Here is a 439,077-nt window from a genome sequence, read left to right on the forward strand (position 1 = left end):
TTGGTGCCCGCGCCATTATGGAATGCTTTGAATCACAAGGGGTGCCGGTGGAAAACCTGCTGGCGCTGGGCGGCATCGCTCGCAAATCCCCGACCATCATGCAAGTGTGCACCGATGTGATGAATCGGCCGTTGCAAGTGGTGGCGTCCGATCAGTGCTGCGCACTGGGAGCGGCTATTTTTGGCGCCGTGGCCGCTGGGGTACACCCCGACATTCCGACTGCTCAGCGCCACATGGCCAGCCAAATCGAGCGTACCTTGACGCCCGATCCCACACGCGTGGCCCGTTATCAGGCGCTGTATGAACGTTATCAACAGTCGTGTCGTCTCGCCGAGCCTGCGTATGCTACGCAGCGTAAAGCGACAAACTGATCACCGGTTATTTTCCGTTTTTGAAGCTACGTGCAAGCAGGAGTTATCATGCGGAATTTACAACAGCGAGAAGTCTGGTTTGTCATTGGCAGCCAACATCTCTACGGTCCGGAAACCTTACGTCAGGTAAAATAGAATGCTGAAAAAGTGGTACAAGGGCTGAATCAGGATGCCGGACTGCCGGTAAAACTGGTGCTCAAACCGGTTGCCAAATCGCCGGACGAAATTCTGGCGCTGTGTCGCGACGCCAACTATCAAGATAACTGTATCGGTTTGCTGGTGTGGCTGCACACTTTCTCTCCGGCTAAAATGTGGATTGCCGGGCTGAGCGTACTCACCAAACCACTGATGCAGTTCCACACCCAGTTCAATGCAGAAATCCCGTGGGACACCATGGACATGGATTTCATGAATTTGAACCAGACAGCGCACGGTGGACGTGAGTTCGGGTTTATTAGCGCGCGTATGCGCCAATCGCATCAGGTCGCCGTCGGACACTGGAAGGATAAAAGCGCCCACCAACGTATTGCCAAATGGATGCGCGTCGTCGTCGCCATCGCAGAAAGCAAACAACTAAAAGTAGCGCGTTTTGGCGATAACATGCGGGAAGTGGCGGTAACCGAAGGGGATAAGGTAGGGGCACAGATCCAGTTCGGTTATTCCGTCAGCGCCTGGGGATTGGGCGATCTTGCCAGTGAAGAGGATGCGATCAGCAAAGGGGATATCGATGCACTGATCGATGAGTATGAGGCGAGCTACCAGTTAACCGACGCAGTCAAACTCCACGGCCCTAACCGTCAGAATCTGCTGGACGCCGCGCAAATTGAACTGGGACTCACCCGTTTTCTGGAAAAAGGCGGTTATCGCGCCTTCACTACCGATTTTGAAAATCTTTACGGGCTTAAGCAATTGCCCGGTCTGTCCGTGCAGCGCCTGATGCAAAAAGGCTACGGCTTTGGCGGCGAAGGCGATTGGAAAACCGCGGCGCTGTTGCGCATCATGAAGGTAATGGCAGAAGGCTTGCCGGGCGGCACCTCTTTTATGGAAGATTACACCTACCATTTCGTCCCCGGTAACAATCTGGTGGTAGGTTCCCATATGCTGGAAGTGTGCCCAAGCATCGCCAAAGAGGCTAAACCGATACTGGATGCGCAGCACCTGGGCATCGGTGGCAAAGCAGATCCTGCGCGGCTTATCTTCTCCACTCTGGCCGGCCCGGAGCTCAATGCCAGCGTCATCGACATGGGCGATCGTTTCCGCATGTTGGTCAACGTGGTGGATACCATTGAGCAACCACACCCCTTGCCCAAACTGCCGGTTGCCCGGGCTATCTGGCAGGCGCAACCGTCGCTGGAAGAGGCTGCCGAAGCCTGGATTCTGGCGGGCGGCGCGCACCATACGGTATTCAGTCAGGCGTTAAACCTGGATTACCTGCGCCTCTATGCAGAAATGAATCACATCGAACTGCTGGTGATTGATAACGAAACCCGTATTCCGGCATTCAAAGACGCTCTGCGCTGGAATGATATGTACTACAAACTCACTTCACGCTAAGCCATAGCAAGGAACCCGATTGCCAAGATCGGGTTCCATCTCTCATTCATAATTCCTATTGCGCTAGACACCTGTTTTCTCTGGCATATACTGAAATGCCCTACCCACATAATTATTAAACAAAAATCATGACCACTGCTGAATACTTACTCAAGTTTCGCAAAGTGAACACTCTCGACAGCCTGGAAAAACTCTACGACCATTTAAATTATTCGCTGACGGATAATAAGGAGATTATCAATATGTCGCGCGCTGCCGACCACCGCCGTGCCGAGTTGTCTACGGGGGGAAAATTGTACGACCTCGGTTGCATTCCCAAATCCGTCTGGCGTTTCGTGCTTTAACCCCTGACAACGGGTCGTTTTCTATACGGCCTGTTGGTTCTTGCCTTGCGTTCCTTGCCCCAAAGGCTTTCACTGTAACGGTTTGCCCTGCCAACTGCGGGGTAAATATCCGCTTTTGGTGAATATCCCTATTTTGGGTGTGTTGTCGAAAGCCTTACAATGCCGGATAATAGTCCGGTTTTGTTTTATAGGCATGGTAATGACCGACTATCTACTTCTTTTCGTCAGCACGCTGCTGGTGAACAATTTTGTTCTGGTGAAATTTCTCGGGCTTTGCCCCTTTATGGGCGTGTCCAAGAAATTGGAAACCGCCATTGGCATGGGGTTGGCAACAACCTTCGTCATGACGCTCGGCTCGATGTTTTCCTGGTTAGTCAACGAGTATGTGCTACTGCCGTTGGGCATCGTCTACCTGCGTACCATGGCCTTTATTTTGATTTTGGCGGTCGTGGTGCAGTTCACCGAAATGGCCGTGCGCAAAACCAGCCCGGAACTCTATCGCCTGCTAGGAATTTTCCTGCCGCTGATCACCACCAACTGCGCCGTGCTGGGCGTTGCGTTGCTCAACGTCAACCTGTCACACAACTTTCTGCAATCAACGGTTTATGGCTTCAGCGCCGCTGCTGGTTTCTCACTGGTTATGGTGTTGTTCGCCTCCATTCGTGAACGCATTGCCGTGTCGGATGTACCCGCGCCGTTCAAGGGTTCATCGATTGCATTGGTAACCGCTGGGTTGATGTCGCTCGCGTTTATGGGCTTTACCGGGTTGGTGAAATTCTAATGAATGCCATTTGGATTGCGATTGCAGCGGTGAGTGTGCTCGCACTGGTTTCCGGTTTGATTCTTGGTTTTGCCTCGCGCCGTTTTCACGTTGATGCTGACCCCATCGTCGAACAAGTCGAAGCGATGCTGCCGCAAAGCCAATGTGGCCAATGCGGCTATCCGGGCTGCCGCCCTTATGCTGAAGCCGTAGCGTTGCACGGTGAGCACATCAACAGATGCGGCCCCGGCGGCGAAGCAATGATGCTGAAGCTGGCCGAGAAACTCAATGTTGACCCGCAGCCGCTCGATGGTGACACTGCGGATCTGCAACCAGCACTTAAAGTGGCCTGGATAGACGAAAGCAACTGTATCGGCTGCACCAAATGTATTCAGGCCTGCCCGGTTGATGCCATCATTGGCACTACCCGCGCCGTGCACACCGTGGTAAGCGATCTCTGTACCGGTTGTGACCTGTGTGTCGCCCCTTGCCCTACAGATTGCATCGAACTGCGCCCGGTAGCCACCACGACGTCCAACTGGAAATGGGATCTCGAGACCATTCCGGTTCGCCTTATCCAAGTAGAACATCATGCTTAAGCTGTTAAATCTGTTTCGTAAAGAGAGAATTTGGGATTTCGACGGTGGCATTCATCCACCGGAGATGAAAACCCAATCCAGCCGCGTGCCGATGCGTCACATCCCGCTGCCGGAACAGTTTATTATTCCGCTGAAACAGCACCTCGGGCCGGAAGGCGAACTTTGCGTGAACGTTGGCGATCGGGTACTGCGCGGTCAACCCCTGACGCGCGGCACAGGACGTATGCTGCCGGTACACGCCCCTACCTCCGGCACGGTCAACGCTATCCGTCCACACATGACGGCACACCCTTCAGCCTTGCCCGAGTTAAGCATCATAATTATTCCTGACGGGGAAGATCGCTGGTGCGATCGCCAGTGCTTACCTGATTATCAGCAGCATTCAATAGACACCCTGCTCGCGCATTTACATCAGGCTGGTATTGCTGGTTTGGGCGGCGCTGGCTTCCCAACCTCGGCCAAACTCAAAGGTGGACTGCGCGGTATCGCAACGTTGATCATCAATGCCGCCGAATGTGAACCTTACATCACCGCCGACGATCGGTTAATGCAAGAGTATGCCCGTGAAATTGTGCAAGGGATTGAGATCCTGATACATTTGCTTTCACCCGAACGTACCTTGATTGGCATTGAAGACAACAAACCAGAAGCTATTCAGGCGCTGCGCCACGCACTGGCCGATCGCGCAGACATTCGGTTGCGGGTCATTCCCACCAAATACCCCTCCGGCGGTGCCAAGCAGCTCACCAAGATGTTGACTGGCAAAGAAGTGCCTTTTGGCAAACACTCCGCCTCCATCGGCGTATTGATGCAAAACGTCGGTACCGCGTATGCCATTAAACGCGCTGTGATCGACGGCGAAGCCTTGACGGAGCGGGTGGTTACCCTTACCGGGGAAGCGCTGCGCCAACCGGGCAATGTCTGGGCTCGCCTCGGCACGCCAGTGCGCCACTTGCTTAAACAGGCAGCGTTTCATTCCGAAAATAAAACCCCGATGGTGATCATGGGTGGACCGCTGATGGGCTTCACCCTGCCTGCGCTTGACGTTCCTATTGTCAAAATCAGCAACTGTATTCTTGCGCCGTCAGTGAACGAAATGCAGGCTCCAGAGCAAGAGCAATCCTGCATTCGGTGCAGTAAGTGCTCCGACGCCTGCCCGGCAGGACTGTTGCCACAGCAGCTTTACTGGTTCAGCCGCGGGCAGGAGCATGAAAAGGCGCGCGCGCACCATTTGTTTGACTGTATTGAATGCGGTGCCTGTGCCTATGTCTGCCCAAGCAATATTCCGTTGGTGCAATACTACCGTCAGGAAAAGGCTGAAATCCGCGCTATCGATCTTGAGGCATCGCGGGCGCAGCAGGCGAAAGCGCGTTTTGATGCGAAACAGTTGCGTCTAGAGCGAGAAAAAGCGGCGCGTGAACGGCGTCATCAGCAAGCGGCTGCCACCGTGTCTACGGCGGATAAACAGGCCGTTCAGGCTGCGCTGGAGCGCGTGCGTAGCAAAAATGCGCTTGCTAAACCGCTTGCTGCCATTGCGATAAATCCTGACCAAACGCCGGATAACAGCGCGGTCATCGCTGCGCGCGAAGCGCGAAAAGCTCAGGCGCGCGAGAAGCAACGGATGCAGGCCGATACAGAACAAGCCCAACCGGTTTCCACTGTGCCAGAGGATCCAAGACAGGCTGCGGTGGCTGCGGCTATTGCTCGGGTTAAAGCTAAAAAGGCAGCGCAGCAAGCGCCGGAGGCTATCCCCCCTACGGTTGTCACCACGCCGGTCCTCGCAGCGGAACCAGCTCCCGATCTCAGCGACCCACGCAAAGCCGCCGTTGCTGCTGCCATTACCCGCGTTAAAGCACGTAAAGCCGAACAGGCGTTAATCCACACTCACGAGGAATAGATGGCTTTCAAGATCGCAAGTTCGCCTTTTACCCATAACCATCAGCGCACACAGCGCATCATGCTGTGGGTAATACTCGCCTGTGTGCCCGGTATCGTTACCCAGACCCTGTTTTTTGGCGTCGGCACCTTGATACAAATCGCCCTCGCCTCGGCCACAGCGCTTACGGCGGAAGCGGTGACATTGTCACTGAGGAAATTTGCAGTACGCACCACGCTGGCGGATCAATCAGCGATGTTAACCTCCATTCTGCTCGGTGTCAGCTTGCCCCCATTAGCACCCTGGTGGATGGTGGTGCTTGCCACATTTTTCGCTATTGTGATTGCCAAACAACTGTATGGCGGATTAGGAAACAACCCGTTTAATCCGGCTATGGTCGGCTACGTAGTGCTGTTAATCTCCTTCCCGGTCCAGATGACCAGTTGGCTACCGCCCAGCGCGCTACAGGTGGCACCGGTCACCTTCGTTGATGCACTGCATGTGATTTTTACCGGACAAACCGATGCGGGTTTACACATTCAGGGACTAATGCAGAACATTGATGGCATTACCCAGGCCACGCCGTTAGATGGCTTCAAAACCGGTCTGCGTGCCGGGGAAACACCGGCACAAGTATTACAACACCCAATCTTTGCGGAGAGTCTGGCGGGCGTGGGCTGGCAATGGGTCAATCTGGCGTACCTTGCCGGTGGCATTCTTTTATTATTGACACGCTCCATTCGCTGGCATATTCCCGTCAGCATGCTGCTCTCTTTGCTGCTGTGCGCCGCGCTCGGCTGGGTATTGATGCCGGAAAAAGCCGCACCTCCACTGCTGCATCTGTTCTCTGGTGCAACCATGCTCGGTGCTTTTTTCATCGCCACCGATCCCGTGACGGCTTCCACCACCAATAAAGGGCGCTTGTTGTTTGGCGCGCTGATTGGGCTGCTGGTGTGGTTGATCCGCACCTACGGTGGATACCCGGATGGCATCGCGTTTGCGGTATTACTGGCGAATATTACCGTTCCGCTCATCGATTACTTTACCCAACCACGCGCCTACGGCAATCGTCGATAAGGAAATAGCATGATCAGTACGATGCGACGTCACGCGACCACGCTGGCACTGTTTGCCGCCTTGACCACCGGCTTGACAGCGGTGGTCAATACCCTGACTAAACCTACTATTGCCCATCAAGCGCAGTTGCAACAAAAAGCGTTGCTGGATCAGGTGATTCCGCCGGATATTTACGACAACAATATTCTGCAAGAATGTTACCTTGTCACCGATGAGGCGCTGGGCACGACATCCGCGCGACATTTCTACCTTGCACGCAGAGGTGATACCCCGGTGGCGGCAGCCATTGAATCGAGCGCACCAGACGGTTATTCCGGTGCCATTCATCTGCTGATAGGAGCGGATTTCCATGGTAAGGTACTCGGGGTTCGGGTGACTGAGCACCATGAAACGCCAGGACTGGGCGACAAAATTGATCTGCGGGTATCTGACTGGATAACCCGCTTTACCGGACGTACCGTGCAAAGTGCCGACGATCGCCAGTGGGCCGTCAAAAAGGATGGCGGCGAATACGATCAGTTCACCGGTGCCACCATCACGCCCCGTGCCGTGGTAAACGCCAGCAAACGGACTGCGCTTTTTATGCAGACCCTCCCGGCGCGCCTGACGACATTGCAGAATTGTGGAGCAGAGTAACATGAGAGAAGTGAAACACCTTCTGGCCCAGGGGCTTTGGAAAAACAACTCAGCGCTGGTGCAACTTTTAGGCATGTGCCCACTGCTGGCCGTCACCTCAACCGCCACCACCGCCTTGGGCTTAGGGTTAGCCACCACGTTGGTACTGACCTGCACCAATGCAGCGATTTCCGCCATGCGCCGGTGGGTCCCGTCTGAAATCCGCATTCCTATTTATGTGATTATTATCGCAGCCGTGGTCAGCTCGGTGGAAATGCTGATTAACGCCTATGCCTACGGCTTATACCAATCGCTGGGCATATTTATTCCACTGATCGTCACTAACTGTTTGGTGATCGGACGAGCGGAAGCCTATGCCGCGCAAAACCCCGTCGCCCTTTCGGCACTGGATGGTTTCGCCATGGGCATGGGAGCGACCTGTACCATGTTCGTGTTGGGTTCCCTGCGTGAATTACTGGGTAATGGCACGCTGTTTGACGGTGCAGACTTGTTGCTCGGCAATTGGGCCAAAGCGCTGCACATCGAAGTGATCCACGTTGATACCCCGTTCTTGCTGGCGATGCTCCCGCCAGGTGCGTTTATCGTTTTGGCGCTGTTGCTTGCCGCCAAATACCTGATTGACGAAAAAATGAAACGCCGCCGCGCAGTCAGCGAAGCAAAACAGAACGTTACAGCAGTTGACACGTTGACCGGAACGGCACCATAAGCACAAGGATAAAACGATGAACAAGGAAAAACGCGGCGAAATCTTGCGTCGTCTGCGCGATGCGAATCCACATCCGACCACAGAGTTACACTTTGATACACCGTTCGAGCTGTTGATAGCCGTACTGCTTTCAGCACAGGCCACAGATGTCAGCGTGAATAAAGCCACGGCAAAACTCTATCCTGTCGCCAACACGCCAGAAGCCTTGTTGGCACTTGGGGTTGACGGTATAAAAGCTTATATCCGCACCATTGGCCTGTTTAACAGCAAGGCTGAAAATATCATCAAGACCTGCCGTATTCTGTTAGACAAGCATCAGGGTCAAGTGCCGGAAAATCGCGAAGCGCTGGAAGCACTGCCCGGTGTCGGTCGTAAAACCGCCAACGTGGTGTTAAACACCGCCTTTGGTTGGCCCACCATCGCCGTTGACACGCATATTTTCCGCGTGTGCAACCGTACCGGATTCGCGCCGGGAAAAAACGTGGATGCAGTAGAAGAAAAGCTATTGAAGGTAGTGCCAGCAGAATTCAAAATCGACTGCCACCACTGGCTGATTCTGCACGGACGTTACACCTGCATCGCCCGTAAACCGCGCTGCGGTTCCTGCCTGATTGAAGATTTGTGCGAGTTCGGTGACAAGGTATACGCCTGAGGATACTCAGCGCATTCAGCAACGTCTTGCCAAGATCCATTCTGATATCGCGTCCAGGGCACCGGGCGCGTAAGCAGACTGTCCTGCGGCTAAAAATCCCCACTGCGTCCAGCGCGGCCATTTGTCGTTCAGTTGATAATTAAACCATTTGGCGCGCAGTAACCCGTGGGTGGCATCTTTGACTTCGCGTAAACAGCGTGAAGTTGCCACCGGCAGTGACCCTGTACATAAATTTGTGTAATTGCCTGATTTTGATATGTTCAATCCAACATCAAAAACAGGTTAATTTATGGACGAAAAACAGTTGCAGGCTCTGGCTAACGAACTGGCCAAAAATCTCAAAACCCCTGACGCTCTCAGACAATTCGATCGCCTGCTGAAGAAAATCGGCGTTGAGGCTGCTCTCAACGCCGAAATGTCCCACCATCTGGGCTACGATAAAAATCAGTCCAAACCGGGGGCCAACTCCCGCAACGGCTATTCCACAAACACCGTGACCACCGGCGATGGCCCTCTGGCACTAGGTACTCCGCGCGATCGTGATGGCTCCTTCGAACCACAACTGGTGAAGAAAAACCAGACCCGGATCACCGGGATGGATAACCAAATCCTGTCCCTGTACGCCAGAGGGATGACCACCCGCGAGATAGCGTCTGCGTTCAACGAGCTGTATGACGCGGATGTCTCACCGGCGCTGGTCTCCAAGGTCACCGACGCCGTGATGGAACAGGTTACTGAATGGCAAAATCGTCCACTGGATGCAGTCTATCACATTGTTTACCTTGACTGTATCATCCTGAAGGTCCGGCAGGACAGTCGCGTCATCAATAAATCCGTGTTCCTGGCACTGGGTATCAACATCGAGGGCCAGAAAGAACTGCTGGGTATGTGGCTGGCCGAAAACGAGGGCGCGAAGTTCTGGCTCAATGTGCTGACAGAACTAAAAAACCGCGGCCTGAACGATATCCTCATCGCCTGTGTCGACGGTCTGAAAGGCTTCCCGGACGCCATCAACGCGGTGTATCCGGAAGCCCGCATCCAGCTGTGCATCGTGCACATGGTACGCAACAGCCTGAGGTTCGTCTCTTGGAAGGACTACAAAGCCGTCACACGCGACCTGAAAGCCATCTATCAGGCCGCTACGGAAGAAGCAGGCCAGCAGGCGCTGGAAGCATTCGCCAGCGCATGGGACAGCCGCTATCCACAGACAAGCCGGAGCTGGCAGACGAACTGGAGCAATCTGGCAACGTTCTTCGCTTACCCGGCAGATATCCGCAAAGTCATCGACACAACCAACGCCATCGAGTCGCTGTGTAGTGGTCAACTAATATTGGCCACCGCATTAGACTGTATGTAGAACAGTCGCTCAGATTCGTTTGGAGTTAAGCCGCCGTTATACCAGTGAGGCCGGATAGCGCTGTAATACCCCGTGATGTAGCGGATAATCGCGTCCTGGGCTTCGCTGAAGCTGTTGTAACCCTTTGTCGGCACCCATTCTGTCTTCAGGCTGCGGAAGAACCGCTCCATTGGCGCATTATCCCAGCAGTTACCCCGCCGACTCATACTCTGCTTTATCCGGCAGCGCCACAGGGCTTGCCGGTATTGACGGCTGGTATAGTGGCTGCCCTGGTCGCTGTGGAACATGACTCCTGTTGGTTGTCCCCGGAGTTCCCAGGCCATCTGCAACGCTTTAACTGTCAGCGCCGAGTCCGGCGACGTCGACATGGCCCAGCCCACCGGTTTGCGGGCGAACAGGTCTAGCACCACCGCAAGGTAAGCCCAGCATTTGCCCGTCCAGATGTAGGTCACATCGCCGCACCAGACCTGATCCGGCGCGGTAACCGCGAACTGGCGGTTGAGATAGTTCGGTATTTCAACGTGTTCATTGCCGCCGCGTTTGTATTTGTGAGCCGGTCGCTGGCAGCTGGCGATACCCAGCTCCTTCATCAGCTTGCCAGCCAGCGCCCCATTTTGACACCAGAGCTGCCGGTGACGATGGTCGCGATACTTCGAGCGCCGGCAGAGCCGCCGCTGGCGTTCCAGGCTTCCATGACGCGACTACACTTAACCACGCGCTCACCGTCGGGTTCATTAGCGGAAGCCTGCCAGTGCCTGTAGCTGCTGCGATGTACCTCAAAAGTTTGGCACAACGCCGTGACCGGGTATCGCGCCCTCAGCCTGTCGACTACCGTGAACCGTTGAGTGAGTCCGACATTAAGAGCGCCGTAGCCTTTTTTAGGATTTCGTTCTCCATTTCAAGGCATTGGACTTTTTTCTTCATCTCACGCAGCTCGAGCTGTTCAGGGGTAAGAGGAAGTCCCGTTGGCGTTTTTCCCTGTCGTTCAAGGCGAAGCTTATTGACCCAGCGACTAATGGCAGAATGGCTGACATTAACCGCCTCTGCGGCCTTAACGTATGTGTAGCCGTGGTCGACAACCAGCTTTGCGGCTTCGAGCTTAAATTCCGCCGTAAAATGTTTACCCATGAGGTCACCTGTCGTGTTGATGAGGTGAGCATATCACCTCCGATCAGGTGGCCAGTATCAGTGTGCCACTACAATTATCGAGTTCGGTGACCGCCTGGACGGTCACTACTGAGAAAGGCATTTACACAGAATCATTTACAGGGTCAATTCTGGCCGTGCACGTAACGCATGCAGTGCGGCAACCGCTTCATCCGCACGATCGCGTAGGGTTTGTGCCAACCAATCACCGGTGCTGGCCGCTACGCCGGGCTTATCCCAGGAAAATACGCCAATCCCCTGGGCAACAAGTGCATTTACTAGCGGAAGGTAGCCGCCGTCAGACCAGCGGTCCTGGGCACCGTCGCCGTCCACTAGCAACACCACGGGCGGGTTGTGCTTGTTATCAGGCAGCAACAGCGTGCCTTCAAGACGGGCATCGCCCAGCGAAAACGATAAAGTCTGCTGGGCACGTTCAGGGAGTTCAAAAGCATAGAGACCATGCAGCACGATGCCTGATATCACTATTAGCGCACAGGCCACTACTGATAGCACAAGCTTGATCATGCCATGCACCTCTTTGATGAATAATCGACGCTATTTCACTGGCAGCGTTATATCCTTAAACATAGCTTCAATTTCCTCATTTGATCGCAAAGCAATGGCAGAATCCACCACATCACGCGTGAGGTGCGGCGCAAAGCGCTGAATAAAATCATACATGTAGTTTCGCAGGAAGGTACTGCGCCGGAACCCGATCTTGGTGGTGCTGTAGCTAAAAATGCTGTTCGCGTTAATGGTCACCAGATCCGTCTCCGTGCGCGGATCGACGGCCATGTTGGCGATAACACCCACACCCAACCCCAGACGCACGTATGTTTTGATCACATCAGCATCCGTGGCAGTGAACACAATGCGCGGCGTCAACCCTGCACGGTTAAATGCGGTATCCAGCTCCGAACGGCCTGTAAAACCGAAAGTGTAGGTAACAATCGGATACGCTGCCAGCTCTTCAATGGTGATATTTTTCTTCGTTGCCAGCGGATGGTCGGGTTTCACCACCACCGCGCGATTCCAGTGGTAACACGGCAGCATGATCAAATCGTCATACAGATGCAGCGCCTCAGTGGCGATGGCAAAATCTGCCGTCCCTTTCGCAACCGCTTCGGCTATCTGCGTTGGCGATCCCTGATGCATGTGCAGTGAAACGCGAGGATAACGTTCAATAAAACCTTTGATGACATCCGGCAGCGCATAGCGCGCCTGCGTATGCGTGGTGGCCACATAGAGCGAACCTTTATCAGGATAGGTGTGTTCTCCTGCTACGGCCTTGATAGCATCTACCTTGGAGAGCACTTCCCGGGCAATACGCACCACTTCCTGACCTGCGGGCGTTACCTGAGTCAGGTGTTTACCGCTACGCGCAAAAATTTGAATTCCCAGCTCATCTTCCAGCATTCTCACCTGTTTACTGATCCCCGGCTGCGAGGTGTACAGACCTTCAGCCGTTGAGGAAACATTCAGGTTATGATTAACAACTTCAACGATATAACGAAGCTGTTGCAATTTCATATGTCATCCCATGTTATTGAGCATGTGCATCAGGCACGAATAAATGATCTACCGTTGCTTTACTTTTTCATGACGCTGCAACATTTGCAATGCAATGAAAAGCAGGCGGTTATTTCATCATATTAAGGTCATTTAATCATAAAAAAATATTTTTATATAACTATTATCTTTGCATTGATAAAAATTGTGCCCTCAACGTGAGCTGAGTGAGGGCGCTCATTCTAGCGCACGGCGGCGCGATCGTCTCACCTAGATCGCTATCTTCCTACCCAGATCAAAAAAGCCAGCCCAAAAGGCTGGCTTTTATTCACCTGGCAGCGAATTATTTTTTCTCAGAGGTCCACTTACCGTCTACATAGAATGCAGACCACACTGTCGCCTTACCGTTTTTCTCCGAAGCAACGTATTGCTGCTTGGTTTTACGACTAAAGCGTACCACCGCTTTGTTGCCTTCGGTATCTTCCACCGGCGCATCAGCCAGATAGCGCAGTTTTTCCGGCAGGCGATCGCGGAATCGCACCAACTCTTCCACTAACGGCGCACGGGTTTCACGCGATTTAGGGAAGGTATTAGCAGCCAGGAATACTCCTGCCGCACCGTCACGCAGCACGAAATAGGCATCGGATTTTTCGCACGGCAGTTCAGGTAAGGGAACCGGATCTTCCTTCGGCGGTGCAACTTCACCATTGCGCAAAATCTTGCGGGTATTGGTACAGGTTTCGTTAGTACAGGCCATGTACTTGCCAAAACGCCCCATTTTCAGGTGCATATCTGAACCACATTTGTCGCACTCCACTACCGGACCGTCGTACCCCTTGATACGAAACTCACCGTTTTCGATCTCATAGCCGTCACATGCCGGGTTATTACCGCACACGTGCAGCTTGCGCTGGTTATCGATCAGGTAGCTGTCCATCGCCGTACCGCACTTGCCGCAACGACGGCGAGCACGCAGCGCATTGGTTTCAGCCTCATCCCCTTCCAGCACGTTTAACACTTCGGCTTCAGGGATCAGGTTAATGGTGGTCTTGCAGCGCTCTTTTGGCGTCAATGCATAGCCGGAACAGCCGAGGAACACGCCGGTGCTGGCGGTACGGATCCCCATCTTGCGTCCACAGGTAGGGCAATCGATGGTGGTCAGCACCATGGCATTGGGGCGCATTCCTCCCGCTTCCGGATCCATTTCCGCTTTTTCCAACTGCTGGCTGAATTCGGCAAAAAACTCATCCAGCACCCCTTTCCACTCCGCCTGATTGTTGGCGACCTGATCGAGACTACTTTCCATGCGCGCAGTAAAATCGTAGTTCATCAATTCGCGGAAGTTTTCTTCCAGACGATCAGTGACAATTTCACCCATTTTTTCCGCGTAGAAACGGCGATTTTCCACCCGCACATAGCCACGATCCTGAATGGTTGAAATGATAGAGGCGTAAGTGGATGGACGACCAATACCGCGTTTTTCCAACTCTTTTACCAGCGAGGCATCGCTGTAGCGGGCAGGTGGTTTGGTAAAATGCTGGCTCGGCAGCAGTTTATCCAGGGACATCACTTCCCCTACCTCAACGGTCGGCAGCGTACGATCTTCATCACCTTTACGCAGCGCCGGCATTACTTTGGTCCAGCCATCAAAACGCAGGGTGCTTCCTTTGGCGCGTAATTGATAGCCTTCCGCGTTCACCAACAGTGTTGTAGAGTCATATTTGGCCGGTGTCATTTGGCAGGCCACGAATTGACGCCAGATCAACTGGTAGAGTTTCTGCGCATCAGCTTCCATATCCTTCAACGCATCCGCCAGAACGGCAACATCTGAGGGACGAATCGCTTCATGCGCTTCCTGAGAATTTTCTTTACTGCTGTAGAGATTCGCGCTCTCCGGCAGGTAAGCGTTACCAAAGCTGGACGCAATATAATCGCGCGCCATGGTCAGCGCATCCTGACTCAGGTTGGTGGAATCAGTACGCATGTATGTGATGTAGCCCGCTTCGTACATGCGCTGCGCCATCATCATGGTTTTTTTAACGCCAAACCCCAAGCGGGTACTTGCCGCCTGTTGCAGCGTGGAGGTGATGAAAGGAGCCCCCGGTTTGCTGCTGGTGGGCTTGTTCTCGCGCTCCGCGACCACATAACGAGCGGTCTCCAGCACGCTGACCGCCGCCGCTGTTTGCGCTTTATTAACCGGCTTGAACGGCTTGCCATCAAAGTGCGTCACCTGCATTTGCAATGCGGCACTCGATGACAACAAATCCGCATGCAGTTCCCAGTATTCTTCCGGGATAAAGGCCTTGATTTCTCGTTCGCGCTCTACCACCAGACGTACCGCAACGGACTGCACGCGACCAGCAGAAAGCCCACGGGCGATTTTTTTCCACAACAGCGGAGAAACCATGTAGCCCACGACACGGTCCATAAAACGCCGCGCTTGCTGCGCATTGACCCTGTCGATATTTAATTTATCTGGTTTTTCAAACGCCTGAGTGATTGCGTTCTTAGTGATTTCGTTAAATACCACGCGGCTGAAACGGCCTTCATCGCCCCCAATTATTTCCCGCAGGTGCCAAGCAATGGCCTCCCCTTCGCGGTCAAGGTCGGTTGCGAGATAGACGTGGTCGGCATTGGCCGCCAGCGTTTTCAGTTCAGAGACCACTTTCTCTTTGCCGGGCAGTATTTCGTAATCGGCCTGCCAGCCGTGGTACGGATCGACCCCCATACGATTGACCAGCGCGGTACGCTCATCTTTTTTGCCGGCTTTTTTCGCTTTGCCAGGCTCAGCGCTCTTCTTCGCCGCTGCAGAACCGCTGGTCGGCAAATCACGCACATGACCGACGCTCGATTTCACCACGTAGTCATTGCCCAGATATTTGTTGATTGTTTTGGCTTTGGCCGGGGACTCAACTATGACGAGAGCTTTACCCATATGTATTGTTACCTACCGAATGCTTCATAATAACGTGTTGTTGAGGGCGTCTGGTCCTTTTTTCAAGGGGCATATACGTCATTTATTCTCTACCGCTACGCCTGTTCGCGTACTTCCAGCTTCACTACGTGGAGATTCAAGAGTACGTAACGATCAATAAACCATTCCATAACCACATGACCATCCAAGTTTTTTTGCTGTAATGACGGTTAACTGCCCGCGGTGCCGCTTATGCTGCTGCAACACCGTAAAGAATTTTTTCCGCTTAACGATACAAAATCCCACACTCTACCTGATAAATGCCGCCACGCAACCTAATTAGCATGGAAACGCGGTTTTCGCCAACCTCTACAGCTCATCGTTATCGGCTGACAGCGGCGTAGTCTTCAGAAAAATTACGTCGTCTTATCAACCTGTTTTCAAAGGTTCATTAAAAAAAGCGCAAAAAAGCACAAGCGGATGCCGTTGGGGTGGCGTTAGAATAGTGCTATGAGTTTCAGCAGGAGTAACACTATGTCAGACAACTGTAGTGGCACACTGATACTGGCCACCTGAGCGGAGGTGATATGCTCACCTCATCAACACGACAGGTGACCTCATGGGTAAACATTTTACGGCGGAATTTAAGCTCGAAGCCGCAAAGCTGGTTGTCGACCACGGCTACACATACGTTAAGGCCGCAGAGGCGGTTAATGTCAGCCATTCTGCCATTAGTCGCTGGGTCAATAAGCTTCGCCTTGAACGACAGGGAAAAACGCCAACGGGACTTCCTCTTACCCCTGAACAGCTCGAGCTGCGTGAGATGAAGAAAAAAGTCCAATGCCTTGAAATGGAGAACGAAATCCTAAAAAAGGCTACGGCGCTCTTAATGTCGGACTCACTCAACGGTTCACGGTAGTCGACAGGCTGAGGGCGCGATACCCGGTCACGGCGTTGTGCCAAACTTTTGAGGTACATCGCAGCAGCTACAGGCACTGGCAGGCTTCCGCTAATGAACCCGACGGTGAGCGCGTGGTTAAGTGTAGCCGCGTCATGGAAGCCTGGAACGCCAGCGGCGGCTCTGCCGGCGCTCGAAGTATCGCGACCATCGTCACCGGCAGCTCCGGTGTCAAAATGGGGCGCTGGCTGGCTGGCAAGCTGATGAAGGAGCTGGGTATCGCCAGCTGCCAGCGACCGGCTCACAAATACAAACGCGGCGGCAATGAACACGTTGAAATACCGAACTATCTCAACCGCCAGTTCGCGGTTACCGCGCCGGATCAGGTCTGGTGCGGCGATGTGACCTACATCTGGACGGGCAAATGCTGGGCTTACCTTGCGGTGGTGCTAGATCTGTTCGCCCGCAAACCGGTGGGCTGGGCCATGTCGACGTCGCCGGACTCGGCGCTGACAGTTAAAGCGTTGCAGATGGCCTGGGAACTCCGGGGACAACCAACAGGAGTCATGTTCCACAGCGACCAGGGCAGCCACTATACCAGCCGTCAATACCGGCAAGCCCTGTGGCGCTGCCGGATAAAGCAGAGTATGAGTCGGCGGGGTAACTGCTGGGATAATGCGCCAATGGAGCGGTTCTTCCGCAGCCTGAAGACAGAATGGGTGCCGACAAAGGGTTACAACAGCTTCAGCGAAGCCCAGGACGCGATTATCCGCTACATCACGGGGTATTACAGCGCTATCCGGCCTCACTGGTATAACGGCGGCTTAACTCCAAACGAATCTGAGCGACTGTTCTACATACAGTCTAATGCGGTGGCCAATATTAGTTGACCACTACAAACGTGACTATGACCGCAGAGAACAACGCCACAGAAAGAACCCCGATCGACCGCCAGACGCTCTTGGAACAGGCTAACCGCCTGATTCAGAACCACGATGACGATCTTCACGGCATGATCGCCACCGACGTTGATCAGAAGAACGGCGTGCTGGTATTTAAAGGGGATTATTTCCTGGATGACAACGGCCTGCCGAAATTAAAAACCACAGAGGTATTTAACATGTTCAAGCACTTGGCGCATGAATTGTCAGAGAAATATCAACTGATCGACTAAGCGGGATGACCCTGTACGCACCGCGCACAGGGTTAAACGTATCAAACGAACGGATGGCTGCCTCGCTGCCACCAACGCAGCAGCAGACGCTCAGCGGAGTCACCCGCGTTCCCCATGATTTTATCCAGCAGGCGCTTGCGACGCGTATAGCGCACACTCAACACCTCATGCGTGGTTATTTCCTGAATCAGTAGATCGTCGCTGGTGCCTATTGCATCGACCAGCCCTAACGTTTGCGCCTGCGTGCCAAACCAATGTTCGCCCGTAGCGGTTTTATCGATATCCAGCGTGGGTCGCATCTCTTTGACAAACTGCTTAAACAGACCGTGAGTCACGTTCAGTTCTTCACGGAATTTTTCACGTCCCTGCTCCGTATTCTCACCAAACAGCGTCAGGGTGCGCTTATATTCACCGGCAGTATGCAATTCCACATCGATATCATTGTTTTTCAGCAACCGATTGAAGTTGGGGATCTGGGCCACTACCCCAATAGAGCCGATGATGGCAAACGGAGCCGCGACAATACGATCGGCCACACACGTCATCATATATCCACCGCTGGCAGCGACCTTGTCCACCGCAACGGTCAAGCGAATGCCGCCATCGCGCAGTCGCTGTAACTGAGAAGCAGCCAACCCATAACCGTGCACCACGCCGCCGGGGCTTTCCAGACGTAACAGCACTTCATCCTGCGGCGTAGCCACCGCCAGCACCGCCGAGACCTCTTCACGCAGCGCAGAGACTTCACCTGCGTCCATGCTGCCGTTAAAATCCAATACGTAAAGACGTGGTTTCACCACTTTCTCATCGCCGCGTTTGGCACGCAGTTTCTCTTCTTTAGCGGCAGCTTTGTCCTCTTTTTTCTTCCGCTTCGCGACCAGTTTGCGTTCCGCATCACTCATGCAGGTGTCACGCATTTCATTTTGCATTTCGCGATACTGTTCACCCAGGTTCATCACCTGCAACTCCCCTTTGCGCGGGCGTTTTCGCTGCGTGACACCAAAGGTCAACACGACCAGTGCGCCAATGGCCAGCACTATCGTGACTACTTTTGCCAGAAATAAGCCGTACTGAGAAAGCAATTCCACAAATACCGTCCCTCGTTTACTGAGTCATATCATGACGCCGCCGATGTTTACCTGCGCAGTTGCCTGCGACACACCACACCATCATACCGCTCGTCTTACGCCACTCCACGGTTTTCATCAAACCGACGCGAGAGCAAAAAGACAGCCTAACGTATGGCGTGAAATATGGCGATGTTATTCATGGGTTTTTTACACCTGTTGCTGTTTTTTACCGCAGTGGCCTAAGAATGTGCCCGACGCGCATTGAATTCACCGACACATTGAGGCATAACTGCCGTTACGTTTTATGGTTTGCGGCGTATAGAGGAAAGTACTGTGCATTATCAACCTATGAATGACCTTCTTAAACACCGCTTAATTCTGGTCACCGGTGCGGGCGATGGTATTGGGCGCGAAGCCGCGCTCACTTACGCGCGCTACGGTGCCCGGTTGATCCTGCTGGGTCGCACCGAGCATAAATTACAGGATGTGCAAGCAGAAATCCTGCGTGAAACCGGGACATCATCGCTGGTTGTGCCCTGCGATTTATTAACAATCACCGCCCAGACGTGCGCTGCGCTGGCGGCTGACCTGGAAAAACAGATACCACACCTTGACGGCGTACTGCATAACGCGGGGTTGCTCGGTGATATCATACCGATTGCCGAACAGGATCCGGCGACCTGGCATCAAGTCATGCAAGTTAACGTGAATGCCACCTTTATGCTGACGCAGGCGCTGTTACCCCTGTTGCTAAAAGCCACCAGCCCCTCTCTGGTGTTCACCAGTTCCAGCGTGGGTCGCGTGGGCCGCGCGGAATGGGGAGCCTATGCGGTTTCCAAATTCGCCACAGAAGGGCTTATGCAGGTCTTGGCCGACGAGTATCGTAACCAGCATTTGCGCGTTAACTGTATCAATCCAGGAGGGACGCGCACTTCAATGCGTGCCAGCGCGTTCCCGGATGAAGATCCCCTACGCCTCAAAACCCCGGCTGATATTATGCCGCTCTACCTTTATTTGATGGGGGATGACAGCAAACGCAAAACCGGCATGAGTTTTGACGCACAGCCGGGAAGAAAACCCGGCCCAGCGGTATAAGGGAGCCCTGACAATGGATAACGATCGCCACAAGCAGCGCCAGCAAAAACTGAAACAACGGGTTGACGAACGCATTGCCGCGGCCAACGAGGTGCGTGGCATCCTGATGGTTTTCACCGGCAACGGCAAGGGTAAAACCACGGCGGCGTTTGGCACCTCAACACGCGCGGTGGGACACGGCCTGCACGTTGGCGTAATTCAATTTATCAAAGGTGAATGGCCCAACGGCGAGCGCAACCGACCCTGTACATGATTCTGTGTAAATGCCTTTCTCAGTAGTGACCGTCCAGGCGGTCACCGAACGCGATAATAAAACGGCTCATTGCCATACGCCAGTCCCGCAGTGGCATCGTCCATTTCTGTTAGGCCGACTGGATTGCCAGCCACACCACCTTTTTCACTGCGTCGTCAGTCGGGAACACCTTGCGTTTTTTAATCGCATGCCGGATCACACTGTTCAGCGACTCGATGGCGTTGGTTGTGTCGATGACTTTGCGGATATCTGCCGGGTAAGCGAAGAACGTTGCCAGATTGCTCCAGTTCGTCTGCCAGCTCCGGCTTATCTGTGGATAGCGGCTGTCCCATGCGCTGGCGAATGCTTCCAGCACCTGCTGGCCTGCTTTTTCCGTAGCGGCCTGATAGATGGCTTTCAGGTCGCGTGTGACGGCTTTGTAGTCCTTCCAAGAGACGAACCTCAGGCTGTTGCGTACCATGTGCACGATGCACTGCTGGATGCGGGCTTCCGGATACACCGCGTTGATGGCGTCCGGGAAGCCTTTCAGACCGTCGACACAGGCGATGAGGATATCGTTCAGGCCGCGGTTTTTTAGTTCTGTCAGCACATTGAGCCAGAACTTCGCGCCCTCGTTTTCGGCCAGCCACATACCCAGCAGTTCTTTCTGGCCCTCGATGTTGATACCCAGTGCCAGGAACACGGATTTATTGATGACGCGACTGTCCTGCCGGACCTTCAGGATGATACAGTCAAGGTAAAAAATGGGATAGACTGCATCCAGTGGACGATTTTGCCATTCAGTAACCTGTTCCATCACGGCGTCGGTGACCTTCGAGACCAGCGCCGGTGAGACATCCGTGTCATACAGCTCGTTGAACCCAGACGCTATCTCGCGGGTGGTCATCCCTCTGGCGTACAGGGACAGGATTTGGTTATCCATCCCGGTGATCCGGGTCTGGTTTTTCTTCACCAGTTGTGGTTCGAAGGAGCCATCACGATCGCGCGGAGTACCTAGTGCCAGAGGGCCATCGCCGGTGGTCACGGTGTTTGTGGAATAGCCGTTGCGGGAGTTGGCCCCCGGTTTGGGCTGATTTTTATCGTAGCCCAGAGGTGGGACATTTCGGCGTTGAGAGCAGCCTCAACGCTGATTTTCTTCAGCAGGCGATCGAATTGGCTGAGATCGTCAGGGGTTTTGAGATTTTTGGCCAGTTCGTTAGCCAGAGCCTGCAACTGTTTTTCGTCCATAAATTAACCTGTTTTTGATGTTGAATTGAACATATCAAAATCAGGCAATTACACAAATTTATGTACAGGGTCCGTTTAACACGCTCATCAGCGTTTTAAGCATCAGATACTGCGTCACGCTGTCAATGCCGCGGCGAACAGCTTTCATGCCAGAGGACTCCGCGCGAAACAACCGCTGGATTTTCTCTACTAATACCGGCACCTCAATCAGCATGAAAATAACAGTCAGAAACACCACCAGTGCCGATGAAAAAAACTGGATACGTGGCTGAGCATGCGGGTGATCAGCCCAAGAAATTGCTCAGGATCAATCAGCGACATCGCCGCTTCCGGCGATAGCGTTAGCCCCAATTTCTGCAACGGTGCAATACCGACGGTAAGCTGACGCGTCAGCAGACTGCGCATTTGCAAGCTCATTTGATTTTACTCAAGCAATGCCGCCACAATTCTGAGCAGGACGTAAACCAGCAGCATCAACAATACACCGCCCAGCAACACCACAATCAGAGAGCTCGGTAAGCGAGTACGGCACAATAGCGCCACTACCGGCTCAAGCACGATAGCCAAAAACAGGGAGAGCAGGATGATGGAGAGGATGGATGCCGCCAGATGGATTCCCATCATGACGATAGCTAATGCGGCTAACAGCAACATGCGGTTCAGCAACATATCATCGGAAAATACAGGTGTTTTCATGGTGGCCTGCTTAGGGTTAACACGACGTTTAAATCCTGCCGCACGCGATAAAATCTATTTTTGCAAATGTGCGTCGGATAGTCTGTTCTACAACAGAAAATATAGCGGCTTTTCGCCGCAACGTCGTTTTTACCGCTATTTACCCCAGTGCTTTCTGAGGTAATCCACCGCCGGTACGGTTTGAGGTTGATGAATAAATCCCTCACGAAAGAGCACGCTACCTTTCACTTCCGGCAGCGCTTCATTGAGCGCCAACTGTCGCCGCAGTTCAGGCACGCCACCATCCCTCGCCCAATCAGGCTCCTTTTGTGAAGGTACACCGACTTTATACAGTGCTATACCAATGTAGAGGCGCGTTTTTGTTGGCCTTACCACATCTGCCCACCATTTTACCAGTGTGTCATAACGGACGATTTCTCGTGAAAAAGGCCAGTAGATTTGCGGGATGATATAGTCAATCAAGCCACGTTCTACCCACAACCGAGTGTCTGCATAAGAGATGTCATAGGCCGCACCACCGCGCGTATCCGAACCACGAGCGTCATTCTCCGCATTGCGCCACACGCCAGCTGGACTGACGCCAAACTCAACCTGCGGTTTGACCGCTTTGATTGCCATCGATACTTGCTCAATCAATAGCAACGTATTATTGCGCCGCCAGTCCCCTTTGACGACAAACCCCTGTCCATACTGCCTATAGGTAGCATCGTCTTGCAAACGGGACGCGGGGGTTTCGTAGTAGAAGTAATCGTCAAAATGGATACCATCCACGGCGTAGTTGTTAATCAGTTCCACCACCACATTGGTGATCCACTGACGCACCTCTGGGATACCGGGATCCAACACAAACCGATCGCTCGCCGTACGTATCCATTCTGGGTGTAACGCATAGACGCTAGAGGGCGACGCACTAAGAGTGCGGCGCAGCGCGTCCACGGTTTTCGGCTGGGCATTGCTGGTCACACGGTAGGGATTGAGCCAAGCGTGAATGCGTAATCCACGCTTATGCCCTTCAGACAACATGAAGGCCAAAGGATCGTACCCGGGATCTTTGCCCACCACACCGGTTAATACATCAGACCACGGCAGTAATGCCGAGCGGTATAGCGCTGTGCCGTCCGGCTTTACCTGAAAAAAGACCGTGTTAACACCCAGGCTAACCAGATTGTCCAGCTTGTCGATCAGCGCCTGTTTTTGTAACGCAATGCGGCGCTCATCTGACGGCTCATCACTTAACGCAGGTGTAGGCCAGTCAAGGCCAGAAAGCGTGGTTAGCCAAACACCTTTGACGTTCTCCGGCATAGCCGGAGAAACGTGGACGGGAGCCTCAACCACAGCGGGAGGGATGATTTTACCCTTACTACTGCACCCCAGCACTCCACACACCAAACACAGCAGAAAAAAGCAACGTCGATAATTCAGCATGTTTGAGCAATTCCTTGGCAGTAGAAAGGGTAGTCACGGGTTCAGGTTCGGTATTTTTCCACCAGCGCTTTGGCAATCGCCTCCGTTTGTGCATCGGCATTACCTTCAATATCAGATGGGCGGAAGTGCATTTGAAACGCGCTAATGGTCAAACGTGTTTCTTTATCCAACTCACCGTTTTGCGGAATTTTATCATAACCATATTGATGTAATGCTTTCTGAAGCGTCAACACATCCGTCGGCGCTCTCGGCTGCCGCCCGGCTAGATACTTGTGCACCGTTGCATCATCAGGCCAAGCACCGACGCCCATCTCTGCAAACCGTTTCCAAGGGAACAGTTTTCCAGGGTCCTGTTTGCGCAGCGGTGCAATATCGCTGTGCGCCAGAACATTATCCGGCGTGATGTTGTTACGCTTGATAATGTCTTTGGTCAGCGCAGCAAGCGCGGTAATTTGCGTTTCATTGTAAGGATACCAGGTACGAACGCCAAGCATGTTATCGGTAAAGCCGAGGTTAACAATCTCAATGCCCACCGAAGAGTCATTGATATTTACCCGGCCATTCCAATTACTGACACCCGTATGCCAGGCTCTCATATCTTCTGGCACCAGTTGCATCACTACGGGTTTTTTATCCCGCAGCGGTGGATTTTTCGCAACCAGATAATGCGCGCTGACTTGTCCCTGGGTTAACACCTCTAGCGAACGCGCATCATTCAGCGCGGTGTAATGTAGAATCAGAAATCGGACACGCTCATTCTGGCCTTTAGCCGGATGAATGGTATCCACGATGTAATCGCCGCGATCGACTAACGTTGAGCGCGGCGTAGAACATCCGGCCACAATCAATGCCAGTAACCCCACGGTGAGCAATTTCAGCCCATGTGGACGAGTGGTTGACGAAACAGAATTGAATATCATAGAAAAATTCACCTCCTTGGCGATCATTAACAGCAACAAACATTACGATAAGCAAGTAAACAGGCACTTTATTCTAATAATGGTTACGCGGTTGCTATTAAACCATCGCTAAACCGTTGCGATATTTAATCGTTTTATAGCATTTCCAAGGATTAATTACCTTTTTTAACCTCCAATAAGTGACATTGTCACCTTAGAAGCTAACCCTATTGCACTAAACGTTTCTGTAAAACAGGCAAAAAAAACGGGAGCCACCTGGCTCCCGTTTTTCATTCGATGCTAGGCGCTACAGTGCACTCTGTCGCGTTTCCTGCCCCAGCAGCATAATCGCAAAGACAGCAAGCACTATTGCCAGACTAAACAAGGCAAAAATACCACTGATGGGCACGGCGCTTGCGACTAGAGCGCCAACCAATAGCGGGCCAAAAATCCCACCGATACGCCCCACTGCCGCTGCCATTCCTGCTCCGGTAGCACGAATCGATGTCGCGTATTGTTCTGGCGTATAGGCATAGAGCGCCCCCCAGGCCCCGAGGTTGAAAAACGACAGCAGCGAGCCGGAGAGCAGCAGTTGTGGGGCACTGGTCGCAATGCCGAAAAAATAGGCGCTGATCAGCGTTCCCAGCAAATAGACCATCAGTACTACCTTTCTCCCTGCACGTTCAATCAACCAGGCAACGGTAAAATAGCCGGGTAACTGTGCCAGCGTCATCACCAGCACATAACCGAAACTTTTCACCATATCAAACCCTTTGAGCATCATCACGCTCGGCAACCACAGGAACATGCCGTAATAGGAAAACACCACGCAAAACCAGACAATCCACAGCATCACGCTGGCACGCCGTTGCTCCGGTGCCCAGAGTGCAGCAATCTTATGGCGAAAAGCACTTTTTTTCTCTTTCTGGCTCAGTTGCAGATAGTGCGGCGAATCCGGCAAACGAAAACGCAGGTATAGCGCGTAGAAAGCAGACAATGCACACAGGATCATCGCACCGCGCCAGCCGACACCCGGCAAGGGGATAAGGAAGTAGGCGATTAACGCGGCCAGCAGCCAGCCGACAGCCCAAAAGCTTTCGAGTAGCACCACGACGCGTCCTCGCTCTTCCGGGGGCACACTTTCACTGACTAGCGTAGATGCCACCGGCAGTTCGCCGCCTAATCCCATGCCGATAAAGAAGCGCAACACCATTAGGCTGCCAAATCCCCAGGCAAAGGCGCTTAACCCGCTGGCGATGCTGAACATCAACAACGTGATCATAAAGGCAGATTTGCGCCCTTTACGATCGGCATAAAGTCCGAAAACAAACGCGCCAACCGCCATACCAATGGAATTGACACTGCCTATCAACCCTAACTGCGCGGCGGAGAGCCCCCACTCCAGTTTCAGCGCCGCCAGAACAAAAGATAATAGCCCGACATCCATGGCATCAAACAGCCAGCCGGTGCCACAAATGAGCAATAACTTATTACTGGATAACGCACCCTGTCTTACCTGAGATAAAATAATGATATTGTTATGTCATCGTCAATCACGGTTTGTTTAGCATACTAAACACACATGACGCTGTCATGTGGCTTTTTTACTCAGACAGCACAATTTCACCTTAAGGCGGAGTGATACCATGACCGAAAAGGCGATATCGAACACCACGCCTCCCCACTATTCTACGACTGACCAGCGTTTTCACAACGTGCGGCCCAGCGTATACCTGCACATGGGCTGGCGTGAACGGCTTTCGGTACTCCGGCGCCTGTTGTTTACTGCACGATCCCGTATGCCGGAACAGCGGTTGCCAGAAGTTACGCCAAATTGGCGGGAGTTTCTCAAACCTGATAATAAAACTCGCATCATCTGGTTTGGTCACTCCAGTCTGTTACTGAACATGGATGGCGTTACCGTACTGATCGACCCGGTTTTTTCTGCATCCGCAGCCCCCTTTCCTTTTCGCATCAAACGCTTTCAACCACCGGTGGTCCCGATGGAAGCGTTGCCCGCTATCGATGTGATCGTGCTTTCACACAACCATTACGATCATCTGGACCGCGTAACCATCGATTTTTTCCGCGATAAGAAAACCCATTTTGTTACTCCGCTTAGCATGGGAAAGACCCTGCAAAAATGGGGGATTGGCGCAGAGCGCATTACCGAACGGGATTGGTATGAGGAATGCGCGTGGAAGACTCTGAGATTAACTGCGACGCCAGCGCGTCATGCCTCCGGGCGCACCCCCTTCGATCATAACCGCACGCTCTGGTGCTCCTGGGTGCTACAAAGCCCGCATGAAACGCTGTATTACAGCGGAGACTCCGCCTACGATGACCACTTCACGGCCATCAAAGAACGCTTTGGACCTATCGATCTTGCGTTTGTCGAGAATGGTCAATACAACTGGCGCTGGCCAGATTCTCACATGACACCGAAACAAACCCTGCAAGCGGTACTCGATCTGGCACCGCGCACCTTTGTTCCTATTCACTGGGGCATGTTTACGCTGTCACTGCACCACTGGACAGAACCCGTACAGCGCAGCTGCGCGTTGGCCGCTCAGAAAGGCGTTCAGATGCTTTGCTCACGTCTGGGTGAATTGGTGGACAGTCATTCATTATCCACCCCACCGTTATGGTGGATGCCCTTTGTGCCCGAAAAGACGTCAGTTTCCTTCCCCCCGCATCACAAGGCGCGGCATACTTGGAAAACGACAGCCCATAGAAAAAAACTGCCCATACGCGACGCTAAACCCAAGAAACGGCGTTGATAGGTCAAATATTTAGTGGTTTTGTCGTTTCTTTATCCGTTTGACATTGCCATTTCCGGTTTAAAGTACATTTTATAGTAAACTGATTTGATTTCAGATTTTAACCTTCCATTTAATAAGGTCTCTTTCTTGGCAAAATCATTACTACGCAGCGGAAGTTTGGCCGATTTTTTTGCGCTGGGCGAAAATGGGCAACCGGTGTATGCATCGGCTCTTCAGTTGCGAGAAACTCTGCGTTTACGGCGACAACAAACTGTTGCAAACCTGCCTGACTACCGTTGCAGCATTAAGTGAACGTGCGTTGGCATCAGACAGTGCGGCGCAGCAACGATTTGGTGCCCTGCTCGCCAAGGCGTTCCAATTCCCCGCCGCAAATTACGTTTATCTGGTCGGTGGCAGCCCCGTCATCACCTTTTGGGGGTTTATTAATCTTGACCAAAAACCTCGAACTGACGCCTTAGAATGCCTGCGCGAAGCCTTACCGGTCATCACGGCAGAACCGCTGGTCGATCCGATTGCACCGCCCATTCCACAACCCAACGCTGCCGCCGTCTATGCATAAACGGCGTCGTTACCGGTTGAGCCAGAAAACGAGCCCGAAGAAGCACCCAAGGTGGCGATTCCGGCCATGCCACCGACGGCATCAAGGAAATCCGCATTGCGTCGCTGGTGGTGGGTTGCACCGGGAGTGGCACTCGCGGGTGCGCTGGTGTGGCAATTCCGCGCTGGCGTGCCTGGTAAACCGATAACCTCAGAACCGGTGGTTGCGCATACACCGGAAAAACGTGTGCTGCCTGCACTGAATGCGTCACTGAAAAAAGCCGGGATCGCCACGCCGGACAGCCTGATGGACAAGCTGTTTGGTAACGCGGGCAGTATGGATGGTCAATCAACCCTGCGTCAGCAGTCCACCTTGCAAATCCTGATGCCGATTGGGCGTGCGATCTTCGAAGCCTATGAAGGATTCGATCCGCTCGACATGAGTGCCGAACTGGAAGCCAGCTTTGGTGAGCTACTGCCACAGCGTCCGACCGGCAAGGTGCTGGACTATTTAAACGGCGAAATCCAGCGTGAACAACCGGCGGATGCTGCCGCGTTCGATATTCTACACACGCCGCTTATCGTTCGGCTGAGCAAGTTGCACGGCGAGTTCTTATCCAACCGCATCAGTATCACGCAAAATTTACGTTCACTGTGCGAGGTGGTGGCACTCTATGATTGCGATGTATTGCTGCTTACCGGCCGTCCGTCGCGTTTCCCCGGCATACAGGCTCTGTTCCATTACCTTCAGCCGTTGCCCATCAGCCGTATTGTGTCACTGGATGGCTACCACACCAGCGATTGGTATCCGTTCAATAAATTCGGCCGTATCGAGAACCCGAAATCCACCGCGGCAGTCGGCGCCATGCTGTGCCTGTTGGCTCTGGACCTGCGCCTGCCGGGCTTTTATTTCAAAGCCGGGGATTTTGAACCCTACTCCACTATCCGCTATTTAGGCATGATCGATGCCAACCAACAGTTAACGCAGGATAACCTTTATTACAGCGATATAGATCTAGATGCCGCCGATTTTGAATTGGATAAACGCGGCTACTTCTCGGTGCGCGGCGGTATTGGGCTAGGTTTCCGTCAGTTGGATAACGAGCGCTGGCCCGCTACGCCGCTTTACACGCTGACCATTATCGATCAACCACTGGCCCGCAAGCTTGCGGGTGACAGCGTATTGCATCTGCGTTTGGCGGTCGCGCGCGAGGCGGGGCAACCTACGCCAGAACGTTTCGAAATCGCCGACGCCACGCTACAAGATGGCAGCAAGGTTCCACTTCACTATCTGCGGCTGCGGCTTAACACGCTGGCTGACAGCGATTCCGTCGCAACACACTACTGGATCGACAGCGGGAGCGTATTCAGCAAATGAGAGCACTGACGCCAAAACAACTTTCGCCCCGGTTAACCACGCAGTTGACTGCCGCATCAGAAGGTATCGAGCAGGCCATTGAGTGGGTAGAGACCAACCGTCCCCGCTCACCGCGTTTGGAGATGGAAGCCGATACGCTAACCATCAAACTACGCCGTCATAGTAACAAGGCACAACGGCTGGCAGACAGCGCCGGAAAAGAGATGGCCATCGGGCTGTTCGGTCAGGCACAGGAAGGCAAAACCTACCTGATTTCCGCATTAGCCGCAGGCGAAAATGGTCGATTGGAGAGCGATCTCGGCGGCCATACCCTGGACTATCAGGCGCATATTAATCCTGAAAACCAACTCGCCGGACTGATAACCCGCTTTACCCGCCAGCCAGGCGTAAAAAACGCTACCTATCCGGTTCAATTGCTGTTGTTAAGCGAAGCGGACATCGTCAATATTCTGGCACAAGCGTATTTGTCCACGACCGTTGCACCTCCGTCTCCCCGTAGTTTGGCCGAAGATGAACAGCAACTCGTCGAGCAGATGGCGCTGCTGGCGATGCATCGTCAGCCCGAGACAATCCCGGGATTCAGCAGTGATGAAGTCATTGCCCTGTGGGACAGCCTGGCGCGTCACGATGACAAACGGCAAAAATGGCTTGAGACCCACTTCTGGCCATATCGTTATACACATCTTTTGGCCATTTTTTGAACAGGATGCTCAGAACCCCGTGAATTAAGGCATTCAAGCCATCCCATTGGCTTTTTGAGGTTCAAAATGCCACTCTGAGATAAACCCGTAACTCATTGATTAAACAGTGCGTTAGAACGATGTGTATAACGATATGACTTCTGGCCCGCCGCTATCGCCCTTACCCCGGCGTTAACTATTGACGATCGGGCGCGGTTATTCTCAGTGTTGTGGCAAGGCAAAGAAAAGTACACGGCGACCTATCGCCAGTTTGCGCATACGCTACAGCGCCTGAATTACAGCTATAAAGTGCTGGCACCGCTCAGCGTACTGGTCGATGACGTCTTGCTGCCTACCGATGGCATCATGAACTTGTCAAGCGTCGCCTACCTCAATACCTCGTCCGATCCCAGCGTGCATGTGCGCCCAATCATCAATAATCGGGCCAGTAAACCGGTTGAGCTTTCTCTGGCGGAGCTGGCTTTCCTCGCCGTTGAACTGGTGGTGACACTACAGTCACCGACGCGTGAGCCGCTGTTTGAGCAAGTCGACCTGCTTGATATTCCAGGCTTCAATTCGCTCAGCAACGTACACGTCGCTTCCAGTAGCGATCGCGAGCACGGCGCAGTGCAACGTTATCCGGTGCTGATAAAAAACCTGCTGCAAGCCAAGACCAGCTATTTACTGGAACGGTACACCGAGCAGCACGCCATCAATCTGTTGATGATCTGCACGGCGGTAGATCGGCGCGCTGATGTCAAAGCAGTCGGTAAAGCGCTCGACTACTGGGTGAAACAGACGCAGGGGGAAACCGCGCAGCAGCGTAGTCAGCATAAACCCGGCTTGATTTGTGCGGTAACAAAATTCGATCAGCGTGTCATACACAACACCCATTACGATGAAGGCGTTCAACGTTACGTGGGTAATCCGGCAGAATCCTGGGGAACCATGCTGGCAACGGACGAACGCGGTGTAAAACGCATGGCGAACTGGCTGAATACCGAAGTCAAACGGGAAAACAAGCTTGCGCGACTGTCAGAACAATTGCATGACATGCAAAATGAACTGTTCGAACACATCCTCGGCGGCTGGTATCAGTCTGACAGTGAAATTTCGGCGATGAGAAAGCAGAAAGTGGCCGAATCCGTGTTGAAATCACTCCAGACGCGACCGGGCGTACACGGCGAATTGCTGGAGCGCATGTTGCCGACGCGGGATGAGTTACGCCGTCTTTACCAACAGCAGCGTCAATCCGGCGTTAGCCATGTAACTCATCCGGCCCTGGATAACATTAGTGCCATGACCAACGCCGATCCTTTCGGCATCGGTATGGATATCGATTTATTCAGCGACACACCGCTGGATGTGACACAGACTGACGAGTCCCAAGCCCCGAGCGATGTGGATACCAATGCGACCTTTGACAGTCAGGTCTTGCGCTTTTGGATAAACCATATGCGCAACCTGCCAGACAACGGACCGCTGGTTGAATTGCTCGGGTTGAGTAAACCGACGCTGGAAATGCTGATGGAAGAAGTCATCACCGCCGGCCTGCGTCAAGGCATCAATCAGGCGCTACACGCGACGCTGAACCAGGACGATCACCCCAGCGCCTACACGGACAATGAGATCGACAGTCAGGTTTCTCGCGCCCTGACGGTACTCGGCGATTATATCGCCTGGTTAAGCTTCCAGAACATGCCCGAGGAACAGCGCCCGGAAAGCCGCATCAACCGTGGACGAAAAATCTTCGCCAAGCCGGAAAAACAGGCTGTCAGTTGGGGTAGCGCCAAGCGATTGACCAAGTTATCGCTCACGCCGACCAACAATACGGCATTTTACGTGTATGACTGGCTGGTTGGGCTCAATACCCTGATTCTGCAAAATGCCGGGCATTCAGCCGGTGGCGAACTGGATGCTGAACAGCGCAAACAGTTGGGTGCCATTTTGCAAATTTTCAAGCCCACCCCCTCTGGCGCAAAATAAGTGCCCCGCCCCTGCTGAATGCAGGGGCAAAACTTCCACATCAGGCCGTTCACCGGTAGCTTTCAGTATGGATCGCGTTCATCTCCAGTGTGGCGAGTAATGATGAGTACAGGGTATCAATGATGTAATCGCGCAATCGTGCCAGACTGACATCGTAATCAGACACGCAGCACAGGGCGTAGTACAAATCGTTTTCATCTGCCATCGCTGCGACATAGCGCTCAACGGTGCGCTTGATATCTGATAACGTCATTTCGAGAGCCGACGTTGATGCCTGCGTGGTTTTTGCTTGCTCCAGAAGTAGCGTACAGGCTTCTTTCATCATCAGACTTCTTGGCGATTGCGTCGACAACACCTCACAACGCCCGAATTTGTTGACATGGCATTTTAAGATGCTGCCTAGGGTCACCTCGTTATACACAAGTCCGCAACGCCTTATATGCCAAGGGTTAGCGGGCTGAAATAGGCAGCCGGTGGGGTTGTAAATGAAGTGAAACCGACGTGTACTATCGCCATTTACGGCGCTGAAAAATGACACGGGATTCAGATGGCTGGGCACACCAAGAACTGGAAGGGGTAAATCTTGGTGACACGAGGCTCAATAAGCGTGCCAAAGGGCTTTTGATACGGCTGGCTGAGAATCCGCAAGCCAGCATTCCGCATGCGTGCCTCGGATGGTCTGAGACGCTGGGTGCTTACCGCTTCATGGAGAACCAAGCATTCGAATGGCGAGACATTCTGCAACCTCACTGGCAGCGTACGCAGGAAAGGATCCGAGAACACGAGGTTGTGCTGTGTATCCAAGACACTGATCTTGACCCACCATCTCCGGACAGCTTTTGTATCTTAAGTTAACGATGCCCGCTGGCGCCGATATTCTCTTGGGGAGTTGTATCCCAGCGCACTGTGCGGATGGTTTTCATTGTAATGATTGAACGCCGCTGCAAGATTCTTCAGCGCTGTTCGCACATCGGGTTTTGGCATGAAGGCGATGTAATCTTCCTTCATCGTCTTCACGAACCGTTCTGCCATGCCGTTACTCTGTGGACGGCTCACTGCTGTTGTGCAGGGCTCCAGATTCCGTTCTCTGGCGAACTTCCGCGTTTCATGCGCTGTGTACGCTGAACCATTATCCGTCAGCCATTGCACTGGTTTATCCGGCAGCGCGCTACCGAAGCGTTTTTCCACCGACCTCAGCATCACATCCTGCACGGTTGAACTGTCATAACCCCTGGTGCTCGCTGCCCAGTCTATGGCCTCCCGGTCGCAGCAGTCCAGTGCGAACGTCACCCGCAGCTTCTCGCCGTTGTCACAACCGAACTCGAAGCCATTTGAGCACCAGCGCATATCGCTCTCTGCTACCGCGATTTTGCCTTTATGCTCCCGCTTCGGACGTTCAGTTTTATCATGCAACAACAGCAGGTTATGCTCGCTCATTATCCTGTAAAGCCGTTTGGCGTTCACCGGTGGAAGTCCCTCTGCACGACGTTGCTTACCCAGGATACCCCACACTCAGCGGTAACCGTAACTGGGCATGTCGCTGATGATACGGAGGATGTCCGATAATATCTCAGCATCAGCTTCGTCATTACGCCGGTTGCTGCGCCTGTCCAGCCAGTCGGCAGAACGGTTAACCCGCAGTGAAAGCTGCGCACGCGACACGCTCATGGCGCGGCTGACCAGAGCTATTCCCCGTCCTTTGGCAACAAGGGCGCGTGCGCTATCCATTTTCGCGACTGGCGGTACTCCACTGCTTCTTTGAGGATCTCAACTTCCATCGTCTTCTTACCCAGAAGGCGCTGTAGCTCCCGGACCTGCTTGAGGGCAGTCGCCAGCGCCGAAGCTGGAACCACTTCTTCTCCGGCCGCAACGGCGGTGAGGCTTCCTTCCTGGTATTGCTTCTTCCACTTAAACAAAAGGCTGGGCTGGATGCCATGCAGGCGGGCTACATGGGAGACGTTCATCCCCGGCTCCATTGTCTGCTGAATGATGGCGATTTTCTCTTGCGGAGTTTTACGCTTACGGACTTCTTGCCCTAACAGGATCCCGGTCATTTCAAAATTAGCATGATTGTTAGACATATATCTAAGCCTATCTCTTATCTGGAGATACAGCTACCGTCTGGTGTTACAGGGGGCTACATCATGTGTATCCAAGACACTACCGAGCTTGACTTCAACGGGCAGCAAATCCAAGGCTTGGGTCCCTTGAACTACGAAGCCAGGCGTGGTCTGTACCTGCATCCGACCTACGCGGTCAGTCCGGATCGCGTGGGGTTGGGCGTACTGGATGCGTGGATGTGGGCAAGAGAGCCGAAGGATGCAGACGGAAAACGCGATGGGCTCAAGGAGAGTACGCGCTGGCTCGAGGGATACGAGCGAGTTGCTGAACTCGCCTCGGAGTTGCCAAACACACGTCTGGTGTACTTAGCCGATCGCGAAGCGGATATCAAGGCGTTGATGCAGCTCGCTGATGACCTTGGCACTCCGGCTGACTGGTTGATCCGCTCGACTCATAATAGCAGTCTGGACTGTAATGAGAAGCTTTGGCAGAAGGTTGGAAAGACCGTGCCGGTGGGAGAAATCCAATTCGTTATGGCGGCTCGCGCGGGGCAGAAGGCGCGTACGGTGAAACAGGCGCTGCGCGTGAAGCGAGTGTCGCTGCGTTGCGGGTTGGCAGTGACTTGTGTGATAGCCAAGGAAATTGAGCCGCCAGCAGGCGTGAAGCCGGTCGAGTGGCGGTTGCTGAGCAATCGCGTACCTGAAGGACGAGAAGATATCGTGGAGCTGATCGACTGGTATCGGGCTAGATGGGAAATCGAGATGTTCTTCAATGTGCTGAAGAACGGCTGCTGTGTCGAAGCGTTACAGTTATCGACCGTGGATCGCATTGAGCGGGCATTGGCGCTGTTCATGATCGTGGCATGGCGCATCGCCTATTTAATGCGTATGGGACGAACCTGTCCAGAGCTGGACGCAATGTTGTTCTTTGATTCCGACGAGACTCATGGCGCTTACCTACTGATGAACAAGCGTATGCCCAAGGGCCGCCCTAAGCTAAACGAAGTATTGCGCTTAGTTGCGCAACTCGGAGGCATTCTTGCTCGAAAAGGCGACGGTGAACCAGGCGCAAAAACTATCAGGAAAGTCTTGCAGAAAGTCATGACGGCCGCCGAAACGCTACGCGCGCTCAGGCACGAACAGAGATGTGTATAACGAGGTGGCCTAGGGTTACTACGCGATCGCCACGTGCCAGCGCCGCTATCGCATGGTGTACCTGCTCTTTATATTCAGGATCGCAGGCGATCAAATAGAGACAATTGGCGTCGGTGATATCTTCAACGGGGCGCCCCTTGACCGACATACTTTGCGGATCAAAGCATGCCATGCCCAAAGCCTGTGACGATGAAGTAGGCGGATCAATGCCCAGCAGCACGGTAGCGCCGCGGCCTCTGTCATTCGTTGCACCGTTCCCGTCCATAAAAGTATTAAAATAGCGTTGGTCAGAACCGTAAACAGCCAGTTTTTCCTTCGTTAACGCGACAAAGGCATCAAGACTGTCGCGATGTGAAAGACAGCGTTGAGTTCCATCAGGCCCGTATTCGACATCGATCACCCGCCAGTTGATGTCCTGATACCCATTGCCTTGCAACTGCACATGAATAAAGGACTTCATCAGCAACCCACCTGCGCCAAGTGAAATCAGCGTCAGCGGTTGATCCCGGTTGGGCATCGTCTGCCGGATATGATTAATCAGCGTATTGATATAACTCACCCGACTGCGTAGCGAGGAAACATCATCATGCTCACACCAGAAGAACCGATCCTGAAAACGATAAACCAAGTGTCCATGCGGCCTGAGGTGGGTTTGATTCATCACTGAGGCGGGCGTCAAGGCAGCGTGCTGCCGATCGCGGGGATAAAGGGGTAACAGAGCGATAGATTCGGAAGTCACTGCTGGCAACATGGCAATATTCCTTTAAATTCAGATAATTATACGATAACAGTCACTGGGTTAGCCCCACCTCGTTATACACAAGTCCGCAACGCCTTATATGCCAAGGGTTAGCGGGCTGAAATAGGCAGCCAGTGGGGTTGTAAATGAAGTGAAACCGACGTGTACTATCGCCATTTACGGCGCTGAAAAATGACACGGGATTCAGATGGCTGGGCACACCAAGAACTGGAAGGGGTAAATCTTGGTGACACGAGGCTCAATAAGCGTGCCAAAGGGCTTTTGATACGGCTGGCTGAGAATCCGCAAGCCAGCATTCCGCATGCGTGCCTCGGATGGTCTGAGACGCTGGGTGCTTACCGCTTCATGGAGAACCAAGCATTCGAATGGCGAGACATTCTGCAACCTCACTGGCAGCGTACGCAGGAAAGGATCCGAGAACACGAGGTTGTGCTGTGTATCCAAGACACTACCGAGCTTGACTTCAACGGGCAGCAAATCCAAGGCTTGGGTCCCTTGAACTACGAAGCCAGGCGTGGTCTGTATCTGCATCCGACCTACGCGGTCAGTCCGGATCGCGTGGGGTTGGGCGTACTGGATGCGTGGATGTGGGCAAGAGAGCCGAAGGATGCAGACGGAAAACGCGATGGGATCAAGGAGAGTACGCGCTGGCTCGAGGGATACGAGCGAGTTGCTGAACTCGCCTCGGAGTTGCCAAACACACGTCTGGTGTACTTAGCCGATCGCGAAGCGGATATCAAGGCGTTGATGCAGCTCGCTGATGACCTTGGCACTCCGGCTGACTGGTTGATCCGCTCGACTCATAATCGCAGTCTGGACTGTAATGAGAAGCTTTGGCAGAAGGTTGGAAAGACCGTGCCGGTGGGAGAAATCCAATTCGTTATGGCGGCTCGCGCGGGGCAGAAGGCGCGTACGGTGAAACAGGCGCTGCGCGTGAAGCGAGTGTCGCTGCGTTGCGGGTTGGCAGTGACTTGTGTGATAGCCAAGGAAATTGAGCCGCCAGCAGGCGTGAAGCCGGTCGAGTGGCGGTTGCTGAGCAATCGCGTACCTGAAGGACGAGAAGATATCGTGGAGCTGATCGACTGGTATCGGGCTAGATGGGAAATCGAGATGTTCTTCAATGTGCTGAAGAACGGCTGCTGTGTCGAAGCGTTACAGTTATCGACCGTGGATCGCATTGAGCGGGCATTGGCGCTGTTCATGATCGTGGCATGGCGCATCGCCTATTTAATGCGTATGGGACGAACCTGTCCAGAGCTAGACGCAATGTTGTTCTTTGATTCCGACGAGACTCATGGCGCTTACCTACTGATGAACAAGCGTATGCCCAAGGGCCGCCCTAAGCTAAACGAAGTATTGCGCTTAGTTGCGCAACTCGGAGGCTTTCTTGCTCGAAAAGGCGACGGTGAACCAGGCGCAAAAACTATCTGGAAAGGCTTGCAGAAAGTCATGACGGCCGCCGAAACGCTACGCGCGCTCAGGCACGAACAGAGATGTGTATAACGAGGTGGGTTAGCCCGTGTTGTAAAATCCGATATCCCACCGCATCAGACGGTGGGAATCTGAGTCGTCATCAAGAAAAACACTCAGGCAAAGAAGCCACTCAACAACCCTACGCCAAGCAGCGCAGAGCCCGCGCCAATAACGCGCGGCCACCACACGCTGCGTTTCGCCGCCAGCATGGCGTAGCCCAACGCCAGCCCTCCGATGTGCAGCAGCGCAGTCGCGACCACCATCCCTGACAAGGCGGCGAATGAGTGAGACAACTCTGCGCCATGCGCCAGCCCATGAAACAGGGCAAAAGCGCCAACCAGCACAGCGCCGGTGGCGGCTGACAGTTTCAGTTGCATGGCCACCATCAGCCCCAGAACCAGCAGCGAGGCGGCAACAATATGTTCGGTCGCCGGCACAACCAGCCCCGCCATCCCAATCAGTGCGCCCACCAGCAACAGACTGGCAAAGGAGATCGGTGCCAGCCACCATTTTTGGGTATTCATGGCGCTCCACACACCGACCAGCGTCATGGCAAACAAATGATCGAGGCCGGTAAGCGGGTGGATAACCCCCTGCACAAAGCCAGTCACATGGTGGGCGCCATCATCCGCCCCGATATGGGCAAAGGCAGCAACGGGCAAGGCAAATAAAGCAGCAGTAAACGGTAATGACTCCAATTAGTAGAACATGTGTTTTTCGATGAAGGCTCCGTGTAGTGGCACACTGATACTGGCCACCTGATCGGAGGTGATATGCTCACCTCATCAACACGACAGGTGACCTCATGGGTAAACATTTTACGGCGGAATTTAAGCTCGAAGCCGCAAAGCTGGTTGTCGACCACGGCTACACATACGTTAAGGCCGCAGAGGCGGTTAATGTCAGCCATTAGTCGCTGGGTCAATAAGCTTCGCCTTGAACGACAGGGAAAAACGCCAACGGGACTTCCTCTTACCCCTGAACAGCTCGAGCTGCGTGAGATGAAGAAAAAAGTCCAATGCCTTGAAATGGAGAACGAAATCCTAAAAAAGGCTACGGCGCTCTTAATGTCGGACTCACTCAACGGTTCACGGTAGTCGACAGGCTGAGGGCGCGATACCCGGTCACGGCGTTGTGCCAAACTTTTGAGGTACATCGCAGCAGCTACAGGCACTGGCAGGCTTCCGCTAATGAACCCGACGGTGAGCGCGTGGTTAAGTGTAGTCGCGTCATGGAAGCCTGGAACGCCAGCGGCGGCTCTGCCGGCGCTCGAAGTATCGCGACCATCGTCACCGGCAGCTCTGGTGTCAAAATGGGGCGCTGGCTGGCAAGCTGATGAAGGAGCTGGGTATCGCCAGCTGCCAGCGACCGGCTCACAAATACAAACGCGGCGGCAATGAACACGTTGAAATACCGAACTATCTCAACCGCCAGTTCGCGGTTACCGCGCCGGATCAGGTCTGGTGCGGCGATGTGACCTACATCTGGACGGGCAAATGCTGGGCTTACCTTGCGGTGGTGCTAGACCTGTTCGCCCGCAAACCGGTGGGCTGGGCCATGTCGACGTCGCCGGACTCGGCGCTGACAGTTAAAGCGTTGCAGATGGCCTGGGAACTCCGGGGACAACCAACAGGAGTCATGTTCCACAGCGACCAGGGCAGCCACTATACCAGCCGTCAATACCGGCAAGCCCTGTGGCGCTGCCGGATAAAGCAGAGTATGAGTCGGCGGGGTAACTGCTGGGATAATGCGCCAATGGAGCGGTTCTTCCGCAGCCTGAAGACAGAATGGGTGCCGACAAAGGGTTACAACAGCTTCAGCGAAGCCCAGGACGCGATTATCCGCTACATCACGGGGTATTACAGCGCTATCCGGCCTCACTGGTATAACGGCGGCTTAACTCCAAACGAATCTGAGCGACTGTTCTACATACAGTCTAATGCGGTGGCCAATATTAGTTGACCACTACACACCGCCATGCCGTATCCCGGCGTAATGATGACCGAAGTGGAGTTTTTCAGCAGTTCCGCGACGTCTTCCGCCGACGCTTCACGGTATTCACCCACTTCTTCGCTGGCGCCGGTAGAAGAACCATCGGTACCAAATCCGCCGGCAATGACGCTGAAGAATGAACGGTTCATCGCCTTACACATGATGTAAGAGAGAATCGCACTCGAAGAACCGACCAGCGCACCGGTAACGATCAGCAGGTCGTTGCTGAGCATAAAGCCCGCCGCCGCCGCCGCCCAACCGGAATAGGAGTTCAGCATCGACACCACCACAGGCATGTCAGCACCACCGATGGATGCCACCAGATGCCAACCGAACACCAGTGCAATGGCGGTCATGAACAGCAGTGCAATGCTCTGTCCTGCCACGCTACCGGTATTCACAAACCACAACAGCAGCAGGAACGACACGACCAGCGCGGCCAGGTTCATTTTATGGCGATGCGGCAGGATGAAATAATGCCGCGCAGTTTACCGAAGGCCATCACGGAACCGGTAAAGGTTACCGCACCGATAAAGATGCCGAGGAACACTTCTGTCAGATGGATATTAACCATCACCGGATCGGTGATTTCACCGTGATCCAGGAAGCTGTTAAACCCAACCAATACAGCAGCCAGACCAACGAAGCTATGCAGAATGGCGACCAACTCCGGCATTTCAGTCATTTCGACTTTACGCGCCAGGTAGATACCGACAGCACCACCGATCGCCATCGAGGCAATAATCCAGCCAACGTTTCCGGCATTCGGCCCGAGAATGGTGGCAATCAGCGCAATCGCCATCCCGGTAACGCCAAAGATATTCCCCTGACGTGATGTTTCATGTTTTGACAACCCTGCCAGACTGAAAATAAACAAAATAGCGGCAACAATGTATGAAGCTGTAACCAATCCTCCAGACATGTGTTACCCCTTAGTTTTTACGGAACATTTTCAGCATGCGCTGGGTGACGGTGAAACCACCGAATATATTGATGCTGGCGATCAGTACGGCAATGAAGGAGAAGAACGACACCCATCCACCATGACCGATCTGCAACAGCGCCCCCACCACAATAATGCCCGAAATCGCATTGGTAACGGACATCAGCGGCGTATGCAACGCATGACTGACGTTCCACACCACGTAGTAGCCCACCACACACGACAACGCAAACACGGTGAAATGCGATAAAAACTCTTTCGGAGCAACGTTGGCCAGCCAGCCGAACAACAAAATAGCCAGGGCCATAAACGCGTATTTTTTCCACGGTGAAGCCGGTGTCGCTTCTACTTTTGGCGCAGCAGCGGCCGCCTTGGCCTGTTGCGGTTGAGCAGAAACCTGAATCGGCGGTGCCGGCCAAGTGACATCCCCTTCTTTCACCACGGTAACGCCACGGATCACCACGTCATCGAAATCAACGGTGATGGTGCCGTCTTTCTCTTTGCACAACAGCTTCAACAAGTTAACCAGGTTAGTGGCATACAGCTGTGAAGATTGTGTCGGTAAACGGCTCGGTAAATCAGTGTAGATGTCGACGTCTTTTGCCTGCGCGGCGAACAGTTCCATTTCCGCTTTGATAAAGGCTTCGGACATCACTTTGGCATAGCCGTCACCGCTGCCCGCTTCTTCTTCAAAATCAAGCTCAAGGAATTCGGCGCCCATACTCTGCACCTGTTCCTTAACCTCCGGGCGGGTGTCGAACGCACGCACAATCGCTCCCAGACTGCCTGCTGCACCGACAGCGGCCAGTCCGGCAACGCCCGCACCGATCACCATCACTTTGGCTGGCGGTACTTTACCGGCAGCGGTAATCTGACCGGTGAAGAAGCGGCCAAACTCATGGGCGGCTTCCACAATGGCGCGGTAACCGGCAATATTGGCCATGGAGCTCAAGGCATCCAATGATTGCGCACGAGAAATACGCGGCACAGAATCCATTGCCATCACGGTAATCTGACGCTCTGCCAGTTTTCCAGCAATGCCGGATTCTGAGCGGGCCAAATAAAGCTCACCAGCGTGCTGCCTGCACGCAACAACGCCGTTTCATCCTCCAACGGCGCGTTAACTTTGAAAATGATATCGGATTGCCAGACATCCGCCGGTTCCGCAATCGCTGCGCCCGCAGCGGCATAAGCGGCATCGTCGAAACTGGCCAATTTGCCCGCGTCACGTTCTACTGAGACCTCGAAGCCGAGTTCCAGCAACTGTTCCACCGTTTTCGGCGTTGCTGCGACACGCGCTTCATTGGCCAACCGTTCTTTTGGTATACCAATACGCATACTGATTCCCTATCGCTTATTTATACGAAGTTTTTATTGTCACCCCACCTGATAACTCGATTGCCCGGCAATGCTTGCGCAACGTTCTGTTATCAACAATCACAAGGCAATGACATATAACCTACTGAAAATGAGATCGATGATCCATATATAAAATCACTTTCCTGCAAATGCTTAGCAAACTTCGGCGAATGGCTCGAATTCAGGAGAAAAGCCGCCGCTATCTACCTAGTTTTTATCATTATCTTCCAAAACGTATTTAGCGGTAATTCACAAAACTCGCTTGTTACAAGGTTGTTATTACTTCACTTATCGCACGCAAATTATCATTAATGGGTATTATTCCCTTTTTTGTGCCGCGAATGCTTCACCCCCTGACGATACGCCGCCGCCAGACAAAATGCTGAGGCGAACGCGCTGATTACGTGCCATAATCGGCACCACGTTGTGTCATCAGGTGATGACGTTTTTTGTCGCAACCTTCCATGCGTCAGGCGAAAGGATTTTTTATGAAGCTGAAGACCCGCGTTATCGCGTCTACCCTCCTCTCTCTCGCGGTTTTTTCTGCCCACGCGGCACAGGAATTGACACCCGAGCAGGCTGCTGCGGTAAAACCGTTCGATCGAATTTCTTTTAGTGGCCGTTTTGACGCCATTTTTGACGCGGTGGCTGAAGCGTCAAAACGTGCCGACAAAGCCGGAGCTGATGCGTTTTACATTCAGGCGATCAACGAACAAAACCGAGGCAACAGTCAGACGGTTTATGTCGACCTGTACCATAAAGAGGCACCGAAAGTGGATGCTACTCCGGTACAGCGCACCTTTGATGGCATTCGCGAACTGCCGCAATATGATGCTTACCATCTGGAGCCGTTTGATACCGTATCGGTCAGCGGGTATTTCTCTACCCAGCCTGACATCAATGCTGCCATCGCCAAAGCCGCTAAAGAAAAGAATGCCGCCTCCTTCTTTATCGTGCGCCAGGTCGATATCAACAGCACTGGCACTAACCAGAAAATCACCGCTTATGTCTATAAAGCCGATGCGCCGAAACGTGTGGTGCAGAGCACTGATGTGATCCCCGCTGACTCTGACGCGGGCCGCGCAGCCCTAGCCGCAGGTGGTGAAGCGGCGGCTAAAGTGGAAATCCCCGGCGTTGCCATGTCTGGCAGACCGAGCCGTAACGTGGGTAATTTCTACGAAACGCAGACATCTAAAGGCGGACGCTATACGGTGAATTTGGCCGATGGCAAAAGTATTCAGGAATTAAACAAGGCCACCGCAGCACAGATGACCCCCTTCGACTCCATCACCTTCCGTGGCAACTTCAACGGAACGACAGATGTGTCAGAAGCGGTGGCAAAACGTGCCGCCGACAAGGGTGCCAAGTACTACCACATTACCAAGCAGTGGTTTAACAAAGGCAGCAATATGACCATCAGCGCGGATCTGTATAAATAACCGCGTGTTGTAATTTTTTACTGAAGTGCAGATTCCCATCCAAAAAGTCACTTTACCCCTCGTCATCCCGGACGAAAGTCGGGGAGCTCTGTGAGAATAAATGCGTTTCTTCTGCACGAAATTCCCGCTTTCGCGGGAATGACTATGGTAGGCGAGAATCGGCTTTTAGAGCGGATAATTAAACGCGAATAATCAGTTGTTGGTATCCAGTTCCGGGAACTGTTTGACCAGATCATCAATCGCTTTAATTTGCCGCAAGAAGGGTTCCAGCTTATTCAGCGGCAATGCAGACGGACCGTCGCATTTCGCGTTGGCCGGATCCGGATGTGCTTCAATAAACAACCCTGACAAACCAACCGCCATGCCTGCTCGTGCCAGCTCAGTGACCTGACCACGACGACCACCGGAGGCCGCACCGAAAGGATCGCGACATTGCAATGCGTGAGTCACGTCAAAAATCACCGGGCAGCCGCCAGACACCTGCTTCATGACGTTGAAACCCAACATATCCACAACCAGGTTGTCATAACCAAAGTTGCTGCCACGATCGCACAAAATTACCTGCTCGTTGCCACCTTCCTTGAACTTGTCAATGATATTGCCGATTTGTCCTGGGCTGATAAACTGCGGTTTTTTCACGTTGATCACCGCGCCGGTTTTCGCCATAGCCTCAACCAGATCGGTTTGACGCGCCAAAAACGCCGGTAGCTGGATCACATCCACCACATCGGCGACGGTCTGCGCCTGCTGTGCTTCGTGCACATCCGTTATAACCTTCACACCGAAGGTCTGTTTCAGTTCCTGGAAGATCTTCATGCCCTCTTCCAGACCCGGCCCACGATAAGAGTGAATGGAGGAGCGGTTAGCCTTGTCGAAGGAGGCCTTGAACACGTAGGGAATGCCCAGTTTTTGCGTTACGGTGACGTAATGTTCACAAATACGCATGGCGAGATCGCGCGATTCAAGCACATTCATGCCGCCAAACAGGACAAAAGGCGCGTCGTTGGCAACAGGAATATCACCAACCTTGACCACTTTGTTCTTCATGCTGTTACCTTATCGCAGTGATTAACATTAAAAAAATGCGTTAGTGCAATACAATATGTTTTTGCTCTATCGAGTGAATTTGCACTTTGATCATTTCACTGACCGGATCTTCAGGGCACTGTTCCACGAAGTAGATTAAATCAGACACCGCGATATGGTCGCAGTCCAATTGTGCATAGATCAAGCCGCGATCGCGAATTTCATAAGGGTCTTCCGGATCGAATTGCAGCACGGCTTCACTGGCCCGCAACGCAAGTTCCATCTGCTTCTCTTCCATCAGCGCCACTTTTAACGTATCAAGCAATTTGCGTACAATCAGCACGTTTTCCGCTTCGTCCAGATCTTCATTCATCAGTTGCGTAGACGGGCCAATGTTACCTTTAAGCCACACATCCAGCACATGTTCGCTCAGAGTATCGCCATTGAGCGGATTGATGAGCCACATCTCGTTATCCATCCAGTCCGCGCGCAGGATCAACTGTGTCGGGAAAATCACCGGCATCATGGGGAGATCCAAGGCGTGAGCGATATGCAAGAACACAATTCCCAGCGATACTGGCATTCCCTGGCGGGATTCCAGCACCTTATCTAGCCACAGCGCATCGGATAAACGGTAAACACCACTGGCACCGCCAAATCCCCATGTGTGGTAAAAAAGCATCAACAACATATCCAGTTGTTGATCCTGATCCAGATCGCGGGGAATGGCTTTACGCGCTTCATAAACCAACTGTTGCAGTTTCTTGCGTACATTCAGGGCGGAGAAGTCACTTCGCACTCTCTGTGAAACTAAAATAACCCCTTCACTTAACGGCGACTGATTGAATTCAAAATCCGCAATAGAACTCATAGTTATTCCATCAGAAATGCGAGTTTAGTGATTGCTGCCAGTGCAATCAGAAAGAAAAACACCAAGGCAAGGATAAACGCTACCCAACGCAGACTCAGGCTGCGTTGGCGTCGACCCAGCACGATGTGTCCCAGTAAAATGTAAATGATAACGCCAAACAGCTTCGCCGTCAGCCAGCTTTCTGGCACAGAGAAAGGATAAAAGCGATTGATAACGATCAGTGCAATACCGCTCGCTAACAGTAGCGTATCGTTAATGTGCGGCACTACCCTGACCCAGCGCTGTTGCAACGCGGGAGAGTGGCGGCACAGCCAATAAAAACGTGTCACAAACAGGCCAATCGTTACAACAGCAGTAAGCACGTGCACCGTGAGAACAACGGCGTGGTACGACATCAGGCATCTCCCTCTGCCGCCGGCCACTGCCCCAGCGTCACCCGCTCGTTACCACCATAATCGCGGCAGGTGGCAACCTGCTCAAAACCGCGCTGTTGCAGCAACTGCCGCACTGGTTCACCTTGCTGCCAACCGTGCTCTAACAGTAACCAGCCCGCATTTTTCAAATGTTGCGGAGCCTGTTGGATAATCCAGCTCAAATCCGCCAGTCCGCCTTCGGCGGCCACCAGTGCACTGAGCGGTTCAAAGCGCACATCCCCTTCACGCAGGTGGATATCTTCGGCATCGATATAAGGCGGGTTGCTGACAATCACGGAAAAACGCATGGGCGCGACCGGTTCAAACCAATTACCATGCAGAAATTGCACATTGGACAATTGCAATGTCGCCGCATTGCGTTGTGCCAATGTCACCGCGTCCGGCTGAACGTCAACCCCGGTCACGGTGCAATCCGGGCGTTCGCTCGCCAAAGCCAGCGCGATCGCTCCGGTTCCGGTGCCCAAATCAAGCACCGTCGGAGCACTGAACTGCGCCATGCACTGCAACGCTTGTTCCACCAGACACTCAGTGTCTGGACGTGGAATCAGCGTTGCCGGGGAGACAGCCAGTGGCAGAGACCAAAATTCACGTGCGCCCGTCAAATAAGCCACTGGCTCACCGTTGATGCGACGGGCCAGCAGCGCCGACAGGCGCTGAAGCTGCGCGTCATCAAGCAAGGTTTCGCCAAACGCCAGCAAAAACGTGCGCCCTTTGCCCGTAACGTGTTCCAGCAGAATTTCTGCGTCACGCTTCGGGCTTTCACTGTGGGTCAGCTGCTGTAGCGCCGTTGCCACCCAGGTGCGGTAATCCATTATTCCTGCTCAGACAGCGCAGCCAACTGATCGGCCTGATACTCTTGCACCACGGGTTGGATCAGCATATCCATCTTGCCTTCCATCGCTTCATCCAGTCGGTAAAGCGTCAGGTTAATGCGGTGATCGGTCACGCGCCCCTGCGGGAAGTTATACGTGCGGATACGATCGGAACGGTCGCCGCTGCCCAACAGGTTACGACGCGTCGATGCTTCTTCCTGCTGACGTTTTTGCACTTCTGCTGCGCGTATATGCGCAACCAGCACCGACATGGCCTTCGCCTTGTTTTTGTGTTGGGAACGCTCATCCTGACATTCGACAACAATTCCGGTCGGTAAGTGGGTGATACGAATGGCTGAGTCAGTGGTGTTAACGTGCTGACCACCGGCACCGGAAGAACGGAAGGTATCAATACGCAAATCCGCCGGATTAATATCGGGGGTTTCCGCTTCGGGCACCTCGGGCATTACCGCGACCGTACAGGCTGAGGTGTGAATACGCCCCTGCGATTCTGTGGCAGGCACGCGCTGCACGCGGTGGCCGCCCGACTCAAATTTCAACTGTCCATAAACACCATCGCCACTCACTTTGGCGATCACCTCTTTATAGCCACCATGCTCACCGTCGCTGGCACTCATGATTTCCACTCGCCAGCGGCGCGATTCAGCATAACGGCTGTACATGCGAAACAGATCGCCCGCAAACAGTGCGGCCTCATCACCGCCGGTGCCTGCACGCACTTCAAGGAAGCAACCGCGCTCATCGTCCGGATCTTTCGGCAATAACAGCACCTGAAGCTGCTGTTCCAGCGCCTCGCCGTCAATCTTCAGTTGTTTTAATTCTTCTTGCGCCATATCGCGCATTTCCGCATCGTCCAGCATCAATTCTGCGGTTTCACTGTCTTCTTGCACCTGCTGCCAGCGTTGAAAACAGCGCGTGATGTCCGCCAACTGGGCATATTCGCGAGATAACGCGCGAAAGCGCTCCATATCGGAGATAACGCTCGGCTCACCCAGCAAGGCTTGTACTTCCTCGTGACGTTCTTGTAACGCTTCCAGTTTGGCAACAATAGAAGGCTTCATGCGTGCGGTTAATTCCTGTCAACTAAGAATGGAGGGCGGCTAGTCCAGCCCGAGGCTATCGCGTAAAAAGTGTAATCGGTTCAGATCGCCATCGCGGGCAGCCTGCTGCAACGCGGCGGTAGGCGCATGAATGAGGCGGTTAGTGAGACGCGAGGTTAATGCGTCCAGCACCGCTTCGACGTCGTTGCCTTGCTGAATAGCTGCAAGCGCTTTCGCCGTCATTTCCGCACGAATCGCATCTGCCTGTGAACGGTATTCTCGAATGGTTTCCACCGCAGATTGCGCACGCAACCAGGCCATAAAATCGGCAGATTCTTGCTGCACGATGGATTCAGCCTGCACCGCTGCGGCCTGACGTTGCGCCATGTTGTGCTGAATGATGGCATGCAAATCGTCCACGCTATACAGATAAACGTTGGGTAACTTACCCACTTCCGGCTCGATATCGCGCGGGACGGCGATATCCACCATCAGCATTGGCTGGTTACGTCGCGCTTTCAGCGTCCTTTCCATCATGCCTTTTCCAATAATCGGCAGCGTACTCGCGGTGGAGCTGATGACGATATCGGCCTGCGCCAGATAGTCGTTCAGTTCGCCCAGCGTGATCACTTCAGCGCCCACTTCAGCGGCAAGGACTTGCGCGCGTTCGCGGGTGCGGTTGGCAATCACCATGCTCTTCACCTGATGTTCGCGTAAATGGCGCGCCACCAGTTCAATAGTTTCTCCCGCACCAACCAGCAGCACGGTAACACCCACCAGTGACTCAAAAATCTGCCGCGCCAACGCACAGGCAGCAAACGCCACCGACACCGCACTGGCGCCGATATCCGTCTCCGTGCGCACCCGTTTTGCCACCGAGAACGAACGCAGGAACAAACGTTCCAGCTCGCTGGAGAGAGAGTGACCGCGTTGGGATTCGGCAAAGGCTTTTTTAACCTGCCCAAGAATTTGCGGCTCGCCCAGCACCAACGAATCCAATCCGCTGGCAACACGCATCAGGTGGTTAACCGCCGCATTATCCTGATGCCAGTAGAGGCTGTTTTTCAGTTCATCAGGGTTCAGATGGTGGAACTGGCACAGCCAGTCAACCAACTGTTCGCGCTGGTTCTCCCGCTCATCGACACTGAGATACAGCTCAGTACGATTGCAGGTAGACAGCACAACCCCACCCTGCACCAACGGCTGCGCAAGCAGGCTGTGCAAAGCATCACCCAGCGCATCAGGGGAAAACGCGATACGTTCCCTGAGTGATACTGGAGCGGTTTTGTGGTTGATGCCAAGCGCAAGCAGGGTCATTGGGTCATTCTTGAATAAATGCCGTCAAGAGTAATGCCGACATTAGTATGGTCTTCGAGTAGGGGCATTCTACTTGATGCTGCGCAGCATGAAAAGCGACGCGGCGCGAAGTACCTCTATTGGCGTAGTTGATATTGCGTGCCGCATGACCCTGTACATAAATTTGTGTAATTGCCTGATTTTGATATGTTCAATCCAACATCAAAAACAGGTTAATTTATGGACGAAAAACAGTTGCAGGCTCTGGCTAACGAACTGGCCAAAAATCTCAAAACCCCTGACGCTCTCAGCCAATTCGATCGCCTGCTGAAGAAAATCAGCGTTGAGGCTGCTCTCAACGCCGAAATGTCCCACCATCTGGGCTACGATAAAAATCAGCCCAAACCCACCTCGTTATACACAAGTCCGCAACGCCTTATATGCCAAGGGTTAGCGGGCTGAAATAGGCAGCCGGTGGGGTTGTAAATGAAGTGAAACCGACGTGTACTATCGCCATTTACGGCGCTGAAAAATGACACGGGATTCAGATGGCTGGGCACACCAAGAACTGGAAGGGGTAAATCTTGGTAACACGAGGCTCAATAAGCGTGCCAAAGGGCTTTTGATACGGCTGGCTGAGAATCCGCAAGCCAGCATTCCGCATGCGTGCCTCGGATGGTCTGAGACGCTGGGTGCTTACCGCTTCATGGAGAACCAAGCATTCGAATGGCGAGACATTCTGCAACCTCACTGGCAGCGTACGCAGGAAAGGATCCGAGAACACGAGGTTGTGCTGTGTATCCAAGACACTACCGAGCTTGACTTCAACGGGCAGCAAATCCAAGGCTTGGGTCCCTTGAACTACGAAGCCAGGCGTGGTCTGTATCTGCATCCGACCTACGCGGTCAGTCCGGATCGCGTGGGGTTGGGCGTACTGGATGCGTGGATGTGGGCAAGAGAGCCGAAGGATGCAGACGGAAAACGCGATGGGCTCAAGGAGAGTACGCGCTGGCTCGAGGGATACGAGCGAGTTGCTGAACTCGCCTCGGAGTTGCCAAACACACGTCTGGTGTACTTAGCCGATCGCGAAGCGGATATCAAGGCGTTGATGCAGCTCGCTGATGACCTTGGCACTCCGGCTGACTGGTTGATCCGCTCGACTCATAATCGCAGTCTGGACTGTAATGAGAAGCTTTGGCAGAAGGTTGGAAAGACCGTGCCGGTGGGAGAAATCCAATTCGTTATGGCGGCTCGCGCGGGGCAGAAGGCGCGTACGGTGAAACAGGCGCTGCGCGTGAAGCGAGTGTCGCTGCGTTGCGGGTTGGCAGTGACTTGTGTGATAGCCAAGGAAATTGAGCCGCCAGCAGGCGTGAAGCCGGTCGAGTGGCGGTTGCTGAGCAATCGCGTACCTGAAGGACGAGAAGATATCGTGGAGCTGATCGACTGGTATCGGGCTAGATGGGAAATCGAGATGTTCTTCAATGTGCTGAAGAACGGCTGCTGTGTCGAAGCGTTACAGTTATCGACCGTGGATCGCATTGAGCGGGCATTGGCGCTGTTCATGATCGTGGCATGGCGCATCGCCTATTTAATGCGTATGGGACGAACCTGTCCAGAGCTAGACGCAATGTTGTTCTTTGATTCCGACGAGACTCATGGCGCTTACCTACTGATGAACAAGCGTATGCCCAAGGGCCGCCCTAAGCTAAACGAAGTATTGCGCTTAGTTGCGCAACTCGGAGGCTTTCTTGCTCGAAAAGGCGACGGTGAACCAGGCGCAAAAACTATCTGGAAAGGCTTGCAGAAAGTCATGACGGCCGCCGAAACGCTACGCGCGCTCAGGCACGAACAGAGATGTGTATAACGAGGTGGCCCAAACCGGGGGCCAACTCCCGCAACGGCTATTCCACAAACACCGTGACCACCGGCGATGGCCCTCTGGAACTACGTACTCCGCGCGATCGTTATGGCTCCTTCGAACCACAACAGGTGAAGAAAAACCAGACCCGGATCACCGGGATGGATAACCAAATCCTGTCCCTGTACGCCAGAGGGATAACCACCCGCGAGATAGCGTCTGCGTTCAACGAGCTGTATGACGCGGATGTCTCACCGGCGCTGGTCTCGAAGGTCACCGACGCCGTGATGGAACAGGTTACTGAATGGCAAAATCGTCCACTGGATGCAGTCTATCCCATTGTTTACCTTGACTGTATCATCCTGAAGGTCCGGCAGGACAGTCGCGTCATCAATAAATCCGTGTTCCTGGTACTGGGTATCAACATCGAGGGCCAGAAAGAACTGCTGGGTATGTGGCTGGCCGAAAACGAGGGCGCGAAGTTCTGGCTCAATGTGCTGACAGAACTAAAAAACCGCGGCCTGAACGATATCCTCATCGCCTGTGTCGACGGTCTGAAAGGCTTCCCGGACGCCATCAACGCGGTGTCTCCGGAAGCCCGCATCCAGCTGTGCATCGTGCACATGGTACGCAACAGCCTGAGGTTCGTCTCTTGGAAGGACTACAAAGCCGTCACACGCGACCTGAAAGCCATCTATCAGGCCGCTACGGAAGAAGCAGGCCAGCAGGGGCTGGAAGCATTCGCCAGCGCATGGGACAGCCGCTATCCACAGATAAGCCGGAGCTGGCAGACGAACTGGAGCAATCTGGCAACGTTCTTCGCTTACCCGGCAGATATCCGCAAAGTCATCGACACAACCAACGCCATCGAGTCGCTGAACAGTGTGATCAGGCATGCGATTAAAAAACGCAAGGTGTTCCCGACTGACGACGCAGTGAAAAAGGTGGTGTGGCTGGCAATCCAGTCGGCCTCACAGAAATGGACGATGCCACTGCGGGACTGGCGTATGGCAATGAGCCGTTTTATTATCGAGTTCGGTGACCGCCTGGACGGTCACTACTGAGAAAGGCATTTACACAGAATCATGTACAGGGTCTTATTTTAACCGCAGTTTCATCAATGCGTTGGTTGTTAGTCGCATTTTTTTCATCTACATCTTTTCAGGGAAATAGTGTTCTCGTAATCTGTGTTTATTATTCTGATGAAAGGACGTAAACATGGAACTCACCACCCGTACTATTCCTGAACATAAACACATTGCTTTAGTGGCGCACGACCACTGTAAGCAAGCTCTGCTGGATTGGGTGAGTACTCACAAGAACACGCTGTCTGAACACCACCTTTACGCGACAGGCACCACGGGGAACCTGATCCAACGCACCACTGCGCTTCCAGTGAAGAGCATGCTGAGCGGCCCGATGGGGGGAGACCAGCAAGTCGGAGCCTTGATTTCGGAAGGAAAAATCGATCTGATGATCTTCTTTTGGGACCCACTAAATGCGGTTCCGCACGATCCTGACGTCAAGGCTCTGCTTCGCTTGGCTACCGTCTGGAATATTCCGGTCGCAACCAACCGTTCCACCGCTGACTTTTTGGTTAACTCAGCCCTTTTTAAACAGCCCGTTGAGATCGCCATTCCTGACTACCAACGCTATCTGAATGAGCGTCTGAAGTAACGCGGCGCATCAGCACTACCCGGTTGCTGGCAGCGCTGTTATTAAGGTTTCCTCTGAAGCGACACACCGATACGCTGTAATTGTTCAACAAAGACAGACTGTGCGTCACGATCGTAGAGCAACCAGACCCGGTGTTTCGCACGGGTTAGCGCCACATAAAGTAAACGACGTTCTTCCGCATCAGCAAAAGGTTCCGGCTGGGGTAACAAAACCTGCTCCAGCAAACTTTCACGCGGCAAGGCGGGGAAACCTTCTTTGCCATCGTTCAATCCCAAAATCACCACATAGTCAGCCTGTTGCCCCTTGCTGGCATGGATTGTCATAAACTCAATAATCAGGTTTGGCCATCTCACACCTGCTTTATCCAGCATGGCTGGCCGCAAATGGTGATAACGCGCCAACACAAGAATACGCTCATCAGGCGTGACGTAACTGCTGAGCTTATCGAACAACGCTTCCAACTGTGTTTCAGGCAACAGCATGACCGCTTTTTTATCGCCAGCGCGCAAGCTGTTAAGAGGCTTCTTTAACTGATGCGGATTCTGCTGCACAAAGGTATTGGCAATCTCGCCAATACGATCGTTAAAGCGATAGGTCGTATCCAGCGTACAGCGCTCTCCGCGCCCAAAGTGATGCTCAAATGCCGTGGTCAGCGTCAGTTCAGCGCCACTGAAACGGTAAATAGCCTGCCAGTCATCACCGACAGCAAAAAGGCGGGTACGCAGATTTTGCCTGCGCAGCGCGGCCAACAATTGCGCACGCTGGGGAGAAATATCCTGAAATTCATCGACCAGAATATGCTTCCAAGGGCTGATAAAGCGCCCCTTATTCAGCAAATTTACCGCCTGATGGATCAGGCCAGAGAAGTCCACCGCGCCTTCTTCTTTCAGTGCTGCTTTCCATGCCTTAAGCAAAGGGGCCATCAAGCGTAAACCACGTTGCAATCGCGGGCGCTGCTCATCATCCGCCAGCGCCAGCATGTCATTTTGGCTCCCGCCCTGCATACGCATTAGCCCGAGCCAGCGATCCAAACGACCACTCAGCCGCGCTGCCAGACGCGCATCCAGCCAGAACTCGCCGTCAGGCACATCCCACGCCATTTCCTCGCTCAGCCACTCCCGCCATCCTTTGGCTTGCGCTTTCTTCTCAGCGCACTGCTGCTGCCAGGTTTTAATCAGCAGTTCATGTCGTAGCGCGCCATTGCTTTCCAATCGGCTGATAACCGGCGCTTTGCGCGTAGCATGCTGAATAATATGCAGTGCCAGCGCATGGAATGTTTTGGCCTGTACAGCGTCCGTGTGTAAGCACGCCTGTATACGTTCATTCATCTCCTGCGCGGCTTTGCGGCCAAAGGCAAGTAACAAGATTTGTTCCGGCATCGCTTCGTTTCGGTGCAGCAACCAGGCGGCGCGCGCCACTAATACGGACGTTTTTCCACTGCCCGCCCCCGCCAGCACTAATACGGAATCTTCACCATTGATGACGGCGCGACACTGCGAAACATTAAGCGGAGTAGTTTCAACGCCGTCAAAAAACGCCTGCTCTGAGGAGAGCGTTTTCTCCATCCAAGTTTGGTTACAGACGGTTCTGCACGACTCCCCCTCCGCGAGCCACTGCTGAGAAAGGGTGTAGCTGTCACAACAATTCACAAACCCCGCCAGCCTTGCGACAGGCAACGGCAAGGAAGCGAGCGTTGCACGAATGTCTGCCTGTAACTCAGTCAACGCCTGACGTGAAACCCACCCATGATGGTTCGCCATTTGCTCAATATCGGTGACCTGGCGCTGTAACGCGTCGGCACACACCGCGCTCATGTCGTCACTCCACTGACGCCACATTTTCATCAGATAGCGGTAGAACTGCTGGGTTTCCTGCCATTCGGTGCCATGCAGCCGCACCACCTGGTTTTCTGGTAGCACAAACTCCAGTTCCCCCCATACCAGCCCACGCTTGCATTGAATATCCAGCAACTGGTTGAAGGGAATGACATATTCGTGTTTCTCACCGCTCACCTGAACGCCCGCATTGAGCAGCTTCACCCGATTGTAGGGGTGTTGCGCCAGATCTTTGCCTAAAGAGGTTGCTTTCAGTTCCATTTTCGTTACGCCATGAAAAAAAAGGCTTTTCGGTAGTTTACCTGCGACACAGACCCCTTCTCCAGTGTTAAAACACGTTAGGATATCCCCGCGCTTGATGTAATATTCTTTCTGATGACATCATACGCGATGTGTGCCGAAGCAATGCCATGAGATGTCTGTATTTTGTAATGATAGATGCCCTATTTACGAGACCTTCGCTACGCCTGACATCATGGAGCAACAATGCGAGCCGTATTGAACATTCTTAATTTTGTGCTGGGTGGATTTTTCACTACGCTGGCATGGTTTATTGCAACGCTAATCAGCATTGTTCTGATTTTCACATTGCTACTGACCCGATCATGCTGGGAAATCACCAAGCTATCGCTATTCCCTTACGGCAATGAGGCCGTTCACATCGATGAAGTAGAGCCTGAGCGTAAAAATGCCGTATTGAGCGCGGGCGGGACAGTCCTTAATGTCTTTTGGTTTATTCTTTTCGGATGGTGGCTGTGTATATCGCACATTGCCAGCGCCATTGCGCAATGCCTAACGATTATCGGTATTCCTGTCGGGATCGCCAACTTCAAACTGGCAGTCATCGCGCTGTTGCCTGTAGGTCGTCGCGTGGTGTCCATTGAAGAGGCACAGGCGATACGTGAAAGAAACGCGCGCCGTCGCTATCGCTAACCGTTGGTAAGGAACAGACGTTGTTGACATTCATCTCAGGATTCCGTCGTTACCTATACAATAGCGGTTGGTTGTACAACGCGCGTATTTTTATTGCCTTAGCAGGCCAGCAAGGGGCAACAGGCTGACTATGTGGTGATTGTGGGATTTGCCGCGTTGCTGCCCTGGTGGATGGGCCAACCTACGACTACCATTCCGTTAACGCTCGGGGTAGTGGCCGCGGCGCTGACCGATCTCGACGATCGGCTAACCGGCAGATTACGCAATTTGTTTATTACGCTACTTTGTTTCTTTATCGCGTCTGTCTCCATAGAACTGCTTTTTCCTTACCCGTGGTTATTCGGCATCGGTCTGGCCTAATGAGATGGTCACCCCCACCCTGTGAGCGGTACGCTGACAAGGTGTTTCTTTATGGAGAAGGCCATCATGCAAAACGTCACGCTTATTGGTATTGTAGTGGTCAACTAATATTGGCCACCGCATTAGACTGTATGTAGAACAGTCGCTCAGATTCGTTTGGAGTTAAGCCGCCGTTATACCAGTGAGGCCGGATAGCGCTGTAATACCCCGTGATGTAGCGGATAATCGCGTCCTGGGCTTCGCTGAAGCTGTTGTAACCCTTTGTCGGCACCCATTCTGTCTTCAGGCTGCGGAAGAACCGCTCCATTGGCGCATTATCCCAGCAGTTACCCCGCCGACTCATACTCTGCTTTATCCGGCAGCGCCACAGGGCTTGCCGGTATTGACGGCTGGTATAGTGGCTGCCCTGGTCGCTGTGGAACATGACTCCTGTTGGTTGTCCCCGGAGTTCCCAGGCCATCTGCAACGCTTTAACTGTCAGCGCCGAGTCCGGCGACGTCGACATGGCCCAGCCCACCGGTTTGCGGGCGAACAGATCTAGCACCACCGCAAGATAAGCCCAGCATTTGCCCGTCCAGATGTAGGTCACATCGCCGCACCAGACCTGATCCGGCGCGGTAACCGCGAACTGGCGGTTGAGATAGTTCGGTATTTCAACGTGTTCATTGCCGCCGCGTTTGTATTTGTGAGCCGGTCGCTGGCAGCTGGCGATACCCAGCTCCTTCATCAGCTTGCCAGCCAGCCAGCGCCCCATTTTGACACCGGAGCTGCCGGTGACGATGGTCGCGATACTTCGAGCGCCGGCAGAGCCGCCGCTGGCGTTCCAGGCTTCCATGACGCGGCTACACTTAACCACGCGCTCACCGTCGGGTTCATTAGCGGAAGCCTGCCAGTGCCTGTAGCTGCTGCGATGTACCTCAAAAGTTTGGCACAACGCCGTGACCGGGTATCGCGCCCTCAGCCTGTCGACTACCGTGAACCGTTGAGTGAGTCCGACATTAAGAGCGCCGTAGCCTTTTTTAGGATTTCGTTCTCCATTTCAAGGCATTGGACTTTTTTCTTCATCTCACGCAGCTCGAGCTGTTCAGGGGTAAGAGGAAGTCCCGTTGGCGTTTTTCCCTGTCGTTCAAGGCGAAGCTTATTGACCCAGCGACTAATGGCAGAATGGCTGACATTAACCGCCTCTGCGGCCTTAACGTATGTGTAGCCGTGGTCGACAACCAGCTTTGCGGCTTCGAGCTTAAATTCCGCCGTAAAATGTTTACCCATGAGGTCACCTGTCGTGTTGATGAGGTGAGCATATCACCTCCGCTCAGGTGGCCAGTATCAGTGTGCCACTACATAAGGAATACGCTCGATGATTCGTTTCGCTTTATGTGCCTTAACCATACGCTGTTGAGCTATATTTCTACACTCGGTGCCCACCGAGAAAAGCTGGTGCTGCCGCAGACGCTACAACTGCAGGATGACGCTATTTGCTATATTGATGCAGCACTGCACCATCCTGACATTGATGTGCAAACACAGCGAGAGGGGTTGTTGGCACGTCAACAGCAGGTACAGCAACTTGCCCCTGATCCAGACAGCAAGGAGAAACTGGTCTTGCAGCAAATTGGTCTAATCATCGATGTATTGCCAGAACTGACCCAGTTCAAGGGAACCATGCGTTAAAAGAAGCTATCCGGTGATAGTACACACGGTCAAAATAGTGCAGAGAACACGCGAAGGATAAAAACATATAGCGCGGCATCATTGCATTTGAAGTGTATTAGCTCAGACCTGATCTGACAGTTACCGGTTATTTATACAGGTGTCTGTCAGATTAAATCTGGTTCAGATTTTTTTCTGCCCAGACTCGTTTACCATCAAGTAACGTGGCCATTGGCGTACGCCCGCAGCACATTTTACCCTGATGAGTTCGCTCATTATTGTAATGCCACAACCAGTTGTCCAGATCCTTTTGTAGACTTTCTAGGTCCTCGTATAACGTCTTACGGAACGCAACCTGATAAAAATCCTGCAAAATAGTTTTATGGAAGCGCTCGCAGATACCGTTTGTCTGCGGAGACATCGCTTTCGTTTTCGTATGGTCTATATCGTTGATAGCCAAGTACAGCTGATAGTCATGTTGTTCCACTTTACCGCAGTACTCCGTCCCCCTGTCCGTCAGTATTCTTAGCATTGGCAGCCCCTGAGCTTCGTAGAACGGCAGCACGCGATCATTGAGCAGGTCGGCGGCAGAGATCGGTGCTTTACTCGTGTAAAGCTTGCAGTGCGCCACTTTCGAGTACGTATCCACGAACGTCTGCTGGTAGATACGGCCAACACCTTTCAGATTACCCACGTAGAAGGTGTCCTGCGACCCCAGATAACCCGGGTGAGCAGTCTCTATTTCACCACAGGCTTCGTCGTCGTGCGCCTTCTTCTCCAGTGCAGCGATTTGAGCATCAGTAAGTACGATGCCTTCTCTGGCAACTTTTTCCTCAAGTGCCTTCAGGCGCTTACGAAAGTTTTCCAGATCGTGTCGTTGCCAGATGGAGCGCACACCGCTGCCAGAAATGAAGACGCCTTTTTTACGCAGCTCATTACTGGTCCGGTGCTGGCCATGAGCCGGGAACTCAATGGCGTAATCAACAACCGCACGTTCAGTGGCTTCATCAGCACGGTTTTTCAGGTTGGGAACCCGGCGGTTTTGGTTAACCAGAGCGTCAATGCCGCCTTCTGCCGCCAGTTCCTGATAGCGATAAAACGTGTCGCGTGACACCCCCATGATTTTACAGGCTTTTGATACGTTACCGAGTTCTTCGGCGAGATTGAGCAGGCCGGCTTTGTGTTTGATGATGGGATTGTTAGTATGAAGCATGAGAGTTACCTCGTGTTTTGTATAAGGATTCGACACCCATATCAAAACCGGTAACTCTCAACCTTTCAAGGTCCAGTGTCAGAGCAAGTCGCGACTAATACATTTGAAGATACCGCGCAAGTTGACGTCTCAGGTTTTAGGCAACGGCGCTGAATGGTGTTTATACCATTCAATCAGCTCGTTTCTTACCCCTTTTGGCAAAGCGGCCTGATGCGTTCTGCAAATCGCGCCCGCCAACGCCAGTAAAATATTCACACTGGCATGTTTACTGACTGCTTTTAACCTCAAGTAGCTCTCCTTTGCACCGTGTTGTTGCAGCTCGTCAGCATTTCTGATTCCCGCCTTCCATAACATTCGCTCAAGATCGTGATTCAGATTGGGCAAATCCTTTAACCGTGTGCAGTGCTCACGCTCTGATTTATCCTGTTCTGCGCCCTCAAGCGACATTTTGGCCAATTGCAGCAGCTGAGTCGGTTCCTCCCATAAGACTTCCCCCACCAGATAGTAACTCAACGGAACGGGCATGCCCCGTTTGGTATAAACCAGGTGCGGCATATTCAGTGCAAGGAAATGAGGCTCACAGCGCTTGTTCGCACGTAAATAAAGCTCTCCGTTGGAGATAAGGCCGAAGATCGTTTTATTTGCCGCGATGCTATAACCGCCAAATTGAGAACGGGTGGTAATTTCTCCCAATGAGGAGAAAGAAATTTTTGATTGCAAAATCCTTTTTTTGCATAACTGATTCATACAACACCCTTTAGTATTGAAAATCAATCCTCTGTCTGTATATGTGTTCTTAACGTGTTAAAGTAATTAATCACAAGGTTGGTAAGGCTTCAAACACAAAATGTGATCTCCGCCCACTGCCATGCCAATTGTGCGAAGCGCTTCCCAAAAAAGCAGGTTGATTTTCATCCATAGCCGATATACTGTATATATATGGGTCTTCTCTTGTTGTGGTGGCTGAAGGCATGATAATGGTGCATTTAATCGCCAGAGGTCACCACCATGGACGAAAAGTCTCTCTACGCTCATATTCTCAACCTGTCCGTTCCGTGGCAGGCAAGGTCCCTTTCTCTCGATGAAAATGCCGGTTCTGTTACTGTCACTGTTGGAATCGCTGAAAACACCCGGTTAGCCTGTCCGACCTGCGGTAAATCCTGTTCTGTTCACGATCACCGTCATCGTAAATGGCGGCACCTCGATACCTGCCAGTTCACCACGCTGGTTGAAGCAGAGGTTCCCCGCATTATGTGTCCGGAGCATGGCTGCCAAACGTTGCCTGTTCCGTGGGCAGGGCCTGGCAGCCGGTATACGCTGCTGTTCGAATCGTTCGTGCTCTCATGGCTGAAAATCAGCACCGTTGATGCTGTCAGGAAACAACTTAAGCTCAGCTGGAATGCGGTTGACGGCATTATGATCCTGGCCGTTAAGCGAGGTCTTGCCCGGATAAAAAAGCCATTATCCTCCCGTCATATGAATGTGGATGAGGTCGCCTTTAAAAAAGGGCATCGTTACATAACGGTGATCTCCGATCGCGATGGACGGGCGCTGGCCTTAACGGATGATCGCGGCACAGAGAGTCTCGCCGGCTATCTTCGCACGCTCACTGACGGGCAGTTGCTGGCTATCAAAACGCTCTCAATGGACATGAATGCAGGATATATAAGAGCAGCACGTATCCACTTACCCAGTGCGGTTGAGAAAATCGCCTTCGACCGCTTCCATGTAGCAAAGCAACTGGGCGAAGTGGTGGATAAAACCCGCCAGAATGAACATCCGCACCTTCCTGTTGAAAGCCGACGTCAGGCAAAGGGGACCCGCTTCCTGTGGCAGTACAGCGATAAGTGGATGACCGAATCCAGGCAGGAAAAGCTGATATGGCTGCGTGCACAGATGAAGCTGACGAGCCAGTGCTGGGCGCTGAAAGAGCTGGCAAAGGATATCTGGAACAGGCCATGGAGCGAGGAAAGACGGAATGACAGGCAGAGATGGCTGGCGCTGGCGGCCAACAGTGACGTTCCCATGATGAAAAACGCGGCGAAAACGATAGGAAAAAGGCTGTAAGGGATCCTGAATGCCATGCGACACAGAGTCTCAAACGGAAATACGGAGGCTCTGAACAGCAAGATCAGGCTGCTGAGGATAAAAGCCAGGGGATACCGAAACCGGGAGCGCTTTAAGCTGGGAGTGATGTTCCACTACAGGAAGCTGGATATGGCGTTCTGAGCCTTCCCACCATGATCGGGGAAGACCCATACACATACAGTAACACTAAGGATGAAACCCATCATGTGTGCGCACTCTATTCGTTCAGAACTTCATCAGGACCCTGTACATAAATTTGTGTAATTGCCTGATTTTGATATGTTCAATCCAACATCAAAAACAGGTTAATTTATGGACGAAAAACAGTTGCAGGCTCTGGTTAACGAACTGGCCAAAAATCTCAAAACCCCTGACGATCTCAGCCAATTCGATCGCCTGCTGAAGAAAATCAGCGTTGAGGCTGCTCTCAACGCCGAAATGTCCCACCATCTGGGCTACGATAAAAATCAGCCCAAACCGGGGGCCAACTCCCGCAACGGCTATTCCACAAACACCGTGACCACCGGCGATGGCCCTCTGGAACTACGTACTCCGCGCGATAGTGATGGCTCCTTCGAACCACAACTGGTGAAGAAAAACCAGACCCGGATCACCGGGATGGATAACCAAATCCTGTCCCTGTACGCCAGAGGGATGACCACCCGCGAGATAGCGTCTGCGTTCAACGAGCTGTATGACGCGGATGTCTCACCGGCGCTGGTCTCCAAGGTCACCGACGCCGTGATGGAACAGGTTACTGAATGGCAAAATCGTCCACTGGATGCAGTCTATCCCATTGTTTACCTTGACTGTATCATCCTGAAGGTCCGGCAGGACAGTCGCGTCATCAATAAATCCGTGTTCCTGGCACTGGGTATCAACATCGAGGGCCAGAAAGAACTGCTGGGTATGTGGCTGGCCGAAAACGAGGGCGCGAAGTTCTGGCTCAATGTGCTGACAGAACTAAAAAACCGCGGCCTGAACGATATCCTCATCGCCTGTGTCGACGGTCTGAAAGGCTTCCCGGACGCCATCAACGCGGTGTATCCGGAAGCCCGCATCCAGCTGTGCATCGTGCACATGGTACGCAACAGCCTGAGGTTCGTCCCTTGGAAGGACTACAAAGCCGTCACACGCGACCTGAAAGCCATCTATCAGGCCGCTACGGAAGAAGCAGGCCAGCAGGCGCTGGAAGCATTCGCTAGCGCATGGGACAGCCGCTATCCACAGATAAGCCGGAGCTGGCAGACGAACTGGAGCAATCTGGCAACGTTCTTCGCTTACCCGGCAGATATCCGCAAAGTCATCGACACAACCAACGCCATCGAGTCGCTGAACAGTGTGATCCGGCATGCGATTAAAAAACGCAAGGTGTTCCCGACTGACGACGCAGTGAAAAAGGTGGTGTGGCTGGCAATCCCGTCGGCCTCACAGAAATGGACGATGCCACTACGGGACTGGCGTATGGCAATGAGCCGTTTTATTATCGAGTTCGGTGACCGCCTGGACGGTCACTACTGAGAAAGGCATTTACACAGAATCATGTACAGGGTCGTCATCAGCCAGCCTCACTGCACAGCGCCCCGATGCCACGGCACACTGTTGCAGGATATGGCAGCGGTATCATCAGCGAAATCGACTACAGTGTTGAGCACCCAATGACAACGCTTCTGTTACTTCCCCTTTTGCAACAATTAGCCGCGCAATCACGCTGGCTACTGTGGCTGGCCCCACAACAAAAAATTAGCCGCCACTGGTTACAGCAATCGGGTTTACCGTTGGATAAAGTTATTCAACCTTATCACCTCAACCCCAATGAAACCGTGGATGCCATGGAAAAAGCTCTGTTAACGGGAAATTACAGCGTTGTCTTATGCTGGCTTGAGCACCATTTGACAGAAGAAGAAAGTATGCGTTTGAGGCAAGCTGCCCAAAAAGGAAACGCCTACGGGTTTATCATGAGACCACAGTGTATAAACGGAGAAGAGGATGGACTATTTTCTCGCCTAAAAATTCATTCAACGCTGTACCATTAAGTAAATTAAGAGTTTTCTCATCTGCGTGTCGCCATCCTGATTTGTTTGACGCTAAAACCACGGATAAGCAGGTGTGATGCGCGTCGACCATTACGGATAAACGTTGCGATTCGCCAAAATAAACTATTATTTGTTAGGAAGTATGTACGAAACGCTGTTTTTTCTACAAGGCAGCTCATATCGTACTTGTAACTTTCGTATCACGTTGTAGACTTTAACGCGCTGGAGTTGCTCTTTGCTAATGCCAGTTGGCTGGCAGTAAGTTATAAATTAAGAGCAGTGGCTTCAGTCAAGGATTTAACCAAAGGCCTATTGGCATTAATGCTGATTACCGGTTTGGATGATAATGAGGCGTAAAATGAAAAAAACAGCAATTGCAGTGGCACTGGCTGGCTTTGCTACAGTAGCACAAGCAGCCCCCAAAGAAGAAACCTGGTACGTTGGCGGTAAACTGGGTGTTTCCCAGTTCAATGACACCGGTTTCTACGGTAATGGTTTCGAGGGTATTAACAATAACCCAATCAAGAGCAAACTGGGCGCAGGCGCATTCGTCGGCTATCAGGCAAACCAATATCTGGGCTTTGAATTAGGTTATGACTGGCTGGGCCGTTTGAAATATTCAGGTTCTCAGAACAGTGCAACTGACAGTGCCGCTTTCAAAGCTCAGGGCGTTCAGTTGGCCGCGAAATTAAGCTACCCGGTAATGCAAGATCTGGACGTATACACTCGTCTGGGCGGCATGGTATGGCGTGTTGACGCTAACGGCAAAAATGGCACTACTCAGCAGTTGAGCGACAGCGACACTGGTGTATCTCCACTGGCTGCTGTTGGTATCGAATACGCTTTCGATCGTGACTGGGCTGCACGTGTTGACTACCAGTGGACCAACAACATTGGCGATGCTGGCACCGTTGGCGCACGTCCGGATAACCTGCTGATGAGCGTTGGCGTTTCCTACCGTTTCGGTCAGGGTGATGCTCCGGCACCGGTTGTTGCAGCACCAGCACCAGCACCAGTTGTAGAAACCAAGCGTTTCACACTGCGTTCTGACGTTCTGTTCAACTTCGCTAAGGACACACTGAAACCAGAAGGTCGTCAGTCTCTGGACCAACTGTACAGCCAACTGAACAATCTGGATCCTAAAGACGGCTCTCTTGTTGTTCTGGGCTTCACTGACCGCATCGGTTCTGTAGAAGCTAACCAAGCGCTGTCTGAACGTCGTGCTCAGAACGTCGTGTCTTACCTGGTATCGAAGGGTATCCCGGCTAACAAGATCTCTGCGCGTGGCATGGGTAAATCCAACCCGGTTACCGGTTCTACCTGCGATAACACGAAACCGCGTGCAGCGTTGATCGACTGCCTGGCACCGGATCGTCGCGTTGAGATCGAAGTTAAAGGCATCAAAGACGTCGTTTCTCAGCCTCAGGCTTAAGTTATTCGTTTCTGAATAACCTTATACTGATAAAAAACCTCGCGATTGCGAGGTTTTTTTTTACTTCCTTTTTTTGAAGAATTCTTTTTCGATCAGCTGTTTTTTATGTTGCCATCGTCTTGAGACAAGATCGCTTTCAGATCCTGTTTTAGCAATGACATTTGAGTCGCATAACGCTCTTTTGACTCAGCATCTTCAATCAATTGCACTACGGTTTCAGACAGCGTCGCATTACGACGGGTTGCCAATGCCGCCAACCGTTGCCAAACCAGATATTCAAGATCGATAGATTTTTTGCGGGTGAGCTGGCTTTCGGCATTGAAATGGCGCTTGCGGCGTGCACGTATCGTTTGCTTGAGACGATTTTCCAATGCAGGGTTCATGCACTGTTTAATCCAGGCAAGCACTAGCACCGGTTGGTTCGCCATTTTTAGCAACGCGTCTACCGCATCATCAACCGCACTTTGCTCAATGAAGCGCGTGATGGCTTCACCTTCCCGGTGTTTTTTCACCAGGTATTTCCATTTCCAACCGCACTCAAGATTCTCTAACTTTTGATATTTCATGATAAATTCTTCAGTGATCGTGTAACGCTTACCTTAGCATAACAGTTTTTAGTCAACTTTCCTCTCAGGGCTCGCGTTTTTGCCATGAACGTCAAGAGATGGCGTCATCACACATCAATTATCTATTTCCATAACGTTCCAACACTTCGTCTGTGCAGCAGGTATTATTCTTGTATAATCACGCTCTTCACTCAGACAACTACCTTTGATACTTTGACCAATAACCAACTTGCATGGCAGCATCTGCTGCCCGACCATACGCCTTACCAGTCTCTGTTCGATCGGGCAGACAAGCTTGAATCGCTGGATTTTGCTGCACTTCAGCCCCGGCTGGCGGATAGCCTGAAGGTATTTTGCCATCCGCGCTCACCGTCACCCTATATGTTGGTGAAGGCAGAAGAGACCCATGATTACCTCGCACTTATTACAGGGGAGGTAAGGCATCGGTGCCCACCGATCTCAGCCCCTCACGGTAGCTGTTATCGTATTGAGCACGATCGGGTTGAGATTCAACCGGCTCAACAACTTGACGATAATTTCTCGGCCCAGCAGGTATGCGAATTCCAGGCATGGATCGAAGCAGAACAGTTATTCGGCTGTGTCCGTTATTTTCAGGAACGCATTAGCCTGCAACCCGGCTTATTACACCGTATCAATGGCGGCACGTTGATCCTGACCGCACGAACCTTGTTAGCACAGCCATTGCTGTGGTTACGCCTGAAACAAATTATCGCAGAAGGCCAATACCATTGGCTTTCACCTGATGAAAGGCGTCCTTTACCTCTCGCCATTCCGCCGATGCCCATGAACATTCGGCTGATCGTGGTCGGCGATCGCGAAAGCCTTGGCGATCTACACGATATTGAACCCGACCTGCGTGACCTAGCCGTTTACGGTGAATTTGAATCCGAATTGCCGCTGATTGACGAAGATGATATGTCGCGCTGGTGTGCATACATTAATGCATTATGCACCTCCAATCATCTCCCCTTGCTCGCGGCAGATGCCTGGCCTTCATTGCTGCAATTAGCTGTACGTTACAGTGGCGATCAGGGCAGCCTGCCGCTTTGTCCTCAATGGCTTACGCATCAGCTCAAGCACATTGCCATTTACGCTCAGGATGCGCATATCACCGCTCAAACCATCACTGAAGCGATCGCAGCCCAACGCTGGCGAGAAGGCTATCTGGCAGAGCGTATGCATGACGAAATTGAGCTAGGGCAGATAGTGATAGAAACCGAGGGCGAAGTCGTTGGTCAAATTAACGGACTCTCGGTACTCGAATATCCCGGTCATCCGGTGGCATTTGGTGAGCCCACTCGCATTAGCTGTGTGGTTCACCCTGGCGATGGCGAATTTACCGATGTCGATCGCAAAGCAGAATTGGCAGGTAATTTACACGCCAAAGGCATGATGATCATGCAGGCATTTCTAATTTCCGAACTGGAGTTGGAACAACAGTTGCCTTTCTCTGCATCGCTGGTGTTTGAGCAGTCCTACAGTGAAGTTGATGGTGACAGTGCGTCGCTGGCAGAACTGTGCGCATTAATCAGTGCGTTGTCGCTACAACCGATTAATCAGCAACTCGCGATCACCGGGTCGGTCGATCAGTTTGGCCGCGTGCAACCCATTGGCGGTGTCAATGAGAAGATTGAAGGCTTCTTTGAAATTTGTCAGCGACGAGAACTCACTGGCAATCAGGGTGTCATCATTCCAGCGGCCAATCTTCGTCACCTGAGTCTAAATGCTGATGTGGTTGAGGCCGTTCGAGCTGGGCAATTCCATATCATTCCAGTGGAAACGGTGCCGGAAGCCATCACGTTATTAACCAATATGCTCTATAACGATGAACAACAGCCGAATCTGTTGGGCTTGATCAAAGAGTGTATTGCGCAATTCTCACCGCCTAAGCGACGCCGCTTCCCGTGGTTTTTTCGGTGAGAAACTGGTTTAACCAGATGTTTCTGGGTTGCTCAGCTTACAGGTGTAAGCTAACCTGTGTGCTTGACTAGAATAAGGCTTACTGAGAATATGGTAGATAAACGCGAATCTTATACGAAAGAAGACCTTCTTGCCTCTAGCCGCGGTGAACTGCTCGGCCCTCAAGGCCCACAGTTGCCTGCCCCGAACATGTTGATGATGGACCGTGTCGTCAAAATGACGGAAGACGGCGGTAATCATGGCAAAGGCTACGTCGAAGCCGAATTGGATATTACTCCTGACCTGTGGTTCTTTGGTTGCCACTTTATCGGCGATCCGGTAATGCCTGGCTGCCTGGGATTGGATGCCATGTGGCAGTTGGTCGGGTTCTATCTGGGCTGGCTGGGCGGTGAAGGTAAAGGTCGTGCGCTGGGTGTAGGTGAAGTGAAATTCACCGGTCAGGTATTGCCAACGGCTAAAAAAGTCACCTACCGTATTCACTTCAAGCGCGTTATCAATCGCCGTTTGGTGATGGGAATTGCCGATGGTGAAGTGTTGGTTGATGGCAAGCAGATCTATACCGCTGACGAATTAAAAGTGGGCCTGTTCAAAGATACCACCTCGTTCTAATCGACCCTGTACATAAATTTGTGTAATTGCCTGATTTTGATATGTTCAATCCAACATCAAAAACAGGTTAATTTATGCACGAAAAACAGTTGCAGGCTCTGGCTAACGAACTGGCCAAAAATCTCAAAACCCCTGACGATCTCAGCCAATTCGATCGCCTGCGGCTTTGTTGAATAATAGTGAGTCATGCTGTTTTGCCAAGCCACTTTTGGTAGAAAATGCTTGTCCCCCTCAGGTGTACAGTTTTCTCATGAAGCCTAACTGCATGATTTTGCGTTGCGAGGATCCGTCGTTTCACTGGGCTGCCAGCATAAAATCTATTTATTCAACAAAGCCTCGCCTGCTGAAGAAAATCGGCGTTGAGGCTGCTCTCAACGCCGAAATATCCCACCATCTGGGCTACGATAAAAATCAGTCCAAACCGGGGACCAACTCCCGCAACGGCTATTCCACAAACACCGTGACCACCGGCGATGGCCCTCTGGCACTACGTACTCCGCGCGATCGTGATGGCTCCTTCGAACCACAACTGGTGAAGAAAAACCAGACCCGGATCACCGGGATGGATAACCAAATCCTGTCCCTGTACACCAGAGGGATGACCACCCGCGAGATAGCGTCTGGGTTCAACGAGCTGTATGACGCGGATGTCTCACCGGCGCTGGTCTCGAAGGTCACCGACGCCGTGATGGAACAGGTTACTGAATGGCAAAATCGTCCACTGGATGCAGTCTATCACATTGTTTACCTTGACTGTATCATCGTGAAGGTCCGGCAGGACAGTCGCGTCATCAATAAATCCGTGTTCCTGGCACTGGGTATCAACATCGAGGGCCAGAAAGAACTGCTGGGTATGTGGCTGGCCGAAAACGAGGGCGCGAAGTTCTGGCTCAATGTGCTGACAGAACTAAAAAACCGCGGCCTGAACGATATCCTCATCGCCTGTGTCGACGGTCTGAAAGGCTTCCCGGACGCCATCAACGCGGTGTATCCGGAAGCCCGCATCCAGCTGTGCATCGTGCACATGGTACGCAACAGCCTGAGGTTCGTCCCTTGGAAGGACTACAAAGCCGTCACACGCGACCTGAAAGCCATCTATCAGGCCGCTACCGGAAGAAGCAGGCCAGCAGGCGCTGGAAGCATTCGCCAGCGCATGGGACAGCCGCTATCCACAGATAAGCCGGAGCTGGCAGACGAACTGGAGCAATCTGGCAACGTTCTTCGCTTACCCGGCAGATATCCGCAAAGTCATCGACACAACCAACGCCATCGAGTCGCTGAACAGTGTGATCAGGCATGCGATTAAAAAACGCAAGGTGTTCCCGACTGACGACGCAGTGAAAAAGGTGGTGTGGCTGGCAATCCAGTCGGCCTCACAGAAATGGACGATGCCACTGCGGGACTGGCGTATGGCAATGAGCCGTTTTATTATCGAGTTCGGTGACCGCCTGGACGGTCACTACTGAGAAAGGCATTTACACAGAATCATGTACAGGGTAGCCAGCAGCGATTTGATAAAGCTGGTCAGTTCTGCATCTTTGCTGTTGGCAAAGAAGTATTCTTGGAATTTAGGACCAGAAATAGCACCTTTAACCAGATCCTGACCTTTCAGGATGTAGATCAGATCATTATAGGTAACTTCTTTCACTGCGTCCAGGATCTTCTTGTTACGTTGTTGAGGAACAACGCGGTCGCTCGGGTAGCCACGGCCACCTTCTTCTTTGAACAGGTTTTCCAGGTTCAGCTCAGCGCCCCAGCCGAAGCCTTTGGCATACGGCAGAGAAACGGCGTTACCGTTGTTGATCTGGGAGAACAGGTACGCATCGGACGGGTCAACAACCAGACCACAGATCACGCCCGGGAAAGAGTTACAGGCCAGCATCGCGCCCTGACCATTACCACAACCGGTTACCACGAAATCAGCAGCACCAGAGTTCAGCAGGATAGCTGCCAGAATACCGTTCTGGATATAGGTCAGTTGTGCAGCGTCATCAACGGCGTACTGACCGTAGTTGTATACGGTGTGACCTTGCGGTGCAACGGCTTTAGTCAGCGCTTCGGCAATGATAGCGTTCTTGGCAGCCTGGCTGTTCTCGTTAATCAATGCAATTTTCATGTTCGTTCCTTTATTGTGACGGATAACTGAAAATAATAAAACACTATTTCATTTCTATGGGTGCAGTATACCTTGTCAAAAATAAAGCGCAAATCATCCCAGCGCAGAATTGCCTTTGCAGTGGTAAAACCGGGCCTGTGCCACATTTTCATTGTTATACATTACCTGACAAACAACGGGCGTAAGAGGCTCTACTATGCAGAGATGGGGCTTCCCCGATCATGGTGGGAAGGCTCAGAACGCCATATCCAGCTTCCCGTACTGGAACATCACTCCCAGCTTAAAGCGCTCCCGGTTTCGGTATCCCCTGGCTTTTATCCTCAGCAGCCTGATCTTGCTGTTCAGTGCCTCCGCATTTCCGTTTGAGACTCTGTGTCGCATGGCATTCAGGATCCCGTACAGCCTTTTTCCTATCGTTTTCGCCGCGTTTTTCATCATGGAAACGTCACTGTTGGCCGCCAGCGCCAGCCATCTCTGCCTGTCATTCCGTCTTTCCTCGCTCCATGGCCTGTTCCAGATATCCTTTGCCAGCTCTTTCAGCGCCCAGCACTGGCTCGTCAGCTTCATCTGTGCACGCAGCCATATCAGCTTTTCCTGCCTGGATTCGGTCTCCACTTATCGCTGTACTGCCACAGGAAGCGGGTCCCCTTTGCCTGACGCCGGCTTTCAACAGGAAAGTGTGGATGTTCATTCTGGCGAGTTTTATCCACCACTTCGCCCTGTTGCTTTGCTACATGGAAGCGGTCGAAGGCGATTTTCTCAACCGCACTGGGTAAGTGGTGTAGTGGCACACTGATACTGGCCACCTGAGCGGAGGTGATATGCTCACCTCATCAACACGACAGGTGACCTCATGGGTAAACATTTTACGGCGGAATTTAAGCTCGAAGCCGCAAAGCTGGTTGTCGACCACGGCTACACATACGTTAAGGCCGCAGAGGCGGTTAATGTCAGCCATTCTGCCATTAGTCGCTGGGTCAATAAGCTTCGCCTTGAACGACAGGGAAAAACGCCAACGGGACTTCCTCTTACCCCTGAACAGCTCGAGCTGCGTGAGATGAAGAAAAAAGTCCAATGCCTTGAAATGGAGAACGAAATCCTAAAAAAGGCTACGGCGCTCTTAATGTCGGACTCACTCAACGGTTCACGGTAGTCGACAGGCTGAGGGCGCGATACCCGGTCACGGCGTTGTGCCAAACTTTTGAGGTACATCGCAGCAGCTACAGGCACTGGCAGGCTTCCGCTAATGAACCCGACGGTGAGCGCGTGGTTAAGTGTAGCCGCGTCATGGAAGCCTGGAACGCCAGCGGCGGCTCTGCCGGCGCTCGAAGTATCGCGACCATCGTCACCGGCAGCTCCGGTGTCAAAATGGGGCGCTGGCTGGCTGGCAAGCTGATGAAGGAGCTGGGTATCGCCAGCTGCCAGCGACCGGCTCACAAATACAAACGCGGCGGCAATGAACACGTTGAAATACCGAACTATCTCAACCGCCAGTTCGCGGTTACCGCGCCGGATCAGGTCTGGTGCGGCGATGTGACCTACATCTGGACGGGCAAATGCTGGGCTTACCTTGCGGTGGTGCTAGACCTGTTCGCCCGCAAACCGGTGGGCTGGGCCATGTCGACGTCGCCGGACTCGGCGCTGACAGTTAAAGCGTTGCAGATGGCCTGGGAACTCCGGGGACAACCAACAGGAGTCATGTTCCACAGCGACCAGGGCAGCCACTATACCAGCCGTCAATACCGGCAAGCCCTGTGGCGCTGCCGGATAAAGCAGAGTATGAGTCGGCGGGGTAACTGCTGGGATAATGCGCCAATGGAGCGGTTCTTCCGCAGCCTGAAGACAGAATGGGTGCCGACAAAGGGTTACAACAGCTTCAGCGAAGCCCAGGACGCGATTATCCGCTACATCACGGGGTATTACAGCGCTATCCGGCCTCACTGGTATAACGGCGGCTTAACTCCAAACGAATCTGAGCGACTGTTCTACATACAGTCTAATGCGGTGGCCAATATTAGTTGACCACTACATTTTACGCGCCAGTCGTTTAATGCGGGTACGGAGCGTCAGGTTATTGCGCTCTATGCGTTGCGTGAAGATCTTGCCAGTCAGATGTTTCTGCTTCGGAACCTCTCTTGCATAGCTGCCCCAGTTGTCACTGGTAATCATGCCGATGTTGAACGGTGTCAACAGAGCCAGCAATTCACGGCAGGTCTCATCGGTTCGGGGGCCAAAAGTGTAGGCCAGAACACCGCCCGTTTTGGTATTGTAAGCGTACCAGAGCCAGTACTGTAGCGCCTGACTGCCAACGAAGCTCCATTGCTCATCAAGTTCACAGATAAGGGCGACGTCGGCGTGAGCAACGGGAGAAAACGTTATCCTGCGGGGCGAGAGCTTTTTAAAGCCCGGATGACCGTATTGATGCCGATTTTCAACGTTCTGGCGGTATCGCGAACACCGGCACCGTTGAAGGCCATATCAACGATCTGCTCTTTGACTCCCGGCTTTCGCGCTTCATAGCGGTAGGTAAGCTGGAATACACGGCGACAGCACTGACACCGGAAGCGTTCGCGCTTAGTTGGACTAAGGCCATGTCGATAAACTTTATCTGAATGGCAGCGAGGGCAATGAACAAAAACAGTAACCACGTGGAAACCTCAAATAACGGCAGAATATCACAAAAGCCAACTATTTGAAGGCATTACCGGTTAAAGCGGTTATAAACGGTTTTCCATGGGCCGTATCGCTCAGGTAAATCACGCCATGGGGCACCAGAGCACAGCCCCCAGAACATGCCATTGATAATCATGCGATGCTCAGCCCATGGGCGTCCGGCCTGTGGTGTTGCTGGTTCAGCAGGGAGTAAGGGCTGGATGATAGCCCATGCTTCATCGGGAAGGTCGTAGCGAGCCATAGTTCAAAATGATCTAGAAACAAACAGTTAGTATAACTCATGGGATTAAGGGACACAGCCTAAATTCTTGTGTTTTATTTAACTCTTCTCTCAATGATTCTATTAGAATTGAAGTGTCAAATGATGTCATATCGTCCCCTATCTCGGTTTTTAAAAACTGAGTTGTTGTCAATTGAGTGGCTTTGTTACTATTAGGCCCCCACACTATATTATTCTCAAAAACAGAATTAAACATACGATTATTATAAATGCAGAATTGCCGCTTGTTCAGCGCACTAGCAAGGTGAACAACAGCAGTATCTACTGTAATAACAATATCTGCATACTGAACAAGAGCAAATGAGCGCTCTGCATCCTCGAAAGGATTAATATCAACACGCTTCATCAAACGATTATTTATTTTGTTACCCAAATTAAAAACAATAGTTCTATATCCTACCAATGTGTTTAGGTAAGTTAGTATTATATTAATCTGATTAGTAGATAAACTACGATTTTTTTGGGATGCAAATGGATTGAATATAATTATTTTTTCGTTTTTCAGCTTGATTTGCTGAGAGAAAATATATGCATCATAAACACAATTTTCATTGAATGTGAGGTAAGGTTGGCACTTACTATCAATAGAAAAAAGTTTAATGATGCTTATCATTCTTGTGGTAATGTGCTCAGACTTGTGCGTGATAATATTTGTGTCAAAAATCGTATTTTGAGGTTGATTAAAACTGATTGCGTGTTTTGCTTTTATATATGATAGCGTTTTAAGTCTGTAATAAGAAAATGTATCGAAATCAGAAAGATCAATAACAAGATCAATATTAAGATCTAATAACTTTCTGATTTTATTAAAATCATTTTTTTGATATATAAAAAAACCATCAGTTTTGATCATATCTATGAATAAGAATGATATATTGGGAGGTATTATCACATAAACCTTAAAGTTATTATCTCTAAGTACTTTAATTATACCTGATGTTACAATAGCATCCCCGATGGCCTGAGAGTGCATAAATATACATATGTTTCTGTAATTATCTTTAATAAACGTGCTTTTTTTTCGATAGGATAGCTTAAGGAAAAAAATTTTTAGTTTTTTCTTTAATTCTTTTGTTTTAATGTTTCTTTGCCTGTTTAATTTCCTTAATTCCAAATAAAAATTCATTTTTCAAATATTTCCCCAATGAAACTGAACATTATCAGGTTTATGTCCTGTTTCTCTTTGAAAGGCATTGTTGAATAGAAGTATTGTATACTACAAAATACCGAAAAATCAACTGATGCATTACCAAAATTCATACCTTTTACATCGCGAATATTTTACAAGCATCCAGAATTACAAGCGTTTTCTGCTAAATAACTGTTCCGAATAGTAGATCACCTGAAGGGAACTCAGTCCGAGTTGAGCGATCTGATCAATCGATAAAGATCTCAAATCATCAACCGGACTGAGCGATGTCGAGCATAGCACCGATACCCCGTAACGAACGACGCCTGATGAAGAAAACTCTCCATAAAACGCGTGACAAGAATCACGCCCGCAGGCTGACCGCCATCCTGATGTTGCACCGGGGCGAGCGCGTGAGCGATGTCGCCAGAATGCTTTGCTGCGCCCGTTCGTCAATCGGCAGATGGATTAACTGGCTCACCCTGTACGGCATTGAAGGCCTCAAATCTCTGCGGCCCGGTCGTGGCCGTCGCTGGCCGTTTGAACAGATCTGCGCACTGTTAATCCAGCTCGTAAAGCGTTCCCCTCATGATTTTGGCTATCAGCGTTCGCGCTGGAGCACGGAACTGCTAGCGATAAAAATCAATGAGATAACCGGTTGCCAGTTGCATGCTTCCACGGTGCGCCGTTGGCGGCCTTCTGCCGGTCTGGTGTGGAGACGCGCAGCTCCTACGCTGCGTATCCGCGACCCGCATAAGGAAGAAAAAATGGAGGCCATCGCGATGGCGCTGGAACAATGCAGCGCGGAACATCCCGTCTTTTACGAAGACGAAGTGGATATTCATCTGAATCTCAAAATTGGCGCGGACTGGCAGGTTCGCGGGAAGCAGAAACGCATCGTGACGCCGGGCCAGAACGAGAAATATTATCTGGCGGATGCTTACACAGCGGGACGGGAAAAGTCAGCTATGTTGGAGGAAACAGTAAAAGTTCGTGTTTTTTATCAGCATGTTAGAGCATCTGAGAGCAACGTACAGACGGGCAAAAACGCTCACGCTGATAGTTGATAACTACATTATTCACAAAAGCCGGGAGACGCAGCGCTGGCTGGAAGAAAACCCGAAATTCAGGGTTATTTATCAGCCGGTGTACTCACCATGGGTAAATCATGTAGAGTGGTTATGGCCATATCGTTATACACATCTTTTGGCCATTTTTTGAACAGGATGCTCAGAACCCCGTGAATTAAGGAATTCAAGCCATCCCATTGGCTTTTTGAGGTTCAAAATGCCACTCTGAGATAAACCCGTAACTCATTGATTAAACAGTGCGTTAGAAAGATGTGTATAACGATATGGGTTATGGCAGGCGTTGCATGAAACCATTACCCGCAATCATCAATGCTGTTCAATGTGGCAGTTACTGAACAAGGTTCGCCGCTTAATGGAAACCGTCAGCCCGTTTCCCAGTGGAAAACATGGACAGGCAAAAGTGTAGCGGTATTAGGAACAGCTATTTAGAACGGGTACTGTGTCTGGCGCTGATTGGCTTTTCGCTGTACCACACACCGCGCGCAGGTGCCTGTTACGGCTACGAGCAGGCTTGTCGCTGGTATGATTCTGCCCGCAGTCAATTCAGCCAGTTGCTCCGCTAGTGCTTTTCCTTACCACCTTGGACGCTATGCGATTTGAGTAAAAGATACGCCGGATTGGTATAACGGAAGCCATAAGGAGCTGTTATCCTAGCGCCCGTTTTCATTTTTAGGGAGGAGACAGTATGTATGTTGCGCTATTGGCAAATATTATCGTTTTTTTGGCGTTGATCGCCCTGCTCGCTTATGCCAACCGTAACCCGACGTGGAGTCTGGCGAAAAAGGTTCTGCTCGGTCTGGTTATCGGCGTGCTGTTCGGCTTCGCGCTGCACCTGGTGTATGGCGGCAACAATCCGATCATCAAGGCTTCCGTTGCCTGGTTTAACATCGTGGGTAACGGTTACGTTCAACTGTTACAAATGATAGTTATGCCACTGGTTTTCGTTTCAATTCTGAATTCGGTTGCCAAGCTGCACAATGCATCATCATTAGGAAAAATCAGCGTACTGACTCTGGGTACCCTGTTGTTAACCACCCTGATCGCAGCGCTGATCGGCGTGCTGGTTACACTGCTGTTTGGCCTGAGCGCTTCAGGGCTGGTGCAAGGTGCACAGGAAACCGCGCGTCTCAGCGCGATCGAGAGTAATTACGCGGGCAAAGTCTCCGATCTCAATGTGCCGCAACTGATTCTGTCTTTTATCCCGAAAAACCCGTTCGCAGAGCTTACTGGCGCCAACCCCACGTCAATTATCAGTACGGTGATTTTCGCCGCTCTGCTCGGTATTGCGGCGCTGCAACTGCATCGCGATGATGCGGCCAAGGGTGAACGCGTCTTGGCGGCGATCGATACGCTGCAATCCTGGGTGATGAAGTTGGTTCGTCTGGTGATGAAACTGACGCCCTACGGTGTGTTGGCGCTGATGACCAAAATGGTCGCAACGTCAAATTTGCAGAATATCATCAAGCTGGGTAGCTTTGTCGTCGCCTCTTATCTTGGCCTTGGCATCATGTTTGTGGTTCATGGGATGCTGTTAGCCTCAACCGGCATCAACCCACTGCGATTCTTTCGCAAAATTGCCCCGGTGCTGAGCTTTGCATTTACCAGTCGTTCGAGCGCAGCCACCATTCCACTCAGCATAGAGGCTCAAACACGCAGCATCGGCGTACCAGAATCAATCGCCAGCTTTGCAGCGTCCTTTGGTACCACCATTGGACAAAATGGCTGTGCCGGGCTCTATCCTGCCATGCTCGCTGTGATGGTTGCCCCCACCGTCGGTATCAACCCACTGGACCCGGTGTGGATTGCCACGCTGGTAGGCATCGTGACCATCAGCTCTGCCGGCGTCGCGGGCGTAGGCGGCGGTGCCACCTTCGCAGCATTGATCGTTCTACCCGCCATGGGATTGCCGGTAACGCTGGTGGCGCTGCTGATCTCCATCGAGCCATTGATTGATATGGGGCGCACTGCGCTCAATGTGAGCGGTTCAATGACTGCGGGTACGGTGACCAGCCAGTTACTGAGACAAACCGACAAGTCGCGTTTTGCGGCCGACAATGAGTCCGTGTTAAACGCGTCCCACACTTGATACCCAGGTAAACGCATGGCGTCATAAAAAAACCGGCAGGTCTACCCTGCCGGTTCGACGTTGCTGACAGACTGTCCTACGCCTACCGTCATTCCCGCACAGGCGGGAACCTCATGCCGAAGAAACGCGCTTATTCTCACAGAGGTCCCCGGCTTTCGCCGAGGATGACGAGGATAGCGTAACTTGTCCAACACTATTACCGTTGTGGATTGGTGTCATAGGCCTCGCAGCTTTGGAAGCCCTTGTTCAACACTTGCCCACGGTCGTTGAAACTTACAAAATAGTTCTGCGCCGTGCCATCACGGTTTTTCAACAAGTAGTTAAAGCCATATCGTTATACACATCTTTTGGCCATTTTTTGAACAGGATGCTCAGAACCCCGTGAATTAAGGCATTCAAGCCATCCCATTGGCTTTTTGAGGTTCAAAATGCCACTCTGAGATAAACCCGTAACTCATTGATTAAACAGTGCGTTAGAAAGATGTGTATAACGATATGAGTTAAAGCAGGTGCCTCGAGCGTTTTTCAACCGTACTTCTGACGCAGGCGAGCCAGCAATTTGCAGCACTTGCTGTTTGGTCTGTCCGGTCTTCACCTCTTTAACCACCGACTCGGTAAAACTACTTTCTGCACGATTATAGGCTGAACACCCAGAGAGAAGGAGAGCCCCCGCAGCACCAAGACATATCAGTAGTCGATTATTTTTCATGTTATTACCTCATTCATTAATGGGTCACTGACAAGGCTAGATGGCTCGCGGCAATTTTTCAAATCGGCATTCGTTCACATTTTATTGCCTCGCTGCGCCAATAAAAGTAAATATACGCGCGCACTGCTTGTCCTTTTTCTTCACGACGATTAGCTTTACACTCTACCCATCAAGCTAATTATTTCGCAGTATCAACAGGTTCAGGAAGGGGGCCATCATGTCATTGCAGCAAGAGATCATCCAGGCACTGGGTGTTAAGCCTACTGTCGATCCCGATGCCGAGATTCGCATCAGCGTTGATTTTTTAAAGAATTATCTTAAGGCCAGTCCCTTCATCCGTTCGTTAGTACTGGGGATCAGCGGCGGGCAAGATTCTACACTGACCGGCAAACTGTGCCAGACTGCCATCAATGAGCTGCGTAGCGAAACTGGCGATACGCGTTATCAGTTTATCGCTGTACGCTTGCCGTATGGCATTCAGGCGGATGAGGCCGATTGCCAGGATGCCATCGCCTTCATCCAACCGGACAACGTGTTAACAGTAAATATCAAGCCCGCCGTCGAAGCGAGTGAAGCCACCCTGGCGGCCATCGGCGTAACGCTGTCCGATTTTGTCAAAGGCAACGAAAAGGCACGTGAGCGCATGAAGGCGCAATACAGCATTGCGAGCATGAACGCGGGTCTGGTGGTCGGCACCGACCACGCCGCAGAAGCTGTCACGGGTTTCTTTACCAAATACGGTGACGGTGGCACGGATATCAATCCTATTTTTCGTTTAAATAAACGGCAAGGGAAAGCGCTGTTGCAGGTACTCGGCTGTCCGCAGCACCTGTACACCAAAGCCCCTACGGCCGATCTGGAAGAGAACCGCCCTTCGTTACCTGATGAAACCGCCCTTGGCGTCACCTATAACGAAATCGATGACTATCTGGAAGGAAAAGCGCTCGACACCGACCGCGCCGCCATTATCGAAAACTGGTATAAAAAGACCGAACACAAACGCCGTCCTCCGGTTACTGTATTTGACGATTTCTGGCACTGATAGGCAGGTAGCGGAGTTAAAATACATAAAAACTATTAATATCAATACATTGACTGACTTTATCGCTCAAAAAATAGGCGACAAAAGACGACAAAGCACGACAATACACGACATTTTATCAATACGTTACCGTCCATTTCGACCTGCTAACTACGCCAGAATCGCCCAGATTTGACAGACTTGAGGGAGGGGGATTTCGATGGCATACCGTAACCTGAGCAAGGTATACTGCGCCAATGACAACATCCTCACTCTCCCAACATGACTCCCTGTTCAAGAAGTTCCTCGCCGATATCGCGGTAGCCCGAGACTTTCTGGAAATCCATCTGCCGCAGCACCTCCGGGAACTCTGCGATTTAAGCACCCTTGCGATGGAGTCAGGTTGCTTTAGGCTTTGTTGAATAATAGGTAATCATGCTGTTTTTCTATGCCAGTTTTGGTAGAAAATGCTTGTCATCTTAGGTGTGCAGTTTTCTCATGAGGCTTAACTGCATGATTTTACGTTGCTGGAAACAATCGTTTTACTGGGCTGGTAGCATAAAATCTGTTTATTCAACAAAGCCTTTATTCAACAAAGCCCCTGCCGACCCCCTTCCTTGACGTGACAAATCACATTCACACCGCATTTTTACGCCATAACACGGCACAGGTCCCCCCGCTGCCTGAGCGCATTGTTGTAGGCGGACCCGTTGGTGATTTTAAACTTTTGCTTTGCCATCGGGACCTGATGTTGAAACGAATGTAGTGATCAGAGCCGCCAGTCACCTAAAAGTTCGATTTATTCAACAAAGCCAATTTTTTATTCACTTCTTTCTTACCGTCCCGCAAAATCCACATCCACGAATTTCGAGACCGTTAATCCGTTCAGCGAATCTTTCAGTATCACCTCAAGACTTCCTTTATACGGCGCCTCCAGGGTTATCTCTGTCACAAACGGGGTAAATACCGTGTTATTTCTTACCACAACGGCTTCATTAAAATAATTTAGCGTGTGGGCAATCCGGTGGCTTCGGGACTGATAGTCACCTCTGGCTTAATGACCGCGGCGTACCTGTGGGTGTTTTGTGGCAAACTTTGTGGCTTATATTCCATATGGATTGTACCATCACTGACCGTCTCGGTCTCTACGGTCAGTGATTCCAGCGGCGTATAGCTGTGTAACACGGTAAAACTTTGCATCGTTCCGCTTAAAGTATCAGTCAGCGTAATCACCGACCTCTCATCATCTCGCTCCGAATAATTCGTGGTCATGTCAATCACACCGCTGCTTTGTGTCAGACGTGAGGCTTTTAAGGTGGTAAATCTCTCCGGCTTGTCTGCCGTGACCTGTAATGCAGCTGACAGCTCCGCATTCAGTATTGCAAACGGGATGCGGTAATTGTGATTCACCGCCGCCCGGAAGCTGAAAACCGGCGACACAATGCGCGGGGTCGTCGGGTAACCAACCATGTGTGTGTTCTCGCGCGTCGGCCATGCGGGAACCTTATAGCCCCCAATCAACAGGTATACCTGCTTATCTTCAGGGGCGGGGGGTGTGGTCAGTGCAATTTCCACCGGATTGTACTGGCCCTTCTGGTTGGCTATTGCTATCGGATCGCCATAAGCATCAAAGCCCAGCAGTTTATTCTTGCGCATATTCACGTCCGGCAGCGCCTCAACGCTGGTTTCCGGGACGGTCAGGAATTTCTTCAGGTTAATGGCCTCCCCGCCGGCGATCGACGGCATGATGTTGCTGAAATAAAATTCCTGCACACCACTCGTGTTATAAACTGCCATCGCATAGGGACCTTCTGTGAGAAAGTCGGTCACCACGCCGTTGTACACCGGATAACCGGCGTTGTTTATCACCAGAGGTTGCGCCACCTGCACCATTACTCCGGATTCGTTCGCATAATAAACCGGGACCTGATTGAGGGGCTGGGTCGGGTCGGTACTAGGCTGTGTCCCTTAATCCCATGAGTTATACTAACTGTTTGTTTCTACATCATTTTTAACTATGGCTCGCTACGACCTTCCCGATGAAGCATGGACTATCATCCAGCCCTTACTCCCTGCTGAACCAGCAACACCACAGGTCGGACGCCCATGGGCTGAGCATCGCATGATTATCAATGGCATGTTCTGGAGGCTGTGCTCTGGTGCCCCATGGCGTGATTTACCTGAGCGATACGGCCCATGGAAAACCGTTTATAACCGCTTTAACCGATGGTCAAAATCGGGAGTCATTAACATTATTTTCAATAAGTTACTTTCATCACTTGATGCCCATGGCCTCGTGGACTGGTCAGCGACTGCGCTGGATGGTAGCAATATCAGGGCGCTGAAATGTGCTGCCGGTGCTCAAAAAAACATCCCGATATCACCGGAGATAATGGGCTGGGTCGCTCTCGAGGTGGTTTTGGCACCAAAATCCATATGGCTACAGACGGAAGTGGTCTTCCGTTAAACATCGTGTTGAGCCCCGGTCAGGCTCATGAAAGTCAGTTTGCACTACGTCTTTTGGACGGTATTGGTGTTCAACGCCAGAACGGCAGTATGAAACGCCGTGGTCATGCGGTACTCGCTGACAAGGCGTACTCCGGGCATGTATTACGTAACGAGCTGAAAAACAGAGGTATAAAAACTGTCATCCCCCGAAAATCCACTGAAAAAATGGCGGTGGATGGTCGTTCAAAGCTCGATCGTGACGCCTACCGCAATCGGAACGTTGTTGAGCGGTGCTTTGGCCGTCTGAAAGAATACCGTCGCATTGCGACACGTTACGACAAAACGGCGAGGAATTATCTGGCAATGTTGAAACTGGGCTGCATCCGCCTGTTTTACCAGAGGTTATGTAATTAAGGGACACAGCCTAGGACGACCGATGTAAATTTTCCCGTTCGGGATGGGTTTAAAACTGCGCGGCATGACGAACAGCGAAGACGGTATGCGGACCGCGACGTTAGCATTAATATCTGACATGGGCTCTCCGGGCGTGAGTAGTCTGCGTATTCGCAGTTGACTAATAAACAACCTAGGTCGATATTTAACCGCCCAATGCCGGACTAATATCGAGGTGCATAATGAGCAAGAAACCGGGTGAGAACACGGGTAAAGACGGCGGCATCTATCAAGAGGTTGGCCCTCGCGGCGGCAAGAAAGATAACTTTGCCACTGTTAAAGACAACGAGAAATTGCCACCGACCACAAAGCCCGGTAACGAATGGGTTTTAGATAAGCGTACGCCTAACAGCAAGAAGTAATGCTCAAGCCGGGTCACTCCGGCTTTTTGATATGGCGCTCACAGAACTCAACGAGGCGGCTTATCAGGTAGCAATAGGTTTCGTTGGCTTTACCCGGCTCAACCTCAACGCCGACGCGAGAACAGATATCAAAGGCCATATGTGCGCATTCGTGCGCCAGCGTTGACAATTTCCCATTGAATACGCCGATAATGTGCAACATTCCGTTAGTACTGGTCATAGTATGAGATAGACCATTGCTGTTATTGTCATGCTGCTCTACGCCAAGTTTTCGGTGAATGTCTTGCCATGATTCAAAGTCAAGGCAGAAGACGACTATGCCGCTGTCGAATAGCGGAACATTCATTTTCGGTAGTCTGCCGATGTTGAGTTTTTTCATGCTATCCTGACTAAAACTAAGGAGGTTGGGATGAAGTACGTTATTGCTGCGCTGCCAATGTTGCTGGTCGGATGCGCGAAAGTTAGTGATTATCTGTATTAGCTCAGACCGGTTGTGAACAGCGTTATTCCAAGCTTAGCGACATGGCAACCTGTCTCGATATCAGCATTAAAAATGATTCTCGTATGTCCTCTGAACCGACGCCAAAAATGTACGTTCTGGCTGCCAAGTTCTTAGGTCAGAAAGTAGATATCGGAAAGATTAGCTGTATTAATGCGTATTCGCATGCGATCGATCATCGATTCGCATCTAAGGTCGATCACGTTTTCGCATCGTAATCGATCACCCGGGAACCTAACTTTTTTATCGTTTTAGCGTGTTTCTTCTGCGCTTTCCACTGCCAGGCTATTTTTCCTTAATGATTCTCCCTGAAGCTCCACTCTGTGAGAGTTGTGGATCAGCCGATCCAGGAAGGCATCTGCCGCCGTCGGGTTTTCCATCACTCCGTACCATTGCTCCACCGGCAACTGGCTGATAAGGATCGTGCTGGTTTGCCCATATCGCTCTTCCGTTATTTCCAGCAAGTCATTGCATTGCCGCGTTGTGATAACTTCAAGACCAAGGTCGTCCAAGATAAGAAACTCTATTTTTTGAAGCTGTTTCAGTTGCTTAAGCCAGCTGCCGTCCAGTCGGCCCTGCTCAAGCTGATCCAGCAGCCGACCCATGCGCCAGTATTGAACGCTTCTCTTTTGCCGGCACGCCTGCTCGCCCAGGGCATAACCTACCCAGCTTTTTCCGCTGCCAGTTGGCCCTGTTATCAGGATATTCTTGCTGTGGGTGATGTAATGCCCGTTCAGAAGCTCGCGCATCTGTTCGGCCTTTAACCCTCGGGAGACCGGATAGTACATACCCTCAGGGGTTGCACCGTGGCGCAACCGTGCCTGCTTTCTCAACCGCCCAACACGGCTGTTTTCACGATTCAGTAGCTCTTCTTCGACAAGTAACCCCAGGCGTTCTGCGAACCCCAGCTCATTGTATGTACCAGGTGCCTCACGCTGGCGTATCATGCCATCGGCCATTGCCGACAGCTTCAGCGTTCTAAGTTTGGTTAGCAGGTCATCAGTCATAACGACTCCCTTTTTCAGTGGTAATATTTTGGACCACGCAGATTCTCGTGCTCCAGTGGAAGCTGTAACTCTCTATTTCCTTTAACTGTTTCTCCGATGCCCTCCCTGTTGTGACGCAGCTGATTCTCGATAAAACGCCTTTCCGGATGGTTCAGCCCGCAGGCCTTGTCACAGGCTTTTTCCAGCCGTTCGGCACCGTATTTTTTCTGGAGCGACAGTAGGCCGAGAACAGCCCGATAAGCCTGCTCAGGATGATTCTTCGCGTTTAGCATCGCTTCCACCACCTGCCGGGTCGCCTTGCCGGTTCTCGCGGCATTATCCAGCAGCTTTTCAGGTGTCCAGCTGCTGTGCCCGCGGTGATTGACCGGCATGTGTGCCGGATTCGTGCTGTGGCTGTACTGCCGATCGCTGCGAGGGTGCTGAGCCACGCAGCGGCCCTTATGCCAGACCTGGACCAACGTCTGACCCGCTTTTACCGACAGCCTTTCACCAACCAGCTCATGGGGAACGGAGTACCAGTGGCGGTCGTATTCGACGTGATAGTCAGGAGCGACCTTCACCGCACGGTATTCGGTGTATTCATAGGGCATGGCTGGCAACGGCTGCAGGCACGGCGCATCGAGCAGCGCAAAGCGCTGCGCTCGGCTCTGGCCCCCATAACCTTTCATTGGCCGGTTATTCAGCTCGGTCATCAGCTCACTGAGCCTGACGTTGAGCGCATGCATCGTATGGAAGGTTTCATTGCGTATTCGCGCCAGGAGCCACCTTTCGACCAGCAGGACGCCGTTTTCCACTTTGGCCTTGTCTTTCGGTTTGTAGGGTCTGGCTGGCATCACTACCGTGCTGTAATGCGAGGCCAAAGACTGATAGCTGTCGTTGATGACCGGCTCGTAGCGATCTGCTTTGCTCACCGCGCTACGCAGATTATCGGGTACCAGCAGGGCTGGAACGCCGCCGAGGAAGGTCAGGCAGTGGCTGTTAGCATTCAGCCAGCTCATCATGTCCTGACCGGGGCAGGCTTCTGCATAGGTATAATTTGACGCTCCCATGACAGCGACGAAGATGGCGACCCGGCGCACATTTCCCGTATCGGGGTCGGATACCGGCACCGTGGGCCCGCAGAAGTCGATGAACAGCTTCTCACCGGCACGGTGGGTCTGGCGCATCGAGCGTTTCTGGCATTTCTTCCATTGGCGATAACAACGGCAGAACTGAGAGTAGCCCAGCGCCATTTCTCCGGTTTCGGTGCTGTATTCTATCCACAACAGCTGCCTGGTAACCCCTGGCCGTCTTAGCTCGGTATCGATATACAGCCAGTCTGGCGCGATAAGCTCCGAGGTGCGCATTCTGCGGGTGGGGAACAGCATCTTTTCCAGTTTTTCTGGCAAGAGCGCATCAGGCAATGGCCACGACAGCGATGCGGCGGTAAAACGGGAGAGCACCTCATAAACTGTGGAAGGGCTGACCCTAAGAGCAGCGGCGATGGTGCGATTAGACTGGTTGCACTCAAATTTGAGTTTGAAGATCTGAAGACAAGTCTCCATGGGACTCCTGCTTTTTCTCTTTCTGGCCATCGTTATCTCCATTTCAGTAGAAACTGCGAACGGAGAGGAGGTTAGAAGAGTTAAGTCCCGGAGTGATCGATACGACGCGAATCAGTGATCGACCTTAGATGCGAAATCGTGATCGATTGTCATGCGAATCACTGATCGATCACGATGCGAATATGCAGTATTAATCGCGACTTGATCTGACACTGGACCTTGAAAGGTTGAGAGTTACCGGTTTTGATATGGGTGTCGAATCCTTATACAAAACACGAGGTAACTCTCATGCTTCATACTAACAATCCCATCATCAAACACAAAGCCGGCCTGCTCAATCTCGCCGAAGAACTCGGTAACGTATCAAAAGCCTGTAAAATCATGGGTGTGTCACGCGACACGTTTTATCGCTATCAGGAACTGGCGGCAGAAGGCGGCATTGACGCTCTGGTTAACCAAAACCGCCGGGTTCCCAACCTGAAAAACCGTGCTGATGAAGCCACTGAACGTGCGGTTGTTGATTACGCCATTGAGTTCCCGGCTCATGGCCAGCACCGGACCAGTAATGAGCTGCGTAAAAAAGGCGTCTTCATTTCTGGCAGCGGTGTGCGCTCCATCTGGCAACGACACGATCTGGAAAACTTTCGTAAGCGCCTGAAGGCACTTGAGGAAAAAGTTGCCAGAGAAGGCATTGTACTTACTGATGCTCAAATCGCTGCACTTGTAGTGGTCAACTAATATTGGCCACCGCATTAGACTGTATGTAGAACAGTCGCTCAGATTCGTTTGGAGTTAAGCCCATATCGTTATACACATCTTTCTAACGCACTGTTTAATCAATGAGTTACGGGTTTATCTCAGAGTGGCATTTTGAACCTCAAAAAGCCAATGGGATGGCTTGAATGCCTTAATTCACGGGGTTCTGAGCATCCTGTTCAAAAAATGGCCAAAAGATGTGTATAACGATATGAGTTAAGCCGCCGTTATACCAGTGAGGCCGGATAGCGCTGTAATACCCCGTGATGTAGCGGATAATCGCGTCCTGGGCTTCGCTGAAGCTGTTGTAACCCTTTGTCGGCACCCATTCTGTCTTCAGGCTGCGGAAGAACCGCTCCATTGGCGCATTATCCCAGCAGTTACCCCGCCGACTCATACTCTGCTTTATCCGGCAGCGCCACAGGGCTTGCCGGTATTGACGGCTGGTATAGTGGCTGCCCTGGTCGCTGTGGAACATGACTCCTGTTGGTTGTCCCCGGAGTTCCCAGGCCATCTGCAACGCTTTAACTGTCAGCGCCGAGTCCGGCGACGTCGACATGGCCCAGCCCACCGGTTTGCGGGCGAACAGATCTAGCACCACCGCAAGGTAAGCCCAGCATTTGCCCGTCCAGATGTAGGTCACATCGCCGCACCAGACCTGATCCGGCGCGGTAACCGCGAACTGGCGGTTGAGATAGTTCGGTATTTCAACGTGTTCATTGCCGCCGCGTTTGTATTTGTGAGCCGGTCGCTGGCAGCTGGCGATACCCAGCTCCTTCATCAGCTTGCCAGCCAGCCAGCGCCCCATTTTGACACCGGAGCTGCCGGTGACGATGGTCGCGATACTTCGAGCGCCGGCAGAGCCGCCGCTGGCGTTCCAGGCTTCCATGACGCGGCTACACTTAACCACGCGCTCACCGTCGGGTTCATTAGCGGAAGCCTGCCAGTGCCTGTAGCTGCTGCGATGTACCTCAAAAGTTTGGCACAACGCCGTGACCGGGTATCGCGCCCTCAGCCTGTCGACTACCGTGAACCGTTGAGTGAGTCCGACATTAAGAGCGCCGTAGCCTTTTTTAGGATTTCGTTCTCCATTTCAAGGCATTGGACTTTTTTCTTCATCTCACGCAGCTCGAGCTGTTCAGGGGTAAGAGGAAGTCCCGTTGGCGTTTTTCCCTGTCGTTCAAGGCGAAGCTTATTGACCCAGCGACTAATGGCAGAATGGCTGACATTAACCGCCTCTGCGGCCTTAACGTATGTGTAGCCGTGGTCGACAACCAGCTTTGCGGCTTCGAGCTTAAATTCCGCCGTAAAATGTTTACCCATGAGGTCACCTGTCGTGTTGATGAGGTGAGCATATCACCTCCGATCAGGTGGCCAGTATCAGTGTGCCACTACATACACACCTATGCAGGACAAGACACTAAGCACAGTGACCCAACTTGTTCCAATAACACATATGCCATAACACCACCAACATAAAACTTACTAAACATTTGTTAAACAATCGGTAGTTTTACATATCGCTTAAAACGATGGCGTGATAAAAGTTAGATTCTGACACTTAAAAAAATAGTAGCCTATTTTTCATCAGAATGCCTCCGGGAAACCTAGGCCTTCAGGCCGGGGAGCAGTCAAATACCCTCGATTTAAATGTCACGGAAAGAGATTATATCATGAGTGCTAATTTTTACAGTGATACTAAAAAAAACAGATACATAAAGGATTATTTAGATCAAAAAATCGCAAAATATGGAACCATCAAATACGTTTATGCAATAATGAACAAAGCAAAAAACAATAACATTTCATTAATCAGCAACTTACCTGAAAAACTTATTGTCAGTTATCTCAATAAAAACACGCAAAACATTGATCCAATCATTATCAACGCACTAAATCGTATAACATCATTTTCATGGGATGAAAACATAAAAATAAATTCACAGTGGACTATTAAAAGTGTCTTTGATCCGATTAAACCTTATAACATAGTCAGTGGCTATGCTTTTGTACTTCATGATCATAAAAATAATCTTGTTGTGTTATCACTGCACATAGATAAATGTTTAATGGAAAACACAGGGATAATAATTAAAGAAAATCAATGCGAACTTCAATCGTTATTGATTAACACCCATGATATGTTGCTCAAAGCATATTGTGACAAAGACACAAATAACATTAAACCGCTTTCTATACGAGAATCTGAAATACTTTACTTATGCACTCGAGGGAAAAGCTACCCTGAAATATCTCACCACCTCCATATATCGGTCAGTACAGTTAAATATCACATAGGGAACGTGGTAAAAAAAATGGGCGTCAAGAACGTAAAACAGGCTATTAGTTTATCTTCTGAGCTTAATTTAGTGTATTTACCTCCGAAACATAATTTCGATTGATTGTGCATTACATGCCCCTCACAAGTACATATAAACACATAACCAACTAACATAATGAATGTATAGCTGCCATTAGATTGTCATTTCAATAAAATTTTAATATTATCCATTTTACACATTAACTTTATTTAAAAGAATTGACCTGTATGACATGTAGACATGCAAAGAAAAGCGACTTGGACAGGGTTTGTGACCTGCTAGCTACAGAATTCTCAACAGAACCTGTACACCAAATTATCTTTCCCGATACAGAAAGTCGTATTGAAAGGTTACATGAGTTTTTTCGTATTTACGTTGATCTTGCTTTCGATTATGGAGGTACGCTTCTTACAGAAAATGATACAGGTGCTCTGCTTTATTTCCGGCCCGACGCGATGGAAATGACCAGTCAGAAACACAGGGCAATCGATACACAATTGCGGGTTGCATGTGGCAACCGCTATGAAATGGCGATGAAACTGATAGACGGACTCGACTACTACCATCCCAAAAGCCTACCTCACTATTATATTTCTCTTCTTGCGGTAAAACGCTCGCAGCGAGGAGGTCATGAAGTGAGTCAGTTATTCACTACAATGAATGCGATACTGGACAAAAACAACACACCTTGCTATGCAGAATGTACGAGATTTAGCACGAGAACGTTAATCAGACGTTGGGGTTATATTGATAATGGCTCTCCTTTACACATTGAAGGCTTTCCTGCTCTCTACCCTATCTGGCGTAATCCCAACATCCATTAAGATGCTACGGCACCGCTTTCCGGTGCATTGTTTTCTCAATTTTTGCCTTTGTGCGGTAATACTGTCATTTATCCGCAAACTGTAGTGGCACACTGATACTGGCCACCTGATCGGAGGTGATATGCTCACCTCATCAACACGACAGGTGACCTCATGGGTAAACATTTTACGGCGGAATTTAAGCTCGAAGCCGCAAAGCTGGTTGTCGACCACGGCTACACATACGTTAAGGCCGCAGAGGCGGTTAATGTCAGCCATTCTGCCATTAGTCGCTGGGTCAATAAGCTTCGCCTTGAACGACAGGGAAAAACGCCAACGGGACTTCCTCTTACCCCTGAACAGCTCGAGCTGCGTGAGATGAAGAAAAAAGTCCAATGCCTTGAAATGGAGAACGAAATCCTAAAAAAGGCTACGGCGCTCTTAATGTCGGACTCACTCAACGGTTCACGGTAGTCGACAGGCTGAGGGCGCGATACCCGGTCACGGCGTTGTGCCAAACTTTTGAGGTACATCGCAGCAGCTACAGGCACTGGCAGGCTTCCGCTAATGAACCCGACGGTGAGCGCGTGGTTAAGTGTAGCCGCGTCATGGAAGCCTGGAACGCCAGCGGCGGCTCTGCCGGCGCTCGAAGTATCGCGACCATCGTCACCGGCAGCTCCGGTGTCAAAATGGGGCGCTGGCTGGCTGGCAAGCTGATGAAGGAGCTGGGTATCGCCAGCTGCCAGCGACCGGCTCACAAATACAAACGCGGCGGCAATGAACACGTTGAAATACCGAACTATCTCAACCGCCAGTTCGCGGTTACCGCGCCGGATCAGGTCTGGTGCGGCGATGTGACCTACATCTGGACGGGCAAATGCTGGGCTTACCTTGCGGTGGTGCTAGACCGGTTCGCCCGCAAACCGGTGGGCTGGGCCATGTCGACGTCGCCGGACTCGGCGCTGACAGTTAAAGCGTTGCAGATGGCCTGGGAACTCTGGGGACAACCAACAGGAGTCATGTTCCACAGCGACCAGGGCAGCCACTATACCAGCCGTCAATACCGGCAAGCCCTGTGGCGCTGCCGGATAAAGCAGAGTATGAGTCGGCGGGGTAACTGCTGGGATAATGCGCCAATGGAGCGGTTCTTCCGCAGCCTGAAGACAGAATGGGTGCCGACAAAGGGTTACAACAGCTTCAGCGAAGCCCAGGACGCGATTATCCGCTACATCACGGGGTATTACAGCGCTATCCGGCCTCACTGGTATAACGGCGGCTTAACTCCAAACGAATCTGAGCGACTGTTCTACATACAGTCTAATGCGGTGGCCAATATTAGTTGACCACTACAGAATGTCTCGCCATTCGAATGCTTGGTTCTCCATGAAGCGGTAAGCACCCAGCGTCTCAGACCATCCGAGGCACGCATGCGGAATGCTGGCTTGCGGATTCTCAGCCAGCCGTATCAAAAGCCCTTTGGCACGCTTATTGAGCCTCGTGTCACCAAGATTTCCCCCTTCCAGTTCTTGGTGTGCCCAGCCATCTGAATCCCGTGTCATTTTTCAGCGCCGTAAATGGCGATAGTACACGTCGGTTTCACTTCATTTACAACCCCACCGGCTGCCTATTTCAGCCCGCTAACCCTTGGCATATAAGGCGTTGCGGACTTGTGTATAACGAGGTGTGCTCACCCGGGTTATCTGGGGTCGCAGGACACCTTCTACGTGGGTAATCTGAAAGGTGTTGGCCGTATCTACCAGCAGACGTTCGTGGATACGTACTCGAAAGTGGCGCACTGCAAGCTTTACACGAGTAAAGCACCGATCTCTGCCGCCGACCTGCTCAATGATCGCGTGCTGCCGTTCTACGAAGCTCAGGGGCTGCCAATGCTAAGAATACTGACGGACAGGGGGACGGAGTACTGCGGTAAAGTGGAACAACATGACTATCAGCTGTACTTGGCTATCAACGATATAGACCATACGAAAACGAAAGCGATGTCTCCGCAGACAAACGGTATCTGCGAGCGCTTCCATAAAACTATTTTGCAGGATTTTTATCAGGTTGCGTTCCGTAAGACGTTATACGAGGACCTAGAAAGTCTACAAAAGGATCTGGACAACTGGTTGTGGCATTACAATAATGAGCGAACTCATCAGGGTAAAATGTGCTGCGGGCGTACGCCAATGGCCACGTTACTTGATGGTAAACGAGTCTGGGCAGAAAAAAATCTGAACCAGATTTAATCTGACAGACACCTGTATAAATAACCGGTAACTGTCAGATCAGGTCTGAGCTAATACATCTGATGGGACCGTTGGCCGGTGTCGGCGACCCGATTTTCTGGGGAACCGCCCGTCCGGTGTTTGCCGCGCTGGGTGCGGGTATCGCCATGAGTGGCAGCCTGCTCGGCCCGATCTTGTTCTTCGTGCTGTTTAACCTGGTACGTCTGTTGGTGCGCTATTACGGCGTGGCTTACGGTTACCGTAAAGGCATTGATATCGTCAGTGATATGGGCGGCGGCTTCCTGCAAAAGATGACCGAGGGGGCATCTATTCTCGGCCTGTTTGTCATGGGGGCGTTAGTTAACAAGTGGACCCATGTAAATATCCCCATGGTGGTTTCGCGCGTCACTAATCAGAACGGTGAGACCACGGTCACCACGGTGCAATCGATCCTGGATCAATTGATGCCTGGTTTGGTGCCTCTGCTGCTGACATTCGGCTGTATGTGGTTGTTACGGCGCAAAGTGAATGCACTGTGGTTGATTATCGGCTTCTTTGCTATTGGTATCTTTGGCTACTGGATTGGGCTGCTGGGCGTTTAACACCGACAGCACTCAGCAACGGCGATGGGCGGTGCGTGCGCCGCTCATCGTCAGTGAGCCTGTGATAAACTACCGGACGCGCCGTGACTCACGCCGCGTCCTTTATTTTTCGCCCTATAACGCGTTTAGCTCAACCCAAAGACTCAGGAGCATACTGGCTTTGTTGAATAAATAGAAAATTTGGGTAATCATCGGATCAGATCACCATAGTTGTTTCAACATCAGGTCTCCATGGCAAAACAAAATTTTAAAATCACTAACTGTCCCTCCTATAACAAGGCCCTCAAGCAGCGCGGTTCTCTAACCGTATGGCTAGATGAATCAGCCATTGCTGCATGGACGGAAAAAACGACTACTGAACGGCGTGGACGACCGCTCCACTACTCAGATATGGCCATCACCACAGTCCTGATGATAAAACGCGTGTTTGGCCTAATGAGATGGTCACCCCCACCCTGTGAGCGGTACGCTGACAGGGTGTTTCTTTATGGAGAAGGCCATCATGCAAAACGTCACGCTTATTGGTATCGATCTCGGCAAACATTCTTTTCACATTCATTGTCAGGATAAATCAGGCAAGGCATTACTGCGGAAAAAGTTTACCCGCACCAAACTCATCGAGTTTTTGGCTACGTGTACACCTACTACCGTTGTAATGGAAGCCTGCGCCGGTGCCCATTTTATGGCTCGTCGGATCAGTGAGCTGGGGCATGAAGTAAAGTTGATCTCTCCGCAGTTTGTCCGCCCTTTTGTCAAGAGCAACAAGAACGATTTCGTTGATGCCGAAGCAATATGCGAAGCCGGATCACGCCCTTCCATGCGGTTTGTGCAGCCAAGAACTGAGGCTCAGCAGGCTATGCGAGCCTTGCATCGCGTCAGGGAGTCGTTGGTCAGAGACAACGTTAAAACGACTAACCAAATGCATGCTTTTTTACTGGAGTGATCTTGACCCACCATCTCCGGACCGCTTTTGTCTCTTAAGTTAACGATGCCCGCTGGCGCCGATATTCTCTTGGGGAGTTGTATCCCAGCGCACTGTGCGGATGGTTTTCATTGTAATGATTGAACGCCGCTGCAAGGTTCTTCAGCGCTGTTCGCACATCGGGTTTTGGCATGAAGGCGATGTAATCTTCCTTCATCGTCTTCACGAACCGTTCTGCCATGCCGTTACTCTGTGGACGGCTCACTGCTGTTGTGCAGGGCTCCAGATTCAGTTCTCTGGCGAACTTCCGCGTTTCATGCGCTGTGTACGCTGAACCATTATCCGTCAGCCATTGCACTGGTTTATCCGGCAGCGCGCTACCGAAGCGTTTTTCCACCGACCTCAGCATCACATGCTGCACGGTTGAACTGTCATAACCCCTGGTGCTCGCTGCCCAGTCTATGACCTCCCGGTCGCAGCAGTCCAGTGCGAACGTCACCCGCAGCTTCTCGCCGTTGTCACAACCGAACTCGAAGCCATCTGAGCACCAGCGCATATCGCTCTCTGCTACCGCGATTTTGCCTTTATGCTCCCGCTTCGGACGTTCAGTTTTATCATGCAACAACAGCAGGTTATGCTCGCTCATTATCCTGTAAAGCCGTTTGGCGTTCACCGGTGGAAGTCCCTCTGCACGACGTTGCTTACCCAGGATACTCCACACTCGGCGGTAACCGTAACTGGGCATGTCGCTGATGATACGGAGGATGTCCGATAATATCTCAGCATCAGCTTCGTCATTACGCCGGTTGCTGCGCCTGTCCAGCCAGTCGGCAGAACGGTTAACCCGCAGTGACAGCTGCGCACGCGACACGCTCATGGCGCGGCTGACCAGAGCTATTCCCCGTCCTTTGGCAACAAGGGCGCGTGCGCTATCCATTTTCGCGACTGGCGGTACTCCACTGCTTCTTTGAGGATCTCAACTTCCATCGTCTTCTTACCCAGAAGGCGCTGTAGCTCCCGGACCTGCTTGAGGGCAGTCGCCAGCGCCGAAGCTGGAACCACTTCTTCTCCGGCCGCAACGGCGGTGAGGCTTCCTTCCTGGTATTGCTTCTTCCACTTAAACAAAAGGCTGGGCTGGATGCCATGCAGGCGGGCTACATGGGAGACGTTCATCCCCGGCTCCATTGTCTGCTGAATGATGGCGATTTTCTCTTGCGGAGTTTTACGCTTACGGACTTCTTGCCCTAACAGGATCCCGGTCATTTCAAAATTAGCATGATTGTTAGACATATATCTAAGCCTATCTCTTATCTGGAGATACAGCTACTGTCTGGTGTTACAGGGGGCTACATTAGATTGAAAATCAACAAAATAAATAAATCACTTTTTGATATATCCAGTTCATTACGTAAGTTCCCACACGATAAATGGTTATATTTAACCCTGTTAACACTGTTATTATTTTGTGAATACGGCACCGTATATGATAACGAAAACAATTATCAATTATATTTAAAGCAATAATAAAAAAATCCCTGCTTTTTATCGGTTGTTTCACGCATAAATATTATGGTAAGGTTGCGCCGTCATTTGGGGAGTAGCCAATTTCTGAATATCAGTTTCAGAAATGCCCGTATCAACATACTCGTTTTATACCGAAAGATTGCTAGTATCTCCGTCATGCAGAAGCGGATATACGGCATCAGGTATAGTAAAAACGTGGTGCGGGCGGCAGTGATGCAGGCGAGACCATAGACACATGTCCCCTATTTAGGTTGGGAAGGCGACATGTGAATATGGAGAACCGCCCAGCCGAGGCTATTGCTATGAATCTTTCTGCTACGCTTATTCTTGCTTTTGGCATGTCCATGGATGCCTTTGCGGCTTCCATCGGTAAAGGTGCCGTCCTGCATAAACCACGCTTTCGCGACGCGATTCGCACTGGATTAATCTTTGGGCTGGTCGAAGCCATTACCCCCCTTATCGGTTGGGCGCTGGGTTTCTTCGCCAGCCAATACATCATTGAGTGGGATCATTGGGTGGCTTTCACGCTGCTGGTCATCCTGGGTGGGCGCATGATTATGCAAGGCATAAGCAGCGCGCATAACGAGGACGATGAACCAGTACGCCGCCACACGCTGTTTGCCCTGGTTTGTACCGCCATCGCCACCAGTCTCGATGCAATGGCCATCGGTGTAGGTCTGGTCTTCTTGCAAGTCAATATCTTCCATACCGCGATGGTTATCGGTTGCGCCACCATGATTATGGTGACATTGGGTATGATGATTGGCCGCTACATCGGTCCATTGATGGGGAAAAAAGCTGAAATCTTTGGCGGTGTGGTGTTGATTGGTATTGGCAACAATATTCTCTACGAACACCTGTTCAGCGTTGCCTGATCAGCACACGTTAATAAAAAGGGAGCCTGCGCTCCCTTTTTTAATGCTACTCAACATCTCTCTGATGAAAGCGGATAATGAAATCCGTCTCACATGCAAAGCGCTCGGTATCCAACAGTTGCTGTTTAACCGCTTGCGACGCGCGCCAGGCAAAGGGCGTCATTTGCAACAATGCCGCTGCCTCATCACCGCCTAAGGACATTTCATACGCTAGCGTGTGCTCTGCTTGCAGCGTAAAACCCGGCAGCACTTCTGCTTTTATCGGGTGCAGCATGACAGCATCATAGACTTGGGCCTTAAGCTGATACAAATGACGCGGACCGGGAGAAACGGTGATCACCCACCCTTGCGGTTTTACAGTTCTCGCCAACTCTTCCCCATCACAGGGCGCATAAATTTTCAGTATTCCATCCAGCGTCGCATCCACGAACGGTAAACGTCGGCTTGAGGCAACACAAAATTCAACCGCCGTATAGCGTTTTGCGGCCCGTTGAATAGCGGCCTTAGATATATCCAGGCCGAAAATCTGAACTGCCGGTAATGCCTCCGCCAATGCCCCGGTGTAATACCCTTCACCACAGCCAATATCCAGCAGTGACTGCGCCTGCGGTGCAAGCACGCGATGTATATGTTGCAGTAGTGCAGCCTGTAACGGCTGATAATGACCTGCATCCAGAAAAAGGCGACGGGCACGCATCATCTCTGCGTTGTCACCGGGCATTTTGGAGCGCTTAAATTGTACCGGTAGAAGATTGACGTAGCCTTCTCTGGCGCGATCGAAATGATGCGTGCCGCATGACCATTGGCGATCGTTAGCCTGTAACGGCTGATGACAGAGCGGGCATTGATAAAACATGGACATATTTTCCTACAGAGCGATAAAAACACGTGCGGATAGGCGGCAATGAGAAAGGCAGACAAATCTATGGTCACCCCCATTTTTGCAACACTGATTTTTGACTAATGGTGGGCTTGCTTCAATCTATCCGGCGTCTCTGTGGGCGAGATGCCCGCGCCTCGATGAGTTCCGCGCCTGGTGAACCTGAAAAGGCCCTCGGCTTCAGTGAGCCATTTTTGTCGTCAGGTTTTTCAGCAGGTCGATATGCCGTTCATGTCATCAATAATCAGTCTTCGCAAAACCAGATAGGTAACTGCTGTTTAATTACTTAATAATCAGTCTGTTGATTTAGTTCTACATAACATCAGGCCTGATATTCATTGTGATTAGTTGTGATTGACCAGGCTATTCGCGCCAGTTTGTTTGCCAGAGCACAGGCGACAATATTTGAATGTTTGTTATCGAGTTGCCCCCGAACCCATTCAGCAAGCCTGCCCTGCTGATATTCAAGTCGCATCATGAACGAGCGGGCACATTGAACCAGAAGTTTGCGTAAATTTTTATCACCTCGTTTGCTTATCCCCAGCAGAGTCGGTTTGCCTCCTGTGCTGTATTGTCGCGGTACAAGCCCTGTGGAAGCCGCAAAATCCCTGCTACATGAAAATTGTTTTCCATCGCCGAACTGTGATGAAAGTAAGCTGGCAGTAATCGGACCGACGCCTGGAATTGTCATAATTCGCTGTGCAGTATCATCAGCTTTGATTGACTGATTTAATTCTGATTCCAGCGCTGTTATTTGCTCGACAAGGGAAAGTGTAGTGGTCAACTAATATTGGCCACCGCATTAGACTGTATGTAGAACAGTCGCTCAGATTCGTTTGGAGTTAAGCCGCCGTTATACCAGTGAGGCCGGATAGCGCTGTAATACCCCGTGATGTAGCGGATAATCGCGTCCTGGGCTTCGCTGAAGCTGTTGTAACCCTTTGTCGGCACCCATTCTGTCTTCAGGCTGCGGAAGAACCGCTCCATTGGCGCATTATCCCAGCAGTTACCCCGCCGACTCATACTCTGCTTTATCCGGCAGCGCCACAGGGCTTGCCGGTATTGACGGCTGGTATAGTGGCTGCCCTGGTCGCTGTGGAACATGACTCCTGTTGGTTGTCCCCGGAGTTCCCAGGCCATCTGCAACGCTTTAACTGTCAGCGCCGAGTCCGGCGACGTCGACATGGCCCAGCCCACCGGTTTGCGGGCGAACAGGTCTAGCACCACCGCAAGGTAAGCCCAGCATTTGCCCGTCCAGATGTAGGTCACATCGCCGCACCAGACCTGATCCGGCGCGGTAACCGCGAACTGGCGGTTGAGATAGTTCGGTATTTCAACGTGTTCATTGCCGCCGCGTTTGTATTTGTGAGCCGGTCGCTGGCAGCTGGCGATACCCAGCTCCTTCATCAGCTTGCCAGCCAGCCAGCGCCCCATTTTGACACCAGAGCTGCCGGTGACGATGGTCGCGATACTTCGAGCGCCGGCAGAGCCGCCGCTGGCGTTCCAGGCTTCCATGACGCGACTACACTTAACCACGCGCTCACCGTCGGGTTCATTAGCGGAAGCCTGCCAGTGCCTGTAGCTGCTGCGATGTACCTCAAAAGTTTGGCACAACGCCGTGACCGGGTATCGCGCCCTCAGCCTGTCGACTACCGTGAACCGTTGAGTGAGTCCGACATTAAGAGCGCCGTAGCCTTTTTTAGGATTTCGTTCTCCATTTCAAGGCATTGGACTTTTTTCTTCATCTCACGCAGCTCGAGCTGTTCAGGGGTAAGAGGAAGTCCCGTTGGCGTTTTTCCCTGTCGTTCAAGGCGAAGCTTATTGACCCAGCGACTAATGGCAGAATGGCTGACATTAACCGCCTCTGCGGCCTTAACGTATGTGTAGCCGTGGTCGACAACCAGCTTTGCGGCTTCGAGCTTAAATTCCGCCGTAAAATGTTTACCCATGAGGTCACCTGTCGTGTTGATGAGGTGAGCATATCACCTCCGATCAGGTGGCCAGTATCAGTGTGCCACTACAGTCATCTAAGTCTGCGTGACTACGATGCTCAGGTGGGTGAAGCCATGGCGATGGTCAAAGTGCTTAACCGGATCACGCTATTAGGAATGCCGAACAGTATTCGCATCACGTAACAATCGACCTGGGGCACAGTCGTTACAAGTTCTGATTTATTCAACAAAGCCGGTAATGACTCCAATTAGTAGAACATGTGTTTTTCGATGAAGGCTCCGATGACTTTTTCGTGGAGCGCGAGAAGCAAATCGTTTTACGCGCCAGTCGTTTAATGCGGGTACGGAGCGTCAGGTTATTGCGCTCTATGCGTTGCGTGAAGATCTTGCCAGTCAGATCTTTCTGCTTCGGAACCTCTCTTGCATAGCTGCCCCAGTTGTCACTGGTAATCATGCCGATGTTGAACGGTGTCAACAGAGCCAGCAATTCACGGCAGGTCTCATCGGTTCGGGGGCCAAAAGTGTAGACCAGAACACCGCCCGTTTTGGTATTGTAAGCGTACCAGAGCCAGTGCTGTAGCGCCTTACTGCCAACGAAGCTCCATTGCTCATCAAGTTCACAGATAAGGGCGACGTCGGCGTGAGCAACGGGAGAAGACGTTATCCTGCGAGGCGAGAGCTTTTTAAAGCCCGGATGACCGTATTGATGCCGATTTTCAACGTTCTGGCGGTATCGCGAACACCGGCACCGTTGAAGGCCATATCAACGATCTGCTCTTTGACTCCCGGCTTTCGCGCTTCATAGCGGTAGGTAAGCTGGAATACACGGCGACAGCACTGACACCGGAAGCGTTCGCGCTTAGTTGGACTAAGGCCATGTCGATAAACTTTATCTGAATGGCAGCGAGGGCAATGAACAAAAACAGTAACCACGTGGAAACCTCAAATAGCGGCAGAATATCACAAAAGCCAACTATTTGAAGGCATTACCCTTATTATTATGCTACCGGGAGGAAAATGCATCCTATGACACAGGTTACTCCCGCCAGGATTCATTAATACCCTTGAACCATTACGCCAACTAATAACGCCAGTACTACCAAGAGAATGATGCTGGCCATCTTCCAGCGCCTTTCTGATTTTGCTCCCATTGCGAATACCCTCCCAACATCGCATACTTCCATTGCACACTTTTTGGTATATCGGCCGATCAACAATTTTTTTTATACATGTTGTGCCGCCAGAGAGCATTTAGCGTCCAACGAAAAAACACCATAAACACAGCAGCAACAGTTAGACGTCATTCGTTACGTTAAGTAAGATTTGTTAACCAGAATCACGATTTTACAACAAGGCAACATTCAAGATATGCAAGGATCGCTTAAAAGCACACGGCAGTGGATAAACACAGGGTATCAGCGTCGCAGTTATCGCAAGAGACGCTTGACTTAAATGCGATTGAGAATTATTTTTATCTAATAATTAACCATCGCGACTTGTAAGGATATGTCTATGCGTTTCTTTCAGGCCTTCACCCCTTCTCGAATTGTAAATCTTACCCTGCCTCTGGCGCTCTTCGCCGCATTCACTCTCGCTTCACCAGCGAATGCCAAAGACAAACTCAAGGTGGTAACCACCTTTACCATTATTCAGGATATCGCGCAGAACATCGCGGGAGAGGCGGCTATCGTTGAGTCGATCACCAAGCCAGGTGCAGAGATCCATGACTACCAACCCACACCGCGGGATATCGTTAAGGCGCAATCCGCTGATCTTATCTTGTGGAACGGTTTGAATCTGGAGCGCTGGTTTAGTCGCTTCTTTGAAAATATTAAAGATGTCCCGGCGGTTACGGTGACAGAAGGGATAACACCACTGCCGATCCGTGAAGGGGCCTATAACGGCAACCCGAACCCACATGCCTGGATGTCCCCCAGCAACGCATTAATTTATGTCGAGAACATTCGTAAGGGGCTGGTGCAATACGATCCTGATAACGCGGAGATCTATAACCGTAATGCTAAAGCCTATGCAGAAAAAATCACCGCACTGGATGCCCCCCTGCGTGAACGTTTGGCACGGATTCCAGAAGCGCAGCGTTGGCTCGTCACCAGCGAAGGGGCCTTTAGTTACCTCACCACCGATTATCAATTCAACGAAGTTTATCTGTGGCCTATCAATGCTGATGAGCAGGGTTCTCCCCAGCAGGTACGTCTCGTGATCGATACCGTGCGTGAAAAACACATCCCGGTGGTGTTTAGTGAAAGCACTATTTCTGATAAACCGGCTAAGCAGGTCAGTAAAGAAACCGGCGCGAAATATGGCGGCGTGTTGTATGTTGACTCATTGTCTAATGAAAAGGGTCCGGTTCCCACCTACCTGGATCTGCTGCAAACCACGGTGAACACCATCGCCGAAGGATTCAATCAATGAGTCGTATACCAGAATTAGCCCTCACCGTCGACGATGTTTCTGTGACGTACAGCAATGGCCACCAGGCGATTCGAAACGCGTCATTTTCACTGGGCGGCGGCACGATCTGCGCTCTGGTCGGGGTCAACGGCAGCGGTAAATCCACCCTATTCAAAAGCATCATGGGGCTGGTGAACCCCTCTTCGGGCCAGGTCCGTCTTAACGGTGAAGCTATCAGTGAGGCGTTGAAAAAAAATCTCATCGCCTATGTGCCGCAAACGGAAGAGGTTGACTGGAATTTTCCCGTACTGGTTTCCGACGTGGTGATGATGGGGCGCTACGGCAAAATGAACTTTTTGCGCATCCCGCGCCAGCAAGATCGTGACGTGATAAACGATGCCATGGCTCGTGTCGGCATGAGTGCGCTGAGTCAACGCCAAATCGGTGAACTCTCCGGCGGTCAAAAAAAGCGGGTTTTCCTGGCGCGGGCGCTGGCGCAACAAGGGTGTGTGCTCCTGTTGGATGAACCCTTTACCGGCGTTGATGTAAAAACCGAAAACGCCATTATCGATCTGCTGCGCACCTTGCGCGATGAGGGGCATTTGATTTTGGTAGCAACCCACAACCTCGGCAGCGTACCTGAATTTTGCGACAGTGTGATTCTGGTCAACCGCACCGTGCTGGCAGCCGGCCCTACTGCGACCACCTTCACTCAGAGTAATCTGGAGAAAACCTTTGGCGGTGTACTGCGTCATATTAATCTCGGTGGCGAGCACCTGCATGATGACGACGATGCCCGAACCGTCACCGTATTGACCGATGACGAACGCCCTGCCGTCTTCTATGGTTCACCCCCCAGCGACACACCGGCATTCCGCTCCCGGCCAGAGGATAACTAACGTAGATGTTTGAACTTTTGTTGCAACCGTTCCATTACAACTACATGGTGAAGGCGATTTGGGTGAGTGCCATCGTAGGCGGTGTCTGTGCCTTTCTTTCCGCTTACCTGATGCTCAAAGGCTGGTCACTGATGGGCGATGCCCTCTCCCACTCAGTGGTGCCCGGCGTCGCGGGAGCCTACGCACTGGGGTTGCCCTATGCGGCAGGCGCTTTTTTTACCGGAATGCTGGCCGCCTTGGCAATGACGCTCATCCGTCACATTACACGTTTGCGTGAAGATGCCATTATTGGTTTTATCTTTTCCACTTTTTTTGCCGCCGGGCTGCTCATCATCTCCCTTAACCCCACCTCGGTTAATGTACAGTCGATTATTTTTGGCAATATCCTCGGCATTGCCGATGAGGACGTGCTTCAGGTCGAAATTATCATCGGCATCACTTTCATCATCATGTGCGTGCTGTGGAAAGATCTGTTGGCGGTGTTTTTTGATGAGAACCACGCCCGTTCCATCGGTTTATCGCCATTGAAACTCAAAATCCTGTTTTTTACCCTGCTCAGCGCCTGCACTGTCGCCGCGCTGCAAACCGTAGGCGCCATTTTGGTGATTGCTATGGTGATCACGCCAGGGGTTACCGCTTACCTGTTAACCGACCGTTTTGGCAGACTGATTATTATTGCCATTGGACTCGGTGCCATCAGCAGCGCGTTAGGCGCCTATCTCAGTTTTTATCTTGATGGCGCAACGGGCGGAGTGATTGTCACGTTGCAAACGCTGATTTTCCTGCTGGCGTTTCTGTTTGCCCCGAAACATGGCTTGCTGGCAACACGGCGCGCGCGCCACCGTGCGACAGAAGGAGATCTCTCATGAGCCTGCTGTTTGATTGGATTCTGGAGCCGCTTGCCTATCCGTTCATGCAACGCGCACTGCTGGCCGCCGTCGTCACGGGTGTCGTGTGTGCGGTGCTCTCCTGCTATCTGGTGCTTAAAGGCTGGTCCTTAATGGGAGATGCCATCTCCCATGCCGTACTGCCCGGCATTGTTGTGGCATTTTTGCTCGGTATTCCCTTTGCGGTAGGCGCATTTGCTTCTGGCGTGCTGTGCGCGCTTGCCACCGGTTATCTGAAAGAGCATAGCCGTGTCAAAGAAGATACCGTGATGGGTATCGTTTTCTCTGGCATGTTCGCCCTCGGGCTGGTCATGTTTGCTCGGGTAGATTCCGACCAACATCTGTCGCATATTCTTTTTGGTAATGTGTTAGGGATCACTGCACAGGAGTTGACGCAAATCCTACTGATTGCCGGTGTTACGCTGGTGATTGTCATGCTCAAGCGCCGTGACCTGATGCTTTATTGCTTTGATCCGCACCATGCCCGCGTGATTGGCCTGCCGGTCAAATGGCTCCACTACGGTCTGCTTTGCCTGCTGGCGATGACGATCGTTGCCTCGCTGCAAGCCGTTGGGGTAATTTTGGTCATCGCCATGCTTATCGCCCCCGGTATCGTCGCGTTTATGGTGTGTAAAACCTTCGATGGTATGCTGATCGTCGCCACCTGCGTGTCAGTGTTTTCCTGCGTTACCGGTACGCTGATCAGTTTTTATCTGGATGGTGCCACAGGGCCCTGTATTGTGTTGGTGCAAGCGCTGTTCTTCGCACTGGCCTTGACCATTCATCAGGTTCGTACCCGACGTCAGCGTACCGCGCAGACTGCGTTGTCTTGAGACGATAGCGCGTTTTTTAGCCCGCTGCTGACGATTCAGGCTATACTGCTCTAGGTTTCAGACGCAGCAGCGATTGCCCATGCTGTGCGACAGCTTCAGGTTTACTGATAAGGAATACGCTAAGGTAACTATCTCTACGTAACATCATCAACGGGGGTGGCGCTATGTGGCAAGCAATCGGCAAGCTATTGGATGAACATAGTGGAACCGCTGATATCTTCGAGTACCAGGCGTGTGAAGCTGGCGAGATGCACACCGTCTGGCAGGTCAAATACGGGGAGTATGATGTTTTCGTAAAGAGCGATATTCGTGAGATGTTGCCCAAATTCACCGCTGAAGCCGATCAGCTTGCGCTGCTGGCACGCAGTCGTACCGTGCGTGTCCCTGCTGTGTATGGCGTCGGCAGTTCGCGGGACCACAGTTTTCTGCTGATGGAATACCTCGCCCCCAAACCGCTGGATGCTCACAGTGCTTGGTGCCTCGGCGAGCAACTGGCACATCTGCATCAGTGAAGCGACCAGCCTCAGTTTGGTCTGGATTTTGATAATGACCTCTCAACCACGCCGCAGCCTAATAGCTGGCAGCGGCGTTGGGCCACGTTCTTTGCCGAACAGCGCATTGGCTGGCAGTTACAGTTGGCTGCCGAAAAAGGGATGTACTTCGGTGATATTGATTCGTTGATTATGCAGGTGGAATCGAGACTGGGCGGACACCAACCGCAACCCTCTCTGCTGCACGGCGACCTTTGGCCGGATAACTGCGCCAGTTATCAAGATGGCAGTTTCCTGTTCGATCCTGCCAGCTATTGGGGAGACAGAGAGTGTGATTTGGCGATGTTACCCCTCAGCCCCTCACTGCCGCCGCAAATCTATGACGGTTATCAAAACGTCTGGCCGCTGGATAAAGGCTTTATCGAACGCCAGCCGCTCTACCAAATCTATTATCTACTCAATCGGGCAAATCTGTTTGGCGGGCAGCACATTATTGCGGCGCAACACGCTATTGAGCAGCAGTTGACCACTTAAATCACGCCGCCCTTGCGCATCATGGCGAAAGGGCGGCAACAGTTGTCACACCGGAACACCCAGCAGGCGCAAAACCAGATAACCGGCAACGGCGGTAATGATCGGCATAATATAAAGCGGGAAATATTGCAGGAAAATGGTGTGGTGTGGCACTTCTGCTCGTGACGCAAGTTCTCCACGGGTTCGCCCCTCACTCCCTTTCATTTTCTCCAGAATTACCTGATCCTCAATGCCCTCACGTACCGCCCGCGCCTGCCGTGACATGCGCGCGCCGCTCACTTGCAGCGCCAGTCCAACAAAAATCAGCAGATAGATAATCCAGAACATGATACTGGCGGCGGCGAAGGGCCGGGAGAAATCCGGCATCGGCGAGTTGTACCAAAAAAGGTTAAGAAACGGCGTGTTAAAACGCGTCATCTCGATCATCAGGTGCAGGAAATCCAGAAGTACCGCATCAATGCCCTGCTTTTTTTGCACATATTGATAGACATAGTTCGCCAGCGAAATACAGGTTGATAGCAGAGCCGGGATAAAAAGGATCCATCCTGCAATGCGTTTTATAATTGCAATAAGACCCGCCTGTTGGTACGTCATGAGTTCCCCTTATAAATGACGCGATAAAATAGCCTCCACCTGGCACGATCGACGCCAAGGCAGTGGGCTGACAACGCCGAAACAGAATCTGCTGGCATATCCCATTGCATTATAACCATAATTACCGTTGATAGGCAGTGCAGGCACCCTTACACGACGTCCCATGACACTGAAAACTGTGGTAGCCTGCCAGTAATACCGCTGAAATGAACGGCTCGGAAGCGGCCAACTCAGCCAAATGGCCTCTTTTTACCTGACAGGAGACGTAAATGTCTGTAGCCAACACGCCTCGTGCCGCCTTGTTTGATATGGACGGCTTGCTGATCGATTCAGAACCTTTATGGGAGCAGGCTGAGGTAGAAGTGATTGCGGCATTAGGGGTGGATACCTCTGTGCGCGATACCCTGCCCGACTTGTTAGGCTTGCGTATCGATCTGGTGGTTGACCTGTGGTATCAGCATGCCCCCTGGAAAACCCCTAGCCGCAGTGAAGTGGTCAAGCGTATTATCGCCCGCACCTTTGAACTGGTGGATGAAAGCCGCCCGCTTTTGCCCGGCGTGGAGCACGCCTTACAGTTGTGTTGTGAACAGTGTAGTGGCACACTGATACTGGCCACCTGAGCGGAGGTGATATGCTCACCTCATCAACACGACAGGTGACCTCATGGGTAAACATTTTACGGCGGAATTTAAGCTCGAAGCCGCAAAGCTGGTTGTCGACCACGGCTACACATACGTTAAGGCCGCAGAGGCGGTTAATGTCAGCCATTCTGCCATTAGTCGCTGGGTCAATAAGCTTCGCCTTGAACGACAGGGAAAAACGCCAACGGGACTTCCTCTTACCCCTGAACAGCTCGAGCTGCGTGAGATGAAGAAAAAAGTCCAATGCCTTGAAATGGAGAACGAAATCCTAAAAAAGGCTACGGCGCTCTTAATGTCGGACTCACTCAACGGTTCACGGTAGTCGACAGGCTGAGGGCGCGATACCCGGTCACGGCGTTGTGCCAAACTTTTGAGGTACATCGCAGCAGCTACAGGCACTGGCAGGCTTCCGCTAATGAACCCGACGGTGAGCGCGTGGTTAAGTGTAGTCGCGTCATGGAAGCCTGGAACGCCAGCGGCGGCTCTGCCGGCGCTCGAAGTATCGCGACCATCGTCACCGGCAGCTCCGGTGTCAAAATGGGGCGCTGGCTGGCTGGCAAGCTGATGAAGGAGCTGGGTATCGCCAGCTGCCAGCGACCGGCTCACAAATACAAACGCGGCGGCAATGAACACGTTGAAATACCGAACTATCTCAACCGCCAGTTCGCGGTTACCGCGCCGGATCAGGTCTGGTGCGGCGATGTGACCTACATCTGGACGGGCAAATGCTGGGCTTACCTTGCGGTGGTGCTAGACCTGTTCGCCCGCAAACCGGTGGGCTGGGCCATGTCGACGTCGCCGGACTCGGCGCTGACAGTTAAAGCGTTGCAGATGGCCTGGGAACTCCGGGGACAACCAACAGGAGTCATGTTCCACAGCGACCAGGGCAGCCACTATACCAGCCGTCAATACCGGCAAGCCCTGTGGCGCTGCCGGATAAAGCAGAGTATGAGTCGGCGGGGTAACTGCTGGGATAATGCGCCAATGGAGCGGTTCTTCCGCAGCCTGAAGACAGAATGGGTGCCGACAAAGGGTTACAACAGCTTCAGCGAAGCCCAGGACGCGATTATCCGCTACATCACGGGGTATTACAGCGCTATCCGGCCTCACTGGTATAACGGCGGCTTAACTCCAAACGAATCTGAGCGACTGTTCTACATACAGTCTAATGCGGTGGCCAATATTAGTTGACCACTACACCGCATTTCTTATCGGGTGTGATGATCATGGAGAGGCAAAAGACAGCGTACCGCGCGCGGTACGCTATACCACCGTTCCATCACCCACCGCGACCGTTGCGGGCGTGTGGATTGGTGAAATACGCGCTCACGATGAAACCACGCTCGGGTTCCAACTTGAAGGGCGGATCCTCAGTCGACAGGCAGAAATAGGTGACATTGTCACTAAAGGTCAGCTTCTGGCGACGCTGGCATTAATGCCTTCTGGGGCCATTGCCAGGGTTGAATTGGAGAATGCCACGGCAAATTGGCAAGCTGCGCAATCCCACAGAAAAAGCGCTGAGGCTACGCTCAAAAACGCGCGAGAAAACCTGGCATGGACCCAATTCACTGCACCGTGCGCTGGCGTTATCACCGCCGTCAGCGCTTCCGCGGGGCAGATAGTGAGCGCAGGGCAAGCGGTATTTACCCTCGCTGCAGGCCATGAGCGCGATGCGGTATTCGATGTCACCGATCCTCAGGCAATGGCCGGGCACGGTGAATCCCTATTCACTGTCTCACTGCTGAGCACACCCGCGCTCACCACACCGGGGATATTGCGTGATATCAGCCCTCAGGCCGATCCACAAACGCGTACCTGGCGCGTACGCATCTTGCTGGAAAAACCGCCGGTTGCTATGACACTGGGGGCAACGGTACGAGCAGAGATGCCTCAGGCGGCACAGGCGATGATGTCCCTTCCCGCTTCCGCACTGACCCGCTCTAATGACAAGGCTGCCATTTTTATTGTTACCCCAAAAAACCAACTACAACTGCGCCCCATTACCCTGGGGGGTTACACCACTACGTCTATTTTTGTCACACAGGGCATTGAGCCGGGTGAAAACGTGGTGACGGCTGGCGTGAGTAAGTTACGGGCTGGTGAAACCGTGGTCCTTGGGGAGAAGCAGCAATGAATCCGGCACGAAAAAAAACGGGGTTCAATCTCTCTGATTGGGCACTTAACCATCAGCAAACGGTGACGTTTTTTATGCTGATGATTATTGCCGCCGGTATCTTTAGCTATGAAAAACTGCCGCGCAATGAAGATCCCGCCTTCACCATCAAAACCACCGTTATCGCAGCGCAATGGCCCAGTGCGACACTGACGGATACCGTCAATCTGGTTACCGATACGCTGGAGAAAAAGCTGCAAGAAATTCCAGGTCTGGATTATATCGAGAGTGAAACGCGTGCCGGACAGTCATTTATCTACGTCAACCTGCGCGATGATACACCGCCAGCAAAAGTGCCTGATATCTGGTATCAGGTGCGCAAAAAAATGCAGGATATCGCCCCCACACTGCCACAAGGCGTTTCGGGCCCCAGCGTTAATGATGAATTTGATAACACCTTTGGCACAATCTACGGTTTTACCGCGGAAGGCTTTACTCCCCATGAATTGCGCGATCGGGTTGAGGACGTGCGACGTTCACTGATGAATCTGCCCGATGTCGGCAAAATCCCCCTGATAGGCGAACAGGAAGAACAGATCGTTATTGCCTTTTCACCACAAAAACTGGCCGGTATGGGGCTGGATCTGCAACAGGTGATGGCAGCCCTAAGCGAGCAGAACAAGGTTGTCCCTGCAGGAACACTGCGCACAGATCGGGATAATATCGCACTGCGCGTCAGTGGCGCATTTCGCTCAGAAGAGAGTCTGCGGGATATTACGCTTAACATCGGCGGACGTTACCTTCCCCTTACCGATATCGCCACCCTCAGCCGCCAGCCTGTTGAACCTCCGGCACTGGCATTTCGGGTTAATGGACAACCCGCGATCGGTCTGGCGATTGCGATGGCCCCCACGGGCAACATGCTGCGCTTTGGCCAGGCTATTGAACAGCGCATGACGGCCATTCAGTCGCAGTGGCCCTATGGTATCGAATTAACCCAGGTTGCTAATCAATCCGCAGTGGTCGAACAAACGGTTCACGGCTTCATCAAGGTGCTGATCGAGGCAATAGCGATCGTGCTGGCCGTTTCGTTTGTTTCCTTGGGATTACGCGCGGGTCTGGTCGTAGCGGCTGCCATACCGCTGGTGCTGGCGATGACCTTTACCGGTATGATGCTGACGGATATTGGACTGCAACGCATCTCGCTGGGCGCACTGATCATTGCGCTCGGGTTACTGGTAGATGACGCGATGATCACCGTGGAAGCGATGGTGTCGCGCCTGGAAGCCGGTGACAATCTGCGACGTGCGGCGACCTATGCCTTTGAGACAACCGCATTTCCAATGTTGACCGGCACGCTGGTGATGATCGCCGGTTTTATTCCGGTCGGTTTTGCCGCGTCGAGTGCCGGAGAGTACTGTTTTTCCCTGTTTGCAGTCGTGCTGATGGCATTACTTAGCTCATGGATTGTTGCCATTCTGTTCTCGCCATTGACAGGCATCTGGCTTTTACCGCGCCGTCTGCCAGCCCATTCCCACGCTCAGGGGGCTTTGTTGAATAAATCAGAACTTGTAACGACTGTGCCCCAGGTCGATTGTTACGTGATGCGAATACTGTTCGGTATTCCTAATAGCGTGATCCGGTTAAGCGCTTTGACCATCGCCATGGCTTCACCCACCTGAGCATCGTAGTCACGCAGACTTAGATGACCACCCAGAAGCGTTTTGAACCGGAACATGGCCGTTTCAGCCACTGAGCGTCGGTGATAGCCCACTTTCTTTTTCCAGGTATCATTGCTGCCGCTCAGGCGCTGATTTGCAACAGCGTGGTTATGCTCGTGGTAGTGGTCCGGCCAATATTGCGCCCCCCTTCGCGGCGGGATAAACGGCCTTATTTTCTTCCTCAGCAGAGCATCATGGCAGTAACCTGTATCGTAAGCGCCGTCAGCCGATGCCTCTCTGATTTTCCGGTGGGTCTGGTTTATCAGTGCCGGTAGAGCCTGGGCATCAGTCGTACCACTGAGCGACAAATCCGCACAGATAATCTCATGCGTCGCACTGTCTACTGCCAGATGCAGCTTACGCCACACCCTGCGTCTGTCGGCACCATGCTGCCGGACTTTCCATTCGCCTTCGCCAAAGACCTTCAGGCCGGTTCCATCAATGACCAGATGTGAGATTTCACCACGGGTTGGCGTTTTTATGCTGATGTTCACTGTCTTTGCTCGCTTGCTGAGCAGCGAATAGTCTGGACAATGCAGCGACAATTTAATCAGTTTAAAAATCGAGTCAACAAAACCCTGTAAAGCCCTCAATGAATCTATGGTCACCCCCATTTTTGCAACACTGATCTTTGATTAATGGTGGGCTTGCTTAAATCTATCCGGCGTCTTTATGGCCAAGGATGCCCGCGCCACGATGAGTTTCGCACCTGATATTCCTAAAAAGGCCATCGGCTTCATTGAGCCATTTTCATTTTTTGGTTTTATATCAGGCCGTCAGGCCGTTCATGTCATCAATAATCAGTCTTCGCAAAACCAGATGGGTAACTTCGTTAAATTGCTGACTGTTAGACCAGCATTACTGTTCAAACACGGTATTTCGTGTCGTTATTGCCCAAGCTATTCGAGCTAATTTATTTGCTAATGCACAGCACACAACGCAAGAATGTTTCCTGCCCAACTGAGACCTTACCCAATCAGCTAATCTCCCTGATTGATGGTCAATTCTTAGGATAAATACCCGCGCACATTGAACAAGCAATCGGCGAAGGTTTTTATCTCCACGCTTGCTAATACCCAGCAGAGTATTCTTCCCTCCAGTACTGTATTGGCGGGGTACAAGACATATCGTTATACACATCTTTCTAACGCACTGTTTAATCAATGAGTTACGGGTTTATCTCAGAGTGGCATTTTGAACCTCAAAAAGCCAATGGGATGGCTTGAATTCCTTAATTCACGGGGTTCTGAGCATCCTGTTCAAAAAATGGCCAAAAGATGTGTATAACGATATGGGTACAAGACCGGTGGAAGCGGCAAAATTACGACTGTTTTCATATTGCTTGCCATCGCCTAACTGTGATGATAAAACGCTGGCTGTTATCGGTCCAACACCAGGGATGGTCATTAAATGCTGGCCAGTTTCATCTAAATAACTGTTCCGAATAGTAGATCACCTGAAGGGAACTCAGTCCGAGTTGAGCGATCTGATCAATCGATAAAGCTCCCAAATCATCAACCGGACTTAGCGATGTCGAGCATAGCACCGATACCCCGTAACGAACGACGCCTGATGAAGAAAACTCTCCATAAAACGCGTGACAAGAATCACGCCCGCAGGCTGACCGCCATCCTGATGTTGCACCGGGGCGAGCGCGTGAGCGATGTCGCCAGAATGCTTTGCTGCGCCCGTTCGTCAATCGGCAGATGGATTAACTGGCTCACCCTGTACGGCATTGAAGGCCTCAAATCTCTGCGGGCCCGGTCGTGGCCGTCGCTGGCCGTTTGAACAGATCTGCGCACTGTTAATCCAGCTCGTAAAGCGTTCCCCTCATGATTTTGGCCATCAGCGTTCGCGCTGGAGCACGGAACTGCTAGCGATAAAAATCAATGAGATAACCGGTTGCCAGTTGCATGCTTCCACGGTGCGTCGTTGGCTGCCTTCTGCCGGTCTGGTGTGGCGACGCGCAGCTCCTACGCTGCGTATCCGCGACCCGCATAAGGAAGAAAAAATGGAGGCCATCGCGATGGCGCTGGAACAATGCAGCGCGGAACATCCCGTCTTTTACGAAGACGAAGTGGATATTCATCTGAATCCCAAAATTGGCGCGGACTGGCAGGTTCGCGGGAAGCAGAAACGCATCGTGACACCGGGCCAAAACGAGAAATATTATCTGGCGGGTGCATTACACAGCGGGACGGGAAAAGTCAGCTATGCTGGAGGAAACAGTAAAAGTTCGTGTTTGTTTATCAGTATGTTAGAGCATCTGAGAGCAACGTACAGACGGGCAAAAACGCTCACGCTGATAGTTGATAACTACATTATTCACAAAAGCCGGGAGACGCAGCGCTGGCTGGAAGAAAACCCGAAATTCAGGGTTATTTATCAGCCGGTGTACTCACCATGGGTAAATCATGTAGAGCGGTTATGGCAGGCGTTGCATGAAACCATTACCCGCAATCATCAATGCTGTTCAATGTGGCAGTGACTGAACAAGGTTCGCCGCTTCATGGAAACCGTCAGCCCGTTTCCCAGTGGAAAACATGGACAGGCAAAAGTGTAGCGGTATTAGGAACAGCTATTTAGAGAGAGTGCCTGCCCAAGTTCTCTTTCGAGCTCTGCTATCTGCCCAACCAAATATTGGTAATGATCGTGTAATCGAAGCAGCAACTGTGCCAGATAAGGTGGCAAGTCATTATCAGCCAGAACAGCTGAAAGCCTTTTGATTACCGCAATACCTTTCGGCATGCTGAGACCAAACTCCAGTAAAAAAGCATGCATTTGGTTAGTCGTTTTAACGTTGTCTCTGACCAACGACTCCCTGACGCGATGCAAGGCTCGCATAGCCTGCTGAGCCTCAGTTCTTGGCTGCACAAACCGCATGGAAGGGCGTGATCCGGCTTCGCATATTGCTTCGGCATCAACGAAATCGTTCTTGTTGCTCTTGACAAAAGGGCGGACAAACTGCGGAGAGATCAACTTTACTTCATGCCCCAGCTCACTGATCCGACGAGCCATAAAATGGGCACCGGCGCAGGCTTCCATTACAACGGTAGTAGGTGTACACGTAGCCAGAAACTCGATGAGTTTGGTGCGGGTAAACTTTTTCCGCAGTAATGCCTTGCCTGATTTATCCTGACAATGAATGTGAAAAGAATGTTTGCCGAGATCGATACCAATAAACGTGACGTTTTGCATGATGGCCTTCTCCATAAAGAAACACCCTGTCAGCGTACCGCTCACAGGGTGGGGGTGACCATCTCATTAGGCCAAACACGCGTTTCATCATCAGGACTGTGGTGATGGCCATATCTGAGTAGTGGAGCGGTCGTCCACGCCGTTCAGTAGTCGTTTTTTCCGTCCATGCAGCAATGGCTGATTCATCTAGCCATACGGTTAGAGAACCGCGCTGCTTGAGGGCATTGTTATAGGAGGGCCAGTTAGTGATTTTAAAATTTTGTTTTGCCATGGAGACCTGATGTTGAAACAACTATGGTGATCTGATCCGATGATTACCCAAACTTTCTATTTATTCAACAAAGCCCCACGTTCTCTCCCTCCGGGGTCACATCGTTATCTCCAGCGATAATGATTGACGTTTGAGGCCAGCGTTCCCGCACCGCCTGAGCGACGGATAGCAGATTCCCCGCATCAATGGCTGCCAGTACCAGCTCACCCCCCACCACATAGAGACTCAGCGCCGTGGCATAGCCCTCGGTAATCACTACGGTATCCGGGGTTTCGGGGATATAACCCACAGGAATAAAGGTCCCCTTTCTTTTTCGTACCCGCGAGCAGGCGCTTCTCTCCAGTGGGCCGTATGGTTTGAGCACCCGTTACCGTGCCTGACATCGTGCGCAGTACCAGCAGCAGCGAACCATCCTTGAGCAACGTGTGGGGGCCTTTCAGCCCCTTATTGTTGAGATAGACGGACTCGCCCATATGGGTAGCTTTCATCAAAGCCGCCACCCGTTCAGCTATCGGGCGCAGAGGCTTCTCTTTGGCGGGCTGCTTCTCCGGCAACGGCATTGCCATAGCTTCAGCTACCTTTCTGGCAGCATCAGGAGCGCTGCACTGGAACACTTTCATCACCAAATCCAGCCCCGTTCCTGAACCACAGTGTGAGCAAAAGTAAGTGCCTCTCCCTTCCTTGTCGTCAAAACGATAGCGGGTCTTACCCCCACAGTGGGGACATTCTCCCTCCTTGGGGTTGGTCGATATGTCGAGGCGCTGCAAGATGGCTTCCCAATGCCCGTTTGCCTTGAGGCGGATATCATCGACAAAAGTAGTCATACCCCACCTCCGAGCGTTGACGTCATATCTGCCACCATCGACTGCCAGATTTCAGCACCGTAGGCCGTAAATCCGCACTCGGTGACGCACTTTTCCAACAACCGTATGGCAGCGTCCTCCCATAGCCTGTAGTTCTGCTGCAAGGCTTCCAGAAAATAGCTATCCACGAGGTCACGGACGCCTTTCACCCCACCAACTATCTGAACTTCAATAGGGGGTACAGTTTCAATCACAAAGTGCTCCCCACCATTGGTCGTGGTCAGATGGTCATACAGCACCGCCGAATACTGGTTAGCCAGCGCATTAAGGCGGAAGTTTTTTGTTATCAGTGCCATATTTCCCCCTCAGTGTGTGGTTGGCGCTTCCGGCATCCCGGACTCGTTCAGCGTTTTGATAAAGTCATCATGCAACTCGGATAGCACCTTGCGCCCCATCTCGGAGAGGCCGCCGTTTTCACCACTCATTGCTGCATAGAACCGGATGGCGTTCATGGTTCACTGTTCAGGGCCGTATTTCTTAATCAACGCCCCCTCAATGTTGTTAGCCATCGCGAAGCGTTCAGTGGACAGATAAAGGTTCATCGCGCCATATTCGCCGCGATAAACCGCACATTCCCGGAATTCGCCCGGATTCCACTCAACGGCAACGGTGCCGTTCGCCTCACGTTGCTCATAGTCGAAGGCGTAGGCAATCAGCCAGCGCCACAGCAGCAGCGCGTCATTGTGGCTATAGGGGCTTTCGGATTTACCCCACTTCACGGCGATGGCGAGTGCCAAATCGAGGTCATCGTCCCACTCCCCGGCATCAAGGCGCGTCATGGCATCGGCGTAAGGGACGAGGTCTACATGTGCGTACAGGCGCTCGGCGGTGTGCTGCGATATCTTCATACCGTCCGGGGTATTCTCGACGTGATAACGGCTCATGCGGCGTCCTCCATCACAGCAGCCAACGTGCGGCTAAGTTCGCAGTTGAGGTCACACGCTATACTGAGTAAATCGATAAGAACCGGAGATACTTTCTCATCATTAGCCTTATCAAGAATGACTTCGTACAGTGAACAGGCTACGCTTGCCCGGTATGCTGCGGTATCGAGAGGGATTGGTGTGTTACGCATGTGACACCCTCTTAGCAAAGTCGCCCAAATCGCAGATAGAAATCTGATGCAGGTCAATTAATGTCCTGATTGCCGGACGTATCTGCTTTAATTCCTTGCGGCGTAGGGTCATGGCAGCACTACCGGGCTTACCGTGACCGTAGGAGGATTCCTTTTCAGCCTTGGCGACAATATGCTGTGCTTTCTCCGCTGGCATCTCGCGTAACTCTTCAAGGCTGGGTATTTCGACGTGACGGAGTTCGCCTAAGGTGTTGCGGCGGAAGTAGATATTGATCAGTTGCTTCTGTACGTCCCAAGAAAGATCATCGCGAAATGATTTCACTAGCATCAAATACCCGGACTCGGTGAGTGTAGTCAGCCCACGGTTAGGCACCGAAATCCCAAAAGAACGTAAAACGTTTTTTAGGGATGCAGGAATGAGCACGTAATCTTCGTCACAAACAAAATGTGACCGATGGACATTGAATGCCCGCTTTGCCGTCCCTTTAGGGCGACCATGCACTTTGTCAATCATGGCGAATGTGACGACGCGCTTACCTTGGTACTCGACTACCGGCATGGCAGTGTTCTGAATGGCAACGAAGTTAGACATGTGCCACCCCCTGAACGGTAACGATTTCCGTTATGGTTGCAGGAACTGTAACGATGTTCGTTATGGTTGAAGGTGTGGTGATTTTGACCATACCTTGAGGAATAGATATTTCCTCTATGCCTTCATGCGACATCTTGCGGACTAATAGTCCGGGAGACTGGTTGAATTGTGAGCGTGACTCCGTCCCTTTGGCGGACATAGTGGGATTTGCAGAGCGTTTAACGCCCACCTTTTGCGACTTGGGGTCTTTAAGACCCTGAGTGAAGCGATTCACAGGTTGACGACCAGCCCATATCAGGCGGCTGTCTTTGAACAGGGCGATGAAGGTGCGGCGATCTTGGCGTGTGAACGACACTTTGCCGTAGGGCACAGTTGAGTATTCGGGGATAATCCAGTAGGTATCTGTAAATTTGGGGCGAGTTTGGGTACACTTCGGCTCAGCCATAGCGTTAGACTCCTTAACGTCACTGGTTAGATGCCCCGGTAGTGCCGTAAACACTTCGGGGCGTTGCTTTTTAAGATAACCACCTTTAGCATGGCGCATACCATTAAATAACAAACTAACATGGCGGTATGCACCAATGCAAGCAAAAAATAAAAAGTCCAACCACGAGCGTTCGGGTAGCACCAGAAAAATTATCCGTTTCGAGGATGGGTTACTTGAGCAAATAGAGTCCATAGCTGGGAATGGTAATTTCAGTGCATGGGTCAAAGCGGCTTGCAGAGAAAAGTTACGCAGATTTGGCATCGAACCCAAAGCCTGACTAGCCCGATGCCATTTAGTGAAGCCGGTAGCTTGCAAGCGCGAATTGTGGTGTAATTCGTTCGCTTCCTCACAAGTGAGCAACTGCATGACTCGAAGGGCCGGACGTGGCCCTTTTTCTTTGCACGCCGTCTGCACAAACGCCGATTCCGTCTTGATATTCAGTAAGTTATCTGTGCGCAAGCCCCCTACATTGACGGAAGCTAACCCATTGATTGTATTGCGAGAGGTCACGGTGACCCCCTGCATGGGGCTACGGTGCTGGCGATATTTTGCGCTCCCCGATTCTGGGGAACTCAAATTGGCGTAACCTGCTGAATCCTCCGAGGTCATCGATACAGTGACCCCGGCGTAAGGTGTTGATTCTTGCGAGGCCGTCACTTTGAATCGGCAAAATATTTTGCTCAATGGGCCAGCCAAGGGGAAGGCTTCTTTCTGGCTGGCATATCCCAAGTCATATCGTTATACACATCTTTTGGCCATTTTTTGAACAGGATGCTCAGAACCCCGTGAATTAAGGCATTCAAGCCATCCCATTGGCTTTTTGAGGTTCAAAATGCCACTCTGAGATAAACCCGTAACTCATTGATTAAACAGTGCGTTAGAAAGATGTGTATAACGATATGATCCCAAGTCTGCTAATCCCTCCGTTTCAATCGGAAGAATGCCGCACTGGAATATATCGCTCACTTTATTTAAGGCGTAGGGATACCCGTTCCGGTTATTACCGGAAATTATCGTTAACAGGCTTTGTTGAATAATAGGGAATCGTGCTGTTTTACTATGCCCATTTTGGTAGAAAATGCTTATCACCTCAGGCATTCCGTTTTCTCATGATGCTTAACTGCATGATTTTACGTTGCTGGAAACAATCGTTTTACTGGGCTGGTAGCATAAAATCTGTTTATTCAACAAAGCCTCGTTAACATGGTTAGACCTTAATTATTTATGAGCGTTGGCGTACGGGTTATGCACGTTTTGGTAATGACTCCAATTAGTAGAACATGTGTTTTTCGATGAAGGCTCCGATGACTTTTTCGTGGAGCTCGACGGAGCGCGAGAAGCAAATCGTTTTACGCGCCAGTCGTTTAATGCGGGTACGGAGCGTCAGGTTATTGCGCTCTATGCGTTGCGTGAAGATCTTGCCAGTCAGATGTTTCTGCTTCGGAACCTCTCTTGCATAGCTGCCCCAGTTGTCACTGGTAATCATGCCGATGTTGAACGGTGTCAACAGAGCCAGCAATTCACGGCAGGTCTCATCGGTTCGGGGGCCAAAAGTGTAGGCCAGAACACCGCCCGTTTTGGTATTGTAAGCGTACCAGAGCCAGTGCTGTAGCGCCTTACTGCCAACGAAGCTCCATTGCTCATCAAGTTCACAGATAAGGGCGACGTCGGCGTGAGCAACGGGAGAAGACGTTATCCTGCGGGGCGAGAGCTTTTTAAAGCCCGGATGACCGTATTGATACCGATTTTCAACGTTCTGGCGGTATCGCGAACACCGGCACCGTTGAAGGCCATATCAACGATCTGCTCTTTGACTCCCGGCTTTCGCGCTTCATAGCGGTAGGTAAGCTGGAATACACGGCGACAGCAGTGACACCGGGAGCGTTCGCGCTTAGTTGGACTAAGGCCATGTCGATAAACTTTATCTGAATGGCAGCGAGGGCAATGAACAAAAACAGTAACCACGTGGAAACCTCAAATAGCGGCAGAATATCACAAAAGCCAACTATTTTAAGGCATTACCAGGAAAATCAATCTCAATATTGAAATTGCGGGGAAGAGATGACATTACTGAGTCTTTTGGTTGATAAGTGATCTTGACCCACCATCTCCGGACAGCTTTTGTATCTTAAGTTAACGATGCCCGCTGGCGCCGATATTCTCTTGGGGAGTTGTATCCCAGCGCACTGTGCGGATGGTTTTCATTGTAATGATTGAACGCCGCTGCAAGGTTCTTCAGCGCTGTTCGCACATCGGGTTTTGGCATGAAGGCGATGTAATCTTCCTTCATCGTCTTCACGAACCGTTCTGCCATGCCGTTACTCTGTGGACGGCTCACTGCTGTTGTGCAGGGCTCCAGATTCAGTTCTCTGGCGAACTTCCGCGTTTCATGCGCTGTGTACGCTGAACCATTATCCGTCAGCCATTGCACTGGTTTATCCGGCAGCGCGCTACCGAAGCGTTTTTCCACCGACCTCAGCATCACATCCTGCACGGTTGAACTGTCATAACCCCTGGTGCTCGCTGCCCAGTCTATGGCCACCTCGTTATACACAAGTCCGCAACGCCTTATATGCCAAGGGTTAGCGGGCTGAAATAGGCAGCCAGTGGGGTTGTAAATGAAGAGAAACCGACGTGTACTATCGCCATTTACGGCGCTGAAAAATGACACGGGATTCAGATGGCTGGGCACACCAAGAACTGGAAGGGGTAAATCTTGGTGACACGAGGCTCAATAAGCGTGCCAAAGGGCTTTTGATACGGCTGGCTGAGAATCCGCAAGCCAGCATTCCGCATGCGTGCCTCGGATGGTCTGAGACGCTGGGTGCTTACCGCTTCATGGAGAACCAAGCATTCGAATGGCGAGACATTCTGCAACCTCACTGGCAGCGTACGCAGGAAAGGATCCGAGAACACGAGGTTGTGCTGTGTATCCAAGACACTACCGAGCTTGACTTCAACGGGCAGCAAATCCAAGGCTTGGGTCCCTTGAACTACGAAGCCAGGCGTGGTCTGTATCTGCATCCGACCTACGCGGTCAGTCCGGATCGCGTGGGGTTGGGCGTACTGGATGCGTGGATGTGGGCAAGAGAGCCGAAGGATGCAGACGGAAAACGCTATGGGATCAAGGAGAGTACGCGCTGGCTCGAGGGATACGAGCGAGTTGCTGAACTCGCCTCGGAGTTGCCAAACACACGTCTGGTGTACTTAGCCGATCGCGAAGCGGATATCAAGGCGTTGATGCAGCTCGCTGATGACCTTGGCACTCCGGCTGACTGGTTGATCCGCTCGACTCATAATCGCAGTCTGGACTGTAATGAGAAGCTTTGGCAGAAGGTTGGAAAGACCGTGCCGGTGGGAGAAATCCAATTCGTTATGGCGGCTCGCGCGGGGCAGAAGGCGCGTACGGTGAAACAGGCGCTGCGCGTGAAGCGAGTGTCGCTGCGTTGCGGGTTGGCAGTGACTTGTGTGATAGCCAAGGAAATTGAGCCGCCAGCAGGCGTGAAGCCGGTCGAGTGGCGGTTGCTGAGCAATCGCGTACCTGAAGGACGAGAAGATATCGTGGAGCTGATCGACTGGTATCGGGCTAGATGGGAAATCGAGATGTTCTTCAATGTGCTGAAGAACGGCTGCTGTGTCGAAGCGTTACAGTTATCGACCGTGGATCGCATTGAGCGGGCATTGGCGCTGTTCATGATCGTGGCATGGCGCATCGCCTATTTAATGCGTATGGGACGAACCTGTCCAGAGCTAGACGCAATGTTGTTCTTTGATTCCGACGAGACTCATGGCGCTTACCTACTGATGAACAAGCGTATGCCCAAGGGCCGCCCTAAGCTAAACGAAGTATTGCGCTTAGTTGCGCAACTCGGAGGCTTTCTTGCTCGAAAAGGCGACGGTGAACCAGGCGCAAAAACTATCTGGAAAGGCTTGCAGAAAGTCATGACGGCCGCCGAAACGCTACGCGCGCTCAGGCACGAACAGAGATGTGTATAACGAGGTGGTCTATGGCCTCCCGGTCGCAGCAGTCCAGTGCGAACGTCACCCGCAGCTTCTCGCCGTTGTCACAACCGAACTCGAAGCCATCTGAGCACCAGCGCATATCGCTCTCTGCTACCGCGATTTTGCCTTTATGCTCCCGCTTCGGACGTTCAGTTTTATCATGCAACAACAGCAGGTTATGCTCGCTCATTATCCTGTAAAGCCGTTTGGCGTTCACCGGTGGAAGTCCCTCTGCACGACGTTGCTTACGCAGGATACCCCACACTCGGCGGTAACCGTAACTGGGCATGTCGCTGATGATACGGAGGATGTCCGATAATATCTCAGTATCAGCTTCGTCATTACGCCGGTTGCTGCGCCTGTCCAGCCAGTCGGCAGAACGGTTAACCCGCAGTGACAGCTGCGCACGCGACACGCTCATGGCGCGGCTGATCAGAGCTATTCCCCGTCCTTTGGCAACAAGGGCGCGTGCGCTATCCATTTTCGCGACTGGCCGTACTCCACTGCTTCTTTGAGGATCTCAACTTCCATCGTCTTCTTACCCAGAAGGCGCTGTAGCTCCCGGACCTGCTTGAGGGCAGTCGCCAGCGCCGAAGCTGGAACCACTTTTTCTCCGGCCGCAACGGCGGTGAGGCTTCCTTCCTGGTATTGCTTCTTCCACTTAAACAAAAGGCTGGGCTGGATGCCATGCAGGCGGGCTACATGGGAGTGAAGTGGCACACTGATACTGGCCACCTGAGCGGAGGTGATATGCTCACCTCATCAACACGACAGGTGACCTCATGGGTAAACATTTTACGGCGGAATTTAAGCTCGAAGCCGCAAAGCTGGTTGTCGACCACGGCTACACATACGTTAAGGCGCAGAGGCGGTTAATGTCAGCCATTCTGCCATTAGTCGCTGGGTCAATAAGCTTCGCCTTGAACGACAGGGAAAAACGCCAACGGGACTTCCTCTTACCCCTGAACAGCTCGAGCTGCGTGAGATGAAGAAAAAAGTCCAATGCCTTGAAATGGAGAACGAAATCCTAAAAAAGGCTACGGCGCTCTTAATGTCGGACTCACTCAACGGTTCACGGTAGTCGACAGGCTGAGGGCGCGATACCCGGTCACGGCGTTGTGCCAAACTTTTGAGGTACATCGCAGCAGCTACAGGCACTGGCAGGCTTCCGCTAATGAACCCGACGGTGAGCGCGTGGTTAAGTGTAGCCGCGTCATGGAAGCCTGGAACGCCAGCGGCGGCTCTGCCGGCGCTCGAAGTATCGCGACCATCGTCACCGGCAGCTCCGGTGTCAAAATGGGGCGCTGGCTGGCTGGCAAGCTGATGAAGGAGCTGGGTATCGCCAGCTGCCAGCGACCGGCTCACAAATACAAACGCGGCGGCAATGAACACGTTGAAATACCGAACTATCTCAACCGCCAGTTCGCGGTTACCGCGCCGGATCAGGTCTGGTGCGGCGATGTGACCTACATCTGGACGGGCAAATGCTGGGCTTACCTTGCGGTGGTGCTAGATCTGTTCGCCCGCAAACCGGTGGGCTGGGCCATGTCGACGTCGCCGGACTCGGCGCTGACAGTTAAAGCGTTGCAGATGGCCTGGGAACTCCGGGGACAACCAACAGGAGTCATGTTCCACAGCGACCAGGGCAGCCACTATACCAGCCGTCAATACCGGCAAGCCCTGTGGCGCTGCCGGATAAAGCAGAGTATGAGTCGGCGGGGTAACTGCTGGGATAATGCGCCAATGGAGCGGTTCTTCCGCAGCCTGAAGACAGAATGGGTGCCAACAAAGGGTTACAACAGCTTCAGCGAAGCCCAGGACGCGATTATCCGCTACATCACGGGGTATTACAGCGCTATCCGGCCTCACTGGTATAACGGCGGCTTAACTCCAAACGAATCTGAGCGACTGTTCTACATACAGTCTAATGCGGTGGCCAATATTAGTTGACCACTACAGATCCCGGCTTCACGCGCCAAATCGCACAGGCAGTGATTGTTATCCAACTGGGCGAGCAGTTTGTCGCGGACTTTTAGAATGCGCACCGTATCCCGACAGGGTACGGTGTAAGGCATCAAGGACGGCGTCTGTTCTACGGCGCGTAGACCCTGCGCCAACAGATCCAACACGCAGCTATGAATATGCAAACGTCCAGGCACGCAACTATCGCACAGAGTAAACAGGCTATCAGCCAACGTCAGGGTGTGATGCGGAACCATAAAACTGTAAATACCTTCATGCTGTAGCAAGCGTTCAATCTGCTGTGCCAATTCACCATCAACAATACGCCGTGGTGCCACCTGAATAACCAGACTACGGCTATGATGGCCGCGCGGATTGCGGCACCAGAGGCGGAGCGGGCTGCGAGTGGCAATCACTTTGGCCACGCCAAGTTCCATCACCAGCATACGGCCATCATCCAGATAATAATTTGGCGTGTCCCCGTCAAGAGTCAACAGAATGGTCAGGCACTGTTTAAGCGTGGCACTGCGATAATCTTCTTCGCGGGTAGTGATGTCGTTAAGGCAAAGATCCGATCCCATACTGCATATTCGCATCGTGATCGATCAGTGATTCGCATGACAATCGATCACGATTTCGCATCTAAGGTCGATCACTGATTCGCGTCGTATCGATCACTCCGGGACTTAACTCTTCTAACCTCCTCTCCGTTCGCAGTTTCTACTGAAATGGAGATAACGATGGCCAGAAAGAGAAAAAGCAGGAGTCCCATGGAGACTTGTCTTCAGATCTTCAAACTCAAATTTGAGTGCAACCAGTCTAATCGCACCATCGCCGCTGCTCTTAGGGTCAGCCCTTCCACAGTTTATGAGGTGCTCTCCCGTTTTACCGCCGCATCGCTGTCGTGGCCATTGCCTGATGCGCTCTTGCCAGAAAAACTGGAAAAGATGCTGTTCCCCACCCGCAGAATGCGCACCTCGGAGCTTATCGCGCCAGACTGGCTGTATATCGATACCGAGCTAAGACGGCCAGGAGTTACCAGGCAGCTGTTGTGGATAGAATACAGCACCGAAACCGGAGAAATGGCGCTGGGCTACTCTCAGTTCTGCCGTTGTTATCGCCAATGGAAGAAATGCCAGAAACGCTCGATGCGCCAGACCCACCGTGCCGGTGAGAAGCTGTTCATCGACTTCTGCGGGCCCACGGTGCCGGTATCCGACCCCGATACGGGAAATGTGCGCCGGGTCGCCATCTTCGTCGCTGTCATGGGAGCGTCAAATTATACCTATGCAGAAGCCTGCCCCGGTCAGGACATGATGAGCTGGCTGAATGCTAACAGCCACTGCCTGACCTTCCTCGGCGGCGTTCCAGCCCTGCTGGTACCCGATAATCTGCGTAGCGCGGTGAGCAAAGCAGATCGCTACGAGCCGGTCATCAACGACAGCTATCAGTCTTTGGCCTCGCATTACAGCACGGTAGTGATGCCAGCCAGACCCTACAAACCGAAAGACAAGGCCAAAGTGGAAAACGGCGTCCTGCTGGTCGAAAGGTGGCTCCTGGCGCGAATACGCAATGAAACCTTCCATACGATGCATGCGCTCAACGTCAGGCTCAGTGAGCTGATGACCGAGCTGAATAACCGGCCAATGAAAGGTTATGGGGGCCAGAGCCGAGCGCAGCGCTTTGCGCTGCTCGATGCGCCGTGCCTGCAGCCGTTGCCAGCCATGCCCTATGAATACACCGAATACCGTGCGGTGAAGGTCGCTCCTGACTATCACGTCGAATACGACCGCCACTGGTACTCCGTTCCCCATGAGCTGGTTGGTGAAAGGCTGTCGGTAAAAGCGGGTCAGACGTTGGTCCAGGTCTGGCATAAGGGCCGCTGCGTGGCTCAGCACCCTCGCAGCGATCGGCAGTACAGCCACAGCACGAATCCGGCACACATGCCGGTCAATCACCGCGGGCACAGCAGCTGGACACCTGAAAAGCTGCTGGATAATGCCGCGAGAACCGGCAAGGCGACCCGGCAGGTGGTGGAAGCGATGCTAAACGCGAAGAATCATCCTGAGCAGGCTTATCGGGCTGTTCTCGGCCTACTGTCGCTCCAGAAAAAATACGGTGCCGAACGGCTGGAAAAAGCCTGTGACAAGGCCTGCGGGCTGAACCATCCGGAAAGGCGTTTTATCGAGAATCTGCTGCGTCACAACAGGGAGGGCATCGGAGAAACAGTTAAAGGAAATAGAGAGTTACAGCTTCCACTGGAGCACGAGAATCTGCGTGGTCCAAAATATTACCACTGAAAAAGGGAGTCGTTATGACTGATGACCTGCTAACCAAACTTAGAACGCTGAAGCTGTCGGCAATGGCCGATGGCATGATACGCCAGCGTGAGGCACCTGGTACATACAATGAGCTGGGGTTCGCAGAACGCCTGGGGTTACTTGTCGAAGAAGAGCTACTGAATCGTGAAAACAGCCGTGTTGGGCGGTTGAGAAAGCAGGCACGGTTGCGCCACGGTGCAACCCCTGAGGGTATGTACTATCCGGTCTCCCGAGGGTTAAAGGCCGAACAGATGCGCGAGCTTCTGAACGGGCATTACATCACCCACAGCAAGAATATCCTGATAACAGGGCCAACTGGCAGCGGAAAAAGCTGGGTAGGTTGTGCCCTGGGCGAGCAGGCGTGCCGGCAAAAGAGAAGCGTTCAATACTGGCGCATGGGTCGGCTGCTGGATCAGCTTGAGCAGGGCCGACTGGACGGCAGCTGGCTTAAGCAACTGAAACAGCTTCAAAAAATAGAGTTTCTTATCTTGGACGACCTTGGTCTTGAAGTTATCACAACGCGGCAATGCAATGACTTGCTGGAAATAACGGAAGAGCGATATGGGCAAACCAGCACGATCCTTATCAGCCAGTTGCCGGTGGAGCAATGGTACGGAGTGATGGAAAACCCGACGGCGGCAGATGCCTTCCTGGATCGGCTGATCCACAACTCTCACAGAGTGGAGCTTCAGGGAGAATCATTAAGGAAAAATAGCCTGGCAGTGGAAAGCGCAGAAGAAACACGCTAAAACGATAAAAAAGTTAGGTTCCCGGGTGATCGATTACGATGCGAAAACGTGATCGACCTTAGATGCGAATCGATGATCGATCGCATGCGAATACGCATAAGGTATATTAGCTCAGACCTGATCTGACAGTTACCGGTTATTTATACAGGTGTCTGTCAGATTAAATCTGGTTCAGATTTTTTTCTGCCCAGACTCGTTTACCATCAAGTAACGTGGCCATTGGCGTACGCCCGCAGCACATTTTACCCTGATGAGTTCGCTCATTATTGTAATGCCACAACCAGTTGTCCAGATCCTTTTGTAGACTTTCTAGGTCCTCGTATAACGTCTTACGGAACGCAACCTGATAAAAATCCTGCAAAATAGTTTTATGGAAGCGCTCGCAGATACCGTTTGTCTGCGGAGACATCGCTTTCGTTTTCGTATGGTCTATATCGTTGATAGCCAAGTACAGCTGATAGTCATGTTGTTCCACTTTACCGCAGTACTCCGTCCCCCTGTCCGTCAGTATTCTTAGCATTGGCAGCCCCTGAGCTTCGTAGAACGGCAGCACGCGATCATTGAGCAGGTCGGCGGCAGAGATCGGTGCTTTACTCGTGTAAAGCTTGCAGTGCGCCACTTTCGAGTACGTATCCACGAACGTCTGCTGGTAGATACGGCCAACACCTTTCAGATTACCCACGTAGAAGGTGTCCTGCGACCCCAGATAACCCGGGTGAGCAGTCTCTATTTCACCACAGGCTTCGTCGTCGTGCGCCTTCTTCTCCAGTGCAGCGATTTGAGCATCAGTAAGTACAATGCCTTCTCTGGCAACTTTTTCCTCAAGTGCCTTCAGGCGCTTACGAAAGTTTTCCAGATCGTGTCGTTGCCAGATGGAGCGCACACCGCTGCCAGAAATGAAGACGCCTTTTTTACGCAGCTCATTACTGGTCCGGTGCTGGCCATGAGCCGGGAACTCAATGGCGTAATCAACAACCGCACGTTCAGTGGCTTCATCAGCACGGTTTTTCAGGTTGGGAACCCGGCGGTTTTGGTTAACCAGAGCGTCAATGCCGCCTTCTGCCGCCAGTTCCTGATAGCGATAAAACGTGTCGCGTGACACACCCATGATTTTACAGGCTTTTGATACGTTACCGAGTTCTTCGGCGAGATTGAGCAGGCCGGCTTTGTGTTTGATGATGGGATTGTTAGTATGAAGCATGAGAGTTACCTCGTGTTTTGTATAAGGATTCGACACCCATATCAAAACCGGTAACTCTCAACCTTTCAAGGTCCAGTGTCAGATCAAGTCGCGACTAATACACCTAATGGGTCGGGCTTTTTTCTGCCGCGACCATTTCACATTCATAGTCCCAATGACGTGCCAAATCGCTTAATTGTTTTAGCGATGAGAGGTGTTGTACTGATGACATGTAACCCTTCCTTCAGTCCCTCGATGTTGCATCCTTACCGCGTTTTTTGCTGGAAGACCAGATAAGGCTCAATACTGTCCAACTTTTCCTGAGTTTCAGTAAATTCACGTATAGGTGATGACTGGGCAATCACCCCGGCCCCAGCCTGTAACCAACGCTGATGGCTATCCTGAAACGCAGAGCGCAGCACCAGTGCCGCTTCAAAATGCGCTTTGCCGTCTAACCAGAGTATGGCACCGGAGTAGAGTTCACGTGGGGATGATTCAAGTCGGGCAATTGCCGACAGCGCGGCACGTTTCGGCACGCCCGTGGCGGTTATCGCGGGAAACAGGGCATCAAAAGCGTCCCATGCATCCTTCCCGAAGCCCAATTCACCGCTAACGCGCGATCCGAGGTGTTGAACGTTGCCGCGCTGACGTACCGACATTAAATCATTGATAACTACACTCTCCGGCTGGCACAGCCCTTGCATTTCCTCTACCGCCGCTCTGACTGACATGACGTGCTCAACAATCTCTTTGTCATCGCTTAAGGAATGGTTCAGCAATGCGTTTGGCGGCGCGGCATCCTGATACTTTACGCAGGTGCCCGCCAGCGTGTCGGTACTCACCTTGTCCTGCTCGACGGACATCACCAACTCATGACAAAAACCGACGGCTTCCCGCTCTCCCTGCCGCAATAAAAACGTGCGTACCGGCGTACTGGCCTGGCGTCCACGCAGCAGCGTTGCTGCCATATCCACCGATTGTTTCAGAGGCATGGCTCGCGCCAGGATCACCTTGCTGTAGTGAGCATCGTTAATTTCTTCAATCGCCTGGCATACACGCTGGCAGTAATCGCCCTGATCGCAGGCGAGTTCGGCAACGTGCGCCAGCCGGGCATCCCCTCCTCTACGTTTCACCACGGCAACGGCGCTCAATATCCAATCAGACAACTGCCGACAACGCAGTGCATCCTCCGCTAACACGGTGACGCCGTTATCGCAAAAAATCAGCTCCTCACGCGGGACAATCAGGTTCAACACCGGCCAGCGCCCCGGTTTGTATGCTTGTTCCTGAACACAAAGCGCATAGTGAAACCCCGCTTCGCCATAGATGCGCAGATTTTCACCGCCATGTGCCGCTTGAAAGCGACGGGCATACTCCGCAGGCGATCCCTTGACGCGTGTGGTATTGATGCCGTTATCGGTAATGGTAGTCGCCTGCTTGCCAGCGGCATCAACGGTTAACGATGCTCGTTGCCCTAACGCGAGATACCAGCAGGATTGACGCTCGTAGACATAATGGTCTTCCCCTTTCAGTTGGTTGAGCAGTTCTGCGATGACTGGCAGTGTTTGAGCCTCAGACAAAATCAGATGCCGTCTACTGTGATATCCCATCATGGTTGTTTATATGAACGCATCCCGTTTGCAAGGCATCCATTATTTTGACATTGACGGGTAGGTTGCAGCTTTATATCCGGCTTTTTTGCAGCCATAAAGCTGCGAGCCCCTATGTAATCCGCTGACTCACGCCTCATTTCCTTAGCGAGCTTTAAGCTCAAAAAATCATTCAGGTTTAGCGAGTCCCGGTCTTACCTGTCTTTGTCATCACGCTGGCCACCAGAGCAACCTTTTTGCATTCACCCTTTTTAAGAGTAAATAGTTATCGGTATCAGCGATTAATAGGGCCTGATACTGACATGATTTTTATCGTACTTACGCTCATGGGCGGCTAGCGCCCACACAGTTCGCGCCAGCTTATTTGCCATCGCCACGATAGCCACACCGGTCGGACGCCGTTTTTTAAGTTCCGTTATCCATGGCCCAGGCTCTTTAGCAACTAACGAAGCGGCTCTTGCCCCATGGATAAACAGCGTTCGCAGATAGGTGTCACCACGTTTGCTTATCCCCAGCAGCCGAACTTTCCCCCCGGAACCCGTCTGCTTCGGCACCAGACCGACATAAGCAGCGAACTGTCTGCCGGATTTAAACGCTGAGGCTTCCCCCATGGTGGCAACTGCCGCTGTGGCGATTAACGGCCCCACGCCGGGAATTTCCATCAGCCGTTTACAGGTTTCGTTCTGCCGGGCCACGCTGTTAAGCTGTTTTTCAAGGCCATCTATCAGCATGTCCAGCTCATTCAGTCTGTTGTACTGGTCTTCCAGCACGGTGATGAGATACGGCGGCAGCTTCGTTTTCAGCCGCTCCAGTGCAGCCGGTAGCTCCCTGTCCATCGCTGCCCGACCTTTATGGATGGTTTCGCCAAACTCCAGTAATGTTCCGTGCAGCGCGTTAATCTGTGCAGTTCTGAACTTCACCAGTTGTCTGCGTGAACGGTGCAGAACCAGTACCGATTGCTGTTCTTCCGTTTTTACGGCTATCGCCTTGCCTGGCTGCTGTACCGCCATCCAGATAGCGCGGGCATCCATGACATCATTCTTGTTGCCCATGACGAACGCCTTGACGAACCGTCCCTGCATCAGCCGGACTTTATGCCCCAGCTTTTCCAGTTCCCGGGCCCAGTGCTGAGAGCCTCCACAGGCCTCCATGCCAATCAGGCAAGGCTCCCGGTTACTGAAGAACGTCAGAAAATCCTTGCTGCGCAGCTGCTTGTCCACCACTTCACCTGTGTGCTCATTGACGAAGTGAACCTGAATCAGATGCTTTGCGATATCAACGCCAACCGGTGTATATTTCATGCTGTGGAGTCTCCAGTCTGAGGGAGCTTTATGCATCCCGTATTGGGCACCATGATGCCGGAAATCTGCGAGGCTCCACACCTGCCGACTTCACTCTTTCAACCATCATTCTGCTCCGCGCTTAAAGAGGTGGGATGCGTTCATTACATTTCCTTTACCTGTTCCCTTACACGACCGAGAATGCGCGCCGTTAGTGCCTGTTTATTGATTTTTCCCATTGGGGTAAGCGGCAATGCTTTTACCACGCTCAGTGCGTCGGGCCATCGAGATGTGGTCACGCCCTGTTGTTCCAAAAAAGCACACAAATCCGCCAACAGCAGTGAACGTTTGGCGACTACCACCGCATGCACCGTTTCATCCAAGCCGGCCACAACGGCCACGTCACGCACATCAGGATGCATGCGCAACGCATCCTCTATGTCCCCCGCCCCCACGGACTCACCATGGCGGTTGATAGTTTCTTTGATGCGCCCTTCGACGCAAAGATTGCCATCCGGTAAACGTCGGACACGATCGCCGCTACGGTAAAACCCCTCAGACGTGAACGACTGCCCACCTGAGAGACCAACGCGAAAATACCCTCGAATCGTATAGGGTCCGCGCACCCATAGCTCACCCGCGTTACCGGGGGAAACGGCAACCCCAGCGGGGTCCGCAATGCGAATATCATAATCCTCACACAACGGCCGTCCCTGCGTGGTAAGGATGGTGTGTGGCGTATCGTCCAGCCTGGTCGCGGTGATCAGCCCTTCCGCCATACCAAACACTTGTTGTAATTGGCATCCGAAACGATTCAGCATCGCGCCAGCCCGAATGGAATCCAGTTTAGCACCGCCCACCTGAATCAGACGCAGCGACCGTAAATCAGGAAGCTCACTGTCTAGTGCTTCCAGCCAGCATTGGCTTAACGACGGCACCAATGCGGTGAGTGTGATACCAAAACGGGCAATTGCTGCGAAAGTGTAGTGGTCAACTAATATTGGCCACCGCATTAGACTGTATGTAGAACAGTCGCTCAGATTCGTTTGGAGTTAAGCCGCCGTTATACCAGTGAGGCCGGATAGCGCTGTAATACCCCGTGATGTAGCGGATAATCGCGTCCTGGGCTTCGCTGAAGCTGTTGTAACCCTTTGTCGGCACCCATTCTGTCTTCAGGCTGCGGAAGAACCGCTCCATTGGCGCATTATCCCAGCAGTTACCCCGCCGACTCATACTCTGCTTTATCCGGCAGCGCCACAGGGCTTGCCGGTATTGACGGCTGGTATAGTGGCTGCCCTGGTCGCTGTGGAACATGACTCCTGTTGGTTGTCCCCGGAGTTCCCAGGCCATCTGCAACGCTTTAACTGTCAGCGCCGAGTCCGGCGACGTCGACATGGCCCAGCCCACCGGTTTGCGGGCGAACAGATCTAGCACCACCGCAAGGTAAGCCCAGCATTTGCCCGTCCAGATGTAGGTCACATCGCCGCACCAGACCTGATCCGGCGCGGTAACCGCGAACTGGCGGTTGAGATAGTTCGGTATTTCAACGTGTTCATTGCCGCCGCGTTTGTATTTGTGAGCCGGTCGCTGGCAGCTGGCGATACCCAGCTCCTTCATCAGCTTGCCAGCCAGCCAGCGCCCCATTTTGACACCGGAGCTGCCGGTGACGATGGTCGCGATACTTCGAGCGCCGGCAGAGCCGCCGCTGGCGTTCCAGGCTTCCATGACGCGGCTACACTTAACCACGCGCTCACCGTCGGGTTCATTAGCGGAAGCCTGCCAGTGCCTGTAGCTGCTGCGATGTACCTCAAAAGTTTGGCACAACGCCGTGACCGGGTATCGCGCCCTCAGCCTGTCGACTACCGTGAACCGTTGAGTGAGTCCGACATTAAGAGCGCCGTAGCCTTTTTTAGGATTTCGTTCTCCATTTCAAGGCATTGGACTTTTTTCTTCATCTCACGCAGCTCGAGCTGTTCAGGGGTAAGAGGAAGTCCCGTTGGCGTTTTTCCCTGTCGTTCAAGGCGAAGCTTATTGACCCAGCGACTAATGGCAGAATGGCTGACATTAACCGCCTCTGCGGCCTTAACGTATGTGTAGCCGTGGTCGACAACCAGCTTTGCGGCTTCGAGCTTAAATTCCGCCGTAAAATGTTTACCCATGAGGTCACCTGTCGTGTTGATGAGGTGAGCATATCACCTCCGATCAGGTGGCCAGTATCAGTGTGCCACTACAGTGAGACGTTCTGAGCGCAACCCCGCTTCCTGCGCAAGTTCCGCCAGACTAAATGTGTGCCAGACGCTCTGATTACTAATCACCTGCGCCGGGCATGGCCCGCCGCGAACCGTCCAGCAGGACGTCAGCAGCATAGTATCGTCTGGCCCCGGTTCGCCTTGCAATGATGCGGTGTAATGCCGTTTACCTACCGTTTCTCAAGCGAGCGGAAAGGCGGGCAGCACGATCGGTTTTTCCAGAGGCAGTAATTCAACAAAAATCGGTGCGCCAGCCGACAGGCGCGGTAACAGTAGCTGCCACAGCTGCTGACGCTTTTCCCGGCACAGGTGCCCCAATACGCCATAGGCCACCACTGCGCCCAGTTTTTCCGGCAGGTGCAGTTGATCCAGGGGTTCAGCGACCACGGTCACGCGCTGACGCAACTGCGGATCGTTGATAACACGGTGCATCAACACGGCGCGCATGGCAGGTGCCGGTTCCACTGCCAAAATGTCACACTGTGGCACGCTATCGGCAATGGCTGCGACCGTGCGCCCGGTTCCCGCCCCGAGATCCAGGATCGGTTCACCATTTAACGTGGTGGCCGCAAGGCGTTCCCGCAACATGGTATCGCCTGCTCTGGCCACCAGGTCATAATATTCCGCTACGAGTGAGTAGAAATCGTCCATCGTTTATCCTTTTGTACACGGGGGGAGCGAGGAGAGAAACGCCTGCTGCACGGTGTCAACCACCGCATCGCGTTGCTGATTGATAAAGAAATGGTCACCGGGGAAAATATGCACCTGACACGATGCTGAGGTGTAATCGGCCCAGGCGCAGGCTTGATCGGCGGGAAGATCGGGATAGTCCCGTACGGCAAGTACATCAATCGGGCAGCCAATCACAGGCGTGTTATGAGGTCGATAATTTTCGATCAAGCGATAGTCACTGCGGATAATAGGCACCAGCAGCGCCGCCAATTCCGGCGACTCCACCAGCGCGTTGTTGCGCGGATTCAAACGACGCAGTTCAGCCAGAATATCGCTGTCACTGCTGCGATGAACCACGCTGTCGCGCGGGTGATAACGGGGCGGTTGCCGACCAGAGACAAACAGATGCCGCGGCGGCATGCCCTGCGCTTCCAACTGGACCGCCAGCTCATGCGCAATCGCACCGCCCATGCTGTGCCCCAGCAATGCATAGGGTCGCGTCGCAATATCGCGTTGCAACTCAGTCATCAGCGTGGCCAGCAAGCGTGACATGTCATCGATAGTCGCTTCAGTAAAACGATCTTCTCGTCCTGGATATTGCACGGCAGCCACGGCGATCTGCGTATCAAACAGCGTTGCCCAGGCGCGAAATGCGCTGGCCCCCCCGGCATAGGGCAGGCAAACCAGCAGCGGTTGCGACGCCGACGGGGGGAGAAAAACGCAAGAAATGACGTGTCATTCGGCCTCCTGTTGGCACAGTTGCTGGCACAGCGCCACCTCAGGTGGCGTAGCGGGTTCAATCAGCGCGGGGGGACCAAGCAGGGTTGAAATCTGGTGCCAACTGCGCGTGACGCTCAATGTCCAGGCGGATTGGCTCTGAGCCAACGCTGGATTTCCGATACTGGTGATGAAGGCATCCAGCGCCCGATTGATCGCCTGTGGCCATTGGGTATCGAACACCACGCGAAAGGTGTCAGGCTCACTGCCCGGCAAGGTGCTACTGCTCAGCGCCACCAAGCGTTCTGTGCCCGGTCCGTCCAACACCAGACGGTGCGTGGCATCGCGGTGAGTGTGCAAGCGCGGCTGCCACAGGGCTGGACCGTGCGTATCCGCCAACGTCAGAACGCCGCTCTCTGTAGCTAGCGTCATCCGATGCAGCAAAAACGCATGATTATCGGCATCCCCTGGATGGATCTGGTTTTGTACGCGCAGCGTGATCGGGACACCGCCGATATCTCCCTGAATTGTGGTGTAGGGGCCGCTCTGAGCAGGCTGCGCCAGCGCCAGTCGACAAGGTTGCAAGCGCCCCAGCGCCCGCGCCGCCATATCCAGCCAGGGATACAGTACTTGTGCGCCACATCCCCCCTCCAGATAAGCGATCGGTTGTTGCTTGCGCAGCAACGCCGCGGCCTGCAAGAAACGCGTCACTGCACGCACATGGGGATAAAACGCATTAACGTCATAGCGCACACCATACTGATGCGCAGTACGAAAGCAGTGTGCCAGTTCATCAGGATGCAGTGGATGTTCCTGCAAAACGTGGATTCCACGGCGCAGCAGCGCACACGCGATCTCCGCACCGCTACCGCCGGACACCCCTGCGCGCACCACCACGCAGGCCAGCGTTACCGTATCCGGAAGCGCATCCACCGCGTGATAATGCGCGATACCCAGCTCACACGCACAGCGTGCCGAAGCTTCAGAGCCGCGCGACAGGATCCCGACCAGTTCTATGTCCGGGTGTATCGCCAATGCGCGAAGATAAAAACGGCCAAATGCGGTGCCGCACACGACGGCCTTCATTTTGCTGGTCATAGCTTTCTCTCTTCGAGGCGTTCATCAGGCAGGTATTGGCGAATCTGCGTGCCCGGATGCAGAAGGACAACGTCGTTAAAAGTTTGTGTCGCCATCAGGACGTCATCCGCGAAATGCACGCCAGGGGCAATATCACCGCGCAATAACGCATTCACCGTGCTCACCGTAACGGCGGCGGTCAACGCAGCGCTGCTGTCGGTGGAGATAACCACGCGGCGGTGCGGTGTGTGGTGGGGGATAAGATCGAACACAAGTCGGTAATACGGTGAGTCCCCCAACAGATCGAGCTCGCTGGCCTGTTCAACCTGTGCCACTGCCTGTGCCAAGCGTTCAGCACTGTTGACCCAACCGCGTAAACCGGTCAGCGTCTCACGCAAGAAGCTGCCGCTAAACACGTTGGTAATGCCTTCAAATAGTTGGCTTTTGTGATATTCTGCCGCTATTTGAGGTTTCCACGTGGTTACTGTTTTTGTTCATTGCCCTCGCTGCCATTCAGATAAAGTTTATCGACATGGCCTTAGTCCAACTAAGCGCGAACGCTCCCGGTGTCAGTGCTGTCGCCGTGTATTCCAGCTTACCTACCGCTATAAAGCGCGAAAGCCGGGAGTCAAAGAGCAGATCGTTGATATGGCCTTCAACGGTGCCGGTGTTCGCAATACCGCCAGAACGTTGAAAATCGGCATCAATACGGTCATCCGGGCTTTAAAAAGCTCTCGCCCCGCAGGATAACGTCTTCTCCCGTTGCTCACGCCGACGTCGCCCTTATCTGTGAACTTGATGAGCAATGGAGCTTCGTTGGCAGTCAGGCGCTACAGCACTGGCTTTGGTACGCTTACAATACCAAAACGGGCGGTGTTCTGGCCTACACTTTTGGCCCCCGAACCGATGAGACCTGCCGTGAATTGCTGGCTCTGTTGACACCGTTCAACATCGGCATGATTACCAGTGACAACTGGGGCAGCTATGCAAGAGAGGTTCCGAAGCAGAAACATCTGACTGGCAAGATCTTCACGCAACGCATAGAGCGCAATAACCTGACGCTCCGTACCCGCATTAAACGACTGGCGCGTAAAACGATTTGCTTCTCGCGCTCCGTCGAGATCCACGAAAAAGTCATCGGAGCCTTCATCGAAAAACACATGTTCTACTAATTGGAGTCATTACCCAAATATTGTCGCCTGTGCTCTGGCAAACAAACTGGCGCGAATAGCCTGGTCAATCACAACTAATCACAATGAATATCAGGCCTGATGTTATGTAGAACTAAATCAACAGACTGATTATTAAGTAATTAAACAGCAGTTACCTATCTGGTTTTGCGAAGACTGATTATTGATGACATGAACGGCATATCGGCCTGCTGAAAAACCTGACGACAAAAATGGCTCACTGAAGCCGAGGGCCTTTTCAGGTTCACCAGGCGCGGAACTCATCGAGGCGCGGGCATCTCGCCCACAGAGACGCCGGATAGATTGAAGCAAGCCCACCATTAGTCAAAAATCAGTGTTGCAAAAATGGGGGTGACCATAGATTTGTCGAGAATCTGGCTGGAACCGGCACGCCACGAATACTGCCCGTAGTCATAGCGCAGCCAGCTTCCCACCAGGAACACTGTACCTGCCAGATAAGGGTAAATATCAAACAACAGCATATCAACGTAGTGCATGGTTTTTTCCTCCGGCAGGTTATGCGTCAAGATCCAGATACTGGGGTACTACCGCGCCCGCAAAGCGACGCTGGTGCGCGGTCTGCTGCGCACTGTCGCACCCTTTATCCGCAAAGAACTTCACCTGCTCTTCTTCCCATACCGCATCCAACGCCTGCGGCGTGTCATCACGGGCTTCGTCCGCCTCTTTATACGTGACATTGTCACTTTTTAATGCGCTACCAGAAAGCGCCAGCAACACGTCAAACAACAGGGTATAGTCCATATCGTTATACACATCTTTCTAACGCACTGTTTAATCAATGAGTTACGGGTTTATCTCAGAGTGGCATTTTGAACCTCAAAAAGCCAATGGGATGGCTTGAATGCCTTAATTCACGGGGTTCTGAGCATCCTGTTCAAAAAATGGCCAAAAGATGTGTATAACGATATGGGTATAGTCGCTGTCGCGCTGCTGTAAACGCGCACCGAGCAACGCCAGAATGGGCGCGATATCCAGCAGCCCTGCACGACTTTCTGCTGCTCCCAACCGCGAGAGATATTCCAGGTAGAGCGGCAGAAAATCCGGCAGTTCGCGGCAGTCAAGCTCCAGACCGGCTGCATGATAATGCTGCATCAGGTCCACCATCGCCTGACCGCGATCGCGCGATTCACCGTGCACATGTTCGAACAACAGCAGCGATGTCGCCCGGCCCCGGTCAAACAGTGCGCAATATTCAGCCTGTTTATCCAGCAGATCCTGCGCACACTGTTGTCGGATAAACTGTGCCAATTGCTCACGCAGTGGCAGTGACAGCGTGTCGTCTTGTGCCAGCGCCTCAATCAGTTCCTGATGATGCGCCCACAGTTCCCCATCGGGATCATCGAGCAGACGGGCGATAATGCGTAACGTCATCATCATCAATCCTCCTGCATCACTTTGCTGTTCATGTCACGTGTTTTGCTGGTGACATCAATGGCATCAATGCGTTTGCTGTTAAACAGGTTGAATTTGCTGTCGCTGCCGTGACAACTATCGCCGAAGCTGAAACCGCATCCTTTGCTCTCAGGAAAGGCGTCACGCGCCAGCTCACGGTGGCTGGACGGCACCACAAAGCGATCTTCATAGTTGGCAATCGCCAGATAGCGGTACATTTCCTGAGCCTGGGCTTCGGTCAACCCCACTTGCTCTAGCGCACGGGTATCGATCACCCCTTCTACGGTTTCTGCACGCTTAAAGTGGCGCATCGCGAGCATACGTTTCAGCGCCAGCAGTACCGGTGTGGTATCACCTGCCGTCAGCAGATTTGCCAAGTACTGCACCGGAATGCGCAGACTTTCCACGTCCGGCAGCACACCGCTGTGTGCCAGTGCGCCCGCATCAGCGGCAGATTGGATAGGTGACAACGGCGGCACATACCACACCATGGGCAGCGTGCGATACTCCGGGTGCAGCGGCAGCGCCAATTTCCACTCCATCGCCATTTTGTAGACCGGCGATTGCTGTGCCGCTTCGATAACCCCGCGCGGCACGCCGTCTTTCAGCGCCTGAGCAATCACATTCGGATCGTTCGGGTCGAGGAATACCTCAAGCTGACGCTGGTAGAGATCCTGCTCGCTCTCCGTGGCAGCCGCTTCAACAATGCGATCAACGTCATACAGCAGCACGCCGAGATAACGGATGCGACCAACACAGGTTTCAGAGCAGAGTGTCGGTTGCCCACTTTCGATACGCGGGTAACAGAAGATTCATTTCTCGGATTCTCCGCTCTTCCAGTTAAAGTAGATTTTTTTGTACGGACAGCCGGTCAGGCACATGCGCCAACCGCGACATTTATCCTGATCGATCAGCACAATGCCGTCTTCACCCCGTTTGTAAATCGCACCGCTTGGGCAGGTCGCGACACAGGCGGGGTTCAGACAGTGTTCACACAGGCGCGGCAAATACATCATGAAGGTGTTTTCGAACTGGCCGTACATCTCCTTTTGCATATGCTCAAAGTTTTTGTCTTTGGCACGCCCACTGAACTCACCGCCAAGATCATCTTCCCAGTTCGGACCCATTTCGATTTTCTTCATGCGCTGACCGGTAATCAGCGAGCGCGGACGCGCTATCGGCTGATGTTTCCCCTCCGGCGCTTTACGCAGGTTTTGTAGTCGTAGTCAAACGGCTCATAATAGTCATCGATTTGCGGCACATCCGGGTTGGCGAAAATCTTGGACAGCACGCTGACGCGATTGCCCATACGCGGTTCCAGTTTGCCGCTGATTTTACGGATCCAACCGCCTTTCCATTTGTCCTGATCTTCCCAGGCGCGGGGATAGCCTACACCCGGTTTGGTTTCGACGTTGTTGAACCAGGCGTATTCCATGCCTTCACGGCTGGTCCAGACATTTTTGCAGGTGACGGAGCAGGTATGGCAGCCGATGCATTTGTCCAGATTCAGCACCATGCCCACTTGGGAACGAATTTTCATCAGGCTTTCTCCTGCGCGGTCAGTGAACGGGCTGCGGGCTGTTCGTAATCCTGGCCTTCATCATCCAGCCAATCGATACGTTTCATTTTGCGTACCACCACGAATTCGTCGCGGTTACACCCAACTGTGCCGTAGTAGTTAAAGCCGTAGGCTAACTGCGCATAACCACCGATCATGTGCGTGGGTTTCGGCGTAATACGCGTCACCGAGTTATGAATACCGCCGCGCTGGGCGGTGATCTCTGATCCGGGCAGGTTCACGATGCGCTCCTGCGCGTGGTACATCATGGTCATGCCTGCCGGTACGCGCTGGCTCACCACCGCACGCGCCGTCAGTGCACCGTTGGTGTTGAACGCCTCTACCCAGTCGTTGTCAACGATGCCCAGATCCTGTGCATCATCCTCACTCAGCCAGATAACCGGTCCACCGCGCCCCAACGTCAGCATCAGCAGGTTGTCGCTGTAGGTGGCGTGAATACCCCACTTCTGGTGCGGCGTCAGGAAATTGAGTGACTTCTCCGGGTTGCCGTTTGGTTTCTGATTAATCACCGGTGCCACCGCACAGGTATCCACTGGTGGGCGGTACACCAGCAGGCTTTCACCAAAGGCGCGCATCTATTCATGATCCTGATACAGCTGCTGACGGCCTGACAGCGTGCGCCACGGAATCAGCTCATGCACGTTGGTGTAGCAGGCATTGTAGGAGATATGTTCATCTTCCAAACCTGACCAAGTCGGGCTGGAGATAATTTTGCGCGGCTGGGCCTGAATATCGCGGAAGCGGATTTTTTCATCTTCTTTATTCAACGCCAGATGCGTATGGTCGCGGCCAGTAAATTTACTCAACGCCTCCCAGGCTTTTACCGCCACCTGACCGTTAGTTTCCGGCGCCAGCGTCAGGATCATTTCTGCCGCGTCGATGGCAGTGTCAATTTTTGGCCGCCCAACCGCTGCGCCTTCAGCCTTGGTGTAGTTGAGTTTTTTCAGGAAATCGACTTCAGTTTGAGTGTTCCAACCAATGCCTTTACCGCCGTTGCCCAGTTTGTCCAGCAACGGTCCCACCGAGGTGTAGCGTTCATAGAGATTCGGGTAATCGCGTTCGACCACCATCAGGTGCGGTTTTGCCGGGAATCAGATCGCACTAGCCTTTTTTCCAGTCATCCACGCCGAACGGCTGCGCCAGTTCAGCCGCAGAATCATGCTGAATCGGCAGCGTCACCAGATCGGTTTCCACGCCAAGGTGCCCCTGGCACACGCGCGAGAAGGTTTTGGCAATGCCTTTGTAGATTTCCCAATCACTCTTGGCATCCCAGGCAGGATCGACAGCCGCTGACAGCGGATGAATAAACGGATGCATATACGAGGTATTTATGTCGTCTTTTTCGTACCAGGTGGCCGTCGGCAATACGATATCGGAATAGAGACAGGTGCTGGACATGCGGAAATCCAGTGTCACCACCAGATCCAGCTTGCCTTCCCCCCCTGCGCTTGCCACTCCACCTCTTCCGGCATAACGCCGCCCTGCTTACCGAGATTCTGGCCTTGCAGGCCGTGTTCAGTGCCGAGCAGGTATTTGAGCATGTATTCGTGCCCTTTACCGGACGAACCCAACAGGTTAGAACGCCAGATAAACAGGTTACGCGGGAAGTTTTGCGGATTGTCCGGCTGTTCAGCGGCAAACGCGATAGTGCCCGCTTTCAGCGCCTGCACGGCATACTCTTGCGGCGTCATCCCCGCTTGCTGCGCGCGGGCAGCGATACTGAGCGGATTCACGTTCAACTGGGGCGCTGAGGGCAGCCAGCCCATGCGTTCGGCACGCACGTTAAAATCGATCATGCTGCCGGTAAAACGGGATTTATCCGCCAGCGGCGACAGGAATTCCTGCGGAGCTACCGTTTCGTAGCGCCACTGGCTGGAGTGGTTGTAGAAAAAGGAGGTGCTGTTCATGTGGCGCGGCGGACGCTGCCAGTCAAGACCGAACGCCAGCGGCGTCCAACCGGTTTGTGGACGCAGTTTTTCCTGACCGACATAGTGCGCCCAACAGCCACCGCTTTGGCCGACGCAACCGCAAAACACCAGCATGTTGATCAGGCCACGGTAGTTCATGTCCATGTGGTACCAGTGGTTGATACCGGCACCGACGATAATCATTGAGCGCCCGTGGGTTTTGTCGGCGTTATCCGCAAATTCGCGGGCGATACGCACGATGTTATGGCGTGAGACGCCGGTGATCTGCTCGGCCCATGCGGGGCTATATGCTTTTACCTCATCGTAGTCAAGAGCGCAGTTGTCATCGTTCAGTCCGCGATCCAGCCCGTAATTAGCCAGCGTCAGGTCGTAAACGCTCGCTACCAACGCTTCGCTGCCATCGGCCAGCTTCAGGCGTTTTACCGGCAGTTTATGGCGTAATACCTCGTCAAGGGCAACGCTGCTGAAGTGCTCACTCGGTAGCCCACCAAAGTACGGAAAGCCAACGTCCGCCACTTCATCATGCGCACCCAGCAGACTCAGGCGCAGTTGTACTTTTTCGCCACTGACGCCGTCATGCTGCTCCAGGTTCCATTTGCCCTGATCGCCCCAACGGTAGCCAATGGAGCCTTGCGGCGCAGTCAGATTGCCAGTCTGTTCATCAATCGCCACCGTTTTCCACTGCGGGTGATTCTCCTGACCGAGATTGTCCAGCAAATCGGACGCGCGCAGCATGCGACCTGCCGCGTAGTAGCCCGCTTCACGCGATTCCAGCAACACCAGCATCGGCATGTCGGTATAGCGGCGCACGTAGTCGGTGAAATAACGGCTCGGGTTATCCAGATGAAACTCTTTGAGGATCACATGACCCATCGCCAACGCCATGGCGCTGTCGGTACCCTGTTTCGGATTCAGCCATTGGTCACACAGTTTGGCGATTTCCGCATAATCCAGCGTGACGGCCACGGTTTTGGTGCCCTTGTAACGCACTTCGGCAAAAAAGTGCGCATCCGGGGTACGCGTTTGCGGCACGTTGGAACCCCAGGCGATGATGTATGACGAGTTGTGCCAGTCGGCTGATTCCGGCACGTCGGTCTGCTCGCCCCAGGTTTGTGGCGACGCCGGCGGCAAATCACAATACCAGTCGTAGAAGCTCAGGCAGACACCGCCGAGCAGCGAGAGGTAGCGCGCCCCCGCCGCATAAGACACCATCGACATCGCCGGGATTGGCGAGAAGCCGATAATGCGGTCGGGTCCAAAGGTTTTGGCGGTGTATACGTTGGAAGCCGCGATCAGTTCGTTGACCTCGTTCCAGTCAGAACGCACAAAGCCACCGCGACCACGGATTTTCTTGTAATAAGCGGTTTTTTCCGGGTCGGTCACGATAGAAGCCCAGGCATCGACCGGATCGGAGTACGCCAGTTTTGCTTCCCGCCATAGTTTGAGAAGACGCTTACGCATCATCGGGTATTTCAGGCGATTGGCGCTGTAGAGATACCAGGAGTAACTGGCACCACGCGGACAGCCGCGCGGTTCATGATTTGGCAGGTCTGGGCGGGTGCGAGGATAGTCGGTCTGCTGCGTTTCTCAGGTGACCAGACCATTTTTCACATAGATTTTCCAACTGCACGATCCGGTGCAGTTGACGCCGTGTGTTGAGCGCACCACTTTATCGTGCTGCCAACGGCTGCGGTAACCGTCTTCCCAATCCCGGTTGGTATTGAGCGTCTGACCGTGCCCATCTGCAAAGGGCTCGGCCAATTGTTTAAAGTAACGTAACCGGTCAAGAAATTTGCTCATCCGGACTCTCCTGCTGCGAAGCCTGCTGGCTTCTGTCGTTATGAATGCGCGTAGCCGATACGGTGTGTTGCCTACGGCACATTGCTCCAATTGGCGCTAGGGTAACGACCTGAGACGGGTTCAAAATTGATACCGATCAAGCTCCTCCGGGGTGTCAAACGGTGAGAGCGAACGAAATACCACCAAGGGATTATGAAAATCAAAACCAATATCCATATGAAAAATATAGATATTAATGACCTTTATACCCAAAGGGATAATAATGATTTCAGCTCGTGACTATTTGGAGGTAGGTAGCGTGGCGAGAGGCCGATAGAAAGCAAAACGCGGCGCAATGATACGCCGCGCGAGGTTGCTGAACCCGTATCTTTACTCTTCGTCATCCTCAGTGAAAGCCGGGGATCTCTATGAGAATGAACGTGTTTCTTCTGTAAGACATTCCCGCTTTCGCGGGAATGACGGAAGTGGGTGGGAATGACGGCGGTGACGGGGAACTCACCATCAGGTTAGCGGCTATCGCGGTGTTTTACGCCCATAGAACAGCCAGGTGACCAACACGCACACCCCATAACACAGGATAAACACTTTTATTGCCCCTGCCGGTGAACCGGTCAACTCGAGTGACGTACCGAACGCTTTGGGGATAAAGAACCCGCCGATAGCGCCAATCGCAGAGATAAAGCCAAGCGCGGCAGCAGAGTCCGTCGCAGCTTCACGCAGCGCATCGTCATCGCTGCCACCACGCGCTTTAACGCGTTCTGCGGTCAAACGACGGAAAATCACGGCAATCATCTGGAAGGTTGAGCCACTGCCCAACCTGGCGGTGAGGAACAGCAGCATAAACAACCCAAAGAACACGGCGAAGCTGCCCGCATGACCATCCGTAGCCAGCGACAGATAGAGCAATACCGAGAATAGCGCCATCAGGATAAAGTTGATCAGCGTGACACGTACGCCACCAAAACGGTCGGACAGCATACCGCCCAACGGTCGCGCCAATGCGCCAAGTAGAGGACCAAAAAACGCGTAGTGCAGGATAACGATATCGGGAAATTGGGTTTTAGCGAGCATGGCAAATCCCGCGGAAAAACCGATAAACGAACCAAACGTGGAGAGGTAAAGAAAGCTGAGCACCCACAAGTGCAAGCGTTTGAGCACCGGCAGTTGCTGACTGATGGAGGCTTTGGTGGTACTCAGATCGTTCATGCCAAACCAGGCTGCCAGCGATGCCACCAGCAGGAAAGGCACCCAAATCCAGGCAGCGCGATACAGCCACACCGTGCTGCCATCCGCCTGTGCTACATCGCCAGTCGAGCCAAGCAATGGCAAGAAAATGACCAGCGGAACCAGAATCTGCATCACACTGACACCCAGATTGCCCAATCCGCCATTCAGTCCTAACGCTCCCCCTGTCTGGCTTTAGGGAAAAAGAAACTGATGTTCGCCATGCTGGACGCGAAATTCGCCCCGGCAAAACCGCACAACAATGAGATGATGACAAAGGTGTGATATGGCGTTTGCGTATCCTGCACCACAAACCCCAGCCACAAGCACGGGATCACCAAAATCAGGGTATTCAGGGTGGTCCAACGTCGCCCACCAAAGAGGGGGATGACAAAGGAGTACGGGACGCGCAGCAGCGCGCCGGACACCGAGGGCAGCGCGGTTAGTAAAAACAGCCGGTCCGTCGAGAAGTGAAACCCCACTTTATTCAGGTTAACGGCCACGGTGCTAAACAGCATCCAGACACAGAAAGAGAGCAATAAGCACGGGATGGAAATCCACAGGTTGCGAGTGGCGATGCGCTGACCGTGTTGCTGCCAGAAATTGGCATCTTCCGGATACCACTCGCCAATGGTCGCGTTAAGCGGCTTGCTCGTAGGATCATTTGTTGTAGGCTGCGTCATAAAAAAACCTCAGTGAGTAAAACTCGGTATATAACCCTGAGGAAATAACAGGGTATTCAGGGCGCAACATGAGGGATGCCAGTGTAAATAAAATTGATATGAATCAACGCCCTGTCAGGTAAAAAATGCCGCTTCCACGCCATCCACCACCTTGTGAGTAACCCTACGTTAAAAAATAAAAACCGCGAATTCAGCCCGTTAACGCGACTTCACCCTCAACTACTCCCAGCCATGACCCGATACGGATATTTGTGGGTACTTATTAAGGGGTGTAGGGTTATAGCGAAGGATGGTGAAGAATGCAGACCTATCAGATACCTTTTGCGTTGTCGCCGGATTCAGCGGCAAAGCACTCGCGCAAAACAGGACATTCGTTGAACAACGCTATGAGCGAAGGATGGCGACGTGGAGTTCCCATGGTTAAACGTCTTTTACTGCCGCTGTCGCTGACACACCAGGTAGCGATGTTGATGTTGTTACTCGGACTGCTCGGCATTGCGGGTATGGGCATATCCAGTTGGATGTCGCAGAACATCCAAGGAAATGCGCACGCCATCAATAACGCGGGCTCCTTGCGAATGCAAAGCTATCGCCTGCTCTCCATGGTGCCGTTGTCCAATAGCAGCCACATTTACCTGGATGACCTCGAACGTGATGAGGCTAACAGCGATTTACAGCAGGCGGTGCGGCGCGAAGGGTTGAGCGAACCATTTTCTCAACTGCGGACCTTCTGGCAAACCCAGTTGCGTCCCCAGTTGCAACAGGCGTCTCGCCCGGATGAAGCAGCCAGCGATGTTGCCGCCTTTGTGGCGCAGTTGGATGCCCTGGTGTCCGCCATCGACCACAGTACCGAAGAACGCATTGCGCTGGTCACCAAAATCCAGCGCCTGTTTATCGCGCTGATGGGCATGGTGCTGCTGGCAACTATTCTCTATCTACGTCACCGTTTGCTGACACCGCTGCGTAAGCTGGTCGCCATGGCGCAAGCCATCGGCCACGGTGATTTCAGCGAACGAGTCAGTCTCTCAGGCAAAGATGAAATGAGCACGCTGGCGCAAGCGTTGAACAGCATGTCGGATGAACTTTCCGCCATCTACCACCAGTTGGAACAACTCGTCGCGGAACAGACCACCCGACTGCGTCAGAAAAACGATACCCTTTCCTTTCTGTATCGCGCCAGCCGTCGTTTGCATACCAACGCGCCGCTTTGCAGTCGGGTGATGCCTATTCTCAACGAATTGCCTGCGCTCACTCCGCTGAACAATATCCAATTGCGGCTGTATGAGAGTAATAACCAAGAGCAGTTTCATCAGTTTAGTCACGAAACGCCTTACGACGCGGCGAGCTGCCCTGACGCCAGTTGCCAGAGCTGTGGTTTATACAGCAACGCGACTACTGCACGTGGTGAGCCGGTATTTTGGACACTGCACGATCAACACCATCAATACGGTATGGTGCTGGCTACACGAGCCAGTGAATGCGAACTGAGCCCAGATCAACAGCAGTTGCTGAATACCCTGCTGGGACAGCTCACCAGTACATTGGCGCTGGAATGACAATCTGAACACCAGCAGCAACTGATACTGATGGAAGAACGTGCGGCAATTGCGCGTGAATTGCATGATTCACTGGCCCAATCGCTCTCTTGTCTGAAAATTCATGTCAGTTGTATCCAGATGCAAGGCGGAAATCTGTCGGATGAGGTACGCAGTCAGTTGACCGAAATGCGTGAAGAACTGAACACCGCCTACCGTCAACTGCGTGAGCTGTTGACCACATTTCGACTTCAACTCAACGAATCCGGCCTGTTGGCCGCACTGCGCGCCACCGTCGAAGAATATGAAAAACGGTTGGGATTTCCCTTGCGGTTGCATTATCAGTTGCCACCACAAGCGGTATGATGTAGCCCCCTGTAACACCAGACAGTAGCTGTATCTCCAGATAAGAGATAGGCTTAGATATATGTCTAACAATCATGCTAATTTTGAAATGACCGGGATCCTGTTAGGGCAAGAAGTCCGTAAGCGTAAAACTCCGCAAGAGAAAATCGCCATCATTCAGCAGACAATGGAGCCGGGGATGAACGTCTCCCATGTAGCCCGCCTGCATGGCATCCAGCCCAGCCTTTTGTTTAAGTGGAAGAAGCAATACCAGGAAGGAAGCCTCACCGCCGTTGCGGCCGGAGAAAAAGTGGTTCCAGCTTCGGCGCTGGCGACTGCCCTCAAGCAGGTCCGGGAGCTACAGCGCCTTCTGGGTAAGAAGACGATGGAAGTTGAGATCCTCAAAGAAGCAGTGGAGTACCGCCAGTCGCGAAAATGGATAGCGCACGCGCCCTTGTTGCCAAAGGACGGGGAATAGCTCTGGTCAGCCGCGCCATGAGCGTGTCGCGTGCGCAGCTGTCACTGCGGGTTAACCGTTCTGCCGACTGGCTGGACAGGCGCAGCAACCGGCGTAATGACGAAACTGATGCTGAGATATTATCGGACATCCTCCGTATCATCAGCGACATGCCCAGTTACGGTTACCGCCGAGTGTGGGGTATCCTGCGTAAGCAACGTCGTGCAGAGGGACTTCCACCGGTGAACGCCAAACGGCTTTACAGGATAATGAGCGAGCATAACCTGCTGTTGTTGCATGATAAAACTGAACGTCCGAAGCGGGAGCATAAAGGCAAAATCGCGGTAGCAGAGAGCGATATGCGCTGGTGCTCAGATGGCTTCGAGTTCGGTTGTGACAACGGCGAGAAGCTGCGGGTGACGTTCGCACTGGACTGCTGCGACCGGGAGGCCATAGACTGGGCAGCGAGCACCAGGGGTTATGACAGTTCAACCGTGCAGGATGTGATGCTGAGGTCGGTGGAAAAACGCTTCGGTAGCGCGCTGCCGGATAAACCAGTGCAATGGCTGACGGATAATGGTTCAGCGTACACAGCGCATGAAACGCGGAAGTTCGCCAGAGAACTGAATCTGGAGCCCTGCACAACAGCAGTGAGCAGTCCACAGAGTAACGGCATGGCAGAACGGTTCGTGAAGACGATGAAGGAAGATTACATCGCCTTCATGCCAAAACCCGATGTGCGAACAGCGCTGAAGAATCTTGCAGCGGCGTTCAATCATTACAATGAAAACCATCCGCACAGTGCGCTGGGATACAACTCCCCAAGAGAATATCGGCGCCAGCGGGCATCGTTAACTTAAGATACAAAAGCTGTCCGGAGATGGTGGGTCAAGATCACCACCACAAGCGGTATCGGCCCATCAGGGAATTCATGTCCTGCAAATCGTGCGTGAGGCGCTCAGCAATATCTACAAACATGCGCAGGCGAGCGAGGTGGACATTACGCTGGTGCGGCGCGAAAAACGTATCGAATTGACCGTACGTGATAACGGCATCGTTCAGGATAGCCAGCGCGCCAATCATTACGGTTTGATTATCATGCGAGACCGCGCGCACAGCCTGCACGGAGAGTGCACCATTGCGCGCCATCAGGGGGGAACGCAGGTGAAAGTGACTTTTGACGCAGAAAACCGTTACCGCCCGGAATTAACAGGAGAAGACAATGACGAATGAAGTGCCAAACGACGATAGCGCGACCCTTTTATTGATTGACGACCATCCGATGTTGCGTAATGGCGTAAAACAGTTGCTCAGCATGGTCCCCGGTTTGCGCGTGGTGGGCGAAGCCAGCGACGGGGAACAGGGCGTGATATTGGCCGCGGAGTTAGATCCAGACCTGATTTTGCTGGATCTGAACATGCCCGGCATGAACGGATTGGAGACGCTGGTGCGTTTGCGAGAAAAGGCGCTGTCTGGCCGCGTTGTGGTCTTTAGCGTTTCCGATCATGAAGATGACGTGGTGAGCGCCTTGAAAAACGGGGCGGATGGCTACCTGCTTAAAGACATGGAACCCGAAGATTTGTTGGCGTCATTGCATCCGGCGGCATCGGGTAAGATGGTGCTTAGCGAAACCCTGATGCCGATCCTCGCCGCCAGCTTGCGGGAAAACCGGCAGGGAAGCGATCGCAGCATTCAGCAGTTGACGCCCCGTGAGCGCGATATTCTGAAACTGCTGGCACAAGGGCTTGCCAATAAGGTGATTGCACGCAAGTTTTCCATCACGGAAAGTACAGTAAAGGTGCACGTTAAGCATCTGCTGAAAAAAATGAAGCTGAAATCGCGTGTGGAAGCGGCAGTATGGGTGCTGCAAGAGAAAATCTTTTAATCGCCGGGAGCCGACATAAGCTGTATTAGCTCAGACCTGATCTGACAGTTACCGGTTATTTATACAGGTGTCTGTCAGATTAAATCTGGTTCAGATTTTTTTCTGCCCAGACTCGTTTACCATCAAGTAACGTGGCCATTGGCGTACGCCCGCAGCACATTTTACCCTGATGAGTTCGCTCATTATTGTAATGCCACAACCAGTTGTCCAGATCCTTTTGTAGACTTTCTAGGTCCTCGTATAACGTCTTACGGAACGCAACCTGATAAAAATCCTGCAAAATAGTTTTATGGAAGCGCTCGCAGATACCGTTTGTCTGCGGAGACATCGCTTTCGTTTTCGTATGGTCTATATCGTTGATAGCCAAGTACAGCTGATAGTCATGTTGTTCCACTTTACCGCAGTACTCCGTCCCCCTGTCCGTCAGTATTCTTAGCATTGGCAGCCCCTGAGCTTCGTAGAACGGCAGCACGCGATCATTGAGCAGGTCGGCGGCAGAGATCGGTGCTTTACTCGTGTAAAGCTTGCAGTGCGCCACTTTCGAGTACGTATCCACGAACGTCTGCTGGTAGATACGGCCAACACCTTTCAGATTACCCACGTAGAAGGTGTCCTGCGACCCCAGATAACCCGGGTGAGCAGTCTCTATTTCACCACAGGCTTCGTCGTCGTGCGCCTTCTTCTCCAGTGCAGCGATTTGAGCATCAGTAAGTACGATGCCTTCTCTGGCAACTTTTTCCTCAAGTACCTTCAGGCGCTTACGAAAGTTTTCCAGATCGTGTCGTTGCCAGATGGAGCGCACACCGCTGCCAGAAATGAAGACGCCTTTTTTACGCAGCTCATTACTGGTCCGGTGCTGGCCATGAGCCGGGAACTCAATGGCGTAATCAACAACCGCACGTTCAGTGGCTTCATCAGCACGGTTTTTCAGGTTGGGAACCCGGCGGTTTTGGTTAACCAGAGCGTCAATGCCGCCTTCTGCCGCCAGTTCCTGATAGCGATAAAACGTGTCGCGTGACACCCCCATGATTTTACGGGCTTTTGATACGTTACCGAGTTCTTCGGCGAGATTGAGCAGGCCGGCTTTGTGTTTGATGATGGGATTGTTAGTATGAAGCATGAGAGTTACCTCGTGTTTTGTATAAGCATTCGACACCCATATCAAAACCGGTAACTCTCAACCTTTCAAGGTCCAGTGTCAGAGCAAGTCGCGACTAATACACATAAGCACCATCCCGGCAGCACCACGTTGGCGGTTAACGCAAGAAGATCTTGCCTTCCAGATAGGTGACCGCCTGGCCGCTAATCAGCACCCGATCGCCTTGCCATTGGCAATGCAAATCGCCGCCACGGGCTGAAACCTGACGTGCACGCATCGTGGTTTTTCCTAATCGATCGTGCCAGTAGGGAATCAACATGCTGTGCGCCGAGCCAGTGACCGGATCTTCGGCAACGGCTTATCCCGGGCAGAAAAAGCGGCTGACAAAATCATAGTCGTCTCCCGGCGCCGTCACGCACACCAGTTTGCCCAAGGGTTTCATGGCGTGAATATCTGGCGTTAACGCTTCGACCTGTTGTTGGTTTTCCAGCACAACCAGATAATCGCGCGCCGCACGCACCTCAACCGCGTCGTCGATCCCTAAACAGCGCAATAGCAGCGCGGGCGGCGTGACCGGCTCCGCCTGCCAGGCCGGGAAATCAAGCGTCAACCCCGCGTCACTGCGCGTGACCGTCAGTTCCCCGACAAACCGGGTCGAGAAACGGATCGTATCTCCCGCATACCCCATGGCGGTGAAAATTACATGCGCTGCCGCCAGCGTGGCGTGTCCACACAGGTTGATTTCACCCTGAGTGGTAAACCAACGTAACGCAAAGCCCTGCTCTGAGGGCACGAAAAAGGCCGTTTCCGATTGGTTGTGCTGGCGCGCTATCTGCAACAAGCGTTCATCCGGCAACCATGCCGTCAATGGGCATACCGCTGCCGCATTGCCACCAAACGTGTGCTGTGTAAACGCATCAATCAAATAAAAATCCACAGTTAACATTGTTACTCCTTGATTGCCAGGCTGCTTAGCGCTGTTCTGTGAGATTTAATCGCCCTATAAACATTACTGCCATTCATGCGTTCGATCGGATTTCGTTCACGGGCAAACCTGAATGCCGATGACAAAAGAGACTCCGTCTTCTTTAAAAAACTTTACGTTTCTTTTCAGTTGGTTAAATAACATCATGAATATTAAACCATTCAGAAACAAGAATAAGGATTATCGTCATAATCCTACTTATTCCCGCTATTTACTTCGCTAAACTCACATTAAGAGTGGTTTTTTGTTATTTGCCACGGTAATGATTTTCGACGCCATCTGGCGTAATGCGCACTGCTGCTCGGCACTGAGGGACAATCATGATTAAACCGCGTACAGAACGCTTTATTGGACTGGAATGGCTGCGTTTTCTGCTCGGCTGCTATGTGATGATCTATCACACTGCCCATGTTTATCCCCAGATAAAACGCGTGCCTTTTTTAAGTGAACTGACCAGCATGGGTTTTTTCGCCACCAGCACCTTTTTCGTGCTTTCCGGTTTTTTGCTGGCTCACGTTTATATCCGCGGTGGACAACTGCGCGAACCCGCCCGCCATTTTTGGGCCAAACGGCTGTTCACCCTTTATCCCATCCATATCATGGCGCTGCTCGCCTCTATCGCCGTGGTCACCCTGATGCAATGGCTGGCCGTTCCGCCGGAGGGGCAGGTCGCCAGCGCGCGCTTTGTCATTTATGACACCAATGAGCCGAATGTCGACCCGGAAAGCCTACGCCATTACATGACCAATGCACAGTTGCTCTTCAATGGCCTGCTGCAGGTATTTATGCTGCAAGCGTGGAATCCCTACTTTCTGACCTTCAATGCCCCGCTGTGGTCGCTCTCAACTCTGTTTTTCTTCTATTTACTGTTCCCTGCACTGGGGCCACGCTTACTTAACAGTCGTCACCCTTGGCTATGGCTTGGTATTGTTTGTCTGCTCTATTTGATACCACCTGCCTGGATTATTTGGAAGCAGCAGTTTGGTATGCCCTACACCGGTTTACTGCAACGCGGGCCTATTTTCCGTTTGCCAGAGTTTTTAGCAGGGATTTTAGACTATGCGCTATTCCGCCATTATCTCGATCGCGCCAGAATGCCGCTGACCAGTGGTCAACGTTCCGGGGTTGCCGCGTTCATTCTGCTGAATTTCATCGCGGGTGCCTGGTTGTTCACCAATGGCGAGGCCTACTGGTATTTCTTGTTGCACAACGGTCTGCTGCTGCCCGCTCAGGTGGGATTAGTGTGTCTGAGCGCGCTGGCACGCGATCCTGATAGCCACTGGCTGCGCCATTGGTCACCGCGATTGGGTGCAGCATCACTCTCTATTTTTGCGTTGCATGTTCCGCTGTTTAATCTGTTCCGAACGCTGGAGCAACTGTTACGCGGCGATCCTAAGATCTGCTTTAGCGATTGGGAGCAGTGCGCCGTGGCCGCCGGGAACGTGCAGCTTTCACTTCCCGGCTACGGTATATTTCTGCTGGCAACCGTGGTTATCTGCTTACTGTTCCAGGAGAAAATTGTGACGCGGGTGCGCCAATTTCTCACAACGCGTTTTTTGCCACGTAAGGCGCGTCCTGAGAGAAACCTGCGCAAGCCACAACAAACGGCATGATGTCCCTCCCCTCTCTTCGCGCCACCGGACGGCGCAGAGGGGATAGCACCTTATTGAAATGTGATTTTGATCTGGTTATAGCGCTTAATCATCATTGATATGTTTTATAACAATTTAGATTCTAACGAATCGATGTTTTATTGTAGAGCCAGATCACATTTCCTGTTACTGTTTGCAGTGCCGAAATTAACGGCCCAACTGCTTTAGCCAGCGCCATTGGCAGCATTATTCATCAACGACTTCCACTGTATTATCTCCCAAAAAATGACACATACTAAACGCGCACTATCTTCCCTGGGGTTGGCCTTTGCTCTGGCAACGGCTGGCACGTCTGCAAGCTACGCCGATACGGTCTGGCTCAACAACGGGGACAAAATTACCGGGAAAATTACGCTGCTTGACGGCGGCAAACTGTTTATCACCACGGATTATGCAGGCTCCGTTTCTGTTGCCAGGGATCAGGTCAAAACCTTCGAATCCGACCACGGGTTGGTAATTCAGGGCGAGCTCTATGAAAACGGCGTGCTCTATCCTAAATAGCTGTTCCTAATACCGCTATACTCGTAATCATTGAAGATGCTTGATTTTCCATGAACAATACCCATTTCATGGTTATGAACATTCATCCCACTGAAGAGCAGAAAAAAAAGTTAAGGAATCTTCACCAAACAAGTCGTGACCATCATGTGCGCGATCGGATACGGTGTGTCCTATTGTCTGCCGATGGCTGGACGCCAGGAATGATTGCACAATCGCAACTTATTCACGAAACCACGGTACGCCGTCATCTAAATGATTGGCTAAAGGGTGAGAAACTTGCGCCTGAGAATGGCGGCTCTGATAGTCATCTCAGCGAAGAGCAAACCGCTGAACTCACCACATCTCTGACGAACAACCTTCTTCCCACTACACAGGCTATCATTGAACAGGTTGTTGATTGGTGGGGTATCCGCTACACCGTTCCGGGAATGACTAAATGGCTGCACCGCAACGGCTTCAGTTATCGAAAGCCTGTCGGTATCCCACATAAATTCAGTGCAGAAGCGCAGCAGGCGTTTGTGGAAACCTACAACGAGCTGAAACAAAAAGCCGGTGACGATGAACCCATCCTGTTCATCGATGGCGTCCACCCGACACAGGGAACAAAACTGGCATATGGCTGGATGCCTGCGGGAAAAAAATCTCAGCCAGTGGAAACCACCGGTAGTCGTACCCGTCTGAACATCATGGGAGCCCTGAACCTGAACGACATCGGCAGCACGGTGGTTCGGGAGTACGACAGCATCAACAGTCTCAATATCGCCCGCTTTTTTATCGCCATCCGGGAAACTTACCCGATAAGACAGAAGGTGCATATCATACTCGACGGAGCGGGTTACCACCGGGCGGAGCTGGTGAAAAAGTGGGCATATGTGATGAATATCGACCTCCACTATCTGCCGCCTTACAGCCCGAATCTGAACCCGATAGAAAGACTGTGGAAAGTGATGAATGAAAAGGTGAGAAACAACCGCTACTTCGCTTCACCAAAGGCGTTTCGGCAGGAAATACACCACTTCTTCCGCAATATATTACCGGGACTGGCGGGGGGCTTGTCGCGCAGGATTAATGACAACTTCCAGACGCTGAAAAATGCAACTTCAAGTTAATCGAGTATACACTTTTGCCTGTCCATGTTTTCCACTGGGAAACGGGCTGACGGTTTCCATGAAGCGGCGAGCCTTGTTCAGTCACTGCCACATTGAACAGCATTGATGATTGCGGGTAATGGTTTCATGCAACGCCTGCCATAACCGCTCTACATGATTTACCCATGGTGAGTACACCGGCTGATAAATAACTCTGAATTTCGGGTTTTCTTCCAGCCAGCGCTGCGTCTCCCGGCTTTTGTGAATAATGTAGTTATCAACTATCAGCGTGAGCGTTTTTGCCCGTCTGTACGTTGCTCTCAGATGCTCTAACATACTGATAAAAAACACGAACTTTTACTGTTTCCTCCAACATCGCTGACTTTTCCCGTCCCGCTGTGTAATGCACCCGCCAGATAATATTTCTCGTTCTGGCCCGGCGTCACGATGCGTTTCTGCTTCCCGCGAACCTGCCAGTCCGCGCCAATTTTGGGATTCAGATGAATATCCACTTCGTCTTCGTAAAAGACGGGATGTTCCGCGCTGCATTGTTCCAGCGCCATCGCGATGGCCTCCATTTTTTCTTCCTTATGCGGGTCGCGGATACGCAGCGTAGGAGCTGCGCGTCTCCACACCAGACCGGCAGAAGGCCGCCAACGGCGCACCGTGGAAGCATGCAACTGGCAACCGGTTATCTCATTGATTTTTATCGCTAGCAGTTCCGTGCTCCAGCGCGAACGCTGATAGCCAAAATCATGAGGGGAACGCTTTACGAGCTGGATTAACAGTGCGCAGATCTGTTCAAACGGCCAGCGACGGCCACGACCGGGCCGCAGAGATTTGAGGCCTTCAATGCCGTACAGGGTGAGCCAGTTAATCCATCTGCCGATTGACGAACGGGCGCAGCAAAGCATTCTGGCGACATCGCTCACGCGCTCGCCCCGGTGCAACATCAGGATGGCGGTCAGCCTGCGGGCGTGATTCTTGTCACGCGTTTTATGGAGAGTTTTCTTCATCAGGCGTCGTTCGTTACGGGGTATCGGTGCTATGCTCGACATCGCTCAGTCCGGTTGATGATTTGGGATCTTTATCGATTGATCAGATCGCTCAACTCGGACTGAGTTCCCTTCAGGTGATCTACTATTCGGAACAGTTATTTAGCCTTAAAGCGGGTGAAACCCGTTCCGTCGTCGGCGCGCCTGCCGGTGCAGGTCAAGGTGAACAAACGCTGGCGCTGACCAATATCAAATCTATCGTTACCGCGAAACCGTTTGTCACTGACTTCTCCTGGAAAGGCAATATCGACGCAGGGATGTCGCACAAGAAGAGCTCTACCGAGACAGAAAACTACGACGTCACCCTCGATACCCGGATGCGCCACGGCACCTGGCGTCATAACGTGGATGGTACATACCACGAAGCCACCGAGAATGATGTGCGCAGCACCAAGAATGCCTCCGGCGAATACGCACTGGATAAATTTCTCGATGTGTAGTGGCACACTGATACTGGCCACCTGATCGGAGGTGATATGCTCACCTCATCAACACGACAGGTGACCTCATGGGTAAACATTTTACGGCGGAATTTAAGCTCGAAGCCGCAAAGCTGGTTGTCGACCACGGCTACACATACGTTAAGGCCGCAGAGGCGGTTAATGTCAGCCATTCTGCCATTAGTCGCTGGGTCAATAAGCTTCGCCTTGAACGACAGGGAAAAACGCCAACGGGACTTCCTCTTACCCCTGAACAGCTCGAGCTGCGTGAGATGAAGAAAAAAGTCCAATGCCTTGAAATGGAGAACGAAATCCTAAAAAAGGCTACGGCGCTCTTAATGTCGGACTCACTCAACGGTTCACGGTAGTCGACAGGCTGAGGGCGCGATACCCGGTCACGGCGTTGTGCCAAACTTTTGAGGTACATCGCAGCAGCTACAGGCACTGGCAGGCTTCCGCTAATGAACCCGACGGTGAGCGCGTGGTTAAGTGTAGCCGCGTCATGGAAGCCTGGAACGCCAGCGGCGGCTCTGCCGGCGCTCGAAGTATCGCGACCATCGTCACCGGCAGCTCTGGTGTCAAAATGGGGCGCTGGCTGGCTGGCAAGCTGATGAAGGAGCTGGGTATCGCCAGCTGCCAGCGACCGGCTCACAAATACAAACGCGGCGGCAATGAACACGTTGAAATACCGAACTATCTCAACCGCCAGTTCGCGGTTACCGCACCGGATCAGGTCTGGTGCGGCGATGTGACCTACATCTGGACGGGCAAATGCTGGGCTTACCTTGTGGTGGTGCTAGATCTGTTCGCCCGCAAACCGGTGGGCTGGGCCATGTCGACGTCGCCGGACTCGGCGCTGACAGTTAAAGCGTTGCAGATGGCCTGGGAACTCCGGGGACAACCAACAGGAGTCATGTTCCACAGCGACCAGGGCAGCCACTATACCAGCCGTCAATACCGGCAAGCCCTGTGGCGCTGCCGGATAAAGCAGAGTATGAGTCGGCGGGGTAACTGCTGGGATAATGCGCCAATGGAGCGGTTCTTCCGCAGCCTGAAGACAGAATGGGTGCCGACAAAGGGTTACAACAGCTTCAGCGAAGCCCAGGACGCGATTATCCGCTACATCACGGGGTATTACAGCGCTATCCGGCCTCACTGGTATAACGGCGGCTTAACTCCAAACGAATCTGAGCGACTGTTCTACATACAGTCTAATGCGGTGGCCAATACTAGTTGACCACTACACCCACCAGTCTCCCTGCTGTGGATGTGCCTGCTTCGCCTGTTCCTGAAGCTCTCGCACCCGCTGCGCCAGCGCCGTTAAGCACTCATCGGCCATACCGTGTTTTTTGAGCGCCTCTTCCAGTGCAAACAGATACTGTGCATTCGTTCCCAACGGACCGCTGGCTCTGGCAATCAGGGGAGCAACGCGGTGTATGCAGGTATCCGCTTCGATCAGAGGATGTTGATCTTGCGAAACAAACACCAACGCCGTGAGGGTTTCGCCGTTTTGGCAGTGCAGATCGCACCATTCCGGACGGTAGCAACCAGTGATCATCTCGCGCTTCCACAGCAGTTCCAGATCTTCATGCAGTGAAGCCTCCGGCAAACGAAATGCCATCCCGGTCGTTTTCCCACCTGGCGTTAATGCCAGCATGCGTCCAGGTTGCGTTGCCGTACCGCGTCCTGCCGTAAGGCGCAGGCAAAATGCACGCTGCCAGCCGGAAAGTGTGGCCAAACGGGCTTCCTCCGGTGTAAATACCGGATTCCACATCAGTGAGCCATAGCCAAAGACCCACACCGGGCTATCAGGGCGACGCGATAGCGTCTGGTTCAGGGAGTCCGCTCGCTGCTGAGGCGTGAGCAGCAAGTTTTCTTCGATACAACCAAAAGACGTACCACAATCAGCCTTTTGTAAAAAATCGCGTGTTAACAATACCTTACCCCCCCAACAACCAATAACCGAACAATAACCGCCGCGTTTTTTCTGCCAAAAACAGCGTAACTGCTTAAAATTTATGCAACTCATTCCAGAATATGCCATTCTTTGTGTGGCAATCAAGCTTGATCTTAATCACAAAGGGCTAATGTAACGCTGAAATCGTAACAAAAAAGGGTGAACAACGCTTTTTTAGCCACACGTGCTTTTTGCCTGTCACTAAAATGATAATCACTATCATCAAAATGCTATGATGTTGTCCATCAAATCAATAATTATATCGGCTGAATGATGGAGAAATTTAATGGCTCATCCGACAGGTTTTCGCCCAGCCCAACCCCGACTAATCCAGGTTACACGCATCACCGATCTCTCCCCGCACTTGCGCTGCATCACTTTTCACAGCGATACACTGCCCGACTATCCGGCAGTCGGGCGACATGCCGCACATATCAAACTGTTTTTAGCGCGCCCCGGTCAGAAAGCGCCTACATTACCCACATTGGGTGAGCGAGGCCCGCAATGGCCTGAAGGCGAAGCGCGCCCCGTCGTGCGCACTTATACTATTTATGCATTCCGGCCAGAATTGGGCTAAGTGGATGTTGCCTTTGCCTTGCACGACCACGGCGGACCCGCCGTCACGTTTGCCCGCAACGCGCAGCCCGGAGACAGCGTAGGCATTACTCAACCGGGTGGTCCGCACCCCATGCTGCCTGCGTCCAGCGCCTATTATCTGGCAGGCGATCCCTCTTCACTGCCCGCCATTGCGGCGCTGCTCGGCGCGCTGCCCTCTGATGCTACCGGCCATGCCGTTATCCGCATCGACAGTGAGGCCGATCGTCTACTACTGGCCGCCCCCACCTGCCTCAGCATGCATTGGGTGGTCGGCTCGACCGCCAGCACCGATACGCTGTTGCAACAGTTCCACGCCGTGACGCGCGATATTGACGCCAGCCGTGCATTTTTCTGGCTGGCGGGCGAAGACCGCATCGTGGTGCAACTACGCCGTTACGTACGCAGAGAACTCAAGGTTGAGAGAAATCAGCTCTACGCTGTGCCATATTGGCGTGAAGGGTTAAACGAAGAGGATTATCACCAGAAACGTCACGATGTCATGGATAATCCGGATGATTGAGTGGGCTAAAATTCACTAGCCACATCAATATAGTGGGGAGAAAACTGCCAAATTCTCCCCACTAATCCTATTTTAGTCACCAAGAATGTAAAATTACTTAAAATCTCCCGACTGCTGCGCGCATTCTGCTAATCTGCTTCTGTTTTTTAGGCTATAACTACCTGTAAGCCACTTTTTCCGCAACGTCACACCCTTAACCATGCATTGCCGTCGCTACCCGCGTGGCGCATGTAAAGAGAACAATAAGGCGTGCGGCACTGTTAGTAAGACTCAATACTTTTGATAAGGAGCCGCCCGCCATGAAGTCGCACACCGAGGTGATCAAAACGCGTCACCACGAATATTCCCTGATCTTCCCCATCATCGCGCTGTTTGTCTTGTTGCAATGGAGCGATGCACAAAACCTGATGGCAATCCTTGGCATCAACTTTATTGCACTGGTGGGCATTCTCGCCAGCGCCTTTAGCGTAGTACGCCATGCTGACGTGTTGGCCCACCGGCTGGGCGAACACTACGGCTCACTGATCCTCAGCCTCTCCGTCGTCATTCTTGAAGTGAGCCTGATCTCCGCGCTGATGGCCACGGGCGATGCCGGCCCGGACCTGATGCGTGATACGCTTTATTCCATCATCATGATCGTCAGCGGCGGTCTGGTCGGATTTGCCTTACTGTTAGGCGGTCGGAAATTTGCCACGCAGCACGTCAATTTGATCGGTATCAAGCAGTACCTGATGGCCATTTTCCCGCTGGCAATTATCGTGCTGGTCTTCCCCACCTCACTGCCGGGCGGTAATTTTACCACCGGGCAAGCGCTGATTATCGCCCTCATCTCCGCCGCCATGTACGGCGTGTTTCTCCTGATTCAAACGCGCACGCACCAGAGCCTGTTTATCTACGAACATGAAGATGAAAGTGATGACGGCGACCCGCACCATGGCAAACCCTCTTCACACAGTTCGTTGTGGCACACCGCCTGGCTGCTAATTCATTTGGTAGCGGTGATCAGTATCACCAAAATGGACTCTGCGCCGCTTAATGCGCTGCTGACACGCATGAATGCCCCAGAGCAGTTCACTGGCTTTCTGGTCGCTCTGCTTATTCTCTCTCCTGAGGGTCTGGGCGCTATCAAAGCAGTGCTGCGTAATCAGGTACAGCGTGCAATGAACTTGTTTTTCGGATCGGTGCTCGCCACCATTTCACTGACCGTGCCAGCAGTAACCGTAATTGCCAGCTTAACGGGCAATACGCTGAATTTCGGCCTGGAAATGCCAAGCATCGTCGTCATGGTCTCGGTGTTGATGTTATGTCATATTTCGTTCTCAACAGGCAGGACCAACGTGTTGAACGGCAGCGCACATTTAGCGCTTTTTGCTGCGTATTTGATGACAATCATGCTGTGATCCTACGGGAAAGCCCTGATTTTACGTCAGGGCACCCTGCATTTTGATGTAAGTCTTAACACTCCGCGCTTAACAGGCGTATCCCACACTTCACTTATCGACGACGGGCCAACTGCCCGCCATTTTTTGTTCTTTTTTGGTCTGACATAAGATGAAAACGCATGGAGTACGCGGGGTTACGCCTTTTAGTGCGCTGATCGCCGCCTGTTGGCGCGAAAAATATACCGCACAACGTTTGGTTCACGACATTATCGCAGGTATCACCGTAGGGATTATTGCCATTCCACTGGCAATGGCGCTGGCGATTGCCAGCGGTGTTCCACAGCAGTACGGGCTTTACACCTCGGCAATTGCCGGGATTGTCATTGTGGTAACCGGAGGGTCACGCTATAGCGTTTCCGGCCCAACGGCAGCCTTCGTGGTGATTCTTTACCCGGTTTCCCAGCAGTTTGGCCTCTCAGGCTTGCTGATAGCCACACTGCTTTCCGGGGTATTTTTGGTGTTGATGGGCGTCTGCCGCTTTGGACGCCTGATTGAGTATATCCCGCTGTCAGTGACTCTGGGGTTTACCTCGGGCATCGGTATCACCATTGCCACCATGCAGATTAAGGATCTGTTTGGTCTGCTCCTGACCACCGTGCCGGAGCACTATATCGAAAAGGTGATGGCGCTGGCACAAGCGCTCCCAACTCTGACGATGGCTGATACACTTATTGGCCTGACTACGCTGGCAGTGCTGGTTTTTTGGCCCAAACTGGGCATCCGCTTGCCGGGCCATCTGCCGGCCCTGCTGGCAGGCGTTGCTGTCATGGGTATCATGTCGCTGATGGGCCATGATGTCGCCACCATCGGCTCCCGCTTTAGCTATATGCTGGCTGATGGCTCGCAGGGTCATGGCATTCCGCCTATTCTGCCGCAGTGGGTGCTACCGTGGAACGTGTCCGCAGCCGGTGAACCGGCGATGACGCTCAACTGGCAGAGCATTTCTGCCCTGCTCCCTGCGGCATTTTCCATGGCGATGCTTGGCGCTATCGAATCGCTGCTGTGCGCGGTGGTGCTGGACGGTATGACCGGTAAAAAACACAACTCCAATGCCGAATTGATGGGACAAGGCTTCGGTAATCTGGTCGCGCCGTTCTTTGTCGGCATCACCGCCACCACGGCTATCGCGCGCTCCGCCGCCAACGTGCGCGCCGGGGCTACGTCCCCCATTTCGGCGGTGGTGCACGCGCTGTTGGTGCTGCTGGCGCTTTTGGTGCTGGCCCCCTGGCTCTCTTATCTGCCATTGGCCACCATGGCGGCGCTGCTCCTGATCGTCGCCTGGAACATGAGCGAAGCCCATAAAGTGGTGGATTTGCTGCGTCATGCCCCCAAAGATGACATCATTGTCATGATGCTTTGCATGTCCCTGACCGTGCTGTTTGATATGGTGATTGCGATTACGGTGGGGATTGTGTTGGCGTCGCTGCTGTTTATGCGCCGCATCGCCCAAATGACCCGGCTTAGCGAACGCCCTGAAACCTCATCGCCGACGCGACTGGTACTGCGGGTGAACGGCCCACTGTTTTTCTCCACTGCGGAACGCATTTTTAACGACATTCTGCAACGTAGCGAGAATTATCAGACCATCATTCTGCAATGGGATGCGGTGCCGATTCTGGATGCGGGAGGACTGAATGCGTTCTTGCGTTTCAGCGATGCATTACCCGCTGACAAGCAGCTATTAATAACCGATATTCCGTTCCAGCCGCTGAAAACGTTGGCGCGCGCCAATGTGCATCCCATCGCGGGACGCCGCACGTTTTATCCCACGCTGGCGCAAGCGTTTGAAGCAACGCAGTCTATCGATTAATCTGATCACCCATCGGGCCGCGCAAGCGGCCTAGACCCACCTCGTTATACACAAGTCCGCAACGCCTTATATGCCAAGGGTTAGCGGGCTGAAATAGGCAGCCGGTGGGGTTGTAAATGAAGTGAAACCGACGTGTACTATCGCCATTTACGGCGCTGAAAAATGACACGGGATTCAGATGGCTGGGCACACCAAGAACTGGAAGGGGTAAATCTTGGTGACACGAGGCTCAATAAGCGTGCCAAAGGGCTTTTGATACGGCTGGCTGAGAATCCGCAAGCCAGCATTCCGCATGCGTGCCTCGGATGGTCTGAGACGCTGGGTGCTTACCGCTTCATGGAGAACCAAGCATTCGAATGGCGAGACATTCTGCAACCTCACTGGCAGCGTACGCAGGAAAGGATCCGAGAACACGAGGTTGTGCTGTGTATCCAAGACACTACCGAGCTTGACTTCAACGGGCAGCAAATCCAAGGCTTGGGTCCCTTGAACTACGAAGCCAGGCGTGGTCTGTACCTGCATCCGACCTACGCGGTCAGTCCGGATCGCGTGGGTTGGGCGTACTGGATGCGTGGATGTGGGCAAGAGAGCCGAAGGATGCAGACGGAAAACGCGATGGGATCAAGGAGAGTACGCGCTGGCTCGAGGGATACGAGCGAGTTGCTGAACTCGCCTCGGAGTTGCCAAACACACGTCTGGTGTACTTAGCCGATCGCGAAGCGGATATCAAGGCGTTGATGCAGCTCGCTGATGACCTTGGCACTCCGGCTGACTGGTTGATCCGCTCGACTCATAATCGCAGTCTGGACTGTAATGAGAAGCTTTGGCAGAAGGTTGGAAAGACCGTGCCGGTGGGAGAAATCCAATTCGTTATGGCGGCTCGCGCGGGGCAGAAGGCGCGTACGGTGAAACAGGCGCTGCGCGTGAAGCGAGTGTCGCTGCGTTGCGGGTTGGCAGTGACTTGTGTGATAGCCAAGGAAATTGAGCCGCCAGCAGGCGTGAAGCCGGTCGAGTGGCGGTTGCTGAGCAATCGCGTACCTGAAGGACGAGAAGATATCGTGGAGCTGATCGACTGGTATCGGGCTAGATGGGAAATCGAGATGTTCTTCAATGTGCTGAAGAACGGCTGCTGTGTCGAAGCGTTACAGTTATCGACCGTGGATCGCATTGAGCGGGCATTGGCGCTGTTCATGATCGTGGCATGGCGCATCGCCTATTTAATGCGTATGGGACGAACCTGTCCAGAGCTGGACGCAATGTTGTTCTTTGATTCCGACGAGACTCATGGAGCTTACCTACTGATGAACAAGCGTATGCCCAAGGGCCTCCCTAAGCTAAACGAAGTATTGCGCTTAGTTGCGCAACTCGGAGGCTTTCTTGCTCGAAAAGGCGACGGAGAACCAGGCGCAAAAACTATCTGGAAAGGCTTGCAGAAAGTCATGACGGCCGCCGAAACGCTACGCGCGCTCAGGCACGAACAGAGATGTGTATAACGAGGTGGCCTAGACCGGTGTAATCTGGACGTTCAGGCATTCATTGCGCTGCGACACCGTTGTTGACGCCGCGCGGGCTTCGCGGATCGTCACCAACTGTTGCGACGTCAGCGGATACGGCAACACAATATTCAGTGCAGTCAGTTTCTGCTGCTGCGCCAGCGTAATCAGTCGCGTCAGGTTGGTTTCATCGTTGACCTGCGTGGAAAGCACCTGCATTGCCAGCATTTGCTCTTGCGGAGCGACCTGACGGGTCGACGCAGATTTCGTCACCATGCCGATAATCGGCAACACGCCATACATGGCATCAATAAAACGCCAGCGTTTATTACACGGCGTTGCTAAATACTCAGCGTAATCAATACTTAACGCCTCATTGGAACACACAGACTCTGGGTTATCTCCCATGTCCTTCTATCCTGTTCGCCAGTGGGTTCATCGCGTCACTTGTACGTCAATCACCTTTCATCAAGCGTCGATAATACATCTGCCCTGTTTTACCAGGCTCACGGGTTACCCCTCTATATTGTCACGAGCGTGAGTGATTTGACAGCGTGAGCACGTTATCAAGTTCACGATATTGCAATGAAATCCGGTATCTGCACGATATACCCTTTTACGCTTCATTGCTGGCGCCGCTAATGTGTGGGCGCTATGCTAACGCAAGACGAAAACGGTTTGCCACACGGCAGGCTGACGATAGAGAACAATAGCTACGGTGACTATGCATAAGATTGCCTTTGTGGAAGATGACCCTGAAGTGGGCAAACTGATTGCGGCTTATCTGGGAAAAAATGACATAGATGTTCATCTGGAGCCACGCGGCGATAAAGCGCTCGACTTCATCGCACAGCAAAACCCCGATCTGGTGCTGTTGGATGTGATGCTGCCGGGCAAAGATGGCATGACCATCTGCCGCGAGTTGCGCCCGTTGTACAATGGCCCGATCGTGCTGCTGACCTCGCTTGACAGCGACATGAACCACATATTGGCGCTGGAAATGGGCGCAGATGATTATATTTTGAAAACGACGCCACCAGCCGTACTGCTTGCCCGCTTGCGACTTCATCTGCGTCAATACTCGGCGCAACCCGCCACGCAGGTTGCGCCTGAAACGCCCGCGGTACAGGCGCAGGTTCAGGTGCACAAAACGCTGCACTTCGGGTTGCTGTGTATCGACCCGGTTAATCGTGAAGTGACGCTGGCAGAAGAGAATATCGTGCTATCCACCGCCGATTTCGATTTATTGTGGCAGTTGGCGACCCATGCAGGACACACCATGGACAGGGATTTGTTGCTCAAAAATCTGCGCGGTGTCAGTTATGACGGCATGGATCGCAGTATCGACGTGGCCATTTCCCGTCTGCGCAAAAAATTGCACGACAATGCGCTGGAGCCCTTCCGTATCAAGACCGTGCGTAACAAAGGTTACCTTTTCGCACCGAACGCCTGGGAGAGAGCCATACCATGAGAAAACTGTTTGTGCAGTTTTTTCTGTTACTGTTTGCCAGCTTCGTGGTAATGACGCTGCTGGTAGGGTTGGTCTACAAAATGACCGCAGAGCGCGCAGGCCGTCAGTCCATGGACGATCTGATGAAAAGCTCGCTCTATCTGATCCGCAATGAGCTGCGTACCATCCCGCCGCGTGAATGGCATAAAACCATCAATGAGATGGACCTGAACCTGTCGTTCACGCTGAACATTGAGCCGCTGAGTAAATACCGTTTATCGCCGAAAGCGCAGCAGCGGCTGAATCAGGGCGAAATTATCGCGATTGAAGATCAATACACCTTTATCCAGCGAATCCCGCGCTCTCACTATGTGCTCTCGGTCGGGCCAATCCCTTATCTGTTTTTTCTGCATGAGATGCGGCTGTGGGATTTGCTATTTGTAATGTTGATTGGTCTTTCTCTGGCACTGCCGGTGTTCTTGTGGATGCGACCACATTGGCAGGCGATGTTGAAGCTGGAAAATGCCGCGCAGCGATTGGGCGAAGGCCACCTTGAAGAGCGTCTGCACTATGACAACACGTCAAGCATGGTGCGACTGGGTATCGCATTTAACCAAATGGCCGATAATATCAATCAGCTGATTGTCAGTAAAAAACGGCTGATCGACAACATTGCCCATGAATTGCACACTCCGCTGGTACGCCTGCGCTATCGCCTCGCCATGAGCGACAATTTGAGTGAGGATGAACAAACGGCGCTCAACCGCGACATTGGGCAATTGGAAGCGCTGATTGACGAGTTGCTGACCTATGCACGTCTCGATCGCCCGCAGGTCTCACTCCACCTGACGCAAATTGATGTGACTGCCTGGTTGCAAAATAAAATCTATGAGTGGCGCATGTTGCATGCGGATAAGGTATTCGCGCTGTCGATGCTGCCCGGTACGGATATTGGCTATCTTGATATGCGCCTGATGGAGCGGGTGCTGGATAATCTGGTCAATAACGCACTGCGTTTCTGCCACTCACGCATCATGGTCAGCGTATCCCGGGATGGGCCAATGGCCTGTCTTCAGGTGGATGACGACGGCCCCGGCATCGCTCAGGAAGACCGGGAAACGGTATTTGAGCCGTTTATCCGACTAGAGGCAGGGTTGGAAAACAGCAGTGGTGGTTGTGGGCTGGGCCTTGCGATTGTTTATGCCATCGTGCAGGCGTATGACGGCACCATTGTGGTGGAGAGCAATGAATGGGGCGGTGCACGTTTCCGCTTCTGCTGGCCAATCAAAACCGATATCCCTGTTCGCCCCGCACTCCCATCCTGAAGGTGTACATTGCGTTACACACCGATACCAATGACTCACAGACCCTCAACGGGCTTTTTCTTATGCTTCTTTCACCGGGCCGCTTCAGGGCCCACATGTGAACGGAATAATGAGGAATTGATGATGAAAAAAGTATTAGTGTTGATCGCAGGTGCCGCTCTGGGTCTCTCCTCTGTCGCGTTTGCAGCGAACACCACGGCTGCGCCAGCAACCACACCTGCTGCACATGCTCAAGAACATGCGAAAAAGACCGTTAAAAAAGCAGCCAAACCGGCTGAACAAAAGGCTCAAGCGGCTAAAAAGCACGTGAAAAAAGCTAAACCGGCTGCTGCGCAAAAAGCGCAAGCCGCTAAGAAACACGTGAAGAAAGCCGCTAAAAAACCGGCGCCTACCGCAGCCTAACCGCATCACCGTTTCTTGTCTCAAGATCCCTGCTCCGGCAGGGACTTGTTAGCCATAAAACACCGCCAACACCAGCGTGTTTCACGCAGAGTTAGCGAGTATGACACCCGGTGAATCGGGTGTTTTTTTTATAACAGGCATTCCAGCCGCTCCCCTTCTGGTAGCCGCCGTATGCCCGGACGCACACGGTATATTTAATGGGGTGCCTGATGATGTTCCATCGCTACTCATTTGAAATTGCGTTTACGTTGGTGCTGGTGTGCGGGTTTATCACGCTGCTGTTCTTTTTATGACGAACACAAAATCGATTCCAGATAGCACCTGAACCCACCATGCTGGCAAACCTGACTATAGTTAGTGGGCAACGTAAAAAGATATCGCTTTTCCGCAAGGTAATCCTATTGATGCGTAAACTGGCTTGGTTGTTCTGTTTGATAGCGTTAACAGCAGCCCAGAGCTGGGCTGAACAATCCCACTCGGAAGCGGAACGTCAGAAAACCCTTTTCTTCAATCATGACGACCGAGATCCGGTGCCGACACCCAACGCTTGGCCCTGGCAGGCCATTGGTCAACTGGAAACCGCCAGCGGCAACCTGTGTACCGCCACGCTGATTGCTCCGCATCTGGCATTGACCGCAGGTCACTGCGTCTTGACTCCGCCGTCAGGAAAACCTGATAAGCCGATTGCGCTGCGCTTTATTGCGGTCAATGACGAATGGAAGTATGAAACACACGCCATCGAAGCAGTGACCAATAGCGCGCTACGCAAAAAATTGCAGCCCGACGGCGAAGGGTGGATTGTATCTCCCGCCGCCGCACCGCTGGATTATGCCCTGATTTGGCTGCGGGATACGCCTGCGAGCATCACGCCATTAACCACCTGGAATGGCACGCAGTCAGAACTGAATGCCGCGCTGGCGCAACAACAAGCAAAGGTCACGCAGGCAGGCTATCCTGAAGACCATCAGGAAGCGCTCTATCGCCATCAGGATTGTGTCATTACCGGTTGGGCCGCGTCCGCGATTTTATCTCACCAGTGCGACACCTTACCCGGCGACAGCGGTTCTCCACTGATGCTGAAAACACTACAAGGCTGGCAATTGATTGGTATTCAAAGCTCTGCTCCAGATGCCAGCGAACGCGATCGCGCTGACAATCATGCGGTTGCCATCACCGCCATTCAACGGCAATTGAAGGCGCTGGCACGTCATGCGATGAAAAACGCTGCTGTTTCAGAATAATTTATCGCCAAACGCGGCGTAAAGCTAAACGCTGCGCATACAAGCGCTAGCCAGGCGATCGGTTTCATGTAAAATCGCTTTACTACGCCCTTCTCGTTTTCATCAGATAATGCAAACGCGATACTTCTCCGGTTTTTTATCCTGTGAAATATCATGAATAGCGGTGCCTAATGACAGGTTTGTCCCCTATTGAATAGGCTAAGATGAGGTGTTCTTATAGCGCATAAATGGAGTCATCAATGCTAAGACAATTGAATCATGATGAGGAGCAGCGGATGCATGCGCTCGATAGGTTATTGTTTCACCTGGATACCTCTCAAGATAATGTACTTAGCCAAATCACTTCGTTGATCAGCAAGATATTGAATATGCCCAGCGCGCTGATCACCGTCAGTGATACCCATTCATTGCATATCAAAGCCAAACACAATTTCGTGCTCAGCGAGATGCGCAAAGTCGGCGCACTCGATCAGTACACCATGCAAACTAACGAACTGCTGGTCTGCAATGATGCATCGCAGGATGAGCGCTTTAAGAACAGCCCATATGTCAGCAGTGAGCCTAATATCCGGTTTTATGCGGGTATCCCACTGATTACCAAAGCCGGTTATGCCATCGGCACCCTGAGCGTTGTCGACTATGTTACGCGTTCGTTTTCAAAAATGCAGCGCCGTGATTTAAAAACGCTGGCATCCATTACCATGGCGCTGATCGAATACCGCAACGCTATTGGCCTAATCGATGCCGTGACCCTGTTGCCCAATCGCCAGCGCCTTATCAAGACATCAGCCAGTCCACGGATATTTTCGAAGATTTCGTTCTCATCCTGCTCGATAGCATCGATCTTACCTATCTCTATGAAATGGCGCGCTATCTAGGGATGCCAACCGTAGAAAGCGTACTCAAAGATATCGGCCTGTTCCTACGGCTGAATATCAGCCGACAAGCCAGCATCTACAGCATTTCTGCGGGTCGGTTTGCACTGCTGGTCAAAAAAGAGCAGCAAGAGCAGGTACTGAGTACGCTGATGTCGTGCGCTGACCGAATTCAGCAGAGCATCACCAGCCATATCCCGTTGAAACTGTAAATTTTTATCGGCTATACCGAATTTCAGATCCCGATTGATGACCCGCAACGTATTCTGAGTGAGGCGTTGAGTGCGCTACACGATGCGCTTAAGAAAAATACACGCCTGATGGCCTATCACAAGGAGAGTGATGAGTATCAAAAGCGTGCTTTCACGCTGCTTAACGATTTATCGGATACCTTGCAACACGGCCATCCGGGTCTGTATCTGGTGTACCAGCCGAAATTACATATCAAAACGCGGCGCGTGATCGGTGCCGAAGCGTTGATTCGCTGGCGACCCCCCGAATTCGGTGAAATCTATCCGGACCAATTTATTCCACTGGCCGAAGATACCACCTTGATGCGACCACTAACGGAGTGGGTTATTCAGTAGGCGGCACGGCAAGTCAGAAAATGGCGACAATCTGGCATTAATATTTCCGTCTCGGTTAACGTCACCGTTACCAACTTCGCCGAAGAAGATTTGATTGAACGTTTACAACACATCCTACGAACCAATGAACTCAGCATCCACGATATTGAATTTGAATGCCTTGAAACGCAAAAAATAGTTGAAAATTCCTCTTCACTCTCCACCATTAAAAAGCTGAAAGACCAGGGCTTCATGATCTCCCTGGATGACTTTGGAACCGGTTACAGCAACCTTAACTACCTGAAAAATACGCCAGCCCACGTTATCAAACTCGATAAGTCGCTGATCAAGGATATGAAGACGGATAAGAGCAGCCGCATTATCGTGCAGCACACCATTGAGATGCAGCATAAATTGAATTATCTGGTGCTGGCAGAAGGGATTGAAGATGAGGAAACGCTCGACTATTTAGGGCAGTACAATTGCGATCAGGGCCGGGGCTATTATTTCTCACGCCCGTTGGTGGCCGACAATTTTGCACAGTGGTTAGAGTTACACGATGCCAGCATAAAATCGTAACCCTCGACCCTGTACATAAATTTGTGTAATTGCCTGATTTTGATATGTTCAATCCAACATCAAAAACAGGTTAATTTATGGACGAAAAACAGTTGCAGGCTCTGGCTAACGAACTGGCCAAAAATCTCAAAACCCCTGGCGATCTCAGCCAATTCGATCGCCTGCTGAAGAAAATCAGCGTTGAGGCTGCTCTCAACGCCGAAATGTCCCACCATCTGGGCTACGATAAAAATCAGCCCAAACCGGGGGCCAACTCCCGCAACGGCTATTCCACAAACACCGTGACCACCGGCGATGGCCCTCTGGAACTACGTACTCCGCGCGATCGTGATGGCTCCTTCGAACCACAACTGGTGAAGAAAAACCAGACCCGGATCACCGGGATGGATAACCAAATCCTGTCCCTGTACGCCAGAGGGATGACCACCCGCGAGATAGCGTCTGCGTTCAAAGAGCTGTATGACGCGGATGTCTCACCGGCTCTGGTCTCCAAGGTCACCGACGCCGTGATGAAACAGGTTACTGAATGGCAAAATCGTCCACTGGATGCAGTCTATCCCATTGTTTACCTTGACTGTATCATCCTGAAGGTCCGGCAGGACAGTCGCGTCATCAATAAATCCGTGTTCCTGGCACTGGGTATCAACATCGAGGGCCAGAAAGAACTGCTGGGTATGTGGCTGGCCGAAAACGAGGGCGCGAAGTTCTGGCTCAATGTGCTGACAGAACTAAAAAACCGCGGCCTGAACGATATCCTCATCGCCTGTGTCGACGGTCTGAAAGGCTTCCCGGACGCCATCAACGCGGTGTATCCGGAAGCCCGCATCCAGCTGTGCATCGTGCACATGGTACGCAACAGCCTGAGGTTCGTCCCTTGGAAGGACTACAAAGCCGTCACACGCGACCTGAAAGCCATCTATCAGGCCGCTACGGAAGAAGCAGGCCAGCAGGCGCTGGAAGCATTCGCTAGCGCATGGGACAGCCGCTATCCACAGATAAGCCGGAGCTGGCAGACGAACTGGAGCAATCTGGCAACGTTCTTCGCTTACCCGGCAGATATCCGCAAAGTCATCGACACAACCAACGCCATCGAGTCGCTGAACAGTGTGATCCGGCATGCGATTAAAAAACGCAAGGTGTTCCCGACTGACGACGCAGTGAAAAAGGTGGTGTGGCTGGCAATCCCGTCGGCCTCACAGAAATGGACGATGCCACTACGGGACTGGCGTATGGCAATGAGCCGTTTTATTATCGAGTTCGGTGACCGCCTGGACGGTCACTACTGAGAAAGGCATTTACACAGAATCATGTACAGGGTCTAACCCATATCGTTATACACATCTTTTGGCCATTTTTTGAACAGGATGCTCAGAACCCCGTGAATTAAGGCATTCAAGCCATCCCATTGGCTTTTTGAGGTTCAAAATGCCACTCTGAGATAAACCCGTAACTCATTGATTAAACAGTGCGTTAGAACGATGTGTATAACGATATGGGTCTAACCCTCCGTCGCTATGTAGTGGTCAACTAATATTGGCCACCGCATTAGACTGTATGTAGAACAGTCGCTCAGATTCGTTTGGAGTTAAGCCGCCGTTATACCAGTGAGGCCGGATAGCGCTGTAATACCCCGTGATGTAGCGGATAATCGCGTCCTGGGCTTCGCTGAAGCTGTTGTAACCCTTTGTCGGCACCCATTCTGTCTTCAGGCTGCGGAAGAACCGCTCCATTGGCGCATTATCCCAGCAGTTACCCCGCCGACTCATACTCTGCTTTATCCGGCAGCGCCACAGGGCTTGCCGGTATTGACGGCTGGTATAGTGGCTGCCCTGGTCGCTGTGGAACATGACTCCTGTTGGTTGTCCCCGGAGTTCCCAGGCCATCTGCAACGCTTTAACTGTCAGCGCCGAGTCCGGCGACGTCGACATGGCCCAGCCCACCGGTTTGCGGGCGAACAGGTCTAGCACCACCGCAAGGTAAGCCCAGCATTTGCCCGTCCAGATGTAGGTCACATCGCCGCACCAGACCTGATCCGGCGCGGTAACCGCGAACTGGCGGTTGAGATAGTTCGGTATTTCAACGTGTTCATTGCCGCCGCGTTTGTATTTGTGAGCCGGTCGCTGGCAGCTGGCGATACCCAGCTCCTTCATCAGCTTGCCAGCCAGCCAGCGCCCCATTTTGACACCAGAGCTGCCGGTGACGATGGTCGCAATACTTCGAGCGCCGGCAGAGCCGCCGCTGGCGTTCCAGGCTTCCATGACGCGACTACACTTAACCACGCGCTCACCGTCGGGTTCATTAGCGGAAGCCTGCCAGTGCCTGTAGCTGCTGCGATGTACCTCAAAAGTTTGGCACAACGCCGTGACCGGGTATCGCGCCCTCAGCCTGTCGACTACCGTGAACCGTTGAGTGAGTCCGACATTAAGAGCGCCGTAGCCTTTTTTAGGATTTCGTTCTCCATTTCAAGGCATTGGACTTTTTTCTTCATCTCACGCAGCTCGAGCTGTTCAGGGGTAAGAGGAAGTCCCGTTGGCGTTTTTCCCTGTCGTTCAAGGCGAAGCTTATTGACCCAGCGACTAATGGCAGAATGGCTGACATTAACCGCCTCTGCGGCCTTAACGTATGTGTAGCCGTGGTCGACAACCAGCTTTGCGGCTTCGAGCTTAAATTCCGCCGTAAAATGTTTACCCATGAGGTCACCTGTCGTGTTGATGAGGTGAGCATGATGTAGCCCCCTGTAACACCAGACAGTAGCTGTATCTCCAGATAAGAGATAGGCTTAGATATATGTCTAACAATCATGCTAATTTTGAAATGACCGGGATCCTGTTAGGGCAAGAAGTCCGTAAGCGTAAAACTCCGCAAGAGAAAATCGCCATCATTCAGCAGACAATGGAGCCGGGGATGAACGTCTCCCATGTAGCCCGCCTGCATGGCATCCAGCCCAGCCTTTTGTTTAAGTGGAAGAAGCAATACCAGGAAGGAAGCCTCACCGCCGTTGCGGCCGGAGAAGAAGTGGTTCCAGCTTCGGCGCTGGCGACTGCCCTCAAGCAGGTCCGGGAGCTACAGCGCCTTCTGGGTAAGAAGACGATGGAAGTTGAGATCCTCAAAGAAGCAGTGGAGTACCGCCAGTCGCGAAAATGGATAGCGCACGCGCCCTTGTTGCCAAAGGACGGGGAATAGCTCTGGTCAGCCGCGCCATGAGCGTGTCGCGTGCGCAGCTGTCACTGCGGGTTAACCGTTCTGCCGACTGGCTGGACAGGCGCAGCAACCGGCGTAATGACGAAGCTGATGCTGAGATATTATCGGACATCCTCCGTATCATCAGCGACATGCCCAGTTACGGTTACCGCCGAGTGTGGGGTATCCTGCGTAAGCAACGTCGTGCAGAGGGACTTCCACCGGTGAACGCCAAACGGCTTTACAGGATAATGAGCGAGCATAACCTGCTGTTGTTGCATGATAAAACTGAACGTCCGAAGCGGGAGCATAAAGGCAAAATCGCGGTAGCAGAGAGCGATATGCGCTGGTGCTCAGATGGCTTCGAGTTCGGTTGTGACAACGGCGAGAAGCTGCGGGTGACGTTCGCACTGGACTGCTGCGACCGGGAGGCCATAGACTGGGCAGCGAGCACAAGGGGTTATGACAGTTCAACCGTGCAGGATGTGATGCTGAGGTCGGTGGAAAAACGCTTCGGTAGCGCGCTGCTGGATAAACCAGTGCAATGGCTGACGGATAATGGTTCAGCGTACACAGCGCATGAAACGCGGAAGTTCGCCAGAGAACTGAATCTGGAGCCCTGCACAACAGCAGTGAGCAGTCCACAGAGTAACGGCATGGCAGAACGGTTCGTGAAGACGATGAAGGAAGATTACATCGCCTTCATGCCAAAACCCGATGTGCGAACAGCGCTGAAGAATCTTGCAGCGGCGTTCAATCATTACAATGAAAACCATCCGCACAGTGCGCTGGGATACAACTCCCCAAGAGAATATCGGCGCCAGCGGGCATCGTTAACTTAAGATACAAAAGCTGTCCGGAGATGGTGGGTCAAGATCATTGATGAGGTGTATTAGCTCAGACCTGATCTGACAGTTACCGGTTATTTATACAGGTGTCTGTCAGATTAAATCTGGTTCAGATTTTTTTCTGCCCAGACTCGTTTACCATCAAGTAACGTGGCCATTGGCGTACGCCCGCAGCACATTTTACCCTGATGAGTTCGCTCATTATTGTAATGCCACAACCAGTTGTCCAGATCCTTTTGTAGACTTTCTAGGTCCTCGTATAACGTCTTACGGAACGCAACCTGATAAAAATCCTGCAAAATAGTTTTATGGAAGCGCTCGCAGATACCGTTTGTCTGCGGAGACATCGCTTTCGTTTTCGTATGGTCTATATCGTTGATAGCCAAGTACAGCTGATAGTCATGTTGTTCCACTTTACCGCAGTACTCCGTCCCCCTGTCCGTCAGTATTCTTAGCATTGGCAGCCCCTGAGCTTCGTAGAACGGCAGCACGCGATCATTGAGCAGGTCGGCGGCAGAGATCGGTGCTTTACTCGTGTAAAGCTTGCAGTGCGCCACTTTCGAGTACGTATCCACGAACGTCTGCTGGTAGATACGGCCAACACCTTTCAGATTACCCACGTAGAAGGTGTCCTGCGACCCCAGATAACCCGGGTGAGCAGTCTCTATTTCACCACAGGCTTCGTCGTCGTGCGCCTTCTTCTCCAGTGCAGCGATTTGAGCATCAGTAAGTACGATGCCTTCTCTGGCAACTTTTTCTTCAAGTGCCTTCAGGCGCTTACGAAAGTTTTCCAGATCGTGTCGTTGCCAGATGGAGCGCACACCGCTGCCAGAAATGAAGACGCCTTTTTTACGCAGCTCATTACTGGTCCGGTGCTGGCCATGAGCCGGGAACTCAATGGCGTAATCAACAACCGCACGTTCAGTGGCTTCATCAGCACGGTTTTTCAGGTTGGGAACCCGGCGGTTTTGGTTAACCAGAGCGTCAATGCCGCCTTCTGCCGCCAGTTCCTGATAGCGATAAAACGTGTCGCGTGACACACCCATGATTTTACAGGCTTTTGATACGTTACCGAGTTCTTCGGCGAGATTGAGCAGGCCGGCTTTGTGTTTGATGATGGGATTGTTAGTATGAAGCATGAGAGTTACTTCGTGTTTTGTATAAGGATTCGACACCCATATCAAAACCGGTAACTCTCAACCTTTCAAGGTCCAGTGTCAGATCAAGTCGCGACTAATACAGATGAGGTGAGCATATCACCTCATCAACACGACAGGTGACCTCATGGGTAAACATTTTACGGCGGAATTTAAGCTCGAAGCCGCAAAGCTGGTTGTCGACCACGGCTACACATACGTTAAGGCCGCAGAGGCGGTTAATGTCAGCCATTCTGCCATTAGTCGCTGGGTCAATAAGCTTCGCCTTGAACGACAGGGAAAAACGCCAACGGGACTTCCTCTTACCCCTGAACAGCTCGAGCTGCGTGAGATGAAGAAAAAAGTCCAATGCCTTGAAATGGAGAACGAAATCCTAAAAAAGGCTACGGCGCTCTTAATGTCGGACTCACTCAACGGTTCACGGTAGTCGACAGGCTGAGGGCGCGATACCCGGTCACGGCGTTGTGCCAAACTTTTGAGGTACATCGCAGCAGCTACAGGCACTGGCAGGCTTCCGCTAATGAACCCGACGGTGAGCGCGTGGTTAAGTGTAGTCGCGTCATGGAAGCCTGGAACGCCAGCGGCGGCTCTGCCGGCGCTCGAAGTATCGCGACCATCGTCACCGGCAGCTCTGGTGTCAAAATGGGGCGCTGGCTGGCTGGCAAGCTGATGAAGGAGCTGGGTATCGCCAGCTGCCAGCGACCGGCTCACAAATACAAACGCGGCGGCAATGAACACGTTGAAATACCGAACTATCTCAACCGCCAGTTCGCGGTTACCGCGCCGGATCAGGTCTGGTGCGGCGATGTGACCTACATCTGGACGGGCAAATGCTGGGCTTACCTTGCGGTGGTGCTAGACCTGTTCGCCCGCAAACCGGTGGGCTGGGCCATGTCGACGTCGCCGGACTCGGCGCTGACAGTTAAAGCGTTGCAGATGGCCTGGGAACTCCGGGGACAACCAACAGGAGTCATGTTCCACAGCGACCAGGGCAGCCACTATACCAGCCGTCAATACCGGCAAGCCCTGTGGCGCTGCCGGATAAAGCAGAGTATGAGTCGGCGGGGTAACTGCTGGGATAATGCGCCAATGGAGCGGTTCTTCCGCAGCCTGAAGACAGAATGGGTGCCGACAAAGGGTTACAACAGCTTCAGCGAAGCCCAGGACGCGATTATCCGCTACATCACGGGGTATTACAGCGCTATCCGGCCTCACTGGTATAACGGCGGCTTAACTCCAAACGAATCTGAGCGACTGTTCTACATACAGTCTAATGCGGTGGCCAATATTAGTTGACCACTACAGTACATAAAAAAGCAGGCGAACCGTTTCCGCTCCGCCCGCATTTTTGCTTCACAATACGCCGCCGACGCTTACAGCACAATCTGCTCCATGGCTTGCAGTACCCGTTTATCCGAAATGGGATAGGGTGTGCCCAACTGTTGGGCAAAATAGCTGACGCGTAGCTCTTCAATCATCCAGCGAATATTTTTCACATTGTCATCATCGCGCTGCGCTTCAGGCACCTTATGCCACAACTGCTGCCAGGCTTGCTGCACCTGCTCCACCTTCAGCATCTGCGCCCTGTCGCGGTGAACATCCTTTGCCAATTTCTCCAGCCGGCGCTCAATCGCCTGCAAATAGCGCAACACATCGGGCAGTCGCTGCCAGCCGACATCGGTGACAAAGCCTCGATAAACCAAGCCACTCAGTTGTGCTTTGATATCGCTTAACGCCAACGCCAGCGCCATATCGACCCGGCCCTTCAGACGTTTATTGATAGCGAAAACAGTGGTCAGGATCTGCTCCACCTGCTTGGCGATATCAACAACGGTTTCGTTCAGATCCGCGCGCACCTTTTCATGCAATTGCTGGAACGCGGCTTCCTCCCATACCACGCCCCCTGCTTGTGCCACCAGTTTATCAACGCCGCAGGCGATGCAGTCATCGATCAGATCCAGCACTTTTCCATAGGGGTTGAAATATAGCCCCAACTTGGCTTTATTCGGCAGCTTTTCATGCAGATATTTGATGGGGGACGGGATATTAAGCAAAAGCAAACGACGCAGGCCGTGGCGCATCGCGTGCTGCTGCTGTTCCGGCGTATCAAATACCCGGATTGCGACGCTTTCTTTCTCATCCACCAGCGCAGGGTAAGCCTTCACCGAGTAACCGCCGCGCTTCTGCTCATAGCGTTCCGGCAGGGTGCCAAAGCTCCAAATATGCAGTCCCTGTTGCTCCAGCCCATCATCGGCAACGGCAGATAAGGTCTGCTGCACTTTCTCTTTGAGCTGGGTTTTCAGCGCCGCCAGATCTTTGCCTTCGCGTAACGTATGATTTTTTTCATCGATTACGCGAAACGTCATTTTCAGATGATTGGGCACCTGTTCCCATTGCCACTCTTCACGCGGCACGGTCACACCAGTCATCAAGCGCAGTTCACGCTCCAGCGATTCCAGCAGTCCCCGTTCCAACGGCGTGGCACGCCCGAGAAATGCTTGTGCATAGTTAGGTGCCGGCACAAAATTGCGTCGTAACGGTTTGGGCAAGGACTTGATCAAGGCAATGATCAGGTCTTCACGCAGACCGGGAATTTGCCATTCAAACCCGTCCTCACGCACCTGATTGAGAATCGGAAGCGGAATATGCACCGTGACCCCATCCGCATCGGCACCGGGCTCAAACTGATAGGATAAACGCAGTTTAATCGCCCCCTGATGCCAGAAATTGGGGTAGTCAAAGGCACTGACCTTTTCCGCACCATCTTTGATTAACATGCTCTTTTCGAAGTTGAGCAGGTCTGTGTCTGCGCGGCTCGCGGCTTTCCACCAGTTATCAAAGTGACGGGCTGAGATAACCTCGTGCGGAATACGCTGATCGTAAAACGCAAACAGCGTGTCGTCATCGACCAGAATGTCGCGACGTCGCGATTTGTGCTCGAGATCTTCCACTTCCGCCAGCAGTTTGAGGTTGGAGCGGAAGAACGCGTGCCGCGTTTGCCAATCCCCTTCCACCAGCGCATGGCGGATAAACAGTTCACGCCCCAGTACCGGATCAATCGGGCTGTAGTTAACCTTACGCGCGGCCACAATCGGCAAGCCATACAGCGTGACTTTCTCCAACGCCATCACTACGCCCTGCGCTTTTTCCCAGTGCGGCTCGCTGTAGCTACGCTTAATCAGGTGCTGTGCAACCGGTTCAATCCACTCCGGTTCAAGTCGGGCCGCCATGCGTCCCCACAAGCGACTGGTTTCCACCAGTTCCGCTACCATTACCCATTTAGGCGGTTTTTTAAACAGTGCAGAACCGGGGAACAGCGCAAAGCGTGCATTGCGCGCACCGGTAAACTCCTGCTTTTCTACATCTTTCTGACCGATATGGGAAAGCATGCCGGTCAACAAGGCGCAGTGAACGCTGAGATAATCAGCCGGTTCGCTGTTAACCGGGATACCCAAGGTCTTCACCACCTGGCGCAGTTGGGTATAAATATCCTGCCACTCGCGCACGCCCAGGTAGCTCAAGTAGTCACTGCGGCACTGTTTACGGAACTGGCTTGAGGAGCGTGCCTGCTGCTGCTCACGCAGGTAGTTCCACAGGTTGACCAACGTGAGGAAATCGGAGGATTTATCGACAAATCGCCGATGTTTTTCATCGGACGCCTGCTTTTTGTCCAGTGGGCGTTCACGCGGATCCTGAATCGACAACGCGGCGGTTATCACCATCACTTCACGCACGCAGCGGGTTTTACTCGCCTCCAGCACCATGCGAGCCAGGCGTGGATCGATAGGCAACTGGGCCAACTGCCGTCCTGACGTCGTCAAGCGGTAGTGACCGTTCTCAGCGGTAGTGATCGCTCCCAACTCTTCCAGCAGACGCACACCGTCCTGAATGTTACGGTTATCCGGCGCTTCCACAAACGGAAACGCGGCGATATCGCCCAACCCAAGAGATGTCATCTGCAAAATGACCGAAGCCAGATTGGTGCGCAAGATTTCCGGGTCGGTAAATTCAGGACGCGACAAGAAATCGGGTTCCGAATAGAGCCGAATACAAACCCCGGCAGCCACGCGGCCACAGCGCCCTTTACGCTGATTGGCAGACGCCTGCGAAATGGCTTCGATTGGCAAGCGCTGAACCTTGGTGCGGTAGCTGTAGCGACTGATGCGCGCCGTACCAGGGTCAATCACATAACGAATACCGGGCACCGTGAGTGAGGTTTCCGCCACGTTGGTGGCCAGCACAATACGCCGCCCGGCATGGGATTGGAAAACACGGTTCTGTTCCTGATTGGATAAGCGCGCATAAAGCGGCACCACCTCAGTGTGCGACAAGTCCAACTTGTTGAGCGCATCGGCGGTATCTCGAATCTCCCGCTCGCCGCTCATAAACACCAGAATATCCCCCGGCCCTTCGCGGCTCAGCTCATCAACGGCATCGAAAATCGCCTGTAATTGATCGCGAGCGCTGTCATCAGCCTCTTCAACCACCGGACGATAGCGTACTTCCACCGGGTAGGTACGCCCTGACACTTCCACGATCGGGGCATTGCCGAAATGGCGCGAAAAGCGCTCAGGATCAATGGTTGCTGACGTGATAATGACCTTGAGGTCGGGGCGTTTTGGCAACAGTTGGCGCAAGTAGCCCAATATGAAATCGATATTCAGGCTACGTTCATGTGCCTCATCGATAATGATGGTGTCATACTGCATCAATAACCGATCTTGCTGAATCTCCGCCAGCAAGATACCGTCGGTCATCAGCTTCACCAGTGAAGTTTCCCCCACCTGATCGTTGAAACGCACTTTATAACCGACGCAGCCGCCCAGCTGTGTGTCTAATTCGGCCGCAATGCGATCGGCCACGGCACGTGCAGCCAGACGACGCGGCTGGGTATGACCAATCATGCCTCTGACACCGCGCCCCAATTCCAGGCAGATCTTCGGCAACTGGGTGGTTTTGCCTGAGCCGGTTTCACCAGCAACGATCACTACCTGATTATCGCGCACCGCGCGCAAAATCTCGTCACGCTTCTGACTTACCGGCAGCGAGGGCGGGTAGTTGATGGCCGGACAACTGGCCCGACGCTGCGCAACGCGCGTTTGCGCCGCAGCGATCTCTACACTGAGTTCCTGCGCAATAGCGGCTTGCGCCTGTGGGTTACGCACTTTCGCCCCCCTGTAAACGGCGTTGGAGGCGCAACCTGTCGCGCAACATGAGCTCATCCAACTGAGATGACAATGGTGTAAGGGGTGATGTCACAATCCTGTTCCTCAAACGTATATCGCGCAAACGCTACGCAGGCTACCTCTGTGCCTGCGTTTTATCATTCGGCGGGCATGCTATCACATGCCGGCGCGGGTGTTATCACCGTGCCTTTTTTATCTTGTTCAATAAAATCGAACAATGCCCTCGAAATATTGCACTTTCAACCTGTTGGTACACTGCATAAGATGCTAGTCATCCGGGGGCAGTGACAAGACGTACCCCATCCAAACGAGAAAAGGAATGACACAATGAGCAAAGTACTAGTTCTGAAATCCAGCATTCTGGCAGGGTATTCCCAGTCAAACCAACTGGCGGATCACTTCGTCGCCGAATGGCAAGCCGCGCATCCGAACGATACTCTGACCGTGCGTGACCTTGCAGCCAACCCGATTCCGGTGCTGGATGGTGAACTGGTAGGAGCACTGCGTCCTTCCGATGCGCTGCTGACAACGCGTCAACAAGAAGCACTGGCACTGTCTGATACCCTGAATTAGCTCGAATAGCTTGGGCAATAACGACACGAAATACCGTGTTTGAACAGTAATGCTGGTCTAACAGTCAGCAATTTAACGAAGTTACCCATCTGGTTTTGCGAAGACTGATTATTGATGACATGAACGGCCTGACGGCCTGATATAAAACCAAAAAATGAAAATGGCTCAATGAAGCCGATGGCCTTTTTAGGAATATCAGGTGCGAAACTCATCGTGGCGCGGGCATCCTTGGCCATAAAGACGCCGGATAGATTTAAGCAAGCCCACCATTAATCAAAGATCAGTGTTGCAAAAATGGGGGTGAAAATAGATTCATTGAGGGCTTTACAGGGTTTTGTTGACTCGATTTTTAAACTGATTAAATTGTCGCTGCATTGTCCAGACTATTCGCTGCTCAGCAAGCGAGCAAAGACAGTGAACATCAGCATAAAAACGCCAACCCGTGGTGAAATCTCACATCTGGTCATTGATGGAACCGGCCTGAAGGTCTTTGGCGAAGGCGAATGGAAAGTCCGGCAGCATGGTGCCGACAGACGCAGGGTGTGGCGTAAGCTGCATCTGGCAGTAGACAGTGCGACGCATGAGATTATCTGTGCGGATTTGTCGCTCAGTGGTACGACTGATGCCCAGGCTCTACCGGCACTGATAAACCAGACCCACCGGAAAATCAGAGAGGCATCGGCTGACGGCGCTTACGATACAGGTTACTGCCATGATGCTCTGCTGAGGAAGAAAATAAGGCCGCTTATCCCGCCGCGAAGGGGGGCGCAATATTGGCCGGACCACTACCACGAGCGTAACCACGCTGTTGCAAATCAGCGCCTGAGCGGCAGCAACGATACCTGGAAAAAGAAAGTGGGCTATCACCGACGCTCAGTGGCTGAAACGGCCATGTTCCGGTTCAAAACGCTTCTGGGTGGTCATCTAAGTCTGCGTGACTACGATGTTCAGGTGGGTGAAGCCATGGCGATGGTCAAAGCGCTTAACCGGATCACGCTATTAGGAATGCCGAACAGTATTCGCATCACGTAACAATCGACCTGGAGCACAGTCGTTACAAGTTCTGATTTATTCAACAAAGCCGTAACTTTCTGCAAGAGCCAACCCCCCTGGTTTATCACTACACAGATGGGGCATGAAAATGCACAATAGGTGTATGAATTCTACGGCAAACGGATAGAAGACCTGAACACAGATCGGGTTGGACTGCCGAGTAAAAGGCCTTCCCCGTGAATCAATTTGTCCTGTGGTGCCCTTGAAGGGTATGAAAATGAAATTAAATGCAATAAAATCAACAAATTAAAAAAACAGCAATACAACCTCAACAAACTGCAAAAGCGTTTACCCCGCAACGTGGGTGAAGCGATCGCTGACTTCAATATGATTGAAGAGGTTGACCCCATTATGGTGTGCCTCTCCGGCGGTAAAGACAGTTACACGCTGCTGGAAATACTGCGTAATCTGCAACGATCCTGTACATAAATTTGTGTAATTGCCTGATTTTGATATGTTCAATCCAACATCAAAAACAGGTTAATTTATGGACGAAAAACAGTTGCAGGCTCTGGCTAACGAACTGGCCAAAAAACTCAAAACCCCTGACGATCTCAGCCAATTTGATCGCCTGCTGAAGAAAATCAGCGTTGAGGCTGCTCTCAACGCCGAAATGTTCCACCATCTGGGCTACGATAAAAATCAGCCCAAACCGGGGGCCAACTCCCGCAACGGCTATTCCACAAACACCGTGACCACCGGCGATGGCCCTCTGGAACTACGTACTCCGCGCGATCGTGATGGCTCCTTCGAACCACAACTGGTGAAGAAAAACCAGACCCGGATCACCGGGATGGATAACCAAATCCTGTCCCTGTACGCCAGAGGGATGACCACCCGCGAGATAGCGTATGCGTTCAAAGAGCTGTATGACGCGGATGTCTCACCGGCGCTGGTCTCGAAGGTCACCGACGCCGTGATGGAACAAGTTACTGAATGGCAAAATCGTCCACTGGATGCAGTCTATCCCATTTTTTACCTTGACTGTATCATCCTGAAGGTCCGGCAGGACAGTCGCGTCATCAATAAATCCGTGTTCCTGGTACTGGGTATCAACATCGAGGGCCAGAAAGAACTGCTGGGTATGTGACTGGCCGAAAACGAGGGCGCGAAGTTCTGGCTCAATGTGCTGACAGAACTAAAAAACCGCGGCCTGAACGATATCCTCATCGCCTGTGTCGACGGTCTGAAAGGCTTCCCGGACGCCATCAACGCGGTGTATCCGGAAGCCCGCATCCAGCGGTGCACCGTGCACATGGTACGCAACAGCCTGAGGTTCGTCTTTTGGAAGGACTACAAAGCCGTCACACGCGACCTGAAAGCCATCTATCAGGCCGCTACGGAAGAAGCAGGCCAGCAGGCGCTGGAAGCATTCGCCAGCGCATGGGACAGCCGCTATCCACAGATAAGCCGGAGCTGGCAGACGAACTGGAGCAATCTGGCAACGTTCTTCGCTTACCCGGCAGATATCCGCAAAGTCATCGACACAACCAACGCCATCGAGTCGCTGAACAGTGTGATCCGGCATGCGATTAAAAAACGCAAGGTGTTCCCGACTGACGACGCAGTGAAAAAGGTGGTGTGGCTGGCAATCCAGTCGGCCTCACAGAAATGGACGATGCCACTGCGGGACTGGCGTATGGCAATGAGCCGTTTTATTATCGAGTTCGGTGACCGCCTGGACGGTCACTACTGAGAAAGGCATTTACACAGAATCATGTACAGGGTCTCTGCAACAGAGCGCCCCCGTGAATTTTTCACTGGTGGCCGTCAATCTCGACCAGAAACAGCCGGGTTTTCCTGAGCACGTTTTGCCACAGTATCTGGACAGCCTGGGCGTTGAATACAAGATTGTCGAAGAGAACACCTACGGCATTGTGAAGGAAAAAATCCCTGAGGGGAAAACCACCTGCTCGCTCTGTTCGCGACTGCGTCGCGGTATTCTCTACCGCACGGCTACCGAGCTGGGAGCCACCAAAATTGCGCTCGGTCACCACCGTGACGATATGCTGCAAACGCTGTTTCTCAACATATTCTACGGTGGCAAGCTAAAAGGGATGCCGCCGAAGCTGATGAGTGACGACGGTAAACACGTAGTGATCCGCCCGCTGGCCTACTGTCGTGAAAAAGATATCGAACGTTTTGCCGACGCGCGCGCGTTCCCAATTATCCCCTGCAACCTGTGCGGATCGCAGCCTAATCTGCAACGTCAGGTAATCAAAGACATGCTGCGCGATTGGGATAAACGCCATCCCGGCCGTATTGAGACCATGTTCACGGCCATGCAAAACGTCGTGCCCTCCCATTTGGCCGATCATCACCTATTCGATTTCAAGGGAATCCAGCACGGCAGTGAAGTGATTGACGGTGGCGATTTAGCGTTCGATCGTGAAACGCTTCCGCTCCAACCAATCGGTTGGCACCCCGAAGACGACGCCGTTGCCGAACCTGAGCGCCTTAACGTTATCGAAATCAAATAATGCCAGGGCACTACGGTGCCCAGCTGATATTCAGGCAAAAAAAATGCCGACATAAACGTCGGCATGGTGTGAATCAATTGTGCTATGCAGTAATTCAAAAAAGGAAGTAAGACAATATGGAGCGCAACGCCCATCGCTTGACATTGCATTCACCTGCGGGAGTGATAGTGCCGTAACTGAGTGCATGAAATATTGATATTTCTCAATATATTCAATTTTTTGAAGACACTCAACATATTGTGATAGCAAGCGCAGTAACCCGTTGGAAAATTTCATAGCCATTTACTGCGCTTTAACCACAGGGCAACGCCCCCCACCAAGACGAGCAACATAACGCAGAAGGTGATAAATCCCATGGATGAGCCACCGCCTGGGATCCCGCCCAGATTGACGCCAAACAGCCCGGTCAAGAAAGTAGTAGGCAAAAATATCATGGCCAACACAGACATGCTGTAGATGCGTCGATTCAGCGCTTCTGTCATCTGCGAGGTAATTTCATCAGCCAGTACGGAGGTGCGGGCTACGCTGGCGTCCAGATCGTCCAATCCGCGCCCAAGACGTTCAGCAATCTCCTGCATCCTGCGGCGATCGTCATCGCCCATCCAGGCCAAGCGTTCGCACGAAAGGCGGGAAAAAACATCGCGCTGAGGTGTCATGTAGCGTCGTAGCACAATCAGTTGCTTGCGGATCAATGCCAGTGTACCGCGCGCCGGAATCTTCTGCTCCAGCAGATCGTCTTCCAGATCGATGATTTTTTCGTGCAGATCGTCGATAAATTCACTGGTTTGGTCCGTCAGTGCTTCCGCCACGGAAACCAGCCAGCTACCGCTGTCAGTCGGGCCGTTGCCCTCTTGCAAATCAGTCAGCACATCATTGATGGCGGCAATTTTACGACGGCGCGTTGAGATAATCAGTGTATCGGTGATAAAGACCCGCAAGGCCACCAAATGATCAGGGCGTGAATCAGCATTGAGATTGATGCTGCGCAGGGTGATGAGCGTCCCTTCCCCCAAGCGCGTAACCCGTGGACGCGCACTTTCTCCCGCCAACAAGTTACGAATACCGTCAGGCAGCAGCGGCGTTTCATTCAGCCAGCGTGCACTGCCAGGCTGGCTGTAATCCAAATGCAGCCAGCAAGGATTGACGCTATCGACCATGCCGTCGGCCGAAATCGGTTTGATGCCACCCTTCCCATCCAACTGGCAGGCATGAACCGCCTCTGAATCCTGCAATACTTTTCCTTCAAACGGTTTCATGTTTTTCTCTCCCACGGCCATTACGCTACCCAATCACAATGACGGTCATACCGTAATGATTTTACAACAGCTAAAGCCTAGTGTAGTGGCACACTGATACTGGCCACCTGAGCGGAGGTGATATGCTCACCTCATCAACACGACAGGTGACCTCATGGGTAAACATTTTACGGCGGAATTTAAGCTCGAAGCCGCAAAGCTGGTTGTCGACCACGGCTACACATACGTTAAGGCCGCAGAGGCGGTTAATGTCAGCCATTCTGCCATTAGTCGCTGGGTCAATAAGCTTCGCCTTGAACGACAGGGAAAAACGCCAACGGGACTTCCTCTTACCCCTGAACAGCTCGAGCTGCGTGAGATGAAGAAAAAAGTCCAATGCCTTGAAATGGAGAACGAAATCCTAAAAAAGGCTACGGCGCTCTTAATGTCGGACTCACTCAACGGTTCACGGTAGTCGACAGGCTGAGGGCGCGATACCCGGTCACGGCGTTGTGCCAAACTTTTGAGGTACATCGCAGCAGCTACAGGCACTGGCAGGCTTCCGCTAATGAACCCGACGGTGAGCGCGTGGTTAAGTGTAGTCGCGTCATGGAAGCCTGGAACGCCAGCGGCGGCTCTGCCGGCGCTCGAAGTATCGCGACCATCGTCACCGGCAGCTCTGGTGTCAAAATGGGGCGCTGGCTGGCTGGCAAGCTGATGAAGGAGCTGGGTATCGCCAGCTGCCAGCGACCGGCTCACAAATACAAACGCGGCGGCAATGAACACGTTGAAATACCGAACTATCTCAACCGCCAGTTCGCGGTTACCGCGCCGGATCAGGTCTGGTGCGGCGATGTGACCTACATCTGGACGGGCAAATGCTGGGCTTACCTTGCGGTGGTGCTAGACCTGTTCGCCCGCAAACCGGTGGGCTGGGCCATGTCGACGTCGCCGGACTCGGCGCTGACAGTTAAAGCGTTGCAGATGGCCTGGGAACTCCGGGGACAACCAACAGGAGTCATGTTCCACAGCGACCAGGGCAGCCACTATACCAGCCGTCAATACCGGCAAGCCCTGTGGCGCTGCCGGATAAAGCAGAGTATGAGTCGGCGGGGTAACTGCTGGGATAATGCGCCAATGGAGCGGTTCTTCCGCAGCCTGAAGACAGAATGGGTGCCGACAAAGGGTTACAACAGCTTCAGCGAAGCCCAGGACGCGATTATCCGCTACATCACGGGGTATTACAGCGCTATCCGGCCTCACTGGTATAACGGCGGCTTAACTCCAAACGAATCTGAGCGACTGTTCTACATACAGTCTAATGCGGTGGCCAATATTAGTTGACCACTACACTGAAAATGAATTAACGCAACGCGTTGTTGCGCACGTAGAAGCGTTGGCGAAGCTACATGACACCTACGTGCACTTTCTTACCGTGATCCCTTCATACCCCTATTACACCACCCTTGGTGTTACCTATCCTGCCGGGCTGCCCGATATAGAGGAGATGAAACGCAACACCAGCGCGGCATTTACCGAGGTCATCAAGCGTTTTAACCTGCCGGAAGACAGGATTATGCCGCACATCATGACCTGCACGCCCAAGGAGCAAATCCTGAAGCTTGCTGACTCACTTGATGCTGACCTCATCATCATAGTCTCCCACCGCCCCAGCGCCACTACCTTTTTACTGGGCTCCAACGCGGCCGCCGTGGTGCGACACGCCACCTGTTCGGTGCTTGTCGTTCGCTAGCCGTAGTCAGCCCGCGCAAAACGGGCTGCCTAATCGCTAACAGTAACAATCAGTGCTTCAAGATATAGAGGGTATGGCTGTAAGTCACATTTTCGGGATTGGTGATCGGGTAACCTTTTACCCAGGGTTTGATCAAGCGTCCATTGGTGTATTGATAGATAGGGGCGATAGGCGCAGCATCCAGCAGCAGATTTTCGGCCTGGTTATACAGCGCGTTGCGCGCCGTCGCATCGGTTTTCATGCTGGCATCGTTGACCACGCGATCGTAATCCGCACTCTGAAAACGCGCAATATTTCCACTGTGCGTTAAGGTCAGTAATGACAGAAACGTCGAGGCTTCATTGTAATCGCCTACCCAGGATGCGCGGATCACATCAAAATCACCGCTGTTACGGCTATTGATATAGGTCTGCCACTCCTGATTAGTCAACTTCACGTTGACGCCTAGCTTTTGCTTCCACATTGAGGCGATGGCGATAGCAATTTTCTGATGGTTTTCCTCCGTGTTATACAACAGCGAGAGCGTCAGCGGACGATCGGGCCCATACCCCGCCGCGGCCATCAGCGCTTTGGCCTGCATATCCAACTCTTCCTGCGAGTAGTGCTGTAGCTGGTTAGGCTCCGGCGTAAACCCGGCTGTCACATCAGGCGTGAAGCGGTAGGCCGGTTTTTCTCCGGTGCCCAGCACCTTTTCGGCAATGATTTTGCGGTCTATCGCGTAGGAGAGCGCCCGGCGTACGCGTGCATCATTGGTCGGGGCACGGTGGGTGTTGAAGGCGTAGTAGTAGGTTCCCAACTGCTCCGGCGTGTACACCTGTCCCGGCACATCCCTGAGTAGCTTCTGGTACATCTGTTTGGGGAAAGATTCGGTGATATCGATATCCCCTGCCAGATAGCGCTTAGTGGCGTTGGATTCCTGATTGATTGGCACAAAGGTCACTTTGGTCAAACGGGTGTTAGCTCTATCCCAGTAGTAAGGGTTAGGTGTCAGCACCAGCTTTTCATTGACCACGCGCTCTTTTAACACGAAAGCGCCGTTACCCACCAAATTCCCCGGTTTAGTCCAGTCGTTGCCAAATTGCTCAACGGTTTTCTGGTGCACCGGAAAAAGACTGAAATGGCCGACAAGGTTGATAAAATAAGGTACCGGCTTATTCAACTGCACGCCTAGCGTATGCGCATCCACCGCCGTTACACCCAGTTGATCTGGCGTCTGAGTCCCGGCAATGATCTGCTCAGCATTCACGATCCCCGCCAGACGAGCAAACCAGGCAAACGGCGAGGAGTTGGCGGGATCAACCAGACGCCGCCAACTGTAGACAAAATCCTGTGCGGTCACTGGATCGCCATTCGACCAGCGCGCATCATCGCGAAGCGTAAATAGAAAGGTTCGGTTGTCATTGGTTTGCCAGCGCAATGCAACGCCGGGGATCGCCCGTCCTTGTGCGTCCTGATTCAGCAGCCCTTCGAACAGATCGCGCGACACCTGCGCCTCGGGCAAGCCGACCGCTTTAATCGGGTCCAGAGAAACGGGTTCATCCTTGATATGGCGGACAATTTCCTGTTTATCCGCCAATACGGCATCGGCAGGCACGTTGGCTGCCACGGCACTGCCCGTTATCGTGCCCAAAATGACCGCCAGCAGGCTCCTTGATAGGCCCCGTTTCAGCCCTGTATTATTATGGTATTGCATAGCCATTCACCTCATCCATCATCAGGTTACGGTATCAGTCACAGTGTATTGCAACCATGCATAGCGGGAAATGGGCTATGTCGCCTTATTGCATTGGCGCTCTGTGTGTATCAATGCGAAACGGGGCACGAATAAGGCTTTTTTCATCGCACCTTTTATGATGAAGTACTCGGATGAATGACCACAATGAGGCTTTGGCATCATCATGACGAGCACGTGTTTGCTGACACCACGCCGCCAGCGTGGACCTCTTAAGGTATCCGGTGAACGCTATGGTTTATCCGCGTTGGGCGCACCGTTACTCTACTTTCCAGCCGAGCACACCAGTAGCGACACCGGCCTGATTCTCGCAGGCACGCACGGAGATGAAGCCGCGTCAATATCCGTTCTCTCCTGCGCCCTGCGAACGTTGCTCCCTGGACAACGCCATCAGCATCTGGTGCTATGCGTCAATCCGGATGGCTGCCAGCTTGGTCTGCGCGCCAACGCCAATGGCGTTGATTTGAAACGTAATTTTCCCACCGCCAACTGGCAGGAAGCCGATATGGTCTATCGCTGGAACAGCGCCACGCCTGAACGCGACGTGCAGCTTTCCGCCGGCGCGTATCCCGACTCAGAGCCTGAAACCCAGGCATTGTGCTCGCTGATTGAACGTCTCGATCCAGCCTGGATTGTCACCTTCCACGAGCCACTTGCCTGCGTTGACGATCCGGACCGTTCTTCGCTGGCAGGATGGCTTTCACAGGCTTTCTCATTGCCACAGGTCGAGCATATTGGTTACCCCACGCCGGGTTCTTTTGGCAGTTGGTGCGCAGAGCGTCAGTTGCCGTGCATCACCTTAGAGCTGCCGGCGGTTTCTGCCGACGACGCCAGCGAACGCTACCTGTCCCCGTGTGTTACCTTGTTGCAACAAAAGTTTTTATATCAATGTTGCTAATGTTGCCCTACACTGATGTCCGTGTTAACCACCTGTAATTGAAGGACAAAGAAATGTCAAAAAATGTGCATTTTCAAGGCAATCCTGTCGCTGTAGCCGGAAACTTTCCAGAGAAAGGCGCTAAAGCTCCCGCCTTCACACTGGTTGCCAAGGACCTTTCCGATGTCGCGCTGACCCAGTTCGCAGGTAAGCGTAAAATCCTGAATATCTTCCCAAGTATTGATACGGGTGTCTGCGCCGCTTCCGTGCGCAAATTTAACCAATTGGCTTCTGAGCTGGATAACACCGTGGTGCTCTGTATCTCCGCCGATCTGCCGTTTGCACAATCGCGTTTCTGCGGTGCAGAAGATCTGAACAACGTGGTGGTACTCTCTTTGCTGCGCGGTGCGGAATTCAAGGATAATTACGGTGTTGCTATCGCCGCTGGCCCGCTGCACGGACTGACTGCGCGCGCTGTGGTGGTATTGGATGAGCAAGACAACGTGTTGTACAGCGAGTTGGTGAACGAGATCACCACCGAACCTGATTATGATGCCGCGCTGGCTGCACTGAAATAAGTCTCAACAGATAAAAAAACGGCTGCCTCGGCAGCCGTTTTTGTTAGATTATTCCTCCGCCTCATCTGCGGTTTTACGCTGGCTCAATCCGTATTCACGCAGTTTGTTGGCGATGGCAGTATGGGAAACACCCAGACGTTTTGCCAGTTTACGCGTGCTGGGATAAGCCTGATAAAGGCGGGTCAGCACTGAACGTTCAAAGCGCTTGCTGATATCGTCCAGTGATCCCTCAAGCAAGTCATCGTTCTGTACAGTATCAAGGGTGAACGAAGGCAGATCGATATCCTGCACGCGCAGTTCGCGCCCTTCCAACTGAGTCAACGCACGATAAACAGTGTTTTTCAACTGACGCACATTACCCGGCCATCCGTACTGCGGCAGCAGATGATACAGCTCCGGCGCAATGCGGGGTCTGGCAATACCTTGCTCATCGGCAAAACGCGCCACGAACAGTTCGGTAAGCGCCATGATATCCGCCGGACGTTCGCGCAGCGGCGGCAAGGCAAGCATCAACACGTTAAGCCGGTAATAGAGATCTTCACGAAACTCACCGCGCTGCACCAGTTCCAGCAGGTTTTTTTGCGTGGCGCAAATCACCCGGACATCAACGTGCACCTCGTGCTCTTCCCCAACCCGACGAAAGGTGCCGTCATTAAGAAAACGCAGCAGCTTGGTCTGCATCTGCGGCGACATTTCGCCCACCTGATCCAGCAATGCAGAACCGCCGTTGGCCTGTTCAAAGAAGCCTTTTTTGCCTTCCAGCGCATTGGGATAAGCTCCAGGTGCGTGGCCGTACAGTTCACTTTCCATCACATCGTCAGGCAGTGATGCGCAATTGAGCGCCAGGAAAGGCTTTTTGCCGCGAGAACTGCGCAGATGGCACGCACGGGCCAGCATATCTTTACCGGTGCCAGTATCACCCACGATCAGCAACGGCGCATCAAGCATGGCCAGCTTTTTACCTTGCTCAACCACCTGACGCATTTTGGGGCTGACGGCGACGATATGATTAAATTCATTCTCATCGTTAACCGCCAGATCTTGTAACTGGCGGCCCATACGCACTGCCGATTTCAGCATGACCAGCGCGCCTGCAATCACGCTTTCGCCCGCGTCATTATCCAAATACACCGGGGTGATTTTCAACAGGAAATCTTGCCCGCGAATCACCACACGCTCCGCTTCCAGCCGGCGATCATCGCGCTCCAGCCAGCGTGTGAAGTTGTAATTGGGGATCAACTGGTTAATGGTGACCGCGCTGATGCTGTCAGCCGATTGTTCGAACAGCGCCAACATCGCCGGATTGAACAATTCAATATTGCCTTTCAGATCGAGGGAGAAAACCGGCTCGGGCATCGATTCCAAAACGGCATTCATCGCGCGCTGCTCTCGCTCGGAAGGCATGAACGCCACGGTGCGCACATCGCGCACGCTTTCGATACGTCGAATCTCCGCCATCAGTACACGGAAATCGTCAAATCCAAGCGTGGCAAAATTAAGGTAAATCCGTCCGGCGGGGTCAATTTCAATACCCCGCAAATCAATAGCGCGCGAGGCCAGTAAATCTAACAAATCGCGCGTCAGGCCAATTCGATCTTCACAAAAGACTTCCAGACGCATTAACAGCTACCTTCTTCCAGGGGAATGGATATCTCCGGCATCATACCGCGTCCCATCCCACGGATGAAGCTACCAGTCAGCAAAAGTTGACAGGTGGCAACATCTTTTTTCCCGTTGGCGGTATTTCGAGCGTTCGTGGGCGTTACGGCGGCGTTGGTGTGGTTTTTTTCTGTACCACGGCCTTGATTTGCCCGACCAATTCACGCCGGAAATCCCCAAGCTGCGGCTTGTCGTCGAGCCAGGGCAATGGACGACAGAGTTCCATCGCTTTAATGCCCAGTCGTGCGGTCAGCAAACCCGCACCAATTCCCTGTGCAGCGCGGGCCGAAAGGCGCGCTGCCAGATCCTGCGACATCCAGTCCATGCCGATTTCACGCACCATCTCTGAAGCACCGGCGAAAGCGATATTCAGCAACACCAATTTAAACAGGCGAATGCGACTAAAATAGCCCAGATCAATACCGTAAAGCGCGGCGATACGATTGATCAGACGCAAATTGCGCCAGGCAATGAAAGCCATGTCCACCAGTGCCAGCGGACTGACCGCAATCATCAGCGTGGATTCAGCGGCCGAACTGCTGATCTCACGGCAGGCGCGGTTATCCAGCACCGGTTGCACCAGATTGGCGTAAAGTACCAGCACTTCTTTATCGTTGTGTGTTTCATGCAGCGAGGCACGCCAACGCTGGAGTGCGGGATGCCCATCATCCAACCCGGCCTGCTGCGCCAGCTTTTCACAAAAATCGCGCCCCGACCCAATACCGTGACTGCCGAGCAACTCTCGGGCTTTATCGCGCGCTTCGGCACGGGCACGCAAACGGTACAAACGCCGCCACTCGGCAATCAGGGAGCCTGCACCGGCAGCCACTATCATACCGCCCGCGGCCAACCCACCCAGCGCAATCCACTGCTGTTCCAGCCAGGCGGCATGTACCGATTGGATGCCCTGCGCAACCGCGCTGGCCCCGAATAAGGTGATACCTGCTATCACCAGCTTGCACCACAGGCTGCGGCGTGGTCGCAATGCCGCTTCAACGGCGGCTTCCGCCTTGCCCTCGCTGCTCAATTCTGCTTCGGGGACCGTTGGGGAGAAATGGCGCGACGCATCATCATCAAAGGCGACGGTGCTGCGTAACGTGGGTGCGGTTGCCGAGGGAGACTCATCATCAAAGGTGATTCGTGGCTTTAGCGGTTCACTCATCGCAATTTATCCCCCAATAAAAATTCCATGACGCTGTCCAGCCGAATGTGCGGCAGCGGCGTATCAACGTTCATCGCTTGAGGTCGAAAATCTTCAAAATGGAAGCCCTGTTGCTGCCAAAAGGCGGCACCGGGCAAACGCGCGGGCACTTCACCGGGATAAAGCGTCAGCGGTTCACCGTCGCTAAGACGATGTCCGCGCAACGCGGGCAGGTTCTGTCCGTGATATTCCACGATACCACTTTGGGTTGACTGCACGGACGCAATGCCCGCGCAATCCATAGTGATGCCCTCAAACGCCGCATTCTGCCAGGCTTCCTGTACCAGTTGCTGCAATAGCGACACCAGATTCGCATGCTGATCCGCCGTGATATGGTCCGCTTTACTGGCTGCAAACATCAGTTTATCGATGCACGCCGAAAATAAACGGCGCAACAAGGTGCGTTTGCCATAATGGAAACTTTGCATCAATTGCGTGAGCGCCAGACGCATATCAGTAAAAGCGTGTAGCCCGCGGTTGAGCGGTTGCAAGCAATCCACCAGCACAATCTGGCGGTCGAAACGTGAAAAGTAGTGTTTATAAAAACCTTTGACTACGGTTTGACAATAATAGTCATAGCGACGGCGCAGCATGCCGAGCGTGCTTTTTTCATCCGCCTGCGCCAGAGCGACGTCTCCCAGTTGTTGCGCCTGCGGCCACGGGAAAAATTGCAGAACCGGCGCACCAGCCAATTCACCCGGCAGCACAAAGCGCCCCGGCTGAATAAAATGCAGCCCTTCCTGCTTGCAGCGCAGCAGGTAATCGGTGTAGCGCTGCGCAATCTCCGCCAGAAGATTTTCATCAGCGGGGGCCAGCGGATCGAGCTTATCGCACAAATCTAACCACGGCTTGGCCCACAGGGCGCGCTCACCTTGCAGCAACCCGAGCATTTGCCGCGACCAGGCGAGGTAATTTTGCTCCAGCAATGGCAGATCCAGCAGCCATTCTCCGGGATAATCGACAATCTCCAGATAGAGCGTCGAGGTATCCTTAAAGTGGCGCAGCAGCGAATCGTTGGAGCGATAACGTAGCGCCAGACAGATTTCACTGACGCCGCGTGTCGGCGCAGGCCACTGCGGCGGATCGCCAAACAGCGACATCATGCCTTCGTCATAACCGAAGCGCGGCACCGCCAGATTTCGCTGAGGAACCCGTTTTGCGCCAAGCAATCGCCCTTCCCGCACCGCGGAAAAAAGCGGCAACTGCGCGCCGTTATGCACGTTGAGCAGTTGATTGACAAAACCGGTGATAAATGCGGTCTTACCGCTGCGGCTCAGCCCGGTAACGGCTAACCGCAGTTGGCGATCGACACTGCGATTAACCAGGGCTTCAAATTCATGCTGTAAATGATGCAAAGGTTGCTTTAGGGGCAATCCCACTCCTTGTTCTATACCTCATGATTCATACGCCAGTAGATGACATCACAGTTGACGAAAACGGCTTTGTACCGCAAAGGTCTCCGAGGTGACATAGCGCTCCATGTCACGCAAACGCGCTTCACTGTCACGCAATACCGCATCTGCCTCGCTCAGTGTTTGACTTGGGCGCACGGCATCATCATCATGCTCATAAGTGCCCGCCGGCGCCGGATCGAGGACAAAGGTCAGCACGATATACGCCACCAGCGTAAAGAAAAACAGTCCAAAGAACAGCGACAGCACCACAATGATACGCAGCAGTTTTACCGGCACATCCAGATAGCGCGCCAGCCCGGCGCACACGCCTTTGATCATACCCTCTTGCGGTAACCGGTACAGCTTGCGGCCGCGCGAATTCATCATCGCGTTCAATTTTCCTTTTATCATGATTGCCTCCAGTGGGGATGTTCTGCATCCAGAATCTCTTCCAATGCCTGGATCCGCTCGCGCATCTGTTTCGCTTCTTGAGACAGCGTGGTCAAACGCTGGAGATCGCTTTGCCCCCAGGATGCCGCCCCTTGTGCCGCACCACGTTGCTTGCGCTGACTGTAGTGCAGCCAAAGCCATATCGGGGCCACGAACAACATGAAAATCGTCAATGGGATGGCAAGAAACAAAGCGCTCATTATATCTCCTTGATAGGCGTGTTAGTGTGGTGCGAGCGGCCCAACAGGCTGGCCGCCATCAGGCTTCCGGTTTGATTTTTGCTTTTAACGCAGCCAACTGAGCGCTGATTTCATCATCAGCCTGCAACTCGGCAAATTGCTGATCCAGCGATATCTGCTTACCGAAACCGGCGCTCTCTGCTTCCGCCTCCATCGAATCGATGCGGCGTTCGAATTGTTCGAAACGGGCCATCGCTTCATCCAGTTTACCGCTATCGAGTTGACGGCGCACATCGCGAGAGGAAGAAGCTGCCTGATGACGCAGCGAAAGCGCCTGCTGGCGGGCACGGGTTTCCGTGAGTTTGTTTTCCAACTCACCAATTTCGCGTTTCATGCGCGTCAGCGTTTCGTCCACATTTTCTGCTTCACGAGTCAGCACCGCAATCACGTCGGCCAGTTTCTGTTTTTCAAGCAGTGCCGCACGCGCCAGATCGTCTTTGTCTTTACGCAACGCCAGTTCGGCTTTTTCCTGCCATTGTCCCTGTTGGGATTCAGCCTGCTCGACACGACGCGCAATCTGTTTTTTCTCCGCCAGCGCCCGCGCCGAGGTGGAGCGTACTTCTACCAGTGTGTCTTCCATTTCCTGGATCATCAAGCGCACCAGCTTTTGCGGATCTTCCGCTTTGTCCAGTAACGAATTGATGTTCGCGTTCACGATATCGGCAAAACGAGAAAAAATACCCATTACAGTGTCCTCTTGGTCATATCACAGTGCGCATGCACTGGGTGGTGATGTTGATTCGTCATGCTTGATGCCGACCAACCTTAGCGTTCCCCCTTGCTATTACAAGATGCATGCCAACATAGCGATAAATTTATCCAACTGAAATTATTGATTATTATTTTTTTGACAAATGAGCATCATCGGATAGATTAGTTAAATACGCAAACAGTTAGCAAAATTAACCGCAATAAAAGGTGATATCTGATGGAAAAAAGTCAGGAGAATCTCCTGGGTGAAGCCAACAGCTTTGTTGAAATGCTGGAGCAAGTTTCACAATTGGCGCAGCTTACCAAACCGGTGCTGGTGTTAGGCGAACGCGGTACTGTAGTGGTCAACTAATATTGGCCACCGCATTAGACTGTATGTAGAACAGTCGCTCAGATTCGTTTGGAGTTAAGCCGCCGTTATACCAGTGAGGCCGGATAGCGCTGTAATACCCCGTGATGTAGCGGATAATCGCGTCCTGGGCTTCGCTGAAGCTGTTGTAACCCTTTGTCGGCACCCATTCTGTCTTCAGGCTGCGGAAGAACCGCTCCATTGGCGCATTATCCCAGCAGTTACCCCGCCGACTCATACTCTGCTTTATCCGGCAGCGCCACAGGGCTTGCCGGTATTGACGGCTGGTATAGTGGCTGCCCTGGTCGCTGTGGAACATGACTCCTGTTGGTTGTCCCCGGAGTTCCCAGGCCATCTGCAACGCTTTAACTGTCAGCGCCGAGTCCGGCGACGTCGACATGGCCCAGCCCACCGGTTTGCGGGCGAACAGATCTAGCACCACCGCAAGGTAAGCCCAGCATTTGCCCGTCCAGATGTAGGTCACATCGCCGCACCAGACCTGATCCGGCGCGGTAACCGCGAACTGGCGGTTGAGATAGTTCGGTATTTCAACGTGTTCATTGCCGCCGCGTTTGTATTTGTGAGCCGGTCGCTGGCAGCTGGCGATACCCAGCTCCTTCATCAGCTTGCCAGCCAGCCAGCGCCCCATTTTGACACCGGAGCTGCCGGTGACGATGGTCGCGATACTTCGAGCGCCGGCAGAGCCGCCGCTGGCGTTCCAGGCTTCCATGACGCGGCTACACTTAACCACGCGCTCACCGTCGGGTTCATTAGCGGAAGCCTGCCAGTGCCTGTAGCTGCTGCGATGTACCTCAAAAGTTTGGCACAACGCCGTGACCGGGTATCGCGCCCTCAGCCTGTCGACTACCGTGAACCGTTGAGTGAGTCCGACATTAAGAGCGCCGTAGCCTTTTTTAGGATTTCGTTCTCCATTTCAAGGCATTGGACTTTTTTCTTCATCTCACGCAGCTCGAGCTGTTCAGGGGTAAAAGGAAGTCCCGTTGGCGTTTTTCCCTGTCGTTCAAGGCGAAGCTTATTGACCCAGCGACTAATGGCAGAATGGCTGACATTAACCGCCTCTGCGGCCTTAACGTATGTGTAGCCGTGGTCGACAACCAGCTTTGCGGCTTCGAGCTTAAATTCCGCCGTAAAATGTTTACCCATGAGGTCACCTGTCGTGTTGATGAGGTGAGCATATCACCTCCGATCAGGTGGCCAGTATCAGTGTGCCACTACAGTGTGCCACTACAAAATACAGCAGGTGAGCATCTACGGAGTGGGGAGCTTTAGCAGAGTGCGGTACACTCTTATAATGACAACTCTAATTTTCAGCCAACTAAAGCGCATCGTATGTCTGGATACACCTCCTGCCTAATAAAAATAGGCGCGCTGTACTCCGCCTGCCTGATAGGGTCTGCGTTCGCCGCAGACCCCGCACAGGCGCAGCGGGAAGATATCCGCCACAGCGGTTTCGTGTACTGCGTCAACGGCGTGGTCAATACCTTCAACCCGCAAATGGCGCGCAGCGGCGTGATCATCGATACGCTGGCAGCACAGCTTTACGACCGACTGCTGGATGTGGACCCTTACACCTACCGTTTGATGCCAGAATTGGCGCAACGTTGGGAAGTTCTGGATAACGGTGCCACCTACCGTTTATACCTGCGCCACGATGTGCCGTTTCAAACCACCGACTGGTTTACGCCTACTCGCCCGTTAAACGCCGATGATGTGATTTTCAGCCTGCAACGGATGCTGGATAAAACCCACCCGTATCATGACGTTAACGGCGGTGAATACCCCTATTTCACCAGTTTGCAGTTTGCCGATGTGGTGCAAAGCATCCACAAGCTGGGCGACTATGCGCTGGAAATCCGCCTTAACAGTCCGGATGCCTCTTTTTTATGGCACCTGGCGACCCACTATGCACCGGTACTTTCTGCCGAGTATGGTCAGCAGTTGATCAAACAGGACAGAAAAGAACTGTTAGATCGTGAGCCGGTCGGTACCGGCCCTTATCGACTGGAAGCGTATCGCAGCGGTCAGTATCTGCGCTTGATGCGCAACGATCGCTACTGGCGTGGAAAACCGCGAATGCAGCAGGTGGTCGTCGATTTGGGCGTCGGAGGCACCGGTCGCCTCTCTAAACTGCTCACCGGCGAGTGTGACGTGCTGGCTTATCCTGCTGCCAACCAGTTGCCTATTTTGCGCAACGATCCGCGGCTACGACTCTCGCTGCGTCCGGGGATGAACATCGCGTATCTCGCCTTCAATGTGCGTAAACCGCCGTTGGACGACATGCGCATTCGCCGCGCCATTGCGCTGGCAATCAACAATGACCGTTTGATGCAGTCCATCTATTACGGCACGGCAGAAACGGCGGCGTCTTTGCTGCCCCGCGCTTCCTGGGCTTATGACAGCGAATCGCGCATTACCGAATACAATCCGGAAGAAGCCCGCCACTTGCTGACAACCTTGGGTGCAACTGACCTTAACCTCAAGCTGTGGGTGCCGGTTGCATCGCAATCCTATAATCCCAGCCCGTTAAAGACTGCGGAGCTGATTCAGGCGGATTTGGCACAGGTGGGCGTGAAAGTGACCATTGTCCCCGTCGAAGGTCGTTTTCAGGAGGCGCGCCTGATGGAGATGAGCCATGACCTGACGCTCTCCGGCTGGACCACCGACAGTAACGATCCTGACAGTTTTTTCCGCCCGCTGCTCAGTTGCGCTGCGATTCACTCGCAAACCAATTATACGCATTGGTGCGATCCTACGTTCGATAGCGTGCTGCAAAGCGCCCTCACCTCACAGCAGTTGGCCAAACGCATTGAGTACTACCAGCAAGCCCAGCAGATACTGGCACAGCAGTTACCGGTGCTACCGTTGGCCTCTTCGCTGCGTATGCTGGCTTACCGCTATGACATGAAAGGGCTGATATTAAGCCCGTTTGGCAATGCCTCTTTCGCCGGGGTATATCGCGAGGTTGGTGAGACCCCGACGCCGGAAGCTCCACCACAGGTGGGTAAATAGGGAGAACAGCCATGATCATTTTTACGCTGCGTCGCCTGTTGTTGTTGCTGATAACCCTGCTGCTGCTAACGCTGGTCGGATTCAGCCTCTGCTATTACACCCCCAACGCCCCGCTGGGCGGCGCGACGCTATTTGACGCCTACGTTTTCTTTATGCGCAGCCTGATGCGCGGCGATCTGGGCATTTCATCGATTAACGGCGAATCGATCAGTGTGCAATTGAAGGAAGTGCTTCCCGCCACCATTGAACTGTGCGTATTGGCATTCACACTCTCTTTGTTAGTGGGTATCCCGCTCGGTGTGACTGCGGGCGTGATGCGCAATAAAACGCCTGACATCATCATCAGCGCCATCGCGTTGGTGGGCTTTTCTATTCCGGTATTTTGGCTGGCGCTATTGCTCACGCTGCTGTTTTCGCTGCAACTCGGCTGGTTGCCAGTTTCAGGTCGTTTCGATCTGCTCTATCAGGTAGAACCTGTGACCGGATTTGCACTCATTGACGCCTGGCTATCCGACTCCCCTTATCGCGATGAAATGCTGTTCAGCGCCGTGCGCCACCTGATTTTGCCTATCATTGTGCTGGCCGTCGGTCCCACGATGGAAGTTATCCGCCTGATGCGCATTAGCACGACGGACGTGTTCAGTAAAAATTATGTCAAAGCTGCCGCCACCCGAGGCCTGTCGCGCCTGACCATCATTCGCCGCCATGTGCTGCGTAATGCACTGCCACCGATCGCACCGCAATTGAGGCTTCAGTTTTCCACCATGCTGACGCTGGCGATCATTACCGAAGTGGTGTTCAGTTGGCCCGGTTTAGGGCGCTGGTTGGTGGATGCGATTCGCCAGCAAGATTACTCCGCTATCTCCGCCGGGGTTATGGTTGTCGGAGCAATGGTAATTACGGTCAATGTGCTGTCCGATATTTGGGGCGCAATGGCAAACTCCCTGAAACATAAGGAATGGTATGCCCTTCGATAACGTTTACAGTGAAAAGCGCCTGCCCAGCCGCGTGCGGGATATGTGGCAATTTTTCCATCGCGATACGCTGGCGATGATTGGGCTGTACGGCTTTTTGGCGCTGCTGTTTCTGTGTCTGTTTGGCTCTGCTATCGCCCCTTATGCCGTCGATCATCAATTCCTGGGTTATCAATTGCTGCCGCCTTCCTGGTCACATTACGGGGAAGTGTCCTTCTTTCTCGGTACAGACGATCTGGGGCGCGATCTATTAAGCCGGTTATTGACCGGTACTGCGGCGACCGTCGGTTCAGCGTTGATCGTCACCTATGCGGCGGCGTTCTGCGGCATTGTACTCGGCACATTAGCTGGCGTAACGCACGGCCTGCGTTCCGCATTATTAAACCATATCCTTGATACGTTGCTGTCAATACCGTCATTGCTGCTGGCTATCGTGGTGATCGCCTTTATCGGCCCGGATTTGACGCACGCTATGCTGGCCGTGTGGCTGGCGCTGCTGCCGCGTATGGTGAGAACGCTCTACACCGCCGTGCACGATGAGATGGATAAGGAATATGTGATCGCCGCCCGATTAGACGGCGCATCAACCCGCTATATCATTTGGTACGTGGTGTTACCCAATATCGGGCCGGTGCTGGTGTCCGAGTTTACCCGAGCGCTCTCTATCGCCATTCTGGACATTTCAGCACTGGGCTTTCTCGCTCTGGGCGCTCAAATGCCAACGCCCGAATGGGGCGCCATGTTAGGTAATTCGCTGGAACTGGTTTATGCCGCGCCCTGGACGGTGATGTTGCCGGGTGTAGCCATTACCCTCAGCGTACTGATTGTGAATCTGCTGGGCGATGGCATCCGCCGTTCCCTGCTGTCACAAATGGATTAATGGCGGAGACGAACCATGGCACTACTCGATATTCGTAATCTGACCATTGAATTCCTTACGCCTGACGGTCCGGTCAAGGCCGTCGATCGCGTCAGCATTACCCTGACCGAAGGGGAAATCCGCGGCCTGGTGGGAGAATCGGGATCGGGCAAGAGTCTTATCGCGAAAGCCATCTGCGGCGTAACCAAAGATAACTGGCGGGTGACTGCTGACCGCTTCCGCTTTGATGATATCGACTTGCTGCAACTCTCACCCCGTGCACGGCGTAAGCTGGTCGGCCACAACGTGTCGATGATTTTTCAGGAGCCGCAATCCTGTCTCGATCCCTCCGAGCACATAGGCAAACAGCTGATGCTTGCCATTCCCGGCTGGACCTACAAAGGTCTTTGGTGGCAACGCTTTCAGTGGCGCAAACGCCGCGCCATCGAACTGCTGCACCGGGTAGGCATTAAGGATCACAAAGATATCATGCGCAGTTACCCCTATGAATTGACGGAGGGTGAATGCCAGAAGGTAATGATTGCCATCGCCTTGGCGAACCAGCCGCGTCTGCTGATCGCCGATGAACCGACCAATGCGATGGAATCGACCACGCAGGCGCAGATTTTCCGGCTTCTGTCGCGACTGAATCAAAACAATAACACCACCATTTTATTGATCAGTCATGACCTGCAAACCATGAGTAAGTGGGCCGATCGCATCAACGTGCTTTACTGCGGACAAACGGTGGAAAGCGCGCCAAGTGAAGAGCTGATCACCGCACCGCACCACCCTTACACCCAGGCGCTGATCCGCGCCATGCCCGATTTCGGGCGTTCGTTGCCGCACAAAAGCAGACTCAACACGCTGCCGGGCGCTATTCCGTCACTAGAGTATCTGCCGGTAGGCTGCCGTCTCGGTCCGCGTTGCCCCTACTCGCAGAAAAAATGCATGCAAACACCACTGTTGGTATCGACCAAAAATCACTGGTTTGCCTGCCATTTCCCGCTTAATACGGAGGAGCAATGATGGATGACATTCTGCTCGAAGCGCGCAACCTTACCAAAACGTTCCGCTACCGCACCGGGTTATTTCACCGCCAACACGTTGAAGCTGTGAAATCCGTGAGTTTCACGCTGCGTGAACGGCAGACGCTGGCGATTATCGGTGAGAACGGCTCCGGCAAATCGACCCTGGCGAAAATGCTGGCGGGGGTCATCCCACCGACCTCCGGTGAACTGCTGATTAACGATCATCCTTTGTGCTACGGCGATTATCGCTTCCGTTGCCAGCAGGTGCGCATGATTTTTCAGGACGCGGGCAATGCGCTTAACCCACGCCAGCGTATTGGCCAACTGCTTGATATGCCGCTGCGGTTGAATACCACATTGAACGGTCACGAGCGGGAAAAAATGATCAACCAGACGTTGCAACAGGTAGGTCTGCGCCCTGATCACGCCGACTACTACCCGCAGGCGCTGGCACCCGGCCAAAAACAGCGCGTGGGATTGGCACGGGCGTTGATCTTGCAGCCCAAGGTGATCGTGGCTGACGAGGCACTGGCCTCGTTAGATATGTCCATGCGCTCGCAAATCATTAATTTGATGTTGGAACTTCAAGAAGAACAAGGCATCTCCTATATTTATGTCACTCAGCATCTGGGCATGATGAAGCACATCAGCGATCAGATCGTGGTAATGCATGACGGTGAAGTGGTCGAGCGAGGCAGCACCGCAGACGTGCTGGCCGCGCCGCTACACGATTTGACCAAACGCCTGATTGCCAGCCACTTTGGCGAAGCGCTCAGTGCCGATGCCTGGCGCCGTGACGGCGCGCAGTTTTAGCCGGATTCGCCAGCGCGACATCGTGGCAAACGCGCGGGCGATACTGCTCGGAGTACCCCACGGGGGGCAACCATGCTATAATCGCCCGGTTTACTCACTTCGAACGCCCTGATTAACGCATTCTGTGCAGGCGTTCGCAGCAACTATAATCACAAGGATTACTGCTATGGGTTTTCTAACCGGTAAGCGCATTTTGGTAACGGGTGTTGCCAGTAACCGCTCAATTGCATTCGGTATCGCACAGGCGATGCAACGCGAAGGCGCTGAACTGGCGTTTACGTACCAGAACTACAAGCTGAAATCGCGTGTTGAAGGCTTCGCACAAGAGCTGGGTTCCAGCATCGTACTGCCGTGCGACGTTGCGGAAGATGCCAGCATTGAAGCGCTGTTTGCCGAACTGGCTAACGTATGGCCGACCTTTGACGGTTTTGTCCACTCCATCGCGTTCGCTCCAGGCGACCAACTGGATGGTGATTACGTCGACGCCGTGACCCGCGACGGTTTCCGCGTTGCGCACGATATCAGCTCCTACAGCTTCGTGGCGATAGCAAAAGCCTGCCGCGCCATGCTGAACCCGAACTCCGCGCTGGTCACACTCTCCTACCTCGGTGCCGAGCGCGCTATCCCGAACTACAACGTGATGGGTCTGGCCAAAGCCTCTCTGGAGGCCAACGTTCGCTACATGGCTAACGCCATGGGCGCGCAAGGTGTGCGTGTTAACGCCATTTCCTCTGGTCCCATCCGCACGCTGGCTGCGTCTGGCATCAAAAACTTCAAGAAAATGCTTTCCCACTGCGAGGCAGTAACGCCTATCCGCCGTGTGGTCACCATTGAAGACGTAGGCAATACGGCTGCGTTCTTGTGCTCAGATCTGGCTGCTGGTATATCCGGTGAAGTCCTGCACGTTGATGGCGGCTTCAATATCGCCGCCATGAATGAGCTGGAACTGGATTAATTTCCAACCGCTATCGGTAAAAACCACCGGCATCCGGTGGTTTTTTTCGTCCCAACTCAACCAGCGTTTTCTGCCAGCCACGTTTGTGCGAAAACAAAGAAATTTTGTGCCAGGGCAGTAACCTTGCCAACTGGAGCCACAACCAGCGCCGCCTGACGCTGCATCGGTGGCAGTGTGAGTGGGCGAAAACGCAGTGCGGGTGTCATTTCAGGCAACAGGCTCCCTTGAGGCACGACGGCACAGCCCAATCCTAAGAAGACGCTTTGCATCAATTGCATCACCGAGGCACTTTGACCTTTGGCGTCACACCTGACTCACGAAAGTGTCAATCGAGATAACGCCGAAAATAGCGGCTGGGCTCAGCCAGACACAGCGGCACATCCGCCAAATCCGCTAATGCCAACGGCGTCTCTCCGACCATCTGCGGGAATGCTTGCGGGTGGTAAACCAGCGAAATCTCACGGCGGTGTACAGGCGCCGCCTGAAAAGCCAGCTCTCTGAGCGTGGTAAGCTCGAAAAATCCCAGACCGATATCAACCGTGTGGGCATTGAGCGCTTCAAGAAGTTGGTCCGCACTGAACAAGGAGACCTGATAGTCGAGCTGTGGGTAGATCTCATGAGCAGCGGCCAACAGTTGCGACAGCACCGCGGCACCGCGCCAATGCGCAATACGCCGCTCACGCCACGCTTAAGCGACGCCACTTCCAACTTCAATCCCTGATAAATCGAAACGATTTCACGCGACCAGGCCAAAACGCGCTCCCCCTCCGCCGTGAACCCTTCAAAATTGTTACCGCGATTAATCAGCGCCAAATCGAGCTCGCGCTCCAGGTTTTTCAGCCGCATAGAGAGCGTGGGCTGGCTGACGAAACTGGCCTCCGCCGCACGTCCAAAATGGCGCTCTTTCTCAAGATTACACAGGTAGATAATTTGTTTGATATCTATTTTCTTATTTTACAATAAGTTAGACATTGATTGATGGCATTCATCATAAATCATGTACTCAAACGTGTACACACTTTAAAAATGACTCGCCGGGACCTGTGATCATAAAGTCATTGTTGCACGAAATTTTGGCATACAACAAGCCCATGAGATCACAGCGTTCTCGACAAGCGCAAAGAGATGATGCAGGCGTGGGCTGATTGGATCGGGTAGCTGTCCTTGGCATTCACACGTCACAACCTGGCACAGTACGACACGCCAGCATCGCGCCTCTATAAAGCTAAATAGCTGTTCCTAATACCGCTACACTTTTGCCTGTCCATGTTTTCCACTGGGAAACGGGCTGACGGTTTCCATGAAGCGGCGAACCTTGTTCAGTCACTGCCACATTGAACAGCATTGATGATTGCGGGTAATGGTTTCATGCAACGCCTGCCATAACCGCTCTACATGATTTACCCATGGTGAGTACACCGGCTGATAAATAACCCTGAATTTCGGGTTTTCTTCCAGCCAGCGCTGCGTCTCCCGGCTTTTGTGAATAATGTAGTTATCAACTATCAGCGTGAGCGTTTTTGCCCGTCTGTACGTTGCTCTCAGATGTTCTAACATACTGATAAAAAAACGAACTTTTACTGTTTCCTCCAACATCGCTGACTTTTCCCGTCCCGCTGTGTAATGCACCCGCCAGATAATATTTCTCGTTCTGGCCCGGCGTCACGATGCGTTTCTGCTTCCCGCGAACCTGACAGTCCGCGCCAATTTTGGGATTCAGATGAATATCCACTTCGTCTTCGTAAAAGACGGGATGTTCCGCGCTGCATTGTTCCAGCGCCATCGCGATGGCCTCCATTTTTTCTTCCTTATGCGGGTCGCGGATAAGCAGCGTAGGAGCTGCGCGTCGCCACACCAGACCGGCAGAAGGCCGCCAACGGCGCACCGTGGAAGCATGCAACTGGCAACCGGTTATCTCATTGATTTTTATCGCTAGCAGTTCCGTGCTCCAGCGCGAACGCTGATAGCCAAAATCATGAGGGGAACGCTTTACGAGCTGGATTAACAGTGCGCAGATCTGTTCAAACGGCCAGCGACGGCCACGACCGGGCCGCAGAGATTTGAGGCCTTCAATGCCGTACAGGGTGAGCCAGTTAATCCATCTGCCGATTGACGAACGGGCGCAGCAAAGCATTCTGGCGACATCGCTCACGCGCTCGCCCCGGTGCAACATCAGGATGGCGGTCAGCCTGCGGGCGTGATTCTTGTCACGCGTTTTATGGAGAGTTTTCTTCATCAGGCGTCGTTCGTTACGGGGTATCGGTGCTATGCTCGACATCGCTCAGTCCGGTTGATGATTTGGGATCTTTATCGATTGATCAGATCGCTCAACTTGGACTGAGTTCCCTTCAGGTGATCTACTATTCGGAACAGTTATTTAGCTAACAGTTATCTCGCCATTTATGGATATGGTTGCCCCCGTAGCGACATGTGATGCAGCATCAAAAACTCTGTTCCCATACACTTGCTGGTAAACAACAATCTGATCAGTAACGTTTGAGTCTTGATATGCTCTCAATACACCAGTTAACCCTGTCCATCCGTTGTACGTCGCCACGTTTATGTTGGATGTTTGAATATCGTCAGCGGTCAGTCCAGACATGCCAGGGATATAGCCGATACTCAAGCTTCCGCTAGAAGAAGATGAGGATAAGGTTAGGTCGATTTAGAAAATTAATTTCTTGCCAGGACCCTGTACATAAATTTGTGTATGTAGTGGTCAACTAATATTGGCCACCGCATTAGACTGTATGTAGAACAGTCGCTCAGATTCGTTTGGAGTTAAGCCGCCGTTATACCAGTGAGGCCGGATAGCGCTGTAATACCCCGTGATGTAGCGGATAATCGCGTCCTGGGCTTCGCTGAAGCTGTTGTAACCCTTTGTCGGCACCCATTCTGTCTTCAGGCTGCGGAAGAACCGCTCCATTGGCGCATTATCCCAGCAGTTACCCCGCCGACTCATACTCTGCTTTATCCGGCAGCGCCACAGGGCTTGCCGGTATTGACGGCTGGTATAGTGGCTGCCCTGGTCGCTGTGGAACATGACTCCTGTTGGTTGTCCCCGGAGTTCCCAGGCCATCTGCAACGCTTTAACTGTCAGCGCCGAGTCCGACGACGTCGACATGGCCCAGCCCACCGGTTTGCGGGCGAACAGATCTAGCACCACCGCAAGGTAAGCCCAGCATTTGCCCGTCCAGATGTAGGTCACATCGCCGCACCAGACCTGATCCGGCGCGGTAACCGCGAACTGGCGGTTGAGATAGTTCGGTATTTCAACGTGTTCATTGCCGCCGCGTTTGTATTTGTGAGCCGGTCGCTGGCAGCTGGCGATACCCAGCTCCTTCATCAGCTTGCCAGCCAGCCAGCGCCCCATTTTGACACCGGAGCTGCCGGTGACGATGGTCGCGATACTTCGAGCGCCGGCAGAGCCGCCGCTGGCGTTCCAGGCTTCCATGACGCGGCTACACTTAACCACGCGCTCACCGTCGGGTTCATTAGCGGAAGCCTGCCAGTGCCTGTAGCTGCTGCGATGTACCTCAAAAGTTTGGCACAACGCCGTGACCGGGTATCGCGCCCTCAGCCTGTCGACTACCGTGAACCGTTGAGTGAGTCCGACATTAAGAGCGCCGTAGCCTTTTTTAGGATTTCGTTCTCCATTTCAAGGCATTGGACTTTTTTCTTCATCTCACGCAGCTCGAGCTGTTCAGGGGTAAGAGGAAGTCCCGTTGGCGTTTTTCCCTGTCGTTCAAGGCGAAGCTTATTGACCCAGCGACTAATGGCAGAATGGCTGACATTAACCGCCTCTGCGGCCTTAACGTATGTGTAGCCGTGGTCGACAACCAGCTTTGCGGCTTCGAGCTTAAATTCTGCCGTAAAATGTTTACCCATGAGGTCACCTGTCGTGTTGATGAGGTGAGCATATCACCTCCGCTCAGGTGGCCAGTATCAGTGTGCCACTACACTGAAAGAAAAACACCCTGCCAGCGTACCGCTCACAGAGTGGGGGTGACCATCTCATTACGCCCGGTGAGCGTGATATGCCCTGGGAACGCCCGCGCTGACCATAAAGGAAGCGCTTCGCCGACAGGTTGCCCATAGCCGTTCACATGCTCAGCCATTATTCTCATCCTCCAGATGTTAAAAAACCCACCGTCAGGCAGGCTTTTTGAGAAGCAATCGTTTGTTCAGCGAAAGACGATTCAGAACGGATAGTCGTGATAGCCCATCTGCTCGGAGATGTTTTTTGCTGCGTGATGCAACATGGCAACATATTCGTGCATGCTCTCTTCTGCAAAGCGAATGGTAGGGAATGAAATACTCAATCCAGCAATCACTACGCCGAAACGGTCAAAAACGGGCACAGCAATACAGCGCAAGCCTTCTTCCTGTTCTTCCTTATCTTCCCCATACCCCTGCTGGCGTACGGTATCGAGCAGAGGCAACAGCTCCTCAGCGCTACCCACCGTATGCGGCGTGCTGCGGGTAAATTCCACTTTGCTCAGAATTTCAACCAGTTCGTCACGATCGCGCCATGACAGCAACACTTTACCAATGGCGGTACTGTGCAGCGGGTTGCGACGACCAATGCGGGAATACATGCGCAGGTTGTACATGGAATCGATCTTGTGAATATATACGATACCATCTTCATCCAACGCACCGAGGTGGATAGTTTCTTTCGTCAGCGCGGACAATTCACGCATCTGAATATCCGAACTACGAATCAAATCTACGTTTTGCAACGCCTTGGCGCCCAGTTCGAACAACTTAAGCGTTAACGAATACTTCTCGGATTCGCCTTCCTGCGCGACATATCCCAAGGACTTCATCGTCTGTAAAAATCGGTACACTGTACTTTTAGACATCATGACGCGCTGAGAGAGTTCCGTAATACCGATCTCTCTTTCCTCACCTAATGCCTGCAAAATACCAAAAACTTTCAAAACGGACGACACGGAATCGGGCTGTTTATCTAAATCTGCAATAGCCATTTTTTTGGTACCCTACTCAGTTTTTTTGTTTTAAAAAAAATAGAACGATGGTTTTAGTATAAAGGAAACACGCTGATTATGGCAATGGAACAATAACGATAATCAAGGGACTTGCTTATTATTAAAGTTATTATACCCGTCATACTTCACATTATGGTGGCGTTAGCGCCGCTCGCTTGCCCGAATCACTTATCCCTATAAGCTTTTCGAACCTCACTCGTTTGCTGACAACCTTACTGCAACGCGAAATATTCAGGGCTTATTCTATTCGTCACCGGGAACACAGTGACGAATAGAAGAAACCCCATTCCGTTGCCGGGATGGGGTTTTGGGGTTACTTCCAAACAGAATCAGGTACGGAGGCAAGATAAAGGGCTGGTTTGCCATCCACATCCGGGGTAAACAGGATGCGTTTATTGTCCGGCGTAAAGGACGGATGCGGGTGCGTTACCTGACGTGTATTAGTCGCGACTTGATCTGACACTGGACCTTGAAAGGTTGAGAGTTACCGGTTTTGATATGGGTGTCGAATCCTTATACAAAACACGAGGTAACTCTCATGCTTCATACTAACAATCCCATCATCAAACACAAAGTCGGCCTGCTCAATCTCGCCGAAGAACTCGGTAACGTATCAAAAGCCTGTAAAATCATGGGGGTGTCACGCGACACGTTTTATCGCTATCAGGAACTGGCGGCAGAAGGCGGCATTGACGCTCTGGTTAACCAAAACCGCCGGGTTCCCAACCTGAAAAACCGTGCTGATGAAGCCACTGAACGTGCGGTTGTTGATTACGCCATTGAGTTCCCGGCTCATGGCCAGCACCGGACCAGTAATCAGCTGCGTAAAAAAGGCGTCTTCATTTCTGGCAGCGGTGTGCGCTCCATTTGGCAACGACACGATCTGGAAAACTTTCGTAAGCGCCTGAAGGCACTTGAGGAAAAAGTTGCCAGAGAAGGCATCGTACTTACTGATGCTCAAATCGCTGCACTGGAGAAGAAGGCGCACGACGACGAAGCCTGTGGTGAAATAGAGACTGCTCACCCGGGTTATCTGGGGTCGCAGGACACCTTCTACGTGGGTAATCTGAAAGGTGTTGGCCGTATCTACCAGCAGACGTTCGTGGATACGTACTCGAAAGTGGCGCACTGCAAGCTTTACACGAGTAAAGCACCGATCTCTGCCGCCGACCTGCTCAATGATCGCGTGCTGCCGTTCTACGAAGCTCAGGGGCTGCCAATGCTAAGAATACTGACGGACAGGGGGACGGAGTACTGCGGTAAAGTGGAACAACATGACTATCAGCTGTACTTGGCTATCAACGATATAGACCATACGAAAACGAAAGCGATGTCTCCGCAGACAAACGGTATCTGCGAGCGCTTCCATAAAACTATTTTGCAGGATTTTTATCAGGTTGCGTTCCGTAAGACGTTATACGAGGACCTAGAAAGTCTACAAAAGGATCTGGACAACTGGTTGTGGCATTACAATAATGAGCGAACTCATCAGGGTAAAATGTGCTGCGGGCGTACGCCAATGGCCACGTTACTTGATGGTAAACGAGTCTGGGCAGAAAAAAATTTGAACCAGATTTAATCTGACAGACACCTGTATAAATAACCGGTAACTGTCAGATCAGGTCTGAGCTAATACACCTGACGATCGCCTTCCAATACTTTCCACGAGGTGTTGTGCTGTGCAACGCGGTGTTCTTTGCCGGTTTGCAGGTTAAACACATACAGGAACGGATCGTTTTCGATTTTGTAACCACCGTCATCTTGTACATCGACCGGTGCATCGGAACCGTCACTGATCTTGACCCACCATCTCCGGACAGCTTTTGTATCTTAAGTTAACGATGCCCGCTGGCGCCGATATTCTCTTGGGGAGTTGTATCCCAGCGCACTGTGCGGATGGTTTTCATTGTAATGATTGAACGCCGCTGCAAGGTTCTTCAGCGCTGTTCGCACATCGGGTTTTGGCATGAAGGCGATGTAATCTTCCTTCATCGTCTTCACGAACCGTTCTGCCATGCCGTTACTCTGTGGACGGCTCACTGCTGTTGTGCAGGGCTCCAGATTCAGTTCTCTGGCGAACTTCCGCGTTTCATGTGCTGTGTACGCTGAACCATTATCCGTCAGCCATTGCACTGGTTTATCCGGCAGCGCGCTACCGAAGCGTTTTTCCACCGACCTCAGCATCACATCCTGCACGGTTGAACTGTCATAACCCCTGGTGCTCGCTGCCCAGTCTATGGCCTCCCGGTCGCAGCAGTCCAGTGCGAACGTCACCCGCAGCTTCTCGCCGTTGTCACAACCGAACTCGAAGCCATCTGAGCACCAGCGCATATCGCTCTCTGCTACCGCGATTTTGCCTTTATGCTCCCGCTTCGGACGTTCAGTTTTATCATGCAAAAACAGCAGGTTATGCTCGCTCATTATCCTGTAAAGCCGTTTGGCATTCACCGGTGGAAGTCCCTCTGCACGACGTTGCTTACCCAGGATACCCCACACTCGGCGGTAACCGTAACTGGGCATGTCGCTGATGATACGGAGGATATCCGATAATATCTCAGCATCAGCTTCGTCATTACGCCGGTTGCTGCGCCTGTCCAGCCAGTCGGCAGAACGGTTAACCCGCAGTGACAGCTGCGCACGCGACACGCTCATGGCGCGGCTGACCAGAGCTATTCCCCGTCCTTTGGCAACAAGGGCGCGTGCGCTATCCATTTTCGCGACTGGCGGTACTCCACTGCTTCTTTGAGGATCTCAACTTCCATCGTCTTCTTACCCAGAAGGCGCTGTAGCTCCCGGACCTGCTTGAGGGCAGTCGCCAGCGCCGAAGCTGGAACCACTTCTTCTCCGGCCGCAACGGCGGTGAGGCTTCCTTCCTGGTATTGCTTCTTCCACTTAAACAAAAGGCTGCGCTGGATGCCATGCAGGCGGGCTACATGGGAGACGTTCATCCCCGGCTCCATTGTCTGCTGAATGATGGCGATTTTCTCTTGCGGAGTTTTACGCTTACGGACTTCTTGCCCTAACAGGATCCCGGTCATTTCAAAATTAGCATGATTGTTAGACATATATCTAAGCCTATCTCTTATCTGGAGATACAGCTACTGTCTGGTGTTACAGGGGGCTACATCAGCATCGGAACCGTCACCAACCAGGAGTGTACCGTCATAGTTACTCATCAGGTGAGAACATGGCGGCATAACGCGCAGTTGCGTATCTTCCAGCGTAACTGGGTTGATGCTGCGGATATAACGGTTGGTGTCATCTTTCAGGTAAGACACATAGATCATGGCAGAGCCATCCGGCACCCAGAATTCGTGCGTGCAGCTTTCACCTTCCGCATGCTCTTTGACTTTACGCATGTTGCTGCCGTCTTCATTGATGAACCACATACGGGCATCAACCAGGTCATGGGGACCTTCATGGCAGAACGCGACAGTGTTGTCGTCGCCAGGACGATAGATCGGGTGACCCAGCCAGCGTTTTTCTTGCAGAATGGTCTGCGCTTCCCCGGTTTTCAGATCGATACGGATCAGGCGGCAGCACGGATTGGTGAAATAGAACTCCTGGAATTTTTTCCAGTCGGTCAGCGGCTGCCAGTCTTCTTTCTTGATCTCGATCCCCACCATCTTGATGCAATCGGAGTTGGCAACCCAGGTACCGTAACCTACTCACTCATCCGGTACTTGATAAATCGTGGTTTATTCCAGCGTGTTCAGATCCAGCAGGTAGTAGTTCCAAGGGCCATCGAATGCGCCGCCGAACAACAGTTTGCTTCCATCATTGGAGAAGCACTTCTGGTAGAAATAGTTGCGATGGCAAATAACATCGGGAGGCGTTAAACGCACCACTTCGGTGCCGGTTGCTGCGTCTTGATAGGTATGAAACGAGAGGGGAATCTTTTTGCCTTTGGCCATCGTAAATCCTTAGAACATATCGAAAAGAATACGGCTAGCACCAGCAGATGACACAAGTCTTGCGACTCACCGCCACCCTGATGCGATAGATCTGTAATACCAGCATTATAGAAACAATGTTTCATTTTTCCGTGATCATGGTTTTATTTTATGAAACATTCTCCTGATTTTCATCCCCTGTTTTCCCAGTAAAAAAGGAATTTATGCTATCAAGACAGAGGTATAGACACCTCGTTATACACAAGTCCGCAACGCCTTATATGCCAAGGGTTAGCGGGCTGAAATAGGCAGCCGGTGGGGTTGTAAATGAAGTGAAACCGACGTGTACTATCGCCATTTACGGCGCTGAAAAATGACACGGGATTCAGATGGCTGGGCTGTAGTGGCACACTGATACTGGCCACCTGATCGGAGGTGATATGCTCACCTCATCAACACGACAGGTGACCTCATGGGTAAACATTTTACGGCGGAATTTAAGCTCGAAGCCGCAAAGCTGGTTGTCGACCACGGCTACACATACGTTAAGGCCGCAGAGGCGGTTAATGTCAGCCATTCTGCCATTAGTCGCTGGGTCAATAAGCTTCGCCTTGAACGACAGGGAAAAACGCCAACGGGACTTCCTCTTACCCCTGAACAGCTCGAGCTGCGTGAGATGAAGAAAAAAGTCCAATGCCTTGAAATGGAGAACGAAATCCTAAAAAAGGCTACGGCGCTCTTAATGTCGGACTCACTCAACGGTTCACGGTAGTCGACAGGCTGAGGGCGCGATACCCGGTCACGGCGTTGTGCCAAACTTTTGAGGTACATCGCAGCAGCTACAGGCACTGGCAGGCTTCCGCTAATGAACCCGACGGTGAGCGCGTGGTTAAGTGTAGCCGCGTCATGGAAGCCTGGAACGCCAGCGGCGGCTCTGCCGGCGCTCGAAGTATCGCGACCATCGTCACCGGCAGCTCCGGTGTCAAAATGGGGCGCTGGCTGGCTGGCAAGCTGATGAAGGAGCTGGGTATCGCCAGCTGCCAGCGACCGGCTCACAAATACAAACGCGGCGGCAATGAACACGTTGAAATACCGAACTATCTCAACCGCCAGTTCGCGGTTACCGCGCCGGATCAGGTCTGGTGCGGCGATGTGACCTACATCTGGACGGGCAAATGCTGGGCTTACCTTGCGGTGGTGCTAGATCTGTTCGCCCGCAAACCGGTGGGCTGGGCCATGTCGACGTCGCCGGACTCGGCGCTGACAGTTAAAGCGTTGCAGATGGCCTGGGAACTCCGGGGACAACCAACAGGAGTCATGTTCCACAGCGACCAGGGCAGCCACTATACCAGCCGTCAATACCGGCAAGCCCTGTGGCGCTGCCGGATAAAGCAGAGTATGAGTCGGCGGGGTAACTGCTGGGATAATGCGCCAATGGAGCGGTTCTTCCGCAGCCTGAAGACAGAATGGGTGCCGACAAAGGGTTACAACAGCTTCAGCGAAGCCCAGGACGCGATTATCCGCTACATCACGGGGTATTACAGCGCTATCCGGCCTCACTGGTATAACGGCGGCTTAACTCCAAACGAATCTGAGCGACTGTTCTACATACAGTCTAATGCGGTGGCCAATATTAGTTGACCACTACATATGCCCAAGGGCCGCCCTAAGCTAAATGAAGTATTGCGCTTAGTTGCGCAACTCGGAGGCTTTCTTGCTCGAAAAGGCGACGGTGAACCAGGCGCAAAAACTATCTGGAAAGGCTTGCAGAAAGTCATGACGGCCGCCGAAACGCTACGCGCGCTCAGGCACGAACAGAGATGTGTATAACGAGGTGAGGTATAGAGGATAACACGTTATTGCAGACAGGGAGCCGTAATGGACTCCCTGTTGTGGAATGGTTTGTTTTTGTGGAAGTTTTATTTCAGATAAGCACCGCTGCGCAGCGCTTCAATGCGCTTATCCAACGGCGGGTGTGACATAAATAACTCGCTGAAAGATTTTGATTTACCGTTGATACAAAACGCCATCATGCTGCCTTCTTCCTGCGGTTCATAGCTGGTTTTCAAACGCTGCAACGCGGCAATCATCTTTTCACGGCCCACCAGTTTCGCCGATCCTGCATCCGCATGGAACTCGCGGTAGCGCGAGAACCACATGGTAATGATGCTCGCCAGAATGCCAAACACCAACTCCAGCAACGTTGCCACGGCAAAATAGACCAGCGGGTTACCGTTACTGCTTTCACCTTCGTCGCGATTGCCAGAAAGGAAACCGGATGCCACCTGCGCGATCAGGCGCGAGATAAAGATAACAAAGGTGTTCACTATGCCTTGAATCAGCGTCATGGTAACCATATCACCGTTAGCCACGTGGCTAATTTCGTGGGCAATTACCGCCTCGGTTTCATCACGGCTCATGTTTTGCAGCAAACCGGTGCTCACAGCCACCAGCGACGCATCACGTCGTACCCCCGTCGCGAAGGCGTTGATATCGGGGGCGTGATAAATAGCGACCTGCGGCATCGCAATGCCAGCCTGCTGCGATTGTACCCGCACGGTTTCAAGCAACCAACGCTCGGTTTCATTACGCGGTTGTTCGATCACTTCACCGCCCACCGAGCGTAGCGCCATCCATTTGGACATCAGCAGTGAAACGAACGCACCACCAAAGCCAAACAGGCCAGCCATGATCATAAGCCCCTGGACACTGCTGGACCGAATTCCCGTCAGGCTGAGAACCAGCCCAAATAGCAACATCACCGCCAGGTTGGTGATCAGGAAAAGCGCAATACGCATCATAACAGTCTGATTTCCTCTCTAAAGGGATTAACATCACTCACAACACGATGGTATGGGTTATCACGCCGTTTTCAAGCATTCTTAATCTTCCTATCGCTAAAACGACATAACTTTACATTTTGCAATAACCTTGCCCGTAGCAACACGTCGCACAGCCATTCGACCTGTCATCGCGCCGGAATCATACCCGTGAACCTGCGCCATAAAATCTATGGTCACCCCTATTTTTGCAACACTGATCTTTGATTAATGGTGGGCTTGCTTAAATCTATCCGGCGTCTTTATGGCCAAGGATGCCCGCGCCACGATGAGTTTCGCACCTGATATTCCTAAAAAGGCCATCGGCTTCATTGAGCCATTTTCATTTTTTGGTTTTATATCAGGCCGTCAGGCCGTTCATGTCATCAATAATCAGTCTTCGCAAAACCAGATGGGTAACTTCGTTAAATTGCTGACTGTTAGACCAGCATTACTGTTCAAACACGGTATTTCGTGTCGTTATTGCCCAAGCTATTCGAGCTAATTTATTTGCTAATGCACAGCACACAACGCAAGAATGTTTCCTGCCCAACTGAGACCTTACCCAATCAGCTAATCTCCCTGATTGATGGTCAATTCTTAGGATAAATACCCGCGCACATTGAACAAGCAATCGGCGAAGGTTTTTATCTCCACGCTTGCTAATACCCAGCAGAGTATTCTTCCCTCCAGTACTGTAGTGGTCAACTAATATTGGCCACCGCATTAGACTGTATGTAGAACAGTCGCTCAGATTCGTTTGGAGTTAAGCCGCCGTTATACCAGTGAGGCCGGATAGCGCTGTAATACCCCGTGATGTAGCGGATAATCGCGTCCTGGGCTTCGCTGAAGCTGTTGTAACCCTTTGTCGGCACCCATTCTGTCTTCAGGCTGCGGAAGAACCGCTCCATTGGCGCATTATCCCAGCAGTTACCCCGCCGACTCATACTCTGCTTTATCCGGCTGCGCCACAGGGCTTGCCGGTATTGACGGCTGGTATAGTGGCTGCCCTGGTCGCTGTGGAACATGACTCCTGTTGGTTGTCCCCGGAGTTCCCAGGCCATCTGCAACGCTTTAACTGTCAGCGCCGAGTCCGGCGACGTCGACATGGCCCAGCCCACCGGTTTGCGGGCGAACAGGTCTAGCACCACCGCAAGGTAAGCCCAGCATTTGCCCGTCCAGATGTAGGTCACATCGCCGCACCAGACCTGATCCGGCGCGGTAACCGCGAACTGGCGGTTGAGATAGTTCGGTATTTCAACGTGTTCATTGCCGCCGCGTTTGTATTTGTGAGCCGGTCGCTGGCAGCTGGCGATACCCAGCTCCTTCATCAGCTTGCCAGCCAGCGCCCCATTTTGACACCAGAGCTGCCGGTGACGATGGTCGCGATACTTCGAGCGCCGGCAGAGCCGCCGCTGGCGTTCCAGGCTTCCATGACGCGACTACACTTAACCACGTGCTCACCGTCGGGTTCATTAGCGGAAGCCTGCCAGTGCCTGTAGCTGCTGCGATGTACCTCAAAATGTACAGGGTCTTGAGTCATATAGTTATACACATCTTTCTAACGCACTGTTTAATCAATGAGTTACGGGTTTATCTCAGAGTGGCATTTTGAACCTCAAAAAGCCAATGGGATGGCTTGAATGCCTTAATTCACGGGGTTCTGAGCATCCTGTTCAAAAAATGGCCAAAAGATGTGTATAACGATATGGTCTTGAGTGGCTTAACTATATTTCCGCCGAACTGCACAAAACGTTTACCCCCATTTTTCGTCCAGGTACACCAGAAACCTACAAGGAATTGCTACAGGAATACCTTCAGGTTCGTTTCCGCTATATCAACATCGTGCTCAGTGAACAAAACTATTTGGTGGGAAATCGTTTTTCCGTCGCGGATGCATATCTGTTTACTGTGATGCGGTGGGCGCAGTCGTTAAAGCTCGATATGTTCCGCTATCCGGCACTGGCCGCTTATCTCGACCATATTGCAGAACGCCCGGCGGTGTTAACGGCATTGAAGGTTGAACGATTGAAAGGGTAAGAGAGAGTGCGGCACCCAAGGGTGCCGCCTAACGCGCCATTAACCGAGGCGTTCCGCCTGAAAATGATGACGTGGGTTGGCAATGCCATCTTGTGCCGCCACCAATTGCAGTTCGTACTCGTCCATCTCTTTGGTCACCAGCATCACTTCATATACTGCTGCCGTGGTGTGCTCCAGCGCCTTATCTAATGCAACGCCCTTGAGCTGGTTCACCAGTAACAGGCCGCTGGTCAAATCACCTACACCAACAGGCTGACGTTCGAACTCCACCAGCGGACGGCGGATATGCCAAGCGTCAGTAGGCGTAACCAGCAACATTTCAAAACTGTCAGCACGGCGTGCTGCGCGGCTGAGGTGTTTAACTAACACGATTTTCGGTCCACGCTCACAGAGCTGACGCGCTGCGGCAACGGCCTCATCCACATTGTGCACCGTCACACCAGCCAGAAGTTCCAGTTCCGGCAGATTCGGCGCAATCACATCGGCTGCCAGCAGCGACTGGTTACAGTGGAAACCCGAAACACCGGGTGCCACAAAACAACCTTTCTCGGGCGTACCCATCACCGGATCGCAAAAATAGATCGCCTGCGGATTCGCCGCTTTAACCTGACGGACGATATCCAGAATGCTGGCGCCCTGCTCGGGGGAACCGATATAGCCACTCAACACTGCATCGCAGCGCGCCAGTCTGTCAATATTGGCAATCCCCTGCACAATGTCGGTCAAATGACTGGCATCCATCACACTACCGGTCCACTGCCCATACTGCGTATGATTGGAGAATTGTACCGTATTGAGCGGCCAAACGTTTGCGCCCATACGCCGCATCGGAAACTCTGCGGCACTGTTACCTGCATGTCCAAAAACCACATGGGACTGAATAGAAAGAATGTTTTTCATTTATCAACAACCTGACCTTGCTTATCACTAACCTCGGAGTGTTACCAAGAATAAAGGGAGCCTTCGCTCCCTTATGCATGCTGTTTTCTTATGCCGTCCAACAAATCAGGCAGTAGTGCTTTTTACCACGGCGTAGCAGCGTATAGCGGTCAAACAGACGATCGCTGTTCGTGAAGGCATACTCAGGGTTAGACTGTTTTTCGCCGTTAATGGTCACCGCATTTGAGGAGATCATGGTACGCGCCTGGCCACGAGAAGGGACCAGTTCGGCCGTTACCAACGCCTGCTGCAAGTCAGCATCACGCCCCAGTTCAATAACCGGCATGCCATCTTGAGCCAACTGGGCAAAGTCATTCTCTGTCAGCGCATTCAGTGCACCTGAGAACAGGCTCTGCGTAATGCGCTGCGCCGCTTGCAGACCCTCTTCACCGTGCACCATGCGCGTGACGTTTTCTGCCAGCACATACTGGGCGCGCGGCGCCTTGCCGCTGTTTTTGTCCTCTTCTTCCAACGCGGTAATCTCTTCAATGCTGAGGAAGGTAAAGAACTTCAGGAAGCGATAGACATCCGCATCGGCGGTGTTGATCCAGAATTGGTAGAATTTGTACGGGCTGGTTTTCTTGGCATCCAGCCAGACTGCGCCGCCTTCCGTTTTACCAAATTTGGTGCCGTCTGATTTGGTGATCAACGGAACGGTCAGTCCGAACACCGTATTCTGGTGCAAGCGACGGGTCAGATCGATCCCGGAGGTAATATTACCCCATTGGTCGGAGCCGCCGATCTGCAACGCAACGCCATATTTTTCGTTCAACGCCGCGAAATCATATCCTTGCAACAGGTTGTAAGAAAACTCGGTAAAAGAGATACCCACATCATCACGGTTCAAACGCTGTTTCACCGCTTCGCGGTTAATCATCAGGTTAACGGAGAAGTGCTTACCGATATCGCGCAGGAAAGTCAGCACGTTCATGCCGCCGAACCAGTCATAGTTGTTCGCCATGACAGCGCTATTGTCGCCGCAATCAAAATCCAGGAACGGCGACACCTGATCGCGAATCTTCTCAACCCACTCGCCCACGGTTTCGTTGGTATTGAGTTTTCGCTCTGTGGCTTTAAAGCTCGGATCGCCGATAAGTCCAGTGGCTCCACCGACCAATGCCACGGGTTTGTGTCCCGCAAGCTGGAAGCGACGCAGGCACAACAGCGGCACCAGATGCGCCAAATGCAAGCTGTCAGCGGTCGGATCGAAACCGCAATACAGTGCAATTGGCCCCTGCGCCAGCTGCTCTGCTAACGCGTTTTCGTCCGTTACCTGAGCAACCAGGCCCCGCTCTTGCAATTGTTGAATCAGGTTACCACTCGCCATCAATAGCTCCATTTTCGTAAAATAAACGATGTTTAAAAAAACGTATTCCAAGGGAAATAACGTAACGTCATAGAATAAAGCGCCCCCGAGGGGAGCGCCAGTATTTAAAGGGGATATTTGCTACAATTCACAGCACTTAAGGTGCCAGACGATCGATTTGCCAGTTCTCGCCGTCGCGCTGGTAGATAAAGCGGTCATGCAGACGATGCGCCCCGCCCTGCCAAAATTCGACAGTATCAATGGCCACACGGTATCCGCCCCAAAAGCTCGGTAACGGCACCTCGCCTTTCATGAATTTTTGTTTCAGTTCTAAAAACTTGCTTTCCAGCACGCCACGGGCCGATATGCGGCTCGATTGTTGTGAAACCCAAGCGCCTATCTGGCTCTCTTTCGGCCGGCTGTGGAAATATTTCAACACCTCGATGGTGGATAAACGTTCAGCATGCCCCGTCACAATCACCTGGCGATCCAGGCTGTGCCAGGGAAACAGTAAACTGATACGCGAATTCAGCGCCAGATGCTGTGCCTTGCGACTGCCCAGATTGGTGTAAAACACCATACCTTGCTCATCGACGTGTTTGAGCAACACGATGCGCTGGTATGGTTGGCCCTGCTCATCGACAGTGGCAACGCACATCGCGGTAGGATCGGACAGGCGCGCATCGCACGCCTGCTTGAGCCACTTATCAAATAAATCGAGTGGGTTGGCGGTCAATTCATTGCGGCGTAAACCGCCACGGGTATATTCGCGTCTGACGTCCGCAATTTCATCTTCGGTCGGAAATGCGGCGGAGGGAAGTGAAGTGTTGTCCTGTGTCATAACATCCTGCTGTGGTGTGTTGGGACGAAAATCATCATTCCATTCTGCGCCCACAGCGGGAAAATCTCAATGTAACACGTTGCGTCAAGGCGCATTCTGTAGGAGGCAATCATCCGCAATGATGTGTCCGCTACGCTCAATAAAGGCGCGTTCCCCCTTGCTCCAGAAGGTATACCGGTTATTGCTCTATTTGGTGCCTGAGGCAGAAACCACCTGCGGAAGTTGCAGACGCTCGCCATCCAGCAGGAAATTCACTTCCGCTGGCTGGATATCCTGTTTCAGCGTCACGGTGAGCGGCAGAGTGCCACACTGATAATGCAGCGTTTTTACCGGTGTCTGCCGGTTAAACCCGCTACAGCCGGACAGAATCATAAGCCCTAACAGCACGCCCGCACGGCCCGATAGCATTATTTTCATTGTTACTTTCCCGTTGTTACCTGTTTGAAGGTTATCACCAGGTGACCACGACACAGCCTGTCGAGTCACAGAAAACAACAGTGTAACAACGGGTTTTACAACGACCCCTCAGCAAAATCTGATTAGTCGTTCAGAACGGGAAAAATCGCCCCCAATATCGTCGCTTTGCTGGCACCGGTCACTGACGGCAGATTACCGGGCAGTCCCGACAAGGTGCGTGCAGCGAGCCAGGCAAAAGCCAGCGCCTCCATATCGTCGCCGTTCACGCCACACTCATCGGTGGTATTGACCTCAATGCCGGGCATCAATGCAGACAGACGCGCCATCAACAGGGGATTGCGCGCCCCGCCGACGCACACCAGCACACGTTGACAGCCTCCCGTTAACAGCACCTGGTCGGCAATGCTGACGGCGGTTAGCTCCGCCAGTGTGGCCTGTACATCCTGAGGCGCAAGGGTCCCATATCCCGCAAGCTGCTTTTCCAGCCAGCCCAGATTAAAGTATTCGCGCCCGGTGCTTTTAGGTGCAGGTAAAGCGAAATAGGAATCGGCCAGCATGCGGCGCAACAAGGAGACGTTAACCTGTCCGGTTGCCGCCCACTGCGCGTCTTTATCATAGGGTTGCCCTTGACGACGCCAGATCCAGGCATCCAGCAACATGTTCCCTGGCCCGGTATCATAGCCACGTACCGGACAGTCAGGCGCCAGCAGGGAGATATTGGCAATCCACCCGATATTGAGCACTACGCGACGCTCATCCGGGTGCATCAGCAACTCATAGTGAAAACCCGGCACCAGCGGCGCACCCTGCCCGCCAAGCGCGATGTCACGTCGGCGAAAATCGCCCACCGTGGTAATGCCAGTCAACGCAGAAATCTGTTTTTTATCAACGATTTGAAGCGCACAAGGCGCGTCACCGACCGGTTCGTGCCACACCGTTTGTCCATGGCAGCCGATCGCCATGATATCGCTGGCATCGAGTTCGGTCTGTTTCAACAGCATTAGCACTGCTTCGGCAAACAGCTTACCGAGGCGTGTATCCAACTGACCTAACGTTGACAGCGTTACCTCCTGCCCCTGACACACGTCCAGAATCGCTTGCTTCAATGCCAACGGCATTGGATGACAATAGCTCGCCTGCTGCGCGACCGTGTGCTCATCAATCGCTGCAAGAACCACATCGACACCGTCCAGACTGGTACCCGACATCACTCCGATGTATCTGCCTGATTTCATAACGGTGTATTTCACATCCCGTGCTGTACACGCACACAAAATCCCCATAAACCCACCTCGTTATACACATCTCTGTTCGTGCCTGAGCGCGCGTAGCGTTTCGGCGGCCGTCATGACTTTCTGCAAGCCTTTCCAGATAGTTTTTGCGCCTGGTTCACCGTCGCCTTTTCGAGCAAGAAAGCCTCCGAGTTGCGCAACTAAGCGCAATACTTCGTTTAGCTTAGGGCGGCCCTTGGGCATACGCTTGTTCATCAGTAGGTAAGCGCCATGAGTCTCGTCGGAATCAAAGAACAACATTGCGTCTAGCTCTGGACAGGTTCGTCCCATACGCATTAAATAGGCGATGCGCCATGCCACGATCATGAACAGCGCCAATGCCCGCTCAATGCGATCCACGGTCGATAACTGTAACGCTTCGACACAGCAGCCGTTCTTCAGCACATTGAAGAACATCTCGATTTCCCATCTAGCCCGATACCAGTCGATCAGCTCCACGATATCTTCTCGTCCTTCAGGTACGCGATTGCTCAGCAACCGCCACTCGACCGGCTTCACGCCTGCTGGCGGCTCAATTTCCTTGGCTATCACACAAGTCACTGCCAACCCGCAACGCAGCGACACTCGCTTCACGCGCAGCGCCTGTTTCACCGTACGCGCCTTCTGCCCCGCGCGAGCCGCCATAACGAATTGGATTTCTCCCACCGGCACGGTCTTTCCAACCTTCTGCCAAAGCTTCTCATTACAGTCCAGACTGCGATTATGAGTCGAGCGGATCAACCAGTCAGCCGGAGTGCCAAGGTCATCAGCGAGCTGCATCAACGCCTTGATATCCGCTTCGCGATCGGCTAAGTACACCAGACGTGTGTTTGGCAACTCCGAGGCGAGTTCAGCAACTCGCTCGTATCCCTCGAGCCAGCGCGTACTCTCCTTGATCCCATCGCGTTTTCCGTCTGCATCCTTCGGCTCTCTTGCCCACATCCACGCATCCAGTACGCCCAACCCCACGCGATCCGGACTGACCGCGTAGGTCGGATGCAGATACAGACCACGCCTGGCTTCGTAGTTCAAGGGACCCAAGCCTTGGATTTGCTGCCCGTTGAAGTCAAGCTCGGTAGTGTCTTGGATACACAGCACAACCTCGTGTTCTCGGATCCTTTCCTGCGTACGCTGCCAGTGAGGTTGCAGAATGTCTCGCCATTCGAATGCTTGGTTCTCCATGAAGCGGTAAGCACCCAGCGTCTCAGACCATCCGAGGCACGCATGCGGAATGCTGGCTTGCGGATTCTCAGCCAGCCGTATCAAAAGCCCTTTGGCACGCTTATTGAGCCTCGTGTCACCAAGATTTACCCCTTCCAGTTCTTGGTGTGCCCAGCCATCTGAATCCCGTGTCATTTTTCAGCGCCGTAAATGGCGATAGTACACGTCGGTTTCACTTCATTTACAACCCCACTGGCTGCCTATTTCAGCCCGCTAACCCTTGGCATATAAGGCGTTGCGGACTTGTGTATAACGAGGTGCCATAAACCAAGCTGCACTTGTTTACAAAATAACATGGCGAGCGGGCGAACGGCTCAGGTATTCTTCATTCTACGGCGGATTCGTTATCCTATTCTTTGAATGCGCGTTTATTTTGAGGAAAAAAAGGCCGTTTTTTGCTATAAAATGAACATATGCGCCAATAGGATGAAAGAGAATAGTGGCAGCAAGGAACTTTAGCCATTTTTCATTATCAATATAATCCTATTATATCAGGGTGAGTTGTGCGCAACGGCCAATTTGGCGTTTCGCGGTGACCGTTTGATAAGCATTACCACGTTAGCCTTCAGTAACGGAAAGCTGACACATTGCGATTACAGGAGTCTTATATATGATGAAGCGTTTACTTGTGATTACTTTAGCCGGTATGACATTGGCGGGCTGTGCCAACACCAGTTCGCTTTCCGGTGACGTTTATCGCGCCTCTGAAGCCAAACAGGCTCGTACTGTAACTTATGGCACCATCGTTTCATTACGACCTGTACAGATTCAGGCTGGCGATGAGAATGGCACCATGGGCGCTATTGGTGGCGCAGTACTGGGTGGGTTCCTGGGTAACACCATCGGTGGTGGCACGGGTCGTTCACTGGCAACCGCAGCAGGCGCTGTGGCGGGTGGCGTAGCGGGGCAAAGTGCACAAGGTGCGATGAACCGCGTTCAGGGCGTCGAGTTGGAAATCCGTCGTGATGATGGCACCACCATCATGGTTGTGCAACGCCAGGGTGATACCCGTTTCAGCGTAGGCCAACGTGTTGCCATGTCCAGCAACGGCCAAAACGTGACTGTAGCACCACGATAAACACGCCTCTATTTTCTGTTATCACCACCGGCACGGTGGTGATAACCTGCATTATTGGGTAATGCCTTCAAATAGTTGGCTTTTGTGATATTCTGCCGCTATTTGAGGTTTCCACGTGGTTACTGTTTTTGTTCATTGCCCTCGCTGCCATTCAGATAAAGTTTATCGACATGGCCTTAGTCCAACTAAGCGCGAACGCTTCCTGTGTCAGTACTGTCGCCGTGTATTCCAGCTTACCTACCGCTATGAAGCGCGAAAGCCGAGAGTCAAAGAGCAGATCGTTGATATGGCCTTCAACGGTGCCGGTGTTCGCGATACCGCCAGAACGTTGAAAATCGGCATCAATACGGTCATCCGGGCTTTAAAAAGCTCTCACCCCGCAGGATAACGTCTTCTCCCGTTGCTCACGCCGACGTCGCCCTTATCTGTGAACTTGATGAGCAATGGAGCTTCGTTGGCAGTCAGGCGCTACAGCACTGGCTCTGGTACGCTTACAATACCAAAACGGGCGGTGTTCTGGCCTACACTTTTGGCCCCCGAACCGATGAGACCTGCCGTGAATTGCTGGCTCTGTTGACACAGTTCAACATCGGCATGATTACCAGTGACAACTGGGGCAGCTATGCAAGAGAGGTTCCGAAGCAGAAACATCTGACTGGCAAGATCTTCACGCAACGCATAGAGCGCAATAACCTGACGCTCCGTACCCGCATTAAACGACTGGCGCGTAAAACGATTTGCTTCTCGCGCTCCGTCGAGATCCACGAAAAAGTCATCGGAGCCTTCATCGAAAAACACATGTTCTACTAATTGGAGTCATTACCAATCAATTAATGATCGCCACACGCGAACCAATCTGGCCAAATCAGAACCTAACGGCAATTCCATAACATCTCCTTATTATTAGCGTACTAAGCTATATCCCTGGATTGCAATCAACTCTGATTTTAAAAAAAATGAAAAAGGCGCCTTGCTTAATAATTTATCCATAATGGCGGTAGCCACATTGCTGTTATACCAAATATATACACCTTGAGGAAATTCTCTCAACGCATAACGGTGCAAAAGAGTTGTTCTCTCTGCATTATGCAACATAAGTTATTAGGGCCGTAGCCGCACTACTCATCGTTGAATAACGAAGGCTGCTGCCACTCGCTATTCAGTGTAGCCTTTTCCGAACGTAACACCCGTTTTTCGCGCTGCCGGCAAAGTGTAGTGGTCAACTAATATTGGCCACCGCATTAGACTGTATGTAGAACAGTCGCTCAGATTCGTTTGGAGTTAAGCCGCCGTTATACCAGTGAGGCCGGATAGCGCTGTAATACCCCGTGATGTAGCGGATAATCGCGTCCTGGGCTTCGCTGAAGCTGTTGTAACCCTTTGTCGGCACCCATTCTGTCTTCAGGCTGCGGAAGAACCGCTCCATTGGCGCATTATCCCAGCAGTTACCCCGCCGACTCATACTCTGCTTTATCCGGCAGCGCCACAGGGCTTGCCGGTATTGACGGCTGGTATAGTGGCTGCCCTGGTCGCTGTGGAACATGACTCCTGTTGGTTGTCCCCGGAGTTCCCAGGCCATCTGCAACGCTTTAACTGTCAGCGCCGAGTCCGGCGACGTCGACATGGCCCAGCCCACCGGTTTGCGGGCGAACAGATCTAGCACCACCGCAAGGTAAGCCCAGCATTTGCCCGTCCAGATGTAGGTCACATCGCCGCACCAGACCTGATCCGGCGCGGTAACCGCGAACTGGCGGTTGAGATAGTTCGGTATTTCAACGTGTTCATTGCCGCCGCGTTTGTATTTGTGAGCCGGTCGCTGGCAGCTGGCGATACCCAGCTCCTTCATCAGCTTGCCAGCCAGCCAGCGCCCCATTTTGACACCAGAGCTGCCGGTGACGATGGTCGCGATACTTCGAGCGCCGGCAGAGCCGCCGCTGGCGTTCCAGGCTTCCATGACGCGACTACACTTAACCACGCGCTCACCGTCGGGTTCATTAGCGGAAGCCTGCCAGTGCCTGTAGCTGCTGCGATGTACCTCAAAAGTTTGGCACAACGCCGTGACCGGGTATCGCGCCCTCAGCCTGTCGACTACCGTGAACCGTTGAGTGAGTCCGACATTAAGAGCGCCGTAGCCTTTTTTAGGATTTCGTTCTCCATTTCAAGGCATTGGACTTTTTTCTTCATCTCACGCAGCTCGAGCTGTTCAGGGGTAAGAGGAAGTCCCGTTGGCGTTTTTCCCTGTCGTTCAAGGCGAAGCTTATTGACCCAGCGACTAATGGCAGAATGGCTGACATTAACCGCCTCTGCGGCCTTAACGTATGTGTAGCCGTGGTCGACAACCAGCTTTGCGGCTTCGAGCTTAAATTCCGCCGTAAAATGTTTACCCATGAGGTCACCTGTCGTGTTGATGAGGTGAGCATATCACCTCCGATCAGGTGGCCAGTATCAGTGTGCCACTACAGCGGCTTCTGTCCGCCGCTTTTTTTGGCTTTCTCCTTCCCCTTCTCTCTTACGCTGTGCTCATTCCATTGCGCACTTCTCCCCTTCGGGGTGCTCAAGGCATCAGGTTTACTGCATTGATGGTGGGAATTTGCCATAATGCGCGCTGCATTTAGTAAATGATTAAAGAGAACATGGCTGATAAAAATAACCTGAACGCACTGAGTGGTCGTTTCCGCGGGTTTTACCCGGTTGTTATTGATGTTGAAACTGCAGGGTTCAACGCGAAAACTGACGCACTGCTGGAAATTGCCGCCATCACGATGAAAATGGATGAAGACGGTTGGTTACAGCCCGATGAGACGTTGCATTTTCACGTCGAGCCATTCGAAGGCGCGCTGCTTGATCCCGCTGCGCTGGCATTTACCGGCATTGATCCCCACAATCCGTTGCGCGGTGCCGTCTCTGAATACGAAGCCCTGCATGAAATATTCAAAATGGTGCGTAAAGGTATTAAAGACAGGGGCTGCAATCGCGGGATTATTGTCGCCCACAACGCCAATTTTGATCACGGCTTTCTGATGGCGGCAGCGGAACGCTGCGGGTTGAAGCGCAACCCGTTCCACCCCTTTGCCACCTTTGACACTGCCGCGCTGAGCGGATTGGTGCTGGGACAAACCGTATTGGCAAAGGCCTGCATGACCGCTGGCATCGCCTTCGACTCCGCGCAGGCACACTCAGCGCTTTATGATACGCAGCAAACCACGGCGCTATTTTGCGAACTGGTTAATCGTTGGAAGCGACTGGGCGGTTGGCCATTGCCCGTGGAAGACCAAACGGACTGAGTTCCCCGAATACGACCATAAACAGGTTTCATCCCCAAATAAAAGGGGACCCAGGTGCTAGGACCCCTCTTTTACCTCAGATACCGGCGGTATGCTCGCCAACAGGCACGATTTACTGTGCGCTGTCTCCATCCTGCGGCTCACGGTATTTGTCTGCGGTTTCTTTGATCAGTTGCTGCAATTCGCCACGTTGATACATTTCAATGACAATATCGCATCCACCAAGCAGTTCACCGTCAACCCACAGTTGGGGAAAGGTCGGCCAATTAGCGTATTTTGGCAGCTCAGCACGAATATCCGGGTTTTGTAAAATGTCCACATAGGCGAAGCATTCACCGCACGCCGACAGCGCTTGCACGGCTTGGGCAGAGAAACCGCAGCTCGGCAACTTCGGGGAACCTTTCATGTATAACAGAATCGGGTTTTCTGTAATCTGGCGCTGAATTTTTTCAATCGTTGTCGTCGTCATGCTTTTTGCTTCCTCAAACGGTGTTTCTGCGAGCCATCACGATGCCCTCTTCCTGTAGGAGGGATCGCACGGCATTATTATGTAACGGGGTATTATCGCACCATTGTCGCGTATGTGCTTTGTTATCCAAGCGATTGCAAAGCACATATACCATTGCTTCATTGTAGCGAGAGCCGTCATGACAAAAAAACGCCATTTTTTGTAGGGCTTAATGAGATGGTCACCCCCACTCTGTGAGCGGTACGCTGGCAGGGTGTTTTTCTTTCAGGAGAGGCCATCATGGAAAACGTTACTCTTATTGGTATCGATCTCGGTAAACATTTTTTTCATATTCATTGCCAGGATAAGTCAGGTAAAGCGCTTCTGCGTAAGAAGTTTACGCGCACAAAGCTAATGCAGTTTTTGGCGACGTACCCGCCCTCGGTTGTTGTTATGGAAGCTTGTGCCGGTGCACACTTTATGGCGCGGCGTATCAATGATAGCGGCCATGAAGCAAAACTTATCTCTCCGCAATTTGTGCGCCCGTTTGTCAAGGGCAATAAAAATGATTTTGTTGATGCAGAGGCGATATGTGAAGCCGCATCCCGGCCGTCAATGCGTTTTGTTCAGCCTAAAACGGAGGTTCAGCAGGCGATGCGAGCACTGCATCGGGTCAGGGAATCTCTTATCAGAGATAAAGTAAAAACCACTAACCAGATCCACGGTTGTAGTGGCACACTGATACTGGCCACCTGATCGGAGGTGATATGCTCACCTCATCAACACGACAGGTGACCTCATGGGTAAACATTTTACGGCGGAATTTAAGCTCGAAGCCGCAAAGCTGGTTGTCGACCACGGCTACACATACGTTAAGGCCGCAGAGGCGGTTAATGTCAGCCATTCTGCCATTAGTCGCTGGGTCAATAAGCTTCGCCTTGAACGACAGGGAAAAACGCCAACGGGACTTCCTCTTACCCCTGAACAGCTCGAGCTGCGTGAGATGAAGAAAAAAGTCCAATGCCTTGAAATGGAGAACGAAATCCTAAAAAAGGCTACGGCGCTCTTAATGTCGGACTCACTCAACGGTTCACGGTAGTCGACAGGCTGAGGGCGCGATACCCGGTCACGGCGTTGTGCCAAACTTTTGAGGTACATCGCAGCAGCTACAGGCACTGGCAGGCTTCCGCTAATGAACCCGACGGTGAGCGCGTGGTTAAGTGTAGCCGCGTCATGGAAGCCTGGAACGCCAGCGGCGGCTCTGCCGGCGCTCGAAGTATCGCGACCATCGTCACCGGCAGCTCCGGTGTCAAAATGGGGCGCTGGCTGGCAAGCTGATGAAGGAGCTGGGTATCGCCAGCTGCCAGCGACCGGCTCACAAATACAAACGCGGCGGCAATGAACACGTTGAAATACCGAACTATCTCAACCGCCAGTTCGCGGTTACCGCGCCGGATCAGGTCTGGTGCGGCGATGTGACCTACATCTGGACGGGCAAATGCTGGGCTTACCTTGCGGTGGTGCTAGACCTGTTCGCCCGCAAACCGGTGGGCTGGGCCATGTCGACGTCGCCGGACTCGGCGCTGACAGTTAAAGCGTTGCAGATGGCCTGGGAACTCCGGGGACAACCAACAGGAGTCATGTTCCACAGCGACCAGGGCAGCCACTATACCAGCCGTCAATACCGGCAAGCCCTGTGGCGCTGCCGGATAAAGCAGAGTATGAGTCGGCGGGGTAACTGCTGGGATAATGCGCCAATGGAGCGGTTCTTCCGCAGCCTGAAGACAGAATGGGTGCCGACAAAGGGTTACAACAGCTTCAGCGAAGCCCAGGACGCGATTATCCGCTACATCACGGGGTATTACAGCGCTATCCGGCCTCACTGGTATAACGGCGGCTTAACTCCAAACGAATCTGAGCGACTGTTCTACATACAGTCTAATGCGGTGGCCAATATTAGTTGACCACTACACAGCGAATTATGACAATTCCAGGCGTCGGTCCGATTACTGCCAGCTTACTTTCATCACAGTTCGGCGATGGAAAACAATTTTCATGTAGCAGGGATTTTGCGGCTTCCACAGGGCTTGTACCGCGACAATACAGCACAGGAGGCAAACCGCTCTGCTGGGGATAAGCAAACGAGGTGATAAAAATTTACGCAAACTTCTGGTTCAATGTGCCCGCTCGTTCATGATGCGACTTGAATATCAGCAGGGCAGGCTTGCTGAATGGGTTCGGGGGCAACTCGATAACAAACATTCAAATATTGTCGCCTGTGCTCTGGCAAACAAACTGGCGCGAATAGCCTGGTCAATCACAACTAATCACAATGAATATCAGACCTGATGTTATGTAGAACTAAATCAACAGACTGATTATTAAGTAATTAAACAGCAGTTACCTATCTGGTTTTGCGAAGACTGATTATTGATGACATGAACGGCATATCGGCCTGCTGAAAAACCTGACGACAAAAATGGCTCAATGAAGCCGAGGGCCTTTTCAGGTTCATCAGGCGCGGAACTCATCGAGGCGCGGGCATCTCGCCCACAGAGACGCCGGATAGATTGAAGCAAGCCCACCATTAGTCAAAAATCAGTTGTATTAGTCGCGACTTGATCTGACACTGGACCTTGAAAGGTTGAGAGTTACCGGTTTTGATATTGGTGTCGAATCCTTATACAAAACACGAGGTAACTCTCATGCTTCATACTAACAATCCCATCATCAAACACAAAGCCGGCCTGCTCAATCTCGCCGAAGAACTCGGTAACGTATCAAAAGCCTGTAAAATCATGGGGGGTGTCACGCGACACGTTTTATCGCTATCAGGAACTGGCGGCAGAAGGCGGCATTGACGCTCTGGTTAACCAAAACCGCCGGGTTCCCAACCTGAAAAACCGTGCTGATGAAGCCACTGAACGTGCGGTTGTTGATTACGCCATTGAGTTCCCGGCTCATGGCCAGCACCGGACCAGTAATCAGCTGCGTAAAAAAGGCGTCTTCATTTCTGGCAGCGGTGTGCGCTCCATCTGGCAACGACACGATCTGGAAAACTTTCGTAAGCGCCTGAAGGCACTTGAGGAAAAAGTTGCCAGAGAAGGCATCGTACTTACTGATGCTCAAATCGCTGCACTGGAGAAGAAGGCGCACGACGACGAAGCCTGTGGTGAAATAGAGACTGCTCACCCGGGTTATCTGGGGTCGCAGGACACCTTCTACGTGGGTAATCTGAAAGGTGTTGGCCGTATCTACCAGCAGACGTTCGTGGATACGTACTCGAAAGTGGCGCACTGCAAGCTTTACACGAGTAAAGCACCGATCTCTGCCGCCGACCTGCTCAATGATCGCGTGCTGCCGTTCTACGAAGCTCAGGGGCTGCCAATGCTAAGAATACTGACGGACAGGGGGACGGAGTACTGCGGTAAAGTGGAACAACATGACTATCAGCTGTACTTGGCTATCAACGATATAGACCATACGAAAACGAAAGCGATGTCTCCGCAGACAAACGGTATCTGCGAGCGCTTCCATAAAACTATTTTGCAGGATTTTTATCAGGTTGCGTTCCGTAAGACGTTATACGAGGACCTAGAAAGTCTACAAAAGGATCTGGACAACTGGTTGTGGCATTACAATAATGAGCGAACTCATCAGGGTAAAATGTGCTGCGGGCGTACGCCAATGGCCACGTTACTTGATGGTAAACGAGTCTGAGCAGAAAAAAATCTGAACCAGATTTAATCTGACAGACACCTGTATAAATAACCGGTAACTGTCAGATCAGGTCTGAGCTAATACAGCTAAATACCATGATCATGACTAACGCTCCAACCGTGGTCAGTAATGACATTTTCAAATCAGTATTCATTCTATCTCCTTGAAACACAGAAACACGTGAAAATTGCCGCCGCACTGGATGCCCCGTTCTTTCTTGCACACCACTACCCGCAGCACAATGACGCCAAAAAAGCATTGTTACACATTTTATAGGGAAAATCTCCGATCCCGGCTGCACTAATTAAATCAATTATCCCTTTCACTTTCGCGGCAAATCAGCCAAAATTCGCAGTTTACCGTGCGCTGCGTCGGTGTCCGAACACGTCATCTTCGATGGGATCAATTCGTCCCCTTTAGGTACAAAGTATTTCGGCAGTCTCCTTCTGATATCCTGTTTATACCATCGGAAAGAGAACATTACGCAAAAGCAAACGATTAACAAACTATATACTGCCGTAACAAGTAGGTTCAGGAGTCATGTTTAGATGGCAACGATCAAAGATGTGGCAAAGCGTGCTGGCGTTTCAACAACAACCGTCTCTCACGTCATCAATAAAACACGTTTCGTCGCCGAAGAGACCAAAACGGCCGTGCGGGAAGCCATCAAGGAATTACACTACTCCCCGAGCGCAGTGGCTCGGAGCTTAAAGGTAAACCACACCAAATCCATTGGTCTGCTCGCTACCTCGAGCGAAGCACCCTACTTTGCGGAAATTATCGAAGCGATTGAAAACAGTTGTTATGCAAAAGGCTATACCCTGATTCTGTGTAACTCGCATAATAACCTGGAAAAACAGCGGGCCTATCTTTCCATGCTGGCGCAAAAACGGGTTGATGGTCTGTTGGTAATGTGTGCGGAATATCCGCCTGAACTGCTGAGCATGTTGGCCGATTACCGCAGCATTCCCATGGTGGTGATGGATTGGGGTCAGGCACACAGCGATTTCACTGACACCATCATTGATAACGCCTTTGAAGGGGGATATCTGGCTGGGCGTTACCTGATTGAACGCGGCCACCGCGACATCGGTGCCATTCCCGGTATTCAGGAACGCAACACGGGCAGCGGGCGTTATCTGGGTTTTCTCAAAGCCTTGCAGGAAGCGGATATCACCGTTCGCGATGAATGGATTGTTCAGGGCGATTTCGAGCCGGAATCCGGTTATAAAGCCATGCACCAGATTTTAGCGCAGAAACAGCGCCCGACCGCTATTTTCTGCGGCGGTGACATCATGGCCATGGGCGCCATCTGCGCGGCAGATGAGCTCGGACTACGCGTACCGCAAGATATTTCCGTGATTGGCTACGATAATGTTCGCCATGCACGTTATTTCACGCCAGCCTTAACCACGATCCACCAGCCAAAAGATACCTCGTTATACACAAGTCCGCAACGCCTTATATGCCAAGGGTTAGCGGGCTGAAATAGGCAGCCGGTGGGGTTGTAAATGAAGTGAAACCGACGTGTACTATCGCCATTTACGGCGCTGAAAAATGACACGGGATTCAGATGGCTGGGCACACCAAGAACTGGAAGGGGTAAATCTTGGTGACACGAGGCTCAATAAGCGTGCCAAAGGGCTTTTGATACGGCTGGCTGAGAATCCGCAAGCCAGCATTCCGCATGCGTGCCTCGGATGGTCTGAGACGCTGGGTGCTTACCGCTTCATGGAGAACCAAGCATTCGAATGGCGAGACATTCTGCAACCTCACTGGCAGCGTACGCAGGAAAGGATCCGAGAACACGAGGTTGTGCTGTGTATCCAAGACACTACCGAGCTTGACTTCAACGGGCAGCAAATCCAAGGCTTGGGTCCCTTGAACTACGAAGCCAGGCGTGGTCTGTACCTGCATCCGACCTACGCGGTCAGTCCGGATCGCGTGGGGTTGGGCGTACTGGATGCGTGAATGTGGGCAAGAGAGCCGAAGGATGCAGACGGAAAACGCGATGGGCTCAAGGAGAGTACGCGCTGGCTCGAGGGATACGAGCGAGTTGCTGAACTCGCCTCGGAGTTGCCAAACACACGTCTGGTGTACTTAGCCGATCGCGAAGCGGATATCAAGGCGTTGATGCAGCTCGCTGATGACCTTGGCACTCCGGCTGACTGGTTGATCCGCTCGACTCATAATCGCAGTCTGGACTGTAATGAGAAGCTTTGGCAGAAGGTTGGAAAGACCGTGCCGGTGGGAGAAATCCAATTCGTTATGGCGGCTCGCGCGGGGCAGAAGGCGCGTACGGTGAAACAGGCGCTGCGCGTGAAGCGAGTGTCGCTGCGTTGCGGGTTGGCAGTGACTTGTGTGATAGCCAAGGAAATTGAGCCGCCAGCAGGCGTGAAGCCGGTCGAGTGGCGGTTGCTGAGCAATCGCGTACCTGAAGGACGAGAAGATATCGTGGAGCTGATCGACTGGTATCGGGCTAGATGGGAAATCGAGATGTTCTTCAATGTGCTGAAGAACGGCTGCTGTGTCGAAGCGTTACAGTTATCGACCGTGGATCGCATTGAGCGGGCATTGGCGCTGTTCATGATCGTGGCATGGCGCATCGCCTATTTAATGCGTATGGGACGAACCTGTCCAGAGCTGGACGCAATGTTGTTCTTTGATTCCGACGAGACTCATGGCGCTTACCTACTGATGAACAAGCGTATGCCCAAGGGCCGCCCTAAGCTAAACGAAGTATTGCGCTTAGTTGCGCAACTGGGAGGCTTTCTTGCTCGAAAAGGCGACGGTGAACCAGGCGCAAAAACTATCTGGAAAGGCTTGCAGAAAGTCATGACGGCCGCCGAAACGCTACGCGCGCTCAGGCACGAACAGAGATGTGTATAACGAGGTGATTGAAGGTGGCGTGCGCGTAGCGCGCTGATTTCGGTCAGCTTAACGCCGTACAGCCAAGGGTGTACGGCATTTTTTATCGCCTTTTCAGCGCAGGCTTCAGGCGCTCTGCGCGGCATTTGCCGTTGCGGCCTCTTGTGCCTGACGCTGTGCCAGCACACGTTCAACAGTGTCGATCACGGCCTGAGTTTGCGGGTCGATTTCGATATTGATCCGGTTCCCCAATAGCTTCTGGCCGAGCGTGGTGCGTTGCAGCGTTTCGGGAATCAAATGCACGCAGAAACGGCTGCGAGTCACCTCACCCACCGTGAGACTGATGCCATCAATCCCGATAAAACCTTTGTGCAGCACATATTTCATCTGCGATTCATCGGAGAGTCGGAACCAAATCTGGTGGTTGTTTTCCGAGGTAAGAATTTTAACCACTTCGGCTGTGCACATAATGTGCCCGGACATAACATGCCCGCCAATCTCATCGCCGTATTTTGCGGCACGTTCAATATTAACCAGATCGCCCGGCGTGATATCGCCCAGGTTGGTCAGACGCAGCGTCTCTTTCATTAAATCAAAACTGACCCGATCGCCATCAATTGCCGTCACCGTCAGGCAGCAGCCGTTATTGGCAATCGAGGCACCTGTCACCAGGCCGGTCATTAATTCGGGAGTAAGTTTTACCACATGCGTGCGGAAGTTCGTTTTTTCATCGATGGACACCACCGGCGCGGTGCCTTGAACAATACCGGTAAACATACGCTTGCCTCATAATAAATCAGTGAAATAACTGAATGCTACTGTGCCAGTCTCTCCCCCTACGCTACCGTGGCACGCTGCAAGGGAATAAAGGCTGACAAATCATTTTGCAGTTTGCCTCATAACGACTGGAAAACCAAACGCATTCCCGCCTTTGTAACCTGACAAATCCGATAAGACAACAGAACCTCTTCATTGACACAATATCTTACGAAGAAGTTGGTTTACTTATGCCAAGCCGCTACACTAGGCTGTGTCACTTAATCCCATGAGTTATACTAACTGTTTGTTTCTAGATCATTTTGAACTATGGCTCGCTATGACCTTCCCGATGAAGCATGGGCTATCATCCAGCCCTTACTCCCTGCTGAACCAGCAACACCACAGGCCAGACGCCCATGGGCTGAGCATCGCATGATTATCAATGGCATGTTCTGGGGCATATCGTTATACACATCTTTTGGCCATTTTTTGAACAGGATGCTCAGAACCCCGTGAATTAAGGCATTCAAGCCATCCCATTGGCTTTTTGAGGTTCAAAATGCCACTCTGAGATAAACCCGTAACTCATTGATTAAACAGTGCGTTAGAAAGATGTGTATAACGATATGGTTCTGGGGGCTGTGCTCTGGTGCCCCATGGCGTGATTTACCTGAGCGATACGGCCCATGGAAAACCGTTTATAACCGCTTTAACCGATGGTCAAAATCGGGAGTCATTAACATTATTTTCAATAAGTTACTTTCATCACTTGATGCCCATGACCTCGTGGACTGGTCAGCGACTGCGCTGGATGGTAGCAATATCAGGGCGCTGAAATGTGCTGCCGGTGCTCAAAAAAACATCCCGATATCACCGGAGATAATGGGCTGGGTCGCTCTCGAGGTGGTTTTGGCACCAAAATCCATATGGCTACAGACGGAAGTGGTCTTCCGTTAAACATCGTGTTGAGCCCCGGTCAGGCTCATGAAAGTCAGTTTGCACTACGTCTTTTGGACGGTATTGGTGTTCAACGCCAGAACGGCAGTATGAAACGCCGTGGTCATGCGGTACTCGCTGACAAGGCGTACTCCGGGCATGTATTACGTAACGAGCTGAAAAACAGAGGTATAAAAACTGTCATCCCACGAAAATCCACTGAAAAAATGGCGGTGGATGGTCGTTCAAAGCTCGATCGTGACGCCTACCGCAATCGGAACGCTGTTGAGCGGTGCTTTGGTCGTCTGAAAGAATACCGTCGCATTGCGACACGTTACGACAAAACGGCGAGGAATTATCTGGCAATGTTGAAACTGGGCTGCATCCGCCTGTTTTACCAGAGGTTATGTAATTAAGGGACACAGCCTAGAACAACGTTCTGTCATCGATTGATTTTCCATCTCAGATGGATGGCTTCGAAAGCCATTTGTGCTCGTTATCTCGCTTGCGGTTGTTTACACCCCCTGCTGGAAAAGCAACGCGCCACCTCGCCGTGCTGCCGTATAACAGAAAGCGAGGGGGTATCGACGTCAGTTTTTCGTTTTAACAATTCAAGGAAGGTGTTTGCGTGCAGAAATATTTGTCAGAGGCGCGGAGCCTGTTAACGCTCGCGGTTCCTGTCATTATTGCGCAGGTTTCCCAAACGTCCATGGGTGTCGTTGACACCATTATTGCGGGTGCTTATAGCGCCATCGATATGGCAGCGGTTGCAGTCGGTACCTCCGTGTGGTTACCGGTCATCCTGTTTGGACATGGTTTATTAATGGCGCTCACACCCGTGGTAGCCCAACTCAACGGCTCTGGCCGACGCCCGCGCATCGCCCATCAGGTTCAGCAGGCGTTTATTTTGGCCGCGATCGTTGCGGTTATCACCATGATAGTGCTGTATAACGGCAAGCATGTTATTGCCATGATGCATACCGACTCACCAGAGCTCGCGAATGTTGCCATCGGCTATCTGCACGTGATGCTGCTGGGAGTACCGGGCTATCTGTTCTATCAGGTGCTGCGCTGCCAGTGTGAGGGGTTATCTAAAACCAAGCCGGGCATGGTGATTGGCTTTATTGGCGTGCTGATCAATATTCCGCTGAACTACATCTTTATCTACGGCAAATTTGGCATGCCCGAACTGGGCGGTGTGGGTTGCGGCGTCGCGACAGCCTCTACCTATTGGATCATGGTGCTGATGATGGCGTTTTACAGTATGCACGCACGCTGGCTGCGCGATATCAAGTGGCAGCGCTGGCAGATTGATTTCTCCGCCATGCGGCGTCTGTTTTCGCTTGGTTTGCCCATTGCGCTCGCCCTGCTGTTCGAAATATCTCTATTTGCCATCGTCGCCCTGCTGATCCTGCCGCTCGGCGTCATTGACGTTGCCGGGCATCAGATAGCACTGAACTTCAGTTCTCTGATGTTCGTGCTGCCGTTGTCTATCGGCATTGCCTCGACGATCCGTGTTGGTCACCGGCTGGGGGAAGGTTCCGTGGAAGATGCGCGTGTTGCGGCCTACACCGGCATCGCGACCGGCGTGATGCTGGCCTGTTGTACCGCCATTTTCACCGCATGGCTGCGTGAGCAGATCGCCTTGTTGTATAACAAAAACCCTGAAGTGGTCGCTATGGCGGCGCAGTTGATGCTTCTGGCCGCGATTTATCAGATTTCAGACGCGGTGCAGGCTATCGGTAACGGCGTATTACGTGGCTATAAAGATACGCGTTCCATTTTCTACATCACCTTCGTCTCCTACTGGATACTCGGTTTACCCAGCGGTTATCTGCTGGCAATGACCGATTATTGGGTGCCGCGCATGGGCCCTGCCGGTTTCTGGTGTGGCTTTATCATCGGACTCACTGCTGCCGCCATCATGATGGTGCTACGTATCCGTTATCTGCAACGCCAACCGCCCGGCGATATTCTGGCGCGCGCGGCGCGCTAGCCCTGATATCACCCAACGCAAGGGGGAGCACGCCACCAGCGTTGGGTGAAAAAAATGCAAAGTGAACACAAGCGCAGCAGTCGTGCGGTTCAACCGCATAAATGTTGCATTTGCGTCTTGCCAGCACCACGTTCACTCGCTACTATGCGCCCCGCACGGCAGCACAGGACATTGCCCGCTGCATTAGGCTGTGTCCCTTAATCCCATGAGTTATAATAACTTTTTTTTCTACATCATTTTGAACTATTGCTCGCTACGACCTTCCCGATGAAGCATCGGCTATCATCCAGCCCTTACTCCCTGCTGAACCAGCAACACCACAGGCCGGACGCCCATGGGCTGAGCATCGCATGATTATCAATGGCATGTTCTGGGGGTGTGCTCTGGTGCCCCATGGCGTGATTTACCTGAGCGATACGGCCCATGGAAAACCGTTTATAACCGCTTTAACCGATGGTCAAAATCGGGAGTCATTAACATTATTTTCAATAAGTTACTTTCATCACTTGATGCCCATGGCCTCGTGGACTGGTCAGCGACTGCGCTTGATGGTAGCAATATCAGGGCGCTGAAATGTGCTGCCGGTGCTCAAAAAAACATCCCGATATCACCGGAGATAATGGGCTGGGTCGCTCTCGAGGTGGTTTTGGCACCAAAATCCATCTGGCTACAGACGGAAGTGGTCTTCCGTTAAACATCGTGTTGAGCCCCGGTCAGGCTCATGAAAGTCAGTTTGCACTACGTCTTTTGGACGGTATTGGTGTTCAACGCCAGAACGGCAGTATGAAACGCCGTGGTCATGCGGTACTCGCTGACAAGGCGTACTTCGGGCATGTATTACGTAACGAGCTGAAAAACAGAGGTATAAAAACTGTCATCCCCCGAAAATCCACTGAAAAAATGGCGGTGGATGGTCGTTCAAAGCTCGATCGTGACGCCTACCGCAATCGGAACGTTGTTGAGCGGTGCTTTGGCCGTCTGAAAGAATACCGTCGCATTGCGACACGTTACGACTGTAGTGGCACACTGATACTGGCCACCTGATCGGAGGTGATATGCTCACCTCATCAACACGACAGGTGACCTCATGGGTAAACATTTTACGGCGGAATTTAAGCTCGAAGCCGCAAAGCTGGTTGTCGACCACGGCTACACATACGTTAAGGCCGCAGAGGCGGTTAATGTCAGCCATTCTGCCATTAGTCGCTGGGTCAATAAGCTTCGCCTTGAACGACAGGGAAAAACGCCAACGGGACTTCCTCTTACCCCTGAACAGCTCGAGCTGCGTGAGATGAAGAAAAAAGTCCAATGCCTTGAAATGGAGAACGAAATCCTAAAAAAGGCTACGGCGCTCTTAATGTCGGACTCACTCAACGGTTCACGGTAGTCGACAGGCTGAGGGCGCGATACCCGGTCACGGCGTTGTGCCAAACTTTTGAGGTACATCGCAGCAGCTACAGGCACTGGCAGGCTTCCGCTAATGAACCCGACGGTGAGCGCGTGGTTAAGTGTAGCCGCGTCATGGAAGCCTGGAACGCCAGCGGCGGCTCTGCCGGCGCTCGAAGTATCGCGACCATCGTCACCGGCAGCTCTGGTGTCAAAATGGGGCGCTGGCTGGCTGGCAAGCTGATGAAGGAGCTGGGTATCGCCAGCTGCCAGCGACCGGCTCACAAATACAAACGCGGCGGCAATGAACACGTTGAAATACCGAACTATCTCAACCGCCAGTTCGCGGTTACCGCGCCGGATCAGGTCTGGTGCGGCGATGTGACCTACATCTGGACCATATCGTTATACACATCGTTCTAACGCACTGTTTAATCAATGAGTTACGGGTTTATCTCAGAGTGGCATTTTGAACCTCAAAAAGCCAATGGGATGGCTTGAATGCCTTAATTCACGGGGTTCTGAGCATCCTGTTCAAAAAATGGCCAAAAGATGTGTATAACGATATGACATCTGGACGGGCAAATGCTGGGCTTACCTTGCGGTGGTGCTAGACCTGTTCGCCCGCAAACCGGTGGGCTGGGCCATGTCGACGTCGCCGGACTCGGCGCTGACAGTTAAAGCGTTGCAGATGGCCTGGGAACTCCGGGGACAACCAACAGGAGTCATGTTCCACAGCGACCAGGGCAGCCACTATACCAGCCGTCAATACCGGCAAGCCCTGTGGCGCTGCCGGATAAAGCAGAGTATGAGTCGGCGGGGTAACTGCTGGGATAATGCGCCAATGGAGCGGTTCTTCCGCAGCCTGAAGACAGAATGGGTGCCGACAAAGGGTTACAACAGCTTCAGCGAAGCCCAGGACGCGATTATCCGCTACATCACGGGGTATTACAGCGCTATCCGGCCTCACTGGTATAACGGCGGCTTAACTCCAAACGAATCTGAGCGACTGTTCTACATACAGTCTAATGCGGTGGCCAATATTAGTTGACCACTACAATTAAACGACTGGCGCGTAAAACGATTTGCTTCTCGCGCTCCGTCGAGATCCACGAAAAAGTCATCGGAGCCTTCATCGAAAAACACATGTTCTACTAATTGGAGTCATTACCAAATAGACATTGAGGCCACGGTGAAACTGCTCAAGGTGTGAAGCCATTTCGCTGCCGTGTTCACTGCGTCCCTGATGGCGCCCACCAGATTCAAACGCCGTAGCGATCGGGCTTTGCGCCCGGTTACAGCCTCGGCGATTACAGGTATAATCCCACAAATTTTTCTACGGTTTCGAAACGACGATGACAAAACTCACCTTACAAGAGCAGATGCTGAAAGCGGGATTAGTGACCAGCAAAAAAATGGCCAAAGTTGAAAGAACGGCCAAAAAATCACGCGTTCAGGCGCATGAAGCCAGAGCCGCGGTAGAGGAAAATAAAAAAAATCATCTTGAACGCGATAAACAGCTCAGCGAACAACAGAAACAGGCTGTGTTATCTAAAGAGTATAAAGCGCAGGTGAAACAACTGATTGAGATGAACAAAATCGACATTGCAAAAGGTGATATTGGTTTTAACTTCACGGATAACAATGTGATCAAAAAGTTGGTTGTAGATAAGCTGACGCAAACTCAGTTGATTAATGGTCGTCTCGCCATCGCGCGTCTGGTTATTGATAACAAGGGTGAGAGCCAATACGCAATTATCCCCGCTAGCGTGGCCGAAAAAATTGCGCAGCGCGATGCGAGCAGTATTGTTTTACACAGTGCGCTGAGTCAGGAGGCGCAAGATGAAGAAGATCCTTACGCCAACTTTAAAGTGCCCGATGATTTAATGTGGTAACTGACGCAGTAGGTTGTTGTGGTTTTACTGCGTTTCACCACCTGACTAGACAATGTTGGTGGTACGGACAAACACCTTACCCCGTGGGGACAACGTATGAACAATGAAATACCCCTTAAATATTATGATATTGTAGATGAGTATTCGACGGAAGCCGCCACGTTGGTGAATGAGTCAGAGCGTGACGCTCTGGCGCACTATTTCCAATTGCTGATCACTCGCTTAATGAATAATGAAGAGATCAGTGAGCAAGCTCAGCACGAAATGGCGCGTGAGGCCCATATCAACGAGCAGCGTATTGATGAGATAGCGACGTTTTTGAATCAATGGGGCAATGAGTAGTGTAGCACAACACATAAACCAAGGGCGATGCTGAGTTTTTCTCGCTCATCGCCCTTCAATAATGTGCGCAGCGCCTTTACCTCGCCGGCTATCCTTTTAAGCCGGGTTGCCCAGTCGGTGCAGCAGAATCTGTCGGGTGTGTGCCAGACGCGGCTGGCGTAACGCACTCGGCAGCCACACCAGATTGTAACGAATTTCCGTGTCTGCCACTGGTGCTTTAAGATGGGCAAGCTTACCTTCATCAAGATGCTCACGGCACAAAAATTCCGGCATGACCGTCCAGCCAAATCCTTTACACAACAGACTTCTCTGACCGCGTAAATCCTGACCGACCATTGCAGGAAGCAACGAGCTGAATTTTATCCGGTTTTTGCCCAACCAGTGTTCGACCAGTGAAAGCTCAAGATTGTAAGCCAGCAGCGGCTCATTCAATAAATCCCGGCCAAAATGTTCACTGTCATTCAGGCGTTCGGCAAGGGCTGGCGATGCAATCGCGATCACGCGATCGCTAAATATGACATCCCCCTTTAATCGCGTATCGGTGACCGGATGCGCCGTGATACCCAAATCGCAGTGCCCTTCTATCACCATCTGGGAAACCATCGGACCATCTCCGGCATGCAAATGCACGCGAATACCACTTTCCAGTAATGGCAGCAGTTAGTTCCCCCGCCAATTTCTCTGCCATAAAGTCAGAATGACCAATGATCTGTAGCGTTCCCGCAACATCCATGGATCTTGCCCTTGCTGAGGCAAGTGCGGATTCAGCATCATCCAGTTTATTGCAGATATCCGCCGCCAGATCGTCAGCGACCACAGTCGGTTTAACCCACCTCGTTATACACATCTCTGTTCGTGCCTGAGCGCGCGTAGCGTTTCGGCGGCCGTCATGACTTTCTGCAAGCCTTTCCAGATAGTTTTTGCGCCTGGTTCACCGTCGCCTTTTCGAGCAAGAAAGCCTCCGAGTTGCGCAACTAAGCGCAATACTTCGTTTAGCTTAGGGCGGCCCTTGGGCATACGCTTGTTCATCAGTAGGTAAGCGCCATGAGTCTCGTCGGAATCAAAGAACAACATTGCGTCTAGCTCTGGACAGGTTCGTCCCATACGCATTAAATAGGCGATGCGCCATGCCACGATCATGAACAGCGCCAATGCCCGCTCAATGCGATCCACGGTCGATAACTGTAACGCTTCGACACAGCAGCCGTTCTTCAGCACATTGAAGAACATCTCGATTTCCCATCTAGCCCGATACCAGTCGATCAGCTCCACGATATCTTCTCGTCCTTCAGGTACGCGATTGCTCAGCAACCGCCACTCGACCGGCTTCACGCCTGCTGGCGGCTCAATTTCCTTGGCTATCACACAAGTCACTGCCAACCCGCAACGCAGCGACACTCGCTTCACGCGCAGCGCCTGTTTCACCGTACGCGCCTTCTGCCCCGCGCGAGCCGCCATAACGAATTGGATTTCTCCCACCGGCACGGTCTTTCCAACCTTCTGCCAAAGCTTCTCATTACAGTCCAGACTGCGATTATGAGTCGAGCGGATCAACCAGTCAGCCGGAGTGCCAAGGTCATCAGCGAGCTGCATCAACGCCTTGATATCCGCTTCGCGATCGGCTAAGTACACCAGACGTGTGTTTGGCAACTCCGAGGCGAGTTCAGCAACTCGCTCGTATCCCTCGAGCCAGCGCGTACTCTCCTTGATCCCATCGCGTTTTCCGTCTGCATCCTTCGGCTCTCTTGCCCACATCCACGCATCCAGTACGCCCAACCCCACGCGATCCGGACTGACCGCGTAGGTCGGATGCAGATACAGACCACGCCTGGCTTCGTAGTTCAAGGGACCCAAGCCTTGGATTTGCTGCCCGTTGAAGTCAAGCTCGGTAGTGTCTTGGATACACAGCACAACCTCGTGTTCTCGGATCCTTTCCTGCGTACGCTGCCAGTGAGGTTGCAGAATGTCTCGCCATTCGAATGCTTGGTTCTCCATGAAGCGGTAAGCACCCAGCGTCTCAGACCATCCGAGGCACGCATGCGGAATGCTGGCTTGCGGATTCTCAGCCAGCCGTATCAAAAGCCCTTTGGCACGCTTATTGAGCCTCGTGTCACCAAGATTTACCCCTTCCAGTTCTTGGTGTGCCCAGCCATCTGAATCCCGTGTCATTTTTCAGCGCCGTAAATGGCGATAGTACACGTCGGTTTCACTTCATTTACAACCCCACTGGCTGCCTATTTCAGCCCGCTAACCCTTGGCATATAAGGCGTTGCGGACTTGTGTATAACGAGGTGTCCTATAACAAGGCCCTCAAGCAGCGCGGTTCTCTAACCGTATGGCTAGATGAATCAGTCATTGCTGCATGGACGGAAAAAACGACTACTGAACGGCGTGGACGACCGCTCCACTACTCAGATATGGCCATCACCACAGTCCTGATGATGAAACGCGTGTTTGGCCTAATGAGATGGTCACCCCCACCCTGTGAGCGGTACGCTGACAGGGTGTTTCTTTATGGAGAAGGCCATCATGCAAAACGTCACGCTTATTGGTATCGATCTCGGCAAACATTCTTTTCACATTCATTGTCAGGATAAATCAGGCATGTAGTGGCACACTGATACTGGCCACCTGAGCGGAGGTGATATGCTCACCTCATCAACACGACAGGTGACCTCATGGGTAAACATTTTACGGCGGAATTTAAGCTCGAAGCCGCAAAGCTGGTTGTCGACCACGGCTACACATACGTTAAGGCCGCAGAGGCGGTTAATGTCAGCCATTCTGCCATTAGTCGCTGGGTCAATAAGCTTCGCCTTGAACGACAGGGAAAAACGCCAACGGGACTTCCTCTTACCCCTGAACAGCTCGAGCTGCGTGAGATGAAGAAAAAAGTCCAATGCCTTGAAATGGAGAACGAAATCCTAAAAAAGGCTACGGCGCTCTTAATATCGGACTCACTCAACGGTTCACGGTAGTCGACAGGCTGAGGGCGCGATACCCGGTCACGGCGTTGTGCCAAACTTTTGAGGTACATCGCAGCAGCTACAGGCACTGGCAGGCTTCCGCTAATGAACCCGACGGTGAGCGCGTGGTTAAGTGTAGTCGCGTCATGGAAGCCTGGAACGCCAGCGGCGGCTCTGCCGGCGCTCGAAGTATCGCGACCATCGTCACCGGCAGCTCTGGTGTCAAAATGGGGCGCTGGCTGGCTGGCAAGCTGATGAAGGAGCTGGGTATCGCCAGCTGCCAGCGACCGGCTCACAAATACAAACGCGGCGGCAATGAACACGTTGAAATACCGAACTATCTCAACCGCCAGTTCGCGGTTACCGCGCCGGATCAGGTCTGGTGCGGCGATGTGACCTACATCTGGACGGGCAAATGCTGGGCTTACCTTGCGGTGGTGCTAGACCTGTTCGCCCGCAAACCGGTGGGCTGGGCCATGTCGACGCCGCCGGACTCGGCGCTGACAGTTAAAGCGTTGCAGATGGCCTGGGAACTCCGGGGACAACCAACAGGAGTCATGTTCCACAGCGACCAGGGCAGCCACTATACCAGCCGTCAATACCGGCAAGCCCTGTGGCGCTGCCGGATAAAGCAGAGTATGAGTCGGCGGGGTAACTGCTGGGATAATGCGCCAATGGAGCGGTTCTTCCGCAGCCTGAAGACAGAATGGGTGCCGACAAAGGGTTACAACAGCTTCAGCGAAGCCCAGGACGCGATTATCCGCTACATCACGGGGTATTACAGCGCTATCCGGCCTCACTGGTATAACGGCGGCTTAACTCCAAACGAATCTGAGCGACTGTTCTACATACAGTCTAATGCGGTGGCCAATATTAGTTGACCACTACAGCAAGGCATTACTGCGGAAAAAGTTTACCCGCACCAAACTCATCGAGTTTCTGGCTACGTGTACACCTACTACCGTTGTAATGGAAGCCTGCGCCGGTGCCCATTTTATGGCTCGTCGGATCAGTGAGCTGGGGCATGAAGTAAAGTTGATCTCTCCGCAGTTTGTCCGCCCTTTTGCCAAGAGCAACAAGAACGATTTCGTTGATGCCGAAGCAATATGCGAAGCCGGATCACGCCCTTCCATGCGGTTTGTGCAGCCAAGAACTGAGGCTCAGCAGGCTATGCGAGCCTTGCATCGCGTCAGGGAGTCGTTGGTCAGAGACAACGTTAAAACGACTAACCAAATGCATGCTTTTTTACTGGAGTTTGGTATCAGCATGCCGAAAGGTATTGCGGTAATCAAAAGGCTTTCAGCTGTTCTGGCTGATAATGACTTGCCACCTTATCTGGCACAGTTGCTGCTTCGATTACACGATCATTACCAATATTTGGTTGGGCAGATAGCAGAGCTCGAAAGAGAACTTGGGCAGGCACTCTCTCTAGATGAAACTGGCCAGCATTTAATGACCATCCCTGGTGTTGGACCGATAACAGCCAGCGTTTTGTCATCACAGTTAGGCGATGGCAAACAATATGAAAACAGTCGTAATTTTGCCGCTTCCACCGGTCTTGTACCCCGCCAATACAGTACTGGAGGGAAGAATACTCGGCTGGGTATTAGCAAGCGTGGAGATAAAAACCTTCGCCGATTGCTTGTTCAATGTGCGCGGGTATTTATCCTAAGAATTGACCATCAATCAGGGAGATTAGCTGATTGGGTAAGGTCTCAGTTGGGCAGGAAACATTCTTGCGTTGTGTGCTGTGCATTAGCAAATAAATTAGCTCGAATAGCTTGGGCAATAACGACACGAAATACCGTGTTTGAACAGTAATGCTGGTCTAACAGTCAGCAATTTAACGAAGTTACCCATCTGGTTTTGCGAAGACTGATTATTGATGACATGAACGGCCTGACGGCCTGATATAAAACCAAAAAATGAAAATGGCTCAATGAAGCCGATGGCCTTTTTAGGAATATCAGGTGCGAAACTCATCGTGGCGCGGGCATCCTTGGCCATAAAGACGCCGGATAGATTTAAGCCATATCGTTATACACATCTTTCTAACGCACTGTTTAATCAATGAGTTACGGGTTTATCTCAGAGTGGCATTTTGAACCTCAAAAAGCCAATGGGATGGCTTGAATGCCTTAATTCACGGGGTTCTGAGCATCCTGTTCAAAAAATGGCCAAAAGATGTGTATAACGATATGGGTTTAACCCCCTGCGGTTGGAGCTCAAACAGGAGCCTTCCGATAGCTACCTCAAGGCCGATGATGTGCTGAGAGACCGCAGGCTGAGTCAGGTTCAACACCCGTGCAGCCCCCGAAATCGAGCGTTGCCGGTACACCTCTATGAAAGTGCGTAGACGCAACAATGACATAGCTTACCCATAAATTAATTTATACCCCTGACAAAATAGCGTTGTTATCCGTAAACATCCAGACACTTTATGCTGTTTTCACCCCACGAAACCGCCGTACCAACAGGAAAGTCATATGAGCGAACAACATAATTATCAGGCGTTATCACACATCCTTGACGCAATGAAGAAGTACCATCGACAGAATGAGCCCGCCACGGCTGCATTACGCCGCGATCGTCTTATTCGCAGCGCCGCCTTGATTCGTGACAACCATGTGGCCCTGACCGATGCGATAGGGCGCGATTTTGGTCATCGCAGCGGCTATCAGACGCAGGCCGCCGATCTGATAACCACCATCAATATGTTGATGCATTCCGCCGAAAAGCTGGAGCAATGGATGCAACCGGAAGCAGCCGAGTTCCTGGAATGCAGGCCTGGATCGAACCACAGCCGCTGGGCGAGGTGGGCATTATCAGCCCGTGGAATTTTCCAATAAACCTCGCCTTCGGTCCGCTGGTGGGTATATTTGCAGCGGGCAACACCGCGATGCTGAAACCCTCCGAGCTGACGCCTTTTACCTCTGAATTTCTCGCAGAGCTGGTCCCTCATTACTTTGATTCGAATGAGCTCGTGGTGGTGTTGGGTGATGCGGATGTAGGTCAGGCGTTTAGTCAGTTACCGTTCGATCATCTGGTCTTTACCGGCAGCACGGCGGTTGGCCGTCACGTCATGCGCGCGGCTGCCGAAAATCTGGTTCCCGTTACGCTTGAACTGGGAGGAAAATCCCCGGTAGTGTTGAATACCGATGCAGACATCCGCATCGCCGCCGAACGGATACTGACGATAAAGACATTTAATGCCGGACAAATCTGCATCTCCCCGGATTATGTCCTGCTGCCGGAATCATCCGAAGCGGACTTTGTCGATGCGGCAAAACGTTTTATGCACGAGAGCTATCCAACGCTTCAGCGCAATACGGATTACACCGCTATTATTAACGACAGACACTATCAACGATTACTCATGCCGCTGGACGATGCTACCCGCAAGGGGGCTAACATCATCAGTCTATGTCCCGATAACGAACCTGATTTTGATCCGCACAGCAGAAAGATCGCGCCGCATCTTATTCTTGGCGTCACAGAAGAGATGCTCGTGATGCAGGAAGAGATCTTCGGGCCACTCCTACCGTTAAAAACATACGCGGCAGGGATCGATGACGCCATTCGTTACATCAACGCGGGCCCGCGTCCACTTGCTGCCTACTACTTTGGCCATGACGTGGAGCGTCAACGCCAAATCGCCACAAGGACAACGTCTGGTGCCTTGGTCATCAACGATGTCATTACTCATGCTGCAATCGATAGCCTACCCTTTGGCGGCATCGGGGCTTCAGGAACCGGTGCATATCACGGTATCCATGGTTTCAGACGTTTCAGTCATGCAAAACCGGTTGTTGTTCAGGACAGCGCCGGCATGACCAATCTTCGTCTTCGCGCGCCTTATCAGGATAAAGCGGCTGTTGCCGAAGCGTTCCTGAACAGCTAATTCACCCGCACCAGCAGTATCGAGGTTAACAATGAAAATTTTAATGGTTCTGACATCCCATGCCGAACTGCACAACACAGGAAAGAAAACAGTCTTTTGGTTGGAGGAGTTTGCCGCGCCCTACTATGTCTTTAAAGATGCGGGAGCTGAAGTGGTTCTCTCTTCCCCGGCCGGTGGCCAGCCGCCACTGGATCCCAAAAGCGATCTTCCTGAGTTTCAGACAGCGCTGACGGCGCGTTTTAAAGCGGATAAAGACGCACAGGACGCGCTTTCTCAAACGGTCAAACTGGAACCGTATCTCAGGAGGATTTTGACACCGTGTTCTATCCTGGCGGCCACGGCCCGCTATGGGATCTTGCGGAGTCAGCAACATCGATTGCACTGATTGAATCGTTCGATCGCACCGGGAAACCAGTGGCCTTTGTCTGCCATTCACCGGGTGTGCTGCGTAAGGTTACCTCCGCGACGGGCGATCTGCTCATCAAAGGACGTAACGTTACCGGCTTCACCAATAGCGAAGAAGAGGCCGTTGAGTTAACCCATGTCGTCCCGTTTTTAATCGAAGATACCTTTATTGCTGCTGGCGCACATTACCAAAAAGGTGCCGACTGGATGCCGTTCGTCGTGGAAGATGGCAATCTGATCACAGGACAGAACCCATATCGTTATACACATCTTTTGGCCATTTTTTGAACAGGATGCTCAGAACCCCGTGAATTAAGGCATTCAAGCCATCCCATTGGCTTTTTGAGGTTCAAAATGCCACTCTGAGATAAACCCGTAACTCATTGATTAAACAGTGCGTTAGAAAGATGTGTATAACGATATGGACAGAACCCGGCCAGTTCAGAAGCCGTTGCAGTCGCCCTGTTGAAAAAATTGAATAACGAAAGCTCAATGAGCCATTAAAAATTACAGGGTGCGATGTTGGGCTAGCACAATTAACTATGATAACAAAGTAGCTCTCAATGCAATGACTGGGAGTTATCATGGCGACAATGAAGGATGTAGCCCGCCATGCGGGTGTTTCTGCGGCAACGGTATGCCGAGTGATCAACAACAACGTTTACGTTAAGCCGGTTACTCGCGAACGGGTTGAAACGGCGATGCGTGAGTTCAACTATCAGCGCAATGTTACCGCACACGCCATGGCGAAAAGGAGTGGCAAGACACTCGGGCTGCTTACCGGCAACCTGGATGATCCCTTCTTCTCGCGTATGGCGCGGGGCATTGAGGATACCACGCGTAAAGCCAGAGTACAGTTGGTCGTTTGTAGCGGCGGGCATCGCGCTGAGCAGGAAAAAGCCGGGCTTGATTTACTGATTAATCAAGGGTGTGAAGCCATTGTCGCTCATCTGCCCCGAATGAATGAAGAGGATATCTTGCGCTATGCGGCCCATACGCCTGCATTGGTGGTGATTAATCGCTATTTACCGATCATCGCCAATCGCTGTGTGTGGCTGGATAATGTCAGTGCCGCTCAGGCCGCAACCAATCAGCTCATTCAACATGGCCATCGGAAAATAGCCTGCATCACGGCAGATATTCCCATCGATGATAGAACTCACCGCGTCGAAGGTTACCTCAAAGCCATGGACATCGCTGGGATTCCGGTAGCAGATGACTGGATCATCAGCGTTTCCTTTAATGAACACGGGGGTGAGCTAGCAGCAGAGAAACTGTTACAGTCCGGGCTTAACTTCACTGCGTTGGTCACCTTTAATGATGTCATGGCCGCTGGCATCATGCGAACCTTTCACTACCATCAGGTTCGCGTCCCCGACGACATATCCTTGGTGGGCTTCGATGACATTGCCTGGGCCAAATATCTGCACCCAACCTTGACGACCATGCATAATCCCATTGAGAAAATGGCACGCCGTGCCGCGACGCTGGCCTTACAACTTAATGCCGGAATCGTCGGGCTACCACAAAACAATGCCTATTGTGCTGAGCTTATCCCTCGGGCATCGGTCAAGCAGGTTTAATTCCGCTTTGTCAGCCCGGAGCAAGCCAGAAAAATGCGAATCGCGTCGTAGTGATTAAACACATGAAACCCGTTACACCCACAGCGGTCCGGGATCACATTTATGCTGCCTTACTCTTACTACGCTGACCTCTTCAATGCTTATTAAGGAGTGAGAAATGAAAGCTAAAAAGGAGCTTAATCTGGGATTGGCACTGCTTCCCATCGTTGCAATGCTCATGTTGTTGGTTATTGGTTATGGTCAGTATAAATTACCCATAGAGTCGCTATTGTTGGTCTCGGCTGCCGTCGCTACAGCCGTTGCCTATTGGCAAGGTTACCACTGGGTAGATATCATAGACGCAATTGTCGCGAAACTGGCCAAAGCGATGCCCGTGATACTGATATTGATCTGCGTCGGTGGCATGATCGGAGCCTGGATGTTAAGTGGCACGATCCCTTACATGGTGTATTGGGGCCTGAAACTGATCAGCCCTCAATATATCGTTATCACGGCCTTTCTTATCACCTGCGCAACGTCGGTTTGCACAGGTACCTCATGGTGCACCGCGGGCACCGTGGGGGTGGCGTTGATGGGCGTCGCCGCTGGCCTTGATGTCTCTTTACCCGCCACGGCGGGTGCGGTAGTTTCAGGGGCCTATTTTGGCGATAAGTTGTCACCGCTGTCTGATTCCACCAATTTCGCCGCCATCGTCGCTGAAACTGATCTCTACAGCCACATCCGCCATCTTATGTATACCACCCTGCCAAGCTTTGCCTTAGCCGCCGGGGCCTATCTGTTTTTTGGCTATACCCATCTCCCCAGCCACACGGCCAATCTGGATAAGATGGATCAAATTATAACGTCGATAGCGAGTTTGTATCACTTTAACGTGATCCTGCTCGTCCCGCCCATCCTGGTATTATGGGGTGCCATCACCAAACGCCCTGTGATACCCGTTATGTTGGCAGCATCCGTCTTGGCAATAGGCATCGGCGTAGGCCTACAGGGATTTACCCTGCAACAAGGGTGTATTTCATTGATTCACGGTTTCAACACATCAATGTTTGCCACACAGGGTACAGAGGTAACCGGCTTGATCAGCGACATTCCCCGTTTGTTCGATCGTGGAGGGATGTTCTCCATTATGAGCACCATCCTCTTGGTGCTTTGCGCATTTTCCTTTGCAGGGGCCTTAACGTTGACAGGGGCCCTGACCGTAATCATTAATCGGTTGCTAAAAGCGATTCGCAGTGTGGGTCAGTTGATTGCAGCTACCGTGGCAACCACCCTATTGGTCACGGGAGCAACCAGTGACGGGAAGTTGGCGCTGCTTATTCCCGCTGAATTGTTTAGAGAATCTTATCTGCGTATGGGACTGGACACCAAGAACCTGTCGCGAACGGTGGAGGACGCGAGTACAGTGACTGAGCCATTACTGCCCTGGACCTCGGCTGGGGTGTATATGGCCAGCACCCTGGGGGTTAGCACATTGGACCTTGTTCCATGGGCAATCCAATGCTATACAGCGATCTTCTTCGCGCTAATATACGGCTTCACCGGGTTTGGTATCGCCAGATTACCCACCGTCGCCAGAACAGCACCGCAAGGCCTAAACCCACTGTAATACGGACGGTCCAAAATAATAACACCCAGCGGTAATGACTCCAATTAGTAGAACATGTGTTTTTCGATGAAGGCTCCGATGACTTTTTCGTGGATCTCGACGGAGCGCGAGAAGCAAATCGTTTTACGCGCCAGTCGTTTAATGCGGGTACGGAGCGTCAGGTTATTGCGCTCTATGCGTTGCGTGAAGATCTTGCCAGTCAGATCTTTCTGCTTCGGAACCTCTCTTGCATAGCTGCCCCAGTTGTCACTGGTAATCATGCCGATGTTGAACGGTGTCAACAGAGCCAGCAATTCACGGCAGGTCTCATCGGTTCGGGGGCCAAAAGTGTAGGCCAGAACACCGCCCGTTTTGGTATTGTAAGCGTACCAGAGCCAGTGCTGTAGCGCCTTACTGCCAACGAAGCTCCATTGCTCATCAAGTTCACAGATAAGGGCGACGTCGGCGTGAGCAACGGGAGAAGACGTTATCCTGCGGGGCGAGAGCTTTTTAAAGCCCGGATGACCGTATTGATGCCGATTTTCAACGTTCTGGCAGTATCGCGAACACCGGCACCGTTGAAGGCCATATCAACGATCTGCTCTTTGACTCCCGGCTTTCGCGCTTCATAGCGGTAGGTAAGCTGGAATACACGGCGACAGCACTGACACCGGAAGCGTTCGCGCTTAGTTGGACTAAGGCCATGTCGATAAACTTTATCTGAATGGCAGCGAGGGCAATGAACAAAAACAGTAACCACGTGGAAACCTCAAATAGCGGCAGAATATCACAAAAGCCAACTATTTGAAGGCATTACCCACCCAGCCATTGGGTCACACTGGCTGGGCACAAAATTAAGATAATGTGTTAACTCAGGCAATTTATCTTATTCAAAACAGTATGTGGATCATCGTAAATACTCACACCACCTTTTCCCCTAACAGCCTGATTATGGATTAACTTTCTTCCTGAGCGTCTGAGGAACAAGCCCGAATTTCGAGGAAAATGCTTGCGCCTCCAACAGCTTACCAAACCAATAGCCTTGCCCTTCCTGACAGCCGTGCTGGCGTAAGTCATGCCACTGCTCTGCGGTTTCGATTCCCTCGGCAATCGTTTCAATCTCGAAATTACGGGCAATATCAAGAATGGCATAAGCAACAGAGGCATCGCGTCGTGAAGTGAGCAAATTTTGAATAAATGAGCGATCAATTTTTATGCGCGTTACCGGGTACTGATTTAGCATACTCAACGACGCATAGCCCGTACAAAAATCATCGAAGGCAATAGAAACACCCATATCACGAATTTTTTGCAGTGTGTCCGACATGATTGAATCATTGTTATTATTCAGGGCGATATTTTCCGTTAATTCAATTTCCAAGGCTTCTGTGGGAAGACCGTGGCGTTTCAGCACGTCCGCGACCTCTGCGGCCAGATCCCCTGTCGTCAGTTGCACATCGAACAAATTCACGCCGATGCGAAAATCAGGTGCACCACACCGACGCCAATAGGCCGCCTGTGCACAGGCTTCATCGAGGATCCAAGACCCCACGCTAACCGCCATTGGCCCGCGTGCCAATGTGGTTAAAAATTCCGAAGGGGGTAGTAGCCCACCTCGTTATACACAAGTCCGCAACGCCTTATATGCCAAGGGTTAGCGGGCTGAAATAGGCAGCCGGTGGGGTTGTAAATGAAGTGAAACCGACGTGTACTATCGCCATTTACGGCGCTGAAAAATGACACGGGATTCAGATGGCTGGGCACACCAAGAACTGGAAGGGGTAAATCTTGGTGACACGAGGCTCAATAAGCGTGCCAAAGGGCTTTTGATACGGCTGGCTGAGAATCCGCAAGCCAGCATTCCGCATGCGTGCCTCGGATGGTTTGAGACGCTGGGTGCTTACCGCTTCATGGAGAACCAAGCATTCGAATGGCGAGACATTCTGCAACCTCACTGGCAGCGTACGCAGGAAAGGATCCGAGAACACGAGGTTGTGCTGTGTATCCAAGACACTACCGAGCTTGACTTCAACGGGCAGCAAATCCAAGGCTTGGGTCCCTTGAACTACGAAGCCAGGCGTGGTCTGTACCTGCATCCGACCTACGCGGTCAGTCCGGATCGCGTGGGGTTGGGCGTACTGGATGCGTGGATGTGGGCAAGAGAGCCGAAGGATGCAGACGGAAAACGCGATGGGCTCAAGGAGAGTACGCGCTGGCTCGAGGGATACGAGCGAGTTGCTGAACTCGCCTCGGAGTTGCCAAACACACGTCTGGTGTACTTAGCTGTATTAGTCGCGACTTGATCTGACACTGGACCTTGAAAGGTTGAGAGTTACCGGTTTTGATATGGGTGTCGAATCCTTATACAAAACACGAGGTAACTCTCATGCTTCATACTAACAATCCCATCATCAAACACAAAGCCGGCCTGCTCAATCTCGCCGAAGAACTCGGTAACGTATCAAAAGCCTGTAAAATCATGGGGGTGTCACGCGACACGTTTTATCGCTATCAGGAACTGGCGGCAGAAGGCGGCATTGACGCTCTGGTTAACCAAAACCGCCGGGTTCCCAACCTGAAAAACCGTGCTGATGAAGCCACTGAACGTGCGGTTGTTGATTACGCCATTGAGTTCCCGGCTCATGGCCAGCACCGGACCAGTAATGAGCTGCGTAAAAAAGGCGTCTTCATTTCTGGCAGCGGTGTGCGCTCCATCTGGCAACGACACGATCTGGAAAACTTTCGTAAGCGCCTGAAGGCACTTGAGGAAAAAGTTGCCAGAGAAGGCATCGTACTTACTGATGCTCAAATCGCTGCACTGGAGAAGAAGGCGCACGACGACGAAGTCTGTGGTGAAATAGAGACTGCTCACCCGGGTTATCTGGGGTCGCAGGACACCTTCTACGTGGGTAATCTGAAAGGTGTTGGCCGTATCTACCAGCAGACGTTCGTGGATACGTACTCGAAAGTGGCGCACTGTGTAGTGGTCAACTAATATTGGCCACCGCATTAGACTGTATGTAGAACAGTCGCTCAGATTCGTTTGGAGTTAAGCCGCCGTTATACCAGTGAGGCCGGATAGCGCTGTAATACCCCGTGATGTAGCGGATAATCGCGTCCTGGGCTTCGCTGAAGCTGTTGTAACCCTTTGTCGGCACCCATTCTGTCTTCAGGCTGCGGAAGAACCGCTCCATTGGCGCATTATCCCAGCAGTTACCCCGCCGACTCATACTCTGCTTTATCCGGCAGCGCCACAGGGCTTGCCGGTATTGACGGCTGGTATAGTGGCTGCCCTGGTCGCTGTGGAACATGACTCCTGTTGGTTGTCCCCGGAGTTCCCAGGCCATCTGCAACGCTTTAACTGTCAGCGCCGAGTCCGGCGACGTCGACATGGCCCAGCCCACCGGTTTGCGGGCGAACAGATCTAGCACCACCGCAAGGTAAGCCCAGCATTTGCCCGTCCAGATGTAGGTCACATCGCCGCACCAGACCTGATCCGGCGCGGTAACCGCGAACTGGCGGTTGAGATAGTTCGGTATTTCAACGTGTTCATTGCCGCCGCGTTTGTATTTGTGAGCCGGTCGCTGGCAGCTGGCGATACCCAGCTCCTTCATCAGCTTGCCAGCCAGCCAGCGCCCCATTTTGACACCAGAGCTGCCGGTGACGATGGTCGCGATACTTCGAGCGCCGGCAGAGCCGCCGCTGGCGTTCCAGGCTTCCATGACGCGACTACACTTAACCACGCGCTCACCGTCGGGTTCATTAGCGGAAGCCTGCCAGTGCCTGTAGCTGCTGCGATGTACCTCAAAAGTTTGGCACAACGCCGTGACCGGGTATCGCGCCCTCAGCCTGTCGACTACCGTGAACCGTTGAGTGAGTCCGACATTAAGAGCGCCGTAGCCTTTTTTAGGATTTCGTTCTCCATTTCAAGGCATTGGACTTTTTTCTTCATCTCACGCAGCTCGAGCTGTTCAGGGGTAAGAGGAAGTCCCGTTGGCGTTTTTCCCTGTCGTTCAAGGCGAAGCTTATTGACCCAGCGACTAATGGCAGAATGGCTGACATTAACCGCCTCTGCGGCCTTAACGTATGTGTAGCCGTGGTCGACAACCAGCTTTGCGGCTTCGAGCTTAAATTCCGCCGTAAAATGTTTACCCATGAGGTCACCTGTCGTGTTGATGAGGTGAGCATATCACCTCCGCTCAGGTGGCCAGTATCAGTGTGCCACTACATCCAGCACTAACTGATGTTCCAGCAAACCATCATCAAGCTCCTCTTGTGACGGTGATCTTGACCCACCATCTCCGGACAGCTTTTGTCTCTTAAGTTAACGATGTCCGCTGGCGCCGATATTCTCTTGGGGAGTTGTATCCCAGCGCACTGTACGGATGGTTTTCATTGTAATGATTGAACGCCGCTGCAAGGTTCTTCAGCGCTGTTCGCACATCGGGTTTTGGCATGAAGGCGATGTAATCTTTCTTCATCGTCTTCACGAACCGTTCTGCCATGCCGTTACTCTGTGGACGGCTCACTGCTGTTGTGCAGGGCTCCAGATTCAGTTCTCTGGCGAACTTCCGCGTTTCATGCGCTGTGTACGCTGAACCATTATCCGTCAGCCATTGCACTGGTTTATCCGGCAGCGCGCTACCGAAGCGTTTTTCCACCGACCTCAGCATCACATCCTGCACGGTTGAACTGTCATAACCCCTGGTGCTCGCTGCCCAGTCTATGGCCTCCCGGTCGCAGCAGTCCAGTGCGAACGTCACCCGCAGCTTCTCGCCGTTGTCACAACCGAACTCGAAGCCATCTGAGCACCAGCGCATATCGCTCTCTGCTACCGCGATTTTGCCTTTATGCTCCCGCTTCGGACGTTCAGTTTTATCATGCAACAACAGCAGGTTATGCTCGCTCATTATCCTGTAAAGCCGTTTGGCGTTCACCGGTGGAAGTCCCTCTGCACGACGTTGCTTACCCAGGATACCCCACACTCGGCGGTAACCGTCACTGGGCATGTCGCTGATGATACGGAGGATGTCCGATAATATCTCAGCATCAGCTTCGTCATTACGCCGGTTGCTGCGCCTGTCCAGCCAGTCGGCAGAACGGTTAACCCGCAGTGACAGCTGCGCACGCGACACGCTCATGGCGCGGCTGACCAGAGCTATTCCCCGTCCTTTGGCAACAAGGGCGCGTGCGCTATCCATTTTCGCGACTGGCCGTACTCCACTGCTTCTTTGAGGATCTCAACTTCCATCGTCTTCTTACCCAGAAGGCGCTGTAGCTCCCGGACCTGCTTGAGGGCACCTCGTTATACACATCTCTGTTCGTGCCTGAGCGCGCGTAGCGTTTCGGCGGCCGTCATGACTTTCTGCAAGCCTTTCCAGATAGTTTTTGCGCCTGGTTCACCGTCGCCTTTTCGAGCAAGAAAGCCTCCGAGTTGCGCAACTAAGCGCAATACTTCGTTTAGCTTAGGGCGGCCCTTGGGCATACGCTTGTTCATCAGTAGGTAAGCGCCATGAGTCTCGTCGGAATCAAAGAACAACATTGCGTCTAGCTCTGGACAGGTTCGTCCCATACGCATTAAATAGGCGATGCGCCATGCCACGATCATGAACAGCGCCAATGCCCGCTCAATGCGATCCACGGTCGATAACTGTAACGCTTCGACACAGCAGCCGTTCTTCAGCACATTGAAGAACATCTCGATTTCCCATCTAGCCCGATACCAGTCGATCAGCTCCACGATATCTTCTCGTCCTTCAGGTACGCGATTGCTCAGCAACCGCCACTCGACCGGCTTCACGCCTGCTGGCGGCTCAATTTCCTTGGCTATCACACAAGTCACTGCCAACCCGCAACGCAGCGACACTCGCTTCACGCGCAGCGCCTGTTTCACCGTACGCGCCTTCTGCCCCGCGCGAGCCGCCATAACGAATTGGATTTCTCCCACCGGCACGGTCTTTCCAACCTTCTGCCAAAGCTTCTCATTACAGTCCAGACTGCGATTATGAGTCGAGCGGATCAACCAGTCAGCCGGAGTGCCAAGGTCATCAGCGAGCTGCATCAACGCCTTGATATCCGCTTCGCGATCGGCTAAGTACACCAGACGTGTGTTTGGCAACTCCGAGGCGAGTTCAGCAACTCGCTCGTATCCCTCGAGCCAGCGCGTACTCTCCTTGAGCCCATCGCGTTTTCCGTCTGCATCCTTCGGCTCTCTTGCCCACATCCACGCATCCAGTACGCCCAACCCCACGCGATCCGGACTGACCGCGTAGGTCGGATGCAGGTACAGACCACGCCTGGCTTCGTAGTTCAAGGGACCCAAGCCTTGGATTTGCTGCCCGTTGAAGTCAAGCTCGGTAGTGTCTTGGATACACAGCACAACCTCGTGTTCTCGGATCCTTTCCTGCGTACGCTGCCAGTGAGGTTGCAGAATGTCTCGCCATTCGAATGCTTGGTTCTCCATGAAGCGGTAAGCACCCAGCGTCTCAGACCATCCGAGGCACGCATGCGGAATGCTGGCTTGCGGATTCTCAGCCAGCCGTATCAAAAGCCCTTTGGCACGCTTATTTAGCCTCGTGTCACCAAGATTTACCCCTTCCAGTTCTTGGTGTACCCAGCCATCTGAATCCCGTGTCATTTTTCAGCGCCGTAAATGGCGATAGTACACGTCGGTTTCACTTCATTTACAACCCCACCGGCTGCCTATTTCAGCCCGCTAACCCTTGGCATATAAGGCGTTGCGGACTTGTGTATAACGAGGTGGCTTGAGGGCAGTCGCCAGCGCCGAATCTGGAACCACTTCTTCTCCGGCCGCAACGGCGGTGAGGCTTGCTTCCTGGTATTGCTTCTTCCACTTAAACAAAAGGCTGGGCTGGATGCTATGCAGGCGGGCTACATGGGAGACGTTCATCCCCGGCTTCATTGTCTGCTGAATGATGGCGATTTTCTCTTGCGGAGTTTTACGCTTACGGACTTCTTGCCCTAACAGGATCCCGGTCATTTCAAAATTAGCATGATTGTTAGACATATATCTAAGCCTATCTCTTATCTGGAGATACAGCTACTGTTTGGTGTTACAGGGGGCTACATCACTCCTCTTGTGACGGCGTACCGAACGATGCAAGCAACGTGGTGTTTTTCACTTTTTCAATGAGGGCATGGCTAGAGCCATCAACAAAGGAGTAATTAATATTTTTGACAGTCTGATTTAATGCCAGGAAGTTTTTAAAAAAATCCATACGCCCGACAGGAGGAATAACGCCGATAAAAGCATGATCTAATGTCCCCTGCCCCTGATGCGCATCGACAAGCGCCATTAATTGATCGAATTCATCGACAATACGCTCACAGCGCTGCGCAAAAATAACCCCAAACTCCGTTAATGAAAACGTGCGCGTTGTGCGGTTGATTAATTTAATGTTTATTTCTTGTTCTAAATAACTGTTCCGAATAGTAGAACACCTGAAGGGAACTCAGTCCGAGTTGAGCGATCTGATCAATCGATAAAGATCCCAAATCATCAACCGGACTGAGCGATGTCGAGCATAGCACCGATACCCCGTAACGAACGACGCCTGATGAAGAAAACTCTCCATAAAACGCGTGACAAGAATCACGCCCGCAGGCTGACCGCCATCCTGATGTTGCACCGGGGCGAGCGCGTGAGCGATGTCGCCAGAATGCTTTGCTGCGCCCGTTCGTCAATCGGCAGATGGATTAACTGGCTCACCCTGTACGGCATTGAAGGCCTCAAATCTCTGCGGCCCGGTCGTGGCCGTCGCTGGCCGTTTGAACAGATCTGCGCACTGTTAATCCAGTTCGTAAAGCGTTCCCCTCATGATTTTGGCTATCAGCGTTCGCGCTGGAGCACGGAACTGCTAGCGATAAAAATCAATGAGATAACCGGTTGACAGTTGCATGCTTCCACGGTGCGCCGTTGGCTGCCTTCTGCCGGTCTGGTGTGGCGACGCGCAGCTCCTACGCTGCGTATCCGCGACCCGCAGTAAGGAAGAAAAAATGGAGGCCATCGCGATGGCGCTGGAACAATGCAGCGCGGAACATCCCGTCTTTTACGAAGACGAAGTGGATATTCATCTGAATCCCAAAATTGGCGCGGACTGGCAGGTTCGCGGGAAGCAGAAACGCATCGTGACGCCGGGCCAGAACGAGAAATATTATCTGGCGGGTGCATTACACAGCGGGACGGGAAAAGTCAGCGATGTTGGAGGAAACAGTAAAATTTCGTGTTTGTTTATCAGTATGTTAGAGTATCTGAGAGCAACGTACAGACGGGCAAAAACGCTCACGCTGATAGTTGATAACTACATTATTCACAAAAGCCGGGAGACGCAGCGCTGGCTGGAAGAAAACCCGAAATTCAGGGTTATTTATCAGCCGGTGTACTCACCATGGGTAAATCATGTAGAGCGGTTATGGCAGGCGTTGCATGAAACCATTACCCGCAATCATCAATGCTGTTCAATGTGGCAGTTACTGAACAAGGTTCGCCGCTTCATGGAAACCGTCAGCCCGTTTCCCAGTGGAAAACATGGACAGGCAAAAGTGTAGCGGTATTAGGAACAGCTATTTAGGCTGTGTCCCTTAATTACATAACCTCTGGTAAAACAGGCGGATGCAGCCCAGTTTCAACATTGCCAGATAATTCCTCGCCGTTTTGTCGTAACGTGTCGCAATGCGACGGTATTCTTTCAGACGGCCAAAGCACCGCTCAACAACGTTCCGATTGCGGTAGGCGTCACGATCGAGCTTTGAACGACCATCCACCGCCATTTTTTCAGTGGATTTTCGGGGGATGACAGTTTTTATACCTCTGTTTTTCAGCTCGTTACGTAATACATGCCCGAAGTACGCCTTGTCAGCGAGTACCGCATGACCACGGCGTTTCATACTGCCGTTCTGGCGTTGAACACCAATACCGTCCAAAAGACGTAGTGCAAACTGACTTTCATGAGCCTGACCGGGGCTCAACACGATGTTTAACGGAAGACCACTTCCGTCTGTATCCAGATGGATTTTGGTGCCAAAACCACCTCGAGAGCGACCCAGCCCATTATCTCCGGTGATATCGGGATGTTTTTTTGAGCACCGGCAGCACATTTCAGCGCCCTGATATTGCTACCATCCAGCGCAGTCGCTGACCAGTCCACGAGGCCATGGGCATCAAGTGATGAAAGTAACTTATTGAAAATAATGTTAATGACTCCCGATTTTGACCATCGGTTAAAGCGGTTATAAACGGTTTTCCATGGGCCGTATCGCTCAGGTAAATCACGCCATGGGGCACCAGAGCACACCCCCAGAACATGCCATTGATAATCATGCGATGCTCAGCCCATGGGCGTCCGGCCTGTGGTGTTGCTGGTTCAGCAGGGAGTAAGGGCTGGATGATAGCCCATGCTTCATCGGGAAGGTCGTAGCGAGCCATAGTTCAAAATGATCTAGAAACAAACAGTTAGTATAACTCATGGGATTAAGGGACACAGCCTAGAGGATGTTAAAATTGTGATCTCAGTAGCATGGCAAACGAGAACAGCGTTTGTCATTCATTTATGCGAAATGCCATCACCGCGGCAGCGCATAAGAAGAAAAACGCATGTATCGCATCAAAATTCATGAATTATACTCATTGGTACATGCACATTTTGCTATCTGGTATCGGATTACGCGATGCGATACGCTCGATGTAATACCGTTTCGCGTCGCCATAACACGGCGATGCACACTGATGACAAGCCGCATCATCTTTTTATTTAGACGCAAACCGTCAATCACGCCAAACAGAGAGCCTATCATGAAAACCATCGGTTACGCCGCACTGAGCCCCAGCACGCCGCTTGCCCCGTTCACCTTTGAGCGCCGCGCCCTGCGCGCCAATGATGTTGCTATGGAAATTTTATACTGCGGCGTGTGTCACTCGGATTTACATACAGCACGCAATGACTGGGGGTGGACACAGTACCCCGCCGTGCCCGGCCACGAGATAGTTGGACGAGTCACTCAATTCGGCCCGGACGTTACCCGTTTTCGCGTGGGCGATGCGGTTGCAGTGGGTTGTCTGGTCGACAGTTGCCAGGAGTGCGACCATTGCCACCAGGGTGAGGAGCAGTTTTGCACCAACGGCAGAAACGATACCTATAACGCGCCCGATCGCATCACCGGAGAAAACACCTACGGCGGCTACGCCAAGCATTTAGTGGTGCGTGAAGAGTTTGTGCTGCGCGTACCGGATACTCTGACGCTGGCGCATGTCGCGCCACTGCTGTGCGCAGGTATTACCACCTACTCTCCGCTACGCACTTGGAATGTCGGCCCCGGCAGCCGGGTTGGCGTCATTGGACTGGGCGGTTTAGGCCATATGGCCGTCAAGCTGGCGGCGGGTCTCGGCGCAGATGTGACGGTAATGAGCCGCACCAACAGCAAAGAAGCCGATGCGTTATCGCTCGGGGCAGACCGGTTGCTGGTTTCCAGCGACAGCGCCGCCATGGCGGCCGCACAATCCCATTTAGATCTGATTATCGATACCGTTCCGGTCAAGCACGACGTTAACCTCTACATGCCCTTGTTGAAAGTCGACGGCACGCTGGTGTTGGTGGGACAAGTTGGCCCACTGGCAGAACCGACTACGGTGCCGTTGATCCTCGGACGCCGACGGATCGCCGGATCGCTGATTGGCGGCATCCGTGAAACGCAGGAGATGATTGATTTCTTTGCGAAAAAACAGATCCTGCCCGACTGTGAAATGATTCGTATGGACCAGATCAACGAGGCATTCGATCGTATGGAACACGCCGATGTGCGTTACCGTTTTGTCATCGATATGGCCTCACTGCCTGCGCCCAGCGCACAGTAATCCTTTGATATACGCGCCGCCGCACAGCACCGGTGGCGCAAACCGGAAGGCCACATGCTGAAAGAAAACTTCAACGATCTGCTGTCATTTTTGGCGGTTGCCAGAGAGCGCAGCTTTAACAAAGCTGCCGCTCACCTTGGGGTATCGCAATCCGCGCTGAGCCATTCGGTACGCAGTTTGGAAGAGCGTCTGGAACTGCGATTACTCACCCGCACCACGCGCAGCGTCGCGCCAACAGAGGTCGGCGAGCAACTCGCAAGCCGTCTTGAACCCCATCTGGCCGACATTGAAAACGAACTCATCGCGCTGCGCGACATGCGTGCGCGTCCGGCGGGCAATATCCGTATCACAGCCGGTGAACACGCCACCGATTATGTGCTATGGCCCATACTGAAATCGTTCCTCGCCACTTACCCGGATATCAATATTGAAATCACGGTTGATAACGCACTCACCGATATCGTCAGCGAGCGCTTCGATGCAGGCATTCGCCTGGGCGAACAGGTGGCAAAAGACATGGTGGCGGTGCGTATCATCCCGGAGATGCGCATGGCCGTTGTCGGTTCGCCCGACTACCTTGAGCGCAACGGTGTGCCCTCATCCCCTCAGTCGTTGCAGCAACACCATTGCGTTAATATGCGTTTGCCTACGTTAGGTGGATTATATGCCTGGGAGTTTGCGCATGCCGGTCGCGAAATGCGGGTGCGCGTGGATGGACAGTTAACATTCAACAGCCTGCGCCAACGCATTGATGCCGCATACCACAGTTTCGGCCTGGCTTACGTGCCGGAAGATGTGGTTTGTCAGGAACTTGAAGCGGGTACCCTGACGCGAGTGCTGGAAGAATGGTGCGCGCCGTTTCCCGGCTACTATCTTTATTATCCGACACGCAAGCAGCACCCTACGGCATTTGCTCTGTTTATCGATGCGATACGCTATCAGGATAAATGACCTACGGGGAAGCACGCAGCACAAACATTCAGCACTCGGTAATAAAGCACTTGCCATCACGGGAGGACAACGCCATAATAGCGACCACTCCTCTAGCGGGAGTGCCAAAAAATGTATCTAATCAACTAATTGATTGATACTGCATACAGTACGACCATAGCTCAGTTGGTTAGAGCACCACCTTGACATGGTGGGGGTCGGTGGTTCGAGTCCACTTGGTCGTACCAATTCATATTTTATAGACGGATAGTGATGTCTATAATGTCTTGAAAAGAAAAATCTTATCTCCTTTTATTTCATTCATATTCTTCAAGATCTGTGCGTATACAAATCGGTTTGATATCTCCCTACTAAACTCGTGCGTAGAGCCTGCTCGCGAAATTCCTTTTGCGGGTTAAATGTCGAGTGTGATTCACCGTTATGGACACTGAAAACAAAGTCGGTATCTCAGCTATCGTCCAGAACCACGCATTTCCAAAACCGAGCGCCGCTGCATCGTGGGATACCGACCGCAAAATAGCTATATATCCACTCCGGCGATGAACCTGTCCGGCAAGTGGCTCAGAGAGCCCGGATTTGACGCCAGCACTGGCGTAACGGTGCGTATCGCTGAGGGCTGCATTGTGTTGATACCTGACAGCGACGAGGTGCAGGCACTTCGGCAGCAGCTTCAGCAGAGGCAGCGAGCGGTTAAGCGGATGGTAAGCAAGGCGGATGGAGTGCGGGACTGCTGTAGGTAAAAAATGGCCGGAAGGATATAAGGATCACTTCCGGCTTTTTTATATAGATAAATTAATAAATAACTAAATTGCCTTTTAGGGACCCTGTACATGATTCTGTGTAAATGCCTTTCTCAGTAGTGACCGTCCAGGCGGTCACCGAACTCGATAATAAAACGGCTCATTGCCATACGCCAGTCCCGCAGTGGCATCGTCCATTTCTGTGAGGCCGACTGGATTGCCAGCCACACCACCTTTTTCACTGCGTCGTCAGTCGGGAACACCTTGCGTTTTTTAATCGCATGCCGGATCACACTGTTCAGCGACTCGATGGCGTTGGTTGTGTCGATGACTTTGCGGATATCTGCCGGGTAAGCGAAGAACGTTGCCAGATTGCTCCAGTTCGTCTGCCAGCTCCGGCTTATCTGTGGATAGCGGCTGTCCCATGCGCTGGCGAATGCTTCCAGCCCCTGCTGGCCTGCTTCTTCCGTAGCGGCCTGATAGATGGCTTTCAGGTCGCGTGTGACGGCTTTGTACTCCTTCCAAGAGACGAACCTCAGGCTGTTGCGTACCATGTGCACGATGCACAGCTGGATGCGGGCTTCCGGATACACCGCGTTGATGGCGTCCGGGAAGCCTTTCAGACCGTCGACACAGGCGATGAGGATATCGTTCAGGCCGCGGTTTTTTAGTTCTGTCAGCACATTGAGCCAGAACTTCGCGCCCTCGTTTTCGGCCAGCCACATACCCAGCAGTTCTTTCTGGCCCTCGATGTTGATACCCAGTGCCAGGAACACGGATTTATTGATGACGCGACTGTCCTGCCGGACCTTCAGGATGATACAGTCAAGGTAAACAATGGGATAGACTGCATCCAGTGGACGATTTTGCCATTCAGTAACCTGTTCCATCACGGCGTCGGTGACCTTCGAGACCAGCGCCGGTGAGACATCCGCGTCATACAGCTCGTTGAACGCAGACGCTATCTCGCGGGTGGTCATCCCTCTGGCGTACAGGGACAGGATTTGGTTATCCATCCCGGTGATCCGGGTCTGGTTTTTCTTCACCAGTTGTGGTTCGAAGGAGCCATCACGATCGCGCGGAGTACGTAGTGCCAGAGGGCCATCGCCGGTGGTCACGGTATTTGTGGAATAGCCGTTGCGGGAGTTGGCCCCCGGTTTGGGCTGATTTTTATCGTAGCCCAGATGGTGGGACATTTCGGCGTTGAGAGCAGCCTCAACGCTGATTTTCTTCAGCAGGCGATCGAATTGGCTGAGATCGCCAGGGGTTTTGATATTTTTGGCCAGTTCGTTAGCCAGAGCCTGCAACTGTTTTTCGTCCATAAATTAACCTGTTTTTGATGTTGGATTGAACATATCAAAATCAGGCAATTACACAAATTTATGTACAGGGTCTAAGGCAGCAATGCATTTTCATTATTTATGACTAGCCATAATTGACCTGTTTCCACATCAGTTAACACCCTGTCTCTTTTTCCTGATATTTTTCCAACATCCCCTATGGTTAAGTCATCTAGCGCATTACTTATGGCATATCGACGAACCCGACAGAATTTTAACGCTCGTCTACATATCTGAAACATTTTTCCCGCAGCTATCGGAATATGCTGCATACGGTCAAAACACTCCAACCAATAACGGGTTTCACAATCGGATACAGCCATATTGCATATTCGCATCGTGATCGATCAGTGATTCGCATGACAATCGATCACGATTTCGCATCTAAGGTCGATCACTGATTCGCGTCGTATCGATCACTCCGGGACTTAACTCTTCTAACCTCCTCTCCGTTCGCAGTTTCTACTGAAATGGAGATAACGATGGCCAGAAAGAGAAAAAGCAGGAGTCCCATGGAGACTTGTCTTCAGATCTTCAAACTCAAATTTGAGTGCAACCAGTCTAATCGCACCATCGCCGCTGCTCTTAGGGTCAGCCCTTCCACAGTTTATGAGGTGCTCTCCCGTTTTACCGCCGCATCGCTGTCGTGGCCATTGCCTGATGCGCTCTTGCCAGAAAAACTGGAAAAGATGCTGTTCCCCACCCGCAGAATGCGCACCTCGGAGCTTATCGCGCCAGACTGGCTGTATATCGATACCGAGCTAAGACGGCCAGGGGTTACCAGGCAGCTGTTGTGGATAGAATACAGCACCGAAACCGGAGAAATGGCGCTGGGCTACTCTCAGTTCTGCCGTTGTTATCGCCAATGGAAGAAATGCCAGAAACGCTCGATGCGCCAGACCCACCGTGCCGGTGAGAAGCTGTTCATCGACTTCTGCGGGCCCACGGTGCCGGTATCCGACCCCGATACGGGAAATGTGCGCCGGGTCGCCATCTTCGTCGCTGTCATGGGAGCGTCAAATTATACCTATGCAGAAGCCTGCCCCGGTCAGGACATGATGAGCTGGCTGAATGCTAACAGCCACTGCCTGACCTTCCTCGGCGGCGTTCCAGCCCTGCTGGTACCCGATAATCTGCGTAGCGCGGTGAGCAAAGCAGATCGCTACGAGCCGGTCATCAACGACAGCTATCAGTCTTTGGCCTCGCATTACAGCACGGTAGTGATGCCAGCCAGACCCTACAAACCGAAAGACAAGGCCAAAGTGGAAAACGGCGTCCTGCTGGTCGAAAGGTGGCTCCTGGCGCGAATACGCAATGAAACCTTCCATACGATGCATGCGCTCAACGTCAGGCTCAGTGAGCTGATGACCGAGCTGAATAACCGGCCAATGAAAGGTTATGGGGGCCAGAGCCGAGCGCAGCGCTTTGCGCTGCTCGATGCGCCGTGCCTGCAGCCGTTGCCAGCCATGCCCTATGAATACACCGAATACCGTGCGGTGAAGGTCGCTCCTGACTATCACGTCGAATACGACCGCCACTGGTACTCCGTTCCCCATGAGCTGGTTGGTGAAAGGCTGTCGGTAAAAGCGGGTCAGACGTTGGTCCAGGTCTGGCATAAGGGCCGCTGCGTGGCTCAGCACCCTCGCAGCGATCGGCAGTACAGCCACAGCACGAATCCGGCACACATGCCGGTCAATCACCGCGGGCACAGCAGCTGGACACCTGAAAAGCTGCTGGATAATGCCGCGAGAACCGGCAAGGCGACCCGGCAGGTGGTGGAAGCGATGCTAAACGCGAAGAATCATCCTGAGCAGGCTTATCGGGCTGTTCTCGGCCTACTGTCGCTCCAGAAAAAATACGGTGCCGAACGGCTGGAAAAAGCCTGTGACAAGGCCTGCGGGCTGAACCATCCGGAAAGGCGTTTTATCGAGAATCTGCTGCGTCACAACAGGGAGGGCATCGGAGAAACAGTTAAAGGAAATAGAGAGTTACAGCTTCCACTGGAGCACGAGAATCTGCGTGGTCCAAAATATTACCACTGAAAAAGGGAGTCGTTATGACTGATGACCTGCTAACCAAACTTAGAACGCTGAAGCTGTCGGCAATGGCCGATGGCATGATACGCCAGCGTGAGGCACCTGGTACATACAATGAGCTGGGGTTCGCAGAACGCCTGGGGTTACTTGTCGAAGAAGAGCTACTGAATCGTGAAAACAGCCGTGTTGGGCGGTTGAGAAAGCAGGCACGGTTGCGCCACGGTGCAACCCCTGAGGGTATGTACTATCCGGTCTCCCGAGGGTTAAAGGCCGAACAGATGCGCGAGCTTCTGAACGGGCATTACATCACCCACAGCAAGAATATCCTGATAACAGGGCCAACTGGCAGAGGAAAAAGCTGGGTAGGTTGTGCCCTGGGCGAGCAGGCGTGCCGGCAAAAGAGAAGCGTTCAATACTGGCGCATGGGTCGGCTGCTGGATCAGTTTGAGCAGGGCCGACTGGACGGCAGCTGGCTTAAGCAACTGAAACAGCTTCAAAAAATAGAGTTTCTTATCTTGGACGACCTTGGTCTTGAAGTTATCACAACGCGGCAATGCAATGACTTGCTGGAAATAACGGAAGAGCGATATGGGCAAACCAGCACGATCCTTATCAGCCAGTTGCCGGTGGAGCAATGGTACGGAGTGATGGAAAACCCGACGGCGGCAGATGCCTTCCTGGATCGGCTGATCCACAACTCTCACAGAGTGGAGCTTCAGGGAGAATCATTAAGGAAAAATAGCCTGGCAGTGGAAAGCGCAGAAGAAACACGCTAAAACGATAAAAAAGTTAGGTTCCCGGGTGATCGATTACGATGCGAAAACGTGATCGACCTTAGATGCGAATCGATGATCGATCGCATGCGAATACGCAGCCATATCACCGATATAGGGGTAAATGTGCCTTTCTAATTGTTGGGTTTTGTTATTAATGTGATCTTGACCCACCATCTCCCGCAAGCGTTACCCGGGATTTCTTATCAAGGCGTTGAACTGGATAATTACCCTATGCAAAATTTCACACTTCATACCCCGACCAAAATTCTGTTTGGTGAAGGCAAAATTGCCGAAATAGGCAAAGAAATTCCTGCTGATGCGCACATCCTTATCACTTACGGTGGCGGTAGCATCAAGCGTAAAGGCGTACTGGATCAGGTTTATCAGGCGCTGGATGGCCGTGATGTGCGTGAGTTCGGCGGTATTGAACCGAACCCGTCTTATGAAACGCTGATGAAAGCCGTTGAATTGGTCCGTGCTGAAAACATTGACTTTCTGCTCGCGGTGGGCGGTGGCTCGGTCGCCGATGGCACCAAATTTATCGCTGCCGCTGCACACTATGAAGCCGCGCAAGATCCCTGGCATATTCTGCAAACCACCGGCGCACAAGTGACGAATGCCGTGAAAATGGCTTGCGAACTGACCCTGCCAGCAACCGGTTCTGAATCTAACAATGGTGCCGTTATCAGTCGTAAAACCATGGGTGATAAGCTGCCCTTCTTCTCCCCCTACACCTTCCCCCTGTTTGCCGTACTCGATCCGGTCGTCACCTACAGTTTGCCGCCGCGTAAGGTTGCCAACGGCGTTGTCGATGCATTTGTGCATACCGTTGAGCAGTATCTGACCTATCCGGTTGGATGCCAAAGTGCAGGATCGTTTTTCTGAAGGCTTGCTGTTAACGCTGATTGAAGAAGGCCCACGCGCGCTAGCCGAACCGGAAAACTACAAAGTCCGGGCCAACGTAATGTGGAGTGCCACCATGGCGCTGAATTGATTGATCGGTGCAGGCGTGCCGCAGGATTGGGCTACTCATATGATGGGCCATGAATTGACCGCATTGCACGGGCTTGACCATGCGCAAACGCTGGCGATCGTATTGCCTTCCTTGCTGCAAGCGAAAAAGGCGCAAAAACGCGCCAAACTGCTGCAATATGCAGAACGCGTATGGGATTTGCGTGAAGGTAGCGAAGATCAACGCATTGATGGTGCTATCGCGGCCACGCGTGCGTTCTTCGAGAAAATGGGCGTACCAACCCACATGGCGGATTATCAATTGGATGGCAGCACCATTCCAACGCTGGTTGCCAAACTGAAAGAACACGGCATGACGGCGCTCGGGGAACACACTGATATTACGCCAGAAGTGAGGCAGAAGATCTACGAAGCGGCACGTTAAGCGCCGCCCTCATTGCTGTGTCTGCGAAGGGAGCCATTGGCTCCCTTTGTCATGGAGATATATCAGGCAAGTACGGCTAAGTCTGCCGCATTAAATCCGCGTAGAGAATACGTCTGACCCGACTGGACTTTTTCTGCCCAGTGCGCATCAGAAAGCAGAACCCGACCTACGGCGATTAGATCAAACTCGTCCCGCTCCATACGCGTATACAGGTTATCCAATGCTGCCGCACCCAATCCTTCACCGCCAAAGGCAGCAAAGAAGTCAGAGCTTAATCCCACCGACCCAACGCTGATGGTGGCCGCACCGGTTAACTTCTTCGCCCAGCCGGCAAAATTCAACCCTTGCTCGCCGTCAATGTCCGGGAATTCCGGCTCCCAGAAGCGACGTTGTGAGCGGTGCAGAATATCAACGCCCGCCTCAACCAGCGGTGCCAGCCATTCCGTCACTTCTTGCGGTGATGTCGCCAGACGCGCTTTATAATCCTGCTGTTTCCACTGGCTAACACGCAGGATCATCGGGAAATCAGGGCCAACGACAGCGCGAACGGCACGCACAATGTCCGCCGCAAAGCGAGAACGCTCACGGATGGTTGCTCCGCCGAAAGCATCGGTACGCTTATTGGTTCCCGGCCAGAAGAACTGGTCAATCAGATAACCATGCGCACCGTGCAGTTCCAACGTGTCAAACCCTAACCGTTTGGCATCCGCTGCCGCTTGGGCAAAGGCGGCCACCGTATCAGCAATATCCTCTTCGGTCATCACCACGCCGCGTGGCGCATCCGGTCCGACCAAGCCAGAAGGGCTTTCTACCGGGGCATCAGGCTCCCACTCTCCCGCGCGCGTTGAACCGGTGTGCCAAATCTGTGGGCCAATTTTACCGCCCGCTGCATGAACGGCATCGGCAACGCCCTGCCAGCCAGCCAGTGCCGCGTCACCGTGGAAAAAGGGAATGCCAGCCATATTACGCGAAGCAGGACGGTTCACCACCGTGCCTTCCGTCAGGATAAGCCCCACGTTGCCTTGTGCGCGACGACGATAATATTCCGCATTTTCAGGACCTGGGATCCCCGCTTTTGCCATACCGCGCGTCATCGGAGCCATCACGATTCGGTTAGGCAGTTGCAACTGTAGTGGCACACTGATACTGGCCACCTGATCGGAGGTGATATGCTCACCTCATCAACACGACAGGTGACCTCATGGGTAAACATTTTACGGCGGAATTTAAGCTCGAAGCCGCAAAGCTGGTTGTCGACCACGGCTACACATACGTTAAGGCCGCAGAGGCGGTTAATGTCAGCCATTCTGCCATTAGTCGCTGGGTCAATAAGCTTCGCCTTGAACGACAGGGAAAAACGCCAACGGGACTTCCTCTTACCCCTGAACAGCTCGAGCTGCGTGAGATGAAGAAAAAAGTCCAATGCCTTGAAATGGAGAACGAAATCCTAAAAAAGGCTACGGCGCTCTTAATGTCGGACTCACTCAACGGTTCACGGTAGTCGACAGGCTGAGGGCGCGATACCCGGTCACGGCGTTGTGCCAAACTTTTGAGGTACATCGCAGCAGCTACAGGCACTGGCAGGCTTCCGCTAATGAACCCGACGGTGAGCGCGTGGTTAAGTGTAGCCGCGTCATGGAAGCCTGGAACGCCAGCGGCGGCTCTGCCGGCGCTCGAAGTATCGCGACCATCGTCACCGGCAGCTCCGGTGTCAAAATGGGGCGCTGGCTGGCTGGCAAGCTGATGAAGGAGCTGGGTATCGCCAGCTGCCAGCGACCGGCTCACAAATACAAACGCGGCGGCAATGAACACGTTGAAATACCGAACTATCTCAACCGCCAGTTCGCGGTTACCGCGCCGGATCAGGTCTGGTGCGGCGATGTGACCTACATCTGGACGGGCAAATGCTGGGCTTACCTTGCGGTGGTGCTAGACCTGTTCGCCCGCAAACCGGTGGGCTGGGCCATGTCGACGTCGCCGGACTCGGCGCTGACAGTTAAAGCGTTGCAGATGGCCTGGGAACTCCGGGGACAACCAACAGGAGTCATGTTCCACAGCGACCAGGGCAGCCACTATACCAGCCGTCAATACCGGCAAGCCCTGTGGCGCTGCCGGATAAAGCAGAGTATGAGTCGGCGGGGTAACTGCTGGGATAATGCGCCAATGGAGCGGTTCTTCCGCAGCCTGAAGACAGAATGGGTGCCGACAAAGGGTTACAACAGCTTCAGCGAAGCCCAGGACGCGATTATCCGCTACATCACGGGGTATTACAGCGCTATCCGGCCTCACTGGTATAACGGCGGCTTAACTCCAAACGAATCTGAGCGACTGTTCTACATACAGTCTAATGCGGTGGCCAATATTAGTTGACCACTACAAGTTGACCACTACAAGTTGCGCAATAAAAAGAAAGAAAATGAGGGAAAATGACAAAATCGTTAGTTTTTTTGCGCAAACACAAGAAAACGCGCTATCTTAGCAACGTAATTATCTTGTTTCCCCATGCGTTATAACTATAATACGAAACGTTGTTTCATTGAATGGTTTCAGCAAATCGACGTGCCGAAAATACTACGATTAGACACTGTTACTGCAAACATAAATCCCCGAGACGCGCTTAAGGTTGAAAGACGCGTTTTACCGGTGGCGAGCGACACGGTTGCAGCATATCACCGCACTCGGCTTACTGCCGGTGGTAACAGGCCACGTCCATCATCTTTCATTCATCGTTACCCGATACAATTACTATTCGCTCTGGACCCGCAAACACATTCCGTTCGTCGGCCTCGTAGTATCCGGTGCCCGCGAACTCATGATTTTTTTATCCATCACAACTTGTAGAAAACACTCGTATGAAAAAGACTAAAATCGTTTGTACTATCGGTCCGAAAACCGAATCAGAGGAAATGCTGACCAATATGCTGAATGCAGGCATGAATGTGATGCGTCTTAACTTCTCACACGGGGATTATGCTGAGCACGGGCAGCGCATCAAAAACATGCGCGCGGTCATCGAGAAGACAGGTAAACAAGCCGCCATTCTGCTGGATACCAAAGGGCCAGAAATCCGTACCATGAAGCTGGAAAACGGTGCGGACGTTAGCCTGGTTGCAGGCCAGACCTTTACCTTCACTACTGACCAAACGGTTATCGGTAATAAAGAACGCGTTGCGGTTACCTACGAAGGTTTCGCCACTGACCTGTCCGTCGGCAACACCGTATTGGTGGATGATGGTCTGATTGGTATGGAAGTCACCGCCATTAACAACGGTGAAGTGATTTGTAAGGTGCTGAACAACGGCGACCTGGGCGAGAAAAAAGGCGTGAACCTGCCGGGCGTGTCTATTCAGTTGCCTGCACTGGCTGAAAAAGACAAAAGCGATCTGATCTTCGGCTGTGAGCAAGGCGTTGACTTCGTCGCGGCCTCTTTCATCCGTAAACGTTCTGACGTCGAAGAGATCCGTGCCCACCTGAACGCCCACGGCGGCGAAAACATCCAGATCATCTCCAAAATCGAAAACCAGGAAGGTCTGAACAACTTTGACGACATCCTGGAAGCGTCTGACGGCATCATGGTTGCCCGTGGCGACCTCGGAGTGGAAATTCCGGTTGAAGAAGTTATCTTCGCCCAGAAGATGATGATCGAAAAATGCAACAAAGCACGTAAAGTGGTTATCACTGCCACCCAAATGCTGGACTCCATGATCAAAAACCCGCGCCCAACCCGCGCAGAAGCCGGCGACGTCGCGAACGCCATTATCGATGGTACCGATGCAGTTATGTTGTCTGGCGAAAGCGCCAAAGGGAAATACCCGTTGGAAGCCGTCACCATCATGGCGACCATCTGTCAGCGCACTGACGTGGTGATGAACGCGCGTCTGGATGCACAGCAAGACTCTGCCAAAATGCGTATCACCGAAGCGGTATGCCGCGGTGCGGTAGAAACCGCAGAAAAACTGGATGCGCCGTTAATCGTGGTAGCGACCAGCGGCGGCAAGTCTGCGAAATCCATCCGTAAATACTTCCCGCACGCGCGTATTCTGGCACTGACCACAAATGCCATCACTGCGCGTCAATTGCTGCTGAGCAAAGGCGTTGACACGCTGCTGGTGAATGAAATCGCCTCTACCGACGACTTCTATCGTATTGGTAAAGAAGCCGCGCTGAAAAGCGGTTACGCACAACCAGGCGATGTGGTTGTGATGGTTTCTGGCGCGCTGGTTTCCAGTGGCACCACCAACACGGCATCCGTACACCGTCTCTGATCGTTTCCACTGGCTGTCGCCGTTAACTGCGCAGCAGCCAGTCAACGCGCGATGGTGAGTGTAGTGGTCAACTAATATTGGCCACCGCATTAGACTGTATGTAGAACAGTCGCTCAGATTCGTTTGGAGTTAAGCCGCCGTTATACCAGTGAGGCCGGATAGCGCTGTAATACCCCGTGATGTAGCGGATAATCGCGTCCTGGGCTTCGCTGAAGCTGTTGTAACCCTTTGTCGGCACCCATTCTGTCTTCAGGCTGCGGAAGAACCGCTCCATTGGCGCATTATCCCAGCAGTTACCCCGCCGACTCATACTCTGCTTTATCCGGCAGCGCCACAGGGCTTGCCGGTATTGACGGCTGGTATAGTGGCTGCCCTGGTCGCTGTGGAACATGACTCCTGTTGGTTGTCCCCGGAGTTCCCAGGCCATCTGCAACGCTTTAACTGTCAGCGCCGAGTCCGGCGACGTCGACATGGCCCAGCCCACCGGTTTGCGGGCGAACAGATCTAGCACCACCGCAAGGTAAGCCCAGCATTTGCCCGTCCAGATGTAGGTCACATCGCCGCACCAGACCTGATCCGGCGCGGTAACCGCGAACTGGCGGTTGAGATAGTTCGGTATTTCAACGTGTTCATTGCCGCCGCGTTTGTATTTGTGAGCCGGTCGCTGGCAGCTGGCGATACCCAGCTCCTTCATCAGCTTGCCAGCCAGCCAGCGCCCCATTTTGACACCGGAGCTGCCGGTGACGATGGTCGCGATACTTCGAGCGCCGGCAGAGCCGCCGCTGGCGTTCCAGGCTTCCATGACGCGGCTACACTTAACCACGCGCTCACCGTCGGGTTCATTAGCGGAAGCCTGCCAGTGCCTGTAGCTGCTGCGATGTACCTCAAAAGTTTGGCACAACGCCGTGACCGGGTATCGCGCCCTCAGCCTGTCGACTACCGTGAACCGTTGAGTGAGTCCGATATTAAGAGCGCCGTAGCCTTTTTTAGGATTTCGTTCTCCATTTCAAGGCATTGGACTTTTTTCTTCATCTCACGCAGCTCGAGCTGTTCAGGGGTAAGAGGAAGTCCCGTTGGCGTTTTTCCCTGTCGTTCAAGGCGAAGCTTATTGACCCAGCGACTAATGGCAGAATGGCTGACATTAACCGCCTCTGCGGCCTTAACGTATGTGTAGCCGTGGTCGACAACCAGCTTTGCGGCTTCGAGCTTAAATTCCGCCGTAAAATGTTTACCCATGAGGTCACCTGTCGTGTTGATGAGGTGAGCATATTGATCTTGACCCACCATCTCCGGACAGCTTTTGTATCTTAAGTTAACGATGCCCGCTGGCGCCGATATTCTCTTGGGGAGTTGTATCCCAGCGCACTGTGCGGATGGTTTTCATTGTAATGATTGAACGCCGCTGCAAGGTTCTTCAGCGCTGTTCGCACATCGGGTTTTGGCATGAAGGCGATGTAATCTTCCTTCATCGTCTTCACGAACCGTTCTGCCATGCCGTTACTCTGTGGACTGCTCACTGCTGTTGTGCAGGGCTCCAGATTCAGTTCTCTGGCGAACTTCCGCGTTTCATGCGCTGTGTACGCTGAACCATTATCCGTCAGCCATTGCACTGGTTTATCCGGCAGCGCGCTACCGAAGCGTTTTTCCACCGACCTCAGCATCACATGCTGCACGGTTGAACTGTCATAACCCCTGGTGCTCGCTGCCCAGTCTATGACCTCCCGGTCGCAGCAGTCCAGTGCGAACGTCACCCGCAGCTTCTCGCCGTTGTCACAACCGAACTCGAAGCCATCTGAGCACCAGCGCATATCGCTCTCTGCTACCGCGATTTTGCCTTTATGCTCCCGCTTCGGACGTTCAGTTTTATCATGCAACAACAGCAGGTTATGCTCGCTCATTATCCTGTAAAGCCGTTTGGCGTTCACCGGTGGAAGTCCCTCTGCACGACGTTGCTTACCCAGGATACTCCACACTCGGCGGTAACCGTAACTGGGCATGTCGCTGATGATACGGAGGATGTCCGATAATATCTCAGCATCAGCTTCGTCATTACGCCGGTTGCTGCGCCTGTCCAGCCAGTCGGCAGAACGGTTAACCCGCAGTGACAGCTGCGCACGCGACACGCTCATGGCGCGGCTGACCAGAGCTATTCCCCGTCCTTTGGCAACAAGGGCGCGTGCGCTATCCATTTTCGCGACTGGCGGTACTCCACTGCTTCTTTGAGGATCTCAACTTCCATCGTCTTCTTACCCAGAAGGCGCTGTAGCTCCCGGACCTGCTTGAGGGCAGTAGCCAGCGCCGAAGCTGGAACCACTTCTTCTCCGGCCGCAACGGCGGTGAGGCTTCCTTCCTGGTATTGCTTCTTCCACTTAAACAAAAGGCTGGGCTGGATGCCATGCAGGCGGGCTACATGGGCGACGTTCATCCCCGGCTTCATTGTCTGCTGAATGATGGCGATTTTCTCTTGCGGAGTTTTACGCTTACGGACTTCTTGCCCTAACAGGATCCCGGTCATTTCAAAATTAGCATGATTGTTAGACATATATCTAAGCCTATCTCTTATCTGGAGATACAGCTACTGTCTGGTGTTACAGGGGGCTACATCAATGAGGTGAGCATATCACCTCCGCTCAGGTGGCCAGTATCAGTGTGCCACTACAGAGTGAATAAATGATCGATAGTAAAAAAGCGCCATAAATGGCGCTTTTTTTTATATTTTTATGTTATCAATCGACTACACTCAGTAAATAAGCACTATTGCGATCCACCTATTTCCGCAGAATATATCCCCAATTCGCATCATAAAATACCGCTGTTTTCACTCCTTTTTTAACTACTCTGTAAAACTCGCTGCTTCTTTAAGCGAACGATCAAAATTAAGCATGTTCTCATCAAAAATTTATTCTCATTAGAAAAAGCTTTGTGTAATACTTGTAACGCTACATGGAGATTAACTCAATCTAGAGGGTATTAAGAATGAATCGTACTAAACTGGTTCTGGGCACGGTAATCCTGGGTTCTACTCTGCTGGCAGGCTGCTCCAGCAATGCTAAAATTGACCAACTGTCTTCTGACGTTCAGACTCTGAACGCTAAAGTTGATCAACTGAGCAACGACGTGAACGTAATCCGCGTTGATGTACAGACTGCTAAAGATGACGCAGCTCGTGCTAACCAGCGTCTGGACAACCAAGTTCGTACTTACAAAAAGTAAGAATTGGTTAAGTAGTGAAAATGGCGCACAGTGTGCGCCATTTTTTTTGCCTGCCGTTTTGCCTATTCAGCCTATGTCGTTAACGCCTCCCGCAACCCGCTGACGCACGTCACAAGATTCAGATAAACTGGCATTGAGAACAACATTTTCCGGATTTCACCGAGGAGTGACATTAATGCGCGCTCAACGGTTGCTGAGCGCATTTTATCGATGAATTAGTGAGATGCACTCACAGAAGAGATAGGCGCAGCCTGATGCGTCTCAGGCGCTGTTAGCGCTGGTTCCTGAAAATGCTCGACGCTTTGCCCGACGCTAACCAGAATCGGCATCCCGGAACGGCGTACAATAGCATCGGCCACCATTTGACTATCCGTTTCCGCCGCATGGATAAAGCTCTGAATCTGTTTATTCAGCGGAATTGCCATGGTTTGTGGATCGTCCTTGGACGTTTTAGACAGCGGCTGATGCACTTCAATGTAACGCTTGCCGTCAGGCTCCACCGAGGTTTTCACCGCGTCATTGATGATCTGCACTCGGGTGCCTACCGGTACGTTATTAAACAACCATTCAATGTCATCGGCACGCTGACGGATACAGCCGGAACTGACACGCATACCAATACCGAAGTTAGCGTTGGTGCCGTGCAGCAAATACACACCGCCATGGGCCGCCATACGCAGGGCATGCAGCCCCATCGGATTATCCGACCCCGCCGGGACAACCGCCGGCAGTTTGATGCCCTCTTCTTCCAGATAACGCTTACGGATGTTGGCCGTCGGCGTCCAGGTCGGATTGGCACGTTTTTCGCTGACCGACGTGACCATCAACGGGGTGTTACGCCCCTGCTGACCGATACCGATCGGGAAAACGATGACGGTTCCCTTCCCTTTCGGGTAATAGTAGAGACGCAGCTCAGCCAGATTGACGACAATGCCCTCGCGCGGCGTATCCGGCAGCAACATCTGCGTCGGGATGGTCAAGGTGGAACCCGGCGTTGGCAAATAGGGATCGGTACCGGGATTGGCTTCCAGCATATTCAGCAGGCCGATTTTAAAATCAGACGCAATCGCTTCCAGCGGCCGACCATCATGGGGCACCGGGTAGGCAATGTTCTCACCGATCAGTCGGCTGCCCGCAGGGGGCAATGGGTATTCGGTGGCGCTCGCCGCCGAGCTTCCTACCAGGTAGGTCGCCAGTACCATACCCAAAAGTGTAAACATACGCTTCATACGAAAATATCTACAGGTTGACGTTATTATTCGTTTGTCATTGATACCAGCCGGGCCTGAATGCGGCCACTTCCGTCGCATTCTGCAAGTGTAGCATGCCAAAAACATCCTCAGGTTTTATTTGCTAATCAATGCGTTAATATGCAGTTCTTGACAAAGCACCACGACAGAATAAAAGGAATTTCTGGTAATAACCAGTGGGGTAATCTGAAAAACCAAGCGGTTGGCGCGCACACGCCGTGCTTGAGTGAACCAGCCCGCAGTAAACAGGCTGGTTGGCAGGATCAGACCAGGGTCGACGCTTTGGCGCGAATGGCGCGCAGCATCGCTTCCAGCCCCTGTGAGCGAGATGGCGTTAAATGCTGGCTCAGCGCCAGTTCCGCAAAGAAAGGTCGCACATCAAGCGCCAGCACTTGCTGCGCCGTCAATCCCTGATACAGGCTGAAGACAACGGCAACCAGTCCCTTGACGATAGCCGCATCGCTGTCACCGCTAAAAACCAGGTGGCCCTGCTCATCACGCGTCATCACAATCCATACCTGACTCTGACAGCCGGCAATCAGGTTCTCGGGTTGACGCCACTGCTCTGGCAACGGGTCTAAACGACCGCCCAGTTCAATGATATACAAGTACTTCTCTTCCCAATTGTTGCAACGAGAAAAATTTCGCAACAATTTTTCTGACTCTGGCAAGTTTGTCATGAATTCCTCCCAACAGGCTGACATGCACGCTCCCCTCATTACCGTCTGGCGACAACGTCAGAACAAAAAGACAAGGGGAAACGCTGGCGCGCACAAGGCTTATCAGCCTCCCAGCAAACGATGAATACGCTGTAGTCCGGCAACCAGCCGATCTATTTCTTCTCGGGTAGTATAAACAGCTAACGAGGCGCGGCACATACTGGGTACGCCATAGTATGCCATCAACGGCATCGCGCAGTGATGACCGGTACGAATGGCAATACCGTACTGGTCTAAGAAACTGCCGACGTCATAGGCATGATGCTTGCCGAGGTTAAAGGCAATCACCCCTTTTCGCTCCGCCGGACCGTAGAGGATGATATCCGGTACCGTGCTCAGCGCATCCAGCGCGTAATGCATCAGCGCCGTTTCGTAATCGTGAATAGCATCCAGCCCGATGGCGGAGACATAATCCAGCGCCGCACCCAGTCCCATGATCCCGCCCGTGTTGGGCGATCCTGCTTCAAAGCGCCACGGCGCATCGGCATAGCGGGTGCCCTGCGTCAGGCTGACGTCACGAATCATCGCTCCGCCTCCTTCCCACGGCGGCATAGCATTGAGCAGCGCGTGCTTGGCGTACAGCACGCCAATACCGGAGGGACCGTATATTTTGTGGCCGGAAAAAGCATAAAAATCACAGTCTAACGCCTGCACGTCCACACGCTGATGCATCACCGCCTGCGCCCCGTCTACCAGCACCGCGCTGCCAACCGCCCCCGCCCGCGCAATCAAGGTTTCCATCGGGTTTTCCGTGCCCAGCACGTTAGAGACATGAGCCACGGCCAGCAAGCGGGTACGCGTATCCAGCAACGTATCCAATTGGCTTAAATCCAGTGTGCCTTGCGCCGTGAGCGGCAGCACGCGCAGCTCAACGCCTTGGCGTTCCGCCAACATTTGCCAGGGTACGATATTGGCATGGTGTTCCATTTCGGTGATCAGAATATTGTCACCAGCTTGAATAAAAGCACTGCCGTAACTGTTGGCGACCAGATTGATCGCTTCCGTGGTACCACGCACGAAGACGATCTCTTCCGCCGAGGCCGCATTGATATAGCGCGCAACCTGTTCACGCACCGCTTCCATCGCGCTGGTCGCCTGTGCACTTAGTGTATGAATGCCGCGGTGCACTGCGGCATATTCATTACTGTAAAACGCCACTTCCCGGTCAATCACCGCCTGCGGTTTCTGCGCACTGGCGGCGCTATCGAGATACGCCAGAGGCTGCCCGTTGACCTGCTGCGCCAGCACCGGGAAATCGCGGCGAATACGTTCAATCGGATAATTCATCAGGCCACTCCTGCCGAGTTCGGCAGGCGCAGCGCAATACGCTGCAACACCGCTTCTTGCAGCGTGTCGTTATCCAGCGCTTCCGTCAATTCGGCGGCAAACGCATAGATGATCATCTGCTGTGCATCCTGTTGTGAAATACCACGCGAACGCAGGTAGAACAGTTGCTCGTCATCAATACGTCCAACCGTGGCACCGTGGCTGCACTTCACATCATCAGCGTAGATCTCGAGCTGTGGCTTGGTATCCACTTCCGCCAGACGCCCCAGCAGCAAATTGTTGTTGGTCATCTGTCCGTCTGTCTTCAATGCCCCCGGCGCGACCTTGATCATACCGTTGAACACCGCCCGGCCTTTATCACTGACAATCGCCTTGTGCAGTTGTCGGCTTTCACCGTGGCCCTGATTATGTTCAAGGTAGGTACGGGTATCGCACACTTCGTTGCCAATCGGCAAAATCAGGCTGTTGATAGAAAGGTTGACGCCTTCACCGTTAATCTGTGCACTGGTGTGGTGCCGAGTTAATCCGGCACCCAGCAAGAAACTGTGGCTGCGCACACGCGCATCCCGCTCCAAGACCACATCGTTGTGGGCGAAGTGGTAACTGGCGGCAGCCTCAAACGCCAGCTTGAGGTGTTTTACCTGACTGTTGGCAGCGGCATGCACCGTCAAGCGCGTACCGGTGAAGTGCGCCTTGTCATCCAAACTGACGTAGTGCTCGATAATCTCTGCGCTGGCTCCCGCCCCGACATACACATGGTGACGCTGGTGTGCCATGTTCAGGCTCGCAGACTGTCCGCTGCTGATATGCAGAATATAAAGTGGTTTCTCCGCCTGACATCCGGTCGGTAAACGAATGGCACTGTGCTGCTCCGCCAGACTTTCCGTCAGGTGTAAAAACAGTTCGGGTTGAACCGCCGCCAGGTCGGTGGGTGCCGCATGGGGCGCGTTCACCGCAATCTGGTAAGGCCCCCACTGCGCATCACTCAACGCCGCGTTGAATACGCCATCAACAAACACCAGACGCCAACTTTCCAGCGCCAGTGCGTGTGCTGCCAGCGTATCGTCATCAAGGGTCACCGCATCTGGCGCGCTGAACTGCTGTGCCAGCAACCCATCCAGCAGAGTGTATTTCCAATGCTCGTGTTTGCGCCCCGGCAAGCCGAGCCGCATCACTTCCTGCCAATGGTGTTGCGCACTGGGTGCATCCGCCGCACGTGAAGCGTTAAACAACGCTTGCCACTGCTGGAGCGTTTTGGCCTGTTTTTCAGCCAGCGTGTTACTGTTGGTCGGTAAGCCAGCCATAGCCTTGCTCCTCCAACTGTTTCACCAGCGAAAAATCGTCCGATTTGACGATGCGACCTTGATAGAGCACGTGCACATAATCGGGTTGGATATAATCCAGAATACGCTGGTAGTGCGTCACGATAATAAACGCGCGTTGTTGGTTACGCAGCGCATTAACACCGTTGGCCACAATCTTCAGCGCATCGATATCCAGCCCGGAGTCCGTCTCATCCAGGATACACAGTTCTGGCTCCAGCGCTGCCATTTGCAGAATGTCGTTACGTTTTTTTTCGCCGCCGGAAAAACCCACATTGACCGAACGGGTCAACAAATCTTCCGGCATTTTCAGCAGTTTGATTTTATCTTCAATGAAATCAGCGAAATCGAATCGGTCCAGCGGCTCCTGCTCGCGATATTTGCGCACGGAGTTGACGGCGGTTTGCAGAAAGAACTGGTTACTGACGCCAGGGATTTCGACCGGATACTGGAAGGCCATAAAGATGCCCTCACCAGCGCGATCTTCCGGGTCTAATTCCAACAAGTCTTTCCCCTTGAACGCCACCGTGCCGTCGTTCACTTCATAATCTTCGCGGCCTGCAAGCGTGGCGGAAAGCGTACTCTTTCCGGAACCGTTAGGTCCCATGATGGCGTGAACTTCACCGGGCTTCACCTCGAGGTTCAGTCCGTTCAGGATGGCCTTACCTTCAACGCTTACATGTAAATTCTTAATGCTTAACATAGTTTATCCTTGCGGCGTCGTGCCGAGCACGCCTGATAACATCAATTCGCGTAGGGTGCTACCAGATTGACATCCGGCACCCTGCTGCATTTTTATTTTGCGACGCCCTTAGCCGACGCTGTGTTCCAGTCTGATGGCCAGGAGCTTCTGCGCTTCTACGGCAAATTCCAGCGGCAGCTCCGAGAACACGTCCTTACAGAATCCGTTAACAATCATCGAAATGGCGTCGTCTTCGCTGATACCGCGTTGCAGGCAATAGAACAGTTGGTCTTCGCCAATGCGTGAGGTTGTCGCCTCGTGCTCCAGCTGCGCGCTATTGTTGCGCACTTCCACATACGGGAAAGTATGCGCGCCGCAGTCGCTGCCAATTAGCATCGAGTCGCACTGGGTGAAATTACGCGCATTGGTGGCAGTCGGCATGATTTTTACCAGACCGCGATAGGTGTTCTCACTGTGACCGGCAGAGATCCCTTTGGAGATAATCGTGGAGCGGGTTTTTTTGCCGATGTGGATCATCTTGGTCCCGGTATCCGCTTGTTGATGCCCGCTGGTCAGCGCAACAGAGAAGAACTCTCCCACCGAGTTATCTCCGCGCAAGATCACACTCGGGTATTTCCAGGTGATGGCCGAGCCGGTTTCAGATTGGGTCCAAGACATCTTGGCATACTCGCCGGCACAGAGTGCACGTTTGGTCACGAAGTTAAGGATACCGCCTTTGGCATCCTGGCCGGAGAACCAATTCTGAACCGTTGAGTATTTAACTTCGGCGTTTTTGTTAACAATTACTTCGACTACGGCAGCGTGCAGTTGGTAGCTGTCGCGCACGGGTGCTGAGCACCCTTCGATATAGCTGACATAGCTGTCATCATCGGCAATCAGGATGGTGCGCTCGAACTGGCCGGTCTTCGCCGCATTGATGCGGAAATAGGTGGAGAGCTCCATTGGGCAACGCACGCCTTTCGGTATGTAGACAAAGGTGCCATCAGAGGCTACCGCGGCGTTGAGCGCAGCAAAAAAGTTATCGTTGGCAGGCACCACCGTACCAAGATATTGGCGCACCAGATCGGGGTGTTCTTGAATCGCCTCGCTAAACGAACAGAAAATAATCCCCTGCTGCGCCAACTCTTCGCGATAGGTGGTCGCTACCGATACGGAGTCAAAAATCGCATCCACCGCCACGGCTTGCCCTTCTCGCACTGGCACGCCGAGCTGATTAAAAGCATTTTCGACTTCACCAGTCAGATAGCTGTTCACCTCGGCAATGCTGGACTGCTGCTTGGCACCGGGTTCAGAGCCGCAGGTGTCATCACAGTGACCGCAAGACGGAGCCGAATAATAGCTGTACTCCTGATAGTCCAGCTTGTTATAGTGCGCTTGTAGCCAGTGCGGCTCCTCCATCTCCAGCCAGGCGCGGTAGGCATTGAGACGGAACTCCAGCATCCACTCAGGTTCGTTGCGTTTGGCGGAGATCGCTCGCACCACCTCTTCATTGACGCCACGTCCCAGTTGGTCAGTAGGCAGTTCGGTGAAAAAGCCCTCTTTATAGCGGCCATCCCCCATCCAGATTTGCACATCATCAGGTACATCTACATTGCTACGCGCCATATCAGTCATCACTCAATGCCAAAGCTTTCGCCACACCCGCAGGCGTGCTGCGCTTTGGGATTATTAAATTTGAAAATCTGGTTCAAGCCTTCACGCACATAATCCAGTTCGGTGCCATCGATAAAAGGCATCGCCTTTAAAGGGACGTACAGGTGTGCGCCCTCGCGCTCGAACACCAGATCACCCGCATCTGGTACATTGACCAGATCCAGTACATAACCAAACCCTGCACATCCTGATTGCTTGACGCTCAAACGTAACCCTTTCACCGTGTCATCAGACTGGACAAGACGCAGGATTTGTTGAGCGGCACCGGCCGTCAGCGTCAGCCCTTTCCAGGTATTTTCATCCAGTGAAAATGTTTCTACGTTTCCCGTTTGCATCCGCCGTACCTCGTTTCAGAAAAGCTCTGTCTGTAGTGGTCAACTAATATTGGCCACCGCATTAGACTGTATGTAGAACAGTCGCTCAGATTCGTTTGGAGTTAAGCCGCCGTTATACCAGTGAGGCCGGATAGCGCTGTAATACCCCGTGATGTAGCGGATAATCGCGTCCTGGGCTTCGCTGAAGCTGTTGTAACCCTTTGTCGGCACCCATTCTGTCTTCAGGCTGCGGAAGAACCGCTCCATTGGCGCATTATCCCAGCAGTTACCCCGCCGACTCATACTCTGCTTTATCCGGCAGCGCCACAGGGCTTGCCGGTATTGACGGCTGGTATAGTGGCTGCCCTGGTCGCTGTGGAACATGACTCCTGTTGGTTGTCCCCGGAGTTCCCAGGCCATCTGCAACGCTTTAACTGTCAGCGCCGAGTCCGGCGACGTCGACATGGCCCAGCCCACCGGTTTGCGGGCGAACAGATCTAGCACCACCGCAAGGTAAGCCCAGCATTTGCCCGTCCAGATGTAGGTCACATCGCCGCACCAGACCTGATCCGGCGCGGTAACCGCGAACTGGCGGTTGAGATAGTTCGGTATTTCAACGTGTTCATTGCCGCCGCGTTTGTATTTGTGAGCCGGTCGCTGGCAGCTGGCGATACCCAGCTCCTTCATCAGCTTGCCAGCCAGCCAGCGCCCCACTTTGACACCGGAGCTGCCGGTGACGATGGTCGCGATACTTCGAGCGCCGGCAGAGCCGCCGCTGGCGTTCCAGGCTTCCATGACGCGGCTACACTTAACCACGCGCTCACCGTCGGGTTCATTAGCGGAAGCCTGCCAGTGCCTGTAGCTGCTGCGATGTACCTCAAAAGTTTGGCACAACGCCGTGACCGGGTATCGCGCCCTCAGCCTGTCGACTACCGTGAACCGTTGAGTGAGTCCGACATTAAGAGCGCCGTAGCCTTTTTTAGGATTTCGTTCTCCATTTCAAGGCATTGGACTTTTTTCTTCATCTCACGCAGCTCGAGCTGTTCAGGGGTAAGAGGAAGTCCCGTTGGCGTTTTTCCCTGTCGTTCAAGGCGAAGCTTATTGACCCAGCGACTAATGGCAGAATGGCTGACATTAACCGCCTCTGCGGCCTTAACGTATGTGTAGCCGTGGTCGACAACCAGCTTTGCGGCTTCGAGCTTAAATTCCGCCGTAAAATGTTTACCCATGAGGTCACCTGTCGTGTTGATGAGGTGAGCATATCACCTCCGCTCAGGTGGCCAGTATCAGTGTGCCACTACAGTCTGAGCCTAATGTTAGTGATAATGATTATTGCTTCAACCTCTTGTTTCGCAGGGGTATTTGTAACATTTCACCGGTGCCTGAAAAAAACCGTTTTTTTTTGCCTGCTCACGCGTTTATAGACTGACAATAAAAAAAAATAACCTGTTGATATAAAATAACTAATTTACCATCGCGTGACAGACCAAAGAATTAACATCAACATGTTGTTATCATAATTATAACATTCATAGACGATACCTATTTTTAAAACAGGAAAAATCGTGACCGATTTTATGGTTTGATTGCGCAATTATTGACCTTGACATCCTCCCCGCCCTAAAGGACGGGGATTCCTACAGCGTTCAGACCGAAGCCTGAATCGCCTCGGTGGGTTCCTGCTTCAACGGGCGGACTGACTGCACCATCCCTCCACAGGCCAACACGGCATGTCCCGCCGCTAAAATGTTACGAGCTCCGTTGATATCGGCGTTCTCGGTGTAGCCGCATATCTGGCATTCAAACTTACTCTGAGACAGACGGTTCTCTTTCGCTGTATGACCGCAGCAGGCGCACCGCTGGCTGGTATACGCCGGAGGGATAGCCAACACCGAACCTCCTCGCCAGAGCTGCTTGTATTCAAGCTGACGGCGCATTTCATACCAGCCTTGATCCAGTATCGAGCGGTTTAAGCCTGATTTGGCTTTGACGTTTCGTCCGTGCTGCTCTGCCGTGCCTTTTGCCGATTTCGACATGTTACTGACCTTCAAGTCCTCAATGACGATCATTGCGTGGTTTTTGCTGATTTCACTGGTGACTTTGTGAAGGTAGTCGCGTCGGATATTGGCAATGTGCGAGTGCAGACGCTGGATTTTTTGCTTCTGTTTCTGCCAGTTGGTGCTGAATTTAACTTTGCGGCTTAACTGGCGCTGAAGCATTGCCAGCTTGCGCTGGCTTGCTTTAAAATTGTTGACTGGCTGGTATACCGTACCATCTGAAAGCGTTGCAAGTTTCGTAACTCCGGCATCCAAACCGACCATTGACGCTGCCTTATGAACCCGTTCAGTCACTTCGTATTCCGTTTGGATGCTGACGTACCATTTGCCGCATGACTGGCTGACGGTTACATTTTTCACTTCGCCAATGATTTCGCGGCTGTTGCGATAGCGTATCCACCCCAACTTTGGCAACGATATGCGACTGTTGGCCTGATCGAGCTTCACGCCTTGCGGGTAGCGGAATGCATCGTTTTGCCCGCGTTTTTTGAAGCGCGGAAATGCTGCGCGCTTCTGGAAGAAATTCTTGTAGCCGCGCTCCAGATCCTTTAGTGACTGCTGTAACGGCTGCGATGGGGCATCCTTCAGCCATTGCGTTTCAGGATTTGCTTTCCACTCAATAAGCCATGAAGCCATTTTTGTATAGAGAATATACTTATTCCCCGCCTCATGGTTCTCATTCTGAAGTGCCAACGCACGGTTAAAAACGAAACGACAGGCCCCTGCGAAGCGCCGCATATCGCGTTCCTGCTGACCATTTGGTCTTAACTGGAATGTGAAGGCTTGTAGTCGTTTCATGCCTATCATTATACTTTGGTCTATGACAAAAGAAACTGATATTCGACGGGGAAGACACTGCGTTTTCCTGATGCATGTTCACTTGATATTCGTTGCTAAATATCGACGAAAAATATTTGATCTGGATGCCATCGAAAAACTACGCAGCTACTTTACCAGCGTATGCGCTGATTTTGATGTTGAACTGGTTGAAATGGACGGCGAGCACGACCACCTGCATTTGTTGATCAACTATCCGCCAAAGTTGGCAATATCTAACTTGGTCAACAGTCTTAAAGGCGTATCCAGCAGACTGCTTCGCCGTGACCGACCCGATATAGCCCAGCTCTATTACTACAAGGGCGCTCTGTGGACACCGAGTTATTTTGCAAGTAGTTGCGGAGGTACGCCAATATCGATCATTCGACAATACATTGAGCAGCAGCAAACACCAAGTTAGTCGAAAAACCGCGCCTTATATCCCCGCCCTGAAGGACGGGGTTTTACGGCGCACCTGATAAAAAGTCCTATCAGGCCGTATACTTTTTTTCCTCTGTTACGGGGCTATAGGTCATATCGTTATACACATCTTTTGGCCATTTTTTGAACAGGATGCTCAGAACCCCGTGAATTAAGGCATTCAAGCCATCCCATTGGCTTTTTGAGGTTCAAAATGCCACTCTGAGATAAACCCGTAACTCATTGATTAAACAGTGCGTTAGAAAGATGTGTATAACGATATGGCTATAGGTCACCTCGTTATACACATCTCTGTTCGTGCCTGAGCGCGCGTAGCGTTTCGGCGGCCGTCATGACTTTCTGCAAGCCTTTCCAGATAGTTTTTGCGCCTGGTTCACCGTCGCCTTTTCGAGCAAGAAAGCCTCCCAGTTGCGCAACTAAGCGCAATACTTCGTTTAGCTTAGGGCGGCCCTTGGGCATACGCTTGTTCATCAGTAGGTAAGCGCCATGAGTCTCGTCGGAATCAAAGAACAACATTGCGTCCAGCTCTGGACAGGTTCGTCCCATACGCATTAAATAGGCGATGCGCCATGCCACGATCATGAACAGCGCCAATGCCCGCTCAATGCGATCCACGGTCGATAACTGTAACGCTTCGACACAGCAGCCGTTCTTCAGCACATTGAAGAACATCTCGATTTCCCATCTAGCCCGATACCAGTCGATCAGCTCCACGATATATTCTCGTCCTTCAGGTACGCGATTGCTCAGCAACCGCCACTCGACCGGCTTCACGCCTGCTGGCGGCTCAATTTCCTTGGCTATCACACAAGTCACTGCCAACCCGCAACGCAGCGACACTCGCTTCACGCGCAGCGCCTGTTTCACCGTACGCGCCTTCTGCCCCGCGCGAGCCGCCATAACGAATTGGATTTCTCCCACCGGCACGGTCTTTCCAACCTTCTGCCAAAGCTTCTCATTACAGTCCAGACTGCGATTATGAGTCGAGCGGATCAACCAGTCAGCCTGAGTGCCAAGGTCATCAGCGAGCTGCATCAACGCCTTGATATCCGCTTCGCGATCGGCTAAGTACACCAGACGTGTGTTTGGCAACTCCGAGGCGAGTTCAGCAACTCGCTCGTATCCCTCGAGCCAGCGCGTACTCTCCTTGAGCCCATCGCGTTTTCCGTGTGCATCCTTCGGCTCTCTTGCCCACATCCACGCATCCAGTACGCCCAACCCCACGCGATCCGGACTGACCGCGTAGGTCGGATGCAGGTACAGACCACGCCTGGCTTCGTAGTTCAAGGAACCCAAGCCCTGGATTTGCTGCCCGTTGAAGTCAAGCTCGGTAGTGTCTTGGATACACAGCACAACCTCGTGTTCTCGGATCCTTTCCTGCGTACGCTGCCAGTGAGGTTGCAGAATGTCTCGCCATTCGAATGCTTGGTTCTCCATGAAGCGGTAAGCACCCAGCGTCTCAGACCATCCGAGGCACGCATGCGGAATGCTGGCTTGCGGATTCTCAGCCAGCCGTATCAAAAGCCCTTTGGCACGCTTATTGAGCCTCGTGTCACCAAGATTTACCCCTTCCAGTTCTTGGTGTGCCCAGCCATCTGAATCCCGTGTCATTTTTCAGCGCCGTAAATGGCGATAGTACACGTCGGTTTCACTTCATTTACAACCCCACCGGCTGCCTATTTCAGCCCGCTAACCCTTGGCATATAAGGCGTTGCGGACTTGTGTATAACGAGGTGGCTATAGGTTGATCCCGATGAATATTATAAATATGATAATGATTATCATTAATATCCATGGTGATCCCTATGCAATCCGTGAATGCCTGGCTACAGCCATCAGATTGATGAGTACAAATTCTTGATCCGGGATGTCACCGTAGATTTTTATATGGCCGAAGCACGGTTGAATCGGCAGGAAAGCCATATCGATCACCTGCGCCGCTACCATAATGCCTGCATGGAGATGATCGATCTGTGCCGTAAGAACGGCGATGATGAGAGCTATCTGCATGCACTGGTAAAATTACATAACCGTTTGATAAAAGAGATTAATAACGAAGGGCGCTGCCATGTTTTCCGCGTGCAGAGCTACTATTTTGCACGCAACACGCTAAAGCTAATTTGCCATCAGCTCAGCCTTGAAGGCAGTTGGGATAAGGGCACCGCTTTTCAGACCGATTTTGTACGGCGCGTGCCTTTTTTACCTTGAAGGACGAGACCGCCAGAATGCGCGCCTAACGACGCACATTCTGCGGTTAGTACCGGATTAAGGTGTTACCACCGCGGTGGTGAGGCGAGACGTGCAGCACAGACGCTGAGTATCGTCGTAAATATCGATTTGCCACACCTGATTACGGCGCCCAACGTGCAGCGCGCGGCACACCCCTCGCACCTCGCCAGAGGTCACAGCTCGTAAATGGTTGGCGTTAATCTCCATCCCGACGACACGCTGTTCCCCTTCGGTACACAGGTAGCCCGCCACGGAGCCGAGCGACTCCGCCAGCACCACCGAAGCCCCGCCGTGCAACAGGCCGAAGGATTGACGCGTACGCGCATCCACCGGCATCGTACATTCCAGAGTATCTTCTGCAATACTGGTAAAACGAATCCCCAGGTGCTCCATCATACAGCCCTGGCTGTGCTGATTAATCTGCTCCAGCGTAGCCGGTCTTTTCCACAGCATAACTCTCTCCAGTCAGACGAGATCCAGTAGCGCCTGCAACGGATGACGCAACCCTTGCCCTTCCATCCGCTTCACCTGACTGCGGCAGGAATAGCCGGTTGTCAGGCAGCGTGCAGAGGGTAATTTTTGCAATGCCTGCTGCCAGGACAAGGCGTAAATCCCCTTGGAATCAGTGATGTTTTTACTTTCATGACCATAGGTGCCTGCCATGCCGCAACAGCCAACACTGACATTCTCCAGTCGGGCACCGAAGCGGGCAAAGATATCGGCCCACTGTTTGCTACTGGTCGGCAGCGCAGTGGATTCGGTACAGTGACCAAACAGATACCAGGCATCGTCGCGCGGCGTGGCCGGGGGCGTTCTCGCCGACAGCAGCGGCAGCAGCCACTCATGCACCAGTTGCACCTGAAAATCGCCGCGTTTGTCACCCAGAATTTCGCGGTATTCATCGCGATAACAGAGCACCAACGCCGGGTCGACGCCAATCATTGGCATGCCCAGCTTGGCAACCCGATTCAGGAAATCAGAGGTTTTGGCTGCGGTTTTAGCAAAACGCGTCAAAAAGCCTTTGATATGCTGCGGCTTACCGTTAGTTGAGAAGGGCAGCAGTACCGGCTTGAGATCCAGTTTTTCCACCAGATGCACCAAATCGGCCACCACTTGCGCATCGTAATAGCTGGTAAACGGGTCCTGCACAATCAGCACATACCGATCGCAGGATGCGGCGGCGACACTTTCCAACTGCTCCAGCGTAGTGGTCATTGCCGGGTGCCCGGCAAATTGCTGACACAGCGAGGGGGAAGAGAGTAACGGCAGATCGGTCATACCGATCGTCCGGCGGCTCAAGGCGTCAACCAGCGGCATTTTCAGGAAGAAGTTGAAGGTCTTAGGGCTCAGCGCCATCAGCGGCGCGTAACTTTCTACACCGGCCACCAGATAATCACGCGCGGGACGTAAATAGCGCGTGTGGTAAAGCTGGAGGAAACGTGCACGGAATCCCGGAACATCTATCTTGATCGGACATTGGGTTGAACAGGCTTTACAGGCCAGACACCCGGACATGGACGCTTTCACTTCATGAGAGAAGTCATACTCGCCTTTGCGCGCGCGCCAGCTGTTACGCGTCTTTTCAATCAAACCACGCAAGCTGGGCGACCGTGCGGTCAACGACTGCTCCAGCGCCACCGGATCGATCCCCTGCTCGGCAAGCAAGCGCAGCCATTCGCGTACCAGCGTCGCTCGCCCTTTCGGCGAATGGATACGGTTTCCGCTGATCTTCATGGAAGGACACATCGGACTGTTCACGTCAAAGTTGAAACACAGCCCGTTGCCGTTACACTCCATCGCGCCACGGAACGAAGTACGCACCGCCAGCGGAATACGGCGATCGAAGGTGCCACGCTTATCGGCATCAATACGCATCATCGGCGCATCGACGGCCAACGGCGCGCAAATCTTGCCTGGGTTAAGGCGGTTATCCGGATCGAAGGCGGCTTTGATGCGCCGCAGTTCGTTATACAGTTCTTCGCCAAAAAAAGCCGGACTGCATTCGGCGCGGAACCCTTTACCGTGTTCCCCCCACAGCAGGCCGCCATATTTGGCCGTCAGCGCAACAATCTGATCAGAAAGCTGTTTCATCAACACTTCCTGTTGCGGATCGCACATGTCCAGGGCCGGACGCACATGCAGTACGCCCGCGTCCACGTGACCAAACATGCCGTAGGTCAGATTATGGCTATCGAGCAGCGCACGAAACTCGACGATGTAATCCGCCAAATGCTGCGGCGGCACACAGGTATCTTCCGCAAAGGGGATTGGCTTGGCCTGCCCTTTACTGTTACCCAGCAGCCCCACTGCTTTTTTACGCATGGCGTAGATACGCTCAATCCCAGCAAGATCGTGGCAAATCTGATAGCCGATCACTCCCGCTTCATGGGCCGCGAGCAGGCCATCAATGCGCTCGCATAACCCACGTACTTGTCCATCGATCAGCGCTTCATCATCCCCAGCAAACTCAACGATGTTCAGGCCCTGCATATCCTGGCCGGGCACATCCTGAATCAGTTCGCTGACGGAGTGCCAGACGATATCTTCGCGCGCCAGATTCAATACGCGGGAATCGACGGTTTCCACCGAAAGCGCCTTGGCTTCCACCATAAAAGGCGCGCTGCGCAGCGCTGAATCGAAGGAATCAAACTTGACGTTGACCAGACGCCTGACCTTAGGCAAGCGCGTAATATCCAGCTTAGCTTCAGTGATAAAGGCCAGCGTCCCCTCAGCGCCCGTCAGGATGCGCGTCAGGTCAAACGTTTGCATATCATCGCTGAACACATGGAGCAGATCGTATCCGGTCAGGAATCGGTTCAGTTTGGGGAATTTATCGAGAATTAGCGCACGCTGGTCGCGGCAACGTTCAAAAACGGTGCGATACACACGCCCTATCGGTGAAGATTCTTGCGCCAATTGCTGCGCCATCGCCACAGGCATCGCCTGAGTATCCAGCATGTCACCGCCCAACAGCACGGCACGCACGCCAAGGATATGGTCCGAGGTTTTGCCGTACACCAGAGAGCCTTGCCCTGAAGCATCAGTGTTGATCATGCCGCCAAGGGTGGCGCGGTTACTGGTAGACAGTTCCGGCGCAAAGAAATAGCCGTAAGGTTTGAGGTACTGATTGAGCTGATCTTTGATCACCCCGGCTTCAACGCGAACCCAACCTTCCTCTGGATTGATTTCCAAAATCCGGTTCATGTAGCGGGACATATCCACCACAATACCCTGGTTTAGCGCTTGCCCATTGGTGCCAGTACCGCCGCCACGCGGGGTAAACGTCATATCGTTATACACATCTTTTGGCCATTTTTTGAACAGGATGCTCAGAACCCCGTGAATTAAGGCATTCAAGCCATCCCATTGGCTTTTTGAGGTTCAAAATGCCACTCTGAGATAAACCCGTAACTCATTGATTAAACAGTGCGTTAGAAAGATGTGTATAACGATATGGGTAAACGTCAGTGCACGGTATGGCTCTTGTACTGACAACTGCGCCAGCAGCGCCACATCTGCGGTCGATAGGGGAAACACCACCGCATCGGGCAACAGCTGATAAATGCTGTTGTCGGTCGACATGGTTAAGCGATCGGCATAGCTGATGGCGGTATCGCCGGTAAAACCACGTTGCTTCAAAGCATCCAAAAAATTAAGCACCGGCTGAGCCAGCCCAGGTGCATGAGAGATCTGTGGGATCATTATGTGTTGACCCTGTCTGTCGACTAAAAAAATAATTAGCGTGTTGTGAGTGTGTTTATTGTAAAAATCATTGTGCGAATTCGCGGTTTTACGTTTTATCACATTTCGGCGCTATGCGCCGCCATCCTAAGAAAAACTTTTTGCCTAGTGGTCCAGCATGATTTTTGGAACCCTGTCCGTGAATGCGTTAACAAAATAGCTCACACGCTGTCAAAAACACGAGAAATGCCCCATGTAGTGGCACACTGATACTGGCCACCTGATCGGAGGTGATATGCTCACCTCATCAACACGACAGGTGACCTCATGGGTAAACATTTTACGGCGGAATTTAAGCTCGAAGCCGCAAAGCTGGTTGTCGACCACGGCTACACATACGTTAAGGCCGCAGAGGCGGTTAATGTCAGCCATTCTGCCATTAGTCGCTGGGTCAATAAGCTTCGCCTTGAACGACAGGGAAAAACGCCAACGGGACTTCCTCTTACCCCTGAACAGCTCGAGCTGCGTGAGATGAAGAAAAAAGTCTAATGCCTTGAAATGGAGAACGAAATCCTAAAAAAGGCTACGGCGCTCTTAATGTCGGACTCACTCAACGGTTCACGGTAGTCGACAGGCTGAGGGCGCGATACCCGGTCACGGCGTTGTGCCAAACTTTTGAGGTACATCGCAGCAGCTACAGGCACTGGCAGGCTTCCGCTAATGAACCCGACGGTGAGCGCGTGGTTAAGTGTAGTCGCGTCATGGAAGCCTGGAACGCCAGCGGCGGCTCTGCCGGCGCTCGAAGTATCGCGACCATCGTCACCGGCAGCTCTGGTGTCAAAATGGGGCGCTGGCTGGCTGGCAAGCTGATGAAGGAGCTGGGTATCGCCAGCTGCCAGCGACCGGCTCACAAATACAAACGCGGCGGCAATGAACACGTTGAAATACCGAACTATCTCAACCGCCAGTTCGCGGTTACCGCGCCGGATCAGGTCTGGTGCGGCGATGTGACCTACATCTGGACGGGCAAATGCTGGGCTTACCTTGCGGTGGTGCTAGACCTGTTCGCCCGCAAACCGGTGGGCTGGGCCATGTCGACGTCGCCGGACTCGGCGCTGACAGTTAAAGCGTTGCAGATGGCCTGGGAACTCCGGGGACAACCAACAGGAGTCATGTTCCACAGCGACCAGGGCAGCCACTATACCAGCCGTCAATACCGGCAAGCCCTGTGGCGCTGCCGGATAAAGCAGAGTATGAGTCGGCGGGGTAACTGCTGGGATAATGCGCCAATGGAGCGGTTCTTCCGCAGCCTGAAGACAGAATGGGTGCCGACAAAGGGTTACAACAGCTTCAGCGAAGCCCAGGACGCGATTATCCGCTACATCACGGGGTATTACAGCGCTATCCGGCCTCACTGGTATAACGGCGGCTTAACTCCAAACGAATCTGAGCGACTGTTCTACATACAGTCTAATGCGGTGGCCAATATTAGTTGACCACTACACCATGATAAGTTATCCTCGCCGGATGACCCGAGCGATCGCAGGGAACTTGTTCAACGTCGGGTCTCTATACACAGGTATTGTCCATTGACGAAGTCATCATCGCCCAAACCGCTGGCCGCGCATTCTCCACTGTCTGCAACGATGCAGCAAAGTGCACGCCAGCAGCGTTTTGATTTGCCCCGCATCCTCTTTAGTCTGATGTTTATCACTATTATGATCATCGCCTGTTTCTGGGTGGTGCAACCCTTTATTCTGGGCTTTGCCTGGGCCAGCATGGTGGTGATTGCCACCTGGCCGCTGATGTTGAAAATGCAGAAGTTACTGTGGGGCAAGCGCGCGTTAGCGGTAACTGGCATGACGCTGTTGCTTTGCCTGCTGTTTGTGATGCCGATTTCCATCCTGGTCAGCACGGTGATGGACAACACCTCCGCCATCGTCAGTTGGGCCTCCGGGCAAGAGAAACTGACGCCTCCTCGTATGGAGTGGCTGACATCCCTGCCTTTTGTCGGCGACAGGATGTTTTCAAGTTGGCACAGTTTGCTGCAAAGTGGTGGCAGCGGCGTGTTTGCCAAAGTGCAGCCCTATATCGGCCAAACTGCTACCTGGCTGTTATCACAAGCGGCCCACATTGGACGTTTCCTGATGCACTGTGGCCTGATGCTGATTTTCAGTGCCCTGCTTTACTATAAAGGTGAAGCGGTTGCCCAGGGCGTACGTCACTTTGCGCTTCGTCTGGGACGCGAGCGCGGTGATGCAGCGGTGATCCTGGCAGCACAATCGATTCGTGCCGTCGCGCTCGGCGTGGTGGTGACCGCTATCGTACAGTCGGTGTTGGGTGGTATTGGCCTCGCCATCTCCGGCATCCCCTACCCAACCTTGCTGACCGTCGTGATGTTCCTGTTCTGTCTGGCGCAACTGGGACCGCTTCTGGTGCTGATCCCCACGATAATCTGGCTCTATTGGAGCGGTGATACCACCTGGGGCACCATTCTGTTGGTTTGGAGTTGTGTGGTGGGCACGCTGGATAACGTCATCCGCCCGATGTTGATACGCATGGGCGCCGATCTACCCATGCTGCTGATTCTGTGCGGCGTGATTGGTGGCTTGTTGGCATTTGGCATGATCGGCCTGTTTATCGGCCCAGTGGTGCTTGCCGTTTCATACCGCTTGCTCTCTGCCTGGATGAAGGAAACGCCGTTGCCAGAAATCATTGCGGATGCATCGCCGTCGCCAAACGATCGTCCGACACACTCGCAGTAAGCACTGCTGCCGCAGCGTGAAACCCTAGCGCTGCGGCAAATCCATCAATAGATAAATAATCTTAATGTTTTGCGTGTAGCACCCACGGATTATTCTGATTTACTATGGATAAGCGGCGGTATTACATCAAATAGTTTGACAATATGCATCTCTGCGTGACAAATCCATTAAAAAACGTTAACCATTAGGATGATTCTTAATGACTTAATGCCCCACAGCTTCTAGCATTATTCATGAAACGATTGTCAACCGTTGTCTTGCTGAACAAACGCTTTTTGTAAGGACAACGCGAGTTTGCCAATGAGGTTTCCTGCTCGTCAGAGCTAGTAACGAATTGCTGTGTGTAGTCTTTTCCCATCCCCTAAGGTGGGCATTTTTTTTGTGGTTTATCCTGTACTTTCCCGCTGCTGTTACTGAGAAATTGCGCCTCATCCTGTTTTTATCAATCCCCGCTTTGCAAGCGCGCATTAATGGATTATTTCTAACGTCTCTTTTTATCAGGAGTCATTTTCTATGTCACATTCCCCACTGGCACGAAGAGTGTGCCTGATTCTGGTCAGTCTGGCGGTCTACAATACCGCGATGGCCGACAGCCGGCCATTGACCAGCCTGGAAGGTAAAACCATGGGGACCTTTTACAGCGTAAAGATCAGCGGGGATCTGCCTGAAGATAAAGCGCATCTGCAACAAGAGATTGATGCCCTGCTTGAACAGGCCAACAACGATATTTCCACTTACCGAGAAGACTCCATTCTGTCGCGCTTTAACCGCTATCAAGGCAGCGATCCTCAGCCCATTCCCGGCGGTATGGCAGACATTATCCTGGTAGCCCAGCGTATTGGCCGGGCGACAGACAATGCCATGGATATTACGGTGGGACCGTTGGTGAATCTGTGGGGCTTTGGGCCGCAAAAACAGCCGGTGACCATTCCTACTCAAGCACAAATCGATGACGCCCGTCAGCGCGTCGGCTTGCAGCACCTTACGCTTACCAGCAACAGCAAGGGAGAGTGGCTGCAAAAAGATCTGCCGTCGCTGTATGTGGATCTCTCAACCTTGGGTGAAGGTTACGGTGCCGATTTATTGGCGCAGTTGATGACACGCAAGGGCATTACCAATTATCTGGTTTCAGTCGGCGGTGCTATTTCAAGTCGCGGGGTCAATGGGCAAGGGATGCCGTGGCGGGTGGCGATTCAAAAACCTACCGATAAGGAAAACGCGGTGCAAGCGGCAGTCGATCTGCAAGGGTATTCCATCAGTACGTCCGGCAGCTATCGCAACTATTTCGAGCAGGACGGCAAACGCTATTCCCACGTCATCGACCCCAGCACCGGCCACCCCATCAATCATACGCTGGTGTCTGCCACAGTGATTGCCAAAACCGCGCTCGAAGCGGACGGTTGGGACACAGGGTTAATGGTATTGGGAACGGAAAAAGCGCTGAAAGTAGCCGAGCAGCACGGGTTGGCGGTTTATCTGATCACCAAAACCGACAACGGGTTCGAAACGGTGATGACACCCCAATTCAAAGCCTTCTTGCAACAAGGGCTAAACCTTAACGTCGGGTGAGGTTGCTGATAAACAGCCCTACTACCACCGTCATTGACCCTGTACATGATTCTGTGTAAATGCCTTTGTCAGTAGTGACCGTCCAGGCGGTCACCGAACTCGATAATAAAACGGCTCATTGCCATACGCCAGTCCCGCAGTGGCATCGTCCATTTCTGTGAGTCCGACTGGATTGCCAGCCACACCACCTTTTTCACTGCGTCGTCAGTCGGGAACACCTTGCATTTTTTAATCGCATGCCGGATCACACTGTTCAGCGACTCAATGGCGTTGGTTGTGTCGATGACTTTGCGGATATCTGCCGGGTAAGCGAAGAACGTTGCCAGATTGCTCCAGTTCGTCTGCCAGCTCCGGCTTATCTGTGGATAGCGGCTGTCCCATGCGCTGGCGAATGCTTCCAGCGCCTGCTGGCCTGCTTCTTCCGTAGCGGCCTGATAGATGGCTTTCAGGTCGCGTGTGACGGCTTTGTAGTCCTTCCAAGGGACGAACCTCAGGCTGTTGCGTACCATGTGCACGATGCACAGCTGGATGCGGGCTTCCGGATACACCGCGTTGATGGCATCTGGGAAGCCTTTCAGACCGTCGACACAGGCGATGAGGATATCGTTCAGGCCGCGGTTTTTTAGTTCTGTCAGCACATTGAGCCAGAACTTCGCGCCCTCGTTTTCGGCCAGCCACATACCCAGCAGTTCTTTCTGGCCCTCGATGTTGATACCCAGTGCCAGGAACACGGATTTATTGATGACGCGACTGTCCTGCCGGACCTTCAGGATGATACAGTCAAGGTAAACAATGGGATAGACTGCATCCAGTGGACGATTTTGCCATTCAGTAACCTGTTCCATCACGGCGTCGGTGACCTTCGAGACCAGCGCCGGTGAGACATCCGCGTCATACAGCTCTTTGAACGCAGACGCTATCTCGCGGGTGGTCATCCCTCTGGCGTACAGGGACAGGATTTGGTTATCCATCCCGGTGATCCGGGTCTGGTTTTTCTTCACCAGTTGTGGTTCGAAGGAGCCATCACGATCGCGCGGAGTACGTAGTTCCAGCGGGCCATCGCCGGTGGTCACGGTGTTTGTGGAATAGCCGTTGCGGGAGTTGGCCCCCGGTTTGGACTGATTTTTATCGTAGCCAAGATGGTGGGACATTTCGGCGTTGAGAGCAGCCTCAACGCTGATTTTCTTCAGCAGGCGATCGAATTGGCTGAGATCGTCAGGGGTTTTGAGATTTTTGGCCAGTTCGTTAGCCAGAGCCTGCAACTGTTTTTCGTCCATAAATTAACTTGTTTTTGATGTTGGATTGAACATATCAAAATCAGGCAATTACACAAATTTATGTACAGGGTCCCGTCATTCCTTCCTCGTTATCCTCGGCGAAAGTCGGGAATGACGGCGGTGGAGAGAATGCCGAGAGGGAAAGTGATTCTGTCATCAGTCTCAGGCCCCGGCATTGCCGGGGCCTGCTGCTACTACACGATTACTTTTCTGCCAGCGTTAACCAGGTCTGCACCACGGTATCCGGATTGAGCGACAGGCTGTCGATGCCTTGCTCCATCAGCCAAATGGCAAAGTCTTCGTGATCGGAAGGGCCTTGTCCGCAAATCCCCACGTATTTCCCCTGTGCCTTGGCTGCTTTTATCGCCATCGAAAGCAGTGCTTTCACCGCGTCGTTACGCTCATCAAACAGTTCAGACACCACGCCGGAATCGCGATCCAGTCCCAACGCCAACTGCGTCATGTCATTAGAGCCGATGGAGAAACCATCGAAATGTGCCAGGAACTGATCCGCCAGCAGCGCGTTCGACGGAATCTCACACATCATGATCACTTTGAGGCCATTCTCACCACGCTTGAGCCCTTGCTGCGCCAGCTCAGTAACTACGGCTTCCGCCTGTGCCACGGTGCGCACAAACGGGAGCATCACTTCCACGTTGGTCAGCCCCATGTCATTACGCACGCGTTTCACCGCAGCACATTCCAAGGCAAAGCACGCTTTAAAATCCGGTGACACATAGCGCCCAGCACCACGGAAGCCGAGCATCGGGTTTTCCTCATTCGGTTCATAGCGCTCGCCGCCCACCAGGTTGGCGTATTCGTTGGATTTAAAGTCGGACAGACGCACGATAACGCGTTTCGGCCAGAATGCCGCCGCCAGTGTGGCGATCCCTTCAGTCAGGCGCGCAACGTAAAACTCAACCGGATCGTCATATCCCTGCATCAGCCCTTTGATCTCTTTTTGCAGTTCTGGCGTTTGACTGTCTAACTCCAGCAACGCACGCGGGTGCACGCCTATCATGCGGTTAATGATAAACTCCAACCGCGCCAAACCGACGCCATCGTTGGGCAGGCAGGCGAAATCAAATGCCCGATCGGGATTCCCCACATTCATCATGATCTTCAACGGCACCGAGGGCATCTCGTTGACTTGTGAACTCTTGACCTGAAACTCCAGCAGATCGGCATAGACGTATCCGGTGTCCCCTTCCGCACAGGATACGGTGGCTTTTTCGCCGTCATGGAGGCGTTCAGTCGCATGGCCACAGCCGACTACCGCAGGAATACCCAGCTCACGCGCAATAATCGCTGCGTGACAGGTGCGCCCGCCGCGATTGGTGACGATAGCCGCGGCTTTCTTCATGATCGGCTCCCAATCCGGGTCGGTCATGTCGGTTACCAGCACATCCCCCGCCTGCACCAGGTGCATTTCGCTGATATCCTGAATCACTTTTATCGGGCCGGCACCAATACGGTGACCGATGGCACGGCCTTCCGCCAGCACCTTGCCACGTTTAATCAGTTGGTAACGTTCCATCACCTGACCGTTGGAGCGTACCGTCTCTGGCCGCGCCTGTACGATGTAGAGTTTACCGGTGTGCCCGTCTTTCGCCCATTCGATATCCATCGGGCGACCGTAGTGTTTTTCAATCAGCAGCGCCTGATGCGCTAACGCTTCCACTTCGGTATCCGTGAGGCTGAAACGCACGCTCAGTTCAGCGGGCACATCCTCAATACGCACCTGTTTGCCATGAGCCTGACTGTCGGCATACACCATGCGGATTTTTTTCGACCCCATGGTACGGCGCACAATGGCGGGTTTTCGGTTAAGCAACGTAGGTTTGTGCACGTAAAACTCATCCGGGTTCACAGCTCCTTGCACCACCATTTCCCCAAGGCCGTAGGCAGACGTGATAAACACCACCTGATCGAAACCGGATTCCGTATCCAGCGTAAACATCACCCCCGATGCCGCCAGATCCGAACGCACCATGCGCTGCACCCCAGCGGAGAGCGCCACGCCACGATGATCGTAGCCCTGATGCACACGATAAGAGATGGCGCGATCGTTAAACAACGAAGCAAACACATGCTTCACCGCCACCATCACCGCATCGATACCCTGCACATTGAGGAAGGTTTCCTGCTGCCCGGCAAAGGAGGCGTCCGGCATGTCTTCTGCCGTCGCGGAAGAGCGCACCGCAAAAGAGGCCTCTTTTTCCCCTTCGGCCAGTTGATCGTAAGCCGCGCTGATCGCCTGCTCAAGTTCAGGCTGGAACGGTGTGTCGATAATCCACTGACGAATTTGCGTACCCGCTTTGGCAAGTTGGTTCACATCATCGATATCGGTACGATCCAGCAGTTCATAGATGCGCTGGTTGATACCGCTCTGCGTAAGGAAATCGTTAAACGCCTGCGCCGTTGTCGCAAAACCATTGGGAACCGATACGCCAAGTTCTGACAAATGAGTGATCATCTCACCCAAAGACGCATTCTTGCCGCCCACCCGCTCAACGTCATGTATACCGAGCTGGTTATACCAAAGGACATTACGCAAATCAGGGCCGTTATTGGACATCGAAAATAATCCTTTCTGCATACGATTTCGGCCTGCATACCACAGGGTATGGAGACCATTGGGGATATGTAAAATGTTGGTTGGGCAATTGCCTCAACGCCATGAATGTAGCATAGCGTTTAACAAACCTGGGAACGGTGAATCGTTCAACCTATGAAATAAAAACGATTTCACTGCTGAATCTTGCTTAATGGGGGAAAAATACAATACTGTAAAAGTTTAACTGATTTATCATGAAGACAATGAAATGGTGTTTCATTAAAAATATCGTTCAACGCCAATTTTTGAACGAGTTTAGTAATGTTTTTTCGCAGAAAAAAATGCAGGGGTTGATGTGGAAAGAAGCGTCTTTTATATCTCCGATGGTACCGCCATCACCGCTGAAGTATTAGGCCATGCGGTGCTTTCTCAGTTTCCTGTCAACACGGTCAGCTACACGCTGCCGTTTGTGGAAAGTGAAGAGCGCGCCAACGCGGTACGCGAGCGCATCAATACGCTCTACCAGCAAACGGGCGTGCGCCCTCTGGTGTTCTATTCCATCATTAGCCAGACGGTGCGGGATATTATTAACAGCAGCGACGGTTTTTGTCAGGATATCGTGCAGGCGCTGGTTGCGCCATTACAAGGAGAGCTCAATATTCCTCCTGCACCGGAGGCCAATCGCACCCACGGTCTGACCGCTAAAAACCTCGGCAAATATGATGCACGCATCGCCGCCATTGACTATACCCTCGCCCACGACGATGGCATTTCATTACGCAATCTCGATCAAGCGCAGGTGATTTTACTCGGCGTGTCCCGTTGCGGCAAAACGCCCACCAGCCTGTACCTCGCCATGCAGTTTGGCATTAGCGCGGCAAACTACCCTTTCATCGCCGATGATATGGACAATTTGCGCCTGCCTGAAGCGCTTAAACCGTTTCAACACAAACTGTTCGGCCTGACCATCAATGCCGAACGTTTGGCGGCGATCCGGGAAGAACGTCGCGGCAACAGTCGTTATGCGTCATTGCGTCAGTGCCGGATGGAACTGAGCGAAGTAGAAGCGCTGTTTCGACGTCACCAGATTCCTTATCTCAACACGACAAACTACTCCGTGGAGGAGATTTCCGCCAAGATCATCGACATATTAGGTATGAGTCGTCGTATGTACTAGTACATTATCATTTTTTAGCGAAAGAGGGTTGAATTGCCCCCTGATTCGGTTATCGTGGATGTCATGACTTCCCGACATGTCGTCGTAGCGAAGCAACCCATTTGGTAGGAGACGGGGAAAAACTGACACTCGCTTAGCGCCCAAGAGTCCCGCCGCCGTCTGACATGATGCGCGAGCCATTCACTCACGTAACCTTATCTTCAGGAAGATAAACGCAGTGTGAGCGATGACTTATTTTCTATGCGCGTTACCCCTTGGTTCAGCGGCGTTTTTTTGCAAGACGAACTGTAGTGGTCAACTAATATTGGCCACCGCATTAGACTGTATGTAGAACAGTCGCTCAGATTCGTTTGGAGTTAAGCCGCCGTTATACCAGTGAGGCCGGATAGCGCTGTAATACCCCGTGATGTAGCGGATAATCGCGTCCTGGGCTTCGCTGAAGCTGTTGTAACCCTTTGTCGGCACCCATTCTGTCTTCAGGCTGCGGAAGAACCGCTCCATTGGCGCATTATCCCAGCAGTTACCCCGCCGACTCATACTCTGCTTTATCCGGCAGCGCCACAGGGCTTGCCGGTATTGACGGCTGGTATAGTGGCTGCCCTGGTCGCTGTGGAACATGACTCCTGTTGGTTGTCCCCGGAGTTCCCAGGCCATCTGCAACGCTTTAACTGTCAGCGCCGAGTCCGGCGACGTCGACATGGCCCAGCCCACCGGTTTGCGGGCGAACAGGTCTAGCACCACCGCAAGGTAAGCCCAGCATTTGCCCGTCCAGATGTAGGTCACATCGCCGCACCAGACCTGATCCGGCGCGGTAACCGCGAACTGGCGGTTGAGATAGTTCGGTATTTCAACGTGTTCATTGCCGCCGCGTTTGTATTTGTGAGCCGGTCGCTGGCAGCTGGCGATACCCAGCTCCTTCATCAGCTTGCCAGCCAGCCAGCGCCCCATTTTGACACCGGAGCTGCCGGTGACGATGGTCGCGATACTTCGAGCGCCGGCAGAGCCGCCGCTGGCGTTCCAGGCTTCCATGACGCGACTACACTTAACCACGCGCTCACCGTCGGGTTCATTAGCGGAAGCCTGCCAGTGCCTGTAGCTGCTGCGATGTACCTCAAAAGTTTGGCACAACGCCGTGACCGGGTATCGCGCCCTCAGCCTGTCGACTACCGTGAACCGTTGAGTGAGTCCGACATTAAGAGCGCCGTAGCCTTTTTTAGGATTTCGTTCTCCATTTCAAGGCATTGGACTTTTTTCTTCATCTCACGCAGCTCGAGCTGTTCAGGGGTAAGAGGAAGTCCCGTTGGCGTTTTTCCCTGTCGTTCAAGGCGAAGCTTATTGACCCAGCGACTAATGGCAGAATGGCTGACATTAACCGCCTCTGCGGCCTTAACGTATGTGTAGCCGTGGTCGACAACCAGCTTTGCGGCTTCGAGCTTAAATTCCGCCGTAAAATGTTTACCCATGAGGTCACCTGTCGTGTTGATGAGGTGAGCATATCACCTCCGATCAGGTGGCCAGTATCAGTGTGCCACTACAAACCGCCATGCGACACGGCCCCCTGACCGACCCGTAAGCAGAGATATTGCATGTTAAAAACTGATGAGTTACGCAGCCAGCGGCTCGATCGTCTGATCGCGCCGCTGGTGCTGCTGGCGCAATTGCCGGTTTCACCTGCGCTTGCAGAAAACGTGACAATGTCACGAAATAGGATAGAAAATATTCTCCCCGGAAAAGATCCTCGGTTGCTGGCGATCGTTGGCCCCTGTTCCATCCACGATGTTGATGCTGCGCTCGATTATGCGCGGCAGCTCGCTACGCTGCGTGCTCGCTATCAGGATCGGCTGGAAATCGTGATGCGCACCTATTTTGAAAAGCCGCGCACCGTTGTCGGCTGGAAAGGGTTAATTTCCGATCCAGCCCTTGATGGTAGCTATCAGGTCAATCACGGCTTGGCATTGGCACGCCGTCTGCTGCTGGATATCAACGCGCTTGGTCTACCAACAGCAACAGCTACAAACAGTACCAGCGACAAATGGATGTGTGTGCCGATGTGTGTCAACAGATACGTTCGGGTTCGCGCGCCATTGCAGGTGTTATGGTGGAAAGCTTTCTGGTTGAAGGTCAGCAACCGTTGGCTGCGCCGCAAACGCTGGTTTACGGTAAATCGATTACCGATGGCTGCCTGGGCTGGCAGGACACTGAAACCCTGCTTGCACAGTTAGCCGATGCGGTAGACAGCCGCTTCTAACGCCCTACTGCCTTTCAACCGCGCACGGTCATTCCTGGTCGTGCGCTGCCGCTCCATCATCCTCTGCTGGCTTACCTGTTTCCGACGTATTAAGAAATCTTCACTTGATGTCACCTTTTGGCAACATGAAAATGATTCTCATTTATTAAGTTAATTATTTCTAATACGATAATATCCATCGCAGAACGACCACAGGAACAGACAATGCCGAACGCGATTTATGCTCAATACCTGCAAGCCAAAAACAACAATCCCCGCCAGTACGCTCGTGATATCACCACGACGCTCGGCATCAGTGAAGCAGTGTTGACGCACGCGTCAGTCATGATGCGCAACGCTTGCAAGGGGATGCCAAGCGCTGGCTGCTGGCGCTGGAGAAGTTAGGCCAGACCAAGTCCATCACGCGTAACACCTATGCGGTGCACGAACAGGTTGGCGTTTACCAAAATCAACATTTGGACGGCCATGCGGGGTTGATCCTCAATCCTTACGCGCTGGATCTTCGCCTGTTTTTGCATCAATGGAATGTGGCATTCAGTCTGCGGGAAGAGACCGCACGCGGCGAGCGTCAGAGCATTCAATTTTTTGACCATGATCTTGACCCACCATCTCCGGACAGCTTTTGTATCTTAAGTTAACGATGCCCGCTGGCGCCGATATTCTCTTGGGGAGTTGTATCCCAGCGCACTGTGCGGATGGTTTTCATTGTAATGATTGAACGCCGCTGCAAGATTCTTCAGCTCTGTTCGCACATCGGGTTTTGGCATGAAGGCGATGTAATCTTCCTTCATCGTCTTCACGAACCGTTCTGCCATGCCGTTACTCTGTGGACTGCTCACTGCTGTTGTGCAGGGCTCCAGATTCAGTTCTCTGGCGAACTTCCGCGTTTCATGCGCTGTGTACGCTGAACCATTATCCGTCAGCCATTGCACTGGTTTATCCGGCAGCGCGCTACCGAAGCGTTTTTCCACCGACCTCAGCATCACATCCTGCACGGTTGAACTGTCATAACCCCTGGTGCTCGCTGCCCAGTCTATGGCCTCCCGGTCGCAGCAGTCCAGTGCGAACGTCACCCGCAGCTTCTCGCCGTTGTCACAACCGAACTCGAAGCCATCTGAGCACCAGCGCATATCGCTCTCTGCTACCGCGATTTTGCCTTTATGCTCCCGCTTCGGACGTTCAGTTTTATCATGCAACAACAGCAGGTTATGCTCGCTCATTATCCTGTAAAGCCGTTTGGCGTTCACCGGTGGAAATCCCTCTGCACGACGTTGCTTACGCAGGATACCCCACACTCGGCGGTAACCGTAACTGGGCATGTCGCTGATGATACGGAGGATGTCCGATAATATCTCAGCATCAGCTTCGTCATTACGCCGGTTGCTGCGCCTGTCCAGCCAGTCGGCAGAACGGTTAACCCGCAGTGACAGCTGCGCACGCGACACGCTCATGGCGCGGCTGACCAGAGCTATTCCCCGTCCTTTGGCAACAAGGGCGCGTGCGCTATCCATTTTCGCGACTGGCGGTACTCCACTGCTTCTTTGAGGATCTCAACTTCCATCGTCTTCTTACCCAGAAGGCGCTGTAGCTCCCGGACCTGCTTGAGGGCATATCGTTATACACATCTTTCTAACGCACTGTTTAATCAATGAGTTACGGGTTTATCTCAGAGTGGCATTTTGAACCTCAAAAAGCCAATGGGATGGCTTGAATGCCTTAATTCACGGGGTTCTGAGCATCCTGTTCAAAAAATGGCCAAAAGATGTGTATAACGATATGGCTTGAGGGCAGTCGCCAGCGCCGAAGCTGGAACCACTTATTCTCCGGCCGCAACGGCGGTGAGGCTTCCTTCCTGGTATTGCTTCTTCCACTTAAACAAAAGGCTGGGCTGGATGCCATGCAGGCGGGCTACATGGGAGACGTTCATCCCCGGCTCCATTGTCTGCTGAATGATGGCGATTTTCTCTTGCGGAGTTTTACGCTTACGGACTTCTTGCCCTAACAGGATCCCGGTCATTTCAAAATTAGCATGATTGTTAGACATATATCTAAGCCTATCTCTTATCTGGAGATACAGCTACTGTCTGGTGTTACAGGGGGCTACATCAGTATATTTTTTTAAATTAATAAGTCGAGTTTAATAAGGCCTTCTCGGGAGCAAACTGCTATGATCGTCAGTATCTAACGAATGCTCTCAGCCAACCATGCATTCAGCTGTTGCAGCTCAGATTGCTGCTCGGGAAATTGTTCAAACTGCGCTTCGCCTGCCGCGATAATGTCTGGGACACGGTAAGCCTGGCCCCGCAAAGCCTGTGCCAGCGCCTCTAGCGGCGCTGGGTTCAGACTGTCCGTAAACAGCTGGCTGCGTGTGATCACGCCGCGATCAACATCCATATGCAGTTCAATTCCGCCCCAAGGAAAACGTGTATCCAACGTATGGGTAAAATCCGGAGCCTGACCAAAATTCCATTCCCAGCTGCTTTGTTTGGCAAACTGCTCGCGAAAACCGGGAACATCGGGAACATCGGGCATTTGCGCGGGTGAGATGTGCTCCGCTGTGCAACTATCCGCGTAATAGGCAAAAAACGCGTCACGTACCGCCTCACACACTTGTGCATGATCGACCGTCGGCAACAGTTCCACCAGATTGGCAACCCGAGAAAGAACAGAGGTAATACCTTTGGCCTGTAATTTCTTCACATCCGGGTTGAGGTAATTTGCCAAACGTGAAAGATCGGCATTGAGCAACAGCGTACCGTGGTGAAAGCCACGATCCTTGGTTTCCCGGTAGGCAGACCCCGAAACCTTACGTTCACCGTCAGGCTTATCCACCACCAGATCGTTCCGCCCTGAAGCCGAAGCCGCTACGCCTAGCGCGGTCAGCGCATTAAGAATGATGGCGGTTGAAACGCTTTTATCGTAACCCGGTTTTCCGGCCATAAAGGTAAAGCAGGTGTTGCCCAAATCGTGGAAAACGGCGCCGCCACCGCTGCTGCGACGCGCCAGCTTGATGCCATCCTCCTCCATCTTGCGCGTGTTGCACTCTTTCCACGGGTTTTGCGCCTGACCAATCACCACGGTTTCCGCATTGCGCCAGAGAAACAGCACGTGCTGCGTGGGGGACATTTGGCGAAAGATGCACTCTTCGACCGCCAGATTAAATCCGGGATCGTAAGAGTCAGACAGCAACAAACGGAGTGAAGACATTGAGGCTCTATGCGCAAACGACCTGCCGACATCGGCAGCCGTTACTTGAGAGTGGAATCAGATTCGGCGCGCCTGCCAGTAGGCCCGCTTCCAGTAGACATTATCCAATGACGATCGCATTACACCCTGGCTGGTCGAGGCGTGAATAAACTGATCGTCTTTATCATAAATACCCACATGCAATCCGCTGCTGCCGCTACCGGTTTTGAAAAACACCAAATCGCCCGGCAACAGGTCGTCCCGGTCAATGCGGGAACCCAATTCCGTTTGCGCCTCGGTGGTGCGCGGCAGTTGCATACCGAAACGATCGCGAAAGGTTAAATAGACAAAGCCAGAGCAATCGATGCCACGGTGATCCAGCCCGCCATAGTGATACGGCGTGCCACGCCACTGCGTGAGCTGTTCATTAAGTTGGCTTATCACCATGATGGCGTCGCCCAGACGCGGATTAGGCGGTTGAGAGCGGTGGCTGCTGCACCCAACCAAAAACAAACTTGCGATCAGCAACCCCTGAATCAAGCGCATCTGCGGTATCCTGCGAGTATCGGTTCGTTTTGTTGTTCACCGCGCCCTGCGGGGAATGTCACGCTATCAGAATGATATTACAGCCTAATTTAGCGTTGATTTCACTGTTTTGGCAAGCCTGACGCGGTAAATGACCGGTTACTCGGACACCGGCACCAACCAGTCGCTCTCGCCAACGCGATGACGTTGGAAGTCGATGCCAAAAACTGGGGCCAGTCGTTCAGGCTGCATGACGTCTGCCGCGTCGCCAGCATCAATCATTTTACTTTTTTAAATCAACCAGATATCATCATCCTGCTGTAAGTTGTGATTTAAATCATGAGCGCTGGCTAGCACAATCAACCCTGCCTGACACAACACTTTCAGCATGGCATCAAGCGCCACGCGTTGCGCTACGTCCAGACCTGTGGCGGGCTCATCGAGCACCAACAGGCGAGCATAAGGGTTCAGCGAAGGCCATACCTGTAAGAATACGGCGGCAAGGCGTACACGTTGCCACTCGCCGCCGGACAGCTCCGTCAACGGACGCGTCAATTTATCCTTTAACATCAGACGTGTAGCAAGTTGGGCGACCACTTCATCGACCGCCATGACACTCACCTGTTTCGGCTGGTGCAGCGTCAGATACTGGAACACGGGCATCAATGCACTGGGGTTTTGCTGCTGCGACAGATAAGCGCGGCGCAACGCCAGATCTCGCGCAGACAAATCGGCAATCGGCATGCCGTCCAGTTCCACACGCCCTTCGCCGTCCAGCAGCCCGGAAACCCGTGCCAGCAACGTGCTTTTCCCAGAGCCATTGGGCCCGACCACGTGAATCAATCGACCGGCATAGGCGCTGACGGGCTGTAAACGCCGCCCACAGACGACGTGGGTCAGACGCAGCGCGCAGGGAACGTGATGCTTCAACTCTTGCGTCAACAATTACTCGGCCACCGCAGCATCAATGGCGTTAACAATCATTTTGTCATCCGGAGCGATATCGGGAGAGAAACGCTGAATCACCTGGCCATTGCGCCCGATCAGGAATTTTTCAAAGTTCCACAGAATATCTTCAGGATGCTTGGGCGCCCGACCTTTATTGAGTAAACGCTCATAAAAACCGCTAAGCAGATTTCCTTTAGCTTTGGGCTGTGCGGCAATCAGGTGACGGTACAGGGGATGACGTTGCTCGCCATTTACCTCAATCTTGCTGAACATCGGGAACTGCACGCCAAAGGTGGCACGGCAAAATTCCTGAATCTCAGCGTCGCTGCCCGGCTCTTGTCCGGCGAATTCATTGGAAGGAACCCCCAGCACCACAAAGCCGCGCTCGCGATAGGTTTCATACAGTTTTTCCAACGCATCGTACTGTTTGGTTAAACCGCATTTGGAGGCCACGTTAACAATCAGTGCGACCTGTCCCTGATAAGCGCCAAAGGTGGTCGCCTCGCCGTTAATGGTGGTCAACGAGATTGCATAGATGTCGTTACTCATAGTCACCTTCCTGTTGTACGTCATTAGGTTACATTTACCGGATTACGCCGGCGCAGCAGCAGCCAGATAAACAACGGTGCGCCGAGCGTCGCGGTGATCACACCGATGGGCAACTCGGCCGAGGGAATCATTACGCGCGCCATGGTGTCAGAGAGCGAGAGCGTCATGGCACCCGCCAGCCCGCAGCCCGTCAGCAAGTAGCGTTGATCGGTCAACCCCATCAGGCGCAGCGCGTGGGGGACAATCAGCCCGACAAACCCGATAACACCGGCCAGCGCAACGCTAATCCCCACCAGAATGCCCACTGCCAGCACCAGAAGGTTACGCCAGCGATAAACAGAGATCCCCAATTGCCGCGCCTGAATCTCACCCAGCGAAAGACGGTTGAGCGTCTGTCCCTGACGGCTTAGCCACGCCAGACAAGGTAGCAATGCCACCATCAACCACCCGTAGCGCCAGTCAACGCCGCTGAATCCGCCCAGCATCCAATACATCAGTTGGCGTAGATCCAGACTGGTAATGAAATAGACGGCCCAGGTCATCACTGCGCTGCACACAATCCCCAGCGCTACGCCAATCAGCAGCAAACGCGCATTGGAAATGTGACGTCGGGCAAAATGTAATAGCAAGAATGTGGTGGCTAGCGCCCCAACAATTGCACCAACACTCAGCACCCAGACGGGTTGCAACCCCTGTCCCAGCAGGACGCCAAGCTCCACGCCAACGCCATTAGCAACACCCAGCAAGCCCGGCTCTGCCAGTAGGTTATCGAAAATGGCCTGCATCACGGCCCCTGACATCGCTAGGCTCGCCCCCACCAGCATCACCGCCAGCGTTCTCGGCATACGCAACTGCCAGATGAAAACACGCTGGGCATCATCCCACCATGACCAGGGCATCACCCAACGATCGCCAGCACATAACCCGATGATCACGGTCACCGCCGCCAGTAGCGCCAACACCACGATGCGTTGACGGTCGTGATAACGCTGGCGTAAACGTAACAGCGAGTATCCCTTGTTCAATGACTGCATAACGCTATCCTGTACACTGCGGTCACACCCGCAAACTCAACTCTGCTTAACTCGACCGTCATTTCGTGTAGCGTCACTGCACGCCGTTCATCTCGCTAAGGCATTCCAGGTGCCGAGTAGCGATCAAAACGCCACTTTACGCCGCCCTGTCAACCAAGCGCCGACAAACTCTGGCACCACTTCTGTCGCCGCGCCGTAGATTTTTTCATCAAACTGGCTCTCAACCTGACTCGGCTCGAGATTCAGTTCTATGGTGTAAGCACCATGTGTGTGCGCTTCATGAACGAATCCCGCTGCCGGATAAACATGACCGGATGTTCCGATAGCGATGAAATAATCGGCCAGCGCCAGCGCCTGATAGATACGTTCCATACCAAGAGGCATTTCTCCGAACCACACCACGTGCGGGCGCAGTCGCGCGGGAAACTGGCAACAGTGGCAGCGTTCATCAGCAGCGATATCACCGGTCCAGTCGATAACCTGTCCACTCTGGCAACAGCGCACCTTGAGCAATTCACCGTGCATATGAACAACCCGTTGGCTGCCCGCACGCTCGTGCAGATTATCGATATTTTGCGTCACCAACAGGAAGTTATCTCCGAGCGCCGCCTCAAGATTGGCTAACGCCAGATGCGCTGCGTTGGGCACTACCTCTGGCTGCTGCAACTGCTTGCGGCGCGCGTTGTAAAACGCCTGCACCAGTTGCGGATCGCGTTGAAATCCTTCCGGCGTGGCGACATCTTCTACCCAGTGCTCTTCCCACAGGCCATCCGCCGCACGAAAGGTGCGAATGCCGGATTCCGCTGAAATCCCCGCGCCGGTCAGAACCACCACGCGCGGGCTTTTTGATTCATTCACCGCCAGATAATCCTTATGGAAAATACGTGAACGCAGACGCTGCTGACGCAGTCGCTTTCCTTGATGAAACCGAATCATCCTTTGACGCGTATGCATGTCTGCTCCTGTGAAAGCTGGGTGGAAAGTGTCTAACTCTGCCTGCTTGATTGCCAATAAGAGTTTACCGCTAAAAAAACTACTGCGAAGAAAAGTGCAGCAGGGCCGCGCCCCGAAAGCCACCAGCATCACCATAGCGCGCCTTCTCAATGCGCGGTAAGCGCGCAACCGGCAGCAAATAATCAGGTAACCGCGTCGGGAGAAACTGATAGATCTCATCAAAGTTAGACAACCCACCGCCCACCACCAGCAAATGGGGGTCAAACATTGTCAACAGATTCCCCACGCAGGCCGCCAGCACGCTCATATAGCGATCGACGTGCGCCAGCGCGTTTGCTTCACCTGCCCGATAGTGGCGAATAATGGTGACAGCATTAAGACTTTCGCCATAGGTATGCGCATAAAGCCATTCAAAACCTCGGCCAGAAATATAGTTTTCAATACAGCCAGATTGACCACAGCCGCATTTCACCCGAGGGATATCTTCCCCCATAATATCCAGTGCATCCACCGGTAGCCGGAAATGGCCGAATTCGCCAGTAATGCCGTTGCGACCATCAATCACTTCGCCATTAATCACCAGACCGCCACCGACACCGGTGCCAAGGATCAGCCCCAACACCACAGGATACTGACGGAATTCCCCCTCCCAAGCTTCCGAAAGGGCAAAGCAGTTGGCATCGTTGGTCATGCGCACATCACGCTGCAACAGGCGTTGCAAATCCGCCTGTAGTGGTTTTCCCATGGTTGCAGGCAGGTTAGCAGTAAACAGCGCACCATCATCCCCGCCACGCATACCGGGAATGCCGACGCCGACGGTCCCCTGTCTGCCCGTCAACGCATCGGCTTCCTGCGTGAGTGCAGCAAAGGCCGCCAGCAATGCATCATAGTCATTACGCGGCGTAGGCACCCGTTTTTGCCATACGGACCTCATATCCGCATCAAAGACGCCGACTTCAATCTTACTGCCGCCCAGATCAAAACCATAATACATGGCTCACTCCTCTGTGGCTGAATAGGTTATGCGATTGCAAGTGGCCGTAGCGCTATTGCCCGCTTAACACGCGAGCGGGCTCAATACGGCTGGCGCGCCGCGCCGGATACCAACTGGCCAGCAAGCTCAACGCCACGGCGGTGAGCAGCACCAAAACCACATCAATCATGTGCAATTCTGACGGCAGAAAATCGATAAAATAGATATCGCCCGACAGAAAATGGTGTCCGGTCAGCGATTCAATCCCGCGCATGATCGCACTCAGTTGTAGCGTCGCCACCACCCCGATCACGGCACCGATCAAACAGCCAAGCAGGCCTGCCAGCAGTCCATACCAGATGAAAATGGCACGGATCAGCCTGTCGCTCGCCCCCAAGGTACGCAATACGGCAATATCGCTGCTTTTGTCTTTCACCGCCATCACCAGCGTGGAAACAATGTTAAAACAGGCAACGCCAATCACCAGTACCATCGCTAAATACATGATAGTCCGAATCATCTGGATGTCGCGGTACATGTAACCGTAGGTGCCAATCCAGTCACGAATATAGATATAGGTGTCGGTCACTTTCCCCGCGTCACGCACCAGTTTGCTGGCGGCAAACACGTCATCGACCTTGATGGCAATGCCGCTGACATCATCGCCCATGTCAAGATACTGCTGCGCGTCAGCCAACGGGATCAACGCCAGACTGTGATCGAGTTGCCCGCTAAGTTGCAGAATACCGCTCACGTGCAGGCGAATGCTCTTCGGCTGCAACAGCTTCATTTGCGGATCGCTATTGGGGATCATCACCGTCACCCAATCCCCAGTTTTCACCTCAAGCGCCTGCGCAACGCCCTTGCCGAGAATAACCTGCTGTTCACCCGCTTTGAAATTGGCCCACGCATTTCCTGCCACAAACGTTGGCAAAGTACTGAGACGTTGTTCCTGTTGCGGATCGACGCCTTTCATCTGTATCGCGCGCAGTCTGGCACCGCTCTCCAGCAGCCCAGTAAAATGCACATAGGGCGCAGCGGCAACGATGCCAGGCACCTGCTCAATTTTAGGCAACATGTTCTGCCAGCCCGTGAAGGGCGGATTGACCGGTTCCATTTCACCATGAGGCACCACTGCCAAAATACGATTTTTCAATTCACGTTCGAAGCCGTTCATGGCGCTGAGGCCGACGATCAGCACCGCCACCCCGAGCGCAATACCGATGGTGGAGATCACCGAAATCAGGGAAACCATGCCACCGCGCCGACGGCCCCGGCTAAAACGCAGCCCAATCAGCAGGGAGAGCGGGGGAAAACTCATTGCGCGGCTCCCATCAGGGTTAACTCTTGCTGAAGTTGCCCGTCACGCATTTCCAGCTGGCGACGCAAACGCGCAGCCAGCGACAAATCGTGAGTCACCACCAGAAACGCGGTGCCCTGACGCACGTTTAACTCGCCCAGCAGTTCAAAAATTGTATCCGCCGTGCGCTGATCGAGGTTACCCGTAGGCTCATCCGCCAGCACCAGCGACGGGTTATTCACCAACGCGCGGGCGATGGCCACGCGCTGACGCTCCCCGCCGGACAATTCGCTGGAACGGTGCTCGCGCCGTGCATCCAGACCCACGGCGGCCAGCATAGCGCGCGCCTGATCCTGCGCCTGCGCGGGCGGCGTGTTGCCAATCAGAAGTGGCATCGCCACGTTTTCCAACGCGGTGAAATCCGGCAATAAATGATGAAACTGGTAGATAAAGCCCAGTTCACGGTTGCGCAGCGCCGATTTAGCGGCGGCGGAGAGCCCACTGAGCGCCTGACCTTTGAAGATAACATCACCCCTGGTGGGCGCATCCAGCCCGCCCAGCAGATGCAACAGGGTACTTTTCCCCGAACCGGAACTACCGACAATCGCCATCATTTCGCGGGCCTGCATGCTGAATGTCACATGACGCAGCACTTCGGTGGACAGTTTCCCTTCCTGGTAGGTTTTGCACAGATCATTACATTGCAACAACAGGGAATCATTCATAGCGTAAAGCCTCTGCGGGATGAACGGCGGCGGCGCGCCAGGAAGGATAAAGGGTAGACAGCAGGGCAACGATCATCGCCACTAGCGCGATGGTCACCACCTGCACCGCATCAATATGAACGGGTAGCGCGGCACCATCCAGCAACAGCCCCAATGCCGGGATCAGCGTATTAAGCTGGCTAGCCAACAGCGTACCGAGCACTGCGCCCAAAAGAGCACCAACCACCCCGGCGCTTCCCCCCTGTACCATAAACACCGCCATAATCTGGCGTTGGGTCAGCCCCTGCGTTTGCAAAATGGCCACCTCACCCTGCTTTTCCATCACCAACACCCCTAACGACGTAATGATATTGAACGCCGCGACGGCGACGATCAGGCTCAACAACAGCCCCATCATATTTTTTTCCATGCGAACGGCCTGAAACAGTTCGCCCTTGCGCTCACGCCAATCTTTCATCACCAATCCTTGTGGCACCGGCTGCGCACTGAACGCCACAATATCCAACGGGTTTTCCAGCCACAGGCGCCAACCGGTTATGTGCCCGGTAGAGTAACGCATCAGACGCGACGCATCCTGCTGATTCACCAGCATCTGGTAACCATCCACTTCACTACCTGCGGCAAAGGTACCTGCTACGGTAAACAAGCGCTGGCTGGGAATGCGCCCCATTGGCGTGAGTTGGCTGGCACCGGTGACTATAATACGCAGTTGTTCACCGCGTTTGACCCCAAGTTGAGAGGCCAACTGCTCGCCAAGGATCACCTGGTATTCACCCGCTTGAAGTTGAGTGAGCGAGGTATTTTTCAAAAAACGCGACAAAGGCTCGGGTTCATCGGGATTAATGCCCAGCATGACTCCGACTGCCACACTGCGCGCGCTTTGCAACACCACTTCGCCCGTGGTGATTGGCGCTATGCGCGTTATGCCCTGTAAGGCGCTCAACGATGATGCAGGCAATGCCTGTGGGTCGAGTGAACCGCTCGCTGTGGTCACCACCGCCTGCGGCATCAATCCCAGGATGCTCTCCTCAAGCTCCTGTTCAAATCCGTTCATCACCGACAATACGGTCACCAGCGCCATGACGCCTAACGTGATGCCAATGGCCGATAACCAGGAGACAAATCGCCCAAAGCGATCCGATGCTCGCCCACGCATATAACGCAGGCCAATAAATAAAGCGACAGGTTGATACATGAAATCCGTCTGGATAAGGTTGCTAAAGCAAAGTGATCAAGGATAATAAAGGGTCATATCACTTTATGGAACCCTACCCCGCTTTCTACACTGCTTTTTCTTATGCTGGAACGGGGCAACACCAGATATTCGGAATATGCCTGAAAAAAATCGCTATGCTCTGCCCGTAAAAGCGGGTGAACAACGTCTGTTAGGCCAACTAACCGGCGCTGCCTGCGCCGTCGAGTGTGCAGACATCATTGAACGCCACGCCGGGCCGGTTGTACTTATCGCCCCCGATATGCAAAACGCGCTGCGGCTACGCGATGAACTTCAGCAGTTTACGGTGCATCCGGTCACCACGTTGTCTGACTGGGAGACGCTGCCTTACGACAGTTTCTCGCCGCATCAGGAGATCATCTCGGCGCGTCTCTCCACACTGTATCACCTCCCTGAAATGACCCGCGGCGTACTGGTGTTGCCGGTCAATACGCTAATGCAGTTGGTGTGCCCGCACACCTTCCTGCACGGTCATGCGTTGATGGTGAAAAAAGGACAACGCCTGTCGCGCGATAAACTGCGCGCGCAGTTGGAGCAGGCAGGCTATCGCAGTGTCGATCAGGTAATGGAACACGGGGAGTTTGCCACGCGCGGTGCGCTGCTGGACCTCTTCCCCATGGGCAGTGAAGAGCCCTATCGCATCGATTTTTTCGATGATGACGTAGATAGCCTGAGCGTATTTGATGTTGATAACCAGCGCACGTTGCACGAAGTGGCACAAATCAGCCTGCTGCCTGCGCATGAGTTCCCTACCGACAAAAATGCCATCGAACGCTTTCGCAGCCATTGGCGCGAAACCTTTGAAGTGCGTCGTGATGCCGAACATATTTATCAACAGGTCAGCAAAGGTACCTGGCCTGCAGGCATTGAATATTGGCAACCGCTGTTTTTTGAACAGCCGCTCAGCACGCTGTTCAGCTATCTCCCCAGCAATACGCTGCTGGTTAATACGGGCGATCTTGAAGCAAGCGCTACCCGCTTTTGGGCCGATATTCAACAACGTTTTGAAAGCCGCCGCGTAGACCCGATGCGTCCTCTGTTAACGCCGGACGCCTTGTGGTTGCGAGTCGATGCGTTGTTCAGCGAACTGAAAGCCTGGCCGCGCGTTCAGCTCAGCAAAGAAACGCTGACGGAAAAAGCAGCGCACCGCAACCTCGGTTACCAAACGCTGCCGGACATCGCCATCCAGCACCAGCACAAAGCGCCGCTGGATGCACTGCGACGTTTTTTGGAAGGTTTTACCGGACAGGTGATCTTTTCCGTTGAAAGCGAGGGGCGTCGTGAAACCCTTCAAGAATTACTGGCACGCATCAAACTGGCGCCAACGCCAATTATCCGTTTGGATCAGGCGGACAAACCCGGCGCTTATCTGATTATCGGTGCCAGCGAGCACGGTTTTATCGACACGCTGCGCCAACGCGCCTTGATTTGTGAAAGCGATCTGCTCGGTGAACGCGTTGCACGTCGACGTCAGGACAGCCGTCGCACCATTAATACCGATACACTGATCCGCAACTTGGCCGAACTGCATCCGGGCCAGCCGGTGGTGCATCTGGAGCACGGCGTTGGGCGTTACGTCGGCCTCACGACGCTGGAAGCCGGTGGCATCACCGCAGAGTACATGATCCTGACCTACGCTGGGGAAGACAAACTCTATGTTCCGGTTTCGTCATTGCACCTCATCAGCCGTTATTCCGGTGGGGCCGATGAAAATGCGCCATTAAACAAACTGGGCGGTGATGCCTGGTCACGCGCGCGGCAAAAAGCGGCGGAGAAAGTACGTGATGTGGCAGCCGAACTACTGGATATCTACGCGCAGCGCGCAGCGAAAAACGGATTTGCCTTTAAGCACGATCGCGAACAATACCAACTTTTCTGCGAGGGGTTCCCGTTCGAAACCACGCCGGATCAAGCGCAAGCCATCAATGCCGTACTGAGCGATATGTGTCAGCCGCTGGCAATGGACCGGCTGGTATGCGGTGACGTCGGCTTCGGTAAAACCGAAGTTGCGATGCACGCCGCGTTCCTCGCGGTGGAAAACCACAAACAGGTAGCCGTGCTGGTGCCGACCACTCTGCTGGCACAACAGCATTACGACAATTTCCGCGATCGCTTTGCCAATTGGCCCATTCGTATCGAAATGCTCTCCCGTTTCCGCAGTGCCAAAGAACAGACGCAGGTGCTGGAACAAACGCAGGAAGGCAAAGTAGACATTCTGATTGGCACCCACAAACTGCTGCAAAGTGACGTGCACTGGCGCGATCTTGGGCTACTGATTGTGGATGAAGAGCACCGCTTTGGCGTGCGCCACAAAGAGCGTATCAAAGCGATGCGTGCCAACGTGGATATCCTGACGCTGACCGCCACACCGATCCCACGTACTCTCAACATGGCGATGAGCGGGATGCGCGATCTCTCGATTATTGCCACTCCGCCCGCGCGCCGTATGGCGGTAAAAACTTTTGTTCGCGATTACGATGGCCTGTTGGTACGTGAAGCGATGCTGCGTGAAATTCTGCGTGGCGGACAGGTTTATTACCTCTACAACGACGTAGAAAACATCGAGAAAGCCGCACAACGCTTGGCGGAGTTGGTGCCTGAAGCACGCATCGCGATTGGTCACGGGCAAATGCGCGAACGGGATCTGGAACGGGTGATGAGCGATTTCCATCATCAGCGCTTTAACGTGCTGGTGTGCACAACCATCATCGAAACCGGCATCGATATTCCCAGCGCCAACACCATCATCATTGAGCGTGCCGACCATTTCGGTTTGGCCCAGTTGCACCAGTTGCGCGGGCGCGTCGGACGTTCGCACCATCAGGCCTATGCCTATCTGCTGACGCCAAATCCGAAGGCGATGAGTACCGATGCGCACAAACGGCTGGAAGCCATCGCATCACTGGAGGATTTGGGTGCAGGCTTTGCACTGGCAACCCATGATTTGGAAATTCGCGGCGCGGGTGAACTGCTTGGCGAAGATCAAAGCGGGCAAATGACAACCGTCGGTTTTTCGCTCTATATGGAACTGCTGGAAAGCGCGGTCGATGCGCTCAAAGCCGGGCGCGAACCCTCTTTGGAAGATCTGATCAGCAGTCAAACCGAGGTGGAATTACGCCTACCGTCCTTGCTGCCAGAGGCCTTTATCCCTGACGTCAACACGCGACTGTCATTCTACAAGCGCATTGCCAGCGCCAAGGACGATAGCGCATTGGAAGAGCTGAAAGTGGAACTTATCGATCGCTTTGGTACCCTGCCGGATGCCACGCTCCATCTGTTGCAGATTGCCGCGCTGCGCCAGCACGCGCAATCGCTGGGCATCAAACGTATCGAGGGCAACGAAAAAGGCGGATTTATCGAGTTTAGTGCCCATAACAGGGTCGATCCTGCACACCTGATTGGCCTGTTACAGCGCGATCCTAGCGTCTATCGTTTGGATGGCCCTACCCGCTTGAAATTTATTAAAGACCTCAGCGAAAGGCCAGAGCGTATCGACTTCATTGCTGGACTTCTGACTGACATGGCTCAGCACACCTTGGCGGCATAAGCCTGCACAGTGGTTGCTACTCTCGCTTAGCCACCACTGTGTGCGGGGTTGGATATAACGTAAACACACTGCACTAAAACTAACGTTAGGGAGACTACAACGTCAGCAAAAGGCCCATGCTGTATTAGCTGGAAACAGTGCTGGTAAAAAATTTAAACTTATAAATTCCCCAATAAGAAACCATAGCAACCAATAATGAGTTAATAGCGGGCACACCCCATCTATCTATTGCCCCCACAAGGCTCCCCAACAAACAGCAAAAAATGGCGTCCCAACCTATTAGTGGCGTGATGTCATCCCCGGGCAAGGTGTTGGTATCACGTGACTGATTCAGTTTTTCAGCATTCTCTTTTACGCAAAAATATCCCACAATCATCACGCCAACGACGGGTGGGAAAATAATGCCTAACAGCGTCAGGAAATTGATAAACCTATCGAGTATTCCTAAATAGCTGTTCCTAATACCGCTACACTTTTGCCTGTCCATGTTTTCCACTGGGAAACGGGCTGACGGTTTCCATGAAGCGGCAAACCTTGTTCAGTCACTGCCACATTGAACAGCATTGATGATTGCGGGTAATGGTTTCATGCAACGCCTGCCATAACCGCTCTACATGATTTACCCATGGTGAGTACACCGGCTGATAAATAACCCTGAATTTCGGGTTTTCTTCCAGCCAGCGCTGCGTCTCCCGGCTTTTGTGAATAATGTAGTTATCAACTATCAGCGTGAGCGTTTTTGCCCGTCTGTACGTTGCTCTCAGATGCTCTAACATACTGATAAAAAACACGAACTTTTACTGTTTCCTCCAACATCGCTGACTTTTCCCGTCCCGCTGTGTAATGCACCCGCCAGATAATATTTCTCGTTCTGGCCCGGCGTCACGATGCGTTTCTGCTTCCCACGAACCTGCCAGTCCGCGCCAATTTTGGGATTCAGATGAATATCCACTTCGTCTTCGTAAAAGACGGGATGTTCCGCGCTGCATTGTTCCAGCGCCATCGCGATGGCCTCCATTTTTTCTTCCTTATGCGGGTCGCGGATACGCAGCGTAGGAGCTGCGCGTCGCCACACCAGACCGGCAGAAGGCCGCCAACGGCGCACCGTGGAAGCATGCAACTGGCAACCGGTTATCTCATTGATTTTTATCGCTAGCAGTTCCGTGCTCCAGCGCGAACGCTGATAGCCAAAATCATGAGGGGAACGCTTTACGAGCTGGATTAACAGTGCGCAGATCTGTTCAAACGGCCAGCGACGGCCACGACCGGGCCGCAGAGATTTGAGGCCTTCAATGCCGTACAGGGTGAGCCAGTTAATCCATCTGCCGATTGACGAACGGGCGCAGCAAAGCATTCTGGCGACATCGCTCACGCGCTCGCCCCGGTGCAACATCAGGATGGCGGTCAGCCTGCGGGCGTGATTCTTGTCACGCGTTTTATGGAGAGTTTTCTTCATCAGGCGTCGTTCGTTACGGGGTATCGGTGCTATGCTCGACATCGCTCAGTCCGGTTGATGATTTGGGATCTTTATTGATTGATCAGATCGCTCAACTCGGACTGAGTTCCCTTCAGGTGATCTACTATTCGGAACAGTTAGTTAGAGTGATATTGAACACTTATCTCCACAGACATCGATCATGAAAATCACGTTAGACGTTGACTACCAAAGTGAATACCTGTTCTGGCCCATCTATAGCCGGGATGAACGGCTATTGGCCTTGGAAATGACGGGGTGTTTCAATAGTGCGGATGGCAAACTCACCGTGCCTGGCGATATCCTGACTAGGCTGTGTCCCTTAATTACATAACCTCTGGTAAAACAGGCGGATGCAGCCCAGTTTCAACATTGCCAGATAATTCCTCGCCGTTTTGTCGTAACGTGTCGCAATGCGACGGTATTCTTTCAGACGGCCAAAGCACCGCTCAACAACGTTCCGATTGCGGTAGGCGTCACGATCGAGCTTTGAACGACCATCCACCGCCATTTTTTCAGTGGATTTTCGGGGGATGACAGTTTTTATACCTCTTTTTTTCAGCTCGTTACGTAATACATGCCCGGAGTACGCCTTGTCAGCGAGTACCGCATGACCACGGCGTTTCATACTGCCGTTCTGGCGTTGAACTCCAATACCGTCCAAAAGACGTAGTGCAAACTGACTTTCATGAGCCTGACCGGGGCTCAACACGATGTTTAACGGAAGACCACTTCCGTCTGTAGCCATATGGATTTTGGTGCCAAAACCACCTCGAGAGCGACCCAGCCCATTATCTCCGGTGATATCGGGATGTTTTTTTGAGCACCGGTAGCACATTTCAGCGCCCTGATATTGCTACCATCCAGCGCAGTCGCTGACCAGTCCACGAGGCCATGGGCATCAAGTGATGAAAGTAACTTATTGAAAATAATGCTAATGACTCCCGATTTTGACCATCGGTTAAAGCGGTTGTAAACGGTTTTCCATGGGCCGTATCGCTCAGATAAATCACGCCATGGGGCACCAGAGCACAGCCCCCAGAACATGCCATTGATAATCATGCGATGCTCAGCCCATGGGCGTCCGACCTGTGGTGTTGCTGGTTCAGCAGGGAGCAAGGGCTGGATGATAGTCCATGCTTCATCGGGAAGGTCGTAGCGAGCCATAGTTCAAAATGATGTAGAAACAAACAGTTAGTATAATTCATGGGATTAAGGGACACAGCCTAGTATGTTGACCACGGCGCAAAAACTGACGTTGCTGGATGAACAAATCGATATCATCCAACGCAAAGCGGAGTGGCTTAAACTGCACCGGTTTTTGTTGGTATGGCGCATTGAGAAGCATTGCACCGAACTGCTGATGGCATCGATTCCACGCCGCAATGCGATCCGCGCGTTACCCTTTGTCCATCTGGAAATTAATGAGGCGTTTCCTCACCTCGGCGTAGGTAAAGGAAACCTTGGTATCACCGAACTGAGTAACATGTTTGCCCTGTGGCTGGATAATTTCGGCTCAGGTAAGGTAAACCTCAAGGCATTCCACGATAGTTTGCTGAGCTATGTGAAAATCGATCCTAAACTGGTGTGGGATATTCTTTCGCGTCCGGCAACGGATCTGATAATGGACCCGTTGCTTAACCGTGATGAAAAGCCACCAGCAGGGCCTCGGAGTGATAGTTAAAGGGATTGATACGCTCGAACATCTGAAAAAAGTGCATCACCTCAAGGTGGATGCGATACAAGGCAAGCTGTGGCCTGCCATCCCGTTGGATGCGTTGGAACAGGAACTGACTCCGGCGGCGTAAACCAGTATCCCTGTATTTCCTCCGTGTTTATTTCCCTGTTGACGTTCTACACTCAAGTTTGACAGACGCTGTAGAGTGACAGAACGACGATGACACAGGGATTACGATTTACCAATCACTACCATGACGCTTTGCCCGGATGTTACACGGCGCTTTCGCCCACACCGTTACTGGGGGCGCGCTTGCTGTATCACAGCGCGGAACTGGCGGAGCAATTAGGGGTGCCTGCCCGTTGGTATCAGCCTGAACATATTGATATCTGGCAAGGAAAGACGCTGCTGCCCGGTATGCTGCCGTTGGCGCAGGTCTATAGTGGCCATCAGTTTGGCGTATGGGCCGGACAACTGGGCGATGGGCGGGGGATTTTGCTGGGTGAGCAGCGGCTGGCGAACGGCTCCAGCATTGAGTGGCACCTGAAAGGGGCAGGGTTGACCCCCTATTCGCGCATGGGAGACGGTCGCGCCGTGCTGCGATCGGTGATTCGCGAGTTTCTCGCGTCGGAAGCCCTGCATCATCTGGGCATTCCTACCACGCGCGCCTTAGCGATCGTTACCAGCGATGAACCCGTTCAACGCGAACAGCAGGAGCAGGGTGCGATGCTGATGCGTGTTGCCGAAAGTCATCTGCGTTTCGGGCATTTTGAGCATTTTTACTATGCGCGTCAGCCGGATCAGGTGAAAAAACTGGCCGATTTCGCCATCACGCACCACTGGCCACAGTGGCGGCACGATGAACAACGCTACTCACTTTGGTTTACCGATATTGTCGAACGCACGGCGCGCATGGTTGCCCATTGGCAGGCGGTGGGGTTCGCCCACGGCGTCATGAATACTGACAATATGTCGATCCTTGGCCTGACGTTCGATTATGGCCCCTACGGTTTTATGGATGACTACCAACCTGACTTTATCTGTAATCATTCCGATTACCACGGTCGTTATGTGTTTGACAACCAGCCCGCAGTAGCACTGTGGAATTTGCATCGCTTAGCGCAGGCACTCTCTGGATTGTTGTCGGTGGAATCACTTGAAACCGCGCTGGGTTGCTATGAACCGGCTCTGATGGCGCATTTTGGTCAACTTATGCGTGCCAAGTTGGGTTTTTTCGATGCAGATGCCAGAGATAACGATCTGTTGGTGGGATTGCTGAACTTGATGGCGCGTGAGCACAGTGACTATACCCGTACTTTCCGTCTGTTGAGTGACACAAACGTGCGGGATGCCGAGTCGCCGTTGCGTGACCTGTTTATCGACCGTGCTGCATTTGACGCCTGGTTTAGCGACTATCGTGCACGTCTGGCGCAGGAGACGCAGAGTGACGCTGAACGCCAGCGCAGCATGAAAGCGTCTAATCCAAAATATATCTTGCGTAACTATCTGGCGCAGCAAGCGATTGAAGCAGCAGAGCAGGATGATGTAAGCCCATTGACGCAGTTGCATCATGCGCTTTCTCGTCCTTATGATGAACAGCCTGAATATGAATCGCTGGCGGCAGCGCCGCCAGCGTGGGGTAAAGCGTTGGAAGTGTCTTGTTCGAGCTAGGCTAACGGCGCAGAAAAACTTGCGGCGTCGCGTCGTCGGGATGCGGATGTACCAGCACGTCGGCCTGATACCAGTGCGTGAGCGTTTCGCTTTGCAATACCGCTTGCGGCGTGCCTTGTGCCACCAGTTTTCCCTGATGCAATAGTGCAATGCGATCGGCATAGAGCGCGGCAAGATTCAGGTCGTGCAGAATGCAGCATACCGCAAGGGGCTGCTGTTGTGTAAGCGGCTTAAGCAGACGCAGCAGGTGTTGTTGATGATAGAGATCAAGTGCAGATGTCGGTTCATCCAGAAACAGCCAGCAGGGCGTCGGTGTCGGGTGCCATAACTGCGCCAGCACGCGTGCCAACTGCACGCGCTGCTGCTCCCCGCCGGAAAGATGGCGGTAATCCTGTTGAGCTAACGTCGTGCATTCGGTTAACGCCATGACATGATCGACCACGCTGTCACCTGCACGATCGTGGCGATAGGGCGCACGTCCCATAGCAACCACGTCGCGCACGCTAAACGGAAAATTCAGCGCGCCGTGTTGACGCATGACGGCCAAAGCATCAGGCTGCCAGTCAGCGAGCGCTTTTCCGACCAACTGACATTCACCGCTATCGGCTGCCAGATAGCCGGTGAGCAGACGCAGCAGCGTGGATTTTCCCGCCCCATTCGGGCCAATAATCGCGACGATCTCACCGCAGTTGATGTCCAACGAAACATCATCAATCAATGTGCGTCCGGCGACCTGATAGTGCAGATGCTGTGCCATCAGGCGATTAGTCATGGGTTCGTCCCTTGTGCGTGACAATGAGCCATAGGAAGTAGGGACCGCCTATCAAACTGGTGAGCAAACCCACGGGCATTTCCGCCGGAGCCAGCACCGTGCGAGCCAGCGTATCGGCCGCGATAAGCAATCCTGCACCTGCCAGCGCTGATCCGGGTAGCAACCAGCGGTGATCGGCACTGAGGTTCATGCGTACCAAATGTGGAATGACCAACCCGATAAACGCAATCACGCCGCTGACCGCCACTGCCGTGCCTACCAGCAGTGCGCTGAGCAGCAGTAATATAAGCTTGGTCTGTTTTACCTTCACGCCCAGATAGTGTGCGTCTTCATCACCCAACTGAAGCAGATTGAGTTTGCGGGCATAACACTGTACGCACGCCATTGCGGGAACGATCAGAGAAGCGGCCACCAGCAGTACCGGCCACTGCGCTTGTCCCAGGCTGCCCATCCCCCAGAGCGAAAACTGACGCAATTGCTGATCGTTACTGATGTAGGTCAGTACGCCAACGGCTGCCCCACATAGCGCATTCAGTGCAATGCCGGTTAACAGCAGGCGCGTCACGCCGCCGCGCTCATCGCGTCCCAGCATAAACAGAATGGCTGTCACCGTCAGACTGCCGGCGAAAGCGGCCAACATCGAGCTATAGAGCGCCAGCAACGGCGGAAGGCCCAAAGGCATCAACAACGCAAACGCGACAAACAACGCCGCTCCACTACTGATACCCAGCAATCCGGGATCAGCTAAATAACTGTTCCGAATAGTAGATCACCTGAAGGGAACTCAGTCCGAGTTGAGCGATCTGATCAATCGATAAAGATCCCAAATCATCAACCGGACTGAGCGATGTCGAGCATAGCACCGATACCCCGTAACGAACGACGCCTGATGAAGAAAACTCTCCATAAAACGCGTGACAAGAATCACGCCCGCAGGCTGACCGCCATCCTGATGTTGCACCGGGGCGAGCGCGTGAGCGATGTCGCCAGGATGCTTTGCTGCGCCCGTTCGTCAATCGGCAGATGGATTAACTGGCTCACCCTGTACGGCATTGAAGGCCTCAAATCTCTGCGGCCCGGTCGTGGCCGTCGCTGGCCGTTTGAACAGATCTGCGCACTGTTAATCCAGCTCGTAAAGCGTTCCCCTCATGATTTTGGCTATCAGCGTTCGCGCTGGAGCACGGAACTGCTAGCGATAAAAATCAATGAGATAACCGGTTGCCAGTTGCATGCTTCCACGGTGCGCCGTTGGCGGCCTTCTGCCGGTCTGGTGTGGCGACGCGCAGCTCCTACGCTGCGTATCCGCGACCCGCATAAGGAAGAAAAAATGGAGGCCATCGCGATGGTGCTGGAACAATGCAGCGCGGAACATCCCGTCTTTTACGAAGACGAAATGGATATTCATCTGAATCCCAAAATTGGCGCGGACTGGCAGGTTCGCGGGAAGCAGAAACGCATCGTGACGCCGGGCCAGAACGAGAAATATTATCTGGCGGGTGCATTACACAGCGGGACGGGAAAAGTCAGCTATGTTGGAGGAAACAGTAAAAGTTCGTGTTTGTTTATCAGTATGTTAGAGCATCTGAGAGCAACGTACAGACGGGCAAAAACGCTCACGCTGATAGTTGATAACTACATTATTCACAAAAGCCGGGAGACGCAGCGCTGGCTGGAAGAAAACCCGAAATTCAGGGTTATTTATCAGCCGGTGTACTCACCATGGGTAAATCATGTAGAGCGGTTATGGCAGGCGTTGCATGAAACCATTACCCGCAATCATCAATGCTGTTCAATGTGGCAGTGACTGAACAAGGTTTGCCGCTTCATGGAAACCGTCAGCCCGTTTCCCAGTGGAAAACATGGACAGGCAAAAGTGTAGCGGTATTAGGAACAGCTATTTAGCGGGTTGCGGAACAGCCCCTGCATCACTGCACCGGCTGCGGCGAGCGCGCTGCCCACCAACAGTGCCAGAAGGACGCGCGGTAGGCGAATATTGAGCCAGATATGCCACAGCGGATCGCTGATCGGAGCATGCCACAGTTGGCGGAAGGAGAGGGTGAGTGCCCCCATATTGGCGGCACCCAGCATTAACAGCAGAGTGAAACACATCAGCCCCGCCAGAATTAGGCGGGGACGTTGCCGTAGTCTCATTTTACCTGCTCGGCGGCGTGACGCAGCGTGGTTAACAGCGCAGGGGTTTCCAGCGTAAAGCCAAGCATCGCCATATCATCGACCACCACGACACGGCGGTGTTTGCCCGCAGGGGTCAGTGCAACACCGGGTAACTGCCAGATTTTCTCTTCGCCCCCTAAACTCTGCAATCCTTGTGCGGAGATCAACAACAGATCGGGCGCACTGGCGATAACGCCTTCTTGCGATAGCGGCTGGTAACGCACTACATCAGGCATGGCATTTTGTAATCCGGCAGCGCGAATCACCGTATCGGCGGGAGTATTTTTCCCTGCCGCCATGGCCGTCATGCCACCGTGACTGAGAACAAACAGCGCTTTGACGGGCAGCGGTTGCTGTGCCACGGCGGACACCTGCTGCTGATAACGGTCGGTCAGTACTTTGCCTTCGCTCTCTTTCTGCAACGCCTGTGCAATCGTGTTGATTTTCTGCGTAATGCTTTCTAGCGTCGGTTGTGCAGGCACCATGATCACTTTGACGCCGCTGTCCGCCACTTGCTTGAGCACCAGAGAGGGTTGTGACAACTCACTGGCAATCACTAACGACGGTTTTAATGACAGAATGCCTTCCGCATTCAATTGGCGCATATAGCCAACATCCGGCAGTGCTTGCGTAGCGGCCGGGTGCATGCTGGTGCTGTCGCGGGCAATGAGTTGCTGCTCAGCGCCAAGCGCATATATGATTTCGGTGACATCACCGCCAATGGAGACGATACGTTCATTGGCGCTGGCACTCAGTGGCAGCGTCAGGAGCAGTGCGTAAAGTCAGTTTTTCATGCGACCAGTTCCTTATTTGCGGTGAGCGCCTCGATTTGTTTGCGCCATTGTGCCTGTTCTGGCGTGCCTTCAGTGCGCTGGCCAAACAGCTGTGCGATTTGCGTGCCATCAGCCGCATAGAGTTCCAGGCTGGTGACGACACCGTCTGCGGTTGGTTTACGGGTGATCCAGCTTTCGGCAATCGCATCTTCAATCAGGTGCAGGGTGAAATCCGGGTTGAAAATGTTGATCCATTCCGCGTGCTGCGCCATTTTCTCCACCCGGGCGATGGGGCCGGTGAAAATCTGTACGCAGCCACGGTTGCCAACGAACACCATGATGTCGTTTTGATCCTGCTGCGCAGCGGTAAGAATTTGCGACAGGGCGCTGTTATCGACCTTGCAGGCCAGATCGTCTTTAACGGCGAGGAAAGCCTGTTGACGCGTAAGATTGTAGCGTTTAAGTAGAATGAAAAATTGGTGTACGTCCGTCATGGCACGCCATTCGGCTTCAAATGCCGCCTGGTCGATGCTGGGAGCCCTGAGTGGTCGCCGGGGTTTCCTGACATAACTGCACCTCTGGGTTAACGTCCGTGACAAATTCAGCCAGATAGGCGTCCCATGCCGCCATATCGGTATGTTCGGTGGCATACACCTTCAGGATAGCATCACCTTGATGGTCAAAAAATTGTGATGTAGCCCCCTGTAACACCAGACAGTCGCTGTATCTCCAGATAAGAGATAGGCTTAGATATATGTCTAACAATCATGCTAATTTTGAAATGACCGGGATCCTGTTAGGGAAAGAAGTCCGTAAACGTAAAACTCCGCAAGAGAAAATCGCCATCATTCAGCAGACAATGGAGCCGGGGATGAACGTCTCCCATGTAGTCCGCCTGCATGGCATCCAGCCCAGCCTTTTGTTTAAGTGGAAGAAGCAATACCAGGAAGGAAGCCTCACCGCCGTTGCGGCCGGAGAAGAAGTGGTTCCAGCTTCGGCGCTGGCGACTGCCCTCAAGCAGGTCCGGGAGCTACAGCGCCTTCTGGGTAAGAAGACGATGGAAGTTGAGATCCTCAAAGAAGCAGTGGAGTACCGCCAGTCGCGAAAATGGATAGCGCACGCGCCCTTGTTGCCAAAGGACGGGGAATAGCTCTGGTCAGCCGCGCCATGAGCGTGTCGCGTGCGCAGCTGTCACTGCGGGTTAACCGTTCTGCCGACTGGCTGGACAGGCGCAGCAACCGGCGTAATGACGAAGCTGATGCTGAGATATTATCGGACATCCTCCGTATCATCAGCGACATGCCCAGTTACGGTTACCGCCGAGTGTGGGGTATCCTGGGTAAGCAACGTCGTGCAGAGGGACTTCCACCGGTGAACGCCAAACGGCTTTACAGGATAATGAGCGAGCATAACCTGCTGTTGTTGCATGATAAAACTGAACGTCCGAAGCGGGAGCATAAAGGCAAAATCGCGGTAGCAGAGAGCGATATGCGCTGGTGCTCAGATGGCTTCGAGTTCGGTTGTGACAACGGCGAGAAGCTGCGGGTGACGTTCGCACTGGACTGCTGCGACCGGGAGGCCATAGACTGGGCAGCGAGCACCAGGGGTTATGACAGTTCAACCGTGCAGGATGTGATGCTGAGGTCGGTGGAAAAACGCTTCGGTAGCGCGCTGCCGGATAAACCAGTGCAATGGCTGACGGATAATGGTTCAGCGTACACAGCGCATGAAACGCGGAAGTTCGCCAGAGAACTGAATCTGGAGCCCTGCACAACAGCAGTGAGCAGTCCACAGAGTAACGGCATGGCAGAACGGTTCGTGAAGACGATGAAGGAAGATTACATCGCCTTCATGCCAAAACCTGATGTGCGAACAGCGCTGAAGAACCTTGCAGCGGCGTTCAATCATTACAATGAAAACCATCCGCACAGTGCGCTGGGATACAACTCCCCAAGAGAATATCGGCGCCAGCGGGCATCGTTAACTTAAGAGACAAAAGCTGTCCGGAGATGGTGGGTCAAGATCACACCCTAGGCGAAAGCCGGGAATCTCTGGCCGAATGAACGCGTTTAGCCTGTACGAGATTCCTGCCTTCGCGGGAATGACTGGAAGTAAGCGGGATGAGAGTTTTAAGTGGTGTTGTCAGCAACCTCACGCGTTACTCACCGTTTAACGCGGAAACAGCAATTCTGCCCAGCGTGCCAATCCGGCGGTGACGGAACCAAAATCATCGCCGCTGGCGATAGTCACATCAGGCAATGTTTGTTGTACCGCCAGACGCAATTGCGGCGAGCGCGCACTGCCGCCGGTCAGATAGACGACATCTGGACGTGTTCCACTGTCATCCAACGCCTGGCGAATCTGGGTTTGAATCTGCGATACAGGCTGAACAATCGCCTGAACCATCTCTTCAGCAGAGACGCGTGTTTCTAGCGCGGTTTCGATAAACGCCAGTGCAGCATCGGTCAAAGGCTTATCGGATAAGGCAATTTTGCAGGCTTCTGCTTGTTGCACCAAGCGGTAGCTCAAGCGTTGCTGCCAGACACTCAATAAGCGTTTGACCTGTGCCGGTTCACGCGCATCGCGGATCATCTCGTTGATCAAAGTGCGGGTTGCATTGCTGTAAAAAGCACTCTGCGCCGGCACATCGTTAATGGCGACCGCATTCCACCAAGGCAAGGTCGGCAGTGCAATGCCTTTTTCCGTCATGCCATTCATGCCGAGCAGCGGCATAAACTGTTTGAAGGCCAGTTGGATATCGAGATCGTTGCCGCCAGTACGGCATCCGCTGTGTCCCAGCAGGCTGTCGTGGCGCTCTTGCTTGCGGTGCCACGCAGGCCCCATCAGCAGCATCGAGCAGTCGGTGGTCCCCCCGCCTATATCGACTACCAGCACCCGAGTTTCCTGCTGTAGCGTCGCTTCAAAATCCAGCCCGGCGGCGACAGGCTCAAACTGAAATGCGATCTCACGAAACCCGGCGCGGGTTGCTGCGCGCTCAAGAATGTCCTGTGCTTGCTTATCCGCAGCATCGCCACCGATGCTTTGGAAATGGATTGGCCGACCAATCACCGCCTGTGTGATGGCATCTCCCGCCTGCTGGCGAATATGCAACATCATGGCGCACACCAGATCTTCAAAAAAGGCGATCTGCTGCGGTTTCAGTCCTACCGCCCCCAAGAATGACTTGGGGGATTTCACGAACCACACTTCTTGCGGGTCATCCATATAACGCGCCAGCGCCGCTTGTCCGAAGTGTACGCTATGGGTGTCAACGGCAATATCTTCATCGCGGTTTGATCTTGACCCACCATCTCCGGACAGCTTTTGTCTCTTAAGTTAACGATGCCCGCTGGCGCCGATATTCTCTTGGGGAGTTGTATCCCAGCGCACTGTGCGGATGGTTTTCATTGTAATGATTGAACGCCGCTGCAAGGTTCTTCAGCGCTGTTCGCACATCAGGTTTTGGCATGAAGGCGATGTAATCTTCCTTCATCGTCTTCACGAACCGTTCTGCCATGCCGTTACTCTGTGGACTGCTCACTGCTGTTGTGCAGGGCTCCAGATTCAGTTCTCTGGCGAACTTCCGCGTTTCATGCGCTGTGTACGCTGAACCATTATCCGTCAGCCATTGCACTGGTTTATCCGGCAGCGCGCTACCGAAGCGTTTTTCCACCGACCTCAGCATCACATCCTGCACGGTTGAACTGTCATAACCCCTGGTGCTCGCTGCCCAGTCTATGGCCTCCCGGTCGCAGCAGTCCAGTGCGAACGTCACCCGCAGCTTCTCGCCGTTGTCACAACCGAACTCGAAGCCATCTGAGCACCAGCGCATATCGCTCTCTGCTACCGCGATTTTGCCTTTATGCTCCCGCTTCGGACGTTCAGTTTTATCATGCAACAACAGCAGGTTATGCTCGCTCATTATCCTGTAAAGCCGTTTGGCGTTCACCGGTGGAAGTCCCTCTGCACGACGTTGCTTACCCAGGATACCCCACACTCGGCGGTAACCGTAACTGGGCATGTCGCTGATGATACGGAGGATGTCCGATAATATCTCAGCATCAGCTTCGTCATTACGCCGGTTGCTGCGCCTGTCCAGCCAGTCGGCAGAACGGTTAACCCGCAGTGACAGCTGCGCACGCGACACGCTCATGGCGCGGCTGACCAGAGCTATTCCCCGTCCTTTGGCAACAAGGGCGCGTGCGCTATCCATTTTCGCGACTGGCGGTACTCCACTGCTTCTTTGAGGATCTCAACTTCCATCGTCTTCTTACCCAGAAGGCGCTGTAGCTCCCGGACCTGCTTGAGGGCAGTCGCCAGCGCCGAAGCTGGAACCACTTCTTCTCCGGCCGCAACGGCGGTGAGGCTTCCTTCCTGGTATTGCTTCTTCCACTTAAACAAAAGGCTGGGCTGGATGCCATGCAGGCGGGCTACATGGGAGACGTTCATCCCCGGCTCCATTGTCTGCTGAATGATGGCGATTTTCTCTTGCGGAGTTTTACGCTTACGGACTTCTTGCCCTAACAGGATCCCGGTCATTTCAAAATTAGCATGATTGTTAGACATATATCTAAGCCTATCTCTTATCTGGAGATACAGCGACTGTCTGGTGTTACAGGGGGCTACATCAGTTTGCACTACGTCTTTTGGACGGTATTGGTGTTCAACGCCAGAACGGCAGTATGAAACGCCGTGGTCATGCGGTACTCGCTGACAAGGCGTACTCCGGGCATGTATTACGTAACGAGCTGAAAAACAGAGGTATAAAAACTGTCATCCCCCGAAAATCCACTGAAAAAATGGCGGTGGATGGTCGTTCAAAGCTCGATCGTGACGCCTACCGCAATCGGAACGTTGTTGAGCGGTGCTTTGGCCGTCTGAAAGAATACCGTCGCAGTGCGACACGTTACGACAAAACGGCGAGGAATTATCTGGCAATGTTGAAACGGGGCTGCATCCGCCTGTTTTACCAGAGGTTATGTAATTAAGGGACACAGCCTAGCCCTTCAGGACCGGGAAACGTGCCACCCAACCGGCAGCACGTTGTAGAACCCGTAGGTTAATGCAGTTTCAAGCGCGGACGAATCACGCGGTTAATACCGCCCACCAGCAGCATCAACCCGGTTTTGGTGTAGCCGTGCAAGGCAATCTGGTGCATACGGTACAGTGAGATATACACCACACGCGCAATGCGTCCTTCCACCATCACCGATCCACGCATCAGGTTACCCATCAGGCTGCCGACGGTGCTGAATTTAGACAGCGACACCAACGAACCGTGATCCTTGTAAACATAAGGCTTCAGGGCCTGACCGTTGAGCTGGGCGAGGATATTGTGATAGCAACGTGTCGCCATCTGGTGCGCCGCCTGGGCACGCGGCGGGACAACGCTGCCGCTGGGTTGCAGGCACGATGCGCAGTCGCCGATGGCATAGATATTCGGATCGCGCGTGGTTTGCAGCGTCGGTTCAACCACCAGTTGGTTGATGCGGTTGGTTTCCAGACCGGCAATCTCTTTCATGGCATCGGGTGCTTTGATCCCAGCGGCCCACACCATCAAATCAGCTTCGATAAACTCGCCCTCTTTGGTGTGTAAACCACCGGGTTTCGCTTCCGTGACCATCGTTTTGGTCAGAACACGTACACCGATATTGGTCAACTCCTGATGTGCTGCGGCAGAAATGCGCGGCGGCAACGCGGGCAAAATGCGCTCACCGGCTTCTACCAGCGTGACGTTCAGTGCCTGATTATCCAGCCCGTCAAAACCGTAGCTGTGCAGTTGCTTCACCGCATTATGCAGTTCTGCGGAGAGTTCCACCCCAGTTGCACCGCCGCCGACGATAGCAATGTTGACCTTTTCCTTGTCGTCATTAGCGTTTGAGGTAAATTTCAGGAACAGGTTGAGCATTTCATTGTGGAAACGGCGCGCCTGTTTGGGGCTGTCGAGAAAAATACAATTGTCTTTAACGCCTGTGGTGCCGAAATCGTTGGAGATACTACCTAGCGCGATCACCAGAATGTCATAGGGCAGCGAACGTTCAGCCACCAGCATTTCACCCTGATCGTTATCGATTTCGGCCAGTCGAATACATTGACTGTCACGATCGATATCCATCAGCGTGCCTAACTGAAAATGGAAGCCATGGTTGCGCGCATGTGCCAGATAGCTCAGCGCGTCAATGTCATCATCCATCGAACCTGTCGCCACTTCGTGCAGCAGCGGTTTCCATAAATGACTTTGATTACGATCGACCAAGGTGATCTCAGCTTTGCTTTTATGGCCCAGCTTATGGCCCAGCTTATGGCCCAGCTTATGGCCCAGGCTGGTGGCTAATTCCAAACCGCCGGCACCACCGCCGACAATAACAATTTTTTTAAGTGCTGATGTCAAAACGACCCCCTGATTGTGAACCAATAGTTAATAAGGCGTAAAAAATAACATCCTTATATTACATAGGGTTCTCATAAGTTAAATGCCAAATCTGTGGGAAGAATAGCACGTTAGGTCATTTAGTCATACCAAAATTGGTATATATCAATTTATTTTTTATCCTCTTGATTCGCGGCAAAAAATTTCCTTTTGAATTCATCAAATTATTTTGCAGGTGCTGATATCAGTATAGGACACACGACGTTAGACGAGGAACGTCAAACGCCGTGGCAGGGAAAGGGGGGTAGAGTTGTTATCGATTAACCGAGCGTTTTAAACGCTTTAATGCGCTGAAGATGCGGCGAGATACTTTTGAATTTATGCGTTTGGATGTCGTCCCAAATGACTTCATAGAACGATCCCAACAATGCGGCACTGCGCTGGCTATCGAGCATTTCATCGTTGCGCGACAGCACAGTCAGACAGCGGTCGCGATTCTTCTCACGGAAATTAGCGACACACTTGGTGGCAATGTCCGCATACTCTTCGGGCCTGTCGATTTTTCCTGCCATGTTCTCTTGCGGGAACAGATTTGGATTAAAAATGACCTGGCGAATATCACATAAAAAGCCGATACGTTCGGCCCAAAAGCCGGCCAGCCCTACACCGCAAATCAGCGGCCGCTCGTCCTGCGCACGCTGGATCAGCTTGTCGACTTGTTTGAGCAAATGTTGCATATCATGCCGAGGATGAAGCGTACTGTAACTCAGTAGCTCAACGTTCTGGTCAATAAACTGCAACTGCAACACTTTTTCATGGTTGCCAGGGCTAGTGGAATCAAAGCCATGCAAGTAGATAATCATCTGAATCTCATCCTCCGGATACGACCAACGCCAGATTTCACCGCCTATCACAACAAGCAAACGCTTTTTTGATAATACACCTGATGGATTATGCCTGCATTGACCGATGACAGGTTATCTGGCGCACCGTGCCTAGGCTGTGTCCCTTAATTACATAACCTCTGGTAAAACAGGCGGATGCAGCCCCGTTTCAACATTGCCAGATAATTCCTCGCCGTTTTGTCGTAACGTGTCGCAATGCGACGGTATTCTTTCAGACGACCAAAGCACCGCTCAACAACGTTCCGATTGCGGTAGGCGTCACGATCGAGCTTTGAACGACCATCCACCGCCATTTTTTCAGTGGATTTTCGGGGGATGACAGTTTTTATACCTCTGTTTTTCCGCTCGTTACGTAATACATGCCCGGAGTACGCCTTGTCAGCGAGTACCGCATGACCACGGCGTTTCATACTGCCGTTCTGGCGTTGAACACCAATACCGTCCAAAAGACGTAGTGCAAACTGACTTTCATGAGCCTGACCGGGGCTCAACACGATGTTTAACGGAAGACCACTTCCGTCTGTAGCCATATGGATTTTGGTGCCAAAACCACCGCGAGAGCGACCCAGACCATTATCTCCGGTGATATCGGGATGTTTTTTTGAGCACCGGCAGCACATTTCAGCGCCCGGATATTGCTACCATCCAGCGCAGTCGCTGACCAGTCCACGAGGCCATGGGCATCAAGTGATGAAAGTAACTTATTGAAAATAATGTTAATGACTCCCGATTTTGACCATCGGTTAAAGCGATTATAAACGGTTTTCCATGGGCCGTATCGCTCAGGTAAATCACGCCATGGGGCACCAGAGCACAGCCCCCAGAACATGCCATTGATAATCATGCGATGCTCAGCCCATGGGCGTCCGGCCTGTGGTGTTGCTGGTTCAGCAGGGAGTAAGGGCTGGATGATAGCCCATGCTTCATCGGGAAGGTCGTAGCGAGCCATAGTTAAAAATGATTTAGAAACAAACAGTTAGTATAACTCATGGGATTAAGGGGCACAGCCTAGATTATTCGCCCGGATTACGTGTTTAGCCCAAGAGCACGACGCGATGCCGAACCTGCCGCTAAAAACGCCGTTTGTCCCGTTTGATGCCAGCACACATCACACCACATCAGAATAAGATAATCGGCCCAGGGCAGCCACTGTTGAACCGATGTGTTCAACGCCTGCGCGCACAAACCGGGCCGCTGCTGCTGGTAGGTTCGCAGCAAGCGCCGTTGCGACTAAACGTCAAGCCCATTGCCACGCACCAACAGCGCCAGTTCCAGTCCAATATCTCCATCGGCGGCGTATTCCCAATCGATAAGCAGCAGCGCCCCCTGCGGCGTGATCAACACATTCTCGCTATGTACGTCTAGATGAAACGGTGCCCACGCGAGCAAGTCAGGCGGAGCTTTACGCTGAAAATGGTGGTGCCAGCGCAGTAACGCTGGCGAGCGTCGACGCGGATCCATATTTTGCCAATGATGGATAAACTGCGCCGGTAAATTCAAACGAAAGCCACAACACGGCAGGCAGTGAAGCTGGCTGAGCAGTTTTGCCAGCGATCCGTTTTCCAATACGCCTGAAAAATCCTGCGCAGACACCGTAGCCCCTGCGGCCCATTCCACGATGAGCCAACCGTCGCGGTACACAACAGGCTTAGGAGCCAACTGCCGTCCAGAGAGTTGGCGTAACACCCGGTATTCACGTTGCCTGAATACGCCCAACTGCGCCGCCTCGGTGGTTTGTGGCCGCGCCAGCAGTTGACGATCGCCCACGCGAACGCGCCAACAGCCGCGTCCCGAACCGTTCACCGCTTCAAAATGAAAACCGGCGGTATCAACCGCCGGAAAGTGTTGCGCAAGCAGACGCTCAAGCGCCAATTTACTGTTGGACGGCACCATTTCCCGACCATACGATTTCACCGGTTTGCACCAGCATCAGTTGCATGTCCAACTGCGGGGTTTTCACATCAGCGCTGACATCGCTGTAGAGCACATACTGCGCGCTCACGTAGCGCGCCAGGCCAATCGCCTTAGTGCGCGAACCCAGACTGTCCTCTGCCGATAACCCTAACGTCTGTTTCGCCACGGCCACCTGTTCACGTGGCACCAGCGTGAACGCGTTGCCGCTCGCCAGCGCATCATAAATCGCCGCTGTCGCTTTCGCGACCGGCAGTGAGCCGTTGGTGTTGTTCTTCACGCTGTCAACCAGCAGGATACTGCCGGGTGCTACGCCGCTGGCCTGTCGCATTTGTGCCACTAAAGGCCCGACACTACCTTCCCAGTTCAGGGTTTGAATTTTCGGAGGCGTAGGCACCGGCTGCCCCGGCGGCGGCGTGACCACTTCCGGCTGGGACGGTTGCACCGGTTCGATCTGCGCCGGTGGCTGTTGCTCTGGCGGACGGGTCATACAACCGGTCAATACCATCGCCCCGAACAGCAGCACAAGATACTTTTTCATGCGTTCCTCTCTAAACACTTTTACAGAAACAGATAGAGGCGAACTTGCTGAACATTCTGCCCCTCGTGCGCGCCAGAAATACGCACTTCGCTCTGCGCCTGCACCAGAACGCTGCGCACATCGTCATAAGGCAGCACATCCAACCCTTTTCCGTCATATCAGTAGAAGCGGTACTGCACCGTCACCGCCTGGGATGACGTATTGCGCAGTACCGCCCAAGCACTTCCGCCCTCACTGCGCGTGGTCAGATCGGGTTTTGATGCCGTAATCCCAGCGGACAACAGAGAAGCATCGAGCACTAACGTTTGCCGCTCATTGATGGCCAACACGGGTGGTGTGCTGGAACACGCAACAACCCCCAGCACCAATACAGCAGATAACAGGCCGCGCACAATCTGGAAGTTCATGAAGTTAGTCCGACAACAATGGCCCCAGAGGACGTCCACCCAGCAGGTGCATATGAATATGATAGACCTCCTGGCCGCCATGGCGATTGCAATTAACGATCAGACGATAACCGTCTTCATCAATGCCCTCGTCGCGCGCAATCTTGCTGGCGACGGTGAACAATCTTCCCAATGCCTGTTCGTGCTCAGGCAAAACATCGTTTACGTTCGGAATCAATACGTTAGGCACGATCAAAACGTGCGTTGGCGTGCGAGGCGCGATGTCACGAAAGGCCGTCACCAGTTCATCCTGATAGACGATGTCGGAAGGAATTTCCCGGCGGATAATTTTACTGAAAATGGTTTCTTCAGCCATGTTTGAGTTCCTTATAAACGTGTAACGCCGAATGGTTACGGCAGTATTAGTGACACTTTCGGTTGCTTTCAACCTTCTTTCTGTTTTTTCTTGTTCAGATGTTTGAATTTCGACTTTGTCACCGCAGGTCAGCGCCCAATAAAAAAGGGAGCTTACGCTCCCTTTATCACTCCCCGGACAACGAATCAGTGATTACGGATGTAATCGTCCATGTCCGTTTTCAGGTTGTCAGATTTAGTACCAAAAATTGCCTGTACACCGGAGCCCGCAACAACAACGCCAGCTGCACCCAGTTTTTTGAGGCCGGCCTGATCCACTTTGGCGACATCACCGACGCTCACGCGCAGACGCGTAATACAGGCGTCCAGATTGGTGATGTTTTCTTTGCCACCAAAGGCAGTCACCAGCGCCGCCGCCATTTCACTGTTGTTCTGCGCAGACTGTTCAGAGGTGCTCTCTTCGCGGCCCGGCGTTTTCAGGTTCAGTTTGGCAATCAGTACACGGAAGATGGTGTAGTAAGCCAGCGCGTAGCACAGGCCAACGATCGGGAACAGCCACAGATTACTGCCGTTGCCGCTCAGCACTACGAAGTCAATCAAACCGTGGGAGAAACTGGTGCCATCGCGCATGCCCAGCAGGATACAGATGGGGAACGCCAGGCCCGCCAGAATGGCATGGATCACGTAGAGGATCGGTGCCACAAACAGGAAGGAGAACTCAATCGGTTCAGTGATCCCGGTCAGGAACGAGGTCAATGCCGCAGAGAGCATAATACCGCCCACTTTAGCGCGATTTTCCGGCTTGGCGGAGTGCCAAATAGCAATCGCCGCCGCCGGCAGGCCGTACATTTTGAACAGGAAGCCACCCGCCAGTTTACCCGCAGTCGGGTCACCGGCCATGTAACGAGGGATGTCACCGTGGAACACCTGGCCCGCCGCGTTGGTGAATTCACCGATCTGCATCTGGAACGGCACATTCCAGATATGGTGCAAGCCAAACGGCACCAGCGAACGCTCAACAATACCGTACAGGCCAAATGCCAGCACCGGGTTCTGATAGGCAGCCCAGTGTGAGAACGTTTGGATTGCGGTCCCTACCGGTGGCCAGATAAAGGAGAGCACCACACCGGTGATAATCGCTGTAAGACCAGAAATGATCGGCACAAAGCGTTTACCGGCAAAAAAGCCCAGGTATTCCGGCAACTGGATACGGTAGAAACGGTTAAACATATAGGCCGCAATCGCACCGGCGATGATCCCACCGAGCACCCCGGTATCCGCCAGGTGTTCTTTGATGATCACCTCAGGCGGCAGTTGCAGCACCAGTGGAGCCACCGCTGCCATCGTTTTCACCATAATGCAGTAGGCAACAACGGCCGCCAGCGCGGAAACCCCATCATTATTGGTAAAACCGAGGGCAACGCCGATGGCAAAAATCAGTGGCATATTCGCAAATACGGAGTCACCCGCTTGCTCCATCACGCTTGAGACGATGGCCGGCAGCCAGCTGAAGTTGGCCGATCCGACACCCAGAAGGATACCTGCAATGGGCAATACGGAAACAGGCAGCATCAGCGACTTACCTACTTTTTGCAGGTTGGCAAATGCATTCTTGAACATAATTGAGTGTGCTCCTGAGTAATAGTGCTTTTACGGCGTTATAGCAACAAAAGGCGGGGAGGATACCCTTTGTTATTTGAGGGATTTATCCCTCTTTTAATTTTTACGCAGAGTAAAATAAATGGGTCATTCAATGTTTGACTGCTATCACGTTTCATTGCGCCAACAGATCGAGTAGCGCACAAAATCGCCATTTCTGTACGTAAAAGACGGGCACAACCTCTGTCACTGGTGGCGAAACAACCAACCAGCGCACAGATGAGCGTCAATTAATTACGCAGCACAAAAAAACTCGGCCATTTTAAACACTAAACGGCGGCGGTCAACTGCTGTGAATCGATGTGGAACAGGCGGGAAAAATTCTCTGTGGTAACCGCTGCTAATTGTGCAATATCAACACATTTTAGGACGGAAAGATACTCGGCAACATCGCGCACGTAGGCAGGCTGGTTCTCTTTACCACGAAACGGCACCGGGGCCAACCAAGGGGAATCGGTTTCAACCAGCAGGCGATCCAGTGGAACAAACCGGGCAACGTCACGAAGTTCGTCTGCATTACGAAACGTCACAATGCCTGAAAACGAGATATAGAACCCCATATTCAGCAGCGTGCGCGCCGTGGCAATATCCTCAGTGAAGCAGTGCAACACGCCACCACAGCGCTCAACTCCCTCTTCTTTCAGAATATCAAGGGTATCCTGACGTGCCGAGCGGGTATGCACGATAACCGGCTTGTTTAACTCACAGCCGACGCGAATGTGTTCGCGAAAGGAATCACGCTGTTGTGCCTGTGTTTCCGGCTGATAGTGGTAATCGAGGCCGGTTTCACCCATCGCCACCACGAGTGGATCAGCAGCCAGTTGGCGTAGCTCAGCATAATCATACGGTGCGTCCTGATTGAGAGGATGCACACCGCACGAATAAGCCACTCCAGGGCGATCGCCCATCAGTTCACGCATGGTGCGATAACCGGGCAGCGTGGTTGCCACCGCCAGCACAAAGCCTACGTCACGCGCCCGCGCTTTGGTCAACACATCAGACACATCTTTATGCAGAGATTGATAATCCAGACCATCAAGGTGGCAGTGCGAATCCACTAATAACATGCTATTTACTCAACGCTTATCAAACAGAGAAAGAAGGGAGAGAATTCAGGTTTGCCGTTTGGAACCGTTGTTCCCATTCCAGCAACACATCGGCCAACAGGAGTTCACGGTTTACGCCTGTCACCGTCAGGAGCTGATGACGGCAACGCAGCCAACGAGCAAGCACAGCGTCTATTTCCGTAGCGGGTAACAGGCTAGCTAACAGCGCTATCAGCGCATCCTGATCGAGGTTAACGCGCGCGCTCGCGGCTCCACGCTGTATTTTTAACGCATCCAGTAGCAGCGAGGAAAGCCAGTGAAGACGCTCCGGTGCGTTATCATGGTTCAGTTGCGGCAACAGCGAATAAAACGCACGCGCTGACACCGCGTTTGCCAGCGCCTGACATAATGCCGTGCGCTGGCGTGCGGTATCATCTTGCAGCAGGTGCTCAGCCGCCAGCGGCGCACCGGTCTGCAAACGCAGCGCGGTTTGCAGCGCCTGCTCAGACGCAGGGTGCCGTTTATTGAGCCAGACAACGCTTTGTGCTTCGCCAGGCGTAGGCAGATAAAGGTGCAGGCAGCGGCTGCGCAGCGTCGCCAGCAAACGTGTTGGCTCATGGCAACCCAGCAAAAAATAGGTCGCTTCTGGCGGTTCTTCCAGGGTTTTTAACAACGCGTTGGCCGCCGCTTCAGTCAACTGCTCACTGTTTTCAATCCATACCAGCTTGGCACCCCCCTGCCGTGAACGCTGATAGAGGTTTTCCAATACGCTGCGTATCGCATCAACCCCTAACGTCTGTTTGCCCTTTTCCGGGTTGAGGGCATACCAGTCCGGGTGCGTACCTGCCATCATCAATTTACAGGAATGGCATTCGCCGCAGCTTTTCATGCCCTCTGGCTTCTGGCACAGCACGCGTCTTGATAACGCATACACCAGCGATTCGCGTCCCATACCCGGCAACGCGTGCAGCAGCACCGCGTGGTGCGCTCGCCCCTCCTGATATCCCTCAATCAGTTGCCGATAGGGCCCATTCAGCCAGGGATACCATTCCATACTTAGCGCTCCTGTACCGACAACGGTGCAGCATCTTGTGCCTGTTGCTGACCAAGCCACTGAACCAGAGCGGCTTCAATATCCGCACTCACCTTGTCCAACGGTTTTGAGGCATCAATGGTAACGATGGTGGCATCGGTGGCAGCCAGCGCCTGATAACGTGCACGGGTACGGGCGAAGAAATCCAATGATTCCTGCTCAATGCGGTCGAGAGCACCGCGCTGGCGTGCACGCGCCAACCCCTGCTCCGGCGGAATATCAAGGTACAAAGTAAGATCGGGACGAAATGTGCCCAGCACGGTATCACGCAGTGACTGCATGAGCTGTTGATCCATACCACGCCCGCCGCCCTGATAAGCCTGCGAGGAGAGATCGTGGCGATCGCCAATCACCCAGTTGCCCCGCGCCAGGGCGGGTTTGATGACATTTTCCACCAGCTGTACACGCGCAGCATAGAGCATCAATAATTCAGCTTTATCCGTGATTCTCTCGTCGTCGGCACCCTGTTTTATCAGGTCACGTAGCCGCTCGGCCAATGGCGTACCGCCCGGTTCTCGGGTAAAAACCACATCCTGCACGCCGTGCGTACGCAATGTCGCTAATACGGTGTTCTGCGCACTGGTTTTACCTGCGCCTTCCAATCCTTCAATCACGATAAATTTACTGTTCATCCCGGTCCTTCAGCGTTGAGCGGTAAGCGCGCAATGCACGGTTATGATCGGCAAGGTTGGTCGTGAAACGGTGCCCCCCCTTCCCGTCCGCCACAAAATAAAGATAATCTGTTTTTGCCGGATGCGCGGCGGCTTCAAGTGCAGCTCGGCTCGGCATGGCGATTGGCGTCGGCGGCAACCCGGCAATCACATAGGTATTATACGGCGTGGCGGTGTCCAGTGCGCTACGCGTTATCACACCACGATAATCCTCACCCATACCATAAATCACGGTAGGATCGGTTTGCAGACGCATGCCTGCGCGTAGACGATTTACAAACACCGACGCGACCTGAGGGCGCTCCTCTTTAACTGCCGTCTCTTTTTCTACGATGGAGGCCATGGTCAGCAGTTCCTCAGGCGACGCATAGGGCAACCCCGTCTCGCGGTTTTTCCACACTCCGTCTACCACATTACGCATACGATGATGCGCACGCAGCAGCAGATCGCTGTCGCGCGTGCCTGCAGTGTAAAGGTAAGTGTCAGGGTAGAGCCAGCCTTCTGGGTTGTCCGCCTCTTTAATGTCCAGCAGTGCAGCAATCTCTTGCGGCGTTTTATCCTGTACGCTGTGCGTCAGGTAGGGTGCGGTTTTCAACGTTTCTAGCCAGTCACGCAGTCGCGATCCTTCGACAAAACGAATAGAGAACTGCGCCTCTTTGCCGCTCGCCAGCAACGCCAGCATCTCCCGTACCGTCATACCCGGCATCAGGCGATAGGTGCCCGCTTTGAACTTTTCCAATTCGGGCTCCACGCGCAGCAGCCACTGAAACAGCACCGTTGGAGGGATCACCTGCTGTTCTGTCAGCGAGGTTTCCAGCCCTTCTCTGCCGGTTCCGACCGGGAGGGTGAAAATGGTCTCCTGTTCAATCAACAGCGGCGAGCGGGCAAACTGTTGCAGGTTATGCCATGCAGCGCCGAGTGCCGAGGCGAGTACCATCACCACCAGCAGGGAAAATAGCGTCTTCTTTCTTTTCATCATTCAACCATCGACTAACCGTTAGGGCTCAGTAGTTGGTACAACGCTCTGGAGCGATAACACCAGGTATCAATTTGATTGACCGGAAGCACCGGCATCAATGCATTACAAACAAACACTTCATCAGCATCGGCGAGCGTCGTAACAGGTTCACGCACTAGCTGAAGCTGATAATCGGGATACTGAGCCAAGCGGGTCATCACCTGCTGACGAGCCACACCGCTCACACCCGCGAGTGACAAATCCGGCGTAAATACCTGATAGCCTTTGCACCAAAACAAATTAGCCGCACAGCATTCCACCAGGCAGCCCTCAGTGTCAAGCACCACCACGTCATCGACACCTTGCGCTTCCATCTCCTGGCGTATCAGGATCTGCTCCAGACGATTCAGGTGTTTAATGCCCGCCAATCGAGGATTGCGCCCCAACGTGACCGGACTGATGCCAAGAGTGATGCCCTGCTTGGGCCATTTGGTGTATTGAGCAGGATAGCCCGTCTGCATGACAATACGTGTCGGTTCGCTGCACGACAGCGTGCTGTAACCTCGTCCGCCACTACCACGGGTTACGATGGTTTTCACTACGCCTTGCTCCACGCACTGCGCCGCCCGCTCCATTTCGGCTTGCAGTCTATCCCATGCCGCAAACGGAATATGCAAACGCGCAGTGTCCTGACGTAACCGCGCCATATGCAATGGCAACCACACGATCTTGCCTTCCAGCACGCGTGCGGTGGTGAAGCACCCGTCACCATACTGGAGGCCACGATCGGTAACGGCTATCTGCTCTTGCGCCTGGCCATTTATCCAAAACATACGCTGTCCTCACCCACAGATTCATGAACGCCGATGCCAACAACGCCAAGGGTAGTGGCAACAGCGTGACGTTCAGAGTGCCAGTAACCCATGACGGCAACAAGTGGCGCGTTCTGAATTATGCCCTGCCCACAATGGTGAGTGACAGGCAAAAAAAAACCGGTTGCCCGGGCTTTTAGCGGTATCGCTGCGCCATTACACGCGGCGGAACACTAGTGAACCGTTAGTGCCGCCAAAACCGAAGGAGTTACACAGTGTGTATTCCATATCGGAAACCTGACGTGCTTCATGCGGTACAAAATCCAGGTCGCAACCTGCGTCCGGGTTATCCAGATTGATGGTCGGCGGAACAGCCTGATCGCGCAACGCCAGCGCCGTGAAGATAGATTCCACAGCACCCGCAGCCCCTAACAGGTGGCCGGTCATGGATTTGGTTGAGCTCACAATTACGCGGCTCGCTTGTTCACCAAACACAGATTTGACTGCGTGCGTTTCCGCCAGATCACCCGCTGGCGTAGAGGTACCATGCGCGTTGATATACCCAATCTGGGCCGAGGTAATACCTGCATCGCGCAGGGCATTTTGCATCGCCAACGCAGCGCCAGCGCCATTTTCCGGCGGTGACGTCATGTGATAGGCATCGCTGCTCATGCCGAAACCAACGATTTCGGCGTAAATTTTCGCGCCGCGTTTCTTCGCATGTTCATACTCTTCCAGCACCATGATCCCGGCACCGTCACCCAGCACAAAACCATCACGATCTTTATCCCACGGACGGCTTGCCGCCTGAGGACTGTCGTTACGTGTGGACAGTGCACGGGCTGCGCCAAATCCACCAACGCCCAGAGGCGTACTGGCTTTTTCCGCGCCGCCAGCAAGCATAATATCTGCATCGTTGTAAGCAATGATGCGCGCCGCATGGCCGATATTATGCACGCCAGAAGTACAGGCAGTGGCAATGGAAATACTCGGACCACGCAGTCCGAACATGATGCTCAGATGCCCAGCAACCATGTTAAAAATGGTGGAAGGGACAAAGAACGGACTGATTTTACGCGGACCGCCGTTCACCAGTGAACAGTGGTTCTCTTCAATGAGCCCCAAGCCACCAATACCGGAACCGATCGCCGCACCGAAGCGCGTCGCGTTTTCTTCCGTCACTTCAATACCGGAATCACGCATGGCATTAATGCCAGCAGCAATACCGTATTGGATAAAGGCATCCATCTTGCGCGCTTCTTTGCGCGAGATGAAATCCTCACTATTGAAATCCTTTACTAAGCCAGCAAAACGGGTTGCATAGGCAGTAGTATCGAAATGGTCGATCAGGCTGATGCCACTCTGACCGGCAAGAAGAGCACTCCAGGTGGACTCAACTGTATTGCCGACAGGAGTTAATATGCCCAGTCCGGTCACAACTACACGACGCTTAGACACGCTTGTCCTCCAGGGAGGGAAAATATGACACTGCGCGACAAAGAAAACTTAGGCGGTCGGGTGACCGCCTAGATATGTTCGCTTACTGCTGGTTAGCCTGAATAAAATCAATGGCTGCCTGAACAGTTGTGATTTTTTCTGCTTCTTCGTCTGGAATTTCAGTATCAAATTCTTCTTCCAGCGCCATTACCAGTTCAACGGTGTCAAGAGAATCAGCGCCGAGGTCATCAACGAAGGAAGCGTTGTTAACCACTTCTTCCGGTTTAACACCAAGCTGTTCAACGATGATTTTCTTAACGCGTTCTTCGATAGTGCTCATACTCTTAAATTTCCTATCAAAACTCGCTTTCGCGATGGTTTTTGTAGTGTATAAAATGTTGAAAAAGATGCAACAAAATCACGGCTGGTCTAACCACGATTTTGTGCTACTTTGCGGTTTTCACCGCAAATAACGCAAATAAATTCCGAGCTAATTAGATCATATACATGCCGCCGTTGACATGCAACGTCTCACCCGTAATATAACCAGCCTCATCGGAGGCCAAAAAAGCAACAGCACTGGCGATCTCTTTCGCGTCCCCAAGTCGGTTCGCAGGAACCTGGCTCAAAATGCCTGCACGTTGTTCTTCTGTCAATGCCTGCGTCATATCGGTTTCGATAAAACCTGGCGCAACCACATTGACAGTAATGCCACGTGAGGCAACTTCGCGCGCCAGCGATTTGCTAAAACCGATCAGGCCCGCTTTCGCTGCCGCATAGTTCGCTTGTCCGCCGTTCCCCATGGTTCCCACTACGGAGCCGATGGTGACGATACGGCCAAAGCGTTTTTTCATCATGGCACGTAACACCGCTTTTGACAGACGAAATACCGATGTCAGATTGGTGTCGATGATATCTTGCCATTCGTCGTCTTTCATTCGCATCAACAGGTTATCACGCGTAATGCCTGCGTTGTTGACCAAAATGTCGATTTCACCGAAATCCGCACGAATCGCTGTCAATACCGCTTCAACGGACGCCTGATCGGCGACGTTGAGCATATACCCTTTGCCATTGGCACCCAACCACTCGCTGATGGCTTGCGCGCCATTTTCGCTGGTAGCGGTTCCCACCACAGTGGCACCGCGAGCCACCAGCGTTTCTGCTATCGCACGGCCAATACCGCGGCTTGCACCCGTTACCAGGGCAATTTTTCCTTCAAAGCTCATGGTACTCTCCGTTTTATTGTTCCAAGGCCGCAGACAGTGAAGCCGGATCGTTAACTGCCGCCGCACTTAGGGTGTCAACAATACGTTTTGTCAGCCCCGTCAACACTTTGCCTGGTCCCACTTCCAGCAAGCTCTCAACGCCTTGAGCCGCAAGGTAGGAGACACACTCGGTCCAACGCACCGGGCTGTAAAGCTGTTTCACCAGCGCCGCACGAATGGCATCAGGATCGGTTTCGCTACGCGCATCAACGTTGTTAACCACTGGAATGGCTGGCGTAGTAACTGTAATCGTTTTTAACGCCTCTGCCAGCTTTTCTGCCGCAGGCTTCATCAACGCGCAGTGGGAAGGCACACTCACCGGCAGCGGCAACGCACGCTTGGCCCCGGCGGCTTTGCAAGCTACACCAGCACGCTCAACGGCTTCTTTGTTACCTGCAATCACCACCTGTCCCGGCGAGTTGAAATTCACTGGAGAAACCACTTGCCCCTCGGCAGAAGCTTCACAGGCAGCCGCAATAGCATCGTTATCCAGACCAATAATAGCGTACATCGCGCCCGTACCTTCCGGCACGGCTTCCTGCATCAGTTTGCCGCGCAGCTCAACCAGACGCACCGCTTCCTGAAAGTCCAGAGCACCGGCGCATGCCAGTGCCGAATATTCACCCAGGCTGTGGCCGGCCATCAGTGCGGGCTGTTTGCCGCCCTGCTGCTGCCACACCCGCCAAATCGCCACTGACGCCGTCAGCAGTGCCGGTTGGGTTTGCCAGGTTTTATTCAGTTCTTCCGCTGGGCCTTGTGCAGTGAGCTGCCACAAGTCGTAACCCAATACCTCAGAAGCCTGGGCAAAGGTTTCTTGTACTACCGGGTACTGTGCTGCCAGTTCAGCCAACATGCCGACTGTCTGGGAACCTTGCCCCGGAAATACCATTGCAAATTGCGTCATATTAAACGTCCCGTTTGATCAAAAACGAACCAGCGCAGAACCCCAGGTGAACCCGCCGCCAAAGGCTTCCAGCAGGATCAGCTGACCGGGTTTTATCCGTCCATCGCGCACTGCTTCATCCAGCGCGCTGGGTACGGAAGCAGCCGACGTATTGCCGTGGCGATCGAGTGTCACCACAACCTTGTCCATGCCCATACCCAATTTCTTCGCCGTGGCACTGATGATGCGCAGGTTAGCCTGATGCGGCACCAACCAGTCCAACTCGCTCTTGTCGAGTTGTGCGGCATGCAGCGTTTCTTCAACGATATGCGCCAGTTCCGTCACGGCTACTTTGAACACTTCGTTGCCAGCCATGGTCAGATAGGCAGGTTGATCCTGATGCGCACGATCCTGATGAGGCAGCGTCAACAGGTGGCCATAGCGACCATCTGCATGCAGGTGGGTTGACAAGATGCCGGGTTGTTCCGACTGGCCCAACACGACCGCGCCCGCACCGTCGCCGAACAGAATAATGGTACCGCGATCGGCAGGATCCAAAGTACGCGCCAGCGTATCTGAACCAATCACCAACGCGTAATCTACCGCGCCGTTTTTAATGTATTGATCGGCAATGCTGAGCGCATAGGTAAACCCTGCGCAAGCCGCGGCGACGTCAAAAGCGATAGTATCGCGGATATCCAGCATCTGCTGAATCTGACAGGCGGCACTCGGAAATGCGTGCGTAGAGGAAGTGGTTGCAACAATCAGCAAGCCAATCTTGTCCTTATCGATGCCCGCCATCTCCAGCACGTTCAGAGCGGCCTGATGTCCCATGGTCGCCACGTTTTCATCCGGCCCGGCAATGCGGCGCTCACGGATACCGGTGCGCGTCACAATCCACTCATCGGAAGTGTCGACCAATTGTTCTAAATCAGCGTTCGTCCTGATTTGTTCAGGCAAAAAACTGCCCGTTCCGATTATTTTAGTATACATGTACGCTCAGTCACTCTTGGGTAATACAGTTTTCAGGCGCGCCGCAATCTTGTCGGGAAGTTGCCGCTGCACCGCCTGCATTGCCTGTGCGATAGCGACGGCAAACGCCCGTTGGTTTGCCGCGCCATGGCTTTTTATCACGGTACCCCGCAGCCCTAACAGACATGCGCCATTATATTGATCAGGATTGAGATGACCGAACCGTTTCGCCAATCGCTTTTGGATAAAACGGCCGATCAACGTGAGCCACCACGCTTGCTTCGCTTTACGTCCGACATTCGTCGACGACGATTTGAGCAGTGACAGGAACATCCTTACCACGCCTTCCATCGTCTTCAATGTGACATTACCCACAAAGCCGTCACAGACCATCACGTCGGTTTTGCCCGTCAGTAACTCATTGCCTTCAAGATAACCAATATAGTTAATCGAGGGCGTATTCTTTAACTGCGCGGCCGCATCGCGAATCGCGGCCATGCCTTTGGTCTCTTCTTCGCCGATGTTCAGCAGTGCAACGCGCGGATTGTGCAGCGACAGCACCTCTTCGGCCATCACTGAACCCATCACGGCAAACTGTACCAATTGCGCCCTGTCACACTCGACGTTGGCACCCAGATCCAGCACCACCGTTTTGCCCTGCTGCTGATGCGGCAACACCGTCACCAAAGCAGGACGATCAATACCTTCCAACGGCTTGAGCAACAGTTTCGCCAGTCCCATCAAGGCACCGGTATTTCCGGCACTCACGCACGCCTGTGCCCTACCCGTTTTAATCAGTTCCAGCGCAATGCGCATCGACGTACCACGACTGGCACGGATCGCCTGCGACGGACGCGCATCACTCGCAATAACCGATTCAGCCGGCACAATTTCCAACCGGGACAGTAAAGCAGAATCGACTTTGGCGAGTAATGGATGAAGCGCAGCGGGATCGCCGACCAATAACAAGTGAAGACCCGGATTAGAAGCCAGTGCCTGCAATGCCGCAGGCACCGTTACGAAGGGACCGACGTCCCCGCCCATTGCATCTAACGCCAGTGTGAGGCGTGTCAAGGTATTGCCTTGCTAATAATTCGCGAGAATTATTTGGCAATAACCTTGCGACCGCGGTAGTAGCCATCCGCAGTGATGTGGTGACGCAGATGAGTTTCGCCAGAAACTTTGTCTACGGAAACAGAAGAGCTGGTCAGCGCATCGTGAGCACGACGCATACCACGTTTGGAACGGCTAGGTTTGTTCTGTTGTACGGCCATGGACCTTACTCCTTAATTACTTACGCTTTAAACTGGCTAATACGGCAAACGGGTTCGGTTTCTCCACCTCTTCAGGCAGTTTACCGAACACCATGTCCGCTTCGGACACTTCACAGTGTTCAGAATCATGTACCGGAGCGATGGGCAATACGAGAATAATCTCATCTTCAACCATCGCCAGCAAATCGACCTCGCCAAACTCATCGACATCGATTGGCTCATACGCTTCCGGCAGAGCCTCTGCCTGCTCGTCATTGACGACAGGACTGAAACAAAATGTGGTGTGAATCTGATGTTCGAACGGCTTTTGGCAGCGCTGGCACATCAGCGTAACGGCCACTTGTGCACTGCCGTTAATCACCGCCAGACGCTGATTATCGATATGAAACGATAAAGAGACCTGAACATCACTATCCACACTGACCACAGACTCGGCAACGCGTGCAACTTGTTCGACCGTGTAGACACCAACATAGTCTAAACGTTTTTGAGCCGTGCGAACCGCATCCAGGGTCAGGGGTAATTTTACCTTTTGCATAGGGCGCGCATATTAACGTCGTAACGACTTAGAGTCAAAGGAAAAGGCGGCGTTGTCTTACTATTTTATCAAGATTCGCGATCGTCCAGATTCGCTTTCTCAGCGGCGCACAGTGTAAAATGCCTTTTTTGATTAAGCTACGGTTTATCGTAAAAATTATGTCTCAGATTGTGCTTGCCTCTACCTCTCCTTACCGTAAAAGCCTGTTCGCCAAGCTGGGACTGCCTTTTCAGTGTGCCAATCCCTATATCGATGAAACGCCACGTCCGCAAGAAAGCGCCGTCGCGCTGGTTGAGCGATTGGCACGGGAAAAAGCGCAAGCGCTGGTTACTCGTTATCCTGCGCACCTGATTATCGGTGGCGACCAAGTCTGCGTGCTTAACGGTGTTATTACAGGAAAACCGCTGATTGCGGAAAAGGCAGCGCAGCAGTTGCGTCAGGCCAGCGGTAACCGCGTCACCTTTTATACCGGTTTGGCGTTGCTCAACAGCGCCAGTGGCGCGCTGCAATCGCAGGTCGAGCCCTTTGACGTGCATTTTCGTGCGCTGAGTGAGGAAGACATTGCGGCCTATCTGGCGCGAGAGCAGCCGTGGCACTGTGCAGGCAGTTTCAAAAGTGAAGAATTGGGGATTGCCCTGTTTAATAAACTTTCCGGACGCGCCCCCAATACTTTGGTTGGCCTGCCGCTTATTGCGCTATGCGAGATGCTGCGCCATGAGGGCGTCAACCCATTAACACTGACCGGATTAGGGTAACCAGCACGCACCACGTCACAGTCCCTCTCGTCATCCTCGGCAAAAGCCGGGGATCCCTGTGAGAATAAACGCGTTTCTTCAGCACGAGATTCCCGCCTTCGCGGGAATGACGGTTGGTGGCGGGAGTTACTGTTTTAGCTAGGCTGTGTCCCTTAATTACATAACCTCTGGTAAAACAGGCGGATGCAGCCCAGTTTCAACATTGCCAGATAATTCCTCGCCGTTTTGTCGTAACGTGTCGCAATGCGACGGTATTCTTTCAGACGGCCAAAGCACCGCTCAACAACGTTCCGATTGCGGTAGGCGTCACGATCGAGCTTTGAACGACCATCCACCGCCATTTTTTCAGTGGATTTTCGGGGGATGACAGTTTTTATACCTCTGTTTTTCCGCTCGTTACGAATACATGCCCGGAGTACGCCTTGTCAGCGAGTACCGCATGACCACGGCGTTTCATACTGCCGTTCTGGCGTTGAACACCAATACCGTCCAAAAGACGTAGTGCAAACTGACTTTCATGAGCCTGACCGGGGCTCAACACGATGTTTAACGGAAGACCACTTCCGTCTGTAGCCATATGGATTTTGGTGCCAAAACCACCTCGAGAGCGACCCAGACCATTATCTCCGGTGATATCGGGATGTTTTTTTGAGCACCGGCAGCACATTTCAGCGCCCTGATATTGCTACCATCCAGCGCAGTCGCTGACCAGTCCACGAGGCCATGGGCATCAAGTGATGAAAGTAACTTATTGAAAATAAGGTTAATGACTCCCGATTTTGACCATCGGTTAAAGCGGTTATAAACGGTTTTCCATGGGCCGTATCGCTCAGGTAAATCACGCCATGGGGCACCAGAGCACAGCCCCAGAACATGCCATTGATAATCATGCGATGCTCAGCCCATGGGCGTCCGGCCTGTGGTGTTGCTGGTTCAGCAGGGAGTAAGGCCTGGATGATAGCCCATGCTTCATCGGGAAGGTCGTAGCGAGCCATAGTTCAAAATGATGTAGAAACAGACAGTTAGTATAACTCATGGGATTAAGGGACACAGCCTAGATTACCAAACATCACTGATGCTATTTCTGCTGCCGCAACACCTGTAAGCAGTGGCGTAATGCCCCATCAAGCGGCGCTTCGACACGCATCATCTCACCGGTGGCCGGATGCTCAAAGCTCAACGACTGCGCATGCAAGAACAAACGCGACAGCCCGGTAGCAGCCAGTTGCCGGTCAAATTCTCTGTCGCCATAGCGATCGTCAAACGCGATAGGATGGCCTGCGTGCAGCGTATGTACGCGGATCTGATGGGTGCGCCCCGTCACCGGACTGGCGCGCACCAGCGTCGCCTGCTCAAAGCGCTCTTCCACTTTGAAACGGGTTTCTGAGGGTTTCCCTTCGCTACTGACCCGCACTACGCGCTCGCCGCTCTGCAAAATATTCTTTAACAGCGGTGCCTGCACCACTTTGCAATGGGATTGCCACTGACCGCGTACCAGCGCCAGATAATTTTTCTGCATGCCCTTGAGCCGCAGTTGTTCATGCAGCGCACGCAGCGCCGAACGTTTTTTTGCTAACAGCAATACGCCTGACGTATCACGATCGAGCCGGTGCACCAATTCCAGAAAGCGCGCTTCAGGCCGCAGCGCGCGCAACCCTTCGATGACACCGAAGCTCAGCCCGCTGCCGCCATGCACCGCCGTGCCGGAGGGTTTATTGAGCACGATCAAGCTGTCATCTTCATACAGAATGCAATCGGCTAACGCGGCCACCTTATCGAGACTGGCTGACACCGCTGGTTCATCGAGTTCCGCTACGCGCACGGGAGGAACACGCACCACATCTCCATCCAGTAGCTTATATTCCGGCTTCGTACGTTTTTTGTTCACGCGCACCTCGCCTTTACGCAAGATGCGATAAATCATACTTTTCGGCACGCCTTTAAGCCGCGCCAGCAAAAAGTTGTCGATACGCTGCCCTGCTTCATCGGCAGAAACTGCGATAAATTGTACTGATGGATTCTCTGTTTTCATGATGCGCGATTCTAAATAGACCGTGCAGATAGCGCCACTCCTTTTTATGTGCTTAACTGTCTGTCAGGTACTTAATGGGCTGTTACCGAGATATTGGGCCAACTGATTGCCATCGAACGCGCGAACTTCAGTCATACTGCTCGCACATTTGATAAAAATCACGACAACAATTTTGTTGCACATCCGTAAAGTCACCTTGCTATAACAGTACCAGCAATGGAATAATGCTGTTGTTTTACCCGCCTATCTTCCTGAAACAGTGGAAAGGGCAAAATAGGTAAATTTGCCTGATAACGCATAAACGCAGCAATGGCGTAAGACGTAATGCGTAATCAAGCAGTTAGCGGGCTGCGGATGTCAGCTTGACCGGTAAATGGAATCAGATCTGGTGACCCTTCTTCAGAAGCTGTTCCCTCAATAAATGTGCTGTTTTCCATCAGGAAATACAGGCCACCGAAATATGCGCCTCTATGCAGGCGACAACCGAGAGGTTGACGTCCCTGCGATAAGCCACGAGGCCATCGGTGAACCCGGTCATTCAGCATCTTTGTCCGTAGCTCTATCAATGATGCAAGTAAAAATAACGAGTAAGTTAAGATGAAAAGAATGTTAATTAACGCGACTCAGCAAGAAGAGTTGCGTGTTGCTTTGGTTGATGGCCAACGGCTCTACGATCTGGATATTGAAAGCCCAGGCCATGAGCAGAAAAAAGCCAATATCTATAAAGGAAAAATCACCCGCATCGAACCCAGTCTTGAAGCTGCTTTTGTTGATTACGGCGCAGAAAGACATGGTTTCCTTCCGTTAAAAGAGATTGCTCGCGAATACATCCCCAGTAACTATGCCTCCCACGGTCGTCCCAACATCAAAGACGTGTTGCGCGAAGGACAGGAAGTTATTGTTCAGGTTGACAAAGAAGAGCGTGGCAACAAGGGTGCAGCGCTGACTACCTTTATCAGCCTGGCGGGCAGCTATCTGGTGTTGATGCCGAACAACCCGCGCGCGGGTGGCATTTCTCGTCGCATTGAAGGCGACGATCGCACCGAATTGAAAGAAGCACTGAGCTCGCTCGAACTGCCTGATGGCATGGGGCTTATCGTGCGTACCGCTGGTGTTGGCAAATCTGCCGATGCGCTCCAGTGGGATCTGGCGTTCCGTCTGAAACACTGGGATGCCATCAAAAAAGCGGCAGAAGGTCGCCCTGCCCCTTTCCTGATTCATCAGGAAAGCAATGTTATTGTTCGCGCATTCCGCGACTATTTACGCCCGGATATCGGTGAAATTCTTATCGATAACCCGAAAATCCTCGACCTTGCCAAAGAACATATTTCTGCTCTGGGTCGTCCAGATTTCAGCAGCAAAATCAAATTGTACAGCGGTGAAATTCCGTTGTTCAGCCACTATCAGATCGAATCGCAGATTGAATCCGCTTTCCAGCGTGAAGTGAGCTTGCCTTCTGGCGGCTCGATTGTCATCGATACCACAGAAGCATTGACGGCGATCGATATCAACTCGGCCCGCGCAACACGCGGCGGTGATATCGAAGAAACCGCCTTCAACACCAACCTCGAAGCGGCTGATGAAATCGCCCGCCAGTTGCGTCTGCGTGACCTCGGTGGCTTGATTGTTATCGACTTTATCGACATGACCCCGGTTCGCCACCAGCGCGAAGTGGAAAACCGCCTGCGCGATGCCGTTCGTCAGGATCGCGCCCGTATTCAGATTGGTCGCATCTCTCGCTTCGGCCTGCTGGAAATGTCTCGTCAACGGTTGAGCCCGTCGCTCGGTGAATCCAGCCATCACGTCTGTCCGCGCTGTAGCGGGACGGGCACTATCCGTGATAACGAATCCCTGTCGCTCTCTATCCTGCGTTTGATTGAAGAAGAAGCGCTGAAAGAGAACACCCGGGAAGTTCACGCTATCGTACCGGTGCCTATCGCGTCTTATCTGCTGAACGAAAAACGCGAAGCCGTGAATGCCATTGAGAAACGTCAGGGTGGCGTTCGTGCCGTTATCGTGCCGCACGATGGTATGCAAACGCCGCACTACCACGTTCTGCGTGTGCGTAAAGGTGAAGAAAAGACCACGCTCAGCTATCTGCTGCCGCAGCGTCTTGATGCAGAGGCACAACAGGTTCAGGAAGAGCAATCTCTGGAGCGCAAGATTCCTGAGCAACCGGCCTTGGCCACGTTCACCATGCCTGACCTGCCTGAATCGCCAGTAATCACACCGAAACCAGCGGCAAAAACAGCGCCAGAGCAAGTTTCTGCGCCTGCAACGCCTGGGCTGTTTGGCCGTCTGTTCGGCGCGTTGAAAAACATGTTCGCCAGCGCGGAAAACCAACCGGAAAGCACCAACACGCAAGAAACCGCCTCGACGGAGCAATGGCAAGAGCGTCGTTCCGGTCGTCGTCAAGGATCGGGCAACCGTCGCGATCGTAATCAACGTGATGGCGCGCGTGACGGCCGTGATGGTAACAAAGAAAGCCGTGACAGTAACCGCGAATCACGGGATGAGAACCGTCGCAATAAACGTCAGAACGCGCCAGCGGTGACAGAATCTGCCGCTCCTGTTGAAGAAGCGGTAGAAAAAGCACCACGTGACGATCAGCAACGTCGTGAACAACGTGCAGAGCGTCAACGTCGTCGTCAGGATGAAAAACGTCAGGCCCAGCAAGATGTTAAAGCCCTGAACAGTGATGAAGAAAGCGCACAGGATGAGAGTGAACAGGAGAAACCGACGCCGGTAATGCCGCGCCGTCAGCGCCGCCAGTTAACACAGAAAGTGCGTATCATTGACAGTGACGTAGCACACGCTGAAAACCAGGTTGAAGCATCAACATCCCCTGCACCGGTAGCAGAACACGCGCTGCCACTGTTGACGGATGCCGTGACTAACGCGCCTGCGGAGACCGAAGCCAACGCAGAGCAGGCAGAGGCGGGCCGTAGTGATGCCAATATGCCACGCCGCTCGCGCCGTTCACCGCGTCATCTGCGCGTGAGTGGTCAACGTCGTCGTCGCTATCGTGATGAGCGTTATCCGACACAATCGCCGATGCCGTTGGCGCAGGCTTCTGCTTCGCCGGAGATGGCATCCGGTAAAGTGTGGGTCCGCTATCCGGTGGCTGCATTGGCACAAAACGACGAACAGTCGGCTGAGCTGGCACCAGCTGTCGAAGCACCCATTGCGGCACTGCCAGTCATTGCTGCACTTGACGAGCAAGCACAGCCTGTTGCAACACCTGCAACGGACATCGTCATCTCACCGCTCGTAGACGACACGGTTAGTCCTGCGCCGGTCGCAGCTGAAAATGTCGCACAAGACTCGGTCGAAGCACCTGTTACCGTTGAACAGGCCGTAGCCCCTGAGGCGGTCGTAACAACAAAACCCGTTGAGGTTGCTGATGCAGAAGTGACTGAGCCTGTCTCTAGCACGGAAACCGCCTCAGAGCAAAGCCCAGTTGTCGAGGAACAGCCGGTGGTAACACCAGCGGCACCCGCACCAAGCGCTGAGCAGGCACCTGTTGAAGCCGTTGAGGAATACCCCGCAGTAGCGTCGGTTCCTCAGGCAACGGAAGAAACCGCACCAGCGGTTGCTGAAGTTGAAACGACTGAAGTCGAAACAGCTGAAACGGCCGTGACAGCAGCCGACGCGATTGAGACCGTTGCACCCATTGCAGCTGTCGAACCTGCGCCCGTGGTTGCCGAGTCTTCTGTTGCGACCACGACTCGTACGGTACAACCGTTACGCAGCACGGCTAAACAACAGCACTCTACCTCCGCACCGATGACCAAAGCGCCTGCGCCAGCCTACGAGGCGGAAGCACCGCGCCACAGCGATTGGGTACGCCCGACCACCGAGTTCGCCGGTAAAGGCAGCGCGGGTGGTCACTCTGCCGTCAACCACGCGACCGCAGCAGCAGCAAAACCCGCCGCGTTTGAGTAAATACGCCATCCAGGCAAAAAAAACCCTCTTCGGAGGGGTTTTTTTTATATCTGTATTGAAAACATCGTAGCTTAAATCAGCGCACGCAGCGGGGTTATTACCATACCCAGCGTTTTGCCTTCCAACTCGGTCACCAGTTGCTGAAAGTGCGGGGTTGCTTCGTGCTCCGTCAAGACCTCACGACTTGCCCAGCGTTCAAAAAAGACGAACGTACCCGGCGCTTCCAGTGATTCGTGCAGATCGTATTGCAGGTTTCCCGTTTCGGCACGACTGGGTGCCACCACTTTTTTAATCGCTTGTGCGACGGCATCAACGTGTTCTGGTTTAGCCTGAATACTGGCGACAATACGCAATTCCATATGTTGCTCCTGTTAGGTATCCCAACGGGCCTTGAATGGCCAGACTGAGAAATTAGCGATGGGACTTACCATACGCTACTCTTTCCCCACCGTGTACCCTGTACCACCGTGGTTAGCACAGAACGCCACTCGCCTCGAATAAGGTTTCGCCAGCAACAAACGGGTGCATTCCCAGCACTTTGCGCTTATGCTTGTGTCCCGCCGTATCTGCTCGTGACATTTAGCCCGCTGGAGCGCTTTTCATGACAACACTGTCTACCGTATTAAAAATTCGCCGTCCTGATGACTGGCATCTTCACCTGCGCGACGATGACGTACTCGCAACCGTGTTGCCGTTTACCAGTCGTCATTTTGGCCGCGCGATTGTAATGCCCAACCTGACACCGACGATCACCAGCATCACCAGTGCGCTGGCCTATCGCGAACGCATTATCGCCGCGATCCCGGCAGGTGACGATTTTCAACCGTTGATGACATGCTATCTGACAGACTCGCTAGACGCGGAAGAGGTCGTGGCAGGCTTCCAACAAGGGGTATTTACCGCCGCCAAGCTCTATTCAGCAAACGCGACCACCAACTCCAGTTTTGGTGTTACCGATGTCGCCAATATCTACCCTATCCTTGAGCAGATGGCAGACATCGGCATGCCGCTGCTGATTCACGGCGAAGTGACCGATCCAGCGATCGATATTTTCGACCGCGAAGCCCGTTTTATCGAATCAGTCATGGAGCCGCTGCGCAAACGCTTCCCTACACTGAAAATCGTGTTTGAACACATAACAACCCGCGAAGCCGCACAATACGTGTTGGACGGCGATCGCTATCTGGGCGCTACCGTAACACCGCAACACCTGATGTTTAACCGCAACCACATGCTGGTGGGCGGTGTGCGGCCTCACTTGTATTGCCTGCCGATTCTGAAACGCAATATTCACCAACAGGCACTGCGCGATGCGATCGCCAGTGGTTCCGACCGTTTCTTCCTCGGTACGGATTCAGCGCCTCATGCGCGCCACAAGAAAGAAGCAAGTTGTGGCTGTGCCGGGGTATTCAATTCGCAGGCCGCGCTTTGTGCCTACGCCAACGTGTTTGAAGAGATCGGCGCGCTGGATAAGTTAGAAGCGTTCTGCTCGCTCAATGGACCCGCATTTTACGGTTTACCCATGAATGAGGGCTGGATTGAACTGCATAAGGCTCCCACGACCTTCCCAGAAAGCATCGCGTTAGGTGATGACGCGCTGGTGCCCTTCCTTGCCGGTCAAACCTTGGACTGGCAAGTACGTTAATCTCACCGCCCGTGTGTTGCATATTCGCGGCGCACAGGCTTTTAACGGCCTTTGCATTTCACCACCACATATTTGTATCAGCCCTATTGCTCCCCCTGACCCTTTACTGTATAAAAAACCAGTAAATTAAAGGAGAGTATCATGCGCGTAGAACTCACATTAGCCAAATCAGCCCCTTTACCCGCTGGCGCCCTTGAAGCCTTGACGCACGAATTGACCCAGCGCGTACACCGTTATTATCCCGATAGTGCCATTCAGGTTCGTTACGCCGCAGCCAACAATCTGAGCGTATTGGGAGGAAACAAGGATGATAAAGCGTTAATTTCAGAAATTCTTCAGAAAACCTGGGAGAGCGCCGACGATTGGTTTAGCGCGGAATAATCACTGGCATTAATAATCGAGACCTTCTATTTTATCCTTGTAGTCTTCACACTAGCCGGTAGATGGTCGATGACGGAGAGACATGACAATGACGGTAGAAAAACCAGAACAAGCCATGACGTTCGGCGAATTATTGGCGCTCATTGGAGACCAGCAGCACAAGATTGATGCGCTGGAACTGGCGTTTTCCTCCCTGGCATTTGCATTGGATGAAAGAACGGCACAGCTGTTGCTACATAATTTGAAAGGCTTTGTTGAATAAATCAGAACTTGTAACGACTGTGCCCCAGGTCGATTGTTACGTGATGCGAATACTGTTCGGCATTCCTAATAGCGTGATCCGGTTAAGCGCTTTGACCATCGCCATGGCTTCACCCACCTGAGCATCGTAGTCACGCAGACTTAGATGACCACCCAGAAGCGTTTTGAACCGGAACTGTAGTGGTCAACTAATATTGGCCACCGCATTAGACTGTATGTAGAACAGTCGCTCAGATTCGTTTGGAGTTAAGCCGCCGTTATACCAGTGAGGCCGGATAGCGCTGTAATACCCCGTGATGTAGCGGATAATCGCGTCCTGGGCTTCGCTGAAGCTGTTGTAACCCTTTGTCGGCACCCATTCTGTCTTCAGGCTGCGGAAGAACCGCTCCATTGGCGCATTATCCCAGCAGTTACCCCGCCGACTCATACTCTGCTTTATCCGGCAGCGCCACAGGGCTTGCCGGTATTGACGGCTGGTATAGTGGCTGCCCTGGTCGCTGTGGAACATGACTCCTGTTGGTTGTCCCCGGAGTTCCCAGGCCATCTGCAACGCTTTAACTGTCAGCGCCGAGTCCGGCGACGTCGACATGGCCCAGCCCACCGGTTTGCGGGCGAACAGGTCTAGCACCACCGCAAGGTAAGCCCAGCATTTGCCCGTCCAGATGTAGGTCACATCGCCGCACCAGACCTGATCCGGCGCGGTAACCGCGAACTGGCGGTTGAGATAGTTCGGTATTTCAACGTGTTCATTGCCGCCGCGTTTGTATTTGTGAGCCGGTCGCTGGCAGCTGGCGATACCCAGCTCCTTCATCAGCTTGCCAGCCAGCCAGCGCCCCATTTTGACACCAGAGCTGCCGGTGACGATGGTCGCGATACTTCGAGCGCCGGCAGAGCCGCCGCTGGCGTTCCAGGCTTCCATGACGCGACTACACTTAACCACGTGCTCACCGTCGGGTTCATTAGCGGAAGCCTGCCAGTGCCTGTAGCTGCTGCGATGTACCTCAAAAGTTTGGCACAACGCCGTGACCGGGTATCGCGCCCTCAGCCTGTCGACTACCGTGAACCGTTGAGTGAGTCCGACATTAAGAGCGCCGTAGCCTTTTTTAGGATTTCGTTCTCCATTTCAAGGCATTGGACTTTTTTCTTCATCTCACGCAGCTCGAGCTGTTCAGGGGTAAGAGGAAGTCCCGTTGGCGTTTTTCCCTGTCGTTCAAGGCGAAGCTTATTGACCCAGCGACTAATGGCAGAATGGCTGACATTAACCGCCTCTGCGGCCTTAACGTATGTGTAGCCGTGGTCGACAACCAGCTTTGCGGCTTCGAGCTTAAATTCCGCCGTAAAATGTTTACCCATGAGGTCACCTGTCGTGTTGATGAGGTGAGCATATCACCTCCGCTCAGGTGGCCAGTATCAGTGTGCCACTACACAGATAATCTCATGCGTCGCACTGTCTACTGCCAGATGCAGCTTACGCCACACCCTGCGTCTGTCGGCACCATGCTGCCGGACTTTCCATTCGCCTTCGCCAAAGACCTTCAGGCCGGTTCCATTGCGTATTCGCATGCGATCGATCATCGATTCGCATCTAAGGTCGATCACGTTTTCGCATCGTAATCGATCACCCGGGAACCTAACTTTTTTATCGTTTTAGCGTGTTTCTTCTGCGCTTTCCACTGCCAGGCTATTTTTCCTTAATGATTCTCCCTGAAGCTCCACTCTGTGAGAGTTGTGGATCAGCCGATCCAGGAAGGCATCTGCCGCCGTCGGGTTTTCCATCACTCCGTACCATTGCTCCACCGGCAACTGGCTGATAAGGATCGTGCTGGTTTGCCCATATCGCTCTTCCGTTATTTCCAGCAAGTCATTGCATTGCCGCGTTGTGATAACTTCAAGACCAAGGTCGTCCAAGATAAGAAACTCTATTTTTTGAAGCTGTTTCAGTTGCTTAAGCCAGCTGCCGTCCAGTCGGCCCTGCTCAAGCTGATCCAGCAGCCGACCCATGCGCCAGTATTGAACGCTTCTCTTTTGCCGGCACGCCTGCTCGCCCAGGGCACAACCTACCCAGCTTTTTCCGCTGCCAGTTGGCCCTGTTATCAGGATATTCTTGCTGTGGGTGATGTAATGCCCGTTCAGAAGCTCGCGCATCTGTTCGGCCTTTAACCCTCGGGAGACCGGATAGTACATACCCTCAGGGGTTGCACCGTGGCGCAACCGTGCCTGCTTTCTCAACCGCCCAACACGGCTGTTTTCACGATTCAGTAGCTCTTCTTCGACAAGTAACCCCAGGCGTTCTGCGAACCTCAGCTCATTGTATGTACCAGGTGCCTCACGCTGGCGTATCATGCCATCGGCCATTGCCGACAGCTTCAGCGTTCTAAGTTTGGTTAGCAGGTCATCAGTCATAACGACTCCCTTTTTCAGTGGTAATATTTTGGACCACGCAGATTCTCGTGCTCCAGTGGAAGCTGTAACTCTCTATTTCCTTTAACTGTTTCTCCGATGCCCTCCCTGTTGTGACGCAGCAGATTCTCGATAAAACGCCTTTCCGGATGGTTCAGCCCGCAGGCCTTGTCACAGGCTTTTTCCAGCCGTTCGGCACCGTATTTTTTCTGGAGCGACAGTAGGCCGAGAACAGCCCGATAAGCCTGCTCAGGATGATTCTTCGCGTTTAGCATCGCTTCCACCACCTGCCGGGTCGCCTTGCCGGTTCTCGCGGCATTATCCAGCAGCTTTTCAGGTGTCCAGCTGCTGTGCCCGCGGTGATTGACCGGCATGTGTGCCGGATTCGTGCTGTGGCTGTACTGCCGATCGCTGCGAGGGTGCTGAGCCACGCAGCGGCCCTTATGCCAGACCTGGACCAACGTCTGACCCGCTTTTACCGACAGCCTTTCACCAACCAGCTCATGGGGAACGGAGTACCAGTGGCGGTCGTATTCGACGTGATAGTCAGGAGCGACCTTCACCGCACGGTATTCGGTGTATTCATAGGGCATGGCTGGCAACGGCTGCAGGCACGGCGCATCGAGCAGCGCAAAGCGCTGCGCTCGGCTCTGGCCCCCATAACCTTTCATTGGCCGGTTATTCAGCTCGGTCATCAGCTCACTGAGCCTGACGTTGAGCGCATGCATCGTATGGAAGGTTTCATTGCGTATTCGCGCCAGGAGCCACCTTTCGACCAGCAGGACGCCGTTTTCCACTTTGGCCTTGTCTTTCGGTTTGTAGGGTCTGGCTGGCATCACTACCGTGCTGTAATGCGAGGCCAAAGACTGATAGCTGTCGTTGATGACCGGCTCGTAGCGATCTGCTTTGCTCACCGCGCTACGCAGATTATCGGGTACCAGCAGGGCTGGAACGCCGCCGAGGAAGGTCAGGCAGTGGCTGTTAGCATTCAGCCAGCTCATCATGTCCTGACCGGGGCAGGCTTCTGCATAGGTATAATTTGACGCTCCCATGACAGCGACGAAGATGGCGACCCGGCGCACATTTCCCGTATCGGGGTCGGATACCGGCACCGTGGGCCCGCAGAAGTCGATGAACAGCTTCTCACCGGCACGGTGGGTCTGGCGCATCGAGCGTTTCTGGCATTTCTTCCATTGGCGATAACAACGGCAGAACTGAGAGTAGCCCAGCGCCATTTCTCCGGTTTCGGTGCTGTATTCTATCCACAACAGCTGCCTGGTAACCCCTGGCCGTCTTAGCTCGGTATCGATATACAGCCAGTCTGGCGCGATAAGCTCCGAGGTGCGCATTCTGCGGGTGGGGAACAGCATCTTTTCCAGTTTTTCTGGCAAGAGCGCATCAGGCAATGGCCACGACAGCGATGCGGCGGTAAAACGGGAGAGCACCTCATAAACTGTGGAAGGGCTGACCCTAAGAGCAGCGGCGATGGTGCGATTAGACTGGTTGCACTCAAATTTGAGTTTGAAGATCTGAAGACAAGTCTCCATGGGACTCCTGCTTTTTCTCTTTCTGGCCATCGTTATCTCCATTTCAGTAGAAACTGCGAACGGAGAGGAGGTTAGAAGAGTTAAGTCCCGGAGTGATCGATACGACGCGAATCAGTGATCGACCTTAGATGCGAAATCGTGATCGATTGTCATGCGAATCACTGATCGATCACGATGCGAATATGCACTTCTGCGCGATAACCACGGCAGAGTTGGCATAATAGGGCTGGGTAAAGGCCACTTGCTTGCTGTGCTCTGGAGTGATGTCCATCCCGGAGATCACGGCATCGTAACGACGGAATTTCAGCGCCGGAATCAGGCTGTCGAAAGCCTGGTTGGTGAAGGTGCAGTTAGCTTGCATCTGTTTGCACAGGGCTTTCGCCAGATCCATATCAAAGCCGACGATCTCGTTGTTGGCATCGAGAGATTCAAATGGCGGATAGGTGGCGGAGGCGGAAAAACGGATAGTGTCTGCGGCGTTAGCGCCAAATGCCATACCTGCCAGTAACGTGGCGACCACGAATTTTTTCATGTTGTGCTCCAACGATTTTTTTAAATTTTTCCTGCGGCATGCTTTCCGCTCAACGGTAATCACATTGCTATTGAATGAATTTATATGCAAATAAAATGATTAAAAATGCATTTGAGTGGTGATAAAACAGACAAAAAAAGCAGGCCTCGGCCTGCTTTTTGTCGTACAAGATGGATCAGTTACGGTGTTCAAACGCCAGTGCACGTCGTTCGATGAGCCGCATCAGCAATGTTAACAACCCATTGACGCACAGGTAAATAATCCCTGCGGCACCGAACACGGCGACATCGTAGGTACGACCATACATCAGTTGGCTGTAACCCATCACCTCCATCAGCGTGATGGTATAAGCCAGCGAGGTACTTTTAAACACCAACACCACTTCGTTTGAATAGGACGATAGGGCGCGTTTGAAGGCATAGGGCAGCAAAATACGCAATGTTTGTGCCGGTGACATACCCAGCGCTGCGCAGGATTGCCACTGCCCGGAAGGTATGGCGCGTACCGCACCGTAAAACAGTTGCGTAGTATAGGCCGCGCTGTTTAATGCCAGCGCAATCATGGCGCACAGCCAGGGTTGAGAGAGCAAGTGCCACAACCACGGGATCTGCTGGATTGCCGGAAACTGGCCCGGACCATAGTAGATCAGGAAGATTTGCACCAGCAGCGGTGTGCCGGTAAACAGCGTGATGTACGCCCGGGATAACAGCGACAACACCGGTGTTTTTAACGCAAGCACTGCCGTCAGCACCAAAGAGATAACCAGTGCGGCAATCAGCGCCACCAGCGTAAGGCTAAGGCTGGTGTGCAACTCTTTGAGCAATTCAGGTAAGTAGGCGAGCATCAGGACGGCCTCCGTTCAAAACGCGTAGTACGCAGTTCGATACGTTTGAGGACGTATTGACTTAACAAGGTGATTACCAGATAAATCACTGCCGCAATCACATACCAGGTAAAGGGCTCTTGGGTACGTGTGGCGATGCTCTTGGTTTGCAGCATCAGATCGTTCACGCTAATCAGTGACACCAATGCGGTATCTTTCAGCAATACCAGCCATTGGTTGCCGAGACCGGGCAGGGCATGACGCCACATTTGCGGAATGATCAGACGAAAGAAGATGGCTGCTTTACTCAAACCCAGGGCTTGCCCTGATTCGCGCTGCCCTTGCGGGACCGCTTTGAGCGCGCCGCGCAGCGTTTGTGACGCATAGGCTGCATACAGCAGCGCCAATGCAATCACACCGCACAGAAACGGGCTGACTTCAAACGTCTCAATGTTTAACTTGATGGGATACGCTGTGCCACCAATACTGAGCGTAAAGCCATCAGCCAGTATCAGCAGCAGCTGTGATGAACCAAAATAGATAAACAGCACCACCAGAATTTCCGGCAGACCGCGTAGCAGCGTCACTAACGCTGTGCCACACCAGGAAACGGGCTTCCAGCGCGCCATTTCCCAGACAGCAAACAGCATCGCCAGAATCAAACCGAGTACCAGTGCACAAACGGCAAGGCCGACGGTCATGCCGGCGGCGCTTGCAAGAGGATGAAATTCAATCATTGAGCGAGATTACTGCTGAAACCATTTGTTGTAGATGGACTGATAAGTGCCATCCTGTTTGACTTTGTCCAGCGCGTCATTGAAGCGTTTGACCAGTGCATCGTTACCCTGACGCACCGCAATGCCCAAACCGATACCAAAGTAGTTTTTATCCGTCACGCTGCTGCCTACGGTAGCCAACTGGTCATTCTGTTTCAGCCACTCATTCACCACGGCGGTGTCACCGAATACCGCGTCCAGACGGCCGCTTTTCAGATCCAGAATGGCATTCTGATAGCTGTCATAGGGCACTGTGGTCACATCTTTGTGTTGGTCCAGCAGGTATTTCTGGTGAGTCGTACCGTTCTGCACGCCAACGCGCTTACCTTTCAGGGCACCAATATCGGCCACTTTGCCTTTCTGTGCGATAAACAGCGCAGAGTTGTCGTAGTAAGGTTGGCTAAAGGTAACCTGTTGCTGACGTTCCGGCGTAATATCCATCCCCGCCATAACCGCTTCATAACGGCGGAATTTAAGCCCTGGGATCAAGCTGTCAAAGGCCTGATTGCTAAACGTACAGGTGGCGTTCATCTCTTTGCACAGCGCATTCGCAAGATCGACGTCAAACCCTTGGATCTTGTTATCATCGCCCACGAATTCGAACGGAGGGTAAGAGGCTTCAGTCGCGAAACGGATGGTTTCAGCGGCGCTGGCGGCAACGCTGGCGCTGGCGAGGAGTGCTGCAACGAGTAATTTTTTCATTGTCATTTCCATCTTGTTCATCAATGAGAAAGATAACTGGCGAACTCAGCGGTTTGCGGCGCAGTAAAGTGGCCCGCATCACCCTGTTCGACAATACGGCCATTTTCCATGTACACCACACGGCTGGCAGTTTTACGTGCAAAATCCACTTCGTGAGTGACGATCACCTGGGTGATGCCGGTCTGTGCCAGTTCCTGAATAATACCGACCACCTGGGCCGTGATTTCAGGATCGAGCGCGGCCGTTGGTTCATCAAACAGCAGCACCTGGGGTTCCATCATCAGTGCGCGGGCAATCGCCACGCGTTGCTGTTGCCCACCAGACAAATGCAGCGGGAAACGATCGGCAAAATCGCGCAGGCGTAAACGTGTTAACAGTTTGTCTGCACGTGCCAGCGCCTCGTCTTTGCTCAACCCCAATACCCGACAAGGTGCCTCGGTCAGGTTTTTCGTGACGGTCAGGTGTGGCCACAGGTTGTATTGTTGAAATACCATGCCGACATTGCGGCGCAACTCACGAATGGCACCGTCACTCGGCGGCTGTGCAAACGTAAACTGGTTGCCTGCAATGGCAAGCGTGCCCGAACGTGGCATTTCCAGCAGGTTCAATACGCGCAGCAGCGAGCTTTTCCCTGCACCGCTGGGGCCCAATAACACCAGCGTTTCGCCAGCCGGACAATCAAGGGTGACATCGAATAGCGCCTGATGCGCGCCATATAAACAGTTAATGCTGTTTAGTTGAATACTCATGCGCAAGAATTGAATAGACATTGATGCCGCGAATGTTAACGTCGGCAGGATACTTATGCAATCGCCGTGGGTTAAAATTTGCTAATTAGCGGACTAATGGATAAATAATAGCACAAAATATCGGTTAAGCGGCGGGGTGGCTGTAATTGTCGGGACCGAAGGATAACAGACAGCTAATCTGCCCGTATAGGCGACTATCATGCTGCGGTTTCTCATCGATAGCATCAAAAAATACAGGTTGTGAATGAGTTATAGTGATGAATGGTTGAGGTTTTATGTGGAAAAATTAATGGTTTGTATATTTTTAGTTATGGCGTTAGCGCACCAATGGCGACGGTAGGCTGTGCCTGTCAACAAGCGCATACAGAAAAGAGCGTAATAGAATGAATGCAAGTGCAATTCCCATCCTGATGTATCACCATGTTGGCCCTAAACCTGGGCTGGTGACGCTGTCGCCCGACACCTTTATCGAACAGATGGCCTGGTTGGCGCGCGCTGGGTGGAAAACCGTGACTGCGGCTGAATTAGAAGGATTTTACCGCGGGGAGCCTTTGCCGCGTAAAAGTGTGATGATCACCTTTGACGACGGTTATTTAGATAATTGGGTTTATGCGTTTCCGGCGTTAAAACTTCTTGGGCTGCATGCGCATATTTTTCTGATTACCAGCCAGATTGGCGACGGACCCGTTCGCCAACTGACGGAGATTGCATTCTCTCACAAAGCGTGTGAGGAAAAAGTCGCCACCGGCCATGCCGACGATGTGATGATGCGTTGGTCTGAAATTGAAGAGATGCAAGCCAGTGGGTTAGTGGAGTTTCACGCGCATACCCATACGCATCAGCGCTGGGACTGGCAAATCACCGATCCTGCTGAGCGCCACCGCGCATTGGAAACCGATCTGCGTTTGTGCCGTGAAACGCTGCTTGCGCGACTGGGGTCGTGTAGCCGCCATTTTTGCTGGCCTATGGGTTTTTATAACCACGATTACGCTGCCATTGCTCAAGCGCAAGGGTTTGACTATCTCTACACCACTGAACGACGGATGAACATGCCCCGACACCTGACCTGGCGCTTGGGACGTATCAGCACCAAAGAGCGAGAAGACACCTCTTGGCTTAAACGGCGGTTGTTTCTTTATACCACACCGGTTATTTCTTCATTATTTGCATTACATAAAGGTCAGCGTTATACCTGAGGTTCTTTTTATGCAATGGCAACGTACCCAGAATAATGTTCCTGGGCATTTTATGTATTTATTTTTCGAAAGTACGTTTCTGTATAAAAAGTATTTACCTTCCGTTTAGCTTCGCTCTCATAAAATTACGCCAGACGTTATACACTCCGTGCATATTCTCGTTTGAGGGTAAGGTGTTGGTTGTTTTTACTAGGTTGTATCCCTTAATCCCATGAGTTATACTAACTGTTTGTTTCTACATCATTTTGAACTATGGCTCGCTACGACCTTCCCGATGAAGCGTGGGCTATCATCCAGCCCTTACTCCCTGCTGAACCAACAACACCACAGGCCGGACGCCCATGGGCTGAGCATCGCATGATTATCAATGGCATGTTCTGGGGGCTGTGCTCTGGTGCCCCATGGCGTGATTTACCTGAGCGATACGACCCATGGAAAACGTTTATAACCGCTTTAATCGATGGTCAAAATCGGGAGTCATTAACATTATTTTCAATAAGTTACTTTCATCACTTGATGCCCATGGCCTCGTGGACTGGTCAGCGACTGCGCTGGATGGTAGCAATATCAGGGCGCTGAAATGTGCTGCCGGTGCTCAAAAAAACATCCCGATATCACCGGAGATAATGGGCTGGGTCGCTCTCGAGGTGGTTTTGGCACCAAAATCCATATGGCTACAGACGGAAGTGGTCTTCCGTTAAACATCGTGTTGAGCCCCGGTCAGGCTCATGAAAGTCAGTTTGCACTACGTCTTTTGGACGGTATTGGTGTTCCACGCCAGAACGGCAGTATGAAACGCCGTGGTCATGCGGTACTCGCTGACAAGGCGTACTCCGGGCATGTATTACGTAACGAGCGGAAAAACAGAGGTATAAAAACTGTCATCCCCCGAAAATCCACTGAAAAAATGGCGGTGGATGGTCGTTCAAAGCTCGATCGTGACGCCTACCGCAATCGGAACGTTGTTGAGCGGTGTTTTGGCCGTCTGAAAGAATACCGTCGCAGTGCGACACGTTACGACAAAACGGCGAGGAATTATCTGGCAATGTTGAAACTGGGCTGCATCCGCCTGTTTTACCAGAGGTTATGTAATTAAGGGACACAGCCTAGGTTTATTTATGAGAAAACGCATTCTCTACACGGAATCCTCTAAGAATGTTGGCGGGCAGGAATTGCAAGCGATGATGCAATTACACGCCTTACAACATTTAGGCTTTGAGGTGCTATTGGCATGTCGCCCGGAAAGTGAAGTTGCTACACTTGCCGCAGAAAAACATATTCCAATATACCCGATTACATTTCGAAATAGTTATCATTTCCCCTCGTTGTGGCGTTTCAGACAGCTTATTAATGAATATCATCCCTTATTTGTCGTCAGTCACAGCGGGCATGATGCAAATATTGCTGCGCTGGCGACCAAGCTGACCTGGAACAAGCCAACGCTCGTGCGGCAAAAAACCTATCTTACCAGCAGGATTAAGCCGTTTAGCACCAATTATCTGGCGGATCAGGTAGTGGTGCCCAGTAGTGGTATGAAGCGCGCAATGGTTGCGGGTGGCTGTCGTGATGAAAAAATTGAGGTAGTCGCACCCGGGTTTGACTTTGCTACCTTGCATGCTCAAAGTGAGCGGCCTTTGCCTGTCTCTGTGCAATGTTGGCTGGAGGCCGGTACGTCGCCTGTCATTGTACAGGTCGGTATGCTGCGTGGTGAAAAAGGACATGATACCGCGTTAGCCGCGTTGGCGGCGCTCAAGCAGTCAGGCCATGCATTTCGTTATCTGATCGTTGGTGATGGCCCTGAGTACAAGGTTATCAACGCGATGATTGCACGCTATGGTTTGCAAGATAACGCGCTGATGGCGGGCAAGCTGTTTCCGGCTGCGGCCGTCTACCGGCATGCAGACCTGGTGTTGATGCCTTCACGTAATGAGTCTTTTGGGATGGCACTGGTTGAGGCGATGTATTTTGGCGTCCCGGTGATGGCGAGTGACGTGGGAGGCATCCCGGATGTTATCCGCCATCAGGAAAATGGCGTATTGCTGCCGTGCGATGATGTTGCGGCCTGGCAGAATGCTATTGCTGATTTCCTTATGCATCCTGCTCCCTACCGTCAGAGGGCCCGCCACGCCTGCGACGACGTGATGTTGCGCTACTCTATCGATGCCTGCGTCAAGAAAATTATCGCATTGGCCTATAAGGAACCCTCACCCGCGGTTTAGGGTGTGGCAACGCCTTAGGTTACGCCAGTACCGTATCCCCGTGCAGTTGGCAACAGCACGCGAGCACATAGCCTTGTGCAATCTCTTCTGCTGTCAGCGTCATGGTGCTACTGGTGGTGTAATCGCCGGAAAGCACTTTGGTTTTGCAACTGCCGCATACGCCTGCGCGGCAGGCGGCATTAACGGGTATTTTATGGCTTTCCAGCGCAGCTAATAGACTGATGCCCACCGGAACACGCAGTGTATTAAGCGGCTGGCGAATTGTCAGCGTCAACTGCTCACCGTCCTCTTCCAGTGATTCAGCACCAATCTGGAACTGCTCTTTGTAAAAACGTGTTGCGGGGACGCCAGCATCGGCGACCAGTGCGGCAACTTGCTGCATATAAGGGGCAGGGCCGCAGGTCATCACAATGCGCTGTGCCAGATCCGGCACGGCTTGTTTCAGTAACTCAGGTGTTAACCTTCCGGCGAGAAAACCAGTTTCGGCGTCAAATTCGGCGACCAACGTCAGCATCAGCTGTGATGGATAGTGTTCTGTAAGGCGTTGCCACTCCGTGGAAAAAATCACCTGCTGTGGGTTACGAACATTAAAGATAACCTGCAAGTGAACGTTGGGGCGGTGCGCCAATAACCAGCGACTCATCGACATAATGGGCGTAACGCCACAGCCTGCGGCCATCATCAGATAACATTCCTGTTCGGCATAACCCGCATCGACGCAGGTAAATTCACCTTGTGCATCGGAAAGCCACAGATAGTCACCGGGTTTGACCTGCTGCGTCAGCCAGTCAGAGCCCGTCCCCTGTTCTACACGCCGCACCGTCAGCGTGATAAACGGGCTTAATCCAGGGGTTGAGGAGAGGGTATAGGCCATATCGTTATACACATCTTTTGGCCATTTTTTGAACAGGATGCTCAGAACCCCGTGAATTAAGGCATTCAAGCCATCCCATTGGCTTTTTGAGGTTCAAAATGCCACTCTGAGATAAACCCGTAACTCATTGATTAAAAAGTGCGTTAGAACGATGTGTATAACGATATGGGTATAGGCCACCTCGTTATACACAAGTCCGCAACGCCTTATATGCCAAGGGTTAGCGGGCTGAAATAGGCAGCCGGTGGGGTTGTAAATGAAGTGAAACCGACGTGTACTATCGCCATTTACGGCGCTGAAAAATGACACGGGATTCAGATGGCTGGGCACACCAAGAACTGGAAGGGGTAAATCTTGGTGACACGAGGCTCAATAAGCGCGCCAAAGGGCTTTTGATACGGCTGGCTGAGAATCCGCAAGCCAGCATTCCGCATGCGTGCCTCGGATGGTCTGAGACGCTGGGTGCTTACCGCTTCATGGAGAACCAAGCATTCGAATGGCGAGACATTCTGCAACCTCACTGGCAGCGTACGCAGGAAAGGATCCGAGAACACGAGGTTGTGCTGTGTATCCAAGACACTACCGAGCTTGACTTCAACGGGCAGCAAATCCAAGGCTTGGGTCCCTTGAACTACGAAGCCAGGCGTGGTCTGTACCTGCATCCGACCTACGCGGTCAGTCCGGATCGCGTGGGGTTGGGCGTACTGGATGCGTGGATGTGGGCAAGAGAGTCGAAGGATGCAGACGGAAAACGCGATGGGCTCAAGGAGAGTACGCGCTGGCTCGAGGGATACGAGCGAGTTGCTGAACTCGCCTCGGAGTTGCCAAACACACGTCTGGTGTACTTAGCCGATCGCAAAGCGGATATCAAGGCGTTGATGCAGCTCGCTGATGACCTTGGCACTCCGGCTGACTGGTTGATCCGCTCGACTCATAATCGCAGTCTGGACTGTAATGAGAAGCTTTGGCAGAAGGTTGGAAAAACCGTGCCGGTGGGAGAAATCCAATTCGTTATGGCGGCTCGCGCGGGGCAGAAGGCGCGTACGGTGAAACAGGCGCTGCGCGTGAAGCGAGTGTCGCTGCGTTGCGGGTTGGCAGTGACTTGTGTGATAGCCAAGGAAATTGAGCCGCCAGCAGGCGTGAAGCCGGTCGAGTGGCGGTTGCTGAGCAATCGCGTACCTGAAGGACGAGAAGATATCGTGGAGCTGATCGACTGGTATCGGGCTAGATGGGAAATCGAGATGTTCTTCAATGTGCTGAAGAACGGCTGCTGTGTCGAAGCGTTACAGTTATCGACCGTGGATCGCATTGAGCGGGCATTGGCGCTGTTCATGATCGTGGCATGGCGCATCGCCTATTTAATGCGTATGGGACGAACCTGTCCAGAGCTGGACGCAATGTTGTTCTTTGATTCCGACGAGACTCATGGAGCTTACCTACTGATGAACAAGCGTATGCCCAAGGGCCGCCCTAAGCTAAACGAAGTATTGCGCTTAGTTGCGCAACTGGGAGGCTTTCTTGCTCGAAAAGGCGACGGTGAACCAGGCGCAAAAACTATCAGGAAAGGCTTGCAGAAAGTCATGACGGCCGCCGAAACGCTACGCGCGCTCAGGCACGAACAGAGATGTGTATAACGAGGTGGGTATAGGCGCGCAGGGTATCGGGGTCGTTGGCAATGCAAACCAGAGCATACTGTCCCGGACGATAGGGGTAGAAATCGTGATTAATCAGCGAAAGCGTCCAGACGTCAGGCGTTTCCTGACGAATGGAGTGAACTTGCATGCGGTTCGGGCATGCGGAGGTCGGTTGTGTCATGTGTGCTCTCCAAACAGCACAAGCGACGCGTTGCCGCGCCGCTTGTTATCCTATTGCTCTCAAGCGGACAGAATAGTGTTGATGTCTTCTTCTACGGTGGTTATCGAACGCATACCGAATTTTTCGTTCAGCACGGCCAGCAGGTTATCCGTCAGGAAGCCGGGGGCGGTAGGACCGGTTCTGATGTTTTTGACGCCCAGCGACAGCAGCGTGAGCAGAATGACGATGGCTTTTTGCTCAAACCAGGAGAGTATCAGGCTCAATGGCAGGTCGTTCACGCCACAGCCTAGTTTTTCTGCCAGTTTCACGGCCAGAATGATGGCTGAGTAAGCATCGTTACACTGACCGACATCGAGCAGACGTGGTAATCCTTCCAGCGTGCCAAAATCCAGCTTGTTAAAGCGATATTTACCGCATGCCAGCGTCATGATTAGGCAATCATCAGGAACACTACGGGTGAAATCGGTGAAGTAGCTGCGTTCACTGCGGCTACCGTCACATTCCCCCACAAGGAACACATGACGTAACTTACCGTTAGCCACCAAATCGATCACGGTATCCGCCGCGCTGAGCAGGGTCTCACGCCCGAAACCGACGGTAATGTTGTGCTCAATTTCACTGTACGGGAAACCGGCCAGGTCTTGTACCTGAGCAATAATCTGGCTGAAATCATCGCCTTCCAGATGGTTGATGCCCGGCCAACCTACAATGCTGCGCGTCCAGATACGATCGCCGTAGTTTCCGACATTCGGGTCGATGATACAGTTGGACGTCATCACGATAGGACCTGGGAACTTGGCAAATTCAACCTGCTGGTTCTGCCATCCGCTGCCGTAGTTACCCACCAGATGCGAGAATTTTTTCAACTCGGGATAGCCGTGCGCCGGTAACATTTCACCGTGGGTGTAAATGTTGACGCCAGTGCCTTCGGTCTGTTCCAACAGCATCCGCAGGTCTTTCAAATCGTGACCGGAAATCAGAATGGCCTTGCCTGCTACCGGGCGCACGTTTACCTGGGTCGGATGGGAATGGCCATAGGCGTCGGTTTCACCTTTATCGAGGATCGTCATCACATTAAAGTTCATTTTGCCAATTGTAGTGGCACACTGATACTGGCCACCTGATCGGAGGTGATATGCTCACCTCATCAACACGACAGGTGACCTCATGGGTAAACATTTTACGGCGGAATTTAAGCTCGAAGCCGCAAAGCTGGTTGTCGACCACGGCTACACATACGTTAAGGCCGCAGAGGCGGTTAATGTCAGCCATTCTGCCATTAGTCGCTGGGTCAATAAGCTTCGCCTTGAACGACAGGGAAAAACGCCAACGGGACTTCCTCTTACCCCTGAACAGCTCGAGCTGCGTGAGATGAAGAAAAAAGTCCAATGCCTTGAAATGGAGAACGAAATCCTAAAAAAGGCTACGGCGCTCTTAATATCGGACTCACTCAACGGTTCACGGTAGTCGACAGGCTGAGGGCGCGATACCCGGTCACGGCGTTGTGCCAAACTTTTGAGGTACATCGCAGCAGCTACAGGCACTGGCAGGCTTCCGCTAATGAACCCGACGGTGAGCGCGTGGTTAAGTGTAGTCGCGTCATGGAAGCCTGGAACGCCAGCGGCGGCTCTGCCGGCGCTCGAAGTATCGCGACCATCGTCACCGGCAGCTCCGGTGTCAAAATGGGGCGCTGGCTGGCTGGCAAGCTGATGAAGGAGCTGGGTATCGCCAGCTGCCAGCGACCGGCTCACAAATACAAACGCGGCGGCAATGAACACGTTGAAATACCGAACTATCTCAACCGCCAGTTCGCGGTTACCGCGCCGGATCAGGTCTGGTGCGGCGATGTGACCTACATCTGGACGGGCAAATTCTGGGCTTACCTTGCGGTGGTGCTAGACCTGTTCGCCCGCAAACCGGTGGGCTGGGCCATGTCGACGTCGCCGGACTCGGCGCTGACAGTTAAAGCGTTGCAGATGGCCTGGGAACTCCGGGGACAACCAACAGGAGTCATGTTCCACAGCGACCAGGGCAGCCACTATACCAGCCGTCAATACCGGCAAGCCCTGTGGCGCTGCCGGATAAAGCAGAGTATGAGTCGGCGGGGTAACTGCTGGGATAATGCGCCAATGGAGCGGTTCTTCCGCAGCCTGAAGACAGAATGGGTGCCGACAAAGGGTTACAACAGCTTCAGCGAAGCCCAGGACGCGATTATCCGCTACATCACGGGGTATTACAGCGCTATCCGGCCTCACTGGTATAACGGCGGCTTAACTCCAAACGAATCTGAGCGACTGTTCTACATACAGTCTAATGCGGTGGCCAATATTAGTTGACCACTACATTTTGATGTTGAATTGAACATATCAAAATCAGGCAATTACACAAATTTATGTACAGGGTCGCATAGAGTCGTTGACCCGGATCATCAAACGCCTCTTAGGCGTATTCATGTTCAGCGAAAGTAGGAATTTTTTACCGTGCAACTTGCCCCCCGATCCATATTGTTTACTCGGGTCATTCGGTATACGCCCATCATCAATCAAAAAACTTTGCTGGCTCATGCCTGCCGTGAAGACCTCATCAACATATTTCTTGTAGAGCCAGGGCGTACCAAACCAGAACACTGGTGACTGAGTGATAATAATATCTGCCCAAAGGTGTTTTTGGACCTCTTCATTAATGTTGTAGCCCTTTTCAATATAAGTCTGCTGAATGTGGTATCCCTTTTTAACCATTTCATCCTTAATCAACGCGACGTATTCTCGGTTAAGTGCTCCTTCGCTGAGGCCAGAATAAGTCTGATGTGCATTGATGATAAGCACGTTTTTTATCCGAGGCTGAGTTGCGCCAATAGCGTCGGTGGTAAAACTGGGTAACACCACAGCGGCGGTGGCTACCAATCCAGCTTTAATAAAGTCACGCAGCTCTCGAGCCACGGCATCCTCACCATTAGTTTGTTTGCCGGCAGATGTGCCGCAGGGGAACCGCCAGTTCTTATCCATCATGTCAATTCCTTTTGCCGTTTTATAAAGAAAGACCCACGAAACCACGATGGCTAGGCTGTGTCCCTTAATTACATAACCTCTGGTAAAACAGGCGGATGCAGCCCAGTTTCAACATTGCCAGATAATTCCTCGCCGTTTTGTCGTAACGTGTCGCACTGCGACGGTATTCTTTCAGACGGCCAAAGCACCGCTCAACAACGTTCCGATTGCGGTAGGCGTCACGATCGAGCTTTGAACGACCATCCACCGCCATTTTTTCAGTGGATTTTCGGGGGATGACAGTTTTTATACCTCTGTTTTTCAGCTCGTTACGTAATACATGCCCGGAGTACGCCTTGTCAGCGAGTACCGCATGACCACGGAGTTTCATACTGCCGTTCTGGCGTTGAACACCAATACCGTCCAAAAGACGTAGTGCAAACTGACTTTCATGAGCCTGACCGGGGCTCAACACGATGTTTAACGGAAGACCACTTCCGTCTGTAGCCATATGGATTTTGGTGCCAAAACCACCTCGAGAGCGACCCAGACCATTATCTCCGGTGATATCGGGATGTTTTTTTGAGCACCGGCAGCACATTTCAGCGCCCTGATATTGCTACCATCCAGCGCAGTCGCTGACCAGTCCACGAGGCCATGGGCATCAAGTGATGAAAGTAACTTATTGAAAATAATGTTAATGACTCCCGATTTTGACCATCGGTTAAAGCGGTTATAAACGGTTTTCCATGGGCCGTATCGCTCAGGTAAATCACGCCATGGGGCACCAAAGCACAGCACCCAGAACATGCCATTGATAATCATGCGATGCTCAGCCCATGGGCGTCCGGCCTGTGGTGTTGCTGGTTCAGCAGGGAGTAAGGGCTGGATGATAGCCCATGCTTCATCGGGAAGGTCGTAGCGAGCCATAGTTCAAAATGATTTAGAAACAAACAGTTAGTATAACTCATGGGATTAAGGGACACAGCCTAGAATAAGGGGGATAGCTAACAAGGATGACAACGATCAGGATTTATTCGGATGCAAAAAGCGAGCACTTAGGATAATTCCCCAAAAGGGGTATGCAAGAATAATGGGATAAACTGTGCTGTGATAAGGCAAGAACAAAAAAAGAACCTTTCGGTTCTTTAAGTGTTGGAGCGGGAAACGAGACTCGAACTCGCGACCCCGACAAGGTCGTGCTCTACCAACTGAGCTATTCCCGCATCATGCTATAAATACTGGCCATCGTAACACTATATAAGATCAATATATACTGCTACCTGGTTAGCGTTGGTCACCAACCTGTCCATGGCGAGCATTTTACTGACCCACTCTGACCCATATCGTTATACACATCTTTTGGCCATTTTTTGAACAGGATGCTCAGAACCCCGTGAATTAAGGCATTCAAGCCATCCCATTGGCTTTTTGAGGTTCAAAATGCCACTCTGAGATAAACCCGTAACTCATTGATTAAACAGTGCGTTAGAAAGATGTGTATAACGATATGACTCTGACCCACCTCGTTATACACAAGTCCGCAACGCCTTATATGCCAAGGGTTAGCGGGCTGAAATAGGCAGCCGGTGGGGTTGTAAATGAAGTGAAACCGACGTGTACTATCGCCATTTACGGCGCTGAAAAATGACACGGGATTCAGATGGCTGGGCACACCAAGAACTGGAAGGGGTAAATCTTGGTGACACGAGGCTCAATAAGCGTGCCAAAGGGCTTTTGATACGGCTGGCTGAGAATCCGCAAGCCAGCATTCCGCATGCGTGCCTCGGATGGTCTGAGACGCTGGGTGCTTACCGCTTCATGGAGAACCAAGCATTCGAATGGCGAGACATTCTGCAACCTCACTGGCAGCGTACGCAGGAAAGGATCCGAGAACACGAGGTTGTGCTGTGTATCCAAGACACTACCGAGCTTGACTTCAACGGGCAGCAAATCCAAGGCTTGGGTCCCTTGAACTACGAAGCCAGGCGTGGTCTGTACCTGCATCCGACCTACGCGGTCAGTCCGGATCGCGTGGGGTTGGGCGTACTGGATGCGTGGATGTGGGCAAGAGAGCCGAAGGATGCAGACGGAAAACGCGATGGGCTCAAGGAGAGTACGCGCTGGCTCGAGGGATACGAGCGAGTTGCTGAACTCGCCTCGGAGTTGCCAAACACACGTCTGGTGTACTTAGCCGATCGCGAAGCGGATATCAAGGCGTTGATGCAGCTCGCTGATGACCTTGGCACTCCGGCTGACTGGTTGATCCGCTCGACTCATAATCGCAGTCTGGACTGTAATGAGAAGCTTTGGCAGAAGGTTGGAAAGACCGTGCCGGTGGGAGAAATCCAATTCGTTATGGCGGCTCGCGCGGGGCAGAAGGCGCGTACGGTGAAACAGGCGCTGCGCGTGAAGCGAGTGTCGCTGCGTTGCGGGTTGGCAGTGACTTGTGTGATGGCCAAGGAAATTGAGCCGCCAGCAGACGTGAAGCCGGTCGAGTGGCGGTTGCTGAGCAATCGCGTACCTGAAGGACGAGAAGATATCGTGGAGCTGATCGACTGGTATCGGGCTAGATGGGAAATCGAGATGTTCTTCAATGTGCTGAAGAACGGCTGCTGTGTCGAAGCGTTACAGTTATCGACCGTGGATCGCATTGAGCGGGCATTGGCGCTGTTCATGATCGTGGCATGGCGCATCGCCTATTTAATGCGTATGGGACGAACCTGTCCAGAGCTGGACGCAATGTTGTTCTTTGATTCCGACGAGACTCATGGCGCTTACCTACTGATGAACAAGCGTATGCCCAAGGGCCGCCCTAAGCTAAACGAAGTATTGCGCTTAGTTGCGCAACTCGGAGGCTTTCTTGCTCGAAAAGGCGACGGTGAACCAGGCGCAAAAACTATCTGGAAAGGCTTGCAGAAAGTCATGACGGCCGCCGAAACGCTACGCGCGCTCAGGCACGAACAGAGATGTGTATAACGAGGTGACTCTGACCAGTCAATAAAATTATCCCTTACCGCTCATCAATTGCTGTTTTTTACGACGCAGAGGTCAGGAATCCAGCAAATCACGCCACGCGGAACTCAAATACTGGAACATGGACCAAAAGGTTAACACAGCGGCAATGTAGAGCGCGATAATGCCCGCGCCTTCGACCATACGCTCAGGGCGCCAGAGTAGACCAACTAGCGCCAGCATTTGCGCCGTTGTTTTCACCTTTCCGATCCAAGACACCGCAACGTGACTGCGTTTGCCAATCTCAGCCATCCATTCGCGCAGAGCGGAAATAATGATTTCGCGCGCAATCATCGTGGCGACTGGCAAAGTTATCCACCACGCATGGTAATGCTCTGCCACCAGTACTAATGCTACCGCAACCATCACCTTGTCAGCCACCGGATCGAGAAAGGCACCAAAGCGCGTGGTTTGCTTCAAACGGCGCGCCAGAAAACCATCAAACCAGTCGGTAACCGCCGCGACTACAAAAATAAAGGCGCACAGCAGCGGTGCCCAATTAAAAGGGAGATAAAATGCCAGCACAAAGAATGGAATAAGGACAACGCGAAACAGAGTTAGCAATGTTGGTATGTTCAATTGCATAGGGATTGGCTACTTTGGCTGGTATCGGTTGGTGGATATGTTGCTACATTGTCCCTAGTGTTTCAATGCATGAAAGATTTTTTCTGCCAATGCATGCGAAATCCCTGGCACATTCGCAATATCATCAATGCTGGCATTTAAAAGTGGCTGCATTCCCCCCAAGTATTTCAGCAACATTTGCCGACGTTTTGGCCCAACCCCTTCAATCAGTTCCAGCGAACTGGTGTTTTTTACTTTTGCCCGCTTCTTTCGGTGCCCGGCGATAGCGTGGTCGTGTGAATCATCGCGAATATGCTGAATAACGTGCAGCGCTGGCGAATCCGCCGGTAAGGCGATCCCTTCCCCGGTCGCTTCGAAAAACAGCGTTTCTAACCCCGCCTTGCGCTCTGTCCCCTTGGCGACGCCGAGCAGCAGCGGTTTGCGTTTATCCCACGGCACCTCCAGCTCATCGAACACCGCGAGCGCCTGCCCCAATTGGCCCTTTCCGCCATCAATAACAATCACGTCAGGAATTTTGCTCTCTTCCAAGGCTTTACCATAGCGACGTTTCAGAACCTGGTTCATGGCCGCGTAGTCATCCCCTGGCGTGATGCCACTGATGTTGTAACGACGATACTCCGAACGCAGCGGCCCATTGGCATCAAACACCACGCAGGACGCCACTGTCTGCTCCCCCATGGTATGGCTGATATCAAAACACTCCATACGCGCGATGTTTTCCAGATGAAGCACCTCAGCCAACGCCTTTAAACGCTGGTGGATAGTGGATTGCTGCGAAAGCTTGGTTACTAATGCCGTGGCGGCATTGGTGAGCGCCAGTTTCAAATAACGGGCACGATCGCCGCGTGGTTTGGTTTGGATATGAATACGTCGCCCAGCGACCTCAAACAGTGATTCCGCCAATACCTCTTTCTCTGGCAACGCAAAATCCAACAATATTTCGCTCGGCAGCGTGCGCGACAAACTGCCTTGCAGATAGAACTGTCCGACAAATGTCTGTACCACTTCCGCCAGCTCGGTTCCGGCCGGTACTTTTGGGAAATAGCTGCGGCTCCCCAGCACTTTGCCTTGACGAATAAAGAGCACATGCACACAGGCCATACCGGCATCGAAGGAAACGCCAATCACGTCCAGATCTTCGCCATCGCCCGAAACAAATTGTTTTTCGGTAACGCGGCGCACCGCCTGAATCTGATCGCGTATACGTGCCGCTTCTTCGAAATCCAACTTACGGCTGGCCGCTTCCATACGTGCGACCAGTTGATTGAGCACCTGCTGATCTTTGCCTGAAAGAAAAAGCCGCACATATTCTACCTGCTGACGGTAGCCTTCTTCACTGACCAACCCCGCGACACAGGGACCAAGGCAGCGCCCAATCTGATACTGAAGACATGGCCGCGAGCGGTTTCGATACACACTGTTTTCGCACTGGCGAATAGGAAAAAGCTTTTGCAGCAATACCAGCGTTTCACGCACGGCATTGCCGTTTGGAAAGGGGCCAAAATATTCCCCTTTGGCGTGCTTGGCACCGCGATGGACGGCTAATCGCGGGTGAGTATCGCCACTGAGAAAGATCATCGGATACGATTTATCATCACGCAGCAATACGTTATAGCGCGGCTGATAGAGCTTGATGTAGTTGTGTTCAAGCAGCAGCGCTTCGGTTTCTGTATGGGTGATGGTGACATCAATCTGATGAATAGCCTTCACCAGCGCTTCCGTCTTACGGCTGGCAACGTTGCTGCGAAAATAGCTTGCGAGGCGCTTTTTTAGATCTTTTGCTTTCCCGACATAGATGACCGTGTTGCTCTCATCGTACATACGGTATACACCAGGCTGGCTGGTGACAGTTTTTAAAAACGCGGGGGAATCGAAATGTTCACTCACTGCTTAACCTTCGCTCACTGCCTGTTATTCACTGCTCATGGACGGCTCCGCGTTAAACAGTCCGTGGCGGATAGCCAAATGTGTCAACTCAACATCACCACTCACATTCAGTTTGCTAAACATGCGGTAACGGTAACTGTTTACGGTTTTCGGACTCAGGTTTAACCGTTCGGAAATTTCTGTGACCTTTTGTCCCTGAGTGATCATCATCATAATTTGTAATTCACGTTCAGACAAACACGCCAGCGGGGTTTCGGTGTGCGGAGCCAATTGACTCAATGCCATACGTTGTGCAATATCAGAAGCAATGTAACGACTGCCCGCATGCACCGCGCGAATGGCACAAATCACTTCCTGCGGCGCAGCCCCCTTGCTGAGGTAACCCGCAGCGCCAGCTTGCATGACTTTAGCAGGTAATGGATTCTCGGTGTAAATGGTTAGCATGATAATTTTAATTGCAGGCGCAAAACGCGCTATCTTGCGCGTGACTTCCAGCCCGCCGATCCCAGGCATGTTCATGTCCATCAAGACGACATCAACGGGATGCTGACGGCACCACTTAACCGCATCTTCACCACAGTGCGCCTCGCCAACCACCTTTAACCCTTTGGTGTCGTCGAGAATGTGCCTTATCCCTGTTCGCACCAGTTCATGGTCATCTACAAGAAAAACGCTAATCAAAAATTATTCTCCGAAAAGGGTGTAACGCTGAACACCACGCAACCGCAGATGGAAGCGACAATTTTTTGAGAAAATTATAAAACAGCGACATTTCACACTTACATGCTAAATAATTCACGCTGCAGGGCAGCAACAAACGAGAAAAAACGTTTGTTACACATTCGAGCACCTCTGCACTTGGCCGAAAGGTGAACGTCAGAAACAAAGTTCATTAATCCTGACACTTTCTAAAGTCAGTGATTGGGAGCAACAAACGTAGCGACCGCGCGTGCAACGTGAAGGTATGACGGGTATATCGACGTATATAGCAACAATAACCCAGTGTCGCTGAATCAGAGCAACAAAATACCTAAAACATCATGATACACATCAGTCACAGCCATGCCACATAAATTTGATGTTACCGCGGTAAGAGAGTGGTTTTATTCGTTATTCAGTGGATTGAGCACGCCGTGTTCATTGGCTTGGTATTGGACTCTTGCTATACATGGCAATAAAAAATCGCACATGTGTTAATTTAAACAGCCTTTACATTTTCTTTTCATCACGCTGTCATTCCTTATTCTGGTAATGACTCCAATTAGTAGAACATGTGTTTTTCGATGAAGGCTCCGATGACTTTTTCGTGGATCTCGACGGAGCGCGAGAAGCAAATCGTTTTACGCGCCAGTCGTTTAATGCGGGTACGGAGCGTCAGGTTATTGCGCTCTATGCGTTGCGTGAAGATCTTGCCAGTCAGATGTTTCTGCTTCGGAACCTCTCTTGCATAGCTGCCCCAGTTGTCACTGGTAATCATGCCGATGTTGAACGGTGTCAACAGAGCCAGCAATTCACGGCAGGTCTCATCGGTTCGGGGGCCAAAAGTGTAGGCCAGAACACCGCCCGTTTTGGTATTGTAAGCGTACCAGAGCCAGTGCTGTAGCGCCTTACTGCCAACGAAGCTCCATTGCTCATCAAGTTCACAGATAAGGGCGACGTCGGCGTGAGCAACGGGAGAAGACGTTATCCTGCGGGGCGAGAGCTTTTTAAAGCCCGGATGACCGTATTGATGCCGATTTTCAACGTTCTGGCGGTATCGCGAACACCGGCACCGTTGAAGGCCATATCAACGATCTGCTCTTTGACTCCCGGCTTTCGCGCTTCATAGCGGTAGGTAAGCTGGAATACACGGCGACAGCACTGACACCGGAAGCGTTCGCGCTTAGTTGGACTAAGGCCATGTCGATAAACTTTATCTGAATGGCAGCGAGGGCAATGAACAAAAACAGTAACCACGTGGAAACCTCAAATAGCGGCAGAATATCACAAAAGCCAACTATTTGAAGGCATTACCAACGATTTTAACAAAATATTTGAGCCGCCTTAGATTCATTTTCGCCTCCTGAGTAGTTACCCTTTTGAGGTAGCAAGAAGCGCGCCACTTTGTTCAACATTGCGATTCTCATACTCATTTTGTAAGCACAGTTGCCCGTAAAATAAGGAAAAGAAATGGTTGGCCTACTTTTTTGCTTTATCGCCACTGCAAGGTGCAGCCAGGAAAGCGGCAAGCCAATGCACCAGCATAAGGCAAACTCTGCCATATCAGGGTGCAACCCCTGATTGACGGCCTGAGGATGAGCCGTACACATCATGATAAAATCGCTTATCAACACCCTGATAATTCGAAGAATTGACTATTAGATCGGCAATCAGTAAAGATTGTGCATCACACCCTTTGACAAGCCCATACGCTATCGCTATTATCCACCGCACTCACCGATTCCTCTGTAGTTCAGTCGGTAGAACGGCGGACTGTTAATCCGTATGTCACTGGTTCGAGTCCAGTCAGAGGAGCCAAATTCTTGTTTTCATGCCGCTTTGCGAATCCCTATGTGATTCAGATTCAATAAGTTAGCGTGAAAAGTCTTCCCGATGCATTTTCAGTTTTCCCTCCGCATCGGGAGAATTTGGTGGTCAGATTTGGGGTCAAGTTGGTTCGATGACGGAGTGACCCCCAAATGTCTCTTAACGACGCAAAAATCCGCAACTTAAAATCATCCGCAAAACCCTTCAAAGTTTCCGATTCACACGGTCTGTACCTGTTGGTTAATCCTGGCGGTTCACGTCTCTGGTATCTCAAATATCGTATCAATAAAAAAGAATCGCGGCTCGGCTTAGGTTCCTACCCCGATGTCTCTTTGGCCGATGCTCGTCAACAGCGTGACGGTATCCGGAAATTGCTGGTGCAGAATATCAACCCAGCACACCATCGTGTGGCTGAAAAAGCGTCCCGTTCACCAGAAAAATCATTCAAGGACGTGGCTCTAGACCATATCGTTATACACATCTTTCTAACGCACTGTTTAATCAATGAGTTACGGGTTTATCTCAGAGTGGCATTTTGAACCTCAAAAAGCCAATGGGATGGCTTGAATGCCTTAATTCACGGGGTTCTGAGCATCTTGTTCAAAAAATGGCCAAAAGATGTGTATAACGATATGGCTCTAGACACCTCGTTATACACAAGTCCGCAACGCCTTATATGCCAAGGGTTAGCGGGCTGAAATAGGCAGCCGGTGGGGTTGTAAATGAAGTGAAACCGACGTGTACTATCGCCATTTACGGCGCTGAAAAATGACACGGGATGTAGTGGCACACTGATACTGGCCACCTGATCGGAGGTGATATGCTCACCTCATCAACACGACAGGTGACCTCATGGGTAAACATTTTACGGCGGAATTTAAGCTCGAAGCCGCAAAGCTGGTTGTCGACCACGGCTACACATACGTTAAGGCCGCAGAGGCGGTTAATGTCAGCCATTCTGCCATTAGTCGCTGGGTCAATAAGCTTCGCCTTGAACGACAGGGAAAAACGCCAACGGGACTTCCTCTTACCCCTGAACAGCTCGAGCTGCGTGAGATGAAGAAAAAAGTCCAATGCCTTGAAATGGAGAACGAAATCCTAAAAAAGGCTACGGCGCTCTTAATGTCGGACTCACTCAACGGTTCACGGTAGTCGACAGGCTGAGGGCGCGATACCCGGTCACGGCGTTGTGCCAAACTTTTGAGGTACATCGCAGCAGCTACAGGCACTGGCAGGCTTCCGCTAATGAACCCGACGGTGAGCGCGTGGTTAAGTGTAGTCGCGTCATGGAAGCCTGGAACGCCAGCGGCGGCTCTGCCGGCGCTCGAAGTATCGCGACCATCGTCACCGGCAGCTCTGGTGTCAAAATGGGGCGCTGGCTGGCTGGCAAGCTGATGAAGGAGCTGGGTATCGCCAGCTGCCAGCGACCGGCTCACAAATACAAACGCGGCGGCAATGAACACGTTGAAATACCGAACTATCTCAACCGCCAGTTCGCGGTTACCGCGCCGGATCAGGTCTGGTGCGGCGATGTGACCTACATCTGGACGGGCAAATGCTGGGCTTACCTTGCGGTGGTGCTAGACCTGTTCGCCCGCAAACCGGTGGGCTGGGCCATGTCGACCTCGCCGGACTCGGCGCTGACAGTTAAAGCGTTGCAGATGGCCTGGGAACTCCGGGGACAACCAACAGGAGTCATGTTCCACAGCGACCAGGGCAGCCACTATACCAGCCGTCAATACCGGCAAGCCCTGTGGCGCTGCCGGATAAAGCAGAGTATGAGTCGGCGGGGTAACTGCTGGGATAATGCGCCAATGGAGCGGTTCTTCCGCAGCCTGAAGACAGAATGGGTGCCGACAAAGGGTTACAACAGCTTCAGCGAAGCCCAGGACGCGATTATCCGCTACATCACGGGGTATTACAGCGCTATCCGGCCTCACTGGTATAACGGCGGCTTAACTCCAAACGAATCTGAGCGACTGTTCTACATACAGTCTAATGCGGTGGCCAATATTAGTTGACCACTACAATGACTTAAAGTCACGTGGTTCTTTGTGCTGATAAGCTCACCCACATTTAGTGGGTAAGTCCCCGTCAATGTTGCCGGGATAGCCAGCCAAGAAGAAAGCTTTTTCTCTGGCTGGCCTCTTCTCGTCGGTGTCCATCTGGTCGCCAGTGTGCCAGAAAATCCCCTATCCCTGATTTTAACCATCCTAAAGGCAGATTTAGGCGTTCATATTCGTTCACTTCTCTGCATATTTGTTCAGGCTATTTTGGATAAAACTATGTATAACATATTTATAATTTTTGGATTTTAAATTAAATAACTTACTGTTTTTAATCTATTTATTATAAATAATAATAACCCAGCCGAAATCATCAGCGATCCCATGGAGGATTGGTGCATGGTGGGCAGCAATGCCCCGAGCGAGATGATAAAGAACATCACCTTGTTGAGGTGCTTCAGCGCTTTCTTCCATCCGAACCGTTCGAACACCACGGGCGCAAACTCCAACGCCATTACCCCGATGTAGATGGTCATACAGACGGCGGTTTCAAACAGCACCGAGTTGGTGTTGAAGAAACCGGGAATGTAGAAGTACGGCAGGTTCCAGTAACGACCTACGTCGATGGTGATGGACAGCCCACCCAGCGAGTAGCCGAACAGGCTCGCCAACAGCGCCGGACGCACCAGGGGGTGATATTCCCCACGGTTAAACACATAAACCGCCCAGGCCAGCGCCCAGCCGCCACAGGCAAACCCAGTACCGACCAGCAGGTCAAACGCAATCCACAACCCCCACGGATAGCCCCCGTTCAGGGCCGCCACCGCACCGATACCAAAGATAAGCCGCCGCAGAATCAATACGCCGCAAATCACCGCAAGCGGTGCCAGCAGCATTACCGGCCAACTGACCAGACGCCCGCCCAGCGGGCTGGCTTTATGCGCCGTCATGATCGTTCTCCTGATCTTTCTTCGGATGATGCGGATCGGCGTGATCTTCATCATCCGCCTTGCGTTCATCCCGAGTGTTACGGTGCACCAACACGGAAAGCCCGGCTAGCACCGCCAGCGGCAACACCATGCCTTTATACAAGGTGTGCTGAACGTGCTCAGAGCGCGCGCCGGTAGACAGCTCATCCAGTTGCGGCAGATCCAGGTTTTGGTAGGGAACCCCTGCCATCACCAGTACCTGTGTGCCACCCGCCTCTTTTTCGCCGTAAATATGGCGATCGTAGGTCGGAATGGTGTGTAGGTAAGTATCTTTAGCCCCCAGCGTCTGGCGCGGATAGTGGTACTCATCGCCCGGTTTCATTGCCATACGGCGTTTGGCCTCATCAAGCAACTCTTCGCGGGTGCCAAAGATCACCGCGCCGGTTGGGCACACTTCCACGCATCCCGGCATGCCGCCTTTATCTAACCGTTCCAGCCCTTTCTGGTTGCACAGTTCGCACTTGTGCAGTTTGCCGAACGGGTTTTCGTAGTCGTATTTGGGGATGTTGAACGGGCACGCTACCATGCAGTAACGACAGCCGGTGCAAACACTGGCGTCATAATGCACAACGCCGGTTTTGGCATCTTTTTTCAGCGCGTTTACCGGGCAGACCGAGACACAGTTCGGATCGACACAGTGCATACACTGCTTCTTGATGTAGGCATAACCATTATCGACCTGGTCTTTGTTTTGACCTGTGCCGCTGCTCCATACCTGAATGATGTTGTTGGTGTAAGGAATCAACTTGTCATTGTTGGACCAAGTCGGTGAACCACCAGCATAAATCTGGCTATACGGTCGATAGGCCGATTCATTAACCTGCTGACACTCGGTCACGCATGCCTGACACCATACACACAGCGTAGAGTCGTAAAGCATGCCCAATGCACCGGGGATCGGCGGTCGATTGGTCGCCGCTGCCTTGGCGGCAAACGGCGTTCCCGCCATGACCGCACTGGCAGAGGCTAGCTTGAAAAAATTGCGTCTGTTCACGGCTTAGCCCTCCCGGGAATCGTTACCGGCGTCTTGCTGCCCCTGTTTTTGCTGAGCATTTTTCTGTTGACGCCCCAATTCCCTGACTGCCATCAAGCTGACGCCGCCAACCACGCCCAGAACCGCACCGAGCAGGCCCACCGCCGTGGCGGAAACTTCCCCCCCTTCGGGACGATCTACCGTCGGTTTCTGCGCACGCGGCGTAGGATTCTCCACATTCGCCAACTGGAAGATCCCTTTCTTAAAGCCGACACCCTCTTCGTTACAGCCATAGCACGGGTGACCGATCCCTACTGGCCAGATACCGCCACCAACGTCACAGAATTCAATGATCGAGCAGTTGCCGTAGGTTTCCGGTCCTTTACATCCCAGATGGTAGAGGCACCAACCTTGACTATGTCCGTCATCGCCAAACTCTTTGGCAAAGCGGCCCGCATCAAAGTGTGGACGACGTTCACAGTGCTCATGAATCAGGCGACCATAGGCAAAAGTGGGACGCCCTTTGGCATCTAATGCCGGCGCACGTTGATAGGTGATGATATGCGCCACGGTCGCTAAAAAGTTGTGCGGGTTCGGTGGGCAACCGGGGATATTGATAACGGTTTTGCCTGGCAGTATCGCTTCCAGACTGACCGCGCCGGTTGGGTTGCTGCCTGCTGCGGCAACCCCCCCAGGCAGAACAGGAACCGATGGCAATAATCGCCGCCGCATGTTCTGCTGCTTCACGGATATGATCGACGATGGGCTTACCAGCCACCATGCAGTAGATGCCACCATCCTTAATCGGAATAGAACCATCCACCACCAGCACATACTTACCTTTGTACTGCTCAATAGCGCGGTGTTTGTTCTCTTCTGCCTGCTCACCAAAAGCGGCCGAAAGTACCTCGTGGTACTCCAGCGAAATGGTATTCAAGAGCAAGTTTTCAATCGTCGGGTGAGTCGCACGCAGCAGGGATTCGGTACAACCTGTACACTCCTGAGCGCCAATCCATAGCACCGGCGGACGTTGCTGCGTATTCGCATGCGATCGATCATCGATTCGCATCTAAGGTCGATCACGTTTTCGCATCGTAATCGATCACCCGGGAACCTAACTTTTTTATCGTTTTAGCGTGTTTCTTCTGCGCTTTCCACTGCCAGGCTATTTTTCCTTAATGATTCTCCCTGAAGCTCCACTCTGTGAGAGTTGTGGATCAGCCGATCCAGGAAGGCATCTGCCGCCGTCGGGTTTTCCATCACTCCGTACCATTGCTCCACCGGCAACTGGCTGATAAGGATCGTGCTGGTTTGCCCATATCGCTCTTCCGTTATTTCCAGCAAGTCATTGCATTGCCGCGTTGTGATAACTTCAAGACCAAGGTCGTCCAAGATAAGAAACTCTATTTTTTGAAGCTGTTTCAGTTGCTTAAGCCAGCTGCCGTCCAGTCGGCCCTGCTCAAGCTGATCCAGCAGCCGACCCATGCGCCAGTATTGAACGCTTCTCTTTTGCCGGCACGCCTGCTCGCCCAGGGCACAACCTACCCAGCTTTTTCCGCTGCCAGTTGGCCCTGTTATCAGGATATTCTTGCTGTGGGTGATGTAATGCCCGTTCAGAAGCTCGCGCATCTGTTCGGCCTTTAACCCTCGGGAGACCGGATAGTACATACCCTCAGGGGTTGCACCGTGGCGCAACCGTGCCTGCTTTCTCAACCGCCCAACACGGCTGTTTTCACGATTCAGTAGCTCTTCTTCGACAAGTAACCCCAGGCGTTCTGCGAACCCCAGCTCATTGTATGTACCAGGTGCCTCACGCTGGCGTATCATGCCATCGGCCATTGCCGACAGCTTCAGCGTTCTAAGTTTGGTTAGCAGGTCATCAGTCATAACGACTCCCTTTTTCAGTGGTAATATTTTGGACCACGCAGATTCTCGTGCTCCAGTGGAAGCTGTAACTCTCTATTTCCTTTAACTGTTTCTCCGATGCCCTCCCTGTTGTGACGCAGCTGATTCTCGATAAAACGCCTTTCCGGATGGTTCAGCCCGCAGGCCTTGTCACAGGCTTTTTCCAGCCGTTCGGCACCGTATTTTTTCTGGAGCGACAGTAGGCCGAGAACAGCCCGATAAGCCTGCTCAGGATGATTCTTCGCGTTTAGCATCGCTTCCACCACCTGCCGAGTCGCCTTGCCGGTTCTCGCGGCATTATCCAGCAGCTTTTCAGGTGTCCAGCTGCTGTGCCCGCGGTGATTGACCGGCATGTGTGCCGGATTCGTGCTGTGGCTGTACTACCGATCGCTGCGAGGGTGCTGAGCCACGCAGCGGCCCTTATGCCAGACCTGGACCAACGTCTGACCCGCTTTTACCGACAGCCTTTCACCAACCAGCTCATGGGGAACGGAGTACCAGTGGCGGTCGTATTCGACGTGATAGTCAGGAGCGACCTTCACCGCACGGTATTCGGTGTATTCATAGGGCATGGCTGGCAACGGCTGCAGGCACGGCGCATCGAGCAGCGCAAAGCGCTGCGCTCGGCTCTGGCCCCCATAACCTTTCATTGGCCGGTTATTCAGCTCGGTCATCAGCTCACTGAGCCTGACGTTGAGCGCATGCATCGTATGGAAGGTTTCATTGCGTATTCGCGCCAGGAGCCACCTTTCGACCAGCAGGACGCCGTTTTCCACTTTGGCCTTGTCTTTCGGTTTGTAGGGTCTGGCTGGCATCACTACCGTGCTGTAATGCGAGGCCAAAGACTGATAGCTGTCGTTGATGACCGGCTCGTAGCGATCTGCTTTGCTCACCGCGCTACGCAGATTATCGGGTACCAGCAGGGCTGGAACGCCGCCGAGGAAGGTCAGGCAGTGGCTGTTAGCATTCAGCCAGCTCATCATGTCCTGACCGGGGCAGGCTTCTGCATAGGTATAATTTGACGCTCCCATGACAGCGACGAAGATGGCGACCCGGCGCACATTTCCCGTATCGGGGTCGGATACCGGCACCGTGGGCCCGCAGAAGTCGATGAACAGCTTCTCACCGGCACGGTGGGTCTGGCGCATCGAGCGTTTCTGGCATTTCTTCCATTGGCGATAACAACGGCAGAACTGAGAGTAGCCCAGCGCCATTTCTCCGGTTTCGGTGCTGTATTCTATCCACAACAGCTGCCTGGTAACCCCTGGCCGTCTTAGCTCGGTATCGATATACAGCCAGTCTGGCGCGATAAGCTCCGAGGTGCGCATTCTGCGGGTGGGGAACAGCATCTTTTCCAGTTTTTCTGGCAAGAGCGCATCAGGCAATGGCCACGACAGCGATGCGGCGGTAAAACGGGAGAGCACCTCATAAACTGTGGAAGGGCTGACCCTAAGAGCAGCGGCGATGGTGCGATTAGACTGGTTGCACTCAAATTTGAGTTTGAAGATCTGAAGACAAGTCTCCATGGGACTCCTGCTTTTTCTCTTTCTGGCCATCGTTATCTCCATTTCAGTAGAAACTGCGAACGGAGAGGAGGTTAGAAGAGTTAAGTCCCGGAGTGATCGATACGACGCGAATCAGTGATCGACCTTAGATGCGAAATCGTGATCGATTGTCATGCGAATCACTGATCGATCACGATGCGAATATGCACGTTGCACGGAGCCAAGGGATTGCGCAATCTCTGCGGCAGCGGAATCCGCTAACCCCATCGATGCGGCAAGTGCTGCACATAACTTCATAAAATCACGGCGATTAACGCCATGATGGGAAAGCATTACATTTTCCCCAGCCATTTTTTATTATTCTCCTGTAACCAGAACGGAGCTTACCCAATGAATTTCGAAAGCAGGTACACGACTGCCTCGCGTACTCCCGAAAACTGATGTGGATAAGTCTGGCGGAGTAAGCAAGATAGCCGACGCACCTGCAACTTCAACGGTGTGGGGTATAACACACAACATGTGTACGGGTATGGTGATGAGGAAATTCATTTAACAGACTTGATCTTCATCAAGCAGCGGAACATTAGCCTGCTTATTTCTGTTATAAGTGTGATTGTTTACGCATCATCCTTTTATTTTATTTTGATCTTGACCCACCATCTCCGGACAGCTTTTGTATCTTAAGTTAACGATGCCCGCTGGCGCCGATATTCTCTTGGGGAGTTGTATCCCAGCGCACTGTGCGGATGGTTTTCATTGTAATGATTGAACGCCGCTGCAAGATTCTTCAGCGCTGTTCGCACATCGGGTTTTGGCATGAAGGCGATGTAATCTTCCTTCATCGTCTTCACGAATCGTTCTGCCATGCCGTTACTCTGTGGACTGCTCACTGCTGTTGTGCAGGGCTCCAGATTCAGTTCTCTGGCGAACTTCCGCGTTTCATGCGCTGTGTACGCTGAACCATTATCCGTCAGCCATTGCACTGGTTTATCCGGCAGCGCGCTACCGAAGCGTTTTTCCACCGACCTCAGCATCACATCCTGCACGGTTGAACTGTCATAACCCCTGGTGCTCGCTGCCCAGTCTATGGCCTCCCGGTCGCAGCAGTCCAGTGCGAACGTCACCCGCAGCTTCTCGCCGTTGTCACAACCGAACTCGAAGCCATCTGAGCACCAGCGCATATCGCTCTCTGCTACCGCGATTTTGCCTTTATGCTCCCGCTTCGGACGTTCAGTTTTATCATGCAACAACAGCAGGTTATGCTCGCTCATTATCCTGTAAAGCCGTTTGGCGTTCACCGGTGGAAGTCCCTCTGCACGACGTTGCTTACGCAGGATACCCCACACTCGGCGGTAACCGTAACTGGGCATGTCGCTGATGATACGGAGGATGTCCGATAATATCTCAGCATCAGCTTCGTCATTACGCCGGTTGCTGCGCCTGTCCAGCTAGTCGGCAGAACGGTTAACCCGCAGTGACAGCTGCGCACGCGACACGCTCATGGCGCGGCTGACCAGAGCTATTCCCCGTCCTTTGGCAACAAGGGCGCGTGCGCTATCCATTTTCGCGACTGGCGGTACTCCACTGCTTCTTTGAGGATCTCAACTTCCATCGTCTTCTTACCCAGAAGGCGCTGTAGCTCCCTGACCTGCTTGAGGGCAGTCGCCAGCGCCGAAGCTGGAACCACTTCTTCTCCGGCCGCAACGGCGGTGAGGCTTCCTTCCTGGTATTGCTTCTTCCACTTAAACAAAAGGCTGGGCTGGATGCCATGCAGGCGGGCTACATGGGAGACGTTCATCCCCGGCTCCATTGTCTGCTGAATGATGGCGATTTTCTCTTGCGGAGTTTTACGCTTACGGACTTCTTGCCCTAACAGGATCCCGGTCATTTCAAAATTAGCATGATTGTTAGACATATATCTAAGCCTATCTCTTATCTGGAGATACAGCTACTGTCTGGTGTTACAGGGGGCTACATCACCTTTTATTTTATTTATTCACACCGAATTTAAATGAGAAATAATCTCAATAACTAATTATCGCTATTTGGTAATGACTCCAATTAGTAGAACATGTGTTTTTCGATGAAGGCTCCGATGACTTTTTCGTGGATCTCGACGGAGCGCGAGAAGCAAATCGTTTTACGCGCCAGTCGTTTAATGCGGGTACGGAGCGTCAGGTTATTGCGCTCTATGCGTTGCGTGAAGATCTTGCCAGTCAGATGTTTCTGCTTCGGAACCTCTCTTGCATAGCTGCCCCAGTTGTCACTGGTAATCATGCCGATGTTGAACGGTGTCAACAGAGCCAGCAATTCACGGCAGGTCTCATCGGTTCGGGGGCCAAAAGTGTAGGCCAGAACACCGCCCGTTTTGGTATTGTAAGCGTACCAGAGCCAGTGCTGTAGCGCCTTACTGCCAACGAAGCTCCATTGCTCATCAAGTTCACAGATAAGGGAGACGTCGGCGTGAGCAACGGGAGAAGACGTTATCCTGCGGGGCGAGAGCTTTTTAAAGCCCGGATGACCGTATTGATGCCTATTTTCAACGTTCTGGCGGTATCGCGAACACCGGCACCGTTGAAGGCCATATCAACGATCTGCTCTTTGACTCCCGGCTTTCGCGCTTCATAGCGGTAGGTAAGCTGGAATACACGGCGACAGCACTGACACCGGAAGCGTTCGCGCTTAGTTGGACTAAGACCATGTCGATAAACTTTATCTGAATGGCAGCGAGGCCAATGAACAAAAACAGTAACCACGTGGAAACCTCAAATAGCGGCAGAATATCACAAAAGCCAACTATTTGAAGGCATTACCGAATCTTTCAATGTTCTATTTAAATAATTTAGTTAAATAAAAATCTTTAGCGCAAATTTTTTGAATTACATCACAACGCGGAATATATCGCTCATGTAAAGGAAAAGACAAAATGGCACCAATAGCCAACGGCTGGCTGGCGAAAATAATAAATAGCCGAAACTATAACTCTAAGGGAGTAGCAGAGTAACGGTGCTCTTCTCAGCAAATCGTGGTGGATGCAGCGATTGCAAGATCCTATGTATTAGGTAGCCGTGTATTCTGGGGTTATCAACGGGAAGTGGGCGAGGACGTGCTACGGAACGCCCGCTACGCGCCAGTCGTTGCACACAGCGGGGTAACAGAGGCTATGGATTACTCAATACCCTGGCTGCGCAGGTACTCTTCATAACTGCCGGTAAAATCGACCACTTTGTTGGGCGTAATTTCCAGTACGCGCGTGGCCAATGAGCTGACGAACTCGCGGTCATGGGAAACGAACAGCAAAGTGCCCTGATAGAGCTCCAACGCCATGTTAAGCGCTTCGATCGATTCCATATCCAGGTGGTTGGTGGGTTCGTCCATCACCAGAATATTGGGGCGCTGCATCATCAGCTTGCCAAACAGCATACGGCCTTTTTCGCCCCCAGAGAGCACTTTCACTTTCTTCTTGATATCGTCCTGACCAAACAGCAAGCGGCCCAGTACGCTGCGTACTGCCTGCTCATCATCCTTTTCCTGCTTCCACTGACTCATCCAGTCAAACACGGTCAGATCGCCATCAAACTCGTATTCATGATCCTGCGCGTAGTAGGCGATGTTGACATTTTCAGACCATTTTACCGTGCCTTTATCCGCCGCCAACTCGCCCACCAGGGTTTTCAGCAGCGTGGTTTTACCAATACCGTTGGTACCCAGGATGGCAACCTTCTCACCCACTTCGATCAGTAGGTTCAGACCAGAGAACAGCGGGCCGTTATCAAAGCCTTTCGCCAGTGCCTCTACTTCCAGCGCGTTGCGGAACAATTTCTTGTCCTGATCGAAGCGAATAAAGGGGTTCTGGCGGCTGGAGGCTTTCACCTCATCAAGCTGAATTTTTTCGATTTGACGTGCGCGAGACGTTGCCTGACGTGATTTCGAGGCGTTGGCACTAAAGCGACTAACGAAAGATTGCAGTTCAGCAATTTGCGCTTTTTTCTTGGCATTGTCTGACAACAGACGTTCGCGCGCCTGCGTGGCTGCCGTCATGTATTCGTCGTAATTTCCGGGATAAACGCGCAGTTCACCGTAATCCAGATCCGCCATGTGGGTACACACTATATTCAGGAAGTGGCGATCGTGGGAAATGATGATCATGGTGCTATTGCGTTCGTTCAGCACATTTTCCAGCCAACGGATCGTGTCGATATCCAGGTTGTTGGTCGGTTCATCGAGCAGCAAAATATCAGGATTGGAAAACAACGCCTGCGCCAAAAGTACGCGCAGTTTCCAGCCGGGAGCGACTTCACTCATCAGACCGTAATGCTGTTCCAGCGGGATACCCACGCCTAACAACAGTTCTCCTGCGCGGGATTCTGCACTATAACCGTCCATTTCGCCGTATTTGACTTCCAGATCGGCGACTTTATAGCCATCTTCCTCGCTCATTTCCGGCAACGCGTAAATGCGGTCACGCTCTTCTTTTACTGTCCAGAGTTCAGCATGCCCCATTATCACGGTATCCAGCACGCTGAAATTTTCAAACGCAAACTGATCCTGACGCAGCTTACCCAGACGCTCGTTGGGATCGAGGGCAACGTTGCCGCCACTCGGCACCAGATCGCCACCAAGAATCTTCATAAACGTGGATTTACCGCAACCGTTAGCACCAATCAACCCGTAGCGGTTGCCGTTGCCAAACTTGACGGAGATATTTTCAAAAAGCGGCTTACTGCCAAACTGCATCGTAATGTTATTGGTACTTAACACGGCGTTGACTCAAATAAAAAGTGTGATTTAACACTCATTATGCCACAGTTAGCGCCTCTGGTCGCCTGCCGTTTGCAAGCAGAAGAGCCCCACCCTCACCGCACCGCGCTATACGTAGTTTCAGGAGCGAAATAGCAGCGCCAGCTTACCGTCGGGGTTATTCAGCTTGTCCAATTTTTTATGATTAACCTCGCTCAGTTGCCCCAGTTGACTCAAGGTCGGCGAAGCAGAATCGGGTAAGGTATGGGTTTGCGGTGATGCCTGTATCAGAAGGTGCGCCGCCTTTTGCAACAGAGCAAAATATGCCTGCTGTGTAGCCGTATCCGCAGGCGTAATGACCATCTGGCTTTTCAGCCATGCACCCAGATAAAACTCTAAAAACGGGGGAGACGGTTTCGGCCGTTCATAAGCAATACCGCGCAAAAAATAAAGCACTGAGCGATAAGGTGTAGTGGCACACTGATACTGGCCACCTGATCGGAGGTGATATGCTCACCTCATCAACACGACAGGTGACCTCATGGGTAAACATTTTACGGCGGAATTTAAGCTCGAAGCCGCAAAGCTGGTTGTCGACCACGGCTACACATACGTTAAGGCCGCAGAGGCGGTTAATGTCAGCCATTCTGCCATTAGTCGCTGGGTCAATAAGCTTCGCCTTGAACGACAGGGAAAAACGCCAACGGGACTTCCTCTTACCCCTGAACAGCTCGAGCTGCGTGAGATGAAGAAAAAAGTCCAATGCCTTGAAATGGAGAACGAAATCCTAAAAAAGGCTACGGCGCTCTTAATGTCGGACTCACTCAACGGTTCACGGTAGTCGACAGGCTGAGGGCGCGATACTCGGTCACGGCGTTGTGCCAAACTTTTGAGGTACATCGCAGCAGCTACAGGCACTGGCAGGCTTCCGCTAATGAACCCGACGGTGAGCGCGTGGTTAAGTGTAGTCGCGTCATGGAAGCCTGGAACGCCAGCGGCGGCTCTGCCGGCGCTCGAAGTATCGCGACCATCGTCACCGGCAGCTCTGGTGTCAAAATGGGGCGCTGGCTGGCTGGCAAGCTGATGAAGGAGCTGGGTATCGCCAGCTGCCAGCGACCGGCTCACAAATACAAACGCGGCGGCAATGAACACGTTGAAATACCGAACTATCTCAACCGCCAGTTCGCGGTTACCGCGCCGGATCAGGTCTGGTGCGGCGATGTGACCTACATCTGGACGGGCAAATGCTGGGCTTACCTTGCGGTGGTGCTAGAGCTGTTCGCCCGCAAACCGGTGGGCTGGGCCATGTCGACGTCGCCGGACTCGGCGCTGACAGTTAAAGCGTTGCAGATGGCCTGGGAACTCCGGGGACAACCAACAGGAGTCATGTTCCACAGCGACCAGGGCAGCCACTATACCAGCCGTCAATACCGGCAAGCCCTGTGGCGCTGCCGGATAAAGCAGAGTATGAGTCGGCGGGGTAACTGCTGGGAGAATGCGCCAATGGAGCGGTTCTTCCGCAGCCTGAAGACAGAATGGGTGCCGACAAAGGGTTACAACAGCTTCAGCGAAGCCCAGGACGCGATTATCCGCTACATCACGGGGTATTACAGCGCTATCCGGCCTCACTGGTATAACGGCGGCTTAACTCCAAACGAATCTGAGCGACTGTTCTACATACAGTCTAATGCGGTGGCCAATATTAGTTGACCACTACAGTTCTCCATGAAGCGGTAAGCACCCAGCGTCTCAGACCATCCGAGGCACGCATGCGGAATGCTGGCTTGCGGATTCTCAGCCAGCCGTATCAAAAGCCCTTTGGCACGCTTATTGAGCCTCGTGTCACCAAGATTTACCCCTTCCAGTTCTTGGTGTGCCCAGCCATCGGCTTTGTTGAATAAATCAGAACTTGTAACGACTGTGCCCCAGGTCGATTGTTACGTGATGCGAATACTGTTCGGCATTCCTAATAGCGTGATCCGGTTAAGCGCTTTGACCATCGCCATGGCTTCACCCACCTGAGCATCGTAGTCACGCAGACTTAGATGACCACCCAGAAGCGTTTTGAACCGGAACATGGCCGTTTCAGCCACTGAGCGTCGGTGATAGCCCACTTTCTTTTTCCAGGTATCGTTGCTGCCGCTCAGGCGCTGATTTGCAACAGCGTGGTTACGCTCGTGGTAGTGGTCCGGCCAATATTGCGCCCCCTTCGCGGCGGGATAAGCGGCCTTATTTTCTTCCTCAGCAGAGCATCATGGCAGTAACCTGTATCGTAAGCGCCGTCAGCCTATGCCTCTCTGATTTTCCGGTGGGTCTGGTTTATCAGTGCCGGTAGAGCCTGGGCATCAGTCGTACCACTGAGCGACAAATCCGCACAGATAATCTCATGCGTCGCACTGTCTACTGCCAGATGCAGCTTACGCCACACCCTGCGTCTGTCGGCACCATGCTGCCGGACTTTCCATTCGCCTTCGCCAAAGACCTTCAGGCCGGTTCCATCAATGACCAGATGTGAGATTTCACCACGGGTTGGCGTTTTTATGCTGATCTTCACTGTCTTTGCTCGCTTGCTGAGCAGCGAATAGTCTGGACAATGCAGCGACAATTTAATCAGTTTAAAAATCGAGTCAACAAAACCCTGTAAAGCCCTCAATGAAAGGCCAAACACGCGTTTCATCATCAGGACTGTGGTGATGGCCATATCTGAGTAGTGGAGCGGTCGTCCACGCCGTTCAGTAGTCGTTTTTTCCGTCCATGCAGCAATGGCTGATTCATCTAGCCATACGGTTAGAGAACCGCGCTGCTTGAGGGCCTTGTTATAGGAGGGCCAGTTAGTGATTTTAAAATTTTGTTTTGCCATGGAGACCTGATGTTGAAACAACTATGGTGATCTGATCCGATGATTAACCAAACTTTCTATTTATTCAACAAAGCCCCAGCCATCTGAATCCCGTGTCATTTTTCAGCGCCGTAAATGGCGATAGTACACGTCGGTTTCACTTCATTTACAACCCCACCGGCTGCCTATTTCAGCCCGCTAACCCTTGGCATATAAGGCGTTGCGGACTTGTGTATAACGAGGTGCCCTAAGGTCATATCGTTATACACATCTTTTGGCCATTTTTTGAACAGGATGCTCAGAACCCCGTGAATTAAGGCATTCAAGCCATCCCATTGGCTTTTTGAGGTTCAAAATGCCACTCTGAGATAAACCCGTAACTCATTGATTAAACAGTGCGTTAGAAAGATGTGTATAACGATATGGCTATAACCCACCTCGTTATACACAAGTCCGCAACGCCTTATATGCCAAGGGTTAGCGGGCTGAAATAGGCAGCCGGTGGGGTTGTAAATGAAGTGAAACCGACGTGTACTATCGCCATTTACGGCGCTGAAAAATGACACGGGATTCAGATGGCTGGGCACACCAAGAACTGGAAGGGGTAAATCTTGGTGACACGAGGCTCAATAAGCGTGCCAAAGGGCTTTTGATACGGCTGGCTGAGAATCCGCAAGCCAGCATTCCGCATGCGTGCCTCGGATGGTCTGAGACGCTGGGTGCTTACCGCTTCATGGAGAACCAAGCATTCGAATGGCGAGACATTCTGCAACCTCACTGGCAGCGTACGCAGGAAAGGATCCGAGAACACGAGGTTGTGCTGTGTATCCAAGACACTACCGAGCTTGACTTCAACGGGCAGCAAATCCAAGGCTTGGGTCCTTTGAACTACGAAGCCAGGCGTGGTCTGTACCTGCATCCGACCTACGCGGTCAGTCCGGATCGCGTGGGGTTGGGCGTACTGGATGCGTGGATGTGGGCAAGAGAGCCGAAGGATGCAGACGGAAAACGCGATGGGCTCAAGGAGAGTACGCGCTGGCTCGAGGGATACGAGCGAGTTGCTGAACTCGCCTCGGAGTTGCCAAACACACGTCTGGTGTACTTAGCCGATCGCGAAGCGGATATCAAGGCGTTGATGCAGCTCGCTGATGACCTTGGCACTCCGGCTGACTGGTTGATCCGCTCGACTCATAATCGCAGTCTGGACTGTAATGAGAAGCTTTGGCAGAAGGTTGGAAAGACCGTGCCGGTGGGAGAAATCCAATTCGTTATGGCGGCTCGCGCGGGGCAGAAGGCGCGTACGGTGAAACAGGCGCTGCGCGTGAAGCGAGTGTCGCTGCGTTGCGGGTTGGCAGTGACTTGTGTGATAGCCAAGGAAATTGAGCCGCCAGCAGGCGTGAAGCCGGTCGAGTGGCGGTTGCTGAGCAATCGCGTACCTGAAGGACGAGAAGATATCGTGGAGCTGATCGACTGGTATCGGGCTAGATGGGAAATCGAGATGTTCTTCAATGTGCTGAAGAACGGCTGCTGTGTCGAAGCGTTACAGTTATCGACCGTGGATCGCATTGAGCGGGCATTGGCGCTGTTCATGATCGTGGCATGGCGCATCGCCTATTTAATGCGTATGGGACGAACCTGTCCAGAGCTGGACGCAATGTTGTTCTTTGATTCCGACGAGACTCATGGCGCTTACCTACTGATGAACAAGCGTATGCCCAAGGGCCGCCCTAAGCTAAACGAAGTATTGCGCTTAGTTGCGCAACTGGGAGGCTTTCTTGCTCGAAAAGGCGACGGTGAACCAGGCGCAAAAACTATCTGGAAAGGCTTGCAGAAAGTCATGACGGCCGCCGAAACGCTCCGCGCGCTCAGGCACGAACAGAGATGTGTATAACGAGGTGCCCTAAGGTCATATCGTTATACACATCTTTTGGCCATTTTTTGAACAGGATGCTCAGAACCCCGTGAATTAAGGCATTCAAGCCATCCCATTGGCTTTTTGAGGTTCAAAATGCCACTCTGAGATAAACCCGTAACTCATTGATTAAACAGTGCGTTAGAAAGATGTGTATAACGATATGCCCTAAGGTGCGGAGAACTTGACTATAGTTAATCTACCGTTGTGTGAAATAACATGGAGTAGATAATGGCTGAGAAAAAACAACCCGCTGAAGATATTCGGATTGAAGACGACGCTAAATTATTAGCAGATACGTTGGACGATATATTACGTTATTCTGGTGACAGCGCAGGTGAAGCCTATATAACGTTAAAGAAAAATGCGGAGAATGCCCTATTGGAAGTTAAAGCGAGATTGGGTATTTCCGACAGTTATTATGCAAAAGCAAAACAAGTGGCGAATCGTGCGGACGGCTATGTGCATAAAAAACCGTGGCGTGGTGTTGGCGTTGGTGCATCGTTAGGGTTAGTGATTGAACTGCTATTGGCGCGCCGTTAACGTTATTTTTCAATGGGTACGGTGATAATGTGATTATTGCCGTGCTGTTTTTTGACCTTTCTTGATACACTGACTATATTCAGGAAAATATTATCTTGTTGTTATTATATTACACGTGTGCAACGGAATAAATTCGTCACTTTTTTATCGAAGCTAAATATCTTTTTGATAAGCGAAGATTCTCATTTGTTTTTTCTACGGGTGATTTTGTTTCTTCCTGGCTACCATATCTGCTAATGTGTTGCCGTCATTAACGTTACTCTTACCTGTAAATAATATCACTAACGGATAAGTGCATTAATGCCCTGGGTTCGGGGCTGGTGCAGGTATTATCATCATACACGTCGGTTGAGATACTCTGCTGTATAAACCGGCATTGCCAGAATGCATGAAGATATTGAGGAGAACCATCAAGCATGAAGACGCCAAGGCCTCGATGGAACAGAGGCACCTTGCTTTCTTCCCGGCCATATCTGCTTACTTCGGAGCAGAACAGACCGAGCCGCAAACACGCTTTATCCCAGTCATTGTCAAATACATGGGGTGTCGAAGCGTTACAACTTGATGAAGAGGCGATACTGCATCAGTCTTTAACGCTAAAGCAACTGCGTCTGTGTTTGCCCGACGGCACGTGGATTGACTCTGCCGGTTTGCCTGCGCTTTCTTGTACAGTACCGTTGGATCAACGTTTGGCACAACAGCTGCAACAGGTAGATGTGCTGTTGGCGCTTCCTTCCAACGAGCGCCAGTGCGAATCGTTACCTCACCATTCTCGTGTGCAGGAATCGCCTGCAGTAGCCTATAGCGTGAAAACACCGGCTAGCGGATCCCGAGAAAACGGTGTGGCCGTGAGCTCTGCAATATGTGTACGCTTTAGCGTTGATGAAAACCGTGGTTATCAAACGTATCCTATTGCGCGACTTAATCGCAATGGGCAAGGACGGTGGGAAATCGATTCCTCGTTCATTCCACCGTTGCTAACGTTTTCCTCGTCGCCGATGCTGATGGCGCAGTCGAAGCAACTGTTGTTGCGTTCTCGCGTCAAACGTAGCCGCCTGCTGGCGCTGCGTCATGAACATCCCAGAAAGCATGGGCAGCCTGATATCCCGCTGTTTTGGTTGTTGAATGTGTTAAATAGCTACGAGTCCGTGCTGAGTGAAGTCAGCCTGGCAACTGCGTTGCATCCGGAATTGGTTTATCGCGAGCTGGTTAAATTAGCCGGGCCGTTGTTGCCCTATACGCAGGCGTGGAGCACGGCTGACATTCCTCGCTATGACCATTCTCGTCCCGGAGAGGTGTTTTCGCCTCTTTTTTCACTGCTCAATGCGTTGCTTGAAACCTGTATGCCTGACAGAGCTGTGGGGATCGAGCTGAGTCGTGAAAAAGATCATCTGTGGGTCGGGCAGTTGCAGCCGCATAATCTGGACTCCGTCTCTGAAATTTATCTTCTGGCGCGCTCCTCCTGGCCTTCACATCGGCTGCGTGAGCATATCATGACGCGGTGTGAGGTTGGCACACGGCATACCGTCCGTGTGCGCCAAACTGCAGAAAGTCAGGATAAACCGTTACAACCGGTTAACCATATTCCTGCGGTCATTCCTCTGAATTGGGAAAACCTCTGCTTTAGCGTCGACCTTGAGCATTCCTGCGTGCAGGATGCGCTGTCTTCCGGGCACTGTGCTATCTCTGTGCCCGACCACTGTGGTGATTTATCGCTGAGGCTTTTCGCCGTGCTGAAGGAGTAAATTGCGACCATCTCCCTCAGAGTTCAGTATCAGACAGCCAATAAATCGCCTCATAAGGGCGCAGCGTTAGTGACACCGGGTGCACGGGAGGATCATCATAGTTGCTCAGTAGCAGACGCCAGCGCTGGGGGAACTGTTGGTTAGGCAGCGCGTAATACTGTATTTCCCGGCTCAGGTTGGCGAGCACCAGCAACTGCTGTCCCTGCCAGCGGCGGCGATAGAACCAGAGGGTTGGATGCTCAGGGTCCAGGTCGTGATAGTCGCCATAGGTCAGCAGTGGAAGCGCTTTACGCAGGGCGATCAACCGTTGGTAAGTGTAAAATACCGAGTGCGGATCGGCAAGTGCCTGCGAAACGTTGATCTCCGCGTAACCTGTTCCGGGGGATATCCAGGGCGTACCTGACGTAAAGCCCGCCGACGGCGCAGCTGACCACTGCATCGGGCTGCGCCCATTATCGCGTGATTTGTGGGCAAGAATACGCAACACCTGCGCTGGTGTTTCACCTTTGGCGAGATGTTCCGCGTAGACATTCAGGCTTTCTATATCGCGATAGTGCTCAAGGGTGTCATAGCCGGGGTTGGTCATTCCGATCTCTTCCCCTTGATAAATATAGGGGGTGCCCTGCATGCCGTGCAGCACCATTGCCAACATCTTGGCTGACGGTGTGCGGTAGTCGCCCTCATCGCCAAAGCGAGAAACGATGCGTGGCTGATCGTGATTACACCAGAACAGTGCACTCCAGGCTTTATTATGCATACCGCGTTGCCAGGTATTGAACAACGCTTTCAACGCAACGAAATCCGGGGCTGCCAGCGTCCACTTCTCTCCGCCCGGGTAATCCTCTTTCAGATGATGGAAGCTAAACGTCATTGTCAATGCATTATCCGTCAGAGGGGCATAATGCTGGCAGTTCTCTAACGTGGTCGAAGACATTTCACCGACGGTCATGAGTCCGCGCGGTGAAAATACGGTGCGGTTGAATTCGTGAAGAAACTCCACCATGCGCGGCCCATCGGTGTAATAGCGTCGGCCGTCTTCTACACTATCCGAAGGGAAATCCTGTTGTTTCGACACCGATTGATCACATCCAAACGCAGGCCATCCACCCCTTTGTCTGCCCAAAAGTGACAGACCGCTTGCAACGCCTCGCGCACCGGTGCGTGCTCCCAGTTCAAATCGGCTTGTTGTGGCGCCAACAGATGCAGGTAATGTTGCTGGCTGGGGGCATGCCACTGCCAGGCGCTACCGCCGAATTTTGAACGCCAGTTGTTAGGCTGTGTGGTTTCTGTTCCCGCGCGCCAGCAGTAAAAGGCGCGGTAGTCGCTGTCAGGCTTTTGGGCCTGCACAAACCAGGGATGCTGCGTAGACGTATGGTTAAACACCATATCCATAATGATACGCATGCCGCGCGCGTGTGCTTGCGCGATCAGCGTTTCCATATCGCGCATTGTGCCATAGGCAGGATCGATGTCGCAGTAGTCCGCAACGTCGTAACCATTATCTACCTGCGGTGAGGGATACACTGGCGTAAGCCACAGCGCATCGACGCCTAACTGTTGCAGATACTCTAGGCGCGAAATAATGCCTTGTAGGTCTCCGGTACCAGAAACGGTGCTGTCCTGAAAACTCTTAGGATAGATTTGATAGATGACGCCAGTACGCCACCAGGGAAGCGGTGCTGTCATACCATTACCTGTTTACGCGTTACCTGTAAGCTAGGCTGTGTCCCTTAATTACATAACCTCTGGTAAAACAGGCGGATGAAGCCCAGTTTCAACATTGCCAGATAATTCCTCGCCGTTTTGTCGTAACGTGTCGCAATGCGACGGTATTCTTTCAGACGGCCTGATCTTGACCCACCATCTCCGGACAGCTTTTGTATCTTAAGTTAACGATGCCCGCTGGCGCCGATATTCTCTTGGGGAGTTGTATCCCAGCGCACTGTGCGGATGGTTTTCATTGTAATGATTGAACGCCGCTGCAAGATTCTTCAGCGCTGTTCGCACATCGGGTTTTGGCATGAAGGCGATGTAATCTTCCTTCATCGTCTTCACGAACCGTTCTGCCATGCCGTTACTCTGTGGACGGCTCACTGCTGTTGTGCAGGGCTCCAGATTCAGTTCTCTGGCGAACTTCCGCGTTTCATGCGCTGTGTACGCTGAACCATTATCCGTCAGCCATTGCACTGGTTTATCCGGCAGCGCGCTACCGAAGCGTTTTTCCACCGACCTCAGCATCACATCCTGCACGGTTGAACTGTCATAACCCCTGGTGCTCGCTGCCCAGTCTATGGCCTCCCGGTCGCAGCAGTCCAGTGCGAACGTCACCCGCAGCTTCTCGCCGTTGTCACAACCGAACTCGAAGCCATCTGAGCACCAGCGCATATCGCTCTCTGCTACCGCGATTTTGCCTTTATGCTCCCGCTTCGGACGTTCAGTTTTATCATGCAACAACAGCAGGTTATGCTCGCTCATTATCCTGTAAAGCCGTTTGGCGTTCACCGGTGGAAGTCCCTCTGCACGACGTTGCTTACGCAGGATACCCCACACTCGGCGGTAACCGTAACTGGGCATGTCGCTGATGATACGGAGGATGTCCGATAATATCTCAGCATCAGCTTCGTCATTACGCCGGTTGCTGCGCCTGTTCAGCCAGTCGGCAGAACGGTTAACCCGCAGTGACAGCTGCGCACGCGACACGCTCATGGCGCGGCTGACCAGAGCTATTCCCCGTCCTTTGGCAACAAGGGCGCGTGCGCTATCCATTTTCGCGACTGGCGGTACTCCACTGCTTCTTTGAGGATCTCAACTTCCATCGTCTTCTTACCCAGAAGGCGCTGTAGCTCCCGGACCTGCTTGAGGGCAGTCGCCAGCGCCGAAGCTGGAACCACTTCTTCTGCGGCCGCAACGGCGGTGAGGCTTCCTTCCTGGTATTGCTTCTTCCACTTAAACAAAAGGCTGGGCTGGATGCCATGCAGGCGGGCTACATGGGAGACGTTCATCCCCGGCTCCATTGTCTGCTGAATGATGGCGATTTTCTCTTGCGGAGTTTTACGCTTACGGACTTCTTGCCCTAACAGGATCCCGGTCATTTCAAAATTAGCATGATTGTTAGACATATATCTAAGCCTATCTCTTATCTGGAGATACAGCTACTGTCTGGTGTTACAGGGGGCTACATCATTCTTTCAGACGGCCAAAGCACCGCTCAACAACGTTCCGATTGCGGTAGGCGTCACGATCGAGCTTTGAACGACCATCCACCGCCATTTTTTCAGTGGATTTTCGGGGGATGACAGTTTTTATACCTCTGTTTTTCCGCTCGTTACGTAATACATGCCCGGAGTACGCCTTGTCAGCGAGTACCGCATGACCACGGCGTTTCATACTGCCGTTCTGGCGTGGAACACCAATACCGTCCAAAAGACGTAGTGCAAACTGACTTTCATGAGCCTGACCGGGGCTCAACACGATGTTTAACGGAAGACCACTTGTAGTGGTCAACTAATATTGGCCACCGCATTAGACTGTATGTAGAACAGTCGCTCAGATTCGTTTGGAGTTAAGCCGCCGTTATACCAGTGAGGCCGGATAGCGCTGTAATACCCCGTGATGTAGCGGATAATCGCGTCCTGGGCTTCGCTGAAGCTGTTGTAACCCTTTGTCGGCACCCATTCTGTCTTCAGGCTGCGGAAGAACCGCTCCATTGGCGCATTATCCCAGCAGTTACCCCGCCGACTCATACTCTGCTTTATCCGGCAGCGCCACAGGGCTTGCCGGTATTGACGGCTGGTATAGTGGCTGCCCTGGTCGCTGTGGAACATGACTCCTGTTGGTTGTCCCCGGAGTTCCCAGGCCATCTGCAACGCTTTAACTGTCAGCGCCGAGTCCGGCGACGTCGACATGGCCCAGCCCACCGGTTTGCGGGCGAACAGATCTAGCACCACCGCAAGGTAAGCCCAGCATTTGCCCGTCCAGATGTAGGTCACATCGCCGCACCAGACCTGATCCGGCGCGGTAACCGCGAACTGGCGGTTGAGATAGTTCGGTATTTCAACGTGTTCATTGCCGCCGCGTTTGTATTTGTGAGCCGGTCGCTGGCAGCTGGCGATACCCAGCTCCTTCATCAGCTTGCCAGCCAGCCAGCGCCCCATTTTGACACCGGAGCTGCCGGTGACGATGGTCGCGATACTTCGAGCGCCGGCAGAGCCGCCGCTGGCGTTCCAGGCTTCCATGACGCGGCTACACTTAACCACGCGCTCACCGTCGGGTTCATTAGCGGAAGCCTGCCAGTGTCTGTAGCTGCTGCGATGTACCTCAAAAGTTTGGCACAACGCCGTGACCGGGTATCGCGCCCTCAGCCTGTCGACTACCGTGAACCGTTGAGTGAGTCCGACATTAAGAGCGCCGTAGCCTTTTTTAGGATTTCGTTCTCCATTTCAAGGCATTGGACTTTTTTCTTCATCTCACGCAGCTCGAGCTGTTCAGGGGTAAGAGGAAGTCCCGTTGGCGTTTTTCCCTGTCGTTCAAGGCGAAGCTTATTGACCCAGCGACTAATGGCAGAATGGCTGACATTAACCGCCTCTGCGGCCTTAACGTATGTGTAGCCGTGGTCGACAACCAGCTTTGCGGCTTCGAGCTTAAATTCCGCCGTAAAATGTTTACCCATGAGGTCACCTGTCGTGTTGATGAGGTGAGCATATCACCTCCGCTCAGGTGGCCAGTATCAGTGTGCCACTACAGTAGCGCACAATGATGTTTTTTTACTTACTCGCAGCGCAGCTTAGGCTGTGTCCCTTAATTACATAGCCTCTGGTAAAACAGGCGGATGCAGCCCAGTTTCAACATTGCCAGATAATTCCTCGCCGTTTTGTCGTAACGTGTCGCAATGCGACGGTATTCTTTCAGACGGCCAAAGCACCGCTCAACAACGTTCCGATTGCGGTAGGCGTCACGATCGAGCTTTGAACGACCATCCACCGCCATTTTTTCAGTGGATTTTCGGGGGATGACAGTTTTTATACCTCTGTTTTTCAGCTCGTTACGTAATACATGCCCGGAGTACGCCTTGTCAGCCAGCACCGCATGACCACGGCGTTTCATACTGCCGTTCTGGCGTTGAACACCAATACCGTCCAAAAGACGTAGTGCAAACTGACTTTCATGAGCCTGACCGGGGCTCAACACGATGTTTAACGGAAGACCACTTCCGTCTGTAGCCATATGGATTTTGGTGCCAAAACCACCTCGAGAGCGACCCAGCCCATTATCTCCGGTGATATCGGGATGTTTTTTTGAGCACCGGCAGCACATTTCAGCGCCCTGATATTGCTACCATCCAGCGCAGTCGCTGACCAGTCCACGAGGCCATGGGCATCAAGTGATGAAAGTAACTTATTGAAAATAATGTTAATGACTCCCGATTTTGACCATCGGTTAAAGCGGTTATAAACGGTTTTCCATGGGCCGTATCGCTCAGGTAAATCACGCCATGGGGCACCAGAGCACAGCACCCAGAACATGCCATTGATAATCATGCGATGCTCAGCCCATGGGCGTCCGGCCTGTGGTGTTGCTGGTTCAGCAGGGAGTAAGGGCTGGATGATAGCCCATGCTTCATCGGGAAGGTCGTAGCGAGCCATAGTTCAAAATGATGTAGAAACAAATAGTTAGTATAACTCATGGGATTAAGGGACACAGCCTAGTTATAGGACGCAATTACCCATTGGGCAATGGGCCCAGCCGTTGTTTCCGCCGGTACACAGTGGTGGTCAGTATCACGGGTATCACGACGGCGATCGCCATGGCGACCAGATAGACGCTCCAAAATGAGGGTTTGATGGACAGAATGCCAGGTAAGCCACCGACGCCAATGCCGTTGGCCATCACGCCGCCGATGCCGCACAAGAGTGCCGCTAGCGCGGAGCCAATCATGCCACACAGCATGGGAAAGCCGTATTTGAGGTTGATACCGTACATGGCGGGCTCTGCCACGCCCAACATTGCGGAAATCGCCGCTGGCACAGATGTCTCACGTTCATTAACCTTGCGACTGATCAGCATAATACCAATCACCGCCGAGCCTTGAGCGATGTTGGACAGTGCAATCAGTGGCCAAACCGGCCCATACTTTGGATCATTTGCAAATCGATAGCCAATGTGGTCTGGTGTACGCCGGTAATCACCAGTAGCGAATAGAAAAAACTAAACAGTGCGGCACCGGCTGGGGCAAAACTGCCCGTCATCACGCTCGCGATAGCCCAGGCAATGCCATCCCCAATCATGCGTCCAACCGGGCCGATAACCGTGTGCGCCAGAAATACCGCCAGTAGAAGCGACAGCACTGGGACGCTCACCAGATGCAGCGAATCCGGTATCCATTTTTTAAGACGTAGCTCAATCATCGCCAGCGCAATACCGACCAGTAGAGAAGGGATAACCTGTGCTTGATAGCCGATACGCTGTATCGTGAATATGCTAAAGTCCCACACCGCAGGTATTTGCTGACCGATAGAATAGGCATTCATCAACTGGGGGGAAACGAGCGTGATGCCGAGAATGATGCCCAGCACCGGAGTGCCACCCATTTTTTTCACCGCTGACCAGCAAATTGCAACGGGCAGGTAGTAGAAGATGGCCTCACCCAGCAGCCAGAGAAAATCATAGATTGCGCGGCACATTGGGCTGCGTTCGATCAGCGACTGACCATCAACCAGTGGAATGTCTCCGATAACGTTGCGGACGGCGAGGATCAGACCACCGCTAATCAAGGCCGGCAACAGCGGGTAGAAGATCTCTGCGAAATGTGAAATAGCCCGGTCCCACAGTGACATCTTATGACGCATGGTGTGCAGGGCAGTTTCCTGATTTTCAGGGGCTTTACCGATGGCGGCCTGTAATGCCTGGTAATAGGCTTCAACGTCAGTACCGATGACGATTTGGCATTGGTCGCCATGGGTAAAACACCCTTTGACCATGGAAAGCGTTTTGATGTGGTCGATGTTGGCCTGTTCGGGGTGTTTTAATACCAGGCGTAACCGAGTGATACAGTGCGTCAGCGTGGCAATGTTCTGCCTCCCCCCGAGTTGCTTAATCAAGTCTTCGATCGTTTGTGGCTGTACCTTGCTCATTTCTTTACCCTTTTCTTTGGATGGGGCGAAGTGGTGGATCAAGGATAGGCAACGATGCGTCGGTAATCGCCAGTGAACGGGGATTACGAGCGAATTATTAGATTTGTCAGGCACCAAGTGATAAGCCTGATGCCTGCGGCGTGTTGAACGCCTCATTTACTGGAAAGGTAAGGTCGCGTTGCGCAGCTTACGGCGATAGACCAGCATGGTTAACAGCGCCGGTATCACGATGGCAATCACCATTGCCGCCAAATAGATGCCCCAAAAAGTGAGCTTGATGGATAAAATACCCGGTAAACCGCCAACGCCAATGCCGTTGGCGGTGACGCCGAAAAGCCCGCATAGCAATCCGGCCAGAGCTGAACCCGTCATGGCGCACAGCATCGGGAAGCCATATTTCAGATTGATGCCATACATGGCCGGTTCAGTCACGCCCAACATGGCAGACAGTGCCGCTGGCACGGAAACTTCGCGTTCGTTGTGTCGGCGGCTAATTAGAATGATGCCAATCACCGCGGAACCCTGGGCAATATTCGATAATGCAATCAGTGGCCATACCGGAGTCCCTCCCATGCTATGAATCATTTGCATATCAATAGCTAGTGTTGTTTGGTGTACCCCGGTAATCACAAGAGGCGCATAGAGAAACCCAAACAGTGCGGCCCCTATCGGTGCGAAACTGCCGGTCATCAGTCCTTTCACCACCCAGGCGACGCCGTCACCAATCAAACTGACCAATCACCGCATGCGCCAGTGCAACGGAGGCCAGCAGGGCGGTGACAGGAACGACGACCAGATAGAGTGAGTCAGGCACCCATTGCTTTAATCGCGTCTCGATCAGCGCCAGAGCAATACCAGCCAGCAGCGACGGAATAACTTGTGCTTGATAGCCAACCTTTTCGATGGCAAACCAACCAAAGTCCCAGACGTCTGGGATTTGCTGGCCTATCTGATAGGCGTTCATCAGTTGTGGTGACACGAGGGTAATGCCAAGGATGATACCCAATACTGGCGTCCCGCCCATTTTCCTCACGGCCGACCAGCACACAGCGACCGGAAGGTAGAAGAAGATTGCTTCACCCAACAGCCAGAGAAAATCATATAGTTATTGCCAGGTTGGGTGGCGTTGGATCAGGGTTTGCCCGTCAGAGAACGGAATATCGCCAATCACGTTACGCAAACCCAGAATCAGCCCGCCGCTGATGAGTGTAGGCAGTAGCGGGAAGAAAATCTCAGCAAAGTGAGAAATTCCGCGCTCCAGAACCGTCATGTTATTGCGTGCTGACTGACGCACACTCTCTTTGTCGGCTTTGATTTTGCCCGTGCGCGCGCTAATTGCCTGAAAATAATCGCCCACCTCAGTGCCGATCACCACCTGAAACTGCCCTGCGGTGATGAAACAGCCTTTGACCATCGGTAGCGTTTCAATACCTTTGGCATCGGCTAGGGCAGGGTCTTGCAACACGAAACGCAGGCGGGTAATACAGTGAGTGAGCGTGACGACATTATCAGCTCCGCCCAGCAGCTTGATTAATCGCTCAATATCTTGTTGTTGTACCTTGCTCATTGCGCGTCCTTGTGTGAATACCCAGAGTGAACAGGTTTAAGGACACCTCGTTATACACAAGTCCGCAACGCCTTATATGCCAAGGGTTAGCGGGCTGAAATAGGCAGCCGGTGGGGTTGTAAATGAAGTGAAACCGACGTGTACTATCGCCATTTACGGCGCTGAAAAATGATACGGGATTCAGATGGCTGGGCACACCAAGAACTGGAAGGGGTAAATCTTGGTGACACGAGGCTCAATAAGCGCGCCAAAGGGCTTTTGATACGGCTGGCTGAGAATCCGCAAGCCAGCATTCCGCATGCGTGCCTCGGATGGTCTGAGACGCTGGGTGCTTACCGCTTCATGGAGAACCAAGCATTCGAATGGCGAGACATTCTGCAACCTCACTGGCAGCGTACGCAGGAAAGGATCCGAGAACACGAGGTTGTGCTGTGTATCCAAGACACTACCGAGCTTGACTTCAACGGGCAGCAAATCCAAGGCTTGGGTCCCTTGAACTACGAAGCCAGGCGTGGTCTGTACCTGCATCCGACCTACGCGGTCAGTCCGGATCGCGTGGGGTTGGGCGTACTGGATGCGTGGATGTGGGCAAGAGAGCCGAAGGATGCAGACGGAAAACGCGATGGGATCAAGGAGAGTACGCGCTGGCTCGAGGGATACGAGCGAGTTGCTGAACTCGCCTCGGAGTTGCCAAACACACGTCTGGTGTACTTAGCCGATCGCGAAGCGGATATCAAGGCGTTGATGCAGCTCGCTGATGACCTTGGCACTCCGGCTGACTGGTTGATCCGCTCGACTCATAATCGCAGTCTGGACTGTAATGAGAAGCTTTGGCAGAAGGTTGGAAAGACCGTGCCGGTAGGAGAAATCCAATTCGTTATGGCGGCTCGCGCGGGGCAGAAGGCGCGTACGGTGAAACAGGCGCTGCGCGTGAAGCGAGTGTCGCTGCGTTGCGGGTTGGCAGTGACTTGTGTGATAGCCAAGGAAATTGAGCCGCCAGCAGGCGTGAAGCCGGTCGAGTGGCGGTTGCTGAGCAATCGCGTACCTGAAGGACGAGAAGATATCGTGGAGCTGATCGACTGGTATCGGGCTAGATGGGAAATCGAGATGTTCTTCAATGTGCTGAAGAACGGCTGCTGTGTCGAAGCGTTACAGTTATCGACCGTGGATCGCATTGAGCGGGCATTGGCGCTGTTCATGATCGTGGCATGGCGCATCGCCTATTTAATGCGTATGGGACGAACCTGTCCAGAGCTGGACGCAATGTTGTTCTTTGATTCCGACGAGACTCATGGAGCTTACCTACTGATGAACAAGCGTATGCCCAAGGGCCGCCCTAAGCTAAACGAAGTATTGCGCTTAGTTGCGCAACTGGGAGGCTTTCTTGCTCGAAAAGGCGACGGTGAACCAGGCGCAAAAACTATCTGGAAAGGCTTGCAGAAAGTCATGACGGCCGCCGAAACGCTACGCGCGCTCAGGCACGAACAGAGATGTGTATAACGAGGTGACCTTAGGGGCCCTGATGACCACAGACCATTCCGAAAATACAAATAAGGGTAAAAATCAGACCAACATGACACCCTGACGCGCAAAAAAAAAGCCGCCGCAACCAGTAATGGCTGCGGCGGCTTTATAGCGCAAAGCTAAATAGCTGTTCCTAATATGTATTAGTCGCGACTTGATCTGACACTGGACCTTGAAAGGTTGAGAGTTACCGGTTTTGATATGGGTGTCGAATCCTTATACAAAACACGAGGTAACTCTCATGCTTCATACTAACAATCCCATCATCAAACACAAAGCCGGCCTGCTCAATCTCGCCGAAGAACTCGGTAACGTATCAAAAGCCTGTAAAATCATGGGGGTATCACGCGACACGTTTTATCTCTATCAGGAACTGGCGGCAGAAGGCGGCATTGACGCTCTGGTTAACCAAAACCGCCGGGTTCCCAACCTGAAAAACCGTGCTGATGAAGCCACTGAACGTGCGGTTGTTGATTACGCCATTGAGTTCCCGGCTCATGGCCAGCACCGGACCAGTAATGAGCTGCGTAAAAAAGGCGTCTTCATTTCTGGCAGCGGTGTGCGCTCCATCTGGCAACGACACGATCTGGAAAACTTTCGTAAGCGCCTGAAGGCACTTGAGGAAAAAGTTGCCAGAGAAGGCATTGTACTTACTGATGCTCAAATCGCTGCACTGGAGAAGAAGGCGCACGACGACGAAGCCTGTGGTGAAATAGAGACTGCTCACCCGGGTTATCTGGGGTCGCAGGACACCTTCTACGTAGGTAATCTGAAAGGTGTTGGCCGTATCTACCAGCAGACGTTCGTGGATACGTACTCGAAAGTGGCGCACTGCAAGCTTTACACGAGTAAAGCACCGATCTCTGCCGCCGACCTGCTCAATGATCGCGTGCTGCCGTTCTACGAAGCTCAGGGGCTGCCAATGCTAAGAATACTGACGGACAGGGGGACGGAGTACTGCGGTAAAGTGGAACAACATGACTATCAGCTGTACTTGGCTATCAACGATATAGACCATACGAAAACGAAAGCGATGTCTCCGCAGACAAACGGTATCTGCGAGCGCTTCCATAAAACTATTTTGCAGGATTTTTATCAGGTTGCGTTCCGTAAGACGTTATACGAGGACCTAGAAAGTCTACAAAAGGATCTGGACAACTGGTTGTGGCATTACAATAATGAGCGAACTCATCAGGGTAAAATGTGCTGCGGGCGTACGCCAATGGCCACGTTACTTGATGGTAAACGAGTCTGGGCAGAAAAAAATCTGAACCAGATTTAATCTGACAGACACCTGTATAAATAACCGGTAACTGTCAGATCAGGTCTGAGCTAATATACCTTATGCGTATTCGCATGCGATCGATCATCGATTCGCATCTAAGGTCGATCACGTTTTCGCATCGTAATCGATCACCCGGGAACCTAACTTTTTTATCGTTTTAGCGTGTTTCTTCTGCGCTTTCCACTGCCAGGCTATTTTTCCTTAATGATTCTCCCTGAAGCTCCACTCTGTGAGAGTTGTGGATCAGCCGATCCAGGAAGGCATCTGCCGCCGTCGGGTTTTCCATCACTCCGTACCATTGCTCCACCGGCAACTGGCTGATAAGGATCGTGCTGGTTTGCCCATATCGCTCTTCCGTTATTTCCAGCAAGTCATTGCATTGCCGCGTTGTGATAACTTCAAGACCAAGGTCGTCCAAGATAAGAAACTCTATTTTTTGAAGCTGTTTCAGTTGCTTAAGCCAGCTGCCGTCCAGTCGGCCCTGCTCAAGCTGATCCAGCAGCCGACCCATGCGCCAGTATTGAACGCTTCTCTTTTGCCGGCACGCCTGCTCGCCCAGGGCACAACCTACCCAGCTTTTTCCGCTGCCAGTTGGCCCTGTTATCAGGATATTCTTGCTGTGGGTGATGTAATGCCCGTTCAGAAGCTCGCGCATCTGTTCGGCCTTTAACCCTCGGGAGACCGGATAGTACATACCCTCAGGGGTTGCACCGTGGCGCAACCGTGCCTGCTTTCTCAACCGCCCAACACGGCTGTTTTCACGATTCAGTAGCTCTTCTTCGACAAGTAACCCCAGGCGTTCTGCGAACCCCAGCTCATTGTATGTACCAGGTGCCTCACGCTGGCGTATCATGCCATCGGCCATTGCCGACAGCTTCAGCGTTCTAAGTTTGGTTAGCAGGTCATCAGTCATAACGACTCCCTTTTTCAGTGGTAATATTTTGGACCACGCAGATTCTCGTGCTCCAGTGGAAGCTGTAACTCTCTATTTCCTTTAACTGTTTCTCCGATGCCCTCCCTGTTGTGACGCAGCTGATTCTCGATAAAACGCCTTTCCGGATGGTTCAGCCCGCAGGCCTTGTCACAGGCTTTTTCCAGCCGTTCGGCACCGTATTTTTTCTGGAGCGACAGTAGGCCGAGAACAGCCCGATAAGCCTGCTCAGGATGATTCTTCGCGTTTAGCATCGCTTCCACCACCTGCCGAGTCGCCTTGCCGGTTCTCGCGGCATTATCCAGCAGCTTTTCAGGTGTCCAGCTGCTGTGCCCGCGGTGATTGACCGGCATGTGTGCCGGATTCGTGCTGTGGCTGTACTACCGATCGCTGCGAGGGTGCTGAGCCACGCAGCGGCCCTTATGCCAGACCTGGACCAACGTCTGACCCGCTTTTACCGACAGCCTTTCACCAACCAGCTCATGGGGAACGGAGTACCAGTGGCGGTCGTATTCGACGTGATAGTCAGGAGCGACCTTCACCGCACGGTATTCGGTGTATTCATAGGGCATGGCTGGCAACGGCTGCAGGCACGGCGCATCGAGCAGCGCAAAGCGCTGCGCTCGGCTCTGGCCCCCATAACCTTTCATTGGCCGGTTATTCAGCTCGGTCATCAGCTCACTGAGCCTGACGTTGAGCGCATGCATCGTATGGAAGGTTTCATTGCGTATTCGCGCCAGGAGCCACCTTTCGACCAGCAGGACGCCGTTTTCCACTTTGGCCTTGTCTTTCGGTTTGTAGGGTCTGGCTGGCATCACTACCGTGCTGTAATGCGAGGCCAAAGACTGATAGCTGTCGTTGATGACCGGCTCGTAGCGATCTGCTTTGCTCACCGCGCTACGCAGATTATCGGGTACCAGCAGGGCTGGAACGCCGCCGAGGAAGGTCAGGCAGTGGCTGTTAGCATTCAGCCAGCTCATCATGTCCTGACCGGGGCAGGCTTCTGCATAGGTATAATTTGACGCTCCCATGACAGCGACGAAGATGGCGACCCGGCGCACATTTCCCGTATCGGGGTCGGATACCGGCACCGTGGGCCCGCAGAAGTCGATGAACAGCTTCTCACCGGCACGGTGGGTCTGGCGCATCGAGCGTTTCTGGCATTTCTTCCATTGGCGATAACAACGGCAGAACTGAGAGTAGCCCAGCGCCATTTCTCCGGTTTCGGTGCTGTATTCTATCCACAACAGCTGCCTGGTAACCCCTGGCCGTCTTAGCTCGGTATCGATATACAGCCAGTCTGGCGCGATAAGCTCCGAGGTGCGCATTCTGCGGGTGGGGAACAGCATCTTTTCCAGTTTTTCTGGCAAGAGCGCATCAGGCAATGGCCACGACAGCGATGCGGCGGTAAAACGGGAGAGCACCTCATAAACTGTGGAAGGGCTGACCCTAAGAGCAGCGGCGATGGTGCGATTAGACTGGTTGCACTCAAATTTGAGTTTGAAGATCTGAAGACAAGTCTCCATGGGACTCCTGCTTTTTCTCTTTCTGGCCATCGTTATCTCCATTTCAGTAGAAACTGCGAACGGAGAGGAGGTTAGAAGAGTTAAGTCCCGGAGTGATCGATACGACGCGAATCAGTGATCGACCTTAGATGCGAAATCGTGATCGATTGTCATGCGAATCACTGATCGATCACGATGCGAATATGCAGTTCCATCAATGACCAGATGTGAGATTTCACCACGGGTTGGCGTTTTTATGCTGATGTTCACTGTCTTTGCTCGCTTGCTGAGCAGCGAATAGTCTGGACAATGCAGCGACAATTTAATCAGTTTAAAAATCGAGTCAACAAAACCCTGTAAAGCCCTCAATGAATCTATGGTCACCCCCATTTTTGCAACACTGATCTTTGATTAATGGTGGGCTTGCTTAAATCTATCCGGCGTCTTTATGGCCAAGGATGCCCGCGCCACGATGAGTTTCGCACCTGATATTCCTAAAAGGGCCATCGGCTTCATTGAGCCATTTTCATTTTTTGGTTTTATATCAGGCCGTCAGGCCGTTCATGTCATCAATAATCAGTCTTCGCAAAACCAGATGGGTAACTTCGTTAAATTGCTGACTGTTAGACCAGCATTACTGTTCAAACACGGTATTTCGTGTCGTTATTGCCCAAGCTATTCGAACTAATTTATTTGCTAATGCACAGCACACAACGCAAGAATGTTTCCTGCCCAACTGAGACCTTACCCAATCAGCTAATCTCCCTGATTGATGGTCAATTCTTAGGATAAATACCCGCGCACATTGAACAAGCAATCGGCGAAGGTTTTTATCTCCACGCTTGCTAATACCCAGCCGAGTATTCTTCCCTCCAGTACTGTATTGGCGGGGTACAAGACCGGTGGAAGCGGCAAAATTACGACTGTTTTCATATTGCTTGCCATCGCCTAACTGTGATGACAAAACGCTGGCTGTTATCGGTCCAACACCAGGGATGGTCATTAAATGCTGGCCAGTTTCATCTAGAGAGAGTGCCTGCCCAAGTTCTCTTTCGAGCTCTGCTATCTGCCCAACCAAATATTGGTAATGATCGTGTAATCGAAGCAGCAACTGTGCCAGATAAGGTGGTAAGTCATTATCAGCCAGAACAGCTGAAAGCCTTTTGATTACGGCAATACCTTTCGGCATGCTGATACCAAACTCCAGTAAAAAAGCATGCATTTGGTTAGTCGTTTTAACGTTGTCTCTGACCAACGACTCCCTGACGCGATGCAAGGCTCGCATAGCCTGCTGAGCCTCAGTTCTTGGCTGCACAAACCGCATGGAAGGGCGTGATCCGGCTTCGCATATTGCTTCGGCATCAACGAAATCGTTCTTGTTGCTCTTGACAAAAGGGCGGACAAACTGCGGAGAGATCAACTTTACTTCATGCCCCAGCTCACTGATCCGACGAGCCATAAAATGGGCACCGGCGCAGGCTTCCATTACAACGGTAGTAGGTGTACACGTAGCCAGAAACTCGATGAGTTTGGTGCGGGTAAACTTTTTCCGCAGTAATGCCTTGCCTGATTTATCCTGACAATGAATGTGAAAAGAATGTTTGCCGAGATCGATACCAATAAGCGTGACGTTTTGCATGATGGCCTTCTCCATAAAGAAACACCCTGTCAGCGTACCGCTCACAGGGTGGGGGTGACCATCTCATTAGGCCAAACACGCGTTTCATCATCAGGACTGTGGTGATGGCCATATCTGAGTAGTGGAGCGGTTGTCCACGCCGTTCAGTAGTCATTTTTTCCGTCCATGCAGCAATGGCTGATTCATCTAGCCATACGGTTAGAGAACCGCGCTGCTTGAGGGCCTTGTTATAGGAGGGCCAGTTAGTGATTTTAAAATTTTGTTTTGCCATGGAGACCTGATGTTGAAACAACTATGGTGATCTGATCCGATGATTAACCAAACTTTCTATTTATTCAACAAAGCCAATTTGAAACTGGAATCGCACAACGAACACCGTGCAGAACAGACCAAAAAACATCTGGCGTTGCTTATTGCCGTGTTTGAAAAGCATGCCGGTATCAGCGCCGAATAACCTGTTTTGTGCCCGTCTGACTGATATCCCCTTGAAATATGGGGATATCATATCCAGAAATTTTTCTTTGCAAAAAGAGTCGAAATAACTCACCTGCTGTACAAAAGTCACAGTATACTTAAGTTGCTCTTGTTAATAAGGAGCCGCCCAAGCCTCGTGATGTAGCCCCCTGTAACACCAGACAGTAGCTGTATCTCCAGATAAGAGATAGGCTTAGATATATGTCTAACAATCATGCTAATTTTGAAATGACCGGGATCCTGTTAGGGCAAGAAGTCCGTAAGCGTAAAACTCCGCAAGAGAAAATCGCCATCATTCAGCAAACAATGGAGCCGGGGATGAACGTCTCCCATGTAGCCCGCCTGCATGGCATCCAGCCCAGCCTTTTGTTTAAGTGGAAGAAGCAATACCAGGAAGGAAGCCTCACCGCCGTTGCGGCCGCAGAAGAAGTGGTTCCAGCTTCGGCGCTGGCGACTGCCCTCAAGCAGGTCCGGGAGCTACAGCGCCTTCTGGGTAAGAAGACGATGGAAGTTGAGATCCTCAAAGAAGCAGTGGAGTACCGCCAGTCGCGAAAATGGATAGCTCACGCGCCCTTGTTGCCAAAGGACGGGGAATAGCTCTGGTCAGCCGCGCCATGAGCGTGTCGCGTGCGCAGCTTTCACTGCGGGTTAACCGTTCTGCCGACTGGCTGGACAGGCGCAGCAACCGGCGTAATGACGAAGCTGATGCTGAGATATTATCGGACATCCTCCGTATCATCAGCGACATGCCCAGTTACGGTTACCGCCGAGTGTGGGGTATCCTGCGTAAGCAACGTCGTGCAGAGGGACTTCCACCGGTGAACGCCAAACGGCTTTACAGGATAATGAGCGAGCATAACCTGCTGTTGTTGCATGATAAAACTGAACGTCCGAAGCGGGAGCATAAAGGCAAAATCGCGGTAGCAGAGAGCGATATGCGCTGGTGCTCAGATGGCTTCGAGTTCGGTTGTGACAACGGCGAGAAGCTGCGGGTGACGTTCGCACTGGACTGCTGCGACCGGGAGGCCATAGACTGGGCAGCGAGCACCAGGGGTTATGACAGTTCAACCGTGCAGGATGTGATGCTGAGGTCGGTGGAAAAACGCTTCGGTAGCGCGCTGCCGGATAAACCAGTGCAATGGCTGACGGATAATGGTTCAGCGTACACAGCGCATGAAACGCGGAAGTTCGCCAGAGAACTGAATCTGGAGCCCTGCACAACAGCAGTGAGCAGTCCACAGAGTAACGGCATGGCAGAACGGTTCGTGAAGACGATGAAGGAAGATTACATCGCCTTCATGCCAAAACCCGATGTGCGAACAGCGCTGAAGAATCTTGCAGCGGCGTTCAATCATTACAATGAAAACCATCCGCACAGTGCGCTGGGATACAACTCCCCAAGAGAATATCGGCGCCAGCGGGCATCGTTAACTTAAGATACAAAAGCTGTCCGGAGATGGTGGGTCAAGATCACCTCGTTAGTCACTCATGTTAGTAACTAGTCAATAAGGGGTATGTATGGACAGAAAAAATGAAGTTATTCAGACACATCCTCTTGTAGGATGGGATATCAGCACCGTTGACAGTTATGACGCCATGATGATCCGTTTGCATTATTTAACCACCCCAGACCAGGCTCCCGCAGAGGCAAATGTAGGCCGAACCTTATGGCTTACTACCGATGTAGCAAGGCAACTTATTTATATTCTTGAAGCGGGTATTGCTAAAATTGAGTCGACAGATTTTCAGCCACAAGATTTACTTAAACACTAGTCTACCGATTTCACAGTAACCGATTATCCCTTGACGACACCGCCTGATGGCGGTGTCGTCATATTCAGTGCGCTTAAGTTTCCCGATTAACCGCGCCCCATGAATACTCTGTCACTGTTCACTACTGCCGTTTTCGTCAGGCGCCGGGATATGCAGCGCCCCTCTGAGCCGATCGCGTGATTTATTAAAAATCTTCATGCTGGTTTCACGTCCGCGACGCCGCTCACGCTGCTCTTCCAGCGGTAACGCCAACTCGCTCTGACAGGCATCGCTACAACAGCCCTGATAGGACACCTGGCAGCGGGGGCACTGAATAAACAATAAATGACACCCTGCATTGCGGCAGTTGGTGTGGGTATCGCACGGTTCACCACATTGATGGCAGTGGGCGATAATATCGTCGGTGATGCGTTCTCCCATGCGCTCATCGAAGACAAAGTTTTTACCGATGAATTTTACCGGTAGGCCCTGGGCCTTGGCCTGACGGGTATATTCAATGATGCCACCTTCCACATGATAAACGTTCTTGAAACCCTGATGGCGCATATAGGCGCTGGCCTTTTCACAGCGAATACCCCCGGTGCAATACATCACGATATTTTTTTCACGCGCATCAGCGAGCATTTCTGCGGCCATCGGCAATTGCTCGCGGAAAGTATCGGAAGGTACTTCAAGTGCATTTTCAAAATGCCCTACTTCATATTCATAATGATTACGCATATCGACAAACAGCGTGTCCGGATCGTCCGCCATGGAGTTAACCGCTTCGGCTTTCAGGTAGGTACCAACATCGCTGGGATTAAAGGTCGGATCGTCGATGCCATCCGCGACAATGCGATCGCGAACTTTCATGCGCAGTACCCAAAAGGATTTTCCGTCATCATCCAGTGCCACATTCAGCCGGATACTGTCCAACGCCGGATGCGCGCTGTACAGCGCCGCCTTAAAGTCGTCGAAGCGGCTGGCAGGCACACTCACCTGCGCATTAATACCTTCAGTTGCCACATAGACACGGCCAAATACCTGACATTGCAGAAATTGCACGTAGAGGTTATCGCGAAACGCTTGTGCATCATCAAGCGCAAAATATTTGTAAAAGGAAACTGTGGTACGCGGCTCGGTTTCCGCGAGCATACGCGCTTTCAGTTCCTCATTGGAAACACGGTTGTGTAACACTGGCATGGTGTACGTTCCTGTCTTCAGCGAGGGTTAACCAGATTATAACGTTACGGAGACATATGCGTAACGCGCGGGATTATAGCCGATCGCGGCAATTACGCCACAGGAGGAATTCGTGCGACATGGAGAAAATCATCGACACAGCAAAAATATCTCGGCGTATGATGGTTTATTCTTTTTTCTTGGCTAAGGAAACCCACCATGAGCCATATCGTTATACACATCTTTTGGCCATTTTTTGAACAGGATGCTCAGAACCCCGTGAATTAAGGCATTCAAGCCATCCCATTGGCTTTTTGAGGTTCAAAATGCCACTCTGAGATAAACCCGTAACTCATTGATTAAACAGTGCGTTAGAAAGATGTGTATAACGATATGCACTTAACCACGCGCTCACCGTCGGGTTCATTAGCGGAAGCCTGCCAGTGCCTGTAGCTGCTGCGATGTACCTCAAAAGTTTGGCACAACGCCGTGACCGGGTATCGCGCCCTCAGCCTGTCGACTACCGTGAACCGTTGAGTGAGTCCGACATTAAGAGCGCCGTAGCCTTTTTTAGGATTTCGTTCTCCATTTCAAGGCATTGGACTTTTTTCTTCATCTCACGCAGCTCGAGCTGTTCAGGGGTAAGAGGAAGTCCCGTTGGCGTTTTTCCCTGTCGTTCAAGGCGAAGCTTATTGACCCAGCGACTAATGGCAGAATGGCTGACATTAACCGCCTCTGCGGCCTTAACGTATGTGTAGCCGTGGTCGACAACCAGCTTTGCGGCTTCGAGCTTAAATTCCGCCGTAAAATGTTTACCCATGAGGTCACCTGTCGTGTTGATGAGGTGAGCATATCACCTCCGCTCAGGTGGCCAGTATCAGTGTGCCACTACAGTTGGCCTTATCACAGAAGCCGAGCAGGCTGAAGGCATTGTGGCAACGGGTCAGGCGGATGCTATCGGCATTGCGCGAGCCATGCTCTATAACCCGCGCTGGCCGTGGCACGCTGCCGCACGACTGGGCGCGCAAGTATCAACGCCGCCGCAATTGTGGCGTAGTGAACCGCATCACATTAAAAACCTGTTTCAACACTAAGCAATCCTCCCCTCCCTGGCACAAACGGGAGGGGTCTCTTCTGCACAGACATCCCACCAAAGGTTAAACATCATTATTCGTCGATGCTAAGATAAAAGGCGGATATTGATTTTTAGAGTATTCCACATCGCCTTACGGCGGGTTAGCATTCCTGTACCGGAACGTTTTCCCGCATCATTACGATAGCTGATGCACCGCACCACATTAGACACTATCACTTGGTGTGACTGATTTCTTTTAACGACAAGCGCGGATGACTGCGCCTGCATTTTTTGATACTGGAACCTCATGACACAACTCCCATCATTCACTCGTTCATTGTTACACCCTCGTTACTGGTTGACCTGGCTAGGGATCGCCATACTCTATCTTGTCGTGTTACTGCCTTACCCGGTTATTTATCGTCTCGGCACAGCGCTAGGCCGTATCGCCATGCGCGTTATGAAGCACCGCGTGCACATTGCAGAGCGCAATCTGGAACTTTGTTTTCCAGAGATGACAGAACAAGCGCGTGCCGCATTGGTGCGTAAAAACTTTGAATCCGTGGGCATGGGGCTGCTAGAAACCGGCATGGCCTGGTTTTGGCCCAACTGGCGCATCGCCCGCTGGTTTACCGTCACTGGCCTTGAGCATATACAACTACTGCGTGCAGAAAAACGCGGCATACTTATGATTGGATTACATTTTCTTACGCTGGAACTGGGGGCACGCATTTTCGGCATGCATAACCCTGGGATCGGTGTTTATCGGCCCAATGACAACAAACTGATTGACTGGTTGCAAACCTGGGGCCGCATGCGCTCAAATAAGACCATGTTGGATCGCAAAGATCTCAAGGGCATGATCCGTGCGCTCAAGCAGGGGGAGATTATTTGGTATGCCCCCGATCATGACTATGGCCCGCGCAGCAGCGTGTTTGCTCCCTTCTTTGCCATGGAGAGTGCTGCAACCACCAGCGGGAGTTATTTGTTGGCAAAAGTGGCTAAACCCGCCATTGTGCCGTTTGTCCCTCGGCGTCGCGAAGAGGGGAAAGGCTATGAATTGATCATCCAGCCTGCCGAACTCAGCGTACCGTTAGATGATGAAGCCACAACAGCCGCTTGGATGAACGCGCTGGTAGAACAAAATGTGCTGCTGGCGCCCGATCAGTATATGTGGTTACACCGCCGTTTCAAAACGCGTCCGGAAGGAGAACCCGCTCTGTATTAAATCGCCGGATGTTCTCCGTGCAATAAAAAAACAGCGGCATAGCCGCTGTTTTTTTATTGATGAAATACACGTTACGGTAAAACCGTCAGGACTCCAGTACGTGGTAGCGTTGATGCCATGCGGCAAACTGCAGCGGATCGTGCCACACCGCGTAGTGTAAACGGGAAATAGTCCCCGGATCGCTCAACAGCACCAAACGCTGATTGTCGCTTAGCGCATCCAGATCCTGTTTCAACGCATCAGCCACGCGCTGGGCACGGCCCTGCTCAACCGCACGGCTAAAGCCATGGCGCGCAGTTGCCATTGCACTCGCCAACGCATTGAGCGAAGGATCAAAGACTGCCTGCACGAAACCATTTTCCAATTTACGCGCACGGTTGGCACGGAAATAGGTGTCCGTTGCTACCAGCTCGCGCGGCGGCTCGTACTCTTCCGGAATCAAGAGAAGATTAGCACGCTTGCATGCCAGCCCAATCGAGGCACGGCTTGAAATCACCGACACGAATGGCGACAGGATCAACGAGAAAACAATCGGCGACAGCCACCACAGGAAACGCAAATCCAGCCAAGCCATACCAATGGCCCATACCAACCCCAACACCAATTGAGAGCCGTGACGAGCGAAGGCTTCGCTCCACGGCGTGGCATCATCATCACGCTGCGGCGATTTCCATTGCACGGACCAGCCCAGGAAGGCACTGACCACGAAAACGGTATGGAACAGCATACGCACCGGGGCCAGCAATACCGAAAACAGCATCTCAAGCAGTAACGACAGGAAAACGCGCACGGCACCGCCGTAAGGTTTCGCCCCCTTTGCCCATACCAGAATCACACTCAGCAATTTTGGCAGGAACAGCAGCACCAATGTGGTCGAGAACAAGGCTATTGCCAATTCAGGACGCCACTGTGGCCACACGGGGAAGAGCTGACGCGGTTGGAGGAAATATTGCGGCTCCATCAGCGTATGCACCACTTGCAGTGCGGTTGACAGCGCCAGGAACATAAACCACAGCGGCGCGGAAAGATAAGACATCACACCGGTCAGGAACACGGCACGGTGTACCGGGTGCATCCCTTTCACCAGGAACAACCGGAAATTCATCAGGTTGCCGTGGCACCAGCGGCGATCGCGCTTAAGTTCATCAAGCAGGTTAGGCGGCAGTTCCTCATAAGAGCCGGGCAGATCATAGGCGATCCATACCCCCCAGCCCGCACGGCGCATTAGTGCCGCTTCAACAAAGTCATGGGACAAAATCGCGCCCGCAAAAGAACCTTCACCGGGCAACGGTGCCAGCGCACAGTGCTCGATAAAGGGTTTCACACGGATGATGGCGTTATGGCCCCAATAGTGCGACTCACCCAGTTGCCAAAAGTGCAGACCGGCGGTGAACAACGGTCCGTACACACGTGTGGCAAATTGCTGACAGCGTGCATACAAGGTATCCATCCCGGACGCTTTGGGAGAAGACTGGATAATCCCGGCATTGGGGTTGGCTTCCATCAGACGTACCAGTTGCGTCAGACATTCGCCACTCATCACGCTGTCGGCATCCAATATCACCATGTAGCTGTATTGGCTGCCCCAACGACGGCAGAAATCATCGATATTACCGCTCTTACGTTTCACGCGACGACGACGACGGCGATAGAAGATACGGTCAAACCCATCCACTTCACGGCACAGGTCCATCCAGGCTTTCTGCTCTGCAACGCATTTGTCCGGGTCGTTACTGTCACTCAACACATACAGATCGAAGTGATCGAGCTGTCCGGTCGCTGCCACCGATTCGTAGGTCGCCCGTAATCCAGCGAACACGCGCTCAACGTCTTCGTTACAGATAGGCATGATTAACGCCGTTCTGTGCTCGGGATTGAGCGGCTCATCCCCTACCGTCGTCGACGAGATACTGTATTTGTCCTTGCCGATCAGCAGTTGTAAAAAGCCCATCAGCGCAGTCCAAAAACCGGCAGAGACCCAACAGAACAGTACGGCAAACAGCACCAGAATGCCACTTTGCAGGATATAAGGCAGAACCTGCATAAAGGAGCGCAGGAAAGGCTGATTCACCATTGCGAACGGATCGATCAGCACCCATCCCTGATAAGGCAAAATGGTTTTCATGTACCAGGTGGCGATTGCCGTTTGGAACAACGTCAAGATAAGCAGGGTGTAACGGCGCAACGTCCCCACCATTCTCCAGCGGTTCTCGGCAATCTTCTCTTCCGGGCTGGCATGCGGACGACTCGGCGCCGGGGAGCGCCCGAGCATACTTTCCCACCAGCGTACCAGCGGGTTGGTGCGCCACATGTCAGGAAACATCGACGCACGTTTGATCGTGGGCATCGCCTGTAATGCGGTACGCCCTTCTTTATCAACAATCACCGGTTTAACCGCCGTTGCCGTATCGGGCCAGGCGGCATCCAGACGCGCCTTGACAGATTGCAGCGGCGAATCGTCTTCGGTCAGCAGCGTCGCAGGGGATTCCCCCTGCGCCAGAGCCCGATGTATTGCAGAGAGACTTTTACTCTCTGCCTGAGGCAACGCATGCTGCAACGCCTCCGCCGCTTGCGCGGACAGAGGCAATTTCCCGATATAATCAGGGCTCGAAATTAACTTATTCATTGGCAGGTAGCTGATAGCTCCAGGTTTCCGATAACAGCGTTTCGCCGTTCACCAACGCAGCGCGCAGCTCGGTTGGCTGTTTAGGATCTTTCACACGCAAACGCAGTGTTAAACGCCAGCCGCGCGTTACCGGATTATAGCGAACATTGTTCTCAACGATTTCACCGTTGTCGCCGATGCTGACTTGAGAGGACACAGGGGTTGCATCTTCCATCTCTTTCATCATCGGGCCGGCAAAATCGACCAGGAACGCAACGGTGCCATCCGGTTGGCGAATCAGGTTAGACTGTTTCACATCCCCGGTGGAACGCATGGTGCGCTGAACGTAGGCCAATTCAGGTGAATGCAATTGTTCTTCGTCACGCGTGAAGTGCAGGCGATAACCCACTTCCAGCGGCTTACCAATTTCAGGCAGCGCTTCCGGCGTCCAGAAAGCAACGATGTTATCGTTGGTTTCATCGGCAGTCGGAATTTCCACCAGTTCGACTTTCCCTTTACCCCACTCGCCCTTGGTTTCAACCCAGCCGCTAGGACGCAGATCGTAACGGTCATCCAGATCTTCATAGCTGGAGAAGTCACGCCCACGTTGCAGCAAACCGAAGCCTTTCGGGTTTTCAATCGAATAGGTGCTGACAGACAGGTGTTTCGGGTTATTCAGCGGACGCCAAATCCACTCACCGTTGCCCGCGTGGATAGATAAACCGTTAGAGTCATGCAACGCCCCACGGTAGTTCAAGGTGGGAGAAGGCTGGTTCGGCCCAAACAGGAACATACTGGTTAACGGTGCCAGCCCCAGTTTACCGACGCGAGCGCGCAGGAACACTTTAGCCTGAACATCAACCACGCTGTCACGTCCTGGATAAATGACGAAACGGTATGCACCTGTAGCACGCGGTGAATCGAGCAGCGCGTATACCAGCAGGTGCTTGTCATTGGGTTTTGGACGTTCGATCCAAAACTCGCGGAAACGTGGGAACTCTTCCCCAGAAGGTAATGCAGTGTCAATCGCCAGACCGCGCGCAGAAAGGCCGTAAGTCTGCCCTTTACCGATCACACGGAAATAGCTGGCACCCAGCATGCTGACAATTTCGTCATCCTTGCCAAGCTTGTTGATGGGATACAGGATTTTAAAGCCTGCAAAACCGAGATTCTTCACGGTCTCTGCATCGTGATTCACCGTACCGAAATTAAAATATTCCGGTGAATAGGCGATCTCGTTAACCTCAGTGGCCGTCACTTCATTGATTCTCACCGGTGTATCGAAATACATGCCCTGATGATAGAACTGAATGCGAAACGGCGTTTGCAGGTTATTCCAGTATGACTTCTCCTGGTTAAAACGAATCTGCTGATAGTCAGCAAATTTCATATCGCGGAACTGGGCGGGAAGATTGCTCTTCGGCGCTTCATAGCCTTTCGCTGCCAGCTGTTCAGCTTGCGCTGCCACATCATCCAGCGAGAATGCCCAGGCAGGCAACGCAGTGAAAGACAACACAATCGCTGCGGACAACCAGCGCAAATTCGCTACTCGACGTTCAACCCCAAAATTATTAACCAGCACAGCTCCCCCTGTTCGTGTGCTTAAATCAACTAAAATCCATATTAATGGATAAGTTAACCTTCCGACAACTTGATAAAAGCCCGGTTCATCATGATAGGTCAGCGTTTAAACAACGCAAACTGCAACCCCGATAAATTTCTGTAAAAAATCGAAAATTAGAGAGGATACTCTGTCACCGGTCAGCCGTTGGCAACCCCTTGCGGTTATTTATGCCAGCGGCGCGCTGATTACCTACAATTCTACCTGTTGCTCTGTTAGCAAAACACCCTGTTTATGCTGTGGTTGCAGAGAATACATGCTGCTTTTGTTAACACGTCCACCATGACGTTTAAGCTCGTGCAACTTTCAAGAATAATCCGAACGGTTGCACGCTGATGCATTAAAAAAATTCGGATGCAACACGAATTACACCCATTGGTAACAAAATCGCGTTAAATCAGGTACAGTAGGGTGACATAGTTATGCCCGTCCACCTACTTGCATCGACGCTTACTGATTCTTACATGAACGCATTGCGCCACAACAAAATTGCCACCACGCTAAGCCTCTTCGCGTTCCTGATGATGTTCATCGCGCCCATCGTTTCACAGGCGTTAATACGGAATGATTATACTCCGCCCACTCATACTCAGCACCATCATTCTCACGGCAAACCGGCATCATCGTCACCGATGTCATCCGATGCAACCATGGGCCATGACGCCTGTGGTTACTGCGGGCTGTTATCCCATCACCTAGCGCTGTTTCCTGAAAACTCGCCGCCGCTTGATCCGCGGTTTGTCACTCAGTCCGAGGCGAATGAGCCGCGCCCACGGCACAAGATCGTCGCCGCGTGTTATCGTGCCCAATCACCTCGCGCACCGCCGACAGTCATATAACACAACCATAAAACACAAAAATTTGATATTGGATAACGTCCCGTCACAAGACGACGTCTCCTTTTCCTTTATTTTCTTTTTGTTACGATGACAAGGGCTCCCATGCTATGGATACCGTAAACGCTGACAATCTATGGTCACCCCCATTTTTGCAACACTGATTTTTGACTAATGGTGGGCTTGCTTCAATCTATCCGGCGTCTCTGTGGGCGAGATGCCCGCGCCTCGATGAGTTCCGCGCCTGGTGAACCTGAAAAAGCCCTCGGCTTCAGTGAGCCATTTTTGTCGTCAGGTTTTTCAGCAGGCCGATATGCCTTTCATGTCATCAATAATCAGTCTTCGCAAAACCAGATAGGTAACTGCTGTTTAATTACTTAATAATCAGTCTGTTGATTTAGTTCTACATAACATCAGGCCTGATATTCATTGTGATTAGTTGTGATTGACCAGGCTATTCGCGCCAGTTTGTTTGCCAGAGCACAGGCGACAATATTTGAATGTTTGTTATCGAGTTGCCCCCGAACCCATTCAGCAAGCCTGCCCTGCTGATATTCAAGTCGCATCATGAACGAGCGGGCACATTGAATCAGAAGTTTGCGTAAATTTTTATCACCTCGTTTGCTTATCCCCAGCAGAGTCGGTTTGCCTCCTGTGCTGTATTGTCGCGGTACAAGTCCTGTGGAAGCCGCAAAATCCCTGCTACATGAAAATTGTTTTCCATCGCCGAACTGTGATGAAAGTAAGCTGGCAGTAATCGGACCGACGCCTGGAATTGTCATAATTCGCTGTGCAGTATCATCAGCTTTGATTGACTGATTTAATTCTGATTCCAGCGCTGTTATTTGCTCGACAAGGTAAAGATAGTGGGCATGTAACTTCATCAGCAGACGGCTCAGGTATGCGGGGATTTCGTGCTCAGCCAGCACCAGAGACAGTCGCTTTATTACCGCCTCGCCGATTGGCAGGCTTATCCCAAACTCCAGCAGAAAACCGTGGATCTGGTTAGTGGTTTTTACTTTATCTCTGATAAGAGATTCCCTGACCCGATGCAGTGCTCGCATCGCCTGCTGAACCTCCGTTTTCGGCTGAACAAAACGCATTGACGGCCGGGATGCGGCTTCACATATCGCCTCTGCATCAACAAAATCATTTTTATTGCCCTTGACAAACGGGCGCACAAATTGCGGAGAGATAAGTTTTGCTTCATGGCCGCTATCATTGATACGCCGCGCCATAAAGTGTGCACCGGCACAAGTTTCCATAACAACAACCGAGGGCGGGCACGTCGCCAAAAACTGCATTAGCTTTGTGCGCGTAAACTTCTTACGCAGAAGCGCTTTACCTGACTTATCCTGGCAATGAAGATGAAAAGAATGTTTACCGAGATCAATACCAATAAGAGTAACGTTTTGCATGATGGCCTCTCCTGAAAGAAAAACACCCTGCCAGCGTACCGCTCACAGAGTGGGGGTGACCATCTCATTAGGCCCTCTCTGCGGCGGTAATGGCGCTTTTCTTACGCTTGCATTTCTATATTGGTCTGTTCGTTGGGCCGTTTATCTTTGTTGCTGCGTTGACTGGCACGCTGTATGTGCTGACACCGCAGATTGAAGAACGCTTGTATACACATCAATTGCATGTTGATGTGCCGGGCACAGCGCAACCGCTCGCCGCACAGATAGCCGCCGCTCAGGCTGCACTGGCTGAGCAACCCTCAGCCCAATGGCTAGCCATACGTCCTGCCCCCACACCGCGCGACACCAGTCGTGTGCTATTTCGATTCCCTGACTCCGCCCCTTCTGAATACCTCGCTGTGTTTGTTAATCCAAGCACACTGGCCATACAGGGCCAGCTCATGGTGTACGGCACATCAGGAATATTGCCTTTGCGCACCTGGCTGGATCGTTTACATCAGGGGTTATTCCTCGGTTCCGTCGGCCGTATCTATAGTGAACTGGCGGCTTCCTGGCTGTGGATCGCCGCGCTCGGCGGCGTTTATCTGTGGTGGAGAACGCGTATGCCTTCGCGGGTCGCACATCGCCGTAAATTGCCACCCGCTGCCCGCTTGCGCGCCATACACAGCACGTTGGGGCTAACGCTACTCATCGGGATGCTATTTTTCTCGGCTACCGGGCTGACCTGGTCACAATGGGCAGGCAATAATATTGGCGTGTGGCGCAACGCATTGGGTTGGCAAAAGCCATCCCTGAATACCGCGCTCGTCACCCATTCCGCCATCGTAGTACAGGATGCTCATGCCGAGCACCACGGTGAAGCCATAGCTCATCATGCCGCCCCCCCTGCGGGGTTGGATAACGTCGATAACGTATTAGCGATAGCACGACAAGCGGGGATCAGTGCCAATAAATTGGAGGTCCGCCCGGCAAAAAACGCACATAACGCCTGGACCGTGACAGAAATTGAGAGGCGGTGGCCGACGCAGGGCGATATTGTTGCCATCAATCCTGACAGCGGTGTTGTCGTCGATTACGTCAGGTTTGCGGATTACCCTTTTGCAGCAAAACTGACTCGCTGTGTAGTGGTCAACTAATATTGGCCACCGCATTAGACTGTATGTAGAACAGTCGCTCAGATTCGTTTGGAGTTAAGCCGCCGTTATACCAGTGAGGCCGGATAGCGCTGTAATACCCCGTGATGTAGCGGATAATCGCGTCCTGGGCTTCGCTGAAGCTGTTGTAACCCTTTGTCGGCACCCATTCTGTCTTCAGGCTGCGGAAGAACCGCTCCATTGGCGCATTATCCCAGCAGTTACCCCGCCGACTCATACTCTGCTTTATCCGGCAGCGCCACAGGGCTTGCCGGTATTGACGGCTGGTATAGTGGCTGCCCTGGTCGCTGTGGAACATGACTCCTGTTGGTTGTCCCCGGAGTTCCCAGGCCATCTGCAACGCTTTAACTGTCAGCGCCGAGTCCGGCGACGTCGACATGGCCCAGCCCACCGGTTTGCGGGCGAACAGGTCTAGCACCACCGCAAGGTAAGCCCAGCATTTGCCCGTCCAGATGTAGGTCACATCGCCGCACCAGACCTGATCCGGCGCGGTAACCGCGAACTGGCGGTTAAGATAGTTCGGTATTTCAACGTGTTCATTGCCGCCGCGTTTGTATTTGTGAGCCGGTCGCTGGCAGCTGGCGATACCCAGCTCCTTCATCAGCTTGCCAGCCAGCCAGCGCCCCATTTTGACACCAGAGCTGCCGGTGACGATGGTCGCGATACTTCGAGCGCCGGCAGAGCCGCCGCTGGCGTTCCAGGCTTCCATGACGCGACTACACTTAACCACGCGCTCACCGTCGGGTTCATTAGCGGAAGCCTGCCAGTGCCTGTAGCTGCTGCGATGTACCTCAAAAGTTTGGCACAACGCCGTGACCGGGTATCGCGCCCTCAGCCTGTCGACTACCGTGAACCGTTGAGTGAGTCCGACATTAAGAGCGCCGTAGCCTTTTTTAGGATTTCGTTCTCCATTTCAAGGCATTGGACTTTTTTCTTCATCTCACGCAGCTCGAGCTGTTCAGGGGTAAGAGGAAGTCCCGTTGGCGTTTTTCCCTGTCGTTCAAGGCGAAGCTTATTGACCCAGCGACTAATGGCAGAATGGCTGACATTAACCGCCTCTGCGGCCTTAACGTATGTGTAGCCGTGGTCGACAACCAGCTTTGCGGCTTCGAGCTTAAATTCCGCCGTAAAATGTTTACCCATGAGGTCACCTGTCGTGTTGATGAGGTGAGCATATCACCTCCGATCAGGTGGCCAGTATCAGTGTGCCACTACACTGGAGGATCGATGCCCATATGGGTGTACTGTTCGGCTTGCCAAATCAACTGATTCTGGCAGGATTCGGCCTGGGACTGTGCGCCCTGATCGCGTGGGGATACCGCTTGTGGTGGCTGCGTCGACAGCGACCTGCCGGCCAACCTCACCCAGCGAACACGCTTTTTGCCGCCTTAACCCACCTCGTTATACACATCTCTGTTCGTGCCTGAGCGCGCGTAGCGTTTCGGCGGCCGTCATGACTTTCTGCAAGCCTTTCCTGATAGTTTTTGCGCCTGGTTCACCGTCGCCTTTTCGAGCAAGAAAGCCTCCCAGTTGCGCAACTAAGCGCAATACTTCGTTTAGCTTAGGGCGGCCCTTGGGCATACGCTTGTTCATCAGTAGGTAAGCTCCATGAGTCTCGTCGGAATCAAAGAACAACATTGCGTCCAGCTCTGGACAGGTTCGTCCCATACGCATTAAATAGGCGATGCGCCATGCCACGATCATGAACAGCGCCAATGCCCGCTCAATGCGATCCACGGTCGATAACTGTAACGCTTCGACACAGCAGCCGTTCTTCAGCACATTGAAGAACATCTCGATTTCCCATCTAGCCCGATACCAGTCGATCAGCTCCACGATATCTTCTCGTCCTTCAGGTACGCGATTGCTCAGCAACCGCCACTCGACCGGCTTCACGCCACCTCGTTATACACAAGTCCGCAACGCCTTATATGCCAAGGGTTAGCCGGCTGAAATAGGCAGCCGGTGGGGTTGTAAATGAAGTGAAACCGACGTGTACTATCGCCATTTACGGCGCTGAAAAATGACACGGGATTCAGATGGCTGGGCACACCAAGAACTGGAAGGGGTAAATCTTGGTGACACGAGGCTCAATAAGCGCGCCAAAGGGCTTTTGATACGGCTGGCTGAGAATCCGCAAGCCAGCATTCCGCATGCGTGCCTCGGATGGTCTGAGACGCTGGGTGCTTACCGCTTCATGGAGAACCAAGCATTCGAATGGCGAGACATTCTGCAACCTCACTGGCAGCGTACGCAGGAAAGGATCCGAGAACACGAGGTTGTGCTGTGTATCCAAGACACTACCGAGCTTGACTTCAACGGGCAGCAAATCCAAGGCTTGGGTCCCTTGAACTACGAAGCCAGGCGTGGTCTGTACCTGCATCCGACCTACGCGGTCAGTCCGGATCGCGTGGGGTTGGGCGTACTGGATGCGTGGATGTGGGCAAGAGAGCCGAAGGATGCAGACGGAAAACGCGATGGGCTCAAGGAGAGTACGCGCTGGCTCGAGGGATACGAGCGAGTTGCTGAACTCGCCTCGGAGTTGCCAAACACACGTCTGGTGTACTTAGCTGTATTAGTCGCGACTTGATCTGACACTGGACCTTGAAAGGTTGAGAGTTACCGGTTTTGATATGGGTGTCGAATCCTTATACAAAACACGAGGTAACTCTCATGCTTCATACTAACAATCCCATCATCAAACACAAAGCCGGCCTGCTCAATCTCGCCGAAGAACTCGGTAACGTATCAAAAGCCTGTAAAATCATGGGGGTGTCACGCGACACGTTTTATCTCTATCAGGAACTGGCGGCAGAAGGCGGCATTGACGCTCTGGTTAACCAAAACCGCCGGGTTCCCAACCTGAAAAACCGTGCTGATGAAGCCACTGAACGTGCGGTTGTTGATTACGCCATTGAGTTCCCGGCTCATGGCCAGCACCGGACCAGTAATGAGCTGCGTAAAAAAGGCGTCTTCATTTCTGGCAGCGGTGTGCGCTCCATCTGGCAACGTGATCTTGACCCACCATCTCTGGAAAACTTTCGTAAGCGCCTGAAGGCACTTGAGGAAAAAGTTGCCAGAGAAGGCATCGTACTTACTGATGCTCAAATCGCTGCACTGGAGAAGAAGGCGCACGACGACGAAGCCTGTGGTGAAATAGCGACTGCTCACCCGGGTTATCTGGGGTCGCAGGACACCTTCTACGTGGGTAATCTGAAAGGTGTTGGCCGTATCTACCAGCAGACGTTCGTGGATACGTACTCGAAAGTGGCGCACTGCAAGCTTTACACGAGTAAAGCACCGATCTCTGCCGCCGACCTGCTCAATGATCGCGTGCTGCCGTTCTACGAAGCTCAGGGGCTGCCAATGCTAAGAATACTGACGGACAGGGGGACGGAGTACTGCGGTAAAGTGGAACAACATGACTATCAGCTGTACTTGGCTATCAACGATATAGACCATACGAAAACGAAAGCGATGTCTCCGCAGACAAACGGTATCTGCGAGCGCTTCCATAAAACTATTTTGCAGGATTTTTATCAGGTTGCGTTCCGTAAGACGTTATACGAGGACCTAGAAAGTCTACAAAAGGATCTGGACAACTGGTTGTGGCATTACAATAATGAGCGAACTCATCAGGGTAAAATGTGCTGCGGGCGTACGCCAATGGCCACGTTACTTGATGGTAAACGAGTCTGGGCAGAAAAAAATCTGAACCAGATTTAATCTGACAGACACCTGTATAAATAACCGGTAACTGTCAGATCAGGTCTGAGCTAATACACATTAATTTTTGCTCAGAGCGAATGCCTGCCATTTCAAGTTGTAAATCTCTGCGGACGATTTCCATATCCTTGCGGACGTTGCCAATTTCTGCGGACAGGTCCTTACGGACATTGCCTATCTCTGCGGACAGATCCTTACGCACATCGGCTATTTCTGCGGACAGGTCCTTGCGGACATCGGCTATCTGCGCGTCGGTCTTCTCGAAGCGAGCTTGCATCTCTTTGCGTACGTCTTCAAGGTCACGCTTGGTAACAACATCCGCCACCTCATGAGACTTGCGTACGACGAGCGAAATCGCCTTGGCCTGCTCACTCGTAAGCCCGGCGGTTTGAAGCTCTTCTGACGCCTGCAATGTATCAAATGCAACTTGGCCCATAGAGGCTCCTCTGTGTTAAGCCAAGTGTAAGCGATCTGACCGCCAATCTGCAAAATTTTACCCGTACCCCCCTTCTAACCCACCTCGTTATACACAAGTCCGCAACGCCTTATATGCCAAGGGTTAGCGGGCTGAAATAGGCAGCCGGTGGGGTTGTAAATGAAGTGAAACCGACGTGTACTATCGCCATTTACGGCGCTGAAAAATGACACGGGATTCAGATGGCTGGGCACACCAAGAACTGGAAGGGGGAAATCTTGGTGACACGAGGCTCAATAAGCGTGCCAAAGGGCTTTTGATACGGCTGGCTGAGAATCCGCAAGCCAGCATTCCGCATGCGTGCCTCGGATGGTCTGAGACGCTGGGTGCTTACCGCTTCATGGAGAACCAAGCATTCGAATGGCGAGACATTCTGCAACCTCACTGGCAGCGTACGCAGGAAAGGATCCGAGAACACGAGGTTGTGCTGTGTATCCAAGACACTACCGAGCTTGACTTCAACGGGCAGCAAATCCAAGGCTTGGGTCCCTTGAACTACGAAGCCAGGCGTGGTCTGTACCTGCATCCGATCTACGCGGTCAGTCCGGATCGCGTGGGGTTGGGCGTACTGGATGCGTGGATGTGGGCAAGAGAGCCGAAGGATGCAGACGGGAAACGCGATGGGATCAAGGAGAGTACGCGCTGGCTCGAGGGATACGAGCGAGTTGCTGAACTCGCCTCGGAGTTGCCAAACACACGTCTGGTGTACTTAGCCGATCGCGAAGCGGATATCAAGGCGTTGATGCAGCTCGCTGATGACCTTGGCACTCCGGCTGACTGGTTGATCCGCTCGACTCATAATCGCAGTCTGGACTGTAATGAGAAGCTTTGGCAGAAGGTTGGAAAGACCGTGCCGGTGGGAGAAATCCAATTCGTTATGGCGGCTCGCGCGGGGCAGAAGGCGCGTACGTACGTGAAACAGGCGCTGCGCGTGAAGCGAGTGTCGCTGCGTTGCAGGTTGGCAGTGACTTGTGTGATAGCCAAGGAAATTGAGCCGCCAGCAGGCGTGAAGCCGGTCGAGTGGCGGTTGCTGAGCAATCGCGTACCTGAAGGACGAGAAGATATCGTGGAGCTGATCGACTGGTATCGGGCTAGATGGGAAATCGAGATGTTCTTCAATGTGCTGAAGAACGGCTGCTGTGTCGAAGCGTTACAGTTATCGACCGTGGATCGCATTGAGCGGGCATGGCGCTGTTCATGATCGTGGCATGGCGCATCGCTATTTAATGCGTATGGGACGAACCTGTCCAGAGCTGGACGCAATGTTGTTCTTTGATTCCGACGAGACTCATGGCGCTTACCTACTGATGAAACAAGCGTATGCCCAAGGGCCGCCCTAAGCTAAACGAAGTATTGCGCTTAGTTGCGCAACTGGGAGGCTTTCTTGCTCGAAAAGGCGACGGGTGAACCAGGCGCAAAAACTATCAGGAAAGGCTTGCAGAAAGTCATGACGGCCGCCGAAACGCTACGCGCGCTCAGGCACGAACAGAGATGTGTATAACGAGGTGCTTCTAACCACATCCGTTTAATTGTATTAGCTCAGACCTGATCTGACAGTTACCGGTTATTTATACAGGTGTCTGTCAGATTAAATCTGGTTCAGATTTTTTTCTGCCCAGACTCGTTTACCATCAAGTAACGTGGCCATTGGCGTACGCCCGCAGCACATTTTACCCTGATGAGTTCGCTCATTATTGTAATGCCACAACCAGTTGTCCAGATCCTTTTGTAGACTTTCTAGGTCCTCGTATAACGTCTTACGGAACGCAACCTGATAAAAATCCTGCAAAATAGTTTTATGGAAGCGCCGCAGATACCGTTTGTCTGCGGAGACATCGCTTTCGTTTTCGTTTGGTTATATCGTTGATAGCCAAGTACAGCTGATAGTCATGTTGTTCCACTTTACCGCAGTACTCCGTCCCCCTGTCCGTCAGTATCTTAGCATTGGCAGCCCCTGAGCTTCGTAGAACGGCAGCACGCGATCATTGAGCAGGTCGGCGCAGAGATCGGTGCTTTACTCGTGGTAAAGCTTGCAGTGCGCCACTTTCGAGTACGTATCCACGAACGTCTGCTGGTAGATACGGCCAACACCTTTCAGATTACCCACGTAGAAGGTGTCCTGCGACCCCAGATAACCCGGGTGAGCAGTCTCTATTTCACCACAGGCTTCGTCGTCGTGCGCTTCTTCTCCAGTGCAGCGATTTGAGCATCAGTAAGTACGATGCCTTCTCTGGCAACTTTTTCCTCAAGTACCTTCAGGCGCTTACGAAAGTTTTCCAGATCGTGTCGTTGCCAGATGGAGCGCACACCGCTGCCAGAAATGAAGACGCCTTTTTTACGAG

321 protein-coding genes, 3 tRNA genes and 140 pseudogenes (1 of these 464 cut by a window edge) are annotated in these 439,077 nt (G+C 52.7%); 207 read left to right on the forward strand and 257 right to left on the reverse strand.

The features are described 5' to 3' along the window. From ACWWJF_RS23065 to ACWWJF_RS23115, 11 genes and pseudogenes are all read left to right on the forward strand, one after another. Positions 1–371, forward strand: partial view of a ribulokinase gene (locus tag ACWWJF_RS23065; protein ID WP_455870671.1) — the end only. It extends 1,315 nt beyond the left edge of the window; the window shows 371 of its 1,686 coding nt (coding positions 1,316–1,686); its start codon lies off the left edge, out of view; its stop codon occupies positions 369–371. A gap of 48 nt (positions 372–419) precedes the next feature. Then, a pseudogene (araA, locus tag ACWWJF_RS23070) lies at positions 420–1,925 on the forward strand (L-arabinose isomerase). A gap of 128 nt (positions 1,926–2,053) precedes the next feature. Continuing rightward, positions 2,054–2,269: a transcription modulator YdgT gene (gene ydgT, locus ACWWJF_RS23075; protein WP_455870672.1), complete on the forward strand. Its 216-nt coding sequence runs from the start codon at positions 2,054–2,056 to the stop codon at positions 2,267–2,269. A gap of 199 nt (positions 2,270–2,468) precedes the next feature. Beyond that, a complete protein-coding gene (gene rsxA, locus ACWWJF_RS23080) occupies positions 2,469–3,050 on the forward strand; it encodes an electron transport complex subunit RsxA (protein ID WP_455870673.1) in 582 nt (193 codons plus the stop codon). Next, complete coding sequence (gene rsxB / locus ACWWJF_RS23085) at positions 3,050–3,628, forward strand: electron transport complex subunit RsxB (RefSeq protein WP_455870674.1); 579 nt, start codon at positions 3,050–3,052, stop codon at positions 3,626–3,628. Before rsxA ends, rsxB begins: the two co-directional genes overlap by 1 nt. After that, on the forward strand, positions 3,621–5,525 hold the full coding sequence (rsxC, locus tag ACWWJF_RS23090; RefSeq protein ID WP_455870675.1) for an electron transport complex subunit RsxC: 1,905 nt from the start codon (positions 3,621–3,623) through the stop codon (positions 5,523–5,525). Before rsxB ends, rsxC begins: the two co-directional genes overlap by 8 nt. Beyond that, entirely contained in the window at positions 5,526–6,581 is a 1,056-nt protein-coding gene (gene rsxD / locus ACWWJF_RS23095) for an electron transport complex subunit RsxD (protein ID WP_455870676.1), read from the forward strand. A 9-nt stretch (positions 6,582–6,590) separates the two neighbouring features. Beyond that, positions 6,591–7,217 (forward strand): electron transport complex subunit RsxG, encoded by a 627-nt coding sequence (gene rsxG / locus ACWWJF_RS23100; RefSeq protein WP_455870677.1) that lies wholly within the window; start codon positions 6,591–6,593, stop codon positions 7,215–7,217. Position 7,218: 1 nt separating this feature from the next. Next, a complete protein-coding gene (locus ACWWJF_RS23105) occupies positions 7,219–7,923 on the forward strand; it encodes an electron transport complex subunit E (protein WP_455871227.1) in 705 nt (234 codons plus the stop codon). A 16-nt stretch (positions 7,924–7,939) separates the two neighbouring features. Beyond that, entirely contained in the window at positions 7,940–8,575 is a 636-nt protein-coding gene (nth, locus tag ACWWJF_RS23110; protein ID WP_455870678.1) for an endonuclease III, read from the forward strand. A 289-nt stretch (positions 8,576–8,864) separates the two neighbouring features. Further along, positions 8,865–9,893 (forward strand): annotated as a pseudogene (locus tag ACWWJF_RS23115) (IS256 family transposase); the annotation flags it as partial. A 2-nt stretch (positions 9,894–9,895) separates the two neighbouring features. On the opposite strand, the pseudogene ACWWJF_RS23120 reads toward ACWWJF_RS23115, so the two are convergent. The 4 genes and pseudogenes from ACWWJF_RS23120 to topA all read right to left on the reverse strand — a co-directional run bounded on the left by ACWWJF_RS23120 (position 9,896) and on the right by topA (position 15,522). Beyond that, positions 9,896–11,060: pseudogene (locus ACWWJF_RS23120) on the reverse strand (IS3 family transposase). A gap of 135 nt (positions 11,061–11,195) precedes the next feature. Beyond that, positions 11,196–11,561: a hypothetical protein gene (locus tag ACWWJF_RS23125; protein WP_455870679.1), complete on the reverse strand. Its 366-nt coding sequence runs from the start codon at positions 11,559–11,561 to the stop codon at positions 11,196–11,198. Between the two features lie 72 nt (positions 11,562–11,633). Next, entirely contained in the window at positions 11,634–12,608 is a 975-nt protein-coding gene (gene cysB / locus ACWWJF_RS23130) for an HTH-type transcriptional regulator CysB (protein WP_455870680.1), read from the reverse strand. Positions 12,609–12,930: 322 nt separating this feature from the next. Beyond that, complete coding sequence (topA, locus tag ACWWJF_RS23135; protein ID WP_455870681.1) at positions 12,931–15,522, reverse strand: type I DNA topoisomerase; 2,592 nt, start codon at positions 15,520–15,522, stop codon at positions 12,931–12,933. A 598-nt stretch (positions 15,523–16,120) separates the two neighbouring features. Here topA and ACWWJF_RS23140 point away from each other — a divergent pair. Together ACWWJF_RS23140 and ACWWJF_RS23145 are read left to right on the forward strand one after the other, a co-directional pair. Next, positions 16,121–17,289 (forward strand): IS3 family transposase gene (locus tag ACWWJF_RS23140; protein ID WP_455868400.1). Its coding sequence is split into 2 segments (ribosomal slippage): positions 16,121–16,376 and positions 16,376–17,289, totalling 1,170 coding nucleotides; the frame shifts between segments, so codons are not numbered across the junction. Between the two features lie 17 nt (positions 17,290–17,306). Further along, positions 17,307–17,573, forward strand: coding sequence for a YciN family protein (locus ACWWJF_RS23145; RefSeq protein WP_455870682.1), 267 nt, complete (start codon positions 17,307–17,309; stop codon positions 17,571–17,573). Positions 17,574–17,614: 41 nt separating this feature from the next. On the opposite strand, the gene sohB is transcribed toward ACWWJF_RS23145, so the two are convergent. Continuing rightward, positions 17,615–18,661 carry a protease SohB gene (sohB, locus tag ACWWJF_RS23150; RefSeq protein ID WP_455870683.1) on the reverse strand — a complete coding sequence of 349 codons (1,047 nt, stop codon included), beginning with the start codon at positions 18,659–18,661 and terminating at the stop codon, positions 17,615–17,617. A 315-nt stretch (positions 18,662–18,976) separates the two neighbouring features. On the opposite strand from sohB, the gene ACWWJF_RS23155 reads away from it, so the two are divergent. Continuing rightward, positions 18,977–19,738 carry a YciK family oxidoreductase gene (locus tag ACWWJF_RS23155; RefSeq protein WP_455870684.1) on the forward strand — a complete coding sequence of 254 codons (762 nt, stop codon included), beginning with the start codon at positions 18,977–18,979 and terminating at the stop codon, positions 19,736–19,738. 13 nt (positions 19,739–19,751) lie between these two features. Further along, positions 19,752–19,976 (forward strand): annotated as a pseudogene (locus ACWWJF_RS23160) (cob(I)yrinic acid a,c-diamide adenosyltransferase); the annotation flags it as partial. A 34-nt stretch (positions 19,977–20,010) separates the two neighbouring features. On the opposite strand, the pseudogene ACWWJF_RS23165 reads toward ACWWJF_RS23160, so the two are convergent. From ACWWJF_RS23165 to ACWWJF_RS23195, 7 genes and pseudogenes are all read right to left on the reverse strand, one after another. Continuing rightward, positions 20,011–21,218 (reverse strand): annotated as a pseudogene (locus ACWWJF_RS23165) (IS256 family transposase). A gap of 58 nt (positions 21,219–21,276) precedes the next feature. Beyond that, on the reverse strand, positions 21,277–21,432 hold the full coding sequence (locus ACWWJF_RS23170) for a hypothetical protein (protein ID WP_455870685.1): 156 nt from the start codon (positions 21,430–21,432) through the stop codon (positions 21,277–21,279). 11 nt (positions 21,433–21,443) lie between these two features. Next, positions 21,444–21,623 (reverse strand): hypothetical protein, encoded by a 180-nt coding sequence (locus ACWWJF_RS23175; protein WP_455870686.1) that lies wholly within the window; start codon positions 21,621–21,623, stop codon positions 21,444–21,446. A gap of 18 nt (positions 21,624–21,641) precedes the next feature. Next, the gene (locus ACWWJF_RS23180; RefSeq protein ID WP_455870687.1) at positions 21,642–21,872 is read right to left on the reverse strand and encodes a hypothetical protein; all 231 of its coding nucleotides are present in this window, start codon (positions 21,870–21,872) and stop codon (positions 21,642–21,644) included. Positions 21,873–22,049: 177 nt separating this feature from the next. Further along, entirely contained in the window at positions 22,050–23,339 is a 1,290-nt protein-coding gene (locus tag ACWWJF_RS23185) for a glycoside hydrolase family 10 protein (protein ID WP_455870688.1), read from the reverse strand. A 41-nt stretch (positions 23,340–23,380) separates the two neighbouring features. Then, positions 23,381–24,259: an N-acetylmuramoyl-L-alanine amidase gene (locus ACWWJF_RS23190; protein WP_455871228.1), complete on the reverse strand. Its 879-nt coding sequence runs from the start codon at positions 24,257–24,259 to the stop codon at positions 23,381–23,383. A 286-nt stretch (positions 24,260–24,545) separates the two neighbouring features. After that, positions 24,546–25,685, reverse strand: coding sequence for an MFS transporter (locus tag ACWWJF_RS23195; RefSeq protein WP_455870689.1), 1,140 nt, complete (start codon positions 25,683–25,685; stop codon positions 24,546–24,548). A gap of 199 nt (positions 25,686–25,884) precedes the next feature. Between ACWWJF_RS23195 and ACWWJF_RS23200 the strand changes: the two genes are divergently transcribed. The 5 genes and pseudogenes from ACWWJF_RS23200 to ACWWJF_RS23220 form a co-directional block, all read left to right on the forward strand. Further along, the gene (locus tag ACWWJF_RS23200) at positions 25,885–27,018 is read left to right on the forward strand and encodes an MBL fold metallo-hydrolase (RefSeq protein WP_455870690.1); all 1,134 of its coding nucleotides are present in this window, start codon (positions 25,885–25,887) and stop codon (positions 27,016–27,018) included. A gap of 129 nt (positions 27,019–27,147) precedes the next feature. Next, a pseudogene (locus ACWWJF_RS23205) lies at positions 27,148–27,520 on the forward strand (SrfA family protein); the annotation flags it as partial. 285 nt (positions 27,521–27,805) lie between these two features. Then, a pseudogene (locus ACWWJF_RS23210) lies at positions 27,806–28,936 on the forward strand (virulence factor SrfB); the annotation flags it as partial. A gap of 44 nt (positions 28,937–28,980) precedes the next feature. Then, complete coding sequence (locus ACWWJF_RS23215) at positions 28,981–29,637, forward strand: virulence factor SrfC family protein (RefSeq protein ID WP_455870691.1); 657 nt, start codon at positions 28,981–28,983, stop codon at positions 29,635–29,637. A 147-nt stretch (positions 29,638–29,784) separates the two neighbouring features. Continuing rightward, positions 29,785–31,602: pseudogene (locus tag ACWWJF_RS23220) on the forward strand (virulence factor SrfC family protein); the annotation flags it as partial. Positions 31,603–31,651: 49 nt separating this feature from the next. Here the strand turns inward: ACWWJF_RS23220 and ACWWJF_RS23225 are convergent. After that, positions 31,652–32,023, reverse strand: a complete 372-nt coding sequence (locus ACWWJF_RS23225; protein WP_455870692.1) for a hypothetical protein — start codon at positions 32,021–32,023, stop codon at positions 31,652–31,654. Positions 32,024–32,133: 110 nt separating this feature from the next. Here ACWWJF_RS23225 and ACWWJF_RS23230 point away from each other — a divergent pair, with 110 nt between their 5' ends. After that, the gene (locus ACWWJF_RS23230; protein WP_455870278.1) at positions 32,134–32,457 is read left to right on the forward strand and encodes an IS4/Tn5 family transposase DNA-binding protein; all 324 of its coding nucleotides are present in this window, start codon (positions 32,134–32,136) and stop codon (positions 32,455–32,457) included. Here the strand turns inward: ACWWJF_RS23230 and ACWWJF_RS23235 are convergent. Beyond that, positions 32,449–33,656, reverse strand: a pseudogene (locus ACWWJF_RS23235) (IS3 family transposase). The gene ACWWJF_RS23230 and the pseudogene ACWWJF_RS23235 overlap by 9 nt on opposite strands. Before the next feature lie 87 nt (positions 33,657–33,743). Here ACWWJF_RS23235 and ACWWJF_RS23240 point away from each other — a divergent pair. Further along, a pseudogene (locus ACWWJF_RS23240) lies at positions 33,744–34,817 on the forward strand (IS4 family transposase); the annotation flags it as partial. Here ACWWJF_RS23240 and ACWWJF_RS23245 read toward each other — a convergent pair. Further along, entirely contained in the window at positions 34,792–35,568 is a 777-nt protein-coding gene (locus tag ACWWJF_RS23245) for a hypothetical protein (RefSeq protein ID WP_455870277.1), read from the reverse strand. The pseudogene ACWWJF_RS23240 and the gene ACWWJF_RS23245 sit on opposite strands and share 26 nt — an antisense overlap. A 180-nt stretch (positions 35,569–35,748) precedes the next feature. On the opposite strand from ACWWJF_RS23245, the gene ACWWJF_RS23250 reads away from it, so the two are divergent. Beyond that, positions 35,749–37,080 carry an IS4 family transposase gene (locus tag ACWWJF_RS23250; RefSeq protein WP_455868936.1) on the forward strand — a complete coding sequence of 444 codons (1,332 nt, stop codon included), beginning with the start codon at positions 35,749–35,751 and terminating at the stop codon, positions 37,078–37,080. 83 nt (positions 37,081–37,163) lie between these two features. Here ACWWJF_RS23250 and ACWWJF_RS23255 read toward each other — a convergent pair whose 3' ends face one another. Then, positions 37,164–37,748, reverse strand: a complete 585-nt coding sequence (locus ACWWJF_RS23255; protein ID WP_455870693.1) for a HupE/UreJ family protein — start codon at positions 37,746–37,748, stop codon at positions 37,164–37,166. A gap of 107 nt (positions 37,749–37,855) precedes the next feature. Between ACWWJF_RS23255 and ACWWJF_RS23260 the strand changes: the two are divergent. Beyond that, a pseudogene (locus ACWWJF_RS23260) lies at positions 37,856–39,012 on the forward strand (IS3 family transposase). Here ACWWJF_RS23260 and ACWWJF_RS23265 read toward each other — a convergent pair. Next, positions 38,997–39,964: pseudogene (locus ACWWJF_RS23265) on the reverse strand (NAD(P)(+) transhydrogenase (Re/Si-specific) subunit beta); the annotation flags it as partial. The pseudogenes ACWWJF_RS23260 and ACWWJF_RS23265 overlap by 16 nt on opposite strands. 10 nt (positions 39,965–39,974) lie before the next feature. Then, positions 39,975–41,323: pseudogene (gene pntA, locus ACWWJF_RS23270) on the reverse strand (Re/Si-specific NAD(P)(+) transhydrogenase subunit alpha). Positions 41,324–41,832: 509 nt separating this feature from the next. Between pntA and ydgH the strand changes: the two are divergent. Next, positions 41,833–42,783 (forward strand): DUF1471 family protein YdgH, encoded by a 951-nt coding sequence (ydgH, locus tag ACWWJF_RS23275; protein ID WP_455871229.1) that lies wholly within the window; start codon positions 41,833–41,835, stop codon positions 42,781–42,783. 192 nt (positions 42,784–42,975) lie between these two features. On the opposite strand, the gene kdsA is transcribed toward ydgH, so the two are convergent. The 6 genes from kdsA to hemA are packed head-to-tail and all read right to left on the reverse strand — an operon-like array spanning position 42,976 to position 48,304. Then, a complete protein-coding gene (gene kdsA / locus ACWWJF_RS23280) occupies positions 42,976–43,830 on the reverse strand; it encodes a 3-deoxy-8-phosphooctulonate synthase (protein WP_455870694.1) in 855 nt (284 codons plus the stop codon). Between the two features lie 40 nt (positions 43,831–43,870). Further along, positions 43,871–44,680, reverse strand: a complete 810-nt coding sequence (gene sirB1, locus ACWWJF_RS23285) for an invasion regulator SirB1 (protein WP_455870695.1) — start codon at positions 44,678–44,680, stop codon at positions 43,871–43,873. Between the two features lie 2 nt (positions 44,681–44,682). Then, on the reverse strand, positions 44,683–45,075 hold the full coding sequence (locus tag ACWWJF_RS23290) for a SirB2 family protein (RefSeq protein ID WP_455871230.1): 393 nt from the start codon (positions 45,073–45,075) through the stop codon (positions 44,683–44,685). Next, positions 45,075–45,926 (reverse strand): peptide chain release factor N(5)-glutamine methyltransferase, encoded by an 852-nt coding sequence (prmC, locus tag ACWWJF_RS23295; protein ID WP_455870696.1) that lies wholly within the window; start codon positions 45,924–45,926, stop codon positions 45,075–45,077. The genes ACWWJF_RS23290 and prmC overlap by 1 nt, the downstream gene beginning before the upstream one ends. Then, entirely contained in the window at positions 45,926–47,008 is a 1,083-nt protein-coding gene (prfA, locus tag ACWWJF_RS23300) for a peptide chain release factor 1 (RefSeq protein WP_455870697.1), read from the reverse strand. Before prfA ends, prmC begins: the two co-directional genes overlap by 1 nt. A 39-nt stretch (positions 47,009–47,047) precedes the next feature. Next, positions 47,048–48,304 (reverse strand): glutamyl-tRNA reductase, encoded by a 1,257-nt coding sequence (hemA, locus tag ACWWJF_RS23305; protein WP_455870698.1) that lies wholly within the window; start codon positions 48,302–48,304, stop codon positions 47,048–47,050. A gap of 219 nt (positions 48,305–48,523) precedes the next feature. Between hemA and ACWWJF_RS23310 the strand changes: the two are divergent. The 4 genes and pseudogenes from ACWWJF_RS23310 to ACWWJF_RS23325 all read left to right on the forward strand — a co-directional run. Next, positions 48,524–48,691: pseudogene (locus ACWWJF_RS23310) on the forward strand (IS256 family transposase); the annotation flags it as partial. 124 nt (positions 48,692–48,815) lie between these two features. Beyond that, the gene (locus ACWWJF_RS23315) at positions 48,816–50,147 is read left to right on the forward strand and encodes an IS4 family transposase (RefSeq protein WP_455870699.1); all 1,332 of its coding nucleotides are present in this window, start codon (positions 48,816–48,818) and stop codon (positions 50,145–50,147) included. A gap of 8 nt (positions 50,148–50,155) precedes the next feature. Further along, positions 50,156–51,205 (forward strand): annotated as a pseudogene (locus ACWWJF_RS23320) (IS256 family transposase); the annotation flags it as partial. Positions 51,206–51,359: 154 nt separating this feature from the next. Further along, positions 51,360–51,818, forward strand: a complete 459-nt coding sequence (locus ACWWJF_RS23325; protein WP_264627459.1) for a methylglyoxal synthase — start codon at positions 51,360–51,362, stop codon at positions 51,816–51,818. A gap of 41 nt (positions 51,819–51,859) precedes the next feature. Here ACWWJF_RS23325 and helD read toward each other — a convergent pair whose 3' ends face one another. Next, a complete protein-coding gene (gene helD / locus ACWWJF_RS23330; protein ID WP_455870700.1) occupies positions 51,860–53,914 on the reverse strand; it encodes a DNA helicase IV in 2,055 nt (684 codons plus the stop codon). Between the two features lie 225 nt (positions 53,915–54,139). On the opposite strand from helD, the gene ACWWJF_RS23335 reads away from it, so the two are divergent. After that, positions 54,140–54,586, forward strand: a complete 447-nt coding sequence (locus ACWWJF_RS23335; protein WP_455870701.1) for a YccF domain-containing protein — start codon at positions 54,140–54,142, stop codon at positions 54,584–54,586. A gap of 20 nt (positions 54,587–54,606) precedes the next feature. After that, positions 54,607–54,940 (forward strand): annotated as a pseudogene (locus ACWWJF_RS23340) (FUSC family membrane protein); the annotation flags it as partial. A gap of 106 nt (positions 54,941–55,046) precedes the next feature. Here the strand turns inward: ACWWJF_RS23340 and ACWWJF_RS23345 are convergent. Continuing rightward, positions 55,047–56,215 (reverse strand): IS3 family transposase gene (locus ACWWJF_RS23345; RefSeq protein WP_455868400.1). Its coding sequence is split into 2 segments (ribosomal slippage): positions 55,047–55,960 and positions 55,960–56,215, totalling 1,170 coding nucleotides; the frame shifts between segments, so codons are not numbered across the junction. 105 nt (positions 56,216–56,320) lie between these two features. Between ACWWJF_RS23345 and ACWWJF_RS23350 the strand changes: the two genes are divergently transcribed. Further along, positions 56,321–56,617 (forward strand): hypothetical protein, encoded by a 297-nt coding sequence (locus ACWWJF_RS23350; protein ID WP_455871284.1) that lies wholly within the window; start codon positions 56,321–56,323, stop codon positions 56,615–56,617. Positions 56,618–56,768: 151 nt separating this feature from the next. Here ACWWJF_RS23350 and ACWWJF_RS23355 read toward each other — a convergent pair whose 3' ends face one another. Together ACWWJF_RS23355 and ACWWJF_RS23360 are read right to left on the reverse strand one after the other, a co-directional pair. After that, complete coding sequence (locus ACWWJF_RS23355; protein WP_455868660.1) at positions 56,769–57,809, reverse strand: IS481 family transposase; 1,041 nt, start codon at positions 57,807–57,809, stop codon at positions 56,769–56,771. 129 nt (positions 57,810–57,938) lie between these two features. Continuing rightward, complete coding sequence (locus ACWWJF_RS23360) at positions 57,939–58,556, reverse strand: TfoX/Sxy family DNA transformation protein (protein WP_430359379.1); 618 nt, start codon at positions 58,554–58,556, stop codon at positions 57,939–57,941. Between the two features lie 261 nt (positions 58,557–58,817). On the opposite strand from ACWWJF_RS23360, the pseudogene ACWWJF_RS23365 reads away from it, so the two are divergent. The 4 genes and pseudogenes from ACWWJF_RS23365 (at position 58,818) to ompA (ending at position 63,365) form a co-directional block, all read left to right on the forward strand. Beyond that, positions 58,818–60,038: pseudogene (locus tag ACWWJF_RS23365) on the forward strand (ISL3 family transposase). Positions 60,039–60,209: 171 nt separating this feature from the next. Further along, positions 60,210–61,418 (forward strand): IS256 family transposase, encoded by a 1,209-nt coding sequence (locus ACWWJF_RS23370; RefSeq protein WP_455870702.1) that lies wholly within the window; start codon positions 60,210–60,212, stop codon positions 61,416–61,418. Continuing rightward, complete coding sequence (gene sulA, locus ACWWJF_RS23375; protein WP_455871231.1) at positions 61,415–61,933, forward strand: SOS-induced cell division inhibitor SulA; 519 nt, start codon at positions 61,415–61,417, stop codon at positions 61,931–61,933. Before ACWWJF_RS23370 ends, sulA begins: the two co-directional genes overlap by 4 nt. A gap of 358 nt (positions 61,934–62,291) precedes the next feature. Next, complete coding sequence (gene ompA / locus ACWWJF_RS23380; protein ID WP_455870703.1) at positions 62,292–63,365, forward strand: porin OmpA; 1,074 nt, start codon at positions 62,292–62,294, stop codon at positions 63,363–63,365. A 92-nt stretch (positions 63,366–63,457) separates the two neighbouring features. On the opposite strand, the gene matP is transcribed toward ompA, so the two are convergent. After that, the gene (matP, locus tag ACWWJF_RS23385; RefSeq protein ID WP_455870704.1) at positions 63,458–63,931 is read right to left on the reverse strand and encodes a macrodomain Ter protein MatP; all 474 of its coding nucleotides are present in this window, start codon (positions 63,929–63,931) and stop codon (positions 63,458–63,460) included. 213 nt (positions 63,932–64,144) lie between these two features. On the opposite strand from matP, the gene ACWWJF_RS23390 reads away from it, so the two are divergent. From ACWWJF_RS23390 to ACWWJF_RS23405, 4 genes and pseudogenes are all read left to right on the forward strand, one after another. Then, positions 64,145–65,872 (forward strand): AAA family ATPase, encoded by a 1,728-nt coding sequence (locus ACWWJF_RS23390; protein WP_455870705.1) that lies wholly within the window; start codon positions 64,145–64,147, stop codon positions 65,870–65,872. Between the two features lie 90 nt (positions 65,873–65,962). Continuing rightward, positions 65,963–66,481, forward strand: coding sequence for a bifunctional 3-hydroxydecanoyl-ACP dehydratase/trans-2-decenoyl-ACP isomerase (fabA, locus tag ACWWJF_RS23395; protein ID WP_455870706.1), 519 nt, complete (start codon positions 65,963–65,965; stop codon positions 66,479–66,481). A gap of 265 nt (positions 66,482–66,746) precedes the next feature. After that, a pseudogene (locus tag ACWWJF_RS23400) lies at positions 66,747–67,676 on the forward strand (IS256 family transposase); the annotation flags it as partial. Beyond that, positions 67,657–67,947, forward strand: a complete 291-nt coding sequence (locus tag ACWWJF_RS23405; RefSeq protein ID WP_455871232.1) for a transposase — start codon at positions 67,657–67,659, stop codon at positions 67,945–67,947. The pseudogene ACWWJF_RS23400 and the gene ACWWJF_RS23405, both read left to right, overlap by 20 nt. Here the strand turns inward: ACWWJF_RS23405 and ACWWJF_RS23410 are convergent. Beyond that, positions 67,941–68,597: an RpiB/LacA/LacB family sugar-phosphate isomerase gene (locus tag ACWWJF_RS23410; protein ID WP_455870707.1), complete on the reverse strand. Its 657-nt coding sequence runs from the start codon at positions 68,595–68,597 to the stop codon at positions 67,941–67,943. The genes ACWWJF_RS23405 and ACWWJF_RS23410 overlap by 7 nt on opposite strands. Positions 68,598–68,831: 234 nt before the next feature. Next, positions 68,832–69,376: pseudogene (locus ACWWJF_RS23415) on the reverse strand (transposase); the annotation flags it as partial. 74 nt (positions 69,377–69,450) lie between these two features. Between ACWWJF_RS23415 and ACWWJF_RS23420 the strand changes: the two are divergent. Further along, a protein-coding gene (locus tag ACWWJF_RS23420; RefSeq protein WP_455868400.1) for an IS3 family transposase occupies positions 69,451–70,619 on the forward strand; the annotation gives its coding sequence in 2 pieces (ribosomal slippage) (positions 69,451–69,706 and positions 69,706–70,619; 1,170 coding nt in all). 9 nt (positions 70,620–70,628) lie between these two features. On the opposite strand, the pseudogene ACWWJF_RS23425 reads toward ACWWJF_RS23420, so the two are convergent. The 3 genes and pseudogenes from ACWWJF_RS23425 to ACWWJF_RS23435 all read right to left on the reverse strand — a co-directional run. After that, positions 70,629–71,245: pseudogene (locus tag ACWWJF_RS23425) on the reverse strand (IS1 family transposase); the annotation flags it as partial. 56 nt (positions 71,246–71,301) lie between these two features. Further along, positions 71,302–71,511 (reverse strand): annotated as a pseudogene (locus ACWWJF_RS23430) (transposase); the annotation flags it as partial. A gap of 37 nt (positions 71,512–71,548) precedes the next feature. Further along, entirely contained in the window at positions 71,549–72,664 is a 1,116-nt protein-coding gene (locus ACWWJF_RS23435) for a glycosyltransferase family 9 protein (RefSeq protein WP_455870708.1), read from the reverse strand. A 302-nt stretch (positions 72,665–72,966) separates the two neighbouring features. Here ACWWJF_RS23435 and ACWWJF_RS23440 point away from each other — a divergent pair, with 302 nt between their 5' ends. The 4 genes from ACWWJF_RS23440 (at position 72,967) to ACWWJF_RS23455 (ending at position 75,856) form a co-directional block, all read left to right on the forward strand. Further along, positions 72,967–73,746 carry an IS630 family transposase gene (locus ACWWJF_RS23440; protein WP_455870709.1) on the forward strand — a complete coding sequence of 260 codons (780 nt, stop codon included), beginning with the start codon at positions 72,967–72,969 and terminating at the stop codon, positions 73,744–73,746. Continuing rightward, positions 73,688–73,900 (forward strand): transposase, encoded by a 213-nt coding sequence (locus ACWWJF_RS23445; RefSeq protein ID WP_455870710.1) that lies wholly within the window; start codon positions 73,688–73,690, stop codon positions 73,898–73,900. Before ACWWJF_RS23440 ends, ACWWJF_RS23445 begins: the two co-directional genes overlap by 59 nt. Before the next feature lie 150 nt (positions 73,901–74,050). Continuing rightward, the gene (locus ACWWJF_RS23450) at positions 74,051–74,176 is read left to right on the forward strand and encodes a hypothetical protein (RefSeq protein WP_455870711.1); all 126 of its coding nucleotides are present in this window, start codon (positions 74,051–74,053) and stop codon (positions 74,174–74,176) included. A gap of 279 nt (positions 74,177–74,455) precedes the next feature. Beyond that, entirely contained in the window at positions 74,456–75,856 is a 1,401-nt protein-coding gene (locus ACWWJF_RS23455) for an L-cystine transporter (protein ID WP_455870712.1), read from the forward strand. A 196-nt stretch (positions 75,857–76,052) separates the two neighbouring features. Here ACWWJF_RS23455 and ACWWJF_RS23460 read toward each other — a convergent pair. Continuing rightward, positions 76,053–76,178: pseudogene (locus ACWWJF_RS23460) on the reverse strand (osmotically-inducible lipoprotein OsmE); the annotation flags it as partial. A gap of 132 nt (positions 76,179–76,310) precedes the next feature. Further along, on the reverse strand, positions 76,311–76,565 hold the full coding sequence (osmE, locus tag ACWWJF_RS23465; RefSeq protein ID WP_455870713.1) for an osmotically-inducible lipoprotein OsmE: 255 nt from the start codon (positions 76,563–76,565) through the stop codon (positions 76,311–76,313). Positions 76,566–76,782: 217 nt separating this feature from the next. Here osmE and nadE point away from each other — a divergent pair, with 217 nt between their 5' ends. Next, positions 76,783–77,607 (forward strand): ammonia-dependent NAD(+) synthetase, encoded by an 825-nt coding sequence (nadE, locus tag ACWWJF_RS23470; protein WP_455870714.1) that lies wholly within the window; start codon positions 76,783–76,785, stop codon positions 77,605–77,607. A 236-nt stretch (positions 77,608–77,843) separates the two neighbouring features. Beyond that, positions 77,844–77,996 (forward strand): annotated as a pseudogene (locus tag ACWWJF_RS23475) (Rpn family recombination-promoting nuclease/putative transposase); the annotation flags it as partial. A 595-nt stretch (positions 77,997–78,591) separates the two neighbouring features. Here the strand turns inward: ACWWJF_RS23475 and ACWWJF_RS23480 are convergent. After that, positions 78,592–79,533 (reverse strand): annotated as a pseudogene (locus ACWWJF_RS23480) (phage tailspike protein); the annotation flags it as partial. A gap of 70 nt (positions 79,534–79,603) precedes the next feature. On the opposite strand from ACWWJF_RS23480, the gene ACWWJF_RS23485 reads away from it, so the two are divergent. Then, positions 79,604–80,448 (forward strand): IS5 family transposase gene (locus ACWWJF_RS23485; protein ID WP_455870715.1). Its coding sequence is split into 2 segments (ribosomal slippage): positions 79,604–79,949 and positions 79,949–80,448, totalling 846 coding nucleotides; the frame shifts between segments, so codons are not numbered across the junction. Here ACWWJF_RS23485 and ACWWJF_RS23490 read toward each other — a convergent pair. Next, positions 80,437–80,568: a phage tailspike protein gene (locus ACWWJF_RS23490; protein ID WP_455870716.1), complete on the reverse strand. Its 132-nt coding sequence runs from the start codon at positions 80,566–80,568 to the stop codon at positions 80,437–80,439. The genes ACWWJF_RS23485 and ACWWJF_RS23490 overlap by 12 nt on opposite strands. A 101-nt stretch (positions 80,569–80,669) precedes the next feature. Between ACWWJF_RS23490 and ACWWJF_RS23495 the strand changes: the two genes are divergently transcribed. Then, positions 80,670–80,849, forward strand: coding sequence for a hypothetical protein (locus ACWWJF_RS23495; protein ID WP_455870016.1), 180 nt, complete (start codon positions 80,670–80,672; stop codon positions 80,847–80,849). Positions 80,850–80,862: 13 nt separating this feature from the next. Here ACWWJF_RS23495 and ACWWJF_RS23500 read toward each other — a convergent pair whose 3' ends face one another. Continuing rightward, positions 80,863–81,228 (reverse strand): hypothetical protein, encoded by a 366-nt coding sequence (locus tag ACWWJF_RS23500; protein ID WP_455870717.1) that lies wholly within the window; start codon positions 81,226–81,228, stop codon positions 80,863–80,865. Positions 81,229–81,258: 30 nt separating this feature from the next. Here ACWWJF_RS23500 and ACWWJF_RS23505 point away from each other — a divergent pair. After that, positions 81,259–81,494, forward strand: a pseudogene (locus tag ACWWJF_RS23505) (hypothetical protein); the annotation flags it as partial. Positions 81,495–81,599: 105 nt separating this feature from the next. On the opposite strand, the gene istB (ACWWJF_RS23510) reads toward ACWWJF_RS23505, so the two are convergent. Both istB (ACWWJF_RS23510) and istA (ACWWJF_RS23515) read right to left on the reverse strand, forming a co-directional pair. Then, positions 81,600–82,355, reverse strand: coding sequence for an IS21-like element helper ATPase IstB (gene istB, locus ACWWJF_RS23510; protein WP_455869020.1), 756 nt, complete (start codon positions 82,353–82,355; stop codon positions 81,600–81,602). Between the two features lie 14 nt (positions 82,356–82,369). Next, positions 82,370–83,899 (reverse strand): IS21 family transposase, encoded by a 1,530-nt coding sequence (gene istA, locus ACWWJF_RS23515; RefSeq protein WP_455868672.1) that lies wholly within the window; start codon positions 83,897–83,899, stop codon positions 82,370–82,372. Positions 83,900–84,187: 288 nt separating this feature from the next. On the opposite strand from istA (ACWWJF_RS23515), the pseudogene ACWWJF_RS23520 reads away from it, so the two are divergent. After that, positions 84,188–84,622: pseudogene (locus tag ACWWJF_RS23520) on the forward strand (helix-turn-helix domain-containing protein); the annotation flags it as partial. Positions 84,623–84,806: 184 nt separating this feature from the next. Here the strand turns inward: ACWWJF_RS23520 and ACWWJF_RS23525 are convergent. Then, positions 84,807–85,978 (reverse strand): IS3 family transposase gene (locus ACWWJF_RS23525; RefSeq protein ID WP_455870718.1). Its coding sequence is split into 2 segments (ribosomal slippage): positions 84,807–85,732 and positions 85,732–85,978, totalling 1,173 coding nucleotides; the frame shifts between segments, so codons are not numbered across the junction. Between the two features lie 269 nt (positions 85,979–86,247). Here ACWWJF_RS23525 and ACWWJF_RS23530 point away from each other — a divergent pair. The 3 genes from ACWWJF_RS23530 (at position 86,248) to ACWWJF_RS23540 (ending at position 89,122) form a co-directional block, all read left to right on the forward strand. After that, positions 86,248–87,057 (forward strand): autoinducer binding domain-containing protein, encoded by an 810-nt coding sequence (locus ACWWJF_RS23530; RefSeq protein WP_455870719.1) that lies wholly within the window; start codon positions 86,248–86,250, stop codon positions 87,055–87,057. A gap of 374 nt (positions 87,058–87,431) precedes the next feature. Continuing rightward, on the forward strand, positions 87,432–87,800 hold the full coding sequence (locus ACWWJF_RS23535; RefSeq protein WP_455870720.1) for a hypothetical protein: 369 nt from the start codon (positions 87,432–87,434) through the stop codon (positions 87,798–87,800). Between the two features lie 153 nt (positions 87,801–87,953). After that, positions 87,954–89,122, forward strand: a protein-coding gene (locus ACWWJF_RS23540; RefSeq protein ID WP_455870721.1) for an IS3 family transposase whose coding sequence is annotated in 2 segments (ribosomal slippage) — positions 87,954–88,209 and positions 88,209–89,122 — 1,170 coding nt in all. Because the reading frame shifts where the segments join, the coding sequence is not laid out codon by codon here. A gap of 3 nt (positions 89,123–89,125) precedes the next feature. Here the strand turns inward: ACWWJF_RS23540 and ACWWJF_RS23545 are convergent. After that, a complete protein-coding gene (locus ACWWJF_RS23545) occupies positions 89,126–89,338 on the reverse strand; it encodes an IS4/Tn5 family transposase DNA-binding protein (RefSeq protein ID WP_455870722.1) in 213 nt (70 codons plus the stop codon). A gap of 126 nt (positions 89,339–89,464) precedes the next feature. Between ACWWJF_RS23545 and ACWWJF_RS23550 the strand changes: the two are divergent. The 4 pseudogenes from ACWWJF_RS23550 to ACWWJF_RS23565 all read left to right on the forward strand — a co-directional run. Further along, positions 89,465–90,025 (forward strand): annotated as a pseudogene (locus ACWWJF_RS23550) (integrase core domain-containing protein); the annotation flags it as partial. Positions 90,026–90,078: 53 nt separating this feature from the next. Further along, positions 90,079–90,606: pseudogene (locus tag ACWWJF_RS23555) on the forward strand (PTS system mannose/fructose/sorbose family transporter subunit IID); the annotation flags it as partial. Positions 90,607–90,837: 231 nt separating this feature from the next. After that, positions 90,838–91,041: pseudogene (locus tag ACWWJF_RS23560) on the forward strand (transposase); the annotation flags it as partial. Between the two features lie 67 nt (positions 91,042–91,108). After that, a pseudogene (locus ACWWJF_RS23565) lies at positions 91,109–91,546 on the forward strand (IS110 family RNA-guided transposase); the annotation flags it as partial. Positions 91,547–91,583: 37 nt separating this feature from the next. Here ACWWJF_RS23565 and ACWWJF_RS23570 read toward each other — a convergent pair. After that, positions 91,584–92,791, reverse strand: a protein-coding gene (locus tag ACWWJF_RS23570) for an IS3 family transposase (RefSeq protein ID WP_455871233.1) whose coding sequence is annotated in 2 segments (ribosomal slippage) — positions 91,584–92,470 and positions 92,470–92,791 — 1,209 coding nt in all. Because the reading frame shifts where the segments join, the coding sequence is not laid out codon by codon here. Between the two features lie 563 nt (positions 92,792–93,354). Here ACWWJF_RS23570 and mntP point away from each other — a divergent pair. After that, positions 93,355–93,927, forward strand: a complete 573-nt coding sequence (gene mntP / locus ACWWJF_RS23575; RefSeq protein WP_455871234.1) for a manganese efflux pump MntP — start codon at positions 93,355–93,357, stop codon at positions 93,925–93,927. 46 nt (positions 93,928–93,973) lie between these two features. Here the strand turns inward: mntP and rlmA are convergent, their stop codons facing one another. The 3 genes and pseudogenes from rlmA to ACWWJF_RS23590 form a co-directional block, all read right to left on the reverse strand. Then, entirely contained in the window at positions 93,974–94,783 is an 810-nt protein-coding gene (gene rlmA / locus ACWWJF_RS23580; RefSeq protein ID WP_455871235.1) for a 23S rRNA (guanine(745)-N(1))-methyltransferase, read from the reverse strand. A gap of 346 nt (positions 94,784–95,129) precedes the next feature. After that, positions 95,130–95,573, reverse strand: a pseudogene (locus ACWWJF_RS23585) (IS110 family RNA-guided transposase); the annotation flags it as partial. 14 nt (positions 95,574–95,587) lie between these two features. Beyond that, positions 95,588–96,756 (reverse strand): IS3 family transposase gene (locus ACWWJF_RS23590; protein WP_455868400.1). Its coding sequence is split into 2 segments (ribosomal slippage): positions 95,588–96,501 and positions 96,501–96,756, totalling 1,170 coding nucleotides; the frame shifts between segments, so codons are not numbered across the junction. A 75-nt stretch (positions 96,757–96,831) separates the two neighbouring features. Here ACWWJF_RS23590 and ACWWJF_RS23595 point away from each other — a divergent pair. Continuing rightward, positions 96,832–96,942, forward strand: a pseudogene (locus tag ACWWJF_RS23595) (IS5/IS1182 family transposase); the annotation flags it as partial. Positions 96,943–97,007: 65 nt separating this feature from the next. On the opposite strand, the pseudogene ACWWJF_RS23600 reads toward ACWWJF_RS23595, so the two are convergent. Then, positions 97,008–97,692, reverse strand: a pseudogene (locus tag ACWWJF_RS23600) (IS1 family transposase). A gap of 174 nt (positions 97,693–97,866) precedes the next feature. On the opposite strand from ACWWJF_RS23600, the gene ACWWJF_RS23605 reads away from it, so the two are divergent. From ACWWJF_RS23605 to ACWWJF_RS23630, 6 genes and pseudogenes are all read left to right on the forward strand, one after another. Next, on the forward strand, positions 97,867–98,037 hold the full coding sequence (locus tag ACWWJF_RS23605) for a hypothetical protein (protein WP_455870723.1): 171 nt from the start codon (positions 97,867–97,869) through the stop codon (positions 98,035–98,037). 228 nt (positions 98,038–98,265) lie between these two features. After that, positions 98,266–99,192: a metal ABC transporter substrate-binding protein gene (locus ACWWJF_RS23610; protein ID WP_455870724.1), complete on the forward strand. Its 927-nt coding sequence runs from the start codon at positions 98,266–98,268 to the stop codon at positions 99,190–99,192. Next, the gene (locus ACWWJF_RS23615) at positions 99,189–100,070 is read left to right on the forward strand and encodes a manganese/iron ABC transporter ATP-binding protein (protein ID WP_455870725.1); all 882 of its coding nucleotides are present in this window, start codon (positions 99,189–99,191) and stop codon (positions 100,068–100,070) included. The genes ACWWJF_RS23610 and ACWWJF_RS23615 overlap by 4 nt, the downstream gene beginning before the upstream one ends. A 5-nt stretch (positions 100,071–100,075) precedes the next feature. Further along, a complete protein-coding gene (locus ACWWJF_RS23620; RefSeq protein WP_455870726.1) occupies positions 100,076–100,939 on the forward strand; it encodes a metal ABC transporter permease in 864 nt (287 codons plus the stop codon). After that, the gene (locus tag ACWWJF_RS23625) at positions 100,936–101,790 is read left to right on the forward strand and encodes a metal ABC transporter permease (protein WP_455870727.1); all 855 of its coding nucleotides are present in this window, start codon (positions 100,936–100,938) and stop codon (positions 101,788–101,790) included. The genes ACWWJF_RS23620 and ACWWJF_RS23625 overlap by 4 nt, the downstream gene beginning before the upstream one ends. A 164-nt stretch (positions 101,791–101,954) precedes the next feature. Next, a pseudogene (locus ACWWJF_RS23630) lies at positions 101,955–102,815 on the forward strand (fructosamine kinase family protein). A 45-nt stretch (positions 102,816–102,860) separates the two neighbouring features. On the opposite strand, the gene ACWWJF_RS23635 reads toward ACWWJF_RS23630, so the two are convergent. Continuing rightward, positions 102,861–103,409 (reverse strand): YniB family protein, encoded by a 549-nt coding sequence (locus tag ACWWJF_RS23635; protein ID WP_455870728.1) that lies wholly within the window; start codon positions 103,407–103,409, stop codon positions 102,861–102,863. A gap of 269 nt (positions 103,410–103,678) precedes the next feature. Here ACWWJF_RS23635 and ACWWJF_RS23640 point away from each other — a divergent pair. The 4 genes and pseudogenes from ACWWJF_RS23640 to ACWWJF_RS23655 form a co-directional block, all read left to right on the forward strand. Beyond that, positions 103,679–103,999 (forward strand): annotated as a pseudogene (locus ACWWJF_RS23640) (hexitol phosphatase HxpB); the annotation flags it as partial. Positions 104,000–104,072: 73 nt separating this feature from the next. Beyond that, positions 104,073–105,241, forward strand: a protein-coding gene (locus ACWWJF_RS23645) for an IS3 family transposase (protein WP_455868400.1) whose coding sequence is annotated in 2 segments (ribosomal slippage) — positions 104,073–104,328 and positions 104,328–105,241 — 1,170 coding nt in all. Because the reading frame shifts where the segments join, the coding sequence is not laid out codon by codon here. A gap of 112 nt (positions 105,242–105,353) precedes the next feature. Beyond that, entirely contained in the window at positions 105,354–106,184 is an 831-nt protein-coding gene (locus ACWWJF_RS23650; RefSeq protein WP_455870729.1) for an efflux RND transporter periplasmic adaptor subunit, read from the forward strand. Beyond that, positions 106,181–107,716: pseudogene (locus tag ACWWJF_RS23655) on the forward strand (efflux RND transporter permease subunit); the annotation flags it as partial. The gene ACWWJF_RS23650 and the pseudogene ACWWJF_RS23655, both read left to right, overlap by 4 nt. A 44-nt stretch (positions 107,717–107,760) precedes the next feature. On the opposite strand, the pseudogene ACWWJF_RS23660 reads toward ACWWJF_RS23655, so the two are convergent. Further along, a pseudogene (locus ACWWJF_RS23660) lies at positions 107,761–108,477 on the reverse strand (IS5 family transposase); the annotation flags it as partial. Positions 108,478–108,556: 79 nt separating this feature from the next. Here ACWWJF_RS23660 and ACWWJF_RS23665 point away from each other — a divergent pair. After that, entirely contained in the window at positions 108,557–108,796 is a 240-nt protein-coding gene (locus tag ACWWJF_RS23665) for a hypothetical protein (RefSeq protein ID WP_455868475.1), read from the forward strand. Here ACWWJF_RS23665 and ACWWJF_RS23670 read toward each other — a convergent pair. Both ACWWJF_RS23670 and ACWWJF_RS23675 read right to left on the reverse strand, forming a co-directional pair. Continuing rightward, positions 108,743–109,012: pseudogene (locus ACWWJF_RS23670) on the reverse strand (transposase); the annotation flags it as partial. The gene ACWWJF_RS23665 and the pseudogene ACWWJF_RS23670 sit on opposite strands and share 54 nt — an antisense overlap. Before the next feature lie 174 nt (positions 109,013–109,186). After that, positions 109,187–109,312: pseudogene (locus ACWWJF_RS23675) on the reverse strand (transposase); the annotation flags it as partial. 102 nt (positions 109,313–109,414) lie between these two features. On the opposite strand from ACWWJF_RS23675, the pseudogene ACWWJF_RS23680 reads away from it, so the two are divergent. Continuing rightward, positions 109,415–110,447 (forward strand): annotated as a pseudogene (locus ACWWJF_RS23680) (IS630 family transposase). 26 nt (positions 110,448–110,473) lie between these two features. Here ACWWJF_RS23680 and ACWWJF_RS23685 read toward each other — a convergent pair. The 11 genes and pseudogenes from ACWWJF_RS23685 to ACWWJF_RS23735 form a co-directional block, all read right to left on the reverse strand. Next, positions 110,474–111,082 (reverse strand): annotated as a pseudogene (locus ACWWJF_RS23685) (IS110 family RNA-guided transposase); the annotation flags it as partial. A 67-nt stretch (positions 111,083–111,149) separates the two neighbouring features. Then, a pseudogene (locus ACWWJF_RS23690) lies at positions 111,150–111,353 on the reverse strand (transposase); the annotation flags it as partial. 64 nt (positions 111,354–111,417) lie between these two features. Then, on the reverse strand, positions 111,418–111,642 hold the full coding sequence (locus ACWWJF_RS23695; protein WP_455870730.1) for a toprim domain-containing protein: 225 nt from the start codon (positions 111,640–111,642) through the stop codon (positions 111,418–111,420). Next, on the reverse strand, positions 111,557–112,177 hold the full coding sequence (locus ACWWJF_RS23700) for a primase-helicase zinc-binding domain-containing protein (protein WP_455870731.1): 621 nt from the start codon (positions 112,175–112,177) through the stop codon (positions 111,557–111,559). Before ACWWJF_RS23700 ends, ACWWJF_RS23695 begins: the two co-directional genes overlap by 86 nt. Beyond that, positions 112,174–112,506 (reverse strand): hypothetical protein, encoded by a 333-nt coding sequence (locus ACWWJF_RS23705; protein ID WP_455871236.1) that lies wholly within the window; start codon positions 112,504–112,506, stop codon positions 112,174–112,176. The genes ACWWJF_RS23700 and ACWWJF_RS23705 overlap by 4 nt, the downstream gene beginning before the upstream one ends. A gap of 165 nt (positions 112,507–112,671) precedes the next feature. Then, complete coding sequence (locus tag ACWWJF_RS23710) at positions 112,672–113,100, reverse strand: hypothetical protein (RefSeq protein WP_455870732.1); 429 nt, start codon at positions 113,098–113,100, stop codon at positions 112,672–112,674. A gap of 183 nt (positions 113,101–113,283) precedes the next feature. After that, positions 113,284–113,883: an ORF6N domain-containing protein gene (locus ACWWJF_RS23715; protein ID WP_455870733.1), complete on the reverse strand. Its 600-nt coding sequence runs from the start codon at positions 113,881–113,883 to the stop codon at positions 113,284–113,286. After that, positions 113,876–114,829 carry a hypothetical protein gene (locus ACWWJF_RS23720; protein ID WP_455870734.1) on the reverse strand — a complete coding sequence of 318 codons (954 nt, stop codon included), beginning with the start codon at positions 114,827–114,829 and terminating at the stop codon, positions 113,876–113,878. Before ACWWJF_RS23720 ends, ACWWJF_RS23715 begins: the two co-directional genes overlap by 8 nt. A gap of 221 nt (positions 114,830–115,050) precedes the next feature. Next, positions 115,051–115,173: a hypothetical protein gene (locus ACWWJF_RS23725; RefSeq protein WP_455870735.1), complete on the reverse strand. Its 123-nt coding sequence runs from the start codon at positions 115,171–115,173 to the stop codon at positions 115,051–115,053. A gap of 467 nt (positions 115,174–115,640) precedes the next feature. Next, positions 115,641–116,335 (reverse strand): IS1 family transposase gene (locus ACWWJF_RS23730; RefSeq protein ID WP_455870736.1). Its coding sequence is split into 2 segments (ribosomal slippage): positions 115,641–116,092 and positions 116,092–116,335, totalling 696 coding nucleotides; the frame shifts between segments, so codons are not numbered across the junction. Positions 116,336–116,498: 163 nt separating this feature from the next. Further along, positions 116,499–116,909: pseudogene (locus ACWWJF_RS23735) on the reverse strand (integrase core domain-containing protein); the annotation flags it as partial. Between the two features lie 125 nt (positions 116,910–117,034). Here ACWWJF_RS23735 and ACWWJF_RS23740 point away from each other — a divergent pair. Beyond that, positions 117,035–118,366 (forward strand): IS4 family transposase, encoded by a 1,332-nt coding sequence (locus ACWWJF_RS23740; RefSeq protein ID WP_455870737.1) that lies wholly within the window; start codon positions 117,035–117,037, stop codon positions 118,364–118,366. Between the two features lie 10 nt (positions 118,367–118,376). Here the strand turns inward: ACWWJF_RS23740 and ACWWJF_RS23745 are convergent. Continuing rightward, positions 118,377–119,080: pseudogene (locus ACWWJF_RS23745) on the reverse strand (transposase); the annotation flags it as partial. Positions 119,081–119,154: 74 nt separating this feature from the next. Here ACWWJF_RS23745 and ACWWJF_RS23750 point away from each other — a divergent pair. Then, a pseudogene (locus tag ACWWJF_RS23750) lies at positions 119,155–120,322 on the forward strand (IS3 family transposase). Here the strand turns inward: ACWWJF_RS23750 and ACWWJF_RS23755 are convergent. Beyond that, complete coding sequence (locus ACWWJF_RS23755) at positions 120,286–120,915, reverse strand: hypothetical protein (protein ID WP_455870738.1); 630 nt, start codon at positions 120,913–120,915, stop codon at positions 120,286–120,288. The pseudogene ACWWJF_RS23750 and the gene ACWWJF_RS23755 sit on opposite strands and share 37 nt — an antisense overlap. Positions 120,916–121,104: 189 nt before the next feature. Between ACWWJF_RS23755 and istA (ACWWJF_RS23760) the strand changes: the two genes are divergently transcribed. Beyond that, complete coding sequence (gene istA / locus ACWWJF_RS23760) at positions 121,105–122,634, forward strand: IS21 family transposase (protein ID WP_455868471.1); 1,530 nt, start codon at positions 121,105–121,107, stop codon at positions 122,632–122,634. Positions 122,635–122,648: 14 nt separating this feature from the next. After that, positions 122,649–123,404, forward strand: a complete 756-nt coding sequence (istB, locus tag ACWWJF_RS23765; protein WP_455868472.1) for an IS21-like element helper ATPase IstB — start codon at positions 122,649–122,651, stop codon at positions 123,402–123,404. 160 nt (positions 123,405–123,564) lie between these two features. Here istB (ACWWJF_RS23765) and ACWWJF_RS23770 read toward each other — a convergent pair whose 3' ends face one another. The 9 genes from ACWWJF_RS23770 to ACWWJF_RS23810 form a co-directional block, all read right to left on the reverse strand. Next, positions 123,565–124,605, reverse strand: a complete 1,041-nt coding sequence (locus tag ACWWJF_RS23770) for an IS481 family transposase (RefSeq protein ID WP_455868660.1) — start codon at positions 124,603–124,605, stop codon at positions 123,565–123,567. A 245-nt stretch (positions 124,606–124,850) separates the two neighbouring features. Then, the gene (locus ACWWJF_RS23775) at positions 124,851–126,194 is read right to left on the reverse strand and encodes a salicylate synthase (protein WP_455871237.1); all 1,344 of its coding nucleotides are present in this window, start codon (positions 126,192–126,194) and stop codon (positions 124,851–124,853) included. 281 nt (positions 126,195–126,475) lie between these two features. Then, complete coding sequence (locus tag ACWWJF_RS23780; RefSeq protein ID WP_455869238.1) at positions 126,476–127,495, reverse strand: IS110 family RNA-guided transposase; 1,020 nt, start codon at positions 127,493–127,495, stop codon at positions 126,476–126,478. 143 nt (positions 127,496–127,638) lie between these two features. Further along, a complete protein-coding gene (locus tag ACWWJF_RS23785) occupies positions 127,639–128,487 on the reverse strand; it encodes an AMP-binding protein (RefSeq protein ID WP_455870739.1) in 849 nt (282 codons plus the stop codon). Further along, positions 128,465–129,633 (reverse strand): IS3 family transposase gene (locus ACWWJF_RS23790; RefSeq protein ID WP_455868400.1). Its coding sequence is split into 2 segments (ribosomal slippage): positions 128,465–129,378 and positions 129,378–129,633, totalling 1,170 coding nucleotides; the frame shifts between segments, so codons are not numbered across the junction. The genes ACWWJF_RS23785 and ACWWJF_RS23790 overlap by 23 nt, the downstream gene beginning before the upstream one ends. Before the next feature lie 270 nt (positions 129,634–129,903). Next, positions 129,904–130,374, reverse strand: a complete 471-nt coding sequence (locus ACWWJF_RS23795) for a class I SAM-dependent methyltransferase (RefSeq protein WP_455870740.1) — start codon at positions 130,372–130,374, stop codon at positions 129,904–129,906. Positions 130,375–130,377: 3 nt separating this feature from the next. Continuing rightward, positions 130,378–131,124, reverse strand: a complete 747-nt coding sequence (locus ACWWJF_RS23800) for a thioesterase II family protein (protein WP_455871238.1) — start codon at positions 131,122–131,124, stop codon at positions 130,378–130,380. A gap of 6 nt (positions 131,125–131,130) precedes the next feature. Then, complete coding sequence (locus tag ACWWJF_RS23805) at positions 131,131–132,210, reverse strand: Gfo/Idh/MocA family oxidoreductase (RefSeq protein WP_455870741.1); 1,080 nt, start codon at positions 132,208–132,210, stop codon at positions 131,131–131,133. Beyond that, complete coding sequence (locus tag ACWWJF_RS23810) at positions 132,207–132,605, reverse strand: hypothetical protein (RefSeq protein WP_455870742.1); 399 nt, start codon at positions 132,603–132,605, stop codon at positions 132,207–132,209. The genes ACWWJF_RS23805 and ACWWJF_RS23810 overlap by 4 nt, the downstream gene beginning before the upstream one ends. Before the next feature lie 61 nt (positions 132,606–132,666). On the opposite strand from ACWWJF_RS23810, the gene ACWWJF_RS23815 reads away from it, so the two are divergent. Next, positions 132,667–133,361 (forward strand): IS1 family transposase gene (locus tag ACWWJF_RS23815; protein ID WP_455870743.1). Its coding sequence is split into 2 segments (ribosomal slippage): positions 132,667–132,910 and positions 132,910–133,361, totalling 696 coding nucleotides; the frame shifts between segments, so codons are not numbered across the junction. A 380-nt stretch (positions 133,362–133,741) separates the two neighbouring features. On the opposite strand, the pseudogene ACWWJF_RS23820 reads toward ACWWJF_RS23815, so the two are convergent. The 6 genes and pseudogenes from ACWWJF_RS23820 to ACWWJF_RS23845 form a co-directional block, all read right to left on the reverse strand. Beyond that, positions 133,742–133,876: pseudogene (locus ACWWJF_RS23820) on the reverse strand (respiratory nitrate reductase subunit gamma); the annotation flags it as partial. 19 nt (positions 133,877–133,895) lie between these two features. Continuing rightward, the gene (locus tag ACWWJF_RS23825) at positions 133,896–134,141 is read right to left on the reverse strand and encodes a hypothetical protein (RefSeq protein ID WP_455870744.1); all 246 of its coding nucleotides are present in this window, start codon (positions 134,139–134,141) and stop codon (positions 133,896–133,898) included. A 171-nt stretch (positions 134,142–134,312) separates the two neighbouring features. Further along, a pseudogene (gene narJ / locus ACWWJF_RS23830) lies at positions 134,313–134,774 on the reverse strand (nitrate reductase molybdenum cofactor assembly chaperone); the annotation flags it as partial. Positions 134,775–134,776: 2 nt separating this feature from the next. Then, a pseudogene (gene narH, locus ACWWJF_RS23835) lies at positions 134,777–136,332 on the reverse strand (nitrate reductase subunit beta). Continuing rightward, positions 136,332–140,099: pseudogene (locus tag ACWWJF_RS23840) on the reverse strand (nitrate reductase subunit alpha). The pseudogenes narH and ACWWJF_RS23840 overlap by 1 nt, the downstream one beginning before the upstream one ends. 513 nt (positions 140,100–140,612) lie before the next feature. After that, a pseudogene (locus ACWWJF_RS23845) lies at positions 140,613–142,006 on the reverse strand (NarK family nitrate/nitrite MFS transporter). A gap of 299 nt (positions 142,007–142,305) precedes the next feature. Here ACWWJF_RS23845 and ACWWJF_RS23850 point away from each other — a divergent pair. From ACWWJF_RS23850 to narL, 5 genes are all read left to right on the forward strand, one after another. Beyond that, a complete protein-coding gene (locus ACWWJF_RS23850; protein ID WP_455870745.1) occupies positions 142,306–143,562 on the forward strand; it encodes a HAMP domain-containing protein in 1,257 nt (418 codons plus the stop codon). 30 nt (positions 143,563–143,592) lie between these two features. Continuing rightward, complete coding sequence (locus ACWWJF_RS23855) at positions 143,593–143,907, forward strand: histidine kinase (protein ID WP_455870746.1); 315 nt, start codon at positions 143,593–143,595, stop codon at positions 143,905–143,907. An 88-nt stretch (positions 143,908–143,995) separates the two neighbouring features. Further along, positions 143,996–145,203 (forward strand): IS3 family transposase gene (locus ACWWJF_RS23860; protein ID WP_455871239.1). Its coding sequence is split into 2 segments (ribosomal slippage): positions 143,996–144,317 and positions 144,317–145,203, totalling 1,209 coding nucleotides; the frame shifts between segments, so codons are not numbered across the junction. A gap of 76 nt (positions 145,204–145,279) precedes the next feature. Then, positions 145,280–145,576 carry an ATP-binding protein gene (locus tag ACWWJF_RS23865; protein ID WP_455871240.1) on the forward strand — a complete coding sequence of 99 codons (297 nt, stop codon included), beginning with the start codon at positions 145,280–145,282 and terminating at the stop codon, positions 145,574–145,576. Further along, the gene (gene narL, locus ACWWJF_RS23870) at positions 145,566–146,228 is read left to right on the forward strand and encodes a two-component system response regulator NarL (RefSeq protein ID WP_455870747.1); all 663 of its coding nucleotides are present in this window, start codon (positions 145,566–145,568) and stop codon (positions 146,226–146,228) included. The genes ACWWJF_RS23865 and narL overlap by 11 nt, the downstream gene beginning before the upstream one ends. 79 nt (positions 146,229–146,307) lie before the next feature. Here narL and ACWWJF_RS23875 read toward each other — a convergent pair whose 3' ends face one another. Together ACWWJF_RS23875 and ACWWJF_RS23880 are read right to left on the reverse strand one after the other, a co-directional pair. After that, complete coding sequence (locus ACWWJF_RS23875) at positions 146,308–147,348, reverse strand: IS481 family transposase (protein ID WP_455870748.1); 1,041 nt, start codon at positions 147,346–147,348, stop codon at positions 146,308–146,310. A gap of 136 nt (positions 147,349–147,484) precedes the next feature. Continuing rightward, positions 147,485–148,273 (reverse strand): annotated as a pseudogene (locus tag ACWWJF_RS23880) (PhzF family phenazine biosynthesis protein). Between the two features lie 359 nt (positions 148,274–148,632). On the opposite strand from ACWWJF_RS23880, the gene ACWWJF_RS23885 reads away from it, so the two are divergent. From ACWWJF_RS23885 to ACWWJF_RS23895, 3 genes and pseudogenes are all read left to right on the forward strand, one after another. After that, positions 148,633–149,925, forward strand: a complete 1,293-nt coding sequence (locus ACWWJF_RS23885; protein ID WP_455870749.1) for an acyltransferase family protein — start codon at positions 148,633–148,635, stop codon at positions 149,923–149,925. Between the two features lie 264 nt (positions 149,926–150,189). Continuing rightward, positions 150,190–150,459, forward strand: a pseudogene (locus ACWWJF_RS23890) (DUF481 domain-containing protein); the annotation flags it as partial. An 80-nt stretch (positions 150,460–150,539) separates the two neighbouring features. Next, entirely contained in the window at positions 150,540–151,574 is a 1,035-nt protein-coding gene (locus ACWWJF_RS23895) for an IS630 family transposase (RefSeq protein WP_455870938.1), read from the forward strand. On the opposite strand, the pseudogene ACWWJF_RS23900 reads toward ACWWJF_RS23895, so the two are convergent. After that, positions 151,566–152,611: pseudogene (locus tag ACWWJF_RS23900) on the reverse strand (IS630 family transposase). The gene ACWWJF_RS23895 and the pseudogene ACWWJF_RS23900 sit on opposite strands and share 9 nt — an antisense overlap. A gap of 20 nt (positions 152,612–152,631) precedes the next feature. Between ACWWJF_RS23900 and ACWWJF_RS23905 the strand changes: the two are divergent. Together ACWWJF_RS23905 and ACWWJF_RS23910 are read left to right on the forward strand one after the other, a co-directional pair. Then, positions 152,632–153,048: a DUF481 domain-containing protein gene (locus tag ACWWJF_RS23905; RefSeq protein ID WP_455870750.1), complete on the forward strand. Its 417-nt coding sequence runs from the start codon at positions 152,632–152,634 to the stop codon at positions 153,046–153,048. 68 nt (positions 153,049–153,116) lie between these two features. Further along, positions 153,117–154,285, forward strand: a protein-coding gene (locus tag ACWWJF_RS23910) for an IS3 family transposase (RefSeq protein ID WP_455870751.1) whose coding sequence is annotated in 2 segments (ribosomal slippage) — positions 153,117–153,372 and positions 153,372–154,285 — 1,170 coding nt in all. Because the reading frame shifts where the segments join, the coding sequence is not laid out codon by codon here. Between the two features lie 3 nt (positions 154,286–154,288). Here ACWWJF_RS23910 and ACWWJF_RS23915 read toward each other — a convergent pair. After that, the gene (locus ACWWJF_RS23915) at positions 154,289–154,984 is read right to left on the reverse strand and encodes a gamma-glutamylcyclotransferase (protein WP_455870752.1); all 696 of its coding nucleotides are present in this window, start codon (positions 154,982–154,984) and stop codon (positions 154,289–154,291) included. 307 nt (positions 154,985–155,291) lie between these two features. Between ACWWJF_RS23915 and ACWWJF_RS23920 the strand changes: the two are divergent. From ACWWJF_RS23920 to ACWWJF_RS23935, 4 genes and pseudogenes are all read left to right on the forward strand, one after another. Next, a pseudogene (locus tag ACWWJF_RS23920) lies at positions 155,292–156,122 on the forward strand (siderophore-interacting protein). Between the two features lie 299 nt (positions 156,123–156,421). After that, a complete protein-coding gene (chaA, locus tag ACWWJF_RS23925; RefSeq protein ID WP_455871241.1) occupies positions 156,422–157,522 on the forward strand; it encodes a sodium-potassium/proton antiporter ChaA in 1,101 nt (366 codons plus the stop codon). A 151-nt stretch (positions 157,523–157,673) separates the two neighbouring features. Beyond that, the gene (dauA, locus tag ACWWJF_RS23930) at positions 157,674–159,374 is read left to right on the forward strand and encodes a C4-dicarboxylic acid transporter DauA (RefSeq protein ID WP_455870753.1); all 1,701 of its coding nucleotides are present in this window, start codon (positions 157,674–157,676) and stop codon (positions 159,372–159,374) included. A gap of 162 nt (positions 159,375–159,536) precedes the next feature. Beyond that, a pseudogene (locus ACWWJF_RS23935) lies at positions 159,537–160,867 on the forward strand (IS4 family transposase). Between the two features lie 9 nt (positions 160,868–160,876). Here ACWWJF_RS23935 and ACWWJF_RS23940 read toward each other — a convergent pair. Next, the gene (locus ACWWJF_RS23940; protein WP_455870754.1) at positions 160,877–161,275 is read right to left on the reverse strand and encodes a hypothetical protein; all 399 of its coding nucleotides are present in this window, start codon (positions 161,273–161,275) and stop codon (positions 160,877–160,879) included. Between the two features lie 316 nt (positions 161,276–161,591). Here ACWWJF_RS23940 and rstA point away from each other — a divergent pair, with 316 nt between their 5' ends. The 8 genes and pseudogenes from rstA to ACWWJF_RS23980 all read left to right on the forward strand — a co-directional run bounded on the left by rstA (position 161,592) and on the right by ACWWJF_RS23980 (position 168,591). After that, positions 161,592–162,338 (forward strand): two-component system response regulator RstA, encoded by a 747-nt coding sequence (gene rstA, locus ACWWJF_RS23945; protein WP_455870755.1) that lies wholly within the window; start codon positions 161,592–161,594, stop codon positions 162,336–162,338. After that, a complete protein-coding gene (rstB, locus tag ACWWJF_RS23950; RefSeq protein WP_455870756.1) occupies positions 162,335–163,642 on the forward strand; it encodes a two-component system sensor histidine kinase RstB in 1,308 nt (435 codons plus the stop codon). The genes rstA and rstB overlap by 4 nt, the downstream gene beginning before the upstream one ends. Before the next feature lie 123 nt (positions 163,643–163,765). Next, positions 163,766–164,044: an acid resistance repetitive basic protein Asr gene (gene asr / locus ACWWJF_RS23955; protein ID WP_455871242.1), complete on the forward strand. Its 279-nt coding sequence runs from the start codon at positions 163,766–163,768 to the stop codon at positions 164,042–164,044. Positions 164,045–164,448: 404 nt separating this feature from the next. After that, entirely contained in the window at positions 164,449–165,285 is an 837-nt protein-coding gene (locus tag ACWWJF_RS23960) for a trypsin-like serine peptidase (protein ID WP_455871243.1), read from the forward strand. 227 nt (positions 165,286–165,512) lie between these two features. Further along, positions 165,513–166,163: a GAF domain-containing protein gene (locus ACWWJF_RS23965; RefSeq protein WP_455870757.1), complete on the forward strand. Its 651-nt coding sequence runs from the start codon at positions 165,513–165,515 to the stop codon at positions 166,161–166,163. A gap of 2 nt (positions 166,164–166,165) precedes the next feature. Continuing rightward, a complete protein-coding gene (locus ACWWJF_RS23970) occupies positions 166,166–166,372 on the forward strand; it encodes a hypothetical protein (RefSeq protein WP_455870758.1) in 207 nt (68 codons plus the stop codon). Between the two features lie 108 nt (positions 166,373–166,480). Continuing rightward, positions 166,481–167,305 (forward strand): annotated as a pseudogene (locus ACWWJF_RS23975) (EAL domain-containing protein). A gap of 77 nt (positions 167,306–167,382) precedes the next feature. Further along, positions 167,383–168,591: an IS256 family transposase gene (locus ACWWJF_RS23980; RefSeq protein ID WP_455870759.1), complete on the forward strand. Its 1,209-nt coding sequence runs from the start codon at positions 167,383–167,385 to the stop codon at positions 168,589–168,591. A gap of 237 nt (positions 168,592–168,828) precedes the next feature. Here the strand turns inward: ACWWJF_RS23980 and ACWWJF_RS23985 are convergent. Further along, positions 168,829–169,997, reverse strand: a protein-coding gene (locus ACWWJF_RS23985) for an IS3 family transposase (protein ID WP_455868400.1) whose coding sequence is annotated in 2 segments (ribosomal slippage) — positions 168,829–169,742 and positions 169,742–169,997 — 1,170 coding nt in all. Because the reading frame shifts where the segments join, the coding sequence is not laid out codon by codon here. A gap of 122 nt (positions 169,998–170,119) precedes the next feature. Between ACWWJF_RS23985 and ACWWJF_RS23990 the strand changes: the two genes are divergently transcribed. Then, positions 170,120–171,327 (forward strand): IS3 family transposase gene (locus ACWWJF_RS23990; RefSeq protein WP_455871244.1). Its coding sequence is split into 2 segments (ribosomal slippage): positions 170,120–170,441 and positions 170,441–171,327, totalling 1,209 coding nucleotides; the frame shifts between segments, so codons are not numbered across the junction. A gap of 104 nt (positions 171,328–171,431) precedes the next feature. Here the strand turns inward: ACWWJF_RS23990 and ACWWJF_RS23995 are convergent. After that, a complete protein-coding gene (locus tag ACWWJF_RS23995) occupies positions 171,432–172,472 on the reverse strand; it encodes an IS481 family transposase (protein ID WP_455868660.1) in 1,041 nt (346 codons plus the stop codon). Between the two features lie 145 nt (positions 172,473–172,617). Here ACWWJF_RS23995 and ACWWJF_RS24000 point away from each other — a divergent pair. Beyond that, positions 172,618–173,786, forward strand: a protein-coding gene (locus ACWWJF_RS24000; protein WP_455868400.1) for an IS3 family transposase whose coding sequence is annotated in 2 segments (ribosomal slippage) — positions 172,618–172,873 and positions 172,873–173,786 — 1,170 coding nt in all. Because the reading frame shifts where the segments join, the coding sequence is not laid out codon by codon here. A 77-nt stretch (positions 173,787–173,863) separates the two neighbouring features. Here ACWWJF_RS24000 and hrpA read toward each other — a convergent pair. Continuing rightward, a pseudogene (gene hrpA / locus ACWWJF_RS24005) lies at positions 173,864–177,749 on the reverse strand (ATP-dependent RNA helicase HrpA). Positions 177,750–178,003: 254 nt separating this feature from the next. Here hrpA and ACWWJF_RS24010 point away from each other — a divergent pair. Then, positions 178,004–178,243: pseudogene (locus ACWWJF_RS24010) on the forward strand (NAD(P)H-dependent oxidoreductase); the annotation flags it as partial. Between the two features lie 2 nt (positions 178,244–178,245). On the opposite strand, the gene ACWWJF_RS24015 reads toward ACWWJF_RS24010, so the two are convergent. Continuing rightward, complete coding sequence (locus ACWWJF_RS24015; RefSeq protein ID WP_455868475.1) at positions 178,246–178,485, reverse strand: hypothetical protein; 240 nt, start codon at positions 178,483–178,485, stop codon at positions 178,246–178,248. A 76-nt stretch (positions 178,486–178,561) separates the two neighbouring features. On the opposite strand from ACWWJF_RS24015, the pseudogene ACWWJF_RS24020 reads away from it, so the two are divergent. From ACWWJF_RS24020 to ttcA, 4 pseudogenes are all read left to right on the forward strand, one after another. Beyond that, a pseudogene (locus tag ACWWJF_RS24020) lies at positions 178,562–179,281 on the forward strand (IS5 family transposase); the annotation flags it as partial. Positions 179,282–179,539: 258 nt separating this feature from the next. Continuing rightward, positions 179,540–179,722, forward strand: a pseudogene (locus tag ACWWJF_RS24025) (tRNA 2-thiocytidine(32) synthetase TtcA); the annotation flags it as partial. 67 nt (positions 179,723–179,789) lie between these two features. Continuing rightward, positions 179,790–180,998, forward strand: a pseudogene (locus ACWWJF_RS24030) (IS256 family transposase). Positions 180,999–181,029: 31 nt separating this feature from the next. Beyond that, positions 181,030–181,782: pseudogene (gene ttcA, locus ACWWJF_RS24035) on the forward strand (tRNA 2-thiocytidine(32) synthetase TtcA); the annotation flags it as partial. Between the two features lie 272 nt (positions 181,783–182,054). Here the strand turns inward: ttcA and zntB are convergent. Further along, a complete protein-coding gene (zntB, locus tag ACWWJF_RS24040) occupies positions 182,055–183,038 on the reverse strand; it encodes a zinc transporter ZntB (RefSeq protein WP_455871245.1) in 984 nt (327 codons plus the stop codon). A gap of 154 nt (positions 183,039–183,192) precedes the next feature. Between zntB and ACWWJF_RS24045 the strand changes: the two genes are divergently transcribed. Together ACWWJF_RS24045 and uspF are read left to right on the forward strand one after the other, a co-directional pair. Beyond that, positions 183,193–184,361, forward strand: a protein-coding gene (locus ACWWJF_RS24045; RefSeq protein WP_455868400.1) for an IS3 family transposase whose coding sequence is annotated in 2 segments (ribosomal slippage) — positions 183,193–183,448 and positions 183,448–184,361 — 1,170 coding nt in all. Because the reading frame shifts where the segments join, the coding sequence is not laid out codon by codon here. Next, the gene (gene uspF, locus ACWWJF_RS24050; protein ID WP_455870760.1) at positions 184,339–184,770 is read left to right on the forward strand and encodes a universal stress protein UspF; all 432 of its coding nucleotides are present in this window, start codon (positions 184,339–184,341) and stop codon (positions 184,768–184,770) included. Before ACWWJF_RS24045 ends, uspF begins: the two co-directional genes overlap by 23 nt. Positions 184,771–184,819: 49 nt before the next feature. Here uspF and ACWWJF_RS24055 read toward each other — a convergent pair whose 3' ends face one another. After that, entirely contained in the window at positions 184,820–186,469 is a 1,650-nt protein-coding gene (locus tag ACWWJF_RS24055) for a peptide ABC transporter substrate-binding protein (RefSeq protein ID WP_455870761.1), read from the reverse strand. 199 nt (positions 186,470–186,668) lie between these two features. Between ACWWJF_RS24055 and mpaA the strand changes: the two genes are divergently transcribed. Further along, the gene (gene mpaA, locus ACWWJF_RS24060) at positions 186,669–187,400 is read left to right on the forward strand and encodes a murein tripeptide amidase MpaA (protein ID WP_455870762.1); all 732 of its coding nucleotides are present in this window, start codon (positions 186,669–186,671) and stop codon (positions 187,398–187,400) included. Between the two features lie 53 nt (positions 187,401–187,453). Then, positions 187,454–187,957, forward strand: coding sequence for a thiol peroxidase (gene tpx / locus ACWWJF_RS24065; protein ID WP_455871246.1), 504 nt, complete (start codon positions 187,454–187,456; stop codon positions 187,955–187,957). A gap of 48 nt (positions 187,958–188,005) precedes the next feature. On the opposite strand, the gene tyrR is transcribed toward tpx, so the two are convergent. The 6 genes from tyrR to pspA form a co-directional block, all read right to left on the reverse strand. Next, complete coding sequence (gene tyrR / locus ACWWJF_RS24070) at positions 188,006–189,577, reverse strand: transcriptional regulator TyrR (protein ID WP_455870763.1); 1,572 nt, start codon at positions 189,575–189,577, stop codon at positions 188,006–188,008. 142 nt (positions 189,578–189,719) lie between these two features. Next, entirely contained in the window at positions 189,720–190,778 is a 1,059-nt protein-coding gene (locus ACWWJF_RS24075) for a TIGR01620 family protein (protein ID WP_455870764.1), read from the reverse strand. After that, a complete protein-coding gene (locus ACWWJF_RS24080; protein ID WP_455870765.1) occupies positions 190,775–192,172 on the reverse strand; it encodes a YcjX family protein in 1,398 nt (465 codons plus the stop codon). Before ACWWJF_RS24080 ends, ACWWJF_RS24075 begins: the two co-directional genes overlap by 4 nt. 66 nt (positions 192,173–192,238) lie before the next feature. Next, complete coding sequence (pspC, locus tag ACWWJF_RS24085) at positions 192,239–192,595, reverse strand: envelope stress response membrane protein PspC (RefSeq protein ID WP_455871247.1); 357 nt, start codon at positions 192,593–192,595, stop codon at positions 192,239–192,241. 23 nt (positions 192,596–192,618) lie between these two features. Then, entirely contained in the window at positions 192,619–192,861 is a 243-nt protein-coding gene (gene pspB, locus ACWWJF_RS24090; protein WP_455870766.1) for an envelope stress response membrane protein PspB, read from the reverse strand. Positions 192,862–192,919: 58 nt separating this feature from the next. Beyond that, positions 192,920–193,585, reverse strand: a complete 666-nt coding sequence (gene pspA, locus ACWWJF_RS24095) for a phage shock protein PspA (RefSeq protein ID WP_455870767.1) — start codon at positions 193,583–193,585, stop codon at positions 192,920–192,922. A 243-nt stretch (positions 193,586–193,828) separates the two neighbouring features. On the opposite strand from pspA, the pseudogene pspF reads away from it, so the two are divergent. Continuing rightward, positions 193,829–193,948: pseudogene (pspF, locus tag ACWWJF_RS24100) on the forward strand (phage shock protein operon transcriptional activator); the annotation flags it as partial. Between the two features lie 7 nt (positions 193,949–193,955). Here pspF and ACWWJF_RS24105 read toward each other — a convergent pair. Continuing rightward, positions 193,956–195,124 (reverse strand): IS3 family transposase gene (locus ACWWJF_RS24105; protein WP_455870768.1). Its coding sequence is split into 2 segments (ribosomal slippage): positions 193,956–194,869 and positions 194,869–195,124, totalling 1,170 coding nucleotides; the frame shifts between segments, so codons are not numbered across the junction. Between the two features lie 186 nt (positions 195,125–195,310). Between ACWWJF_RS24105 and sapA the strand changes: the two genes are divergently transcribed. The 6 genes from sapA (at position 195,311) to fabI (ending at position 201,622) form a co-directional block, all read left to right on the forward strand. Beyond that, the gene (sapA, locus tag ACWWJF_RS24110; RefSeq protein WP_455870769.1) at positions 195,311–196,990 is read left to right on the forward strand and encodes an ABC transporter substrate-binding protein SapA; all 1,680 of its coding nucleotides are present in this window, start codon (positions 195,311–195,313) and stop codon (positions 196,988–196,990) included. Between the two features lie 11 nt (positions 196,991–197,001). Then, positions 197,002–197,967, forward strand: a complete 966-nt coding sequence (gene sapB / locus ACWWJF_RS24115) for a putrescine export ABC transporter permease SapB (protein WP_455870770.1) — start codon at positions 197,002–197,004, stop codon at positions 197,965–197,967. Next, on the forward strand, positions 197,954–198,844 hold the full coding sequence (gene sapC, locus ACWWJF_RS24120) for a putrescine export ABC transporter permease SapC (protein WP_455870771.1): 891 nt from the start codon (positions 197,954–197,956) through the stop codon (positions 198,842–198,844). The genes sapB and sapC overlap by 14 nt, the downstream gene beginning before the upstream one ends. Positions 198,845–198,859: 15 nt before the next feature. Then, on the forward strand, positions 198,860–199,852 hold the full coding sequence (sapD, locus tag ACWWJF_RS24125) for a putrescine export ABC transporter ATP-binding protein SapD (RefSeq protein ID WP_455870772.1): 993 nt from the start codon (positions 198,860–198,862) through the stop codon (positions 199,850–199,852). Beyond that, complete coding sequence (sapF, locus tag ACWWJF_RS24130; RefSeq protein ID WP_455870773.1) at positions 199,852–200,667, forward strand: putrescine export ABC transporter ATP-binding protein SapF; 816 nt, start codon at positions 199,852–199,854, stop codon at positions 200,665–200,667. Before sapD ends, sapF begins: the two co-directional genes overlap by 1 nt. A gap of 166 nt (positions 200,668–200,833) precedes the next feature. Next, entirely contained in the window at positions 200,834–201,622 is a 789-nt protein-coding gene (gene fabI, locus ACWWJF_RS24135) for an enoyl-ACP reductase FabI (RefSeq protein WP_455870774.1), read from the forward strand. Between the two features lie 56 nt (positions 201,623–201,678). Here the strand turns inward: fabI and ACWWJF_RS24140 are convergent. From ACWWJF_RS24140 to ACWWJF_RS24165, 6 genes and pseudogenes are all read right to left on the reverse strand, one after another. Next, a pseudogene (locus ACWWJF_RS24140) lies at positions 201,679–202,567 on the reverse strand (LysR family transcriptional regulator). 378 nt (positions 202,568–202,945) lie between these two features. Next, the gene (locus ACWWJF_RS24145) at positions 202,946–203,218 is read right to left on the reverse strand and encodes a transposase (protein ID WP_455870775.1); all 273 of its coding nucleotides are present in this window, start codon (positions 203,216–203,218) and stop codon (positions 202,946–202,948) included. Further along, positions 203,121–203,900, reverse strand: a complete 780-nt coding sequence (locus ACWWJF_RS24150; protein ID WP_455870776.1) for an IS630 family transposase — start codon at positions 203,898–203,900, stop codon at positions 203,121–203,123. The genes ACWWJF_RS24145 and ACWWJF_RS24150 overlap by 98 nt, the downstream gene beginning before the upstream one ends. A gap of 441 nt (positions 203,901–204,341) precedes the next feature. Next, a protein-coding gene (locus ACWWJF_RS24155; protein ID WP_455870777.1) for an IS3 family transposase occupies positions 204,342–205,510 on the reverse strand; the annotation gives its coding sequence in 2 pieces (ribosomal slippage) (positions 204,342–205,255 and positions 205,255–205,510; 1,170 coding nt in all). A gap of 311 nt (positions 205,511–205,821) precedes the next feature. Beyond that, positions 205,822–206,613 carry a DNA-binding transcriptional regulator KdgR gene (kdgR, locus tag ACWWJF_RS24160; protein ID WP_455870778.1) on the reverse strand — a complete coding sequence of 264 codons (792 nt, stop codon included), beginning with the start codon at positions 206,611–206,613 and terminating at the stop codon, positions 205,822–205,824. Positions 206,614–206,947: 334 nt separating this feature from the next. Continuing rightward, positions 206,948–207,097, reverse strand: coding sequence for an oligogalacturonate lyase family protein (locus tag ACWWJF_RS24165; RefSeq protein WP_455870779.1), 150 nt, complete (start codon positions 207,095–207,097; stop codon positions 206,948–206,950). A gap of 75 nt (positions 207,098–207,172) precedes the next feature. On the opposite strand from ACWWJF_RS24165, the gene ACWWJF_RS24170 reads away from it, so the two are divergent. Then, complete coding sequence (locus ACWWJF_RS24170; RefSeq protein WP_455868509.1) at positions 207,173–208,213, forward strand: IS481 family transposase; 1,041 nt, start codon at positions 207,173–207,175, stop codon at positions 208,211–208,213. Positions 208,214–208,269: 56 nt separating this feature from the next. On the opposite strand, the pseudogene ACWWJF_RS24175 reads toward ACWWJF_RS24170, so the two are convergent. The 3 genes and pseudogenes from ACWWJF_RS24175 to ACWWJF_RS24185 form a co-directional block, all read right to left on the reverse strand. Continuing rightward, a pseudogene (locus ACWWJF_RS24175) lies at positions 208,270–208,431 on the reverse strand (oligogalacturonate lyase family protein); the annotation flags it as partial. A gap of 33 nt (positions 208,432–208,464) precedes the next feature. After that, positions 208,465–209,672, reverse strand: a protein-coding gene (locus tag ACWWJF_RS24180; RefSeq protein WP_455871248.1) for an IS3 family transposase whose coding sequence is annotated in 2 segments (ribosomal slippage) — positions 208,465–209,351 and positions 209,351–209,672 — 1,209 coding nt in all. Because the reading frame shifts where the segments join, the coding sequence is not laid out codon by codon here. An 84-nt stretch (positions 209,673–209,756) separates the two neighbouring features. Then, a pseudogene (locus ACWWJF_RS24185) lies at positions 209,757–210,548 on the reverse strand (oligogalacturonate lyase family protein); the annotation flags it as partial. 451 nt (positions 210,549–210,999) lie between these two features. Between ACWWJF_RS24185 and ACWWJF_RS24190 the strand changes: the two are divergent. Together ACWWJF_RS24190 and ACWWJF_RS24195 are read left to right on the forward strand one after the other, a co-directional pair. Next, a protein-coding gene (locus ACWWJF_RS24190; protein ID WP_455868400.1) for an IS3 family transposase occupies positions 211,000–212,168 on the forward strand; the annotation gives its coding sequence in 2 pieces (ribosomal slippage) (positions 211,000–211,255 and positions 211,255–212,168; 1,170 coding nt in all). 9 nt (positions 212,169–212,177) lie between these two features. Next, positions 212,178–212,357 (forward strand): IS4 family transposase, encoded by a 180-nt coding sequence (locus ACWWJF_RS24195; RefSeq protein ID WP_455870780.1) that lies wholly within the window; start codon positions 212,178–212,180, stop codon positions 212,355–212,357. An 89-nt stretch (positions 212,358–212,446) separates the two neighbouring features. Here ACWWJF_RS24195 and htpX read toward each other — a convergent pair whose 3' ends face one another. After that, on the reverse strand, positions 212,447–213,328 hold the full coding sequence (gene htpX, locus ACWWJF_RS24200) for a protease HtpX (RefSeq protein ID WP_455870781.1): 882 nt from the start codon (positions 213,326–213,328) through the stop codon (positions 212,447–212,449). A gap of 283 nt (positions 213,329–213,611) precedes the next feature. Here htpX and ACWWJF_RS24205 point away from each other — a divergent pair, with 283 nt between their 5' ends. Then, the gene (locus tag ACWWJF_RS24205) at positions 213,612–213,851 is read left to right on the forward strand and encodes a hypothetical protein (RefSeq protein WP_455868475.1); all 240 of its coding nucleotides are present in this window, start codon (positions 213,612–213,614) and stop codon (positions 213,849–213,851) included. On the opposite strand, the pseudogene ACWWJF_RS24210 reads toward ACWWJF_RS24205, so the two are convergent. Continuing rightward, positions 213,798–214,046: pseudogene (locus ACWWJF_RS24210) on the reverse strand (transposase); the annotation flags it as partial. The gene ACWWJF_RS24205 and the pseudogene ACWWJF_RS24210 sit on opposite strands and share 54 nt — an antisense overlap. Before the next feature lie 4 nt (positions 214,047–214,050). After that, a pseudogene (locus ACWWJF_RS24215) lies at positions 214,051–214,868 on the reverse strand (IS3 family transposase); the annotation flags it as partial. Between the two features lie 191 nt (positions 214,869–215,059). Here ACWWJF_RS24215 and ACWWJF_RS24220 point away from each other — a divergent pair. Then, positions 215,060–215,386: pseudogene (locus ACWWJF_RS24220) on the forward strand (glutathione binding-like protein); the annotation flags it as partial. A 39-nt stretch (positions 215,387–215,425) separates the two neighbouring features. Here ACWWJF_RS24220 and pdxY read toward each other — a convergent pair. From pdxY to ACWWJF_RS24250, 6 genes and pseudogenes are all read right to left on the reverse strand, one after another. Further along, positions 215,426–216,286, reverse strand: coding sequence for a pyridoxal kinase PdxY (pdxY, locus tag ACWWJF_RS24225; protein ID WP_455870782.1), 861 nt, complete (start codon positions 216,284–216,286; stop codon positions 215,426–215,428). 88 nt (positions 216,287–216,374) lie between these two features. Beyond that, positions 216,375–217,652: a tyrosine--tRNA ligase gene (gene tyrS, locus ACWWJF_RS24230; protein WP_455871249.1), complete on the reverse strand. Its 1,278-nt coding sequence runs from the start codon at positions 217,650–217,652 to the stop codon at positions 216,375–216,377. 136 nt (positions 217,653–217,788) lie between these two features. Beyond that, a complete protein-coding gene (gene pdxH, locus ACWWJF_RS24235) occupies positions 217,789–218,472 on the reverse strand; it encodes a pyridoxamine 5'-phosphate oxidase (protein ID WP_455870783.1) in 684 nt (227 codons plus the stop codon). A gap of 84 nt (positions 218,473–218,556) precedes the next feature. Then, a pseudogene (locus ACWWJF_RS24240) lies at positions 218,557–218,889 on the reverse strand (MliC family protein). Between the two features lie 122 nt (positions 218,890–219,011). Next, positions 219,012–220,124, reverse strand: coding sequence for an anhydro-N-acetylmuramic acid kinase (gene anmK / locus ACWWJF_RS24245; protein WP_455871250.1), 1,113 nt, complete (start codon positions 220,122–220,124; stop codon positions 219,012–219,014). A gap of 60 nt (positions 220,125–220,184) precedes the next feature. After that, on the reverse strand, positions 220,185–221,516 hold the full coding sequence (locus ACWWJF_RS24250; RefSeq protein ID WP_455868936.1) for an IS4 family transposase: 1,332 nt from the start codon (positions 221,514–221,516) through the stop codon (positions 220,185–220,187). Between the two features lie 475 nt (positions 221,517–221,991). On the opposite strand from ACWWJF_RS24250, the gene ACWWJF_RS24255 reads away from it, so the two are divergent. Both ACWWJF_RS24255 and ACWWJF_RS24260 read left to right on the forward strand, forming a co-directional pair. Then, a complete protein-coding gene (locus tag ACWWJF_RS24255; protein ID WP_455870784.1) occupies positions 221,992–222,459 on the forward strand; it encodes a glycine zipper 2TM domain-containing protein in 468 nt (155 codons plus the stop codon). A 115-nt stretch (positions 222,460–222,574) separates the two neighbouring features. Then, positions 222,575–223,269 (forward strand): IS1 family transposase gene (locus ACWWJF_RS24260; RefSeq protein ID WP_455870785.1). Its coding sequence is split into 2 segments (ribosomal slippage): positions 222,575–222,815 and positions 222,815–223,269, totalling 696 coding nucleotides; the frame shifts between segments, so codons are not numbered across the junction. Between the two features lie 15 nt (positions 223,270–223,284). Here the strand turns inward: ACWWJF_RS24260 and ACWWJF_RS24265 are convergent. The 3 genes and pseudogenes from ACWWJF_RS24265 to ACWWJF_RS24275 all read right to left on the reverse strand — a co-directional run. Continuing rightward, positions 223,285–223,347: pseudogene (locus ACWWJF_RS24265) on the reverse strand (transcriptional regulator SlyA); the annotation flags it as partial. A gap of 15 nt (positions 223,348–223,362) precedes the next feature. Continuing rightward, positions 223,363–223,554, reverse strand: coding sequence for a hypothetical protein (locus ACWWJF_RS24270; RefSeq protein WP_455870786.1), 192 nt, complete (start codon positions 223,552–223,554; stop codon positions 223,363–223,365). Positions 223,555–223,678: 124 nt separating this feature from the next. Further along, positions 223,679–224,847 (reverse strand): IS3 family transposase gene (locus tag ACWWJF_RS24275; RefSeq protein WP_455868400.1). Its coding sequence is split into 2 segments (ribosomal slippage): positions 223,679–224,592 and positions 224,592–224,847, totalling 1,170 coding nucleotides; the frame shifts between segments, so codons are not numbered across the junction. Between the two features lie 245 nt (positions 224,848–225,092). Between ACWWJF_RS24275 and rnt the strand changes: the two genes are divergently transcribed. Then, positions 225,093–225,743, forward strand: a complete 651-nt coding sequence (rnt, locus tag ACWWJF_RS24280; protein WP_455871251.1) for a ribonuclease T — start codon at positions 225,093–225,095, stop codon at positions 225,741–225,743. Positions 225,744–225,855: 112 nt separating this feature from the next. Here the strand turns inward: rnt and ACWWJF_RS24285 are convergent, their stop codons facing one another. Further along, entirely contained in the window at positions 225,856–226,212 is a 357-nt protein-coding gene (locus tag ACWWJF_RS24285; RefSeq protein ID WP_455870787.1) for a Grx4 family monothiol glutaredoxin, read from the reverse strand. A gap of 279 nt (positions 226,213–226,491) precedes the next feature. Here ACWWJF_RS24285 and ACWWJF_RS24290 point away from each other — a divergent pair. From ACWWJF_RS24290 to ACWWJF_RS24305, 4 pseudogenes are all read left to right on the forward strand, one after another. Beyond that, positions 226,492–226,914: pseudogene (locus tag ACWWJF_RS24290) on the forward strand (IS110 family RNA-guided transposase); the annotation flags it as partial. A 76-nt stretch (positions 226,915–226,990) separates the two neighbouring features. Continuing rightward, positions 226,991–228,155, forward strand: a pseudogene (locus ACWWJF_RS24295) (IS3 family transposase). Between the two features lie 8 nt (positions 228,156–228,163). Continuing rightward, a pseudogene (locus ACWWJF_RS24300) lies at positions 228,164–228,540 on the forward strand (transposase); the annotation flags it as partial. Positions 228,541–228,896: 356 nt separating this feature from the next. Next, a pseudogene (locus tag ACWWJF_RS24305) lies at positions 228,897–229,911 on the forward strand (IS481 family transposase). 61 nt (positions 229,912–229,972) lie between these two features. Here the strand turns inward: ACWWJF_RS24305 and cydH are convergent. Then, complete coding sequence (cydH, locus tag ACWWJF_RS24310) at positions 229,973–230,170, reverse strand: cytochrome bd-I oxidase subunit CydH (protein WP_455870788.1); 198 nt, start codon at positions 230,168–230,170, stop codon at positions 229,973–229,975. Between the two features lie 289 nt (positions 230,171–230,459). Here cydH and purR point away from each other — a divergent pair. Together purR and ACWWJF_RS24320 are read left to right on the forward strand one after the other, a co-directional pair. Continuing rightward, positions 230,460–231,347, forward strand: a pseudogene (gene purR, locus ACWWJF_RS24315) (HTH-type transcriptional repressor PurR); the annotation flags it as partial. A 121-nt stretch (positions 231,348–231,468) separates the two neighbouring features. Then, positions 231,469–232,800, forward strand: a pseudogene (locus ACWWJF_RS24320) (IS4 family transposase). Between the two features lie 105 nt (positions 232,801–232,905). On the opposite strand, the gene ACWWJF_RS24325 reads toward ACWWJF_RS24320, so the two are convergent. Continuing rightward, positions 232,906–233,556, reverse strand: coding sequence for a riboflavin synthase subunit alpha (locus ACWWJF_RS24325; RefSeq protein WP_455870789.1), 651 nt, complete (start codon positions 233,554–233,556; stop codon positions 232,906–232,908). Between the two features lie 309 nt (positions 233,557–233,865). Here ACWWJF_RS24325 and ACWWJF_RS24330 point away from each other — a divergent pair. From ACWWJF_RS24330 to ACWWJF_RS24370, 9 genes and pseudogenes are all read left to right on the forward strand, one after another. Then, positions 233,866–233,988, forward strand: a pseudogene (locus tag ACWWJF_RS24330) (IS5/IS1182 family transposase); the annotation flags it as partial. A gap of 180 nt (positions 233,989–234,168) precedes the next feature. Beyond that, positions 234,169–234,890, forward strand: a pseudogene (locus tag ACWWJF_RS24335) (IS5 family transposase); the annotation flags it as partial. A gap of 212 nt (positions 234,891–235,102) precedes the next feature. Next, positions 235,103–236,470 (forward strand): MATE family efflux transporter, encoded by a 1,368-nt coding sequence (locus tag ACWWJF_RS24340; protein WP_455870790.1) that lies wholly within the window; start codon positions 235,103–235,105, stop codon positions 236,468–236,470. Positions 236,471–236,715: 245 nt separating this feature from the next. Further along, positions 236,716–237,514 (forward strand): annotated as a pseudogene (locus ACWWJF_RS24345) (IS5 family transposase). Positions 237,515–237,557: 43 nt separating this feature from the next. Beyond that, positions 237,558–238,246 (forward strand): annotated as a pseudogene (locus ACWWJF_RS24350) (transposase); the annotation flags it as partial. A 181-nt stretch (positions 238,247–238,427) separates the two neighbouring features. Beyond that, a pseudogene (locus ACWWJF_RS24355) lies at positions 238,428–238,907 on the forward strand (IS3 family transposase); the annotation flags it as partial. Beyond that, positions 238,904–239,014: pseudogene (locus tag ACWWJF_RS24360) on the forward strand (IS1 family transposase); the annotation flags it as partial. The pseudogenes ACWWJF_RS24355 and ACWWJF_RS24360, both read left to right, overlap by 4 nt. A 197-nt stretch (positions 239,015–239,211) precedes the next feature. Continuing rightward, the gene (locus ACWWJF_RS24365; protein WP_455870791.1) at positions 239,212–239,751 is read left to right on the forward strand and encodes a DUF2058 domain-containing protein; all 540 of its coding nucleotides are present in this window, start codon (positions 239,212–239,214) and stop codon (positions 239,749–239,751) included. Between the two features lie 96 nt (positions 239,752–239,847). Beyond that, positions 239,848–240,093 carry a YmjA family protein gene (locus tag ACWWJF_RS24370; protein ID WP_196907320.1) on the forward strand — a complete coding sequence of 82 codons (246 nt, stop codon included), beginning with the start codon at positions 239,848–239,850 and terminating at the stop codon, positions 240,091–240,093. A gap of 96 nt (positions 240,094–240,189) precedes the next feature. Here ACWWJF_RS24370 and ACWWJF_RS24375 read toward each other — a convergent pair whose 3' ends face one another. Together ACWWJF_RS24375 and ACWWJF_RS24380 are read right to left on the reverse strand one after the other, a co-directional pair. After that, positions 240,190–240,723, reverse strand: coding sequence for a substrate-binding domain-containing protein (locus tag ACWWJF_RS24375; protein WP_455870792.1), 534 nt, complete (start codon positions 240,721–240,723; stop codon positions 240,190–240,192). Positions 240,724–240,930: 207 nt separating this feature from the next. Beyond that, positions 240,931–242,262: an IS4 family transposase gene (locus tag ACWWJF_RS24380; RefSeq protein WP_455868936.1), complete on the reverse strand. Its 1,332-nt coding sequence runs from the start codon at positions 242,260–242,262 to the stop codon at positions 240,931–240,933. Between the two features lie 92 nt (positions 242,263–242,354). On the opposite strand from ACWWJF_RS24380, the pseudogene ACWWJF_RS24385 reads away from it, so the two are divergent. The 3 genes and pseudogenes from ACWWJF_RS24385 to ACWWJF_RS24395 form a co-directional block, all read left to right on the forward strand. Then, positions 242,355–242,555: pseudogene (locus ACWWJF_RS24385) on the forward strand (transposase); the annotation flags it as partial. Positions 242,556–242,771: 216 nt separating this feature from the next. After that, positions 242,772–243,940 (forward strand): IS3 family transposase gene (locus tag ACWWJF_RS24390; RefSeq protein WP_455870793.1). Its coding sequence is split into 2 segments (ribosomal slippage): positions 242,772–243,027 and positions 243,027–243,940, totalling 1,170 coding nucleotides; the frame shifts between segments, so codons are not numbered across the junction. Next, positions 243,939–244,880 (forward strand): annotated as a pseudogene (locus ACWWJF_RS24395) (IS110 family RNA-guided transposase); the annotation flags it as partial. The gene ACWWJF_RS24390 and the pseudogene ACWWJF_RS24395, both read left to right, overlap by 2 nt. On the opposite strand, the gene ACWWJF_RS24400 reads toward ACWWJF_RS24395, so the two are convergent. Together ACWWJF_RS24400 and ACWWJF_RS24405 are read right to left on the reverse strand one after the other, a co-directional pair. After that, complete coding sequence (locus ACWWJF_RS24400; RefSeq protein ID WP_455868475.1) at positions 244,827–245,066, reverse strand: hypothetical protein; 240 nt, start codon at positions 245,064–245,066, stop codon at positions 244,827–244,829. The pseudogene ACWWJF_RS24395 and the gene ACWWJF_RS24400 sit on opposite strands and share 54 nt — an antisense overlap. A 187-nt stretch (positions 245,067–245,253) precedes the next feature. Then, positions 245,254–245,430, reverse strand: a pseudogene (locus ACWWJF_RS24405) (helix-turn-helix domain-containing protein); the annotation flags it as partial. A gap of 115 nt (positions 245,431–245,545) precedes the next feature. On the opposite strand from ACWWJF_RS24405, the pseudogene ACWWJF_RS24410 reads away from it, so the two are divergent. The 4 genes and pseudogenes from ACWWJF_RS24410 to nhaC all read left to right on the forward strand — a co-directional run bounded on the left by ACWWJF_RS24410 (position 245,546) and on the right by nhaC (position 250,554). Then, a pseudogene (locus tag ACWWJF_RS24410) lies at positions 245,546–246,960 on the forward strand (coniferyl aldehyde dehydrogenase). Between the two features lie 31 nt (positions 246,961–246,991). Beyond that, positions 246,992–247,653: pseudogene (locus ACWWJF_RS24415) on the forward strand (type 1 glutamine amidotransferase domain-containing protein). A 296-nt stretch (positions 247,654–247,949) separates the two neighbouring features. Beyond that, on the forward strand, positions 247,950–248,948 hold the full coding sequence (locus ACWWJF_RS24420; RefSeq protein WP_455870794.1) for a LacI family DNA-binding transcriptional regulator: 999 nt from the start codon (positions 247,950–247,952) through the stop codon (positions 248,946–248,948). A 157-nt stretch (positions 248,949–249,105) separates the two neighbouring features. Next, positions 249,106–250,554 carry a Na+/H+ antiporter NhaC gene (gene nhaC / locus ACWWJF_RS24425; RefSeq protein WP_455870795.1) on the forward strand — a complete coding sequence of 483 codons (1,449 nt, stop codon included), beginning with the start codon at positions 249,106–249,108 and terminating at the stop codon, positions 250,552–250,554. Positions 250,555–250,598: 44 nt separating this feature from the next. On the opposite strand, the gene ACWWJF_RS24430 is transcribed toward nhaC, so the two are convergent. Continuing rightward, positions 250,599–251,293, reverse strand: a protein-coding gene (locus tag ACWWJF_RS24430) for an IS1 family transposase (RefSeq protein ID WP_455870796.1) whose coding sequence is annotated in 2 segments (ribosomal slippage) — positions 250,599–251,050 and positions 251,050–251,293 — 696 coding nt in all. Because the reading frame shifts where the segments join, the coding sequence is not laid out codon by codon here. A 189-nt stretch (positions 251,294–251,482) separates the two neighbouring features. Next, positions 251,483–252,136 (reverse strand): annotated as a pseudogene (locus tag ACWWJF_RS24435) (EAL domain-containing protein); the annotation flags it as partial. Positions 252,137–252,269: 133 nt separating this feature from the next. On the opposite strand from ACWWJF_RS24435, the pseudogene ACWWJF_RS24440 reads away from it, so the two are divergent. Both ACWWJF_RS24440 and ACWWJF_RS24445 read left to right on the forward strand, forming a co-directional pair. After that, positions 252,270–252,818: pseudogene (locus tag ACWWJF_RS24440) on the forward strand (IS4/Tn5 family transposase DNA-binding protein); the annotation flags it as partial. A gap of 101 nt (positions 252,819–252,919) precedes the next feature. Next, positions 252,920–253,507: pseudogene (locus ACWWJF_RS24445) on the forward strand (helix-turn-helix domain-containing protein); the annotation flags it as partial. Positions 253,508–253,520: 13 nt separating this feature from the next. On the opposite strand, the gene ACWWJF_RS24450 reads toward ACWWJF_RS24445, so the two are convergent. The 5 genes and pseudogenes from ACWWJF_RS24450 to ACWWJF_RS24470 all read right to left on the reverse strand — a co-directional run bounded on the left by ACWWJF_RS24450 (position 253,521) and on the right by ACWWJF_RS24470 (position 257,849). Next, positions 253,521–254,689, reverse strand: a protein-coding gene (locus ACWWJF_RS24450) for an IS3 family transposase (protein ID WP_455868400.1) whose coding sequence is annotated in 2 segments (ribosomal slippage) — positions 253,521–254,434 and positions 254,434–254,689 — 1,170 coding nt in all. Because the reading frame shifts where the segments join, the coding sequence is not laid out codon by codon here. 163 nt (positions 254,690–254,852) lie between these two features. Next, positions 254,853–255,832, reverse strand: a pseudogene (locus tag ACWWJF_RS24455) (IS3 family transposase); the annotation flags it as partial. 6 nt (positions 255,833–255,838) lie between these two features. Next, on the reverse strand, positions 255,839–257,170 hold the full coding sequence (locus ACWWJF_RS24460; RefSeq protein WP_455870797.1) for an IS4 family transposase: 1,332 nt from the start codon (positions 257,168–257,170) through the stop codon (positions 255,839–255,841). A gap of 126 nt (positions 257,171–257,296) precedes the next feature. Continuing rightward, positions 257,297–257,533 (reverse strand): annotated as a pseudogene (locus ACWWJF_RS24465) (transposase); the annotation flags it as partial. An 88-nt stretch (positions 257,534–257,621) separates the two neighbouring features. Then, positions 257,622–257,849 carry a hypothetical protein gene (locus ACWWJF_RS24470; RefSeq protein ID WP_455870798.1) on the reverse strand — a complete coding sequence of 76 codons (228 nt, stop codon included), beginning with the start codon at positions 257,847–257,849 and terminating at the stop codon, positions 257,622–257,624. A gap of 219 nt (positions 257,850–258,068) precedes the next feature. On the opposite strand from ACWWJF_RS24470, the pseudogene ACWWJF_RS24475 reads away from it, so the two are divergent. Then, positions 258,069–259,101: pseudogene (locus ACWWJF_RS24475) on the forward strand (IS630 family transposase). A 33-nt stretch (positions 259,102–259,134) separates the two neighbouring features. Here the strand turns inward: ACWWJF_RS24475 and ACWWJF_RS24480 are convergent. After that, positions 259,135–259,978, reverse strand: a pseudogene (locus ACWWJF_RS24480) (IS5 family transposase). A 366-nt stretch (positions 259,979–260,344) separates the two neighbouring features. Here ACWWJF_RS24480 and ACWWJF_RS24485 point away from each other — a divergent pair. The 4 genes from ACWWJF_RS24485 (at position 260,345) to ACWWJF_RS24500 (ending at position 263,094) form a co-directional block, all read left to right on the forward strand. After that, the gene (locus tag ACWWJF_RS24485; protein ID WP_455871252.1) at positions 260,345–261,403 is read left to right on the forward strand and encodes an NAD(P)-dependent alcohol dehydrogenase; all 1,059 of its coding nucleotides are present in this window, start codon (positions 260,345–260,347) and stop codon (positions 261,401–261,403) included. A gap of 54 nt (positions 261,404–261,457) precedes the next feature. Continuing rightward, the gene (locus ACWWJF_RS24490) at positions 261,458–262,354 is read left to right on the forward strand and encodes a LysR family transcriptional regulator (protein ID WP_455870799.1); all 897 of its coding nucleotides are present in this window, start codon (positions 261,458–261,460) and stop codon (positions 262,352–262,354) included. A gap of 150 nt (positions 262,355–262,504) precedes the next feature. Next, positions 262,505–262,581: transfer RNA gene (locus ACWWJF_RS24495), tRNA-Val, on the forward strand. 267 nt (positions 262,582–262,848) lie between these two features. Next, positions 262,849–263,094 (forward strand): SymE family type I addiction module toxin, encoded by a 246-nt coding sequence (locus ACWWJF_RS24500; RefSeq protein WP_455871253.1) that lies wholly within the window; start codon positions 262,849–262,851, stop codon positions 263,092–263,094. Between the two features lie 113 nt (positions 263,095–263,207). On the opposite strand, the gene ACWWJF_RS24505 is transcribed toward ACWWJF_RS24500, so the two are convergent. Beyond that, positions 263,208–264,416, reverse strand: coding sequence for an IS256 family transposase (locus tag ACWWJF_RS24505; protein WP_455870800.1), 1,209 nt, complete (start codon positions 264,414–264,416; stop codon positions 263,208–263,210). Positions 264,417–264,490: 74 nt separating this feature from the next. Further along, positions 264,491–264,766: pseudogene (locus ACWWJF_RS24510) on the reverse strand (integrase); the annotation flags it as partial. Positions 264,767–264,946: 180 nt separating this feature from the next. On the opposite strand from ACWWJF_RS24510, the gene istA (ACWWJF_RS24515) reads away from it, so the two are divergent. From istA (ACWWJF_RS24515) to yqhD, 3 genes and pseudogenes are all read left to right on the forward strand, one after another. After that, positions 264,947–266,476 carry an IS21 family transposase gene (gene istA, locus ACWWJF_RS24515; RefSeq protein ID WP_455868471.1) on the forward strand — a complete coding sequence of 510 codons (1,530 nt, stop codon included), beginning with the start codon at positions 264,947–264,949 and terminating at the stop codon, positions 266,474–266,476. Positions 266,477–266,490: 14 nt separating this feature from the next. Further along, entirely contained in the window at positions 266,491–267,246 is a 756-nt protein-coding gene (istB, locus tag ACWWJF_RS24520; RefSeq protein ID WP_455870801.1) for an IS21-like element helper ATPase IstB, read from the forward strand. Positions 267,247–267,477: 231 nt separating this feature from the next. Next, positions 267,478–268,642 (forward strand): annotated as a pseudogene (gene yqhD, locus ACWWJF_RS24525) (alcohol dehydrogenase). A 62-nt stretch (positions 268,643–268,704) separates the two neighbouring features. On the opposite strand, the gene ACWWJF_RS24530 reads toward yqhD, so the two are convergent. Further along, entirely contained in the window at positions 268,705–269,796 is a 1,092-nt protein-coding gene (locus tag ACWWJF_RS24530) for an NADH:flavin oxidoreductase (RefSeq protein WP_455870802.1), read from the reverse strand. A gap of 47 nt (positions 269,797–269,843) precedes the next feature. Here ACWWJF_RS24530 and ACWWJF_RS24535 point away from each other — a divergent pair. Both ACWWJF_RS24535 and pykF read left to right on the forward strand, forming a co-directional pair. After that, a protein-coding gene (locus ACWWJF_RS24535; RefSeq protein ID WP_455868400.1) for an IS3 family transposase occupies positions 269,844–271,012 on the forward strand; the annotation gives its coding sequence in 2 pieces (ribosomal slippage) (positions 269,844–270,099 and positions 270,099–271,012; 1,170 coding nt in all). 482 nt (positions 271,013–271,494) lie between these two features. Then, a complete protein-coding gene (gene pykF / locus ACWWJF_RS24540; RefSeq protein WP_455870803.1) occupies positions 271,495–272,907 on the forward strand; it encodes a pyruvate kinase PykF in 1,413 nt (470 codons plus the stop codon). 67 nt (positions 272,908–272,974) lie between these two features. Here the strand turns inward: pykF and ACWWJF_RS24545 are convergent. Next, positions 272,975–274,143, reverse strand: a protein-coding gene (locus ACWWJF_RS24545; protein WP_455870804.1) for an IS3 family transposase whose coding sequence is annotated in 2 segments (ribosomal slippage) — positions 272,975–273,888 and positions 273,888–274,143 — 1,170 coding nt in all. Because the reading frame shifts where the segments join, the coding sequence is not laid out codon by codon here. Positions 274,144–274,214: 71 nt separating this feature from the next. Next, a protein-coding gene (locus ACWWJF_RS24550; protein WP_455871254.1) for an IS3 family transposase occupies positions 274,215–275,422 on the reverse strand; the annotation gives its coding sequence in 2 pieces (ribosomal slippage) (positions 274,215–275,101 and positions 275,101–275,422; 1,209 coding nt in all). A gap of 461 nt (positions 275,423–275,883) precedes the next feature. Between ACWWJF_RS24550 and ACWWJF_RS24555 the strand changes: the two genes are divergently transcribed. Continuing rightward, complete coding sequence (locus tag ACWWJF_RS24555; protein ID WP_455870805.1) at positions 275,884–276,120, forward strand: major outer membrane lipoprotein; 237 nt, start codon at positions 275,884–275,886, stop codon at positions 276,118–276,120. A 215-nt stretch (positions 276,121–276,335) separates the two neighbouring features. On the opposite strand, the gene ACWWJF_RS24560 is transcribed toward ACWWJF_RS24555, so the two are convergent. The 9 genes from ACWWJF_RS24560 to ACWWJF_RS24600 all read right to left on the reverse strand — a co-directional run bounded on the left by ACWWJF_RS24560 (position 276,336) and on the right by ACWWJF_RS24600 (position 286,223). Continuing rightward, complete coding sequence (locus ACWWJF_RS24560; protein ID WP_455870806.1) at positions 276,336–277,349, reverse strand: L,D-transpeptidase family protein; 1,014 nt, start codon at positions 277,347–277,349, stop codon at positions 276,336–276,338. A 284-nt stretch (positions 277,350–277,633) separates the two neighbouring features. Beyond that, a complete protein-coding gene (sufE, locus tag ACWWJF_RS24565; protein WP_455871255.1) occupies positions 277,634–278,050 on the reverse strand; it encodes a cysteine desulfuration protein SufE in 417 nt (138 codons plus the stop codon). 102 nt (positions 278,051–278,152) lie between these two features. Then, complete coding sequence (gene sufS / locus ACWWJF_RS24570) at positions 278,153–279,376, reverse strand: cysteine desulfurase SufS (protein WP_455870807.1); 1,224 nt, start codon at positions 279,374–279,376, stop codon at positions 278,153–278,155. Next, positions 279,376–280,680 (reverse strand): Fe-S cluster assembly protein SufD, encoded by a 1,305-nt coding sequence (gene sufD, locus ACWWJF_RS24575; RefSeq protein WP_455870808.1) that lies wholly within the window; start codon positions 280,678–280,680, stop codon positions 279,376–279,378. The genes sufS and sufD overlap by 1 nt, the downstream gene beginning before the upstream one ends. Then, the gene (gene sufC, locus ACWWJF_RS24580; RefSeq protein ID WP_455870809.1) at positions 280,655–281,401 is read right to left on the reverse strand and encodes a Fe-S cluster assembly ATPase SufC; all 747 of its coding nucleotides are present in this window, start codon (positions 281,399–281,401) and stop codon (positions 280,655–280,657) included. The genes sufD and sufC overlap by 26 nt, the downstream gene beginning before the upstream one ends. A 108-nt stretch (positions 281,402–281,509) precedes the next feature. Next, positions 281,510–283,006, reverse strand: a complete 1,497-nt coding sequence (gene sufB, locus ACWWJF_RS24585) for a Fe-S cluster assembly protein SufB (protein ID WP_455870810.1) — start codon at positions 283,004–283,006, stop codon at positions 281,510–281,512. An 8-nt stretch (positions 283,007–283,014) separates the two neighbouring features. Further along, positions 283,015–283,389 (reverse strand): Fe-S cluster assembly scaffold SufA, encoded by a 375-nt coding sequence (gene sufA, locus ACWWJF_RS24590; protein WP_455870811.1) that lies wholly within the window; start codon positions 283,387–283,389, stop codon positions 283,015–283,017. Between the two features lie 39 nt (positions 283,390–283,428). Next, positions 283,429–284,597 (reverse strand): IS3 family transposase gene (locus tag ACWWJF_RS24595; protein ID WP_455870812.1). Its coding sequence is split into 2 segments (ribosomal slippage): positions 283,429–284,342 and positions 284,342–284,597, totalling 1,170 coding nucleotides; the frame shifts between segments, so codons are not numbered across the junction. A 417-nt stretch (positions 284,598–285,014) separates the two neighbouring features. Further along, positions 285,015–286,223, reverse strand: a complete 1,209-nt coding sequence (locus ACWWJF_RS24600; RefSeq protein ID WP_455870813.1) for an RNA-guided endonuclease InsQ/TnpB family protein — start codon at positions 286,221–286,223, stop codon at positions 285,015–285,017. Between the two features lie 22 nt (positions 286,224–286,245). On the opposite strand from ACWWJF_RS24600, the gene tnpA reads away from it, so the two are divergent. Beyond that, on the forward strand, positions 286,246–286,662 hold the full coding sequence (tnpA, locus tag ACWWJF_RS24605) for an IS200/IS605 family transposase (RefSeq protein ID WP_455871256.1): 417 nt from the start codon (positions 286,246–286,248) through the stop codon (positions 286,660–286,662). Between the two features lie 299 nt (positions 286,663–286,961). Here tnpA and ACWWJF_RS24610 read toward each other — a convergent pair whose 3' ends face one another. Then, complete coding sequence (locus ACWWJF_RS24610) at positions 286,962–288,293, reverse strand: IS4 family transposase (RefSeq protein ID WP_455870814.1); 1,332 nt, start codon at positions 288,291–288,293, stop codon at positions 286,962–286,964. Positions 288,294–288,487: 194 nt separating this feature from the next. Here ACWWJF_RS24610 and ACWWJF_RS24615 point away from each other — a divergent pair. Beyond that, positions 288,488–288,890 (forward strand): annotated as a pseudogene (locus tag ACWWJF_RS24615) (hypothetical protein). A 57-nt stretch (positions 288,891–288,947) separates the two neighbouring features. Here the strand turns inward: ACWWJF_RS24615 and ACWWJF_RS24620 are convergent. The 3 genes and pseudogenes from ACWWJF_RS24620 to ACWWJF_RS24630 all read right to left on the reverse strand — a co-directional run. Continuing rightward, positions 288,948–289,364: a hotdog fold thioesterase gene (locus ACWWJF_RS24620; protein WP_455870815.1), complete on the reverse strand. Its 417-nt coding sequence runs from the start codon at positions 289,362–289,364 to the stop codon at positions 288,948–288,950. Positions 289,365–289,376: 12 nt separating this feature from the next. Further along, a complete protein-coding gene (gene ydiJ / locus ACWWJF_RS24625) occupies positions 289,377–292,268 on the reverse strand; it encodes a D-2-hydroxyglutarate dehydrogenase YdiJ (protein WP_455870816.1) in 2,892 nt (963 codons plus the stop codon). Between the two features lie 99 nt (positions 292,269–292,367). Continuing rightward, a pseudogene (locus tag ACWWJF_RS24630) lies at positions 292,368–292,613 on the reverse strand (hypothetical protein); the annotation flags it as partial. A 306-nt stretch (positions 292,614–292,919) separates the two neighbouring features. Between ACWWJF_RS24630 and ACWWJF_RS24635 the strand changes: the two are divergent. The 3 genes and pseudogenes from ACWWJF_RS24635 (at position 292,920) to apbE (ending at position 296,926) form a co-directional block, all read left to right on the forward strand. Then, positions 292,920–294,088: pseudogene (locus tag ACWWJF_RS24635) on the forward strand (IS3 family transposase). Positions 294,089–294,238: 150 nt separating this feature from the next. After that, positions 294,239–295,357 carry an AI-2E family transporter YdiK gene (gene ydiK / locus ACWWJF_RS24640; RefSeq protein ID WP_455871257.1) on the forward strand — a complete coding sequence of 373 codons (1,119 nt, stop codon included), beginning with the start codon at positions 294,239–294,241 and terminating at the stop codon, positions 295,355–295,357. Positions 295,358–295,870: 513 nt separating this feature from the next. Further along, on the forward strand, positions 295,871–296,926 hold the full coding sequence (apbE, locus tag ACWWJF_RS24645) for an FAD:protein FMN transferase ApbE (RefSeq protein WP_455870817.1): 1,056 nt from the start codon (positions 295,871–295,873) through the stop codon (positions 296,924–296,926). A 68-nt stretch (positions 296,927–296,994) separates the two neighbouring features. Here apbE and ACWWJF_RS24650 read toward each other — a convergent pair whose 3' ends face one another. Next, positions 296,995–298,203 (reverse strand): IS256 family transposase, encoded by a 1,209-nt coding sequence (locus ACWWJF_RS24650; RefSeq protein ID WP_455870818.1) that lies wholly within the window; start codon positions 298,201–298,203, stop codon positions 296,995–296,997. Between the two features lie 202 nt (positions 298,204–298,405). Then, positions 298,406–300,781 carry a phosphoenolpyruvate synthase gene (gene ppsA, locus ACWWJF_RS24655; protein WP_455871258.1) on the reverse strand — a complete coding sequence of 792 codons (2,376 nt, stop codon included), beginning with the start codon at positions 300,779–300,781 and terminating at the stop codon, positions 298,406–298,408. A gap of 334 nt (positions 300,782–301,115) precedes the next feature. Here ppsA and ppsR point away from each other — a divergent pair, with 334 nt between their 5' ends. Then, positions 301,116–301,937, forward strand: coding sequence for a posphoenolpyruvate synthetase regulatory kinase/phosphorylase PpsR (gene ppsR, locus ACWWJF_RS24660; protein ID WP_455870819.1), 822 nt, complete (start codon positions 301,116–301,118; stop codon positions 301,935–301,937). Positions 301,938–302,231: 294 nt separating this feature from the next. Here ppsR and ACWWJF_RS24665 read toward each other — a convergent pair. Then, positions 302,232–303,400 (reverse strand): IS3 family transposase gene (locus ACWWJF_RS24665; RefSeq protein WP_455868400.1). Its coding sequence is split into 2 segments (ribosomal slippage): positions 302,232–303,145 and positions 303,145–303,400, totalling 1,170 coding nucleotides; the frame shifts between segments, so codons are not numbered across the junction. A gap of 123 nt (positions 303,401–303,523) precedes the next feature. Here ACWWJF_RS24665 and ACWWJF_RS24670 point away from each other — a divergent pair. Together ACWWJF_RS24670 and ACWWJF_RS24675 are read left to right on the forward strand one after the other, a co-directional pair. Continuing rightward, positions 303,524–304,185: pseudogene (locus tag ACWWJF_RS24670) on the forward strand (3-deoxy-7-phosphoheptulonate synthase). Between the two features lie 204 nt (positions 304,186–304,389). Next, a pseudogene (locus tag ACWWJF_RS24675) lies at positions 304,390–304,787 on the forward strand (ChuX/HutX family heme-like substrate-binding protein); the annotation flags it as partial. 27 nt (positions 304,788–304,814) lie between these two features. On the opposite strand, the pseudogene ACWWJF_RS24680 reads toward ACWWJF_RS24675, so the two are convergent. The 12 genes and pseudogenes from ACWWJF_RS24680 to lolC all read right to left on the reverse strand — a co-directional run. Next, positions 304,815–305,794: pseudogene (locus ACWWJF_RS24680) on the reverse strand (IS3 family transposase); the annotation flags it as partial. A gap of 210 nt (positions 305,795–306,004) precedes the next feature. After that, positions 306,005–306,202, reverse strand: a pseudogene (locus ACWWJF_RS24685) (transposase); the annotation flags it as partial. Between the two features lie 164 nt (positions 306,203–306,366). Continuing rightward, on the reverse strand, positions 306,367–307,392 hold the full coding sequence (locus ACWWJF_RS24690; RefSeq protein ID WP_455870820.1) for a lipoate--protein ligase: 1,026 nt from the start codon (positions 307,390–307,392) through the stop codon (positions 306,367–306,369). Positions 307,393–307,449: 57 nt separating this feature from the next. Continuing rightward, positions 307,450–307,917 (reverse strand): NlpC/P60 family protein, encoded by a 468-nt coding sequence (locus ACWWJF_RS24695; protein ID WP_455870821.1) that lies wholly within the window; start codon positions 307,915–307,917, stop codon positions 307,450–307,452. 138 nt (positions 307,918–308,055) lie between these two features. Then, a pseudogene (btuD, locus tag ACWWJF_RS24700) lies at positions 308,056–308,802 on the reverse strand (vitamin B12 ABC transporter ATP-binding protein BtuD). A 39-nt stretch (positions 308,803–308,841) separates the two neighbouring features. Continuing rightward, on the reverse strand, positions 308,842–309,393 hold the full coding sequence (locus ACWWJF_RS24705; protein WP_455870822.1) for a glutathione peroxidase: 552 nt from the start codon (positions 309,391–309,393) through the stop codon (positions 308,842–308,844). Positions 309,394–309,416: 23 nt separating this feature from the next. After that, positions 309,417–310,427 carry a vitamin B12 ABC transporter permease BtuC gene (gene btuC, locus ACWWJF_RS24710; protein WP_455870823.1) on the reverse strand — a complete coding sequence of 337 codons (1,011 nt, stop codon included), beginning with the start codon at positions 310,425–310,427 and terminating at the stop codon, positions 309,417–309,419. A gap of 123 nt (positions 310,428–310,550) precedes the next feature. Then, positions 310,551–311,381 carry a Sir2 family NAD+-dependent deacetylase gene (gene cobB / locus ACWWJF_RS24715; protein WP_455871259.1) on the reverse strand — a complete coding sequence of 277 codons (831 nt, stop codon included), beginning with the start codon at positions 311,379–311,381 and terminating at the stop codon, positions 310,551–310,553. A 79-nt stretch (positions 311,382–311,460) separates the two neighbouring features. Continuing rightward, positions 311,461–312,375, reverse strand: coding sequence for an N-acetylglucosamine kinase (gene nagK / locus ACWWJF_RS24720; RefSeq protein WP_455870824.1), 915 nt, complete (start codon positions 312,373–312,375; stop codon positions 311,461–311,463). Positions 312,376–312,427: 52 nt separating this feature from the next. Further along, positions 312,428–313,675, reverse strand: coding sequence for a lipoprotein-releasing ABC transporter permease subunit LolE (gene lolE / locus ACWWJF_RS24725; RefSeq protein ID WP_455870825.1), 1,248 nt, complete (start codon positions 313,673–313,675; stop codon positions 312,428–312,430). After that, complete coding sequence (gene lolD, locus ACWWJF_RS24730) at positions 313,672–314,379, reverse strand: lipoprotein-releasing ABC transporter ATP-binding protein LolD (protein ID WP_455870826.1); 708 nt, start codon at positions 314,377–314,379, stop codon at positions 313,672–313,674. The genes lolE and lolD overlap by 4 nt, the downstream gene beginning before the upstream one ends. Then, complete coding sequence (gene lolC, locus ACWWJF_RS24735; protein WP_455870827.1) at positions 314,372–315,574, reverse strand: lipoprotein-releasing ABC transporter permease subunit LolC; 1,203 nt, start codon at positions 315,572–315,574, stop codon at positions 314,372–314,374. Before lolC ends, lolD begins: the two co-directional genes overlap by 8 nt. A 136-nt stretch (positions 315,575–315,710) precedes the next feature. On the opposite strand from lolC, the gene mfd reads away from it, so the two are divergent. Continuing rightward, a complete protein-coding gene (mfd, locus tag ACWWJF_RS24740) occupies positions 315,711–319,160 on the forward strand; it encodes a transcription-repair coupling factor (RefSeq protein ID WP_455870828.1) in 3,450 nt (1,149 codons plus the stop codon). A gap of 124 nt (positions 319,161–319,284) precedes the next feature. Here the strand turns inward: mfd and ACWWJF_RS24745 are convergent, their stop codons facing one another. From ACWWJF_RS24745 to ACWWJF_RS24755, 3 genes and pseudogenes are all read right to left on the reverse strand, one after another. Continuing rightward, positions 319,285–319,656 (reverse strand): cytosine permease, encoded by a 372-nt coding sequence (locus ACWWJF_RS24745; RefSeq protein WP_455870829.1) that lies wholly within the window; start codon positions 319,654–319,656, stop codon positions 319,285–319,287. Next, positions 319,628–320,658 (reverse strand): annotated as a pseudogene (locus tag ACWWJF_RS24750) (IS630 family transposase). Before ACWWJF_RS24750 ends, ACWWJF_RS24745 begins: the two are co-directional and overlap by 29 nt. A gap of 298 nt (positions 320,659–320,956) precedes the next feature. Continuing rightward, a protein-coding gene (locus tag ACWWJF_RS24755; protein ID WP_455870830.1) for an IS5 family transposase occupies positions 320,957–321,801 on the reverse strand; the annotation gives its coding sequence in 2 pieces (ribosomal slippage) (positions 320,957–321,456 and positions 321,456–321,801; 846 coding nt in all). 64 nt (positions 321,802–321,865) lie between these two features. Here ACWWJF_RS24755 and ACWWJF_RS24760 point away from each other — a divergent pair. Then, positions 321,866–322,318, forward strand: coding sequence for a hypothetical protein (locus tag ACWWJF_RS24760; protein ID WP_455870831.1), 453 nt, complete (start codon positions 321,866–321,868; stop codon positions 322,316–322,318). Between the two features lie 213 nt (positions 322,319–322,531). Beyond that, on the forward strand, positions 322,532–323,983 hold the full coding sequence (locus tag ACWWJF_RS24765) for a protein adenylyltransferase SelO (protein ID WP_455870832.1): 1,452 nt from the start codon (positions 322,532–322,534) through the stop codon (positions 323,981–323,983). A 1-nt stretch (position 323,984) separates the two neighbouring features. Here ACWWJF_RS24765 and ACWWJF_RS24770 read toward each other — a convergent pair whose 3' ends face one another. Together ACWWJF_RS24770 and ACWWJF_RS24775 are read right to left on the reverse strand one after the other, a co-directional pair. Continuing rightward, on the reverse strand, positions 323,985–324,755 hold the full coding sequence (locus tag ACWWJF_RS24770; RefSeq protein ID WP_455870833.1) for a heme ABC transporter ATP-binding protein: 771 nt from the start codon (positions 324,753–324,755) through the stop codon (positions 323,985–323,987). Next, positions 324,748–325,518 (reverse strand): FecCD family ABC transporter permease, encoded by a 771-nt coding sequence (locus ACWWJF_RS24775; protein ID WP_455871260.1) that lies wholly within the window; start codon positions 325,516–325,518, stop codon positions 324,748–324,750. Before ACWWJF_RS24775 ends, ACWWJF_RS24770 begins: the two co-directional genes overlap by 8 nt. 84 nt (positions 325,519–325,602) lie before the next feature. On the opposite strand from ACWWJF_RS24775, the pseudogene ACWWJF_RS24780 reads away from it, so the two are divergent. Beyond that, a pseudogene (locus ACWWJF_RS24780) lies at positions 325,603–326,634 on the forward strand (IS630 family transposase). A 20-nt stretch (positions 326,635–326,654) separates the two neighbouring features. On the opposite strand, the pseudogene ACWWJF_RS24785 reads toward ACWWJF_RS24780, so the two are convergent. The 3 genes and pseudogenes from ACWWJF_RS24785 to ACWWJF_RS24795 all read right to left on the reverse strand — a co-directional run. Continuing rightward, positions 326,655–326,906 (reverse strand): annotated as a pseudogene (locus tag ACWWJF_RS24785) (iron chelate uptake ABC transporter family permease subunit); the annotation flags it as partial. Continuing rightward, positions 326,903–327,700: a heme/hemin ABC transporter substrate-binding protein gene (locus ACWWJF_RS24790; protein ID WP_455871261.1), complete on the reverse strand. Its 798-nt coding sequence runs from the start codon at positions 327,698–327,700 to the stop codon at positions 326,903–326,905. The gene ACWWJF_RS24790 and the pseudogene ACWWJF_RS24785, both read right to left, overlap by 4 nt. 17 nt (positions 327,701–327,717) lie before the next feature. Next, positions 327,718–328,390 (reverse strand): annotated as a pseudogene (locus tag ACWWJF_RS24795) (ChuX/HutX family heme-like substrate-binding protein); the annotation flags it as partial. A 91-nt stretch (positions 328,391–328,481) separates the two neighbouring features. Here ACWWJF_RS24795 and ACWWJF_RS24800 point away from each other — a divergent pair. Continuing rightward, positions 328,482–329,689, forward strand: a protein-coding gene (locus tag ACWWJF_RS24800; protein ID WP_455871262.1) for an IS3 family transposase whose coding sequence is annotated in 2 segments (ribosomal slippage) — positions 328,482–328,803 and positions 328,803–329,689 — 1,209 coding nt in all. Because the reading frame shifts where the segments join, the coding sequence is not laid out codon by codon here. A 180-nt stretch (positions 329,690–329,869) separates the two neighbouring features. On the opposite strand, the pseudogene yegD reads toward ACWWJF_RS24800, so the two are convergent. Then, positions 329,870–331,000: pseudogene (gene yegD / locus ACWWJF_RS24805) on the reverse strand (molecular chaperone); the annotation flags it as partial. 31 nt (positions 331,001–331,031) lie between these two features. After that, positions 331,032–332,239, reverse strand: a protein-coding gene (locus ACWWJF_RS24810; RefSeq protein ID WP_455871263.1) for an IS3 family transposase whose coding sequence is annotated in 2 segments (ribosomal slippage) — positions 331,032–331,918 and positions 331,918–332,239 — 1,209 coding nt in all. Because the reading frame shifts where the segments join, the coding sequence is not laid out codon by codon here. 89 nt (positions 332,240–332,328) lie between these two features. On the opposite strand from ACWWJF_RS24810, the pseudogene ACWWJF_RS24815 reads away from it, so the two are divergent. Continuing rightward, positions 332,329–332,688, forward strand: a pseudogene (locus tag ACWWJF_RS24815) (transposase); the annotation flags it as partial. A gap of 71 nt (positions 332,689–332,759) precedes the next feature. On the opposite strand, the gene ACWWJF_RS24820 reads toward ACWWJF_RS24815, so the two are convergent. The 14 genes from ACWWJF_RS24820 to pabC form a co-directional block, all read right to left on the reverse strand. After that, the gene (locus tag ACWWJF_RS24820; protein WP_455870834.1) at positions 332,760–334,091 is read right to left on the reverse strand and encodes an NAD(P)/FAD-dependent oxidoreductase; all 1,332 of its coding nucleotides are present in this window, start codon (positions 334,089–334,091) and stop codon (positions 332,760–332,762) included. A gap of 299 nt (positions 334,092–334,390) precedes the next feature. Further along, complete coding sequence (ycfP, locus tag ACWWJF_RS24825) at positions 334,391–334,933, reverse strand: alpha/beta hydrolase YcfP (protein ID WP_455871264.1); 543 nt, start codon at positions 334,931–334,933, stop codon at positions 334,391–334,393. A 146-nt stretch (positions 334,934–335,079) separates the two neighbouring features. Further along, positions 335,080–335,924 (reverse strand): IS5 family transposase gene (locus ACWWJF_RS24830; RefSeq protein ID WP_455870835.1). Its coding sequence is split into 2 segments (ribosomal slippage): positions 335,080–335,579 and positions 335,579–335,924, totalling 846 coding nucleotides; the frame shifts between segments, so codons are not numbered across the junction. A gap of 281 nt (positions 335,925–336,205) precedes the next feature. After that, positions 336,206–336,868 carry a phosphotransferase gene (locus ACWWJF_RS24835; RefSeq protein WP_455870836.1) on the reverse strand — a complete coding sequence of 221 codons (663 nt, stop codon included), beginning with the start codon at positions 336,866–336,868 and terminating at the stop codon, positions 336,206–336,208. Next, positions 336,849–337,427, reverse strand: coding sequence for a penicillin-binding protein activator LpoB (gene lpoB / locus ACWWJF_RS24840; protein ID WP_455870837.1), 579 nt, complete (start codon positions 337,425–337,427; stop codon positions 336,849–336,851). The genes ACWWJF_RS24835 and lpoB overlap by 20 nt, the downstream gene beginning before the upstream one ends. A gap of 20 nt (positions 337,428–337,447) precedes the next feature. Continuing rightward, positions 337,448–337,570: a hypothetical protein gene (locus ACWWJF_RS24845; protein WP_455870838.1), complete on the reverse strand. Its 123-nt coding sequence runs from the start codon at positions 337,568–337,570 to the stop codon at positions 337,448–337,450. A 15-nt stretch (positions 337,571–337,585) separates the two neighbouring features. Continuing rightward, positions 337,586–337,834 carry a DUF1425 domain-containing protein gene (locus tag ACWWJF_RS24850; protein WP_455870839.1) on the reverse strand — a complete coding sequence of 83 codons (249 nt, stop codon included), beginning with the start codon at positions 337,832–337,834 and terminating at the stop codon, positions 337,586–337,588. Positions 337,835–337,838: 4 nt separating this feature from the next. Next, on the reverse strand, positions 337,839–338,189 hold the full coding sequence (hinT, locus tag ACWWJF_RS24855; protein ID WP_455870840.1) for a purine nucleoside phosphoramidase: 351 nt from the start codon (positions 338,187–338,189) through the stop codon (positions 337,839–337,841). A gap of 185 nt (positions 338,190–338,374) precedes the next feature. Beyond that, positions 338,375–339,808 carry a PTS glucose transporter subunit IIBC gene (gene ptsG, locus ACWWJF_RS24860; RefSeq protein ID WP_455870841.1) on the reverse strand — a complete coding sequence of 478 codons (1,434 nt, stop codon included), beginning with the start codon at positions 339,806–339,808 and terminating at the stop codon, positions 338,375–338,377. A gap of 308 nt (positions 339,809–340,116) precedes the next feature. Next, entirely contained in the window at positions 340,117–340,914 is a 798-nt protein-coding gene (locus tag ACWWJF_RS24865; protein ID WP_455870842.1) for a metal-dependent hydrolase, read from the reverse strand. A gap of 19 nt (positions 340,915–340,933) precedes the next feature. Continuing rightward, positions 340,934–341,947, reverse strand: a complete 1,014-nt coding sequence (gene holB / locus ACWWJF_RS24870; protein ID WP_455870843.1) for a DNA polymerase III subunit delta' — start codon at positions 341,945–341,947, stop codon at positions 340,934–340,936. Positions 341,948–341,949: 2 nt separating this feature from the next. Then, complete coding sequence (gene tmk, locus ACWWJF_RS24875; protein ID WP_455870844.1) at positions 341,950–342,618, reverse strand: dTMP kinase; 669 nt, start codon at positions 342,616–342,618, stop codon at positions 341,950–341,952. After that, complete coding sequence (gene mltG / locus ACWWJF_RS24880) at positions 342,608–343,633, reverse strand: endolytic transglycosylase MltG (RefSeq protein ID WP_455871265.1); 1,026 nt, start codon at positions 343,631–343,633, stop codon at positions 342,608–342,610. The genes tmk and mltG overlap by 11 nt, the downstream gene beginning before the upstream one ends. A 14-nt stretch (positions 343,634–343,647) precedes the next feature. Continuing rightward, the gene (gene pabC / locus ACWWJF_RS24885; RefSeq protein WP_455870845.1) at positions 343,648–344,448 is read right to left on the reverse strand and encodes an aminodeoxychorismate lyase; all 801 of its coding nucleotides are present in this window, start codon (positions 344,446–344,448) and stop codon (positions 343,648–343,650) included. Positions 344,449–344,471: 23 nt separating this feature from the next. Here pabC and ACWWJF_RS24890 point away from each other — a divergent pair, with 23 nt between their 5' ends. Beyond that, positions 344,472–344,627 (forward strand): hypothetical protein, encoded by a 156-nt coding sequence (locus ACWWJF_RS24890; protein ID WP_455870846.1) that lies wholly within the window; start codon positions 344,472–344,474, stop codon positions 344,625–344,627. A gap of 16 nt (positions 344,628–344,643) precedes the next feature. Here ACWWJF_RS24890 and fabF read toward each other — a convergent pair whose 3' ends face one another. The 8 genes from fabF to yceD all read right to left on the reverse strand — a co-directional run bounded on the left by fabF (position 344,644) and on the right by yceD (position 350,799). Further along, the gene (fabF, locus tag ACWWJF_RS24895; protein WP_455870847.1) at positions 344,644–345,885 is read right to left on the reverse strand and encodes a beta-ketoacyl-ACP synthase II; all 1,242 of its coding nucleotides are present in this window, start codon (positions 345,883–345,885) and stop codon (positions 344,644–344,646) included. 82 nt (positions 345,886–345,967) lie between these two features. Further along, on the reverse strand, positions 345,968–346,204 hold the full coding sequence (acpP, locus tag ACWWJF_RS24900; RefSeq protein ID WP_012765204.1) for an acyl carrier protein: 237 nt from the start codon (positions 346,202–346,204) through the stop codon (positions 345,968–345,970). 154 nt (positions 346,205–346,358) lie between these two features. Beyond that, a complete protein-coding gene (fabG, locus tag ACWWJF_RS24905) occupies positions 346,359–347,093 on the reverse strand; it encodes a 3-oxoacyl-ACP reductase FabG (protein ID WP_264643070.1) in 735 nt (244 codons plus the stop codon). Positions 347,094–347,106: 13 nt separating this feature from the next. Continuing rightward, positions 347,107–348,036 carry an ACP S-malonyltransferase gene (gene fabD / locus ACWWJF_RS24910; RefSeq protein ID WP_455870848.1) on the reverse strand — a complete coding sequence of 310 codons (930 nt, stop codon included), beginning with the start codon at positions 348,034–348,036 and terminating at the stop codon, positions 347,107–347,109. A gap of 18 nt (positions 348,037–348,054) precedes the next feature. Beyond that, entirely contained in the window at positions 348,055–349,008 is a 954-nt protein-coding gene (locus ACWWJF_RS24915; RefSeq protein ID WP_455870849.1) for a beta-ketoacyl-ACP synthase III, read from the reverse strand. A gap of 6 nt (positions 349,009–349,014) precedes the next feature. Then, positions 349,015–350,061: a phosphate acyltransferase PlsX gene (plsX, locus tag ACWWJF_RS24920; RefSeq protein WP_455870850.1), complete on the reverse strand. Its 1,047-nt coding sequence runs from the start codon at positions 350,059–350,061 to the stop codon at positions 349,015–349,017. 29 nt (positions 350,062–350,090) lie between these two features. Next, positions 350,091–350,261, reverse strand: a complete 171-nt coding sequence (gene rpmF, locus ACWWJF_RS24925) for a 50S ribosomal protein L32 (RefSeq protein ID WP_455870851.1) — start codon at positions 350,259–350,261, stop codon at positions 350,091–350,093. Positions 350,262–350,277: 16 nt separating this feature from the next. Further along, positions 350,278–350,799, reverse strand: a complete 522-nt coding sequence (gene yceD / locus ACWWJF_RS24930) for a 23S rRNA accumulation protein YceD (RefSeq protein ID WP_455870852.1) — start codon at positions 350,797–350,799, stop codon at positions 350,278–350,280. A gap of 158 nt (positions 350,800–350,957) precedes the next feature. On the opposite strand from yceD, the gene ACWWJF_RS24935 reads away from it, so the two are divergent. Then, positions 350,958–351,554 carry a Maf family protein gene (locus ACWWJF_RS24935; protein WP_455871266.1) on the forward strand — a complete coding sequence of 199 codons (597 nt, stop codon included), beginning with the start codon at positions 350,958–350,960 and terminating at the stop codon, positions 351,552–351,554. Positions 351,555–351,706: 152 nt separating this feature from the next. Here the strand turns inward: ACWWJF_RS24935 and ACWWJF_RS24940 are convergent. After that, positions 351,707–352,549, reverse strand: a pseudogene (locus ACWWJF_RS24940) (IS5 family transposase). 83 nt (positions 352,550–352,632) lie between these two features. After that, a complete protein-coding gene (gene rluC / locus ACWWJF_RS24945) occupies positions 352,633–353,586 on the reverse strand; it encodes a 23S rRNA pseudouridine(955/2504/2580) synthase RluC (RefSeq protein WP_455870853.1) in 954 nt (317 codons plus the stop codon). A 597-nt stretch (positions 353,587–354,183) separates the two neighbouring features. Here rluC and rne point away from each other — a divergent pair. Then, on the forward strand, positions 354,184–357,531 hold the full coding sequence (gene rne / locus ACWWJF_RS24950; RefSeq protein ID WP_455870854.1) for a ribonuclease E: 3,348 nt from the start codon (positions 354,184–354,186) through the stop codon (positions 357,529–357,531). 71 nt (positions 357,532–357,602) lie between these two features. Here rne and ACWWJF_RS24955 read toward each other — a convergent pair whose 3' ends face one another. Further along, on the reverse strand, positions 357,603–357,890 hold the full coding sequence (locus ACWWJF_RS24955; protein WP_455870855.1) for a putative quinol monooxygenase: 288 nt from the start codon (positions 357,888–357,890) through the stop codon (positions 357,603–357,605). 242 nt (positions 357,891–358,132) lie between these two features. Between ACWWJF_RS24955 and pyrC the strand changes: the two genes are divergently transcribed. The 3 genes from pyrC (at position 358,133) to ACWWJF_RS24970 (ending at position 359,819) form a co-directional block, all read left to right on the forward strand. Next, on the forward strand, positions 358,133–359,176 hold the full coding sequence (gene pyrC / locus ACWWJF_RS24960) for a dihydroorotase (RefSeq protein WP_455870856.1): 1,044 nt from the start codon (positions 358,133–358,135) through the stop codon (positions 359,174–359,176). Between the two features lie 141 nt (positions 359,177–359,317). After that, positions 359,318–359,557 (forward strand): DNA damage-inducible protein I, encoded by a 240-nt coding sequence (dinI, locus tag ACWWJF_RS24965; RefSeq protein WP_455870857.1) that lies wholly within the window; start codon positions 359,318–359,320, stop codon positions 359,555–359,557. 82 nt (positions 359,558–359,639) lie between these two features. Then, the gene (locus ACWWJF_RS24970; protein ID WP_455871285.1) at positions 359,640–359,819 is read left to right on the forward strand and encodes a hypothetical protein; all 180 of its coding nucleotides are present in this window, start codon (positions 359,640–359,642) and stop codon (positions 359,817–359,819) included. Between the two features lie 36 nt (positions 359,820–359,855). Here the strand turns inward: ACWWJF_RS24970 and ACWWJF_RS24975 are convergent. The 10 genes and pseudogenes from ACWWJF_RS24975 to artP form a co-directional block, all read right to left on the reverse strand. Next, a pseudogene (locus ACWWJF_RS24975) lies at positions 359,856–359,993 on the reverse strand (IS5/IS1182 family transposase); the annotation flags it as partial. Positions 359,994–360,002: 9 nt separating this feature from the next. Further along, a protein-coding gene (locus ACWWJF_RS24980) for an IS3 family transposase (RefSeq protein WP_455868685.1) occupies positions 360,003–361,171 on the reverse strand; the annotation gives its coding sequence in 2 pieces (ribosomal slippage) (positions 360,003–360,916 and positions 360,916–361,171; 1,170 coding nt in all). Positions 361,172–361,243: 72 nt separating this feature from the next. After that, a pseudogene (locus ACWWJF_RS24985) lies at positions 361,244–361,369 on the reverse strand (transposase); the annotation flags it as partial. A gap of 96 nt (positions 361,370–361,465) precedes the next feature. Beyond that, a complete protein-coding gene (istB, locus tag ACWWJF_RS24990) occupies positions 361,466–362,221 on the reverse strand; it encodes an IS21-like element helper ATPase IstB (RefSeq protein WP_455870858.1) in 756 nt (251 codons plus the stop codon). A 14-nt stretch (positions 362,222–362,235) separates the two neighbouring features. Beyond that, complete coding sequence (gene istA, locus ACWWJF_RS24995; RefSeq protein WP_455868471.1) at positions 362,236–363,765, reverse strand: IS21 family transposase; 1,530 nt, start codon at positions 363,763–363,765, stop codon at positions 362,236–362,238. 175 nt (positions 363,766–363,940) lie between these two features. Then, a pseudogene (locus ACWWJF_RS25000) lies at positions 363,941–364,297 on the reverse strand (transporter substrate-binding domain-containing protein); the annotation flags it as partial. Between the two features lie 175 nt (positions 364,298–364,472). Further along, positions 364,473–365,141: an arginine ABC transporter permease ArtM gene (gene artM, locus ACWWJF_RS25005; protein ID WP_455870859.1), complete on the reverse strand. Its 669-nt coding sequence runs from the start codon at positions 365,139–365,141 to the stop codon at positions 364,473–364,475. Next, the gene (gene artQ, locus ACWWJF_RS25010) at positions 365,141–365,857 is read right to left on the reverse strand and encodes an arginine ABC transporter permease ArtQ (RefSeq protein WP_455870860.1); all 717 of its coding nucleotides are present in this window, start codon (positions 365,855–365,857) and stop codon (positions 365,141–365,143) included. The genes artM and artQ overlap by 1 nt, the downstream gene beginning before the upstream one ends. A gap of 9 nt (positions 365,858–365,866) precedes the next feature. Continuing rightward, positions 365,867–366,598, reverse strand: coding sequence for an arginine ABC transporter substrate-binding protein (artJ, locus tag ACWWJF_RS25015; RefSeq protein WP_438815171.1), 732 nt, complete (start codon positions 366,596–366,598; stop codon positions 365,867–365,869). A 20-nt stretch (positions 366,599–366,618) separates the two neighbouring features. Further along, positions 366,619–367,347: an arginine ABC transporter ATP-binding protein ArtP gene (gene artP, locus ACWWJF_RS25020; protein ID WP_455871267.1), complete on the reverse strand. Its 729-nt coding sequence runs from the start codon at positions 367,345–367,347 to the stop codon at positions 366,619–366,621. Positions 367,348–367,730: 383 nt separating this feature from the next. On the opposite strand from artP, the gene ACWWJF_RS25025 reads away from it, so the two are divergent. The 3 genes and pseudogenes from ACWWJF_RS25025 (at position 367,731) to ACWWJF_RS25035 (ending at position 370,762) form a co-directional block, all read left to right on the forward strand. Next, positions 367,731–368,543, forward strand: coding sequence for a polysaccharide deacetylase family protein (locus ACWWJF_RS25025; RefSeq protein WP_455870861.1), 813 nt, complete (start codon positions 367,731–367,733; stop codon positions 368,541–368,543). A gap of 252 nt (positions 368,544–368,795) precedes the next feature. Next, positions 368,796–369,639 (forward strand): annotated as a pseudogene (locus ACWWJF_RS25030) (IS5 family transposase). Between the two features lie 22 nt (positions 369,640–369,661). Then, entirely contained in the window at positions 369,662–370,762 is a 1,101-nt protein-coding gene (locus tag ACWWJF_RS25035; protein ID WP_455870862.1) for a glycosyltransferase, read from the forward strand. Between the two features lie 19 nt (positions 370,763–370,781). Here the strand turns inward: ACWWJF_RS25035 and hcr are convergent, their stop codons facing one another. Next, the gene (gene hcr, locus ACWWJF_RS25040) at positions 370,782–371,636 is read right to left on the reverse strand and encodes an NADH oxidoreductase (protein ID WP_455870863.1); all 855 of its coding nucleotides are present in this window, start codon (positions 371,634–371,636) and stop codon (positions 370,782–370,784) included. Positions 371,637–371,938: 302 nt separating this feature from the next. Here hcr and ACWWJF_RS25045 point away from each other — a divergent pair, with 302 nt between their 5' ends. Then, positions 371,939–373,270: an IS4 family transposase gene (locus ACWWJF_RS25045; protein WP_455870864.1), complete on the forward strand. Its 1,332-nt coding sequence runs from the start codon at positions 371,939–371,941 to the stop codon at positions 373,268–373,270. A 7-nt stretch (positions 373,271–373,277) separates the two neighbouring features. Here ACWWJF_RS25045 and ACWWJF_RS25050 read toward each other — a convergent pair. Further along, positions 373,278–373,451: pseudogene (locus ACWWJF_RS25050) on the reverse strand (NADH oxidoreductase); the annotation flags it as partial. Positions 373,452–373,510: 59 nt separating this feature from the next. Continuing rightward, positions 373,511–374,554 (reverse strand): annotated as a pseudogene (gene hcp, locus ACWWJF_RS25055) (hydroxylamine reductase); the annotation flags it as partial. 64 nt (positions 374,555–374,618) lie between these two features. On the opposite strand from hcp, the gene ACWWJF_RS25060 reads away from it, so the two are divergent. Further along, a protein-coding gene (locus ACWWJF_RS25060) for an IS3 family transposase (protein ID WP_455870865.1) occupies positions 374,619–375,787 on the forward strand; the annotation gives its coding sequence in 2 pieces (ribosomal slippage) (positions 374,619–374,874 and positions 374,874–375,787; 1,170 coding nt in all). Positions 375,788–375,841: 54 nt separating this feature from the next. Here the strand turns inward: ACWWJF_RS25060 and ACWWJF_RS25065 are convergent. From ACWWJF_RS25065 to ACWWJF_RS25075, 3 genes are all read right to left on the reverse strand, one after another. Next, positions 375,842–376,456 (reverse strand): NAD(P)H-dependent oxidoreductase, encoded by a 615-nt coding sequence (locus tag ACWWJF_RS25065; RefSeq protein ID WP_455870866.1) that lies wholly within the window; start codon positions 376,454–376,456, stop codon positions 375,842–375,844. A gap of 67 nt (positions 376,457–376,523) precedes the next feature. Further along, positions 376,524–377,368 (reverse strand): IS5 family transposase gene (locus ACWWJF_RS25070; protein ID WP_455870867.1). Its coding sequence is split into 2 segments (ribosomal slippage): positions 376,524–377,023 and positions 377,023–377,368, totalling 846 coding nucleotides; the frame shifts between segments, so codons are not numbered across the junction. A gap of 226 nt (positions 377,369–377,594) precedes the next feature. After that, positions 377,595–377,664 (reverse strand) — tRNA-OTHER (locus ACWWJF_RS25075). 421 nt (positions 377,665–378,085) lie between these two features. Here ACWWJF_RS25075 and ACWWJF_RS25080 point away from each other — a divergent pair. After that, the gene (locus ACWWJF_RS25080) at positions 378,086–379,417 is read left to right on the forward strand and encodes an IS4 family transposase (RefSeq protein WP_455870868.1); all 1,332 of its coding nucleotides are present in this window, start codon (positions 378,086–378,088) and stop codon (positions 379,415–379,417) included. Between the two features lie 72 nt (positions 379,418–379,489). Here the strand turns inward: ACWWJF_RS25080 and pgsA are convergent, their stop codons facing one another. From pgsA to ACWWJF_RS25105, 5 genes are all read right to left on the reverse strand, one after another. Beyond that, a complete protein-coding gene (gene pgsA / locus ACWWJF_RS25085) occupies positions 379,490–380,038 on the reverse strand; it encodes a CDP-diacylglycerol--glycerol-3-phosphate 3-phosphatidyltransferase (protein ID WP_455870869.1) in 549 nt (182 codons plus the stop codon). 54 nt (positions 380,039–380,092) lie between these two features. Beyond that, positions 380,093–381,925 (reverse strand): excinuclease ABC subunit UvrC, encoded by a 1,833-nt coding sequence (gene uvrC / locus ACWWJF_RS25090; RefSeq protein WP_455870870.1) that lies wholly within the window; start codon positions 381,923–381,925, stop codon positions 380,093–380,095. A gap of 24 nt (positions 381,926–381,949) precedes the next feature. After that, the gene (uvrY, locus tag ACWWJF_RS25095; RefSeq protein ID WP_455870871.1) at positions 381,950–382,606 is read right to left on the reverse strand and encodes a UvrY/SirA/GacA family response regulator transcription factor; all 657 of its coding nucleotides are present in this window, start codon (positions 382,604–382,606) and stop codon (positions 381,950–381,952) included. Between the two features lie 580 nt (positions 382,607–383,186). Beyond that, a protein-coding gene (locus ACWWJF_RS25100) for an IS1 family transposase (protein ID WP_455868638.1) occupies positions 383,187–383,881 on the reverse strand; the annotation gives its coding sequence in 2 pieces (ribosomal slippage) (positions 383,187–383,638 and positions 383,638–383,881; 696 coding nt in all). Between the two features lie 65 nt (positions 383,882–383,946). Next, complete coding sequence (locus tag ACWWJF_RS25105; protein ID WP_455870872.1) at positions 383,947–384,186, reverse strand: hypothetical protein; 240 nt, start codon at positions 384,184–384,186, stop codon at positions 383,947–383,949. A 180-nt stretch (positions 384,187–384,366) separates the two neighbouring features. On the opposite strand from ACWWJF_RS25105, the gene ACWWJF_RS25110 reads away from it, so the two are divergent. The 3 genes and pseudogenes from ACWWJF_RS25110 (at position 384,367) to ACWWJF_RS25120 (ending at position 386,472) form a co-directional block, all read left to right on the forward strand. Further along, positions 384,367–384,442, forward strand: a tRNA-Asn gene (locus ACWWJF_RS25110). A 161-nt stretch (positions 384,443–384,603) separates the two neighbouring features. Next, positions 384,604–384,915: pseudogene (locus ACWWJF_RS25115) on the forward strand (Arm DNA-binding domain-containing protein); the annotation flags it as partial. Between the two features lie 388 nt (positions 384,916–385,303). Next, positions 385,304–386,472 (forward strand): IS3 family transposase gene (locus tag ACWWJF_RS25120; protein ID WP_455868400.1). Its coding sequence is split into 2 segments (ribosomal slippage): positions 385,304–385,559 and positions 385,559–386,472, totalling 1,170 coding nucleotides; the frame shifts between segments, so codons are not numbered across the junction. Positions 386,473–386,816: 344 nt separating this feature from the next. Here ACWWJF_RS25120 and ACWWJF_RS25125 read toward each other — a convergent pair. From ACWWJF_RS25125 to ACWWJF_RS25170, 10 genes and pseudogenes are all read right to left on the reverse strand, one after another. Next, positions 386,817–387,407 (reverse strand): annotated as a pseudogene (locus ACWWJF_RS25125) (Ni/Fe-hydrogenase cytochrome b subunit); the annotation flags it as partial. Further along, a complete protein-coding gene (hybA, locus tag ACWWJF_RS25130; protein WP_455870873.1) occupies positions 387,394–388,440 on the reverse strand; it encodes a hydrogenase 2 operon protein HybA in 1,047 nt (348 codons plus the stop codon). The gene hybA and the pseudogene ACWWJF_RS25125, both read right to left, overlap by 14 nt. A 3-nt stretch (positions 388,441–388,443) precedes the next feature. After that, positions 388,444–389,452: pseudogene (gene hybO / locus ACWWJF_RS25135) on the reverse strand (hydrogenase 2 small subunit); the annotation flags it as partial. 98 nt (positions 389,453–389,550) lie between these two features. Continuing rightward, positions 389,551–390,306 (reverse strand): IS21-like element helper ATPase IstB, encoded by a 756-nt coding sequence (istB, locus tag ACWWJF_RS25140; RefSeq protein WP_455868472.1) that lies wholly within the window; start codon positions 390,304–390,306, stop codon positions 389,551–389,553. A 14-nt stretch (positions 390,307–390,320) separates the two neighbouring features. Next, positions 390,321–391,850: pseudogene (gene istA, locus ACWWJF_RS25145) on the reverse strand (IS21 family transposase). Positions 391,851–392,036: 186 nt separating this feature from the next. Beyond that, positions 392,037–392,180 (reverse strand): annotated as a pseudogene (locus ACWWJF_RS25150) (twin-arginine translocation signal domain-containing protein); the annotation flags it as partial. Positions 392,181–392,509: 329 nt separating this feature from the next. Continuing rightward, positions 392,510–393,717 (reverse strand): annotated as a pseudogene (locus ACWWJF_RS25155) (IS3 family transposase). Between the two features lie 173 nt (positions 393,718–393,890). Continuing rightward, a protein-coding gene (locus ACWWJF_RS25160) for an IS1 family transposase (RefSeq protein WP_455870874.1) occupies positions 393,891–394,585 on the reverse strand; the annotation gives its coding sequence in 2 pieces (ribosomal slippage) (positions 393,891–394,345 and positions 394,345–394,585; 696 coding nt in all). Positions 394,586–394,997: 412 nt separating this feature from the next. Further along, entirely contained in the window at positions 394,998–396,590 is a 1,593-nt protein-coding gene (locus ACWWJF_RS25165) for an ABC-F family ATPase (RefSeq protein ID WP_455870875.1), read from the reverse strand. 120 nt (positions 396,591–396,710) lie between these two features. Continuing rightward, entirely contained in the window at positions 396,711–397,013 is a 303-nt protein-coding gene (locus ACWWJF_RS25170) for a hypothetical protein (protein ID WP_455870876.1), read from the reverse strand. A 97-nt stretch (positions 397,014–397,110) separates the two neighbouring features. Between ACWWJF_RS25170 and ACWWJF_RS25175 the strand changes: the two genes are divergently transcribed. Continuing rightward, positions 397,111–398,279 (forward strand): IS3 family transposase gene (locus ACWWJF_RS25175; RefSeq protein WP_455870877.1). Its coding sequence is split into 2 segments (ribosomal slippage): positions 397,111–397,366 and positions 397,366–398,279, totalling 1,170 coding nucleotides; the frame shifts between segments, so codons are not numbered across the junction. Here ACWWJF_RS25175 and ACWWJF_RS25180 read toward each other — a convergent pair. Together ACWWJF_RS25180 and ACWWJF_RS25185 are read right to left on the reverse strand one after the other, a co-directional pair. After that, positions 398,243–398,440 (reverse strand): annotated as a pseudogene (locus tag ACWWJF_RS25180) (IS4/Tn5 family transposase DNA-binding protein); the annotation flags it as partial. The gene ACWWJF_RS25175 and the pseudogene ACWWJF_RS25180 sit on opposite strands and share 37 nt — an antisense overlap. 66 nt (positions 398,441–398,506) lie before the next feature. Beyond that, a pseudogene (locus ACWWJF_RS25185) lies at positions 398,507–399,429 on the reverse strand (IS5 family transposase). Positions 399,430–399,967: 538 nt separating this feature from the next. On the opposite strand from ACWWJF_RS25185, the gene ACWWJF_RS25190 reads away from it, so the two are divergent. The 3 genes from ACWWJF_RS25190 (at position 399,968) to tssK (ending at position 403,608) form a co-directional block, all read left to right on the forward strand. Next, positions 399,968–401,299, forward strand: coding sequence for an IS4 family transposase (locus ACWWJF_RS25190; protein ID WP_455869047.1), 1,332 nt, complete (start codon positions 399,968–399,970; stop codon positions 401,297–401,299). Between the two features lie 252 nt (positions 401,300–401,551). Then, the gene (locus tag ACWWJF_RS25195) at positions 401,552–401,863 is read left to right on the forward strand and encodes a DUF883 family protein (RefSeq protein ID WP_455870878.1); all 312 of its coding nucleotides are present in this window, start codon (positions 401,552–401,554) and stop codon (positions 401,861–401,863) included. Between the two features lie 416 nt (positions 401,864–402,279). After that, positions 402,280–403,608: a type VI secretion system baseplate subunit TssK gene (gene tssK, locus ACWWJF_RS25200; RefSeq protein WP_455870879.1), complete on the forward strand. Its 1,329-nt coding sequence runs from the start codon at positions 402,280–402,282 to the stop codon at positions 403,606–403,608. Between the two features lie 16 nt (positions 403,609–403,624). Here tssK and ACWWJF_RS25205 read toward each other — a convergent pair. From ACWWJF_RS25205 to treB (ACWWJF_RS25240), 8 genes and pseudogenes are all read right to left on the reverse strand, one after another. After that, a pseudogene (locus ACWWJF_RS25205) lies at positions 403,625–405,294 on the reverse strand (alpha,alpha-phosphotrehalase). 44 nt (positions 405,295–405,338) lie between these two features. Further along, a pseudogene (locus ACWWJF_RS25210) lies at positions 405,339–405,455 on the reverse strand (IS5/IS1182 family transposase); the annotation flags it as partial. 37 nt (positions 405,456–405,492) lie between these two features. After that, positions 405,493–406,700, reverse strand: a protein-coding gene (locus tag ACWWJF_RS25215) for an IS3 family transposase (RefSeq protein WP_455870981.1) whose coding sequence is annotated in 2 segments (ribosomal slippage) — positions 405,493–406,379 and positions 406,379–406,700 — 1,209 coding nt in all. Because the reading frame shifts where the segments join, the coding sequence is not laid out codon by codon here. 91 nt (positions 406,701–406,791) lie between these two features. Continuing rightward, positions 406,792–407,109, reverse strand: a pseudogene (locus ACWWJF_RS25220) (transposase); the annotation flags it as partial. Further along, positions 407,109–408,277, reverse strand: a protein-coding gene (locus ACWWJF_RS25225; RefSeq protein WP_455868400.1) for an IS3 family transposase whose coding sequence is annotated in 2 segments (ribosomal slippage) — positions 407,109–408,022 and positions 408,022–408,277 — 1,170 coding nt in all. Because the reading frame shifts where the segments join, the coding sequence is not laid out codon by codon here. The gene ACWWJF_RS25225 and the pseudogene ACWWJF_RS25220, both read right to left, overlap by 1 nt. A 128-nt stretch (positions 408,278–408,405) precedes the next feature. Further along, positions 408,406–409,250, reverse strand: a protein-coding gene (locus ACWWJF_RS25230; RefSeq protein ID WP_455869069.1) for an IS5 family transposase whose coding sequence is annotated in 2 segments (ribosomal slippage) — positions 408,406–408,905 and positions 408,905–409,250 — 846 coding nt in all. Because the reading frame shifts where the segments join, the coding sequence is not laid out codon by codon here. Between the two features lie 76 nt (positions 409,251–409,326). Next, a pseudogene (treB, locus tag ACWWJF_RS25235) lies at positions 409,327–410,738 on the reverse strand (PTS trehalose transporter subunit IIBC). Positions 410,739–410,894: 156 nt separating this feature from the next. Continuing rightward, positions 410,895–412,305: pseudogene (gene treB / locus ACWWJF_RS25240) on the reverse strand (PTS trehalose transporter subunit IIBC). A gap of 168 nt (positions 412,306–412,473) precedes the next feature. Between treB (ACWWJF_RS25240) and ACWWJF_RS25245 the strand changes: the two are divergent. Continuing rightward, positions 412,474–413,805, forward strand: coding sequence for an IS4 family transposase (locus ACWWJF_RS25245; protein WP_455870880.1), 1,332 nt, complete (start codon positions 412,474–412,476; stop codon positions 413,803–413,805). Positions 413,806–414,070: 265 nt separating this feature from the next. Continuing rightward, a complete protein-coding gene (locus ACWWJF_RS25250; protein WP_455870881.1) occupies positions 414,071–415,111 on the forward strand; it encodes an IS481 family transposase in 1,041 nt (346 codons plus the stop codon). Between the two features lie 160 nt (positions 415,112–415,271). On the opposite strand, the gene istB (ACWWJF_RS25255) is transcribed toward ACWWJF_RS25250, so the two are convergent. From istB (ACWWJF_RS25255) to ACWWJF_RS25265, 3 genes and pseudogenes are all read right to left on the reverse strand, one after another. Beyond that, positions 415,272–416,027, reverse strand: a complete 756-nt coding sequence (gene istB / locus ACWWJF_RS25255; RefSeq protein WP_455868472.1) for an IS21-like element helper ATPase IstB — start codon at positions 416,025–416,027, stop codon at positions 415,272–415,274. A gap of 14 nt (positions 416,028–416,041) precedes the next feature. Further along, positions 416,042–417,571: pseudogene (gene istA, locus ACWWJF_RS25260) on the reverse strand (IS21 family transposase). 186 nt (positions 417,572–417,757) lie between these two features. Further along, a pseudogene (locus ACWWJF_RS25265) lies at positions 417,758–417,922 on the reverse strand (transposase); the annotation flags it as partial. A 76-nt stretch (positions 417,923–417,998) separates the two neighbouring features. Here ACWWJF_RS25265 and ACWWJF_RS25270 point away from each other — a divergent pair. Beyond that, positions 417,999–418,238, forward strand: a complete 240-nt coding sequence (locus ACWWJF_RS25270) for a hypothetical protein (protein WP_455870882.1) — start codon at positions 417,999–418,001, stop codon at positions 418,236–418,238. Here ACWWJF_RS25270 and ACWWJF_RS25275 read toward each other — a convergent pair. Further along, a complete protein-coding gene (locus ACWWJF_RS25275; protein WP_455871268.1) occupies positions 418,185–419,189 on the reverse strand; it encodes an IS110 family RNA-guided transposase in 1,005 nt (334 codons plus the stop codon). The genes ACWWJF_RS25270 and ACWWJF_RS25275 overlap by 54 nt on opposite strands. 67 nt (positions 419,190–419,256) lie before the next feature. Next, a pseudogene (locus ACWWJF_RS25280) lies at positions 419,257–419,460 on the reverse strand (transposase); the annotation flags it as partial. Between the two features lie 39 nt (positions 419,461–419,499). Here ACWWJF_RS25280 and ACWWJF_RS25285 point away from each other — a divergent pair. The 3 genes from ACWWJF_RS25285 (at position 419,500) to bssS (ending at position 421,436) form a co-directional block, all read left to right on the forward strand. Continuing rightward, positions 419,500–419,643, forward strand: a complete 144-nt coding sequence (locus ACWWJF_RS25285; RefSeq protein ID WP_455870883.1) for a hypothetical protein — start codon at positions 419,500–419,502, stop codon at positions 419,641–419,643. Positions 419,644–419,891: 248 nt separating this feature from the next. Continuing rightward, positions 419,892–421,099, forward strand: a protein-coding gene (locus ACWWJF_RS25290; protein WP_455871269.1) for an IS3 family transposase whose coding sequence is annotated in 2 segments (ribosomal slippage) — positions 419,892–420,213 and positions 420,213–421,099 — 1,209 coding nt in all. Because the reading frame shifts where the segments join, the coding sequence is not laid out codon by codon here. Positions 421,100–421,181: 82 nt separating this feature from the next. After that, positions 421,182–421,436, forward strand: coding sequence for a biofilm formation regulator BssS (bssS, locus tag ACWWJF_RS25295; protein WP_430358430.1), 255 nt, complete (start codon positions 421,182–421,184; stop codon positions 421,434–421,436). A 111-nt stretch (positions 421,437–421,547) separates the two neighbouring features. On the opposite strand, the gene trhO is transcribed toward bssS, so the two are convergent. Together trhO and ACWWJF_RS25305 are read right to left on the reverse strand one after the other, a co-directional pair. Beyond that, positions 421,548–422,618 (reverse strand): oxygen-dependent tRNA uridine(34) hydroxylase TrhO, encoded by a 1,071-nt coding sequence (gene trhO, locus ACWWJF_RS25300; RefSeq protein WP_455870884.1) that lies wholly within the window; start codon positions 422,616–422,618, stop codon positions 421,548–421,550. 499 nt (positions 422,619–423,117) lie between these two features. Further along, positions 423,118–423,417, reverse strand: a complete 300-nt coding sequence (locus ACWWJF_RS25305; protein WP_455869719.1) for a transposase — start codon at positions 423,415–423,417, stop codon at positions 423,118–423,120. A 73-nt stretch (positions 423,418–423,490) separates the two neighbouring features. On the opposite strand from ACWWJF_RS25305, the pseudogene ACWWJF_RS25310 reads away from it, so the two are divergent. Next, a pseudogene (locus ACWWJF_RS25310) lies at positions 423,491–423,691 on the forward strand (oxidoreductase); the annotation flags it as partial. A gap of 288 nt (positions 423,692–423,979) precedes the next feature. Continuing rightward, entirely contained in the window at positions 423,980–424,900 is a 921-nt protein-coding gene (locus ACWWJF_RS25315) for a Kdo(2)-lipid IV(A) acyltransferase (RefSeq protein WP_455870885.1), read from the forward strand. A gap of 85 nt (positions 424,901–424,985) precedes the next feature. On the opposite strand, the gene mdoH is transcribed toward ACWWJF_RS25315, so the two are convergent. Together mdoH and ACWWJF_RS25325 are read right to left on the reverse strand one after the other, a co-directional pair. After that, on the reverse strand, positions 424,986–427,526 hold the full coding sequence (gene mdoH, locus ACWWJF_RS25320; RefSeq protein WP_455870886.1) for a glucans biosynthesis glucosyltransferase MdoH: 2,541 nt from the start codon (positions 427,524–427,526) through the stop codon (positions 424,986–424,988). After that, positions 427,519–429,087, reverse strand: coding sequence for a glucan biosynthesis protein G (locus tag ACWWJF_RS25325; protein ID WP_455870887.1), 1,569 nt, complete (start codon positions 429,085–429,087; stop codon positions 427,519–427,521). Before ACWWJF_RS25325 ends, mdoH begins: the two co-directional genes overlap by 8 nt. Before the next feature lie 503 nt (positions 429,088–429,590). On the opposite strand from ACWWJF_RS25325, the gene ACWWJF_RS25330 reads away from it, so the two are divergent. Further along, a complete protein-coding gene (locus ACWWJF_RS25330; RefSeq protein ID WP_455870888.1) occupies positions 429,591–429,965 on the forward strand; it encodes a DUF2946 domain-containing protein in 375 nt (124 codons plus the stop codon). Between the two features lie 410 nt (positions 429,966–430,375). Here ACWWJF_RS25330 and ACWWJF_RS25335 read toward each other — a convergent pair whose 3' ends face one another. Beyond that, a complete protein-coding gene (locus ACWWJF_RS25335) occupies positions 430,376–431,380 on the reverse strand; it encodes an IS110 family RNA-guided transposase (RefSeq protein ID WP_455870889.1) in 1,005 nt (334 codons plus the stop codon). A gap of 89 nt (positions 431,381–431,469) precedes the next feature. On the opposite strand from ACWWJF_RS25335, the gene ACWWJF_RS25340 reads away from it, so the two are divergent. Continuing rightward, positions 431,470–432,516 carry a PepSY-associated TM helix domain-containing protein gene (locus tag ACWWJF_RS25340; RefSeq protein ID WP_455870890.1) on the forward strand — a complete coding sequence of 349 codons (1,047 nt, stop codon included), beginning with the start codon at positions 431,470–431,472 and terminating at the stop codon, positions 432,514–432,516. Here the strand turns inward: ACWWJF_RS25340 and ACWWJF_RS25345 are convergent. After that, a protein-coding gene (locus tag ACWWJF_RS25345) for an IS3 family transposase (RefSeq protein WP_455868400.1) occupies positions 432,509–433,677 on the reverse strand; the annotation gives its coding sequence in 2 pieces (ribosomal slippage) (positions 432,509–433,422 and positions 433,422–433,677; 1,170 coding nt in all). The genes ACWWJF_RS25340 and ACWWJF_RS25345 overlap by 8 nt on opposite strands. A gap of 74 nt (positions 433,678–433,751) precedes the next feature. Between ACWWJF_RS25345 and ACWWJF_RS25350 the strand changes: the two are divergent. Continuing rightward, positions 433,752–433,922 (forward strand): annotated as a pseudogene (locus ACWWJF_RS25350) (PepSY domain-containing protein); the annotation flags it as partial. Between the two features lie 13 nt (positions 433,923–433,935). On the opposite strand, the pseudogene ACWWJF_RS25355 reads toward ACWWJF_RS25350, so the two are convergent. After that, positions 433,936–434,433: pseudogene (locus tag ACWWJF_RS25355) on the reverse strand (IS4 family transposase); the annotation flags it as partial. A 124-nt stretch (positions 434,434–434,557) separates the two neighbouring features. Here ACWWJF_RS25355 and ACWWJF_RS25360 point away from each other — a divergent pair. Together ACWWJF_RS25360 and ACWWJF_RS25365 are read left to right on the forward strand one after the other, a co-directional pair. Next, positions 434,558–435,106: pseudogene (locus tag ACWWJF_RS25360) on the forward strand (IS4/Tn5 family transposase DNA-binding protein); the annotation flags it as partial. A gap of 101 nt (positions 435,107–435,207) precedes the next feature. Then, positions 435,208–436,260 (forward strand): IS481 family transposase, encoded by a 1,053-nt coding sequence (locus ACWWJF_RS25365; protein ID WP_455870891.1) that lies wholly within the window; start codon positions 435,208–435,210, stop codon positions 436,258–436,260. A gap of 34 nt (positions 436,261–436,294) precedes the next feature. On the opposite strand, the gene ACWWJF_RS25370 is transcribed toward ACWWJF_RS25365, so the two are convergent. Next, entirely contained in the window at positions 436,295–436,696 is a 402-nt protein-coding gene (locus ACWWJF_RS25370; protein WP_455869127.1) for a hypothetical protein, read from the reverse strand. Between the two features lie 205 nt (positions 436,697–436,901). Between ACWWJF_RS25370 and ACWWJF_RS25375 the strand changes: the two are divergent. Continuing rightward, positions 436,902–438,236: pseudogene (locus ACWWJF_RS25375) on the forward strand (IS4 family transposase). 87 nt (positions 438,237–438,323) lie between these two features. Here ACWWJF_RS25375 and ACWWJF_RS25380 read toward each other — a convergent pair. Next, positions 438,324–439,077, reverse strand: a pseudogene (locus ACWWJF_RS25380) (integrase core domain-containing protein); the annotation flags it as partial.

The sequence above is a fragment of the Symbiopectobacterium sp. Eva_TO genome (assembly GCF_053848865.1).

Excerpts from the sequence above, each read along its gene's own strand:
- ydgT (WP_455870672.1), top strand. The coding sequence starts at position 2,054 with ATGACCACTGCTGAATACTTACTCAAGTTTCGCAAAGTGAACACTCTC.
- rsxA (WP_455870673.1), top strand. The coding sequence starts at position 2,469 with ATGACCGACTATCTACTTCTTTTCGTCAGCACGCTGCTGGTGAACAAT.
- rsxB (WP_455870674.1), top strand. The coding sequence starts at position 3,050 with ATGAATGCCATTTGGATTGCGATTGCAGCGGTGAGTGTGCTCGCACTG.
- rsxC (WP_455870675.1), top strand. The coding sequence starts at position 3,621 with ATGCTTAAGCTGTTAAATCTGTTTCGTAAAGAGAGAATTTGGGATTTC.
- rsxD (WP_455870676.1), top strand. The coding sequence starts at position 5,526 with ATGGCTTTCAAGATCGCAAGTTCGCCTTTTACCCATAACCATCAGCGC.
- rsxG (WP_455870677.1), top strand. The coding sequence starts at position 6,591 with ATGATCAGTACGATGCGACGTCACGCGACCACGCTGGCACTGTTTGCC.
- ACWWJF_RS23105 (WP_455871227.1), top strand. The coding sequence starts at position 7,219 with ATGAGAGAAGTGAAACACCTTCTGGCCCAGGGGCTTTGGAAAAACAAC.
- nth (WP_455870678.1), top strand. The coding sequence starts at position 7,940 with ATGAACAAGGAAAAACGCGGCGAAATCTTGCGTCGTCTGCGCGATGCG.
- cysB (WP_455870680.1), bottom strand. The coding sequence starts at position 12,608 with ATGAAATTGCAACAGCTTCGTTATATCGTTGAAGTTGTTAATCATAAC.
- topA (WP_455870681.1), bottom strand. The coding sequence starts at position 15,522 with ATGGGTAAAGCTCTCGTCATAGTTGAGTCCCCGGCCAAAGCCAAAACA.
- ACWWJF_RS23145 (WP_455870682.1), top strand. The coding sequence starts at position 17,307 with ATGACCGCAGAGAACAACGCCACAGAAAGAACCCCGATCGACCGCCAG.
- ACWWJF_RS23170 (WP_455870685.1), bottom strand. The coding sequence starts at position 21,432 with ATGCTGATTGAGGTGCCGGTATTAGTAGAGAAAATCCAGCGGTTGTTT.
- ACWWJF_RS23175 (WP_455870686.1), bottom strand. The coding sequence starts at position 21,623 with ATGCGCAGTCTGCTGACGCGTCAGCTTACCGTCGGTATTGCACCGTTG.
- ACWWJF_RS23180 (WP_455870687.1), bottom strand. The coding sequence starts at position 21,872 with ATGTTGCTGTTAGCCGCATTAGCTATCGTCATGATGGGAATCCATCTG.
- ACWWJF_RS23185 (WP_455870688.1), bottom strand. The coding sequence starts at position 23,339 with ATGCTGAATTATCGACGTTGCTTTTTTCTGCTGTGTTTGGTGTGTGGA.
- ACWWJF_RS23190 (WP_455871228.1), bottom strand. The coding sequence starts at position 24,259 with ATGATATTCAATTCTGTTTCGTCAACCACTCGTCCACATGGGCTGAAA.
- ACWWJF_RS23195 (WP_455870689.1), bottom strand. The coding sequence starts at position 25,685 with ATGGATGTCGGGCTATTATCTTTTGTTCTGGCGGCGCTGAAACTGGAG.
- ACWWJF_RS23200 (WP_455870690.1), top strand. The coding sequence starts at position 25,885 with ATGACCGAAAAGGCGATATCGAACACCACGCCTCCCCACTATTCTACG.
- ACWWJF_RS23230 (WP_455870278.1), top strand. The coding sequence starts at position 32,134 with ATGACACGGGATTCAGATGGCTGGGCACACCAAGAACTGGAAGGGGTA.
- ACWWJF_RS23245 (WP_455870277.1), bottom strand. The coding sequence starts at position 35,568 with ATGTTGCCAGCAGTGACTTCCGAATCTATCGCTCTGTTACCCCTTTAT.
- ACWWJF_RS23250 (WP_455868936.1), top strand. The coding sequence starts at position 35,749 with ATGACACGGGATTCAGATGGCTGGGCACACCAAGAACTGGAAGGGGTA.
- ydgH (WP_455871229.1), top strand. The coding sequence starts at position 41,833 with ATGAAGCTGAAGACCCGCGTTATCGCGTCTACCCTCCTCTCTCTCGCG.
- kdsA (WP_455870694.1), bottom strand. The coding sequence starts at position 43,830 with ATGAAGAACAAAGTGGTCAAGGTTGGTGATATTCCTGTTGCCAACGAC.
- sirB1 (WP_455870695.1), bottom strand. The coding sequence starts at position 44,680 with ATGAGTTCTATTGCGGATTTTGAATTCAATCAGTCGCCGTTAAGTGAA.
- ACWWJF_RS23290 (WP_455871230.1), bottom strand. The coding sequence starts at position 45,075 with ATGTCGTACCACGCCGTTGTTCTCACGGTGCACGTGCTTACTGCTGTT.
- prmC (WP_455870696.1), bottom strand. The coding sequence starts at position 45,926 with ATGGATTACCGCACCTGGGTGGCAACGGCGCTACAGCAGCTGACCCAC.
- prfA (WP_455870697.1), bottom strand. The coding sequence starts at position 47,008 with ATGAAGCCTTCTATTGTTGCCAAACTGGAAGCGTTACAAGAACGTCAC.
- hemA (WP_455870698.1), bottom strand. The coding sequence starts at position 48,304 with ATGACCCTGCTTGCGCTTGGCATCAACCACAAAACCGCTCCAGTATCA.
- ACWWJF_RS23315 (WP_455870699.1), top strand. The coding sequence starts at position 48,816 with ATGACACGGGATTCAGATGGCTGGGCACACCAAGAACTGGAAGGGGTA.
- ACWWJF_RS23325 (WP_264627459.1), top strand. The coding sequence starts at position 51,360 with ATGGAACTCACCACCCGTACTATTCCTGAACATAAACACATTGCTTTA.
- helD (WP_455870700.1), bottom strand. The coding sequence starts at position 53,914 with ATGGAACTGAAAGCAACCTCTTTAGGCAAAGATCTGGCGCAACACCCC.
- ACWWJF_RS23335 (WP_455870701.1), top strand. The coding sequence starts at position 54,140 with ATGCGAGCCGTATTGAACATTCTTAATTTTGTGCTGGGTGGATTTTTC.
- ACWWJF_RS23350 (WP_455871284.1), top strand. The coding sequence starts at position 56,321 with ATGTGCCTTAACCATACGCTGTTGAGCTATATTTCTACACTCGGTGCC.
- ACWWJF_RS23355 (WP_455868660.1), bottom strand. The coding sequence starts at position 57,809 with ATGCTTCATACTAACAATCCCATCATCAAACACAAAGCCGGCCTGCTC.
- ACWWJF_RS23360 (WP_430359379.1), bottom strand. The coding sequence starts at position 58,556 with ATGAATCAGTTATGCAAAAAAAGGATTTTGCAATCAAAAATTTCTTTC.
- ACWWJF_RS23370 (WP_455870702.1), top strand. The coding sequence starts at position 60,210 with ATGGACGAAAAACAGTTGCAGGCTCTGGTTAACGAACTGGCCAAAAAT.
- ompA (WP_455870703.1), top strand. The coding sequence starts at position 62,292 with ATGAAAAAAACAGCAATTGCAGTGGCACTGGCTGGCTTTGCTACAGTA.
- matP (WP_455870704.1), bottom strand. The coding sequence starts at position 63,931 with ATGAAATATCAAAAGTTAGAGAATCTTGAGTGCGGTTGGAAATGGAAA.
- fabA (WP_455870706.1), top strand. The coding sequence starts at position 65,963 with ATGGTAGATAAACGCGAATCTTATACGAAAGAAGACCTTCTTGCCTCT.
- ACWWJF_RS23410 (WP_455870707.1), bottom strand. The coding sequence starts at position 68,597 with ATGAAAATTGCATTGATTAACGAGAACAGCCAGGCTGCCAAGAACGCT.
- ACWWJF_RS23440 (WP_455870709.1), top strand. The coding sequence starts at position 72,967 with ATGTCGAGCATAGCACCGATACCCCGTAACGAACGACGCCTGATGAAG.
- ACWWJF_RS23445 (WP_455870710.1), top strand. The coding sequence starts at position 73,688 with ATGTTAGAGCATCTGAGAGCAACGTACAGACGGGCAAAAACGCTCACG.
- ACWWJF_RS23455 (WP_455870712.1), top strand. The coding sequence starts at position 74,456 with ATGTATGTTGCGCTATTGGCAAATATTATCGTTTTTTTGGCGTTGATC.
- osmE (WP_455870713.1), bottom strand. The coding sequence starts at position 76,565 with ATGAAAAATAATCGACTACTGATATGTCTTGGTGCTGCGGGGGCTCTC.
- nadE (WP_455870714.1), top strand. The coding sequence starts at position 76,783 with ATGTCATTGCAGCAAGAGATCATCCAGGCACTGGGTGTTAAGCCTACT.
- ACWWJF_RS23490 (WP_455870716.1), bottom strand. The coding sequence starts at position 80,568 with ATGTCAGATATTAATGCTAACGTCGCGGTCCGCATACCGTCTTCGCTG.
- ACWWJF_RS23495 (WP_455870016.1), top strand. The coding sequence starts at position 80,670 with ATGAGCAAGAAACCGGGTGAGAACACGGGTAAAGACGGCGGCATCTAT.
- ACWWJF_RS23500 (WP_455870717.1), bottom strand. The coding sequence starts at position 81,228 with ATGAAAAAACTCAACATCGGCAGACTACCGAAAATGAATGTTCCGCTA.
- istB (WP_455869020.1), bottom strand. The coding sequence starts at position 82,355 with ATGACTGATGACCTGCTAACCAAACTTAGAACGCTGAAGCTGTCGGCA.
- istA (WP_455868672.1), bottom strand. The coding sequence starts at position 83,899 with ATGGAGACTTGTCTTCAGATCTTCAAACTCAAATTTGAGTGCAACCAG.
- ACWWJF_RS23530 (WP_455870719.1), top strand. The coding sequence starts at position 86,248 with ATGCCTCCGGGAAACCTAGGCCTTCAGGCCGGGGAGCAGTCAAATACC.
- ACWWJF_RS23535 (WP_455870720.1), top strand. The coding sequence starts at position 87,432 with ATGGAAATGACCAGTCAGAAACACAGGGCAATCGATACACAATTGCGG.
- ACWWJF_RS23545 (WP_455870722.1), bottom strand. The coding sequence starts at position 89,338 with ATGACACGGGATTCAGATGGCTGGGCACACCAAGAACTGGAAGGGGGA.
- mntP (WP_455871234.1), top strand. The coding sequence starts at position 93,355 with ATGAATCTTTCTGCTACGCTTATTCTTGCTTTTGGCATGTCCATGGAT.
- rlmA (WP_455871235.1), bottom strand. The coding sequence starts at position 94,783 with ATGTTTTATCAATGCCCGCTCTGTCATCAGCCGTTACAGGCTAACGAT.
- ACWWJF_RS23605 (WP_455870723.1), top strand. The coding sequence starts at position 97,867 with ATGATGCTGGCCATCTTCCAGCGCCTTTCTGATTTTGCTCCCATTGCG.
- ACWWJF_RS23610 (WP_455870724.1), top strand. The coding sequence starts at position 98,266 with ATGTCTATGCGTTTCTTTCAGGCCTTCACCCCTTCTCGAATTGTAAAT.
- ACWWJF_RS23615 (WP_455870725.1), top strand. The coding sequence starts at position 99,189 with ATGAGTCGTATACCAGAATTAGCCCTCACCGTCGACGATGTTTCTGTG.
- ACWWJF_RS23620 (WP_455870726.1), top strand. The coding sequence starts at position 100,076 with ATGTTTGAACTTTTGTTGCAACCGTTCCATTACAACTACATGGTGAAG.
- ACWWJF_RS23625 (WP_455870727.1), top strand. The coding sequence starts at position 100,936 with ATGAGCCTGCTGTTTGATTGGATTCTGGAGCCGCTTGCCTATCCGTTC.
- ACWWJF_RS23635 (WP_455870728.1), bottom strand. The coding sequence starts at position 103,409 with ATGACGTACCAACAGGCGGGTCTTATTGCAATTATAAAACGCATTGCA.
- ACWWJF_RS23665 (WP_455868475.1), top strand. The coding sequence starts at position 108,557 with ATGGCCAAGGATGCCCGCGCCACGATGAGTTTCGCACCTGATATTCCT.
- ACWWJF_RS23700 (WP_455870731.1), bottom strand. The coding sequence starts at position 112,177 with ATGACTACTTTTGTCGATGATATCCGCCTCAAGGCAAACGGGCATTGG.
- ACWWJF_RS23710 (WP_455870732.1), bottom strand. The coding sequence starts at position 113,100 with ATGAGCCGTTATCACGTCGAGAATACCCCGGACGGTATGAAGATATCG.
- ACWWJF_RS23715 (WP_455870733.1), bottom strand. The coding sequence starts at position 113,883 with ATGTCTAACTTCGTTGCCATTCAGAACACTGCCATGCCGGTAGTCGAG.
- ACWWJF_RS23740 (WP_455870737.1), top strand. The coding sequence starts at position 117,035 with ATGACACGGGATTCAGATGGCTGGGCACACCAAGAACTGGAAGGGGTA.
- ACWWJF_RS23755 (WP_455870738.1), bottom strand. The coding sequence starts at position 120,915 with ATGGGATCGGATCTTTGCCTTAACGACATCACTACCCGCGAAGAAGAT.
- istA (WP_455868471.1), top strand. The coding sequence starts at position 121,105 with ATGGAGACTTGTCTTCAGATCTTCAAACTCAAATTTGAGTGCAACCAG.
- istB (WP_455868472.1), top strand. The coding sequence starts at position 122,649 with ATGACTGATGACCTGCTAACCAAACTTAGAACGCTGAAGCTGTCGGCA.
- ACWWJF_RS23770 (WP_455868660.1), bottom strand. The coding sequence starts at position 124,605 with ATGCTTCATACTAACAATCCCATCATCAAACACAAAGCCGGCCTGCTC.
- ACWWJF_RS23775 (WP_455871237.1), bottom strand. The coding sequence starts at position 126,194 with ATGGGATATCACAGTAGACGGCATCTGATTTTGTCTGAGGCTCAAACA.
- ACWWJF_RS23780 (WP_455869238.1), bottom strand. The coding sequence starts at position 127,495 with ATGAAATATACACCGGTTGGCGTTGATATCGCAAAGCATCTGATTCAG.
- ACWWJF_RS23785 (WP_455870739.1), bottom strand. The coding sequence starts at position 128,487 with ATGCGGTGGCCAATATTAGTTGACCACTACACTTTCGCAGCAATTGCC.
- ACWWJF_RS23795 (WP_455870740.1), bottom strand. The coding sequence starts at position 130,374 with ATGGACGATTTCTACTCACTCGTAGCGGAATATTATGACCTGGTGGCC.
- ACWWJF_RS23805 (WP_455870741.1), bottom strand. The coding sequence starts at position 132,210 with ATGACCAGCAAAATGAAGGCCGTCGTGTGCGGCACCGCATTTGGCCGT.
- ACWWJF_RS23825 (WP_455870744.1), bottom strand. The coding sequence starts at position 134,141 with ATGGACTATACCCTGTTGTTTGACGTGTTGCTGGCGCTTTCTGGTAGC.
- ACWWJF_RS23850 (WP_455870745.1), top strand. The coding sequence starts at position 142,306 with ATGCAGACCTATCAGATACCTTTTGCGTTGTCGCCGGATTCAGCGGCA.
- ACWWJF_RS23855 (WP_455870746.1), top strand. The coding sequence starts at position 143,593 with ATGGAAGAACGTGCGGCAATTGCGCGTGAATTGCATGATTCACTGGCC.
- narL (WP_455870747.1), top strand. The coding sequence starts at position 145,566 with ATGACGAATGAAGTGCCAAACGACGATAGCGCGACCCTTTTATTGATT.
- ACWWJF_RS23875 (WP_455870748.1), bottom strand. The coding sequence starts at position 147,348 with ATGCTTCATACTAACAATCCCATCATCAAACACAAAGCCGGCCTGCTC.
- ACWWJF_RS23885 (WP_455870749.1), top strand. The coding sequence starts at position 148,633 with ATGATTAAACCGCGTACAGAACGCTTTATTGGACTGGAATGGCTGCGT.
- ACWWJF_RS23895 (WP_455870938.1), top strand. The coding sequence starts at position 150,540 with ATGAACATTCATCCCACTGAAGAGCAGAAAAAAAAGTTAAGGAATCTT.
- chaA (WP_455871241.1), top strand. The coding sequence starts at position 156,422 with ATGAAGTCGCACACCGAGGTGATCAAAACGCGTCACCACGAATATTCC.
- dauA (WP_455870753.1), top strand. The coding sequence starts at position 157,674 with ATGAAAACGCATGGAGTACGCGGGGTTACGCCTTTTAGTGCGCTGATC.
- ACWWJF_RS23940 (WP_455870754.1), bottom strand. The coding sequence starts at position 161,275 with ATGGGAGATAACCCAGAGTCTGTGTGTTCCAATGAGGCGTTAAGTATT.
- rstA (WP_455870755.1), top strand. The coding sequence starts at position 161,592 with ATGCATAAGATTGCCTTTGTGGAAGATGACCCTGAAGTGGGCAAACTG.
- rstB (WP_455870756.1), top strand. The coding sequence starts at position 162,335 with ATGAGAAAACTGTTTGTGCAGTTTTTTCTGTTACTGTTTGCCAGCTTC.
- asr (WP_455871242.1), top strand. The coding sequence starts at position 163,766 with ATGAAAAAAGTATTAGTGTTGATCGCAGGTGCCGCTCTGGGTCTCTCC.
- ACWWJF_RS23960 (WP_455871243.1), top strand. The coding sequence starts at position 164,449 with ATGCGTAAACTGGCTTGGTTGTTCTGTTTGATAGCGTTAACAGCAGCC.
- ACWWJF_RS23965 (WP_455870757.1), top strand. The coding sequence starts at position 165,513 with ATGGAGTCATCAATGCTAAGACAATTGAATCATGATGAGGAGCAGCGG.
- ACWWJF_RS23970 (WP_455870758.1), top strand. The coding sequence starts at position 166,166 with ATGCCAACCGTAGAAAGCGTACTCAAAGATATCGGCCTGTTCCTACGG.
- ACWWJF_RS23980 (WP_455870759.1), top strand. The coding sequence starts at position 167,383 with ATGGACGAAAAACAGTTGCAGGCTCTGGCTAACGAACTGGCCAAAAAT.
- ACWWJF_RS23995 (WP_455868660.1), bottom strand. The coding sequence starts at position 172,472 with ATGCTTCATACTAACAATCCCATCATCAAACACAAAGCCGGCCTGCTC.
- ACWWJF_RS24015 (WP_455868475.1), bottom strand. The coding sequence starts at position 178,485 with ATGGCCAAGGATGCCCGCGCCACGATGAGTTTCGCACCTGATATTCCT.
- zntB (WP_455871245.1), bottom strand. The coding sequence starts at position 183,038 with ATGAAACCGTTTGAAGGAAAAGTATTGCAGGATTCAGAGGCGGTTCAT.
- uspF (WP_455870760.1), top strand. The coding sequence starts at position 184,339 with ATGCGGTGGCCAATATTAGTTGACCACTACACTGAAAATGAATTAACG.
- ACWWJF_RS24055 (WP_455870761.1), bottom strand. The coding sequence starts at position 186,469 with ATGGCTATGCAATACCATAATAATACAGGGCTGAAACGGGGCCTATCA.
- mpaA (WP_455870762.1), top strand. The coding sequence starts at position 186,669 with ATGACGAGCACGTGTTTGCTGACACCACGCCGCCAGCGTGGACCTCTT.
- tpx (WP_455871246.1), top strand. The coding sequence starts at position 187,454 with ATGTCAAAAAATGTGCATTTTCAAGGCAATCCTGTCGCTGTAGCCGGA.
- tyrR (WP_455870763.1), bottom strand. The coding sequence starts at position 189,577 with ATGCGTCTGGAAGTCTTTTGTGAAGATCGAATTGGCCTGACGCGCGAT.
- ACWWJF_RS24075 (WP_455870764.1), bottom strand. The coding sequence starts at position 190,778 with ATGAGTGAACCGCTAAAGCCACGAATCACCTTTGATGATGAGTCTCCC.
- pspC (WP_455871247.1), bottom strand. The coding sequence starts at position 192,595 with ATGAATTCGCGCGGCCGCAAGCTGTACCGGTTACCGCAAGAGGGTATG.
- pspB (WP_455870766.1), bottom strand. The coding sequence starts at position 192,861 with ATGAGCGCTTTGTTTCTTGCCATCCCATTGACGATTTTCATGTTGTTC.
- pspA (WP_455870767.1), bottom strand. The coding sequence starts at position 193,585 with ATGGGTATTTTTTCTCGTTTTGCCGATATCGTGAACGCGAACATCAAT.
- sapA (WP_455870769.1), top strand. The coding sequence starts at position 195,311 with ATGTCTGGATACACCTCCTGCCTAATAAAAATAGGCGCGCTGTACTCC.
- sapB (WP_455870770.1), top strand. The coding sequence starts at position 197,002 with ATGATCATTTTTACGCTGCGTCGCCTGTTGTTGTTGCTGATAACCCTG.
- sapC (WP_455870771.1), top strand. The coding sequence starts at position 197,954 with ATGCCCTTCGATAACGTTTACAGTGAAAAGCGCCTGCCCAGCCGCGTG.
- sapD (WP_455870772.1), top strand. The coding sequence starts at position 198,860 with ATGGCACTACTCGATATTCGTAATCTGACCATTGAATTCCTTACGCCT.
- sapF (WP_455870773.1), top strand. The coding sequence starts at position 199,852 with ATGGATGACATTCTGCTCGAAGCGCGCAACCTTACCAAAACGTTCCGC.
- fabI (WP_455870774.1), top strand. The coding sequence starts at position 200,834 with ATGGGTTTTCTAACCGGTAAGCGCATTTTGGTAACGGGTGTTGCCAGT.
- ACWWJF_RS24145 (WP_455870775.1), bottom strand. The coding sequence starts at position 203,218 with ATGTTGGAGGAAACAGTAAAAGTTCGTTTTTTTATCAGTATGTTAGAA.
- ACWWJF_RS24150 (WP_455870776.1), bottom strand. The coding sequence starts at position 203,900 with ATGTCGAGCATAGCACCGATACCCCGTAACGAACGACGCCTGATGAAG.
- kdgR (WP_455870778.1), bottom strand. The coding sequence starts at position 206,613 with ATGGCTATTGCAGATTTAGATAAACAGCCCGATTCCGTGTCGTCCGTT.
- ACWWJF_RS24170 (WP_455868509.1), top strand. The coding sequence starts at position 207,173 with ATGCTTCATACTAACAATCCCATCATCAAACACAAAGTCGGCCTGCTC.
- ACWWJF_RS24195 (WP_455870780.1), top strand. The coding sequence starts at position 212,178 with ATGCCCAAGGGCCGCCCTAAGCTAAATGAAGTATTGCGCTTAGTTGCG.
- htpX (WP_455870781.1), bottom strand. The coding sequence starts at position 213,328 with ATGATGCGTATTGCGCTTTTCCTGATCACCAACCTGGCGGTGATGTTG.
- ACWWJF_RS24205 (WP_455868475.1), top strand. The coding sequence starts at position 213,612 with ATGGCCAAGGATGCCCGCGCCACGATGAGTTTCGCACCTGATATTCCT.
- pdxY (WP_455870782.1), bottom strand. The coding sequence starts at position 216,286 with ATGAAAAACATTCTTTCTATTCAGTCCCATGTGGTTTTTGGACATGCA.
- tyrS (WP_455871249.1), bottom strand. The coding sequence starts at position 217,652 with ATGGCGAGTGGTAACCTGATTCAACAATTGCAAGAGCGGGGCCTGGTT.
- pdxH (WP_455870783.1), bottom strand. The coding sequence starts at position 218,472 with ATGACACAGGACAACACTTCACTTCCCTCCGCCGCATTTCCGACCGAA.
- anmK (WP_455871250.1), bottom strand. The coding sequence starts at position 220,124 with ATGAAATCAGGCAGATACATCGGAGTGATGTCGGGTACCAGTCTGGAC.
- ACWWJF_RS24250 (WP_455868936.1), bottom strand. The coding sequence starts at position 221,516 with ATGACACGGGATTCAGATGGCTGGGCACACCAAGAACTGGAAGGGGTA.
- ACWWJF_RS24255 (WP_455870784.1), top strand. The coding sequence starts at position 221,992 with ATGATGAAGCGTTTACTTGTGATTACTTTAGCCGGTATGACATTGGCG.
- ACWWJF_RS24270 (WP_455870786.1), bottom strand. The coding sequence starts at position 223,554 with ATGTTGCATAATGCAGAGAGAACAACTCTTTTGCACCGTTATGCGTTG.
- rnt (WP_455871251.1), top strand. The coding sequence starts at position 225,093 with ATGGCTGATAAAAATAACCTGAACGCACTGAGTGGTCGTTTCCGCGGG.
- ACWWJF_RS24285 (WP_455870787.1), bottom strand. The coding sequence starts at position 226,212 with ATGACGACGACAACGATTGAAAAAATTCAGCGCCAGATTACAGAAAAC.
- cydH (WP_455870788.1), bottom strand. The coding sequence starts at position 230,170 with ATGCTTTTTTGGCGTCATTGTGCTGCGGGTAGTGGTGTGCAAGAAAGA.
- ACWWJF_RS24325 (WP_455870789.1), bottom strand. The coding sequence starts at position 233,556 with ATGTTTACCGGTATTGTTCAAGGCACCGCGCCGGTGGTGTCCATCGAT.
- ACWWJF_RS24365 (WP_455870791.1), top strand. The coding sequence starts at position 239,212 with ATGACAAAACTCACCTTACAAGAGCAGATGCTGAAAGCGGGATTAGTG.
- ACWWJF_RS24370 (WP_196907320.1), top strand. The coding sequence starts at position 239,848 with ATGAACAATGAAATACCCCTTAAATATTATGATATTGTAGATGAGTAT.
- ACWWJF_RS24380 (WP_455868936.1), bottom strand. The coding sequence starts at position 242,262 with ATGACACGGGATTCAGATGGCTGGGCACACCAAGAACTGGAAGGGGTA.
- ACWWJF_RS24400 (WP_455868475.1), bottom strand. The coding sequence starts at position 245,066 with ATGGCCAAGGATGCCCGCGCCACGATGAGTTTCGCACCTGATATTCCT.
- ACWWJF_RS24420 (WP_455870794.1), top strand. The coding sequence starts at position 247,950 with ATGGCGACAATGAAGGATGTAGCCCGCCATGCGGGTGTTTCTGCGGCA.
- nhaC (WP_455870795.1), top strand. The coding sequence starts at position 249,106 with ATGAAAGCTAAAAAGGAGCTTAATCTGGGATTGGCACTGCTTCCCATC.
- ACWWJF_RS24460 (WP_455870797.1), bottom strand. The coding sequence starts at position 257,170 with ATGACACGGGATTCAGATGGCTGGGTACACCAAGAACTGGAAGGGGTA.
- ACWWJF_RS24470 (WP_455870798.1), bottom strand. The coding sequence starts at position 257,849 with ATGGCGCTTGTCGATGCGCATCAGGGGCAGGGGACATTAGATCATGCT.
- ACWWJF_RS24485 (WP_455871252.1), top strand. The coding sequence starts at position 260,345 with ATGAAAACCATCGGTTACGCCGCACTGAGCCCCAGCACGCCGCTTGCC.
- ACWWJF_RS24490 (WP_455870799.1), top strand. The coding sequence starts at position 261,458 with ATGCTGAAAGAAAACTTCAACGATCTGCTGTCATTTTTGGCGGTTGCC.
- ACWWJF_RS24505 (WP_455870800.1), bottom strand. The coding sequence starts at position 264,416 with ATGGACGAAAAACAGTTGCAGGCTCTGGCTAACGAACTGGCCAAAAAT.
- istA (WP_455868471.1), top strand. The coding sequence starts at position 264,947 with ATGGAGACTTGTCTTCAGATCTTCAAACTCAAATTTGAGTGCAACCAG.
- istB (WP_455870801.1), top strand. The coding sequence starts at position 266,491 with ATGACTGATGACCTGCTAACCAAACTTAGAACGCTGAAGCTGTCGGCA.
- pykF (WP_455870803.1), top strand. The coding sequence starts at position 271,495 with ATGAAAAAGACTAAAATCGTTTGTACTATCGGTCCGAAAACCGAATCA.
- ACWWJF_RS24555 (WP_455870805.1), top strand. The coding sequence starts at position 275,884 with ATGAATCGTACTAAACTGGTTCTGGGCACGGTAATCCTGGGTTCTACT.
- ACWWJF_RS24560 (WP_455870806.1), bottom strand. The coding sequence starts at position 277,349 with ATGAAGCGTATGTTTACACTTTTGGGTATGGTACTGGCGACCTACCTG.
- sufE (WP_455871255.1), bottom strand. The coding sequence starts at position 278,050 with ATGACAAACTTGCCAGAGTCAGAAAAATTGTTGCGAAATTTTTCTCGT.
- sufS (WP_455870807.1), bottom strand. The coding sequence starts at position 279,376 with ATGAATTATCCGATTGAACGTATTCGCCGCGATTTCCCGGTGCTGGCG.
- sufD (WP_455870808.1), bottom strand. The coding sequence starts at position 280,680 with ATGGCTGGCTTACCGACCAACAGTAACACGCTGGCTGAAAAACAGGCC.
- sufC (WP_455870809.1), bottom strand. The coding sequence starts at position 281,401 with ATGTTAAGCATTAAGAATTTACATGTAAGCGTTGAAGGTAAGGCCATC.
- sufB (WP_455870810.1), bottom strand. The coding sequence starts at position 283,006 with ATGGCGCGTAGCAATGTAGATGTACCTGATGATGTGCAAATCTGGATG.
- sufA (WP_455870811.1), bottom strand. The coding sequence starts at position 283,389 with ATGCAAACGGGAAACGTAGAAACATTTTCACTGGATGAAAATACCTGG.
- ACWWJF_RS24600 (WP_455870813.1), bottom strand. The coding sequence starts at position 286,223 with ATGAAACGACTACAAGCCTTCACATTCCAGTTAAGACCAAATGGTCAG.
- tnpA (WP_455871256.1), top strand. The coding sequence starts at position 286,246 with ATGACAAAAGAAACTGATATTCGACGGGGAAGACACTGCGTTTTCCTG.
- ACWWJF_RS24610 (WP_455870814.1), bottom strand. The coding sequence starts at position 288,293 with ATGACACGGGATTCAGATGGCTGGGCACACCAAGAACTGGAAGGGGTA.
- ACWWJF_RS24620 (WP_455870815.1), bottom strand. The coding sequence starts at position 289,364 with ATGCTGTGGAAAAGACCGGCTACGCTGGAGCAGATTAATCAGCACAGC.
- ydiK (WP_455871257.1), top strand. The coding sequence starts at position 294,239 with ATGCAGCAAAGTGCACGCCAGCAGCGTTTTGATTTGCCCCGCATCCTC.
- apbE (WP_455870817.1), top strand. The coding sequence starts at position 295,871 with ATGTCACATTCCCCACTGGCACGAAGAGTGTGCCTGATTCTGGTCAGT.
- ACWWJF_RS24650 (WP_455870818.1), bottom strand. The coding sequence starts at position 298,203 with ATGGACGAAAAACAGTTGCAGGCTCTGGCTAACGAACTGGCCAAAAAT.
- ppsA (WP_455871258.1), bottom strand. The coding sequence starts at position 300,781 with ATGTCCAATAACGGCCCTGATTTGCGTAATGTCCTTTGGTATAACCAG.
- ACWWJF_RS24690 (WP_455870820.1), bottom strand. The coding sequence starts at position 307,392 with ATGTCTTCACTCCGTTTGTTGCTGTCTGACTCTTACGATCCCGGATTT.
- ACWWJF_RS24695 (WP_455870821.1), bottom strand. The coding sequence starts at position 307,917 with ATGCGCTTGATTCAGGGGTTGCTGATCGCAAGTTTGTTTTTGGTTGGG.
- ACWWJF_RS24705 (WP_455870822.1), bottom strand. The coding sequence starts at position 309,393 with ATGAGTAACGACATCTATGCAATCTCGTTGACCACCATTAACGGCGAG.
- btuC (WP_455870823.1), bottom strand. The coding sequence starts at position 310,427 with ATGCAGTCATTGAACAAGGGATACTCGCTGTTACGTTTACGCCAGCGT.
- cobB (WP_455871259.1), bottom strand. The coding sequence starts at position 311,381 with ATGCATACGCGTCAAAGGATGATTCGGTTTCATCAAGGAAAGCGACTG.
- nagK (WP_455870824.1), bottom strand. The coding sequence starts at position 312,375 with ATGTATTATGGTTTTGATCTGGGCGGCAGTAAGATTGAAGTCGGCGTC.
- lolE (WP_455870825.1), bottom strand. The coding sequence starts at position 313,675 with ATGAGTTTTCCCCCGCTCTCCCTGCTGATTGGGCTGCGTTTTAGCCGG.
- lolD (WP_455870826.1), bottom strand. The coding sequence starts at position 314,379 with ATGAATGATTCCCTGTTGTTGCAATGTAATGATCTGTGCAAAACCTAC.
- lolC (WP_455870827.1), bottom strand. The coding sequence starts at position 315,574 with ATGTATCAACCTGTCGCTTTATTTATTGGCCTGCGTTATATGCGTGGG.
- mfd (WP_455870828.1), top strand. The coding sequence starts at position 315,711 with ATGCCTGAAAAAAATCGCTATGCTCTGCCCGTAAAAGCGGGTGAACAA.
- ACWWJF_RS24760 (WP_455870831.1), top strand. The coding sequence starts at position 321,866 with ATGTTGACCACGGCGCAAAAACTGACGTTGCTGGATGAACAAATCGAT.
- ACWWJF_RS24765 (WP_455870832.1), top strand. The coding sequence starts at position 322,532 with ATGACACAGGGATTACGATTTACCAATCACTACCATGACGCTTTGCCC.
- ACWWJF_RS24770 (WP_455870833.1), bottom strand. The coding sequence starts at position 324,755 with ATGACTAATCGCCTGATGGCACAGCATCTGCACTATCAGGTCGCCGGA.
- ycfP (WP_455871264.1), bottom strand. The coding sequence starts at position 334,933 with ATGATTATCTACTTGCATGGCTTTGATTCCACTAGCCCTGGCAACCAT.
- ACWWJF_RS24835 (WP_455870836.1), bottom strand. The coding sequence starts at position 336,868 with ATGGTGCCGTCCAACAGTAAATTGGCGCTTGAGCGTCTGCTTGCGCAA.
- lpoB (WP_455870837.1), bottom strand. The coding sequence starts at position 337,427 with ATGAAAAAGTATCTTGTGCTGCTGTTCGGGGCGATGGTATTGACCGGT.
- ACWWJF_RS24850 (WP_455870839.1), bottom strand. The coding sequence starts at position 337,834 with ATGAACTTCCAGATTGTGCGCGGCCTGTTATCTGCTGTATTGGTGCTG.
- hinT (WP_455870840.1), bottom strand. The coding sequence starts at position 338,189 with ATGGCTGAAGAAACCATTTTCAGTAAAATTATCCGCCGGGAAATTCCT.
- ptsG (WP_455870841.1), bottom strand. The coding sequence starts at position 339,808 with ATGTTCAAGAATGCATTTGCCAACCTGCAAAAAGTAGGTAAGTCGCTG.
- ACWWJF_RS24865 (WP_455870842.1), bottom strand. The coding sequence starts at position 340,914 with ATGTTATTAGTGGATTCGCACTGCCACCTTGATGGTCTGGATTATCAA.
- holB (WP_455870843.1), bottom strand. The coding sequence starts at position 341,947 with ATGGAATGGTATCCCTGGCTGAATGGGCCCTATCGGCAACTGATTGAG.
- tmk (WP_455870844.1), bottom strand. The coding sequence starts at position 342,618 with ATGAACAGTAAATTTATCGTGATTGAAGGATTGGAAGGCGCAGGTAAA.
- mltG (WP_455871265.1), bottom strand. The coding sequence starts at position 343,633 with ATGAAAAGAAAGAAGACGCTATTTTCCCTGCTGGTGGTGATGGTACTC.
- pabC (WP_455870845.1), bottom strand. The coding sequence starts at position 344,448 with ATGTTTTGGATAAATGGCCAGGCGCAAGAGCAGATAGCCGTTACCGAT.
- ACWWJF_RS24890 (WP_455870846.1), top strand. The coding sequence starts at position 344,472 with ATGAACGCCGATGCCAACAACGCCAAGGGTAGTGGCAACAGCGTGACG.
- acpP (WP_012765204.1), bottom strand. The coding sequence starts at position 346,204 with ATGAGCACTATCGAAGAACGCGTTAAGAAAATCATCGTTGAACAGCTT.
- fabG (WP_264643070.1), bottom strand. The coding sequence starts at position 347,093 with ATGAGCTTTGAAGGAAAAATTGCCCTGGTAACGGGTGCAAGCCGCGGT.
- fabD (WP_455870848.1), bottom strand. The coding sequence starts at position 348,036 with ATGACGCAATTTGCAATGGTATTTCCGGGGCAAGGTTCCCAGACAGTC.
- ACWWJF_RS24915 (WP_455870849.1), bottom strand. The coding sequence starts at position 349,008 with ATGTATACTAAAATAATCGGAACGGGCAGTTTTTTGCCTGAACAAATC.
- rpmF (WP_455870851.1), bottom strand. The coding sequence starts at position 350,261 with ATGGCCGTACAACAGAACAAACCTAGCCGTTCCAAACGTGGTATGCGT.
- yceD (WP_455870852.1), bottom strand. The coding sequence starts at position 350,799 with ATGCAAAAGGTAAAATTACCCCTGACCCTGGATGCGGTTCGCACGGCT.
- ACWWJF_RS24935 (WP_455871266.1), top strand. The coding sequence starts at position 350,958 with ATGTCTCAGATTGTGCTTGCCTCTACCTCTCCTTACCGTAAAAGCCTG.
- rluC (WP_455870853.1), bottom strand. The coding sequence starts at position 353,586 with ATGAAAACAGAGAATCCATCAGTACAATTTATCGCAGTTTCTGCCGAT.
- rne (WP_455870854.1), top strand. The coding sequence starts at position 354,184 with ATGAAAAGAATGTTAATTAACGCGACTCAGCAAGAAGAGTTGCGTGTT.
- ACWWJF_RS24955 (WP_455870855.1), bottom strand. The coding sequence starts at position 357,890 with ATGGAATTGCGTATTGTCGCCAGTATTCAGGCTAAACCAGAACACGTT.
- pyrC (WP_455870856.1), top strand. The coding sequence starts at position 358,133 with ATGACAACACTGTCTACCGTATTAAAAATTCGCCGTCCTGATGACTGG.
- dinI (WP_455870857.1), top strand. The coding sequence starts at position 359,318 with ATGCGCGTAGAACTCACATTAGCCAAATCAGCCCCTTTACCCGCTGGC.
- ACWWJF_RS24970 (WP_455871285.1), top strand. The coding sequence starts at position 359,640 with ATGACAATGACGGTAGAAAAACCAGAACAAGCCATGACGTTCGGCGAA.
- istB (WP_455870858.1), bottom strand. The coding sequence starts at position 362,221 with ATGACTGATGACCTGCTAACCAAACTTAGAACGCTGAAGCTGTCGGCA.
- istA (WP_455868471.1), bottom strand. The coding sequence starts at position 363,765 with ATGGAGACTTGTCTTCAGATCTTCAAACTCAAATTTGAGTGCAACCAG.
- artM (WP_455870859.1), bottom strand. The coding sequence starts at position 365,141 with ATGCTCGCCTACTTACCTGAATTGCTCAAAGAGTTGCACACCAGCCTT.
- artQ (WP_455870860.1), bottom strand. The coding sequence starts at position 365,857 with ATGATTGAATTTCATCCTCTTGCAAGCGCCGCCGGCATGACCGTCGGC.
- artJ (WP_438815171.1), bottom strand. The coding sequence starts at position 366,598 with ATGAAAAAATTACTCGTTGCAGCACTCCTCGCCAGCGCCAGCGTTGCC.
- artP (WP_455871267.1), bottom strand. The coding sequence starts at position 367,347 with ATGAGTATTCAACTAAACAGCATTAACTGTTTATATGGCGCGCATCAG.
- ACWWJF_RS25025 (WP_455870861.1), top strand. The coding sequence starts at position 367,731 with ATGAATGCAAGTGCAATTCCCATCCTGATGTATCACCATGTTGGCCCT.
- ACWWJF_RS25035 (WP_455870862.1), top strand. The coding sequence starts at position 369,662 with ATGAGAAAACGCATTCTCTACACGGAATCCTCTAAGAATGTTGGCGGG.
- hcr (WP_455870863.1), bottom strand. The coding sequence starts at position 371,636 with ATGGCCTATACCCTCTCCTCAACCCCTGGATTAAGCCCGTTTATCACG.
- ACWWJF_RS25045 (WP_455870864.1), top strand. The coding sequence starts at position 371,939 with ATGACACGGGATTCAGATGGCTGGGCACACCAAGAACTGGAAGGGGTA.
- ACWWJF_RS25065 (WP_455870866.1), bottom strand. The coding sequence starts at position 376,456 with ATGGATAAGAACTGGCGGTTCCCCTGCGGCACATCTGCCGGCAAACAA.
- ACWWJF_RS25080 (WP_455870868.1), top strand. The coding sequence starts at position 378,086 with ATGACACGGGATTCAGATGGCTGGGCACACCAAGAACTGGAAGGGGTA.
- pgsA (WP_455870869.1), bottom strand. The coding sequence starts at position 380,038 with ATGCAATTGAACATACCAACATTGCTAACTCTGTTTCGCGTTGTCCTT.
- ACWWJF_RS25105 (WP_455870872.1), bottom strand. The coding sequence starts at position 384,186 with ATGGCAGAGTTTGCCTTATGCTGGTGCATTGGCTTGCCGCTTTCCTGG.
- istB (WP_455868472.1), bottom strand. The coding sequence starts at position 390,306 with ATGACTGATGACCTGCTAACCAAACTTAGAACGCTGAAGCTGTCGGCA.
- ACWWJF_RS25190 (WP_455869047.1), top strand. The coding sequence starts at position 399,968 with ATGACACGGGATTCAGATGGCTGGGCACACCAAGAACTGGAAGGGGTA.
- ACWWJF_RS25195 (WP_455870878.1), top strand. The coding sequence starts at position 401,552 with ATGGCTGAGAAAAAACAACCCGCTGAAGATATTCGGATTGAAGACGAC.
- tssK (WP_455870879.1), top strand. The coding sequence starts at position 402,280 with ATGAAGACGCCAAGGCCTCGATGGAACAGAGGCACCTTGCTTTCTTCC.
- ACWWJF_RS25245 (WP_455870880.1), top strand. The coding sequence starts at position 412,474 with ATGATACGGGATTCAGATGGCTGGGCACACCAAGAACTGGAAGGGGTA.
- ACWWJF_RS25250 (WP_455870881.1), top strand. The coding sequence starts at position 414,071 with ATGCTTCATACTAACAATCCCATCATCAAACACAAAGCCGGCCTGCTC.
- istB (WP_455868472.1), bottom strand. The coding sequence starts at position 416,027 with ATGACTGATGACCTGCTAACCAAACTTAGAACGCTGAAGCTGTCGGCA.
- ACWWJF_RS25270 (WP_455870882.1), top strand. The coding sequence starts at position 417,999 with ATGGCCAAGGATGCCCGCGCCACGATGAGTTTCGCACCTGATATTCCT.
- ACWWJF_RS25275 (WP_455871268.1), bottom strand. The coding sequence starts at position 419,189 with ATGCAAAACGTCACGCTTATTGGTATCGATCTCGGCAAACATTCTTTT.
- ACWWJF_RS25285 (WP_455870883.1), top strand. The coding sequence starts at position 419,500 with ATGATTAACCAAACTTTCTATTTATTCAACAAAGCCAATTTGAAACTG.
- bssS (WP_430358430.1), top strand. The coding sequence starts at position 421,182 with ATGGACAGAAAAAATGAAGTTATTCAGACACATCCTCTTGTAGGATGG.
- trhO (WP_455870884.1), bottom strand. The coding sequence starts at position 422,618 with ATGCCAGTGTTACACAACCGTGTTTCCAATGAGGAACTGAAAGCGCGT.
- ACWWJF_RS25305 (WP_455869719.1), bottom strand. The coding sequence starts at position 423,417 with ATGGGTAAACATTTTACGGCGGAATTTAAGCTCGAAGCCGCAAAGCTG.
- ACWWJF_RS25315 (WP_455870885.1), top strand. The coding sequence starts at position 423,980 with ATGACACAACTCCCATCATTCACTCGTTCATTGTTACACCCTCGTTAC.
- mdoH (WP_455870886.1), bottom strand. The coding sequence starts at position 427,526 with ATGAATAAGTTAATTTCGAGCCCTGATTATATCGGGAAATTGCCTCTG.
- ACWWJF_RS25330 (WP_455870888.1), top strand. The coding sequence starts at position 429,591 with ATGAACGCATTGCGCCACAACAAAATTGCCACCACGCTAAGCCTCTTC.
- ACWWJF_RS25335 (WP_455870889.1), bottom strand. The coding sequence starts at position 431,380 with ATGCAAAACGTTACTCTTATTGGTATTGATCTCGGTAAACATTCTTTT.
- ACWWJF_RS25340 (WP_455870890.1), top strand. The coding sequence starts at position 431,470 with ATGGCGCTTTTCTTACGCTTGCATTTCTATATTGGTCTGTTCGTTGGG.
- ACWWJF_RS25365 (WP_455870891.1), top strand. The coding sequence starts at position 435,208 with ATGCTTCATACTAACAATCCCATCATCAAACACAAAGCCGGCCTGCTC.
- ACWWJF_RS25370 (WP_455869127.1), bottom strand. The coding sequence starts at position 436,696 with ATGGGCCAAGTTGCATTTGATACATTGCAGGCGTCAGAAGAGCTTCAA.